Raw genomic sequence first — 427,725 nt, forward strand, 5'->3', positions numbered from 1 at the left:
GTGGGCGGCGGCGAGCCGGGCCACCCGGGCCCGTGCGTCCGCCGGTGACGGGTTCTTGTCATCGAGGGCCGGCGCCACGTTCTGGGCGTCGGTCATGACCAGGTAATAGTGGTGGGTGTCGTACCAGGCGGTGTCGATCGTGCCGTTCAGATACGTCGCCGCGTCGCCGTCGAACACGACGAACCAGGGGCGGATCGAGGCATCTCCGTACCGTGAACGGGGGTCGCCCGCCTGGGCGTTGTGCACCGCGGGGAAGACCTGGGCCCGTGCCGTGCGGCCCGCCGCGGCGAGATCGCGCAGATGGCGGGCGTACTCGACGTCGGTCCAGAGCGTGTCGGTGGGGTTGCCCTCCTCGACCGTGCCCGGGATCACTTCGAGCATCACCTTGCCCGCCAGCGCCTCACGGCTCGGCCAGTTGCCCGCGTTCGTCGCCTCATCGAGCGTGGCGTACTGACCGCCGCCCGGCTTGGCCAGCAGATCGGCCGGGCGGAAGACCGCCGGGCCCAGATGGTCGGCGATCGCCTGGTCGAGCTTGTCGGGTCCCATGCCGTACGTGGCCTGGAACCCGGCCTTCATCTCCAGCTTGACGACGAGCGGCGGATGGCCGGGGTGGGCGGAGAGCCAGACCCGTATGTCGTCCAGGCAGCTCTCCAGGTTCTTGTTCGCACCCCCGGTGTAGAGCTGGGCGGGGGTGGTGGCGTTGACACAATTGTTGCTGTTGCCCAGCGGGTTGGAGTGGCTGACCTTCCACTCCTTGGTGATGAAGTCGTCCCACACGTCGAGCTCGATCATCGAGGTGCCGGAGTCGAGGGCCCGGGCCAGATAGGGGAAGGCGGCCGGGTCGTAGGTGTTGTGCAGTCCGGAGACGGTGGCGCCGGACAGCGGCAGGGTCTCGGGCCCCGCCGCGGACGCGCTGCCGCCCGCGCCCGCCGAGGCGAGGGCGAGGCAGGCGGCGAGCGCGCCGAACAGGGCTGTGCGCGGCCGGGGGGTGAATCGTCGGGGCCGGGGATCCGACACGGGTCCTCCTAGGGGGGTGACACTCCGTCAGGACGCTGTCATCGTCCAGTGAAGCGACGAAGACATGTCACGTAACACGAGGTGGATTCCTCCTGTCACCCCCTGCGGCCGATTCGGCCGCGCGCGAGGCCGGTGGGCTCGCCCGTGGGGCGAACCCGGCGCGCCGGACGGCGAGTTGGGGCCGTCCTGGGCGGGAGCCGCCTAGAAGTTGAACACGGCCTCCGAACCGGCTGCCTTCATGCAGGAGTTGGCGTAGGTCTGTACGTAGCTCACCCGCTTGCCGTTCCACACACCGTCCGCCCGGACGGTGACCGGCTGCCAGATCTTCGTACACAGACGGGGGGCGCCGCTCGCGACGAGTGCGCTGAAGTTGCCCTGTACGCCGCGGAGTTCGGCGCACGCGGCGGCGGGTGCCGGGTGGGAGCCGGAGGGGGTGGGGGTGCAGGTGAGGGTGACCGCGCGCTGGACGGGGGCGCCCTGGTCGCCGGTCCCGGGCTCGACGCTGATCACCAGCGCCGACGGCGGGTACAGGCTCATCGGCTTCATCGCGCCGGCCGGGGCCGCGGTCGCACTGCCGAGCCCGGTGCCGACGAGACCGTTCGCCAACAGGGCGACGGTGACGGCACTGACTGCTGCGATCTTCCGCATTTCGAACACTCCTGGGGTTTGGATTCCGGAGAACGAACAGGAGTCTCTACCGCTCCGAACCTCTCCGCGCACCGAACCGGACGCATTCGGTCACATGTAGTCACGCACCGAAGCCGTGTCGGTGCAGGACGGCGTACGGATGCGCAGGTCGCCGAGGCCGCCAAGGTCGGCCAAAAGAAAGGCATGATGGTGGTTTAAAGGTCGAATTCAAGGCAATCGTTAGGCGAATTCTGGAGATCTTAGGCCGAATTGAGGACTGGTCAGTTCGCGCGAACCCGGCGGCTCCCCCGGAGCGGGGCCCGGGATTCGATCTTCGCGCGGTTAGGATCCGGGCATGGAGCTTCGACAGCTGCGGTACTTCCTCACCGTGGTGGAGGAGGCCAACTTCACCCGGGCCGCGGCCCGCCTGCATGTGGCCCAGCCCGGCGTCAGCGCGCAGATCCGTCAGTTGGAGCGGGAGCTCGGCCAGCGTCTGCTCGACCGCACCGGCGGCTCGGTCACCCCCACCGAGGCGGGCGAGGCGGTACTGCCGCACGCGCGGGCCGCGCTCGCCGCCGTCGAGGCGGTGCGCGACACCGTGGACGAGTTCAGCGGACTGCTGCGTGGACACGTCACGATCGGCGTGGTCTCCGGAGCCGTCACCCAGGACTTCGACCTCGCCCTGGCGCTCGCCGACTTCCACGACGCCCACCCCGAGGTCGAGATCACGCTCACCGAGGACACCTCGGACCGGATGCGGGCGGCACTGCTCGGCGGCCGGCTCGACATCGCCCTGCTCGGACTCGCACAGGGCGCGCTCCCGTCGGGCCTCGCGCTCGACGTCGTCGTCGACGAGCCCCTGGTGGCGGCGCTCGCCGAGGGCGACCCCCTGCTCACCCCCGGCCGCACCGAGGTCACGCTCGCCGAACTGGAGGGCCGCCCGCTCATCGGCCTGCCGCGCGGCACCGGCATCCGCGCGGTCCTCGACCGGGCCTGCGCGGACGCCGGAATCCGCCCGCGCATCGCCTTCGAGGCCGCCTCGCCCCAGCTCCTGGCCCGGCTCGCCGCACGCGGCCTCGGTGTGGCCGTGCTCCCCGTGCCCGGCGCCGATGCCCCGCCGGGCCTGCGCATCCTGCGGATCACCGAGCCGGAACCGCGCGGGCGGATCGCCCTGGCCTGGCGCACCCAGGGCCCCTCGGGGCCGGCGGCCCGAGCCCTGCTCGCCCGGCTCCGCACCTCGCTCGCCGCGGCGACCACCGCGAGGGCTCCGGTGCTCGCCGCGACGGCCACCACCGCGGGGGCTCAGGCGCCCGCCGGGACGGCCCCCACCGCGGCGGCTCCGGCGCTCGCCGCGAGGGTCATCACCGGCAAGCCCCCGGCGTCGCGGTGACCTGCCGCCGCATCAGTGCCCCGGCGCCGCGCCGGCCGGGACGCGCCGGGGCTCACTCCGTGGGGCGCTGTCGCTCCCTGCGGCCGCGGATCGTGCGGCGGCGTACCAGCAGGAAGAGTGTCCCGGCCACGGCGAGGCCCCCGGCCACCGAACTCGCCAGGGTCCAGCGGGGCTCGGCCTCGTCCGCCCGGGCCTCGGGCTCGACCGCCGCGACACGCGCCTGGATCTGCGCCTGGCGGGTGGGCGACTTGGTGGCCCGTACCGGTTCAAGGGAGCCCACCGCGTCGACGTTGTCCCAGGCCTTGAACCCCCAGTCGAGCAGAGCGCGGGCCTCCTCGTAGACCGCGTATCCGCCGCCGGCCTGCGGATTCATGACGGTCACCAGGAGGGTGCGCTCGCCCTGTTTGGCGGCCGCGATCAACGTGTTGCCCGCGTTGCTCGTGTAGCCGTTCTTGATGCCGACGATCCCCGGGTAGCGGGCGATCCCGTTGGCCCCCGACAGCAGCCGGTTGGTGTTCACGATGCCGTACGAGCCGCCCCCGCCGGGGAACTGCGCCCACGCGGTCGAGCAGTACTCGGCGAAGTCGGGGCGGGCAAGGCCCGCCCGGCCGAACACCGCGAGGTCGAACGCCGAGGAGACCTGGCCAGGGGTGTCGTAGCCGTCGGGCGAGACGACCTCGGTGTCCAGGGCGCCGAGCCGGCGGGCCTTGGCCTGCATCTGGGCCGCGGTCGCCTCCCAGCCGCCGTTCAAGGAGGCCAGTACGTGCACGGCGTCGTTGCCCGAGCTGAGGAAGACCCCGCGCCACAGGTCGGACACCTGATAGGTGTGCCCGGGCTCGACGCCCACCAGACTGCTGCCCGGGCCGATGCCCGCCAGATCCTGTTCGGAGACCGTGTGGCGGTCCTCGGCGCGCAGGTGGGGAAGCGCGGTGACCGCGAACAGCGTCTTGAGGGTGCTCGCCGGAGGGAGCTTGCGATGGGCGTTGCGGGCGGCGAGCACCTTGCCGGTGCGGGCGTCCGCGACCACGTACGACAGGGCGGAGACGTCACCCGGAAGGGACGGCGCGCCCGGCCGCAGACTGACCTGCTCGCCCGCCGGGGGGCCCGCCTGGGTCGCGGAGGCGGAGCTGTCGGGCGCCGGAGCGAGGCAGCACAGACCGATGGCGGCGGTGGCGGTCAGTGCTGCCATGGAACGGAATCCGGATCTGATGACCATTCAGCCACCGTAGGAACAGAACGGACATCACGCAGGTCGGCTTGTGCCGTCCGGCCTACAGCGCGCGTGTCGGGCGGCCGCGCGGTGCCGGTCGCCCGTTGTGGCCGGTTCTGTGCGCGGGGGCCGGATTCCTTTGTTCAAGGGAAGGCAATGGTCTAGTCCAAGTCGTTGACGTGTTCCGGCCACCGGCCAATTCTGGGAGCTCCTCCCACCCCCAGGAGACCTCGACATGAAGCCACTTCGTGCTCTCCTCTGCGGCGTCGCCAGTGCCGCGCTGGCCGCGGCCGGGCTCACCGCCCTCGTCGCAGGCCAGGCCTCCGGCGCCCCCGCGGACGCGGCGGGGCTCGGCAGCCGCTGGTACGCCGCCGCGCCCTATCTGATGCCCCTGGACAACGACCCGCCCAGCGCCACCGCCATCATGGACGCCACCGGCCTCAAGGCCTTCCAGCTCGCCTTCGTCCTCGCCCCCAACGGGGGCGGGTGCAGCCCGAGTTGGGGCGGCACGGCGCCCGTCTCCTCGGACACCGCGGTCGCCGCGACCATCTCCGCCATCCGCGCCAGGGGCGGCGACGTCTCGGTCTCCGTGGGCGGCTACGGCGGCACCAAGCTGGGCCAGAACTGCTCCGACGCGGCCTCCACCGCCGCCGCGTACCAGCAGGTCATCACCAAGTACCAGCTCAAGGCGATCGACTTCGACCTGGAGGAGCCGGAGTACGAGAACACCGCCGCCATCTCCCACGAGATCGGCGCCGCCAAGATCCTCCAGCAGAACAACCCGGGCCTGTATGTGTCGGTCACGACCGCCGGAACCGCCGACGGCACCGGCTGGTTCGGCAAGCAGATGCTGAACGAGGCCAAGACCCAGGGCTTCGTGCCGGACAACTTCTCGATCATGCCGTTCGACGGCGGCTTCAGCGGCGCCGCCGCCCAGACCGCCGCGCTGACCGCGTTCAACTCCGTACTCCAGTCCACCTTCGGCTGGTCCGCCGCGACCGCCTACGCCCACGAGGGCTTCTCCGGAATGAACGGCCGCAGCGACTCCGGAGAGTACTTCTCCCAGAGCGACTTCCAGACAGTGCTCGACTACGCCACCGGCCACGGCATGGCGCGCTTCACCTTCTGGTCCCTCAACCGCGACCGCCAGTGCACCCCGCCGGACAACAACGGCAGGACGTCCGGGACGTGCAGCAGCGTTCCCCAGGCGGCCTGGGACTTCGCCAAGTACTCGGTGAGGTTCGCCGGAGCGACCCCGCCCAACTCGCCCCCGCCCTCGTCCCCGACGCCGTCCTCGCCGACACCCTCCGCGCCCGGCGGCACCTGCGCGGCGGCGGCCTGGAGCTCGAGCGCGGTCTACACCCAGGGCAACGAGGTCTCCCACGGCGGCCACCAGTGGAAGGCCAAGTGGTGGACGCAGAACGAGGAGCCGGGGACCACGGGGCAGTGGGGGGTGTGGCAGGACGAGGGAGCCTGCTGAACCTCCCGGACGCGACGACCGCCGGAACGGAAGTTTTTCCGGACCGGCGGCAACCCCGGGTCCCGCCGGGCGTCGTCAAGGGTGAAGGCGCAGGTACCGCGTCTTCCCCTCGACCGTGGAGAAGCACAACGTGACCGTTCCCCAGCACCGACCCGCCCAGCCCGTCTCGCGCGGCCCCCGCCGTCGCGCCGGTTTCGCGACGGCGACCGGTCTGCTCCTGGCCCTCGCCATCCCCGCGCTCGCCGGCACCGCGCACGCCGACGCACCGAGCGCCGGGCCCAGGCCCGCTGCCGTCGCGGCCGAGCCGAGCAGCGCCCCCTCCTCGCCGGTCAAGCGGCCGGGCAAGAACGCGCAGCCGCCCGCGCCCTCGACCGCGCGGCCCGAGGCGAGCGCCCCGCCGGCCGAGGGCCCTGCCGTGCGGCCCGAGGGGAGCGCCCCGCCGGCCGGGCCCGCCGCCGCCCCCGCGCCCTCCGACCAGAAGGAGCTCGCCCATACTGGTTCGTCCACGACCAACACCGCGATGGGGGTCGGAGCCGGCGCGCTCATCCTGACGGGCGCCGGCGCCCTCTACGCCGTCCGGCGGCGGCAGCAGCAGAACTGAAGCACCCGGGCAACGGCCCCGCCTCTCCCAGGAGGGGCGGGGCCACGCCCGCGTATCCGAGGAACTGATGGAGCACACCGTCGCCCCGCACCCGGCCCTCTTCACCCCCCGCGCGCTCGCGCCCCGGTGGCGCGGGCTGCTGCGCCGTGGCCGGACCGAACCCCGAGCCCTGCGCGCGCGCCCGCCGGTACCCGGCGGCCCGAGCGCGTTCACCGGCGTGCACGGGCCCGACGCGGGGCCGCCCACCCTCAGCGAGCTCTACCACGCCCACCGCCTCGCGATGGTGCGTCTCGCCGTCATGCTGGTCGACGACCGGGCCACCGCCGAGGACGTCGTCCAGGACGCCTTCACCGCCCTGTACCGGCGCCACGGCGAGCGCGTCGAGGAGATCGACAACGCGCTCGCCTATCTGCGCACCGCCGTCGTCAACGCCTCGCGGTCCGTGCTGCGCCGCCGCCGCACCGCCCGCGGCTACACCCCGCCCCACGAACCGGACGCGCCCTCGGCGGAGGAACGCGTCGTCCTCGACGAGGAACACCGCGAAGTCCTCGCCGCGCTCGGGCAGTTGACGGTGCGTCGGCGCGAGGTGCTCGTCCTGCGGTACTGGAGCGACCTCACGGAGGCGGAGATCGCGACGACCCTCGGCATCAGCCGGGGCTCGGTGAAGTCCATCGCGAGCCGGGCCCTCGACTCGCTGGAGAAGATCCTGGAGGCACGGGCATGAGCGGCCACGGGAACGGGCCCGGAATCCCCGAGCGCCCGGTCGAGAGGCGGCTGCGCGCCGCGCTGGCCGCCCGTGCGGACAGCATCGCGCCCGGTGATCTGCGCCCCGCCGATCCGCCGGGCCGGCCGCTGCGCCGCGCCCCGCTGGCCCGGCTGCGCCGGCGCCGTTTCGCCCTGCCGCTGGCCGCCCTGGCCACGGCGGCGGCCATCGCGGCCGGCTGGTTCACCCTGGCCCCCGGGCCCGACGTGCGGCGCCCCCTGCCGGCCGGCTCGCCGGGCCCGGTCGAGCCCCCGCCGACGCATGGCCCGCCCACCCTCGTCCCGGCGACGCCGACGCCGACGCCGGTCCCGGCGGAGCCTCCGGCGGCCCCCAGCCGTACGCCCTCCGTCGACCGCTCCAGGACGCCGGGCGGGGAGCCGGTCCCCAACCCCTCGACGCCGTCGGCCGATCCGGGCAGGGAAGGCCCGCGGCGCGGGACGACACCGGCCGGGTCGGCCCCGCCGTCCCGGCCGCCGGGCCGCTGAGCGTCAGACCTCGCGGGCCGCCGCGCGCCCGCGCCGCCACAGGACCGCGGGCACCGCGCCCACCAGGGCGAGCGCATCGGGTGCGAGGGCGGCCGCCGTGTTGATCCCGGGCCGGTCGAAGGTGTCCGGGACGGGCAGCGTCGCCCAGTGCGACAGGGGCCAGGCGACCACGAAGGCGCGGCCGACCGCCTGGTCGACGGGGACGAATCCGTGGTTCTTGTCGGCCTGGTGGTAGCGGGAGTCCTCGGAGTCCTGCCGGTGGTCGCCCATCATCCACAGCGTGCCGGCCGGGACGGTGACCTTGAACCGGCCGCCCCGGGTGTCGTCGGAGCAGGGCGTGTTCCCGGGGAAGACATAGGGCTCGGTGAGCGGCTTGCCGTTGACGGTGAGGGGGCCGGCGCCCTTGCACTCCACGGTGTCACCGCCGACCCCGATGACCCGCTTGATCAGGTCGTGCTCGTCCGCCGAGGGCATGACGCCGACGAACGACAGCGCCTTCTGGACGATGTTCGGGTGCGAAGTGGGCTCGCCGGACAGCCAGTTGTCGGGATCGTGGAAGACGACGACCTCGCCGCGCTCGGGCTCCGAGCCGAACCACGGGGTCAGCTTGTCGACGAGGACGCGGTCGCCGGGCTGGAGCGCGTTCTGCATGGACTCCGACGGGATGGAGAACGCCTGCACCAGGAACGTCTTGATGAGCAGCGCGAGCACCAGCGCGGCCACGACGAGGATCGGCAGCTCCTTCCAGAAGGAGCGGTGTTTGGCCGGCCGGGAGCGGTGCGGCCCACCGGAGTCCTCGCCGCCGGCCCGGGGGCCTCCGTCCGCGCCGACCGCTGAATTCCCCACGCCCGCTCCTTCGTTCGTACCTCACCCACGCGCCCGCGGCGTGGATGCCCGACCTGCCCGGTGAACGGTAGTTCCCGGCGGCCCGGATCACCGGGGGCCCCGCTCGGTGTTCGGCGGCATTCCTGCATCCGAAGGACACGGCGCGGCGGAGGCGGTTCAGGAGGCGGGCTCGGGCCCCTGCATGTGAGCGCTGATCCACTGGATGAGTCCGCCGTTGGCCATGTTCGGCACGTACGTCTTGGCGTTGTGGCCGCCGCCCTGGATGACGCTGAGCTTCGTCTTGACCGGACCCTTGGTGTACTTGGCGATGAACTCCTCGATCTTCGGCTTGGCTTGCGCGTCGGAGCCCACGGTGCCGACCTGGAAGGCCAGATAGACGTCGGGGCTCTTCGCGGCGATCAGCTTCTGGGCGAGGAGGTTGGGGTTGTTCTCCGCCTTCTCCTTGTCGTGCCCCGCCCACAGCCGGGAGTCGGGGACGATGTCGGGGCCCGACGCGATGACGGCCTTGAACTGGCCGGGCTTCTGCAACACGCTCTTGAGGCCGGCGAACCCTCCGGTCGACGAGCCCATGAAGGCCCAGCCGTCACGGGACTTGACCGTACGGAAGTTGGCCTTGATGAGGTCGGGCACGTCCTCGGTGAGCCAGGTGCCCATTTTGGGCTGGCCGGGAATGTCACTGGCGTCCCAGTACAGGCCGCCCGTGTCCGGATGGGGGTTGAGGACCGGCATCGCGAGGATGAAGGGGAGGCTCTTGCCCTCCTTGGACCACTGGGAGATGCTCGCCTCCAGCTTGAGGTCCGTGCCCATCCAGTAGTTGGAGGGGTAGCCGGCGCCGCCCGGCAGCGCGACCATCACCGGGAAGCCGCTCTTGGCGTACTTCGGGTCCTTGTACTCCGGCGGGACCCAGACCCAGACCTTGCCCGTGAACCCGGACTTCTTGCCCTCCAGGGTCGTCACGGCGATCTTGGTGCCGTTCTCGGGAACCGTGCCGGCCACCGTGAACTTGGCTTCGGGACCGGTCGGCATGAGCACCTTGGAGTTGGCCGACCTGCCCCCGTCACCACCCCCGGGCTTGTCGCCCCCGCCGCCCTGCCCGAAGCTGATCGCGTCACCCTTGTCGGAGAAGACGTCGAAGTAGTTCAGGACGGGCCACGCGATCAGGCCGAGCACGGTGACGGCGACCAGGCCGAGTATCCAGCGCTTGGCGCGGATGGCCCGGCGGTGGCCCCGAGACTGGTAGGCCCCGTGGCGGGGGTGGGTCATTGCGATCGCTCCGGGTGGTTCTGTGGCCCAAGGGCATGCCTGTTCGTTCCACCAGGGCTGATGGGCGGGAAGGGGCAAAGGGTTCCGGATTTGTCTTACAAATCTTGTGAAAGTGACCGATCCGCTCCGGTGAGGACCGGGTGGCGCCCTCGCCGTCCGCCCTCCCCCCTTCCCGCGACCTGCCCGCCCCCGTGAGCGGCGCCCCTTCTGTCAGGGGCGCAGTCCGTGACGTACCCAGACGTTGGGTTCCACATAGCTCACCCGGTCATGGCGGGTGTCACAGTGCACCGGAACCAGGGCCGCCGGGACCTCGATCTCGCCGTCCCGGTCGAAGGGGAGGCCGGTCCAGCGGCGCCACTCGGCCGGGGTCCCGCTCACCGTCATGGAGGCGGCGGCCGCCTTCTCGATCGTGCCGCCCGCCTTGACGTGGACCCGCAACCACGGATCGGTGGGCAGCCCGTCGTCCCTGACCTCGCGCAGGTACTCGGCCATGGGAAGGCGGGGCCGCAGATGCTTGGCCGTCGGACGCACCGGCGCGACCAGAGCGGCGAGCCCCTGGCGTTTCACCGCCTCGCGCATCGCGGCCAGCATCCGGTAGGAGAGGCCGCGCCCCAGGTGACCGACGTCGATGGTGATCTCCAGGGCGCTCGCCGTGGTCACGGCACGGCCGCGCCGAAGGTCGTCGAAGGCCCACGCGAGGACCTGGTCCCAGCCCCGGTCCGGCATCTCCTCGCGCCCTTCGAGCGCCGCGTTGAACGGGACGCTGAACCCCCGGGCGATCACCCGGCCGCCCTGGGTGGCCACCACGCAGTACTGCGGGAACTCCTCGGGCACCCGGCTCAGCAGGGCGTAGCCGACCAGGTCCCGGGCGATGAACTCCGGCCAGGTGTCGTCGATGTCGTAGACGCGGGTGGCCAGTTCGGGCCGTTCGGCGAGGGTGCCGATCTCTATGTCGTCGCTGTGAGTCACGATCGGGAGCCTGTCAGAAGCCGCGGGGCCCCGCCAACGCTTTCCGCTCGGGGCCCTTCATCGCGCGCCCGGCCCCGCCGACGGGCCGCCGGGCGCGAAGGCCGAGCCATGTGCGCGTCGCCCGCCAACGGCCCGAGCGCGGACACGCGGTGGCAATGCCGGGCCCGGCGCGGGTGGAGGCGGATGCTTGTCTCTGCTCGTCCGAGGGGAGCCATTGACAAGAACGAGCGCCAGTACTGCACTGGCGGGTGCCCTCCGGCAGGCTCGAGCGCCGGCGGGATCGGCACCTTCCCTGCCGCCTACGCATCCCGCCCGGGCCGCGAACGGCCGGGCCAGGAAGGAATCTGTCGTGCCGTCACTTCCTACCCGGCGCCGGAGACTCGCCGTACTGCTGGCCACTCTGCTGGCCGTTCCGCTGACCGCGACCGGAGCCTTCGCCGCCGCGACCCCGTCGGCACCCGGGGCCCTCGCCCACAGCAGCCCGCTCGCCGCCACCCCGCCCATGGGCTGGAACAACTGGGCGCACTACATGTGCGACATCAGCGAACGGACCGTGCTGCACAACGCCGACGCCCTGGTCTCCACGGGCCTCGCCGCCAAGGGCTACGACACGGTCACCGTGGACGACTGCTGGATGGCCAAGAACCGTGACAGCGCGGGCGGCCTCGTCGCGGACCCGGTGCGCTTTCCGCACGGCATGGCCTGGCTCGGCTCCTATCTGCACGCGCGCGGCCTGAAGTTCGGCATCTACGAGGACGCGGGCTCGGCCACCTGCGAGGGATACCCCGGCAGCGGACGGCCCCAGGGCGGCGGCCCCGACCACTTCGCGCAGGACACCGACACCTTCGCGTCCTGGGGCGTGGACTACCTCAAACTCGACGGCTGCAACATGTACGTCGCCCCCGGCCAGACCAAGGAAGCCGCCTACCGTCAGGCGTACGACGCCGAGGCCGCCGCGCTGCGGGACTCCGGGCGGGACATCGTCTTCTCCGAATCGGCGCCCGCCTACTTCCAGCCGGACCAGGAGTGGGGCACCCGGGACTGGTTCTCGGTGCTCTCGTGGGTCGGGCAGGACGGCCAGCTCTGGCGCGAGGGCACGGACATCGTGGTGTACGACCCGCGCAAGCCCGACGCGAGCCGCTGGGCGAGCGTGCTGCACAACTACGGCTACAACCGCTGGATCGGCCGCTACGCCGGGCCCGGCAACTGGAACGACCCGGACTTCCTGCTGGCCGGCGACCCGGGTCTGACCGCCGACGAGTCGCGCAGCCAGGTGGCGCTCTGGTCGATGATGGCCGCCCCGATGATCCTCTCCTCCGACGTGGCCGCCCTCACCCCGGCCGGGCTCGCGGCCCTGTCCAACGACGGGCTGCTCGCCGTGGACCAGGACCCCCTGGGGCGCCAGGCCGGGGTGGTCGCCACCAACGGCACCACCGATGTGCTGGCCCGTCCGCTCGCGGGCGGCGACCGGGCCGTCGCCGTGCTGAACCGGTCCTCCTCGGCCCGGAGCGTGACCACGAGCCTCGCCTCCATCGGCCTGCCGGGCTGCGCGGTGAGCGCCAGGAACCTGTGGACCGGGGCCCGTTCGACCACGTCCACGGCGCTGACCGCGACCATCGCGGCCCACGGCACCGCGATCTGGCGGCTCACCCCGGGCGCCGGCTGCGCCCCCGCCGTGCCCACCGGTCAGCTGACCGGCAACGGCGCCAACTGCGCGGACGTGTCCAACAGCGGTATCGCGGACGGCACTTCGGTGCTCCTGCGGCCCTGCACCTCCCACGCCAACCAGCGCTGGAGCCTGGCCGGCGACGGCACCGTACGGGCGCTCGGCAAGTGTCTGACGGCCGCCGGTTCCCGCGCGGGCAGCGCCGCCGTCCTGTCGTCCTGCACGGGCGCGGGCGCCCAGCACTGGAGCACCGACCGGGACGGCATGCTGATCAACGCCGCATCGGGGCTGTGCCTCGATGTGTACGGAGGCGGCACGGCGAGCGGCACCAGGATCGACACCTGGAACTGCGGTGACCACCAGGCCAACCAGACCTGGGCGCTGCCCGTGTGAGGGAGGGCTCAGAGGGCGGGGGCGAGGTCCTGTCGCACGCTGATCGCGTCGAGGCGGAGCGTGACCGCCGCGGTGTCCTCGGCGCCCAGCGACAGGAACGTCGCCCGGTCGGCGGCGACGGTCACCTCGACCCGGAAGGCGACCACATACAGCTGGGCGCCGGTCTCCTCGTCCTGGAGGGCGAAGAGAAGGTGGGCGAAGTAGCGGGTGCCCTCCGCGCAGTCCTGGAAGGAGAGGTGCGGCGCCCCCTCCTGTGCGCCGATGAACACCCCGGCCAGCGCGGCATCCGCCTTCTCCCAGAAGGCGGGGTTGGCGAAGGGTTCGACCAGCGCCTGGCGCACGGCCTGCCGAAGGGTGAGGACCATGACCTGGAGAGGCGCCGTCTCCTGGAGACCGAAGCCAGGGATGATCTTGACGACGGAGCTGTTCGGCAGGGCCCGCGCGGCCGACCGCACGGCCGCGAAGTCGAAGTCGCCGACGGCCGGTGCGATCGCCTCCTGAAGGGCGGTCTCGGCGGCCCGCACCTGGTCCAGCGCCTCGGGGCCCACTTCGACGACCGTCCTGAAGGCGGCCCTTGTGCTGATGGCCCGGTCAACCATGGCTGCTCCCGCGGGGATTGGAAGTGATCAATCGCAGACGCGTCAGTATGCACAAGCGGTCCCGAACGGGCGGAGCGGTCTCACCATCCGTACGCGCAGGGCCCTGGGGGAGTGACCGGGTCCCGCGCCCGTGACCGAAGGTAACCAAGCACACCACTCTGACCTGCATAAACCACGGAAAGTGACACCCGTCACGTCGGGTGATTTTTTCGGCATGTTCCCCGCATACCGGGGAAGGGGCGTCGGTGGCCCTGACCCAGCACCGCATCGGAGGATCCGAAACATGCCCGAACTCTTCATCGACGGCCAGTGGAAAGCCGCCGTCGACGGGCGGACCCGTGAGATCCGGTGTCCCGCCGACGGCACTCCGGTCGCCACCGTCGACGAAGCGGGCCCCAAGGACACCGCCGCCGCCATCGCCGCGGCCCGAGCCGCCTTCGACCACGGGCCGTGGCCGAGGACGGCCCCGGCCGAGCGCGGTGCGCTCCTGCTGCGCGTCGCCGAACTCCTCGTCCGCGACAAGGAGTCGCTCGCGCGCTCCGAGTCGCTCGACACCGGCAAGCGCCTGGTGGAGTCCCGTTACGACATGGACGACATCGCCAACTGCTTCCGCTACTTCGCCACCCTGGTCACCGCGCAGGGCGCGGGCCGCGTGGTCGACACCGGGAACCCGGTCGTCGACAGCCGCGTCGTGCAGGAGCCGGTGGGCGTCTGCGGGCTGATCACGCCGTGGAACTATCCGCTGCTCCAGACCGCCTGGAAGGTCGCCCCGGCGATCGGCGCGGGCAACACCTTCGTCCTCAAGCCCAGCGAACTCACCCCGCACACCGCCATCCACCTCATGAAGCTCCTGGAGGAGGCGGGCCTGCCCGCGGGTGTCGCCAACCTCGTGCTGGGTGCGGGCGCCGAGGTGGGCGCGCCGCTCGCCGAGCACCCCGACGTCGACCTCGTCTCCTTCACCGGCGGTCTGGTGACCGGCCGCGGCATCATGGCGGCCGCCGCGCCCACCGTGAAGAAGGTCGCGCTCGAACTCGGCGGCAAGAACCCCAACATCGTCTTCGCCGACGTCGCCGCGACCGAGGCGGGCTTCGAAGCCGCCGTGGACAACGCGCTCACCGCCGTGTTCCTGCACTCCGGGCAGGTCTGCTCGGCCGGCACCCGGCTCCTGGTCGAGGACGCGCTGCACGACCGGTTCGTGGACGAACTGGTGCGCCGCGCCCGGCTGATCCGGCTCGGCGGCCCCTTCGACGACCGCGCCGAGACCGGCCCGCTGATCTCCGCCGCCCACCGCGACAAGGTCGAGGCGTACGTCGCCGCGGGAATCGCCGAGGGCGCCGTGCTGCGCTGCGGTGGCGAGCGCCCCGACTCCCCTGATCTGGAAGGCGGTTACTACTACCCGCCGACCATCCTGGACGAGTGCCGGGCCGACATGTCCGTCGTGCGGGACGAGTCGTTCGGGCCGGTCCTGACCGTCGAGCGCTTCACCGACGAGGACCAGGCCGTGCGCCTGGCCAACGACACCGTCTACGGCCTGGCCGGCGCGGTATGGACCACCGACGAGGCCAGGGCCCGTCGCGTCGCGGCCGCGCTCCGGCTCGGCACCGTGTGGATCAACGACTTCCACCCGTACGTCCCGCAGGCCGAGTGGGGCGGTTACAAGCAGTCCGGGACGGGGCGTGAGCTCGGGCCCGCGGGCCTGGCCGAGTACCAGGAGACCAAGCACATCTGGCGCAACACCGCCCCCGAACCCCAGCGGTGGTTCGAGAGCTGACCCGCTGATCCACGACCGGCCGTTCCTCCGGGACGGCCGGTCACCGCACCGTGCCCCCTCCTGCACCCCTGCCACCTTGGAGTCTGGTCATGAGCATGACGAAGGATGACGACGATCTCCGGGAGTTCGGTTACAGACCCGAACTCAAACGCACCCTCGGCAACTTCCACACCTTCGCCGCCGGCATCAGCTACATCTCGATCCTCACCGGCACCTTCCAGCTGTTCTACTTCGGCTTCGGCTTCGGCGGCCCCGCCTACTGGTGGTCCTGGCCGCTGGTTTTCGTCGGGCAGCTCATGGTCGCCCTGTGCTTCGCCGAACTCGCGGCCAAGTACCCGGTCGCCGGCTCGGTCTACAACTGGGCCAAGAAGCTCGGCGGTCCGCACGTCGGCTGGCTGGCCGGCTGGATGATGCTGATCGCCTCGATCGTGTCGATCGCCGCGGTGGCGCTCGCCTACCAGGCGACCCTGCCGCAGATCTCCAAGGTCTTCCAGATCGTCGGCGACGGCACCGGCACCTACGACGTCGCCACCAACGCGGTGATCCTCGCCGCCGTGCTCATCCTCTTCACCACGCTGGTCAACGCGTTCGGCGTCAAGCTGATGGCCCGGATCAACACGGCGGGCGTCTTCCTCGAACTCGTCGCCACCGTGGTGCTGATCGTCCTGTTCGCCGTCCACGTCGTGCGCGGCCCGAGCGTGGTGCTCGACACCCACGGCCACGGCGGCAGCGGCAGCTTCGGTTACATGGGTGCCTTCCTCACCGCGGCACTGGCCTCCGCCTATGTGATGTACGGCTTCGACACCGCCGCCTCCCTCGGCGAGGAGTCGGTCGACCCGTCCCGCAACGCGCCCCGCGCGATCCTGCGGGCGCTGCTCGCCTCCTTCGTGCTCGGCGGACTGATCCTGATCCTCGCCCTGATGAGCGTCAGCAGCCTCGACGGCAAGGGCATCACCAGCGACGGCCTCCAGTACGTCGTTCTCGACGTCCTCGGCGACACCGGCGGCAAGTTGATGCTCTGGTGCGTCCTGATCGCGGTCACCGTCTGCGCGCTCGCCGTGCACACCGCCGCCATCCGCCTCGCGTTCGCGATGTCCCGGGACAACAACCTGCCCGCCGCCTCCCTGATGGCCAAGGTCAGCCCGCGCTTCCAGACCCCCGTGCTGCCCGCCGTCGTCATCGGCGTACTGGCCCTCGCGATCCTGCTGGTGAACATCCGCCAGCCGCAGATCTTCTCGGTCGTCACCAGCATCGGCATCATCATGATCTACGTGGCCTATCTGCTGGTCACCGGCCCCATGCTGGTCGCCCGGCTGCGCGGCACGTGGACCCCGGCCGGCGACGGCAAGTTCTCCCTCGGACGCTGGGGTCTGCCGGTGAACATCCTCGGCGTGCTGTGGGGCGGCGCGATGACCGTCAACCTGGCCTGGCCGCGCGCCGAGGTGTACAACGCCACCGCCCCCTACCACTGGTACCTGCGCTGGGGCGCCTTCCTGTTCGTCGGAGCCGTCCTGCTCGGCGGCTTCGCCTACTACTGGTTCGTCCAGCGCCACAAGACCGGTGTCCTGTCGAGCCACGCCGCATCGGAGAACGAAAGTGAGTCGCAGACCCATGCCGACACAGTCCACACAGCCCTCTGAAACCCCCGCCCGCACCGAGGAGTTCGACTACGTCGTGGTCGGCGGCGGCACCGCGGGCAACGTGGTCGCGGCCCGGCTCAGCGAGGACCCCTCGGTGACGGTGTGCGTCCTGGAGGCCGGGCCCTCCGACGTAGGCGACGACAACATCCTCCAACTCGACCGCTGGATGGGCCTGTTGGAGTCCGGCTACGACTGGGACTACCCCGTCGAGCCGCAGTCCCACGGCAACAGCTTCATGCGCCACGCCCGCGCCAAGGTGCTCGGCGGCTGCTCCTCGCACAACTCCTGCATCGCGTTCTGGGCGCCCGCCGAGGACCTCGACGCCTGGGAGGCGGCGGGCTGTACGGGCTGGGGCGCGGCCGACATCTTCCCGCTCTACCAGCGCCTGGAGACCAACGACGCCCCCGGCGACCACCACGGCCGCAGCGGCCCGGTGAAGATCCGCAACGTCAAGTCGGCCGACCCCTGCGGCGCCGCGCTGCTGGAGGCGTGCGCCCAGCAGGGAATCCCCACCACGCAGTTCAACGCCGGCAAGACCGTCGTGAGGGGTGCCAACTGGTTCCAGATCAACTCCGACGAGAACAACATCCGCCAGTCGTCCTCGGTGGCCTACCTCCACCCCGTGATGGACAAGCGGCCCAACCTCGTCGTCCGCACCGGGGTGCGCGCCAAGAAGCTCGTCATCGACGCCAACCGCCGCTGCACCGGTGCCGAGTACCTCGACCCGGACCTCATCCACACCCGCACGGTGACGGCCCGCCGCGAGGTCATCGTGTCCTGCGGCTCGATCGACACCCCCAAGCTGCTCATGCTGTCGGGCATCGGACCCGCCGCCCATCTGCGCGAGGTGGGCGTGGACGTCCTCGTGGACGCCCCCGGCGTCGGCGAGAACCTCCAGGACCACCCCGAGGGCGTCATCATGTGGGAGGCCAAGCAGCCCATGACGACGGCCTCCACCCAGTGGTGGGAGATCGGCATCTTCGCCGACACCCAACCCGGCCTGGAACGGCCCGACTTGATGTTCCACTACGGCCAGGTGCCGTTCGACATGAACACCGCGCGGTACGGCTACCCGACCACCGAGAACGCGTTCTGTCTCACCCCCAACGTGACACAGGCCAAGTCGCGCGGCACCGTACGCCTTCGCACCCGCGACTACCGCGACAAGCCGATGGTCGACCCGCGCTACTTCACGCACGAGCACGACGAGCGGGTCATGACGTACGGCCTGAAGCTGGCCCGCGAGATCGCGGCGCGGCCCGCGCTCAGCGGCTGGGCGGGCGCCGAGCTCGCCCCTGGCCCGGACGTACGCACCGACGACGAGCTGCTCGACTACATCCGCAAGACCCACAACACCGTCTACCACCCCGCGTCCACGGTGAAGATGGGCGCCGACGACGACGCCATGGCGCCGGTCGACGCGCGGCTGCGGGTCAAGGGCATCGACGGACTGCGGGTGTGCGACGGGTCGGTCATGCCGGACCTGGTCACGGTCAATCCGTGCATCACCACCATGGCGATCGGCGAGAAGTGTGCCGACCTCCTCAAGGCCGACGCGCGCTGACACCCGCCGACCGGCTCCGGGCGCCCCGACAGGGCCCGGGGCCGGACCGGTTCGGCGGCTAGGACGGGGGCAGCAGCGGGCCGCAGTCCCACTGCTGGAAGATCAGCCGGGTCTCCACCCGGGCCACCTCCGGCCGTGAGGTGAACTCGTCGAGGACCAGCCGCTGGAGGTCCGCCGTGTCCGCGACCGTCACGTGCACCAGATAGTCGTCGGGCCCGGTCAGATGGAACAGCGACCGGGACTCCGGCAGCGCCCTGACCCGCTCCACGAACGGGCCGATCAGATCCCGCCGGTGCGGGCGCACCTGCACCGACAGCAGCGCCTGGAGTCCCCGGCCCAGCTTCGCCGGGTCGACGCGCAGCTGATATCCCAGGATGACCCCGGCGCGGCGCAAGCGGGCGACGCGGTCCAGGCAGGTCGAGGGGGCCACGCCGACCTCGGCGGCCAGATCGCGGTAGGTCGCGCGGGCATCGTTTTGCAGGAGCCGCAAAATGTGCAGATCCACCGGGTCCAGTACGACGGATTCGGCCATGGCCCGAACGTAACACGGAGTACGACGCCCGGTGCCCGTCACCTGTTCACAGTGGACGCATGGACGCCGACACCACCACCGTGGACGCCAGAGCAGTGGACACCCTCGCCGTGCACGCGGGCCGCGAAGACCTCGCCGGCCTCGGACTGCACGCCCCGCCGATCGACCTGTCCACCACCTACCCCTCCTACGACAGCAGGGGCGAAGCCGCCCGGATCGACGCCTTCGCGGCCACCGGCGAGGCCCCCGAGGGGCCGCCGGTCTACGGCCGGCTCGGCAACCCCACCGTCGCCCGCTTCGAGACGGCGCTGGCCCGCCTGGAGGGCACCGAGTCCGCCGTCGCCTTCGCCAGTGGCATGGCCGCGCTCTCCGCCGTGCTGCTCGCCCAGCACGCCACGGGCCGGCGCCACGTGGTCGCCGTACGCCCCCTGTACGGATGCAGCGACCACCTCCTGACCGCGGGGCTGCTTGGCACCGAGGTCACCTGGGCCGATCCGGAGGGAGTCGCGGACGCGCTGCGCCCCGACACCGCGCTCGTCATGGTGGAGAGCCCCGCCAACCCCACCCTCGCGGAGGTGGACCTGGCGGCGCTCGCCGCAGCGTGCGGCACGGTTCCGCTGCTGGTCGACAACACCTTCGCCACGCCCGTCCTCCAGCGCCCGGTGGAGAGCGGCGCCCGCCTCGTGCTGCACAGTGCGACCAAGTACCTGGGCGGTCACGGGGACGTCCTCGGCGGGGTCGTGGCCTGCGACGAGGCGTTCGCCCGCAGGCTGCGCCAGATCCGCTTCGCCACCGGTGGCGTCCTGCACCCGCTCGCCGGCTATCTGCTGCTGCGCGGCCTCGCCACGCTGCCCGTCCGGGTCCGGGCCGCCTCGGCGACCGCCGCGGGGCTCGCGGCGCGGCTGGCGGCGGACCCCCGGGTGCTGCGCGTCCACTATCCGAAGGTGGGCGGCGCCATGGTGGCGTTCGAGACGCTCACCGACCCGCACGAGGTGATCGCCCGGGTCCGTCTGATCACTCCCGCGGTGAGCCTCGGCAGCGTCGACACCCTCATTCAGCACCCCGCCTCGATCAGCCACCGCATCGTGCCCGAGGACGACCGGGCCTCCAGCGGGGTCAGCGACCGCCTGCTGCGCATGTCGGTCGGTCTTGAGGACGCCGGGGACTTGTGGCGCGACCTGGATCAGGCGCTGGGGGAGTCCCTCGCAACTCCCTTGCAGAACAGTGGAGTTAAGAGCCTGGACACGAGCCTGGAGGCCCAGCTCGCCGACGCCTGAGACCCTGGCGGGGGAGGCGGGGTCGTCCCGGCCTCCTCCGCCGTGGCGATGGCACTTCAGCCGGTCGTCGTGTTCCGGCTGAACTCGTCCTTGCCGAAGCCGTCCCAACTGACTTCCAGTTTGGCCCCGTTGAGCTTGGCCGTGCCCCTGGTGCGGGTGGTGTTCTTGTCGGGGCAGGTCAGCCGCAGCGTCGCCGTACCGGCGGCGCTGTTCGCCGTTCCGCTGCACAGGTGCTCACCGAGCACGGACGCGGTCTTTCCCTTGATGACGAGGGCGACGGGCTTGCCCTGGGTGACGGCGACCCACTCCCCGTCGATCCCGCCGCCCGTGGACCCCGACCCAGTGCCACCCCCCTTGCCGTGAGCGGGAGTTGAGACCCCGGGCGTGGCCGGCGTTCCGGCCGATGACCCGCTGCCCGTCGACGCCGTTCCCGACGCCGGCGTCGACGCCGTTCCCGACGGCTTGTCCGACGCCCGGTCCGAACCGTCGCTGCTGCACCCCGCGAGGACAAGAGCGGCGGTGAGCCCCACGGAGGCGAGGGCGGTGGTACGCGAGAAGCTGTGCACTGCTGATCGTCCCCTTGCGACGCGCTTTCCGGACGCGTCAAGCTACCAGCCACCCGCCGCGCGTATCCGGACTTCTTCCGTACGTGAACTCTTGACGGGTGCGCCGGGCCCTCCTAACTTCACACCTTGAAGAAAGCCGTGAACCCCATGCGTCCCCGACGGCGCTCCCGCACACCCCTCGTAACTCCTCCCGTACACCCCCCACTTGCCGCGTTCACCCCGCGGAACAGGAGAGACGTATGAGAACATCCGGACCTTCCGCTCGGCTCCGGCCCGGGCATCGCGCCGCCCGGCCCACCCCGCTGCTCGCCCTGGGTGCCCTGCTCGCCTCTCTCGTCTCCGCGACCGCCCTCGCCCCGGCCGCGCACGCCGCCGCTCCGCCCACGGGCTGGGTCACCGTGGCCGCCGGGAACAGCGGCAAGTGTGTGGACGCGGCCGCCGCCGGCACCGCCGACGGCACGGCCGTCCAGCAGTACGCCTGCAACGCGAGCACCGCACAGCAGTGGCAGTTCCAGCCGGTCGGCGACGGATACGTCCGCGTCGCCAACCGCAACGACGCGAGCAAGACGTGGGACGTCACCGACGTGTCCCGGGCCGACGCCGCTCCCGTCCAGCTCTGGACGTACGGCGGCGGCGCCAACCAGCAGTGGCTGCCCGTCCAGGAGGCGGGCGGCGCCTACCACTTCGTGAACCGCAACAGCGGCAAGTGCCTGGACGTGCCGGGCGCCTCGACGGCCGACGGCGCCCGGATTCAGCAGTACGCCTGCAACGGCACCCGCGCCCAGTCCTTCAGCCTGGACGGTGTCGGCAACCCCCAACCCCCTTCAGGGACACCGGACTTCGGGCCCAACGTGACGGTCTTCGACCCGTCGATGCCGGCCTCCGCCATCCAGGGCAGACTCAACCAGGTCTTCGCCCAGCAGGAGAAGAACCAGTTCGGCACGGAGCGCTACGCCCTGCTCTTCAAGCCCGGCACCTACAGCGCCGACGCCAACGTGGGTTTCTACACCCAGGTCGCCGGCCTCGGCCTCTCGCCGGACGACGTCACCATCAACGGCGCCGTCCACGCCGAGGCCGACTGGTTCCAGGGCAACGCCACCCAGAACTTCTGGCGCTCGGCCGAGAACCTGTCCGTCAACCCCACCGGTGGCAGCGACCGTTGGGCCGTTTCCCAGGCCGCGCCCTACCGCCGTATGCACATACGCGGCGACCTCCAGCTCGACGACGGCGGCTGGTCCAGCGGTGGGTTCATCGCCGACTCGAAGATCGACGGACAGGTCCGCTCCGGCTCCCAGCAGCAGTGGCTGTCACGCAACACGCAGTGGGGCGCCTGGAGCGGCTCCAACTGGAACATGGTGTTCGTGGGTGACGTCAACGCGCCGTCCAACTCCTTCCCCCACCCGCCCTATACGACGGTCGCGAAGTCACCCGTGACCCGCGAGAAGCCCTTCCTGTACGTGGACGAGGCGGGCGCGTACAAGGTGTTCGTGCCCGCCCTGCGGAGCAACACCCAGGGCACCACCTGGGCGTCGGGCGGCAACCAGCCCGGCAGCTCCCTGGGGATCGACACCTTCTTCATCGTGAAGCCGGGCGCCTCGGCCACCGACATCAACCAGGCACTGGCCCAGGGCAAGAACCTGCTGTTCACGCCCGGCGTCTACCACCTCGACCAGACGCTGAACGTGACCCGGGCCGACACCGTGGTCCTCGGGCTCGGCCTCGCCACCCTGGTCCCGGACAACGGCATCACCGCGCTGGACGTGGCCGACGTCGACGGGGTGAACGTGGCCGGACTCCTCATCGACGCGGGCACCACCAACTCCCCGACCCTGATGCGGGTCGGACCGAGCGGAGCGGGCGCCCGGCACACCACCGACCCGACCTCGCTGCACGATGTGTTCTTCCGGATCGGCGGCGCCGGAGTGGGCAAGGCCACCCAGAGCCTCGTCGTCAACAGCTCCGACGTCATCGGCGACCACATGTGGCTGTGGCGCGCCGACCACGGCAGCGGTGTCGGCTGGGCCGGCAACACCGCCGCCAACGGCCTGATCGTGAACGGCACGGCGGTGACGATGTACGGGTTGTTCGTCGAGCACTACCAACAGCATCAGGTCATATGGAACGGCAACGGCGGACGCACCTACTTCTTCCAGAACGAGATGCCGTACGACCCTCCGGGCCAGAGCTCCTGGATGAACGGCTCGACCCGCGGCTACGACGCCTACAAGGTGGCGAGCGGGGTGACCAGTCACGAGGCGTGGGGGCTCGGCAGTTACTGCTTCTTCAGCGCCAACCCCTCGGTGGTGGCCGAGCGGGCCTTCGAGGCGCCCGCGTCCTCCGGCGTCCGCTTCCACGACATGGTGACGGTCTCCCTCGGCGGCACCGGCACCATCAACCACGTCATCAACGACCGCGGTGGCCCCTCCAACTCCGCGACCAACGTGGCGAACCTGGTCTCGGGTCCCTAGCCCGCGGGCACATCGTCGAGGGTGATCCGGACGGCCACCGTGCCCTGCGTGCCGCGCCGCAGCCGGCTGCCGAGCAGGGTGAGCCGTCCGAGCACCCCGTACTTGCGGCGCAGCAGCGCCCGGCAGGCCTCGGCGGCGGCCGCGTCGCAGATCACCGCGATCGCCCGGTGCTGCTCGCCGGTGGGGTTGCCGCGCACGTCGCAGGGGCCGACCAGCACCTGCGGCCGGTTGCGGATGCGTTTGACCTTCCAGGAGTCCGCCACCGTCCAGATCACCAGGGCGTCCTCGTCCCGCACGACCCACACCGGGGTGGGGACGCCCGTGCCGTCCTTCTTGTAGGTCGTGACGAGCAGATACTTCCCGGCGCCGAGCCGGTCCAGCACATCATCGCTCATGGCGCCGTCCTCAGGGTCCGTGGAGAAAGGTCGAAGGGCCTTTGTAGCAGGCGGGAACCACCGGCGGACCGATCGCCGGTTCCTACAGTGCCGCCACCACGCCGCGGACGCAGAGGGCGACGACGGTGAGCACGGCGAGGATGACCAGCCAGGACGCCATGCCGGTGTGTCGGCCCGAGCGCGCGGGCTTCCTGGACCGTCTCGTCGTGGCCTTCTTCGCCCGGCCGGGTCTCGACGGTCTCGGGGCGCCGTCGGACGCGGCGTCCACGGCGGTCTCCGCGAGCAACCTGCGGCAGACGGCGGCGAGTTCGTGCCGGCCGCCGGTGAGGTCGGCCACTGTCTCCGAGCGGGCCGGGGCGGTGGTGCCCCCGTCCAGGATGCGGCCCGCGCGGATCAGGACCTGGTCCTGGCCGCCGGTGGGGGAGAGGCTGATCCAGCGTTCGACGTGCGGGCCCCGGATGACCACCGTGCCCGAGCGCTCGCGGTAGAGCGTGTACTCCCGCCACAACAACCCGGCCAACTCGCCTGCGGTCTCCCGTAGTTGCGCGCTCACGCTTCCCCCGTCGCCCCTGAACAATCGAACAAGCATCGCACTCTAGCGGGAGCGGGGACGCGCTGCGAACCGGGGTGGCTCACTCCGCCGGTTCGACCTCCAGATAGTGGTGACGGCGCGGTCCGCGGTACTCCAACGCCACCCATCCCAGCGGCCGGAGCACCCCTGCGCACCGCCGCAGCTCCTCGTTCGCCGCGTACTCGGCGCCACTGCCCGGCGGCCCGAGCCACTCCACGTGGACGGCGCGGGCCCCCTCGACGGCGCTGACGCGGTAACCGGTGGCACATCGCTCGCCCTGCCCGTCGACGGCGGACGCCGGGAGGCCCGCAGCCTCCAGAGCGAGCGCGACCGCCCGCACCGGCCTGAGCCGCTCCCACTGCGCGGGGCCCGAGACGTTCATGACCCGCCGGATGTTCAACAGTCCCTCGAAGGCGGTGCGCACGGCGGCCCTCCGGCCCGCGCCGACCGCCAGGGGCCCGTCCCCCGTGGCCGCCTCGAACGGCTCCGCCACCTCACTCATCCGACCACCCCCTCCAATCTCAGGATGCTGGCCCTCACCACACGCTGTCGAGCGCGGCGTGGGCCGCCGTGTCACCGCCCGCCGGCCACGCGAAGGATCGCACCGCTTGTGTACGAGGCGTCGGGCGACAGGAGCCAGGCGACGGCGGCGGCAACCTCGGACGCCTCGCCGGCACGGCCGAGCGGGATGGCCGGGGCCATCCTGGCCGGGCGTTCGGGATCGCCCATCGTGGCGTGCATATCCGTGTCGATGAGGCCCGGCGCGACCGCGTTGACGCGGATGCGGTCCTGGCCGAGTTCCTTGGAGAGCCCGATCGTCAGGGCGTCGGTGGCCGCCTTGGACGCGGCGTAGTGGACATACTCCCCGGGGCTGCCGAGCGTGGCCGCTCCCGAGGAGATGTTGACGATGGCGCCCCCGCCGACGGCCGCCATGTCACGGGCGGCCCGTCGGCAGCACAGCAGATAGCCGAGGAGGTTGACGTCGACCACCCGGCGCAGATCCTCCGTACGGGCATCGGCGAGACGGCCGAGCGGACCGGTGACACCGGCGTTGTTGACCAGGCCGGTGACGGGCCCCAGTTCCGCCGCCGCGGTGTCGAACAGCCGCTCCACGTCGGCCTCTTGGGAGGTGTCGGCCCGCACGGTGACGCACCGGGCCCCAGCCGCGCGCACCTGATCGGCCACCTCGTGTGCGGCCGCCTCATTGCTGACGTAGCCGAGGGCCAGGTCGTGCCCGTCGGCCGCGAGCCGGACGCAGGTCGCCGCGCCGATCCCGCGACTGCCGCCAGTGACGATGGTGACCGGACGAGCCATGTGCTGCCTCCCGAGCTCTGCGCTGTTTACGCCGTAAGTGTGCAGGGTGCGCAGGTGAGCCCAGTCGGGCGGGGCAACCCTTCCCCGTGGTGAGGGCACATAGGGGCCGCGCACATTGCTAGCGGTCCGGCGATGGGTGTGTCGCCGCCGCGGTGTCGAGGCCCTCCGTGAGCGTGGCCAGGAGGGTGCGCAAGGTGTGGAAGTCCTCCGGGGGGAGATTGACGGCCCGCGCGATGTGGTGCGGCACCGCCAGCGCGCGCTCCCGCAGGGCCGTGCCCTGTTCGGTGAGGCGGATGGTGACGGAGCGCTCGTCGGCCCGGCTGCGCCGGCGCTCGACGAAGCCCGCCGACTCCAGGCGCTTGAGCAGGGGCGACAGCGTCCCGGAGTCGAGCCGCAGCTTCTCGCCGATGCTCTTGACCGGCAGCTCGCCGTGCTCCCACAGGGTCAGCATCACCAGGTACTGCGGATAGGTGAGCCCCAGGTCCTTCAGGAGCGTGCGGTAGACGCCGTTGAAGGCGCGCGAGGCCGCGTGCAGGGAGAAGCAGAGCTGGAGGTCGAGCCGCAGATAGTCCTCGTCGTGCGGGCGGGCGGGGGGCGTGGTCACCATGCGACCAGGCTAGCACTCACGCCATTTAGTTGTGCACAACTTAATTGTGTGTTTAAGTTGATCCCGGGAAAGCCGAGGCTTCCCCGTACGGAGGCCGTACCGGCCCCGTCCGGATGGATACGAGAGGAACCGATCCCATGGACGCGCTCTACACCGCAGTGGCGACCGCCAACGGCCGCGAGGGCCGCACCGTCAGCTCCGACGGCCAGCTCGACCTGCCGCTCGCCTTCCCGCCGGCCCTCGGCGGCAACGGTCAGGGCACCAACCCCGAGCAGCTCTTCGCCGCCGGGTACGCGGCCTGCTTCGCCAGCGCGATGGGCTCGGTCGCCCGTCAGCTGAAGCTCGACGTCAAGGACGTCTCGGTGACCGCGGAGGTCGGCATAGGCAAGGACCCGTCCGACGGCGGCTTCGGCATCGGCGTCGTCATGCGCGTCGAGCTGCCCGAGCACCTGGAGGGCGACAGCGGCGCGAAGCTCGTCGAGCTCACCCACGCCGCCTGCCCGTACTCCAAGGCCACCCGCGGCAACATCCCCTTCGAGATCGTCATCGAGTAGTACCGCGAGCCGATGGCGACCATCGGGTCGCGCTCAGGCGTGGCGGGCCAGCAGGCCCCGGTACCACGCGAGGGTGTCGTCGAGGGTGTCCCCCATGGGGACGGGCGCGGCGCCGAACGCGGCCTCGAAGGCGCCCGAGTGCATGATCTGCGGCTCGGTGTGCTGGTAGAACATCTCGGCGTACGCGTCCATGAAGACCTGGTCGAACGGGCCGAAGGGGCGCGGTTCATCGAGGGTGACGATCTTCAGCGGCCGGCCGACCCGGTCCTCGATCATCCCCAGCACCTCGCGGGTGGTCAGGGCCGACGCCGTGGGGAGGTGCCAGACCCGCCCGTCGCCGCGCGGGTTCTCGCCCAGTGTGGCGAGCCCGGCGGCCACCGCGCGGATGTCGGTGTAGCTGTGCGGCAGATCGATGTCGCCCATGGTGAGCACCTCGTCGCCGGTGAGCGCTCCTGGAAAGACGGCAGCGCCGAGCGTGGAGTTGAGGACCCCGGGGCCGACGAAGTCGGCGGACCGGCCGAGGACCACCGAAGCGCGCCCCTCCCGGTGCGCCGCCAGATAGTTCTCGTCGAGCCGGGCGCGCATCCTGCCCTTGAGGGTGGTGGCGCGCCACGGGGTGTCCTCGGTCATGACCTCCCCGTGTGTGTGGCCGTACGGGTAGAGCGTGTCCAGCACGACCAGACGCGCGCCCGCCTCCTCGACGGCGCCCAGTACCGCCCGCTGGATCCGGGGCATGACGTCGAGCTGGAGCTGATAGGCGACATTGACGCAGTGGTGGACGACGCCGGCCCCATGGATGGCGGCGGCGGCTCCCTCCGGGGTCGAGACATCGCCCTTGAGGCGCTCAACTCCCGCTATCTCGGGCCCACTTGCGGACCTGTCGACGAGTCGGACCGGGTGGCCCCGGTGGGCGAGCTCGGTGGCGAGCGCGGTGCCGGCCGGGCCCGAGCCGAGGACCACATGCAGATCGCTGTCCGTGTGTGCCATGACGCATCCCCTCGCATCCGGACGGTGTGCAGTCCGGGCTTGTTATGTGCAGTGCCGTTAGTTAGAGACTATAACGCTCGTGATGGTGGGCTGCAATGGGGATGTGCCATAAGTGCTGTGGTTCGGGCGTCGCCGCCCCGTACGGCCTGTGCGGGCCCATGGGGAGCGGCGGGGCGAGGGCCGACAAGGGCAGCGAAAAGCGGGCGGTGGCTTGCGCACACCGCCCGCTGGAGAGGGCCGCCCGCCCCGCTTGAGCGGGAGCGACCGTGCCTCAGGTCGCCGTCGCCTCCGAGGTGGTCGTGCCCTCGCCCGCCGACGCGCGACGCGCGGACAGCGGGGCGGCGATGTCCTCCAGGGACTTGCCCTCCGCGTCGATCGCGAGGAACGCCGCCACCACTCCGGCCGTCGTCATCAGGGCCGCGCCGACGCTGAAGGCGAGCACCGCGTCACCCACCACACCGCTGGAGGTCAGTGCCGAGAAGACCAGCGGCCCCGAGATGCCGCCCGCGGCCGTCCCGATCGCGTAGAAGAAGGCGATCGCCATCGCCCTGGTCTCCATCGGGAAGATCTCGCTCACCGTCAGGTACGCGGAACTGGCACCCGCCGAGGCGAAGAACAGCACCACACACCAACACGCCGTCATCGTGGTCGCGTTGAGCCAGTCCTGGGCGAAGAACCACGCGGTGACGAAGAGCAGCAGCCCCGAAAGGACATACGTCCCGGCGATCATCTTGCGCCGGCCCACGGTGTCGAAGAGCTTGCCGAGCAGCAGCGGACCCAGGAAGTTGCCGAATGCGATCACGGCGAAGAAATAGCCGGTGGTCCCGCTCGACACGTCGAAGAACTTCACCAGGATCGAGCTGAACCCGAACGTGATCGCGTTGTAGAGGAACGCCTGCCCGATGAACAGGGAGAAACCGAGCACGGCCCGCTTGGGGTACGAGCGGAAGAGCGTGCGGGCGATCTCCAGGAATCCCACACTCTCGCGCTGCTCGATGGTGATGGAGCTCCCCGGCTCGGGAAGCGGCTCGCCGATCTCCTGCTCCACCGTGTGTTCCACATCGTCGAGCAGCCGCTCCGCGCCCTCCTCCTTCCCGTGGATGAACATCCAGCGCGGGCTCTCCGGTACGTGCCGGCGCACCAGCAGGATCACCAGGCCGAGCACCACCCCGAGCGCGAAGGTGAGCCGCCAGCCGATGTCCTTCGGCAGGATGTCCGTGTTGAGGGCGAGCACCGAGAGGAGCGCCCCGCCCATCGCGCCGAGCCAGTAACTGCCGTTGATGATGAGGTCCACCCGGCCCCGGTACTTGCTCGGGATCAGCTCGTCGATGGCCGAGTTGATGGCTGCGTACTCGCCGCCGATCCCGAAGCCGGTGAAGAACCGGAACAGGAAGAACCACCACGCGCTGAAGGACAGCGCCGTCATGGCGGTGGCGGCGAGATAGACCGCGAGGGTGACCAGGAACAGCTTCTTGCGCCCGAACCGGTCGGTCAGCCAGCCGAAGAACAGCGCCCCCGCGCAGGCGCCCCCCACATACAGGGCGGCGCCCAGGCCGGTGACCTGGGCGTCGGTGATCGCCAGACCGCTGCCGTGCTCCGAGAGCCGGCTCGCGATGTTCCCGACGACGGTGACCTCGAGACCGTCCAGGATCCACACGGTGCCGAGGCCGATCACGATCATCCAATGCCAGCGTGACCAGGGCAGCCGGTCCAGCCTGGCCGGTACGGATGTGGTGATGGTTCGCCGCCCTGGCTCCGGGCCCCGCACCGTATCGCTCATGAACTGCCTCCTGCCGCCGCGAGCCGAAACGCACCTGCCGGACGCGAGTACCCGGCGTTCACCGGACATACTCTCCGCAACGGCCCGACCGTCGTCGGACCCGATCAAGCGCGGCGCGCCCCGGGGCAGGACGCGTTCAGGCGGGGCTCGCGGATCCTTCCCGCTGCGACACCAACTCCATGGGTGCGAAGTCGTGTTGGGTCCAGATCCGGCGCGAGGCCTCCTGAGGACAGGGCTGTGTGTACGGCTCCGCTGCGAACACCCGGGTCAGCCGTTCGCCGGTGCGGTAGGCCGCCCAGCCGGGGTCGCCGTGGGCCGCGAACGCGGTCCACGCCCCGCCCATCGCCTCCGACACGGCCTCCGCCTCGGCCGAGGGCTCCTCGCCGAGCAGCATCGTGGCGATGCCGCCGCGCAGCGTCCCGAACACCAGCGGCACATCCAGGCCATGACAGGCACCGAGCGCCCCACCCAGCCCGGGCGCGGGCCACGCGAGTTCATAGGCGTACGCGGTGCCACCGCCCGCCGCGTGCGCCTCGGCGAGACCCAGACTCGGCATCCGGAACAGCCAGTCGGACATGACGAGGTCCTGCATCGTGGTCGGGTCGGCCCCGGGCCACGCCGCCCGATAGGCCGCCGCGCCCTCACTGCCGGGCGCGAACCGCGACAGCACGGTGTCGGCCTCGTCCTGGGTGATTCTTCCGTGGCGGCCCGACATCACCGTGAACACCCGCGCCTCGTCCCGGTTGTACCCCACGACCAGATCGACCTCACGGCCGTGCCCGGCCCGCAGCGCCTCCCAGGGCGAGCGGGGCAGCACCTCGCCGTCGACCACCGGCGCGAACGGCAGATGCGCGTGGGCGATGCGGCCCCACCGCTCGCCGTACTGCGTGATCTTGCCGAGCACCGCGTCCGCCGCGTCCCGCAGCGCGCCGGGTGCCACCGGGGCCAGCGCCTCCAGCGTGGCCGGCAGGCCGAGTTCGGCGGCCACGCTCGCCCCGACGTCCGAGGCCAGCGCCGGGCTGAAGACCGACCCCGGCACGCTCTGCGCCACGGCGCGCCGGAACAGGCCCGCGGCCCGGGGCATGGCGAGCAGCGCGGCGATCGCACCCGCGCCCGCCGACTCGCCGAACACGGTGACCCGGTCCGGGTCGCCGCCGAACGCCGCGATGTTGTCCCGCACCCACTCCAGGGCGGCCATCTGGTCGAGGAGCGCCCGGTTGGGTACCGCGCCCTCGAAGTGGCCGTACCCCTCGGCGCCCACCCGGTGGTTGAACGTCACGACGACCGTGCCCCGGCGGGCCAGCGCGGTGCCCTCGTAGGTGGGCCCTTCGGCCGTGCCGACCAGGTAGGCGCCGCCGTATATCCACACCAGGACGGGCAGTCGGGCCGTCGGGCCCGGGTCGGGGGACCACACGTTCACGGTGAGCCACTCGTTCGAGCCGCTCGTGTTCTCGGGCCCGGCGCCGAACCCCAGGGCGAGGGACTGCGGGGGAGTGGGCCCGAACGAGACCGCCTCGCGTACGCCGTCCCAGGGCAGGGCGGGCACGGGTGGCGCCAGGTGCAGGGGGCCGACCGGCGGCTGGGCGAACGGGATGCCGCGGAAGACCGCCATCCCGTCCGCCATGCGTCCTCGGACGGTCCCTGAGGTGGTACGGATCTCGGGTGCGCGGGTCTCAGGTGCACGGGTGGGTCCGGTCATGTGATGTCCCTTCTCGGCAGCGGGACTCCACGATACGGAGCCGAGGGGGACGACAGGCGGACGGCAGCGGCGGGCGGTGTGGAAGGCAGGCGTCAACTCCCTGCGGAATGAGGCCAGTTGAGACGATGACTGTTAGACCTTGAGGTGCCGCCCCCCGGCCAGACTAGGGGACCTCCCGCAGATACAGGGCGCCGCAGGTGTGGCAGAACGGGCGCGCGCTGTCCGTGCCCCAGGCGTCGTCCGGCAGTTCGGCCGCGCCCTCGGCCAAGTCGCGTCCGCACATGGACCGTTGCTCCTCGCCGCGGACCATGTGCCATTCCTTCAGGGTCTCGCCGTCGGGGAGCTTCTCGGCAACGATGTGATGACGCACAGGTGACTCCTCTTCCGTCTCGGGCCGCGCCCGGCCGCCCGGCCGCGGAAGCCGGGCGGGGCCCGGCCTTTCGACACTGTCACCGCTGCCACGCCGACGCATGCGGAAGACCCGCCGAAGGGGGCGGGGCGCCGGGCGCCGCCGTCCGCCGTGAGTGGGGCGCGGCCGAGGTGCGGCGGCCCCGCCACCGCCCGCCACCGTGGCCGAGAGTGGCTCCTCCGTTCGGCGCAGCACGCCGGCGGCAAGATCGTCCCCCGGGATGATCTGCCCGGGTCGGGACCCTTGCGAGAGTTGATGGCCGTTCGTCCCTGAACCCCGGCCCGCCCATCGAAGGGAAGACCTCCATGTTCTCGTCCCGCCCGGACCGCCGACGCGCACGCGTCGCCGGCACCACCGCCGCCCTCGCGGCGGCCCTGCTGGCGACCGTGCTCCCGGCCCAGGCCGCGCCCTCTCCCACACCAGCCGCCTTCGCCTCCGAAGGTGCGGCCACCGCACCGGGCGGCCTGGACCGCGAGGCGCTCGGTGCGTCCCTCGACGCGGTCCACGCGGCGGGCATGTACGGAGCCAACGCCGCGGTCCGCGACGGCGGGCAGCGGTGGCTGGGTGCCACCGGGGTCGCCGACACCGGCACCGGCCGTCCCATGCGGCCCAACCTCCAGCACCGCGTCGGCAGCGTCACCAAGGCGTTCACCTCGGTGGCCGTACTCCAGCAGGTGGCAAGGGGCCGCATCGACCTGGACGCCCCGATCGGCCGCTATCTGCCCGAGACGGTGCCGGGCGAGCGAGGGCAGGCCATCACGGTACGGATGCTGCTCAATCACACCAGCGGCATAGGTGACTACGTCCTGGGCGCGTTCCCCTCCCTGGGGCAGATGTCGACCAAGAGCCTGGACGACAACCGCTTCCACCACTTCCGGCCCGAGGAGCTGGCCCGCCTCGGCATGGAAGCGGCGCCCACCGGCAGGCCGGGCGAGAGATGGTCGTACTCCAACACCAACTACGTCGTCGCCGGAATGCTCATCCAGAAGGTCACGGGCGAGGACCCCGAGGACTACATCACCCACGCCGTCATCCGGAAGGCAGGGCTGCGCGACACCTACTTCCCGCGCTCGCCCCGCATCGCGGGCCCCCACTCCAAGATGTACGAGTCGTACTACGGGCTCATCGACCCCCCGCGCGACTACAGCGTGTACAACATGTCATGGGCCGGGACGGCGGGCGCGCTGGTCTCCACGACCGCCGACCTCGACGACTTCTACCGCAAGCTCCTGCGGGGCCAACTCCTGCCCGCGGCCCAGCTCCACGAGATGCAGACGACGGTCCCGGTCCGCGACGACAACGGCACGACCGTGATGAACTACGGCCTGGGCATCTACGCCCTGGACCTGCCGTGCGGACGCTTCTGGGGACATGACGGAGCGGTCTTCGGCGCCGGCACCAGCGTGCTGTCCAGCGCGGACGGCAGGCGCCAGCTGGCCCTGACCTACAACTTGATGAAGTATCAGAAGGTGGGCGCCGACGGGAAGTTGGAGCCGAGCCCGATCGACGCGGCCCTCAACACGTTCGCCCTCCAGGCGCTGTGCCCGGCGGGCGCGGGGGAGCGGCCGAGCAGGCCCGCCGCCCCGGTCGTGCCGCTGCCGCGCACCCAGGACCTCGCCCCGATCGCGGCCCCGCGCCACTGATCGTGAGGACATCCGCCCCTCGTGGTCCGGTCTCGGACCCCGAGGGGCGGTTCCCGTTGGGCGCTACCCGGTTACTTGCCGAAGGACAGTGCCGCGTGCGAGCTGAGGCCGGGCTTCGGGGTGTTCACGCGGCTGTTGAGCAGGAACACGCGGCCGCCCGACCACGCGAGCCGCGGGGTGAAGAAGTAGCTCTCGGCTCCCGAGGCCGCTTGGGGGCTCTGCAGGAATACCTGGGGGGCGCCGCCCGTCGGCGCGATGCTCGCGACCGCCGCCGCCAGGGCGTGGCCGGAGTGCAGATACACCACCACCTTGCCGTCCTCGACGGCGAGCGGGCGCACCTCGCGGGTCTGGGGAGGAGTCGAGCGCCATTTCTCCTTGCCCGTGTTGAGGTCGACGGCGATGATCTGGGTGCCGTCGGCGCTCTTGGTCATATCCGTCTCGTTGCCGTCGCCGGCGAGATACAGCGTCTGGGCGTCGGCCACCGAGCCATAGCATTCCTCAAGCTCGTCCACGCTCTGGCCGAAGCCGCTGCACACCCCGGGAATCTGGAACTTGGGCTCGAACTGGGAGCGGAGCTTTCCGTCCGCGGTGAAGGCCAGGATCTTCCAGGTCTTGCCCTCGTGCGGCAGCGCGGTCACCACCAGCGGCTCCACAGAGAGGACCTGGCCGATGCGCCAGGTCTTGTCGTACTGGTAGCTCCACTTGGGCCTGCCCGTCGCCGGGTCGAGTTCCTGGAGCAGGTCGCCCGGCTGAGCGTTGAGATCGCCCCCGTCGAAGCAATAGCCCGCGCTGATCAGTCGCACTCCTCCGGCGAACGCCTGCGACGAGCATCCGCCGCTCTTCTGGACGTCGTACAGCTTGTGGCCGTCGACCACGGAGAACCCGGTCGCGCCGCCCGTCCACGCCACGGCGACGGTGTCGCCCGTGATCGCCATCTTGAGGGTGAGCGCCGAGGTGCCGCGGCGGTCCTCGGTCCTGACCGCCTTCCAGCCGGTCTTGCCGGTGGCGAGGTCGACCTGCTGGAGGATGGTGCAGTGCGCGCCCTTGGCGTTGCTCTCCAGGAGCCCGACGACCAGCTTGTTCTGCGCGGAGGGCGCGCGTGGCACCCCGCACAGGGGGGTGTCGAAGGTGATCTTCCAGCGCTCCTTGCCGTCGGCCGCGCCATAGCCGGCGACTTCCTTGTACATCGCCCTGGCCACGACGTCTCCGACCCGCCACGGGCCGTACTGCTCGGCGCCCGACTGGGTGAGCGGGGTCTCGTTCTCGTTCAGCCAGACGCGCGCCTCGCCCGCCTTGATCCCCGCGTTGGGGTCGTAGTCCCCGCCGCCTTCGCCGGTGCCCTTGCCGTTGCCCTGGTCGACGGTCGGCGGACCCGACGGGGTGGGCGAGGCGTGGGGCGCCGCGGTGGGCGAGCCGCCCTTGTGGCCGTCGACGGCGTAGTACACCCCGCCGCCCACGACCAGGAGTCCCGCCACCAGCGCGGCGACGATCAACCGGCGTCTGCCGCCGGACTGGCCGCGGGAGGGCGGGGGCGGTATCGAGGCCGGGGGTGCGGGAGGCTGCCCGAAAGCACCGAACGGCCCCGGCTGGGGCTGCCCCGGTATGCCGTAGGTGCCTGGCTGTGCCGGGGGCCCAAACGCGCCCGGCTGTACGGGAGTTACATATGCCCCCGGGTGCGGCGGCCCCGGAGTCGCATAGGGCCCTGACGGTCGTGGAGCCTCATATGGCCCTGACGGTCCCGGAGCCCGATAAGGCCCTGACTGTTCCGGAGTCCCATAGGGCCCTGGTTGTGGGGGAGCGCCAAAGGCACCCGGCGCCGAGGGAGTTCCATAGGTGACCGGCCGGCCCGGCGCCGCATAGGGCCCCGGTGCTCCCGGAGTTCCCGAAGCCGCGGGCTGCGCGGGAGGCCCAAAGGTGCCCGGATGTCCGGGAGTTCCATAGGGCCCCGGCTGGTGCTGCTGCGGCGGCTGGGGGTAAGGGGGCACGGGCGTCGGCCCCGCGGCCGCCGGTTCGGAGCCGAACTGGGCGGGCGGCGGCAGGAGTTGGCCCGGGCCGGGCGGCGGGGCGCCGGTCGGCGGACGGGGGGCGGCGTCCGGACGGTTCGGTTCCGCTGTGCCATCGGGTTGTGGCAGTTCACCGGGGTTGCGAGCGGTCATGGGCCCAGTGTGACCCGTGGCGCTCCACGGGTGGGAGGACGTTTCATCGGGAGCCTCAACGCATTTCATCGCAGGCGCGGTTGCGGGTGGCCTGATTCGACCGGGCCGTGTTCCCAAGCGCCGCCGCCGTCCCCATGCTCGGGCGGGGGACCGGCGAAGGAGCGAGAGAGGACGGGTACGCGATGAGCGAAGTCCAGCCGAACGGGCCGGGAGCGTCGGTGGGGGTGGAAGTGGCGGAGGCCCCCGCCGCACACGCGATGGCGCGGTTCGACGCGATCTACGACCAGCCCGACCCCCGGGCCTACTTCAAGGTCCTGGGCCCGCTCGCCTACCGCACACCCGGCCACGCCCAACACGTCTTCCGCCGACTGAAACGGGCCCTCTCGACCGGGTCGGCCGCGACACCCCTGACCGTGCTCGACCTGTGCTGCTCCTACGGGATCAACGCGGCCCTGCTGAACCACGACGTGACCCTGGAGGACCTGTACGACCGGTACACCTCCCGCGAGGCCGCCTCGATGAGCACGGCCCAACTGATCGCCTGGGACCGGGAGTTCTTCGCCGCGCGGCGCCTTTCCGATCCGGCTCGCGTCATCGGGCTCGACACCGCCGCCCGGGCCGTCGCCTATGGGCGTGCCGTCGGGCTGCTCGCGGACGGGTTCGCCGAGAACCTGGAGTCGGCGCCGCCCGGGCCCGCCCTGTGCCGGGCGGCGCGGGACGTCCGTCTGATCACGGTCACGGGCGGCTCCAGCTTCCTGTCGCACCGCACGTTCAGGCCGCTGCTCTCGGCGGCGCGCCGGCCCGTGTGGGTCGCGTCCTTCGTCCTGCGCACCGCCTCGTACGTGAACGTCGCGCAGTGCCTCGCCGCGTTCGGCCTCGCCACCGAGCGGGCCGAGCCGACCTTCCCCCAGCGCCGCTTCATCGACGAGCGCGAACGGCGCTATGCCATCGACGCGGTGGTCGCGGCCGGCCTCGACCCCGGGGGCAAGGAGGGCGACGGCCACTTCCACACGGCGCTGCATCTGTCGCGCCCCACCAGCGATGTGGTGATGACGCCGCTGGACACCCTGGTGCCGTAGCACCCGGACATGCCGCTGCCGCCCCACGGTCGCGGGGCGGCAGCGGCGTACTCGATCAGCTTCCGGAAGGGGCGTTCGCGGGCGTCACGTTGACGGCGGCCCAGGCCTTGTTCACCGTCGCGTACTCGGTGCTGCTCGCGCCGTAGAGGTCGGCGGCCGCGCTCAGCGTGGCGGTTCGGGCGCCGTGGAAGTCGGTCGTGGAGACCATGTACCGGGTGAGCGCCCGGTAGAAGATCGCCGTGGCCTTGTCCCGGCCGATGCCGGCCACCGTGGAGCCGTCGTAGGTCGGCGAGTCGTAGGCCACGCCGTTGATGGTCTTCTTGCCGCTGCCCTCGGCCAGCAGGTAGTACGCGTGCGAGGAGACGCCGGAGCCGGCGTGGACCTCGGTGTCGTACGACGCCTTGGACCAGTAGTCGACCGTGCCCTCCAGCTTGTCGAGGGAGGGCTTGTCCAGGCGGCGCAGGAACGTCTGCTGGAGGCCGAGCTTCTCGCCCATCAGGTAGTTGGGCGGGTTGTTCGGGTTGTTGGTCGCGAACTCGACCGCGCTGCCGAAGATGTCGGCCAGCGACTCGTTCAGCGCGCCGGGCTCGCCGAACTGGTTGTCGTTGGCGTCGACCCGGGTCGGCTGGAGGTTGGCCGTCGCGTCGACGACGCCGTGGGTGAGCTCGTGGCCGGTGACGTCGAGGACGACCAGGGGCTGCGCGAAGGTCTGCCCGTCACCGTCGCCGTACAGCATGCAGCCGCAGTCGGAGTCCCAGAAGGCGTTGCCGACGTTGCTGCCGAAGTGCACCAGCGCGTGGGCGCCGGCTCCGTCGTTCTTGATGCCGTTGCGGCCCAGGGTCTTCTTGTAGAAGTCCAGGGTGCTGGTGATCCCGTACTGCGCCTCGACGGCGGCGGTGGCGCGGTTGGTCGCCTTGCCGGTGCCCCAGCGGTTGGTGGTGCTGGTGAACGCCTTGCCGCCGGAGAACTGCTCCAGCTGCTTGTTGCCGGCGTCGCGGGTCTCGGTCTGGCCGCGGCTGGGGTCCTTGAGGGTGAACGCGCTCGCCGCCGTCTGCGTGGTGGTCAGCGGCACGCTGCCGACGAACAGGGACGCGCCGGTGCCGTTCGCCGCCGCCGGGAAGCCGGTCGCCCTGGAGGAGGCGAACGGGGCCGGGGAGGAGGATCCCAGCGCGGGGCTGAGCTTCTGGCCGCTCCTGCGGAGCTTGTCCTGGACGCGGGGCGACAGGAAGGAGTCGTCGGCCGGGGCGTTGCTGAGGACGGTTCCGGTGGCCGCGTCGACGACGACGGTGCGGCTGCCGGACTCGGTGGTGGCGCTGTCCGTCACCTGGATCCGGTAGGCGAGCGCCGAGTGCCCGGCGCGGGCGTCCACCACGAGCTGGGCGGCGCCCGCGGTGCCCCGGGCGGTGGCGGCGGCCTTGGCCCGGGCCTGTGCGGCCGTCAGCTTGGCGTCGGTGGTGGCCACCTTCACCTGCTGCCGCAGCGCCCGGGTCACACCGGTGTAGCCGGATCTCTTGTCCAGGTGGATGACCAGGTCCCCGCCGAGGACGGGGAGGCCGCGGTGCGAGCGGACGAAGCGGACGTGCTGCTTGCCGTCCGGGTCGACCAGTACGTCGGTGGCCGAAAGCGTGTCGTCCTTGCCGACGCCGGTGTCCGACGCGTGGGCGAGGGCCGCGGTGCGGGCCGCGTCGATCACCGGCTGGAAACCGGCGGTGGCGGCGGGGGCGGTGGCCCCCGGGGTGGCGGGAGCGGCGAAGGCCGTGGCCCCGCCTCCCGCGGTGATGGTGACGGCCGTGGTGACGGCCAGGGCTATCGCGAGGCTGCGTATGTGGGGTGTACGCACGGTGGGGGGTCCTTAGTGGTGCGGGGGCGGTCGGCTCAACCGCCCGTACGCACGGTGCTGTTGTGCACCGCGGGGACCATGAGGTCCCGGCCGGAACCCTGCTATGCCTGGCATGAACATGTAAAGGGGGATGATCGAATTCCGTGCTCCCGGAACCCAGATTTAACAATCAACGGTCATCCGGGTGGCCAAAAGGTGTCCAACACCTCGCCCACCGGCCCAGATGCGAGATCGGCCGGAAAGGTTGCCTCGCACACGCGCGTTCCGCACGGCGCCGGGTGACGTATCACCGGCTTGCCGAACGAACCCGGCGGCCACGTCCGTTGGTGACCGGAACCGGACGAAGTTCATCCTTTTCCGGCGTACGCCCCGCCCGTCACGGAAAGGTAGGGGGCGTGCCAACGGACGACGAAACGGCCGACGGATTCGCAGCCGAGCTGCGGCGCCTGCGAGGCCTGCGCAAGGTGTCCCTCACCGGACTGGCCCGCTCGATCCACTACAGCAAGGGATACCTCAGCAAGATCGAGAACGGCAGCAAGCCCCCCACCCTCGACGTGGCCCGCCGCTGCGACGACGCGCTCGACGCGGGAGGCACCCTCCTGCGCCTGGTCCCCGAACCGGCGGCCGTCCCCGCGCCCCGCACCGCCCAGGGTGGCCCCGCCGAGACGGACCTGTGCCCCTACCGGGGCCTCGCCGCCTACGGTCCCCAGGACGCCGAGTGGTTCTACGGCCGCGAGAGCGCGACCGCCGAACTCACGGGCCGGCTCGCCGAACGCATGGGCCGCGGGCCGCTCGCCGTCGTCGCGCCCTCCGGCGCCGGAAAGTCCTCGCTCCTCCAGGCCGGGCTGCTGCCCGCGCTGCGCCGCGGCGCCCTGCCCGTTCCCGGCTCGGGCCTGTGGCCCGTCGTCGTGTGCACCCCGACCGCCCACCCGTTCAAGGAACTCCTGCGCTGCGCGGCCGACGTGCTCGGCTCGGCCGGCGCGGAGATCACCCCCGAGACGCTGGTGCGACGGCCCGCCACCCTGCTCGACGCGTCCGCCGAACGCGGCGGCGGAGGCGGCCTCGTCCTGCTGGTCGACCAGTTCGAGGAGGCCTTCACCCTCTGCGAGAACGACCGCGAGCGCCGCGACTTCGTCGCCGTGCTCCACGCCCTGGCCACCGCACGCGCCGCCGACGGCACCACCGCGCGCACCGCGGTCGTGGTCGGTCTGCGCGCCGACTTCTGCGGCCGCTGCCTCGACCACCCCCGCCTCGTGGAAGTCTTCACCCACGGCCTGTTCGCGCTCGGCCCGATGTCCGGCGCCCAACTGCGCCAGGCCATCACCGGCCCCGCCGAACGCGCCGGACTCAGCCTCGAACCCGGCCTGGTGGAACTGCTGTTGAGGGATCTGGGCACCGACTCGGCGGCCTCCGTCGGCTCGCTCCCGCTGCTCGCCCACGCCCTGCTCGTCACCTGGCAGCAGCGCACCAGCCGCACCCTGACCGTGGCCGGCTACGAGACGACGGGCGGCATCCACGGCGCCGTCGCCCGCACCGCCGAATCCGTCTACGGACGGCTCGACCCGGCCGAACAACTGGCTGCGCGCCGGCTGCTCGTCCGCCTCGTCCACGTCGCGGACGACACCGCCCAGACCCGTAAACCCGTCGAACGCGAGCTGCTGATCCGGCAGTTGGGCGACCCCGAGCCCGGCACCCGGGCCCTCGACGCCTTCGTGCGGGCCCGCCTGGTGACCGCGGGCAGCGAAACGGTGGAGATCACCCATGAGGCGCTGCTGCACGCCTGGCCCCGGCTGCGCGGCTGGATCGACGCCGACCGCTCGGGCCTGGTACTGCGCCAGGAGGTCTTCGACGCCGCCACCCAGTGGGTACGAGCGGGCCGCGACCCGAGCCTGCTCTACCGCGGCAGCCGGCTCGCGGCCGTCCGCGACCACGCGCGACATGCACAGCACATCGGTCAACTCGGCCCACAGGAAAGGGAGTTCATCAAGGCGTGCGAAGCCGAGGAAGGGCGTGGAGTGCGCGGCGCGCGACGCCAGGTCCGCATCCGCCGCACCCTGCTCGTCACCCTGGCCGGCCTCCTCGCGCTCGCGGTGACGGCCGGGGCACTCGCCTTCCAGCAGAGCCGGCGCGCCCTGCGGGAGAGCCGCACCGCCCAGTCGCAGGCCCTGGCCGTGCGCTCCGGCGCGCTCGCGGCCGGTCAGCCGGAGGCCTCGATGCTGCTCGCCGCCGACGCCTACCGCACCGACCGCACCCCGCAGGCGCGCGGCGCCCTGCTCAGCACCCAGGCGCAGTACTTCGACGGACGGCTGCGCGAGCACACGGGGCCCGTCAACGCGGTGGCCTTCAGCCCCGACGGCAAGACCCTCGCCTCGGCGAGCTCCGACGCCACCGTGAAGCTGTGGGACCCCGCGAGCCACCGCGTCACCGCCACCCTGACCGGCCACACCGGCGCGGTCACCTCACTCGCCTACAGCGCCGACGGCACCCGCATCGCGACGGCGGGCGCCGACGGCACCGTACGGCTGTGGAACACGGCCACCCACCGCATGACCGCGACCCTGCCCGGACACCAAGGGGCCGTCCGCTCCGTGGCGTTCAGCCCGGACGGCCGCACCCTCGTATCGGGCGGAACCGACCACACCGTACGGCTGTGGAACGTGTTCGACGCCACCGCGCGCGCGGTGCTGGCCGGACACGGCGACGCGGTCATGGCGGTGGCCTTCAGCCCCGACGGACACAGCGTGGCCTCCGCCTCGGCCGACCGCACCGTGCGGGTCTGGAACGTGACGGGCGGCGCGCCGCCGACGGTCCTCACCGGCCACAGCGACCAGGTGCTCGGCGTGGCCTTCAGTCCCGACGGCCACACCCTCGCGTCCGGCGGCGCGGATCGCACCGTACGGCTGTGGAACCTGCCCGACGCGTCGGTGCGCGCGATCCTGACCGGGCACAGCGACGACGTCAACGCCGTCGCCTTCAACCGGGCCGGAGACACCGTCATCAGCGCCGGCGGCGACGGCACCGTCAAACTGTGGGACGCCGTCAACCACCGCGTGGTCGCCACCCTGTCCGGCCACACCGACTACGTCCTCGCGGTCGCCGCCGGACCGGACGAACGCCTGGCCACCGGCGGCTTCGACCAGTCCGTGGTGCTGTGGGACCTGGGCCGCTCGGCGCTCACCGCACGGCCGTTCACCGAGGCGTGGCAGTCCGCCTTCTCGCCCGACGGGGGCCTGCTCGCCTCGGCGCAGGCCGACCGCACCGTACGGCTGTGGGACGTGCCCCGCCACCGGCTGCGCGCCACGTTGACCGGCCATGACGGCTCGGTGTTCGCCGTGGCCTTCTCGCCCGACGGGCGCCTCGTCGCCTCCGCGGGCGCCGACCGCACCGTCCGTCTCTGGGAGGTCGCGAGCGGCCGCCTCCAGGCGACCCTGACCGGGCACGACGGCTCGGTGTTCGCGGTCGCCTTCTCACCCGACGGGCGGCTGCTCGCCTCGGCCAGCGCGGATCGCACCGCCACCCTCTGGGACGTCGCCACCCGGCGCCCCCACGCCACGCTCCAGGGGCACGAGGACTTCGTCAACACGGTCGCCTTCAGCCCCGACGGCCGCACCCTGGCCACCGGAAGCGACGATCTGACGGTCCGTCTGTGGGACGTGCGCGAGACGGGCCGCGGCGCGCGCACCGTCCTGCGCGGCCACACCGGCTCGGTGCGCTCCGTCGCCTTCGCCCCCGACGGCCGCACCCTGGCCAGCGGGGGCAACGACGGGACCGTACGCCTGTGGGACCCGCTGCGCGCCACCGCCGCCGGCGTCCTCGCCGGGCACAGCGGCTCGGTGCGGGCGGTCGCCTTCAGCCCCGACGGCGAGACCCTCGCGAGCAGCGGAAGCGACCAGACCGTCCGTCTGTGGAACCCGGCCCGCGCCGAACACATCGCCACGCTCAGCGGACACACCGGCGCCGTCTGGGGCGTCACCTTCGACCCGCGCCTGCCCGGCACGCTGGCGAGCAGCAGCAACGACGGCACCGTACGGCTGTGGAACACCGACGTGCCGCGCCAACAGGGGCAGGTGTGCCGTCTGTTGGGCGACACGGGGCGCGACCGCTGGGCCCTCCTGCTGCCCGACCTGCCCTACCGACCCCTGTGCCCGGCCACCGACTGACCTGCGCGAACGCGGTGTTTCCCAGGTGTTTCCCGTTTCCCGACGGCACAGGAGACACCGGGGTCCTCGACAGCGTCCCGGCACGAGGCCAGTCTCGGAACATCGCGGCGGACCAACCGGCTTCGCACCGGAATGCGCCGCGTCCGCCGGGCAGTGCTCCGGCGCACGTACGACGAAACGGGGAACACTCACATGCACCACACCCTTGCCGGAGCACGGCGGACCTTCGCCGCGGCGGGCCTGGTGGCCGCCTGCGCCGTCCTGCCGGCCGCCCAGCTCTCCTTCGCGACCGCCCCCTCGGCGTCCGGGACGACCATCCGCACCACGGCGGCCGCCGGCGGCTGCGACGTCCTGGCTCCCGGCGCCTCGGCCGCCGCCGAGGCCGCGGTCCGCGCGGCCTGCTCCCAACTCGGCGTCTGGTACAGCTGGGGCGGCGGCCACGGACCGCAACCCGGCGCCACCTACGGCCAGATCGACCCCACCGACCCCGCCAGCAACCACGACCCCGAACGGCGCGGCTTCGACTGCTCGGGCCTGGTCCGCTACGCCTACGCCCAGGCGACGGGCGAGGACATCCTGAACGGCACCGCCAACAGCCAGTACCACTCCTCGCGCGTCACCGCCCGGTTCGGCGCCGGCCAGGGCACCGGGCCGCTGCTGCCGGGAGACCTGCTCGGGTGGGGCGGCGCCAACTCCATCCACCACATCGCCGTCTATCTGGGCGCGGGCAAGATGGTCGAGGCCCGCCAGTCCGGCACCCATGTGATGGTCAGCGACGTACGCCTCGGCGGCGACTACAACGGCGCCGTACGCATCGGCGGGACCCCGGGCCAGAACGGCACGTTCTCCACCTGGGGCACCGATGTGTGGACGCACGTCGAGCCGTCCACCACGAGCGGCCGGGCCAACAAGTTCGCGGGGCCCACCCGGGTCAAGGTCGGATGCCAGAAGCACGCCCAGCTCGTCGAGGCCGACGGCTACCGCAACGACGCGTGGTCCTACCTGCCCGACTACAAGGCGTGGATCACCAACATCTACATCCAGGGACCGGCCTGGCTGGACGGCGTCCCCACCTGCGCCTGACCGCCCGGCCCCACCACAACCACCCGTACGACACCAGGAGTTCGCAGTGAACGCACGCAAGAAGATCGCTCTGTTCCTCTCCGCCACCGCGCTGACGGCCGGCCTCACCGCGACCGGCCTGCCCCTGGCCGCCGCCGCACCCGCCAAGCCCGCCGCCGAGTGCGGGGTCCGCTCGGACGGCCGGCTGTACTGCGGCAACGCGGTCGGCGCGAGGGGCTACGCCGACCGTTCCTACCGCTCGGCGACCCGCGGCACGCTCGACACGGGGTTCAACTGGTTCGTGTGCTGGGGCCACGGCGACCCGCACCAGGGCGGCAACGACATCTGGTACTGGACGCAGCTCGACAACGGCGCCTGGGGCAACGTCCCGGCCGTGAGCGTACGCACCAACCAGGACCCGGCCCCCGGCCTGCGCGAGTGCTGACCCCGGCACCGCGCTGAAGCACCGGGCCGCCCGTCGAATCCCCCGACGGGCGGCCCGGCCCCTTGCGCCGAGACGGGCGCAACGGAACTGACGCCTCGTCAGGGAGTGAACGGCGCATCGCGCAGCGCGGCCCCCTGCGCCGTCTCGAAGAGTGCCCTGAGACCCGCGTCGAAGCGTGCCGTGTACGAGATGTCGTCCGCGAAGCCGCCGCCCCGTTCGGCCCCGCCGAGCACCCCGACCACAAGGCCCGCGCCGTCCTGCGCCGAGATCACCCAGGGGCTGCCCGACACCCCGGTGGAGAAGCCCGCGCACCGGGCCTGGCGGAAGTCGTCGTAGGCCGGCTGGGCGTCCACCGTGCAGGTGTGCTGGCCCGGCCGGTCGTGCGGATACCCGATGAGCGTGACCCGGCTGAGGTCGGCGGCGAGCCGCTCGGGGTGCGCGGGGAGGCGGAACGCGGAGCCGACGGCCTCCTGGACGCTCCTGCCGCCGACTCGCGCCACCCGCACGAAGGCCCAGTCGTACGGCCAGTTCTCGGCACCCTTGCGGGCCTCGGCGTAGCGCGGGTCGGCGAGCGCGGAGAGTACCGGCCACTCGCCCCGGGGGGTGAGCCCGTCGTGATAGCCGGGCGCGAACGTGGCCCCGTCCAGCGGGAGGCAGTGCGCGGCCGTCACCAGCAGATCGCCGTGTCGGCTGTCCACGACGGCGGCCGTGCAGGACTGCCGTCCCCCGGGCCGCAGAAACACCCCGACCACCGGGTACGAACACGCGGACCGCAGATCGTGCGGGTCGGGGCGGCGCTGCTCGGCCGCACAGGCCGCCGACCGCTCCGGGCCGGCCCGGAGCCGGCCCAGCCCGTCCGTCCCGGCATCGTCGGAGCCGCCGAGGTACCGCGCGGCCGTCGCCCCGGGCGGACCCGCGGCCGGTGTGCCGGCTCGCGCGGCCCCGGGGGTGTGCGAGGCCGAGGAGAGTGAGGCGGTGGTCGGGAAGGGGGTGGGGGCGCCCGGCCAGGAGAGGGCCACCCCGCAGGTGAGGACGCCCAGCAGCACCGCCCCCAGGGCGGCGCGGAAGCCCGCCATGGATCCATGGCGCCCGTGCGCATCTCTTCGCATAAGCACTCTGGCGAGGCTAGGGCCCGGACGTGTGCGTCGGCCGCCCCGACATGACCGCCGACCGGGCTCAACACCAGGACGGCCGTACGCGGGGGCCCGAGCGGGCGGGGGCGGCCGGAGTCCGGGGTCCGACGGCCTGCGAGCGGGGCGGGGCTGAGAGAAGCTGGGAGGGCGGCCGTCCGCCCCGCCCGAGGGGCCCTTGCGCAGGAGGTGTCCATGGATCCGGTAGCGGCCCTGAGGCGGATCGCCTTCCTGCTCGAACGCGGCCGGGGTGCCACCTACCGTGTCCAGGCCTTCCGTACCGCCGCAGCGGTGATCAAGGAGATGCCGCCGGACGAGCTCGCCGCACGCGCGGCCGTGGAAGGCCGGCTCGAATCCCTCAAGGGCATCGGCCCCAAGACCGCCAAGGTGGTGCGCGAGGCGCTGGCCGACGAGGTGCCCGGCTATCTTCAGCGCCTGGAGTCGGAGCTGGAGGCCGCGGCGCCGCTCGCCGTGGGCGGCGAGAGCCTGCGCGCCGCGCTGGTCGGCGACTGCCATCTGCACTCGGACTGGTCGGACGGGGGCAGCACGATCGACGACATGGGCAGCACGGCCGCCGAGCTCGGACACGAGTGGGCCGTCCTCACCGACCACTCGCCCCGCCTCACCGTCGCCCATGGCCTGAGCGCCGAGCGGCTGCGCGAGCAGCTGAAGGTGGTGGCCGAACTCAACGAGCGCTGGGCGCCTTTCAGGCTCCTCACCGGCATCGAGTGCGACATCCTCGACGACGGCTCACTGGACCAGGAGGACGAGCTGCTCGACCAGTTGGACGTCGTGGTCGTCTCGGTCCACTCCAAGCTCCGCATGGACGCCGCCGCGATGACCCGGCGCATGGTCGCGGCGGTGAGCAACCCGCTGGCCGACGTCCTCGGACACTGCACCGGCCGACTGGTCACCGGCCGGGGCCGTCCTGAGTCCGAGTTCGACGCGGACGCCGTCTTCGCCGCCTGTGCCGATGCCGGTACCGCCGTGGAGATCAACAGCCGCCCGGAGCGGCTCGACCCGCCGCGCCGCCTCCTTGGCCGGGCCGTCGAGGCGGGCGTCCTGTTCGCCATCGACACCGACGCCCACGCCCCGGGCCAGCTCGACTGGCAGATCTACGGCTGCGCCCGCGCCGAGGAATGCGGGGTCCCACCCGAGCGCGTCATCACGACCTGGCCGATGGAGGCCCTGCTGACCTGGACCCGTACCCGCGAGATCCCCGAGGCGGCGGAACGCGGATGAGCACCGCCCCTGCCGGCGAGCGGGGGAAGGCGCGAGGCGCGGGGGCTGAGGGGTGGCACACGCGGGGGTGCGGTCCGGGCGCCGGGACGACGCGCGAGAGCCGGGGTGCTCACCCGTGCTGAGTGAGCACCCCGGCTGCTGTGCCGTACCGGGTGCGGGGTCAGCCGCGGTCGGTGCCGGCGTCGCGCATCGCCTGCTCCATACGCTCCTGCGGGTCCTGCGCCGGGCGGCGCGTGCCGGACTCGTCGGGGCGACCGGAGCGCTGCTCCCGTCCCTCCGACGCCCTCGCCTTGGCCTGCTCGGCAGCCTGCGCCTTGTCCCGCATCTTCTCGGCCTTGCCCATGGAGATTCACTCCTGCGTGTGGGGGGATCGAACTCCTTCACGGTGACACGACCCCTCACGCGTCGCGCGTCGAACGATTACGAAGCGTGATGGCAGGGGGTGGGGTGAGGAGTGCGGTGGGGGCGGCGCCGCCACGCCCTGGAGCCACGGGCAGGGTCCGACGGTCCCCGGATGGTCGGAGCCCCGCTCCATGTGACGTAGGGTGGAGACATCGACGCGGGGTGGAGCAGCTCGGTAGCTCGCTGGGCTCATAACCCAGAGGTCGCAGGTTCAAATCCTGTCCCCGCTACGAAGATTCGGCCCCCCGGCACCCAGTGCCGGGGGGCCGAACTGCGTTCTTGACCGTCCCGGGTGGGCTCGGCACCCACCCCCAGGTCGGCTCCCGTGTGTGTCGTCACGCCGACCACACGTGTTCTGCGAAGGGGAACCGATGGGGGCAGCCGCGCATCTTTCCCGAGGGCACCAGTAGGTGTGTGGGGGTTCGAGGGGCCGTCGGGCTCGCACGGGGGGATGGGGCATGTTCGCTGCGGGTGGGGCCTTCGGGGTGGTCTTCGGGTGTGTGGGGCTGCTGTTCGCCGGTGTGGGAACAGGGGCACTGGTCTGGACGGTCCGCACCGTGTCGACGTACAAGCGCACCCTGCGCGAAGGCCTGAGGGCGGAGGCCCGCTGCCTGGAGACCTATGTGACGCGCCACCACCACTCCGACGGATACACCCACAGCCGGCGCCACCTCGTGGTCGGTTTCCGTACGGCCGACGGTTACGACGTCCGGGCCAAGGTGTCGTCCCGGCGGCCGTTCGTGGCGGGTGACAACATCCCCGTGCGCTATCTCCCGCAGCACCCCGACCGTGCGGTCACCGACGAGGCGCCGACCGGTGTGGGCGTCGTCTCCTGCCTGTTCGGCGGGGTCATGGTGGCCCTCACCTGCCTCGGTCTGTTCTTCGCCGCGATGGGCTTCGGAGCGGCCCTCTTCCTGGGTGCGTCGGCCGACGACGACGGCTCGGCCCCGCTACCGGCTCCGCGGATCAGCGTCCGGCCGTGAGCGACGCATGGAACCGGTGTCCGTTCCGCACAGATGGTCGCGCGCCCTGAGGGGCGGACGGGGATTTCTGGTGGGGGAGCGGCAATGGGATGATGGCGCGATGTCTGATCGTGTTGTTGTTGCCGCCTGTGACGGTGCGTCGAAGGGCAATCCCGGCCCCGCGGGATGGGCCTGGGTGATTGCCGATCCGCAAGGCCGGCCGGAGCGCTGGGGTGCGGGGCCGCTCGGTACCGCCACCAACAATGTCGGCGAGCTCACCGCCCTGGAACGCCTCCTCGAAGCCGTCGACCCCGGCACCCGGATGCAGGTGCGGATGGATTCCCAGTACGCCATGAAGGCGGTCACCCAGTGGCTGCCCGGCTGGAAGCGCAACGGCTGGAAGACCGCCGCCGGCAAGCCCGTCGCCAACCGTGAACTCGTCGAGCGCATCGATGAGTTGCTCACCGAACGGGATGTGGAGTTCGTCCATGTGGCCGCGCACCAGGTGGGTGGCGACCCGCTGAACGCGATCGCCGACCAGGCCGCGAGCGACGCGGCCACCAGCCAGCGGGCGGCCGGAACCGCCCTGGGCGACCAGGAGTTGCCGGTGCCGGCACCGGCCCGCGCCACCGCGACGCGCCCCAGGTCCGCCACCGTGAAGAAGGCGTCGTCCACCCCCAAGGCCACCGGCTCGGGCACCCCGCGCACCATCAAGGCGAAGTTCCCCGGCCGCTGCCCCTGCGGGCAGCCGTATGCCGCCGGCACTCCCATCATGAAGCGCGACGGGGGCTGGGGTCACCCGGACTGCAGCCCTGTGGTGTGAGGCACGGGGCTGCCATGTCACCTCTCCGGTGGGCGGCTTCGGGCGTCCTGCCGACCCTGCGCCGTATGACGGGTCGCGGGGCGGTCAGGCGGCGGTGACGGGGGTGGCCGCTTCCTCCCCCTTCTTGACGTCCTTGGCGTCGGAGCCCGCCGGCTCCTCGGACGGGGCGGTGGTGCCGGCGCCGTCGGGAGCCGTGTAGAAGACGGACCGACCCTGCCGGGTGCGCTGTGCCTGCCCCTTGGCCACGAGGTTTTCGAGGGTGTTGCGCACCACGGTGCCCGCGATCGTGCGCTCCGAGTGTGCCTCGGTGAGAGCCGCCGTGATCTCGGCCGCCGAGCGCGGCTCACCGCTCCGCGCGAGGTGGTCCGCGACAAGGTCCCGCAGGGTGGGCGCGCTGGACGCCTTGGCCTTGGCGGCCGGCTGCGCCTGCTTCTTGGTGGCGCGGGCCGGGGACTTGGCCGCCTTGCGCGCCTGGGGGACCCGAGCCGCCGAGGCCTCGGCGGTCTTCTTCCCGGTGTTCTTCGGGGCGTTGGCCGGAGGCTTGGTGTTGCCCTTGGCCCTGGTGGATGTGGTCGCGGCGGGGCTGCCGATCGCCTGGCGCATGGAGGCCAGCAGGGTGTGGTTGTTCTCCAGGACGCTCAACTGCTCCTGGAGGGCGCTGATCTGGGCCGCGATCTGTTCGCGTTCGGCGACGTTGCTGTCCAGATCACTCTGGATCTGAGCGGCGTACTGCGACTGGAGTGTGGTGCTGTCCGGCACGAGTCGTTCCTCCGGGGCGTGTGCGTACGTGATTGTTGCGGGATGTTACGCGCCTCACGTGTGCGGGGGCACCCACTTGACAGTAGATGAGACCGCGAAAGGTGATTGAGGTCGGCGCAACGGCCTTGTCGAGCACATGGAGTGAGGCCCCACCCTGAGATATGCGTCGTTCCGTGCAGGGTGTGTGCACACACCTCGAACCGTGGCGCCGATGTGCTACCGGATGTAGGTGGGGCCACCATGTGCCGCGGACATCACTCCGGTGTCATGTACCGGAGTTCGCGCTCGCCCACCGTGCGGCGCACACATGCCGCGACCACACTGCTCAGACTGCCGGTCCGGGCGAGCAGCGCGCGCTGGACGAGCGCGCCGTTGCCGTGGGCGAGCAGTTCCGCGGTCGTCTTGCGGGCCCAGACCAGGTCACCACTGTCGTCCAGGGCCTCCCGCACATGGTCGAACAGGGCATGGACGACGGTGGGTGCGGGAGCCGGACGCATGGTCAGCGGATGCAGCAGGTCGCCCTCCAGGCCCGAGCGCGCGGCCCGCCACGCGGCGAGGCGCAACAGCTGCACCCCATGGCCCAGGGGTGGCCGGCCGGCCCGCCAGTCACGGGCGGCGGTCTCGACCAGGGCGCGGCCCAGGCAGGCGACCAGCAGGGTGCTGGTGGCCTCCAGACACACATCCGCGACGCGGATCTCCACGGTGGGGTAGCGGTGGGAGAGCCGGGCGTCGAAATAGATCATGCCCCGGTCGCGCACCACACCACTGGTCACCATGGAGTCGACCTGGGCGTGGTAGCGCTCGGCCGAGCCGAAGACACCGGTCGGCCCGGACATGGGCCACCGCCCCCACACCCGGCTGCGATAGCTGCTGTACAGGGTGTCATTGCCCTGCCAGTACGGCGAGTTGCCGCTCAGCGCGGTCAGGACCGGCAGCCACGGCTGGATCCGGTCCACGACCGCGACCCCCTCGTCGTCCGATGCGACCGACACATGCACATGGCAACCGCAGGTGAGCTGTTCCTGGGTGGTCAGACCGAACTGCTCCTCCATCCACTGGTAGCGGTGGCTCACGTTGATGGCCGGCTGGGCGGGCAGCGGAGAGGTGGCGAGCGCGGCCACCTCCGCCCCGGCCTCCCTGGCGTGCCGGGCCGCCTCGCGGCGCCAGCGCACTATCTCCGCGCCGAGTTCGTCCATGTCGGTCTGCGGATGTGTGCCGAACTCGAGCTGCTGGCCCTGGAGTTCACCCGCGAAGGTCTCCCTGGACGCACCGCCTCCCGCGGCGGCGCACTTCGCCAGACGGGCCAGCACCTCCGAGGAGAGGGCACAGGGGTGCCCGGTGCCCGGGTCGACCAGGAGCAGTTCCTCTTCCACGCCTACGGTGCGCAAAATGACGCTCCCATCCTGTCCGGGCGCCGCCGGGCGGCACGGAAAACGGCCGGGGGCACCAGCATGCCCGGCTCGCGGCCCCCGCGGTTCCCGGTGAGGGGCCCTCTTTCGGTCACACCCCGAGGCCCCCGGAAACCCCCGGCCCCAGCGGTCACGCGGGCGCCCAGTGCCCCTTTACCGCACCAGCGGCACCACCGCTCCGGACACGCCACCGACCGGGGGTGAATCCCCGGCGGGCGGGCGCCGCCACGGTATTGCTTGGGGCGCGAGCGCCGGGGTGGACTCCGCGGCCTCGCGCCACCACAGGAACGTCGCGGCACCTCGCGAACGTAGGGATGAAGGAGAGATCTGCCGATGCGCGCACCTCTTGTCGCCGCCGGGGCCGTCGCCGCCGCGGGAGCCCTGCTCGGCCCGGCCCCCGGCCCCGCCGTCGCGGCACCGCGACCGTCAACTCCCGCCTCCGCCCCGGTCGTCGTGGCCCCGACCATCACCGCCGACCCGACGGGGAAGGTCTCGCCGACCGGCACCGTCACCCTGACCGGCACGTACAGCTGTCCCGCGCAGTCGAAGAGCGGCCCGGTCTTCGTGTCGAGCTCGGTCGGGACGGGCTCGGCCGCGACGGGCTCGGTGCGGTACGGCCTCAACAGCACGGTGGCCCAGTGCGACGGCTCTCCGCACCCCTGGAGCAACCAGGGAAAGCTCTCCGGCGCGTCCATCGTGCCCGGCCCCACCGACGTCCAGGCGGTCCTGGTACGGCTGGACAAGCACGGCTGGCTGCCGCTGCCGGCCATCCTCGCCACCGACCGGCACCCGGTGGATCTGCGTCTCGCGCAGGACTGACGGGCGGGGCCGCCGGAGCCGGGCCCGGCACCCCCGACGGCTGAGAGCGCTCCAGGTTCCATGCGCAAGTGTGGGAGCGGTGAGTTTCGGACATACCTGCATTCATGGGGTCGGGGGTGCGCTGTCCCCCCAAAAACCTTCGCCTCGCGACGGGCGGAGTCCTGTGTCCACAGGCCTCAACACCAGCAATTCATGCGGTCGTTGCCCGGATCTGGCCGATGATTCTCTTGATCCATTGACAGAATGGCACAAGAAACGACCGAAAGTGTCCTGTTTGTTTTGACTCCTGATCGGCGCGAGGTGAAGGTCTCGTGCATGTCCCCTTCGTCCCAGGCCGCTTCCGGTGGTCCGCTCCGTATGCGCGATTTCCGACTGCTGCTCGCCGGAGCGGCGGCCGGACAGGTGGGTGCCCAGGTCACTCTGGTCGCCCTGCCCCTGGTGGCCGTGCTCGAACTCAAGGCCCCCGCCTTCCAAGTGGGACTGCTCACCGCCGCCGAGACCGCCGCGTTCCTGCTCATCGGACTGCCCGCCGGCGCCTGGGTCGACCGGATGCGGAAGCTGTCGCTGATGATCCGTGCCGACGTCGTGCGCTCCCTGGCCATGGCCAGCGTCCCGCTCGCGGCGGTGGCGGACGCGCTGACCATGGCCCAGCTTTATGTGGTCGCCCTGGTCGTGGGCGTCGCGACCGTCTTCTTCGACGTGGCCCACCAGAGCTATCTGCCCCAACTCCTGCCCCGGGAGCACCTGGTGGCCGGTAACGGCGCCCTGGAGACCGTACGGTCCTCGGCGCAGGTGGCGGGGCCGGGCCTGGGCGGCGGTCTCGTCCAGCTCGTCGGCGCCCACCTGGCCATCGTGGCCGACGCCATCGGCTACGCCGTGTCCGCCCTGTTCCTGGTGGCCATCCGCCGCCCCGAGCCCAAGCCCGAACCGGTTCCCGAGGCGTCCCTGCGCAAGGAGGTCGGCGAAGGCCTGCGCTTCGTCCTCGGCCACCCGCTGCTGCGCGTCATCGCGGGCACCACCGGCCTCGGCAACTTCTTCACCGCCATGCTGATGGCCACGCAGACCGTCTTCCTGGTCCGGGTCCTCGACCTGGCACCGGCCGCGGTCGGCGTGATGCTCTCGGCCTCCGCCGTGGGCGGACTCGCGGGCGCCCTCTGCGCGGGCCGCCTGGCCCGGAGCTTCGGCCAGGCCCGCATCATCTGGCTCTCCGCCCTGGTGTCCGGGCCGTTCGCGCTCCTGTGGCCGCTGTCCGGCAAGGGCGCGGCCGCGGCGCTGTTCGCACTCGCCTCCGGCGTGGTCTTCTTCGGCGCCGTGGTCTACAACGTCGCCCAGGTGAGCTTCCGTCAAACCCTGTGCCCGCCGCGCCTGTTGGGGCGGATGAACGCCACCCTGCGCTTCCTCATGTGGGGCACCCTGCCGCTCGGCGCGCTCGCCGGCGGCGCCGTCGCCGAGGCGTCGGGCGCCCGCTCCGCGCTGTGGATCTGCGCCATCGGCTTCCTCGTCGTACCCCTGCCGCTGCTGCTCTCCCCGCTGCGCCGCATGCGCGACCTGCCCGAGACCGAGCACCCCGAGGACGACCAGCGCCAGGACGCGGCGCCCGGACACGACGAGAGCGTCCCCGTCGCCTGACCCACCCCAGGGCAACCCCCGGTCAACCCCCCACGACCGCCCGCACGTTCACGCCGCCCCCCACGCCGAGTGTTTCCGACCCGAGAGAGGATCACGTGCTCCCCAGCATCACGGGCCAGTATCTGGCCCGCTACCAGCGCCTCGGCGCGGGTGACCCGGCGGCGGCCGCGCTGCTGCCCGTCACCGGGGCCCAGCGGCGCTTCCTGCTCGTACGCTCCCTGGACCCGGCGGGCCGGGCGGACATCGTCCCGATGTTCTTCGCGTTCCCGCGCGGCACCGTCGACGCGGCACGGCTGCGCGCCGCCGCCAACCACCTGGCCGCCCGCCACCCCGTCCTGCGCTCCGAGGCGTGTGTCGTACGCGGCACCCCCGTCCTGCGGCCCGCGGCGGCCGACGTACCCCTGGAGCACGTGTCCTGCGCGGCCGGCGAGAGCGCGCAGGACGCGCTGCGCCGGGTGCTCGCCCAATGGGCGCCCAACGGGCCGCCGCTGCGCCTGTTCCTCGCTCACGACGGCCCGCGCGCGCAGGAGGAACTGCTCGCCGTCGTCCTGGACCACACCGCCTGCGACGGACAGTCGCTCGCCCGCATCGTCGAGGAACTCGGCGCGTCCTACCGCGACCGCCTCGGCCCGGACGACGTGCCGCCCGCCGAGGCGGCCACCGAACTCGCCGCCTACCGGGACGCCGTCCTGCGCCAGCTCGACGCCGAGGACCGCGCCGCCTCGCCCCGCACCCTCGCGTACTGGGCCGAACGGCTGCGCACCGCCCGCGAACAGGCCCCGCTGCCCGGCACGCGCACCGTGGCCGCCGAACCGCCCAGCGGCGCAACCGAGTTGAGTATCGCGTCACCCGCCGGGGGAGTGCCCTTCCCCGCGCTGCTCGACGCCTGCCGCGCCGCGGCCGCCGCCCTGTACGGGAGCGGCACGGTATCGCCCATCGGCTACCCGTGGGGAGGGCGCCCGGTGGGCGCGGAGCCGGTACTCGGCTGCTTCCTCAACACCGTGGTCTTCCCGGCCGACACCCAGGGCCCCGCCTCGCCGGACGTCACGGCCACCGACTGGTGGGACGACCTGGACCGCGCCGACACCCCCTTCGACGAAGTGGTGCGGGCGGCCCGCGCGGGCGGCTCCGCCTGGTCGGGGCGGCTCGACGGCCTGCTCACCGTGGACGACGCCCGCCACCGCGCCCCCCTCGGACTCGACGGGACCACCGGCCGCGAGGTGCACATCGGCGGCCGCCAGGTCCGCGCCCCCTTCGCGGTGTCCGCGACCCAGGGACCCGAACTCCACCTCCGCATGGTGTGGGACCGCACCGTCCTCGACGACGACGCGGCCGAATCCGCCTTCGCGGCCCTGTGCGCGGCACTGCCCGCCGAGGCCCCGGCCCGCTAGCCCCACCCCTGCCGCACGCGGCCGACGACCTCTCACCGCGTGCCCCTCGAACCCCCAGTATCCGGCCGGGCCGCGCGATCCGCGGACCGGTCGGCACGCCGCCGTGCGGGCGCACGACCGCGTTCCGCGCCACCCGCCCCGACAACCCAAGGGACCGCCCATGCTCCCCCTCTCCTCCTCGCAGGAGATCGTCTGGCTGCACGAGCAAGTGCAGCCGGGCAGCCGCGCCTACAACTTCACCGCCTCGCTCGACCTGTGGGGCACCCTCGACGTCGACGCCCTGCGCAGCGGCCTCGCCGCCACGCTCGCCCGCCACCCCGGACTGCGGCTCGAACTCGTCCCCGTCGCCGGCGCGATGCCGGGCCAGCGGGTGGCCGAGGTGTGTCCGCCGCGCCTGCGCACCGTGGACATCACCTGGGAAGCCGACCCCGAGGCCGCCTTCGAGAAGCTGCTGCGCTCGGAGGCGGAGACGCCGCTGGACACCTTCGACGCGCCCCTGCTGCGCTGGACCCTCGTCAAACTCGCCGAGGACCAGCACCGGCTCATCCACGTGGAACACCACCTGATCCACGACGGCCACTCGTTCGCGATCCTCCTGAACGACGTCTTCAGCGTCTACCGCGCCCAAGTGCTGGGCGAAAAGCTTGAGTTGGGGACCCCCAGCTCGTACGCCGACCATGTGCGCGCCCGCGCCGACGACGTACGCGCCGAGGAGCTGAGCGCGAGCCTGGAGTACTGGTCGCGGAATCTGCGCGACGCCTCGTACGACATGCCGCTGCCCGGGCTCGCACGGCCCGGCGCCCGGCGGCGCCACCACGGCGGCCAACTGCGCCAGTCGATCGGCGCGGACCTCGCCGAGCGGCTGCGCGCCCACGCCCGCGAACGCGGCCTCACCCCGTTCGCCACCCTCCTCGGTCTCTTCGCCGAACTGTTGCGGCGCCACAGCGGACGCAGCCAGATGGTGGTGGGCACCGCCGTCGGCAACCGGCCGCGCGGCTACGAGGACGCCGTCGGCATGTTCGTGAACACCATTCCGCTCCGTCTCGACCTGGATGCGACGGCCCCCGCCGAGGACACCATGGACGAGGTGACCGACACCCTCATCCGCGCGCTGCCCCACCAGGAGGTGCCGGTCCAGGAGCTCACCCGGGCGCTCGGCCTGCACACATCGGGCGCCGACAACCCGCTGTTCAGCGTCATGTTCAGCGCCCATGACGCGCCCCTGCCCGAGCTGGACGTACCCGGCCTCGACGTCACCCTCTTCGAAGGGTTCAACACCGGCACCACCCGCTTCGACCTCGATGTGGTGCTGCTCCCCGACGACCGGCGCGGAGTGAGCCTGCGCCACGGCGCCGCCGGCATGACCCTCGTCTGGGACTACGACGCCGACCTGTTCGGCGAGCCCGTGGCTAAGCTCCTCGCCGAGCGCTTCCTCGACCTGCTGCGCGCCTACCTCGACGCGCCCGCCACCCCGCTCGCCGACCTCGCGCCGCCCGCGGCGCCCCAGGAAGCGGCGCCGCCGGTCGCCGTCGCCCCGGGCCGCGACCCGCTCGATGCGGCCGCCGCCCACGACCCGTCCCTGCCCGCCCTCCTCATCGGCGCCCGCCGGCTCACCTACGGTGACCTGGACGCCCAGGTCACCTCCCTCGCCGAGCGGATGCTGGCCGCCGGGGTGCGGGCCGGGCAGCCGGTGGCCGCGGTGCTGCCGCGCGGCGTCGACTCGGTGGTGACCCTGCTCGCCTGTCTGCGCACCGGCGCGGTGTACTGCCCGCTGTCGCCGTCCGACCCCGCCGCGCGTCTGGAGCTGCTGCTCGACCGGCTGGCCCCGGCGCTCGTCCTCACCACCCGGGGCAGTGCGGTGCGCGTCCCCGAGGGCCTGCCGCACGCCGACGTCGACGCCCCCGTCCTGCCCACCGCGCGCGCCGCGGATGTCGTGCCGGGCGCGGCGTACGTCATCCACACCTCCGGCTCCACCGGCATACCCAAGGCGGTGGCCGTCGGGCGCGAGGCGCTGGTCAACCATCTGACCGGCACGGCCGAGAGGTTCGGCCTCGCGGCGGGGGACCGGGTTCTCCTGTTCGCGCAGCCGTCGTTCGACGTCGCCCTCGAAGAGGTGCTGCCCTCGCTGTACGCGGGCGCCTGCCTCGTCGTACCCGAGCAGGACGTGCCCACCGGCGGGGAGCTGGCGCAGCTGCTCGCCGCCGCCCGCGTCACCGTGGCCAACCTGCCCACCAGCTACTTCCTCGCCACCCGTGAAGAGCTGCTGCCCGTCCTGGTGGAGGGCCGCTGGGCGCCGCGCCTGATCGTGCTCGGCGGCGAACGCATCCCGGCCGACGTGATGCGCGCCTTCTTCGCCGACACGGCCGCCGACGCCGCCACCGGGCCCCGGTTCTCGGTGCTGAACGTGTACGGCGTGACCGAGGCCGCCATCAGTTCCACCGTCCACGAGATCACCCCGGAAGGCCTCGTCGAGGGCGCCGAGATCCCCCTCGGCACCGAACTGCCCGGCGAGCGCATCCACATCCTGGACGAGAGCCTGCGCCCGCTTCCCACCGGCGCGGTCGGCGAACTCGCCATCGGAGGCGCCGGGTTGGCCGAGGGGTATGTCGGCAACCCGGAGGCCACCAACGCCCGCTTCGTCACCGTCGAGGCCCTCGGCGGCGAACGTGTCTACCTCACCGGCGACCTCGGCTACCGGGGCGAGGACGGACTGCTGCGCTTCCTCGGCCGCCGCGACAACCAGATCAAACTGCGCGGCTACCGCATCGAACTCGAAGAGGTCGAGACCGCGGCCTCCGCCGCGCTGGGCGGCCGCTCCTGCGCCGTCGTCCTCGACCGGGAATCCGGCGGCGGCCCCCGTCTGGTCGCCTTCCGTGAACGCGCCGACGAGGTCGAGGACTGGGACGAGCAGGCCCTGCACGCCGAGCTGAGCCGGCGCCTGCCCGGCGCCCTGGTGCCCGGTCGCTGGATCCTCCTCGACAGCATGCCGACGCTGGCCGGAGGCAAGCCCAACCGGGCCGCCCTCGCCCGCCTCGCCGCGGAGCCGGCCCCGGCCGCCCCCGTCGAGGAGGCTGCGCCCCTGAGCGACCCCGCCCTCTCGGACGACCCGGCCGTCGTGCTGCTCGCGGAAGGCTGGCGCGAGGTGCTGGGCCACGACCGCTTCGAGGAGAGCTCGCACTTCTTCCACATCGGCGGACACTCGCTGCTCGCCGCCCAGCTGGCGGCCTGGCTGGAGCCGCGCCTTGGCGAGCGCCCCTCGCTGCGCCTGCTCTTCCAGCACCCGGTCCTCGCCGACCAGGCCCGCGCCCTCGCCCGGACCGCCGCCCCCGCCCTCGCCACGCCGAAGGAGTCGTGATGACCGAGCAGTTGATGGACCGTCAGAATTTTGCTGTCGCCGGTTCCGCCCCCAGCATCCTGCACGGCGCGCCCCTGACCGGCGCCGCCGAACCCACCGTGCTGGCCCGCTTCGAGGAGTGGGTACGCACCACGCCCGACGCCCCCGCGGTGATCGACGGCGAGCATCGCTGGAGCTATGCCCAGCTCGACGAGGCCGCCCGGGTCGTCGCCGAAGCGCTGGGCGGCCGGGTGCGGCCCGGCGAGCTCGTCGGCGTCTGCCTGGACCGCTCGGCGGCCCTGGTCGCCACCGCCGTCGCCCTGGCCCGGATCGGCGCGGTCTATCTGCCGCTCGGCCCGCGCCCGGGAGAGCGCCGCATCAACGCCGTCACCGAGGACATCGGCGTCGTCTGCCTCATCGGCGACCCGGAGGTGCTGCCGCACCGTCAAACAGCTGCCACGGAAGTCGAGTTGGCGCTTCCTGTCGAGGGGGCGAACGCCGCCGCCCGTGTCGTCGCCTCCTTCGGGGCCGTCGCACCGGGTGCCCGCACCGCGCCGTCCGGCGCCCTGTACGCCGTACTCACCTCCGGCTCCACCGGCCGCCCCAAGGCGGTCGCCGTCGCCGAGCCCGCCCTCGCCACCCTCCTGGACTGGTACCGCGCCGAGACCGGGGTCGCCCCCGGCGACCGGCACTCCCTCCTCATCGGCGTCGCCTTCGACCCGCACCTGCTGGAGCTGTGGGGCGGCCTGACCTCCGGCGCCGCGCTCATCCCCGCCCCCGACGAGGTGCGCTGGGACCCGGCGGCCCTCACCGACTGGTGGCGCGCGGCCGACGTCACCCTCGCCGTCGCGGCCACCCCCATGATCGAACCGCTCCTGGACCGGCCCTGGCCCCAGGATCTGAAAGTGCGTCACCTCATGGTCGGCGGCGACCGGATGCGCCGCCGCCCCGGCCCCGACGTCACCGCCACCGTCCACAACGCCTACGGCCCCGCCGAGGCCACCGTGATCACCACCACCCACGCCATGCGCCCGTCCGACCCGGACGTGCACACGGACGCCGCGCCGCCCATCGGCACGCCCATCGCGGGCGTGACGGTCGCCGTCACCGACGCCGACGGCGCCGTCCTGGAGCGCGGCACGGACGGTGAACTGCGCATCGGCGGAACCTGCCTCGCCCTTGGCTACCTCGACCCCGAGCTCACCGCCCGCCGCTTCACACCGCCGCCGGCCGGCCTGCCCGACCTCGACCGCATGTACCGCACCGGCGACCGGGTACGGATGCTCGACGACGGCCGCCTTGAGTTCCTCGGCCGCCTCGACGACCAGGTCAAGATCAGCGGAGTGCGCATCGAACCGGCCGAGGTCGAGGCCGCGTTCGAACACGACCCGGCCGTCCGCAGCGCCGTCGTCACCGCCCCGCGCGACGCCGAGGGCCGCGCCCGGCTCGTCGCGTACGTCCTGCCCGCGGCCGGCGCCACCCCCGACGCGGACGCACTCCTCACCGCCGTACGCGCCTGGCTCCCCGAACAGGCCGTGCCCTCGGCCGTACGCGTCGTCGACGCCTTCCCGCTCGACGCCAACGGCAAGGTCGACCGCCCCGCCCTGGTGAAGCGGGCCGAGGAGTCTTCCGCGATCCCCACCGCCGAGGCCGCCCTGCCCGAGGGCGCGAGCGCCGACGAACTGCTCGTGCTCACCGCGGTCCGCGACCTGCTCGGCCGCCCCGAAACCACCCTGGAGGAGAACTTCACCGACGCCGGAGGCACCTCCATCCTCGCCGCCCGGCTCCTCGAAGCACTGGAGAAGGCGACCCAAGTGAGGCTGCGCGCACCGGAGTTGCTCCGCCAGCCCGACCTCAGGGCGATCGCCGCCGTACTCGGCAGGCGCCGCGCCACCGCGCACACCGCGAGGCCCTGACGTGACGACTTCGCGGCCCCTGCTCGACGACCGGAAGGAAACGACCGTGACCGTGATACGGACCGGACTGCCCGCCCTGGTGGCGCGGCACGCCGAACGCACCCCGCACGCCCTCGCGGTGGCGGACGGCGACACCACCCTGACGTACGCGCAGCTCGCCTCCGCCGCCCGCCGCCTCGCCGCCCACCTCCAGGACCGCGGCGTACGACCCGGGGACTCCGTGGCGCTCCTGATGCCGCGCTCGGCCAGGACCGTCGTCGCCCAGCTCGCCCTGTGGTGGGCCGGCGCCGCCTGCGTACCGCTGGACCCCGCGCACCCCCGCCCCCGGACCGCGGCCATGCTCGAGGACTCGGGCGCCACCTTGACCGTCGGCGACAGCAAGCTCCTCGAAGCGGCCGGCCCGACCGGCGCCGTCCTCGCCCTGCCCGCCGACGAGCAGCTCGCCGACGCGGAGACCGCCGGCGACGGCCCCGGCCCCGACGACATCGCGTTCGTCATGTTCACCTCCGGCTCCACCGGCCGCCCCAAGGGCGTCGCGATCCGCCACGGCGCCATAGCCGAGCTCGTCACCGACCCCGACTACGTCACCGTCACCGCACGCGACCGGGTGCTCCTGCACTCCCCGGCGACGTTCGACGGCTCGACGTTCGAGGTGTGGTCGGCGCTCGCCAACGGCGCGGCCGTCGTGGTGTGCACCACCGAGCGGCCCTCGTTCGAGGACCTGGCCAAGGAGGTGGAACGGCACGGCGTCACCGTCGCGTTCTTCACCACCGCCCTCTTCCACCAGCTCGCCACCCGCCGCTCACGCGTCTTCTCCCTGCTGCGCACCGTCGTGGTCGGCGGCGAGGCGATGGCCTCCCAGCACGCCCGCGCCGTGCTCCGCGCCTTCCCCTGGGTCGAGCTCGTCAACGGCTACGGGCCGACCGAGACCACCACCTTCGCCACCGCCCACCGCGTCAGCGACGCCGACTGCGAGGGGCCGGTACCGATCGGCCGGCCCATCGCCGGAGCGACGGCCCACATCCTCGACGAGGCGGGCCTGCCCGTCGCCGACGGCGCTCGTGGCGAACTGTGGATCGGCGGCACCCGGCTGGCCCACGGATACACCCGGCGGCCCGAGTTGACCGCCGAACGCTTCGTCGACCATCCCGCGCTCGGCCGCCTCTACCGCACCGGCGACCTCGTCTCGGCCCGCCCCGACGGCGTCCTCGACTTCCACGGCCGCACCGACGACCAGGTCAAGGTGCGCGGCTTCCGCATCGAACCCGGCGAGATCGAGCACGCCCTGCGCGAGCAGCCGGAGCTGGACGACGCGGCCGTCACCGTACGCCGCCCCACCCCCGACGACGCCCGCCTGGCCGCCTACGTGGTGGCCGGCCCCGGCCCCGTGCCGCGCCCCGAGGCGCTCCTGGCCCGTCTCACCGCCATCCTGCCCGCCCACCTGGTCCCGGACGAGCTGACCGTCGTGGACCGGCTGCCCCTCACCACCTCCGGCAAGGTCGACCGCCGGGCCCTCGCGGATCTCGCCACGGCCGTCGAGACCAAGGGCGCCGCACAACCGCTGACCCCGCTCCAGCAGGCCGTCGCCGAGGTGTGGGGACGCTCGCTCGGCTGCGAAGTGACCCGGCCCGACGCCGACTTCCTCGACCTCGGGGGCCACTCCCTGCTCGCCCTCGTCGTCGCCGAGGAACTGCGCGAGGACCTCGGCGTGGAGCTGTCGCTCGCCGACTTCTTCGCCGCGCCCACGGTGGCCGGAAACGCCGCCCTCGTCGAGCGCGCCCTGCTCGCCACCCACACCGATCTGCACCCCGACGCGACCGAGGACACCGATGGCCGCCACTGACACCTCCGCCGCCCTCCAGCAGGAGCTGCTGCGCAGGGCCCGCGCCCGCGCCGCCGGCCGCTCCGCCCCGGAGCCCACGGCCCCCCGCGCCACCGGGCCCGCTCCGCTCACCCACGCCCAGCGCCGCATGTGGCTCATGGAACGCCTCGGCCGAGGCGGCGCCCAGTACAGCGTGCCGTTCGCCACCCGGCTGAACGGCCCGCTGGACCTCGACGCCCTGGGCTCCGCGCTCACCGAGCTGGTACGCCGCCACGAGATCCTGCGCACCCGCTACCTCCGCGACGGCGAGGAGGCCCACCAGGAGCCGCTGCCGGCCCCCGACCGGGTCGCCGTCACCGTCATCGACTCGCCGGACGACGGCGGCGACCTCCTGACCGAGGAGGCCCGCCGCCCGTTCGACCTCGCCGAGAACACGCTCCCGCGCGCCCTGGCCCTGCGGCACGCGCCGCAGGACCACACCGTGTTGCTGACGTTCCATCACATAGCCATCGACGGCGGCTCGTTGGACACGGTGGCCGACGAACTCCGCGCGCTGTACGCGGCCGCCGTGGACGGACACCCGGCCGAGCTGCCCGAGCCGCCGCAGTACGCGGACTTCGCGCGCCGCGAGCACGCCGGGGCGGACCGCCTGGAGGACGGTCTCACCCACTGGACCCGTCGTCTCACCGGAGCCACCGCGCCCCGCCTGCCCCGGCCCGCCACCCCGCCCGCCGACATCGCCGAACACCCGGCGGCGACCCGCACCACCGAGCTCGGCGCCTTCGTGCTGCCCGCCCTGCGCGAACTCGGCAAGCAGCGCCGCGCCACCGCGTTCACCGTGAACCTGGCCGCCGCGTTCGCCGCGCTGCACCGCCTCACCGGCGAACTCGACCTCGTCATCGGCTGCGCCGCCACCCACCGCGAGGGCCCGGCGATGCGCGGCATGGTGGGCCTGTGCGTCAACACCCTTCCGGTACGCGTCGACCTGTCCGGCGACCCCGAGTTCACCACCCTCGTCGAGCGCGTACGCGACGCGCTCCTCGACGCGCAGCACCACCGCGACGTGCCGTTCGACCTGATCCTGGAACGCCTCGGCAGCGCCGCGCGCGGCGACGACGGCACCCCGCTGCTGCGGGTCACCGCGGACGTCGTGGGCGAGCAGACCGCCCTGCGCCTGCCGGGACTTGAGGCGCGGCCCGTCGAAGTCGGCGTCGGCGAGGCCAAGTTCGACCTGACCTTCGCCCTGCTCGACACGGACACACCCGCGAGCCTGGTCCAGTACGGGCGGGCCGCCCTCGACGAGGAGACGGGCCGCGCCCTGGCCGCCTCCTTCGCCGACCTGCTCACCGCCGTCGCGGCCGACCCCGCGCTGCGGCTCTCCCAGCTGCCGGGCCGCCTCGCCGAACCGCGATCCGCCGCGGCCCACCCCGCCGAGGTCCGCCTCCTGGCCCACCCCGACACGGCCGACGCCCACGTGCCGGACCCGGCGGGCGGGCCCCTGCTGGCCTACGCGGTCCTGAACCGCACCGGCGGACCCTCGCCCGTCCAGCTACGCGCCCATCTGCGCACGGTGCTCCAGCGCGAACTCGTCCCGGCCGCCGTCATCCTGCTCGACACGATGCCGCGCACCGCCGACGGCGGTGTCGACCACGCCCGGCTGCCCGCCGCGCCGACTCCGGCCGCCCCCAGGAGCCGCCACATCGAAGCGGTGACGGAGGCCTTCGCCGGACTGCTCGACCGCAGGCCAGGACCGGACGACGACTTCTTCGCGCTCGGCGGGCACTCCCTGGCCGCCGTTCAGCTCGCCGAGCGTCTGCGCGCGACGCTCACCTTGCCGCTGGTCGGCCTCGACATCATGCAGACCCGTACGCCACGAGCGATCGCGGCCCTCCTCGACGCCCGCGCCGCACAGCGGGCCACGGCCGTCGCGGCATCGGCGTCGGCGTCGGCGTCGGACCGGGCCGCGCGACCGCGCCGCACCCGCGAGGGTACCGTCCTGGTGACCGGTGGCACGGGCGGCGTCGGGGCGTTCGTCCTGCGTGAACTGGCCGCCCAGGGACGGCCGGTGCTGGCCCTGGCCCGGCCGGAGTCGGCGCACCTGGTCGGCGGCGACGGCATCGAGGTGATCGAGGGTGACCTCGGCGACCTGGAGAGCCTGCGCGCCGCCGTGGAGAGCGCGGACGCCGTGATCCACGCCGCGTGCACCTTCACCCGCCCCGAGGTCGACATCGCCGCGATGAAGGCCATGGCCGACGCCTGGCGAGGCGGCCCCTTCGTCTTCGTCAGCAGCGTGGACGCCTACGGTCACCCGAGCGGCACCCACGTCGCCGAGGAATCCGCGTCGCAGGCCCCGGTGAGCCCGTACGGACAGGCCAAACTCGACTGCGAGCGCATCCTGTTGGCCGCGGCGGGCACCGAGGGCCGGGGCGGTGCGAGCGCCGTGCGCTCACCCATCGTGTGGGGGGCCCATGACCGCCTGCGCGACCAGCTCCGCTGGGGCGCGACGGGGTTGCTGTACCAGGCGGCCCTCGCCGGCCACCCCATCCAGCTGCCCGCGTCCGGCGCCAGGGGTCACGACTGGTACGGCGCGCCCTGGGTCCACGCGGCCGCGCTGGCCCGCGCCGTGACCTCCTGCCTCGACGCGCCCGTCCACGGCGTGGCCAACGCGGTCGGCGGACACGTGGCCTGGTCCGACCTGACCGCCGAACTGGTGACACTGCTCGGCAGCGACAGCGTCGTAACCTTCGGTGAAGAGGTGCACCAGGACCTCGACCACCACTGGCACTACCGCGCGGACCGCCTCGCGACGGCCCTGCGCCCGGCTCCCGGCGAAGACCTGCATACGGTACTCGCCGAGATGATCGCCCCATTGGGGCTTAAGTAGGCACCGCAGTAAGGAAGTTGAGGCGTCCACCGCGCCCACGGCGTCCATGGCGTCCGCGAACCGGAGGGTCGGGAACGTGGGCGCCATGGACGCCACCGGGCACACACGAGCGGCCGGCCCGTCTCATCAGCGCAGCACCAGCACCACCACCAGCACCATCAGGAGTCCATGTGTTCCCCGCACCGTCCCACCGCTCCGCCGTCCCCTCCGGCCGGTCCCGGCGTTCTGTCCGCGTCGGCCGGTCACCGGTGCATAGGGCCGTGATGGCTTCCGCCCCCGTGCTCGCGGTGGTTCTGATCGCTCTGGAGATCGGGGCCGGACCGTCCGCCCGGGCGCAGACGCCTGAGCCCATGGCGGCCGGCCACACTCACGGCGCCTCATCGGTGGTGCAAAGCCCTACAGCCCCCCTCGAAGCCACCATTTCCGAGGGGCAGGTCAAGGAGGTGGCCCCGGGTGGTGTGATCAGGTATCCGAGTGTGACGAGCTGTCTGACCGTGACAGTACGGCTGCGTGGCGGCGGCCTCGTGGGGGCCCACGCCAGTCTGTTCCAGGTGCCGGGGGAGTTGCGTTCCGACCGGATTCTGCCCGCCCTCAAGGCCCGTGTCGGCGGCCGGCCGGTGCTCGCGATCGACGTCAAGGGAGCGGTGGGCGCCTGGCATCCCAGCTATTTCGCGAAGGCCATCGAGAGCTACGGCGACGCGGACCCGGTGCCGGTCCCGGTCGGCCAGGACGTCGAGGGCCTCGCCCGCGCGGTGGCCGACGGCCTGGGCCGCCCCCGTTCCCTCGTCACCGTGCGGGACGTACCGGACGGCGACCAGATCGTGCGCTGACCCTGCCTGTGTGGACCGGGGCCGGTATCAGGGCAGGGTCGTCGGGGGAAGGAACTCGCGCGGAGCCTCCCGGTGCCACCACGCCCCCGTGGTGCGGCGTTCCTGCCAGGTGGTGAAGCGATAGCGCCACATGCGGGCGCGGATGAACACCGGCGGGGCGTCGGGGAACGGATTGTGCCGCAACAGGCGCAGTGTGTCCCGGTCGTTGACCAGGAGCCGCTCGACGAATGCGCTGAACCAGGAATATCCGTAGGACGGCGAGAGCGCGAGGAACCAGAGAAGCCAGTCGAGGCGCAGGTGATAAGGCGCGAACTGCCGGGGCAGACGGCGCACATCGCCCGGCTTCCCGTGGAATTCGTACTCCCGCCAGATCGTCGACTCCGTGATGTGCTCGTCCGCCGTTCCCTCGATGACGACCTCGTGCCGGATGCGGGTGATGCTCCCGAAGGCGCCGTAGGAGTTCACCAGATGCAGCGGCTCGTACGTCGTGTTCATCCGCTGGCCGCGGGAGAGGAGATTGCGGGCCGGCCGATAGCTGAGGGCCAGGACCAGGGCGGCGACCAGGAGGACCACGATCCGGTACCAGGGTGCGGGGCCGGGCAGCGACGGAGGAGTGGCGACGAGCGAGCCGTCGAGGGCGGAGGCGGCGAGGACGATGGTCAGCCAGTTGAGCCAGGCGAAGTTCCCGGACAGCACCAGCCACAACTGGGTGCAGATGATCAGCGCCGCGGCGATGCTCGCCACCGGCTGGGGAGTGAACAGCACGACGGGGACGCCGAGTTGGACGACGTGGTTGGCCGCGACCTCGACGCGGTGGACGGGCTTGGGCAGATGGTGGAAGAACCAGCTCAGCGGGCCGGGCATCGGCTGCGTCTCGTGGTGGTAGTACAGACAGGTCAGGTCGCGCCAACAGGCGTCGCCGCGCATCTTGATGAGTCCGGCACCGAACTCCACGCGGAACAGCACCCAGCGCAGGAGCCACAGCAGGATCACCGGCGGGGCCACCTCGTCGTTGCCGAGGAAGACGGCGAGGAATCCGGTTTCCAGGAGCAGCGACTCCCAGCCGAAGCCGTACCAGGTCTGGCCCACATTGACGATCGACAGATACAGCGCCCACAGCACCGCCCAGAACACCATCGCCGCCCAGAGCGGCACGGCATCGGCGGCGCCCGCCGCGACGGCTCCGGCCAGGAGTGCCCCCGACCACGCGCACGCCGCGAACAGCCGGTCGGAATACCGCAGTTGGAACAGGCTCGGCGCCACGCGGAAGGGCACGCGCCGGACGAAATCGGGTACGGGCAGCATGCCGCGCTCCCCGATGAGTGCCCTGAACTGAAGGGCCGCCGCCGCGAACGCCACCAGATAGACGGCGGCGAGCGAGCGCTGGAACACCAGTCGGCCGAGCCAGTACGCCGACGACGAGAACCACTCCATGGCGGGGCGCCTCCAGTGGGGGAGTGGGCGGTGGATGCAGGGAGGAGAGCGTGCGCTGTCTTCGTAGCCGGGATCGCGGTGACAGGCGAGGCGGCCGACGGCGGGTTCACCCGCTCGCGCGACAACCGTGATGATCCGAAAATGGCCGCCGGCCCCGGCGTCGCCTCCGCCGGGCCGCACGACAACAACGGGGCGAGCGTGTCCGGCGTCACGGGCGTCACCCGCAACGAAGGCCGCACCTCCGGCTGCTTCCGCGTCTACGGCGTGGGTGCCTGGATCGACGACAACACCGGCGGTGCACACGCCCTGATCCAGGACCGCGACTACAACACCCTCGTCGATACCGATCCCAACAACTACTGCTACAACGGCAGTTACGACTTCCCCCCGGCCTGGCACATCAAGGCGTGCTGTGCGGACGACGCGCCGCCGGCACGGTGCGGGCGTGACTGTCGCCCCGCACCGTGCCGGCCCCCCAGTACGCGACGTGGCTCAGACGTTGACGCCGTAGTCCGAGGCGATACCGGCAAGACCCGAGGCGTAACCCTGGCCCACGGCGCGGAACTTCCACTCGGCCCCGTGCCGGTAGAGCTCCCCGAACACCATCGCGGTCTCGGTCGAGGCGTCCTCGCTGAGGTCGTAGCGGGCCAGTTCGGCACCGCCCGACTGGTTGATCACCCGGATGTAGGCGTTGCGCACCTGGCCGAAGTTCTGGCCCCGGGCCTGCGCGTCGTGGATGGAGACCGGGAAGACGATCTTCGCGACGGGCCCAGGGACGGCGGTGAGGTCGATGTGGATCGTCTCGTCGTCCCCCTCGCCCTCACCGGTGAGGTTGTCGCCGGTGTGGCGCACCGAACCGTCGGGGCTGGTCAGGTTGTTGTAGAAGACGAAGTGGCTGTCGGAGAGCACCCGGCCGCTCGCGTCACACAGCAGCGCGCTGGCGTCGAGGTCGTGGTCCGTGCCGGTGGTCGTGCGCACGTCCCAGCCCAGGCCCACCGTGACGGCCGCGAGGCCGGGAGCTTCCTTGCTCAGCGAGACATTGCCGCCCTTGCCCAGGCTCACGCCCATGTCGTTCCTCCGTGGTTGTGCCGGTTCCGTCGTCCGAATACAACGCCCGGCACGCGGCTACGGTTCCATGATTGCGCAATCCTTGAAGTGAGGGTGGCGTCGATGAGCGAGTATCGGCCGATCACACGGTCGCCGGTACGGGGCGCTTCAGTACGCGCCGACCGCCACGGTCATCGGGGGGCGGGTCCGGCTGGAGGGGCGCCGGTGGTCGCGGCGTCGTACAACGCCCGCGTCGCCGTGTCGAAGTAGGCGCTGTACGACACCTGCGAGGTGCTGCCGCCCGTGTGGTAGCCGCCGATGACTCCGACGACCGCCCACCCGCCCGACCACGGCACCAGCATGGGCCCACCGCTGGTGCCGCCCACGAACCCGTCACAGGCGATGCGCTCGAAGACACCGGGGTCCGCCGGATCGTCGCTGACCCACTTGGTGGTCCGGCTCCGGCACTCCAGTGGCTTCTGCGCGCCGCCGGGGTAGCCGATCATGCGCACCGGGGAGTGGGAATACCCCGACCCGGTCAGCAGATGCACCCCGCCGACCGCGTCCTCCAGCCGCTTCCCGTCCTGGTTGGGCTCGGTGACCGCGAACCCGAAGTCATAGGCGGCGCCCGCGTGTTCGCCTCGGTCGTAGTACTCCTGCGAGACGTAGACGCCGTTGTCCCGCACGGGGAAGATGCCGAACGGTGTGAGCCCGTCGTGGTACTGCGGCACGAAGCCCAGGTGGCGCTGGGGGGCGCTGCCGGCGTACCCCTTCAGGCAGTGCCCGGCGCTCAGCACCAGATCGCGGCCGGGGCTGCGGACCACCGAACCGCTGCACGTACGTCCCGTACCGGAGTCGTCCGTCCAGAAGAAGGTGCCCGCTTGCGGGATGCCGTCGAAGCTCCTGCTCGGGGGGATGGACTCGCCCGGGCGCGGACCGTCCCCGCTGGGGGACGCGCCGGTGGCTCCCGGGGTGTCACCCGGGCCGGTGCCGGTGCCTCGGCTCGTACCTCTGTCCGTGCCGGTGCCGGTACGCGCGTCGGCGGGCAGTGCGGCCGTCAGGCGAGCGGCGGTCCAGTAGGCGCCGAGCTCGGCCGCGCTCCGGCCGGGGGCCGCCGGGACGCCCGCGGCGTATGCCGTCGGACTCAGGCCGGCGGACAGCAGGAGGGCGGCCCCGAAGCCAACGGCATGGCGGAAGATCCTGGTCCTGGGCACCATCAATTCCCCTCTGCGCGCACATGTCTGACGCCTCACCATACGGCCGCCGCGGCGGGGCGCAGAAGCACGCGTGGCCACCGGGCGCGGCGGCGGGAAGGAGAACAAGGAGGTGGGCGACAGTCCGCACCGGCCATGCCCGATGCCACACCTTCACCCCACCGTGAACCGACGGACGACACCCCGGCGCACCCGCGGGCCAAGCCCATTCCCCGCCCATATGTGGTGGGCACCCACCCGGGCCCCTACCTCCTCCCAGCAGGCGCCATAGGCAGTTCGCTATGACCACGTTCCCCGCAGGGCTCTTGGACGGGGGTGGGGCCCGGCTGTTCTGCTGGGGCCATGCGAGACAACACGACACGCCCTGCCTTTCCGCGCCGCTCCCGTACGACGTGGCCCGCGGCGCTCCTCGCCCTCACGGTGCTCACCACCGGCACCGCCTCCACCGCGCGCGCGGCCGAGACCGGCCACCGGCTCCCCACCACCGCCCCGGCGTCCCTCCATGTGGACGGCACACATGGTGTGGTGGACGAGCTGAGGCGTCTGGAGGCCGCCCACCATGTACGCATCGGTGCCTACGCCGTCGACACCGTGACCGGACGGACCATCAGCTACCGGGGCGACGAGACGTTCCCCTCCCTGTCCACCTTCAAGGCCATGGTGTGCGCGGCCGTCCTCGACAAGGCGCGCCGCGCGGAGCCCGGCCTGATGGAGAAGGTCGTCCACTGGAAAGCGGCCGACGAGGTCGCCAACTCGCCCGTCACCGGCGGACAGGGGGTGAAGGGGATGACGGTGGCGGACCTCTGCCACGCGGCCATCACCCGGAGCGACAACACCGCCGGCAATCTGCTGCTCCACCAGATCGGCGGCCCCCGGGGCATGACCCACTACTACCGTTCCCTCGGCGACCCGGTCTCCCGACTCGACCGCTGGGAGCCGGAGTTGAACGACTGGAGGCCCGGTGAGCGCCGGGACACCACGACCCCCGCCGCCATGGGCCGCGACCTCGCCAGGACCTCCCTGGGCAGCGGCCTGGAGCCGGCCGACCGGGACCGTCTGAACGGGTGGCTGCGTGCCACCGTCACCGGCGGCGAACGCATTCGGGCCGGTCTGCCCAAGGACTGGACGGTGGGTGACAAGACCGGCACCACCGACGCCTACGGGTCCGCCAACGACATCGCCGTGGCCCGGCCGGCTTCGGGCCATCCCGTGGTCCTCGCGATCTACACCAACCACACCACCGCCGACGCCCCCGTGGACAACGCGGTGATCGCCCGGACGGCCTCGACCCTGGCCCGCGGTCTCGGAATGCCGGCAACCTGACGCGTCGACCGGGAGTCGGGCGGCGGATCGGACACCGGCCGCGGATGCGGTGCCGGGCGGCGGTTCGGTCGCCGGGGCTGGGCCGCAGCGCCTCCCGCCGGTGCGGGCCCGAACCGCCGTCTTCCGGCGCGTCCTGGCGTGCCGCCGACACATGGTTCTGCCAGGGTCGGCGTGGTACACCCCCACGGTGCTGCGGCCCGGCCTCCCGCGCGCACACCACCCCCGGGGCACGTTCGCAGAGGGAAGTGAGACCACGGCATGGAGAAGTTCTCCCTGGAAGCAATCGCCCGCGCCCAGCTCGACGCCGCCCGCAACGCCGGGGCGGGGCGCAGTGCGTCCACGGTGATCGGCGGACACGAGCGCGCCCTGCGTCAGACGGTCATGGCACTGACCGCGGGGAACACGCTCGGCGAACACGACAACGGCGGCGAGGCCACGCTGCTGGTGTGGACGGGTCGGATCCGTCTCGTCGCGGGGCCGGACACGTGGGAGGGCCGGGACGGAGACCTCCTGGCGGTGCCCGCCATGGCGCACACGGTGGAAGCCCTGGAGGACTCGGCGTTCCTGCTGACCGTCGCGATGTCCTGAAAGCGGTTGCCCGAGGGGGCGGCCCTGCGGACTTCCTGGTCCGGCTGTCCGGCTGTCCGGCTGCCCGGCTGCCCGGCTGCGCCGACGTCGTCTACAGTCGCCGCATGACCGAGGCCGCCCATCTGAGTACCACTCGGGAGTCGTACGACAGCAGCGCCGCCGTCTACGCCGAACGCGTCGTCCCGCCCGCCGAACTGGACCCCGTGTCCCGCGCGATGCTGGCCGCTTTCGCGGAACTCGTCAGGGGGTTGGCGGGGGACCGGTCGCGGACGTCGGGTGCGGGCCCGGAGGGGTTGTGGGCCGGACCGCACTGGTGCAGCGTGCGGGGATGACCTTGGCCATCGCGCATCTCAGCGACCCGCACCTCACCTCCGGCGCGCTGGCGGGCGCCCCCGCCGAGGCGCTGCGCCGCGCACTCGGCAGAGTCCTCGCCCTCGACCCACCACCGGACGCCGTAGTGATCACGGGTGACCTGGCCGACCGGGGCCGCCCCGACGAGTACGCGGTACTGCGCGAGGTCATCAGCGGATTTCCCTTGCCGCTGCACCTGGTCGCGGGCAACCACGACGACCCCCAGTCCCTGCGGGACGCCTTCGCAGGCACCGTCTTCCTGGGCGGCACCTACGCCACGCACTACGCGGTGGAGCACTCCGCCTTCACCGTCGTCGTCCTGGACTCGACGGTAACGGGCTCTCCCGCCGGGCGCCTGGGCGATGCCCAACTGGGCTGGCTCGACAGGGTACTTGGGCGCAGGCCCGACGTCCCGGCATTCGTCTGCCTGCACCACCCGCCCGTCCTGGTGGGGATCGGGTTCCTGGACGGGATGCGGCTCGCGGACGGGCAGCGGCTGGCCGATGTGGTCGGGCGCCACGCCCAGGTGGCCCGGGTCCTGGCGGGCCATGTCCACCGCTCGGTCACCGCCGCCTTCGGGGGCAGCGTCCTGGCCGTGGCTCCCAGCACCCACCTCCAGAGCGGACTCGCCCTGCGCGGCGAGGTGCCCCACTACCTGTCCGAACCCACCTCCTTCCTCCTCCACCTCCGTGCGGACACCACATGGGTCACCCACACCGTTCCGGTCAGCCACGCGGGCGCCACGGTGGCCACATGGTCCTCAGGCCCATGACACCTACAACACGCCTATGACCCGGGCCCCGCCCTCCGTCGGCGGTGTCACGCCGTGAACCCCACATGTACGTGGTCGTGGTGGGTGTCGTCGGAGAAGAACTGGTTCGCCGTGGCGCCCCCGGTCAGCTGGATCGGGCCGCCCACGTTGTACGAGCCCGCCGCTGCCGCCGCCCGCATGAAGGCGGTGATCGACGTGCGCGAGGTCGCCGGGTCGACGACGGCGTGGCCGTCGATGCGCCACACATCGAAAGCCCGGCCGAGTGGGTGGTCGCTGGGGCGGTCGGTGCCGAACACGTCCAGCGGATGCCCGGAACGCACCACGCTGATGGACATCCGGTAGCTGCCCGCAAGTTGGAGCATCGCGCGCAGCACGCTGTCATGCACGGCGCCGCTGCGGATGTCGGCGACCGAGGCGGGTGGCAGCTCGATCCGGGACTGGGCGAGGACGTCCCGCGCCATCGGGCCCAGCGGCTCGGCGGGCCCCGGGGCCGCGGGGTGCAGGGCGGTGACCTCCCAGCCGTCGGAGGTGCGGCTGAGCCGTACATCGACGGTGGTGCCGCCGGGCCGGACGGCGGCACCGGCCAGGGTGGGCTGGTCGCAGACGACCAGGACGCTCGCCGTGTCGGACAGGATCCCGCCGTACTGGGCGTCGATCACCCGGACCACCGCCGCATCCGCGTGGGGTCTCAACGACCCTGCTCGCACGGCCAGTTGGGCCGCCAGCGCTTCCGGGATGCCCAGCGCCGCCGCCCGGCCGGCGGCAGCACGGTCGGTGCCCTGGCCCCGGGACCACGTGCCGAGCGCCTCGACGAGCCGCACGGCCGCGACCTTGGCCTCGGGCTGGATCTCGCCCGGCCCCGGCTGCCACGGGCGGGCCCGGGGCAGCGCGCCGCCCGGGTCCGCGGAGGCCGCCGGGCCGGAGGCGGAGGGGGTCCCGGGCGGGGACGGGGAAGCCGAGGCGGACGAGGATGCGGCGGAAGGGGTGCGTGGCCCGGAGGCGGCCGGCGTGGTGCCCGCCGCAGGCGACTTCGCTCCGCCCGAACATCCGGTGGCCCCCACACACCAGGCCGCCGTCCCGAGGAGCACCGCACGACGGGCGAGGGCTCCGGATGGACGAGGGTGGAACGGGGGAGGCAGGACCATGACCGGCTCCTCGGACGCGCGGGGTGCGGAAACGCCGCCAGTATCCGCCCGCTCGGGCCGCACGCGGCGCACCTCGCCGGACGGCCGGGCAGGCGCGTCGCCGCGGGTCGCGAGCGCCAGTCATCATGGAGTGGCGGTGCCGAGCGGAGTATTGCTCGACGTACTCATCGCCGTACGGACCGGAACACGAGGAGCGCCCCATGGCCCGCAGGGTCCACCAACCCCTGGAGAACCAGGAGTTCGACTTCATCCTCACCATGGCCGACGGCCCGGTGCTGGCCTACTTCGTCGGAACCTGGCCCAAGGCCGTGGAGGCGTGCAAGGCGATGGACCCCGTCGTGAGCGAGGCGGCCGAGCGGTACGCGGGCCGTCTGACCGCCGTCAGGGTCGACATGACCCGCTGCCCGGAACCCGTACGGCGCTACGGCGTCACGGGCGCGCCCTCGGTCGTCCTCATCAAGGCCGGGGAGGCGGCGGCCCGGGAGGCGGGTCCCCTGGACGGCCCCGCGTTGCGGGCGTTCCTGGACGGCAACCTCTGAACCGCGCCGCCCCAGGAGCGGCCGGGGCCGCGACCGGGCCGGGACACGGCGGACAGCGCGGTGGGGGAGCCCGGGTCCACGAGGGGCCGGGCCGCAGCGCAGACTGATCCCGGACAGAGGTCGCGGGGTGGTTCGAGCACACATGCGTCACGGGTGCCGACCGAGCCCCTCGACCTATGGGCCCGCGACGCCGCAAGGGTGGGACGCCGTGAGCCCGCGAAAGGAAAGGGTGCAACCACATGGACAGGGGTGTCGACATGGGCAGGGACAATATGGCCGAGGACAACAACGAGGCCGGCGGCGACGGTTCGCGTGGCCCGTGGGTGTCCGCCCCCACGACCCACTGCGACGCGGTGTCGGCGGAGACCGCGCGGTTCGTCGCGGTCGTCGAGGGAGCGGACCTGGCGACACCGGTGCCGAGCTGTCCCGGCTGGAGCCTCGTCGACCTGATCCGGCACACCGGAAGCGTGCAGCGCATGTTCTCCTGGCTTCTGCGGGAGCGCGTTCAGGAGCGGCCGCTGAGCCGCGACGCCGCACTGGAACTGCCGACGGCCGACGACGGCTACCCCGCCTGGCTGACCAGCTCCTCACAGGTGGCGCGCCAGGCGTTCGCCGACACCGAGCCCGACGCCCCGATGTGGGTGTGGGGCGCCGATCCCCACGCCCGCTTCTGGATGCGCCGGATGCTGTTCGAGACGCTGATGCACCGTGTCGACGCCGAACTCGCCGTGGGCCTCCGGCCCGAGATCGACCCCGCACTCGCCGTCGACGGGGTGGACGAGTTCCTGGTCAACCTGCCCTTCGCCGCATCCTTCGCCCCCAAGACCGCCCACCTGCGCGGGCAGGACGAAACCATCCGCTTCCGGTGCACGGACCGGGCCGGTGACTGGCTGGTCCGGCTGCGCCCCGACGGCTTCGGCCTCAACCCGTACCCCGCGGACGGTTCGGGTATGGCCGCGGCGGACGCCACCGTCGAGGGTGCCGCCGCCGACCTGCTCCTGCTCATGTACGGACGCCTCGACCGGAGCGCTGACGCCTTCGACACCTCCGGCGACGAGGACCTGCTCAAGCGCTGGGCGGACAACTCCGAGTTCTGACGGAGTCGGGCGCGAGGAGCAGAAAACCCCAACTGCCCGCACAGAGCGGGCAGTTGGGGAACGGGGTCGCCGCACATGTGTCGGCTCCCCACAACAATGCTGAATCAGTGGCCAGGAGCTGCGAAGGCCCACGGAAGTGACCTGAAGATCTCATGCGCGGGAGTACGCTCCAGCAGCTCCAGGCCTGATCGACCGGGCAGGTCCCCTAGTCGGCCAGTCGCTGCAGCCATTCGCGCAGCAGGGCCGCCTCCGTCTCCCGCAGAGGCACTCCGGGGTTCGCGGCCGAGGGGCCGGCGGCGAGCGCCGCGTGGAGCGCGGCGTCGAGGGCGAGCGCGCGCGAGGCCAGGTCCGGACCGGACGGAGCGGGGGCGTCGGTGGTGACGGAGGCGATGACGGTGTCCCGCAGCCGGGTGGAGACGGCCAGGTCCTGGTGCGAGGGCTCTTCGCCGATCAGCGCCAGCGTGGCCCCGGTGGTCGCCGCGTGGATGACGCGGGCCGCCCGGGTCACCGGGATCCGCAGGCGTCCCGCGTCGGCCGTCCGGCTCAGCAGGTCCACCAGCAGGGCGTGCGCCTCGTCCGCGGCGGGGGGCCGACGCCCAGGGTGCACGGTGCCGTACATGAGCACGTAGAACGCGGGGTGCCGCAGCCCGAAGTCGACATGCAGGTCCCAGCCGCGGTGGAGGTCGGCGACCGGGTCGTCAGGGGTCAGCGCCAACGCCTCCCGCTTCTCGGCCAGATAGGTCTCGAACCCGTAGGCGGCCAGCTCGGCCAGGAGCCCGTCCTTGTCTTCGAACATCCGGTACAGCGCCGGGGCCGTGATGCCCGCGGCCGCGGCGACGGCGCGGGTGGAGACCGCCCCGCTGCCGCCCTGCTCCAGGAGCTCGGCGGCCACCTCCAATACCTGGCGTCGCGCGTCGCGTCGTCCCTCATTCATGGAACGACGATATCGCATCTTGCGGATCAGCGACTTAACGGTGCTACGGTTTTACCCGGAACGGCGATCCAGCCGACGGTGAGCGATACCGGCCCGCACGGTCCGGCGTGCGCCGGGCCCGCCCGGGCGGTGCGCCGTCCACCGGCACTTCCATCGAACAGGCCGCCGTCGCGGCAGGAGAGGCACACCCATGTCCGACATCTCGATCGTCATCGCGTCGCACTCCGGCTACGGCCACACCGCACAACTCGCCGCGGCCGTGGCCGACGGCGCGCGCTCCCTCGCCGGGGCACAGGTCCACCAGGTGGACGTCGCCTCCCTCGGCGACGCCGACTGGGAGCTGATGGACGCCGCGGACGCCATCGTCTTCGGCACCCCCACCTACATGGGCACCGCCTCGGGGGCGTTCCACGCCTTCGCCGAGGCCACCAGCAAGCGGTGGAGCACCCGCGCCTGGAGCGACAAACTCGCGGCGGGATTCACCAACTCCGGTTCCATGAGCGGCGACAAGCTGCACACCCTGCAGTACCTCTCGCTCCTGGCCGCCCAGCACGGAATGCTCTGGGTGAGCCTGAACCTCCTGCCGGGGTGGAACACCACCACCTCCGGCCCCCAGGACGACAACCGCCTCGGCTTCTACCTCGGTGCCGGGGCGCAGAGCTTCAACGACACGCCCGCCGTCCACGACGCGGACCTGAGCACCGCCCGCCACCTCGGCCGACGCGTCGCCGAGCACACCCGCATCCACCGCGCCGGCCTGGCGGCCGCGGCGCGCTGACGCCGCGGCCCGTCCGCAACCACCCACACCACACCCGGTGCACCCCGCCGGCACCTGGGCCGCCCTTCGACGGGCGCCCGTCGGCGGGGCGGCACCGGTCCTCCCCGAGGAGTACTTCGTGCAACACCGGACACTGGGAAGCCAGGGCCTGGAGGTCTCGGCGATCGGCTACGGGGCGATGGGCCTGACGATGGCCTACGGGTCTGCCGACGAGGGGACCGGCATCGCCGCCCTGCGTCGCGCGTACGAACTGGGCGTCACCCTCTTCGACACCGCCGAGATGTACGGCCTGGGCACCGGATCCAACGAGGCCCTGGTCGGCAGGGTGGTCAAGGGCTTCCGCGACGACGTGGTCCTGGCGACCAAGTTCGGCGTCGACGTGTCGGTGCCCGCGGAGCGGATCGGCAAGGCCCTCGACAGTAGGCCCGACAGCATCCGCAGGGCCGCCGACATCAGCCTGCGCCACCTCGGCGTGGACCACGTCGACATCCTTTACCAGCACCGCGTCGATCCCGAGGTGCCCGTCGAGGAGGTCGCGGGCACCGTCAAGGAGCTGATCGAAGCGGGCAAGGTGAGGTACTTCGGCCTCAGCGAGGCCGGACCCGAGACGATCCGCAGGGCGCACGCCGTGCAGCCGGTCTCCGTCCTGCAGACCGACTACTCCCTGTTCGAGCGGGACGTCGAGCAGGTCCTGCCCGTCCTGGACGAGCTCGGCATCGGCTTCGTCGCCTACTCCCCGCTCGGCCGCGGGTTCATCACCGGCACCGCTGAGCCCGCCGGCCGGTACGGAGCCGCCGACGTGCGCAACACCGACCCGCGCTGGCATCCGGGCAACTTCGAGCGCAACGCCGAAGCCGTGGGCCGGCTCGCCGAACTCGCGGCGGCCAAGGGCGCCACCGTGGCCCAACTGGCTCTGGCCTGGCTCCTGGCGCGGGGCGGGCACATCGTGCCGATCCCCGGCAGCCGCAGTCCGCAGCGCATCGAGGAGAACGTCGGCAGCGCCGACCTCGCCCTCACCGGTGCCGACCTGGAGGCCATCGACGAGATACTGCCCCGCGGCGGCTTCGGCGCCCGCTACACCGAGGGGCACGTGCCGACGTGGATCTGAGGGCGCGGCGCCACCATGGGCGCCCTAGTTGTGGCCGAACTTCGGTGACCGCTTGTGCGAGACCTCCGGCGTCGGGTGTGCCGATGGTGACGTGGTCTGCGGCGTCGAGGTCTTCGCCTGGTCCGTGGCCTCGGGGGTGGCGCTGCGGTCGTGGCCGCCGGTGCGCGCTCCCCGGTTCTGGCGGGTCTGTTTCTTGCTCATCGTGGTCGCCCCCTGCTGGGCAGGTCGGAGGTTGAGCCACTTCCACGCTCGCACGCCCCCCGGCAGATCGCATTCCGGCCCATGTGGGCCCGCCACATGGGCCACGCGGCGTCACCTTCGCTGCACGGGGGTCCTGCGCGGGGTCGGGCCGTCGTCGGTCAGGGCGTCCATGATGAGGCGGATCCCGCGGGCCAGCCGGCCGAGTTGTTCAAGTTCCATCGCGTACATCCTGATGGTGTTCTCGATGACGGCCGGTGCCACGCCCAGGGGAGGCAGTTCGGCGCGGCTGGTCTGGAGGGCGACGCGCACGGCGCGGATCTCGTGCTGCACCTGGATCTGTGCGTGCCGGGCCAGGAGGACGTGGTGCCGGACCAGGGGTGAATAGCCGGCGTAGCGGGCCGGCAGCAGGTCGCGCAGCCAACGGGTGGCGGTGCGCTCCCAATCACGAGTCCCGGGCGGCTTGACCTGGCAGGGCCAGTCCGGGCTGAGCGTGGTGGTGGGGGCCATAGGGGACATTCTCGTCGCTTCCGATGGTTGTCGAACTTTGACCGAGAGGTGGGGGCGGCCCCGGCTCAGGGGTTAGCCGAGGCCGCCATGGGCGTACCACCGGATCCAACAGCCTGGATCGGACAGCCGGCGCGACGTGAGGAGGGGGGCGCCACGCCGGCGGTCCGTTCTCGGAGGGACTGGGGTCGCTCTCCTTGGCAGGGGGGAGATCGATGGCCGCCTCGGCTCAGTAAACATATATACCGTTGAGTAAACAAGGGTATGAAAAAATTCATACGCCGTTACCGTGTGAAGATCTCGCGCGGTCGGCCGGACGAATCCGGCCCCCACGGAAGAAACGGAAAAGCCGCCCGTCCCCTTCAAGGGCTGGTCAGAGGGGGTGGCGGGACCGAGAGTGCCCGGCCGCCCCACGAGGCTCCCGGAGGGGGAGCGCCGCGTCGGCGTCTGAAGCCGCACTCCGGAGAAAGGCCTGCCGGGAGCGTCGGCGGAAGAGCTAGAGGAAGAAGCCGTGCTTGTCGGCGGCCTGCTCGTACTCCTCCAGCCGCGCCTGGGTCCGCTCGGGATCCGCGTCGGCCATGGCCTGGAGCAGGGCGGCGGCCAGGACGCCCGGCGCCGCGTACGAGTCGAACACCAGGCGTGACCCGGTGCCCGCCGCCAGCGCCACATCGGCCTCGTCGACGAGCGGGCCGAGCGTGGTGTCCGTGATCAGCGCGATCCGGAGCCCGGCGCTGCGCGCGGTCCGCATCGCGGCCAGCGTCTCCTTGGCGTGCCGGGGCATGGCGAAGGCCAGCACCCAGGTGCCGCCCGCCGAACGGGACTGGAGCAGCGCGTCATAGGCGACGCTGCCGCCCCGCGTCACCAGACGCACATCGGGGTGGATGCGCCGGGCCGCGTACGCGAAGTACTCCGCGAGGGAGACGGAGATCCGCAGTCCGAGGACGGTCAGCGGCACCGAACCGGCCAGCTCGCGGCCGATCTCCAGGACTTGCGTGGTGTTGGCGACCAGCCGGCGCACATGTTCCAGGTTCTCGATCTCGGCGTCCACCGCCGCCTGGAGCTCGTTGTGGCGGCTCTCCTCGCGCCCCTCGGGCGTGACCGCGACCGCGCTCAGGGCGATCGGCTGGAGCACGTCACGCAGCGCGGGATAGCCGCTGTAGCCGAGAGAGGTGGCGAACCGGGTCACCGACGGCTGGCTGACGCCCACCCGTTCCGCGAGCTCGGTGATCGAGAGGAAGACGGCATCGGTGAGGTGATCGATGAGGTACTGGGCGATCCGCCGCTGCCCGGGGGAGAGGCGATGACCGTCGAACAGCGCCCGGACCCGGTCGGCCGGCGCGCGCTCGTGGTCCGAGGGCTCTCCGCTCGGCGTGATCGCGGCCGACTGGGCGCGCACCTGCTGCCCCGAAGACACCGGACGGCCTCCTTCTCGTGCCATGTGTGCTCAAAACATAGCTCACCCTTGTGGCGGACCGGCCCAAATTCCACCACTGACCTGGCTACTTCAGCAGGGTGCGGGGGCGCGGAAGCGCGGTGCGAACCGTCGTGCGGGACGAGCGGCGCGGGCTCGCCATGCCGGGGCGCGGCCGCACATAACAAACCCGGTGGGGGTATGGTCGGGCCCGAACCGGGCGTGGGCGCAGAGGTCGTCCGGGGCGTCCGAGCCGTACGGACCGTCCGGGCCGTGCGCGTGAGAGGAAGGCCGGGGCAGACCGTGGACCGCAGGCGGACGTGTGGGGCGGCGGGACTCTCCCGTCTCCTCGTGCTGTGTGCCGTCCTGTTCGGACTCTTCTCCATGCATGGCGCTCCGGCGAGCGCCGCTGCGGGCTGCCACGGTGAGATGGCGGTCGCGCAACCCATGAGCGCGCCCATGACCATGGGTCATGCCGATATGTGGAGTGAGCGGGGCGCGGTGCACGCCGGCCCGGTCGCCTCCTCCATGGGTGGCGAATTGTGTGTGTCCACCCCCGCTCGTGACCGCCTGCCGCTGGCCGCGGCGGGGCTGTGGGCCGTGCTCGGCCTGGTGGTCGTCGTCCGGGGGCTCGCGGGTCGTCGTACGGCTCTGTTCGCTGTGGCACGGCGCGGGCCCCCTCGCGCCGGTAGACGGCTGCTCTTTGAGGTGTGCGTCGCGCGGACGTGACAGGCGCCCCGGCCCGGCCCCCGGCCCGGTCGGCGAAGTGCCCACCCGCTCGCGCGCGCCCGGCATGGGCGTGCCCCATGGAAAGAACCCACACATGTCTGTTGCCCACACTGCCGCTGCCCGCCGCCGCTCCCTCGCGGCCGTCGGCACCGCCGTCGCCCTCACTCTCACATTGGCGGCCTGCGGTTCCTCCGGCGGGTCCCGGTCCGACGACCCGTCCACCCCCGACATGAACCACGGCGCGAGCAGCGTCGCGTCCTCGGGCGCTCCGTCCGCCACCGGGACGTTCAACGACGCCGATGTGGCGTTCGCTCAGCAGATGGTCCCGCACCACCAGCAGGCCATCGAAATGGCCCGGCTCGCCGACGGCCGGGCCGCCGATTCCGAGGTCAAGAACCTGGCCACCGCCATCGAGAAGGCCCAGGACCCGGAGATCGCCACGATGCGGGGCTGGCTCAAGTCCTGGGGCAAGCCGCTGCCTTCGGCCTCCTCGTCGATGGGGGACATGCCGGGGATGCACCACGGTGCGTCCGGCATGGCCGGGATGATGTCCGACCAGGACATGAGCGCCCTCAAGGCCGCCAAGGGCAAGGAGTTCGACAGGAAGTTCGCCCAGTTGATGATCGGCCACCACCAGGGCGCGGTCACCATGGCCAAGGACGAGCAGAAGAACGGCGCCAACGCCGAGGCGAAGAAGCTCGCCGGGAACGTCATCGCTGCACAGAACGCCGAGATCGAGCAGATGAACAAGATCGTCGACCGGCTGCGCTGACCGGAATCACGACGGGGCCCGGCGACCGGCTTCGGCCGCCGGGCCCTGCCTCCGGACAGGGCCTACGAAAGCGGCCCGGGTGCGTCATCACTGTTTGAGCAGGCTGAACGATCGTTCCACGACGTTCCTGCGCTTGTAGGTCTCGGTGTCCAGAGTCCGGGGCCGTCCACCGCTGCGGCCCTTCCTCTTGCGGTTGGCCTGCTGATCGGCACGCTCGGGAATCACCGTGCGGATGCCACGGTCCGCGAGGTCTTCGCGGACCTGCTTGGAGGAATACGCCTTGTCTGCGAGCAGTGCGTCCGGTGCGGTGCGCGGCCTGCCAGGGCCAAGTCGCGGGACTCGGATGTCGCCCAGCAGGAAAGGGAGGACCTGCGCGTCGTGGACCTGGCCGGGGGTGACTACGACGGCCAGTGGGCGGCCGTGGCCGTCCACGGCGCGATGAATCTTGGTCGTCAGGCCGCCGCGGGATCGGCCTATGGCGTGTCCGGCCGGCTCGCCCCCGGTCGCAGGAGCTTCGCTCTTGCTGCGGCGAGTGGCGGCGCCGGTGTCCTTCTCTGGCCGGGCCGGGCCGGGCCGGGCCGTGTTCGTGGCGTGCTGATGGGCGCGGTTGATCGTCGGGTCGACTGAGACCGTCCAGTCGATCCCGTTGGCCGAGTCCGCCTGGGCTGTCAGCTGGGCCAGAACCGTATCCCAGGTGCCGTCGGCCGCCCACCTGCGATGGCGCTTCCATACTGTCTGCCAGGGACCGAATGCTTCGCGGGGCAGATCTCTCCAGGGAATGCCGGTGCGGTATCGGTAGATGATTCCTTCGATGATGCGACGGTGGTCGGCGAACGGGCGTCCTGCCTTCCCCGTGCTGTGAGGAAGGCAGGACGCCAGGCGTGCCCATTGCTCATCGGTCAGCAGGCGCGTGCGCCCGCTCGTGGTCACCGAGGCTGGTAGGCGGTGGCCAGTACGGAGACGGTGACCTGATCGGGCAGGAGGCCGCCGTCGTTCAGATCTGCACGGCTCACGTGGCGTGCGCTTGGTGTCATTGCTACCAGGTCCAGGGCATCCAGCCTGGTCAGGGGTGCGGGGTACTCCACCCGTTCAGTAACGGCGGCCTCGAAGAAAGGGTTGAGCGCCCGGTGGAGGCGCTGTTCCTTGGCCGGGTCGATCGTGACCATCGCAGGCACCTGACCGCGCAGCTCGGCCAGGTGCCGACCGGTGGGCCGGACCACAATCAGCTGGCCGGTCGGGCGCAGCACCCGGTGGAACTCGGCCGGGTTGCGTGGGGCGAACACGTCCAGCACGACATCGGCCGCCCCGTCGGCCAGCGGGAAGGGGCGGAACACGTCCCAGGCCACTGCGGCGGCTCGGTCGTGGGCACGGGCTGCCAAGCGCAGCGCGCGCACCGATGTCTCCAGCCCCAGACCACGGGCGCCAGGCAGCTGGTCGAGTACGCCGGCCAGGTAGTAGCCCGTGCCGCACCCCACATCCACCACCGTGCCCTGCTCGGACACGGCATCGGTCGCCAGGCGGGCGGCGACTTCCCGGATGGGCGCGTAGGCGCCGGTGGACAGAAAACGGTCCCGGGCCTGGACCATGGCCGCGTCGTCGCCGCTGGTGGCACGGGTGCCCGTCAGCAAACTGGCATAGCCGTGCCGGGCGATGTCGAAGGTATGGCCCACCGGGCAACGCAGTGCACCGTCGTCGGGGTGCAGGCGGCGCGTACGGCACGTCGGGCAACGCAGCAGGTCGAGAGACAGATCAAGGGCAGGGGGAAGCGACACGGGCACGAGGCACTCCAGGCAAGGGGTGAAGGGAAGAGACCGTGCCTGCACGCGCGCTCGAAACGTCGCTGCCTCAGGAAGGAACGGGCAGCATCGGGACGTGGTTCACGCCGCAGGCACACCAAGGAGGGCGACGCCGTCCGGCATCGCCCTCAGCGCCTTCCGATCACAGGAAGCAGCAGTGCGGGGTGCTCATAAATGCCACGTCATAAGTCTACGAGCACGGTGAAGCCCTTCATGCCTCCATGCCCGAGAGTTGAGAGACGCGGCCTAGTCGGAACAAGGGTGTTGGTCGGAGCGGCCCGGCGGCGCCGGTTCCGGGTTCGGGTCACGGGCGGGGGCCGGGGCCGGGCTCAGGATGAGGGGCAGGTAGACGTCGTCGACGATGTCCACGATGACGTCGTCCGCCACGGGCGCACCGAACAGCAGGAACTGATTGCGCAGCAGGTCCGTCGCCACCGTGGCCCGGCGCGACGTGAGGACCCACGGCTCGATCTCCCCGCGCTCGACGGCCCGTTCCAGGATGACGTGGACCGTCGAGGGACGGACGGCGTGGACCCGCTCCCGGATCAGCTCGGCCAGTTCGGGATCGCGGGACATCTCCCCGAGGAGCCCGCGCATGATGTCACCGAGCGGGCTGGCCATGATGGCCGCCATGTGCCGCAGCAGGGCCAGCGCGTCGCCGCGCAGCCGACCGGTGTCGGGCAGTTCGGCGCCGGACAAGTCACCCAACTTGCAGGCGTCCAGCACCAGTTGGGCCCGGCTCGGCCAGCGGCGGTAGACGGCGGCCTTGCCGGTACGGGCCCGGCCGGCCACCCGCTCCATGGTCAGCGCGGAGTAGCCCACCTCGGTGAGCTCATCCAGGGTGGCCCGCAGAATGGCGCTTTCCAGCTCCTCGCCACGGCGCCTCGGGCCTTTGCGGTGGTCAAGGGGCGGTTCGGTGGCCGGGCCGGTGCTGCTGGGCACCCATGCCTCCCGGGTGTGTCCGATAGGGGCCGTTGCGTTCTCCAAGGACGCAGCCTAGCCTCCCGATTAGAGAACAGTCCGTTCTTTATGTCTGAGGTTTCGAGGGATTCGATGACCAACACGACCGACGCCACAACCAGCTCCACCGGCACCACGACCACCCCCACCGGCACCACGACCACCCCCACCGACGCTCTCGGCGCCACCGATACGGCTGGGGCGACCAGTACGCCCCCCGCGGCATCCGCAACATCCACGGCATCCGCGACCCCCGCGGCCGACACGGACGGCACGGCCGCAACGTTGCAGACGGGCGAGGCTCCCGCCTTTCCGGACGATCGGACCTGCCCCTACCAACTGCCGGACTCTTACGGGCAGTTGCGCGACATCCCCGACTCGCTGAGCCCCGTCACCCTCTTCGACGGGCGACGGGCTTGGGTGGTGACCAAGCACGAGGCCGCGCGCAAATTACTCGCCGACCCCAGGCTGTCCTCCGACCGCACCCATGACCACTTCCCGGCCACCGCACCCCGGTTCAAGGCCTTCCGCGGTGGACGTCCCGCGTTCATCGGCATGGACCCGCCCGAGCACGGCACCCGTCGGCGCATGACGATCGGCGAGTTCACCGTGAAGCGCGTCAAGAGCATGCGCCCGGACATCGAGCGCATCGTGCACGGCTTCATCGACGATATGCTCGCCGGTGGCCCGCCCGCCGACCTCGTCGCCCAGTTCGCCCTGCCCGTTCCCTCCATGGTGATCTGCGAACTGCTCGGCGTGCCGTACGCCGACCACGCCTTCTTCCAGGATGCGAGCAGGCGGTTGGTGCAGTCGGCGGACGCCGGCACCGCGATCGCCGCGCGCGACGACCTCAACGACTACCTCGACGGCCTGATCACGAGGATGCGGACGGAGCCGGGGTCAGGCCTCCTGAACGGTCTGGTGACACGGCAGTTGGCCGCGGGAGAGATCGACCGGGAGGAACTGGTCTCGACGGCGCTGCTGTTGCTCGTCGCCGGCCATGAGACCACGGCCTCGATGACCTCGCTCAGCGTGATCACCCTCCTGGAACACCCCGACCAGCACGCGGCCCTGCGGGCCGACCCGGCCCTGGTGCCCAACGCCGTCGAGGAACTGTTGCGCTACCTCGCGATCGCCGACATCGCGGGCGGCCGCGTGGCCACGGCGGACATCGAGATCGACGGACATCTCATCCGCGCGGGCGAGGGCGTACTGGTCGTCAACTCCCTTGCCAATCGGGACGGTTCGGTCTTCGGGAACCCGGACGCCTTCGACGTGCACCGCACGGCGCGCCACCACCTGTCCTTCGGCTTCGGGGTGCACCAGTGCCTGGGTCAGAACCTGGCCCGCCTGGAACTCGAAGTCATCCTCACCGCCCTGTTCGACCGTATTCCGACCTTGCGTCTGGCCGTCCCCGTGGAGCGGCTCACCCTGCGTCCCGGCACGACGATCCAGGGCGTCAACGAACTTCCGGTCACGTGGTGACCGGTCAGAAGGGGGGACCCATGCGGGTGTCCGCCGACCGTGACGTCTGCGTCGGGGCCGGCTTGTGCGCGCTGACCGCGCCCGGTGTCTTCGACCAGGACGACGACGGCGTCGTCGACGTGCTCACGCCCGAGCCCGAGCCGTCCCAGCGGCCGGCCGCCCGCCAGGCCGGCGGCCTCTGCCCGTCCGGCGCCGTACGGATCGCGGAGTAACCCCCGGACCGAGACAGGTCATCAACCAGCCGTGCCCCATGGCTCGTTGACCCCTATCGCGCCTCTTGCTCCGGCGTGGACCACAGGTGGTCGAGCGTGCCCACCACCAGGCGGCAGACGGTGTCCGGGTCCGCGCTGGCCAGCGGCTCGCGCGCCACGACGGTGCGCATGAGCCCGATGCCGAGCAGCCAGGCCATGGCCAGGTCAGCGCGGAGCGCGCCGTCCTTGGCCCCGGAGAGCGCGGCCAGGGCGCTCTGATACCGCTCGCCCAGCTCGCGCAGGGTCCCGGTCGCCTCGTCGCCGCGTCCTATGGAGCGCAGGTAGACCTCCAGGGTCCGGTCCGTGCCCTCCGCGCTGCTGGTCAGCATCGAGCGGAGCGCGGTCTCGAAGAGCTCCTCGGGCGGTGTGGCCCGAAAGCGCTCCAGGCCACCCTGCGCCACGACCTCCGTCAGCAGGCCCTGCTTGGACCCGAAGTACCGGAACAGCAACGCCTGGTTGACCCCCGCCCGCTCGGCGATCTCGCGGACCGTCGTCCCTTCGTAGCCGCGTTCCGCGAACAGGTCCCGCGCCGCTTCGAGCAGCCGCCGACGGGTGGCTCCGGCATCGCGGCGGCGCTCGCCGGCGGACGATTCGGAGTCTTCTGGCATGGGTCGGTCCTCTCAGACGGCCCGTCAGGATAACGGCCACAATGCGCCGTTGACCGCTCCGGGGGGCGTCCCTACCGTTGTAAGCAGCTGCTTACATCCGGGAGGCCGCAGTGACGACAGCCGATACCGACACCAGCACCACCCCCCTCAGCTATCCCTTCAACACCTCCGACGGACTCCGGCTCGCCGACGCGTACGAGCGCGTACGCGAACTGCCGGGCCTGTTACGCGTCCAACTCCCCTACGGTGAGCCGGCCTGGCTGGTCACCCGCTATGCGGACGCCCGGTTCGTCCTCGGTGACCAGCGCTTCAGCCGGGCGGCGGGCGCCCAGCACGACGAGCCGCGGCAGTCCGAGGGGCGCGCCGACAGCGGGATCCTCGGCATGGATCCGCCGGACCACACCCGGCTGCGCTCCCTGGTGGCGCGGGCGTTCACCGTCCGTCAGGTGGAGAAGCTGCGCCCGCAGGTCCGCGAGCTCACCGCGAGCCTGCTCGACGCCATGGAGGCGGCGGGCCCGCCCGCCGACCTGGTGGACGCCTATGCGCTGCCCCTGCCGGTCGCGGTGATCTGCCGACTGCTCGGGGTGCCCGCCGAGGACCGGCCGCGCTTCCGTGTGTGGAGCGACGCCGCGCTGTCCACGAGCTCGCTGACGGCCGCCGAGTTCGAGGCCAACCGCGAGGAACTGCGCGCCTACATGGGCGAGTTGATCGCCCTGCACCGTCAGGATCCGCAGGACGACCTGATGACCGCGCTCATCGAGGCCCGTGACGGCGGCGACCGCCTCACCGAGCTCGAACTCGTCGACCTGTGCGTGGCGGTCCTGGTGGCCGGGCACGAGACCACCGCATCGCAGATCCCCAACTTCACCCTCACCCTCCTCGACCACCCCGATCAGCTCGCCCGGCTCCGGGCACACCCGGAACTCGTCGCGAGCGCGGTGGAGGAACTGCTGCGCTTCGTGCCGCTGGGCAGTGGGGCGGGCCAGGCGCGGTACGCCACCGAGGACGTCGAGGTGGGCGGCACCCTGGTCACGGCCGGTACCCCGGTCCTGGTCGCGACCGGCGCCGCCAACCGCGACGCGCTGCGCTTCACCGCCCCCGGCGTGCTCGACATCGCCCGTGAAGGCAACCAGCACCTCGGTTTCGGCCATGGCGTCCACCACTGTCTGGGCGCCCCGCTGGCCCGGCTGGAACTCCAGGAGGCGCTGAACGCGCTCATCGCCCGCTTCCCCGGCCTGAGGCCGGCCGGAGACATCACCTGGAAGTCCGAGATGCTGGTCCGTGGCCCGCGCGTCATGCCGGTCGCGTGGTGAGCGCCATGACCTGGACCGTACGGGTGGACCCGAGTCTGTGTCTGGCCTCGGGCATGTGTGCCGGGGCCGCCCCCGAGGTGTTCGCGCTCGACACCGAGCACGCCCGGGTGCTCGTGGACACGCTCGGACCGGACGAGCGCCTCCTGGACATCGCGGACGCCTGCCCCGCCCAGGCGATCACCGTGCATGACGCGAACGGTGTCATCGGCCCCCGCCGCGACTGAGGCACCCGGCACCCGACTCCTGGCGTCACCCTGCGAGCGCCGGGGCAGGGGGACGGGCGCTACTCGAAGCGCGAGGTGTCGCCCGCCCCCCGGCGTACGATCTCCAGCTCGCCGCCCGAGAAGTCGATGACGGTGGTCGGTTCGGTGCCGCAATCCCCGGAGTCCAGTACGGCGTCCACCACGTGGTCGAGGCGCTCCTTGATCTCCCAGCCCTGGGTCATCGGCTCGGCCTCGTCGGGCAGCAGCAGAGTGCTGGAGAGCAGCGGTTCCCCGAGCTCGGCGAGCAGGGCCTGCACCACGGCGTGATCCGGGATGCGCACGCCGACCGTCTTCTTCTTCGGGTGCAGCAGCTGCCTGGGCACCTCACGGGTGGCGGGCAGAATGAAGGTGTAACTGCCGGGCGTGGCCGCCTTGATGGCGCGGAACACATCGTTGTCGATCTGTACGAACTGGCCCAGTTGCGCGAAGTTCTCGCACACCAGGGTGAAGTGGTGGCGGTCGTCGAGTTCGCGGATCGACCGGATCCGGTTGATGCCGTCACGGCTGCCGAGCTGGCACCCGAGCGCGTAGCAGGAGTCGGTCGGATATGCCACGAGCGCCCCGGAGCGGATGCTGTCGGCCACGCTGCTGATGGTGCGCCGCTGAGGGTTCTCGGGGTGCACGTCGAAGTACTTAGCCATCCGCCGAGTCTAAGGTCCGTGCCTGCGGTAGGTCGGTTCCGGCCGTTGCGGGGAGTCCGCGCGAGCCCGGACCACGGGCCGGCGAGCGTCCGGTGGGCGCTGCGCCGGCCCGTGGTCGGGCTTTCAGGACGGGGCCCCCGACCCGTCGGCGCGCAGCCCCAGCACGAGATCGCGGGGCAGCCCGTGGGTGTCGTGGAGGTAGCCGAGGTCGCCTTCGTCCAGCTGCCCCTGGAAGCGCGGCTGGGACAGCACGCGGCGCCCCCGTTCCAGGAGCCGGCCGAAGCGCCGTTCCTCGTCGAGGAGTACGTCACGGATCCCGGCCCCCTGCCCGCGCTGGCCGAAGTGGTCCCGGGTGTGCTCGATCAGTTCCTCGGGCAGATCGCCGAGCGTGCGGGACGGGTCGGTCCGCCACAGAGCGGTGAGCACCCGCCGCACGAGGCGCCGCAGGACGTATCCGCGCCCCGTGTTGGAAGGCAGCACCCCGTCGCCGATCACGACGACGGCGGAGCGCAGATGGTCGCAGACCAGGCGCAGGGACTGCTCGTCAAGGCGCCACAGCGACGGCACGCCGCGCATCCACGGTTCGAACAGATCGGTCTCGAAGACCGATCGCTTGCCCTGGAGGACGGCGGCGAGCCGTTCCATGCCGAGGCCGGTGTCGATGTTGGGCCGGGGCAGCGGGGTGAGGGTGCCGTCGTCGCCACGCCGGTAGCGCATCATCACGTGGTTCCACACCTCCACCCAGCGCTCGTCGCGTCGGCGTGGAGTGCGGCGGTGTGTCACCGGTCCAGACGAAGATCTCCGAATCCGGGCCGCAGGGGCCGGTGGGGCCGTTGGACCACCAGTTCTCCTCGGTGGTCGGCTCGACCGGCACCCCGAGGTGCTGCCAGGTCCGCAGGGACTCTGTGTCCGGGCCCGAGTGTTCGTCGCCGCCGAAGACCGTGGCGTACAGCACTCCGGGATCGACACCGAAGCCCTCGACCAGCAGGTCGTATCCCCAGCGCAGACTGTGCGAGCTGCCGTAGTCGCCGAGCGACCAGGTGCCGAGCATCTCGAAGACCGTCAGATGGCTGTCGTCACCGACCTCGTCCAGGTCGGTGGTGCGCAGACAGCGCTGGACGTTCACCAGGCGCCGGCCGAGTGGATGCGGGCGTCCTTCCAGATACGGGGTGAGGGGATGCATGCCCGAGGTGGTGAACAGGACGGGGTCGCCGGGCGGCGACAGCAGCGACGAGCCGGTGATGCGCCGGTGCTCGCGCTCCTCGAAGTACTCGACGAAGGTGCGGACGACGTATTCGCTCTTCATGACTGCGGATCCTTTGACTGCGGGGCAGCCGGAAAGGGACCGCGAGCACGGAACGCGAAGCGGGATCCGGTACAGGGGGCCCGAGGAGCAGCCCGGTACAGGAATCCGACGGTCCAACCGGCGGGCCGTTTCCGGTCGCCGGGGGAGAGGTGAATGAGGTCAGGCGGCGGCAACCGGCGAGCTGGTCGCTCGCGCGGTCATGACGCTGCAGCTGATGGTGACCTTCATGGCGTCCACGGTAGTGGGTCGACGGCCGGCCCCGCATTCGCTTTTTCGCGGGGTGAGCCGCGAGCCGCGTCGGCGCGAGGTGAGCCCGGCGAGCGGGGCGAGGGCATCGCCTGGTGGGGGGAGTACCAGGGAACCCGCCGTCCCACTCGCCGGGCGCCTTCCCGGTGGCGGCGTGGGCGGCCCGGAGCTCCCGCGACGGCCGCCCTGCCAGTGATGCTGCGCACCGGGAGCGGTGGGTGGTGGTGTGGTCGGCCGAGGGGACGGAGGGGCTCCCGCTTCGAGGAGCCCGGCCCGTCGCTTCTGCCCTCACCATGACAGCGGGCCGAGGGCTGTGTCCAGGTGGAAACTGGACGGCCGCGGGTGGCGATCCCGGCCGTTGCGAAGCGTCAACTGGCTTTGTGTACAAGGAGGTTGGGCTCCCTTGTACATAGGGAGGTGGGGCTTCTGCGGCGCCCGCACGCACGCCTGCCGTCCGCACGCACGCCGCCCACCCGCCCGTCGTCCGCCCGCACGCCCGCCGCGCGGCCGGACGGCGCCGGCGCCTACTTGCCCGGGTGGGCCAGGAGGAGCTCGGTGTTGTGGTCGGCGGAGGAGCCCAGCCGGGCGGCGGGGGTGGCGTAGGGGTCGTTGTAGGACAGCTCGCGGTAGAGGGCGGCCAGGCCCCGGTCGGAGGTGTCCGCGACGTCCGTCCGGTAGGGCGCCGCGGACTCGATGAGGGTGGTGAACAGGGACAGGGTGCCGTCCCCGTTGTCGGCCAGCTCGATGATGCGCGCGTGCTGCGGATAGTCGATGTGGGACGCCGTGTTGATCTCCCAGAAGGCGCGCTCGGGGACCGCGTGGCCGTGCGGGGTGATCCGGTTCTCGTGGGTGTGGCCGTTGACCCAGGCCACCACGTTCGGGTAACGCTGGAGCAGTGAGATCAGCTCGTTCCCGTCGTGCCGGCCCTCGAAGGGGTGGTACGGGTCGGGCAGCAGATTGCCCATCGTGGTGCTCGTGTGGTGGCTGAACAGAACGATCAGGGAGTCCGTCGAGCCCCCGCGCACCACATGCCCGTCGCTGTCGTACCACCGGCTGCTGTGCGACTTGAGCACGGATTCGAGCCACCTGAGCTGCGCGGTGCCGAGCGAACCGTCCGCGAATCCGGCCCTGTTGGTGGTGTCCAGGCTGATCCCGAGCACACCGCCCGCGAGCGGGAACGTGTAGTACAGGTGCCCGCTGCTCGCCGCGTCCGAGGTGAAGCCGTGACCGACCGGCCCGGCACCGGCGTACGCCGGGTTGAGATGCGCCTTGGCGAACTCGGCGGGCGTGAACGGCCGACGGCGCTCGTCCGGCGTGACCTTGCGGATGGCGCCGCCGTTGCCGAGCAACTGCGCGAGCAGGACGGCCGCTTGGGCCGGGTTGTGGCGCAGGGCGTAGGCGAGCTTCGCCGCCGTGGCGTCGTCACAGCCCTCGATCTTGCGGTCGCCGGTGTACAGGTCGCCCAGCAGGCCGAGGTCGGGCAGGCTGCCCTCGATGCTGTCGTCGTGGTTGCCGACGGTCGTGTACCAGGGCACGCTGAGCCCCGGCGCGTCGAAGGGGCGTACCGCCCCCGCCAGGAAGCCCGGTATCTGCGGCAGGCCCTTGGCCTTGTAGGTGTCCTGGAAGGACAGCTCCGGGTTCCAGTAGTCCGCGCTTCCGGAGTTCTGCACACCCTCGTAGCGCGCGGTGTCACCACTGCTGGGGGTGATGCGGCCGCCGCTCATGACGGTCAAGTACCAGTCCAGCTCGATGAGTTCATGGTTGTCGGTGTTGTCACCGGTGGCCATCACCATGCCGAACGGCAGCCCCGTGTACGGACCCTGGCGCACCGAGTTGACCCGCTCGACCAGCGACGAGGCACCGCGCACGGTGAGGGTCTCCTGTGGGCGGTGCGCGCTGTCGTTGTACTGGGCCAGATACTCGAAGCGGACCGGCGACTCGGTGTCCGCCAGGTGCAGATCGGTGAACTGGACGAAAGAGGCGAGCCCGGTCCGGCGGTCGTCCCGGCTCGTGCTCCCGGCGGCCAGCTCGCCGCGCACCACGAGCGGCCAGCCCGGGCCTGCCACCAGGCGCTTGTACGCTCCGGTGCCGACCGGGGTCGCGGCCTGTTCGAGGGTGGTCCCCCCGATCCGTACGGCCCGGGCGGCGGTGGCGGCCAGCGCACGGTCCTGCGCCGTCGCCGACCACAGGGCGGCGCCTGCCGCCGCGGCGGACATTCTGGAAACGAACTGACGGCGGCTCATCCCGCGCATGGGTATCCCCCTGGTGACACTGGCAGTTGGTGGCGCGGCGGCCCTCGGGCACGGTCGCGCGGCCACACACTACTGGCGGGTAGTCGTATGTACAGGGGGCGGGGGGAAACTTGGGGGAAACAAGTGCGGACCGGCGCGCCATGGGTCGGTACCCCAGGGTCCGACGCCCAATGTGTCGACGCGCCATGTGTCTCCGCCCTACGTGACTCCGCCCCCGGGCGCATTCGCCGGGCCTTGGAGGCGGGCCGCGACCGTGGAGTGGCCGACGAGTCCGGGCAGTTGCGCGGCCCGCCGGACGCAGCGGTCGAGCCGGTCGAGCACCAGCTCGGCGACGAACTCGTAGAGCCCTTCGAAGCGCGTGTGCAGCAGGGACCGCGACCCGGCCGATGAACAGGTCGGAGTAACGGGTCGGGGCATCAACGGCCGCCGTACGAACGGCCGTTGACGACCCTCGACGTGTCAGCTCACTTGCAGTACGCCACGGGCGCCAGGTTCTGCACATAGCGGGCGCTGACCCAGCCGGGCCTGTCCGCTCCGAGCTTGTACCAGAGCTTGTTGCCGTCCACGGGCTGGCCGACCTTCTTGCACTTCAGTGCGACCACCGTGCCCTGAGGCAGCAGATTGAGTCGCTGGGCGGCGGTGGTCGCCTCCTGGTGGACCCACAGGCCGCCCTTGGCGACGACCTTGCTCCGGGGCTCCGCCGTCGGGGCGGCGGGAGCCGCCTGCTGGGCCGGGCCCGCGACGGGCGTCGGGTCCGCCGCCGAGGCTCCGCCCGCCGTGAGCAGAATCCCCGATCCGGCGAGTGCCGCGATCGCGCACGCCGTGACCATCCTGCGCATGCCAGATACGTACATGCTGTTCCCCTTCGTTCCCTTTGGGATGTGCGCCTTGTAGGAGCGACGCCGGCGGCGATCCGTTCCGCACGAATGGAGTAACTTCCGGACAAGTCAGGGCAGTTGATGTTCCCATCGGATGAGTGGTCGGCCGCCCGGGGCCCACGGGATCGATGGGCGAGGCAGTGCGTACGGGTGCATGCGGGGCGGATGGGCGGGGCAGGATGTTGCGGCCATGTCACGTCCGTTCCTCCGGAAGGAAGCCCCTCAAGTGCTCCGTAGACAAGGCGCGTTGCTCGCCGCCGTCGTCCTGCTCCCGCTCGTCACGGCGACCCAGGCGGGCGCGGCGGCCCCGGCCCCGAGGGCAGGCGCGGCGACCACGGCGGACCCGGCCGCCGCCGCGACCACGGCGCAGTCGGCCGCCTGCGCCTACACCCCGGCCGTTCCCGCCGACAACTACAAGGGGATACCGGACTTCGACCCGGTCAAGGCTGCCCGGCCCTTCAGCGCCACGCTGCGCACCAGCCAGGGCGCCATCACCTTCAAGGCGCTGACCGACAAGGCCCCGTGCACCACCAACTCCTTCCGGTTCCTCGCCGAGAAGCGCTACTTCGACGGATCGCACTGCCACCGGCTCACCACCAGCCGGCTGTACGTCCTCCAGTGCGGCGACCCGACCGGCACGGGCAGCGGCGGCCCCGGGTACTCCTTCCCGGACGAGAACCTCACCGGCGCGACCTATCCGGCGGGCACGGTGGCGATGGCCAACGCCGGCCCGAACACCAACGGCAGCCAGTTCTTCTTCGTCTGGAAGGACACCAAGCTCTCGCCCGCCTACACACCCTTCGGCCGCGTGACCTCCGGACTCGACGTCCTGCAGAAGATCGCGGCGGGCGGCGAGGACGACCAGAACGGCCCGGGCGACGGGTACCCGACGCTCCCGGTGAACATCAAGCACGTCCAGATCAAGAAGGGGTGACGCCGGGGGCCGGGTGCCCGGTGGCCCGTTCCCGCCGAGGGCCCGGCCCCTTCGGCGTCAGGAGTAGAAGTCGCGCTCCCAGCGGTGCTCGGCCAGCACGGCGAGCCGGCCGTCGCTCAAGGCGCGGCCGTCGCTGAGGGCCGTGTTGCGCTCCACATTGCCGATGCTGCGCATCCCGGGGATGACGGTGGACACCGCCGGGGAACTCAGCACGAAACGCAGCGCGGTCTCCGCGATCTCGTCCGGGGCGATACCCAGGTCGGCGACGATCGCGGCGACCCGCCGCTCCACCTGGGCCGGGCGGTCGCCCCGGAAGTAGCGGTTGCGCCAGTCGCCCTCGGGGAACGTCGTGTCGGCGGTGATCCGGCCGGTGAGACCGCCCTCGTCGAGGGCCACCCGCACGATGACACCGACGCCGTGTTCCTCGCAGGCGGGGAACAGTTCGTCGGCCGGCGACTGGTCGAAGACGTTGTAGATGACCTGGACGCTGTCCACGACCCCGCTGCGCACGAGGGCTAGCGCGGTGTCGGGACGGTGATCGTTGACGGAGACGCCGAACAGGCCGATCGTGCCCTTCTGTTTGAGGTCGGCGACGGTCTCCAGCCAGTCGCCGCGGCCCATCCACTCGTCGTTCCAGACGTGGAACTGCAAGACGTCGAAGTGGTCGAGGCCGCTCGCACGCAGACTGGTCTCCAGGCTTTCGCGGATGTGCGCGCCGGGAAAGGCCTGGGCGGGGTCGATGCCGTCGTGCGCCGGCCAGATGCCGTTCTTCGGGGGCACCTTGGTGGCCACGCGGACCGGATCCCCGGAGGCGGCGGACCGCTCGCGCACCACCCGGCCCACGATCCGCTCGCTCTCGCCGTAGCCGCGTGCGGTGTCGATGAAGTTCACGCCCAGGTCGATGGCCCGGTGCAGGGCGCGTACGGACTCGTCCTCGGTGGCGCCGACCCAGCTGGACGCGCCGATGCCCCACGCGCCGTAGCCGATCTCGGACACCGAAAGCCCGCTGCGTCCCAGTTCGCGGTAGCGCAACTTCGTCCTCCCCATCGTCGTCCTCGGCCCGGCCGGGCGCAGGCCCGGCCGGAAATCACGTTGACGATAGGCGACTTGGGCCCGTGGGGCAGGTGAGTTTTCGTCCGGGGCGGCCCGCTCAGTTCGCGTCGAGGCGGGCGCTCAGCCATTCAAGGGAGGGCGGAATCTCCCGGAGCCAGGTGTTGAAGTTGTGGCCGCCGGACGCCAGCGTGATGGAGGAGACCCGGGCGGGCTTCTTGACCTTCGCGATGAACTTCTGGGTCTCCTTGAGGTTGCTCTCGCCCTGCCTCGACGTGGTGACCAGGAACGACGAATCTCCCTGGGGCAGATGGTCCAGGCTCCACAGCAGATCGGAGCGCTTCTCCTCGCGCTTGTTCCCGTGGAAGAGATCACCGGACTGGAGGTCGACCTCGGCCTTGTAGTCGGCGGAGAGGCCGACCCCGGCCGCGTACGCCTCCGGGTGGTGCAGGGCGATCTTCAGCGCGCAGTAGCCGCCCGTCGAGTCGCCGATGAAGCCCCAGTTGCGTGGCTTCGTGCCGACGCGGTACGTCCCCGAGATCGCCTTGCGCAGATCGTCCGCGAAGAACGTCTCCGTCTGGGGGCCGCCCGGGATGTCGATGCACTGCGTGTTGCGCGGCGGGGCGATGGTGGGCCGCATCATGACCAGGATCATCGGCTGCGTCTTGTGCTGCTTGGACAGCGTCCACGCGGTCTTCGGGTAGTGCAGCCCCTTGATGAGGTTCTCGGCGGTGCCGGGGAAGCCGGTCAGCACCACGGTCACGGGGAAGGACTTCGTCTCGTACCCCTTCTGGAAGTACTCCGGCGGCAGATAGACATAGGCCGGGGTGACTATCCGGGACCGCTCGCCCTGCACCGACACCTTCTGGACCTCGCCGCCGATGCTCGGCTTGCCGGCGCCCGGCACATCGACCTTCTGCCTGCCCGCGACCTTCACCCCGGGGCTCGCGGTCGACTCCGCGCCCAGCACCCCCACGCCGTCCTGCCGGCCGAACAGATCGGCCCACGAACCGTAGAACAGGAACGACTTGTTGGCCGCGAGGCCCACGGTCGAGAACAGCAGCACCTGGACCGCGCACAGCACGACCACCCGTCCGAGGGCCGGCCGCCACCCCCGGCCCGACAGCCGCGGCCACTGCCAGACGACGAGGAGAATCCCCAGCAGCGTGCACGACGCGGCCACAGTCACAGTGGTGGTACTCGTCAGGCCCATGGGTCCAGAACACTCTCTGCGAACGGCTCTGCCGGACGCGGCACCGATGGCCGTCGACCAGCCGCACCGCCTCCGGGGTGCGCACGGAGCTAGACCGCGATCCGGCGCGATCCGTTCCCTCGCGGGCCCGGACTTTCCGCGGACGTCCTCAGGACGCCGGGCGGCCCGCGCCGCGCGCCGCCTCCTCGGCCTTCCACCGCCGGGCCGCGCTCTCGCGCTCGTCGGCCGTCGACAGCCAGAAGTAGAGCGGGGGCAGGGCGAGTTCGATGCCCATCAGGACGATCTGGAACCCGTCCGGACGGCCGAGCGAGGCCCACGACAGAAGCCGGGACGCACCCCCGAGGAAGAAGATCCCGGCCAGTACCCGCACCATCCTGGAGGGAATCGGCGACTGCCTCGCCACCCAGATCCAGGCCAGACCGTACCCGAGGAAGATCGCGCCGAAGAACCGCATCAGGCTGTCAACGGTCGGCCCCGGTGAGCCCGCGCCGGGTACCGAACCCATGCCGACAACGAGATGCACGGCGCCGATCGCCATATCGGCGATGCCCATCGCCCAGGAAAGCCACATGAGGAGCCGGGCCATGGTGGGGTCCCCCTTCGCCTTAGTAGACATGCGTCTACTAAGGCGACCATAGGGCCGCCAGTAGACACGCGTCAAGTAACGTGTCGCCCATGACCGCACGCCGCAGGCTGAGCCCCGACGAGCGCCGCAAGGAGCTGCTCGACACCGGAGCCCGCCTGTTCGCGGGGAAGCCGTACCACGACGTGCTGATGGAGGACGTGGCCGAACAGGCCGGTGTCTCCCGGGCGTTGCTCTACCGCTACTTCCCGAGCAAGCACGCGCTGTTCGCCGCCATCTACCAGCAGGCCTCGGACCGGCTGCTCGACCGCACGCCGATCGACCCGGCGCACTCGCTGCTCGCGCAGCTCTCCGCCGGGCTCGACGTCCACTTCGACTACTTCGCCGCGAACCGGAACACCGTGCTGGCCGCCAACCGGGTGCTCGCGGGCGATCCGGTGATCCAGGCGATCATCACCGACGAACTGGCCGAGCTGAGCCGCCGGGTCCTCGACGCGACCGGCCTCCAGGGCCCGGACCGGGACACGGTCCGCGCCGCCCTGAGCGCATGGCTGGTGTTCGTCCGCGCGCTGTGTGTGGACTGGCTGACGAACGACACGTTCTCGCGGAAGGAGCTGCACGCCATGTCCCTCGGCGCGCTGCGGGGAACCCTGGGCACCATCGCCGGCGCCGACCGTCTGCTCGGCACCGACGACTGACCGCCACCCCTCACCGGGGCCCGCGAGGTCAGCCGAGCGCGGGCGCGCCGCCGGGCCGCTCGAACTGCGTGCGGTACAACTCCTCGTAACGGCCCCCCAGTTGGAGGAGTTCGTCATGGGTGCCGCGCTCCACGATCCGGCCGTCCTCCACGACCAGGATGAGATCGGCGGAGCGCACCGTGGAGAGCCGGTGCGCGATCACCACGGCGGTACGGCCCTCCAGCGCCTCGCCGAGCGCCTCCTGGACCGCCGCCTCGGAGGTGTTGTCCAGATGGGCGGTGGCCTCGTCCAGGATGACGACGCGCTGGCGGGCGAGGAGCAGCCGGGCAATGGTCAGACGCTGGCGCTCGCCGCCCGAGAGCCGGTAGCCGCGCTCGCCGACCACCGTGTCGAGCCCGTCGGGCAGCGAGGCGACCAGAGCGTCCAGACGGGCGCGCCGCAGCGCGTCCCACAGGTGCTCCTCGTCCGCGTCCGGGCGGGCGAGCAGCAGATTGGCGCGGACCGACTCGTGGAAGAGGTGCCCGTCCTGGGTGACCATGCCGATGGTGTCCCGGATCGAGTCGGCGGTCAGGTCCCGCACATCGATGCCGCCCAGACGCACCGTGCCCTCGTCGGCGTCGTACAGCCGGGGCAGGAGCTGGGCCACCGTCGACTTGCCCGCGCCCGACGACCCGACGAGGGCCACCATCTGTCCCGGCTCGGCCCGGAAGGAGACGCCGTGCAGCACCTCGGTGCCGCCGCGGGTGTCGAGGCTGGAGACCTCTTCGAGGGAGGCCAGCGACACCTTGTCGGCGGACGGATAGCCGAACCGCACGTCGTGGAACTCCACCGAGACCGGACCTTCGGGCACCTCGCGCGCATCCGGCCTCTCCGCGATGAGCGGCTTCAGGTCGAGCACCTCGAAGACCCGCTCGAAGCTGACCAGCGCGCTCATCACCTCCACGCGTGCCCCGGCCAGTGAGGTGAGCGGCGCGTAGAGCCGGGTCAGCAGCAGCGCGAGCGAGACGACCGCCCCCGCTTCGAGGGTGCCGCGCAGCGCGTAGTAGCCGCCGAGCCCGTAGACCAGGGCGAGCGCCAGGGCGGAGACCAGGGTGAGGGCGGTGATGAACGCGGACTGCGCCATCGCCGTACGGACGCCGATGTCACGCACCCGGCCGGCCCGGGCGGCGAACTCGGCGGACTCGTCGGCGGGCCGCCCGAACAGCTTGATCAGGGTCGCCCCGGGTGCCGAGAACCGCTCGGTCATCCGGGTGCCCATCGCCGCGTTGTGCTCGGCGGCCTCCCGCTGGAGGCGCGCCATCCGGGTACCCATCCGGCGCGCGGGCAGCACGAACACCGGTAGCAGAACCAGGGCGAGCAGCGTGATCTGCCAGGAGATGCCGAGCATCACCGCGAGCGTGAGCAGCAGCGTGACGAGATTGCTGACCACACCCGACAGGGTGTTGCTGAACGCCCGCTGCGCGCCGATCACGTCGTTGTTGAGGCGGCTCACGAGCGCGCCGGTGCGGGTGCGGGTGAAGAACGCGACCGGCATCCGCTGCACATGGTCGAAGACGGCGGTGCGCAGATCGAGAATCAGCCCCTCGCCCAGCGTCGAGGACAGCCACCGGCTCACGATCCCGAGCGCCGCCTCGGCGACGGCGATCACGGCGATGAGCAGGGCGAGCCGGGTGACGGTCCCGCTCTCCTCGCGCGCGACGATGGCGTCCACCACCCGCCCGGCGAGCAGCGGTGTGGCCACCGCGAGCAGGGCGGTGGCCACGCTCAGGACCAGAAACAGGGCGATGCGGCGCCGGTGAGGGCGGGCGAACGCGGCGATCCGGCCCAGCGTGGCCCGGTTGAAGGGGCGCTTGTCCTGCTGGGCGTTCATGACGTTGTGGAGCTGTGTCCACGCGGTGGCTTCCATACTCATGCGAGGAACGTACGACCTCAACCTCGCTGGAGGTCAACGATCGGGTGGATCACGGCCGCCGAAGGGGTCAATGATCTCGCGGGCAACGTCGACGGCACGGCGGCCACAGACGCTGCCCTGTTGTCCGGGGCCCTACCCGCAAAGGCTCCCGTAGGTTCGGGTGCGAGGCGGTGCCCTACCGCCCCGGACCTGGGGAGAGACGATGGGTTGGGCAGCGCTGGACCGGCTTGTGGGGGAGCCCGAGCTGCTCTTCGAGGCGTGCCGGCAGGGGCGGCCACAGGTGTTCAGGCCCGCGGTGCTGCCCCAAGAGGTGCCCACGCTGCGCGAGTTGACCGAAGGGCTCAGCGGCGGCCTGATGCGGACGCCGTACGTCGAGATGGTGCGCGAGGGCGCGGTCGTGCCGGCCGCGGAGTTCAGCGCCGCCCGGGTCGTCGCGGGCGGACACGAGGAGGGCTTCGCCGACCCCGAGCAGATCACGCGCCTGCTCGCCGAGGGGGCGACCCTGCTGCTGCCCCGACTCGACCAGTGGAACGCCTCGGTGGGCGCCCTGACCGCACTCGTCTCCCAGGATCTGCGGCGCGTGACCGAGGCGTTCTGCTTCGCCACCATGGCGGGACGTCGCGGACTCGACGTGCACCGCGACGACGCCGACGTGCTGGTCGTGCAGCTCGCGGGCCGCAAGGAATGGACGGTGTACGACGCCCCGGCCGACGGCGACCGGCATCCGCGCCCGGTGCCGGGGCCGGGGGAGCCCGCGCTGGTCGCCGTCGTCGGCGCGGGCGACGTCCTGTACGTACCGCGCGGCGCTCCGCACACCGCGACCGGCAACGAGGGCCTCTCCGTCCACCTCGCCCTCACCATCCGCGAGGCCGGCACGAAACCGCTGCGTCAGACCCTGGCGGACCTCCTCCCGGAACCGGTCGCCGGTGAGCCTCCCCGGCCCATGACAGAGGCTCAACTCCTGGACACCACCCGTGAGTTGATCGAGGCGGCGCGCGAGCGGATGGCGGCGGTCACCCCCGGGGAACTCCTGGAGCGGGCACGCGGCCCGCTGCCCGCGACGACCGGAGCCGCGCCTGCCCCCCGGCCGGGCGTCGGCTGAACCGGGCCGCCGTGCTGTGCGCGATCGAGCCGGACGGCCGGTACCGGACGCGGCCGCCCCTGCCCTGCGCCCCGCCGGGCAGGAGCGCGCCACCGCCCTGGCCGACTACGGGTGCCTGCTCGCCGGACGGCCGACCGGATCCCCAACTCCGCGCCGCAGAAGCCGCGTTGCTGCTCAGCTAGCCGAGGAAGGCGGTGATGGTGGACGCGAACGCGTCCGGGTCGTCCAGCCAGGGGAAGTGTCCGGCGCCCGGCTGCACGGTCAGCTCGGCGTGCGGGAAGAGCCGGGCGAACTCGGCCAGCGTGCGAGGGGGCGCCGCCATGTCGACCTCCCCGCCGAGCAGGAGCACCGGCGCCTCGAACGCGGCGAGCGCCGCTCGGGTGGCATCCGGGTCGAAGGCGCCCTGCGCGCCGAAGACGGCCGCCGCCTCGTGGTTCTTCTGCTGGTCCGCCGCGGCCTGGTGCGCCCGTGCCCGATCGTCCCAACGACCGTAGAAGAACGGCGAGATGGCCCGCCAGGACTCCTCCGTCGCCCGGCCCGACGTGATCTCCTGAAGGGCTTCGAACGCCGTGGGGAACCAGGGCTCGTCCTTGCGGAGCAGCGCCGTCTCGCGACGCAGCTCCCCGTCGATGGTGAGCCCCACGGCGAAGACGCTGGGAGTGGCCAGGACCAGCCGGGCCACGGTCCCCGGATGCCGGGCAGCGTAGGACACCGCGAGGTTCGCGCCCGCGGAATGACCGAGCAGCTCCACCCGGTCGAGGCCGAGATGCTCGCGCAGGGCACTCACATCGTCGACGAGACGGTCACAGCGGTAGGAGGCGGGGTCCCGGGGCGCCGCGGACCGGCCGGTGCCCCGCAGATCCAGGATCACCAGTTGCCGGTCGGCGGCGAGGCCGCCGAGGTCCCCCAGGTATGCGGAGTCCTGCATCGGGCCGCCGGGCAGGCAGATCAGAGGGCGACCCTCGCCGGTGACGCGGTAGGCGAGCCGAGTCCCGTCGAACGCGGAGAAGATGGGCATGGGCCAGACCCTGACAGGGCGTCGCCGCCGGGTCAAACGCCTTTCTGACCTGCGAGGACGGCATGGCTGCGCCCCGGAGCCGGGGACCGGTTCCGGGGCGCAGCCGTATGACGGGCGCGGCAGCCTACTGCTTGTTGGCGCAGGCGTTGTTGGAGGCCGGGTTGAGCAGCCCGATGATGTCGATGGTGTCGCCGCACACGTTGAGCCCGAGGTCGATGGGGACCTGGATGACGTCACCCGAGAGAAGGCCCGGGGAGTTCTGGGCCACGCCGGTGGCCTCCGGCGGGTTGGGGTCGGCGGCGGCGGCGCCGGCCGTGCCTATGACGGCGGTGGCGGCCAGGACGGTTGCAGCGAGTGCGGTACGGATACGCACGTTTCCTCCTGTGTGTGAGGGTTTGTCTCCCTAGTAGCGTCTCCGGGCTCGGGCCCAAGGGGAAATCCCGTGACCCGATGGGGTGAACGGAGCCGAGCAGCCGTGCGCAGACATTCCGTCGTTGGCGCGTTTATTCGGCCGCGTCGCGCGTACTCGCAGAGGTACAGCCCACAGTGCGGGGCCGTTCACCGACGGAAAGGCAGGCCATGTCCAGTGGTGTCCTCATCATCCTGATAGCGGTCGTGGTGATCGTTGTCGTGGCAGTGGCTCTCGGTGTGCTCGTCGCGCGCCGTGGGCGGGGACTGCGCAGCCGTTTCGGACCCGAGTACGAGCGGACCGTCGCCCAGCACAATGGCGACGTCAAGGCCGCCGAGAAGGACCTGGACGAGCGGGTCCGACGGTACGGCGACCTGAAGGTCGAGGCCCCGACCGCGGAGGACCGCCGGCGGTACGCCGCCGAATGGGCGCGGATCCAGGAGGAGTTCGTGGATTCGCCGACCCGCGCGGTCGCCGACGCCGAGGCGCTGCTCGGCCGGCTCGCCCAGGAGCGCGGCTTCCCGGCCGGCTCGTCCGAGGAGCAGCTGGCCGCCCTCTCCGTGCACCACCCCCACCACCTCGACAGCTACCGGCGCATACGCGGTGTCGCACAGGGCGCCGACGGGCGCAGGTCCAGCACCGAGGAACTGCGCGAGACGCTCGTACAGGCCCATGAGTTCTTCGCGGTCCTTGCCGGGGAGCGCCGCGGCGACAAGGCCGGACGCCTCGGAGTACGCGGCGGCCGGCACGCGTCCCACACCGACACGCAGCACAGTGACATCGCCCGAGGGAGCCAGTCATGACCCAGCCCGAGCGTCCCCTTCACGATCAGCCCCTGACCGAGCAGCCCGCGAGCGGCCGCGCCGAGACCGAACGGCCCGCGAACGAGCGTGCCGCGGGGAACCGGCCCATAGCCGAGACCCTGGCGTCCGAGCAGCCCGCGCAGGGACGCGGCGAGGGGTCCGCGTCCGGGGGGTACGTCCCCGAGTCACCCGTGGCCGAACCCGTAACGGGGCGGCCGGTGTCCGAGCGAGGCCTGTCCGAGCGGCCTCTGTCCGAGCGGCCCGTGTCAGAGCGGCCCGCGCCCGAACGATCCGCGTCGGGACGAGCGGCTACCGAGTCGCCGCTGTCCGAGTCACCGCTTTCCGAGGGTGCCGGGCCTGAGTCGCGGGCCTCCGAGCGGCCCGTGACCGAGCGGTCGGCGTCCGAGTCGTCCGTGTCCGGGCGGCACCTGTCCGATCACGCCGCACCGGGCGCCGGATCCGAGCCGGGTGGTCCTGCCGGGGACGACGCCGTCCTGCCGCCCCAGGAGCGCGAGAAGCTGCAGCTCAGGCTTCAGCACGCGGTCGGCGGCTTCGTGGACGAGCCCCGGTCGGCCGTCGAGGAAGCGGCCGCGACGGTCGACTCCCTCACCGAGCGGGTCCTCGAAACCCTCGAACAGCGGCGCGGCACTCTGCGCGCGTCCTGGCAGGAGGCGTCCGGGGACGCGGCCACGGAGGACCTGCGCATGGCCCTGCGCGAGTATCGCAGGCTCGCGGAACGTCTGCTCAGCCTGTGAAGCCCCACACCCCCCGTGTCCCGGAGGGCGCCTTGACGGTGCCCCCGGGGCGCATCGCGCATCCGCACCTCAGAGCCTCAACCCGCTCGCACAGACAAGGAGTTGGACATGCCCAGGCGCTATGGCGGTAATCCCGCCGCGACCGGCATCCTCGTCATCGCCGATGTCATGGCCCTGATCCTGATCCTCTGGATCGCCTTCTTCCTGGTCAACGCCAACACGGCGAACGACATCGTCTCGTGGGTCCGTCACGCGGCGGACTGGCTGTCGGGCTGGTCGCGAGACATGTTCACCATCAAGTCCGACACCTGGCGCACGATCGTCAACTACGGCATGCCGGCCGTGGTCTATCTCCTGATCGGCCATGCGGTGGCCGGCCGGGTCAATCGGTCCTGACGCCTGAGCCCGGCGAGCCGGTTGAGTCGAGAGCGAGATAGCGGGCGTAGGCGTCCCGGCTGTCGGAGACGAAGGGCCGGCTCGCCATGGCCTCCCTCAGCCGGTCGCCGGTCAGCCAGCCGTGCCAGGCGATCTCCGACGCGTCCGGCGCGATCTCCGCCTCCTCCACGACCGCCTCGTGCACGGCGAACCAGTAAGGGCTGAGCTCGCCGTCGCAGAGGAACGTGAACAGGGGGCGGACCGGCGCGTCGACGCCCAGCTCCTCGCGCAGCTCCCGGCGAGCCGCCTCCTCGTAGGACTCGCCCACTCCCACGGCCCCGGCCACCAGCCAGCTGTACTGGCCGGGGAACCGCGAACCGGTCTCCGGGCGCCGGTGCACCAGATAGCGGCCCTTCGCATCGCGGCACAGCACCATGGCCATCCGGTACAGCCATCCCTGGCGTACCGCCTCGCCCCGTTCGACCACACCGAGGACGCGATCCTGATCGTCGACTCGTTCCACCAGTTCACCCATGGGGCGATCCTCCATGAACGCGCGTCGCACATGTGGGGCGCCCCCCAGTACACGCTCCCCGACACGGCGTCAGGTCCGCCTCACTCGTTCGGCAAGGCCCGCTGGCCCTCCCGGCGAAGGTGCCGAAGAGTGGATCGAGAGTGGGGGGACGACTTGGATGCCGTCGAACTGATGAGGAGCGCGATCATGCGCCGTTGTGCCACCGTCGCCGCGATCGCCCTGTGCGGCGCCCTCGCCACGGGGACTGCCGCCCCTGCCTTCGCCGTCGGCCACCCGCCCGTCGTGTCCGCCCCCGAGCCGGGACGCGAGCCGGTGGACGGACGGGTCGGGGACGACGACGTCGCGGGCGTCAAGACCGAAGTGGCGGCGATCCTGAAAGAGGTCAACCAGCTCGTCGCGGACGAGAAGAAGGCCGCGACCGCGGACGTCGCGGCCGTCAAGGCCGAGGTCGCGGCCCTCCTCCAGCAGATCCCCGGGATGGTCAAGGCGGACTCGCCGCAGCCGAAGCCGGCGACCAAGCCGTTCGTCGACCCGTCCTCGGTCGGCGCGCCCTCGGCTCCGAACGCGCCGCTCCCAACGGCAGGCTGACGCTTCGTTCGGACGGCGTCGAGGAGATACGGCCCGTCCGTCTTTCAGGCCTCTGGACGTCAACCTGCTTGGCCACAGGGCGAGTTCTGGCGTTCTGTCCCCTCCGCGGGCCGGGGAAGGCGGCTTTGTCGCGCACGGCGCGCGGTGGCGTACGGGGCGGCGCATCCGACTCGATGGGGTGGTTTTGCGTGCCCGGGAGCGCACGTTCCGCGTTGGTCACCACATGACCGTATTTCCTGGGTTGCGGTGCACGGCGACCGTCCCCGGCCCGACGTCTTCCCGAACAGGCGTGCCGTGTACCGGCGTTGAGATCGAAGAATCCGACGCATCCGGCCGGCCGCTTCGCCATGGCAGTGCCTCTCCGGGCCGCTCGCCCTACTCGACCGGTCGCCGCGGGGCGCCGCGGCAGACCGGCCGCGGGCGTTCCCGTCCGGCCCGACCAGCCCCTGCGGCCCGCCGCTCGCCCGTGTTCCCCGACAGCTTGTGAATGGAAAACTCCCGTGCGAATCACCGACATTCACGGCTGTGAGGTCCGTCCCGGACGGCTGGTCGAGTGGACCCTGGATCCCGCGATGGTCGAGGCCGCGACCAACCAGCCCGACGACTCCCGCCCCCCTGCCTATGTGCAGGAATCGCATATCCGCACCGCCCGGTCCGTGCGCGAGGACGGACTGTTCGTGCCGACGTGGCTGGGCGCCGCCTTCGACATCCCCGGCCCCGTCGACCTCGACGTCCTCGAAGGCGCCCTGCGGACCTGGACGCTCAGGCACGAGACGCTCCGCAGCGGGTTCCGCTGGGTCGACGACGACATGCGCCGCTTCACCGCCGCTCCGGACGCCGTGGCCCTGCGGCGCGAAGTGGTGGGCGACTTCCCCGACGCGGAGGAACTGAGTCACCACCTGCAGGACCGTTTCGATGTGGCGGCGGACGCGCTGGGCTGGCCGAACTTCCTGTACACCGCGGTCGTCAGGCCGGACTCCACCAGCGTGTACATGGCCTTCGACCACAGCAACGTCGACGCGTACTCGATCCAGCGCATCCCCTCCGAGATCCACGAGCTGTACTCGGCGCGGGCGGCGGGGCGCGGCGAGGAGGCGACGCCGGTCGGCAGCTATGTCGACTTCTGCGAGATCGAGCGGGCCAGCGCCGACCAGGTCGACGACACCCATGCGATCGTGGCGCGCTGGCGGGAGTTCATCGCCCGCTGCGACGGCAGACTGCCGGCCTTCCCCGTCGACCTCGGCCTCGAACCCGGAGGCAGGCTGCCCGAGCAGAAACTCCTGTACGAAACGCTCGTGGACGACGCGGACGCGGCCGCCTTCTCGGCGTACTGCCGGCCCTTCGGCGGCGGACAGGTGGGGATTCTGGCGGCCACCAGTCTCATCGTCCACGACATCGGGGGCGAACCGGTCTACCGCACGGTGGTGCCGCTCCACACCAGGGCGAAGTCCCGGTGGGCGGACTCGGTGGGCTGGTACGTCGGCGGGGCGCCGATCGAGATCCCGGTGGCACAGGCACTGGGCTTCGACGACGCGCTGACCATGGTCCACGGCGCGCTGCGGGCCAACAAGGCGCTCGCCCATCTCCCGATCGCCCGGGTGCTCCGTCTGCTCGGCTCGGACTTCCGGCCCACCTCCCCCGACCTCTACTCGATCGTGTCGTTCGTCGACGCGCGGGACATCCCCGGGGCCCGGCAGTGGGACGAACTCCACGCCTACGCCCTGCTCAGGGTGTCCTACGGGGACCAGGTGTGCGCATGGTTCACCCGGCTGCACGGCGGGCTGCAACTCGCCATCCGCTACCCGGACACGGCGATCGCGCACAAGAACATCCACCGCTATGTGGAGCAGCTCAGGGAACTCATCACCTCCGTCGCCCGCAGCGGCCCGACCCGGCCCGCGCCTCCGAGACCGCGCTCCGGGCGCCCGGTTCCCGCGCCGAGGACGAGCAGTGAGGTCTCCCGGCTGTCGCTCTGATACCTGGCGGGTCTGTCGCTCTGATACCGGGCGGCCCTGAGGGTGCATGCTGGCCCACATGTGGTCTCACCACATGTGGGCCACACCCAGAGGGCAAAGGGGTCGGGATGCGTCGCCCATCGGTCATCACCTGTGTCATGGTCCTTCTCCTCACCCTGCTGGCCGGCGCGTTCACCGTGCGCCCGGCCGACGCGTGGGAGCGGCCCGTACGCGCCGACGACGGAGCGCGGGTCGTCGCCGAGCAGCACGTCGGACCGCGCGAGCTGGATCTCACCATCGAGTCCCCGGCCCTGGGGACGACGGCCCGGGTACGCCTGCTCACCCCGGACGGCTGGTCACCGGGGCGCCACGCCTGGCCGGTGCTGTGGCTGCTGCACGGCTGCTGCGGCGACTACACCGAGTGGACGACCTACACCGATGTGGCCCAATTCCCGGCTCTGCGCCAGGTGTTGGTGGTGATGCCGGAGGCCGGGGCGACGGGCTGGTACAGCGACTGGTGGAACTACGGCAAGGGTGGCGCGCCCCGCTGGGAGGCGTTCCATCTCGGCGAGGTCCGGCAGATCCTCGAACGCGGCTACGGCGCCGGCGACCGCCGGGTGGCGGCGGGCCTCTCGATGGGGGGCTTCGGCGCCCTGTCGTACGCGGCACGCCACCCCGGGCTCTTCCGGGCCGTCGCGTCCCACAGCGGCACCGTGCATCCGCTGCTCCAGGTGCCCGGCGGCTTCGGCCCCGAATGGTTCCTGAACCTCGACCGACGGTGGGGCGCCGACCCGTATGCCATCTGGGGAGACCCGGTGGAGCAGCGCGCGGTGTGGGCCGCGCACGACCCCACCGTCCGGGCGGGCTCGCTGCGCGGGCTTCCCGTCTTCCTGTCCTGCGGGGACGGCCGGGCCGGACCCTACGATCCGCCCGGCACGACGGATCCCGACGAGGCCTACTTCGACCAGCAGAACCGGGCCCTCGCCGCCCGGCTCCGCGCCCTGGGCAGCCCGGCCGTCACCGACTTCTACGGGCCGGGACAGCACGAATGGCGCTACTGGCAAAGGGAGTTGCGCCGATCCCTGCCCATGCTGCTCGCCGCGCTCTACGCCTGAGTGGCACCCGGCGGCCCCCAGGTGCGGTCCTGACCCCGGCGCCCGGGCCGGCGACGGCGGACTACCAGAAGAACCAGCCCGGCGTCGCCACATAGTCCTGTGGGACATAGTCACAGGCGCCTGGGGTGAACGGTGTGGCAGCCGACAATTGTGCCGCCAGCGCTTCGCCATGGGCGTCGACCCCGTCCGCCGCCACCAGCAGAACGGCCACGACGACGAGCCACACCACGGGAAGGGCCGCACCGTGGGCGTCCCGCGCCTGCATCATGACCCCTCCGGTGAGCGCCGCCACCCCGGCCGCCATCACCAGGGCGAAAGCCGTGAGGGTCAGATGGTCAAGGGCCGACGATTCGTGGCACAGCAGATACCGGTGCCCGGAGGCGAACCTCGGCACCCGTTCCACGACTGCGGCCGCACACAGCAGCGCCCCGATCGCGACCACATGGCCGGCCTGCAACGTCCGCGCGCCGACGGCCCGTTCAGTGCTGGTGTTCATGGTTCCCCCCTGCCCAGGGCCGAGCGCCCCGGCTCCCGTGCCTAATTGAAGAAGCCGCTCATGCCGTCCACGTCGGAGACATAGCTGTCGATCGCGGCGACCCTTCCCGCGCGGATGGTGAGCACGGTCGCCAGATGTTCGTCGAGGGTGCGGCCGTCGGCGTCCCGCGCGGTGTTGTGCAGCGACAGGGTGACGCCGTTCGCGCCGGTCAGGACGTGCAGCAGCTCGGTGTTCAGGCCCCGGGCGGCGATGGTCCGGAGCCGGTCGATGGCGGCGTCGACGCCGTGAATGGTGCCGGAGATGGTTCCGGTGCCGGGCATGCTCCAGGCGAGATCGGGGGCCAGGACCGTGCGCAGGGACTCCCAGTCCTGGGAGCCGAAGGCGCCGAGGAATCGTTCGGCCACGGTCACATCGGCTCGGTTGCTCGCCATGGTGTCGCACACTCCTGTCTCGGGGGCCGGCCGGCCCCTGGTGATCGCCGGCGGTCGCGGAGGTCCGCGGTCGCGGTTCGCCCCGACGATAGAGGGTCCGTCCGGCGCCTCCTCGCGCGGAGCGCCTCCGAGCGCCGCGGCGTACGCATTCTCCCGCCGAAGAGCCGCGTTGCTAGCAGGCCGCATACGGGCCCCGAAAGGTATGTCCGGGCAATCGGCCATGACCGTTCGGGCAGGCTTTCCGAAATAGCCACAATGAATGTTTCGATGAGCCACGGATGAACTCCGAAACTCACAGGGACGAACGAATGCGGAACCATTGACAACGCTTGTCGCGGCCAGCTTCACTTCCCCCCAACGGCCGGTGACACACATTCCACACACCCTCAAGGTGAGGGAATTGGTGGCCCCCGTCCGGCAGTTCATTCCGTATACCCGTGAGAGGAAGGGATTGACGATGGCGAAGATTATTGCCGCACTGCGTACCCGTGGATCGAAGAGCGAGCCGAGCCTGAAGCAGGCCGCCTGGTACTTCTGGTACTAAGCCGAAGGCCAATCCTGGGCCCGCACACAACGCAGGCCGACTGAATTCCGGTCAGCCGCGTGTGCGGGCCCTCCGCATTTCATTTCCGGAGCTCTTCCTATGCCATCCGCCATGACCCGTACCGGGCGCACCACGGTTTTCGCCCCACGCCTTCAGGCTCTGCTCGACGAACACCTCGGCAAGGATCTCGTCCGCCTCGAACCCGACACCATCGGCATCGCCGGCGCGGAACTCTCCGACCGCATCCTGAGCGCGCGCCGGGCGACGGAGACCGAACGCCCCACCTTCAAACCGCTGCACGGCCGGTCGATCTCCAAGGCGGAGGCCTCGTCGGTGATGCGCACGATCGGCAAGGACGTGCGCGCCGCACTGGAGCAGCCGGACCCGCTCCCCGAGACCACCGATCTGTCGGGACCCTGGCCGATCACAGGACACCGGTTCCTGAGCCGCCTCGTCCTGCGCGACGACCCGTACCGGCTGCGCATCCTCATGTCGCGGACGCTGGAGATCGACCCCCGGCTCACCTGGACCACCATCGTGGCCGGCGCGGCCCTGCCCCGGCGGCCCGTTCCGGGGCCCCGACTGACGCAGCTCGCCAACCTGTTCGCCCGGGCGGACACCTACCACGACCGGCGCTACGCCATGGGCATCTACCGCCGCGCGGCCGCCCCGGTCTGCTTCACCGTCTCCACCCTCGTCGCCAACGCCCTGTGGCTCGGCGCCCCGTTCGCCGACGACGCGAGCAACCGGAACATCCTCTACGAGGCGATGCGCCTGCTGCCTCCGTCGTGGAACCTCCTGCGCAACAGATCCCCCGAGTATCCGGCGATCGACGACCGCATCGGGCACGAGGACGACATCCTGATGCTGCCGCTGCTCACCCACCGCGACCCCGCCCTGTGGGACGCGCCGAATGAGTTCCGGCCCGAGCGCTGGGAAGGGCTCGACCCGGACAACACCCCCGGATACATGCCCTTCGGCCATGTATCGGAGCGCTGCTGGGGCCGCCACATGGTCATGCCCCTGGCCGAACTCCTCCTCGACCACATACGGCGCACCGGACTTGTGGTGGCTCCGGGCCAGCGGACCGCGGAGATACCCCTGGTGGGGCTCCTGGGTGTCAAGACCGTCCACCTAGGACACCGGAGCAAGGTCCGGCATGGCTGACATCGAGACCCCCGAGGCGTCGTTCTTCGACCACCCCCATGCCGCCTACCACCGCTGGCGCGAAGAGGGCGGGGCGCGCCAGGTGCGATATCCGGGGCCCGCGCCGCTCGAGGGATGGGTCGTCACCTCCCACGCGGAGGCGAAGCGCCTCCTCGCCGACCCGAGACTCTCCAAGGGCGGTGCGGTGGAGAGGTTCGGGCGGCACACCGGACTCACCGAGGGCCCCGGCAGCGCCCTGTTCGCCCATATGCTCAACTCCGACCCGCCCCACCACACCCGGCTGCGCAGACTCGTCCAGAAGGCGTTCACCGGCCGCCGTACCGCGGCCCTGCGTCCCATGATCGAAGCCCATGTGACCGCGCTCCTCGACGCATGGGAGGGGCGTGACGAGGCCGAGCTGATCAGCGAGTTCGCCCTGCCGCTGCCGATGGCCGTCGTGTTCGGCCTCTTCGGCGCCTCCGAGGCGGACCACGAGGTCCTGCGGGTGCGGGGCAACACCCTCGACGGCGGCCAGGTTGACGGCGAGGTGTCGGTGTTCACCGCCGAGTCCATGCTCACGTACCTGCGGGCGCTCCTGGACCTCAAACGCGAACGGCCCGACGACGGCCTGCTGTCCGCGCTGGTCGCGGCGCGCGAGGAGGGCGAGGAGGCGCTGAGCGAGGACGAGATCACCTCGATGGCGTTCCTCCTGGTGATCGCCGGCCATCAGACCACGGTCAACCTGATCGCCAACGGCGTCCACGCCCTGCTCACCCACCCCGACCAACGCGCCGCCCTTCAGGCCGACATGACGCTCATGCCGGGGGCCGTCGAAGAGATCCTGCGCTACGAATCCCCCTCGGCCCTGGCCTCGCTGCGGTACGCCGCCGAGCCGGTCGGGATCGGTGAAGTGACCGTAGAAGAGGGTGAGTTCGTGCAGATCTCGCTTCTCGGAGCCAACCGCGATCCCGGCGTGTTCACCGAACCCGACCGCTTCGACATCCGCCGCGCCGACGCCGCGCAGCACCTCGCGTTCGGCCACGGCATCCACCACTGCCTCGGAGCCCCACTCGCCCGGCTCCAGGCCGAGATCGCGTTCACCCATCTGTTGACCCGCCACCCCGGCCTGCGTCTGAGCGAGGACCACGAGGCGCGGTGGCAGGCCAACCCCCGCCACCGCGGACTGCTCTCGCTGCCGCTACGACTGACGTAGGGCGCGTGCGGGCCCGGCCCCGTGCGTTACTGCTTCGCGGCGCAGATCACGTCATAGGGCCGGCCGATGGCCATGGTCAGACGCATGGGCTCGGTCGTCCCCGACGGGCACTGCGAGGTCTCCTTCGTCAGGTCCAGCACCTTGTAGGCGCCCGAACCCGAGGAGGCGCAGGAGACCTCCTTGGCGGTGGAGGTGACACAGTCGCCCTTGACCAACTGGCCACCACCCGCGCCGGGGTCACCGGGGTGGGTGGCGGACAGGTTGCGCCCGCACACCGTCTTGGACGGGATGCCGCCGCCCTTGCTCTTGCTGCTGCCGTAACTGATGCTCACCTGGATGATGAGGTCCGTGCCGGCCGGGCACTGAATGGAGTCCGGCATGAAGCTCGCGGCCTGGATGTCGAGGGCCTTGAACGTCGCGCCCGATTCGCCGCAGTCGAACGCCTTGTAGCCGTTGGGCGCGTCATCGGGGTCGGGCCCTCCGCAGTCGCCCACCTTCCACTCGCCCTTCTTGTGGGAGGCGGCCGAGGACGCGGAGGACGACGAGGACTTCTTGCCGTCGTTCCCGAAGAGCTTGGACGCCCCGAAGCCGAGGCCCAGGACGACCACGAGAATCACCAGTGCGGGGAGGCATCCCCCTCTTCTGCGCGGCTGGCTGGGCACAGGCGTACTGCCCGGGTGGACCATGTGTGTTTCCCTCCTGGGAACGGCGGATGACGGGACCACAGGGGTGGACGCGGCATGCACACCTCATGGTTCCTCTTGACGCGAGCGCGCCCCCGCCCACCCCACACGCGTGCGCCCCGCTCTCGCCGCCTCAGCCTTCCGAGGCTTTGCCCCGGGGCCGGCACGTCATGGTGAGGGGGCCGGGGCCGAGGGTGCCGCGGACCCGTACGGTCATGGTGCTGCCGGGGTCGGGCACCAGGCGCCAGCGAGCGCAGACCGTGGCGAGCGCGAGCGTCATCTCGATGAGGGCGAACTGGTCGCCGATGCACTTGCGATTGCCGCCGCCGAAGGGGACATGAGCGCCCCGCGGGAGGGTCTCGGCAGGGCGGGCGGCCCAGCGGTCGGGGTCGAAGCGCTCGGGGTCGGGGAACAGCTCGGGACGGTGCTGGAGCAGGTACGCGCTGTACAACAGGGCCGTGCCCTTGGGGAGTTGGTGACCTGCCAGGGTGGTGTCGGTGGTCGTGACGCGGGTGAAGAACCAGCCCGCCGGATACAGGCGCAGGACCTCGTTGATGACACGGCGGGTGTGGGTCAGACCGTCGAGATCGGCCGTGGTGGCGGTGCGTCCGGCGAGGGTGCGGTCGACCTCGTCGTGCACCCGGGACTCGACGTCCGGATGCCGGCTGAGCAGCCACAGGGCGAACGCCAGGCTGTTGGCGGTGGTTTCGAATCCGGCGCCGATCATGACCATGAGCTGGTCGCGGATGTCCGTATCGGTCATCGGAGCGCCGGTGTCGTCATTGGTCGCGGCGAGCAGCATGGAGACCAGATCGTCGCCGCCCGGTGCCGCCCGGCGCGCGGCGATGATGCCGTCGATGGCGCGGTGCAGCCGGACGCAGGCGCGGCGATAGCGGCGGTTGGCGGGCGTGGGCAGCCGGTAGAGCGGGCCGAGCGGCAGCATCACCCGCTGGTAGATCCCGTCGATCACGGTGTGCAGGCTCTGCTGGACCTCGGCCACGGCCTCGTCCTGTGCCTCGGCGCCGAGCACACTGCGGGTGACGATGCGCAGCGTGAGGGTGGTCAGCGCGTCGGTCACGTCCACACGCAGACCGGGCTGCCAGCGCGAGGTCATCCGGTCGACCTCCTCGCCCATGACGACGGCGTACCGCTCGATCCGGTCGCTCTGGAAGGCGGGCTGCATCTGGCGGCGCTGCCACCGGTGCTCCCGCCAGCCCGCCATGGGCAGGCTGCTGCCGAAGAGCACACGGGCCTTGTCGAAGAAGGGGCCGCCCTTGTCGAAGGTGCGGGAGTCGGTGAGCATCCGGTGGGCCGCTTCCGGTTCGCACACCACATACGCGGGCCAGGGGCCCATGCCGATCCGTACGAGATCCCCGTGAGCGGGCAGGGACGACAGGAACTCCAGCGGGCGTGAGTGGAGTTGCCATGCGTGGCCCAGCAACGGCCAGGCACCGGGGGCTTTTCCCGTACGTGACGGAAGCTTCGTGCTCACAGGGGGGCACCTCCATGAGGAGTCCGGCGGCCGGGTGACCCTCGTAGTCCCCGGATCCCGGACATCCTTTCCCTCGGCCACGGTAGGGAATCCGGCGCGAAGCAGCGGAAAACGGCGTACGGTCACGTGTCCCGGCGCCCCACAGTGCACCCGTATGCCATGGGTCGGGACGCCATGTGCCGTACGCCCATGGGGAGTTGGAGAGGGGGCTCAGTGGTGTGGGGGTCCCGCACCCTGAAGGCGTTCCAGGTCCGAGGGGCGCACCTGGATGGCCAGTACGGCGATCAACGCGGCCACCACGGCGAAGATCGCGGCCACCACGAACGCGGCGGACACCCCCGAGGTCAGCACCTGATCGCTCCACGGCCGGGGCAGTTGGCCCGTGCGCCGGAACGCCAGGCGCTGCGCCGGGTCGGCGTGGCTCAGGAACTGGGAGACCTGGTGCTTCGCCTCATCGCGACCGGCGGTGCCGAACACCGTGATCAGAATGGACAGGCCGAGCGAACCGCCGACCTGCTGGGACACGTTGAGCATGCCGGACGCGGCGCCGGCCTCGTGGGCCGGGACACCGGAGACGGCCATCAGCGTCAGAGAGACGAAGTTGAGGCCCATGCCCATGCCGAAGACGAGGAGCGGCCCCAGGATGCTGCCGGGATAGGTCGAGTGGATGTCCGTCCGCGTGAGCCAGCACAATCCGCCGGCGGCGAGGAGCGAGCCCGTCACCATGAAGGGCTTGGGCCCGTATCTCGGCAGCAGCTGGGACGTCAGACCCGCGCCCACGGCGATGATCGCGCTGACCGGCAGGAAGGCGAGACCCGCCCGGAGCGCCGAGAAGCCGAGGACGTCCTGCACGAACAGGGTGAGGAAGAAGAACATGCCGAAGATCGCGGCCGAGAGGCTCAGCATCATGCCGTAGGTCCCCGCGCGGTTGCGGTCGGCGAACATGTGCAGCGGGGTGATCGGCTGTTGGGAGCGCCGTTCCACCAGGACGAAGACGAACAGGAGCACCACCGCGGCGGCGAACGACCCCAGCGTGAACGGGTCGCGCCAGCCTTCCTGGGCGGCCCGGATGAAGCCGTAGACCAGCGCCACCATGCCGAGGGTGGAGGTCGTGGCGCCCGCGATGTCGAAATGGCCCGAATGCCGCTCGGACTCCTTGATGTGCCGTGGGGTGGCCAGCAGGATCAGCACGGCGATCGGTACGTTCACGAAGAGCACCCAGCGCCAGTCGAGCCACTCGACGAGCACCCCGCCCGCCAGCAGGCCGATCGCGCTGCCACCGGCCGACACCGCGGCGAATACACCGAAGGCCCGGTTGCGCGCCGGGCCCTCGGTGAACGTGGTGGTGATCAACGCGAGGGCGGTCGGCGAGGCGATCGCGCCGCCGACGCCCTGAACGGCACGCGCCGCGAGCAACTGCCCCGCGTTCTGCGACAGTCCGCCGAAGAGGGAGGCCAGTGCGAACAGGAGCACACCGCACATGAACACCCGGCGCCGGCCGAGGATGTCGCCGGCCCGGCCGCCGAGCAGCAGCAGCCCGCCGAAGGTGAGGGTGTACGCGCTCACCACCCAGGCGAGGCTCGTGGTGGAGAAGTGCAGGGCGCTCTGGATGTGGGGGAGGGCGATGTTCACGATGGTGATGTCGAGGACCACCATCAGCTGACAGGAGGCGATGACCAGGAGCGCGATCCCGTCGCCGCGCCCCCCGCCGCCGGGGGGCTCGGTCTCGGTCTTCGGTGCCTGCCGCGAACTGGTCATGGTGGTCCTGCCCTCGTGCGAGGGACGGTGGACGGTGACGTCCACCGTTCGACCCTATGCCCGGCTTCCGGACGTCACCAGTCGATCAAGGGCCGGACCGGCCGTCAGCCGCGCGGCCGGGGCGATGGGGGTGTGTCCTCCTCGTGGACGGGGTCGGGGTGGCCCGCTCGCGCAACGGCCCCGGGCGGGGCCGGGCCCGTGAGCGTCAGCGGCGTCCCCACGCGAGGAGGGCCGCGTGGGGGAGGGCCAACTCCCCGCCCCCGATGGCGAATTCGGTGCTGAGGAGGTCGAAGTGGCGCCTGATGTCCGCACGGGTCCGCTCGGGCCGGCTCGCCACGATCTGCCCGACCGTGCCGAGGCCCGCGACCGCCCCTGCCCACCACGCATCGGCTGGGACACGGTGCTCCCAGCGGACCGGCTCGCAGGCGACGTCGCGCAGGCCTGCCGAGGTGAGGAGCTCGGCCAGGCCGGTCTCGGTGCGGGGGAAGTCGTCCTCGGCGGCAGGCCCAGCCGACCGGGACGGCACGGGCAGGCCCGCGTCCCGTACGGCCGCATCCCGTACGGCCCGGCCCAGCAAGGTCTGTCCGGCGGCCTCGGGCACGGCCCAGAGGGTCACCGCGATCCGGCCGCCCGGACGCACCACCCGGCGCAGCTCGGTGATCGCGGCGCGCGGCCTGCCGACGTGGTCCAGCACGAAGTTGGCCGTCACGGCGTCGAACAGGCCCTCAGAGAAGGGGAGTTGGGGAAGTACGGCCAGATGGGTGGCGGCCGAGGGGACCGCCCGCGCCGCCCATTCGACCATGTCGGCCTCGGCGTCCACACCCGTCACCCCGGCGCCCCGCGCACAGGCCGCCTCGGCGACCGTCCCCGTTCCGGTGCCCACGTCCAGTACCCGCACGCCGGCGCCCACCCGGGCCGCGTCGAGCAACCGGGGGACCGGGTGGGCGCAGACCCCGGCGAAGCTGGACGCGTACGCCTGCGCCCGTCCCGCCCACATCCGCCGCTGGACCGCGTCGAAGGCGGTCGATGCCTCCGGTGCCGACCGACTCCGGCCCCGCCGCCGGTTCGCGAAAGGCGCCGGTGACGCGGTCGGCTCGGCGTCGTCTCCCCTCGTCTGCATCCCGGCACCCTACGGGAGCGACGAGGAGCCCGGGGGAAGATCCCCGGGCTCCGTCACCACGTGTTCCGGTATGGCAGCTGTGGGGGGTAACACCCTTGCACGGCAGGGTACTTCAGGGCGTGAGCGCCCTGCCACGGCCCAGGCACTCCAGGCCGCGAGGGCCGCATCGCCTCAGGCCGTGAGGACCGAGTCGTCGAAGGTGCGGGCGCCGGGCAGCCGGTGGCGGGCGGCGATGACGGCGGCGTCGATGTCCCTGGTGCCCGTCGACACGCACAGGGTGTACGTCACGTCGTCCAGGCGTTGCCGGGTCGCCTCGTCACCGTCGGCGGCATTCAGTACGAGCAGCGCCTCGTACTCGTCGAGCAGATCGCGGAGCACTACCGGATGCGCCATCAGCATGGGTGGGACCCTCCAGTCGACACGTTCACGACGTTCACGATGTGCCGCTCTGGTGCCCCGCTCCCCGCGCCGCACACGTGGTGAATTCCGGAGTGGCCGGATGTCGTCCCCCTGCCCGGGCCAGGCGCTGGGCCGAGCGGAAATCGCTTGTCGCTCTGTTGACGCCGAGTACGATCCGGGTAGGTCGCGCGCCATTCGCGCGGTCGGCCGCGCGTCATGCGATCCGCCGCGGTGGGTCGCTCCCGCCGAGGCCACCGGAGGGGCGATCACCTGTGCTCACGCTCTACATATTGCTCGGACTGCTCGTCGGCGGGGCCGTGTTCCTCATCGTCACGCTCCTGCGGCGCGGCAAGAGCCGCACCGAGAACGCGGAGGGCCTGCTCATCGAACAGGCGAGCCGCCTACAGGCACACAGAGACCGCGTCTCCTTCGGTACGTTCGCGACCCACAACGCTCCGCCGACCATGTCGGACCACTACCGCAACTGACGCGGAGGCCCGCGACCGGATCGGGCGCGCTCCGGTGCGGCAGCGGCAGCTACGGCACCCTTCCCTCAGGCCGGGCGGCGGGCCTCGATGAGTGATGCGAGGACCTCCCGGGCAAGTCCCCGGGCCAGCTCCACCTTGTAGGCGTTGTGACGCAGCGGGACCGCGTCGGCCAGCTCGGCGTCCACGGCCCGCTCGATCGTCTCGGCGGTCGGTGCGGTGCCCAGCAGCGCGGCCTCGGTCCGCCGGGCCCGCCACGGCCGGTGGGCGAGGCCGCCGAAGGCGAGGGCGACCTCGCGCACCACCCCGCGCTCCAGGTGCACCATCGCGGCGACCGAGGCCAGGGCGAAGGTGTGACCGGCCCGGTCCCGGGCCTTGCGGTAGCGCGAGACGGAGCCTTCGGGTGCGGACGGCACCACCACGCCCGTGACGAGTTCGCCCGGCCGCATCACGGTGTCCACGTCGGGCCTGTCCTGCGGCAGCCGGTAGAACTCGGTCACCGGGACGGCCCGGGTCCCGCCGGGGCCCTCCAGTTCGACCAGGGCGTCGAGCGCCGCCAGCGCCACGGCCAGGTCGGACGGGTGCGTCGCCACACAGTGCGCGGAGTGGCCGAAGACGGCGTGCTCGCGGTTCACACCCTCGATCGCCCCGCACCCGCTCCCCGGCACCCGCTTGTTGCAGGGCCTCGACAGGTCCTGGAAATAGCCGCACCGCGTGCGCTGGAGCAGATTGCCCGCCGTGGTCGCCATGTTGCGGAGCTGCCCGGAGGCGCCACTCAGGAGGGCCTGCGGCAGCACGGGATAGCGGTCCCGAAGGGCGGGATGCGTGGCGAGGTCGCTGTTGCGCACGGTCGCGCCGACCCGTACCGAGCCGTCCGGCCGCTCCTCGATCCCGTCCAGGGGAAGCCGGGTGATGTCGACCAGGATGTCGGGGCGCTCGACGCCGAGCCTCATCAGGTCGACGAGGTTGGTGCCGCCGCCCAGATAGCGGGCCTCCGGCTTTCCTCCGTGGGCGGCGGCCGCCTCCGCCAGGTTCCGGGGGCGTACATAGGCGACTGGCTTCACACGATCACATCCTGTACGGCCTCGGCGCCGCTCGGGTAGGCCCCGCACCGGCACAGGTTTCCGCTCAGCCGGTCCCGTACCTCGGCGGCGGTCAGCCGCACCGGCACGTCCGGCGGCAGGTCGATGTCGGTGACGACGGAGGACGGCCCCGACGGGGCGGCGGGAGACCCCGCGGCGGGAGAGCGGTGCTGTTCGGGGGCGCAGTAGGCGCACTGGACCACGTCCCGGTCCACGGTGGCCCGGCGCAGCGGGTGGCGGTCGTCGTCCGCGTCCGCCGCCACCAGGCCCTCCACGGTGACGATCTCCCGTCCCTCCTGCGCGACGGCCAGCAGCAGACAGCTGTTGACGCGTCGGCCGTCGAGCAGCACCGTGCACTCGCCGCACCGCCCGTCGTCGCACCCCTTCTTCGAAGCGGTCAGACCCAAGTTCTCGCGCAGTACCTCCAGAAGGGTGGCGCAGTGCTCCAGCTCCACCCGGTGCGAGGCGTCGTTGACCCGCAGCGTCACATGGGAGTCCGTCACGCCATGACCGAAGACCCGGGTGACCAGCCCCGGGCGGCGTTCTTGTCGGCCGTGTCCTGCTTCCACCGTGCACGACCTCCTCGATCCGGACGGTCAGCGGCCTGACCGCGCTACCCACCCTCGTACAGCTCACCTCCTCCGGCATCTCGACGGACGGCATCCGGGATGCCCGGCCCGCGCCCCGGGACGGTCCTTCCGGGGGATCGCCGACCCGGCGGAGGGCACTTCGACGTATGCCGCACCGATGACCTGGTCTGCGACGAGCAGGCGGTGCCCGGCTCCGAGGACGGGAAGAACCGCCCGCTCCAGGCCTTCGTGAACAGTGCCATCGGCGACAACCGCCCGCACGTGATGGACCGGGACAACGGCACCACCCGGAGCCCGCAGGACCCGGCCCGGGCCGGTGCCGTCGCCGCCCGCACGGCCAAGCGGGCCGTCACCGAGGCGGTGGCCCAGCGCGATGTGGCGCATCCGCCGCCGGACACGCCGGAGCAGATGGGGGCCACCACGTCGACGTCCGTGCCGTGCCTAGCCCGCGGCGGGTGCCGGCGCGAGGCCGTCGGCGACCAGGCCGGCCAGGACCGCCTGGCCCAGGGCGTGCACGGCGGACTGGGGGCGCACCATCACGGTGAACTCCTTGATCAGGCCCGCCTCGTCGAACTGGAGCAGGTCGATGCCGTGGATCTGCTTCCCGCCCACCGTCGCGCGGAACGGCAGGACCACCGACGGCGCCTCCTCGCCGTCGGCACTCGTCTCGACCGCGCCGTCGAGACGGCCGATGTAGCGCAGGTCCTCGAAGACGCGCAGCAGGACCCCGAAGAGACCGAGCACCATGGCCCGGCCCTCGAAGGGAACGAACTTCACCGGGCTGTAGAGCCGGACGTCCTCGGTGAACAGGCCTTCCAGCGCGGTGAGATCGCGCTTCTCCACGGCGGCGCGGAAGCGTTCGGCAGTCTCCATGACCTCTCCCCATTCCCCTACTCAACAAAGTGACTACTCAGATTCTTGAGTATGATGCAGGGACGGCTGAGGAAAGGGAAGGGGGCTTCGATGGCTCTGCGGCACGCGGTGCTCGCGGCGCTGCTGGACGGCGAGTACAGCGGCTACCAGTTGGCCAAGGCCTTCGACATCGGCGTGGCCAACTTCTGGCACGCCCTGCCCCAGCAGCTCTACGCCGAGCTCGCCAGACTGGAGAAGGACGGCCTGGTCGCCGGACGCCAGGTGGTCCAGGAGACCCGGCCCAACAAGCGCCTCTTCCATGTGACCGACGCCGGCCGCGCCGAGCTGGAGACGTTCGCGGCGGCCACGGCCAAGCCCTCGTTCATCCGGGACGATCTGCTCGTCAAGGTCCAGGCCGCCGACCGCATCGGAACCGCGCCGGTGATCGGCCAGCTCGACGAACGGGCAGCGGCCGCCGACGCGAAGATCGAGCTTCTCGACGCGCTGCTACGGCAGTTGAGGGGCGACCTGGACGAGACGGAGTTCCTGCTCCACGGCGAGCGGATCGGGCCGTATCTGACGTGTCTGCGCGGCCTGGCCTTCGAGCGCGAGCACCGGGACTGGTGCCGGCGGATCGCGGCCGTCCTGCGGGAGCGGCAGAGGACCGGCGCCGAGCACTGAGGCCGGGCCCGGCCGCAGGTCGCCGCGGGAACGGTGGACGCGGGCCCGAGCGGTCGTACGGACCCGGCTTGGTTACGCTGGGCACGACAGCACATGGTCGAACGGAACAAGGAGCAGACGTGAGCGAGCCGGCGTCCATCGCCCTTCAGCAGGAGATCGCCCGGGAGCTGGAGGTCGCCGAGACCTTCGAGGCCGAGCGGGAGATCGAACGCCGGGTGGCCTTCCTCGCCGAGCGGCTGACCTCGACCGGTCTGCGCTGCCTGGTCCTCGGCATCAGCGGCGGCGTCGACTCCACCACCGCCGGACGGCTGTGCCAGCTCGCCGTCGAGCGCGCCCGGGAGGCCGGCCACGAGGCCCGCTTCTACGCGATGCGGCTGCCCTACGGTGTCCAGGCCGACGAGCACGACGCCCAGCTCGCGCTCTCCTTCATCCAGCCCGACCACGTGCTGACCGTGGACATCAAGCCCGCGAGCGACGCCGCGCTCCAGGCCTGCCTCGCCGCCGACGTGGCGTTCCGCGACGAGGCCCACCAGGACTTCGTCCAGGGCAACATCAAGGCCCGCCAGCGCATGATCGCCCAGTACGCGGTGGCCGGCGCCCACCACGGCCTGGTCGTCGGCACCGACCATGCCGCCGAGGCGGTCTCCGGCTTCTTCACCAAGTTCGGCGACGGCGCCGCCGACCTCGTCCCGCTGACCGGCCTGACCAAGCGCCGGGTGCGCGCCGTCGCCGACGCGCTTGGCGCGCCCTCCGAGCTGGTGTGGAAGGTGCCGACCGCCGATCTGGAGACCCTCGCCCCGGGCAAGGCCGACGAGGACGCGCTGGGCGTGACCTACGACGACATCGACGACTTCCTGGAGGGCAAGCCGGTGGACGGGCGGGCCGTGGAGACGATCGTCAACCGCTACCGCCTCACCGAGCACAAGCGCCGCCTGCCCATCGCGCCCTGACGGCCGGGGCCGACCGCTCCCGGAGCTCACGGTGGAGCCGCTCCGCCCACTGGAGGTGGTGCTGCTCCACCACATGAGGTGGTGCGGCTCCCCTACTTGAGGTGGTGCTGCTCCACCAGTACGCCGGCGATGAAGGCCAGCGCCGCCACGATGCCGACCGCCAACAGCAGTGTCAGCCACGGCAGTTCGCGCCATGGCACGGTGCGACGTCCGGTCGCCCCGGCCGACGGCGGCGCCGGCCGCACAGCGGTGTCCACGGCGGGGGACGCCGTGGACGCGTCCTGTTCCCGGGGCGCGGCCGGGGCCGCGTTCGGGGCGGGTACGGCGACGGTCGCCGGATCGGGGTCCTGGCCGCCGGTCTTGGTGAACGCGTCACGGTCTCGGACCATGTCTTCGGTACTCCCTTGTCCTGATGGATGGTGCGGGCCCGACGGGCTCAGTGGAGCTGACGGACGGGCCGGGTGTGCCGGACGCCACGAGCGGGCTCGCACGGCCCGCTCGTCAAGTAGCCCCGGCTCTACGGCGCGACGGTGGTGATCCGCACCTTCTGACCCTGCGTCAGACCACTGGTGATCTGGGTGTTGGTGTCGGACTCGACGCCGACCGTCACCTGCGCGGAGTGCGCGGTGCCGTCGGCCGCGACCACCGTCACGGTGCGCTTGGAGCCGGAGCCGCTCAACGCCGCCGTCGGCACGAACAGCGCGTCGGACGCCTCGCCCGCGACGATCTGCACGCTGACGCCCTGCCCGGTGTGGAGATCCGTCGTCGGGCCCATGATGTCCAGGGTCACCGGGTACTGCGCGGCGGTGCCCCCGGCGCCCGGGCCGCTCACGGCGAGCGTGCCGACCGACAGGACCTTCGCGTTCAGCGTGGTGGTGGACTGCGCGGTCAGGGTGACGGTGGCCGCCTGGCCCGGCTTGAGCCGGAGCGCGTCGGCCTCCGGGACATTGGCCTTCACCTGCATCCCGGTCGGGTTGGTGAGGACGATGAAGCCACTGGGTGCCGTCGAAGTGCCGCCAGGCGCAGGGGCGTTGGAGGCCGCGGGGGCCGGCGCGCCCGGAGGGGTACCCGCTCCCGAGGCGTACGTCGTACCGATCACCGTCTGTCCGACGGTGGCGCCCACCGAGGCGACCGTGCCGTCGACGGGAGCGGTCAGCACGGTTCCTTCGAGGGCGCGCTGGGCGGCGTCCAGAGTGCTCTGCGCCTGGGCGGCCTGCGCCTGGGCCTGGATGAGGAGATTGGGATCCACGACGGAGTGCGCGATGGGCTCCATGCGGAGGGAGGAGCCCTCGTCGAGCGACAGCTCGGCGGCGGCCCCGGTCAGCGACTTCGGCGTCGGCGTGGGAGTGGGCGTCGCCGGAGGCGTCGGGGTGGGTGACACGGGGGGAGTGGGCGTGGGCTTGGGTGTGGCGGACGCGGGGGCGCTCGACTTGCCCGTCGGGTTGGTGTTGGGGGTGGCGGGCGGGGAGGCCGGCTGACCCGCCTGGACGCTCGCGAGGTTCGCCTTGGCGGCCGCCAAGGCGGTCTTGGCCTGGGTGACGGCCTCGCGTGCGGGCTTGTCGTCGACCTTCGCCAGGAGCTGGCCCTTGGTGACCTTGTCACCGGGCTTGACCTCGACCCGGGTCAGCTGCCCACCCGTGGTGAAGCTGACACCGGCGTCGCTCGGGGAAGCCAGCAGCCCGGACCCGGCGACGGTCGCCTGCACCTTCCCCGTGGAGACGGCGGCCGTACGGGTGTCCGTGCGCTTCGGCGAGCCGCTGTCGGAGGTCGCCACCACCGCGTACGCACCACCCACGGCCGCGATGAGCACTGCACCGAGCGCCGAGTTCAACAGGACGGCTTTATGCAGCCGCGGAAGGACCTTCATGTCCGGGAGCCTGTCAGCCCCTCGCGAAGGTCACCATGGCTCCCCGGCCAAGCTTCCGGACCAGGGGCTTTGCCGGACGGACAGGCAGATCGGTCCCCGAGGGCAACCCGGGCGCTCGCTCTCCGTGACCACATGCGCCCCACGCTTCAGACTGCCCTACCGCCGCCCCGGATCGGAAGGGTTTTCTCACACATCGTCGTCAAACCCCCTTGGCGAAAGGGCAATCGAGGCGCACGCTGAAGTCGCGAGCCCGGCCGCTTCCGGCTTCCCCTCCCCGGTGCGGCGGGCTCGTCCCGTCGAGGCGGCCGCCGGGGTGGGCGGGGAGCCGCCCCCGGCCGCGGGGCGTCGGCCGCCCGCCACCACAGGGCCGGACCGCCGGACGGAATAGCTCCGCGCGCAAGATCGCTGGGTAGGGCACGGACGACTCACGATCGACGTGACGACACATAAGGAGGCCCTTTCCATGTGGAACGGCGATGCCCTCGACCTCGATGCCTATCTGGCCCACCTCGGCCACACGGGCGACCGCACCCCGACCCTGGCGACGTTGCGCGCGCTGCACCGGGCCCATGTGCTCTCCGTCCGCTGGGAGAACATCGAGGCGGTGCTGCGCAAGTACCGTCCGCTCGACCTGGAGTCGGTGCAGGCCAAGATGATCGGCAACGCGCGCGGCGGCACCTGTTTCGAGCACATCACCCTCTACGCCGCGGCCCTGGAACGCCTCGGGTTCGCGTTCTTCGTCGTCCAGGGGCGGGTCAGGATGGGTGCGCCCACCGTCAGGCCGGAGAGCCACGCGATGGTGATCGTCGAGTTGGACGGAAGGCGCTGGCTGAGCGACGTCGGCTTCGGGGCGAGCCCGCTGGAACCGATCGAGCTGACCGACGCGACGGACGTCACGGACGGGGCATGGGCTTACCGGCTGCGCCATCAGGAGGTCTCGCCCGGCGAGATGGGGTGGGCGCTGTACCAGCCCGCGGACCGACGCGAGGGAATCGAGCGGACCGCCGACGGGTGGATGGTCCGGCACACCTTCACCCTGCACCGCCAGTACCCGGTGGACCTCCGGGTCAGCAACCACTACGGCGCCTCCAGCCCGCACTCGCCCTTCAGCGACCGCCTCTGCCTCCAGCGCGTGCACCCCGACCGGCTGCACCTCCTGGACAACCGCCTGCTGACCACGGTCCGGCCCGGTGCCACGGGCTTCCCGGAGACCCGGGAGCTGGAGCCGAACGAGGTTCCGAAGGTGCTCTCCGACGTCTTCGGCGTGGAGCTCTCGCCGCAGGACGTGGACCTGCTGCTGGCCAAACTGTCCTGAACTGCCGGTCTACGAGGGCGAGTTGAGGCAGCGTTTGGGGGTGCTGGCCGTCAGGCGGGCGTCAGCCGAGGACGAGGGGGAGCCTCGTGGCCAGCGCTCCGAGTTCCGCGGTCTCCACGGGAGTGGGCGCCCGGCGCCCGGTACCGACGAGCAGGGCGTCCGTATCGGTGAACGACGCCGGGAACCCGGCCCCGGCGACCGCTTCCAGCAGCGCGCGCGACCGCGCCAGGCCCGCGGCGGGCGGGCCGGGTACGTGAGGGAGCGGGCCGCTCAGGTCGAGGTGGTGCAGGGTCCACTCCAGCACGTAGGCCGTGAGGTAGTCGCGGGCGGTGAGGACGTGGCCCTGGGTGCGCACGTGGGCCTGCGGATCGGCGAGCCCGGCCGCCCTCCCGGCCGCGGAGCCGACGTCGTCCAAGTGGAAGGCGAGCAGGCCCGGTTGCTCGTAGGCGGCGGCCAGCCGGACGGTCAGCGCGTCGAGCGGGTCCTCGCCGGTCGGTGGCTCGTTCCCGACGTGCCAGTACGTCACCGCGTCCGCGGTCGGCTCCGTCTCGGCCGGGGTGACCAGGGTGATCAGGACGTCCTGCGCGTCGATGACCAGATGGCACACGAGATCCCGCACGAGCCAGCCCGCACACCCGGACGGATGCTCGAAGTCCCGGTCCGCGAGACCGGCGACCGCGGCGCGCAGCGCGGCCCAGGAGCGTACGAAGAGATCCATGGCAGCACGGTAGGGCGGCGCCGCGAGGGCGGACAAGCGCAGCGGGTCGGCTGGGGGCGAGGTCGCTCGCGCGCGGTGCGGCGGTGTCAGTCGAGCGCGGACAGCCGGTCGAGTTGGGCCGTGATCTCCGCGCGCAGCGCGTCGTGGCGGGGCGCGAGGGCGTGGCGCGTGTCGCTCCAGTTCTCGTGCGGGTAGAGCCACACCGGCACCCGCACCAGATCGGCGGGTTCCCAGTCGTAGCGGGGCCACACATGGGCATGGAGGAACCCGTCGGTGTTGCCGAGGATCTCCAGGTTCACCCGGCGAAAGGCCGCGTCGAGCCGGCGGCAGGCGTGCTCGACGGCCTCGCCGAGTACGTCCAGGTCGGCCAGGAAGTCCCGGCGCTTCGGCTTCTCCAGCTCGGAGAGGCGCTGCACGCGGGGGTCGTCCACCAGGAGCACCGAGTAGCCCGGCAGGAACTGCACGTCACCGATCGCCGCGAATCCCGCCGTCAACCGCCGCAGGACGGTGGGGTTTTCGCCGCGGAGGGCACTTGTGATGCGGTCCTGTCGCCAGTCGTTCGTCATGCAGGGAACCTACGCGATGCCGACAGGGGCCCGGCGGGCCGGGGATCCGCGTTCGGCTCGCGCAGCATGAACACGTCGACGGGATCCTGGCCCTGCACGGTGAACCTGTGGCGCTCGTAGAGCCGACGGGCGGCGCTGCCGCGCAGGACGTTCAGCCGGACGGGCCTGCCCTCCGCATCGGCCCGCCCCAGTACCGTCCGCAGGACGGCGGAACCGACGCCGCGGCCCTGGAGGGCCGGGGCCAGATAGAAGTGCTCCAGCCAGTAGCCGTCCTCGGCCGGGCGCAGGGCCACACAGCCCGCGACGGCGCCGTCGGCCACGACGACCGAGGTGTCCGCGGGCGAGAAGGCGTCCCGGAACCGCCGGCGGACCCGGTGCTCGTCGAACCGCCCCAGCCGCTCCAGGTCCGGGCGCATCACCACGGCCCGGATTTCCACGATGGGCTCCACATCGCAGAGTTCCGCGCGCCGCAGAGCCCACTGAGCCGTGCCACCCACCTGTCTGCCGCCCTCGCTCCGCCCGACCCGCACCGCGTCCGCCCCCGTACTCGTCTCCATGGCGGAAGTATTTCAAAACGGCTCGCGGTGACCGTGCGGGTGGGGCCTGCATGCGGTAACCCCTTTTGGGGCGCGGGGAGTTGGAGAGATGATCTCCGTATGAGCGACGCCGAGAACGCCCCCGCCCACCCCACGACCGACCCGGTGTCCAGCCTTCCGGACCCCCGCGCGAAGGGGCTCGTGGACGACATCGTTCTCATGTCGGACCCCCGGGTCGCGGCCGTCCCGGTACAGGAATGCGGCGAACCGCTGGTGGATGTCCGCCGGGGTGGCTCCCTCCTGCTCGACGCGTCCCGCCAGGACTCCGAGAGCGCGTTCGCGCACTTGCGCCAGGGTGTCCATGAACGGCTGCTGCACGCGGAGGAGTTGCTCCCCGGCGGCCTGCGCCTGCTCTTCGTCGAGGGTTACCGTCCGCCGGCGCTCCAGCGGACGTACTTCGAGGAGTACGTGGACGAGCTGCGGGCGCTGCATCCGCGATGGTCCGTCGGTCAGCTCCATGTGGCCGCCAGCCGCTATGTCTCCCCGCCCGGTATCGCCCCGCACAGCGCGGGCGCGGCCGTGGACCTCACTCTCGCCGACGCCGACGGCCGGGAGCTGGATCTGGGGACCCGCATGAACGCGACCCCCGAGGAGAGCGCGGGGGCCTGCTACACCGAAGCCCGCGACATCGGCGCCGAAGCGCGCGAACTCCGCACGGTCCTTGGCTCGGCGCTGTCGGCCGCGGGTCTGGTCAACTACCCGACGGAATGGTGGCATTGGTCGTTCGGCGACCGTTACTGGGCCCTGGCCACCGGCCGGCCGGTGGCCCCGTACGGCGCCCAGGACATATGAGCGCGGCCGGACCCCAGGACACGCGAGCCCGACGCGGGCAGGAAGGGCGCCCACGTGCCCCCGGAGACGACCGTCCCCGGGGGCGCGCCGAGCGTGAGGGGACCCGGGCCGCGTGGCCCCGGGGAGGGGGGATCAGTTCCAGGGGTCGGTGAACGCGCGGCCGGGGACCGGCTTGGCGATGAGGGCTATGGCCAGGAAGAAGTTGACCTGGCCGATGGCGAACATCAGCGTGGTCAGCGCCTTCGGCTCGTAGTGTGCGGCCGCCAGCGCGTACAAGTCGTCCGGCACGCGCTCGCCCTGAGCCGCCGGCTGGAGCACGGCCTCCACGAGCGCCAGAGCGGCACGTTCGGCGTCGGTGAAGTAGGGCGAGTCCTGCCAGGACACCACCGAGGTGATCCGCTCCTCCGACTCCCCGGCCTTGCGCAGGAACCCCGTGTGCAACACGGTCAGATAGGTGCTGCCCACGATCTGGCCCGCGCGCAGCTGAACCAGGCTGATCGTGGAACGCGGCACCGAACCGTTGCCGGTGACCTTGAACAGGGCCGCCGACACCGCGGCCAGCTCGGGGACGAGCTGCCCCGGGTCCTCGGACATCCGCGGCCCCATCGGCACCCGCGCGGTGATCGAACGTGTCTCCATGACCATCATCTCCTGCTCATCCATGCTTGTTCGTCGCTGTCATCGCATTGACGGATCACGGCGGCCGAGTGTGACCGAAAGCGCCGGACGCGTTCCTCGCGGACGCCCCATGGCCGAGCAGGTACCAACTAGGTACCATCGAGATATGCCGTCCTTGAACATCACCTTCACCGACGAGGAACTCGAAGCGGTCCGGGCCGCCGCGGCCGCCGACGGGAAATCGCTCAAGCAGTACGTCCACGACCTGCCCCTGCGCGAGCAGCAGCGTCTTCAGTTCGTGCGGTACGCGCTGTCCTGGGGCGAACACCAGCGGGCCGAGTTCGACGAGGCCTTCCCGGACGAGGCGCCACCGAGCTCGCGCAGCGAGGGGGTGGACGCCGCCTGATGGTCCTCTACATCGACGTCCCGTGGCTTCTGGACGTCCAGGAGCAGGCGGTCCCCGAGGACGTGAGCGTCGCCGACTACTCCGCGCTCGTCGCGGCCGTCGCCCGGCACAAGACCCGCATCCCGCGCCCCTCGACCGCCGACCCCGAGCCCTCCTGGCGCGCGGCGGCCCTGCTGCACACCCTCGTGCGCCTGCAACCGCTGCCCCACCGCAACAGCCTGTACGCCTGCCAGGTGACGGCCGCCTACATGTACGCCTCGGGGGAGGGCATCGACCCCCCGTACGGCGCGATGGTCGACCTCGTGCGCGACATCCAGGCCGGCAAGGTGAACGTCTACCAGGCCGCCGACCGCATCCGCGCCTGGCGCATCTGACCGGGCGCGCAACGGGCATATCGCCTAGGTTCGAAGTCCCGGGTCCGGGGGCGGGCGGCCCCGACGAAGGAGAGCGGATCGTGGCGAAGGCGTATCTGGTGGGGAGTGGGATCGCGGCGCTGTCGGCGGCGGCGTTCCTGATCCGGGACGGCGGGTTCGCCGGCCCCGACATCGTCCTTCTGGAGGAGCAGGACCGCGAAGGCGGAAGCCTCGACGCGGCCGGTTCGCCCGAGACCGGCTACACCATGCGGGGCGGCCGCATGTTCGAGGTGCACTTCGACTGCACCTACGACCTGCTCGGTTCCATCCCCTCCCTGGACGACCCGTCGAAGTCGGTGACGGAGGACACCTTCGCCTTCCACGACGACTTCGCCTGGGACGACCACGCCCGCCTGGTCGACGCCACGGGCAAGGTTGTCGCCGCGCACTCCATGGGCTTCTCCGAGCGGGACCGCCTGGAGCTGGTCGCGTGTGTGGCCACCCCCGAGCGCGAGCTGGACGGCAAGCGCATCACGGACTGTTTCGGCCCCGAGTTCTTCACCACGAACTTCTGGTGGATGTGGTGCACCACGTTCGCCTTCGAACCGTGGCACAGCGCCATCGAGTTCCGCCGCTACCTGAACCGGTTCGTGCACCTCTTCAAGACGTTCGACAGCATGTCCGGGATCTACCGGACCCGCTTCAACCAGTTCGACTCCATCGTCCGCCCGCTGCTGGCCTGGCTCACCGGCCACGGGGTGACGCTCCAGCTCGGCACCCGGGTCACCGATGTGCGCCTCGCCGAGGGTGACGCGCTCACCGCCACCGGCCTCACCTGGACCAGGAACGGCCTCAGCGAGGAGGTCACGCTCGGCCCCGGCGACCTGGTCATGGTCACCAACGGCTCGATGACGGCCAACTCCACGCTGGGCTCCACCACCAGCGCCCCCGTCCTCGACGCCTCCGGCTCCAGCGGATCGTGGCACCTGTGGCGGACCCTCGCCGCGAAGCGGCCCGGTCTGGGCAACCCGTCGGTGTTCGACGGCTCCGTCGCGGACTCCACCTGGGAGTCGTTCACCGTGACCACCAAGGACCCCACCTTCTTCAAGCTGATGGAGGAGTTCAGCGGCAGCGAGGCCGGCAAGGGCGGTCTGATCACGTTCAAGGACTCCAGCTGGCTGCTCACCATCGTGCTCAACCATCAGCCGCACTTCCGCGACCAGCCCGACGACACCTTCGTCTGGTGGGGCTACGCCCTGTTCCCCGACAAGGAGGGCGACTTCGTCAAGAAGCCGATGACCCGGTGCACGGGCGCGGAGATCCTGGACGAGGTGCTGCGGCACCTCCGCTTCGAGCAGGGGCCGCAGATTCTGGAGAACTCGATCGTCATCCCCGCCCTGATGCCCTACATCACGAGCCAGTTCCTCGTGCGCGGCCGGGGCGACCGGCCCCAGGTCGTACCCGAGAACTCCACCAACCTGGCCTTCATCGGACAGTACGCGGAGGTCCCCGAGGACGTGGTGTTCACCGTCGAGTACTCGGTACGCACCGCCTGGACGGCGGTGGCCGGACTCCTGCGCCTCGACAAGCAGCCGCCACCCGTCTACAAGGGCCGGCACAACCCGAAGGTCCTCATCGAGGCGCTGGAGACGCTGCACCGCCGGTGACCCGGCCGAACGGCCGCGTAGGCTCGCGGCATGAGCAGTGAGACGGGGTTGCGGGAGCGGAAGAGGCGCCGGACGTACGAGGCGGTGTCGGAGGCCGCGATCGGGCTGTTCCTGGAACGCGGCTTCGACCGGGTCTCCGTCGCGGAGGTCGCGGCCGCCGCCGGGATCTCCAAGCCGACCCTCTTTCGCTACTTCCCCACCAAGGAAGACCTCGTCCTGCACCGGTTCGCCGACCACGAGGACGAGGCGGCCCGCGTCGTCGCCGCCGGGCGCGCCGCGGGCGTCGCTCCGCTGCCCGCCCTGCGCGCCCACTTCCGCGAGGGCCTCGAACGCCGGGACCCGGTGACCGGGCTCTGCGACAACCCGCACGTGCGCGCCTACCACGCCCTGCTGTACGGCACGCCGAGCCTGGTGGCCCGTCTCCACGGGTACCAGAGCAGATCCGAGGAGGCGCTCGCCGCCGAGCTCGGCGAGGGCATCGGCGCGCGTGTCGCGGCCGGCCAGATCATCGCCGTGCAGCGGATCCTCGCTGAGGACAACTGGAACCGGATCGCGCGGGGCGCGAGCGCGCAGTCGCTGTACGAGGAGGCGGTGGCCGCGGCGGATGAGGCGTTCGGGCAGTTGGCGCGGGGGCTCGGGTCCGGGTACGGGCAGGGGTGACGGGCGGCGGGCGAGACGGAGCCGGTGCTTGCGGCCATTTCGTTACTGAGTAAAAAATGTAACCCGGTTACGTTATCCTCGTCGGTATGACGTCACTCGACCGGGAGCTCGGCACGGGGCTCGGCCGGAAGCTCGACCGCGAACTCGCCGAGGAGCGGGCCTACCACGACACCTGCCGGGCGGCCCTCGCCGCGATGACCGAGGGCGCCGGTGAGCGCGTCGTCCACGGCGAGAACGCGTTCGCCTCCGGTGCGGACGCCGAGGTCCTGGGGTATCAACTCCGCAGCTGGGCCAAGGAGTTGAGGGACATGCCGCAGGGGCCGCTGTTCTTCGGGCGGCTCGACTTCGACGCGGGTGCCGACGCCGACCACGCCGGGCAGAGCTATCACATCGGCCGCCGGCGCATCAGCGAACACCCCTCCGCCCCGCCCCTGGTCGTCGACTGGCGCGCCCCCGTCTCGCGCCGCTTCTACCAGGCGAGCGCCCGCGACCCCCAGGGCGTCGAGGTCCGCCGGCGCTTCGGCTGGGCGCGAGGAAGCCTGGGGGCCGCCCAGGACCTGACCGGCCTGGAGGACGAGCGCCTGACGGCGGGGGAGACGCACGGGACCAGCGCGATCCTCACCGGCGAGATCGAGCGTCCCCGTGTCGGCCCGATGCGGGACATCGCGGCCACCATCCAGCCCGAACAGGACGACCTCGTACGCTGCGAACTGGCCCGGTCCATCTGCGTCCAGGGCGCCCCCGGCACCGGCAAGACCGCCGTCGGGCTGCACCGGGCGGCCTACCTCCTCTACACCCACCCCCAACGCCTCCAGCGGCGCGGCCTCCTGGTGCTCGGCCCCAACCGCACCTTCCTGTCGTATGTCTGCGAGGTCCTGCCCGCGCTCGGCGAGAGCGACATCCGCCAGTCCACCGTGGACGAGGAGGTCGTGCGCGAGACGCGGGGCCGCGAGGTGCGGGCCGTCGACACCCCGCAGGCGGCGCGCGTCAAGCACGACGCCCGCATGGCCGAGGTGCTGCGCCGCGCCCTGTACGGACGGGTCGCGGAACCCGTCAACTCCCTTGCGCTGCGCGAGGGTTCGGCCACCTGGCGGGTCTCACGCGCGAAGCTCGCCTCGATCGTCGCGGCGGTACGCGCCGAGGCGCCGCCGTACGCCATCGGCCGGGAGCGGGTGCGCAGCCGGGCGGTCCGGGAGATCCAGCTCCAGGCGGAGCGGCGGGCCGGTCCCGTGAACCACACCTGGCTCCAGAAGATCACCAGGGCGCGTCCGGTGACGGAGTACGTCGACACGGTGTGGCCCAGGGTCAAGCCGGAGGAGGTCCTGGCCGACCTGCTGGCGGACCCCGAGGCGCTGGCCCCGGCCGCCGATGGTGTGCTGGACGGCGCCGAACAGAAGGCGCTGCTGTGGGCCCGGCCCCGCGCTCCTGGAAGTCCGCGCGGTGGTCGGCGGCCGATCTGATCCTGCTCGACGAGGTGTCCGGGCTGATCGAACACCCGGAGGGATATGGGCACATCGTCGTCGACGAGGCGCAGGACCTGTCGCCGATGCAGTGCCGGGCCATCGCCCGCCGGGCCGTGTTCGGCTCGCTGACCGTGCTCGGCGACCTGGCCCAGGGCACCACCCCGTGGGCGGCCCGCGACTGGCGGCGCCAACTGGCCCATCTGGGCAAGCCGGACGCCGTCGTGGTGCCCCTGACCACGGGCTTCCGGGTGCCGGCCGCGATCGTGGAGCTTGCCAACCGTCTGCTCCCCGCCCTGGACGTGGACGTACCACCCGGCCGATCCCTGCGCGGGGACGGCCGGTTGAGCCACCGGCTCGCCGCGACACCGGAAGAGCTGGGCGCGGAGGTGGTCCAAGCGGTGCGGGCCGCGCTGCGCGGGGAGGGGTCGGTGGGCGTCATCGCGGCCGACCACCGGGTGCCCGCCCTGGGCGAGGCGCTCGCCTCGGCGGGTCTCGACGCGAGCGGGGCGGAGCGGGTCGCGCTGCTGCCCGCGACGCTGGCCAAGGGGCTCGAGTACGACCACGTGGTGGCCGTCGAACCGGCCGAGATCGCGGCGTCCGAGGAACGCGGTCTGCACCGCCTGTATGTGGTCCTGACGCGGGCCGTGTCCGGCCTCGACATCGTTCACAGCAGGCCGCTGCCCTCCGAACTCGCTTGACGCCGCGCCGACTTGACCGGTTGCTCCTCGGGCTGCGGGCGGCTCGTGCGCATCCGGGCGACGGCGTAGACACAGCCCGCGAGCGCCAGATCGGACAGGAGCATGAAGCCGATCGAGTACGAGTCCTTCGCGCTGTAGATCGCCCCCATGACCAGCGGTGGCACAAAGCCGCCGAGGCCGCCCATCGCGCCCACGATGCCGGTCACGCTGCCCACTTGGGGCTGGGGGGTGACCTGCGAGACGAGGGCGAAGACGCTGCCGCTGGCCGTACCCAGACCGGCGCCCATGCACAGCAGGGCGATGGTTCCGCCCGGGTACAGCGGGGGGTCGAAGGCCTGCACGATGGCGAGCAGGGCGACCACGAGCAGCGCCCCGGCCGTGACCAGCGCGGGGTGGACGCGGTCCGAGAGCCAGCCGCCGATCGGGCGGAAGACGACCGTGGCCAGCGCGAACCCGGCCGCCTTGGAGCCCGCGTCGGTCGGGGACAGGGCGTACCAGGTCTTGAGGTAGGTCGGCAGGTACACGCCGAACGCGACGATCCCGCCGAACCCGATCGCGTACAGCGCGGACAGCTCCCAGGTCACCCGCAGCCGCCCCGCTCGGCCGAGCCGCGAGCCCAGGGTCGCCGTCGGGACGGGCCGGTCCGGGCGGTCCGTGATCAGCAGCGCGGCGAGCACCGCGTACACGGCGAGGGCGATCGCCACCACCAGGAAGGGGACGTGATACCCGTGCTTGGCGATGCGGGGCGTCAGATACCCCGAGAGCGCCACCCCGCCCATGCCCATGCCGAACACGCCGAGCGCGAAGCCCCGCTTGTGCGGCGGGAACCAGGAGTTGACGAGCGGGATGCCGATCGCGAAGGTCGTGCCGCCGAGCCCCAGCAGGAAGCCGATGACCAGCATCAGGCCGTAGCTGTCGCGCGCCGGGATCAGCAGCAGCACCGGCACGATGGTGAGCGCCGACATCAGGGGGAACATCAGCTTCGCGCCGTAGCGGTCGGTCAGCGCACCCACCGGGATCCGCCCGAGCGACCCGACGAGCACCGGGACCGCGACCAGCAACGACTGTTGCAGCGAGCTGAGGTGCAGCCGGTCCTTGTAATCGCCTGCCAGGGGGGCGATCAGGTCCCACGCCCAGAACGTCAGCGTGAACCCGACCGTCGCCATCACCAGGTTGCGGTACGCGGCGCCAGAGGGTTTCGAAACGGTGTCCACGCCCTCAGTCAAGGGGGCCGCCCCCGCGCGGGCGCGCCGGACTGCGCCGTACGGGGGACGCCGGCCGCGACGAGGAAAGGCCGCCGCGACACGAGCGGGAACCGCCCCGGGGCAGCCCCCTCGACGCCCAGGGGCAGCCCCTCGACGCCCCGGCGGGAGTGTCGGACCCGCCCGCTAGTCTCGGCCGAGCACATGGAGGCGCTCTTCTCACGGGGGAGACAGTGGGGGAAACAATGACGATGCACCGTCCGGGCCTGCCCGGTGATCTGCCGAGCCCGGAGGCGCTCTGGGCGCGGTGGGGCCTGCTCGCGGTCCTGGAGGCGTCGGCCGAGGACGAGGACCTGCCCTTCGTGCACCGCACGGGCATCTGGATCGACGGCGGCGGTCTGCACCTCGACGACTGCGGCTGTACGTGGTGGACGCTGGCCAGGATGGGCGAGGGCCGGTTCGTGCTCTACGGCGAGGACGAGTCCAGCGACGTCAAGTGGCACAAGCCCCCGATCGACATGCTGGCGGGCGCTCCGGACTGGCTTCCGTTCGCCAGGCTCCGCGATCTGATCGAGGGCTACGAACTGGGCTGCGTCTACTGGTACGAGAACGGCGCCTGGTCGCGTGCCCCCTATCCGGAGGGCCTCGACGACGACGGCCTGGACTGCGGGATGAGCCGCTTCGTCGACCGCGGCGACGTCCTGGGGAGCATCGACCTCGGCCGGGCCGGGGACAGCGGCCCGCAGGACCTTCTGGGCCGGGCCGAACGGTATGAACTGACGCCGCGGCAACTGGAGTCGGTGGTCTCCGGTTCCGCGTACGACCGCGGGGACCTGCCCGCCATGCTGCGGGCCCTGCGGCTGACGGGTCTGGCCGGCGAGGCGGCCGGCCGTGACGCCGGCTCCGGTGAAGGAGCCCCGGAGCGCGAGCCGGACGGCGCGGTCCGCGCTCCGGGAGGTTCGGGGCGGAGCTAGTCCTGGACGGTGTGCCGTTCCTCCCGCGCCGCGCGCAGTTCCGGGAACGGCATACGGACCCGCGACGCCAGATAGGACAGGCCCGTCGAGCCGCCGGTGCCCCGCAGACCGCCCACCGTACGGTCCACCAGGGACAGATGGGTGATCTTCCAGCGCCAGAACGCGTAGCCGAGGTCGAGCAGAGCCTCGGCCACGCGGTGGTGGACGCCCGCGCCCGCCGCCCCCCGCTCGCACACCTCCTCGACGCGCGTCGCGCACGCCGCCAGCGCCTTGAGGTAGGCGCTGTACAGCGGGCTCGTGCCGCCGTCGGACGCGGTGCCCAGGCGGTCGTCCAGGGCGTGGAAGCCGCGCGACTGGGCGCCGCTGGCCGTGCCCAGATGGCGCCGGAACGCTGCGAAGTGCTGGAGGGGCAGGCGCTCCAGGAGCCGTACGGTCTCGTCCAGGACACGGACCATGCCGGTCACCCGGCCCAGGTGTTCCAGGGCCCGCTCGGGGCCGTCCCACTCCGGCGAGCCATCCGCCTCCGCGAGGGCGTCGACCGCGGCGTCGATGTCCAACGCGGCCTGCGCGAGCCACAGTTCACTCGTCTGATGGGCCACGATGAAGAAGCGCTCGGCCGATTCGACGGCCGGGTCCCGGCCCGCCGGGTAGAGCGGGTGCTGGAGGGAGAGCAGGTCGTCGAGGGCGAGATAGCGCGCGTAGTCGGATGAGCTCATGGGTGTCCGCCGCTCGCCCGCTGCTCCGCGGTGTGGGCCAGGAGCCGCTCGATCCCGGTGTCCAGCTCCTCGGGGTCGCCGCAGAACGCCAGGCGCACCAGGGTCCTGGCCTGCTCCGCCGGTTCGGCGGACAGCGTATGGCCCGATGCGGAGACCACCGGGCGCAGCGCGAACCCGGCGGCCGGTGCGAGGCCCACGTCGTACCGTTCGAGCAGGCCCCGCACGAAGTCCGCCGCGTCGTGCGAGACCCCGGCGACATCCAGGACCGCGTACCAGCCGCCCTGCGGCAGTTCGGCCAGCAGCCCCGCCTCCCGCAGGGCGGGCAGGGCCCGGTCCCGGTTGGCCCGCACCAGCGCCGCGTTGCGGACCGCGCTGTCGCGCGCCTTGAGCGCCGTCAGACCCGCGTACTGCACCGGCGTCGACGGGCTGACCAGGCTCGCCTCCTGCACCACCCGCATCGCGTCGGCGGCCCGGCGGTGCGGGGTCACCACATAGCCGAGCCGGTAGCCCGTCATGGCCAGGCTCTTGGAGAAGGAGAACGTCGAGGAGACCCGGCGCTCGTGCTCGGCGAGGCCGCGCTCCAGGGACGCGAACGAGGTGTGCTCGCCGTCGTAGACGAAGTGCTCGTACGCCTCGTCGCTGATGATCTGGAGGTCGTGCTCCTGCGCCACGGCGAGGACCGCGGCCATCTCGTCCGCGCCGAGTACGGCGCCCGTCGGGTTGGCGGGCGAGTTGATCAGGACCGCGCGGGTCCGGGGGGTCAGGGCCGCCCGGATGCCCTCGGCGGTGGGACGGAAGTGCGGGCCCAGCGGGTAGAAGACGGGGCGGAACCCGGCGAGCAGGCACTGCTGGAGATGGATCGGCCAGTGCAGTTCCGGCAGCAGCAGTTCGTCACCGGGGCCGGCCAGGGACTGCATCAGGGCGGCCAGGCCCTGGCAGGAGCCGGGCGTCACGAAGATGTGGTCGGGTGAGGTGTGGTGGCCGTTCTCCATCTCCAGCTTGACGGCCAGCGCCTCGCGCAGCGCGGGCATCCCCTCGGCGGAGGTGTAGGCGGTGCGGCCGGAGCGCACGGCGTCCGCGGTGGCCTCGGCCACCTCGCGCGGAGGCTTGAAGTAGGGCTCCCCGACGTGGAGTTTGATGACCGGCCGGCCCGTCGTCCGCTCCCGCTGCTCGGCCGAGCGGAACACCTCGTGCAGACACGAGGACGGGATGGTGCCGGCCCGGGACACGGCGCTCACGACCCACCCTGACCGGCGGCGGGACGCGCCGCCCCGGAGTCGACGACGAACTCGTAGACGAAGAAGCTCTGGAGCGCGGGCTCGCGGTCGCCGATGACGTGCTTGGCGCGCTGCCGGAAGCCGTTGACGGCGAGTTCGTGCTCCACGATCAGCGGGGAGAGCTTGTGCTCCTCCTCGAAGGCGGTGACGACGTCGTCCTTGGTGATCTGCATCTCCGCGATCGCCACCATCCAGTTGTCGCGCTCGATGGCGTAGTCGATGACGAACTTGTACCAGTTCCACAGCGTCTTGCGGCGGCGGTCCTCCAGCGCGCGCGACCACTCGGGAACCGACCCGTCCTTGCGGTAGGCGGCTATCTCCTCGTCGCTGGCGAGCAGATAGCCGCCGCCCAGCTCGATGACCTCGGCGGACTTGAGTCGCAGGGCGTCCTCGGGCGTGCAGTACTCCGGACAGAACTCGTCGCCCAGGATCAACAGCCCCTCGGCGCCCAGGAGTTCGCGGGCGTGGGTGAGGTGGTTGTGCGGCAGGTGGTGGTGGCTGCCCCAGGAGATCATGACGTCGAGCGGCTCCCGCCACTCCTGGAAGGGGGAGCCGAACACCTCGGCGTGCGGCTTGTCCGCGAGGCGGTCGCGGGCCTGCTCCAGGGGGTTGCGGGCCACGTCGTTGGCGATGACCCGGCAGTCCGGCAGCCGGTCGGCGATCATGCCGGCGAGGACGCCCGAGCCGGAGCCCACGTCCATGACGGTGAGCGGCCTGCCCAGTTCCGCACGCCGGGCGGCGACCCGGTCGACGATGAGACGGTCGCCGTCGGAGATGTCGGGGTGGCCGTCGCGCATGATGGCGCCCACGTCGATGGTGCGGAACTCCTCGCGCGTGTAGATGGTGCTTTCCTCGATGACTGTCTCGGTGGTGCCGTCAGCGGTTTCCATGTCCCTGATTCCTTCCGCGTCGCCGTTGTCCGATTCGGTGATCACGCGCTACGTCCCCCGTCGATGGCGACCAGCGCACCGGTGACCCAGCCCGAGATGTCCGGGTCCAGCAGATTGCACACCCAGCCCGCGATGTCCTCGGGCCGTCCGAAGCGGCCCAGCGGGGTCGCCTCGACCAGGCCGGCGATCAGGTCGCGGGTGCCCGGCCCGTCCAGGCCCAGGTCCCCGTACATCGGGGTGTCCACCGGGCCGGGCAGGACCGCGTTGACCCGTACCCGCGGGGCGAGTTCGCGCGCCAGCGAGCGGGTCAGGCTGTTGAGCGCCGCCTTCGTCGCCCCGTACAGGGCGCGGTTGGGCATCGCCAGCGCCCCGCCCACCGAGGAGACGTTGACGACGGCGCCCTCTCGCTCGCGCAGCCAGGGCAGCGCCGCGCGGATGAGGTGGACGGGGCCCAGGAGGTTGACGCCGAGCATGGCCGTCAGATCGGCGAGGTCCGCCTTCTCGATCGGCGCGAACCGGGCGAGACCCGCGTTGTTGACCAGGCCGTCCACCGCGCCGAACCGCGCCACGGCGGCTTCGACCGCGGCGCCCGCCCCCGCCTCGTCGCCGATGTCGGCCGGGTGCACCAGGGCCCGCTCGCCGCCCTCGGTGTCGGCCGTCTCGCCGAGCGGTCCCGCCCTGCGGCCCACCAGGGTCACCGACGCTCCGGCGGCCAGGAGCCTGCGGGCGACGGCCCGTCCGATGCCGGTGCCGGCGCCGGTGACCACCATGCTCTTTCCGTGCAGGCTCATGGACGTGTGGCCCACTTTCTCGATCCGTGGACGGGCAGCCCCTCGACGTGTGCTCCGGCGGGCAGGACCACGGGGAGAGGCGGGCCGCGGACGTGCCGTCGCGCCCTACGCTAGGGCGCCGCCGGAGAGGGGAGCGGATTTCTTTCAGTGGCCGAAAAGAACCCGGCCCGCCGGGGGCGCGCCCGCTACACCCGGCGGATGAGGGTGATGCCTTCCCGGACGGTGAGAACCACCTGTTCGACCCTCGGGTCGTCGCGCACCTTCTCGTTGAAGGCGCGCAGCGCGACGGTGTCCTCGTTCTGGTCGAGCGGGTTGGCCACCCCGCCGAACTGGAGCACGTTGTCCGCCGCGATCACCCCCCGCTCCGAAAGCAGCGGCAGCACCCGGTCGTAGTAGGCGCTGTAGCCGGTCTTGTCGGCGTCGAGGAAGACGAGGTCGAACGGGCCCGCCAGGGAAGCGAGTTGATCGAGGGCCGGGCCCTCGCGCACCTCCACGCGGTCCGCCCAGGGGGAGGCGCCGATGTGGCGGCGGGCGATCTCGGCGTGCACCGGATCGATCTCACACGTCACCAGGCTCCCCTCCGGCGGGAGCTGGGCCGCCATCGACAGGGCCGAGTAGCCGGTGAACGTGCCGATCTCCAGGACCCGGCGCGGACGCAGCATGTACACCAGCATCGCCAGGAAGCGGCCCTCCATCGGCCCCACCATCATCTGCGGCACGTCGCAGACCTTGCGGGTCTCCTCGGCCAGCGCGGTCAGCCAGGGTGGTTCGCCGGTGGAGTACGCCTCGGCGTACGCGTCGACCTTGGGCCGGACGATCATGGGCTCTCCCTGTCGGCGGTGGTCAACAGCCAGGTGGCGAGGGCCTCTTCCTGGCCGCGGAGGTAGAAGTGGTCCCCCTCGAAGAGGCGGAAGGCGAAGGAGCCCTCGCTCACCTCGGCCCAGGCCCGCGCCTCGGCCTCGGTGACCTCGGGGTCCTTGTCGCCCAGGCAGGCGGCGACGGCGCAGCTCACCGTGGTGTCGGGCCGCGGCCGGTAGCGCTCGACGAGCCGGTAGTCGGCGCGCAGCGTCGGCAGCACGACCTTGCGGACCTGTGCGTTGCCCAGGAGCGCGGGCGGGGTCGCACCGAGCCGCGACAGCTCGTACCACAGCGCCGCGTCGTCGAGGTGCTTGTCGCCGGGCTTGTGGAAGCGGGGCGCCGGCCGGCCGGAGACGCCGAGCAGGGAGGGGCCGACGCCGTGCCGGGCCTCCAGGCGCGCCGCCGTCTCATGGGCGACGGCCGCGCCCATGCTGTGCCCGAAGAACAGCACCTCGCGGTCGAAGGCCGGCAGCAGCGCCTCGGTGACGCGGGCCACCAGATGGTCCATGTCGTCGATGTGCGGATCGTCGAGCCGGTCCTCGCGGCCGGGGTACTGGACGATGAGCGGCTCCACCCACGGCGGCATGCGTTTGGCGAGCGGCCGGTAGAAGCTGGCGGAGCCGCCCCCGTGCGGAAAGAGCACAAGGCGCCGGCGTGCTCCCGGCCGGGGCCAGTAGCAGCGGAACCAGGTGCGGTAGCGGGCGTTCGCGTCCGGTGGCCTGTTCACGGGCCGCTCCCCGGGTCGCTGGGCCCCGCGTCGACCGAGGCGGCGGACAGCACCTCGGGCGGGCTGCCCCGGTGCAGCCGTACGGGCCCGAACCGGTCGGTCGCCTCGGCGGTGAGCCGGCACAGGGCCAGGTGGTACTGGCCGTCCCCGGCGGGGTCCTCGCGGGCCGCGACGGCTGCCCGCAGTGCCCCGAGCGCGCGTGCGGCGGCCTGCGGCCACAGCTCGCCCAGGATGCCCCGGTGGTCCGGCGCGGTGGCGGGGCCCAGGGGTTCGGTGCTGGGCAAGGCGAAATGGGGTGCGGCCGAGCCGGCGAGCCCGGCGGTGGTGCGGATGTCCTGCGGCATGTAGGGCCGGGGGCTCCACAGCAGCGGGCCATGGGTGTTGGCGAGCGTGAGGTGGCCGCCCTCGGTGTGCAGGGTGATCCGGTGGAAGAGATGGATGTGGTTGTCCGGGTCGCCCGGATCCATGTCGTTCTGGAGCCGCAGGGTGAGCGGCACCCCACCCACCACCCCGTCCAGGCTCCGGTACACGGGCGGCCCGTCCGTCAACTGCTGTGCCTCTGGCGGCAGTTGGGCCGGTGAGCCGAGGGCGTGCGGACGGACCCCGCCCAGGGCGCGGCCGATGATGTCGAAGGTGGTGTACAGCACCTGGAAGGAGCAGACGGCGTCGATGTGCAGCGCCCGCTGGCGGGCCAGCAGCCGCCGTGCGGTGGCGATGAACCGGCGCACCGGCTCCACATGCGGATAGTGGGTGTTCAGCCGGTACACCACCCGGTGGGCGCGGGCGGCCCGCAGACAGTCCGCCAACTCCTCCTTGTGCAGGGGGTGTTCCTGGAGCACATGGTGCCCCCGCGCCATCAGCTCCTGGGCGATGCGGGCGCCCGGGCCGCCGTTGATCCCGGAGCCGACCACCACGGCGCACGCCTCCACGTCCTTGGGGACGGCGTCCACGTCGGTGTAGAGCGGCACCCCGTAGTGCTCGGCGACCCGGCGCGAGCGCTCGCTTCCCCGGGCCAGCACCCCCGCCGGTTCGTAGGGGGAGTCGGGGCGGGCGGCCCCGGCCAGGTAGATCCGGCCGAACTTGGTTCCGCACACCACCAGGCGGGGGCGCCGTCCGGGTACGGTCACAGCTCGCCCTCCTCGGTGTCACCGGCTTCGGCGAGCGGGACCCGGTAGGTCGCGAGGAGGGACACCTCGTCCAGCTTGGCCACCCGCTCCACCACCAGGGACGGATCGAGCGCCTCGGCGGCGTAGTGCACGCCGGGCGCCACCGAGCCCTCAAGGAGGGCGCTCGCCGCGAGGGCCGCGACCAGACCGGTGAGCCGGTAGGTGTCGCCCGCCCGCAGGACGAGACTGCGGGTCGCCTCCGCCCCCTGGTGACGACCCGTCAGCTCCAGGGCGAAGAGCTGGTAGGGGGCGCGGCCGAACAGGTCGAGTGCCGCCGCGTCGATGAGTTCACGTGCCGCCGGCATCAGATCGCTCTGCCCAGCCATGGCGCCCTGCAACCTGCTGAGCGTCTTGAGCATGTGGGAGCCGCCGTCGAACACGTTGTACCAGTCCACCGTGGACAGACCGAGGTCCCGGGCGAGCCGCTCGATCTCGTAACTCAGATAGGGATACGCGCTGACGGTCCCGGGGAAGAACGGCAGCCGCACATCGGCCAGCGGGGTGAGCGCGCGCAGCACCCGTGACCCGTCCCGCCACGCCGACTGCGCCTCGCCGTAGCCGCCGCCGAGGCTGAGGAGGTAGTCGGCCGCGCCCGCCGGGGTGAGGCGGTCCATGGTGCCCGCGTACGCGGTGAGCCGGCTCGGCTCGCTCAGATCCTGGGTGGCGAGCCAGCGGGGCAGCAGTCCGGTGAGGCCCGGCATCATGCCGGCCGTGAGCAGCGCGGTGCGGCCGCCGGCCGCGAGGTGCTGCTCGGACAGGGCCCGGTGGACGGGCTCGTCACCACCGGCGTCCACATAGTCGGCGCCCGCCGCGAGCGCGACGCGGGCCACCGTGTCCAGGACGAGGTAGGAGGGGCCCGCGCAGTTGACGACGATGCGGCTGTCCCGGCAGAACGCGTCGAGCGAGGCGGGATCGGTGGTGTCCGCCCGCGCGGACTCCACCGGCCCCGGGCGTCCGGTCGCCATGAGGTCGGCCGCCTGCCGCGCGGCGCGCTCCGGGTCCCGGCCGCCGATGCGCAGCACCGCCGAGGGGTGGGCCGAGGCCAGGTCCTGGGCCACGACGCGGCCGACCGCGCCATAGCCTCCCAGAACCGCGATGATCGGAGCGTTCACGCGTGATTCTCCTTCTCCGTACGGGCGTCGGCGAGCAGGGCCGCGATACGGGCGGCTCGGTCCGGTGCCAGACAGCCGAAGTGGGTGCCGGGGGCGTCGAGCCGGCGGACCTCGCCGAGGCAGCCGTCGCTCCACCACGCCGTCATGTCCGCGCGCAGCGTCGGCCAGAGGGCGATCTCCTCGGTGTGCACGACCAGGGTGAGATCACCCGTGTACGGCTCCGGTCGGTGCCCGGCGGCCGCGTCCGCGAGGGCGCGGCCCGCCGCGATGCGCGGGCGCAGCGTGTCGGGGTCGGTGGCGAGCGCGGCGGCGAGCAGCTCGGTGCGCTCCTGTGCGGGCCGCGCCGCGTAGCGGGCGAACGCGTCGGCGAACTCCCGGTGCGCGCCGCCCAGTTGAGACGGGGCTCCCTGGGGCACGCGGCCCGGCGTGGCCGCCAGCAGATGGGCGAGGGCCGGGCCGACGAGGGTGTCGTCCGGCATCCCGAGCGTCACCGGGTCGAGCCCGGCGCCGACGGCGAAGAGGTACTCGGCGAACGCGTCGTCCTCGACGACGGCGGGCAGCGGATAGCTGCTGATCACCGTGAGGTCCACCTCGGCGCCGCCCTCCGCGAGCAGCCGGGCCGTCTCGGCGGCGAGCACCCCGCCCACATGGGCCCCCACGAGCCGGAAGCGGCTGTGCCCGGTCGCCCGCAGGGTGCGGGCCCGGTCGTGGGCGACGCGCTCGATGAGCACGGACGGCGAAACTTCGGTGTAGTCGGTGAGCGGGTGGTTGGCCGAGAGGTCGAGCAGCGGGCCCGACTCCTCCAGCGGGGCGCACAGCGCGGCATACCGCTCGGCCGTGCCGAAGCCCTCGGAGCAGGTCGCCCACACCCACTCGTCGTCCCCGCCGCCGAGGAGGGCGCCGGGTGCGGGTGCCGCGCCCTGCCGGCCGGACAGCGGTTCGCCCTCGATCCCCCCGGTGGAGAGCAGGGCGGCCAGACGGGCGACGGAGGCGCCGTTGAGGACCTCGCGCAGCAGCTCGTCGAAGAAGGTGTGCTTGGCCTCGGCCACCTCCTCGCGCAGCACCCCGACGACCTGGGCGGCGAGCAGCGAGTCGCCTCCGGCCTCGTAGAACGTCTCGTCGCGGCCGACCGTGCCGGTGCCCAGCACCGTGCACCAGGCGGCCCGGACGCGCTGTTCCAGGTCGCTCAGCGGAACCAGGTCGCCACCGGGGGCGCGCTGTTCGACGGCGCCCCGGGGCAGCAGCCAGGACGCCAGGGCGCGCCGGTCCGTCTTGCCGTTGTCGGTGAGCGGCAGCGCGTCCACGAGCTGGAGGTGGGCCGGGACCATCTCCTCGGGCAGGCGCTCGGCCACGTGGTCCAGGACGTCGGCGGCGTTCGCCGCGACGCGGTCCCGCTTGAACCGGACGGCGAAGACGTGCATGCCGATGGTGGACAGCGGGTCGTCGGTCCCGGGCAGGCACACCACCGTCTCGCCGTCCGCGCCCTCGATCAGCTCCAGCCACTGGTCGCGGGTGACGAAGGTCTGGTCGGCGCCCTTGCGCACGTCCTCGAAGTCACCCGCGGTGGCGTCGAAGAGGAACTCCATCGACGTCAGGATCTGGTAGTTGTCGCGGGTCGTCTCGATGAAGATGAGCCAGCCGCCCGGCGCGAGCATCTCCCGCATCCGGCCCAGGACCACCGAGGCGTTCCGCGAGTAGTGCATGACGTTGCCGCACAGGATCACGTCGAGCGAGTTGGGCTCGATGCCCTGCGGGCGGTACTCCTCGTTCATGTCGAAGAGCTGGTAGTTCACCCAGGGGAAGTCGGCGAAACGCTCGGCCGCCTTGTTCAGGAAGAACTGCGACACGTCGGTGAACAGATACGAGCAGTCGCTGCCCGCCAGCCGGGGCACCGCCTCGACGCTCACGCCGCCCACGCCCGCGCCCACTTCGAGCAGGCGCAGGGTGCCGTGCGGGGCGTGCTCCTGGGCGATCCGCTGGACCACGGAGGTGGCGACGCGGTTGAGGTAGGAGTTGAGGAACCCCTCCGTATACGCGGCCTCCTGGATCTCCAACCTGCCCTCGGGGAACAGGAGTTGGACCGGGTCCTGCTCGTCGCGCAGCAGCTGCGGCAGATGGGCGGTGGCGGTGCGGAAGTAGCTCAGGAGCTCCGAGCCGTCCTGGGCGGTGGGCAGCGCTCCGTCGACGCGCTGCCACGCCTCGTCGACGGCGCCGGGCTCGGCCCGGCGCAGCGCGCGGTAGTGCCCGTCCTCGGGTGAGCGCGCCACATAGCCCTCGCGCTCCAGGGCGGCGAGCCAGCGGCGCACCAGCCGGTGGTGTTTGGGCGCGACACGCGCCGAGCCGAGGATCGTGTCGAGCGAGTGCCGCTCGCGGTCCGTGGCGAACAGGCCGCTGTTCTGGAGCACGTCCATCATCGCGAGCAGCGCCGCCTCGTCCAGGCGCCGGGCGAAGCCGACGACCTGTTCGGCGTCGACCCCGGCCCTGACCTCCTCGCCGTCGGCGGTCACCGCCGCGACCAGAGCGCCGTCCCGTTCGGCGCCGCCGGCCGGGGTGCGGGCGGTCTCGGCGAACGCCATCAGGCGCCGCTCCCACGGCCGTTCGCCGTCGACGAGCACCACGCAGTCGGCGACGGCGGGGTGGCTGCGCAGAGCCGCCTCGACCTCCGCCGTCTCGATGCGATGGCCCCGGATCTTGACCTGGCGGTCGTCCCGGCCGAGGAACTCGATCTCCCCGTCGGGCAGACGGCGGCCCAGGTCGCCGGTGCGGTAGAGGCGCTCCCCGGTGCGCGGGTGGGTGAGGAAGCGTTCGGCGGTCCTCTCCTCGTCGCCCAGGTAACCGAGGGCGAGCCCGGCACCCGCGATGTACAGCTCGCCCGCCACCAGGTCCGGGCAGGGCTCCATCGCCGCGTCCAGGACGTGGAAGCGCTGGTTGGTGAGCGGCCGTCCGTACGGGATGGAGGGCAGTCCGGGTGTCACCTCGCCGATGGGGTGCAGGATCGACCAGATCGACGCCTCCGTCGCCCCGCCAAGCGACACGACGGTCAGGCCCGGCACCTTGGCGCGGATGGAGTCGGGCAGCGACACCGGTATCCAGTCGCCGGACAGCAGGGCCAGGCGCAGCGAGGGCAGCGGCAGCGGCTCGGTGGTGAGGTACTCGTTGACCATGTGCAGCTGAGCCGGTACGGAGTTCCACAGGGTGACCCCGTGCCGGGCGACGAGGTCGGCCCAGTGCGAGGGGTCGGCGCGCCGGTCGGGGTCGGGCAGGACCAGGGCGCCGCCCGCGGCCAGGACGCCGAACACGTCGTAGACCGACAGGTCGAACCCGAGGTTGGCCAGGGCCAGGACCCGGTCGTCCGGGCCGACCGAGAACCGCTCGTTGATGTCGTCGATCGTGTTCACCGCGCCGCGGTGGCTGATCATGACGCCCTTGGGGCTGCCGGTCGAGCCCGAGGTGTAGATGACGTACGCGAGATCGTCCGGGTCGCGCAGCCGCGCCACCGGGGCCACCGGTGCCTCAGGCAGCGCCCCCACCTCGATGGCGGTGACGCCCTCGGGCAGCGCGGTGCGCTCCGAACGCACCAGCGCGCAGCCGATCTTGGCGTCCCGGAGCATCCGCTCGCGGCGCGCCTCGGGCTGATGGGTGTCGATCGGGACGTAGACGGCCCCCGCGAGCAGGACGCCGAGGACGGCCACCACTTGTTCCCAGCTCTTGTCCATCACCACGGCCACCGGATCGCCCGGCCCGTACCCCGCGTCCTTGAGGGCGGCGGCCACCGCGTGGGCGCGGGCGGCGACCTCGCCATGGCTGAGCACGGTGTCCCCGCAGATCACGGCGGGGCTCTCGGGGGCGCGGGCGGCGGCCGCGAAGGCGCCCTCGTGCAGCAGCGCGTCGGGCAGCGGGCCCTCGGTGGCGTTGGCGGCGGCGCGTCGCGCCAGCTGCTCGGGGGGCAGCTCGGTCGGCACCGCGAGGTCCCACACGGCGGGGTCGCTTGCCATGCGCTCGACCAGGGCGCGGAAGGAGGCGAACATGGCGTCCACCACGCCGTCCGCGAGCACACCCTCGCGCACGTCCCAGTTGAGCGAGAGCCCGTCGCGGTCCTCCATGACCTGGCAGTCGATCCACACCTGCGGGGTCTGGCTGATGCCGTGCACCAGACGGCCCTCGGTGTCCTCGGCCGGGGCGGACGCGGCGTCCCCGAGGCCGATCGCACTGGTGAAGACGACCGGCATCAGGGCGGCCTCCTGCCCGCGCCTGCGGGCGAGCTCGCGCATCACCTCGACGCCGGTGAACAGCCGGTGGTCGAGGTCCTCGAAGAGCCGCCCCAGCAGTCGCGTGCCCCGCTCGGCGAAGGTGTCGCCCGCCGAGCGGTCGACCTCCAGGAGCTCGACGGAGGTGAAGTCGCCCACCAGAGAGCCGACTTGGGGGTGCAGCGGGAGCCGGTTGAGCAGCGTGAGGTCGAGGGTGAAACGCCGGCGGTTCGACCACCGGCCGATGACCTCGGCGTACGCGGCGAGCACCGCGCCCGACGGGGTCAGGCCACGGGCGGTCGCCGTGTCGCGCAGCGCCCGCCAGCGCGGCCGGGACAGCGCCATGCGACGGCGCGTGAAGCGGGCCGGGCCCTCGGCGGCCGGGGCCTCGCGCATCGGGAACGCCGGGGCGGGCGGCAGCTCGTCCACGCGGTCCAGCCAATAGGCGCGGTCGCGCTCGTAGCGGCTGCTCCCGCGCAGACCGCGCTCGGCCAGCAGATAGTCCCGGAAGGTGACCGGCAGCTCGGGCAGGGTGGCGGCCGGGTCCGCGTACAGGGTGCGCAGTTCGTCGAGGAGCAGATTGATCGACACATAGTCGGCGATCAGGAAGTCCAGCGAGACATGCAGCAGGGCGTGGTCGGCGAACAGGGTGGCCCGCAGGTCGAACAGCGGCCACACGCCCGCCGGCCTGATCTGGTGGTCCATCTCGGCCCGCTGCGCGGCCAGTGCCTCGGCGGCCCGCGCCGGGGTGGCGGAGGCGACATCGGTGACCTCGATGCGGTACGGGGCGACCGCCGCCAGCACCCGCTGGGAGCCCTCCTCGTCGACGACGGCCCGCAGCATGTCGTGCCGCTCGACCAGAAGCTGCCAGGCCTTCTCCATCCGGGCCGGGTCCAGCGTGGTGAAACGCAGCTCCCCGTAGGCGTGGCAGGCGACGCCCCCGTAGGCGAACAGGTCCTTGCGGCCCAGCAGATAGGCCGTCTGGACGTCGGTGAGCGGGAACGGGGTGTGGCGGTCCTCGGGGTGGTGCACGACCGTCGTGCGCGAGCGCTCCTCGCGCAGGTGGGCGAGCACCTGCTCCTTGTGGGCGCGCAGGGTCTCGCGGTGTTCGCCGGTCAGCGCGCCCTGCGGGGCGCGGAAGCGCAGCCGTCCCGACTCCTCCCACAACTCGACCCCGGCGGCCTCCAGTTCGGCCAAGAGCCCGGCGATGTTCATAGGGTTCCCTCTTCCATGGCGGTCGGGGCGGTCGTGTCGCATTGCTCCTGGACGAGCGCGGCGAGCGCGCTCACGGTGGGCGCGGCAAAGAACTGACGCAGCGTCAGCCGAAGTCCGGTGGCGCGGTGGAGCTCCTCGGTGGCCCGGGTCGCGGTGAGGCTGTCCCCGCCGAGCAGGAAGAAGCTCTCGCCGCGGCCGACCCGTTCGGTCTCCAGAACCGCGCCGAAGACGGCGGCGACCACCTGCTCCCACTCTCCCCGGGGCGGCTCGTCGAGGTCCGGCCCGGCTCCCGCGCCGGCGGCGAGTTCGCCGAGTGCGGCACGGTCCACCTTGCCGTTGGCGGTGAGCGGCAGCCGCTCCACGGCCTCGATGCGGTCCGGGACCATGTAGGCCGGCAGCCGCTCGGCGAGCTGATCGCGCAGCACGTCGGCGTCGGGGGCGATCGCGGTCCTCGACACGACGAAGGCGACGATGTGGTGGCGCGGGCGCACCCCGGCCGTCAGCGCGACCGCGCGGGCCACACCGGGGAGCGAGCCGAGCGCCGCCTCGATCTCACCCAGCTCGATGCGATGCCCACCCACCTTGACCTGGTGGTCCTCGCGGCCCAGGAATTCGAGCACCGCGCCCGGCCGGTAGCGGCCGAGGTCCCCGGTGCGGTACCAGCGCTCCCCGCCGTGCATGACGAACCGCTCGGCGGTGCGCGCCGCGTCCCCCCGGTAGCCGGCGGCCACTCCGGCGCCGCCGATCCACAGCTCGCCGGGCACCCAGTCGGGACGGTCCCGCCCGAGCGCGTCGGCCACGCGGTAGCGCTGGCCCCGCAGCGGAGTGCCGTACGGGATGGACGGCCAGCCGGGCAGCAGGTGCTCCACCACGTGGAAGTTGGACCAGATCGCGGCTTCGGTGGCGCCGCCGAGCGCGACCAGCCGGCAGCCCGGCGCCCGCTCGGCGAGCCGGCCCGGCAGATCGAGGCCGACCCAGTCGCCGGAGACCAGCGCCAGGCGCAGACTGTCGAGCGGGGGCCCGTCGGCGCCGGCCACCAGCAGCATGTCGAGCAGCGCGGGCACCGTGTTCCACAGCGTCACCCCATGGGCGCGGACGGAACCCAGCCAGGCGTGCGGCTCGCGCCGGTCCTCCTCGGCGACCAGAACGAGGGCGCCGCCCGCCGACAGCGGCCCGAAGACGTCGTAGACGGACAGGTCGAAGTCGAGGGCGGAGAGCGCCAGAACCCGGTCGTCGGGGCCCACGGCGAACCGTTCGCCGATGTCCTCGACGGTGTTGGCGGCGGCCCGGTGCGTGATCTCGACCCCCTTGGGCTCACCCGTGGAACCCGAGGTGAAGATGGTGTACGCGAGCTCCTCGTCGGACACCTCGACGGGCCGCTCCAGCGGCTCGGCACCGAACGCGTCCGCCACATCGACCCGTTGGACCTCGCGCGGCCAGTCGCCGCCCGTGCCGGATGTCAGGGCCACCGTGGCTCCGGCCCCGGCGAGGATGCGGGCCCGGCGGGCGGCCGGCTGGTCCACGCCCACCGGCACATAGGCGGCCCCGGCGGCCAGCACGCCGAGCACCGCGGCGATCTGGTCGGGGCCCTTGGGCACCACCACGGCGACCAGGTCCGACGGCCGCACTCCGGCGGCCCGCAGCGCCCCGGCGACGGCCAGCGCCCGGCTCGCCAGGGACGCGTAGTCCAGCCGCCCCGACTCGCCCCACAGCAGGGCGGCACGCTCCGGTTCGCTGCACGCCCGCTCGAAGAACGCCCCGTGCAGAAGGCCGCCCTTCGTCACGCTTCCGGTCGCGTTGGCGGCGGCACGGGCCTCGCGCTGCGCGGCCGGCAGCGGCACGGCGACCTCGGCCGCCCAGTCCGCCCCGGCGAGGGTGTGCAGCAGACCCTCGTACGCGGCGAACATGTCGGCCACGACCCCGTCGGGGAAGAGCTCCTCCACCACGTCCCAGTTGATGGCGAGACCCCGGCCGCGCTCGACGACCTGGCAGTCGAGCCAGACCTGGGGCGTCTGGGACAGGCCGTGGACCTGCTCCCCGAACGGCATGGTGAGATCGGCGAGCCGGTCGGAGACGCCGAGGGTGCTGGTGAAGACGACCGGCATCGGGGAGTCCATCACCCCGTCGCGCAGGGCGAGTTCACGCAGCACCCAGAGCGCGGAGACCGAACTGTGCTGGAGGCCCTCCCAGATCTGCTCCTGGAAGCGGCGGACGCCCGACGCCCAGCCCTCACCCGCGCGCGGCCGGTGCCCGACCAGGAGCAGCGAGGTGAAGTCGCCGACGATGTCGTTGATGTCGGGGTGCACCTCCCGCCGGTCGAAGAGCGTCAGGTTCAGGGTGACGCCGGGATGCGTGCTCCACGCGGCGAGCACGTCGGCGAAGGCCGTGGCGAGCAGCGCGGACGGGGTGAGGCCGACGTCCCGGCCGCGCGCGGTCAGCCCCGACCAGGTGGCGGCGTCCAGCAGGAACTCGCGCCGGGCGAACCGGGGCGAGGTCACGTGCGCGGGGTCGACGGCCAGCGGCAGCGCGGGCGCGGGCGGCAGCTCCTCCAACCGGGCCCGCCAGTACGCCCGGTCCGCCACGAGATCGTCCTCGGCCGGGCCGGCCTGAAGGACATAGTCCCGGAACGAGACGCCCAGCGGCGGGAGTTGGGTGTCCGGGGCGCGGTAGAGGGTGGCCAGCTCCCAGAACAGGGTCATGATGCTCAGGGCGTCGAGCACGATGTAGTCGAAGCCGAAGGCGATCCTGGCGCGGCCGGAGCCGTAGCGGGTCGCGGCGATGTCGAACAGCGGCCAGCGGCCGACGTCGAAGACCCGGTGGTCCATGGCGGCGCGCTGCCCGTCCAGGGCCTCCTGTTCGTGGCCCGGGGCCGCGTCGGTGACGGTGAGGCGGAAGCGGGGCACACGCGGCAGGATCTTCTGGTTGCCGTCGTCGTCGAAGACGGCCCGCATCATCTCGTGCCGCTCGACGAGCCGGTTCCAGACGTCCTCAAGCAGCGCGAGGTCCACGTCCTGGCCGTCGAACTCCCAGTACCAGTACGATCCGACGCCGCCCAGCGTGAAGTCCGAGCCGCGCCCCAGCCAGTACGCGCGCTGCACATCGGTGGCGGGGAACGGCTCGCCGCGCCGCTGCGGGTCCGCGACGACCGTGGGCAGCGTGGTCGGGCGGCCCGGGGTGAGCCCGGCGGCGAAGTCCCGCAGAGTCGGCGCGGTGAACAGCCTCCCGAGGTCGGCGCCGTGCAGGCCCTCGGCCCTGAGCCGGTTGAGGAGCCGGGTGGCGAGCAGGCTGTCCCCGCCCAGCGCGAAGAAGTCGTCGGTGCGCCCGACCCGCTCGGCGCCGAGCAACTCCTCCCACAGGGCCGCGACGGCCCTCTCCACGGGCCCCTGCGCAGGTGTGTGCGCGGCGCCCGCCCGGGGGGCCGCGGACAGCAGCTCCGTCAGCGCGGCCCGGTCGACCTTGCCGTTGGCGTTCAGGGGCAGGGCCGCCAGGGCGGTCAGCCGGTCGGGGATCATGGGGGCGGGCAGGAGAGCCGCCAGATGGTCGCGCAGCGCCTCGGCCCACGGCCCCTCGCTCTCCTGCCCGGCCGTGTCCGTACCGGGTTCGAGGTCCTCCGCGCCGGTGCGGAGCACCACCGCGGCGGCGAGCCGGCGCGGCTCGTCCCCGACGGGCACCACGGCGGCAGCCGTCACCCCGGGGTGCGCCACGAGGGCGGCCTCGATCTCGCCGGGTTCGATGCGGTGGCCCCGGATCTTCACCTGGAAGTCGGACCGGCCCAGGAACTCGACGGTGCCGTCCGGCCAGTAGCGGGCCAGATCGCCGGTGCGGTACCAGCGCGTGCCCTGGTACGTCACGAACCGGTCGGCGGTGCGCTCCGGGTCGCCCCGGTATCCCCGCGCCACCGACGCCCCGCCGATCCACAGCTCACCGGGCACCCAGTCGGGCCGGTCCCGGCCCTGGGGATCGACCACCCGGCACCGCTGGTTGGCGAGCGGTACCCCATAGGGCACGCAACTCCCTTGTTCCTGCTGCCCGTTGACCTCGTACACGGTGGAGTGGATCGCGGTCTCCGTGGTGCCGCCGAGCCCGGCGAAGCGCAACCCGGGGAAGACGTCCGCCGCCGCTTCGGCCAGCGCGAAGGGCACCCGGTCGCCGCCCAGCATCGCCAGGCGCAGCGAGGGCGCGCCGCCCTCCGCCCGGGCCGCCTCCAGGAGCATTGCGAACAGGGTGGGCACACAGTTGACGACGGTGACCTCGTGCTCCCGCACCAGCGCGAGCCAGGCGTGCGCGTCGCGCCGCTCGGCCTCGGTCACACAGACCACCGCGCCACCCGCCGACAGGGGTCCGAAGATGTCGTAGACGGACAGGTCGAAGTCGAGCGCGGACACGGCCAGCGTCCGGTCGCGCGGCCCGACCGCGAAGTGCTCGCCGAGCGCGGCGACGGTGTTGCGGGCCGCCCGGTGCGAGACCACGACGCCCTTGGGAAGGCCGGTGGAGCCCGAGGTGTAGATCAGATAGGCGGGCTCGTCGGTGGCGGGGACGGCGGGCGCGGCGAGCGGGTGCGCCGAGCGGGACTCGGTGAGCATGGCGGCGGTGACCTGGAAGCGGGCGCCGCTGGAGGCCCGGATGCGTGCCACGCGCTCGGCGGGCTGGTTCACCCCGACGGGCACATGGACGCCGCCCGCCGCGAGCACCCCGAGGGTGGCGACGATCTGGTCGGGCCCCTTGGGCAGGGTGACCAGGACCGTATCGCCCGGGGTGAGACCCCGCTCGCGCAGCCGCCCCGCCAGCCGCAGGGCCCGCTCGGCGACCTCGCCGTAGCCCAGCCGGCCGCCGCGCCACAGCAGCGCGGGACGCCCGGGATCGGTGGCGGCCGTCGCGAAGAACGCGCTGTGCAGCGGCGCGTCGGCGAGGGGGCGGGTGGTCGCGTTCACGCGCTCGCGTACCTGGAGCCGGCGTGCGGGGAGCAGCTCCGGCAGCGGGCCGTCCCAGTCGGCGCCGGGCGCGGTCAGCCGGGACACCAGGGTGCGAAAGGCCCCGAACATGTCCTCCACGGCGCCCTCGGGGAAGAGCGCGTCCACCGACTCCCAGTTCAGCCGGATCCCGTCGGCCTCCTCGACGACCTGAAGGTCCATCCACACCTGCGGGGTCTGCGAACTCATCCAGGCGGGCTCGCCCAGGACGCCCCGGACGTCGGGGCCGAACAGCTCGCCCATGCTGAGCGCGCTGGTGAAGACGACCGGCGCGAGCGCCGCGCCCCGCCGGGTCCGGGCCAGATCGCGCAGCACCTCGGTGCCGGGGTAGTCGCCGTGCGCGGCGGCCTCCCGGAATCCGGCCTGCACCTGACGGGCCCGCTCGGCGAAGGAGTTCCCCTGCCGGGCCTCGACGGTCAACAGCAGCAGACCGGTGAAGTCGCCCACCAGATACGGCACTTCGGGGTGGACCGGCGCGCGGTCGAAGAGCGGAAGGTTGAGCAGGAAGCGCTCCTCGGCGCTCCACAGGGACAGCACATCGGCGTAACAGGCCGCGAGCGCCATGGAGGCGCTGACGCCATGGGCGCGCGCCAGGGCCAGGAGCCGGCCCCGCTCGGCCGCGCCGAGCAGATGGCTGCGCCTCGTCGTGCGCGGTGCGCGGACCCGCTCCGGGGCGGTGGTCAGCGGCAGTTGGGGCCCCGATGGCAGCGTGGCGAGATGCTCCGTCCAGTAGGCGCGATCCCGCTCACGCCCCTCGGCGGGGTGCGCGGTGCGCTCGGCGAGGTAGCGGCGGTAGCTGTAGGCGGGCGGCGCGGGACGCTCGTCCGGGCGGTCGTAGTGGCGTGCCAGGTCGGCGACGACGATGCGGAAGCTCATCGCGTCGCACACCAGCATGTCGATGTCCACGTGGAGCCGGCCCGTGCCGCCGGGGAGCAGGGTGAGCCGTACGTCGAGCACCTGCCCGCGCGCGGCGTCCATCCGCTGATGCGACAACCGCTCGCGCAGCCGCGCCAGTTCGGCCTCCGCCTCCGCGGCGGGCCGGGAGCGCAGATCGTGTACGGCGGCGAGTCCGCTGGGTGTCTCGCCGATGCGCTGGGTGCCGTCGTCGAGGAAGCGGGCCCGCAGCATGGCGTGCCGGCCGGTCAGGGCGCGCAGCGCCGCGTCCAGGCGCCCGGGATCCAGGGCCGGACCGTCGAACTCGAAGTAGAAGTGGCTGCCGCTGCCCAGCGGCTGCCCTTCGGAGCGGCCGATCCAGTACGCGTACTGCATGGGCGCCAGCGGGAAGGGATCCGTCTCGGCGGTGTCCGCGTCTCCGGTGCCGTACGGGTCCTGCCCCAACGCCCCGCCGTCCGGAGCCACTTCGAACCCCCGGCCGCCCGGGTCCTGCGGCCCTGAGCCCTCCCCTCCGCCCTCCCGTCCGCTCGCCAGCGCCCACCAGTCGCGCAGCCGGGGCCGCTCGATGAGCTCGCCGAACGTGACGGCGACGCCGTCCCTGCGCCAGAGCCCGGCGAGCCGCATGACACCCATCGAGTCCAGGCCCCGGGCCACCAGGTCGTCGTCGTCCAGGACGGACGCGACGGGCTCCTCCAGCAGGTCCGCGACGGCCCTGCGCATGTCATCGAGCGAAATTCCCATGGGTGCCCCCGAGGGTGGTCAACAGATCCGGCTGACGGGCAGGTCCGCGTTCTTGGCGACCAATTCCGATGCCGCCATGAAACGGTGGACGAATTCCTGGGCGAAGGCGGAAGTGAAGCGTCCCTCGTTGTAGAAGAGCAGGACATGGAAACCCGCGCTGTGCGGCACGAGGACCAGTTCCAGTTCGAATCTGCTGCCCACTCCGTCCGGCACCAGAACCTCTATGTCGAGATCGCCGACGGTGATGCTGTAGACCGGTTCGGCCAGCATCTGGAAGACGATGTCGTCGGCGCGTGCCCCGTCGTTTCCGGAACCCGGTAGCGGCAACAGCTGATACGGAATTCCCTGGTTGAGGAATCCGCCCACCACGGTCTCGTGCGTCGCCTTGAGCGCCTCGGTGACCGGGGCGGACGGTGTGACGCGGGTGCGCAGCACGACCATGTTGGCCAGGAAGCCGACCGTGCGGCGGGTCTGCGGCCGCAGCCGGTTGGCGTACAGGGACGCCACCGCCAGATCGGTACGGCCGGTCGTGCGGTGCAGCGTGGCGTAGTACAGGGTGAGCATGGCGGCGAAGAGGGAGCTGCCCCGGCCGACGGCCAGCGCGCGCAGCGAGGCGACCGTCGCGGCGGACAGCTCGCCGCGCACCAGGGCGGTCCGGCGCGGACCCGGGTCGTCCCGCGTGGGCAGCGCGGGCAGATCGAGGTCACGCAACTCCCGCTGCCAGTAGGCTAGTTGGTTCTTCAGCTCACCATGGTCGAGCGCGTCGCGCTGCCATGCGGCGAACTCGCCGAACTGCCATCCCCCCTCGACCGGCTCCTTGGTGCCGCCGGACAGGCGGTCGAGCTCGGCGCACAGATCCTGGAAGACGATGCCGCACGACCAGGAGTCCGTGACCAGGTGGTGCATGTTGAAGCACAGCACGTGCTCGTCGTCGGCGACCCGCCACAGCGTGCAGCGCACCGCGCTGACGGTCGGGTCGATCCGGGTGGCGAGTTCCTCGGCGATCCGGGACCGCACCACCGACGCGGCGTCCGCCTCGCCCCGCAGATCGACCTGCCGCACCTCCAACGGGTGGGGCGGGCGCACGATTTGGCGCAGCTTTCTGCCGCCTCCGCCGAATACCGTACGCAGCGCGTCATGGCGGGCGTAAACCCGGTCGAGCGCCGTACGGAGAACGGACGGGTCCAGCGGGCCGTCAATGCGGCACATCATGGGGCAGTTGAGCGCTCCGTCCTGACCGCGATAGCGATCGAGGAACCACAACAGCCGCTGCCCCACGGAAGGTTCGGTCTCGCGCTCTTCGGAATTCCCCACGGCGCTCAAGCTACCGATCGCCACCCGGGCGGCTTCGGGCACTGAAAGATACTTGGCGGCATTGAAAGAAACAGCCGGTGCGGGACGTCGCGCTGCTAGCGTCCCCGGCATGCGGGACCTCGACCTACCGACCCCGGGCCACACCCGGCTGTCCTGGGACTACACACCGCGCACGCCCCAATTGCACCGCCTGTATCAGCGGGCCCAGGAGCAGCAGTGGAGCGCCGGGGACCTGGACTGGTCGCTGCCGGTGCCCTTCGGCGTGCCCCTGCCGGACGGGACCGACTTCGCGCGTGCCTCCTTCGAGGCCTCGCCGATGGCGGTGCGGGGCCGGCCGATGTGGGACACCTTCCGATGGGAGCTGCAGAGCTGGCTGGTCAGTCAGTTCCTGCACGGCGAACAGGCCGCCCTGGCCGCGGCCGCCCGGCTCGTCCAGGAGCTGCCCGACGTCGAGTCCAAGCTGTGCGCGGCGAGCCAGGTCACCGACGAGGCGCGCCATGTCGAAGTGTTCTCGCGCTATCTGCGCGAGAAGATCCCCCAGCCGTACGCGGTCAACGAGGCCCTGCACGCCCTGCTGAAGGACGTCCTGTCCGACGCCCGCTGGGACATCACCGCCCTCGGGATGCAGATCGTGGTGGAGGCCCTGGCGATGGCGGCGTTCCGGCTCGCGGGCACCACCTTCCACGACCCGCTCATCCGCCGCATCACCACCCTGGTCGCCCGCGACGAGGCCCGGCACGTCTCCTTCGGGGTGCTCGCCCTGCGGGAGGTCCACCGCGAGTTCAGCAGCGCCGAACGGGCCGAACGCGAGGACCTGGTCCTGGACGCCGCGGCCCTGATGCGCCGGCGCTTCCTCCTCGGTGACCTGTGGGAACGCCTGGACGTCGACCGCGCGGCGGGGGTGCGGTACGCGGCGGGCGACCGGGCCATGGTCGCCTACCGGCGCACCGTCTTCACCCGGGTGGTGAGCGCCCTCGACCACATCGACCTGCTGACCGGCCGCGTCCGCCAGGGCCTCGACCGGCTCGACCTGCTCGGCGACGGCTCGCCGGTGCGCCGGCCACCGGGCCGCCGCACCGGCTGAACTCGACGGAGGCACCCACCCATGACCCCGCCCGACCGCTTCGCACCCCGCCCCCCGAACCCGCGCCCCACCGCGACCCCGAGGCTCCCCGGCGCCCGCCCGGCCCCCGAGTCCGCCGCGCCCCCCACAACGGCGCAGGCCCTGTCGGTGCGCCTGTTCATGGCGGGCCTCGGCGCGGCCGAGCTGATGACGGCGTACCTGGGGCTGCGGCTCGGCCTCTACGACGCGCTGGCCGAGGGCGGTCCCGCGACCGCCCCGCAACTGGCCGAGCGCGCGGGCATCGCCCCCCGGTACGCCCGGGAGTGGCTCGAACAGCAGGCCGCGGCCGGCATCCTGACCACCGTGCCGGGCGACACCGAGCCGGACCGCCGGGTGTTCGTGCTGCCGCCCGGCCACGCGGAGGCGCTGACCGACCCCGGCAGCCTCTTCTCGATCGCCCCCCTCGTGCTGCTCCCCATCGGCGGTATGGCCTCGGTCCTTCCCCAGCTCATCGACGCGTTCCGTACCGGGCAGGGCATCGCCTACGAGCGGTTCGGGCCCGAACTGCGGGGCGGGCAGGCCGGGTTGAACCGGTCGGTCTTCCAGCACCAGCTCGCCGGATGGATCGCGGCCACCCTGCCCGAGGTGCACGCCGCGCTCGGCGGCGACGGAGGTGTGGTCGCGGACGTGGCCTGCGGTTCGGGCTACTCCTCGATCGCGCTGGCCCAGGCCTACCCGAGGGCCCGGGTGCACGGCCTCGACCTGGACGAGCGGTCGGTGCTCGACGCGCGCGCGAACGCGCGCGAGGCGGGGGTGGCCGACCGGGTGACCTTCGAGGTGCGCGACGCCGCCGACCGGGAACTCGCGGGCCGCTACGACCTGGTGTGCGTCTTCGACGCACTGCACGACATGGCGCGGCCGGTGGAGGTACTGCGGTCCTGCCGGGCCCTGCTGGCGCCGGGCGGATCGGTGCTCCTGATGGAACCCAACGTGGGGGAGCGGTTCACGGCGCCCGCCTCGGAGACCGAGCGCTTCCAGTACGCGGTGAGCCTGCTGCACTGTCTGCCGGTCGGCATGGCGGAGCAGCCGTCGGCGGCCACCGGGACCGTGATGCGCCCCGGCACGGTCCGGGCGTACGCCTCGGAGGCGGGCTTCGCGCGGGTGCGGGTGCTGCCCGTGCGGCACACCTTCCACCGGCTCTACCACCTGCTCTGAGAGCGACTGCGCACAGAGCGCGGCGAAGGGCCCGGAGGCCGCCGGGGCCTCCGGGCCCTTCGGTACCGCGGGGCCCACGGCGAGGCGCCGCAGGCCCTTCGCCGCTTCAGCGTCTAGCGCGTGGCGCCGCCGCCCAGGAACTCGTCGAGCAGCATGTTCACCTCGGTGGGCTTCTCCAGGAGCGCCGCGTGCCCGCTGTTCTTGATCTCCCGGTACTCGCACTCCGGGATGATCTTGGCGAGCTCCCGGGCCAGCGGGTAGGGCGACATGATGTCGTGCTCCATGCCGACCACCAGACAGGGCACGGTGATGCCCGCGATGCGCTCGGCGTCCGGGTCATAGGACGCCGAAGCCTCGGCGTGGCCGAGCGCGCCGTGCCCGCCGGACTCGGCGAGGCCGCGCAACCCCTCCAGATACGGCCCGATGAAGGCGTCCCGGTTGAGCGCACGCGGCCCGAACAGATACATCGCCCGGTAGATGCCCTCCATCACGGGCGGCATCACCACCCCGGCCCGCAGCCGTTCGAGGGCGTCCTCGCGGATCGCCCGGTGCAGCGCGCTCGGCTTCCAGGGCACCCCGACCAGTACGGCCCGGGTGAGCAACTCGGGCCGCTCCACGGCGAGTTCGAGGATGATGGTGGCGCCGAGTGAGTAGCCGACGATGGCACAGGGGCCCACGTCCAGCTGCTCGATGAGCGCGGCCACGTCCTCGGCCAGGCCCTCCATGGTGTACGGCGGAGGCGTCTCCTGCGACGGCGGTACGCCCCGGTGGTCGAAGGTGATCACCCGGTGGCCGCGCTTGGTCAGGAAGGGGACCTGCATCTGGTGGAACAGGTTCGCCTGGTGCTGGCCGGGGACCAGCAGCACGGGGCTGCCGTCGGGGTCCCCGAAGATGTCGTAGCTCAGGGTGACGCCGGTCTTGAGAGAGATCTCCACGCTGCCGTCCTTCACGGACTCGCCCGATGCTCGGGCGGGGGTTCGGTGGGTGGGGCCCGCACGGCCCGGGACCGGGGGCCGGCCGCCGAGCGGCCGGGGTTCGGAGCCGGGCCGAGGGGCGAGAGGCCTGGGTAGGGAGCGGGCCGAGGGGCCGCAGGCCCGGGTACGGGGCCGGGCCGAGGACCGCGCGGGGCGGTCCTCGGTCGGCGCGGCCCGTCCGACGACGCTAACGGCGCGGGGCGCGCTGCGGCGGTACCGCTGACAGGTCCCGTACAGAACCGCCCGTCACCAAGGACTCGAACGCGGCCCGGTCGGGACCCTCCACGGGCGGCTCGGGCAGGGGATGGTCGCGCAGGAAGGCGAGGATGCGACGGGAGACGGTACGGTCCGCCATCAGGTCCTGAGGGGTCATCAGCATGTTGTAGAGGCGCCGCGCTGCCTCGCCCACCACCTCGTCGTCCTCCCGCAGCACCGCCATCGCCCGCACGAACCGGTTGGGCAGATCCTCGGGCGGAGCCGCGCGCTCACCCCGGAGGCCGGCCCGCAACTGGGCGAACCGCGCCTCGTCCGAGGCGAGTTGAAGACCGAACCAGCGCCCCTGATGGGCGGCGGTCCACTCCTCGAACGCGATCACCGCGGCGAGCGGGTCATCGGCCGCGCCGTCCGCGACCCGGGCCAGCCGCTGGGCGTGGGCGAACGCGAGGGAGGTGCCCCGCCCGAAGGTGGGGTTGGTCTGCACGGCGGCGTCCCCGAGCAGCACGAGCCCGGCCGCCGCCGGCCGGCCCCGCTCGTCCAGGAGCCGCCGCCACCGGTTCTCGATGTTGCCCATGGGCGCCGGATCGTCGAGCGGCACCCCGCAGTCGAGCCAGACCGCCGTGCGGGGCACCGCCGCCAGGAAGCGGGTGAACGTGTCAGGTTCGCGCAGCCGGTGGCGCAGTGGATCGGACACCGCGACCGTCGCCGAGAGCTGGAAGGTGTCGTTGTCGCCGGGGAAGACCAGCGCGGTCGCGTACGGCAGCTCGGCGATCTGCGGGGCCGCGAGGGAGGGGAAGCGGTGGCCGGGACGCAGCCGGTAGTGGCGCGTCAGATAGAAGAACCCGCAGGGCTGGGCGGTCTCGCTCGGCGCCGGCAGGGCGACATCGGTGAGCCATCGCGCGATCCGGGAGCGCCGGCCGCTCGCGTCGACCACGAGATCGGCCCGGAACTCCTCGCGCCCCGCCGTCCGCACCCCCACCACCCGCGGTACGCCCCGGACATCACCACAGAGCCGAAGCCCCGCCACCCGGGTGCCGTGCGCGAACGTGACACCCGGCTCGGCCCGCGCGGCACGGCGCAGCACGCCCTCGTACACCAGGCGCCGGGAAAGGACGGTAGCGTCCGGCAGGCCCGCCGTGAGCGGGACCGGCACCGCGCCCCGCGCCGCGAGGGCCGCCAGTACGTCGGGGGCCTCCTCGCGCAGCACCCGTGTCGCCAGGGCGAGGAAGGCATGGCCCTGGCGGGCGTGCGGAACCTCCGGGCGCCGCCACAGGCGTACGTCGTCGTCGGGGCCCGCGTCGGGCGGCGGTTCCCCGCTCTCCAGAACGGTCACCCGATGGCCGCGCCGGGCGGCGAACAGCGCCGCGGCCGACCCGGCGAGCCCGGCGCCGATCACCAGGACGTCGGCCATCGCGCGCTCACCTCGCCGCCGCGTGGTCCGGAGCGTCCGCGTCCCAGGCGACGCGGTATCCGTAGACGTCGTCCGCGCTCTTCACGCTCAGCCGCAGGAAGAAGGGGAGCATCAGATCGCGCAGGGCCCGCCCCACCGGCCCGTTGGGCGTCATGTGCCCACCGGTGCGCCGGGCCCGCCGCACCAGCCCTTCCACCCGGGGTCGCCGGATGCCCTCGAAGGCGGCGAACGCCCGGGCCGGGTCGGCCTCGTCGCGCAGGCACTTGGCGAGGACGACGGCGTCCTCCATGCCCAGGGCCGCGCCCTGGCCCAGGTGCGGGGATATGGCGTGGGCCGCGTCACCGAGCAGGCATACGTTCTGGCGGTGCCAGGTGGGCAGCGAGGGCAGGTCGTAGAGCGGCCAGCGGCCTATGGGGCCCTCGGTCGCGCGCAGTATCCCCGCGACCACCCGGTGATCGGCGGCGTGCCGGCGCAACAGGTCGTCCCGCCACTGGTCGTCGGTGATCGACGCGGCCCACCCCTTGGCGGGCTCCACGGTCTCGGTGTGGTTCTCGAACCAGTAGACCTCCCCGCCGGGAAGCACCTGGTAGCCGAAGAACCCGCGCAGCCCGAACACCATCCGCAGGACGCCGTCCGCCTCCCCGGCTCCCTTGGTGCGGGCGAAGCCGCCGGAGCCGATGCCCTGGGTGAAGCTGGGCGCCGGCGCCTCGGGGAACACGGCCGCCCGGGTCGCGGAGTTGATGCCGTCGGCGCCGACGAGCAGAGCGCCGCGGGCCGTCGTGCCGTCCGCGAACCGGGCGGTGACCCGGCGCGGACCGTCCTGGTCGACGCGGACGAGCCGTTTGCCGAACTCGACCGGTACGCCCGCCTCTTCGGCCGCCTGACGCAGCCCCTTGTTGAGCAGACCGCGCTTGATGACGGTGGTCCGCTCGGGATTTCTGCCGATGGTGCGGCCCCGATGGTTGGCGAAGACCAGGTGGGTGGTGGGTTCGCCGGCGCGCAGGACCTCCTCCGCGATGCCGAGGCTCTCCAGGACGCTGCGCCCGTTGGGCCCCAGGTTGAGGAACGACCCGGCCGCGTCGTCCGGTTCGTCGCGGGCCTCGTACAGCACGGGCTCGAACCCGCAGCCGCGCAGGAACAGCGCGAGCACCGGGCCGGTGATCCCGCAGCCCACGATGAGGACCCGCTTGTCGCCGGGAGTGTCGAAGGAACGAGCGTGGGGCATGGGCGTACTTCCTCCTCCGCCCGGTCGCCGGACTGGCCGGGACCGGCGTCAACCTGCCACGAAATTACGGAACTTGACGACCGTCACGTACGCGCAGAGCACACTCACGCCGACGGTCCAGGCGACCGTGGCGAGCACCGGCACCAGCAGGGGCCCGCCGTGCGAGAGGCCGACCAGCGCCTCCACCGCCGTGGAGACGGGCTGCGCCGCCACGATCGGGCGGATCGCGCCGGGGTAGGCGTCCAGCGGCATATAGCCCGAGGACATCAACGTCAGGGCCAGAGTGGGCAGTTGAACCCAGCGCATGATGACCGGCGGGTAGGGCGCCAGGAGTGCGGCGACCACCGCGAGCGAGGTGCACATCAGGCCGAACAGGGCCACCAGGACGAAGAAGCCCAGCGCGGCCACGACACCCTGCTCGAAGCGGAACCCCGGGATCTGGGCGATGGCCGCCACCAGGGCCGCGATGGCCAGGATGCGGACCAGGTCGCCCAGCATCCGCCCGAACAGCATGGACAGGGCGTTGATCGGCATGGCCCGCAGCCGGTTGAAGACGCCGCTGCGGATGTCCACCCAGAAGGCGATCGAGCTGGAGCCGATGGCCGAGAACGCCGTGATCAGGATGATCAGCGGGGCGAGGCGCACCACATAGCTCTCGCCCAGCGTGTCGTGGACCAGGATGTTGAACGCGGCCAGCAGCATGAACAGTTGGAGCAGCGGGAAGCCGAAGGTGGCCACCAGCATCATTGGGCTGCGCAGGAACAGTTTCAGGACCCGGCCGGCGATGATCCGGCTCTCCGCCCAGAGTCCCGAAGCCGTCGAGGGAAGCGCTGGGCGTACGCCGGCTGTCGCGGTCACTGGGTCACCTTCCGGAAGGCGCGTGCGGTGGTCCACCCGCACAGCAGGATCAGCCCGGCACACCACACCAGTGCGGGCCAGACCCGGCCGGTGCCGGTGGCGCCGTCCGACAGGGCGCGCAGCGCGTCCACGACGGCGGAGACGGGGGAGACGTCGACGACCGGCTGGAGCCAGCCGGGGAACAGTGCGGCCGGAACGAACCCGCTCGACACCACGAGCAGGGGCAGATAGGGCAGATACAGGGCGGCGGCCAACGCCTCCTGGCTGCGCAGGGTCAGACCGAGGGTGGCGGTGACGGCGGCCAGCGCGGCGGCGAACAGAACCGCGACCAGGACGAAGCCGAGCGCCGCCAACGGCCCCTCGTGGAAACGGAATCCGGCGAGATGGGCCACCAGCGTGATCACCACGGTGGAGATCACCGCCTCCGCGGCGACGGTCAGCAGCCGGGCCGCGCCCAGGGCGGCACTGCTGATCGGCATCGTCCGCAGCCGGCTGAACAGTCCGCTGCCGCGGTCGGCGGCCAGCGCCATCGCCGAGGCGATCGCGATGAACATCAGGGCCTGGACCACCAGGGTGGGGGTCACCGAAGGCCCGTAGTCGATGCCCTTGTCGGCGAGCATGCCACTGAACGTGGCGTAGAAGATGCCGAAGAACACCAACGGCTGCACCACGGTGCCGAAGAGGGCGCCCTTGCTGAAGGAGCGCTTGAGGTCGCGCTCCGCCAGCACGGTTACGTCGTTGAGGAAGGCGGGCCCCGTCGGGGGCGCCGGGGCGCTCATGAACGGCCCTCTGCGGCCGCGCCCGACGCCGGGTCGCCGGTGCCCCGGTGGTCCTTGGTCAGGGCGAAGAAGACGTCGTTGAGGGTGGGCGGGTGCACGGCGATGTCATCGGCCCGCAGGGCAGCGCCGTCGAGCGCGCGCACGATGCCGGAGAGTTCGTCGGCGCCGCGCATCGGGACGACCAGGGTGTCGTCCCGCTCCTGCACCCCCGCGAAGCCCGCGAGCGCGCCGGCCGCGCGGGCCCGGTCGCCCGCGTCGGCGATCTGCACCTCGCACACGGAACCGCCCACGTCCTTCTTGAGCTCCTTGGGCGTGCCCTCCGCGATCACCCGGCCCTCGTCGATGACGACGATCCGCTCGGCGAGCGCGTCGGCCTCCTCCAGGTACTGGGTGGTGAGCAGGATCGCCATGCCGTCGCGGGCCAGCTCACGCACCGCGTCCCACAGGGCCTGGCGGCTGCGCGGGTCGAGCCCGGTCGTCGGCTCGTCGAGGACCAGGATCGGGCGCGGTACGACCAGGCTCGCGGCCAGGTCGAGCCTGCGCCGCATGCCGCCCGAATACTGCCCGACCGGCCGGTCGCCGGACTCGGACAGGCCGAAGCGGTCCAGGAGTTCGGTGGCGCGGGCCTGCGCACCCGAGCGGGTGAGCCGGAGGAGACGGCCGAAGAACACCAGGTTCTCCCGGCCGGTGAGCGTCTCGTCCACGGCGGCGAACTGGCCGGTGACGGCGACGCTGGCACGGACGCCCGCCGGGTCGGTGGTGACGTCGTGCCCGTCGAGCCGGGCGGTGCCACCGTCCGGGGTGAGCAGCGTGGTGAGGCAGTTGATGACGGTGGTCTTGCCCGCGCCGTTGGGGCCCAGAAGGCCGACGACGGTGCCCGCGGCCACGGAGAACGACACGTCGTCCACGGCCGCCTTGGGCCCGAAACTCTTGCGGAGCCGATCGATCTCGATCGCCGCTTCGGCCACAGCAGGACCCCTTTCCTCACACAGGAGGCTCCGCGGTCGCGGAACCCGCTCCAACGGAACGACGCGAACACGTCGTAATCCACCCAATGGGTATGCTCCGCGCCGCGACGGTAGCAACACGTCGGGTGACGGGAGCCGTTGCTGTCGGAGATCTTTCACTCAGCCGACCAGAAGCTTCTGTTCGCGTAGTTGCGTCAGGACATAGGCGACCACGTCCTCGGAGGTGGCGATGGAGCGCCCCGTCTCCTCGTCGATCGGCGGCAGGTCGAAGTCGTCCTCGATGGCGAAGGCCAGTTCAAGGAGGGCCAGCGAGTGGTAGCCCAGGTCGTTGACGAGATGGGCGGGACGGTCGGTGGGCATGTCCTCGCCGTCGGGGGCGAGTTGGCGCACCAGGGACAGGATGCTGTCGCGTACGGAGCTCTCGGTGTGGGCCATGTCCGTCTCTCCTACGTCCGGGTCGGGTCGGGGGATGCGGCGCCGTACGCGTGCCACAGGGCGCGGCGGCGCGGTTTGCCGCTGGAGGTCCAGGGGATCGAACCGCGGGGCACCACCCGCACCACGGTCCGGGCGCCACTGGTGCCGCGGGCCAGGAGGCGGGCCATGTGCGCGTCGGCCCGCGGGTCGCGCGGCCCGTGGTCGTCCTCGATCAGCGCCACGGCCACCGGGCCCGACGCGTCGTCGCCCAGCACGACGACGGCGCCGCGCGGCAGGACACCGGCCTCCCTGAGCGACTGCTCCAGATCCTCGGCGAACACCCGGGTGCCCCGTACCTTCACGCTGTCGCCGAGCCGGCCCCGCACATACAGTTCGCCCGCGCTGAGGAAACCGGCGTCCCCGGTGTGCAGTTCGCCGTCCGTGAAGCGGCTGCCGGCGCCTTCGTGGCCCAGGTGGCCCAGGCCCAGCGAGGGGCCGCGCACGACGATCTCGCCGACCGTCCCGTCCGGCACCGGGCGGCCCCCCTCGTCCACGATCCGTACGGTGGTGCCCGGCAGCGGGGTGCCGCAGCCGACCACCGAGCCGCGTCGGCGCCGGCCGTCGCCGCGCCGTACCCCGGTCACCGCGAGCGTGGCCTCGGCCAGACCGTAGGCGGGCAGCAGGGCCGTGCCGTCGAAGCCGTGCGGGGCGAGCAGGGCGGTGAAGCGGTCGAGGAGTCCGGGCGCCATGCGTTCGGCGCCGACGACCATCGCCGACACACCGGAGAGGTCCAGGCCGTCGAGCTGATCGGGGTGGACCCGGCGCACGAGGTGATCGAGCCCGAAGGCGGGAGTGGCGGTGATCGACGCGCCCCGCTCGGCGAAGCAGCGCAGATGGTCCAGGGGGCGCCGCACGAAGTCCTCGGGCCGCATCAGCCACAGGTCGTTCCCCGCGACCACGGGCCCGAGCAGACAGCCGACGAGGCCCATGTCGTGATGGACCGGCAGCCAACTCGCCCAAATGGAACGTGAGGTGACGCCCAGCCAGTCCCGGATGACGGCGAGGTTGGCACTCAGCCCCTCCCAGCCGATGCGTACGCCCCGGGCCGGGCCGCTCGAACCGGAGGTGAACTGCACGAGAGCGGTCGCCGGGTGCGCGACCTCGCCGGGTGCGGGACCGTCCGGCCCCGGCGCCAGGAGTTCGGCGGCGCTCAGTGTCGGCACGCCGGGGCCGTCGGCGACCGCGTCGCCCACGACCAGGCGCGGGCGTGCGGCCGTGAGGAGGGCCGCCAGCCGTTCCCGGTGTCCCGTGGCGACCGGCCGACCGGTGGGCTCCGGGGCGAGCGGCGCGGGGACGGCCCCGACGAGCAGGGTGGCGAAGAACGCCGCCACGAACGCGGGCCCGGATGCCAGGGCCAGCGCCACCACGTCGTCGCGGCGGACCCCGGCCTCCACGAGCCGGCCGGCCGCGCGCCGCGCATCGGCCGCGAGCTCCTCGTAGGAGTGGTGGTACCAACCGCCATCCCGGGTACTGAAGTGAATGCCCCGCGCCGCCTCGGGCGCCTGGAGCCATGCGAGCAACTGCCCATCGCGCACTGCCTGTTCACCTCCCCATCAGGCCTCGATGCGGGAGCCTAGGCAAGCCCCGGCGCGGCTCGGCGGATGCTGTTGAGTGTCTTTCACCGAGCCGGGCCCGGTGGGGTCGCGGGCGGACTCTGGGTGTCCCGCGCGCGGGGCATCCTCCCCGCGCCCACCCAACGGCGTACGCGCTTCGGGGCGTACCGGCAGGAGGGGCCCATGCTGGACGGATTCGTCCCCTGGCCGACCGAGTTCACCGAGCGGTACCGCCTTCGCGGCTACCGGCAGGGCCGCACCCTGCACGAGCTGCTGCTCGCGGCGGCCGCCGAGCACGGCCCCCGGACGGCGGTGGTGTCCGGCGCGACCCGGCTGACCTTCACCGAACTCGTGCAACATGCCGGGGAGTTGGCGTCGGGACTGCACCGGCTCGGCATCCGGCCGCGCGAGCGCGTGGTGGTCCAGCTGCCCAACCGGGCGGACTTCGTCGTGCTGTGCTTCGCCCTCTTCCGGCTCGGGGCGGTGCCGGTGATGGCGCTGCCCGGGCACCGGCGCAACGAGCTGGTGCACCTGTGCCGGCGCGCCGAGGCCGTCGCCCTGGTCGTACCGGACCGCTTCCAGGGCTACGACTTCCGGGCGCTGGCCCGTGAAGTGCACGGTGAAGTACCGGAGTTGCGACACATCCTGGTGGCGGGGGAGCCCGAGGAGTTCACCGCCCTCGATTCGGTGCCGTGCCCGCCGGTCGACCTGGCGCCGGTCGATCCCGGTGAGGTGGCTCTGCTGCTCCTGTCCGGCGGCACCACCGGGCTGCCCAAGCTGATCCCCCGCACCCACGACGACTACGCGTACAACGCGCTTGCCTGCGCGCAGGCGCTGGGGGTCGACCGGGACAGCGCCTATCTGGCCGCCACGCCGGTGGCCCACAACGCCGCGCTCGGCTGCCCGGGCGTGCTCGGCACCCTGTTCCGCGGCGGCAAGGCGGTGCTCGCCGCGAGCCCGAGCCCGGACGAGGCGCTGCCCCTGGTGGTCCGGGAGCGCGTGACGCTCACGACGCTGGTGCCGCCGCTGGTCATGATGTGGCTGGCGGACCCGGAGGTGCTGAAGGCGGATCTGTCGGGGCTGCTGCTCCAGGTGGGCAGCTCCAAGTTCCAGCCGGAGGTGGCGCGCAGGGTGCGCGAACAGATGGGCTGCCGACTCACCCAGTGGTACGGCATCGGCGAGGGGCTCCTCACCCATACCCGGCTCGACGACCCGCTGGAGGTCGTCCTCCACACCGAGGGCCGCCCGCTCTGCCCGGACGACGAGATCCGGATCGTCGACGACGCCGGGCGGCCGGTGCCGCCCGGCGAGGTGGGCGAGCTGCTGACCCGGGGGCCGTACACCATCCGCGGCTACTTCAGGGCGCCCGAGCACAACGCGCGGGCCTTCACCGAGGACGGCTTCTTCCGCACCGGCGACCTGGTACGTCTGCGCCCCGACGGCAATCTGGTGGTGATGGGACGGGCCAAGGACATCATCCACCGCGGCGGCGACAAGGTGTCCGCCGAGGAGGTCGAGGAGCATCTGCTGTCCCATCCGCAAGTGCGCGACGTCGCGGTGGTGGGGCTCGCCGACGACATGCTCGGCGAGCGGATCTGCGCCTATGTCGTCGCGGACCCGGAGGCCGGTGCGGGCGAGCCCGGCGCGGCCCGGCTCAAGGCGTATCTGCGGGAGCGGGGCCTTGCCTCCTACAAGGTGCCCGACCAGGTCGAGCGGGTGGATTCCTTCCCCAAGACGCCGGTGGGCAAGGTCGACAAGGCCGCGATGCGTGCGCGCGGAAACCGCTGACGCGCTGGTGCGGGCCGTGCTGCCGCCGTGGGCGGCGGGCGCGGCCCGCGCCGACGACGCCGCCGGGCCGCTCTTCGCGGGGGAGCGCGCCCTGTGCGCGGGCGTCGGGCCGCGCAGACAAGGGGAGTTCACCACCGGACGGTGGTGTGCGCACCGCGCTCTGGCCCGGCTCGGTGTGCCGCCGGTGGAGGTGGGACGGGGCGCGCGCGGCGAACCGCTGTGGCCGCCCGGAGTCCTCGGCAGCATCACCCACTGCGCGGGGTTCCGCGCCGCCGCCGTGTGCCGCGCCCGCGACGCCCTGGGCCTCGGCATCGACGTGGAGCGTGACGCCCCGCTTCCGGCGCGGGTGAGGGCCCGTCTGATCCACGAGCAGGAGGCGGTGCGCGTGCGGCTGGAACCCGCCGGTGAGCGCTTGCTGTTCAGCGCCAAAGAAGCCGTGTACAAAGCGTGTTCGGCGCTCGGCGGTGACAGCTGCGCCCCGTCCCTGGCCCAGATACGCATCGAGGTGGCGCCCGGCGGACACGGGCCGGGGGCGAGCGGGCGCTTTACGGCGCGGGTGCCGGCCGCCACCGGCGCCGGTGGTCCCGGCCGCCCTGTCTTCGAGGGGCGTTGGCACCACTCCCACGGTCTGGTGGTGACGTCGTGCGTGATCGTGCGCCCGGACACGGGTGTGCCCACGGCGCGCCTCGCACACGCCGTGGGCACACCCGGGCCCCCTCAGACCAGATCGGCCTGGGACTCCAGTACATAGCCGCGTCCCCATACGGTGCGTATGGAAAGACCGAGCGGTTGAATGCGCTCCCTGGTCCGCATCATGTGCAGGTCCAGGGCGTTGCGGGTCCTGGACCCATTGACCTGGCCGAGCCGGTAGCGAAGTGCCTCACGGGGGACGACCTCACGGAAATTCGGTACGAGCAGTTCGAGAAGTTCGGTCTGGGTGGGCGAGACCGTCACGGAACGGGAGGAGAAGTGCAATACCCCGCTCTCGTCCAGACACGGAAGCCGGTTCATCCGGTACCGGCGGCTGAGGGCGTTCACCCGGGCCTGTAAGTCGTGCGCGGCGATCGGAGCCCTGACCCAGTCCTCGCACACGTCCTCGCACACCGGCGCCTCGGCCCTCGCTTCCACGACCAGTATCCGAGGCACGCCGATCGTGCGGTATCGATCCCGCAGTTCCTGTTGCGCCGGCCATCTCAGTAACCGGACTTCTTCACGTGACAAGTACGCGCCCCTTCCACGCCCATGGAGTTCTACGCTCACTCATCCCCGCATCCGAACCCGGGAGCGGGAGTCACCCATCGATGAAATCGCGGCGGAGAAATGCCGGAGAACAGCCGGTCGCCGCCGGTCACATGGAGCACGCTCGCCGGCCTGATGTGACAGCCCCGTGCAAGCCATTCACCTGGAGTGCATGCTCGTGAAATTGTTGACCATTGGAGCAAAATCTTTCGGCGCCCGCCGGGCCTGACGACCGGCGGAGGTCCTTCGCCGCAACGATTTAGCCGGGGTGGCCGATAAGGATCGGTGGCTGTCCACCCGCGTCACACTTCCTCCACGGCGAGGGTGCAAACCTCCGCCGCGCCCCCCTCGCCTCCTCATATGAGCCGGACGGACAGGCTCAATCTAAGGGCTTGTGTGGGTCCGCGTCGCTAAATCTGTCACTCATATTTTGGCCACCGTCACCGTAAAGCGACGGGAACACTCGCGTACGAGCGGAACGTCACGCTGGGTATCCGGACCACTTCGCCGGCGGGCTCGAAACGGAGGGCCTCGCTCAGCAGCCGGCCGAGCGCGACCTGTGCCTCGATGCGCGCGAGGCCCGCGCCCAGGCAGTGGTGGGCACCGCCGCCGAAGCTGACGTGCGGGTTGGGCGAGCGGCCGACATCCAGCCGCTCCGGATCCTCGAACCGCTCCTCGTCGTGGTTGGCCGACCCCAGCAGCAGTACCACCACGCGACCGGGCCGGATGGTGCGCTCCCCGACGCGGATCTCGTCCACGGCCATGCGGGCGGTCGCCTGGATCGGGGCGTCGTACCGGAGGAACTCCTCGACGGCGGTGGGCAGGAGACCGGGGTCGGCCCGCAGCCTGGCCAGCTCGCGCGGGTGGCCGAGCAGTGCCGCACAGCTCGTCGCGATGAGGTTGGTGGTGGTCTCGAACCCGGCGAAGAACAGGAAGATCGTGTTGTCCACGATCTCCTCGCGGCTCAGCCGCGCCCCGGGCTCCTCGGCGAGCTCGGCCGTCAGCATCTGGGACAGCAGGTCGTCCCCCAGGTCGCGTCGGCGCTCTTCGAGCAGCGCGCCGATGTACTCCCGCAGCCAGGCGACGGCCGCGTGTGCCGAGGCCCGGTCCTCCTCGGCCACGTACAGGGCGAACGCCTTGGCGAGCTGGATGGCGTGCGGGCGCACGAGGTCCCGGTCGACCGGCGGAATTCCCACCAGTTCGCACACCACCATCACCGGAAGGGGAAAGGCGAGTTCCGTCACGGCATCGAAAAGCCCGCCTTCGAGGCCGGGCGCGAGCAGCGCCTCCACCTGCCGCTCTATGAAATCGTGCAGACGCTGCACAAGCCGCGGACTGAACGCCTTTGCCATCAGACGCCGCAGCCGCGTGTGGTCGGGGGCGTCACGGTCCAAAATGATGCGCTGGAAAAAGCTGTTCGCCGGACCGTCGCCGATGCTGAATTCATGGTATTCCGGCGGGTATTCATGGCTGAGCCGGCGGTCCCGCAGCAGCGGCACCACGTCGGCGTACCGGCTGACCACCCACTGGCCGGGACCGCCCCTGCTCAACGGTCCCGAGGCGCGCAGTTCCGCATACACCGGGTAGGGATCGGACAGCACTTCAGGGGCGCGTGAATTGAACCGCGGGGGAAGTGTCGAAGCCATGCCGCTCTCCCGTCGAAAGGCGTGATTTCGGCCCGGATCCTAGCAGCGGGAATCGTTCGGGCGGCACCGCGAGGAAGGAAAGATCTTCCTTTCGGAGTTGTTCTTTCCCTTTCCTTTCAGGGCTCATGACGGCTGGGTCCGCTGTTCTACGCTGCCAGGTGTGACCGATGTGAGAGACATGGAACTACCGCGGTTCAGTCTTGACGACGCGGCACTGCTGCGTGATCCCTATCCGGTCTACCGCAACCTGCGCGCGGCGGGCCCGCTGTGCCGGGGCGGCCCCGCGCAGTGGGTGGTCACCCGGTACGACGAGGTGGCGAGCCTGCTGAAGGACCGCAGGCTCGGCCGCGCCTTCCCCGTCGAGTTCCAGGAGATGTCGGTGGGGCCCGGGCCCGCCGTGGACTTCCTGCGGCGGATCGTCATCGACCGGGACCCGCCCGACCACACCAGGCTGCGCCGCCTGCTCACCAAGGCGCTTCCCCCGACGACCGTGCGCACCCTGGACGGCCCGATCGGCGATCTCGTGGACGAGCTGCTGACGGCGGCCGAGGAGCGCGGTTCCTTCGACGCGGTGACCGACCTCGCCCAGCCGCTGCCCGTCCTGGTGATGAGCACCCTGCTCGGCATCCCGCACGGCGACCGCGCCGAGGTGATGCGCCGTTCGCTGGACGTCGCCAAGGCCTTCGCCGTGTTCCTGCCGGAAGCCGAGCGGGCGGCCGCGCACGACGGCGTCCGGTGGCTGCGCGAATATCTGCGGGGCCTGCTGCGCAGCCGCATCGCCGCGCCCGGCGACGACCTGCTCAGCGCGATCGCGCTGTCCCGGGACGACGAACACCGTCCGCTCACCGAGGAGGAGGCCGTCGACAACGCCCTTTTCCTCTACTACGCGGGCTTCGAGACCACCACCAACCTCATCGCGACCGGCTGCCACGCGCTCCTCCACCACCCCGACGAGCAACGGAGGTTGCGCGCGGACCGCACCCTGATGCCGACCGCGATCGAGGAGTTCCTGCGCTGGGACGCCCCCATCCACACCACCACCCGGCTCACCCTGGAACCGGTCGAGGTGGGCGGGCGCACCATCCGGGCCAACCGGGTGGTGGTCCTGCTCCTGGCCTCCGCCAACTTCGACGAGCGCCAGTTCCCCGACCCCGAGCGGCTCGACCTCACCCGCCGGCCCAACGCGCACCTCAGCTTCGGCGGGGGCGTGCACCACTGCCTGGGCGCGATGCTCGCGCGCGTGGAGGGCTCCGCCGTCTTCGGCCGGCTGCTCGACCGGCCCGGCCACCTCGAACCGGCCGGGGAGGCGGACTGGCGGCCGAGCGCGGCGGGCTTCCGCTTCCCCTACTGCGCCTTCCGCAGCATCCCGGTGGCACGCGCCGAGTGAGGCCACGACGAAGGGGGCCACCGGTTTTCCGGTGGCCCCCTCGCCCGTACGCGACCGGTCCCGGGGTCAGCCCGCCGGAAGGATGTTGTGGTTGACCCGGAAGAGGTTGTCCGGGTCGTACGTCGCCTTGAGCGAGGCCAGGCGGGCGTAGTTGGGGCCGTACGCGTCGGCGACCCGCTCCGGTCCGTCGTCCCCGAGGTGGTTCACGTACACCGCGCCCGTCGTGTAGGGCAGCACGCGCTCGTACACCCGCTGGGTCCACTCCACGTTGACCGCGTCGTCGGCCGGGTCCTCCCACTGGCTCAGGACGCTGACCAGATAGCCGGTGCGGTGCGGGAACGCCGTTGCCTCGGGCGGGAGTTGGGCCATCACCCCGCCCATCAGGCCGCCGCCGACCAGGGAGAGGGCGGAGGGGTTGGTGGTGAAGCCCTCGGCGAGGATGTCCAGGGCCTCCGCGTGCAGCTCGTCGAAGTGGAAGGAGCGGGCGTACAGCCGCCGGCCGGCGACGGTGTTGTCGTCGAGCATCCGCTGGACCGCCAGATACGGCATCCGCCCCACGTGGTTGAGGAGCGGTTTGCGGCCGAGCCCGCTGAGCGGGGCCACCGCCTCCTCGCCCCCGGACTCTGGGTCGGCGTGCACATAGCCGAGGCCCACCGCGGGCTCGCCGTCCACGGTGAGGAACGCGAAGGACGTGGTCAGCGCGTCCGGGGCCGTCTTGTTGAACTCGCCGAGGCGGCGGGCGACTTCGCCGGTCTCCGCGACCGGGAACGCGAGCAGCCCGGCGAGGCAGTCGCCCTGCGGATGCAGCTTGTACTCGAAGGACGTCGCGACGCCGAAGTTGCCACCGCCGCCCCGGATCGCCCAGAACAGGTCCGCGTCGTCCTCGGCACTGGCCCGGCGCAGCGTCCCGTCGGCGAGCACCACGTCCGCGGCGATCAGGTTGTCCACCAGCAGCCCGCGGTAGCGGCCGAGCCAGCCGAGGCCGCCGCCGAGCGTCATGCCGCCGATCCCGATGTAGGACTCCTGGGAGCCGGTGACCGCGAGACCGTAGTGCATCGTCTCCGCGTCGAACTCGCCCTGCACCAGGCCGGGTTGGGCGTGCGCCGTGCGTGCGGACGGGTCGACCCGGAGGCCCTTCAGGGCGGAGGTGTCGATGACCAGGCCGCCCTCGACGCTGCCGGTGCCGGCGAAGCAGTGGCCGCCGCCCGTCACGGCGAGCAGGATGTCGTGCTCCCGGGCGAACCGCACCGCGGTGGCGACGTCGGCCGCCCCCGCGCAGCGGGCGAGCGCGCCGGGCCGCTTCTCGAAGTAGGCGTTCCAGATCGATTTCGCCCGGGTGTACTCCTGGTCCGCCTCGGTGATGAGGGGGCCGCGCAACCGCTCGCGCAACTCCTCGACGAGTCGCTCCGCAACAGTGTCGCCGGAGCTGGTGGTGAGCCGCATCGCGCCTCCCGTACGGCTGGACATCAATGGTGGCGCCCATCCAACCCCGGCCCGCCAGGGCGTCCCGCGGACCGGACAGAGTACGGAAAGGTCCGCACGGCCCGGCCGGTGCGAGCGGCCCGGTGTGGGTAGCGTGGGGTTCCCGCATGTTCCCGCATCCACGGAGTGGCTCATGTACGTTCGCCGGATCGTTCCCAACTTCCAGTCCGAGGGGCAGGCCCTCGCGGAGAGCTCCGAGTTCTACGGGGTGCTCGGGTTCGAGGAAGTGATGAATCACGGCTGGATCGTGACGCTGGCCTCCACGGACAACCCCGCCGTGCAGCTGAGCCTGATGACCAAGGACCAGACGGCGCCGGTCGCGCCGGACGTCAGCATCGAGGTCGAGGACGTGGACGCGGTGCACCGGGCCATGGTGGAGCGCGGCGCGGAGATCATCCATCCGCTGACGGACGAGGAGTGGGGCGTACGCCGCTTCTTCGTCCGCGACCCCAACGGCCGCGTCATCAACGTGCTCAGCCACTCCTGAGGCCCCGGCCACCGTCGGGCGGGACGGCCGGGCTCCGCCCGCGCGACGGGCGATGAAAGAATCACCGCTCCCTCACCGACGCGGAAACGCACACGCCGTTCAGGAGCGCCCGCCCCATGGATCTCAACCTGTTGCGCGTTCTGGACGCCCTGCTCCGGGAGAACAGCGTGACCCGCGCGGCCGAGCGGCTCGGCACCTCGCCCGCCGCCGTCAGCCGGGGCCTGGCCCGGCTCCGGCGCACCGTGGGCGATCCGCTGCTCGTCCGGGCGGGCCAGCGCATGGTCCCGACCCCCAGAGCTCTCGAACTCCGGGAAGACGTAAGGGAGTTGCTGCGCGGCTGCGACAACGTTCTGCGGCCGGGCGCCGGTTTCGAGGCCGTGCGTCTGCGGCGCACCTTCACGGTGCAGGCGACGGACCTGCTCCTCGCGGGGCTGGCCGGCCCGCTGACCGACCGGGTCCGGGCGGAGGCGCCCCAGGTGGACGTCGTCTTCCTGCCCGAGGCGCTGGAGGGCGGGCCGGCGCTGCGCCAGGGCACGGTGGACGTGGAACTCGGTGTTCTCGGCGGCCTCGACCCGGAGGTCCGTACCCGGCACCTCATCCACAAGGTGCTGGTGGGAGTCGCCCGCAGCGGCCACCCCCTGTTCGAGGGGCGCATCGACGCCCGGCGCTTCGCCGCCGTCGACCACATCGGCATCTCCCGGCACGGCAAGCGCGAAGGGCCCATCGACGTCGCCCTGGCCCGGCGCGGGCTCGAACGCCGGGTCGCGGTCGTCGTCCCCAGCCATACGAGCGCGATGATCCTGGCCCGCGACACCGACCTGGTCGCCCTCACCCTCGCCGACTGGCTGCCGGACGCAACGGCCACCCTGGGGCTGCGCACCTTCCCCGTCCCCCTCGATCTGGCGCCCGTGGACATCGGCATGGCCTGGCACCCCCGCAACTCGGCCGATCCCGGCCATCGTTGGTTCCGCGGCCACCTGGCGGCCGCGGTCCTCGCTCCCTCGTCGCCGACCGCGAACACCTGACGCCGGGCGCCGGGGGTGGCGGCCCGCCGCGCGCGAAATCGGCCAGATCCCAGGAGTTGACCGAAGGTCAGGATGTGTAACGTGCGATCTGCCGACACGACCGTCGGCGACCGGGGGCGAGGAGGAGGCAGTGAGCGGGGTAGTGATCCATCTTCCGCGCGGGAAGGGCGACACCGGCGGCGAGACGCACGGCGAAGCCGTGACACTGCGGCTCGGCCCGGGGGAGGTGGCACGTTTTGGGCGCGGCTCGGCGGCCGCCCCGGTCGAACTGCGCCTCGACGACGAGGCGATCTCCCGGCTCGCGGGTGAGATCCGGGTGACCGACGACCACTGGCAGCTCAGCAACCTCAGCCCGACCCAGAGCTATCTGGTGGAGAACCCGGAAGGCGCGGGGGAGTATCTGCGGGTGCCGCCGCGCCGGGCCGGGGCACCCATCCCCTTCGAGTTCGCCCGGGTCGTGCTGCCCACCCGCCGCAACACCTCGGTCTCCTTCCAGGTGTTCGCGCCCGACCATGTCTATCTGGACGCGGACGGCCTCGGTGGCCAGTGGGGCAGCCGTACGGTGACGGCGTACTCCCTGGACGAGACGGCCCTGTACTTCCTCATCCTGGTCGCGCTCTGCGAACCGCGGCTGCGGGACGAGTCGCCCGTCGCGGTGCCGACCACACCCCAGATCGTCGAACGGCTCGGCGCGCACCCGGCCTGCGCACGGCTCACGGCCCGGGCGGTCAGCTCGCACATCGACTACCTGGCCGACGAGAAGATGCGGATCAGTGCGCCGGCCGAGGCCGGGCCGCGCCGGGAGGCGCGCCGCAACGGCAAGCGCGAGGCGATCGTCGGACTCGTGCTGCGGTTCGGTCTGGTGCGGGAGGAACACCTGGCGCTGCTGCCGCCCCGGGCCGGGGCGGCCGGACAGGAACGGGGGACGGGGGCATGAGAGGTGGACGAGCCCACCGCGCGGGACGGCGGACCGGAGGGGGACACGGTGCGCGGTCCGGCCGACACCTCGGGAGGTGAACGCGCGGAACTCCTTCCGCCCGGCTACCGCGTGGACCGCTGGGAGGTCACCGAGCCGATCGGGAGCGGGGGTTGGGCCACCGTCTACGCGGGACGCCCCGCCGAAGGGGCCGGGGAAGGCGCGGAGGCGGAATCCGTCGCGCTCAAGGTCCTGCCGACCGCCGGGCTCTCCCCGCACCAGGCGCGCAAGGTCGCCGAGACCGCCCGCCGCGAGGTCGAGTTCGGCCGCCGGTCCTCCCATCCGCGACTGATCCGCCTCCTGGACACGGTCGTCCTGGGCGAACCCGACGATCCGCTCCTGGACGGGGCGATCGTGCTGGTCATGGAACGGGCCGAGCGCAGTCTGCGTGATCTGCTCGCCACCGGCGTGAGCGAGGCCGATGCCGCCCGGCTCGTCACCGGGATCTGCGAGGGCCTGGCCCATCTGCACCGCAGCGGGTGGGTGCACGGCGACCTCAAGCCCGACAACATCCTGCTCATGGCGGACGGCTCGGTGAAGCTCTCGGACTTCGGGCTCGTCACCCCGCTGACCGGCACCCACGGCACCCATGGCTACGCGCCCCCGATGGGCACGTTCGACTATCTGCCGCCCGAGCGCTGGAAGGCGCCGCTCGGCGAGCGCGGCGTCGAGGTGCGGCCCAGCGCCGACATCTGGGCCCTGGGCATCACCCTGCACGAATTGTTCGCCTCCGGCGCCTCACCCTTCCCCGGCGCCACTCCCATGGCACGCGGCGCCGCGACCCAGGAGTACGCCGACGGCCGGACGCCGCTGCGTCTGGACGGCACGATCGCGCCGTTCTGGCGTGCGCTGGCCACCGACTGCCTGGCCCCGACCCATACCGCGCGGGCCCCGCACACCGCGGAGAGCCTGCTGGCCCGGATCGAGCGGCGCCCGGCGTCGCAGACCGAGGAGTCGTCCGGCGCGAAGGGCGCAGGGACGTCCGGCGCGGGGGCCGCCGGGCCGTCCGGCCGGCCGGCGCCACGCCGAAGCGGCCGAAGACCGGGCGTGCCCACGAGAAGACAGGCCGCGTTCATGACCCTCGCCGTGTGCGCGGTGGGGGCCACGATCTGGCCGCACCTCGCACCCGGCACCGCGACCGGCACCGCGACCGGCACCCGGGCGGTCGAGCCGGCCGGCCGGATCAAGGTGTTCAACGCCGAACGGACCTGCCGGGACCGCTCCGACCGTGACCGCGAGTGCAGCCTGGGTCTGGCCATCGACCCGATGCGCCCCTACACGATCGACAACGTCGTGGAGACCCGGGTGTGGCACGGCGACGAACTCGCTGTCGACTGCCGGCTCGCCGAAGGCATGCCGATCATCGACGAGACGGACGCGCACTCCGCCGAGTGGTACCGCGTGCGGATCTCCCAGGGCTCCGGGTCGACCACCGCCTGGCTGCCCGCCATCCGCACCAAGGACCGCCCCTCCGTTCCCGACTGCCCGTCACCATCGACATCCCGGCGGTGAACGCGCCATGCACCGCGCCGAACCGGCCACCGGAACATGGCCAAAACCTTCGCCACGGCTTCGCCGGGTGCCTACGGAGGCCGTCAGCCGGCCAACTCGACGCGGAGGAGGGGATTCTCGCGGTGGGGCGCGGCCCCCGGCGACGGTGTGACGTGCCCTGGGGCCGCCCTCGGTTTACGGCGACCGCCCGCACGGCGGCCTCACCCGGCGCGCGCTGTCGTGCTGAGCGCGAACGACCGTGACCTGTAAGCCACTTGAGGGAAGGCGCTCCCGACGGAGACGGGAGCGCCCGTGCGCCGAACGATGCTGGGCATCCTGTCCTCCCGAGGTGATCGGACGCGATCGGACCGCGCCATGCGTTGGATCCGATCTGCCCACACCGGCCGAGGATCATGCCGTGAACCGCCTTCGACCTGCACAGTTCACCGAAGCCCCCGGCGCGTAAGGGAGTTGGCGGCGCACCTCCGAAAAACCGCCGGGAGACCACCGGACGCATCCCATGATGTGCGGCACTCCCGCCCCAGAGGAACCGCATGCCACAGACCGCACCCCCTCAACTCCCCCGAGACCCGGCACGAACGAGCCGCCGACGGGGCGGCTCACGCCGCGCGATCCCGGCGGACTCACCTGCGACCGGTGCCGTGCGGGCCTGGAGAGGACCCGTTCACCAGGGCCGGACATCGCCGCAGCGGGGCCGTGCCGCAGCAAAGTCCGGATCCGGCCAATCTCCGGAGATATTCGCGTGAAGTCTGGATCCAGCCATTCTTTCGATGTATTTCTAAGGGCACCCGATCGGCCCGGCGAGTATCGTCCTTAAGTCGGCGTACATGTGATTGAGGTCGCAGCTACCGTCGCTGACCAGCAGTCAAGATCGTTGCTAGGGTCGCATCCAGCGACATGGCGGCACATGACTGACACACATGACATTGCCGGCTTGCTCCGGAGAACAGCCTCGGCGGCAGGGATATGTCGGCGAGTGGGTGCGGCGTTCCAACGATCTTGGACTAATGCGTACCGGCACGAGGGAAAGGCATGGTCGTATGACATACGATGTCAGTGGTGTGATAGCCGAGCTGAAAAGCCGTAATTTGTTGCCGAGCGCCTATGAAACGGTGTTTGCCAGCGGTTCGCTGGTCCGCGGATGGGGAAATCCGACCAGCGATCTCGACGTACATGTGGTCACCAAGGATGTATGGACCAGCAGTATCGACGAGACCAACCATGTGGCCCTTGAACCCAACACGCTTCAGTACGAAGGCACCTTTGTGGACGGGCGCCGCTGGGACGTCGAGTACTGGACCGCGGGCCAGATCGACCAGGTTCTCTCCAAGATCACACCCGAGCAGTTCGCCGACGACCAGGGAACCTGGCGCACCCTCAGCTATCACGAGATCGCCCTGCTCGAACGCCTCCCCTACGCGGCCGCCGCCGACGACGGCCGGTGGCTCGAACGCGTCCGGGCCACCCTCGCCTCCTCGGCGCACCGCTCGGTCCTGATCGTCAACTCGCTGAAGCAGGCGGACAGTTACACCGAGGACGTCGCTGGTCAACTCGCCCGGGGCGATCTCCACAGCGCGGTCATCGCCGCCCGGAACGCCTTCAGCCACGCCGTCGACGCACTCCAGGCGAGCCTGGGGCAGTTCGGCAGTCTGTGGCCCAAGTGGCGGGCCCGCCGCATGCAGATCCTCGACCCGCGGCTCTTGCCGTTCGAGACGTACTGGGCCATCGAGACCATGCGGACCTTCGACCCCGACAACCCGCAGAAGTGGATCGAGGAGACCATCGCCGTGTGCCAGCGCATCTCCATGGAGGTGACGGTCTGATGGCCGCCGAACCCGCCGTCCGGGTGGGCCCCGCCACCGTGGCCGCCCTCCCGCTGAATGTGAAGATCCGCAATCACCGCGGGAAGACGATCGTCGGCGGATATCAGCACTTCTTCGAGCTCACCGAATCGGCCGCGTACATCTGGCGACAGATCGATGGAATCCGGACCGTCACCGATATTGCCCGGCTGATCGCCGAGGAATACGACATCGATCAGGAAACCGTCATCGAGGACGTGGTGGAGCTGTTCACCGAACTCGCCGAGCACGATGTCATCAAGATAAGCGAGAAGGAGTCCTCGCTCTGAGACGTGAAGAGAGGTCACGGGGGTGTCTCTTTTCTTCCGCCTGAGCGAGTCCCTGATACCGGGGGGTATGCAATGCTGGACGATCTCCAGTTCGGTGTCTTCGGTCCATTGACGGTACGGCGAAATGGGCACGTCACGGAAATTCCCCAGGCCAAGCACAGAATTGTCCTGGCGGCTCTGCTGCTCCGCGCCAACCGCGCGGTGACGCAGGAGGAACTCATACAGCACCTGTGGGGCGACGAGCCCCCGCTGACGGCTCGCAAGACGCTCCAGGGATACATCGCCAGGCTCCGCAAGGTGCTGGGACCGGACGCGGTGGTCAGCCGGTCCTCCGGCTATGCGATGGACGTGGACGGCGACCGCCTCGACCTCGGCCGGTTCGACCGGCTCCTGGCCCAGGCCGAGCAGGCCACCGACGCCGCCGAACGCGCCCGGCTGTTCCGGGCCGCCCTCGACGAGACCGGCGGCACCCCGCTGCTCGACGTCCCCTCGGAGAACCTCCAGCAGGGAGACGGCGCCGCGCTGCTCGAACGCTGGCTGAATGCGACCGAGCACTGGGCGGACGCGGAGATGGCGGTCGGCCGGCACGCCGAAGTGCTGCCCCGGCTCAAGGCCCTCGTCTGTGAACACCCCTTCAGGGAAAGCGCCTTGAGCCGCCTCATGCGGGCCCTGTACGGGGCCGGCCGGCAGGCGGACGCGCTCGCCACCTACCAGGAGGCGCGCCAACTGCTCGACCGGGAGCTCGGAGTGGACCCCGGCGAGGAACTCCGGGGCGCCCACCAGCACATCCTGGGCGGCCTGCATCCCGCACAGGAACGGCCGGACCAGGAGGCCGCCCCGGTGGGGCGCACCCTGCCCGCCCCACCCGCCGCCCTGTTCTCCCTGCCGCCCAGCCTCGCCGAATTCGCCCGGCCCCGGCCGGAGGCCGACATCGTGCGCCGCCTGCTCCAGGACCCGGCCCCCGCCGAGGGAACGCAGCTCCACCCCAAGACCCTCACGCTGCACGGCGGCGCGGGAGTCGGCAAGACCACCATGGCCGTGCGCGTCGCCCACGCCGTCAGCGACCACTTCCCCGACGGCCGGCTCTACGTGGAACTCGAAGGAGAGCGCGGACCACGCCAGGCGGCCGACGTACTGCGCGAACTGGTCTGCGCGCTCGGCGTGCTGCCCTCGGACGTGCCCAGGGAGCCCGGCGCCCTGCTCGCCCTCTACCGGGGTCTGCTCTCGCACCGGCGCATCCTGATCGTCCTGGACGGCGCGGCGAACGAAGCCCAGGTACGGCCGCTGCTCCCGTCCTCCGCCACCTGCGCGGCCCTGGTCACCAGCGTCGCGATGCTGCCCACCCTCGGCGGCACGGAACATGTACGCCTGGGGCTGCTCACGACCGCCGAGGCGCTCGACATCCTCGGCCGGATGATCGGCCCGGAGCGCGTCGCCGCCGAACCGGACGCCGCACGGGAACTGATCGAGCGGTGCGGGGCGCTCCCCCTGGCCGTGCGCATCGTGGGAGCCCGGCTCCTGGAACGGCCGCACTGGCAACTGGCGCAACTGGCAAGCCGGTTGAGGCTGGAGGCCCGACGGCTCGACGAACTCGCCGTAGGCGAACTCAGCGTGCGCGACAGCCTCGCCCTGAGCTATCGCAGCGTCGAGGCGTCCGAGCGCAGGGCGTTCCGGTTACTCAGCCTCCTGGAGATGCCCTCGTTCCCGGTGCGGGTCGCGGCCGCCGCGCTCGGGCTTCCGGCCGACCGCACGGAGGAGTTCCTCGAACGGCTCACCGCCCGCCACCTCCTGGAGGCGGACTTCGTGGCCGGCAGCGGGGTCCGGTTCTCCTTCCACCCGCTGGTCCGGCTCTTCGCCCGGGAGCGCACCTTCGACGAGGACTCCGTGCACAGCCGGCACGAAACCGTACGCAACGCCTTGCGCGCCTGGTACGACAGCCCCGCCCGGCCACCCGCCCCGCCGCGCGCCGCCCCACCGGGTCTCGGCCCCACCCTCCTGGGCGGCCCTCCGGCCCCCGTGGAGCTGAGTCCCGTCTGAACCGGCCCGCGTCGGCGAACCGCCGGTGATGCGCCGGCCGTATCCCCACCCCGCCGGCGTCCCGGCGTTCCCACCCCCGGACCCGGGCCACCGGCCGCGTCCACGGCCGGTGAGTCCCCTGGACGCGGGCCCGCACAGAATCGAGGAGAGCGGCGTTGATCGAACGCTATGCACGGCCGGAGATGGCCGAACTGTGGACCGAGGAGACGAAGTACGCCACCTGGGTCAGGGTCGAGGTGCTGGCCACCACCGCCCAGGCGGAGCTGGGAGTCGTGCCGCCCGAAGCCCTCGACGTCATCCGGCGCGCCCCCCTGCCCACGGTGGAGCGGATCAGGGAGCTGGAGCGTACGCGGGACCACGAGATCCTCGCCTTCCTCGCCGCGTACACCGAGACGATGGCGTCCGACGCCGCCCGCTGGGTCCATCACGGGATGACCAGCTACGACCTCGTCGACACCTCGCTCGGACACATCCTGGCCCGCTCGTGCGACCTGGTGACGGGCGCCGCCCACGCACTCGCCCGGCGGCTGGCCGAACGTGCCCTGGAACACTGGGACACGCCGTGCATCGCCCGCACCCACGGCATCCACGCGGAGCCGACCACCTTCGGACAGAAGCTGGCCGTCCACGCCCACGCCCTGCACCGCTGCCTGGCCCAGCTCAGGGCCGCCCGCACGGCCGTCGCCGTGGGCACCCTCTCCGGGCCCGTCGGCACCTACGCGCACATCTCCCCGCAGGTGGAGGAACGTGTCTGCGGCGAGCTGGGCCTGGGCGTCGAGCCCGTCCCCACCCAGGTGGTCGCCCGCGACCGGCACGCCCAGTTGCTGTCCGCCCTCGCCATCACGGGCGCCGTCGTCGAGCAATTCGCCCTGGAAATGCGGATGTTGCAGCGCACCGAGGTCGCCGAGGTCGACGAACCGCGCACCAGCGCCTACCAGGGCTCCAGCGCCATGCCCCACAAACGCAACCCCACCACCAGTGAACGGCTGTGCGGCCTCGCCCGCATCCTGCGGGCCAACGCCGGAGCGGCGTACGAGAACATCGCGCTCTGGCACGAGCGCGACCTCGCCCACTCCAGCGTCGAGCGGGTGATCCTGCCCGACAGCCTGACCGTGGCGCACTACCAACTCGTCTCCGCCTACGCCCTGTTGGACGGCCTGCGGGTCTTCCCCGACCGCATGGCGCGCAACATCGACCTCACCCGCGGGCTCGTCTACAGCTCCGAGATCTATCTCGACCTGGTCTCCGACGGCGCCGACCGCGAGGACGCCTACCGGCTCGTGCAGGAGGCGGCCACCGAGGCCTGGTCCTCGGGGACCGGACTCGCCGGAAGCCTGGAGTCCAGGGGAATACCGGTGCGGGACGAACAGCTCGACCCGGGACGGTTCCTCGGCAACCGCGCCCACCTCAAGACCCGACTGGAAACCCTGAACAAGGAGTTGCAGCAGCATGTGGACATGTGAGCAGGTCGTCGGCGCGAGCCTGGACGTCGCGGAGGTCCTCGACCTGTACCGGGCCTCCACGCTCGCCGAACGCCGGCCCGTCGGCGACACCGAGCGCTTCACCAAGATGCTCGCCGGCGCCAATCTGGTCGTCACCGCCCGCCTCGACGGCCGGCTCATCGGCATCGCGCGCTCGGTCACCGACGGCTCGTACGTGACCTACCTCAGCGACATCGCCGTCGATGTCGCCTTCCAGCGCCGGGGCGTGGGCCGCGATCTGATCCGCGCCACCCAGGAGGCGGCACCGCGCGCCAAGGTGGTGCTCCTTTCCGCCCCCGCCGCCGTCGACTACTACCCGCACATCGGGTTCAAGCGCCACGAGTCGGCCTGGACCCTCGACGCGCTCGGCTGAGCCCGGTCGGGCCGCCCTCGCGAGTGCCCCACTGCCGCATCGAACTGACGTAGGTGACCCCCATGCTTCTCAAGACACCCGGGTTCGACGCCCTGGTCACAGCGGCGGCGGAACGAGCCCGCACCTGTGGGCTCGCGGCCGACGCCATCCGGATCGCGACCACCCTGGATGGCAAGGTGCCCGAACACGTCGGCCGCGCGGCACTGGGACTTCGCGAGCGCCTCTATGTGGAACTGGCCGAATCCCAGGACGCCGGGTTCGACGCCGCCGCCGAGTCCGGCGGCGATGTGCTGCTCCTGACCGAGACCGGCAAGCTCCGGGTCTGCCCCGAGGGCAGCCGCCCCGCCGAGCGGGACCACGCCCTCGGCGTGGTGAAGTGGTCCCATCGGCCGGACTCCCTGGCGCGTGCCTGGAGCACCGCCGGGGACGTACAGCGGCTCCAGTTCGAGGAGATCGCCCGCTGGCTCGCCGACCAGGGCACCGAACGGGTCGGGGCGCGCATCGACGCGCTCGACCACGCCCTGGTGCACATGGCGCCGCTCCTGATGTACGTCGGTGAGGAGCGGGTCTACAGCAACCTCGGCCGGTTCGCGAACCTGCCGGGCCGCTCCCTTGCCGCGGGCGCGCCCGGCTCCCTGCTCACCGCCCTCAGGCAGACGCCGGTCTCGCACTGGCCCGCGGAACACGCGGCGTTCGTGGTCTGTCTGCACGCCCTCATATCCTCCGGATCCCCCGTCAGGGCCGAGGAGTTCAACGGCGTCCAGCTCGCCCCCGACCAGGTGATCACCTTCCTGGAGGAGCGCGTCCGGGCCTACGGACAGACGGTGCCCGACCTGCGCGGCGAGCCCACCGGCGAACGCCTGGACCGGCTCGCCGGGATCTGCGCGCGCCGCCGCCAGGAGTTACTGAGAGCGGGGACCGTCTTCTACCGCACCATCAACGGCGTCTCCTTGCACAAGCGCGAACAGATCATGGCGGAGCCCGTCACCCCCGCCGAACTGCCGCACCCGATCGCCGCGCTCCTCTGCGACACCGCCGGCCTCCCGCCGGTCCCGGACGCCGGCGCCGACGACGTCAGGCACCTGGTGGAGGCCGCCGTCGAGCACCTGTCGAACGCCCCCGCGCCGGCCGGGTTCACGACGGCCTACGAAGGCTTCCTCCACCGGTTCTTCACCACCGTCGCCGACGCCACCCACAGCGATGTGGCCATGGGGCGTGGGCCCAAATCCGTGGCCGTACTGCACAGCGCGGTGCCCGCCGCGGCCCGTGGCGCCCTGGCCACCCGTGACTTCTACTGCTGTGTGGCGCCCGGGAGTTCCTTCGCCCATCGCTTCGACGGCGACCGCGACACCCTGGCGCGGGCACTGTCCGCCTACAGCGCGCGAATGCGCTACAACACCTGGCACTATCTGCCGCACAGCATGTCGTGGACCGAGGAGATACCGGGCCGGGACGACTGGTTCTTCGCCCCGATGATGCCCGACCTGACCAACTGGTCGGACCAGCACCACACGGGCCACGTCGCCTTCGGCGTCCGGCACGCGCTGCGCATCCCGCTGGGCATCGTCCTGGAGGGCCGCTACCGCCCCGGGCTCTACGACCTGCGCCTGATGCGCACCTCGGGCGCCGAGTACCAGCTCGCCGATCTGCGCACCGCGATCGCCGTCGGCACCGTGCAGGCGATGGTCCACCAGGCCGCGGCGGAGCGGCAGTTGGAGATCCATGACTTCGACAACGTCTGGTACCGGGACTTCCATGGAGCCTGAGACCCGGCACACCAGCATCGCCGGCCTCACCGCCCGCTACCGCGACGGGAGTCTGCTCCCCTCGCGCCACATGGCGGACACCCTGGACCTCCTGGAGCGGTGGGAGCCGCGCATCGGCGCGTTCGTGACCGTCGCGGGGGAGCGGGCCCTGAGCGAGGCGCGGAGCGCCGACCGGCTGATCGCCGAGCGGGGGCCCGCGGCCTGGCAGGGACGGCCGCTGCTCGGCATGCCCGTCTCGGTCAAGGACCTCACCGCCACCGAGGGCATCCGCACCACCCGGGGCTCCCTCGCGCACCGCGACCATGTGCCCGGCCAGGACGCCCCGGCGGTGGCCCGGCTGCGGGCGGCGGGCGCCATCGTCATCGGCAAGACCAACACCACCGAAGGCGGATGGAGCGCCGCGGGAAGCAACCGGCTCCAGGGCCCCACCCGCAACCCGTGGGACCCCGCGCTCACCTCCGGCGGATCCAGCGCGGGCGCCGCCGCCTCGATCGCGGCCGGCGTCGGGGTGGCGGCGACCGGCACCGACGGCGCCGGGTCGATCCGGATTCCCGCCGCGTTCTGCGGAGTCGTCGGCTTCAAGCCCACCCGCGGACGCGTCCCGTATGTGCCGCACAGCCCCGAGGGCCTGTCCCATCTGGGCCCTCTCACCCGTACCGTCGCCGACGCGGCCCTGATGGCGGACGTGATGTCCGGGTACGACCCGCGCGATCCGCTCTCCCACCGGGTTCCCGCCGAACCCCTGGCCCAGGACCTGGCGGCCTTCGCCGACCGGTTGCCTCCGCTGCGGATCGGGTGGATCACCTCCCTGGGCGCGCCCGCCCCCGAGCCGCGCTCGGCGCGGACCGTCCGCAGGGCCCTGGCCGGCCTGGAAGACCGGGGCCACCGGGTCGAGGAGATCGAGGCGCCCTTCGAGGACCCGTACCCCTGTCTGGAAACCATCCTCGCCGCCTGGGAGGCGGCCGGCCACGACCCGGGCCCGTCGGACGCCCTGGTCGACCCGGGACGGCTCCGCGTCATCGAGTACGGACTCACGCTCGGCGCCGCCCAGTTGGCGCGCGCCTACGAACAGCGCAGCCGGCTGCGCACCCAGGCCCTCGCCCTGATGGAGCGCTACGACCTCCTCGCCATGCCGACGGTGGCCGTGGCGCCCTTCCCCGCCGAACTCCACGCGCCCGCGACCCGGCTCGACAAGGGTCGCCTCAACTGGCTGGCGTGGGCGCCCGAGGCGTATGTCTTCAACCTCACCGGCCAACCGGCCGTGAGCATCCCGGCGGGCCTCAGCGAGGCGGGCCTGCCGCTGGGCCTCCAACTGGTGGGCGCACTCGACACCGACCGGCGCGTGCTCGCGGCCGCGCACCACTGCGAGCAGACCAACCCCTGGCACCACTGGTACGCCGAGCTTGCGAAGCGATGCCAGGAGGAGGACGAACGATGACCCAGCCCAGAGCACGTTCCCAGCACGGCGAACGGCGTTACGCGCGCTTCGCCACCGGCAGCACGGGCTTCGTGGAGCGGCACGCCCTGTGGGACGAAGCCCAGCGCTCCGCGGCCGCGGAGCTGGACCGGCACCTGGACGGCCTGGAGTTCGTGCGGGTCGGGTTCGGGGACCCGCACGGCCTGATGCGGTCCAAGACGCTGACGGTCGACGCCTTCCGGGTGGCCCTGCGCAACGGCCTCGACATGAGCCCGGGGCCGTTCGTCTTCGACACCGGGCACGCCGTCGGCGTCGACTTCTTCGCGCCGAGCGGCGGCATCGGCATTCCCGAACTGACCGGCGCCGGCGACTTCTTGATCGTCCCCGATCCGCTCACCTTCCGCGTACTGCCCTACACCGAGGAGCCCACCGGGTGGGTCGTCGCGGACGAATACCTGCGGGACGGCAGCCCGCACCCGCTGTCCAGCCGGGCCGTTCTGCGCCGCGCCTGCGAGCGGGCCGCGCGGGCCGGGATGGCGTTCGTGGTCGGGCTCGAAGTGGAGTGGTACCTCACCCGGCTCACCGACACCGTCGGCGCGGCCTCGGTCGGCGGCTTCGGCATCCAGGGGGAACCGCCCTCGGTACGACCGGTCAACGGGGGTTACCAGTTCAACCTCGACAGCCACCTCGACGCCCTGATGCCCGTGGTCGGCCCGCTGGCGCGCGCCCTGCGCGAGCTGGGTCTGCCGCTGCGGACCGTCGAGCACGAATCGGGGCCGGGCCAACTGGAGTTCACCTTCAGCCCCATGGACGGCCTGGACGCGGGCGACGCCATGCTGCTGCTGCGGACCGTCATCAAGCAGATGTGCGCGCGGCTCGGGCACCACGCCAGCTTCATGGCCCTTCCGGGGCTGGGCGGGTTCGACCCGAGCGGCTGGCATCTGCACCAGTCGCTCTTCGACACGGCCGCCGACCGCAACGCCTTCGTACCGACGGAAGGAAGCGGCCCCCTGTCGGCGACCGGCCTCGGCTATGTCGCCGGCCTCCTGGAGCACGCCGCCGACACCACTCTGCTCGCCGTGCCGACCGTCAACGGTTACCGCCGGCTCGGCGAGCAGTTCTCGCTCTCGCCCGATCGCGTCGCGTGGAGCAGGGAGAACCGTGGAGCGCTGATACGGGTGCTCGGCGGTCCGGGTGAGGAGTCCACCCATGTCGAGAACCGCCTCGGCGAGCCCTGCGCCAACCCCTATCTCTACCTCGCCGCCCAGCTCACCGCGGGACTCGACGGCGTCGAGCGCGGGCTGCGGCCCGCCGACGAGGCCGACGATCCGCACGCGCGAGGCGCCGCCGCTCTGCCCGGGGACCTGCCGGCGGCGATCGCCCGGCTGGAGACCAGCGAGCTCTGCGCCGAACTCCTGGGCAAGCACCTGCGCGACTGCCTGGTGCGGCTCAAGCGCAGCGAGGCCGGCCGGTTCCAGGAGTGGCGGGCGGGTGCCGGGCCGGGAACGCCGGGTGCGGTCACCGCCTGGGAGCATCGTGAGTACTTCGGCGCCTACTGATCAACCGCGCTCGGGCGAGGCCGAGTTGAGAATGCGCGGCCCCCGCCCCGAGGGCCGCGGGGCCGCCCGCACGCTTCCGCACGGCACCGGCCCGTCGCGGACCCTGGGAGAGGACTGAATTGTGATCATTGCGATGGACGGACCCGACGGAGCCGGCAAGAGCAGCCAGGTCAAGAGGCTCGCGAGCTGGGCCGACAGCCAGGGGCTCTCGTTCCGGGTCGTCGGCAAGTGGCAGGTCTTCGAGGAGGCCGAGGTGCCGCAGGCCCGCTTCCTGCGCGGAAGCAGCCTGGACGAACTCCGGGTGTGCATCGCCGAAATGCCCAACCCGGCCAGGATGCTCTACCTCGGCTGGCTCAACACCCTTGCCGCGGAACGCGCCAGGGCCGCCGAGGAGGATCTGGTCGTCCTCGACGGCTACTGGGTCAAGCACGCCGCCACCGAGCTTCTCGCGGGCTGCCACAAGGGGCTGGTGGAGGCGATCGTGGACGCGACGGCGCCCGTCGACATGGTCGTCTTCTTCGATGTGACGCCCGAGGAGGCGCTGCGGCGCAAGAAGGGCGACATCACCCCCTACGAGTGCGGTCGCGATCCCGAGTGCCGCCCGGAACGCTTCCTTTCGCACCAGGCGGCGGTCCGCGACATCATGCTGGAGTGGGTGGCCGAGCGGGGCTGGGACGTCATCCGGGCCAACACCGCGGACGCGGCCCACCACCAGCTGCGCAAGCTCCTGATCCCGAGGCTCGAAGCCCAGGCCGCCACGCGCGCGAAGGCTCTGTGATGGCGCGTCGACCAGCGACTCTGCGCAGGAGCCTGTCCGCGGCCCTGTTCGTCCGCTATCTGGGCGCCGGCGTCTGGGCGCCGCTTCAAGTGCTGTTCTTCGTACGGTCGGTGGGTTTGTCCACGAGCCATGTCGTGCTCGGTCTCACCGCGGCCGGCCTCGCCGGTCTCGCCGCCGGGCCGGTGGTGGGACGGCTCGCCGACCGGTTCGGCCCGCGCGAGGTCGGCATCGCGGGCCTGGTCGCCCAGGCCGGGGCCGCCGCCGCCCTGATGACCGTGCGGGGGATGGGCGGCTTCCTGGTGGTCATCACGCTCATCGCCCTGGGGCGGGGCGCCTTCCCGGCGATCAGCGGCGCGCTGGTGGCGCACGTCGGCGGCGACGACCGGGTGGCCTTCCGGGCGCGGATCTACTCCCTCCAGAACCTGGCCATGGTCACCGGATCACTGCTCGGTGGCCTGGTGCTCCAGGCGGACACCCGGGCCGCCTACACCATCGCGATCGGCGCCGACGTGGTGTCCTACCTGGCCGCCGCCCTGCTCGTCGCGCGGCTGCCCCATCTGCCGCCCGTCCCGCGCGAGCACGGGGTGGGCCACCGTTACGCCATGACGGACCGCCCGTTCCTCGCGGTGAGCCTGCTCGCGGGTGTCCTGGTGATGTTCGACGTGTTCCTCACGGTCCTGATGCCGGTGTGGATCGCCGAGCACACCGACGCGCCCCGCTGGACGGTGTCCCTGATCTTCGCCCTCAGCTGCTCGCTTGTCGTGCTGTGCCAGACCCGGGTGGCCAAGGGCGTCGACACACCGGGCGACGGCGCCCGGACGATGCGGCTCAGCGGGCCGGTCATCGCGACGGCCATGCTGCTCGTCTTCGCGGCCGCCCAGGTGCCCACCTATGTGGCGATGGCCTTGCTCCTGGTGGGCGCGGCCGTCCTCACCCTCGGCGAAATGCTGTTCACCGCCGGGGAGTACGCCCTGTCGTTCGGTCTCGCGCCCGATCACGCCCAGGGGGAGTACCAGGGGGTGTTCGCCGTGGGCGTCGGCATCGGCGGGGCGGTCGCGCCGACCGTCCTGAACGCGCTGTGCCTGGTGGCGGGGCCGCCCGGCTGGTTCGCGCTCGCCGTGGTCATGGTGACGGCGGGCGCCCTCGTCCCGCCGGTCGCCCGGGTCGCCGAGCGGAGCCGAGCGGCGCGAGAGCCGGCCGCCGTCTCCGGGACGGCGACCTGAACGCCCGCCGGGAAACGGCGGGCGCACGCTCGCCGCGTCAGGCCCTGGCGGCCACGAGCCGGGCGACGGGGGACTCGATGCCCGGGTCGTACGAGGCGAAGGTCTCGCGGCGCTCCTTCTCCTCGGCCCGGACCCGGTCCAGCGCCGGGCCGGACCACGGCGCGTCGAGGACCACGGCCCACAGCGGCTTGAGATGACCGCCCCGCGCCACCTTGGCGTCCAGTGAGTCGCAGCTCATGTCGAGGCGGCGGTAGCCGTGTTCGGCCGCGTACCGGATCGCCTGGTAGTAGGTCAGGTTGAAGTAGACCGACGCGGCGCGGGCCATCGAGTCGTCCACGCCGTGGGAGCGCCCGTACATGACGTCGCCCCAGAAGAAGAACTGGGTGAACCCCACCATCCGGTCGCCCTGATAGGCCGCCAGGATGCGGCAGTTGTCGTCGAACAGGGGCACCTGCGCGGTGAACCGCTCGGACTCGCCCGCGTCGGTGACCGGATGCCCGTAGCGCCGCAGCACCTGCGCGGACAGCGGGCCGAGCTGCTCGTGGCACTCGGACAGCAGCCGCACCTCGGCCCGGCAGCCCGCCTCCTCGAAGCGGCGGATCTCCTTGCGGACCGCGCCGAACCTGCGCGAGCTGAGCCGCTCGCGGTAGCCGTCCATGCCGTTGGCGTCGACCGGAATGATCGCGGTGGCGTCCATCAGCACGAGGCGGTCGCCGGGGTCGAGCACCGGCAGCAGCTGTTCCACCGACTCGTCGGTGACGTACAGCAGGGCCGCGAGGCCGCCCTCGGTGTCCCGCGCCGCACGCAGCCGCCCCAACAGGGCGCGCAGCGCCTCCCGCGCGAGGGGCTCGGGGGTGCCGGGCGCCACCAGGGCCTCGCTGGTGTAGCCGAGCCGGGTGCCGCCGAGCAGCAGCGGGTGCGCGTCCGTGGTGGGCTCGGCGGCGCCGGGGAAGAGCACGGCGGGGTCGTAGAAGTGCGGCACGTTCGCGGTGAAGCGGTGCACGGGCAGCGCCGCGACGCGCCGGCCGCCCGACCATGCCACGAGGTGCCGGGGTATGGCGTCCCGCAGCTCCTCGCCGTAGCGCAGCCAGGTGTGGCTCGAATACAGGGATGCGTCGCCGGCCAGCGCGTCCCACTCCGGGGCCGCGACCTCGTGCACCGACGCGAGCTCGGTCGTCCGCACGTCCTCGCCCTGTGTCCGTTCCGTCATGGACCACCTCCTGGTTCGCCGCGGCTCTGTGCCCTCACGGTAGGTGGCGATCACCGCGCGGCGTGGTCGAGCATGCGAAATCCGGACACCCCGCGGTCGATGCGCAGATAGGACAGGCGGGCCCGGGTCGCGCCGCTGCGCGCGAACATGTCGGCGACCTCGGTGCTCAGCGCGTCCGGGTCGGCCTCCGGGTCCGCGTCCAGGAGATCGGAGACGGCCGTCTGCACCAGGTCCGAGCGGGGTCCCACGGCCATCTCGTCGGTGAGGGAGACGATGAGGGCGTACCCGTGCGCCCGGGCCCAGGCGCGGAGTTCCTCCGCCATGAGCAGTTCCTGGCCCGCCTGGAAGAGGAGCGCGGTCAGATGCGCGGTGCCGTGGGGTGCCAGCCGGTGCGGAAGGCCCTCCAGAACCCGGCGGCCCACCGTGAAACCGTCCTCGCCGCCCTGCTGCGGGGTCTCCGTGCCGGGCTCGGTGAGGGTGGGCAGGAACGGGATGTTGGCGACGACGTGATCGTAGGGATCGCGCCCCGACGCCAGCGGGTCGTACAGGTCGCCCGTGAGCACCTCGGTCCGCTCCGCGAGACCGTTGAGCGCGGCGTTGAGCACGGCCACCCGCGCCACGTCCGGCAGCAACTCCACCAGGGTGGCCCGCGCGTGCTGCTGGGCCGCGACCAACCCCTGGAAGCCCGGGCCCGCACACAGGTCCAGGACCCGCGACCCCGGCCGGTAGGAGATCCGGCGGGCCAGCGCGATGGAGTCCGGACCGAAGTAGTGGCGGACCTGGAAGAGGCTGGGGGGCTCCGCGAACAGCCACACCCCGTGGGCCCGGAACAGGCTCACATCGACCAACTGCGCCTCGTCGCCCTGCTGTACGGCCACGCCGTACTCCCGCAGCCGGGGCATCGCGGCCGCCACCGCGGGAGGCAGCCGGGCGAGTTTCGCGGGCCTGCCGAGCAGGAAGAACCCGGCGATCGTACGCAAGGGGCCGTCGAGACGGTCCACCTGCCGGGCCCACTGGCCGAGGTCCACCGAGTCACCGGAGAAGCCGGCCAGGAATTCGGCGAGGCCCTGCCTCTCCAGTGCGGTGACGAGCTGGGTGGAGATCGCGGTCACCGGGCCGTCTCGACGGCCGGCGCCACGGCGTCCTGGGGCAGGCCGATCCAGGTGCGGAGCATCAACCGGCCGCCGTCCACCGCTTCCTCGTCCTCGAACGGGGTGCGGCCGTGCACGATGGAGCGGTTGTCGATGAAGATCATCTCGCCGGGGCAGAGCCGTCCGTGCGTCTGAAGGTCCCGCCGGTCAAGGAGCTCGTCCAGCAGATCCAGCGCCTTGACCTGTGCCGGGGACAGGGGCGGGATGTGCGGGTGGCCGTGGCCGATCTCGATGTAGTCGCGCAGGTAGTACACGCGCTCGCGACCGCCGCTGCGCTCCAGTACGGGCCGCTCGACGGTGAGCGGGAAGCCCGGAGCGTCGTCCCGGGTGTCGAAGTGCACCGGCAGGCGCAGCGCCGCCAACTCCTCGGGGTGGGCCGCGAGAAGGCCGAGGAGATCGCTGACATGGACCGTCACCAGGGCTCCGCCGCTGCGTGCCTGCCGGTAGCAGAACAGGGCGAAGACATCGGGCAGGCGCCCGGGCCGGTGAGCCGCGTCCGTGTGCAGACTGCCGCCCTGGCGGCTGTCCGAATAGCGCCCGGTGGCACCCTCCCCGAGCCGGACCCCGCGGTCGCGCACATCGCGCAGCAGCGCCCCGTGGCCGTCCTGCGGCAGGAGGTCCCCGACGAGAGCGGAGACCGCGACGGTGAACCTCCGCGCCTGCTCCTGGGTGAGGTGGTCGAGGTCCGCCAGGACGAAGAAGCCGGGCCTGGCATCCAGATGGCGCTCGGTGTAGAGCCGCAGTGTCTGCCTGAACTCCCGGTACCAGGGCTGGAGTTGGTCCCGTTCGGTGCTGTCGGCGAGGGCGAGCGCGAGGTCGGGGTCGACCCGGTGGCGCACGCCCGAGAACGGGTCGGTGCTGTTCATCTCAGACTCCCAGTGCTTGGCCGGTCAGTGGTTCCCCGGTCAGATCCGAGTGGCGCAGCCACCCGGCTATGTCCGCCGCGCAGTGCGCGACCCCCGTGATGTCGCTGCTCTCGACGGCCTCGAGGACCGCCTCGGCCAGCGCGCCCCGGTCGGTCCCGGTCGCCAGGATCTGGGTGACGATGTTGTCCAGGACGACGGGCTGGGAGACGTCGAGGGCGCAGTTGTACGTGGCGCCCGGCGCCGGTGGCAGGGACAGGCGCTCGATGGTGCCGGGCCCCTCGATGAACAGCCGGGCCTCCAGACAGTGCACCCGGCGGTCGGCGGTCACGGCGCCGGGAGCCAGGAAGCCGCCCTGCGCCAGCTCGATCTGGAGCGCCACCAGGTCGACGCCCGTCTGTGCCTCACACATCCGATAGGCCAGCGGCAGACGGCCGTTGACCTCCAGGAAGTAGTGGCTGTGGGCGTCCACGATGAACTCCACCGTGGCGACATTGCGCAACCCCATGCCGGTGACCAGACGCGCGGCGTCCGCACACATGCCCTCCAGCCGCTCGGGCCCGACGCCCTGGACGGGGGACGCTTCCAGGAGCTTCATGCTCCCGTCGACCAACAGGCTCTCGCGCTCGCCGAGGGCGACGACGGTGCCGCCGTCGTCGAGGGCCACGGTGACCCCGACCACCCGGCCCTTCTCCACATAGCGCTCGGCGTACCACTGGGTCCCGTCGTCCCGCGCCATGACGGCGAGGGCTTCCTCGGTGTCCCTCGCCGTCTGGAGGATCCGCACGCCCAGGCCCCCGCACCCGTCGACGGGCTTGAGGATGACGGGCAGTCCGATGTCCCGGATCAGCGCCGCGATCGCGGCCGGGCCCGCCGCGTGCGGAAGGACGGGCAGGCCGAGCGATCCGGCCGTGGCGACCGCCCGCTCCTTGTCGCGGGCCTCGGCGAGCACATCGGCGCCGGGCCCGATGTAGGCGATGCCGGCGGCCGCGAGCTGCCGCGGAAGCGCGGGGTCCTCGGCCAGGGCGCCGTACCCGGGGTACACCGCGTCGACGCCCTGCTCGCGGGCCGCCGCCACGATGCGTCCCACATGGTCGTACGTCTCGGCCAGGCCCGTGCCCGGAAGATAGGCGCAGCCGTCCGCCGCGGTGGTGTGAAGGCGCTGGGGGTCGGACGTGGCGGCTACGGCGATGGGCGACCAACCCTGTTCTCGGAAGGTCTCGATGGCACGCGCGGCGATCGCGCCGCGGTTGGCGATCAGGACTTTTCTCATGGCCTTCTCTCAGTCGGCGAGGGCGCTAGCTCAGGGCCCTGTAGTGCGTGACCAGTCGGCGCCGGTCGTCCAGGAGGTGGAAGGCGAGCCCGGGCGCCAGCTCGTAGTCGACGGCGTCACGGCCCTCGAACGGGAGCGGCACGGTGGACGCGACGCCGGGCGCCACCAGCAGGGGCAGCCCCGCGAAGGTGGTGGCGGCGGCGACATGCGCGTGCCCGCACAGCAGCGCGACCACATGGGTGTGGCGGGCCAGCACCTCGGCCAGCCTGTCCTCGTGGAACTGGCGGACCCGGTCCACGTACGGGGTGTGGAGCTCCACCGGAGGGTGGTGGAAGCACACGAACACCGGCCGGTCGGTGGGTTCTTGGGCGAGGGCGTCCTCCAGCCAGGCCAGCGTGCGGTCGCTGAGCACTCCGTCGTCGCTGCCCGGGATGGTGGAGTCGAGCAGCAGGAACGTCGCGCCCCCGGCGCGTACGGCCTGGTTCAGTTCCTCGTCGTCGGGCTTGCCGTCGAGCAGCCCGGTCCGGAACGGCGCCCTGCGGTCGTGGTTGCCCGGCAGGACGAGCACCGGATGGGGCAGCGCGAAGAGCTCCTTCGCCTGCTGGTACTCCTCGGGGCGGGCGTGGTCGGCGATGTCCCCGGTGACCAGCACCGCGTCCAGCGGCCCGGGCAGGTCGCGGAGGTACGACATCACCCGCTCGGCACGCTCGGTGGCACGCGGGCCGCCGTCCAGGTGGAGATCGCTGACATGAGCGATGGTAATCACGACAAGTCCCTACGGGTTCGGGCGACTTCGGCCCTGAACCGCGCTGTGACCTCGGCGTTGGTGTGGGCCGATGTGACACGCGGCGGGGTCGGGCCGCCGGGGGCGATGAATACGGCGATCAGGTGCGGGCCGGGAAGGTCCGCGACCTTCGCCATATGATCGTCGATCTCCGCCTCGGTACGACAGCTCTCGCCGGTGCGGTAGCCCGCCGCGAGCGCGAGGTCGGCCCAGCGCATGGCCGAGCCCCTGGTGCGCTGGCCGCCCGTGGAGTCGTAGGAACCGTTGTCGAGCACGATGTGGGTGAGGTTCTCCGGGCGCCGCTCACCGACCAGGGCGAGTCCGCCGAGATGCATCACGGCGGCGCCGTCCCCGTCGACGACCACGACGCGTTCCTCGGGCCGGTTCAGGGCGGTGCCGAGACCGAGCCCGATGGCATGGCCCATGGAGCCCTGCATGTAGAAGGTCCGGCCGGTGTCGCGCACCCCGAAGAGCTCGCGGCTGATCATGCCGGTGGTGCTGTAGACCAGGGCCTCGTCCAGATGGCGCGCCAGGGCGGTCACCGCGGTGCGGCGGTCGAGGAGGGCGTCGGCGGGCCGGGCCGGCACGGAACACGGGGCGACGGTGTTCGCGGGGACGAGAACGACGAACTGCCGCCCCCGGGCGCGCTCTTGCTCCGCGCGGTCGAGCAGCGCGGCCAGGCTCGCCTCGGTGGGCTCCAGGATGCCGTGGGCCACCCCGATGGCTTCGAGCACACCGATGGTCCCCGCGCCCATCGCCGCGTGGTGCGGTTCGTCGTCCTCGGCGCGGGGCCAGCCCCGCAGGCTCACGAAGAGCAGCAGCGGTATCTCGTACGCCATGCTCAGCGAGGTGAGTGGGTCGAGCAGGTTGCCGAGGCCCGAGTTCTGCGCCAGCACGGCGGCCTTGACGCCGCTGAGCTCCGAGCCGGCCGCCATGGACAGCGCGATGCCCTCGTTGGGGGCGGGTACGTAACTGCCGCGCTGTTCCAGCAGGGCGAAGGGGCCCTTGAGGAACGAGCAGGGCACACCGCTGAAGAAGCCGTAGCCGCGCCGGTCCAGCTCCGCGCAGAAGAACTCGGCGCCGATCATGCGCTCCACTCCTCCCAGCGCGAGACCCGGGTCAGGCCGAACAGCTCCTTCATCGACGTGATGGAGCCCTCGACCGCCCCGGTCCCCCCGTGCAGCCGGATCTCTCCCAGCACGTCCCGCATGGCGGAGACGGAGGCGCGCAGGGTCTGATTGGCGTAGATGACCATCGAGACACCGGCGGCCTGAGCCTCGGCGAGGTCCCAGTGCGGATAGGTGGTCGGCACCACGACGACGGGGGTGCGGGCCCGCCAGGCCTGGAGGAACTCCACGATCTCGGTGGGCGTGGACTTCTTGGAGTGGATGAGGATGGCGTCGGCTCCGGCATCCGCGTACAGGTGCGCACGGCGCAGGGCCTCGTCCAGACCGGCGCCGGCGATCAGCGCCTCGACGCGGGCGACCACGGTGAAGTCCGGGCTGCGCCGGACCCGGACGCCCGCTTCGATGCGCCCGGCGAACTCCTCGGCCGCCTCGAGGTCCTGGCCGCCGCGCAGAAAGCTGTTCCGCTTGGGGAACATCTTGTCCTCGAAGCAGACGCCCGCGATGTCCGCCGCCTCGAACTGCTGGACCGTACGCACGACGTTGATCTTGCCGCCGAAGCCGGTGTCGCAGTCGGCGAGCAGGGGCAGCCCGGTCGCCTGGTTGGCGTGCGAGGAGGCTTCCAGGAGTTCGCTCATGGTGAGCAGACCGAGGTCCGGCAGGCCGCGGGAGGCCGAGATCTCGAAGCTGGACGCCCACAGGCCGTCGAAGCCGGCCTCTTCGATGAGGAGCGCGGTGAGCGCGTCACGGCAGCCGACGAGGCGGGCCGTCCGGGGCCGCTCCAGCAACTCGCGGAACTGGCTCGACTTGGTCACTGGGTGCCCGCCCTCTGCGCGAAGTGCGTGTGGTTGGCGCCCTCGGCCGTGGCTCCCGGCGTCTCGAAGACGCAGTGCCAGTGGAACGAGCCGGGCTTGGCGTGCTCGGCGTCCACGGCGCTGAGCAGCTGGAAGCCCTCGTGCAGGCGCAGCAGATCGGCGGCGTCCACGTACAGGTGCGGGTGCACCTTGTCGTCCGTGGCGTCGGACTGGCAGAACGTGTTGGGGCTCACCTCGTCCCCCTTGCCGTACTCCCCGTTGCGCTTGGAGAGCATCGTGCACTGGTAGACGCCGCCCGGGCGCAGGACCCGGCGGACCTCCGCCAGCGTCCTGCGCAGGCTCGTCTCGTCGCCGTGGTAGACCACGTTGAAGGCGAGTAAGTAGTCGAAACTGGCGTCCGCGTACGGCAGTTCGGTGAAGTCGCCGACGTCGAGGTTGACCTGGAGGGAGCGCGCGGCGCTCTCGGTGGCGGCCGCCTCGATGGCGGCCGGAGCGCGGTCGATGCCGGAGCTGAGGAAACCCTCCTCGGCGAAGAACAGCGCGTGCCTGCCGATCCCGCAGCCGAGGTCGAGTACGTCCTTGGCGCCCAGCGCTCGCAGCCGGGCGGCCTCTTCCATGACCCAGGGGTGGGGGCGGGACCAGTCCGCGCGGCCGCTGTCAGTGCGCCAGGCCTCGTCCCAGTAGAGATGGGCTGTCATCGGTGACCTCGTTCGTCATGACGTCCGTACACCCAGGTCCGGATGCCGATTCTGATGGGGTTGATGTGCGGTCAGCGGGCGGACGCGACCGGCCCGGCCACGACGTCCAGGAGGCCGGCTTCGAGCGACTCGTCGAGCAGCGGCCGCATCTCCTGGAGGTCGCAGCCCACCTGGGCGGCGACCTCGGCGAGCGTGCGCCGGCCGTCGAGACCACGCAGCAGCCGCAGCCAGTCCAGATGGGTCAGCTGGTCGATGACGAAGCGCAGGCTGCCGTCGACCACGACATAGGACGTGTTGGTCTCGGCGGCGTCGTCCAGGACCAGGACGCCCTCGGCGCGCCGCAGCACGCAGTCGTCCCCGATCTCGGTGCGCGAGAAGAGGTCCAGCACCTCGGGGCCCTCGAAGTCCGTCACCCGCAGCTCGTAGGGCTCGGGGCCGGAGGACGGCCGGCTGACGGGCGGGTCGAGGGCCATCTGGTCGAGCAGCCCCAAGTTGACGACCCGCATGAGCAGTTCGACATGGCCCGAACTCTGGTCGTGCTCCAGGCGGCGCAGGGCGCGGCGCATGTTCGTGCCGTCGAGGTACTGAGCGGCACGCGGTGAGGCCAGCGCCTCCTCGATGAGCTCGTCCTTGTGGTTGGCCAGCATCCTGGTGAAGACGCGGTGGGTGTGGCGCACACCCTCGCCCTCGTAGAAGGCCAGCTTGGGCCGGGCGATCACCTCGGCGGGCAGGATGTCCTTCACGGCGTCACGGATGATCTGCTTGTCCCAGAACAACCGCTTGCGGTACGCGCGGGGCACGGTCGCCAGGAGCTCGATGATGCGGTGGTCCAGGAACGGCACGCGCGCCTCGACTCCGTTGGCGGACGCGGTGCGGTCCTCCACCCAGAAGTTGTACTGCTGCATGTCGCGGAACTTCCAGGCCAGATAGGACCCGTAGGGGTCGTCCACCGCGCCCGGCACATAGGAGTTCACCGCGCTGTCGCTGAGCAGCGGCAGATCGGTCCCCTCCCACCACACCGACACGGGGGACTGGGATCCGAGCGCCTTGCGGCGGGCCAGGGTGCGCAGATTGGTGGTGAAGTCGTCCCACCCGCCGCCGCCCGCCAGGCTGACGCTGTATCCGCCGCTGAACTCATCGGCGCCCGAGCCGAGCAGGATCGCCTTCAGCTCGGGGCGCTGCGCCCGGGCGAAGCGGTACATCTCGCTCTTGTAGAACTGCTCGGGTCCGCACTGCGGGGACTCCATGAGCCACAGCAGCCGCTTCCACTCGTCGGACGACGGGATCCGGTCGGCACCGAAGGCCACTTGGTGGTTGGGCAGCCCGAGGAGCGCCGCGGTCTGCTGGGCGTACTGCGCGTCCTTGTTGACGACGGTGCTGCCCGTCAGGGCGGAGAAGGTGTGAAGGCCGGTGTGGGCGGACAGCGCGGAGATGGCCGCGGAGTCGAGGCCGCCGCTGAGGAAGACACCTATCTCGGCGTCGGCGACCAGGCACTCGCGTACCGACGACGCGAGCAGTTCGGCCATGCTCTGGACGAAGAAGCTCTCCGGGAGGTGGTCCGCCTCGGCGGGGGAGGGGAGTTCCCAGTACCGGTGCACCCGGGTGGCGCCGTCCCGCAGGGAGATGTTGACGATCGCACCCGCGGGCACGTGGTCGATCTCCTTGAACCAGGTGATCGGGTCGTCGTCGGTCATGGCGGGAGCGGCGCTGAGTCCCTGGTCGGCGAGCGCACGGGACCAGTCGAGTTCCCGGGGGCAGTCGGGGTGCTGGAAGAGCGCCTTGATCTCGGACCCGAACAGGACCTGGTTCCGGGTGCGGTGGACGAAGAGCGGCTTGATGCCCAGGCGGTCCCGGGCCAGCAGCAGACGTTGCTCACGGAGGTCGATGACGGCTATGCCGAACATTCCGCGGACGTCGTCGAGGAAGTCGAGCCCCTTCTCCAGATAGAGATGGAGCAGCACTTCGCAGTCGGACTCGCTGCGGAACTTCGCCCGGCCGTTCAGGCTCTTGGTGAGTTCCTTGTAATTGTAGATTTCACCGTTCGCGGCGAGGATGACCTGGCCGTCCTCGCTGACGAAGGGCTGACGTCCGCCCTCGGGGTCGATCAGGGCGAGCCGAGTGAACGACATGCAGGCCTGTTCCGTGTGGTGGAACTGCATGTCGTCGGGGCCGCGGGGGCGCAGGGCACGGGCCATGTCGCGCAGAATCCGGTCGGCCGATTTCGCCGGACCACTTCCATCTGTATGGGCGAATCCAGCAATTCCGCACATATGGCTTCCGACTCCCGTGTGAATTTCGGTCCCTGGAGTGAACATGCCACGCCCCTCGAGGAGAGGCGTGGCATGAGGGTCACTACTAGCGAACGGCAGCGACGATGGTGCCCTGCTCGACCTGCTTGGCCTCGGGCTTGGTGTAAACCTTCATGTCATTCACCTCCGTGCGATGTGTTGGACTCTTACTGGTGAAGAGCTTGCAAGGAGCCGGTTGCGCGGTGGTGGCGCGGTGGTGGCGCGCCGGTGTTCCGCTCGTGTTCCGCTCGTACGGGCCCCGCGCGCCGCCCGGGCGCTGTTGGATGGTGGCTCAACTCGACACGACAGGAGGCCAATTGGTGGCCGAGGAGATCGAACGACGCTTCCTGGTGGCCGGAGAGCCGCCCGAGGACGGCACGCTCGGGGAGGAGCGCATCGAGCAGGGCTATCTGCCGCTGGACCTGGACCACGGCGAGGTCCGCGTCCGGCGGCGCGGCGACCGGATCCTCATGACGGTCAAGAAAGGCACCGGCCTCGTCAGGACCGAGTGCGAGGAGCCGATCCCCGAGGCCCTCTTCGACGCCCTGTGGCCCCTGACCGAAGCCGCCCGCATCGCCAAGGTGCGCCGCACCGTGGTCCTGGACGGTGGACAGCATGCCGAGGTCGACCACTTCGAGGGACACCTTGCCGAACTGGCCCTGGTGGAAGTCGAGTTCGACAGCGCCGAGGCCGCGCGCGCCTTCCGTGCCCCGCCGTGGTTCGGGCGGGAGGTCACGGACGACGCGCGGTACCAGAACCGCTCACTCGCGCGCGGCGCGGGCGTCCCGGAGCCGTCGGGGCCTTAGCGCGGGCAATCCCGGGACGACCGGGGGGCGCCGTCAGGAGCCGGCGCCCTCGACCCGGTGCATCACCCCGCGGGCGTCGCGCGCATAGACCCGCTCCCTGTTCTTGGCGATCTTCCGCTCGACCTCCGACTCCAGGTCGACGCCGTTCATCTCGGCCAGTGCGGTCAGATACAGGAAGGCATCGGCCAACTCCTCGCCGAAGTCGGGCAGTTGCTTGCGCCAGGCCGTGAAGGCCTCGCCGACCTCGGCGGTGAGGAGCCCGAACTCCAGTGATACGTCACTGGTGTTGAAGCCCTTCTCGATCTTGTTCTCCCAGGCGAGTCGCTGGGCCGAGCGGATGTCCATGAGGCCTCCGGCGTACGGCTGTGCAGGTCCAGCGGGACCCTAGCGCGGGCGCTCCCGCCGCCGTGCGGCCCCGGCCCGCGCCCGGGTGCTGGGGGAGCCGGGCAGGCCGGGCAGGCCGGGCAGGCCGGGCAGGTGGGAAAAGCGGGAGAAACGGGAAGCGGACCTGACGTAGCGGTTCATCGCGCCGCCCCTCGGCGGCAGTACGGAGGCAGTCAGCGTGCGCATCGATCTTTCCGGCCGGACGGCTCTGGTGACCGGCTCCACCCAGGGCATCGGCGCCGCCATCGCGGCCGGCCTCGCGGCCGCCGGGGCGCGGGTGGCCGTGAACGGGCGCGGCGGCACATCGGTGGCCGAGGCACTCGACCGGCTCGGCGAGAAGGGTGGCGACTTCGTGGCCGCGCCCGGCGACATCACGACCGACGAGGGCGCGGCGGCCGTCTTCGACGCGGTGCCGCACGCCGACATCCTGGTGAACAACCTCGGCATCTTCGGCGCCCGGCCCGCCCTGGAGATCGACGACGCGGAGTGGCGGCGGTACTTCGAGGTCAATGTGCTGACCGCCGTCCGGATGACCCGTCACTACCTGCCCGGCATGATCGAGCGCTCCTGGGGCCGCGTCCAGAACATCGCCAGCGACTCCGCCGTGGTGGTGCCCGCCGAGATGATCCAGTACGGCATGTCGAAGACCGCGCTGCTCGCGGTCGCACGGGGCTTCGCCAAGGAGGCCGCGGGCACGGGCGTGACGGTGAACTCCGTGATCGCGGGGCCGACCCACACCGGCGGCGTCGAGGACTTCGTGTACTCACTGGTGGACCCCGAGCTCCCCTGGGACGAGGCCCAGCGCGCCTTCATGCGCGAGCACCGCCCGCAGTCCCTGATCCAGCGGCTCATCGAGCCCGAGGAGATCGCCCACATGGTCGTCTACCTCAGCTCACCCTTCGCCTCCGCCACCACCGGTGGGGCCCTGCGGGTCGACGGGGGCTACGTGGACTCGATCCTGCCGTAGACGTCGAGCGTCCGTGGGCGGCGGCCCGGGGGCCATGCGCCCCGGATCGGGAGCCGTGTCGCCCGGACGGCCCAGCGCCGCCGATCGTCCCGAGGCCTCCCCGAGCCGCCGCGGGGAGGCCTCGGGGAGGCCTCGGGGAGGCCTCGGGGAGGCGGGCCGGGGTCAGCCGCGGCGCCCCACGACCAGGCGGTAAAGGAAGAGCACGATCACCGAGCCCACGACCGCGGTGATCCAGGTCGACAGATGGAAGAAGCCCTTCATCGCGTCGACACCGAAGATGGCCTGGCCGAGCCAGCCACCGAGCAGGCCGCCCACGATGCCGATCAGGATGGTGACCAGACATCCACCGGGGTCCTTGCCCGGAGTCAGCGCCTTGGCGATGGCTCCTGCGATGAGCCCGATGACAATCCAGGCGATGATGCCCATAACGGAAACCTGCTTCCTTTCGTTGCGCGACCCGCCGGCGCCGCCGGCCGGGTGGTGGCGGGGAGCCGGTCCCCCCGTTCGCCTTCGAGCCGATACCCCCGGCACGGACCCACTCACGGGACCTACGGCCTCGGGGCAAGGACCGAAGGTCCCCGACCGGTCCGAGCCGGCCGGGGCAGACGGTAAGGAAAACGTCCCCGGTCCCGGAGTGTTCGCACATGCCGAAGGAAGAAGCCGACGCCAACCGCCCGGCCGCACGCCCCGATGAGTCAGCCGCGCCGCACGACGGCAACGCGTCGCAGGGCGTGCAGGGCGTGCAGGGTGGGGACGAGCCGCACCGCGGAAACGGGTCGCACACCGAAAACGCGTCGCGCAGCGGGAACGGCTCGCACGGTGGGCACGGCGCGCACGCGCGGAAGCGGGGCGTGGGCGGGGCCTGGGCCGACTTCAAGGACTCGCCCTTCCTGCCCGCCGTCGTCCTCGTCTTCATCCTGGCCGCGGCGGCCGGCCTGTTCGCCGGCTCCTACACGTACTCCATGGCCAATCCGACGCCGCACCACATCCCCACCGCACTGGTCGCGTCGCCCGGGTCCGCCGAGGCGAAGGAGTTCGTGGCCGGGATGGACAAGGCGCTCAACACCTCGCTGGAGGTACGCCCCTACGCCACCGTGCCCGCCGCACGCCAGGCCATGGAGGAGCAGAGCGTCTTCGCGATCCTCGATGTGCGACCCGACGGGGTACGCATGGATGTGGCGGGAGCCGCCGGCGCGTCCGTGGCGCAGGTGCTGGCCGAGACGGCGCCGCAGGTCGCCAAGGCGGCCGGGGTGCCGGTGACGATCACCGATGCGAAGCCGCTGCAACAGGGCGACCCGCGGGGCCTGGCGCTGTTCTACGTCTCGCTCGCCGCCGTGGTCCTGGGCTTCGTCGGCTCCATCCAGCTCAGCGTGCACGCCCGCACCCTCAACCCGCTGGAACGCATCGCCTTCACCGTGGCCTACTCCCTGCTCGGCGGGTTCACCATCGCGGCGGTGGTCGACTGGGGGCTCGGCGCGGTGCGGCTGCCCTTCGTCGAGTCCTGGCTGATCCTCGCGTTCACGATGTTCACGTCGGGCATGGTCTTCACCATGTTCAACACCCTCATCGGGCGCTGGGCGATGCTGCCGACCTGGGGGCTCATGGTGCTGCTCGGCAACCCCTCGTCGGGCGGAGCGGTGTCCTGGCCGCTGCTGCCGTCCCTGCTGGGCCATGTCGGGCGCTGGCTGCCGCCCGGCGCGTCGGTGAACGCCCAGCACACCGCCGTGTACTTCGCCGACGCACAGCACGCCTTCCCGTTCCTCGTCCTGGCCGGCTGGTCCCTGCTGTCGTGTGCGGTGTTCTGGTTCTGGCGCCACCGCCACCCCGGCGGCCGCGACCGCCCGGCACCGGCCCACGGCGCGGCGCCGGCGAGTTGAGGGAGCAGCGGCCTCACGGTCAACTGCCGTGCTGCAACGCCTACTTGGGGATCACGTACTCTCCTCCGTGCCGGACACGGTGGCGCTGACGGGTGTGCCCGCCTCGATGGTCCGGCTGACCGTGCAGAGCCGGTCGTGGGAGGTCTTCACGGCCCGGGGCAGGATCGCGCGGGCGCGATCGCCGGAGGGCCCGTCCGGGAACGCCACGGAGAAGGTGACGGCGAGGTCTGCCATCCGGTGGCCGCCCTCGTCCTCGACCTTGGTGCCGGTCACCGTGACGGTGAACGTGGACGGGTCCGTGTGACGCCCGGTGGCCACCTCCACGTCGGCCGCGGTGCAGCCGCCGATCGCCGCGAGGAACAGCTCGACCGGTGTGAAGTCGGTGCCCGAGCCGGTGCCGAAGCTCAAGGTCCCGCCGCGGGCATTGGTCGCGGTGAACCGGCCCGGCCCGGCCCGTTCGATGGTGACGGAGCGCAGTGATTCGTCGGTCATGGCGACGACGGTAGTCCCACGCTTGAGGAATCGTCCGCAGGCCGCGCTCGGCCCACGACGCTCGACGCACGACCCTGTGGGGGGGCGGGTGGGGCGCTGACCAGCAAGTAAACTCGGGGATTATGGCGGACTCCCAGTACGAAGACCTGTTGCGTTCGGTGCTCACCTCCGGGACGGCGAAGGCCGACCGGACGGGCACCGGCACCCGAAGCGTCTTCGGTCACCAGCTCCGATACGACCTCTCTGAGGGATTCCCTCTGGTCACCACCAAGAAGGTGCACCTCAGGTCCGTCGTCTACGAACTGCTGTGGTTCCTGCGCGGCGACTCGAACGTCGGCTGGCTGCGGGAGAACGGCGTCACGATCTGGGACGAATGGGCCGGCGAGGACGGCGACCTCGGGCCGGTCTACGGAGTCCAGTGGCGTTCCTGGCCGACTCCCGACGGCGGTCACATCGACCAGATCAGCGAGGTCCTCGACTGTCTGCGCCGCGACCCCGATTCCCGCCGGATGGTCGTCTCCGCGTGGAACGTGGCCGAGCTGGACAAGATGGCGCTCGCGCCGTGCCACGCCTTCTTCCAGTTCTACGTCGCCGACGGCAAGCTCTCCTGCCAGCTCTACCAGCGCAGCGCGGACCTGTTCCTCGGCGTCCCCTTCAACATCGCCAGCTACGCCCTCCTCACGCACATGGTGGCCCAGCAAGTCGGCCTGGAACCGGGCGACTTCATCTGGACCGGCGGCGACTGCCACATCTACGACAACCATGTCGAGCAGGTCACCGAGCAGCTCACCCGTACCCCCTTCGACTTCCCCGAACTGCGTCTGAAGCCGGCCGCCTCGCTCTTCGAGTACGCCTACGCGGACGTGGAGATGGTCGGCTACCAGCACCACCCGGCGATCAAGGCGCCGGTGGCGGTGTGAACGTCGGGCTGATCTGGGCGCAGACCCCCGACGGTGTGATCGGGGCGGGCAACGCCATTCCGTGGCGTCTGCCGGAGGACATGGCGCACTTCAGGGCGACCACCCTGGGCCACCCCGTGGTGATGGGGCGCAAGACCTGGGATTCGCTGCCCCCGCGCTTTCGTCCGCTGTCGGGCAGACGCAACATCGTGGTGACGCGGGACCCCCTGTGGGCGGCCGAGGGTGCCGAACGCGCCGGGTCCGTCGGCCAGGCGCTGGACATCGCGGCGCGGTCCGCGGAGCCGACCGCGTCGGTGTGGGTGATCGGCGGCGGGGAGATCTACCGGGCCGCCCTGGCCCACGCGACGACGCTCTCGGTCACCGAGGTGGACACCTCGGTGAGCGGCGACACCTACGCCCCGACGCCGGGACCTCAGTGGCAGCCCGCCGAGGACCGGGGCTGGGAGACCTCCACGTCCGGGCTGCGCTACCGCATCCGCACCTACACCCGGCCGGCCGCCTCCCGGCCCTGAGGCTCCGCTCACCCGTCCGCCGGGCGAGACCCCTCCGGCCGGGCGTCCGGACCGTAGAGCTCGGCGATGCGCTGGGCACTGGCCCACCGGCTGTAGGTGGGGGACTGCGGCCAGCCCTCGGGGGAGTCCTGCCACTCCTCCTGGCGGCCGTAGGGCAGCAGGTCGATCAGCGGGAAGGTGTGGCTGAGCTGCTCGGTACCGCGACCGTCGGTGTGCCAGGTGCGGTACACGGTATCGCCGTCACGCAGGAACACATTGACCCCGAACCCTCCGCCCGGCGGCGCGCCGACATCGGCGCCGAACGGGCTGTTCGCGGTGGAGTACCAGGTCATCTTGTTGCCGACCCGCCGCTTGTAGGCGAGGGCCTCGTCGATGGGGCCCTGGGTGACGATGACGAAGCGCGCGTCGTAGGCGTCCAGGAAGTCGAGCCGGGTGAACTGCGCCGTGAAACCCGTACAGCCCGGGCACTGCCATGTCTTCCCGGGGAACCACATGTGGTGGTAGACGACGAGCTGGGTCTTGTCGGCGAAGACATCGGCCAGCGAGACCGGCCCCTCCTCGCCTTCGAGGGTGTAGTGGGGCAGCTCGACCATCGGCATCCTGCGGCGCTGGGCGGCGATCGCGTCGAGCTGCCGGGTGGCGGCCTTCTCCTGCGCGCGCAGCTCGTCCAGCCGCCGCTGCCAGGTCTCGGCATCGACGACGGGTGGTAGTGCCTTGGCGGTCATGGGCGGACTCCTTGGGGAGGTTCACGAGAGGCGACTCGTAAGGAAGACCGCGCCCGGCCGCGGAACTCATCGCTCGCCGGCCGACCACCTCGCGACCGCCCGGGCGAGGATCGCTCAGCCCACCGTGATCCGCTCGCCCTCACAGGGCGCCGAGGGCTCCTCCGCCCCATGGCGGCGGTCGATCAAGGCCAGAAGCGGGCCGGTCATCGACGTGGTGACGACCGCCGTCACCAGCAGCGCCAGATACAGACCCGAGGTGAGAACTCCCGCGCTGTATCCGGCCTGGAGCAGCACGATCTCGGTGAGCCCCCGGGTGTTGAGCAGGACGGCGACGCGCAGTGCCTGGGCGTGCCCCTCCCCGCCCAGGTGCGAGACGGCGTAGCCCCCGCCGACCTTGGACAGTACGGCCAGGGCCGTCGCCAACAGCGCCACCAGCCAGGGGACACCGCCCGAAGCCGTCCATATCCGCAGCCCGGTCGCGATGAAGAAGACCGGCACCAGCCACAGGCCGAGCGTGGACACCCGGCGCACCGGTGCGTCCCAGTGCGGTGATTCCGGCGGGATCATCAGACCCACCACGAACGCCCCGAAGATCGCGGTGAGCCCCCTGGACTCCGCCACGTCCGCCGCCAGGAGCACCCACAGGCCCAGGGCGACCGCCATGGGCCAGGGCCACCGGGCGCACAGCCGCTCGACCGGGGACGTACGCAACAGGCGGCGGCCCAGGGTAGCGGCGAGCGTGCCGGCCACCAGGACCGTGGCCGCGTTCCCCACGCCTCCCGCACCGGGGGTGGCGATGGCGATCACCACGGCGAGCAGCAGCCAGGCGACGGCGTCGACGAGCGCGGCCGAGGTCAGCGAGAGCCGCCCGGCGCGGGTCGCGGTCAAGCCCCGGTCGGCGAGCACCCTGGCCAGCACCGGCACCGCCGAGACCGCGAGGGCGATCGCAAGGAGCAGCACGAACGCCACGGTCGGGGCGGTGCCCCGCAGGGACGGCCGGTCCAGCCATACGAGCCAGCCGCCGAAGGCCGCGCCCGCCAGCAGGGACGGGACGAACGTGCCGAGCGCCGTCCAGGCGACGGCCCGGTCCCGCAGGCGGGCGGCGTCGAGGCGCAGCTCGTGCGCGACGCCCACGAGGAACAGCACCAGACCGGCGTGCCCGAGGTCGCGCAGCGGCCCCAGCACGTCGGGCGGCAACAGAACGGACTGCGCCCTCGGCCAGGCGAGGCCGAGGAGCGCCGGCCCCAGCAGCATGCCGAACGCGATCTCGCCGACGACGCCGGGCTGCCCGAGGCGGCGGGCGAGCCGCCGCCCCAGGAATCCGACGACCAGGAAGGCCCCCAGTGCGGCGGTCACATGCACCGGCACGGGGAGTGTCACCCGCCCACCGCTCCCTCACCCGCCCCGTCGGCGCCCGGGCCGTCCGCCGTCAGGAAGCCGACGACGCGGCGCACCACGGCTTCGTCGCGCAGCACCTTGGTGTGGCCGAGGTCGCGCACCCGCATCAGTTCGGCCCGCCCCCAGGCCGCGACCAGCGCCTCGCTGTCGGTGATGGGCGACTCCGGGTCGTTCTCGTCGTGGACCACGAGCAGGCGACCGGTGAACTCCCGTGCCGCCAGGGCCGGTTCGATGGCGTCGAAGGAGATGCCGAGCCAGTCCTCGGCGCGGGCGCGGACCAGTGCGATGGCCTCGGGCGACACCTGCATCACCTCGCCGGAACGACGCCAGAGGCTGGTGTAGCTGCTGATGGGGTTCACGAACACGGTCCGCTCCAGCGCGACCCCGCGTGACATGGCGTAGGTCGTGGCCGCGGCGCCCAAGGAGTGGGCGACGACGGCGTGGAAGGGGCCGAACCGCTCGTTGGCCGCCTCGACCGCCCTGGCGAAGTGGATGACGGAGGACTCGGCCCCCTCCGACTCGCCGTGACCGGGAAGGTCGGCGACGACCACCGCGCAGCCCGCGCGGGCGAGCGCCTCCGCGAGGACGGTCAGATGCCCGGCGTTGCCGGCCCAGCCGTGGACCAGCAGAATCCGCCGCTCGCCCTCGCCCCAGAGATAGTGGACCACCTTGCCGCCGTCGACGACCTCGACCTCCTTGGCGGCCTGTTCGAGGATCGGCCGGGTGGCGTTCGGAGGCTGTGTCCGCATCGGCGTGAAGGCCAGCCGGCGCAGCTTCTCCGTGGTGTCGGTGTCCAATTCGATGCCCCTTACTGTGTCTCACAGACTCCGCAGGTACGCGGAGATGATCTTTCGTACCCCGGGCGCTTCCACGATGTCGAAGTGCCCGGCGCCCTCGACGAGTCGCACCGTCGACTGGCGCCATTCGGCGTGCAGTTGATCGGCGTGGGCCGGCGGCACATAGTCGTCGGCCGTGCCGTGGATGACAAGCCCGGGCACGTCGAGGTCCCGGACGGCACGGAGCGCCGAGTACTCCTCCCACACCGTGCCGCCGAACCTCCGCTCGATCGCGCGGGTCAACTCCCGCACCCGGTCGTCGTCGAGGGCGTTCACCTCGGCGAACTTCTCGACCAGGAACCTTTTTTCGACCGGGGCCGAGATCGACACCACGGCCCTGACGTGCACCCCGGCCTGCCACGCCGTCAGCGCCCACAGGCCGCCCATGGAGTGGCAGATCACCGCGTGCAGGTCCGGGAGCCTGCCGTACAGGGCGCGCAGCAGGGAACGTATCTCGGCGGGATCGCCCGTGCTGCCCAGCGCCTCCCCGTGCGGCGGCACGTCGAAGAGCACCACCCGGTAGCCCTGGTCGAGAAGGTCCTCGGCGATGGGCACCATGCTGCCCAGATTGGTGTTGAGGCCGTGGACGAGCAGCACGGCGGGGCCACTGCCGCTCTGGAAGTACTTGTAGAAGCGGCCGTCGGCCTTGACGGTGTGTGAGCGGCACCGATTGAGGAACGCCTTCGCGAACGGATCGTGCGGCAGCTTCACGACCGTGTAGAAGCGCTCCACGAGGTCGTCCACGGATTCGGATCGGATCACAGCGCCTTCCTCAATCGGTGTCGGGTATTCACTTCGCCCGTGTCCTTGCCGGGCCCTTCAGCGGCCCGGCTGCTCGCTCAGTGCCGCCAGGCACCGCGCGGCCCGCTCCGGAAGGACGTACTCCCCTTCCTTCGCGATGCGGTCGTACAGGGCCTCGACCCGCTCGTAGTGGGCGTCGAGGTTCTGGTCGAGGAGGTGGTACTCGGACTTGTTGTAGATGCCGAACTGGAGGTCCGTCATCAGGCCGAACGGATCGATGTCCGCCGCGCTCCGGGATCCGCCGAACACCAGGCGCAGGAACTCGTCGACGCTCTCGTAGCCGAGCGTGGCGAGCAGGAACTCGATCGACGCCCACTTGCGCCTGACCTGGTGGGCCCGCTCGGCCGGATCGACGATGAAGTCCAGGCCACTGGTCATGCCCTTGGGGTAGTGCACCTTGTTGAAGCAACGCAGGTCGATGGTGAGACGGTCCTTCGTGGTCCGGGGCAGGGTGCTGTCGGCGTGGGCCCGGTAGTTGTCGAAGACCAGGGCGTCGCCCACCCGGCTGTCGCAGTAGTACCCCGGAGACGGCTTGTCGGCGTACGTCTTGGCCCAGTACATCGCCATGAGGTAGTCCCGCACCGAGGGCAGGTCGAGCTCCGACAGCTTGCCCTCCAGGAAGAGGTACAGGGCCTTGTCGACGGCCTTCTTCTCCTCACCCTCCAGTCCGCACTCCAGCATCCTCTCGTAGACGTACGGGAGGTTCGGGGCCTCCAGCTCGGCCTCCTCGAAGATCACGAAGGGCTGCCGGCTGAGCGGGGTCGGGGTCAGCGCGGTGTGGAAGCTGCGGTACTCGGTGGGGAAACCGAGCCGCTTCTTCACCAGGGACGGGATCTGAAGGGCGATCGAGCTGGCCGCGTGGGTGCCGTACGGACGCTTCTCGGCCGGCACGATGAAGGCGTTCACCACCGCCGTCTCGACCTCGGGGAAGTGCTCCTGGACGATGTCCTGGTTCAGGTCGTAGAAGCGCTTCGCCGAGGGCACGAACAGCACGCAGTTCTCGAACATGGTGGACACCGGGAAGTAGCTGCCGATCGAGGCGGCGGCGAAGCTCTCCTGGATCACCGCCTGGCAGCGCAGCTGGCGCGCCAGGTTGTCCGCCAGACCGTCGTCCAGACGCATCGGGACGACATGGGTGGGGTGCGACTCGGGGCGGAAGCAGCTCGTGTTCAGCGTCCGGTGCGGGGGCAGCCGGAGCTCCAACTCCCCTTGGTCGACGCGGTACTTGTCGAGGACGGGGGACAGCTGCTCGGCGTGCACCGCCGCGGAGGAGTGCAGGAAGGTGCCGGTCTTCTGGTAGGTCCCGGTGACGGTGGCGTCGTCGTCCACCGTCGCGCCGGGCGCCTGGGTCGCGTCGCTCATGACGTGGTGTTCTCCGCTCGGTCCGAAGTGTTGATGCGGTGCACATAGGTGCGGACGAAGTCCTCGTCGATCGGCGGCGAGGGGTAGTCCAGCGCCCCGAAGACGGCGCCGCCCACCGGGAGGGCCGCGAACATGTCCACCAGGCCCTGCGCGGTGAGGCCGTCCACCAGAGCGGCGATTCGCGCCAGTGGGCCGGTCGGGTGGCTCGCCGCGAACTCCAGCGCTCGCAGGCGCCATTGGTCGAACGGGACGACCTCGGCCCCGCCGCCGGCGGCACCGACCATCTCGAAGAACCGGTCGAAGTCCGGGGCGCCGGAGTTGACGAAGTCGTAGTCCTGGCCGATGCGCCCCAGGTCGTCCGTCATCGCCCCGGCGATCGTCCGGCAGAGATAGTCCACCGGAAGCACCGCCGTGAGGTCGGTGGCCACCGACGGGAAGCTCCCCATCTCCAGACCACCGGTGATCAGGTTGTGCAGGAAGTCGCCGCGGTCGAGCCGGAAGTGGCCGGTGCGAGTCGAGGCGCCCACGAACGGCAGCCGGTAGGTGGAGGCCTTCGCGCCGCGCCAGCGGGCCGCGGCCACCATCTGCTCCGCCTGCCACTTGGAGGTGAGATAGCCGTACTCCCGGTCGTCCTCGGTGACCTCGTACCCCAGGTACTTGGGCAGCGTGGCGAAGGTCGACACGAAGTGGAAGGCCTTGCCGCGACCGCGCGAGGCCAGACGCAGCGCCTCGTGCGTGCCGACCACGTTGGGTCCGACGTAGTCGTCCAGCGGACGCATCCAGTCCACCAGGGCGCCGGAGTGACAGATGGCGTCCACCTGGTCGGCCAGTTCGTCGAAGTCCTCCTCGGCCAGGCCGAACAGCGGCTGGGCGAGGTCACCGACGACCGGGTTGAGCAGCGGCGCGAACTCCTGCCTCCACAGCCCGTAGCCGTCGAGGGCGGTGACCAGGCGCTCCATCGCCTGGCGGGCGTCGTCCGCCCGCACCAGGCAGTAGGCGACCACCTCGGAGGCGAGCAACTCGTGCAGCAGATAGGCGCCGACGAAGCCGGTGGCGCCGGTGACGAAGACCGCCTCCGGACGTACCGGCGCCGCCGCCGCGTTGTCGAAGCGCAGATCGGGGTGGAGGCAGCCCTTGCGGGCGGTGGACAGATCCGGGCCCGGGCCCTCGGCGGTCGCGGCGGCCGCCGGGACCGTGGCGGGTTCGGGCGCCGCTTCGAGCCCCGCCTCCAGCAGCTTCTCCAGCAGGAAGGCGCCGAGGGAGGTCAGGTTGGGGTGGTCGAAGGCGATCTTCGCGGGCAGGGCGAGCCCGGTCAGGTCCGCGAGCTGGTTGCGCATCAGCACCGCGGTCAGCGAGTCGATCCCGATGTCCTGGAGCGACACGCTGACGTCCACGGCCTCCGGCGAGGCGAAGCCCAGGGTCTTGGCCACCTCGGCGCGGACCACGCCCAGCACGACGGCCCCGTACTCCTCCGGCGTCGCCTCGGCCAGCAGCTTGCGCAGGTCCGTTCCGCCGCCGGCCCGGGACCGCTTGCCGGAGTTGGCGCTGAGCAGCGTGCGCAGCAGCGGCGGTATGCCGCCGCGGCTCTCGTAGTAGTGCTGGACGCGGTTCAGGTCCAGGGCCGCCGCCATCGTCAGGGCGCGGCCGCTCCGGACGGCGAGCTCGAACAGTTCAAGGCCCTCGTCCGGTGCCAGCCGGTCCAGGCCGAGCTGGGCGAAACGCGCCCGGTCGAACTCGCTGAGCCCGGCCGCCATGCCCCCGCCCTCCCAGGGCCCGAACGCCACCGAGGTGGCCGGCAGACCCTTGGCCCGGCGCAGATGGGCCAGCGCGTCGAGGAAGGCGTTGGCCGCGGCGTAGTTGCCCTGGCCGGGCGCCCCCATGACGCTCGCGATGGAGGAGAACATCATGAAGAGGTCCAGCTCCCGGTCCTGGGTCAGCTCGTGGAGATGCCACAGGCCGTCCACCTTCGGCAGGAAGACCGCGTCGAACCGCTCCGGCGTCAGATCCGTCAGGGCGCCGTCGTCCAGCACACCCGCCGCGTGGACCACGCCGCGCAGCGGACGCTCCTCGCCGAACAGGGCCATCACCGCGCCGACGTCGGAGCGATCGGCCGCGTCGCACGCCACCACGGTGGCCGTGGCCCCCCGCTCGGCCAGCTCATCCACCAGGGACCGCGCGCCCGGCGTCTCCATCCCGCGGCGGGAGGTCAGCACCAGGTCGCGTACGCCGTGCGTGTCGACCAGCCACCGGGCCACCTGCCGGCCCAGATCGCCGGCACCGCCCGTCACCAGCACCGCGCCGTCCGGCCGCACGAACTCCCGCCGCTGGGCCGGGACCAGGACCACCTTGCCCACGTGCCGGGCCTGGGCGATGAAGCGCAGGGCGTCGGAGGTGTGGGTCATGGGGAAGGCCCGCAGCGGCAGTGGTGCCAACGCGCCCTGCGTGAACAGCTCGGCGATGGAGACCAGCATCCGCTGGATGAGGTCGGGGCCCGCCTCCGGCAGGTTGTAGACGGTGTAACTCACTCCCGGGTGGCTCTGGTCGATGGCCGACTGCTCGCGCACATCGATCTTGCCCATCTCCAGGAACCGTCCGCCGCGGCCCAGCATGCCGAGGCTCGCGTCGATGAACTCGGTGGCCAGGGAGTTGAGCACCACATCGAAGCTCGCGCCCTTGTCGTCGGCGGCGGCGCCGAAGTGCTCGACGAAGCCCAGATCGCGTGAGGACGCCATGTGAGCGTCGTCCAGGCCGAGTTCACGCAGCGCGGGCCACTTGGGCTCGCTCGCGGTGCCGTAGACCTCGGCGCCGTGCAACCGTGCGAGCTGCACCGCCGCCATGCCCACACCACCGGCCGCCGCATGGATCAGCACGCGCTCGCCCGGTCGCAGGGCGCCCAGTTCGTGCAACCCGTACCAGGCGGTGAGGAAGGTCATCGGGATGGTGGCGGCCTCCTCGAAGGTGAGGTGCTCCGGCATGCGCACCACCTGGCGCGCGTCCGTGACGACCTCGGAGGCGAAGGAGCCGCGTGCCAGGCCGAGGACGGCGTCACCCACCTTCAGCTGGTCGACGCTGCCGCCGACCTCGGTGACCACACCGGCGAACTCCAATCCGAACGCGGGGATCTCCACCATGCCCAGGGCGTTGAGCACATCGAGGAAGTTCACCCCGGTCGCCCTCACCTCGGCCCGGATCTCTCCCGGCGCGAGCGGCCGTTCGGGCAGGGACTTGACCGTCAGCGGCTCGTCCAGGCGGCCCTTGGCGGCGATCTCCAACTGCCAGCGGCCCTCGGCCGGAAGCTGGAGGTCCTGGGCCGAACCCACCCGGGCCAGTTGCGGCACCAGCACCTCGCCGTGGCGCAGGGCGCACTCCGGCTCGGCCTCCAGCATCAACGCGGCGGGCAGGGCCTTGCGGTCCGCCTCCGCATCGCCGAGGTCGATCATGCGCAGCCCCAGTTCGGGGTGCTCGTTGCGGGCGGTCCGCATCAGACCCCACAGCGGGCCCGCGCCGAGCCCCGAGACCATGTCGTCGGCGCCGGTGCCCACCGCGTGGCGGGTGACCCAGACCAGCGGGGCGCGGAACTCCCTGCCCACCGCCTCCTGGAGCTGCTCAAGCCCCTTCGCGGCGAACGCGTGCGCCTGGGCCGGCACTTGGGCGTCGGAGTCCCACAGACAGAGCAGACCGTCCAGGTCCTCGGCGTCCTCCAGGTCCCGTACGTTGATCACCTGGATGCCGGAGCGCGACAGGAGGGTCTTGGCCTCCCGCGCCCACGAGACGTCTCCGGCCGGGGTCATCAGGCCCCAGGAGCCGCCCAGTTCGACACTGGCCGTGTCCACCGGGCGCCAGTCGACGTCGAACTGGAAGCGGTCCACCCCGGCCGCGGCCAGCCGGCGCAGCACCGCCCGGTCCACCCGACGCGCGTGCAGCCGGTGCAGCCGGCCGACAGGGGCGCCGTCGGCGTCATGGATGTCGAGGGAGGCCCAGAACTCGCCATCCCCCAGCTCGAATTCGGCGACCCGGACCCAGATCTCGCTGAGGCCCTTCACCCGCAGCGACAGGCGCTCGGCCTCGAACGGCACGAACAGGTCGTCACCGGTCCGGTTCTGGAGCCGCTGGGTCAGCAGCAGCGAGTGCATCGCCGAGTCCAGCAGCGCCGGGTGCAGGACGTAGCCCGCGGCGCTCTGCTCCGCGCTCTCCGGCAGCGCGGCCCTGGCCCACACCTCCCCGCCGACGTGCCACGCCTCCTTGATTCCCTGGAAGACCGGCCCGTAGCCGTAACCCAGGGCGTCCAGATCGCTGTAGAGAGCGGACGCGTCCAGGGGCTCGGCGCCCGGCGGCGGTACCGTCACCGCCGCCCCGCCGGCTCCTTCCGCGGGCGTGATCCGGCCCTCGGCGTGCAACTGCCAGGCGCCGTCCTCGCCCTCGGGCGCGCTGTACACCTGGACGGGACGGCTCTCACCGAGTGCCTGCCCCACGGTGACCTGCAACCGCGCCGGCACCCCCGGGGCGAGCACCAGAGGCGAGGCGATGACCACGTCCGACAGGTCCCACTCGCCCTCGTGGGCCGCGTCCCCCGCCGCCCGCATGGCCTCGAAGAACGCCGTGCCCGGCATCAGGACGGCGTCCATCACCCGGTGCTCCTGCACCCACACCGGCTGGTCCGCCGCCACCACGGTGGTGAACAGCGACAGTTCGGTGCCCGCGATCTCCACACCGCCACCGAGGAGCGCGTGGCCGGTCGGGTCGAGGCCGGCACCGACCTCGCGGGTGAGCGGCGGCTCGAACCAGAACCGCTCGCGCTGGAAGGCGTACGTCGGCAGCGCCACCCGCTCGCCGCCGAAGGGTGCGAAGAAGCCGTCCCAGTCGACGGGCACACCCCGCACATGCAACTCGGCCAGGCTCCGCTGCGCCACCGAGGAACCGTCCCGGCCCGGGACACAGGACGGCACCCAGGACACCGGCCCCTCGTCGGCCAGGCAGGACGCCCCCAGACCGGAGAGCACGGGCTGCGGCCCGAGCTCCAGGAAGGTGTTGACGCCCTCGCGGCGCAGGCCGCGCATGCCGTCGCTGAAGCGGACCGCGTGGCGCACCTGGCGCACCCAGTACTCGGGCCGCTCCAGCTCGCCCGGCGCCGCGAGCTCACCGGTGAGGCTGCTGACGAGGGGGATCACCGCGGGCCGGAAGCGTACCGAATCCGCCACGGCCCGGAACTCGGCGAGCATGCCGTCCATGTGGTGCGAGTGGAAGGCGTGGGACACCGTCAACCGCTTGACCCGGCGGCCCCGCTCCGTGAAGTGGGCCGCGATCGCCTCGACGGCGTCGGTGTCACCCGACAGCACGGTCTGCGTCGGGGTGTTGAGTCCGGCGACGTCCAGGGTGCCGCGCAGGCCGAGGGCGTCGATCGCGGCCTGTGCCTCCTTGCCGTCGGCTTCCAGCGACACCATGGCGCCTCGGGCGGGCAGCGCCTGCATCAGACGGCCGCGGGCCGCGACCAGTCGGCAGGCGTCGTCCAGGTCGAGGATCCCCGCCACATGGGCGGCGGCGAGTTCGCCGATGCTGTGGCCGAGCAGCAGCTCCGGCCGCACCCCCCAGCTCTCCCACAGCCGCCACAGCGCCACTTCGAGGGCGAACAGGGCGGGCTGGGTGAAGTCGGTGCGGTTCAGGAGGGCCGCGTCCGCGCTGTCCGGCGCGGACCACATCACCTCCAGGAGCGGTCGCTCCAGCGCGGTGAAGCGCCCGGCGACCTCGTCCAGGGCGGCCCGGAAGACGGGGTGGACGTCGTAGAGGTCCTTGCCCATGCCCGGCACCTGGCTGCCCTGGCCGGTGAACAGGAGGGCCAGCCTGGGCTCCTCCGCGTGGTCGCCGGTGCGCACCGAGTCCGCGGGAAGTTCCCCGGTGCGGGCGAACGAGGCCAGCCTGTCGAGGAGTTCGGCCTTGTCCTTGGCGAGCACCACCAGCCGGCGGCGGAAGTGGGTGCGGGTGGTGGCGAGGGACCGGGCCACATCGCCCAGCCGGTCCTGGATGTTCATGCCCAGGTGCAGATGCAGGTTCTCCACCTGCTGACGCAGGGCGGCGTCGCCGTGGCCGGACACCACGAACGGCAGCGTGGCCGGCAGCGGCGCGGGCGCGCCCTCCTCGACGGCCCGGGGGGCCGGCCGCGGCGGCTCCTCCACGATCACATGGGCGTTGGTGCCGCCGATGCCGAACGAGCTGACGCCCGCACGGCGCGGCACGTCCTTCGCCGGCCACGGGCGCTGCTCCCGGACCAGCGCCATGGCGGCGCCCTTCCAGTCGACGGCGGGGGTGGGCTCGGCGACGTGCAGCGTCCGGGGAAGGGTGTCGTGGCGCATGGCAAGCACGACCTTCATCACACCGGCGAGACCGGCCGCTGCCTGAGTGTGGCCGAGGTTGGACTTGGCCGAACCGACCCAGAGCGGCTCCTCACCGGAGTGGCTGCCACCGAAGACCTCCGCGAGCGCGGTGCCCTCGATGGGGTCGCCCAGCTTGGTGCCGGTGCCGTGCGCCTCCAGGTAGTCGATGTCGTCCGGCTGGAGCCCTGAGGCGGCCAGGGCGGCGCGGATGACCCGCTGTTGGGCGGGCCCGCTCGGCGTGGTCAGGCTCGCCGCGTGGCCGTCGTGGTTGACGGCGGTGCCGCGCAGCACGGCCAGGATGGGGTCGCCGTCGCGCTGGGCGTCGGACAGCCGCTTGAGCACGACCGCGGCCGAGCCCTCGCTCCAGCCGGTGCCGTCGGTGTCGGACGAGAACGACCGGCAGCGGCCGTCCGCCGACATGCCCCTCAACCGGCTGAACTCGACGTGCAGTTCGGGGGTGAGCATCAGACTGACACCCGCCGACACCGCGAGATCGCACTCGCCGTCGCGCAGCGCGTTGCAGGCCAGATGGGTGGTGACCAGGGACGAGGAGCACGCCGTGTCCAGGGTGAGGGTCGGGCCCTCCAGGCCGAACACGTACGACACCCGGCCGGACATCGTGCCACCCGCGGAACCCGGGCCCACATAGCCGTCCAGGTCGGTGAGCCCGCCGGCCATGGTGAGGCCGTACTCGTGGTACGCCGAGCTCTTGCCCACCCCGACGAACGCGCCGGTCCGGCTGCCGCGCAGCTGGTCCAGGGTGTAACCGGCGCGCTCGAACGCCTCCCAGGTGGTCTCCAGGACCATGCGCTGCATGGGTTCGAGGGAGCGGGCCTCGCGCGGGGAGATGCCGAAGAACGGGGCGTCGAAGAGGTCGATGGGGGTGGCGACGAAGCCGCCCCGGCTGCAGTACGAGGTGCCGGGCACCTCCGGGTCGGGGTTGTACAGGGCCTCCGCGTCCCAGCGGGTCTTCGGCACCTCGACGATGCCGTCACCGCCGCGCTCCAGCAACTCCCAGTACTCCTCGGGGGTGTTGGCGCCCCCGGGGAGGCGGCAGGCCATGCCGATGACCGCGATGGGTTCGTCCCGGTCGGCGCGCCGCCGGTCGGGCACGACCTCGCGGCTGCTCCTGGTGTCGCCGGCCAGATAGGCGGCGAGGGACTTGACGGTGAAGTGCTCGAAGAGCTTGGCCCCGAAGACGGGCCGCCCCAGGAGTTCCTCCAGACGCGTCTGGACCCGGACGACCCGCAGCGAGTTGCCGCCGATCTCGAAGAAGTTCTGGTTGACGCCGATCCGGTCGTGGCCCAGCACGTCGGCCCAGATGGCGATGATGTCCCGCTCCAGCTCGGTGGCGGGCTTGGCGGTGGCGTCCACCTCCACGACCGGGCTGGGCAGCGCGTTCTCGTCGACCTTGCCGTTCGGGGTCAGCGGCAGCTCGTCCAGCTCCACGATGAACGCCGGAACCATGTACTCCGGCAGCCGCTCGGCCAGCCAGGGGCGCAGCACCCGGTGCAGCGGGGTCCTGGGCCGCTCCCCGGCCAAGGGCGTGTTGGCGTACGCGTCGAGGGCGTCGCGCTCGCGCGCCTCGGCGGGCCGGGGGCTGAGGTCCGGGGTCTGGCCTGGCCGCCAGAACAGGGCGTCGCAGCGCCAGGCGTCGCCGGTCCGGCCGGGCAGCAGGGCCAGCTCCAGGCCCGCTTCGTGGGCGAGGCCCGCGAGGTCGGCGGGGTCGATCCAGGTGCCGGGCGCCGCCGAGGTGTGGGCGCCCCTGATCGCCAGGGCCGGCGCGATCCGTGCGTACACCTCGCCGAGGCGGCCGTTGGGGACTCCGGTCAGGCGCAGCGGGCGGTCGGCGAGCGACCCCAGCTCGGCGCGGAGCGCCGCCAGGTCGAGGCCGTCGGCCTCCCAGTCCTTCTCCGCCGCTGGGGTGACGGGCCGGGTGTCCTCGCCGATGTGCAGGGTGACGTCGTAGCGGTAGCGCGTCATCTCGTTGACGTAGCGTCCGTCGCGCAGGGCGATGTCGACGCGGCTGATCCGGGGGAACAGGTGCGGAAGGTTCGCGAAGTAGTCGCGGCTGAGCACCAGTTCGCGCTCCGCGCGCATCCCGCGCTCGGTGCGGCGGGCCAGCTCCTCGGCGGAGATCTTGCCGTCCGCGCGGAACTGCGCCACGTCGGCGTGGAAGACGTCCAGGGTCGACAGGTCGCGTACGTCACCGAGGAACACCCGTCCCCGGGTCACCGCCTTGGTCGCCCACTCCAGCACCGAGGTCAGATAGTCCACGCCGGGGAAGTACTGGGCCACCGAGTTGATGATCACGGTGTCGAAGGCGCCCTCGGCCACCTCGGGCAGTGCATGGGCGGCGTGCTGCTCACACGTCACGTGCGGCAGGGAGGAGAGGTGGCGCCGGGTCATCTCGACGGCCGCGGCGGAGGCGTCCACGGCGTGGTAGGTGCGGCAGTGCGGTGCCAGGCCGAACAGCATCAGGCCGCTGCCCGAGCCGATCTCGAAGACGTTCTCCGGCCCGTGCGACAGGATGCGCCGGACGGACCCCTGCTGCCAGTCGCGCATCTCCCCGTTCGAGAAGGGGAGGTTGTCGTAACTGTTGCGCCAGCCCGCCAGGTTGAACGTGGCGTCCGCCACGACGGTGTCCGGCTCGGAGGGGGCGGGGTCGGCTTCGTAGGCGCGGTCCCAGGCGGCGGCCCACTCGGCGAGGGCGGCACCGCGGTCGCCCGTGGCCGCGGGCTCCCCGGGAGCCGTGTCGCGGACGCAGTAGGCGACCAGGTGCTCGTCGCGGCCGACGACCACCGCGCGGCGGACCGACTCGTGACGGCCGACGGCCGCCTCGACATCGGCCAACTCGATGCGGTGGCCGCGCAGTTTGACCTGCCGGTCGTTGCGTCCGAGCAGGACGAGACGGCCGGGTTCGGCGAAGCGGGCCAGGTCGCCGGTGCGGTAGAGGGTGCCGGGGTGGAAGGGGTTGTCCGCGAACCGGAGCCGCGTCTGGTCGGGGTCGTTGCGGTAGCCGCGGGCGACTCCGGCGCCGCCTATGCACAGCTCCCCGGGGAAGCCGGGGGGCACCGGCGCGAGGTTCTCGTCGAGGACATAGACCTGGGTGCGGTCGATCGGACGACCGATGAGGACACCGTCCCGCTCGGCCCGGGCCGTCACCTCCCACACCGTGGACCACACGGTGGTCTCGGTGGGCCCGTACATGTTCCACACCGAGACCGGGGCTCCAGCGGCGAGCAGCCGGTCCGCCAGGTCGCGGGAGAGCGCCTCACCGCCGCAGAGGATCTTGCGCAGCGTGGGCGTGCCCCGCCAGCCTCCGTCGAGCAGCAACTGCCAGGTGGCGGGGGTGCCTTGCATCATGGTGATCGCATGACGCTCCATCAGGCCGCTCAGGGCCTTGGTGTCCAGGGTCTCCTGGGCCTGCGCGATGACCGTGGTCGCGCCGCTGAGCAGCGGCAGGAACAGTTCGAGCACGGAGATGTCGAAGGACACGGTCGTCACCGCGAGCAGCCGGTCGCCGGCGGCGCAGCCCGGGCGTGCGCGCATGGCGCCCAGGAAGTTGCTCAGCGCCCCATGGGTGATCTCGACGCCCTTGGGGCGTCCGGTCGAGCCCGAGGTGTAGATGACGTACGCCAGGTCGTCGGCGCCCACCTCGACCGCGAGGTCCTCCTCGGCGCTCCGCTCGGCACCCAGGTGGACGCTGACACAGCGGGTGTCCCAGGCGGCGAGGCCGGCGGGGACGGACGCGGGGGTGACGATGAGCTTGGGGTCGGCGTCCTCGATCATCTGGCGGATGCGTTCCGCCGGGAACCTGGGGTCGACGGGCACATAGGCGGCGCCCGTCTTCAGGACCGCGAGGAGGGCCACCACGAGGTCGATCGAGCGGTCCAGGGCCACGCCGACCAGGTCGCCACGGCCGACCCCCCGCTCGGCCAGCGCCTGGGCGAGCCGGTCGGCGCGGACATCGAGCTCGGCGTAGGTCAGGGCGGTGTCCGCGCAGATCAGCGCGGTGTCCTCGGCGTGGTCGCGCGCGGCCCGCTCGAAGAGCCGGTGCAGGCCCTGCTCGGGAAGGGCCTCGGCGACGGCCGTGTCGTTGAACTCCTCGATGAGCAGGGCGCGTTCGTCCGCGGTGAGCGGATCGACGGCGGACGCGAGCTCCTCCGGCGCGGCGGCCAGGCGCCCGCACCACGCGCTGAACTGACCGGCCAGGCGCACGACGTCCGGGGCCGAGAGGCGATGGGCGTCGTAGTGGAAGGAGACGAGCGCGCCCTCCTCGGCACCGTCCCGCCGGACGTGCAGCTCCAGTGGGGGACGCGGGCTCTCGCTGCCGTGCTCCGCCGCGTCGCGGGCGCCCCAGGAGATCAGCACGTCCGGTGTCAGGGCGCCGCTGTTCCAGCGCTCCCTGAGCGCGTCGTCCCGGCCGATCGCGTCGCGGCGGATCCAGCCACGCTGCTGCCCGTGGGCGAACTCCTGCCGCACCGCCCGCAGGTTCTCCGCGATCGTCGCGCCGGCATCGAACCGGCACGGCAGGGGCAGCCAGGCGGCGAAGAGGTCCCGGTGCGCGGTGTCGACGTCCTCACGAGGGGCCGCCATCGCGAGGTGGACGTCCCCTCGCCCGCTCGCCCGGCCGAGGAAGACGCCCAGTGCGCCCGCCAGTTGGGCCGCGGCCGCCATGTCGCTGGGGTCGTCGTCCTGGAGGGGGACCCGGCACCGCACGAGGACGGGATCCGCCTGGTGTCCGGTGTCCTGCGGGTGGGTCTCCGTGCGGGGTTCGGGGTGGGGGAGACGGTAGGGGTCGTCACCGCCGGCGATCAGCCGCTCGCGCCACCGCGCGGAGGCCTTGGAGGCGCGGACGCCCGCCTCGGTCAGGCGGGTGCGCGCGGCCTCGTCGGGGAGGTCCAGGAGCGTGCCGCCGCGGATCGCGTGGGCCGCGGCGACGGCGCCGGGGGACCGGTCCTCGCCCTCCAGGGTGCACAGCCGGGTCAGGGTGACGCTGCCCTCACCCGTGGCCACCCGCAGCCCCGACGCGTCGTCGTGCGAGAGGACCGTACCGGGCGTGGCGGCGACATCGTCCGAGGCGGCGCGTGCTTCCCGTACGGCATAGAAGTGCCCGCCGACGCCGATCTTGGGCCACACCAGTGGGCTCGCGAACGGCCCGTAGTCGGTGGCCCGGACCAGGGCGGCGACGCGCTCGGCCGGAAGACTCCAGTCGATCAGCCCCTCGGCGGCGAACTGGGTGTGCCGCGAGAAGTAGCGCCGCGCCGCGGCGTCCTGCGGGACCCCGCTCTCGCGGCCCTCCGCGATCTCGTCGATGAGTCCGGCCAGGCCGGCGACGGCCGCCTCGTCGCACCGCAGGCCCAGCGACAGCGCGGTGTCGTCGGGCTCGATCGCGACCGGTGTCCGCCTCAGCACCTCACCGCCGTCGACCACCGCGGCCATGCGGTGCCAGGTGATGCCGTACTCGCGAGCCCCCTCCGCGATGGCCCAGGACGGGGTGTGCAGCCCGGAGTAGTGGGGGAGCGGGCCGTAGTGGTAGTTGACGGCGCCCCGCGTCGCGCAGGCAAGCAGCGCCTCGGGCACCACCGCGTAGTTGCCGACGCTCAGCAGCAGGTCGCAGGAGAGGGCGGGTGCGAGCGCGACGGCCTCGGCGAGTTCGTGGTGGGCGATGCCCGCCTTGATCGCCCAGGACCGGGCGGTGGCGTCATCGGTCACCACGGCCGCGATCCGGTGGCCCTTCGCCACGAGTACCTCGCCGCAGCGAGCCAGGACGCTTCCGCTTCCGATCAGGACGGAACTCAAAGAAGTCAAAGCCATGTCTCCCCCGTGATGGCCTGCGGCGCGTCCAGGAGCGCCACCCGTCCCGGGGCGGGGGCAACGGCCGCCGAGGCAGCCCGGTGCGGGCTCCACAGGTGCCGGACGAGAGCGGGCGCGCGGGGCCGAACCCCGTGCACCCGTGCCGATTCCCCCCGAGATCGAGCGACGTCCGCCTCACGCCGTCCTGCGGGCGTGAGTCGATCGCGCTGTCAGGAATGCCAGTACGCCAAAGTGCTGAACTGCCGAAGTGCGCAAGTGAGTTGTGCGAAATCACTGTCGTGCAGAAACGCTGTGGTGCAGCCGTACGGAAACGGTGTCGTGCGGACGCGCAGACGTATCAATGTGCTGAACGGCCGCACAGTAGAGGTGAGTTGACGATGATGGGGCGTCAGCGGCCCCCGCCGCGGCGCCAGTTGCGCCTTGGACGACCCGAACCCATCATTGGCCGGTCGTGAGAGCCATGGCAAGGCGTGACGGTAAAGATCTTCGAGTGAAACCCGAGTGACGGTCCTCACATGTAGTGCTCACACATAATGCGCCCCGCCGTCTTCGGGCGACGGGCACACTGGCCTGACCGCCCCGCCTCAACCAGCCTGCCCACGCGGGGAGTTGGATCGCGGGCGAGTTCGACGACGCACACGAACCGAGGGGACCGCATGCCCGACGAGCCGGCTGAGCGCACACACACGACGCACCAGGTCAACCCGGCCCGCGTGCTGGCGCTGTGCAGCGGCGCGAGCTTCATGGCCTTCCTCGACCTCTCGATCATCAGCATCGCCTTCCCGGACATCCTGGACGACTTCCCGGGCGCGTCGCTCAACACGGTGACGTGGGTCCTCAGCGGCTACACGATCCTGCTCGCCGCCGTGCTGACGCCCGCCGGGAGGATGGCCGACAGCCTCGGCCGGCGCACCGTCTTCCTCTGGTCCCTGGCCGCCTTCACGGCCGCCTCGCTCGTCTGCGCCGTGGCTCCGTCGATCTGGTGGCTGATCGCGGCGCGCGTCGTCCAGGGCGCCGCGGCCGGCGGCATGATCCCCGCCGCCCTCGGCCTGATCCTTGCCACGACACCGCGGGAGCGCATCGCCAGAGCGGTCGGCACCTGGTCGGCGGTGGCCGGCTTCTCCGCCGTCATCGGGCCGGCCGCGGGCGGGTTGCTGCTGCGCGCCTTCGGCTGGCGCTCGGTGTTCTACATCAACCTGCCGCTGTGCGGCGCGATGCTGATCGCCGCCGTCGTGGTGCTGCCGAGGCAGCAGCGGCTGCGCGGCGCCGGGGAGCGCCTGCCGGACGCGGTGGGCAGCATCGCGCTCGCCCTGGGCATCGGCGGAGTGGTGAGCGCGCTCACCGAGGGCGACACCTGGGGCTGGGGGGACGTGCGCACCATAGGTCTGGGCCTTGCCGGTCTGGCGCTGGTCGCCGTGACCGTACTGCGGTCGCGTACCCACGCGGCGCCAGCCCTGGAGATGACGGTCTGGCGCAGCCCCGTCTTCCGTACCGCAAACCTCGGCCTCGGCCTGCTCAACATGACGATGTTCGCCTGGATGCTGGCCGCCCCGCTGTTCGCCGCCGAGATCTGGCACTGGTCGGTCCTGCGGACGGCCGGGGCGCTGTGCGTCGGAGCCGTCTCCTCGATGGCCGGCTCCCTGGCCGCCGGGCGCCTGTCGCGCCCGGCGACCCAGGTGAAGGTGGCGGTCCTGGGCGCGCTGTCCTTCAGCGGGAGCAACGCCATCTGGGCCTCCCACCTCTTCGGCCCCACGCCCAACTTCCTGGGCGCCTGGATGCCCGCCGCGATCCTCGGCGGCGGCGGTCTGGGGCTCGCCATCACCTGTCTGTCGTCGCTGGCGGCCGGGACCGTGCCACCCCTCAAGTTCGCGGGCGGCCTCGGTATGACGCTGACGGTGCGTCAGGTCGGTGGTGCGGTGGGCGTCGCCGGGTTCGCCTCGATCATGGCGTCGGGCTCGGCCCCCGGCGGTATCGGGTCCTTCCACCACGTCTATGACGCCGCGATGGTGGTCAACATCGTGTGCGCGGTCGTGGTGTGCGCGATGCTCCTCATGCTGCGCCCGAAGCCCGAGCCGAAGGTCGCCGCCCAGGGCGCGCAGGACCGGGTCACACCCGCCCAGTGACGCGCGCTCCTCGACTGCCAACCCGGTTCAGCGGACGGGGAGTTGAGGACATGAGGACATGGGGACGCCCCCCGGGTGCGGCAACGGCTGCCGCGCCCGGGGGGCCGCGTCGTTCCTCTCGCTCCTCCGGGGCCCGGCCGCACGACCGCGACCGGGAGCCGGCCGGCCGAGCGTCAGGCGGACGGGACGCGGAGCAGCAGGGCGTCGCCCTGGCCGCCGCCGCCACACAGCGCCGCCGCGCCGAGACCGCCGCCGCGGCGGCGCAGCTCGTAGGCGAGGTGGACGATGAGCCGTGCGCCGGACGCGCCGATCGGGTGGCCGAGCGCGATGGCGCCGCCGTCCACGTTCACGATCTCCGGGTCGACGCCCAACTGCTCGGTGGAGACGAGGCCGACGGCGGAGAACGCCTCGTTGATCTCCACCAGGTCCAGGTCGGACGCCTCCAGTTTGGCCTTGGCCAGCGCGGCCAGGATCGCGTTCGAGGGCTGCTCGTGGAGGCTCGCGTCCGGGCCGGCCACCACGCCGTGGGCGCCGATCTCGGCGATCCAGGGCAGGCCCAGCTCCTCGGCCTTGGCCCTGCTCGCCACCACCACGGCCGCGGCGCCGTCGGAGATCTGGGACGCCGTCCCCGCCGTGATGGTGCCGTCGGCGCTGTAGACGGGACGCAGCTTCGCCAGGACCTCGGTGGTGGTGTCGGGGCGTACGCCCTCGTCGGTGTCGCACACCACCGGGTCGCCCTTGCGCTGCGGGACCGACACGGGGGCCATCTCCTCGGCGAACCGGCCTGCGGCGGCAGCGGCGGCGGCGCGCTGGTGTGAGGCCGCGGCGAAGGCGTCCTGCTTCTCGCGGGTCACCCCCGGGTAGCGGCTGTTGTACTTCTCGGTGGAGACACCCATGCCCACCTGGTCGAAGGCGCAGAAGAGTCCGTCGTGGATCATGTGGTCGATCAGCGACACATCGCCGGCCTTGAAGCCCGCGCGCGACTTGGGCAGTACGTGGGGCGCCTGCGACATGGACTCCTGGCCGCCCGCCACGACGAGGTCGAACTCGCCGGCCCGGATGAGCTGGTCGGCCAGTGCGATCGAGTCGAGCCCGGAGAGGCACACCTTGTTGACGGTCAGCGCCGGGACGCTCATCGGGATGCCGGCGGCCACCGCGGCCTGGCGGGCCGGGATCTGGCCGGCGCCCGCGGTGAGCACCTGCCCCATGATCGTGTACTCCACCTGTTCGGGCGCCACCCCCGCCTTCTCCAGGGCCGCCCTGATCGCGATGGCCCCGAGCTGGGCACCGGAGAAGTCCTTCAGCGCCCCGAGCAGGCGGCCGGTGGGGGTACGGGCCCCAGCCAGGATGACGGAACCGGACACGATGTCCTCCGTGAGTAGAAGTTGTGGACCACAACACCGCTACATTACCCACGAGTTGGGCCGCTGAAGTGCGCCCTCCGGTGGTGTGAGCGAGGGCACAGCCGGTCGGGGACAGCCCCGCACGGCACCCTCGAAGTCACCCCGCACGGCCGCGGTGAAGGGCACGCCACCCGGCCGTGACGACGTGGTTTCCCCTCCCACGATACGGCCGTGCGCGGTACGCGCGTCCTGAGGGGACGGCGCTAGGCCCGGGCGAGTTCGCGCACGGTCGCCATGTCACTGAAGGGGAGCAGTTCGTCACCGACGATCTGGTGCTGCTCGCTCCCCTTGCCGGCGATCAGGACGATGTCGTGGGGGCCCGCCTCGTACAGCGCGAAGGCGATCGCGCGACGGCGGTCGGTGAACCGCTCGAACGGGGTGCCGGTCGCGGCGAGGCCCGGGGTGATCTGGTCCAGGATCGCCTCGGGGTCTTCGGTGCGGGGGTTGTCGGAGGTGATGACGCACAGGTCGGAGTGGGTTCCGGCGATCTCGCCCATCTCGGCCCGCTTGGTGGTGTCCCGGTCCCCGCCACAGCCGAAGACGGTGACGACGCGTGCGGGGGCGAAGCTCCGGATGGTGGTCAGCACCTGGTCCAGGGAGTCGGGCGAGTGCGCGTAGTCCACGATCACCGATGTGCCGCTCGGGGCCCGGAAGCGTTCGAACCGGCCCGGGACCGGGGGCATCCGGTCGAGCGCGGCGACCAGCCCGCCCAGATCGTGCCCCAGGGCGTGGCAGGCCGCCACCGTGGCCAGCGCGTTGGCGACGGAGTACCGGCCCGGTACCGGGATCGCCGCCGGATACTTGCGTCCCTCGTGGTGCAGGGTGAACCGCGTGCCACCGGCGTCCACCGTGACGTCGGTGGCCCGGTAGTCCGCCGCCGCGGCGTCGATTCCGTAGGTGGTCACGCATCCGGGCATCAGCGCCTGGATCTCCGCGCCCACCGGGTCGTCGGCGTTGACCACGGCCCGTCGGCACAGGCCCTTGAACAGGCGGAGCTTGGCGTCCCGGTAGTTCTCCATCGTGCCGTGATCGTCCAGGTGATCCTGCGTCAGATTGGTGAAGACCCCGACGTCGATGAACGCACGGTCCACCCGGTGTGTGAGCAGGGCCATCGAGGTGGCCTCCAGGACCACGCCGGTGGCCCCGCCGTCACGCATGCGGCCCAGCAGGTACTGGAGGTCCGGCGACTCGGGTGTCGTAAGCACCGACCTCGGCATCGGGATCGGCTCGTCGCCGATCCGGCTGCCGGCCGTCCCGATGACCCCCACCGACGCGCCCCCGGCGAGCCGCAGCACCGATTCGATCATGTACGACACCGAGGTCTTGCCGTTGGTCCCGGTGATCGCGACCATGTCCATCCCACGCCCTGGCTCGCCGTAGTAGCGCGAGGCGACGACCGCGGCCGCCGTCCTGATCTCCGGTACCCGCACGGCACACATCTCCGACGGCAGCGCGGGATCGGGTGCGCCGGCGTCGACGAGCACCGCCACGGCGCCGCGTGCGAGGGCCGCTCCGATCGAGCCCGGACCACCGTCGCGGTGGCCGGGGATCGCGATGAACAGCGAACCCGGGGTCACCCGGTCGGCGTCGAAGGTCATTCCCGTGGTGATCCGGGTCGCCTCCGGGTCGCCCTGGAGGGTGTGGTGGTCCTGCCCGGCGAGCAGCTCGCTCAGCTTCACGATGGTCCCTTCGAAGGTGGCACGGCCCGGTCGCGCGGCCGTCGCCAGGAGGCGGCGCCGACGGAGCGCCGGAAGCCGCTGTGGTGACGTGGAGCAGTGGGTCAGGACATGACCGGGGGAGCCCGACGCGACGACCCGCCCGGCATGCGATGTGTCTACGGTGTCCTTGAAAAGTGCGGCGAAGCGGGCCGAGGCGTGGAGATCGCTAGCCGTGGCCGTGCAGAGCGCCGCGGCCGGTCTGGGGCACCCTGGCATCGGCAGCGGTCAGGGGAGCGACGGTCGCCGGACCGAATGCGGCCGGACACGACGCACCGGTGGCCCGGAGCAGGCACTCCCTCACGGCACGTGTACGACCCATGGGCCGAGTGTACGGTCACCGGAGCGGCTCGATTCCCGCCTCCGGAACCGCGCCCCGGGGGCGCCGGGGCGCGGTGGCGCCCAGGGCTCCGCGCGATCGGTCGACCAGACCGCCGCTCGGCCGTGCCCGCATCCGGCGGGGAGAGCTCCGTACCCGCCGATCCCGCCCTGGCCGGCGCCTCTCCGGGATCACGCGATGTCCGGCTGCGTCAGGTGGCAGCCCAGCGCGGTGGCCACGTGCTCGACGCTCAGTCCCGTTCGCTGGATCAGGATCCGGGCGCGGGCACGCTGCGACGGTCGGGCACGGCGCGCTGCGACGGCAGGCACGGGCACGCGCGACCCGGGTCGGACAGTGAGCCTGAGGTCTGACGCCGCTCCGCCATTCCGCGCCGCATGGGGGAGGCGGCCCCGACCCGTCGGCGGATGTGGCCAGGTGGGGAGGCCTGACAGCCTCTGAGGTGTCAAGGCAGGCCCCCGCTCAAGGAGTTGACCTCGTGTCCACCATCGCGCCGATCCCCACGGCCCCCGCCCCCTCGCCCCTCGTGCTCGCACCGGCCGTCTCCCCGCGGGCCCGGCGCCTGGCATCGGCGACCCTGTGGGTGTCCCTGCCCTCCGCGCTTTGGCGCTTCGCCGTAGTGCTCGGTGTTCCGCTGGGACTCGCCGAGTCCGAGTACGACGCGATGCTCATCCCCGGATGGGGATACCTCGTCCTGCCGTTGCTGTGCGCGGCCCAGGAGGGGCTGGCCTGGCTGACGTTGGGACTGGTGCGGCCCTGGGGCGAGGTGTGGCCGCGGTGGATCCCGCGCCTGGGCGGCCGCCGCATCCCCGTGGCCGCGGCGGTGGTTCCCGCGGCGCTGGGCGCGGTGGCCTGCACGGTCTACGGCGTGCTGTTCGTCTGGACGACGCTCCACGGCGCAATGGAGATCACGCAGTGGGGCAATTGGCTGATGAACATCTGCTACGTGCCGATGGTGGCGTGGGGCCCGCTGCTGGGTGTGGTCACGGTGCACTACTACCGGCGCCGTACTCGGGGATGAGACGTCTGCGCCGTCGGCCCAACTGCCTTGCAGAGCAAGGTGCTTGTGGGGGCCGGTGTCCTTGAGGAGGCGATCGACGGCCGTGGCCGTGGGGCACACTGCGGCGGCCACGCTGTGCAATCCCCGTTGCCGTTTCGCACGATCGGATAGCGTGCGCGGCCATGGGAGAGCTCATATTGATCAGGCACGGCCAGACCGAGTGGAGCCTGTCGGGTCGGCACGCGGGCCGCACCGATGTCCCGCTCACCGACGCGGGCGAGGCCGCGGCCAAGGCGCTCGCTCCGCGACTGGCTCGGCGCCGGTGGGCCGCTGTGTTCAGCAGTCCGCTGAGCCGTGCCATGCGGACCGCCGAGCTGGCGGGCCTGACCGGTGTCAGACCCGATCCCGACCTCGTGGAGTGGGACTACGGCGGTTATGAGGGCCTGACCGCGGCACAGATCCGGGAGACGCGGCCGGGCTGGGAGCTGTGGCGGGACGGCGTCCTGCCCGGCAGCACCGAGCATCCCGGTGAATTGCTTCAGCAGGTGGCCACCCGGACGGACGCGGTGCTGGGCCGGCTCCGGCCGCTGTTGAACGAGGGGGACGTAGCCGTAGTCGCTCACGGCCATCTGGCTCGTGTGCTCACGGTGCGCTGGCTCGGCCTGGATGCCTCAGCCGCCCGGCTGCTCGGCCACCCCCGTCCGGGGACGCTCAGCTTCCTGGCCACCGAGGACGGACAACCGCTCATCTCCGCCTGGAACGTGCCCTAGCGGGCCGGGTCGGCTCCAGCCAATGATGGTGCCGTCCCGGACGAGGAGCGCCGCGTCGGGGGCATGGTCGCCCTTTCCGCCCCAGCTCGGCCGGAACTCGCCCATCCCGATCAGCCCGGTCGTACGGTCGAGCCATGACTGTGGACGACGCGCCCCTGGTGTGCCGGCGGGCCCGCCCCGAGGACACCGAGGCCATGAAGGCCCTTGACGGCTCCTTCACGACGCACTCCGTGTTCCAAGTGACGGTCACCGAGGACGGGTTCGGTATTCGCGAGGTTCCGGTGGACCCACCCATCCACAAGGTCTTCCCCGAGGAGGAGTTCTCGGATGGTGAGGACGACGCGGACCACGCCACCGCCCGGACCTGGGTCGCGCTGGACGGCGGCGAGTTGGCCGGCTTCGCCGCCGTCTCCTATGCCCCATGGAACCGGCGGCTGACCATCGAGGACATCGAGGTCTCGCCCGCCCACCGCGGCCAGGGTGTCGGCCGCACCCTGATGGGGTACGCCGTCGACTTCGCGCAGGAACGCGGCGCCGGGCACATCTGGCTGGAGGTCACCAACATCAACGCCCCCGCCATTCGCGCCTACAGGCGGATGGGCTTCGCCTTCTGTGGTCTGGACACGGCCCTGTACGAAGGCACGCCCTCGGCCGGTGAGCGGGCCCTCTACATGAGCAAGCCCTGTTCCTGAGCCGCCGGCAGCCGGCTTACGGCGGGGGCCCACCCGTCGGCGGGAACGGCCGTCACGGTCAGGAACTCCTGGGGCTCGGGCAACAACAGTGAGCAAGAACCCTGCCGAACCATGCGCGGCGCTCCTCTGGCCCCCCGCGGTCAAGGTCATTCGAAGAGAGCCATGACTCCCTTCACCCAGATCGCGAGGAACGCGAGGACGCCGACCAGGCAGCCGACGCCCGCCAGCACATTGCCGACCGTTCCCGGCGCGGAGGGCACCTCGTCGGGGCCCTCCCGGTAGGAGGCGGGGTCGTCCCAGTCGACGGGGTGCCCAAGGTCCTTGGTGCAGGCTTCCCGCACGGCGGCCAACTGCCGCTCCGCGAAAGGGGAGGCAGCCATCGCTTCGGGGCCGCGCCAGGCGAGGGCCTTCATCCGCCACCCGGGAGACCCGTACCGCGCCTCGAAGGCGGCGGTCTCGTCCGCGGAGCGGTCCTCTTCGAGATACATCCAGCGTCCGGCCTCGGCGGCATCGCCGTAGAGCCGGTACACCTCGGCCAGGCGCCGACGGAGCGTCAGGTCGTAGGGGAAGGACGAGACGAGACCGCGCAAACGCTGGCCCGCGACGGGTATCCGGCCGGCGGCCAGGTCCGCGTCGACTTGGGCGAGGGTCTCTCTGAGAGGCATGAACTGATGATCCCCCATGACAGGCTGAGGTGGGCGCCGGCCCGCACCGAGTAGCTGGGGGCGCGGGGAACTGCGCGACCGGCCACCCACGGCCCGCAGGCCGAAAGCGGGTTTCAGGGGAGCGGGGAACTGCGCAAAAGGGCACCGGCCGCACGCCGCAAGGGACGGGTACCGCGCTGGTCCACGTCGAACTGGTCCGTCGCTCAGCGCTCGCTCACCACCGCATCGGCTGACCCTGACGGCTGTCCCGCACGTGAAGGCGTTCCGTCTCGGCGGGTCGCGACGCACTTCGCCGACCAAGACGACACGCCGTGCGCACCGGCCTTGCCGACCGCCTGCACGGCGCCTTCGCCACCATCCCGGCAGCACTGAACCTCGCCGGACGCGAGTGACCCGCAGCCGCCCTGGCACATGGACGCTCTGTGGCGTTACCTCCGCGGCGGCATCCCGCCCCGCCGTGGAAATCCGCGGCGGCTGCACCTAAGCGGTGAGACGCGGCAGGTCAGCGGGGCGTGCTGGTGAACGCCCGCCGGTAGGAGCGGGGTGGTACGCCCCGGCGCCGTACGAACTGCTCCCGCAGGACGGCCGCGCTGCCGTAACCGACCTGGCGAGCGATCTCCTCGACGGGGAGGTCCGTGGTCTCCAGCAGCTCCTCCGCCCTGCTCAGCCGCAGATGGCGCAGCCAGGCGTGCGGGGTGGTGCCGGTCGCGGCGGTGAAACGGCGGGCGAAGGTGCGTTTGCTCATCGTGGCGCGGAGCGCCAACTCCGTTACGGACTGCGGCTGATGGAGGTTCTCCCGGGCCCATGCGAGGACCTCTGCCAGCCGTACGTCCCCGCCGTCCTCGGGGACGGGCGTGGCGAGGTACTGGGCCTGTCCGCCGTCCCGGTGGGCGGGCAGCACCATGTCCCGGGCGATGGCGTTGGCCTGCGCGGCGCCGTACTCCCGTCTCAGCAGGTGCAGGCACAGATCGAAGCCCGCGGCGGCTCCGGCGCCGGTGACGATGGTGCCCTCGTCGATGTAGAGGGCGTCGGGCTCGACGGTGACCCCGGGAAACCGGTCGGCGAGGAGTTCGGCGAACCGCCAGTGGGTGGTGGCCCGCCGCTGGTCGAGCAGTCCGGCGGCGGCGAGTGCGAACGTACCGACGCAGTGGGCCGCGACCACGGCTCCGCGCGCGTGCGCCGTCCGCAACGCGTCGAGTACGGGCGGGGCGGGCGGTGTACGGAAGTTGGCGCCGGGCAGGGCGATGACGAGGTCCGCTTCGGCGAGCCGGTCCAGGCCGTGGCTGACGGAGAGCGGTACTCCGCAGTCCGCGGCCACCTCTCCGGGCCGGTCGGCGCAGAGTGCGAAGTCGAAGCCGGGCAGGGCCGCTCCGTGCGGGCCGAACACCTCGGAGACGATGCCCACGGCGAGCATGCCGACGCCGGGAGGGACGTACGCGGCGACAGACGTGAAAGGCGGCATGAGCGCAGTGTGACAGACCGCTGGCAAGAATCCTGCGATCATGGGCAGGAGTGCCACTCGTCAACTCCCGCCGATCCCCGCAGGATTGTGCTCATGACAGACGCACCGCTCGGCCGCAGCGCCGCATTCAAGGTCCTGACCACCGGTTACGTCGGCTCCACGGGCCCCGGGGTCGCCGCCACCGTTTCCTATGTCTCCGATGCGGGACGGCACGTGATCTTCGACCCGGGGATGGTGGCGAGCCGTGATGACATCCTCAAGCCGCTCGCGGAACTGGGCCTCGCCCCCGAGGACATCACCGACGTCGTCCTCAGCCACCACCACCCCGACAACACCATGAACGTGGGTCTCTTCGGGCGTGCCCGGGTGCACGACCACAAGGTGGAGTACCTGGACGACAAGTGGACGAATCGGGATGCCGAGGGCTACGAACTCACCCCGTCCCTGCGCCTGATCCGTACCCCGGGCCACAGTCTTGAGGACATCACGCTGCTGGCGGGCACGGGCGAGGGCGTGGTGGCGTTCGCGGGTGACCTGTGGTGGCACGAGAACGGCCCGGCGGACGACCCGGTGGCCCCGGACCGTGACGTCCTGCGCACCTCCCGCCTGCGGGTGCTCGCCGCGGCGGACCTGATCGTGCCCGGCCATGGCAGCCCGTTCAGGCCTTCCGACACCATCCCGGTCTAGAGCGCTTCCGGGGACGGCCGCGACAGCGCCGGCCGTCCTGTTGGGACAGGGCAGCCCCTTCCTGTCGTCGCTCAGGGTCCCCGCGCGTGGGTGTCGCGCAGGACCCCGAGAAGGGGCATTGATAACCGCTGAGTTATCGATCGACTCACGAAGTCCGCGTTGATCCCGGGGTGGCCTCGGGGGAGGCTGGTTCGTGTCAGGGACGACTCGTGCCGTCGGTTCCTGACACTCAATCGGCCGTTGACGCCCGGGAGTTGGACCGACGTGAGCGAGAGGCTCGACATGACCGTGACCTACGCGGTGCACAACGCGCTGCGCAGGGAATTGGGGCACGTCGCCCGGGCCGTCGCCGTCCATCGTGCCGGTCTCCGGCGTGTGCTGCGCGTTTCCCCGGGCTGGGGAATGTTCCAGAGCGCCATGCACGCCCATCAAGCCGCCGAGGACGAGGCACTGTGGCCCCCGCTGCGGCAGGCGCTGGTCGGTCGGCCCTTCGACCTGACGCGGTTGGAGGCGATCGAGGCCGAGCACGCCGCTCTCGTCTTTCTCGTCGGAGCACTCGACGACGGATTGACCGACGTCCACATCGGACCGGACCTTTTCGGGGAGCTCGCCGACGGCCTGGTCACCGGTCTCGACAAGCACCTCGACCACGAGGAGGAAACCGTCCTCCCTTTGGTTCAGGCCGTCTTGAGCCAGGAGCAGTGGGATCTCTTCGGACGCGCCCACGCGCGCCGGATCGAACCGTGTGCGGCGCGGTTCCTGCCCTGGCTCCTGGACGGCGCCGACGAGCGGACCGTCGCCTCGGTCCTGGACCAGCTCCTGCCCAAGCACGCGCACCACGTGTACGTGCGCCGGTGGCGGCCCCAATACGAGGCGCTCGACCTGTGGGGGACCCGCGACACCGTCGCCGTCACCCGACCGTGAGGTCCGCGCCCCCACGCTTCGGGCCCGCGCATCCCCTCACTCACCACACGCTCACGTCTCACCACACCCTCAAGGAGTTCCTCTTGTCCACGGCCGAATCCGCCCGAAGATCCGCCGGCTCCGCACCGACGTCGGAGCCCAACCCCTCGCCTTCCTCCGTGCCCCTGCGCCGATGGCTCGCCCTGGTGGCCGTGGCTGTCGGCACCTTCGCCATGGTGACGGCCGAGCAGTTGCCCATGGGACTGCTCACTCCCATCGGCGGCTCGTTGGACGTCTCCGAGGGGACCGCCGGACTGCTGGTCACCGTGCCAGGTCTTGTCGCCTCCGCCACCGCGCCGCTGCTGCCCGTCCTCATCCGGCGGGCCGATCGGCGCACCGTCCTGATCGCCCTGCTGGGTCTGATGGCCGCCGCCAACGTGTTGTCCGTCCTGACCTCCGATTTCGGCGAGCTGCTCGTCTCGCGATTCCTCATCGGCATCAGCATCGGTGGGTTCTGGGCGCTCGCGGCCGGTATCGCCGTGAGCATGGTGCCCACCGCTCATGTCGGTCGGGCCACCGCGCTCGTCTTCGGCGGTGCCACGGCCGCCAATGTTCTGGGTGTCCCGGCCGGGACGCTCATCGGGGAGTTCAGCAGTTGGCGTACCGCGTTCGCCGCCGTCGGCGGCCTCGGCCTGCTCGTGGTCGTCGCGCTGTTTCTCCTCCTGCCGTCGCTGCCCGCCCGCGCTCCCGTCCGGCTGAGCACGCTCGCGGCGCAGTTCCGCAACCCCGCCGTCCGCACCGGAGTACTCACCACGTTCCTGTTGGTGGGAGGACATTTCGCGGCGTTCACCTTCGTCAGCCCCGCCCTGCGGGAGATCTCCGGCATCAGCCAGAGCATGGTGGGTCCGCTCCTCCTCGTGTTCGGCGTCGCCGGCATCCTGGGCAACTTCCTCGCCGGTGCGGTCGTGGGCCGCGATGTGCGGCGTGTGGTCATGATGATCGGCTGCTCGCTCGCTCTGATCCTGGCGCTCTTCCCACTCGTCGGGACCAGCCCCGCGGGCGGGATCGTGCTGTTGATCGGCTGGGGTCTGGCCTTCGGTGGAGTCCCGGTGAGCGTCCAGACCTGGATCCTTCAGTCGGCACCCCGCGAGGCCGAGGCCGCCACCGCTCTGAACACCTCGGTGTTCAATCTGGCGGTCGCCCTCGGTGCCCTGTTCGGCGGCCTCGCCGTCGACGCCGCCGGCCTCGATGTCGCGCTCTGGGGTGCGGCGGTGGTCGGCCTGCTCACCACGATCACGGTCTGGCGCACCCGGGGCACGGCGGCCTGACACCGTCACGTCCGGGTTCCCGTCCATCGGCCGCGCGCAGGACGGGGCGGTCGAGGCCGACGGAACGCCCGCCGATCTCTCCATGGCCGAGACCGCGGCATCGCTCTTCCGGGGAGCGGCCGCCGACTACCACTGAGGAAGCCCCTATGAAGCCACAAGTCGCCGGTGTCAGCGCTGCCCAGGAGGACGTGGACGCCATCGTGGCGCTGGTCGCCGAGTTCGAGTACGCCCAACAGAACGCGCTGCCGGACGCGTTCGTGGGGCTCTTCCGGCACGACGCCTTCTGGTCGATCCCGTACGGCACCGCACTGACCGGCATCGACGAGATCGGCGTCTTTGCGCGCCGGGTATTGCCCGGGACGGTCGGACAGCAGCTGACCTCGTCCTTCGAGACGGAGTACATCCAGTTCATCCGCCCGGACGTCGCCGTGGTCCGGGTCCGGCACCGACCGGTGACCCGCGACGGCGAGTTGCTGGACAACCTGCTTTCCCGGCACCGCGAGGGGAAGGGCCGGCGCGGCTGCCGGGAGTCGAGCGAGGCCGGCCGCCGATGGGCGTCGCTGGTGGCGGCCTGTCCCGGCGTGGCGCCGGGCACCGCGCTCCACCTCATGACGAAGACCGACGGCCGGTGGCTCGTCGCCTTCGCGCAGAGCACCGTGCCCGTGGAAGCCGCAGAACCCGTGGAAGTCGACCTGCCCGCCGTGTGCTGACCCGGCCATGTACATCCGAAACCGGCGGACTCAGCGCCACAACTACCAGAAGGGAAAGGCCCGTTCCCATGTCACGAGAGTTCATGGTCGCGGCAGTGGACATCCGCCTGCGCGGTGTCGACTCCCTCGGCGACGGACCCCCGCTGCTCTTCCTCAACGGAGGCTTCTCCACACGGCGTCAGTGGAACCGGGTCATTGACCGCTTGGGCGGCGGATACCGCACCATCACGTTCGAGGACCGAGCGAGCGGGGGAGCGGGAACCTCCGCGGACTTCGCGGTGCGTGACGCGATCGACGACGTGGACCGGGTGATCGAGGCGACCATGCTCCGGCGGCCGATCCTGGTCGGGTGGTCCCACGGCGCGACGATCGCCGTGTGTTACGCGGCGGAGTACCCGGAGCTCGTGGGCGGCCTGGTCCTCGTCGACGGCGCCTATCCGGTGTCGCTGCTCGACGAGGCCGGCAAGGACCGTGTGCGCGAAGCGTTCCGCGGCTCCGGCCGGTTCACGCGCGTCGTGGCCGGGCTGGGCGGTGCCCCCGGGCTGTCCCCCCGGCAGAGGGCGGAGGCCATCATCGCGACGGACGAGGTGAACGGGACACTCGCGGCCGATTTCGCGGCCCTGCGCTGTCCGACCACCTTCGTCCTCGGGAGCGCCGGGCACCCCGGAGCGTCCCACGAACGGACGCGCATGATCGGGGCCGCCGCACGGGCCGCGGCGGACAACCCCCAGGTGACCGTGTTCGCCACCACGACCGGCCGTCCCACGCGCGTCCTCGCCCGGGACGCCGATGTCGTGGCCGCCGCGATCGACGAGGTCGCCCAGCGGTCGATGCGCCTGGCCGTCAGGTGACGGGACACCTTGCCCGGCAGCCGACGTACTGTCGCGGGCTCCGGGTCGCAGGCGCACCCGAGCGCTCCGGGCCACCGTCCAGGCGCCGCCACGGAGTACTCGGGCGGGGCGCGTCAGAACTGGAAAGCGCCGAGTTCGCGGACCGTGTCGGCGAGGGCGCGGATCGCCTCGTTCTCGGACTCGGTCCGCCAGATGAGGACGTAGGACAGGGCCGCCATGTCGGGGACGGGTATCCAGCTGATGTTCGGCATGCCCCAGTGCCGGGTGACGTGGCTGGGGAAGCCGTGGATGGTCTCGCCCATGCCCACCTGGTTGATCATGTCCTCGGCGTTGTTCGTGGGCCGTCCGCGCTCGATCAGTCGGCCCCGCGGTGTGTTGAAGGGCAGGTAGCCGTCCTCCCAGTAGTCAGGGATGTCGGTCGGCATGGCGTGCTGGAAGTCGGCGAACATTTCCAGCCGTACCGAGGTGCGCTGCGCGAGTGGGTGCTCGGCCGTAACGGCGAGGATCCGGGGGTCCTTCATGAGGACGGGTCCGATGGTGAAGTCCGGCTCCTCGACGGGCAGCCAGACGACCAGGACGTCGAACTCTCCGTTGCGAAGCCGGGCGAACGGGTCGAGATACACCAACTGCCGGATCTCCAGCTCCCACTGGGGATGCCGCGACCGGAAGGCCTTCCAGTAGACGTGGAGGTCGGCGACGTTGAACGGCATCATGCCGACGCGGATCCGGTCGGTGACGCCGCGGGCGGCGAGCCGGGCACGTTCCAGGGACGTGTGCAGGCCCGCGTAGACCGGCTGTAGGTCGTCGCGCAGCTGGCGTCCCACGGCGGTCAGGCGCACGGTGCGGCTGGTGCGCTCGAAGAGCGCGGCGCCTATGCGTCGTTCCTGCTTCCTGATGGCCTGGCTGACCCGGGCCTGGGAAACCCGGAGCCGCTCGGCGGTCCGGCCGAAGTGCAATTCCTCGGACAGCACCAGAAAGATCTCGATGTCACGCAGCTCCATGACGCCCCCGGGTCCCACTCGACATCCCCCATGGTCGTCGAGCCCGGGAAGTATATGGCGATCATTCCGATGGCTGAAACAAGTTGATCGTGTACGTCGTGCGCCGCGCTCGTCCGGCGCCGAGGGAGGGGACGGTAGCCCGTCGTCGGCTTTAAACGGGGCATGCCCGCCACGACACCCACGACATCGTCGACCACGCCCACCCTCGCGGTGAGGCGTCCGAAAGAGGAGAAGAGCGCCGATGACCGACGCGGTCTTGGCGGATGGCGCCGACCCGAGACCTCTCGATCTCAGCGGTCGGGACGGTGAACGCGCTGTCCTCGAAGGGGTGTTGAGGGGAGCACGGACCGGCCGGGGCGAGGCCGCGGTGGTCCTGGGGGAGTCTGGGTCGGGCAAGACGGCGCTGCTCGACCAGTGTGCTTGGGCCGCTGCGGACGGAGCCCGGCTGCTGCGGTGCACGGGCGTCCAGTCGGAGACGGCACTGCCGTATGCCGGTCTACAGGTGCTCCTCCGGGGCACCCTGGACCGCGCGAGCTGCCTGACGGGGCATCAGGCGCGGGCGCTGCGTGGGGTGGTCGCTCTGGACGCCCCGCCCGCGGGTGACCGCTTCCTCGTCGGAGCCGCGACGCTGAGCCTGCTCGACGAGCTGGCCGAGGAACGTCCGGTCGTGGTTCTGGTCGACGACGCGCACTGGCTGGACCTGGAGACGATGGACGCGCTGCTGTTCGCGGCGCGCCGGCTCGGCAGGGGGCAGGTAGCCATGGTGTTCGCCGCCCACGAGGAGTCCACGGCCTTCGAGGGCGCGCCCGGCGTACCGATGCTGCGCCTGGGGCCCATGACCGACCAGGAGGGGGCGGCTCTCCTTGCCCACCGTGCGCCCGATCTGCATACGGCCGTACGCGACCGCATCGTCGGCCTCGCGCAGGGTAATCCGCTCGCCCTGGTCGAGCTGCTGGGGGCTCTGACGACGGCCCAGCGGAAGGGGAGCGAGCCGCTGGACGCCCGGGAAATGGCCGTGTTGCCGGCTTCGTGGCGGGTGCGGCGGATCTTCGACGAGCGGATCAGGGCGCTGCCCGGACCGACCCGGTCGCTGCTGACGGTCGCCGCCGCCGACGACACGGGTGATGTGGCGCTGGTGGTCGCGGCGGCGGCACAACTGGGCGCGGGCGCAGGGGACTTCGGGCCCGCGGAGGCGGCGGACCTGGTGCGGGTGTCCGGGCAGCGGCTGGCGTTCCGGCATCCCCTGGTGCGCGCCGCCGCGTACCAAGGGGCGGTGCTGACCGAGCGGACATCCGCGCACCGGGCGCTCGCCGAGGCGACATCGGCCACCGGGGACATGGGCCGCAGGGCCTGGCACCTGGCGGCGGCGACCGTCGGCTACGACGAGGTGGTCGCAGCCGAACTGGAGCGCAGCGCCAGGCTGTTCCGCTCGCGGGGCGGCCAGGCGGCGGTCGCCGCCGCCTATCGACGGGCGGCGCGGTTGACCGAGGACCGGGAGACCCGCTCACTGCGCCTGGCCGCCGCTTCGGCCGCCGCGGCCGAAGCCGGACAGGCGGAACTCGCCGAGGCCCTCGCCGACGAGGCGGGCCCGGTGAGCAACCCGTCGGCAGTCGCCAGGATCGCCGGCGTCCGGGCGGCCCTCGAACGGGAGCGGGGCCGTGCCGAGTCGGCGCGGCTGCTGCTCGTCGAGGCGGCTGCCCAGGTGACGGCATGCTGTCCCGCCACGGGGGCGCGCTTGCTGTTCGAGTCGGCCGCGATGGCCTGGGACGCGCCGGACCCGGTCGCCGCCGCCCGGGACACCCGGGCGCGGGCGGCCGCTCTGGACTTCGGCGGCCATCCCGTGGAGCGTGGAGCCGCGGGAGTGCTCGACATGCTGACGGGTCATCAGGCGAGTGGGGCCGCGGCGATACGGGAGTTCGCCGCGTACGTCGTGCGGACCCGTCAGGAGCGCAGCCTGAACGATCAAGTGCGGCTGCACGGCTGGGACATGCTGCTCGGCGAGTACCGGACGGTGCATGAGGAGGCCGTGGCCCTGGAGTGGGAGTGCCGTGAGCGGGGTGCCGTCGGGATACTGGCGCGGGTGCTGCTGCGGCTTGCGCGGCTGCGGCTGTTCCTGGGACGGCACCGGGACGCGTACACGACGGCCGTCGAGGGTTTGGAGATCGCCTGCGACACGGGTCAGCGCCATCTCGCCACGATGCTCAGCGGTGCCCTGGCGGTGCTGGAGGCGCTCGACGGACGGCCGCCGGGCGGCATGGACGAAGCGAGGGGGAGTGAAGGCCGAGAGGGCGGGAACCGGCAGGGTCCCGTCGAGTGGGCGGGGCAGCACCTGTGCCCCGGCGTCGAGCCGATCCCCGTCTGGCTGACCAGGGCGCAGGGCCTGCTCGACCTCGGGCGCGGCCGCTACGACCTGGCGACGCAGCGCTTTACCGCACTGACCGGCGGACCGCACGGGCACCTCATGGTCTCCGTGCACAGCCTGCCCGACCAGGTGGAGGCCGCCGTCCGGATCGACCGGGCAGCCGACGCCGGGCCGGCCGCGGACCGGTTCGCGCGCTGGGCCCGGGCCACCGGGACCGCGTGGTCAGGGGCGGTCGAGCTGCGCTGCCGCGCCCTGCTCGCCGGCGATGACGCGAGGGCGGAGGAGTTCTACGAGCGGGCACTCGCCGCCCACGCGGGGGACGGCCGCCCCTTCGAGCAGGCACGCACCCGGCTGCTGTACGGGGAATGGCTGCGCCGTGCCAGGCGCAGGGCCGCGGCCAAGGAGGAGCTGACCACGGCCCTCGATTCGTTCGACAGCATGAGAGCGGGCGCGTGGGCGGGCCGGGCCCGGACGGAGCTGCGGGCAGTCGGTGTCGCCCCGGCCGCTCCGGCGCCGGGCGCGCACCACGTCGACCGACTGACCGCGCAGGAAAGGAGGGTCGTCCTGCTCGCGGCGACCGGTCTGAGCAACCGCGACATCGGAGCGCGCCTGTTCCTCAGCCCGCGCACGGTCGGCTACCACCTGTCCAACGCCTACCCGAAGCTCGGGGTGACCTCGCGGGCCGCCCTGGGGGCGCTCGACCTGGGCTGACGTCCGCTCACCCGGCCACCCCGTGAACCAGTCGATCCCGAAGCTCCGGTGGGCCTCGTCACCCGCACATGCCGGTACGCGACCAGGTCGTTCGACGGATCCGCGACCGGGGCGCGCATCCTACGGTTCTCCTGTTCGTGAACAGTGGCTTGGGAGGGGTTCATGAAGGTTCTGGTACTCGGCGCCACCGGTTACATCGGCTCCGCGGTCGCGTCGAAGCTGACCCTGGCGGGCCACGACGTCGTGCCGCTGGTGAAGAACGCGGCCGCACCGCATCCGGACACGCCGGTGCGGGTCGGCAATCTGGCCGACCCGGCCTCCCTGCGCGCGGCGGTGACGGACGACGTGGACGCGGTCGTGAACCTGGCCACGCCCACCGGCGACGAGGCGGTGGACACCGCCGCCCTGGAGGCGCTGCTCGCTCCGCTGCGCGGCACCGGCCGTGCGTTCGTCTACACCAGCGGCGTCTGGGTCCTGGGCGCCACCTCGGGCGCCACTCTGACCGAGGACGCCGACACCAACCCCATCGCGATCGTCGGCTACCGGCCGCTGATCGAGCAGCGTGTGCTCGCCGCCGCCGAGGACGACGTACGGGCCGTGGTGATACGTCCCGGCATCGTCTACGGGCGCGGCGGTGGTATCCCCGGCCTGATGACCGGCTGGGCCCGGGAGCACGGGAGTGGCCGCTATGTGGGTCCGGTAACGACCCGCTGGCCGATGGTGCACATCGACGACCTCGCCGAGCTGTACGTCCTCGCGCTGACCAAGGGTCAGTCGGGCGACCTCCTGCACGGTGTGGCCTGGGAGTCCGTCCCGGCGGCCGCGATCGCGGCCGCCGCCGACATCGCCGCGGGCGGCATCGGCCGCGCCGAGCCGTGGCCGCGGACAGAGGCCTCCGAGACGCTCGGGGAGCCCTTCGCCGAGGCCCTCGCGCTCGACCAGGTGGTGTCGGGGCGGCGGGCCGTCGAGGAACTGGGCTGGCGGCCGAGCCGCCCGGACGTCCTCGCCGAGCTCGCGGGAGCCGACCGTGGCTGACGCCGACGTCCTCACGACGCCCCCGATCTGCCGCACCTGCGGCACCCAGTACGCCGCGCCGCGTCCCGACTGCCCGGTCTGCCTGGACGAGCGGCAGTACGTGAGCCCGGAAGGCCAGCGCTGGACGACACTGGCCGAACTGCGCGAAGAGGGCCACACCGGCCGCTTCGAGGAGCAGGGCCCCGGCGTTCTCGGTATCGGCGTCACCCCCGAGTTCGCCATCGGCCAGCGGGCCCTTCTCCTGCGTACCGCCGCGGGCAATGTCCTCTGGGACTGCACCCCCTACCTCGACGACACCATGGTCCGGGCCATCGAGGAACTCGGCGGCATCGACCACATCGCCATCAGCCACCCTCACTTCTACTCCTCCATGGTGGAGTGGGCCCACGCCTTCGACGCCCCCGTCCACCTCCACGAGGCGGACCGCCAATGGGTGGGCCGCCCGGACCCGGCCGTGCGCTTCTGGGGAGGCCGCACACTCCGGCTCACCGACGAACTCACCTTGATCAACCCGGGAGTTCACTTCCCCGGCAGCGCGATCCTGCACTGGAGCGCCGGCGACGGCGCCCTCTTCACCGGCGACGTGGTCAACGTCTGCCCGGACAGCCGCTGGGTCACCCTCATGTACAGCTACGCCAACCACATCCCGGAGCGCCCCCACGCGATTCGCGCCGCCGCGGATCTGCTCGCCGACTACCGCTTCGAGCGCATCTACGGCGCCTGGTGGCACCGCGCCGTCAACTCTCACGGCAACGAGGTTCTGGCCCGGTCCGTCGACCGCTATCTCCACTTCGCCCAGGGCACGGGCACGGGCACGGTCGCGGGCAACCGGCAAGGCGGGTGACGAGCGCGCCGCGGGGTAGTCCTCGCACGACCGGGTGCCGCTCGCCCACCGAGCTGAGCGCGTTGGCGGCAACGAGCCGACGCAGCACGGTAGTTGCGGGCCGGGTGGGCGGGGAGCGGTGCGGTCAGGGTGGTGGACTGGTGCCAGCGGGAGCGCACGGAGGTCAGGTCGGCCGGCGCCCGCCGGTTGCCGGCGAGGCGGTTCTCGTGAGCGAAGAACAGCAGGGACGGCGCGGTGACGTCCGCCAGGGCGACTCCCTGGACGTCCGGCAGGTTGCGCAGTTCGAACACCGCTTCCCGCTGGTGGACGTGCCGCGGCGGCATCGCGGTGACGTGCTCGGCGTACGGCTTGCCGGCCGTCGTGGGCGTGAAGCGGGCCACCCGGCTGATCCGGGACGGGCAGCGGATCCGCGTGCACGGAACGGGCGGGTACGTCGAGGTCCTGCCATGACCGGTCGCACTCGGGCGCCCGCACCCCGCACACTCCGGGGAGCGGGCCGGGTGCGGGCACCCCGCCCGCTCCTCAGGGGCGAAGTCCCGCCAGCAGGGCGCCAGTTCGGGCGAAGTCGGCCGCCCCGGTGTTCCAGTCCGCGTTCATGGGGCTGATGGCGACCCGGCCGGCACTGACGGCCTCCACGTCGCTGCCCTTGGCCGGAGGTCGCGGCGCGAACCTCACGCCGACCTTCCAGGTGCCGTCGCCGCTGTCGGTGAAGTCCGGTACCAGCGGTGCCTGGGGGTCCTGGAAGGTCAGGGAGGTGCCCTTGGCGGTACCCTTTCCGTCCGCGCCGATGACCGGGTAGTTGACGTTGAGGCCCACGCCGTGCGGCAGCAGGGGCCCTGATTCCGCCCGCGTCCGAAGCTGGTTGATGAGCCCGGCCAGGAAGTCGACGGTGGGCTGCATGGCGTTGACCGTGGCCACCGGGTCGGGCGCGGCGAGGCCCCCCGTGCTGACCGCGATCGCGGGCACTCCGGACTCCAGGGCGGCGACGGCGCCGCCAACCGTCCCCGAGTGAGTGGCCAGACTTGCCACGTTCGGGCCGAAGTTGGTGCCGGAGACCACCAGATCGGGTGCCGCGCCCTTGAACACCTCGGCGAGCCCGAAGGCCACGGAGTCGCCGGGTGTGCCGTCCACCGCCCACACCTTCGCCTCCGGGTGGCGGACCGCGATGCTGGTCGCGCTCAGCATCTTCGTCCCGGCGCCGCTCTGGTTGGTCAGCGGCGCGACGATCGTGACGTCGTACCCGGCGGACGAAAGGCGCTGGAACGCCGCGCGGATGCCGGGGGCGTCGTAGCCGTCGTCATCGGTGAGCAGGATGCGAAGCGGGGCTTGGGCCGCGGGCCGCGCGGAGGCGGCCGCAGGAACTGCCGCGGCCAGAGCGGGCGTACACAACAGCAGTGCTGCCAGCGGCAGAACGTGCTTGCGTCTCACGATGTGCTCCTTGGAATGAGGGAGTTGACCGGACCGGCGGTCGCCCGACCCTCGGCAGGCGACCGCCGGAGTGATGAGGGGTGCGCCCCGAGGCGCCGCCCCGGAGCGGAGTCGGACTCAGCGGACGCTGCGGATGGGGAGGATCGCCAGCGCCCCGACCAGGGAGAGCGCGCCGCCCACCAGGAACAGCGCGCTGTATCCGCCGAAGGCGGTGACGATCGCGGAGGCCACGAACGGGGCGATGATCTGCGGCCCGGCGTTGGCGATGTTGAGGACGCCCAGGTCGCGGGCGGCGTCCTCGGCGTTGGGCAGCACCAGGGTGACCACCGCTGTGTCCACTGCCATGAAGCAGCCGAAGGCCAGCCCGTTGAGGGCGCTGAAGACGAGCATTCCGGTCCAGGTGGGGCTGAGGACGGGAATCACCGTGACGAGCCCGGCGAGCGCGGCCGACGTACCCACGAACACCTTGCGCCGGTCCCAGCGGTCGGAGAGCACACCGCCGATCACCGTGGAGATCGCCATGGCGGCCATCGACACGGGCGTCAGAATCGCCATCGCGGAGGCGGGCGCCAGCCCCGAGGGCAGCGCGATGTGGTCTTCCAGGATGTAGAGCTGGTAGCCGATGACGGAGAAGTAGCCAAGGACCATCAGCGCGCGGCCGATGAACGCCCATCGGAAGTCGTGGTGGGACAGGGCCGACAGGAGCGCGGCCAGGCGTCGGCGCCGTGCCACCGCCGGCTCGGGCACGTCGCGGGGCACATCTCTGGGCACATCTCGGAAGGAGCCCGCCAGCAGCACGGCGGCAGCGGCGACCAGCGCACCGAAGACGAGGTAGCCCGTCCTGACGCTGTCCGACAGCTGCGAGGCGATGAGCACCCCGACGCTGCCGCCGATCGGCAGCGCGAGCCCGACGAGGGCCGATGCCGTTCCGCGTCGGGCCGCCGGAATGCGGTCCGGGACCACTGCGGTGACCGCTGCCTGGTAGACGTTCATGGTCGCCTGGACCAGACACCAGCCGATGCCGATCATCAGGGCGGTCCGTACGGTGCCCAGGAAGGCGAGGCCGGCCAGCGAGGCGAGGGCACCGCCGAGGATCCAGGGGTTGCGCCGTCCGCTCCGGTCGGAGAGCGCCCCGGCGATCGGGTTGAACGCGGTCGCGAAGACCGCGCTGACGCCGCCCACCAGACCGAGCACGGCGACCTTGTGCGCGGGGTCGACGGCGGCGATCTGCAGGGGAAGCAGCACGGATCCCACACCCATGTAGACGGCGAGCATGGAAGCGTTCGCGATCAGGAGGAGCAGCATGAGCGCGCGCTGGCGGGACGCGGCGGGTGCGGTGTGAGGGCGGGGTTCGATCAGTTCGTTCGTGGTCATGACGGCCGCCGATGCGTGGGCGCCGTGTTACGGCTGTCGAAGACGGACATGTCGACTCCTCGGGACGGAGCAGAGGGGGAGGGGCCACGGCAGCGAGAGACGCGCGGGCGGAGAGTTTGAGCCATGCGGTTACACGTGTTAGCGCTGTACGGGCATTGTGTAGCACCCCGGGTGGGTTCCGCGCTAGAGCGAGGAGAGGGTGCCGAAGGGGAGGGGTGGGTAAGTCGGTCGGCTCGTAGGGGGCGTGGGCTGCGCGTTTCGCCGTGGCGCGAGGAATCTGCGTGGCCGAAAAATATATTGCCCTTGTGTCGGTCGCCGCGTAGGCGCAATACTCGCCGCCGCCGTCCCGTCACGGTTGGTGCGGCTGTGGAGCCGTCCCCCGGCGGGGCGCGCTCGAGCCGACGGCTCGCCGCCCGGCTCCTCCCGTGCCTCGCACGTCAATTCATCCGCCCGAACGGCGATCCCGTTCGCCGATGGCGCGCGCCCGGCAGACCTGCAGGTATCCCGCTCTCCGTCCCTGTCACCGCATCCCCGAAAGGGTTGTCATGCTCCCTGCTCCTCCGCTGCCCGGCGCAATCGCGCCGACCAGCACACGCGATCGTCTGCCCGCCCCGCCGCCCCGGGGCGCCACGGCCATCGCAAGCGCACTCGTGATGGCGGCCCTGGCCGTCGGGCTCGCGCTACGGGGCAGGCCGTCGCCTTTCGCGCGTCTGGATGCGCCCTGGGTCCGTTGGGCGGAGCATTCGGGGAACGGCGCGACCACGGACTTCGCCGATGCCCTGGACCGTCTGGGCGGTCCGATCGGAGCGGTCGTGCCGCTCACGCTGGTCGGCGTCCTGTGTGTCTACGGGCGGTGGCGCTCGGGGCTGTTCGCGTTCACGGCTGCCGTCCTCACGAATTTCGTCGTCGTGATGCCCCTCAAGCAGGTCGTCGACCGCCCGCGTCCGCCGCACCCGCTGGTCCTGGTCAACGACGGGTCGTTCCCCTCGGGGCAGGTGTTCAGCGCGGTGACGCTCGTGATGGTGGCCGCGGTGGTGGCGTTCCCGCCGCGGGTGCGCCGCTGGTGGTGGCTGTTCGGCGGTGTGTATGTAGCCGCGATGATGTGGAGCCGCACCTGGCTGCACGCCCAGTGGTTCAGCGACACGGCCGCCGGCGCTCTGGCCGGTGCGGGTACCTGCCTCCTGCTGTGGCGGGCGTTCGCCCCCCTGCTGGAACGCGAAGCGGTGCGGGCCGCGGCCGTCCGCCTGTTCTGAATGTCCGACGGGGACGGGCCGGACGGAGGAAGTCGGTGGATATCTCGACTTCTTGACGCTCGTCGAAAATGCGCCATAGTGTCGAGGGTGTGTACGGCGTTCGCGCCGCGCAGCCCGGATGAGGAAGGAACGCACATGGACCATTCCCCGGACGGTCCTTCGGTGGTCGACCTGGAGTCAGGTCGACTGCGAGGGGCCGTTGAAGAGGGCATCACCGTCTTCCGGGCGGTGCCGTACGCGGCGCCACCGGTCGGCGCGCTCCGATGGCGGCCGGCGCAGCCGCACCCCGGCTGGAGCGGAGTGCGCGACGCCACCACCGACGGGCCGAGTACGCCGCAGATGTACACGGAGGGCGGCGACCCGGTGCTCGGCGGCCACGGCTTCCCGCCCTTCGACGACGACTGCCTGACCCTGAACATCTGGACGCCCGCCGCGGACGAGGGCCGTCGGCCGGTTCTGCTGTGGATCCACGGCGGCGGCTTCGTGTCGGGCTCGGGCTCCCTGCCCATCTACTCCGGTGACACCTTCGCCCGGGACGGCGATCTCGTCGTGGTGAGCATCAACTACCGTGTGGGCCCGCTCGGTTACCTCTACCCGGGCGCCGAGTGCGACGGGAGCCAGGATGGGGAGGGCCAGGCGCGGGCCGGGAACTTCTGGCTCACCGACCAGCTCGCCGCCCTGCGCTGGGTGCACGAGAACATCGCACGCTTCGGCGGCGATCCGGACACCATCACGGTCGCCGGACAGTCCGGCGGAGCGATCTCCACCGCGGCCCTGGCGGGCCACCCCGAGGCGCGTCGCATGGTCCAGCGCGTCATCTTGCAGAGCCCGCCCTTGGGCCTGCACATCCCGGACCCGGCCGAATACCTCGAACGGACCGCCGCCTACCTGCGGTTCGCCGGCGCCAAGGACACCGACGAGCTCCGCGAGCTGCCCTGGCCGCGACTGATCGAGGCGGCCGGAGCCCTGTTCGGACACACCACGCGATGGGGCTACTGGCCCACGCCCTTCCTCCCCGTGCGGGACGGCGTGACCCTGCACGAGCACCCCGCCCGCACCCTGCTCGACGAAGCGGCCGCCGACATCGACGTCATGATCGGCTGGACGCGCGAGGAGGCCAACTTCGGTTTCGCGCTGGACGAGAGGTACGCCGCGGCGACCCGGGAGCAGGTGGTCGCTCGGATCGCGGACGTCTTCGAAGGCGACGCCGGCCAGGTCTACGACGCCTACGCCCGCACCCGCCCAGGTGCCCGCTCGGTCGACGTGCTCATGGACCTGATCACGGACGAGCTGTTCCGTGTACCTGGCGTCGAACTCGCCGAGGGACGGGCCGCCGCGGGGCACCCCGTGTGGGCCTACCAGTTCGACCTGCCCACCCCGGTGTACGACGGCCGGCTCGCGGCGGCCCACTGCCTGGAACTGCCCTTCGTGTTCCACAACTTCGACAAGTGGTCCCACGCGCCCCTCGTGCGAGGCATCGACCCCGCCGTGCGCGACGGCCTGGCGGACGCCATGCACCGGGCGTGGATCGCCTTCGTGCGCACCGGCGATCCCAACCACGGCGGTCTGCCGACCTGGCGGCGTTACGGGGCCGAGTCGCGCACCACCATGCGGTTCGACTCCGTGGTGACATCGGTGGACGACCTCGCGGGACACTCGCGCACCCTGCACGAGGCGCGTACGCGTCCCTAGACGGTCACACATTGTCCGGGAATGTCGCCCGGTGCAAGTTGTTACACGTGTAGTCGCGCGGCCTCCTCCGCCGGAGGGGGCCGCGCTGCTACCGGGTGGCAGATGGTCAGGGCAGCGTCCTCGGCGTTGCGGCCCGGCGCGATGGTCTCGGCGGTCGACGGCGACAGGACGGCCCCCGGCCGCAGGAGTACGCGGCGAAAACGACCGCGGCGCGACCCGGCCGGACAGCCGGGGGCCGTCCAAGCCGTCAGCGGCGCACCGCGTGTGCGGCCCGCGCCCGCCGCGTACCGTCCGGCGCCCGCCAGAAAGGTGGACGGGTGCCTGCTGCCAACCGGACAGGGAATTCCCCCAGCCCCAGCGGCGCGCATCCTGGGCGTCCTCGGCGTTGCCCGCCGTGGCACCGGCCAGTGCGCCCAGCGGGCAGGCCTGGGATTCCGCGAGGCGCCGAGCAGCTCTCCAACACCGACCCCACCAGGGGCTGCCCGTACTGCGTGACCAGATCGGCACCGTCGTGCGTCGCCCAGCCGTTCACCAGGGCCTCGGCCCGCCGCCGCACCCTCGTGCGCAGCCGCCGTACGTCGATGCGGCCGAGCGCCTGCGTCACCACTTGGCGTTGCCTGCGGTGCGGCTGACCGTCCAGGCGGTGCAGTGCCGGACGCACACCGGGGACCGGCAGTACAGACGAGGCCTCGGGGATCACGCCGTCGGCGAGGGCCTTCCAATGCCGTGGACCGCTGGAGAAGTCCCGCCCGTTCCATAGGAGTTCCGGCACCTCCCGAAACTCCGGCACAAGCCATGCGGCCCGGCCCGGGGGCCCCTACGACGGGCGCGAGCGCCCCCCAGCGCTCCAGGAGCGGGGTCGTACACATCTCTTCGCCCCCCGTCGGCAGGGCGCCGTCTGCCGCCGCCGGGTCGTAGGGAAACGGGCACGAGGACGGGACGGAGCTGCTGTGATCCATCGGGCTCGTCGAGTAACGCGTGTAACGTATGGGGTGAAAGCGGCTCGTCGGCTGCAAGGAGTGAAGAAGGACGTCATGGCCGAAGAAAAGCCCGCCCCAGCCGCCATCACCAGCGCGGACGTGGCCCGGCTGGCCGGGGTCTCCCGCGCCACCGTGTCCTTCGTGCTCAACAACACGCAGGGGCACCGGGTCAGCGACGCCACCAAGGCCCGGGTGCTGGCCGCGGCCAAGGACCTCGGTTACGTCCCGCACGCCGCCGCACGGTCGCTGCGCGCCGGGCGCAGCAACATGGTCCTGATGCCCGCGTCGATCTCCGCCATCGGCCGCCTCGTCAGCGACTGGGTGGACGACCTGCACAGCGAACTCGACCGGCACGGATACACCACGGTGCTCCACGCCGGCCGTTTCGCCGACCCGGTGGCCGCCGCCCGCTCGTGGGCCGAGCTGCGGCCCTCGGCGGTCCTGGCCATCGACGGCGACCGCCTCACCGCTCAGGCCGCGCAGGTGCTGCGCCGCGCGGGCATCCGCGGGCTGCTGGCCTTCGCCTCCCATCCGGTGGACGGGGTCCACACCGTGCCGTTCGACCACGCCTCCATCGGCGCCGCCGCCGCGGAGCACCTCATCGCGCGCGGACGCCGCCGGATCGCCGTGGTGATGCCGCAGGAACGCGGCCTCCAGGCCTTCGCCGAACCCCGGCTCGCGGGCGCGCAAGCGGTCGCCGCCCGGCACATGGCCACCGTGACGCCCGTCGGCCTGTCGTACACCAGCGAGTCCGCCACGGCCCTTGCCAGGGGTTGGGCCGAGCGCAACCTGGACGCGGTCTTCGCCTTCAACGACGAGTACGCCGCGCTGCTGATGCACGCGCTGCGAGCCGAAGGCATCGCGGTTCCCGACGAGGTGGCGGTGGTCGGTTCCGACGACCTCGTGCTGTCGCGGTTGCAAGACCCGCCGCTCACCACGATCCGTCTCGACCTGCCCTCGGCGGCCTGCATCGCGGACACCCTCCACGAACTGATCGAAACGGGGACGGCACCGCCGGTGCCCGGCATGGAAGCCGTCGTGGTCCATCGCCAGACCTCCTGAGGCCCTCTCAGGTCACCCGGCGCCGCACGTGTCCGCCGTGTCTCCCTCCGACGGGGCGGACCTTCACCCCTCCCGTGCCAGCCTGTGCCGGAACAGCCACCACGACAGCAGCGCCGTACCGGCACCGGCCGCGGCCCCGGCGACCGTGTCGCTGAGCCAGTGCGCGTGGAGCCAGGTGCGGCTCCACATCATCGTGGCCGTGAACAGCGCCCCACCGAACCAGTACGCACGCCGCCGCGCGGTCGGCACCCACAGGGCGCCGACCATCACCACGAGCATCGCCGCCCCCGCGGCGTGGCCCGACGGGAAGGAGCCGTGGTCCACCCGGACCAGCGGGTGTTCCGGACGCGGCCGGTCGACCAGGAACTTGAGACCCTGGACGACCAGGAAGTTCCCCACCCCGTACGTGACCACCAGGTAGCCCGCGGACGCCCATCGCCTGCGCGCCACCAGGAACAGCAGCAGAACCAGCGGCACCACCACACCGAGCGGTCCGCCGAACCAGTTCAGCACCGCGGCCACGACACCGTGGAAACCACCGTGCGGACCTCCCATCCATGACAGCCACCGGTCGTCAAGACCCTGGAACGACGGTTGGCGAGGATCCGCGTCAACTCCCGCCCCCAGCAGCACCGTTATGAGCAGGAGGAGGACTCCCAGGCGCGCCACGCCGACGCGCGGCGCGGCCGGCGCGGAGCCGCGGCGACGGCCGGTCGCGGGTGTGACTGAAGAGTCGAGTGTGCGGGACATGGAGCGCCTCTCGAAGCCGTACGTTCCGGCGACCGGATGAGTGTCGGGAGAAGGGGAACGAGTTGTGGGTGGGGATGGTGGGACGCGGTGTCCCGCGCCCCACCACGGGGTTCGGGCTCAGGCGCCCAGGTGATGGGCGAGGAACGCGACGCCGCCGTTGACGATGGGGGTCACGTCGGGGGCGCCGAGGAAGATGTGGTCGGCTCCCTCCACGGGTTGCAGGGTGACCTCGCCACCCGCGTCCGTGATCGCCTGGGCGAGTACCTCGCTCTGGCTGTACGGGACGAGGCCGTCGCTCGTTCCGTGCACCAGCAGGAACGGGGGGATGTCCGCACCGTGCGCGTAGGTGACGGGGCTCGCGACCCGCGCCAACTCCGGCCGCTGCTCGGTGGTTCCGCCGAGCAGAGCGGCGTACGGGTCGGGGAAGGCGGCATCGGGCGGCATGGGCATCGGGTGCGCGAGGAGCGTCACGATCTCGGAGACGCCGTACCAGTCCACCACCGCGCGCACCGAGGTGTCGCCCGCGCCCACGCCCTCCGTGCCTTCCAGAGCGGGGCCGCCGGGGCTGTCGGGACGCACGAGTCCCGACAGAGCGGAAAGGTGGCCCCCCGCCGACTCGCCCCAGACCCCGAGCCGCTCCGGATCGATGCCGAACGACTCGGCGAAGCGGCGCACGTAGCGGATCGCGGCCTTCACATCGTGCAGCTGAGCGGGGAAGGGCGCCTCCAGGCTGTGCCGGTAGTCGATGCTGACCAGCGCGAGCCCGGCGCCGAGGATCGCACCGTGCAGCAGAGCCGCCGGGACGGTCGGCGGGGGATAGCGCCGGTCGCCGTCCAGCCAGCCGCCGCCGTGGATCCACACCACGGCGGGCACCGGGCCATCGGCCGGTGGTACGTGCACATCGAGCAGCCGGGGCCGGTACCCGGGGGTAGTGGCGTAGGTGACCCCGTCGAAACGGCGCACCCCGTCCTCGGCGAGGGTGGGTGGAACGGGCTGTCCGTAGGGCGGCGGGGGCCAGGTCAGGTCGAGCTCGGCCGGAGGTGACTGCGTCATGGATGCCCTTTCGCATCGAGGAGGGCGACGGGGGGCTCGCGAAGGGGTTCGGATGCTCCGACCAAGGTCTGGTGCCCGCGTTCGTGACGTTTGTCCGAAATCCTTGCGTCCTGCGTCGGAAGATGGTTAGCATGTTACACGTGTAACAACAAGTGCGAGCGATCTCCTGCCAGGAGTTTTACGGCACCAGCCCGCCATTGCACAAGACCCGTTACACGAGCTATCAGGCTTCTCTCCCCCCGCCTCGGGAGCCCCCCATGCTCACCCAGCCTCCCCAACTCCGCGCACCCTCCGGCCACTCCTGTGCGCATTGGTCGCTCACCCCCACGGTCGACCAGATTCCCGTCGTCCGGGCGCGCGTGCGCGCCGCCCTCGGCAGGTGGCGGATATCGGCCGAGGTCGCCGACGCGGTGCTCCTGGTCACCAGTGAGCTCACCACCAATGTGGTGCGGCACGCCGCGGAGGCCACCGACAGGCTGCGCGTCACGGTGACCCTCACCGCCGGCTGGCTCCGGCTCGACGTCACCGACGGTGATCCGGTCCTGCCGCGCGCCCGGTGTGCGGATCCCGGTGCCGAGAGCGGCCGGGGGATGGGCATCGTCGAATTCCTGGTCGCCGACCGTCGTGGCGAGATGTCCGCCCATGCCGGGGTGCACGGCAAGACCGTCCGGGTGCGCCTGCCGGTCGGGTGAGGTTCGGCATCGGGGTGGTGTGCCGTCCCGGTGCCGGGGCGGGGCCGTTACCAAAATTGGATGTAGCGAAATATTGACGCTCGCCAATTCGACGACATACTTGCTTCATTCTCCCGCTGCCCCCAGATTGAGGTGCCGCCCCATGGAGCTCTCCCCGTCCGCACACGCGGACTCCTTCTGCCGCGATCGGCTCCCGCCCTTCTCGCTCTGGCCCCAACTCCACTTCGATCTACCGGAGTTGAGGTACCCGGACCGGCTCAACGCGGCCCAGCGCCTGCTCGACGACGCGGTCGACCGGTGGGGCCCGGACCGTCCCTGTCTGCTGACCCCCACCGAGAGCTGGACCTACGGCGAACTCCAGCGGCGCGCCAACCAGGTGGCGCAGGTGCTGACCGAGGACTTCGCGCTCCGGCCCGGAAACCGGGTCCTGCTGCGCGGGCCCAACAACCCCTGGCTCGTGGCGACGTGGTTCGGTGTGCTGAAGGCGGGTGGCGTCGCCGTCACCACCATGCCGCTGCTGCGCGCGACGGAGCTGGCGGAACTGAGCGACATCAGCCGGCCGGCCGTTGCCGTGTGCGACCACCGTTTCCTGGACGAACTCACCGCCGCCGGCACCCCCGGCCCCACCGTGATCACCTACGGAGGGGCCGGCGAGGGCGACTTGACGCGGCGTTGCGCCGGCAAGAGCGGCACGTTCACCGCTGTCGACACCGCCGCCGACGACGTGGCCCTCATCGCGTTCACGTCGGGAACCACGGGCCGCCCCAAAGCCACCCTCCACTTCCACCGCGACATCCTGGCGAACGCGGACACGTTCTCCCGCCATGTGCTCAAGCCATGCCGCGACGACGTGTTCGCCGGGACACCGCCGCTGGCGTTCACCTTCGGACTCGGCGGCCTGGTGGTCTTCCCCCTGCACGTGGGCGCTTCGACGCTGCTGGTCGAGCAGGCCACCCCGGAACAACTCGCCGAACTCGTCGCAGACCGCCAGGTCACCGTGCTGCTCACTGCTCCCACCGCGTACCGAGCGATCATGGCGGCGGGTGTCACCCACAAGCTGTCCGGGCTGCGCCGGTGCGTCTCGGCGGGGGAGGCGCTGCCGGCGAAGGTGTGGGAGGAGTTCCACGCCGCCACCGGGCACCGCATCATCGACGGCATCGGTGCCACGGAGATGCTGCACGTGTTCATCTCCGCCGCCGACCAGGACATACGCCCCGGTTCCACTGGCAGGCCGGTTCCCGGCTACCGGGCGAGGATCGTGGACGAGCAGGGCGACCCGGTGCCGGACGGACAGCCCGGGTTGCTCGCCGTCACCGGTCCCACCGGCTGCCGCTACATGGACGACCCGCGCCAGAGCACCTATGTCAGGCACGGCTGGAATGTCACCGGAGACACCTACGTACGCGACCAGGACGGCTACTTCTGGTACGTCGCCCGCAGCGACGACATGATCGTCTCGTCCGGCTACAACATCGCGGGCCCCGAGGTGGAGAAGGCCCTGGCGACGCATTCCTGTGTGGAGGAGTGCGCCGTCGTCGGCGTCCCGGACGCCAAGCGCGGCATGCTCGTCAAGGCATATGTCGTACTGCGCCCGGGAGTTCGGGCGGACGAGGCGACCGTCAGGGAACTCCAGAACCACGTCAAGCAGACCATCGCGCCCTACAAGTATCCGCGCGCGATCGAGTTCCTCGGCGAGCTGCCCCGCACCAGCAACGGCAAGCTCCAGCGCGGCGAGCTGCGCAGACGCGCCGGCTCCGGCGTCTCGTAGCGCCCACCTTCACCGCTCCTCGGCATGCCTCCGCCGTGAGCCATGCCGCCTCCCGCCAGACGAAAGGCACACCCATGACCGCCACCGTCCCCCACGAAGAACCCGCGGCCACCGACAGTTGCGCCGCCGGATGTCCGCAGGCGCGCACCGGACATCTGCCGAGCGTGGTGATCGAGCGGCGCGTGGAGTGGCAGGACACCGACGCGGCGGGCCACTACCACCATTCCACTGTGGTGCGCTGGGCCGAGGCCGCCGAGGCGGCCCTGCTGCGGCGCCTCGGCCTCGCCCATCTCTTCGGCAGCATTCCCCGCGTCCGCTTCGAGGCCGACTACCGGGCCCGGCTGTGGTTCGGCGAGATCGTGCGCACCGAACTGCGCGTCACCAAGGTCGGGACGAGCTCCCTCCATTACGCCTTCACCGTGCTGGGGGAAGCGGGCGAGGTGGCGGCCACCGGACGCATGGTCATCGCCCACTCCGCCTCCCGCGCCACCGGCTCCACCCCCTGGGCCGACGACGTGCGGGACGTCCTCACCGTGTCGGGCCCGCAGGCGCCGGAGCTGTACGCGTGACCAGGCATCCATGCCGTCTATGTTGAGTCCTTGACGGTCGCCAAAATTACGGCATATCTTGTTGTGGAAATACTTAGGAGGAACGCCGTGCGCGTAGCAGTTATCGGAGGAGGGCCCGGCGGGCTGTACTTCGCGGCCTTGACCAAGCAGCTCTCCCCGAGTTGGGACATCACCGTCTGGGAGCGCAACGCGCCCGACGACACGTTCGGCTTCGGCGTGGTCTTCTCCGACGAGACGCTCGACGGCATCGCGCAGGCGGATCCGCACATCTTCGACGCCATGTCCGCGGACTTCGCCCGCTGGAGCGACATCGACGTCCGCTACCAGGGCCAGGTGCTCACCTCGGGCGGTCACGGCTTCGCCGCGCTCGGGCGCAAGCGCCTCCTGCAGATCCTCCAACAGCGCTGCGCGGCCCTCGGTGTCGACGTCCGCTACCGCACGCAGGCACCGCCGGCCGAGGAACTGTCCGCCCGGTACGACCTGGTGGTGGCCGGCGACGGAGTGCGCTCGGCGACCCGCGCGGCCCACGCCGACACCTTCGGCCCCGACCTCGACGAGCGCACCTGCCGCTACATGTGGCTCGGCACCGACAAGGTCTTCGAAGCCTTCACCTTCATCGTCGCCGAGGGCGACTTCGGGACCCTCCAGGTGCACGCCTACCCGTTCGACGGCCGGCGCTCCACCTTCATCGTCGAGGCCGACGAGGAGTCCTGGCGGCGCGCGGGCTTCGACCGGTTCGCGGACCGTGACCACCCGCCCGGAACGAGCGACGAGGACAGCATCCGGCTCTGCGAGCGCATACTCGCCGACCACCTCGACGGCCACCGCCTGCTGCCCAACAACTCCAAGTGGATCCGTTTCACCACCGTCCGCAACAGGACGTGGCGCCACGGCAACATCGTCCTGCTCGGGGACGCCGCCCACACCGCGCACTTCTCCATCGGCTCCGGCACCAAGCTCGCCATGGAGGACGCACTCGCGCTGGCCGCCTGCCTCCACGAGCACCAGGACGTCGCCGTGGCGCTCGCGGCGTACGAGGCCGAACGCAGGCCCGTCGTCGAATCCACCCAGCGTGCCGCCCAGGCCAGCCTCGAATGGTTCGAGAACGTCGGGCGCTACACGCACCAGGACCCGCACCAGTTCGCCTTCAACCTCCTCACCCGCAGTCGCCGCGTCACCTACGACAACCTCCGGGTACGCGACGAGGGCTTCACCGGCGCCGTGGACGCCCGGCACGCCGCACGGAGCGCCGCCGTATCCGCCCTGCCCGGTGCGGCGAGCGCCCCGCCGATGTTCCGCCCCTTCCAACTCGGCGGTCTGCACCTGCGCAACCGCGTCGTCGCCCCGCCCATCGCCCTCTACACCGCCCACAAGGGCATACCCGGCGACTTCGAGCTGGTGCACCTGAGCACCCAGGCCGTCGGCGGCTCGGGCCTGGTGTTCGCCGGTATGACGGCCGTCAGCGCCGAAGGGCGAGCCACGACCGGCTGCCCCGGCCTGTACACCGACGAACAGGAGGCCGCGTGGAAGCGCATCGCGGACTTCGTCCACCAGCAGTCCGACACCTGCCTGGGCATCCAGCTCACCCACGCCGGCCGCCGCGCCGCCTCCCGGCCACCCCACTCAGCCGGTGCCAACACCCCACGGAATAAAGGCAGTTGGCCCCTGTTCGCCGCCTCGCCGCTGCCCTGGGACGCCCACAGTGCGGTGCCGCACGAAGCGACCCGCTCGGACTTGGACGCCATCGCCCGCGACTTCGTCAGCGCCGCCGAACGCGCCGACCGGTGCGGCTTCGACGTCCTGGAACTCCAGTACGGCCACGGCCACCTGCTGTCCGGGTTCCTCTCGCCGCTCACCAACACGCGCGCCGATGAATACGGCGGCACCCTGGCCGGCCGGCTGCGCTTCCCGCTGGAGGTGCTGCGCGCGGTCCGGGCGGTGTGGCCCGCGGGCAAGGCGCTCGTCGTACGCATCTCCGCCACCGACTGGGCCGAGGGCGGCACCGGCGAAGCCGACGCCGTCGAGATCGCCCGCCGCCTCACCGAGGCGGGAGCGGACGCCATCGACGTCTCCACCGGCGAGGTCGTCGCCCACGAACGCCCGCGCTACGGCCGCAGCTACCAGACCCCGTACGCCGATCTGATCCGCAACGCGACCGGCACCCCCGTCATCGCGGTCGGCGCGATCTCCACGTACGACGATGTGAACTCCATCATCCTCGCCGGCCGTGCGGACCTGTGCGCCGTCGGACGCGCTCAGCTGCACGACCCGCTGTGGACCCTGCACGCCGCGGCGGCCCAGGGCTACAGCGGCCCCGCCGCCCCCTGGCCGGCGTCGTGGAAGGCGGGCAGCGGGCGCCCGCCGGGGACGCGCACCGACCGTGTCCCGCCGCGTCTGCACCTGCTCCGGGCACCGGCCGCACCCGTACACCAGCGCTGGCTGCCCCCGGCCCGCGCCACCACCCTTCAGGCCGCGGCCCACTGAACCGGAGGGACCCCATGCAGAACCTGCCCCGCTTCACCGCGGCCGCCGTCCAGGCAGCCCCCGTCTACCTCGACCCCGACGCCACCGTCGACAAGGCCGTCGCCCTCATCGCCGAGGCGGCCGCGGGCGGCGCCACGCTCGTCGTCTTTCCCGAGGTGTTCGTCCCCGGGTACCCCTACTGGAACTGGACGATGAACCCCGTCCAGGGCTCGCCGTGGTTCGAGCGCCTTCACTGCTCCTCCGTCGACATCCCCGGACCCCACGTCGACGCCCTGCGCGCCGCGGCACGCCAGTACGGCGTCGTCCTCGTCATCGGCGTCAACGAACGAGCACCCCACAGCCTCGGCGTCCTCTACAACACGCTGCTCACCATCGGCCCCGACGGCGAACTGCTGGGCGTACACCGCAAGTTGGTGCCGACCTGGGCCGAGAAGCTCACCTGGACCGGCGGTGACGGAAGCTCCCTGAAGGTGCACTCCACACCCGTGGGACCACTGGGCGCGCTCGCCTGCGGGGAGAACACCAACACCCTGGCCCGCTTCGCCCTCCTCGCGCAGGGCGAACTCGTCCACGCGTCCTGCTACATCTCCCTGCCGGTCGCCCCCGCGGACTACGACATGGCGGACGCCATCGCCGTGCGCACCGCCGCCCACAGCTTCGAGGGGAAGGTCTTCTCCGTCGTGGCGTGCTCCACGATCTCCCCGGAGATCGTCGACACCATCGCCGGCGACGACGAGGAACTGCGCCGTATGCTCGCACGGCCCCGCAGCGCGCTGTCCGGGATCTTCGGACCCGACGGGCGCCCGGTCACCGAACCACTCGTGGACGACGAGGGCATCGTCTACGCGGAGATCGACCTGGCCAAGTGCGTCCAGCCCAAGCAGATGCACGACATCGTCGGCCACTACAACCGCTTCGATGTCTTCCAGCTCCACGTCGACAACCGCCCCCGCACCCCGGTGACCTTCGCGACCGACCCCGCGCACACACAGGCATTCACGACAGCGCCCCTTGCCACCGAGCACACCTGTACCACGAAGGAGGAAGCATGACCACCGAGCAGGACGACAGCATGCTGGGCCGGGCCCGGGTCAGCGACACCCCCGAACTCACCGCCTACTACGGGGAACTCGCCGAACTCGACGCCGGTGCGCTGTGGACCGTCGCCAACGACATCGAGCCGTGGTACCCGCAGCCGAAGTCGGTGCCCGTTCTGTGGCGCTACGACGAACTGCGGCCCCTGGTGCGCAAAGCGCTCGACCTGGTCAAGGCCGACGACGCGGGACGCCGTGTGGTCATGCTCGTCAACCCCGGCCGCAAGGACGTCAGCGCGGCGGCCGGACTCCTCTACACGGGCCTGCAGATCATGGGCCCCGGCGAAGCCATGACCGCGCACCGCCACCAGGCGGCCGCACTGCGCTTAGTGCACGAGGGCACCGGAGCGTGGACCATCGTCGACGGGCAGAAGCTGAAGGTGGAGCCCGGCGACTTCGCCATCACCCCCAACGGCACCTGGCACGAACACGGCAACGAGTCCGACGATGCTCCGGTCATCTGGCAGGACGGCCTTGACATTCCGTTGGTCAACGCCCTGGACGCCGGCTTCTACGAGGTCCACCCCGACCTGTACCAGGCGCCCGGAAAGGTGATCAACTCCTCGGTGCTCAGCTATGGCGGGAACCTGCTGCCCTACGGCATGGACACATGGACCCGCCCCTACTCGCCCCTGTTGGCCTTTCCCTGGGAGGCGACCTACGAGGCGCTGCGCAACCTCGCGCGGGCGAGCGAGGGTTCGCCGTACGACGGAGTGATCGCCGAGTACACCAACCCGCTCACCGGCGGACCGGTCATGCCCACGATGGGTGCACACATGCAGCTTCTGCGGGCGGGCCAGTCCACCCGGGCACACCGCCACACCGGTTCGGTCGTCTACACCGCCGCCAAGGGCCACGGCTACTCGGTGATCGCCGGAACGCGCTTCACCTGGAAGAAGGGCGACATCTTCTGCGTGCCGTCCTGGGCCTGGCACGAGCACCACAACCTCGACCAGGACGAGGACGCCTGCCTCTTCTCCTTCAACGACTTCCCGGTCATGCGCTCCCTCGGCTTCCACCGCGAAGAGGCCTACACCGACAACGGCGGGCAGCAGCCCACCGCCTGAGCCGCGGCGCCGTACCGAAGCCGCCGGCCCTGACACCGGCAGCGGTACGGCGCCGCACCACACCAGGGGCGGTTCCCGCCCCGCGCCGCCCCTGGACCGGGGTGGCCGCCGGGCGCCGACGCCCCCGGCCACCCCCCACTGCCCACGCAGTCCCGCACCCCCGCAAGGAGCACCGATGCGACTGGTGACCTACACCCTGACCGACGACGGCCCCCACCTGCTGGGCGCCCAGACCGACGACGAGCACATCGTCGATCTCGCCGCTCTGGCCGAGCGCGCCGACGTCCAACTCCCGCTCGATCTCCTGTCGTTCATCCGGGCCGGCGCCCCGGCCCGGCAAGCGGCGCAGCGCCTGCTGGCGGACGACCCCGCCGGATGGCCCGCCCGAGCGGTGCGCCGGATCACCGAGGTGTCGCTGCGCGCCCCGCTGCGCCCCGGCAAGATCATCGGCGTCGGACTCAACTACGTGGAACACGTCGCCGAGTCCAATCGCAGCCTGGACACCGACAAGGAACTGCCGCCGAGGCCGGTGCTGTTCAGCAAGCCGGCCACCGCCGTGACCGGACCCGGGCAGCCCATTCTGCACAACGCCGACCTCACCGACCAGCTCGACTGGGAGTGCGAACTCGCCGTCGTCATGGGCCGCACCGCCTTCCGCGTCAGCGAGGAGGAGGCGTACGACCACATCTTCGGCTACAGCATCGTCAACGACATCAGCGCCCGCGACCAGCGCCGCTCCGGCCAGTGGTTCTTCTCCAAGGGCCAGGACTCCTACGCCCCCTTCGGGCCGGCCGTGGTCACCGCCGACGCGATCGCCGACCCCATGGCGCTTGACCTGTCGCTGCGCGTCAACGGCGTCACCAAGCAGAAGTCGAACACCCGGCACATGCTCTTCCCCGTCGCCCGGCTCATCGCCGACATCTCCTCGGGCATGACCCTGGAGCCCGGCGACGTCATCGCCACCGGCTCTCCCTCCGGCGTCGGCGCCGGCATGGTGCCGCCCGAGTTCCTCCGGCCCGGCGACACCGTCGAAGCCACCGTCGAAGGCATCGGCGCCCTGACCAACCCCGTGATCGACGCCCGCTGACCACTCCCAGACGAAGGACCACCGTGTCGCACCGTACCTACCGCATCGGCCAGATCGTGCCGAGCTCCAACGTCACCATGGAAACCGAAGTCCCGGCCGTCCTCCGCGCCCGCGAGGCCATCGCGCCGGAGCGCTTCACCTTCCACTCCAGCCGTATGCGCATGACCCACGTCACCCCCGAGCAGCTCAAGGCCATGGACGCCGACTCCGACCGGTGCGCCGTGGAACTCTCCGACGCCCGCGTGGACGTGCTCGGCTACGCGTGCCTGGTGGCGATCATGAGCATGGGCCTGGGCTACCACCGGACGTCCGAAGCCCGGCTGCACACGCGGACGGTGGAGAACGGTGCGCCCGCCCCCGTCGTCACCAGCGCGGGAGCGCTGGTCCACGGCCTGCGAACGCTCGGCGCCAAGAAGATCGCGCTGATCGCCCCCTACATGCGCCCGCTCACGCGGACCGTCGTGGACTACCTCACCCACGAAGGCATCGAAGTGCTCGACTACACCGCCCTTGAGATACCCGACAACCTCGACGTCGCCGCCCACGACCCCGCCCGCCTGCCGGATCTGGCCCGCGCCCTCGACCACAGCGACGCGGATGCGGTCGTGCTCTCCGCGTGCGTGCAGATGCCCTCGCTCGGCGCCATCGCCGAAGCCGAACAGCTCCTCGGCAAGCCCGTCGTCTCCGCCGCGGTCTGCACCGCCCACCAACTGCTCCGGGCCCTGGACCTGCCCGCCGTCGCCCCCGGAGCCGGTCACCTCCTGTCGGGCGCGTATGCCGAGGCGCCGCTCGCGCAGTGAGTCCCCCCGCACCCCGGCGGTGCCCCGGCCGCGGTCCACCCGGACCGCGCGCCACCGCCCCCTGCCGATAGGATCGCGACCGCACTCCACGGAAGGCGATCATGTCGGCCAGCCCCCTTCGGCCCAGCTCGTTGATCAACACGATCTACGGGGCGTTCCTGCGTGGCCTCGGCGGCTGGATCTCGATCGCCGACCTGATCACCTTGATGTCCGAACTGGACGTCGAGGGCCCAGCCGTGCGGTCGGCGATGTCCCGCCTGAAGAAGCGGGGCGTCCTGGAGCCGGAGCGGCGGGGCGCCACCGGTTATGTGCTCAGCCCGGCGGTCCACGCCGTCTTCGACGAGGGCGACCGGCGCATCTTCAACAGCCTGGAACCGGCGGCGCTGAACGACGGCTGGGCGATGGCCGTCTTCTCCGTGCCGGAGTCCGAGCGCTCCTACCGGTATCAACTGCGCACCCGGCTGACCTGGCTCGGCTTCGGGAACATCGCCCCCGGCGTGTGGCTGGCGCCCGGCCGGCTGCTGGACGACGCCCGCGCCATGCTCGTACGCCTGGAACTCAGCGACTACGTGCACCTGTTCGCGGCCGACTACGCCGCCTTCAGTGACCTGAAGACGAACGTCAGCTCCTGGTGGGACTTCCCGGCGATCCAGACCCAGTACGCGGCCTTCGCCGACACCTACGCCCCCGTGGCCGAGCGGCTCACCCGGCCCGGGGACGTCGACACGGGGGAAGCGTTCCGCAGCTACGTGCCGATGCTGACCCAGTGGCGACGGCTGCCCTACCTCGACCCGGGCCTGCCCACCGAACTGCTTCCCGCCGACTGGAACGCGGTCACGGCCCGCCTGGTCTTCCAGAAGCTCCACGAGGTGCTCGCCGAACCGAGCAGGCGCCACGTCCAGCAGCTCACGGGTCTCCAGCAGTAACGGGCACGAGAGCAGCCACGGGCACGAGCGGAACACAGTTTCACACGAACCCCTAGACGCCACCCGATAACACGTGTAATCAGGTGTCCGGGCAGCGCGCACCGTGTCCGGAACCAGTCCCTGAGGGCACAGCGCCACGCCTCGACTCCCGCGCTCCCACCGCCTGTCGGGCGGAGGTCCGCAACGCCTGGACGACCGACCAGTTGCACTACTCCCTATGAGGTGAGCATGGCAATTCTCCGGTTGGTGGCACGACGACTGCTGTCGGCTGCTCCCCTGCTGTTCCTCGTTTCCGCCCTCACCTTCGTGCTGGTCTCCCTGGTCCCCGGCGACCCGGCCCGCACGATCGTCGGCCAGCACGCCACGGCCGACCAATACACCGCCGTACGAGCCCAGTTGGGCCTGGACGAGTCGCTGCCGGTGCAGTACTGGCACTGGATGGTCCGCGCCCTGCACGGTGATCTCGGATCCTCGCTGTTCAGCGGCGAGGCGGTGACCTCGGTGCTCAACGCACGGCTTCCCGTGTCGCTCTCCCTCATCGTCGCGGGCACCGTGGTCTCCGGGATCCTCGGGGTGTCGCTGGGCGTGCTCACCGCCCGGCGCGGTGGCTTCCTCGTCCGGGTCGTGGACGGCTTCTCCCTCGTCGGCCTCGCCGTGCCGGCCTTCTGGTTCGCACTCGTCCTCATCGCGGTCCTGGCCGTGAGACTGCGCTGGTTCCCGGTCACCGGGTACGTGCCGCTCACCGAGGACCCGGCGCAGTGGGCCCGTTCTCTGGTGCTGCCGGTGGTGTCGCTGTCCCTGGGCGCCGTGGCCATGATCGCAAAGCAGACCAGGGACTCCGTCCTCGACACCCTCGGCCGGGACTTCATCAAGGTCATGCGGGCCAACGGCTTCTCGCGCCGCTCCATCCTCTACCGCCACGTGCTGCGCAACGCCGCCCTCCCGGTGGTGACCGTGCTGGGCGTGGTCCTGATCAGTCTGCTGGCCACCGCGGTGTTCGTGGAGACGGTGTTCGCGATGCCGGGCCTCGGACTCCTGACCCAGCAGGCGACCCTCCAGCACGACATCCCGGTCATCCAGGGGGCCGTGCTCTACATCACGGTGCTGGTCGTGCTCGTCAACCTGCTGGTCGACCTGACCTACCGCCAACTCGACCCCAGGGTGCGTACGTCATGACCGAACCCATGGCGGCCGCCGCCTCCTCCACCGGCCCCGGCCTCGTACGACGTGTGCTGCGGCGGCCGGCCGGCGCGGTCTGTGTCCTCTGGCTCGCACTGCTCACGCTCACCACCACCGGTGCGCCGCTGCTCGCCCCGCACGGACCGCTCGACCAGGACCTGAGCCAGGTGCTCGTGGGCCCCTCGGCCGGTCACTGGATGGGCACCGACAATCTGGGTCGTGACCTGCTGAGCAGACTCCTGTTCGGCGGCCGCTCCACGCTGCTGGCCGTGGCCGAAGCGCTCGCCGTGTACCTGCTCATCGGGGTGAGCCTGGGGCTCGCGTCGGGATTCCTCGGCGGCTGGGTGGACCGGCTCACCACCCGGGCCGCGGACCTGCTGTTCGCGCTGCCCGGCATCATCATCGTCCTCGTGGTGCTGTCGGTCTTCCCCGGCAATCTGCACGCCGCGATGGTCACCTTCGCCATCCTCGGCAGCCCTGGTCTGATCCGGGTCCTGAGGTCCCAAACCCTCAGCATCCGCGAGGAGTTGTACGTCGCCGCCGCCAGGGTCGCTGGCCTGACACAGACTCAGATCCTGCGGCGGCACGTCCTTCCCCGCCTGACCAGCATGGTGATCGTCCAGTCGGCGCTGTTCGCGGCGATCGTCGTCATCATCCAGTCGGGACTCGGCTTCCTCGGCCTCGGCGCGCAGCCGCCCAACCCCTCGTGGGGCGGCCTGGTGGCGGACGCATCACAGGCCATCGACCGCGATCCCTGGATGCTGGTCCCCGCCGGTGTTCCCCTGGTCGTCACCGTGCTCGCGCTCGGCATGCTCGGCGACACGATCCGGGACGCCGCCATCGAGCGCTGGGCGGTCTCCCAGATGGGCCGGCCGACGCCGCCGGCAGAGGCCGCGCGCGAGCCCGTCGCCGCCGAGGGCGCGGGGGAGCCCGATCCCACGGCGCTGCTGTCCGTGCGCGGCCTGTCGGTCGAGATCGCCGGAACCCCCGTCGTTCAGAATGTGAGCTTCGACGTCCACGCGGGTCAAACCCTGGGCGTGGTGGGGGAGTCGGGCTGCGGCAAGTCGGTCACCTCACTCGCCGTCCTCGGCCTCGTACCGGGCGGCGGAAGGATCACCGGCGGGCACGTCGTGTTCGACGGGACCGATCTGGTGGGCGCGCCCGCCGCCCTCGACGCGGTCCGCGGGTCCCGGATCGCGTACGTCTCCCAGGAACCCATGGTCGCGCTCGACCCCACCTACACCGTCGGCCGACAGCTCGCCGAAGCCGTCAGGCGGCACCAACGCCTGCGTGGCCGCGCGGTGTACGAGCGGGTCGGAGAACTCCTGGCGATGGTCAACATCCCGGCCCCCGAGGCCGTCGCCCGGCGCTATCCGCACCAGCTGTCCGGAGGGATGGCCCAGCGCGTCGCCATCGCCCTGGCACTCGCGGGCGGCCCGAAGCTGCTGATCGCCGACGAGCCGACCACGGCTCTCGACGTGACCGTGCAGGCGGAGATCCTCACGCTGCTGCGCGACCTCCAGGCCCGTACCTCCATGGCGGTGCTCGTCGTCACGCACGACTGGGGCGTGGTCGCCGACCTGTGCCACCGGGCGGTGGTGATGTACGCCGGCCAGATCGTGGAACAGGCGCAGGTCGAGGCCATGTTCGACCGGCCGTTCCACCCCTACACCGCCGGACTCCTGGCCGCCAACCCCCACCTGGCGTCCGACGGAGAGACCCTGCCCACCATTCCCGGCACCGTGCCTGCACCACGCGACTGGCCGCCGGGCTGCCGCTTCGCGGCCCGTTGCACCCTGGCCACCGAACGCTGCACCGGCGAGCCGGTCACGCTCACCGTGCCGGCGCCGGACCGCCTCACCCGGTGCGTCCACTCCTCCCAGCTCCTCGCGGAAGGCGCCCCCTCATGAACCGTCCGCCCGTTCTGGACATCCGGGACCTGACGGTCCAATTCCCGCAGGGCCGCGGACTGCCGCCGCTGCGGGCCGTCGATGGTGTCTCCCTGAGCATCGCCCCGGGGGAGACCGTGGGCCTCGTCGGCGAATCCGGATCGGGCAAGTCCACCATCGGCCGCGCCGTCCTTGGACTCACCCCTCTCCACGCGGGCCGGATCCACTTCGAGGGCACCGACATCACCCACGCCCGGCCGCGCGTCAGGAGGGACATCAGCGCACGCCTCCAGGTCGTCTTCCAGGACCCGTACTCCTCCCTCAACCCGGCCCGGACGATCGGCCAGACCCTGGCCGAACCGCTCCTGGCCCACCAAGCGCCCGACCGTCGCGAAACCTCGCTCCACATCACCGACATGCTGGAACGCGTCGGTCTGCCGGCCGACACCGCCAACCGTTATCCCGGGCAGTTCTCCGGCGGCCAGCGCCAGCGCATCGCCATCGCCCGCGCCCTGATGCTCCGGCCCAGCCTGGTCATCTGCGACGAACCCGTCAGTGCCCTCGACCTGTCCATCCAGGCCCAAGTCATGAACCTGCTGGCCGAGTTGCAACACGAACTCGCCCTCAGCTACCTCTTCATCGCCCACGACCTCCCGGTCGTGCGCCACCTCTCGCACCGCATCGTCGTCCTGCACCGCGGACAGGTCATGGAATCCGGGCCCGCGCCCGCGCTGTACGCCGATCCCATACACCCCTACACCCACGCCCTCCTCGACGCCGTGCCCGAACCCGACCCCCGCGCCCAGCGCGCCCGCCGGGCGGCGCGGGCCGCGGCCCCCTCCACCGGCACGCCCGCACCGGGCGGCTGCACCTTCGCCCACCGCTGCCCGCTCGTCCTGGACGTGTGCCGCCGGGAGCGGCCCCTTCTGGCGCCCGTGACCGGCCCGGACACGGACCCGGAGCCCGCGCGGCGCCTCGTGGCCTGCCACCGGTCCGCGGAACTTCAGCCGCGTACCGGCGTACGAACCGATCCGCTCGGCGACCGGCCCACGGTGATGGGCCCCACAGGTAAGGAAGCGCCATGTTCAGCAAGCGAATGACCAGCGTCCTGGCGGCACTCGCGGTGCTCTCCGCCGGCGCCACGGCGTGTTCGGGATCCGGCTCGAACTCGTCAGCCGACGGCCGGGGCGACACGCTGACGGTGGTGTCCCCGGGGCCGCCCGCGAGCCTGGACCCCGCCAAGGCGAACGTGGGTTCCGACAACTGGTTCGTCAACCTCACCTACGACACCGTGCTGCGCCAGCAGGAGGACGGCAAGCCGGGCCCAGGGCTGGCCACCCGGTTCGGCTATGTGGGCACCGGCAACACGGAGTTCGAGTTCACCCTGCGCAGCGGAGTGAAGTTCGCCGACGGCACCCCGCTGGAGGCCCGCGCGGTGGCGGCCTCCCTGAACTACAGCCGGAAGAACGGCCTCAACGTCTCCTGGACATCGGCGATCGCATCGGTCACGGCGACCGGCCCCCTCACCGTACGGATCCACTGCTCCGGCCCGAACCCGATGCTGCCCCAGCTGCTGACCCAACTCCTCATGATCGGCTCGGTGATCAGTCCCAGGGGCCTGGCCCAGCCCCAGCTCATGGGCACGCAGTCCTTCGGTGCCGGGCCCTACGTCCTGGACACCGCGAACACCGCGTCCGGCGACCACTACACGTACAAACCCAACCCGAACTACTGGGACAAGACGAAGATCCACTGGAAGAAGGTGGTCATCAAGGTCGTCTCCAATCCGAACTCCGCTCTCCAGGCCGTCCGGACCGGCCAGGCCCAGGCGATGGCCGTCACCGCCAACCAGGTCGACACGGCACGCTCCAGCGGGCTCGACGTGATCGGTTCGCCCAACGCGTTCCTCGGCGTGAACCTCGCCGACCGCGACGGCACCCTGGCCAGACCGCTCGCGGACGTACGGGTACGCCAGGCGCTCAACTACGCCGTCGACCGTGACGCGATCACCAAGGCCGTCGTCCAGCGGCACGGCCACTCCACCGACCAGATCTCCCTTCCCGGCCTCGACGGATTCGCCGCCGACTACGACAGCCACTACACCTACGATCCGGCCAAGGCCGAGCAACTGCTCACCGAAGCCGGATACCCGCACGGCTTCTCGATGAAGGTCGAGACACAGGGGTTCTTCGGCGTCGACCTCGTGACGCAGGCCGTGGTCGAACAGTGGAAGAAGATCGGTGTCACCGCGGCCGTGACCACCGACACCAGCGTGGGCCAGTGGCTGACCAACGCCACCTCCCGGAAGTTCCCGGCCCTCGGCTTCGGTTACGGCGGCGCGACCAGTTACGCGCTGTCCCTGGACTGGATGCTGCCGCACCCCACTGCCTTCAATCCCTTCGCCACCTCGGACCCCAAACTCACCGGCCTGCTGGCCGCGGCCGCCGCCGCGGCCCCCGACAAGCAGGCGGCCCTCTACCAGGACGCCATGCGGTACGCCGTCGACCAGGCGTGGTTCGTGTCCGTGATGCGCATGGACGGTCTGTACGCCTTCGACGGCAAGAAGCTGACCGGTTTCGCGGTCAAACCCGGCTACCTTCCCGATCTCGCGTGGTCGGTAGCGCCCAGGTGACCCTCGCGTGCGTGCTGTTCACCACGGCGTAGCGGAACTCAACTCCGGTGCACGTGCCAAACCCTCCCGGCCTCACGCGGCGGCCGGGAGGCCCCCTTCTCGTGCCCCTAGAAGAAGCCGAGCTTCTTCGGCGAGTACGAGACGAGGATGTTCTTCGTCTGCTGATAGTGCTCCAGCATCATCCGGTGGTTCTCCCGCCCGATGCCCGACTGCTTGTAGCCGCCGAACGCGGCGTGCGCCGGGTAGGCGTGGTAGCAGTTGGTCCAGACGCGGCCCGCCTGGATGGCGCGGCCGGCGCGGTAGGCGGTGTTCATGTCGCGGGTCCATACGCCCGCGCCCAGGCCGTACAGCGTGTCGTTCGCCGTGTCGATCGCGTCGTCGAAGTCGGTGAACGAGGTCACGGCCACCACCGGGCCGAAGATCTCCTCCTGGAAGATCCGCATGCGGTTGTCGCCCTCGAAGATGGTGGGCTGGACGTAGTAGCCGCCCTCCAACTCGCCGCCGTGGTGGACGCGTTGGCCTCCGGTGAGGATCTTCGCGCCCTCCTGCTGGCCGATGTCCAGGTAGGACAGGATCTTCTGAAGCTGGTCGTTCGAGGCCTGGGCGCCGATCATGGTGTCGGTGTCCAGGGGGTGGCCCGGCACGATCTGTTCCGTACGGGCGATCGCCGCCTCCAGGAACTCGCTGTAGTGACCGCGCTGGATCAGGGCGCGGGACGGGCAGGTGCAGACCTCACCCTGGTTGAGGGCGAACATCGTGAACCCTTCGAGGGCCTTGTCGCGGAAGTCGTCGTCCCGCGCCCACACGTCGTCGAAGAAGATGTTCGGCGACTTGCCGCCCAGCTCCAGGGTGACGGGCTTGATGTTCTCCGAGGCGTACTGCATGATCAGCCGCCCCGTCGTGGTCTCGCCGGTGAACGCGATCTTGGCGACGCGCGGGCTCGACGCCAGGGGCTTGCCCGCCTCCACGCCGAAGCCGTTGACGATGTTCACGACGCCCGGCGGGATGAGGTCCCCCACCAGGCTCAGCCAGAAGTGGATGGAGGCCGGGGTCTGTTCGGCCGGTTTGAGGACCACCGCGTTGCCCGCCGCCAGGGCGGGTGCCAGTTTCCAGACCGCCATCAGGATCGGGAAGTTCCACGGGATGATCTGGCCGACCACACCCAGCGGCTCGTGGAAGTGGTAGGCGACGGTGTCGTCGTCGAGCTGGCTGAGCCCACCCTCCTGGGCGCGCAGCGCTCCCGCGAAGTAGCGGAAGTGGTCGATGGCGAGCGGGATGTCGGCGGCCAGCGTCTCGCGGACCGGTTTGCCGTTCTCCCAGCTCTCGGCGATCGCCAGCTCCTCCAGATGCGCCTCCATCCGGTCCGCGATCTTGAGCAGGATGTTGGCGCGGGCCTCCGGCGAGGTGCGTCCCCAGGCGGGCGCCGCCGCGTGGGCCGCGTCCAGGGCGAGCTCGACGTCCTCGGCGGTGCCCCGCGCGATCTCGGTGAAGGGGCGGCCGTTGACGGGGCTCGGGTTCTCGAAGTACTGGCCGCGCCGGGGCGGCACATAGGCGCCGCCGATCCAGTGGTCGTAGCGGGACTGGAACGTGACGAGCGCACCCTCGGCGCCGGGCGCTGCGTAACGGGTCATCTGCTGGGCCTCCCTCTGCCGCGCCGTCCGGCCGTGGACGGCACACGGAGCGCAGGCTAGGCGTGGCGGCGTTGCATGCTCGTTGCGAGCGCCTGCTGCGACGTCAGTTCCGCCAACCGGGCGCGCGCCGCCGCCTGTTGGGGCGGAGCGAGCGCGTCCGTCAGAGCCTGCCACACCGGCAGGTCCTCCTCGCCCCAGGGGCTGTACGCCCAGTCGGCGAGGAGGCCGGGATCGGCGCGAGCGATGAGCGCGGCCCGCAGTTGGTCGGCGAGGCGACGGCGCAGACGCGCCACCGCAGGAGCCTGCGAGCCCGGCAGGAGCGGCCCGCCGTATACCGTCATCGCCGCGGCCACCGCACCCGAGCCGAGCCGCCGGGCCACCGTGTCGAAGTCCGCGTCCACGCGCGCGGTCAGCCGGTAGGGGCGGGAGGCGAGCAGCGCGGGGCCCAACACCGCGCGCAGGCGCGACAGTTCGGCGCGCAGCGTCACGGGTCTTACGTCCTCGTCCTCGTACAGGGCCACCAGGAGTTCGTCACCGTCGAGGCCTTCCGGGTGGTGGGCCAGCAGGACCAGAATCTCGCTGTGGCGCGGGCTCAGGCGCAGCTTGCGGCCGTCCGCCACCAGCAGGGCCTCGTCCCTGCCGAGGGCGGTGAGACGGACGCCTTCGTGATCGGACGGCGGTGCGAGCAGGGCGAGTTCGGCCTCGGCGGCCCGTGCCACGGCCTGGACGAAGCCGAGACTGTGCGGGTGGGCGAGGCCGTCGCCTCCGGTCACGTCGACGGCCCCGAGCAGCCGTCCGGTCCTGGGGTCGTGTACGGGAGCCGCCGCGCAGGTCCACCGCTGCACCGGGCGCCGGAAGTGTTCGGCCGTGAAGACCTGGACCGGGCGGTCCTCGGCGAGGGCCGTGCCGGGCGCGTTGGTGCCGACGGCCGATTCGGCCCACCGGGCGCCGGGCACGAAGTTCATCCGTCCGGCCGCGTTCCGGGTCCGCCGGTCCCCCTCCACCCACAGGAGCCGGCCCAGCGCGTCGCACACGGCGACCAGATGTTCGCCGTCGCCCGCGTACGCCCCGGTCAGTTCACGGATCAGCGGCATGACGCGGGCGAGCGGATGGGCGTCGCGGCAGGCGGCGAGCTCCTCCTCGCCGAGCTCCACGCACGCCGCGCCGTCCGGACTGACCCGGGCCCGTGCCGAGCGCTGCCAGGACGCGGCCACCAGCGGGCGCACGGGGTGGACCACCCGGCCCGCCACCATGAACTGTTCGTGTGCGCGCAGGAGTTGACCGCACCGCTCGGCCGGGTCGGCCCCCGCGTCCAGAGCCACCCAGGACTCGTCCCGCCTGTCCGTCACCGCGGCCTCCCCGCACACCGTATGGGCCGCCACCATCGTCGTCGGTGCGAGGCGGTGCGGCAAGGAGGGCGTGACCCCGGTAGCCGCTCGGCCTGGTGAACCGGCGGCCGACGGGTGAATCGGCCCCCGCTCAGGCGAAGTTGACCAGCCGGATGTACCGCACCCAGTCCCAGTTGGGCCCCGGGTCGGTGTGGTCGGTGCCGGGGACCTGGTAGTGGCCGAGGATGTGCTCACGGTCCTTCGGGATGCCGTACCGGTCGCAGATGGAGGCGGTGAGCGCCGCCGACCGCTCGTACAGCGCGTTGGTGAAGTAGGCCGGCTGATCCACCCAGCCCTCGTGCTCGATGCCGATGCTGCGGGTGTTGTAGTCCCAGTTCCCCGCGTGCCAGGCGATGTCGTGCTCCCGGACCATCTGGGCGATGTAGCCGTCGGCGGACCGCGTCACATAGTGCGCGGACACCTGCTTGGCCGGGTTCTGGAAGATGCCGATGGTGTTCGACCACGTCTCCTGGGTGACATGGATGACGACCCGGTCGATCCGGTACGCCGACGGCCTGGTGGACGCCGTGAAGTTGGACGGGGAGGCCGCCAGCCAGTGGGCGCCCGGATAGTCGGTGGAGCCGTCCGCGGCCGCCTCGGTCGCGGGGAACAGCGCGCCGGCGACCACCGAGGCGGCCGCTCCCTGGAGAAGTCTTCTTCGGTTCATGACGCACCCCTGAACTAGGCGTGGAACGACGGGAGTTGTGCGGACCGCCCGCGCAGATGGCGGTGCAGGCCGCGGTGCGGCTCGCCCTGCCGGGGGAGCCACTCCTTGCGGATCTTGGCGACACAGGTGTAGTTGGTGTCGCACACATTGGCAAGCGGGGCCTCACCCGCCTGGCTCACCAGTTGGTAGGCGTCGAGCGCGGACAGGCCGTAGTCCCGCTCCAGCCAGCGCACCAGGTCCAACTGCGAGATGCGGAAGGCGTCTTCGAGAGGGCGCGCCGAGCCGGTGGACATGAGGTGGGTGTCGGACTCGATGCGCGGCCACGGCGTTTCGACACCCTTGAGGAGCTCCACCACGACCACCGAGTTCATGGCGCACTCGACGGCGACCCCGCACGTCTCGCCCTCCCCCTGACGGGCGTGCCCGTCGCCGAGGCTGAACAGCGCGCCCTCCACGTTCACCCCCAGATAGCAGGTGACCCCGGCCCGCATCTCGGGAGTGTCCATGTTCCCGCCGTGCGCGTCGGGAACCAGCGCGGAGCGCACCTCGAGGTTGGCGGGAGCCACCCCGACCGTGCCGTGCATGGGGTCCATCGGCAGCTCGATCTCGATGTCGCTGTCACGGGCCCGGAACAGACAGGTGCCGCGCGCCCGGTCGAGCTCCCACATCCACACCACCTCGGGCAGCGGCGGCTGGAGCGTCGCCGTCGTGTGCGTGGAGGTCAACGCCCCGAACAGGGGCACGGTCGTGGACGCGGCCCAGTCCCGCGCCGGGCGGATCGACACGAAGTGCACGGCGAGCGTGTCGCCCGGCTCGGCACCCTCGACGTAGAAGGGCCCGGTCTGCGGGTTGAGGAACGGGAACGTGCAGACCTGGGACACCAGATCGCGCTCCGAACGCACCCGGCCGGCGAAGCAGTCCTCGGTGTACAGGTCGAGGACGGTCCCGGGCGTGATCCGCGCCAGGGGAGCCGCGCCCCCGAACGTCCACGCGTACTCGTTCTCCTTGGGCCGCACGGTCACGATCCGCGGTTCGGGGCTCATCGGGGTACCGCTCCTGTCTCCAGTGGGTCCTCATCGGGATCGACGAGGTGGACGCGGCCGGTCTGCGCCAGCCGTTCGGGATGGCGGCGCGTCAGGACCGCTAGGACGACGATCCCGGCCGCCATCCACACGCCCACGACGGGTCCGGCGTAGGAGACCGGAGGCGTGAGCTCGGCGACGAAGTCGAACGCGGGGATCCCCGCCGCGGTCAGGAGCGCGGGGACGAAGGCGGCGATGCCGAGCGCGGGGAACACGGCATGGCGCAGCGGGCTGAACAAATCGCGGCGGCGGCGCAGGAAGTATCCGGCGCACGCCACGTCGACCACGATGTACACCCCGATGATCACGGTGACGATGACCGTGGCGAGCAGGGCGAACGCCGTGACCGGGTCGTACCACAGGCCGAGCCCCAGCATCGCGGCGACGGCCACGACGAACTGCGCCGCGACGCCCGGCACGGGGGAGCGGTGGCGTGGATGGAGGCGGGCGAAGGAACGCGGGAAGACTCCGATCCGGCCGAGTGCGAAGGCCGTGCGCGTCGACACGTTGGAGCAGGCGTTGGCGTTCGCCACCGTCGAGTTGACCACGGCCAGGAAGAGGATCACCCAGAACAGCCCGAAGGAGGCCCGCGCCACGCCCTCCCAGGAGGCGTCGCCGGACGCCCCGAAGCCCGCGAACCGGTCGGGTCCGAAGTAGACGGCCATCGCGTACGTGGTCAGGACGTACACGATCCCGATGGCGAGGGCCGCCCCGAACACCGCCCGGCGCATGGTGCGCCTGGGATCCCTGGCCTCCTCGGCGAGCGGGGCCGCCGCCTCGAAACCCGCGAAGGCAAGGACCGTATAGACGGATCCGGCGAACACCCCGCCGAAGCCGCCGAAGCCGTGCGCGGTGTGCGAAGTGCCGAAGACGGAGAGGGTGTTGTCGGAGCCCGCCGCCACGATCAGCAGTACGGCGAAGGTCACGAACACCAGCACTTCGAAGACGCCGAGCACCGTGCCGAACCGCGCCGAGGCCCGCACCCCGAAGAAGCCCGCGACAGCGATGACCACCGCCCCCGCCAGCGACCAGGGCCACCACAGGTCCGCCGGACAGGACGACCATTGCTGGTGCAGGGTGCCGGCCGTGGTGAAGCCCAGTTGCAGCAGGAGCAGGGGCGGCACCAGGGCCTCCACGAACACATAGCCCCAGCCGACCAGGAACCCCACGGCCGGGTGCAGGCCCCGCGCGCTGTAGGTGGCGACCGAGCCCGCGGCGGGCAGGTGCTGGGCGAGCTCGGCCACGCAGGACGCGGTGAACAGGCACGCCACCAGCGCGACCAGGACCGACAGCGGCAGGCTGCCGCCCGCGAACGCGGCGCCCGCCGGGATGGACGCGGCGACGGCCGCCGCGGGAGCCATCGCGGTGACGCTCTGGAAGAGCACCTCGCGCAGACCGATGGCGTCGCGCGCCAGCCCGACATCCCCGTTCGTCCGTGATTTCCCCGGCACCGGCGCTCCCTCGGTCGGTCAACAGGCGTACGTCGTACGGCAGTTACCGTACGGTCCGGGGTGTGCGAGGTGGAAGGGGACGACCGGTGCGGGCGGGGTGGCGTGAGCCTTCCCCCATGGACGGAACTTCTGCGGAGGGGTCGCGAGGTGCCCCCTTTTTGCCGACTCTGGAGGGTATGGTCACGCCTCCGCAACCACCCACACCGCCCGGCCCGCCGCACGGGCGGGCATCGGGACCGCCGTCGGAAGGCGGCTTCGGGCCCGCCCACTGGCAGCCGGCCCCGCCGCCTCGGCCGCCCGGCGGGGGACGGCGCCGGGGCCCCCTGCTCGCCGCCTCGATCGCGGCGGCCGTCGCGGCGCTCGCCGCCATCGCCTTCGCGGTCACCAGGGCAGACGGCGGCGACCAGCCCGGCAGCCCGGCCCCCGGAGGCACCGCGAGCCCGTCACCCACCCCGTCCTTGAGCCTGCCGAGCGGTTTCCCTTCCTCGCTGCCCACCGCCCTGCCGTCCGAACTCCCCTCCCTTCCGGCCGAGTTGCCCTCGGAGCTGCCCAGCGGGTTCCCGACCGGCCTGCCGAGCGGATTCCCCACCGACTGGTCCAGTGGATTCCCCACCGCGCTGCTGCCCGGGGGGCTGGAATCGGCCGCCGCGCTTCACCAACTGCCATGATTAACGAGGAAGTTGCAGATAGATGAGCTTCGTCCGCGCTCCGCTGTCGACGATCCGTCCCGAGGGATCGAAGGCGCCCGGGCCGTCCGTCATGCCGAAGTCGTTGTCGTTGATCAACGCGAGGGTGCGGGGGCCCGCGAGCGCCACGCCCTCGATCTTGCCCGGCACGCCCGGCACCTTCCCGAGGTCGACGACGAGCCTCTTGCGCAGCACCGGGACCCCGCTCGCGGCGGGATCGGTGAGCTGCTCGTAGGACGGGCTTGTGGTGGGAGCGTCCCACCGGCTGCCGAGAAGTCCGGCGCCACGGGGCAGCCGCACCTCCTGGAGCCGGGCGGCCCGGTCGGTGCGCTCCTCCACCAGCAGCCGGTCGTCCCCGAGCGCCACGACGGAGGAGATCTTCAGCTCGGAGGGGTCGTCCTCGCCGGGGTCGACGACACCCACCGGGTCGAAGCGGTAGGCGTACTCGGCGGTGACCGCCCGGTGGCGAGGCGAGAAGCGGAGCAGCCGCACATTGCGCGACCCCTCACCAGCCGCGGTGTCCGGCACCGACAGTGGACTCTGCACCGCCAACACCAGGTCGCCACCCGGAAGTTGCGCGAGTCCCTCGAAGCCCCGGTTGATCTTGCGCTGGGCGAGGATCGCCGGGAGCGCCTCGATCACCGGATAGTCGGCACCGGAAAGCCCGAGCCCCTTGGGCACGTACCGCGCGAGCACCTCGCCGCGCGCGGAGACGTGCACGAGGGAGGGCCCGTACTCGTCCGCCAGCCAGAAACCGCCGTCCGCCGCCCGCACGATGCCCTCGGTGTCCAGACCGTTCGGGTTGTACGCGAGGGGCTTCGCCGCGTCGAAGGTGTACGGGGCCTCGTCGTGGCCCGCCAGATTGGGCAGGCCGGTAACAGGAGCGCCCGAACGGGTCGTGATCGGAATGGACTTGAGGACGGTGAGGGTGTCTCCGGTGACACGCACCTTCACGATCGCCGGGTCGAAGCCGGGCACCGGGAAGGTGCGGCGCTTGGTCTTGCCGACCTTGATCTGGCCGTTGGGGCCCCGGTCCGTGACGGTCCAGAACTCGCCCTGGCGCTCGGCCGGGAACAGGTCGCTGCCGATGCCGCCCAGGTGGATGCCGCGGTCGTCGTCGACGGTGCCGGGGAGGAGGCCGTTGCTGAAACCGCCCAGCGGGATGTTCCCGAGGACCGCGGTGTTGGTGACCCGCGCATCGCGGTGACGGTGTTCGAACCGCGGCGCGCCGACGGCGGAGCCGGTGAGCGCGACGACGGTCAGTACGGCCAGGGGCAGCGCGACGGCGGTGCGTCGGGCGGCGCGTGGGGACACGAATCCTCCAGGGCGGGCGGGGCGGGCGTGGGCCCAGCCTGGGAGGCGGGCGCGAACGCCCGCCGTCCCCACCGTGAACACCGGGCGACGCCACGGCGTCCGCTTCGCCCACGGGCGCTCGTCACGGGCGGCGGCGGCGAAGCCCGGCCCGGCCTCCGCCCCGGGTGCCGGGTGCCGGGTTCAGCTTCCTTCGTCGCCCTCGGGCAGCGCCAGCACCGCCTCCAGGGCCGCCGCCGGGTCCCGGTCCGCCGGGCCCGCCGGTATCCAACGGGCCCTCTCCTTGCGGTAGGGCCACCACCGGCCGTCGTGACCCAGCCGCAGTTGAGCACCCCGCCCGGGCGCGGTCCACCGGTTGCCGCCGGGGGAGTGGAGCGCCGGGCGCTCGCCGTCGGCCCAGGCCCGGTCGAGCGCGGCGACGGCGCGGGCCAGGTCCTCGGATCCGGGCGTCCACTCCTCCTCCAGGACACGGAGCGACGCCACCCCGCCGAGCCGCCAGGCGCGTACGGCGACGGAGAGATCGGCGGGGCGGCGGCCCGAGGCGGCGGCGAGCCGCGCCGTGATCCCGTCGTCCCGACACCCGGCGGCGAGCCGTACCGTGTCCTGATCGACCGTCAACTGCTCGTGGACAGGCTGGAGTTCATGGCCGAATGCCAGCGCATCGGTCAGCATGCGGTGGGCGCGCGCCGCCGTGTCCGCCGCGAGGAACTCCAGCGCAGCCGGGTCGATCCCGGGCTCCGGCGCGGTCTCGGTGTCGAGGCGCGCGGGGGCGCCGGGCTCCGGGGGGACGGGTGGCGGCGCGGGGAGCGGAGGCAGGATGTCCCTGGCCGCGAACGCCTCCGCCGCCAAGACGCCTCGCACCGCGACGACGTCCTCGGCCGGCGGGACGCTGCGCTCCTGCAAGGCGTCGAGCAGGGGCCGTTCCGCGCGGCCCCGCATCAGGAGCAGCAGGAAGGGATCCTGGTCCAGGAGCCGCGCCACCTGGTAGCAGAGCGCCGCGGTGTGCGGACAGTGGTCCCAGGCCTCGCAGGTGCACTCGGGCTCCAAGTCGCCGATGACCGGCAGGAGTTCGATGCCGTGGTCGGCCGCGTCCTCCACCAGGTGCGGCGGCATCTCGCGGTCGAGCAGCGCCGCGATGTGCCCGGCGCGCTCCGCCGCCATCGTGAGGAAGCGGTCCCACGCGTCGTCGTCCAGCTCCTGGAGCAGCACGTCGCCGCGGTGCTGCGACCCGTCCCGGTCCCGTACGACCGCGGTGATCCGTCCCGGTCGCACCGTGACCGCGCCGACCGCGCCCTGGCGGGCCAGCCGGCGCCCCTGCTTGAGCTGCTGCCCGTCCAGGGCGGTGTCCTCCAGCGCCTTCAGCCACGCCAGGCCCCACCAGCTCGTCGCGAAACCGCGGCCCTGCGCGGGCGGCAGGGCTTCGAAGGTGCGCTCGTCGTCGTAGGTGTCGCTCATCGTCCGCTCCCTCGCAGCGCCACCAGATCGGTCAGCTCGGCATCCGACAGCTCGGTCAGGGCCGACTCGCCCGAGCCGAGAATCGAGTCGGCCAACTCCCTTTTGCGGACCAGCATGTCGGCGATCCTGTCCTCGATGGTGCCCTCCGCGATCAGGCGGTGCACCTGGACCGGCTGGGTCTGCCCGATGCGGTAGGCGCGGTCGGTGGCCTGCGCCTCGACGGCCGGGTTCCACCAGCGGTCGTAGTGGATGACATGGCCGGCCCGGGTGAGGTTCAGGCCGGTGCCCGCGGCCTTCAACGACAGCAGGAACACCGGGACTTGGCCGTCCTGGAAGTGCCGCACCATCTCTTCGCGGCGCTCCACCGGCGTCCCGCCGTGCAGGAACCGTGTCACCACACCGCGCTCCGCCAGATGCTGTTCGATGAGCCGGGCCATCCGTACGTACTGCGTGAAGACGAGCACCGAACCGTCCTCGGCGAGGATGGTGTCCAGGAGTTCGTCGAGCAACTCCAGCTTGCCCGAGCGGCCGGCGATCGTGGGGCTGTCCTCCTTGAGGTACTGCGCGGGGTGGTTGCAGATCTGCTTGAGCGCGGTCAGCAGCTTGACGACGAGTCCGCGCCGCTCGAAGCCGTCCGCGCCCGAGATCTCGGCGAGCGTCTCGCGCACGACCGCTTCGTACAGGCCGGTCTGCTCCGTGGTGAGGGAGACCGTCCGGTCGGTCTCGGTCTTCGGCGGCAGCTCGGGGGCGATGCCCGGATCGGACTTGCGGCGGCGCAGCAGGAACGGCCGCACCAGCCGCGAGAGCCGCTCGGCGGCGGCCGGGTCCTGGCCGCTCTCGGCGGCGGACGCGTACCGGGTGCGGAACGTGCCGAGCCGGCCCAGCAGTCCGGGCGTGGTCCAGTCGAGGATCGCCCACAGCTCGGAGAGGTTGTTCTCCACGGGCGTGCCGCTGAGCGCCACCCGGGCCCGGGCCCCGATGGTGCGCAACTGCCTGGCCGTCGCGGAGTAGGGGTTCTTGACGTGCTGCGCCTCGTCGGTGACCACCATGCCCCAGGGGACGCCGGCCAGCTTGGCGGCGTCCAGACGCATCGTGCCGTACGTGGTGAGGACGAACTCGCCGTCGGCCAGGGCGTCGAGCGAGCGGGCGGCGGCGTGGAAGCGGCGCACGGGGGTGCCGGGCGCGAACTTCTCGATCTCGCGCTGCCAGTTGCCCATGAGGGAGGTCGGGCAGATGACGAGGGTGGGGCCGGCGGTCGCGGGGTCGCTCCGGCGGTGCAGATGCAGCGCGATCAGCGTGATCGTCTTGCCGAGGCCCATGTCGTCGGCGAGGCAACCGCCCAGGCCCAGCGAGGTCATGTCCGCCAGCCAGTTGAGGCCGCGCAGCTGATAGTCCCTCAACTGAGCGTTGAGAGAAGCGGGTTGAGCGATGGGCTGCTCGCGGTCGCCCTCGGGGTCGGCGAGCCGGTCGCGCAGCCGGGCCAGCCAGCCGGTGGCCTCCACGTCCACCCGCCGGCCGTCGATCTCCGTCGAGCCGGTGAGGACGGCGGCCAGCGCGTCGACGGGCGTCACCTTGCGGTCCTGGGAGGCGCGGGCCCGGCGCACCTCCTCCGGGTCCACCAGCACCCACTGGTCGCGCAGCCGCACCACCGGACGGTTCGCCTCGGCCAGTGCGTCGAGTTCCCGCCGGTCCAGTTCGGTGTCGCCCAGCGCGAACCGCCAGTCGAAGGAGAGCAGCGCGTCCGCGGACAGGGTCGAGGGCGCGCCGGACTCGATCCGCTCGGCCCCACGCTCCTGCGGGCCGATCACGGCACGTGTCGTCAGCTTGCCGGTGAGCTCTTTGGGCCAGTGCACCCGGACACCGATCGCGGCGAGTGTGCGCGAGGCGGAGCCGAGCAGCTCGGCGGCCTCCTCGTCGGCGAGCTCGACCGCGTCCGGCACGGCGGAGGACAACAGCGGGGCCAGCGGCGTCCAGGCGCGGGCCGCCCGGCGCAGGGCGAGCAGCGCGTCCATCCGGGCCCGCGGTCCGAACGCGGTCGCCGACGCGGACCCGGCCCACACCTCGGCCGCGTCCGCGACCCGGGTGGGATCGCTGACGCTGTGAAGCTGGAGCACGGCCCGGAACACCGGCCCCGAGCCCTCCGGATCGGCCGAGGCGAGCCCCGGCAGCTCGACCCGCAAGGAGATCCGGACTCCCGCGTCGTGCCCGGCGGCCACCTCGGCGGCCCAGGTGCGCTGCTCGGGCAGCCGTTGGGGTGCTTCGGCGGCGAAGGCGGGGGAGCCGGTGGCGCGCGCGGCGGCCGGGGTACGGGGGAGGCCGTCGGCGACCGCGTCGAGGAAGGACCGCAGCAGCCGCTCCGGTTCGGCGAGGAGCACCGGCTCCGCCCCTGCGTCGAGCGGGACGCAGTGCGCCTCGGGCGGCATCGCGGCGGCCAGTTCGCGTACCTTGTCGAGCTCGTCGGCGCCGAGCGGCCCGACTCGCCACGCGTCGTGGTCGCTCGCGGTGAGACCGGGCAACAGGAGCCCGCGTGCGGCGAGTTGGAGGGCGAGCAGCGCGGCCGCTCCCCAGAACGCGGCCGGGCGCGAGGCTCCGGCGAGGGCGCGGGTCCGGGTGAGGACGGGCAGCGCGTCCCCTACCGGCAGGCACAGGGCGCGTACGGCCCGGGGTGTGGCGTCCGGCCCGACCACCGTCAGGTCCTCGACGACGCCGAGCGCGGTGGGCAGGTCTTCGCCGTCGGGATGCCAGAAGGCGATTCGGCCCCTGCGGGAGGGGTCGGCGGGCAGGAAGGTCACGGAACAGTGGGCGAGTTCGGCGAGCTGGGGCGGCGTGGGAGCGGGGAGCCTCTGCACAGCGAGAACGCATTCCTCAAATTTGACTACGCGGTCCGGAGCGGCCGAGGGTACAGCACGAGACGGCGGCGCGGAGGCTCGGCGCCATGACCCGCGTCACACGCCGCGGGGTGGGTGTTGCCAGCACCACCTTCGGGCGCGGGGCAACCCCCCGGCCGGGGCCGGGGGGTGACTCCATGGTCGTCAAGGGCGCCGATCCGTACGTTCGGTGAGGTCAGCGCAGGGAACTGCGGGGGACGACCCAACACCGGAGACGTCATGCCACAGGCGACCATGCCGCAGCCCGCCCCGCCGCTCGGCGCCCCCGCCGAACCGAGGGCGGGCAGTGAGTTCGCCCCCCTGCTCAGAACGGTGAAGGGGCAGGGTCTGCTCGACCGGCGGGTCGGCTGGTACGCGGCGCGCATCGTCATCAACCTCCTCGCGCTAGCGGCGACGGTCGCCGCGATGGTGTTCACCGGCGACAGCTGGTGGACCCTGGCCCTCGCCCTGCCGCTCTCCGTGTTCTGGGCCCGCAGCGCGTTCGTCGGTCACGACGCCGGGCACGGCCAGATCACCCGGGGCAAGCGCGCGGGCCGGCTCATCGGCCTGCTCCACAGCGACCTCCTCCTCGGTATGAGCTACGCCTGGTGGAACGACAAGCACAACCGCCACCACGCCAACCCCAACCACATCGACAAGGACCCCGATGTCGGCGTCGGCGCCCTCGTATGGACCCAGCGCCAGGCCGAGCAGCGCGAAGGCTTCGCCCGCCGGCTCACCCGCAACCAGGCGCGGCTCTTCTTCCCGATGCTGCTCCTGGAGGGCATCGCCCTGAAGGTGTACGGATTCCAGGACCTCAAGCGGCAGTCGCGCCGGGAGCGGGCCGCGGAGGCACCCCTCCTGATCGCCCACACCGCCGGCTACGCGACGCTGCTCCTGACCGTCATGTCGCCCGGCAAGGCGCTGGCCTTCGCCCTGGTGCACCACGCCCTGTTCGGCCTGCACCTCGGCATGACGTTCGCCCCCAACCACAAGGGCATGGAGATGCCCGACCCGGACGACCCGGAGGCCTCGGCGTGGGGGCATCTGCGGCGCCAGGTCCTGACCTCGCGCAACGTGCGCGGCGGCCCGCTCACCGACTGGTTCCTGGGTGGCCTCAACTACCAGATAGAGCACCACCTCTTCCCGAACATGCCGCGCCCGCACCTCAGGCTCGCCCAGTCGGCGGTCCGCGCCCACTGCGCCTCGCTCGGCATCCCCTACGCGGAGACCTCGCTGACCGACTCCTACCGCCAGGCACTGGAGCACATGCACGAGGTCGGCGCACCGCTGCGGAAGTGACGCATAGTGGTAGGAGCTGGAACCAGCGGGCACCGTCGGGCGTTCACTGGACAGGAAGAGCGGCCGCGGGCCGCGCAGAGGAAGGCGACGGACATGTCGAAGCGCGCGATGATCGCCGCCGGAGGAGTCGTGGCGGGGCTCATTCTGATCCCCCTGATCGGCTTCTGGCTCGCCCTGCTGGTCCTGATAGGCGTTCCCCTGGTGGCCTATCTGGCGCTCGACCCGAGCCAGCGGCGCAGGCTGCGGCACGTGTCCCGCAAGGAACTCGGCCGCTAGGCGCCCCCGGGGGCGCCCCGGCCTCCCGCGATAGGCTCGGACCGATCATTGGTTCGACCAAGGGGGAGTTGAGTTCCGTGGTGAGCGGCATCGAGGGAACCGTCAGAGCGGTCAGCAGCAACGGGGAGTACTCGTTCACCAAGCCCAACCGGGACAGCATCACGCTGGTGTCCGGTCTGGGCGTGGCGGGTGACGTGCACGCGGGTGTGACGGTCAAGCACCGCTCCCGGGTCGCCCAGGACCCGACGCAGCCGAACCTGCGGCAGGTCCATCTGATCCACCAGGAACTGTTCGACGAGGTCGCCGGGCAGGGCTTCGAGGTCACCGCCGGTGAACTCGGCGAGAACGTGACGACGGAGGGCATCGACCTCCTCGGCCTGCCCACCGGGACGCTGCTGCGCATCGGTGCGGAGGCGGTCGTCGAGGTCACCGGTCTGCGCAACCCCTGCCTCCAGATCGACGCCTTCCAGGAGGGCCTCCTGAAGCAGGTCGTCGGCCGCGACGCCGACGGCGCCATCGTGCGCAAGGCCGGAATCATGAGCGTGGTCCGCGCGGGCGGAGTGATCCGCCCCGGCGACACCATCACCGCGGAACTCCCCGAGGGCCCGCACCGGCCGCTGGAGCGGGTTTGAGGAAGGGCCCAACTGGGCTGCGGGGCGCTTGAGTTGCGGGCGGCGCGCGCCAGGCGCTGCGCTGCCGGCTGCCAGCCGCCGGGGAGGCGCTCACGGGCGTGACCTTCGCGACGGCGGGAGCGCCATGCCCGGGGGCGCGCCCGCAGGTGTGGCTGGGCGTCGCGGCCCGCCGGAGGCTGCTTCAAGGACGCCAGGCTGTGCCACGGCCAGGGCTCTACTTGACGGCAGCCGGGGGTTAGGCGCGGCGCCCAGCCACACCGGCCCGCGTCACTCGTAGTACTCCCTCATCACTCGTAGTACTCCCGCATCAGCTCCACCGACCATTCCGGCTGGGCCGTCTCGCCGCGCGGGCCGAATTCGGCCAGGTACGGCTTGATGTCGAGCACCGGCGTGCCGTCCACCGCGTCGAGACCGGCCACACGCACGTCGAGCCCCTCGACCGAGAGGACCCGGCAGCGCGAGACTCCCAAGCGGTTGGGGCGGTTCTTGCCCCGCTGGGCGAAGATCCCCACCAGCGGCCAGTCCGGGTTGCCGCGCGGGCGTCGGGCTCCGGACTCGATTTTCTCGGGAGCCACACGGTCGAAGTGGAAGACCACTTCGAGGTGGGAGAAGTCCGCGAGCCCGAACAGCGCCTCGGGCCCGAACTGCTCGGCGTCCAGGCGGATCACGGCCGTCTCCCGGTCCCAGTGGTCGTCGACGACCTCGGTCCGCCCGCCGATCACCCGCCCCACGGGCCGGCACACCAGGTCCGACACCCGTAGGGCCGTGCTCCCTTCACTCGTCCCCATGCCGCCAACACCCATGTCCGCCATGCCAGTTCCTTCCCCCGCCGTGCCTCACAGGGCGCTTGGCCGAAGCCCCGGGGATCGATCGTAGAGCGGTGTCCCCAAGCGGCCGGGGCCGGGGGCGGACGTATGGCGAGTGCCGGGGGCGACGGAGCCGGAGGGCCTTACGACGGCCGCACCGCCATCGCCTCGAGGGAACGAAGGAGGGCGGGCAGTTCCTCGTCCCGCGCCACCGGGTGGACATCGCCCGGGCACTCGTCGAGGAGGACGAACGCCACGTCGTCGGTCCTGGCCACCACGGACCAGCCGGGCCCGTCGGCGCGCAGGGTGCGGGCCCCGCCGGGGGCGAAGGCGGAGCGTACGCGCCCGAGCGGGGGAGCGGAATCGAGATAGCCGCGCAACTCGGCGAGGGCCCGCTGGACGCCCGTCTTCTCACCGGGGGCGTGCGGGTGCGGGTGCGGGTGCGGGTGCTGGCGCTCGTGCTCGGCGTCGTCGGCGTCCGGCGCGCCGTGCTCCAGGGCATCGCTTTCCACGGCGTCGTGCCGATCGGGGGAAGCAGCGCCACCGGCACTGCTGCCGGACTCACCGGACTCACCGGTCTCCTCACCCTTTTCCGGGCCGGGCTCCTCGGTGTCGTGGCCTGTCTCTTCCGGCACTTCTCCCGAGCCCGCTCCGGACGAGTTCGACGGGGCCACGGTCACCTCGCGCGGCTCCGCGTGCTCGGAGGCCGCGCCGCTCTCGTCCCGCGCCGCACCGGCCGCGGGCGGCCCGAAGGTGTCGGGGTCCAACTGCTCACGCCACATCGTCCACTGCAACGCGACCGCGTCCGCGCCGAGTCGGCGCTGGGCCGGTCCCCATTCGCTGGTGTCCGGGGGTGTGAGCGTGCGGGGCCCGTCGGGGTGCGGCTCGGGGTCGTGCGGGGCCGGGACGTTGGGGGCCGCGACGACCAGTTCCAGTGGCCAGCCGGGCAGGGCCGCCACCACCGTGCGGTCGTCCGGCGACAGGTCGTACTCCATCCCGCAGTCCCAGGACGCGATCGCGACGGCTACCAGCGAGACGTCGTCGACGACCACCGTCCAACGGGCCCCCGCGCCGTCCTGCCCGAGGACGAGGCCGTAACCCTGGGCGTACGGCCCGAGGCCGAGCGCCGCGCACGCCTCGGGGTAGTCGTCGCCGAGCACGCTCGGGAACTGCGCGGGCGTCAGCAGCGCCGCCGTCAGCACATAGAGCGCCTCGTCTGCGGCGGTTGCGGCCGCTTCGACCTCGTCCGTCCCGGTCACGGAACCCTCCCCTTCGGTTCGCTCGTCGGCGCACCTTAACTCCGAGGTGCGCGCGGCGAAAGCCCGGGGCAAGCAGGTGCAGCGGGAGAGGTCCGGAGCAGGTACCGACCGACCCCGGTCCCCGCCGCTCGCTCCGTCGGGTTGGTGGTGGCATGGCGGTGCCCGGAGGCGCGCAAGGTCGCGGTGAACGAGATGGGCTGGGTGCCGGCCGCCTCCGAGCTGTTCCGCTCGTGGGCATCAAGGCCCATTCGGGGTTGATCGGCGGCCCGTATCTCTCGGGTGACTCGGCGGCCGGCGGCGTCCTCGCGGTGAACATCAGGGGCGCGAACATCAGTTATGGGACGGTGCGCGCGCCTTCGCGGAAGCATCTATCAGCAACCCGGGCACGGTTGACGCCGGGGCGCCGTCCCGCGACGTCCTCGTCAGGCCGTCGGTAGTCCCATCAGCTCCTGGGCGACCGCGGTCGGCGACTCGTCGCGGTCGCGGGCCAGGGCGATCACCGCTCGGCAGGCCAGTTCGCGGACCCCGAACGACAGGGCCTCCGGCGACACCCATCCCGCCGCCTCGTCGAGCGCGTCCTGGTCGTCCTCCGCGCACGCCGCCACATACGCGGCCGCCGCCTCGAAGATGTTGTGGTGGCGCTCGTCGGCCGGTCGCGGCCGGGCCGGCTTGTGGAATCTCCCGAACATCAGGACCACCTTTCCGCGACGGCCCGGCCCTACCGCGCCGATGCCGCTCTCTCAAACGGTCCTGACCAACGTAGAGTTGGAGCTCGTTCGGTAGATAGAGGGCAGCCGCGACCCGCCGCGGCTCGGCCTACTCCAGTGAACGCAGCGTCGAACGAAGCCACTTGAGTTCCGCCGCACTGGTGGCACGGGCGATCGTGAGGATGCCGCGCCGGAACGGGTCGTCCAACTCCTCGGCGCTGATGGGCCGTTCACCGTCGTAGAAGAAGCTCGCGGGTTCTTCGAGGAAGGTCAGCCTGCGCCGCAGTACTGCGGCCTGTTCGTCCCGGTCCGGCAGATGGCGCAGAAACGCGAGCAGGGTGAACCAGCGGTTCTCGTCGGTGATGTCCAGGCGGTCCGGTCCGGCGAGCCGTCGCAGGAGGTCCCGGCGGCCCCCCGGGGTCAAGGTCAGCATGTGCCGGGGGGCGGCCGCCGCGCCCGGCTGGGTCTCGCGTGCCAGCAGCCCCGCCTTCTCCAGCCGCTTGATCGCCGGATAGAGCGTGCTCTCGCCGACCGGGCGGACATGGCCGGTGAGCGCGGTGATCCGCTTGCGCAGCTCGTAGCCGTGCAGTGGTGCTTCGTAGAGGAATCCCAGGATGGCGAGTTCGAGCATGCCCGCATTCTGCCGTACCCGTGCGAAACGCGAGGTACATCGGTGGCGTAGTACCACGTCAACGATGTATGTTCGGCGACGCGAAGGTCGCGAAGGACGCGAAGGACGCGGTGAGTGGGCGGCGGCGCCGAGGGCGAGGGCCGGTCACCAGTGACGACAGCGATCAGTGACGGGGGAGATTCCATGCGGCAGGCGGAGTTTGATGGGCGCGGCAGCCGGATCCGGTGGACGCAGAGCGAGGGGGCGGGTCCCGCGCTCGTGTATGTGCACGGCCTGGGGTCCATGTCGGCCGTCTATCACGCGCACGTCGCGGGACATCCCGCCCTCGCGGGCCGCCGCCAGCTCTTCGTCGATCTGCCCGGCCACGGCATCAGCGACCGGCCCGCCGACTTCGGTTACACCCTGGAGGATCACGCGGGCGCCCTCGCGGCGGCCCTCGACGCGGCGGGCGTCACCGGGGCGAAGCTGGTGGCGCACAGCATGGGCGGCGCGGTAGCCATCGTGCTCGCCGCCCGCCGCCCCGACCTGGTCGCCCGGCTCCTGCTGACCGAGGCCAACCTCGATCCGCAGCCGGTGCCCACGGCGGGCAGCAGCGGGATCGCCACGTACACGGAGGAGGAGTTCGTGCGGGGAGGCGGCTTCCCCGCGGTGCTCGCGCGCGTCGGTCCGCTGTGGGCGGCGACCATGCGCCTCGCCGACCCCCTCGGTCTGCACCGCACGGCCGTCGGTCTCGTACGCGGTACGCGGCCGACGATGCGGGAACTCCTCATGAGAGCCCGGGAGATCGACCGGACCTACCTGGTGGGCGGCCTGGAGGACGACCTGTCGGGACGCGCCGGCCTCATCGACTCCGGCGTCCGGATCGTGACGATTCCGGACGCCGGGCACAACGTCATGTTCGACAACCCGGACGCGTTCGTACGGGAAGTGGCCGCACTCGGCTCGGGCCCCGCCGCTCAGGGCTCGCGGACGGCCACCGCGAGATAGCGCGCGTCCTCGTCGGCGTACGACAGCAGGCGCCAGCCCGCCGATGCGAGCAGGGGCCGCAGCCGGGGTTCCGCACGCAGATCGTCGTCGGTGATCGTGCGGCCCTGGCGGGCCGCGAGCGCGGCACGGCCGATGGGGTGGAACAGGGCGAGGCGGCCGCCCGGGCGCGTGACGCGCGCCAACTCCCTCAGATTGTCTACCGGTTCGGGCAGGTGCGAGATCAGTCCGGCGCCGAACACCACATCGAGGGAGCCGGGGCGCAACGGCAGCCGGGCCACGTCCGCGCGCAGCAGGACGGCATGCCGGTCGCGTCCGGCCCGGACGGCCTCGGCGAGCATCTCTGAGGTGAGGTCCACGCCGACGACCACGCCCCGCGCGCCGACGGCGGCCCGCAGGGGGGCCAGGGCGCGGCCTGTCCCGCAGCCCGCGTCGAGGACGGCGTCGCCCGCCGAAAGGCCGAGCTCCGCGACGGCTGCGGCATACGCCGGGCCGTCGTCGGGGAACCGGCGGTCCCAGTCGGCGGCGCGCGCCCCGAAGAATTCCTGAACGTGTGTGTGGTCTGCGGCCATCCCGCCATGATCCCTCACCCGCCGGCTCCGCCGTGCTCACCGCACGACAGCCATGAACGCCCCTGCGGGAAGGGGGCACGGACACGGCTCATCGAGCACGTGGGGCGCGCGCCCGCCGCCCGCCTGCACGACCCGGCAGGCCCATGCCCCGGGCCGCCCCGCCGCGCGACTCCCCGGCGTTCGGCACCGCTTGCCCGTGACGCGCCGGTGGTGAAGGGTGGCAGAAGAACGGGGAAACGGGGAACTGCATGAGCGGGGAGGCCTGATATGGCACTGAAGAAGGAACTCGACTGGCTGCTCGACGACCTGACCCGTCGGGTCGAGCACGTGCGGCACGCGATCGTGCTGTCCAACGACGGTCTGGTGACCGCGGCCAGCGCCGATCTCGCGCGCGAGGACGCGGAACACCTGGCAGCGGTCTCCTCGGGGCTGCACAGTCTGGCGAAGGGTTCGGGTCTGCATTTCAAGGCCGGCAAAGTCCGTCAGACCATGGTCGAATTCGACGAGGGCGTCCTGTTCGTCACGGCGGCGGGCGAGGGAAGCTGTCTGGGCGTACTCAGTTCCGCGGAGGCCGACATCGGCCAGATCGCCTATGAGATGACCCTGTTGGTCAACCGGGTGGGGGAGCACCTTTCGGTGGCGGCGCGCCAGCCGGGGAACTTCGGCGCGGGAGGTTTTTGACCGTCCTGACCCCGGCGGTCGGCGTGCGCGACACCCGCGATCCGAGTTGTCCACAGGATGGGCAGGCTGGGTTATCCACAGGCCGCACACGATGTCGGCACAGCGGGTTACGGTCGTCACCGAGAGTATTCGTCTCTCGCGTACTCGTTCCTCACGGGGGAGGATCCGATGACCGTCACCACCACCGTCACCACCCAGAGCGCTGTTGTGCCGGCCGTCGCCGCGAGCGCGGCGGCGCCGGCCGGGCCGAGGCTCGCGCCCGGCGCCGCCGCACGCGAACTGGAGCTCAGGCGCGGCGAGTTCGACCTCGCCGTTCAGCTCGGCCACATCCGCACCGTGCCGGATCCCGGCGGCGGCCACCGTCGGGTCACCGCGCGCGAGGTGGCCCGATTGCGGGCCGCCGAGGACTTTCCCGAAGGCCTGCGCGAGCGGGTGCGGACCGTCGGCACCGCCGAGGGCGCCGATCTGCTCGGCATCGCACCGGGCCGCTTCACCAAGCTCGCCCGCACCGGCAGGCTCACGCCGGTGCGCTGCTACCTCAATCGCTACCGGGCCGTCGTCTGGCTCTACCTGGCCGATGAACTGGTCGAACTCGCCCTGCGCGAGCCCGAGTTGCTCAGCGGACGCCACCCGGACCCCGACGGCGGCCAGGACTGGCGGGCGCGGAACTGGCGCGGCCGCAGGATCGCCATACTGGCCCGCCAGACCGACGACCAATGGGAACAGGCCGCCGCCGTCGCCTCCGCGCTCGACGGCGCGCACCTCGCCGACCTCGTCCCCGATCCCTATGAACGGGCCTGCCTCAGGCGGCTGCGGCCGGAGACGTTCCGGGTCCACCCGGATTCCGCGACCGCCCAGGGTGTGGTCGACCGGCTGGTCCTGGCGGACGAACCGGACGAGATCGACTGGTATCGGCTAAGGCTCGTGGAGGCCCTCGCGGACGCCCGGGACCAGTGCCCGGCCCCGCGCCCGATCGCGGATCCGGCCGGGGAGCCCTGCGTCGGCGCCCGTGTGGCATCCTCCGTGCCGCGCCCTTTCGGCAGGTCCGGGCCGTCCGCCGCGCCGCCGCGACAGGCGGCCCCCCGCGCGCCCGTCCCTCAGGAGGGCGCCGATCCGAGGGCGGGTGCTCGGCGGCGAGCGGCGCCGATGCGGCCACGTCTGCTGAGGCGGCTACGACGGGGAAAGTAGGTGCGCCGGGGTGGGCGGCCACCTTGGCGTGGTTCATGACATCCTGTGACGTCACAGCTCGCCGGACGGGATCGGCGGACGTCCGGGCATTACGGGGAAGGTCGATGAGGCTCTGCTTCCTGGTGGAAGAGCACTACCGCCATGACGGCATGCCCGTCGAGGTGATCCGCCAACTCGATGCCTGGGGACACCAGGTCGACGTGGTGCGTCCCGGCGGCTCCTTGCTGCGGATATCCGACGCGGTCCGCGCGGGCAGCCACGACGCGTGGGTGCTCAAGACGGTCTCCGGTGGCCCGGGGCTCCCGCTCCTGGAGGCCGCCGCCGCCGTCGGGCTGACCACGGTCAACGACGTCCGGTCCATCCGCGGGGTGCGGGACAAGGCACTGGCCGCGGCCATCGGGCGCAGCCGTGGCCTCCCGGTGCCGGTGACGTATGCGGCGGCCCGGCCCGAACTGCTCGTGGAGATACCCGAGTCGGAGTTCCCGCTGGTGGTGAAGCCCGCCGACGGAAGCTCGGGGCGGGCCGTGCACCTGGTGCCGACGCCGGAACGGCTGGCCGCGATGCTGCCCGTTCTGGCGGGGGAGGGCATGCTCATCGCCCAGCCGTACGTGCCGAACTCGGGGATCGACCTGAAGGTGTACTGCGTCGGGGGCGAGCTGTACGCCACCGAGCGCCGCTCACCCCTCCATCCCGACCGGGGCGTCCGGGAGCGGCATGTTCCGCTGCCCGCCGAAGTGGCCGCCATCGTCGACCAGGTCGGCGCGGTCTACGGACTCGACCTGTACGGGGTGGACGTGCTGCTCGGCCCGGACGGCCCGGTGGTCGTGGACGTCAATGACTTCCCGAGCTTCCGCCAGGTCCCGGACGCCGCGGCGAAGGTGGCCCGCGCGGTGCTCGAACTGGCCCGCACGGGCAGTGCGGTGGCCGCGGCGGCCTTCGTCTCGGGTGCGGGGCGGATCCCGCAGCAGGCCTTCGGGGGTGGCGCGCCGACCGCCGGCGTCCAGCCCGTGCGGACCTCGGCAGTGGCGGGCGAGGGCCGGTGAGCGACGAGCTGACGACGATAGGGCTGATCACCCCGGAACCGGACCACCCGCTGCTCGCCGCCACCACGGAACTGCTCGGGCGGGAACACCGGGTGGAGACGATCCACCCGGAGACGACCCGGCTCGACGCTCTGGGCTCACCGGCGGACGTGTACCTGCTGAAGTCGCGCACGCCCGCAGCCCTCGCGCTGGCCCGGGAGCTGGAGTCCCGGGGGGCGCCGGTGGTCAACTCGGCGGAGGCGACCACCCTGTGCCAGGACCGTACGGCGATGGCGGAGCGGGCCCTGGCGGCGGGCCTGCCGTTCTCGGTGACCCGCACCCATGCCTCGCTGGCCGGGCTCGCGGCCGAAGCGGGGCCGGTGGGGCCGCTGGTGGTGAAGAGTCGCCACAGCAGACGCCATGACCTGGTGGCCCGGGTCGACAGCCGGCGCCAGTTGGCCGAGCTGACCGACGAGTGGGCGGAAGAGCCCGTCGTGACACAGGAGTTCGCGGAGAACAACGGGGTCGACCACAAACTCTGGGTGATCGACGGCACGGTCTTCGCGGCCCTGCGCCGCTCCGAGCTCTCCCCGGCGGGACGCGGTCCCACCCGCTCCCTGTCGCTGGGCCAACTGCCGCCCGGCTGGGCCGAGTTGGCGGTCAAGGTGGGCGCGGTCTTCCGTCTCGACGTCTACGGTGTCGATGTCCTGGAGACGGCGCGGGGCGGTCCGCTGATCGTGGACATCAACGCCTTCCCCGGCATTCGGGGCCAGGAGGGAGCCCCCGAGGCCCTCGCCGCCCTGGCGCTGCGCAGGGCCCGCGAGGCGGTCGCGGCGGCCTGACCGTCCGGGCCGGTCCCGGGGACGGGGCCGCACGCCGTGCGCGGGCGTGGGCACGCCTACCCGCGTGTGCCTGCCTCAGCACGCCTGCCTGCACCTGACCCGCCTCCCGATGCCTCGCTCCGTACCCTGCCTCCGCCCGCCTGGCTCCGCTCGGGGAATGCCGCACATCGGCTTCCGGTCGTTCGGCACCGCCATCCGGCACCCGCGTCAGACCGGAGGCGGGGGCCCTGGGGCCGGGGTGCTCAGCTTCCCGTGTGCTGTCCCACCGTGTTCCACGCGGTGATCACCGGGCGGTCGTGCTCGCGGCCGAGGCGGGAGAGGGCGCCCGTGTCGAGGACGAACAGGGCGCCGCCCGCAGCGGGAAGTCCGAGATAGCGGGCCGTCAGGACGCGCAGGAAGTGGGAGTGGGCGATGAGGACGACATCCTCCTCGCTCGCGGTCAGCGCGGCCCCGGCCTCGGCCAGGACCCGGTCGGCCCGGGCCCCCACCTCGGCCGGGCTCTCGCCGGGGTGCTCCGCCGGGCCCGGCGCGACGCCGTCGGTCCACAGGTTCCAGTCGGGCCGGGTGCGATGGATCTCGGGAGTGGTCACGCCCTCGTAACCGCCGTAGTCCCATTCGTGGAGGTCCGGGACGATACGGGCGTTCTTGAGTCCGGCCAACTCCGCGGTGCGCGTGGCGCGTTGGAGCGGACTGACCAGGACGAGTCCCACGGACCGGTCGGCCAGCAGGGGCGCGACCGCGCGGGCCTGGGCCTCGCCGTGTGCCGTGAGCGGCAGGTCGGTGTAGCTCGTGTGCTGTCCCGACAGCGACCATTCGGTCTCCCCGTGACGTACGAGGATCAACTCACCCATGGCTGTGTGTTCCGTTCTCCGTGTGCATCCTCCGGGTCGTTGCCGTCCCGGCCGTACGCGGGGGCAACCGTGCCGGTGGCGCGGGCATTCCATGCGGAACGGCGTGTCGAGGGAGGGATACCTCACGTGGCGCCCGGGGACCTCGCCACGGCCCGGGTTCCGCAGGGCCCCGGGAACGTGGCGAGGTCCCCGGCGGGGCCGGACCGTGTGCGGGGTTCGTCAGGCGGAGTGCAGGGCGAGTGTGGGGGACAGGCGCGAGGCGCGTACGGCCGGGTAGAGCCCGGCGACCGTGCCGATCACCAGGGTCGCACCGAAGCCGCCGACGATCGCCCACGGCGGAACCACCCAGGGGATGCCGTCGGCCACCGAGTACACCGCCGTCGCCGTCCCGCCGAGGAGGATCCCGGCCGCGCCACCGAGCCCGGAGAGCAGCAGGGACTCGGTGACGAACTGGCCTCTGATCTGGCCCCGGGTCGCACCGATGGAGCGACGCAGGCCGATCTCGTAACGACGTTCCAGAACCGAGATGATCATGGTGTTGGCCACGCCGACCCCGCCGACCAGGAGCGCCACCCCGCCGAGGCCCAGCAGCAGGCTGCTGAACGCCCCCTCGGTGGCGGTCTTCGCCTGGAGGGCGGAGGACGGATCGCTGACTCCGACGTCGCGCGGCCGCTCGGGGGAGACGGTGCGAGGGATGAGGTGGTGGACCCGTTCGACCGAGGCGTCGGCGGAGCGTTCGTAGACGGCCGTGGGGCGGCCGTCGAAGCCGAGCCGGCTCGTCGCGACGTCCCAGCCGACCAGCGCCGAGCGGGCGATGTCGGGTGCGAGCGGCAGGGGGGCGAGGATGCCCAGCACGGTGAAGTACTGGTCGTCGATGAACACCTGTTGGCCGGGGGCGGTGATGCCGAGCCGCCCGGCCGCCACATCGCCCAGGACCACCGACGGGTACTTCCCGGTGGCCGAGTTGAGGAAGGTTCCGCTGCGCATCGTGCCGCGCAGGGTGGTGAGCAGGTCGTCGGTGGCCGCCTGGACCTGGATGCCGCCGGTGATGGTGTCGGGGATCTTCTCCGACCGGCGGATCGTCTGCGGCACCGCGCCCGTCGCGCCGACGTGCTCCACCCCGACGATCCGCGCCACCCGTCCCGCCGCGTCCTTCGCGAGCGGCACCGGCTTCCCGGTCAGCAGGTCGGTGCCGGGCGTCACGACCAGCATGTTGGTGCCGAGTCCGTCGAGCTCGCGGAGCAACTGCTCCTTGCTGGACGCCGAGATCCCCACCACCGCGATCATCGTGGCGATGCCGATCGCGATACCGAGCGCCGAGAGCACCACGCGCAAGGGACGGCTGCGCATCCCGGCGGCGCCGGTGTGCAGGATGTCCCGAGGACCCAGCCGGGCCGGCCTGAGCACCGGCCGCCCGCTCATCGGGGTTCCCCGGGCGCGGGGATACCGGCGACGGGGCCGTGAACCGCGGGGTGAACCCGCCTGTGGGGGCCGCTGTCCTCGACCACCCGGCCGTCCCTGAGCCGCACTTGACGCGGCAGGCGTTCCGCGATCTCCGTGTCGTGAGTGATCACCGCGATGGTCGCGCCCTCCTTGTTGAGTTCGTGGATGAGGTCCATCACCGCTTGGCCGGACGCCGTGTCCAGCGCCCCCGTGGGTTCGTCCGCGAGGAGCAGATCGGGCTCGCCGACCACCGCACGGGCGATGGCCACCCGCTGTTTCTGCCCGCCGGACAGCTCGTGCGGTCGATGGTCCATGCGGTCGCCGAGCCCGACCCGCTCCAGCGCCTGCGCCGCCCGTCTGCGGCGTTCGGCACGCGGCAGGCCGGAGTAGAGCAGCCCTTCCGCCACGTTGTCCCGGGCACTGACGCCGGGGACCAGATGGAAGGCCTGGAAGACGAAGCCGATGTGCTGGGCCCGCAACGCCGAGAGCCTCCGGTCGGTGAGGGAGGCCGCGTCGTACCCGGCGATGGTGACGGACCCGGCGGTCGGCAGATCCAGGGTGCCGATGATGTGCAGCAGCGTGGACTTGCCGGAGCCGGACGGGCCGACGATCGCCAGCAGTTCACCCCGCTCGACACGGAGGTCCACCCCGCCGAGCGCGGTGACCCCGCCCGGATACTCCTTGGTGACCCCGGCCAGTTCGACGACGGGCGGCTCACTGACGGGCGGTTCGGCGAAGGGCGGCTCAGTGACGGGCGGTTCGGCGAGGCACGGTTCGACGACGGGCGGCTCGATGAAGGGCGGATTGTCGAAGGGCGGTTCGTCGAAGGGGGCGGCGCTCATGTCGAGGGCACCCCTACCCGCAGGCCCGAGCGCAGCCCGGCGCCGGATATCTCGACCCGGCCCCGCGCGAACATGCCGAGCGTCACCTTGACCTCGCGGGCCTTTCCGTCCGCCACCACCTGCACCCCGAACGAGCCGTCGTCGAGCGCGAGCAGTGCCCCGACCGGCACGCTCAGGACGTCCTTGCGGGTCTCCCCGCTGAGCTTCACCGTTGCCGGGGACTTGTCGAGGCCCGTGATCCTGCCGGGGCCGTCGAAGGTGACGGTCACGTCGATCCGGGGCGTCCTGTCGCTCGGGTCGTCTCCCGCCTTCGCGGTCGCGCCCACCGCCGAGACGGTCCCCGCCGCGGTGGTGCCGTTGGGCAGTTCCACCCGGACCTTGGCGCCGTCCTTGGCGAGCGCCGCGTCCGACACCTTCAGCCGGAGCTGGACGACCCGGTCGGCACTGGTCGTCGTCATGACCTTCTGACCGGGTCCGGTGCGGTCGCCGACCGCCACGTCCGCGCTGCCCACGCGCACCGGCCCGGTGGCGAACGCGATCTGTTCCGGCCCCACGTGACCGCTGCGAGCCAGGCCGTGCGCCCGCTGCCAGCGCTCGACCGCGGCGGCCGTGCCCGGCGTGAACGTCTCGTCGTCGGCGAGCCCGCCGCCAAAACCGAGCGCCCGCAGATTCGCCTTCAACTGCCGTACGTCGACGCCCTTGTCGCCGCTCCTCAGCACCCGGTACATCGGTTCGCTCCCGTACATCAGCCGTACGTCCTTGCCGTCGACCGCGTACAGCCTGCCGTCCCGGCCGACCGTGGAGCCGCCGGCCGCGAGCCATGTCAGAGTGCCGGCCGCGCCCGCGTTCAGCTTGCTCTCGCGGGAGTAGCCGAGCGTGCCGTCGACGCTGGTGCTGTTCACCAGGTCGCCCCGCTCGATGGGGGCGGTCGACGGCGGGAGGCCCCTCGCCCGCTGCCCGGAGTCCTTGGGGTCGGTCTTGGCGAGGTCCGTGACGGCGAAGCCGCCGCCCGCGACGGCCGCCACCGTCACCACCGCCGCGATGACGGTCCGGGGCCTCATGCGGCGCACTCGTTGAGGGCCTTCATGAACTTGTCCCGGTCGGCGCCCTCAGGAATCTTGAAGCCGCTGCTGTGGCCGCCCTCCACCTTCGGGTCGGGCATGTCGAAGCCCTTGCCGCGCAGACACTGGGCGATCTTGATCTGCTGGTCCTGTTGCCCGGGGTCCCCGGCACCCGCGCCGCCACCCCCCTCGACCCCGGACCCGCAGGCATTGAGCGCCTGGTTCCACTTGTCCGTCGAGGTGCCCTGCGGGGGAGAGAGGACCTGGGCGTTCGGGTTCTCACCGGGCTTGAGATCGGGCACGTCCAGTCCCTGCTTACGCAGACAGCCACGTAGCGCCTGGGCCTTGTCGCCCCCCGCGCTGTCGCCCGAGCCGGAGCCGGAGTCGGAGCCGCTGCCGCCGGAGCCGCTGTCGGCCGAGCCCGAGGCCGTCCCCGAACCCCCGTCCGACGCGCCGGAGCAGCCCGAGGCGAACAGCGCGAGCCCCGCCATGCCGGATGCCAGGGCCAGGGTGAGCCGGTGGTTCCTCATCGTTTCTCTCCTCGCGGACATACGTGGACGCGCGCCGCCGGGCGTGTCCGGCCGCTGAGCCGCGGCCGAGGAGAGCCTGCGGGAACCCGCTGTTTCGTTTCCCTTACGGCCGCGGGCGCGAGCCCCGTAACAACGGCGAAAGGTGGCTTTCCGGTAGACAGGGGGCATGCGCGTACTGGTGGTGGAAGACGAGGCGTTCCTGGCCACGATGATCGCCGAGGGGCTGCGCCGCGACGCGATCGCGGTGGACGTCGCCCTCGACGGCCTCACCGGGCTGCGCAAACTGCGGCTCGGCGACTACGACGTCCTCGTACTCGACCGCGACCTGCCCGGTCTGCACGGCGACGACGTCTGCCGCCAGGTGGTGGCCGAGGGGCTGCTCACCCGGGTGCTCATGCTCACCGCCTCAACAGCCGTCCGTGACCGCGTCGAAGGCCTCGGTCTCGGCGCCGACGACTACCTCACCAAGCCGTTCGCCTACGACGAGCTGCTGGCCCGGGTTCTCGCGCTCGGCCGCCGCGCCCGGCCCGCGCTGCCTCCCGTCATCGAGCGCGCCTCGATCGTCCTGGACACCGCGCGGCGCCGGGCCCATCGCCACGGTGCCGAACTCGCCCTGACCCGCAAGGAGTTCGCCGTCCTGGAGACCCTGATGCGGGCGGACGGCGGGGTGGTCAGCGGCGAGGATCTGATCGAGCGGGTGTGGGAGGAGAACGCCGGGTACGACACCAATCCGGTACGGGTCGCGCTCAGCCGGCTGCGCGCCAAGCTGGGTGACCCCCCGGCCATCGAGACCGTCCCCGGAGCTGGTTACCGCATCGCGCGCGACCCGGACGGCACCCGCGGCGTACGGCGGGCCGAGCGGTGAACCGACGACTGGTTCCCACCACGGAGCGGGCGCGGCTGACCGCACTGTACGGGGGGCTGTTGTTGCTCGCCGGCTGCGTACTGGTGGGCGTGATCTACGTCTTCGTCCAGTACGGTCTGGACAACCGCATCGGCAGCGCGTTCACGGGGGCGGTGCCCGGCGGTCCGGCCTCGCCGCGCCCGGTCGTCTCGCCGCCGGGCCCGCTCGTGCCGTCCGAGCAGGCGGGCAAGTACGCCGAGACCCAGGTCGTGCAGGTCGTCGCGGCCACCACCCTCAACCGTCTGCTGACGGTCTCCGGCATCGCCCTCGCCGCCTTCGCCGTGCTCTCGCTCGTGTTGGCCTGGTGGATGGCGGGCCGGGTGCTGCGGCCGGTCGCCGTCATCACCGCCACCGCGCGCAAGCTCTCCGGGGAGAACCTTCATCAGCGCATCGGCCTCGCCGGACCGCCGGGCGAACTCAAACAACTCGCCGACACCTTCGACGAGATGCTGGGCAGGATCGAGCAACTCGTGGACGCGCAACGGAGGTTCGCGGCCAACGCGGCCCACGAACTGCGGACGCCGCTGGCCGTGCAGCGGGCCGCGGCCGAGATCGGGCTCGTCGACCCGGACCCCGAGCGGATCCGCTGGATCCGTGACGAACTGATCCAAGTGGCCGACAGCAGTGAGCACTTGATCGAGTCGCTCCTTCTGCTCGCCGCATCGGACCAGGGCCTCGAACACCGCGAACCGGTGGCGCTCGACGAGCCGATGGCCGCCGTCGCCGAGGAGCACCGGGAAGCGGCGCGCGAACAGGGGATCGCCGTCACGACCGCACTGGAGCCGCTGACGGTCGAGGGCGACCCCGTGCTGCTCACCCACTTGATCCGCAACCTGATCGGCAACGCGCTCCGCTACAACCACCGCGACGGCACGCTCCATCTCGCGCTGGTCGCGGCCGACCGTACGCTCGGGGTCACCAACACCGGACCTGTCGTGCCGCCGGACGCGGTGGCCGACCTCTTCGAACCGTTCCGCCGCCTCGACGAACGCAGGCACGCGCCCGGCGAGGGCGCCGGGCTGGGTCTCGCCCTCGTCGCCTCCATCGCGCGCGCCCACGGCGGCCGTGCCACGGCGCAGGCCAACCCGGGCGGCGGTCTCACCGTGAGCGTGCGCTTCCCCTGACGTGGGGGTCGGGGGCGCCGGCGCGCGCCCGCACCATGCGTCCCAACTCCCTGAAGGTCCTCGGAACGCGCTCAGACGAACAGGAACGCCGCCGCCGTGGCCGCGCCCAGTGCGGCTCCCGCGACGGTCTGCATGACCGTGTGGTAGGTCAGGGCCACCCGCGACCAGCACACCGCGACGGTGACCGTGTAGGCGAGCAGCCACCACGGCGAGTGCACCACCGCGAGCAGCGCGACGACCGCCGAGGCGACGGCGGAGTCCACCGAGATCTTCCAGACGGTGTTCACGGCGAGCAGGAAGATGGTCATCACCCACAGCGCGAGCATCGCGGTCAGGATGCCGGCCGGGGCGTGGCCCAGGACCATGACGAGCGAACCGGCACCGATCGAGCCGAGGATGACGAAGAAGATCGGCGCCCGCTTGGTGCGGTCGACGACATGCCGGTCACCCCAGGTGCCGCGCTTGCGCTCCCACTCGATGTAGCCGGCCGGGACGAGCCCCGCGCACAGCGCGCCGAGCAGCCCCCACAGCAGCCCGGTCCACTCGCCTGCTGCGGCCAGACCGATCCCGAGCATCCCGGCGAGCAGGACATTGCGGGGCTGGAGGACATCGGTGATGGTGCGGGCCGTGGCCGTCCTGCGGCTCTCGGTCGCGGTCAGGGTGTCGCTCACGCGCTCGTCTCCAGTGAGTTCAGGACGCCGCGGGCCCGTTCGCCGCTGACGGTCCGGTAGGCGGCTGCCACCCGTACCAGCCAGGCGACTTCGCCGTCCTGGTCGGTGGCGTGCTTGGTCTCGACGGCCGCGGCATCACCCGCGGCGGCGCCGTCGGCCTTGGCGGCGAGCGCCGCCTTGATCCAGTACGCCTCGGCCAGCGGCCCGGCGTCCTCGGACCGCGGGTTGTCGTGCGACGCGGCCCGCTTGGCGGCGGGCAGCAGACCGTCGGGCACGTAATGGCGCAGCTTCTCGACGGCGTCCGCGATGTCGGCGGCCCACCGGTCGATCCTCAGGTCCGCCGGGGTACCGAACCGCGTCAGCTCGCGGGTGAGCGAGGCCGGAGGCTCGAACGGCTGGTCCGGGAAGGCCGTCATCAACTCCCGCCACAGAGGGTGCAGTCGGGCCTGTGCCCGCCACAGCCGCACCCTGCGCCAGCCCTTGCTGAACGCGGGGATGGAGGCGCCGAGCGCGAAGAACGCGAACAGGACGATCTGCGCGGCCTCGGTGGCCTTGTCGAACTTCAGGGCGAAGTCCGGGCTCGGCTGGTCGGCGACGCTGATCCACAGGAACAGCGTGCGGCTCACGGTGTAGCCGACGCCGATGAACATCGCGAAGGTCATCATGCCGAGCCCGATGCGCAGATGACGGGCCCCGGCCCCGGCGGTGGCGAGCGCCCACTGGTAGGCGCAGACGGCGGACGCGGCCCCCAAGTACAGGTAGAACACGCTCATATAGAGCGTGGCGCCCCACTGCCCGGCGTGGTCGGAGACGAAGCGGTCCGAGACGTAGGAACGGTCGACCACGGTGAAGAACAGCACGGTCAGCAGGATCAGGGTGGCGACGGACGCCTTGGCGGCCACCTGCTGGATCAGCCGCGCGAACCGGACGTGCCGGGGGATGACCCCGCCCTCCGGGAAGTGCCCGTAAATGGCCACGATGTAGCTGAGGATCGCCAGGATCGCGATTGTCGCCGTGTAGTGCTTGATCAGTACGGCCAGGTCGACCACGGGGCTGTTGTTCAGGCCGATGCGTACGACCTTCGTCTTGGTCCACAGCGCCAGGGCGAAGCCCGCGTAACAGCCCCACAGGGCGCGCCTGCGTTTGTCCTCCTCGTCGCCCCAGAGCGCCGCGGGCATGCGCCACAGGGCGACGGCAGTCATCAGGACGGCTATGAGATAGCCGGCGAGGTCAAGCGCGGTCACGGGTATTCCTCGGGGTCACGAGCGGGGACGGGAGGGGGTACGAAGAGGGGGCCTGCGGCGGGGTCACGAGCGGCGGAAGAACCCGCGCCGCCGGTGGGCGACGGGCCGCGAGAGGGAGTTGGCGAGCCGTCCGACCATGTCGTCGCTCGTCACGTCGCGGGCCATGCGGGGAATGAGGGAGGCACCGAACTCGGCGATCCGCTCGTCGTGCGTGTCGTACTGGGCCCGCGCCTGGATGGGGCCGCCGGCGCGGAACGCCTCGGTGACGGCGGGCGGCAGGCCGTCCGGATCGTCCTGCGCGGGCACGGGCGCGAGGGCCGGCTCGGCGCGCTCGGCCGGTTCGTCCGAGGCGAGGACGCGTTTGATCAGCGAGGCGTTGAAGACCGGAAGGAGCTGGCGCAGCTGGTCGGCGTTCAAGGTCGTGCCGTGGTCGAACCACTCGTGGCACAGCTCGTGCAGGATGACGTGCTGGGTCTGGTACGCGGTGGGGCGCCGCCGGTAGAGCACGAAGCTGGTGCCGCCCGACTTGAGGCGGAGTCCGCACGCGGCGTTCACGCGGGCCAAACGGTCGGGCAGTTCGTGCAGCACGATGGTGCGGCCGCGGGCCTCTTCCATGTTCGCCACGAGACCCGGAATGCTGAACGGGGCCGGGATGGGCAGATCCGCCAGTCCGGCTTCGCACTCTTTCCGTAGCTCGCGCATGGACATTGAGACCTCTTGATCGTAGTCACGCGTGTGTGACAAGCGCCCTGCGATCCTAACCAATGGTCATGAACACGCGGCCCCCCGCTACCGGGGCTGTCCGCCGGGGGCGGCTTCGTGCCCGTTGTCCCGCCCGTCCTTACCGTCCCTGCCGTCCTTGTTGTCCTCCAGCAGGGAGAGCACGAACTGGAGCAGTTCCGGGTCGAGGCCGTCCTCGTCGATGCCCCGGCCCGCCAGACCGCTGATCTCGCCGGTGCGCCGCTTCGCGAGGAACTGGAGTCCCGCCACGACGTCGTCGACGACTTCGGACTCGTCCTTGAAGAAGCGCCAGTCCACGCCGAAGCCGAGGCCGAGCGCCTTGAGGATCTCCTCGGACGGGTTGGTGACCTTGCCGGCGAGGATGTTGGAGAAATAACTGTGCGAGAGGGAGCCGCCCCGCTCCTTGACGAGATCGGCGAAGACCCGGCCGGAGATCTTCTCTCCCGGGAAGGTCTTCTCGACCATGTACTCGACCTTCTGCCGCAGCGTGGTCAGCTCGGGAGTGCGCTCTTCGCCGTTGTCCATCAGGGTCCCCACGTCCACGTCCGCCGCTCGTGCGCTGTCCGTCGATGCGCGATGTTCGATTCGGTCAACGGATTTGTACTTTAACCGACCTTGAAACAGGGGCCCGGTGGACGGGGGCCCCGTCGGCCACGATCGGCGGTGACAAACCGGAACAACTTGATCCGCAATCGGAACCGGACTTGCGGAAACACTCTACGTCACTGTTAACTCGAAAAAACACGAACAAGGAGCCACGAGGGGAGTTCCTTGCTCGAGTGGCCGCTGTGCCCTGCGCGCTTCGCGTGTTCAGGGTGCGCGGCCACGGCAAGCAGGTGTAGCCCTTCGCGACGGGGGACGCGCGAAGGGCTACACATGCATTATGCACCTTGTCTGTCGGGTTCGGGGACCATCCTTGGCGAGGAATCGACCGACTCCATTGCTTTTCCAGCCGTACTCGACCGAGCCGCCGGGCCGACCCGGGATCGCGGGGCATTCGACTTGGCCGGGAAACGCTCCCGTCTGCGAAGGAGGCCGCCTATTCCTCCGCCGTTGCCGTGCCGGGCAGATGGACCACCAGCAGGACGATGCCCGCCACCATGAAGTTGCGTGCTGCCGCGTCGAGACCGTTCCACGACTTGGACTGCCACATCGCGAACCACTCGCCGCCGATGGCCATGAACCCGGCGCCGAACAGCAGCAGCACCATCAGCAGCCCGCCCGTACTCAACCGCCGGGCCTTCCCGAGGCCGTCGCCGCCCCGCGACCCGCGCAGCCAGGCGACCGCCGCCACTGCGAGCACCAGGGCCGCCACGGTCTCCCAGATGATGATCAGGACGTACGCGATGTCCTGGAGCGTGCCCGACGTGATGGCGCGCCACATGAGGTCGGGGTCCTTGAACGTGGTGTCCATCGCCAGGACGTGCCGGACGAACTGCCGGTTGGTGTCGAAGTCCGTGATGTTGCCGAAGGCGACGAGCGCCATGTACAGCGCGACCGTGGCGGTGAGCAGGCCTGCGGCGAGCGGCCGTGTCCCGAACCGCGCGCCGCCGCTCGCGGGCCGTACGCCACTCGCCGTTCGTGCCCCGGATCTGAACCTGGAGGTCATCGCGGACTCCTTGTCGGACGTGTCGAGTCGAATCCATCGCCGAGCGGACGCACTCGGCGCGCGCCGTTCCACCTGCCCACCATCGTGCCGCGCCCCACTGACAATCGGGGCCCCGACCGATCAGCGCGGCCCGACTGGCCAACGGGGCCCGAGTCGAGGAGATCCGCCGCGACTTGATCCCTCGCGGTGGTCCCCTCGGCTCCGGCCTCGTTCGGGCTCAGCCGAGCCGGGTGAGCTTCGAGGTGAACGACGGCTCGGCAAGATCGTCCTTGAGCGCGACCGGGACCTTCACCTCTCCGATGCCGCCGCCGACGGTCAGCGTGCCGACCTCCGTGCCCGCCTTCGCCGTGTGCGGCAGCTTCTTGCCGCCGTCCGTCAGGGTGATCCCCACCGACGCGCCGGTCCACACCGGCACGCTCAGGTCCTTCGTCGCGACGACCGGGACCGTGCCGCCCAGGCCGTCCTCGACCCGGCCGACCACGTCTCCCTTCTTCACCACCATCTCGTCCCGGAGCGCCTTGCCCGCCGCGAGAATCAAGTTCTTGCTGGCCGCGGTCGCGGTCTCGATGATGTTCCGCTTGTGCTGTCCGAACACCGCGCCCACGATGAGCTGCTTGCTGCTGCCGACGGTCTTCTCGGCCGCGAAGAGCAGATTGCCGCCCGCCTTGGTCGTGGAACCCGTCTTGATGCCCACGACGCCGTACAGCGGCACGAGCTTGTTGAAGTTGCTCTGGGTCCTGGCCGTTTCGACCGTGCCTCCGCCGGACGTCGTCGTCGACGTGTAGGCCGGCAGCTTGGCGATCTGGCGGAAGACCGGGTCGGCCATGGCGCGCTTGGCCAGCTTCACCTGATCCTCGGCGGTGCTGACCGTGGACTCCACAAGCCCGCTCGCGTCGGTGTACGTCGTGTTGGTCATGCCGAACTGCCTGGCGGTGTCGTTCATCTTCTTGATGAACGCCTCCTCCGTCGTCGCGTCCCAACGGGCCAGCAGGCGGGCCACGTTGTTCGCCGAAGGCAGCATGACGGCCTGGAGAGCCTCCAGTTCGGGAAGCCGCTGTCCGGCCTTCACCTCGACGACGGACTCCCTCTCCTTGACGCCATTGGTGTAGTCGTCCTGCGCCTTCTGGTCGACCGCGACCATGGGCCCCTTCTCGCCGACCTTGAGCGGGTGGTCACGCAGGATGAGGTAGGCGGTCATCACCTTGGCCACGCTGCCGATGGGAAGCGGACGCATCTCCCCGTACGAGCCCATCCGGCCGAGGCCGTCGATGTCCACCACGGCCTGACCCTCGGTCGGCCAGGGCAGCGACGGGGCTCCGCCCGCGACCGTGTGGGTCGGCTCTCCGGTGAGCACGAGCTTCGGCGCCGGCAGGGGCCGCAGCGCCTGGACCGTCACCAGGACGATGGCGAGCAGCGCGACGAGGGTGCCCCAGATCTTGATCCTGCGCCCGACGGTGCGGGCCACCGTCTCCGGCTTGGGCGGGGTGTTCGTCAGCTGCGCGAGCAGGTCGAGCGGGGGCGGCGGCCCCCCGGCATCGCCGGTCCCGGACGCGGTCTCGGGTGTGGGGGTGGGCGTGGAGGTCGGCTTGGACGCCACGGCGCCGGGACCGGCGGGCCGGGTCAGTGCCATGGTGCGGTCGTCGCCCGGGGGCGCGGCGAACTCCCGGGTGGTTTCCGGCTCCCCGAGGACCCGGCCGGGCGCCTTGGCGGACGACGGGAGGGGAGGGGCCGGTACCGAGCGCCGAGTCGGGGCGGGGTGCGGCAGGTCCGGCTTGAGCGCGACGAACTCACTGGTCTGCTCGGAGTCCGACTCCTTGCGGCCTGAACGGGCCGCCCACGAAGGGGTGTTGGGCTCCTTCGCGGACTCCTCCGCTGTGCCGGGTGTGACGGCGGGCGCGGCTTCGGAGCAGGGCGCGGGTGTGGTGGGGGGCGAGGGCTTCGCCGGTGACTCGGAGGCCCGCGTCTTGGGGGTCTGCGGCTTGGGGGCTTCTGCTTTGGAGTCCCCTGCCTTGGAGTCCCCTGCCTCGGGGTGCTCTCCGCCGGCTTCTTCGTCTTCGTCCGGCTCGCGACGCGTCGGCACGCCGGACGCCTCGGGGTCGGCGTCAGCGCCAGCGCCAGTGTCGGGAGCGGCTTCGCGTCCGGCGCCGGTAGCGGTGCTGGGGCGGGGCTCGGGGGTGGCGCCCGTAACAGGGTTGGCGACGGCGCCCGGTTCGGGGTCGACTTCGTCGTCCTCACGGACGTCGTCGCGCAGGGCGGCGGCTTCCTGGTCGGGGCGTGCTGAGTCCTGCGGGGGCGTGGCGGAAGCGCCGACCAGCGTCTTGTCGGCCCGGTCGGCCCGGTCGGCGTCGTCGGCCGGCTCGGCGCGGCTCCAAGTGGGCTTGGAGCGGCTGGAGTTGGGAGTGGCGGGCTCGTCCGGTGCGGAGTCCGGTCGCGTCGCGGTGTCCGTCCCTCCGCCCGATGGGGCCTCAGGTCGGCCGGAGTTGGGGGTCTCCTGGGCCTCATAAGCCCCCTGAGCCTTCTGGGGCTCAGGAGCCTCCTGGGCCCCGGCCTCGTCCGATCGCGCGCCGGATCGGGTCGAGGGGTGCGCAGTTTCGCCCCGCGTCGACTCCGCCGCTTCACCTTGCGTCGACTCCGCCGCCTCCGTCCCCCTCACCGCGTCGCCGTCCTCGCTCGGTGCGGCCGACGCGCCGGAAACGTCCGCCGCCTTCGTGCTGTTCTTCTCGTTCATACGTGGTGCAGCCCGCCTTGCTGATCTCGCCCTGTGCTCTGCGCTGTCGGCCGCCTAGATGCCAGGAACACCCGGAGGCGTTCCAGTCGGACAGGCTCTTTTCGGAGGCGGTCCGGATTCGTGGCGTCGGCGAGCCGATCAAACAGCACCACGATCGCATGCCCATGTGACCAAATGATGACAAAGACGCCCTGAGAACTGTCATGAACCCGGGCTGTCCGCTGACGCCGGGGCATTGTCAGACCCCCTTCCTATCCTGGCAGGGCAAGATCGAACGGGGACTCGTCGGGAGGCAGACGTGCGGATCGAGCGCCATCGAATCGATGAGGCGGCGTTGGCCACGGCGGAGGCCGACTTCGCGGAGCGGATCACCGGGGACGTGCACCGGATGCAGGAGGACCCCCGGCCCGCCGCGGGCTGGCGCGTGGTGGCCGACACCTTCCTGGACTATCTGGGAGCGCGGTCCGTGCGGCTTCCCGAGCTCCACGGGAAGGACGCCGAAGCAGCGCTCGGCTCGGCGGCGGCCGCAGCGGTGGGCGCCCTGGAGCTGACCCTGGTTCCGCGGCGGCAGTTCGGCGTGTTCATCGACTACACCGGGGCCGGCGTGTCGTACGGCGGCGAGTTCGATTCGCCGGAGGAGCGCGAGGGGAAGCCCGAGGCACGGCACGGTCGGATCGCCTCCGGCCGGCCCAGCTCCGGCCAGGGGAGCGGGCGGCCCCTCGGTCAGCAGGGGCGGCAGAACGACGACGCCTCCGGCTGGCTGGACGCGCTCCATCTGGCCTTCCTCGCTCGCGCCTCGGACCGTGCTGCCGAGGTGTTCATCGAGGCCGCCCCGCCCTGGCGAGGAAACGAGGGGCGGGCGGACGTTGCGCTCGTCCACGCATTGATGGCCTATGTCTTCGGCCACGAGGAGGGGCCGGACGACTTCTTCTTCCCGGTGCGGCCGGACCACATGTTCGCGGGAAGACCGGACGACGTCTTCGCGGGGAGGTCGGACGACATCCTCGCGGTCGGGCCGGTACAAGACGTCGAGAAGTGCGCGCTGATCGACATGGTGGTCGCGACGCTCGGCGAGGGCGACGACTGGCCCGGTCACCGTGCCGCCCTCAGCACGCTTCGCGCCCTGGCCGCAGGGGACGAGGAGGGCTTTCACCGGCGGCTGGCAACGCAGTTGGAGCAGTACCGAAGCCGTGTCGGGGCGGGCGACGCCCCGCCGCGCAGCCTGCTGCCGCTCGACGCGCTGGCACTCATGGCGATGGCCCACCGCCGGCAGGGGTGGGCCACGCGGATCGAGTCCGGATATCTGCCGCGTGCTCTGGTGACCGGGTTCGCGCCGGAGGCGCCGAGGGTGCGGGCCTATGGAAGCGACAAGCGTGCCGATGCCATGGCCGCGCTCGCCACCGGTCCGCTGGTGGTCGGGCGGCCGGCGCACCCTTTCGCCGTTCAGCGCCTGGATCCGTCGCCGTACGACGACTGCGCCGCCCACGAGATGGCGCGCTTCCACGACCTTCGCGAGGACCCGAAGGCGCTCGCGAGAGATCTGATGTCGCTGATGTCGGACCAGCGGCAGCGGTTCCTCGCCCGGGCCGCGCTCGACCCCCAGGGGGTGGATCCGGGCCGGGACGAGGCCTTGGTGCTGGGCGCCGAGGCGGGAGCGGGCGCCCTGCGGGTGGCGCGGGCGGAGCCGGGCACGGAGGTGGAGGTGACCGTCGGCGGCACGACACGACGGCTGCCCGCCTGGCGCGGCACCTTCCGGCCCAACCCGCACCAGTGGCAGCAGGCCGTGGCGCTGGCCCTGGTGATCGGTGCGCGGGGCCCGCTCGCCGACTGCGTACTGATCGAGCCCGGGTTCTTCGCGGAGGGCGATCATCCCTCGCCCGGCGGCGCCTACTGCGCGGCCCTTCACGACTATCTGCGCGGCGTCGACCCCGAACCGGCGATGGACCACGCGCTGCTGATCGCGGACCGGGCGGACACCGGAGGCTTCCTCGCTCCGCCCGCCGCCCTGCTGTCTCAGCTCGTCCAGGGCGACCGGCAGGGCTTCGCCCTCGCGCTGGCCGATGCACTCGAAGAGCACCGCGAGCACTACACGGTGGGCGCTCGCGGCAAGGACATGGAGGCGGCGATCAACCTGGATGTACTGGGCCTGGTGTGCCACGCCCACCGTCTGGGCTGGCCCGTCCCCGTCAGCTCGCCCTATCTCCCGCAGGGGCTGCTCATCTAGCGCCGGCGAAGACCCGGGTCGCAGCGCCGTGCGCCCACGCTCGCGGGCGTGCGCGACGGCTATCCGCGAGAGCGCCCGGACCCCGAGCCGCGCACGATCAGCCGGGTCAGGAGCACGATCGAGCGGGGCGGCGACCGGTCGCCGTCGATGCGCGAGAACAGGAGGTTGGCGGCCGTGGCGCCGAGCGCGACCGGGTCCTGGCTGACGACGCTGAGCGGCGGGCTGAGCCGGTCGGCCAGCGGGAAGTCGTCGAACCCGACGAGGGCGATGGGGTCGGGGTGCCCGAGCCCGTCCATCACGCCGATGGTGATGAGGTCATTGGTGGTGAACAGGGCCGTAGGGGGATCGGGGAGTGCCCGCAGCTCGGCGAGGGCGGCCGCCGCGTCGGACTGGGAGCGCAGTTCATGACGTACGAGGGCCGGATCCTCGGGTATGCCGTGGGCGGCCAGGGCGTCGCGGTAGCCAGCGTGGCGTTCGCGCTGGGTCCAGATGTCGAACCGGTCGCCGAGGTAGGCGATCCGTGTGTGCCCGTGGCCGAGCAGGTGGCCGACGGCCCGCTCGGCGCCGGCCCGGTTGTCGACGGTCACGGTGTCGACGGCAAGTCCCTTGGCGGGCCGGTCGACGCAGACCACACACGTCCCGCCCTCCATCGGCTGCTTGAGGAAACCGTGACCGCCGTTGGTCGGGACGAGAATGAGGCCGTCCACCTGACGGGCGGTGAACGCGGCTATGACCTCGCGTTCGCGGCGGGCCTCGTCGTTGGTGGAGCCGACCAGGACCAGGTAGCCGCGCCGATGGGCCTCGTCCTCCACGGAGCGGGCCATCAGTGCGTAGAACGGGTTGGCCAGATCGTCGACGACGAGCCCGATGGTGGACGTGCGCAGGTCCTTCTGCCGCAGACTGCGGGCGTTGTCATTGCGCTGGTAGCCCAACTGCCGTATCGCCTGCTCGACGCGGGCGGCGGTGTCCGGGGAGACGCCGGGTTCGCCCGACACCGCTCGCGAGACGGTCATCGGGCTCACTCCCGCCGCGCGGGCCACGTCCTTCATCGTCGGGCGCTTCACGAGCCTCCTCATCGACCGGTCCGTGCCCGGGTCCGGCACGGCGACGGGTCGATGATGGCAGACGGATCCCCATGTCAGGCGGGCCGCGGGGCGCTTGGGACAGCGGGGGCGCGGTAGTCGAGGACGTCGCTGTGAATTGGTAACGTTCCCATGGTGAAGAGTGCGAGCGCGCAAGGAGCTGATGTACCGTCAGTAAGGCGACGGCGACCGGGAATTGGGCCCTCCGGCGGCACGCCGCTCGGGCTTCGGATGGGCTGGGGGCCGGAATTCGTTCCCCGCTCTTGACGGGTGGTCAGGGACACCTCAACAATCCTGAGTTGATTGGTAACGTTCACATGCACACCGAGCATCCCCGTCCCGAGGTCGCCCGCCGGACGGCGAGCGGTCCCTTGCGAGAAGGTGGTCCCCCCTCGTGCTCCGCTCCGTGCGTTCCTCCCCATTCCGGATCCGGCCCAGACGCGCCTCCCGATGCCTCGGCGCCTTCAGCGCCCTGACCCTCTCCGCCCTGGGCGTCGTCGGACTCGTCGACGCGGCGCCCGCCCACGCGGCCGCGCTCGCGCTGACCCAGTACGTCGACCCGTTCATCGGCACCGACGACAGCAACGCCCCCAACCCGGTGCCGGGCGGCGCCGGGGGCAGCACCTACCCCGGGGCCGTGGTGCCCTTCGGCGGTGTCCAGTTCGGCCCGGACACCCCCACCGCCTCGCCGTCCGGCTACCGCTACAAGGACACCACCGTCGAGGACTTCAGCCTCACCCACTTCGACGGCGCCGGCTGCGCCAACAACGAGGACCTGCCCCTGCTTCCGGTCACCGGAGCACTCGGCGGCTCACCCGGCACCAACTGGACGGGCTACGCCTCCGGCCACACCAAGGCGAACGAGGTCGCCAGGCCCGGCTACTACAAGACCCGTCTCGATCGCTACGCCACCGACGTGGAGCTCTCCGCCACCACCCGCACCGGCATGGGCAAGCTCACCTACCCCGCCTCGACCACGTCCCGGCTGCTGATCAACACCGGTCGCAGCGCCACCGGGAACCGCGCCGGATCGGTGCGGGTCAACGGCAACGAGCTGACCGGAAGCGTGACCGCCGGCGGGTTCTGCGGGTCGTCCAAGACGTATCAGATCTACTTCGACGTGCGCTTCGACCGGGCGCCGACCGGCTTCGGCACGTGGTCCGGCGGCACCGTCAGCGACGGTTCGACCAGCGCGTCCGGCGCCAACACCGGCGCTTACGTCACCTTCGACACCACCAGCAACGCGACCGTCCAGTTCAAGGTCGGTCTGTCCTATGTGAGTGTCGCGGGCGCCCAGGCCAACGTGACCGCGGAGAACAACGGCTGGGACTTCGGCGCGACGCGCACCGCGGCCGACGACGCGTGGAACCGGATGCTCAACCGCCTCCAGGTGGGCGGCGGCAGCGCCGAGGAGCGGCAGAAGTTCTACACCGCCCTCTACCACGTGCTCCAGAGCCCCAACATCTCCAGCGACGTCAACGGCGATTACCGGGGCTTCGACAACGCCGTGCACCATTCGGACAGGCCCGTCTACCAGAACTACTCCGGGTGGGACATCTACCGCTCCTGGGCGGCGCTCGTCGCCCTCATGGCGCCCACCGAGGCGAGCGACATCGCCAAGTCGATGGTCCTGGACGGACAGCAGGGCGGGCTCCTGCCCAAGTGGTCCCAGCAGACCAACGAGGACTTCGTCATGACGGGCGACCCCGGCCCGATCATCGTCAGCAGCCTGTACGCCTTCGGGGCACGCGATTTCGACACCGCGGCCGCCCTGGCCCTCATGGAGAAGTCGTCCAACGGCGGCACGGCGCAGGGCAGCGCGATCCGTGGACGTCAGTCCACCTACACCAGCCTGCACTACCTCGACGACCCCTCCGACTCCCTCGAATACTCGGCCTCCGACTTCGCCGTGGCCCAGTTCGCCAGAACGCTCGGTGACACATCGAGCTACCAGAGCCACATGGGACGCGCCCAGTGGTGGCGCAACACCTTCAACACCGAGTCGTCCTATGTGCAGCAGCGCAAGAGCGACGGCTCCTGGAGCTGGCCGCTCGACCCGGCGAGCCAGTCCACCTTCACCGAGGGCAACGCCTCCCAGTACACCTGGATGGTGCCCTACGACTTCTCCGGCCTGATCAACTCCATGGGTGGCGCGCCCACCGCCGTCCAGCGTCTGGACCACCACTTCACGGAGGTCAACGCCGGTCAGAGCAGGCCCTATTACTACATAGGGAACGAGCCCGAGCACGGGGTTCCATGGGCCTACGACTACGCACGCCACCCGGCCGGAGCCTCCGACGCGGTACGCAAGGTGATGGCGGAGTCCTTCACCACCGGCGCCGGGGGACTGCCCGGCAACGACGACCTCGGCGCGACCTCGGCCTGGTACGTATGGGCCGCGCTCGGGATGTACCCGGCGACGCCCGGCGCCGACACCCTGGCGCTGCACGGACCGCAGTTCCCCTCCATCCTGATCCAGCGCGCGGCCGGGAACATCACCATCAACAGCTCCGGCAGCGGCCCCTATGTGCAGTCGCTCGGCGTCAACGGCGCGGCCACCGGCCACAGTTATCTCCGCTACCCCGATGTCGCGGCCGGTGCGACCCTCACCTACACCATGGGCGCCACGCCCAGCACGACCTGGGGCACCGGCGCCTCGGACGTGCCGCCGTCGTTCCAGGACGGCGCGAGCCCGGTGCCCGCCGCCCCGGACCTCGGCACCGACCTCGCGCTCGGCAAGCCGGTCACCGGGTCGACGCCCTGCGCCGCGGCGGAGTCCGCCGACAAGGCCGTGGACGGCTCGCTGACCCACAACAGCAAGTGGTGCTCGGCCGACGCGAACCCCTCACTCCAGGTCGATCTGGGGTCCGCCCGGAACGTGTCCTCCTTCGTCGTCAAGCACGCGGGGCTCGGCGGCGAGAACACCGCCTGGAACACCGGCGCCTTCCAGATCCAGACCAGCACCGACGGCGCCACCTGGACCACGGCGGCGACCGTCACCGGCTCCCGATCCAGCCGGACCTACCATCCCGTGGCGGCCCGCCCGGCCCGCCAGGTACGCCTCGTCGTGACCAGCCCCTCCAACACCGGCGGCGGCGACGCGGCCCGCGTCTACGAGCTGGAGGTGTACGGGCCGGGCGCGGGCAGCCGGGACCTCGCGATCGGACAGCCGACCACGGGCTCCGCCCCCTGCACCGCCACGGAGAGCCCCGACAAGGCGGTCAACGGAAGCGTCACCGGCGGCACGAGTGACAAATGGTGCTCCAAGGCGTCCGGCACCAAGACCCTCCAGGTCGATCTGGGCGCCTCACATCCGCTCACCTCGATCACGGTGCGCCACGCGGGCGCCGGCGGTGAGAGCGCGGACTGGAACACCAAGGACTACGACCTGAGCCTCTCCACCGACGGAACCACCTGGACCGCGGCGGCCCAGGTCCGGGGCAACACCGCCGACTCCACGACGAGTCCCGTGACCGCTTCGGCCCGCTATGTACGCCTGGCGATCGCCACCCCGACGCAGAACGGTGATCCGGCCGCCCGCATATACGAGCTGGAGGTCAACGGCACCTGAGCACGCCCCCGGCGGCCCGTCCAGCACCCGCTGGGCGGGCCGCCGTCGGCATCCCGGAAGAGTCCCCCGAGACAGGCGCCCGCCGAAACGATTCTCGCGCATGAACCGCCCGAGCCTTGGGAATTCAACCACCAGAACAGGGAACAACTGTGCGATGCAGGTGTGAAGGTGGGGATGCACGATGAAGGCCATACGGTTCGAGGGCGCGGGACGGCCGCTCAACATGGAGACCGTTCCGGACCCGGAGCCCGGGCCGGGGTGGGTGGTGGTCGACATCGAGGCGGCGGGCCTGTGCCACTCGGACCTGCACATCATGAGCGGGATGGACCTCGGTGACCTCACGGTCCAGACGCCGCTGACCCTGGGCCACGAGGGTGCCGGGATCATCTCCTCGGTCGGCGAGGGCGTGCGGGACTTCGCGGTGGGCGACCGGGTCGGCATCGCCCTCGTGACGCACCCGGTCGAGGACGCGCTCTTCGCTCCCGGGGTGGGGCACGACGGCGCCTTCGCCGAGCGGGAGTTGGCCCATGTCTCCACGCTGGTGCGCATCCCCGACAACGTGACGTTCGCCGAGGCGGCGGTCGCCACCGACTCGGTCGCCACCGCCTTCCACGCGGTGCGCACGGCCGGCTCGGTCCGGCGGGGGCGGACGGTCGGCGTGATAGGCCTCGGAGGGCTCGGCCTCAACGGTGTGCGCATCGCAGCCCTGCTCGGCGCGACCGTGTACGGGGTCGACATCAACCCGGCCACCTTCGGCCCCGCGCAGGACGCCGGAGCCGCCGCCTGCTTCCAGGACGTCCGCCGGCTCGCGGCCCAACGCCCGGATGTGATCGTGGACTTCGCGGGCGTGGCATCCACCGTCGCCGCCGCCGTGGAGAGCGTACGGCCCGGTGGCTGTGTGGTGCTCGTCGGTCTCGGCGGCGCCGTCGCCGAGATATCGATCGCCGCGATGGTGATGCGCAATGTCCGGCTCGTGGGGTCGCTCGGTGCGAGCAAGGACGAACTGCGGGAGGTCTACGAGCTCATCGCGAGCGGCGCGCTGAAGCCGGCCGTGCAGGAGGTCCCGTTCGCCGAACTCCCGGCCGCGATGGACCGGTTGGCGCGCGGCGAGGTCCGCGGCCGCCTCTACACGAGGCCCCGTGCCCACCTCCGGGTGCCGGCCGAGGTGGCCTGAGGAAGGACGGCGCGGAGGTGAGCCCTGGAGGCGGGCCGGTGAGGGCGCCGCCTCCAGGGGCCTACTCCTCGATGGCCCCGCCGGTACGCCGCAGATGCTTGCGGAACGTGTACTCGGGGTCGGCGGCGCGGCGCGCCATGTACTCCTCGAAGGAGGTCTGCCGGCGCAGGGTCTCGCCCGCCCGGACGCGGTCGGCCTGTTCGCGTTCGGTGCCCCGGATGCGCGAGGCCGTCGCGAGCACCTCCTCGACGTGCTCGGCCCCGACGAACAGCACGCCGTCCTCGTCGGCGAACACCATGTCCTCGCGGCTCACCAGATGGGTGGCGAAGCGGGCGCTGGTCAGCGCTTCGGGCTCCTGGGCGTCGAGGCGTACCGGCCCCGGCGGGTGGCTGCCATAGCTGAACACGGGCAGCGCGATGTCGGCGAGCTCGGGGGTGTCACGGTGCAGGCCCCACACCACCAGGCCGGCCACGCCCGCCGCTCGGGCCTCCAGCGCGGTGAGGTCGCCCACGCAGGCCTCGTCGGTACGGCCGCCGTTGTCGACGACCAGCACATCGCCCGGCTCCGCCGCCCCGAACGCCTCCAGGAACACGTCCACGCTTCCGTAGTGCCGGGCCGGCAGGACCCGCCCGGCGAGGCGATGGCCCGGGACGACCGCGCGGATGCCGGGTGGCGCGGTGCGCAGGGGAACACCGTGGCGGACACAGGCGTCCGCCACGAGCGGGGTGGACAGGTCGGCAAAGGCCTTGAGCATGGCTCCCCCTGAGGTGGCGCCGCCGCGCCGCGCGGCGGTCCGGCGATCCTATCCGGCCGCGTCGTCCGCCCGCCGGATCCGGCCGTCCGGGCACCTCGTGAGGCATCAACTTCCTTGACGTGGCGCCGATATGGGGGAGAAGGGGGCTGCCTCGGGTTGCAGGGGGCGGGTATGCCAAAGTGCTCCATATGGTTCTTCTTGATCAGGCCCCGGAATACACCTCCCACCAAGGTCCCTCCCGGCGGAACCTTCTGATGGCCCTGGCCTTCGGCATCCTCGTCTGCCTCGGGATCGGGGCCGCGGCCATAACCGCCTTCAACGACAAGCCGGTCTTCCACGACGACGTCGCCTACGAGGGCGGCTATGTGGTCGCCCTGGCCGGGATGAAGGCCGACCGCAGCGGAGGCACCCAGGCCTTCCTCAAGAGCGGGGGGTGCGAGCGGTGGCGTACCGAGCAGGGCGGAGCCAAAGCAAAGGGGGCGCCCGAGCGGTGGCTCCAGGGCTGCCGGGACGCGGCCGACGACGGCGACTGCCGGGCCGGCCGCACGGTCGCCAAGCCCAAGGGTTCGGCCAGGCTCAGGGGGCTTGTCTGCGACAGCGACAAGGGCGCCCGGAAGCCCAGCGCCCAGTAGCGACCGCTCCTCCAGGCGCGGCGCCCCGGCGCTTTCGCGCCGTGCCGGACACCCCGCGTGCCCATGTCGGCTAGTCAGCTCCGTACGACACCCAGTACAACGGTGGGGTCGGGGTGGTGGACGAGGTGGAGGCACACGTGCGCAGGATCGCGATCGTCGGGGCAGGGCAGGCCGGGCTCCAACTGGCCCTGGGACTACAGGACGCCGACTACGACGTGACGCTGTTGTCGGATCGGAGCGCGCGACAGATCCGCGAGGGCGCGGTCACCTCCACTCAGCTCATGTTCGGTCCGGCTCTTGCGCTGGAGCGGGCGGCCGGGCTGAACCTGTGGGACGAACAGGCGCCGGTCATGGCCGGCGTGGAGATGAACAGGTGGGACCCCGCCGCACACACGCCTCGCAGGGCGCGGTTCACCGCCTCGTACGACGACGAGGTCCGCTCGGTCGACCAGCGGCTGAAACTCTCCGCCTGGCTGGAACTGTTCGAGGCGAGGGGCGGCCGCGTCCAGTACGGGGCGGTCGCACCGGACGAGATGCCCGGGATCGTCGCACGCCATGATCTCACGGTCGTGGCCACCGGCCGCGGGGCTCTTTCGGCGCTGTTCGGGCGGGACGGCACCCGGTCGGTGTACGACGGCCCCCAGCGCGCCATCGCCGTGTTCTACGCCAGGGGCGTCACGGGCCGGGGCGAGGACAGCGACGCCTATCTGCGTGCCACGGGCGTGCCGTCGGTCGGCGACGCCATCGCCCTCCAGGCCCTGACCGTCAGCGGACCCTGCGACATCCTCCTGATCGAGGGCAGGTTCGGCGGCCCGTACGACTGCTGGGCCGACCGTCCCAGCCCGCGGGAGGGACTGCGCCGCGCGGTGGAACTGCTGCGGGTCTACGCGCCCTGGGAGTACGAGCGCTTCACGTCCACCCAACCCACCGACGAGCAGGCCGCGTTGTACGGAGGTGTCACCCCCGCCGTCCGCCACGGTGTGGCCGCGCTCGGGGAGGGCCAGTACGTCCTCGGCATGGCGGACGCGGTCGTCGTCCATGATCCGCTCACCGGCCAGGGCGCCAACAACGCGGCCAGGGCGGCCGCCGGATACCTCGACGCGATCCTGAAGCGCGGTGACCTCCCCTACGACGAGCAGTGGATGCGCCAGACCTTCGAGGACTACTGGCAGCACGCACGGCACGTACACGCCTTCACCGACCTGATGCTGCGTCAGCCACAGGCCGAGCACGTCGGGCGCCTGCTGGGGGCCACCTTCGAGCATCCCGAGGTCGCCCATCGATTCGTCAACGGCTATGCGGATCCCGCCAGTTACCGGGACTGGCTGATGGACCCGGAGCGCGCCGACGCCTATCTCGCCCGGCTCACCGGGTCCCGCTGAGGTCGGACGCGCACGGCGGACATCAGACTTCAGATGTATGCCACACGGGCTCTGAGGCTGACTCCCATCCCCACGGTCGTCTCATAGCTTCGAGATCACGGGCGCGGCACTGCGCCTCGCACCACGATCCGAAGCGAGACAACCATGTACGGCAAAGCGTTCGCCCCCGAGTACCGGGGATCGCTGGGTGAGCTTTCGGTCAACACCTCACTGGAAGAGGTGTTGACCAAGGCGCTGGAAGAGCGTCGACGGGCCCAACAGGGCGGCGGCGACGTCGAGTTGGCGCATGCGGGACTCGCCGTCGCCGAGGCGTGCAGACGACTCGGCCGGGTCGACGAGGCCGATCGGGCCTGGAAGGAGAGCTACCGCGCGGCCCGGCGGGCCGGCGACCGGGGCGCCATGGCCTGGGCGGTGTGGAGCGGCGGCACCCTGGCCCGCCAGCGCGGCCACCTCGCGCTTGCCCGTCGCTGGCTGGCCACCGCCGCCGAACTCGCCGAACAGGGCGGCGACATCGTCGCCCGCGGCTACTCGCTGGCCGGGCTCGCCGAGACCGGACGCATCCAGGGCGACTACGAGGCCGTCGGCCGGCTCCACGAGCAGTTGCTCGCCGAGGCGCGCCGCCGGGGCGAGGCCCGGCACACGGTGTGGGCGCTCGAAGGCATCGCGCAGATGCACCGCAACACCGGCTCCCTCGACAGCGCGCTCGCCATGTTCGAGGAGGCGGCCCGAATAGCCGGCGACGCCGGGGACGACCGCGGCCGGGCCTGGGCGCTGCGCGGCATGGCCGATGTGTACTCCGCCCAGGGCGACACGGAGCGAGCGCTGGCCCTGCTGTCCGGGGCGGAGTCGCTCTGTCGCGCGATCCAGCTGGTCAGCGCGCTTGCGTACAACCACAAGATGCGCGGCAACGTGCTGTACCGCGCGGGACGCTACGCCGAGGCCGAGAAGGTCTACAGCGGTGCGCTGGAGGAGTTCCGTGCGATGGCCGAGCCACGCGGGGAGGCGCTGGCCCGGCTCGGCCTGGTGAAGTCGCGGGCCCGGCTGGGGCGTTCGGCGGCGTCGACCGCTGCCGACCTCGACGCCCTGGAACGTGCGCTCGGCGACATCGGGCTGCTGCGGGCCAAAGACATGATCGCTAGGGCACGCGCCGAGCTGGGCGTCGAGGCCGCCGTCGCGGCCGCCCACTGAGGCCGCGCGATGTCCTTCGCTCCCCCCACGACAGGAACAGAGCTCATGCCCACCCCCATGGATCTGCACGACCCCGCATCCCCGGCGACAGGTCCGTCGCCCTGCCCCGCCGACACCCTCACCCGCTGCCGGGAACTGGTCGAGCCGGCACTGCGCGAGGCGGTGAGCGGCCTCCATCCCGGCCCGGGGCGCATCGCCTGCCACGCGTTCGGATGGTGCGACGTGGACGGCGAGCCCGGCGGCGGGAGCGGCGGCAAGGGGGTGCGGCCGGCGCTCGCCGTGCTCGGCGCGGAGGCGGTGGGCGCGAAGGCGGAGGTGGCGGTGCCCGCGGCCATGGCGCTGGAGTTGATCCACACCTTCTCGCTGATGCACGACGACATCATGGACGGCGACGAGCGCAGAAGGCATCGAGACAGCGCCTGGAAGGCCTTCGGTACGGGCCCCGCGGTGCTGGCGGGCGATGCCCTGTTCGCTCTCGCCGTGCGTGTCCTGTCGGAGGCCGACGGCGCGCAGGGCGGCCGGGCGGTGCGTCAACTGTCGCTGATGCTGGGCGAGTTGGTGCATGGGCAGGCAGACGATGTGCTGTTCGAGTCCCGGCCGTGGACCGGTCGCGAATCTGTGGCGCTCGCCGAGTACCGGGCCATGGCGGGCCGCAAGACCGGCGCCCTGCTCGGCTGTGCCGTCTCCCTCGGGGCGACCCTCGCGGGCGCCCACCCCCGCCTCACGGACGCGCTGGCGCAGGCCGGGCGGCAGTGGGGTCTGGCGTTCCAGGCCGTGGACGACGTGCTGGGAATCTGGGGCGACCCCGCCGTCACCGGGAAGCCGGCCCACAGTGATCTGCGGCGCGGCAAGAAGACGCTGCCGGTCCTCGGCGCGCTGGCCCTGGTCCCCGCTCTCGGGCCCCGCCTGGAGCGCCTGCTGGGCGGGGACGGGCCGCTCGACGACGACCGCGTCCGCCGTGCCGCCGACCTCATCGACGAGGCGGGCGGCCGGGCGTACGCGCTGCGCGATGCCCGCACCAGGGTGGCAGCCGCGCGCGATCGGCTCCGCGCGGCCCCCCTCGTCGCGGCCCGGGTGGACGAGCTGATCGCGCTCTCGGAGGTGCTCGTGGACCGCCGGGCCTGACCGCCTAGGAGACGAGCGCGGATCCGGCGAGCGGGCGGTCGTCGAGCAGCAGGTCCGCGTGGTGGCGGGCCGCCACCAGGGGGTGGGCCCGCAGCTTTCCCTTGAGCTCGTTGCGGCCGTACTCGGCGAACAGCGGGTTCGCCGGGTCCGCGGTGGCGCCGGGAGCGAGCGCCGCGTAAGGGAAGGGGAGCGGTTCGATGTGGGCGTCGAGACGCGGGTTGTAGAAGAACGGGACCGAGAAGCGCTCGGTGGCCCCGGGCGGGCTGACCACCCGGTGGTTGGTGGCGAGCAGGTAGCCGTTCGTCGCGACTTCGAGGAGTTCGCCCAGGTTGACGACGAAGGCGCCGGGCAGCGGGGGCACGTCGTGGAAGCGGCCGTTCTCGCGCTGCACCTGGAGGCCGCCCACGCTGTCCTGGTGGAGCAGGGTGAGGAAGCCGTAGTCCTTGTGGGCGCCGACGCCCTGGGCGGTGCCGTCCTCGGCGCTGCCGGGATAGCGCACCAGCTTCAGGTGCAGATGGGCGCGGTCGCCGAACACGTCGTCGTAGAAGTTCTCGGGAGCGCCGATCGCGGCGAGCAGCTCGTGCAGCAGCTTCTCGGCGACCGCGCTGAGCCGGTCGATCCAGGTGAGCGCCGCGGTGCGCAGCTCGGGCAGCGCGGCGGGCCACTGATTGGGGCCTTCGAGCCACCAGTAGGCGGGCTCGCCCGGCCCGGGTATGCGCGCGGGGCGCTCGGCGCCGATGTCGAGCTGGTCGCGCCAGTCGCGGGAGCCGCCGGTGCGCTCGTCGCCGATGCGCGTATAGCCGCGGAAGTGGGGCGAGTTGACGTTGTCGATGGCGAGTCGGTCCGCCTGCGGCAGCCGGAAGAAGGCCCGCATGGCGTGGTTGAGCGCGGCGGTCTCGGCGTCGGTGACGCCATGCCCGACGAGCTGGAAGAAGCCGACGCCATGCGCGGCGGCGTGGAGCTGGGCGTGCAGCAGCCGGCGGGCCTCGGGGCCGCGGTCGGCGGCGGAAAGGTCGATGATCGGGAGCTGCGACGAGGTCACGTACGACATGGAAGCCATCCGCTGGGATAGGTCCCGGCCGGCGCGGGTGGGCGCGATGTCGGCTCCGCCGGGGTGGGGCGGGCGCCGCTGGGGCACGGGAAGGGTGAAGGGGGGCCTGGGTCAGCGGTAGGTGCGACAGGCCATGCTCGTGACGCGGACGAAGTCCACGTGGCGGCGTCGTACGAGCGGAGGCATGCGGCCAGATTACTCCCGTCGGGCGCGTTCGGGGTGTGATGGCCCTCACAGTGCCCCTCGCCGGGGAGGCGGCGTGATCCAGGGGGCCGACCCGGGTGGTTCGGGTGCGCCGCGTCGGGCGCGGCCGCGGTGGCAACCTCCGCGGGCTCCCGCTCGCCGTCGTGCGGCGGGGCGGTGGGCTGAGGTCGACGGCGGACCGGCGTGCGCGCCGACGGCGCCCGCACCAACTCCGGTTCATGCTCGGGGAGTTGAGGGTGCGGGCGCCGTGCGGGCCTCAAAGGAGGGGGGTGGGGTCACCGGTCCCCGGGGCGGTCAACCCCCCGCGTTGCTCAGGGGCTTTCCGCCGGGCCGGGCCCGGTGTGGGGGGTCAGCGGCGCGTGTCGGGCGTCCTTCGACCCCTGCTCATCAGGATGCCTCCGGCGACGAGGGCGAACAGGCACACACACGCGCCTGTGATGACGTTGCTGAGGATCGCTCCGGTGCCGGCGCTGCGCGCTACGACCCATGGAGAGACGATCAGCCAGGCTCCGAGGAGCAGGACCACGAAGTTCAGGTCCTGGGACCTCTCCGGGACCATGGACATGCACAGGCCCAGCACGGCGAGGGCTATGCCCACGACCAGGTTGCTGAGGGCCAGGGTGGGCTTGGCGGCCGAGAAGTGGACCGTCCAGCCGGAGATCGCTGCGTAGATGCCGGCGAGGATCACGAGTTCCTCGACCGCTGCCACTCCTCGGGTTTCCATCACCCTCGCGTAGCGGTCCCGCATCTCCGATACATCGGGGTGCCCGGAGATATCACCGGGGCGGTGTGAGACGTCGGCCATCCGACTCGCCTCCTTCTGAAGTCTGCACGTCTGGCCGCGCGCTGCGACAAGATGTCGCGTACCTATTGTGCGCTTACATCCCCTTTATGTGTAGTCGGGAGAAAGGGAGCGATGACCGGGGGCGCTCTCCTGCGGATGCGTAATCACGTGAACGCGGAACGTGTTCACGCGGGGGATGGTGTGCGGGCCCACATCGGACCCCGCGCCGGCGCCGTGTGGGGGAGCTTCGACCGGGGGGCGCCGGGCGCACGCCCTGCGGTCACCTCCGGGCCATCTGGCGGGAGTAGGACCGGTTCATGCCCCCAACGACGAGTGCTCCCGTGACGGCTCCGAGCCGCTTCTCCGATGTCAAAGGCTGGTTCTGGCCGGTCGATCAGCTGCTGTTCGACTGGTTTCTGACGCGCCAGGACCGTGCCCCACGACAGAGCGGTGATCTCCTCGAACTCGGCGCCTACCTGGGCAAGAGCGCCATCTTCATCGGCACTTACCTGCGCCCGGGCGAGGAGTTCACGGTCTGCGACCTCTTCGACTCGCCGGCCCCGGACGACCCCAACAGTGCCGAGATGGACAGGTCGTACGCCACGCTCACCCGCCGCGCCTTCGAGGCGAACTACCTCGCCTTCCACGAGCGGCTCCCCACCGTCGTGCAGGCTCCGACCTCCGTGATCGCCACCCGCCTGACCCCCGGAAGCTGCCGCTTCATTCACGTGGACGCCTCGCATCTGTACGAGCACGTGCACGGAGACATCGAGGCCGCCAAGGAGCTGTCCGCCCCGGACGCCATCGTGGCCTTCGACGACTTCCGCGCCGAGCACTGCCCCGGCGTCGCGGCGGCGGTCTGGGGGGCGGTCGCGACGACGGAGCTGAAGCTCATCTGCATCACCGGCACCAAGGCGTACGGCACTTGGGGCGATCCGGAGCCGGCCCGGGCCGAGTTGCTGGAGTGGCTCACCTCGCGCACGGACCTGTGGCACGGGGTCGAGGAGGTGGCGGGCGCCCCGCTGATCCGGATCAGCGGCAAGAAGGCGCAGGCGCCCACCCCGCCCCCGCCCCTGCGCCCGGAACCCAGGGACCCCGGGCCCACCGGACCGACCGGTCAGGCACCCGCACCCGCACCCCGGGGCCTGCTCTCCCGCGCCTTCGGCCGGGGCCGCTAGCAGGCCGACCGCGCACCGGGTCCGGCTAGTGATCGACGACCACGCCGACGCCCTGCTCCTGCCCGAAGAGGTCCGTCCACGAGCCGAAGAACAGGAAGGAGTTGTTCGTCGCGAGCCCCACGGCGGCGAACACCAGGAGCTGGGTCGCGATCAGCAGCCCCAGCCGGCCCAGAATCGTCTTCCAGCTCTGACGGGAAAGGCGCGGCCACAACCAGATGGTGACGACGAACATCACCACCGCGCACAGCACGGTCAGCGCCAGCACCTTGTTACTCGTGAGACCCATGGGTCGATAGAACTCTCTGCCAGACGTTCCCCCGGGCATGCCCGAGCGGCACCGCTCGGGGGTGCTCAGCACAGAAGACAGCGATCGGCCCGGATCCGTTCCAGGTTCCCGGCCCTGGCCGCGTCGACGTTCACGGCCCGCGGCCGCGGCCACGTCAACGGTGCGCACCCCGTGACGTCAGGGCCCGGGGGACGCCTGCGGGGCGGGGGACGTGCTGCGGGTGCGGCTCACCGTGTCGAGGTACTCCGACACCGCGTCGCGGTTGCGGATCAGGCACGCGATGCGCTGGGTCATGCGGTCGCGTTCGAGGGTGAGCGTGGCGAGCATTTCGGGGGTGGCGTCGGGGAAGTGAATGGCCCGCGGTTTGTTGAGGCAGGGCAGGATCTGCTTGATGATCCGGGTGGGAAGGCCCGCGTCGAGCAGCCCCCGGATCTGCATGATCCGGTCCACGAGGTTCTCCTCGTAGGCGCGGTAGCCGTTGGGGGAGCGGGTGGAGACGATCAGCCCCTGCTCCTCGTAGTAACGCAGCAACCGGCGTGATGTGCCGGTGCGTTCCGAGAGTTCTCCGATACGCATGTGCTCCCCCTCGCGGACTCAGGGACCCGGGACTTCACCCTCACACCCGTGTGACGGTGGGGGCCGAGTGTACGGGCCATGTCACGCGAGGCGCCGGGGGCGGAGGCCGAGGTGGGCGGTCACAGGTCGCGTACGAAGGCGAGCCCGGGGCGGCCGGTCAGTCGGATCTCCGAGGTGACCACGAATCCGGTGCGGGTCAGCACCGCGCGGGAGCCGGCGTTGTCCAGGGTGGTCCTCGCCGTCAGGGAGGTCAGACCGTAGGTGCGTGACGCCAGGACGCAGACCTCGCGGACGGACGCCGTGGCGAGCCCCCGGCCGGCGGCCCGCTCGGCGATCCGATAGCCGAGCTCCGCCGAACCGGCGGCCGCGTCGATCAGGTTGACCCGCCCCACCACGTCGCCCTCGTCGTCGACCACCACATGGAAGAAGCAGATGCCCGCTTCCTGCTCGGCCAGCAGTGCTTCGAGCCGTGCGTCGAACCGGGCGAAGAAGTCGTCGCCGCGGTCGGGGACCGACGCGGCGAAGTAGGCGCGGTTGTCCCGTTCGAAGGTCAGGAGACCACAGGCATGGTCGAGGCGCAGCAACTCGAGATGAGGCATGCGCGCATGCTACGGGGCGTCGTGGAGGCGGCAGTTGTGGTGCGTGCCCGGAGTTTCAGGCTCGCGCACAGCCGCACCCAGGGGCCGCACCGGCTCCCGGGGCCTGCCCGACGAGATCGCCGGACGGGCCCCGGGGCCGGGGACGGTCAGCGCTTGAGCGTGAAGGTGAAGTCGCCGGTGAGCCGGCCGCCGAGGCGGACCGCCGAAACGAGCTTCCCCTCCTCGATCAGCCGCTCGACCTCGGCCCGTGAGAGACCGCACCCCTCGGCGATCAGCCGCACCGGCCGGACCGGTATCCGCGCCGCGAAGCGGACCGTGACGTCGATCGCCTCCCGGCCCAGGTGGTCCGATCCGCCGGTGTCGAGACGCCAGGCGCCGTGCCAGTCGAGGGCGATGCGATTACGGCGCCGCACGAGCGGGTCCTGAAGCAGTTCCGCCGTCAGGCCGAGGTCGTTGTCGTGCAGCCGGTCCAGCAGCTCGGGTCGTACGGAGCGGACATGCGTCCGCTCCAGAACGCTGAGCTTCGCTGTTTCCCCGCACCCGGTACAGAGCACGAGGAGCCAGGCGTCGATGAGTTTGTGGTGGGCGTTGACACGAAACTTGCCGGCCGCCCGGAAGCGGTCGCACCCGCACGTGTGGCAACGCCGGACGACGAGAGGGAGGCAAGTGGGCATGACAGCCCAGGTGTTGAGCACAGAAATACACCGGTTCCAGTGAGAAGTCCGCAGCAAAAAGCAGCGCGGCGCACAGGGTGCGGCGCGCGACCGATCAGCGCTCGGGAAAACTCACACGGTGTACAACGGGATGTCCTCGCCTGGACGACTTGGTTCGGGAGCACGGTAGGGGCGGACGGCGGTGCCGTTCCACCGAATTTCGAGCCGGAGCCGGAGCCGGAGCCGGAGCCGGAGCCGGAGCTGGGTAGGGAGGGGGAGGCGGAGTCGGCGCCGCCCGGTTGCCGAGGGCCGCCCCGCCGGGCTCAGGGCGCGTTCAGTGAGGCGCGGGCGTTCAGGGCCGCCACATCGCCACCCGTGGCGATGCGGTAGGTGTCGGTCATCCGCGCGAAGCCCTCCGCGGACATGCCATCCGTCCGGCTCATCTCCCGGTTCGCCAGCACCACGGCCGCCGTCGCGTCCCGGCGCAGGGCCTCGTACCGGGCGAGGCCGGTCGCCGGATCGTCGGCCAGAGACAGTTCGTGGGCCAGCACACGGGCATCGACGACCGACTGCGACGCGCCGTTGGCACCCACCGGATACATCGGGTGGGCGGCGTCGCCCAGCAGGGTCACCCGGCCGCGCCCCCATGCGGGCAGTGGCGCACGGTCGACCATCGGGTACTCCAGGATCTCCGGACAGCCCGCGAGCAGCCCCGGCACATCGAGCCGTCCGAGCGACCAGCCCTCGAAATACGGCAGGACGTCCGCGAGCCGCCCCGCGCTGTTCCAGTCGGCGTCCTCGGCGAGGGGGCCCGGCTCGTCCATCCTGACCTGCGCCACCCAGTTGATGCGGTCGCCGCCGATCGGATAGGCGACCAACTCCGCGTGCCCGTCGCGCACGATGGCCATCGAGTGGTCGGTGAGGAACGGTTCGGCCCGGGTGACGCCCCGCCACATCCGAATGCCCGACCACAGCAGCGGGCCGCCGTAGGGACGCAACCGCTCCCTGACGGCGGAGTGCAGGCCGTCCGCGCCGACGAGCGCCGAGACGCTGACCTCCTGCGTGCCGCCGGACTCGCGGTCGAGAAGCCGGACACGAACCCCGCCGGCATCCTCGGGTCCCTGCGCGAAGTCCACCACCCGCATGCCCGTGCGCACCGAGTCGGCACCGAGCCGATCGCGTACCGCCGAGAGCAGGAGGTGTTGCAGCTCGCCGCGGTGGACCGAGTACTGCGGCCATCGGTAGCCCCGCGCCAACCCCCTTGGTTCGGAGTAGAGTTGGCGGCCGTTCGGGTCGGCGTAGACGTTCTCGGTGATGGACACGCCGAGGCCGGCGAGCCGGTCTCCCAGGCCCAGCTCGGTCAGTTCGCGCACCGCGTGCGGCAACAGGTTGATGCCGACGCCCAGGGGGCGGATCTCCCGCGCGCTCTCCTTCACCACCGCGTCGATGCCCGCCGCGTGCAGACTCAGCGCCGCGGTGAGCCCGCCGATGCCCGCCCCCGCAATCAATACCGTCATGATCGGCTTCCTTTCTCCGCTCCCACTCTGTGACGCCCGCGGAGGGAAGTCCAAGAGACGCTGGATCTCACGGTGAGAAGCCCTCGTTATGGGCGCTGGTCAACTGGCGTCCGCTGATGGGTGGTTGACGTGTGTCATTGCTAGGGTGGGTGATCATGGACGTGAGCGGGGCAGTGGAAGACCGGATGATCACCGTCCCGGCGGGGCGGGTGACCCTGTCGGACCGGCGGACCCGGCGCAGCTGGGGAGTCGACCTCGCCGCCTATCAACTGGCCGCGTGTCCCGTGACCCAGGAGCGCTATGCGCGGGTCACCGGCGCACGGCCGAGCACCGCGCGAGGCGACCGGTTGCCGGTGGAGGGGGTCTCCTGGCTGGATGCCGTCCGGTACTGCAACGCCCTCTCGGCGCAGGAGGGATGGGTGCCCGTCTATCGCGAGAGCGACGGCGGGGGTGTCACGTGGGACGCGGCCGGTGACGGCTACCGGCTTCCGTCGGAGGCCGAATGGGAGCACGCCTGCCGCGCCGGTACGTCCGAGGCGCGGTACGGGCCCCTCGACGAGATCGCCTGGCACCGGGGCAACTCCGGCGAGCGTGTGCACGAGGTGGGTGGCAGGCGGCCCAACGCCTGGGGGCTGCACGACATGCTGGGCAATGTCTGGGAGTGGTGCTGGGACGTCTATGACGCCGAGGTCTACGGCAGCTACCGGGTGCTACGGGGGGGTGGATGGTTCGACGAGCCCTGGAGCTGCCGGGCCTCGGTGCGCCGCCGCAGCCACCCGACCTTCCGGATCGACGACGTGGGGTTCCGCGTGGCACGGTCCGTGTCGGCTTGACGAGGGTGTGACGGGCAACCGCGCCCGTGCCCGAACCTTTACCGGCCTCACCCAACTCCCTTGTCGGTAGCCCGATTTGGGGGCATGCGAGTGGGGGACAATGACAGTGAGCGCAGCTCCGTGCGTGGTCGGCCCGGGTGTCGACGCGGCCGGAGACGGCCCCTCGGCGGGCCCTGGCCCCCGCGCTCCCGACGACGTACCCGGCCCGCCGTGACAGGGACGGCTCAGCCGTGCCGGACGCACGGAAACTCGACGTGAGAGCCGCCTCCATGGCGCACGCGACGAGCACCGGGAAGGACGGCCTTCATGCGGAGAGGCCGGAGCCGATTATCGGGCGGCGCCGCCAAACCCCTTTCGATCGAGGGGATTTGTGCCGGCGCCGCATTGCCCGACATTTCGACGCCTATTCATGAGCGCCGGCCGGTGGCTGGGTTGGCACACCCCGGATTCGGTTCAGCGACTCGTCATGCGCCGCCACCCCTGAGTTCCGCGTGTCTTTGTCTCGTCGCCCTGTTCATGCGCTTGAGTGGTTCGGGTCGGCGTCTCACACCCGGCGCCCTCGGACCGGCGGCGTGTCGCCGGTTCCGGCCATCCTGCCGTGTTGTATTCCTGGTGCCCGGTCGTATTCCTGGCGCCCGCGAACATCGGATTCGTGTCACGCGGTTATTCGGGCCGCCGGACGGCCGGAACACCGCTTTCGGAGTGTCCGCGTAACTCTCGAATGAAGGAGTCGAAATGTGGGGCGTGGGTCGACGGAGCTTCATGACCGTGGCGGGGTCACTGGTGACGATGGCGGCGACGGGCACGCCGGCCCTGGCCAGTGGCCACGCCCGGGACGCCGCGACAGCCACCGAATATGTGGACGTACAACTGCTCAGCATCACCGACCTGCACGGATACCTTCAGGGCCCGCCCGCGAGCGACGCGGTCATCACGGGCGCGGGCGGCAAACAGTTCACCGTGGGCGGCGTGCCCTACATGGCCACGCACCTCAAGAACCTGCGGGCGGGGCACACCAACACGCTGTTCTTCGGCCAGGGAGACCTGTTCTCGGGCTGGTCGTTTCCGGCCGCCTCACTGGCCGACGAACCCACCATCGAGGCGCTGAACCGGATGGGGCTCGACTTCTCGACGGCCGGAAACCACGAGTTCGACCGCACCCCCGGATTCCTGATCGACCACATGGAAAAGGGCAGACCGTACGCGGGTGAGGGCTGGACGAACAGTTTCCCCGACTCCACCGGACACACCTTCCCCGGCGCGAAGTTCCGTTACTACTCGGCCAACATGCTGTGGGGGACTTCCGGAAAGACCGTTCTGCCCCCGGTCAATGTGGAATGGGTACGCGGCCCCGGCGGTCGGCGCCTTCCGATCGGCTTCATTCACCTCACGGTCACCGGAACCGACACCGGCTCCACGAGTTTCCAGACCGCGCTGCGCATGTCCGAAGAGGTCGCGACCGCCAACCACTACGCGGCCCTGCTGAAAGCTCGGGGCGTCAACGCGATCGTGCTCAGCATGCACGACGGGGCGGTCGCGGGAAGCGACTTCAACAGCGGCAGCACCCCCTCGGGCCCCGCCTACGACCTCGCACTCACCGTGTCCTCCGACATCGACGCGATCGTCACCGGCCACTGGCACTACGCGTTCAACATGATGGTGCCCGACCCCTCCGGCCGGCCGCGCCCCTTCGTCGAGGCGGGCTGTCACGCACAGATCATCAACGAGATCAACCTGCGCCTCGACCCCGTGACGGGCAAGGTCGTACGGGAACTCACCACGTCGACCAACCACCCCAACACCCATGACGTGACGCCCGACCCGGACCTCAAGGAGACCGCCGACTACTGGACCGGCTACGCCGACAACCGGGGCGCGACCCGCATCGGGAGGCAGACGGCCTCGTTCACACGCAGCCTGAACAGCTTCGGCGAGAGCACCATGGGCAACCTAACCGCCGACTGGGCGCTGTGGGCCGGCGGCCAGAAGCTGGACCCCTTCGACACCGGGAACATCCATCCCAACGTCCCCGCCCAACTCGCGCTGATCGCGGTCGCGCCCCGCCAGGGATCCTGCGTCATCAACGACGACCTCATCCTCGACACCACCGTGCAGGGGGCCGTCTCCTACCGCAAGGCCTTCAACGCGGTCGGCTACGGGGACCCCATCGTCACGGCCACCGTCACCGGCCAGTGCATCCACGACACCCTGGAACAGCAGTGGAAGATGAAGGGGACGGTGCTCACCTACGCGCCCCTCGCCGTCTCCCACAACGTGCGGTACAGCTTCGACGCCGCCGGGGCGGTCGGCGACCGCGTGAACCCCGCGGACGTCCTCATCGACGGCACCCCGCTCGATCTGAAGGCCACCTACCGGATCGCCGTCACGGCGTACACCCTCATCGGCGCCGACGACTACCCCGCCTTGCAGAAGTACTCCAAACCGGTGCGCCACACACGGGACTTCGAGAGCTTCATCGCCTACGTCCAGAGCCAGGCCGTCCTCACCCCGGCCCCCCTCGGCCGGGTCACCGCGCGCTCCGCGAGCGCCGTACGCGCCGACACCGGACGGCTGCTGCCGGTACCCCCGACGCGCAGCGCGGACGTCACCCCCCGGGTGGCGTCGGCGGGCACGGACGGTGGCCGCGGGCGCTGCTGACGGCCACCCGGTCGGTGGGGGAGCCGGCACCGGCGCCCCGCCCTGTCGGAGAACGGGAAGCGGCGACCCTCACGTAGGGTCGCCGCTGTGGTGCGGCACGTGGCCGCCCACCGTCATCGCCCGTCGCCCGGAGGCCGACCCTGAATACCGTCACCGCCGAGATCGTGTCGGCCGTCCTCCTGGTCGGCGTGCTCGCCTTCGCCGTCGTACGCCCCCGCGGCCTGCCGGAAGCGGTGGCGGCGCTCCCCGCGGCGGGAGTAGTCGTCGCGCTCGGCGCGGTGTCGCCCGCCGAGGCATGGCAGCAGACCCGTGAGCTGCTGCCGGTGGTCGGCTTCCTCGCCGCGGTGCTCGTCCTGGCCCAACTCTGCGACGACGAGGGCCTGTTCGCGGCCGCCGGTGACGCCGTCGCCCGGGTCTGCGGGTCGAGCGCCCAGCGTCTGCTCGGCGGAGTCTTCGCCGTCGCGGCGGTCATCACCGCGGTCCTCAGCCTGGACGCGACCGTCGTGCTGCTCACCCCCGTGGTGTTCGCGACGGCCGCCCGCGCCGGGGTGAGGGCCCGCCCGCATGTGTACGCCACCGCGCACCTGGCGAACTCGGCCTCCCTGCTGCTGCCCGTCTCCAACCTCACCAACCTGCTGGCCCTGGCCGCCAGCGGCCTCTCCTTCACGCGGTTCGCCGCGCTGATGGCGCTGCCCTGGCTGGCCGCCATCGCCGTGGAGTACGCGATCTTCCGCGTCTTCTTCCGCGGTGATCTGTCCGCCCACCCCGGCGGGGTGCGGGACGCGGATCCCACGCCGATGCCCGTGTTCACGCTCGTCGTCCTGGCGCTGACCCTTGGCGGGTTCGTGGTGACCTCGTTCGCGGGCCTCAGCCCGGCCTGGGCCGCACTCGCGGGCGCGCTCGTCCTCGCCGTACGCGGTCTGGCCCGGCGGCGCACCACACCCCGCGCGCTGGTCGCCTCGGCAGGCATTCCGTTCTGTGTGTTCGTGCTCGGCCTCGGCATCGTCGTCAAGGCCGTCGTGGACAACGGGCTCGGCTCCGCCATCGGCCGACTGCTGCCCGACGGGGACTCGCTGCCCGCCCTGCTCGCGGTCGTCACGGTCGCGGCCGTCCTGTCGAACCTCATCAACAACCTGCCCGCCGTCCTCGCCCTGCTCCCGGTGGCCGCGCCGGGCGGCGCGGGCCCGGTCCTCGCCGTCCTCATCGGCGTCAACCTCGGCCCCAACCTCACCTACGTCGGCTCGCTCGCCACCCTGCTGTGGCGGCGCATCCTGCACGAACACGACGACGCGCCCCGACTGGGTCAGTTCACCCGCCTCGGACTGCTGACGGTTCCCGCCACACTGGTCGCGTCGACCGCCGCGCTGTGGGCGGCTCTGCACACGATCGGAGGCTGACCGCATTCCATGAGCGTCATCATCTGGATCACCGAAGGCACCTGGCCCGCCTGCGTGGACGCCGCCCGCGCACACACCGCCGCGGACGCCGACCTCGTACTCCTGCACGTCACCGACGACGATGTGGCCGAGGCCGCGCACGGCGCGTTCGCCGGACTCCTCGGCCGCGGCCACCGCGAACGCGACCCCGGCACCCGCCTCGAAGACCTCGCGCGGGCCGCCGACCAAGAGCTCTTCGCCCGGGCCGAGCGTGCCCTGGGCGGCCCGGCCCGGCGCCTCGCGCTGCACGGCCGCGCCGAACAACAGGTCGTCCGCGCGGCGGAGGGCGCCACCCTCCTCGTCTGCGCCCGGGACGGCGACCACAGCCACCTCGGGCCCCGCAGCCTCGGCCCGGCCACCCGGTTCGTCGTCGACCACGCGCCCTGCCCGGTGCTGCTGGTCTGGCCCGACACGGCCCCCGGCATCGGATCGCTCCCACCGCCACCGCCCCATCCCTCCGGTCCGTGACCAAGCACCGCCGCCGGGCCGGTTGGCGAGCGGGAGAAACACGGCGCTAGCCTGGTGGGAACGGTGATCTCCGGTCTTCCGGACCGGGCCCCGCCCCGCGCGAACGAGGCCGAGAGCGCGGCACGGGTGCCTTTCAGGTAGGAGAGGTATGTCCGAGAGAGCCCCGTGGTCCCGGGCGGCCGCCGAGCCGGTGGACCCCGATGTCGCACCGGCCGAACTCGCCCGGCGCCCCCACCCCGCGCGCGGCCTGGGACCGGTCGTCGCGGTGGTGGCGCTCGGCGGCGCGCTGGGTGCCTGCGCCCGCTACGGCGCCTCGCTCCTGTGGACCACCGCGCCGGAGGCGTTTCCCTGGACGACTCTGCTGGTCAACGCCGCGGGCTGCGCCGTGCTCGGCGTGTTCATGGTGCTGCTCACCGAGGTGTGGACCGCGCACCGGCTGGTGCGCCCCTTCTTCGGGACCGGCGTGCTCGGCGGCTTCACCACGTTCTCGACGTACACCGTCGACATCCAGAAACTCCTGAGCGCGGGCCGGCCCCGCACCGCCCTCGGCTATCTGGCGCTGACGCTGCTCGCGGCGCTCGCGGCGGTGTGGGGCGCGGTGTGGCTGACCCGGCGCGCACTGGTACGGAGGCAGCGATGACCGGACTGACCGGACGGGCCCTGCGGGTCACGATCCTCATCGGCGAGAGCGACCTGTGGCACCACAGGCCCGTCTACACGGAGATCGTGCACCGGGCCCACGCGGCCGGACTCGCCGGCGCCAGCGTGTTCCGAGGCATCGAGGGATTCGGCGCCTCCTCCCTCATCCACACCCAGCGCCTGTTGTCGCTGAGCGAGGACCTGCCCGTGGCGATCGTCATCGTGGACGACGAGGAGCGGGTCCGCGCCTTTCTGCCCCAGTTGGACGAGCTCGTCAGCGAAGGCCTGGTGATGCTCGATGACTGCGAGGTCATCAGATACGTGGGACGGGAGCGCGCCAAGTGAACTGGCTGTGCGTGGCGTTGGGGGCGGCCATCGGTGCCCCGCTGCGCTTCCTCACCGACCTCACCGTGCAGAAGCGGCACGACAGTCTCTTTCCCTGGGGCACCTTCACCGTCAATGTCGTCGGCTGTCTGGTCCTGGGCGTGCTGACCGGCGCGGTCAGCACGGGCGCCGCGTCCTCGCAGGTGCAGTTGTTCGTGGGCACGGGGCTCTGCGGGGCGTTGACGACGTATTCCACATTCTCGTACGAGACCCTCCGGCTCGCCGAGGACGGGGCGAGGGTTTACGCCGCCGCGAACGTCGTCCTGAGCGTGGTGGCCGGGCTCGGCGCGGCTTTCGCGGGCGTGGCGCTGGCCGAAGCGCTGTGGAGCTGACAGCTCCCCCCCCGAACGCGGCCGAAACGGGCGTCGCGCGCGACCATCCGGTGTGCACCGCGCGCAACCGACCGGGGCGTTTTGACGTCTACGTGTCTGTAGACGTTAGTCTTCCGTCCACCCGCACGACCAACAGAAGGCCCCTCCACGCCGTGCCCCGTTGTCCCTGGCGCGCCCGCACCGCCCTCGACCCACCGGAGAGCCCCACCCCATGACCAGCCCCACCCCCACACCCCAGGCCCTGGACGGCGCGTCCATCGACGGCGGCCTGTACGGCGACATCACCGACTTCGCCCGGCACACCCACTGGCTGAACGGACCGGTGTCCGCCTACACCAGTTACGGCGTCGGCCTCTTCGCGGTGTTCATGCTGGTTGGCTGGTGGATCGCCCGGCGCAAGGACGCCTCGGTGATGGCGGCGGCGCTGGCCGCGCCGGTCGCGATGGTGCTCGCGTATGGGGTGAACGACGCGGTCAAGTCGGTGTTCACGGAGGTGCGGCCCTGTCGCGTGCTCCCGCACGACTTCCTGATCGAGAAGTGCCCGCCCCTGGACGACTACGCCTTCCCCAGCAACCACACCACGGTCGCGGCGGCCGCAGCCGTCGCCCTGTTCCTGGTCGACCGCCGGCTCGGCGCGATCGCGGCGATCGCCGCACTCCTGATGGGCGCCTCCCGTGTGTACGTCGGAGCGCACTACCCGCACGACGTGCTGGTCGCCTTCGTGACCGGCGGGGTGGTGGCGTTCGCCGTGACGTGGTCCGCGCGGCGGTACGGGGGCCCGCTCGTGGAGCGTCTGCGCGGTGGCGCGCTGAAGCCGCTGCTCGCCTGAGAGGCGCCGCGGCCCGGCCGCGGCCGGCGTCGGGGGTGCCGATTTTCGTCCCTCGGGGGCGCGGTCCTGTGTCCGGGCCGGGCTCGAACGCCTAGGCTCGGCCGGGTGCTGCGAATCGTCGATGAACTCGCCGGCCCCGGCCCTCTGCGCGTCTACGCGCACGCCCCCGCCGACGGTGATCCCGGAACAGGACTGCGGGTGCTGCTGACCGCCGACGTGCTGGCGCGCGTCGTCGAAATGCGCGGCAGGGCGGTGCTCATCGGATGGACCGGACCGAAGACCGAAGCGGCCGCCGCGATCCGCCCGCCCGACGCCGAGGGCGACCCGGAGCGAATCGCCCAGGAGTTGGGCGGCCCGCCCGGCGTTCAGCTCACCAGCGGTACATACGAAGGCGCGGGCGTCGCCTGTCTTCAGATCGGCCGGGCGGCACTGCCCCCGCTCGAAGGCCTCGACCCGCTCGCGGTACGCCTGATGTTGCTCAGCCACCCGTACGAGGAGCCGGTCTCCATCACGGCCGAGGAGATCACCGAAGCCGGCGCCGCGCTCGCCCGCTGGCGGCGATCCGTGGCGGCCTGGGCCGAGCACCCCTCGAAGCCGATCCCCACCGGCCTCAAGGCGACGGCCCGTACCGCCCTGGACCACCGGCTCGACACGTCGGCCGTCCTGCGCCTCCTGCACGATCTGGCGACGGCCGACGATGTGCCCGAGGGAGCCAAGTTCGAGACCGTCGCCCACCTCGATCGCGTCCTGAGCCTCGAACTCGTCCGCGAGGTCGGCCTGGTGTGATCCCGGTGCGGGTGGGCCGAACCGGGCCCACCCGCACAGCGGCCCCCTGACGGACTCGGGCACACGGCACCTCGGCCGGAAGGGGGACCGACCTGGCTGCCTCAACGGCCTGCAGGCGCAAGGCAGTTGGAGACGCCGAGGGCGGCCCAGGACCGCCCCCCACCTTCTCGAACCGCCCCCGCTCGGCTCAGTCCTCGAAGCCGCCCTCCCTCAACGCCTTGTCGATGCGGGCGCGATGGGCCGCTTCCCATGCGTCGAGGGATTCGTCCGCCTCTTTGGCCGCCTTGTGCCGGGCCTCCAGGAGCACCTGCTCCCGCCGGGCGTGGGGAGCGACCACGATGCCCTCTTCGTCGGCGACCACGATGTCGCCCGGGTGCACAAGGACTCCGCCGCAGCGCACCGGTTCGTTGAGCGGTGTGACGGCCTTCTTGGTCCCGGGGATGGGAAGGACGCCACGGCCGAAGACGGGGAAGCCCGCGTCGCGGACCTCCGCCAGGTCACGAATCACCCCGTCGACCACGAACGCGGCGACGCCCCGGCGTTGGGCGACGGCACACACGTTGCCGCCCGCGAGCGCGTAATCGAGATCGCCCGATTCCACGACGACGACCGAACCGGGCGCGGCACGGTGAATGGCCGCGTGCAGCATGAGGTTGTCCCCGGCGGGACAGCGCACGGTGAACGCGGGCCCGGCGACACGGGGAATCGGGGACCACAGAGGACGGATACCGATATCCATCACCTGAGCGCGCCCGAGAACATCGGCGAGCGTCGTCGGTGAAATGGTCCTGAATTCGTTGAGCTCGTTCATGCTTTCCCCATGGATGACGGTGAATTGCTACTCGGTCAGGTGAGGCGGGCGATCTGACATGCCGCCACAAGGCTTTCCCGCGAGATGGGGTCGGTGGCTGCCGGAGCCGTGCAGGCGTGGGCGCCCGCGATCGCGCCGAGCCGGCCGCACTCCTGGGCGTCCCGTCCGGTGAGCCTGCCGTACAGGAAACCGCTGACATACGCGTCCCCCGCCCCGTTGGTGTCCACGACGGGCGCGTGCGGTGGCACCGCCGGGATGTGCTGGGGCGTGGAGCCGCCCTCCCGGGTCAGGACGGAGGAGCCGCTCGCCCCGGCCGTGGCCACCACCGTGGATGCCCGGCCCTCGCGAAGGATCTCGCGCATCAGCGCGGGGGTGTTGTCGCCCGCGCCCGCCGCGCTGAGGAACACGAGGTCGGCACGGAGGGCGAACTCCCGGTGGTGGTCGGCCAGTCCGTCCCAGTCGTGCAGATCGACGGAGACGGGGACACCGAGCTCGTCGATGTCGTCGAACAGGAAGCGTGCGAAGTTCATGATGGACAGGTGGACATGGCGGGACCTTCGCAGCCGCGGCAGGTAGAAGTCCCGGGGCATCCGCAGGTCGTCCGGGTCGCGGGCGTCGTAGAAGGACATCCGACGGCCACCGGCGTCCACCAGGTTCACCGCACGGCGGGTGCCCGCGGGGGAGATCAGCGGGGCGAAGTCGACATCGCCCGCCTCCAGCAGTTCGCGGACCCGCGCTCCGGTCCAGTCGTCCCCTATGCAGTCGATCAGGCCCACCGCCAGGCCGAGCGCCCGGGTCCCCAGGGCCACGTTCGCTCCCGTATGGCCCGGCCACTCCTCGATCGGGCCGACCTGAACGGAGTCGGCGAGCGGCACCGGCAGGGCATCGACGCGTACGACCGTGTCCACCCCCGTTCCCCCGACCACCAGGACGTCGTACTGCGCGCGCTCTCGATTCACCGTTCCGCCTCACTGTCGTCGGTCCCGCCGCACGGGGCGGCCCATGAGCATGATCCCGGGCGGCGGCGTAAGGGGCGCGTGTGTGGTCGCCGACGCGGGGGAGCGGAGGAGGTGTGTGATGGGGGCGATTTGGGTTGCTTGAGGTGTACAGGAAGGTCCCGAGTGTCCTAATTGCGGCGCTATGAGCGACAGGATTATTGCCGGGAAAATGTCCACATTGGGGCTATTGGGTGAACCTCATCTCTTTTGTGGACCGCCGCGCCGGTTGCACGACGAGCGAGTGAATTGGGTCACGTGGGGGGTGGTCCGGGCTCGGAGTCGCACCGGGTCATTTCCGTTCCCGCCAAAGCGAGTTGGGGGCCCGGGCGGGATCGGATCATGGGGCCGAATTCGAGTTGATCTATATCCGGGATCGCCGGCAATGAATTCTGGCCTTGTTTCCACTCGGCCTATTCGTTTACGTTCACCGTCAATCCGGAAGGAACGCCGAATCCTGCCGCCGTCCGGAGCCTCCCACACACGTACGGCAGGAGCGGGGGACCCAGGAAAGCCGCCGATCCGGATTCCGGATCGGCTGGGGTGAAGTCGCGTGCACCGCGGCCGGACATCTCCCGTCCGAACCCGACAGCTCACCTCGTAGGCGACGGAGAGGAAAGCACCATGCCTGCAAAGGGCAAGCACCGCCGCCCCAAGTCCAGCTCCTTCTCCCGCGGCATCGCCGCCGCGGGTACCGGAGGCGCCGTACTGGCCCTCCCGGTGATCGGCGCCACCACGGCCGCCGCCGCCCCCGCGGCGGTCCACTCCGCCCCGGCGGTCAAGCCGGTTGTGGCGGTGAAGGCGGGCCCCACGAGCTACGCGGTCGCCGCCGGCGACTCGCTGGCCAAGATCGCCGACGCCCTCGACGTGAGCGGCGGCTGGAAGAAGCTGTACGAGATCAACCGGAGCGTCATCGGCGCCGACCCCGCGCTGATCCACCCCGGCCTCAAGCTCAACCTCGGTGGCGCCGCGGCGAGCACCGCCCGGGACGCCGCGGCCGGCCGCGCCGACCGCTCCGCCCGGACGACGACCCTCGCCCCCGCGGCCACGACCTCGTACGCGAACAACCTGGACGGCTGGATCAAGCAGTCCCTCGACATCATGGCCCAGCACGGCATCCCGGGAACGTACAACGGGATCTACCGCAACATCATGCGGGAGTCCTCGGGCAACCCGATGGCGATCAACAACTGGGACTCCAACGCCGTGGCCGGAACGCCCTCCAAGGGACTCCTCCAGGTCATCCAGCCCACCTTCCTCGCGTTCCACGTGCCGGGTACGCCCATGGACCTCTACGACCCGGTCGCCAACATCACCGCCGCCTGCAACTACGCGGCCAAGACGTACGGGTCGATCGACAACGTCTTCGGCGCCTACTGACGGTCCGCGGACCGGGCGCTCTCGGAGGTGGGGAGAGAGCGCCCGGCCGCCCGGCCGGTGTCCCACCGGTCCCAACCGGACGTGCCGCGGGCTCGATGGGGCCCCGGAGTCCCCATGCGCTGCCCTCAAACTCGGGGCAGCGCAAATTTCGTTCACCCCTCGGGGTGAACAATGCCAAGGCTGCACGTTTCTGCATACGCGGCTGTTCCTAGGGTGGTAGTGCGTCACCCCGGGACCACGGTGACTGCCCGACTACCGAGAACCCCCGCGCCCGCGGGGGTCAGTTCTGGACCGGGAGCTGCCATGGGAACCACCGCTCGGCCATCCGTCTCGGCGCCCCTGCCCCTCCCGCCGGGGCTGCTGCCGGACCGGTGCTGCAACGCCCGCACGTATCTGATGCACGGGTTCACCGTCGTCGAGGTCCACGGCGCCGTCGATCTGGCCACCGCCCCGGGCGTGCAGTTGCATCTTGACGCGGCCACCCAGCCGGCCGGTGCCCGGGTGATCGTCGATCTGCGGACCGTGGAGTTCTTCGACTGTGCCGTCCTCACCCTGCTGTGCCGGGCCCATCGCAGGGTCCGGGAGCGAGAGGGCCACCTCGGCGTGGTCTGCGTAAGGCCCTGGCACCGGCGCATCCTCATGGCGGGCCGCCTCGACGCGTTCCTCCAGCCGGCCCGCACGGTCGAAGAGGCGGCCCTGTCGGCGCTCGCCCTCCCCGTCTCCGGGGACAACCAGCCCTAGGGCTGGGCTTGTTGACGTCCGGCCCGCCGTGTTCGCACGACCGGACGAAGGCGGGAAGCCGGAGCGGGCGCCGATCTCCGCGCCGAAGGCCGCCCCGACGGCGGGTGCTGACGGGGATCCCGCGACGGCGGGCGTATCGTCGCGCGGATGGACGACCGACTGGCCACGATGTGGCTCGCGACCGCCGTCGAGGAGGCCCGGACGGGCCGCGCCGAGGGCGGCATCCCGATCGGCGCGGCACTCTACGGCGCGGACGGCACGGTCCTCGGGCGCGGCCACAACCTGCGCGTGCAGGAGGACGATCCGTCCCTGCACGCGGAGACGGCGGCCTTCCGCGCCGCTGGGAGGCAGCGGTCCTACCGCGGCACGACCATGGTGACCACGCTGTCCCCGTGCTGGTACTGCAGCGGCCTGGTGCGGCAGTTCGGGATCTCGCGCGTCGTCGTGGGCGAGGACGAGACGTTCCGGGGCGGCCAGGAGTGGCTGGCCGCCCACGGGGTGGAGATCGTGGTGCTCGGCGATCGGGAATGCGTGGCCATGATGCGGGAGTTCATCGCGGCCGAACCGGACCTGTGGAACGAGGACATCGGACAGTGAGGCACGGCGTCAACCCGCCGCACAACCAAGCGAGTTGAGGTGGGCGGCGAGACGGCTCAGGTGCGGGACGGTCGCAATGCCGGGGGGAAGTACGGCAGGGCGGGGCCCAGAGGTGACGAGGACCGCGGACATGCCGCACTGGTGCGGGGCGAGCGCATCGGTCTCCACGTTGTCCCCGACGAACAGCACCTCCTCCGGCCGGCAATCCGCCGCCCGGGTCACCGCGACGTAGAAGCGCGGGTCGGGCTTTCGGAAGCCCAGGGTGCTGGAGAGCACCACGGCATCGAAGCAGTCCCCGATGCCCGCGTCCTGCAGGGTCCGCAGGCGTACCCCCTCCGGGCGGTCCGTATTGGCGGCCAGGACGCAGACCAGGCCCCGCGCGTGCAACTGGCGCAGCGCCTCGGCCGCCGCCGGGTCCACCCGAGCGTCGGGCAGCGCGGTGAAGACCGCCTCGGTCGCGAGCCGCAGACTGGGCACAAGGGCACCGCAGTCCCGGGCGGCGCGGCGCAGACGGGTGGCGAACGTGCTGCGAACACCACGGTCGTACCGGCGCACCTGCTGGGTGACGGTGTCGAACCGGGCCGCGAACTCCTCGGGGATGACCGTCCCCGGCAGTCCCCGCAGGACGTCCGCCACCAACAGGCCGCCGGGGGCCGGACCGTGGCCCGCCAGGGTGCCCACGAAATCGAGTGCGAGTACGCGCGGATGCGCCACGAGGCCGCCCCCTTCCCGGGTTCGATGATCACCCTAGTGAGAGAGCTCGTGGACAGCCGGTCGACGTTCCGTGTCCGAGTGGCGAAAGGGTCCAGGAAGTCGGTCGGGTGGAGGGTCGCAACCGGTGGGTCGGGTCGTCCGATGATGTGATGCGGGAGTGGACGAGAAGAGGAAACACCCCATGCGGAAGTGGTACGGAACGCGGTGGCCGGTACTCGTCGGCGCCACGGCGCTGGGAGTGGCGGTCGGGATGCTGCCCGCGGCTGCCGCCCCAACGGCCGCATCATACGGAGCCGACCCCCAACTGGCAGCGGTGGAAGCCTACTTGGGGCGTGTGGCCGACTCGCCGGACGCCCTCAGGCGCTTTCTGGAGGAGATGCCCAAGGGGGGTGATCTGCACCACCACCTGGGAGGCGCGGTGCGCGCGGAGTCGCTCATCGGGTACGCGGCGCGGGACGGCAAGTGCGTGGACACCACGACGTATGTCGTCACCCCAGGCCCGTTGCCCTGCGCCACAGGGCAACGCCCGGCGCGCGACGCACTGACGCCGGGCCCGTTCCGGCGTGGCGTCATCGCGGCCTGGTCGATGCGCGGCTTCGTGCTGCCGCCCGACGGAGATCCCCAGCCCGGACACGACCATTTCTTCGACACGTTCGGAAAGTTCGGGGAAGCGGCCACCGGACACGACGCGGACATGCTCGCCGAGGTGGCCCGGGACGCCGCGAAGGAGCACACCGGCTATCTGGAGACGCTGATCACCCCCGAGGTCGGCCCCCTCGATCAGCTCGTCGACCGCATCCTGCCGAACAACCCGAGCCCCGACGACCTCGCCGCGTTCCACGCCACCCTGCTCGCCGACCGGCAGTTCCAGGCACTGGTGCGGCAGGCGGCCGACGACACCGACCGCAGTGTCCGCGACTCGCGCAAGCTGCTCGGCTGCGACACCGAAGCGGCCCCGAAGGCCTGCCGGGTCGCGATCCGCTTCGACTACCAGGTGCTGCGGGCCCTGGACCCCCGCCATGTCTTCGCCCAGCAGATCCTCGGCTTCGAGCTGGTACGCCACCACCTCGGCCGCTTCGTCGGCGTGAACATGGTGCAGCCGGAGGACGCGCCCGTCGCGCTGCGGGACTACACCCTGCACATGAGGATGATCGACTTCCTCAAGTCCCGCTCTCCGGACGTGCGGGTCAGTCTGCACGCGGGGGAACTCGTGGAGGGGCTCAAGGGTGTCCGTGCGCGCGATCTGACCTTCCACATCAACGAGGCGGTCGACGTGGCCGGCGCCGACCGCATCGGACACGGCGTCGACCTCGCCCACGAACGGGACCCGCGAGCGTTGACCGCGCGGATGCGCCAACGGCACGTCCTCCTCGAGGCCCCGCTGATCAGCAACGCCGAGATCCTCCGCGTCAGCGGCGACCGGCACCCGTTGCGCACCTATCTGGACGCGGGCGTCCCGGTCGCGCTCGCCACCGACGACCCCGGCGTCAGCCGCAGCGATCTGACCGCCGTCTTCCAACAGGCAGTTACAGACCAGCAGTTGACCGTCGCCCATCTGCGCACCTTCGTACGCGCCTCGCTCGACCACGCCTTCATCGAGGGCGCCGGCCTGTGGAAGGAACAGGACCGGTACGACGCGTTCGCCAAGCCGTGCGCCCACGACGCGCCCGAGGCGCACCGGCCGCCCAGCGCCTCCTGCCGCGCCCTGCTGAAGGCGAGTCCCAAGGCGGCGGTGCAGTGGCAACTGGAGCGGGAATGGAGCGAGTTCGAGGGGCGGTACGCTCGCCGCTGAGCGGGGGTGGGGGTTCTTTGGGCCAGGTCCGGGCCCTCCTGGGGCTCCGCCCCAGACCCCGGGGTGTTTTCCCGCCCGCCCGCCCGTGCGGCGGGTTGGTTGGTTCCGGGACCTCTGGGGCTCCGCCCCAGACCCCGTTCGCGCCTTAAGGGCGCTCGTCCTCAATCGCCGGACGGGCTGAAATGCCCGATGCGGGCCAGCACCAGTACCGCTAGGGGCGCGGGGAACTGCGCGAGAAGCGACCCCGATCCGCAGACGAAGACGGGTTTTTAGGGGCGCGGGGAACTGCGCAAGAAGCGACCACGGCCCGCGGACGAAGGCGGGTTTTTGGGGGCGCGAGGAACTGCGCGATCAGCCACGCACGGTCCGCAGGGTCAGGGGGTTTTTGGGGGCGCGGGGAACTGCGCGATCAGCCATGCACGGTCCGCAGGGTCGAGGGGGCTGAGGGGCGCGGGGAACTGCGCGAGTGGTGGTCACGGTCCGCGGACGAAAACGGACCTTGGGGGCGCGGGGAACTGCGCGAGGCGCGGGGTGTGGTGCGCAGGCGCGAGGGGTGGGGGGTGAGGGGGCCGGGAGGGGAAAAAGGGGGGCGGGGCATGGGGCGCGTGTGGGAAGGTTCGGGCCGGGGTGGGGCGTGGGCACGATGGAATGAGGGGCACATGGGAACGGCACGGGTCGCGATAGTGACGAGCGACATGGGGTTCACCCACGACGTCGACCTGCCCCTCGTCGTGGCGGGACTACGCGCCCAGGGCCTGGAGGCAGAGGCGGTCGCGTGGGACGCGGACTCCGTCGCATGGGGCGACTTCCACCTCGCGGTGATCCGCTCGACGTGGGACTACGCGGGCCGCCTCGACGAGTTCCTCACCTGGGCCGACGCCACGTCGCGTCTCACCCGCCTCGCCAACCCCGCCCCCCTGGTGCGCTGGAACAGCGACAAGCGCTACCTCCTGGAACTCGCCGAGCGAGGCGTCCCCGTCGTGCCCACGCGCGTCCTCGAACCCGGCGACCCGTGCCACGCGAGCGACTTCGCCCACCCGCACGGCGTGGTCGTCAAGCCCACCGTGTCCGTCGCCGCACGCGACACCGCACGCTACGAGCCCGGCCGGACCGCGGACGCCACGGCCCACGCGCGGGCGCTGCTCGCGCAGGGCCGCGCCGTGATGGTCCAGCCATACCTGCGCCGGATCGCGGAGGGCGAGCGCGCCCTGGTCTTCGTGGGCGGCACCTTCAGCCACGCCCTGCGCAAGGGTGAGGTGCTGACCGAGCCGGGTGTGATCGACAACTCCCGGGAGCCGCACCCCGATCTCGTGGAGCACTGCCCGAGCGAGGCGGAACTCGCCATCGCCCAGGCCGCGTTGGCGGCGCTCCCGTCGACGGACGCCCCGCTCTTCGCCCGGGTCGACCTCGCCCTGGACGACACCGGGTCGCCCGTGCTCATGGAACTCGAACTCATCGAGCCCCACCTCTTCCTGGACACCACCGCTCCGGGCCTCAAGAGCCTCGTCGAGGCGGTGGCCGCCCAGGCCCGGCTCACGGCGCGTTGAGGCCGCCGGCCGGCTCCGGAGGCCAGCGTCCGGGGGCCAGCACGCCCAGCGCGTAGGCCTTCGCCACCAGAGCCGTACGACCCTGGACCCGCCAGCGCTGGGAGAGCCGGGTCAGGTGGTAGTTGACGCCGTCGACGGTCAGGCCCAGTGCCTTTCCGATGGCCGCCGTGGTCGCACCCGACGCGGCGAGCGCCAGGATGCGGGCCTGCACCTCGCTCACCGAACCCCCCGGCAGGGGCGGCGGTTTCGGCCGCTCGTCGCGTACGTACAACATGGCGAGCAGCACCGGAGCGGGCTCGGGGACCGCCATGATCGGGTCGATGGTGAACTCGCCCTCGCGTTCCGCGCCGTCCCGGCCGGACCGCCAGGTCACCTCGATGGGATAGCGCGAGGTGCGCCCCGTGCGCAGCGCCCTGACCAGCCGGTCGAGTTGGTCCTCGGAGCGCGGGGTGAACCGCTCGCGCAGGGGGCGGCCGCGCAGCCGGCCCGGGGTGGTGCCCCACTCGGCAGCCATCGCCGGGTTGGCGACGTGCACGTCCCCGTAGATGGAGCAGACCGCGATCGGCAGGGCAATGCGGTCGAGCAGGGTCAGGAAGTGGTTGCGCCACGCCCCCAGGTCGGCCGCCGCTTCCTGTTCGGCGGCCGGGTCACGTGCTGTCGCCCGAGCTGTACGACCCGCGCCGGTGCGCGGCGCCTCATCGTGTCCGGTGGCCATGTCACTCGCTGCCAGCTGTTCGGCCGCCGTGCCACGGGCCATCGGCTGCTCCTCGGCCGTGCCGCCGGGCTCCGCCTGTTCGTCGGCCACCGCCGCGTGCCACCGCCCCCATTCCTGGCCCGTCCGCAAGTGCCGGACGTGAGAAACCACTGCACAATCATGCAGTCGCGCGCCCCGGCCAGGCACACCGGGAGGGTGAGGCTTGGTCCATGACGGACACGATCCTGATCCCCACGAAGCCCCAGTCGGCCACCGACGACACTGTCCCCCTCGTGGACATCTCGTCGGGAGGTCTCACCGAGACGCCCATCCAGCAGGCCATGGAACTGGCCCGGCTGCACGGGCCGATCTATCGGCGCCGCCTCAACGCGCACCAGAACCTCTTCGTCAGTTCCCTCGACCTCGTCACCGAACTCGCCGACGAGACCCGCTTCGCCAAGGGCATCTCCAAGGTCCTGGACCATGTGCGGGAGTTCGCGGGCGACGGCCTGTTCACCGCCTACAACGACGAGCCGAACTGGGCCAAGGCGCACGACATCCTCATGCCCGCCTTCGCGCTCGGCTCGATGCGCACCTATCACCCCGCCATGCTGCGGGTCGCCCGCCGTGTCATCGAGAGCTGGGACCGCCGCGCGGAGCGCGCCGACGCCGTGGACGTCGCCGACGACATGACGCGGATGACCCTGGACACCATCGGCCTGGCCGGCTTCGGCTTCGACTTCGACTCCTTCGGACGCGCCACCCCTCACCCCTTCGTCGAGGCGATGGTGCGCTGTCTCGAATGGAGCATGAAGCGGCTGGGCCGCGCCCCGGGCGCCGATCACAGCGAGGAGGACCGGGAGTTCGAGCGGGACTCGGCCTATCTGGCCTCGGTGGTCGACGAGGTCGTGGCGGCCCGCACGGCGAGCGGCGATACCTCCGTCGATGACCTGCTCGGTCTGATGCTGGGCGCGGCGCACCCGGGGGACGGCACCACCCTGGACGCGGCCAACATCCGCAACCAGGTCATCACGTTCCTCATCGCCGGCCACGAGACCACCTCGGGCACCCTGTCCTTCGCGCTCTACCACCTGCTCAAGGACCCGACCGCGCTGCGGCTGGTCCAGCGTGAGGCCGACGCGCTGTGGGGCGACGAAACCGACCCCGAGCCCACCTTCGAGGACATCGGCAAGCTGCGCTTCACCCGTCAGGTGCTGAGCGAGACGCTGCGCCTGTGGCCCACGGCGGCCGCCTTCACGCGGCAGGCCCGCCAGGACACCCTGCTCGGGGGCCGTGTCCCGCTGCGCGCCGGGGACCTCGTCACCGTGCTCACGCCGATGCTGCACCGCGACCCGGCCTGGGGCGACAACCCGGAACTGTTCGACCCCGCACGGTTCGCGCCCGAGGCCGAGGCGGCCCGCTCGCCACACGCGTACAAGCCGTTCGGGACCGGTGAACGCGCCTGCATCGGGCGTCAGTTCGCGCTCCACGAGGCGACGATGCTGCTCGCGCTGCTCGCCCACCGCTACCGGTTCGTCGACTCCGGCGACTACCGTCTGCGGATCAAGGAGACCCTCACCCTCAAGCCCGAGGGCTTCACCCTCTCACTGATCCCGCGCACCCCCGCCGACCGCGCCCTGAACCGGATCGCGCTGCCCGGCGCGGCAACGGCCCAGGCGTCCGAGGCCGCCCGGTCCATGCCCGAACTTCCCTCCCGGGTACGGCAGGGCACGGGTCTGCTCCTGCTGCACGGCACGAACTACGGCACCTGCCGGGAATTCGCCGAAGGGCTGGCCGCCGAAGCCGCCGCCCTCGGTGTGGCCACCCACATCGCCCCGCTGGACGCCCACGCGGGCGCCCTGCCCACGGACCGGCCCGTCGTCATCGTCGCGGCCTCCTACAACGGGCAGCCCACCGACGACGCCGCGCGTTTCGTCCGCTGGATCGAGGACGCACAGCCGGGCGCGGCCGACGGTGTGCCGTTCGCCGTGCTCGGCGTCGGCGACCGCAACTGGGCCGCCACCTACCAGCGGGTGCCCACCCTCATCGACGAGCGTCTCGACGCCCTCGGCGGCGATCGGCTGCTGCCCCGCGCCGAAGCCGACGCGTCCGGTGAACTCATGGGCAGCGTAAGGGAGTTCACGGACTCGCTGCGGGTCGCCCTCCTCGAACGGTACGGGGACCCCGAAAGCGTCGGCGCCACCGCGCCGCCCGTCACGGCCGCGTACACCGTCACCGAGATCACCGGCGGGCCCCGCGAGGCCCTCGCCGCCCGTCACGGCCTCACCGAGATGACCGTCACCGAGGCCCGCGACCTGACGGCACCCGGCCATCCGCGACCCAAGCGCTTCATCCGTCTGGCCCTGCCCGACGGCGTCCACTACCGCACCGCAGACCACCTCACCGTCCTGCCCGTGAACGCCCCGGCGCTGGTCTCCCGGGCCGCCACGGCCCTTGGCGTGGACCTCGACACCGTCCTGAGCATTCACGCCCAGGGCGCCAACCCCGCCGCGCTGCCCGTCGACCGCCCGCTGGCCGTACGTGAACTCCTCACGCACTACGTCGAGTTGGCGGGCAAGCCGACCTCCGGGCAGGTCGAGCTGCTCGCCGCGCACAACCCCTGCCCGCCCGAGCGTGCCGCCCTCGCACAGCTCCCGGCCGACGACCCGCGCCCCCTGATCGCCCTCATCGAGGACCACCCGGCGCTGCGGGGCGCACTCGACTGGCCCACCCTGATGGAACTGCTGCCGCCGCTGCGCCCGCGCCAGTACTCCGTGTCCTCCTCGCCGGCCCGCGACCCGCGCCACGCCGATCTGATGGTCTCGCTCAACCCCGGCGGCACGGGCTCCGGCCATCTGCACGCCCTGCGGCCCGGCGACACCGTCCTCGCCCGGATCCAGCCCTGCCGCGAAGCCTTCCGTATCGCGCCCGACGCACCGGAACCCATCATCATGATCGCCGCGGGAACGGGTCTCGCCCCCTTCCGCGGCGCCGTGGCCGACCGCCTGACCGTGCCGGGGCCCGCGCCCGCCGTCCTCTTCTTCGGCTGCGACGCACCGGACGCCGACTTCCTGCACGCCGACGAACTGCACGCCGCGGAACGAGCGGGAGTCCTCTCGTTGCGCCCCGCCTTCAGCGCGCCGGCCGACGGGGACGGCCGCTTCGTGCAGCACCGCATCGCCGCCGACGCGGACGACATCTGGCCGCTCATCGAGGCGGGCGCCCGGATCTATGTGTGCGGCGACGGAAGCCGCATGGCACCGGGCGTCCGGGACGCCCTGCGCGCACTGTACGCGGGGCGCACCGGCGCCGGCGCCGAGGAGGCCGAGAACTGGCTGGGCCGCCTCACCGCCGAGGGCCGCTACGTGGAGGACGTCTACGCCGGCTGAGACCCGTCGGGCCCGCCTTCCGGCCGGGCGCCACGGCCCGCCCGGGAAGCGGCCCCGCGCGGTGCGCACCAGAATCGGAGAAATCGGGGTAGGCGGTCACCGTCGGACCGAACCCCGCCCACCTCTACATCGGGAGAGAGCACGCAATGCCCACCAGCTCCGCGGAATCCGAGAAAAGCACCATGAAGGCCATGACGTACTCCTCCTACGGGGACAACTCCGTCCTCGAAGCGACCGAGCAGCCGATGCCCAAGGTGGGGCCGGGCGAGGTGCTCGTGCGGGTGCGCTGCGCGGCCGTCAACCCGGTCGACTGGAAGATCATGTCCGGGGGCCTCGACGGCATGATGGACACCGTCTTCCCGGTGGTCCCCGGCTGGGACGTCGCCGGTGTCGTGGAGCGCGTCGGCATCGACACCCCCGAGTGGAAGGCGGGCGACGAGGTCTTCGCGTACGCCCGCAAGGACTATGTGCACGGCGGCACCTTCGCGGAGTACGTCACCGTTCCCGTACGGGCCCTGGCCCGCAAGCCCAAGTCCCTGAACTGGGAGGAGACCGCGGGTGTCCCGCTGGCCGGGCTCACCGCGCGGCAGACCCTGACGCGGCTCGGGACGTCCGAGGGCGACACGGTGCTCGTGCACGGCGCCGCCGGAGGCGTCGGCACGTTCGGCGTACAGATCGCGCGGGCCATGGGCGCCCGCGTGATCGGAACGGCCTCCGAGCGCAATCACGACCGGCTGCGGGAGCTCGGGGCCGAGCCGGTGACGTATGGCGACGGCGTCGTCGACCGCATCCGGGCGATCGCCCCCGAGGGCGTGGACGTCGTCGTGGATTACGTCGGCGGGGTGCTCGACACCACCCGGGCGGTCCTGCGCGAGGGTGGCCGCCACGCCTCGATCGCCGACCCTTCCGTCATGGAGGCCGGCGGCCAGTGGATGTGGGTGCGCCCCGACGGCCCCGGCCTGGAGGAGCTCGCCGCGCTCGCCGACTCGGGCGGCCTCAAGGTGCCGGTCGCCGAGACGTTCCCCCTGGAGCGGCTCGCGGAGGCCTTCGAGCTCAGCCAGACGGGTCACGCCCACGGCAAGATCGTGATCCGGGTCGGTGGCGACTCGGCGTAGGCTCCGCCGGCCCGGCCCCTCGGGCCGGTCGGAGACGTGTCGGCGAACGCGGGAGAAATCCGGACGCGCGCCCGCCGCGGGCGCGTTCCGGCCCGGCGGGGTGCCTAGCATGAGCGGCGTCGTCCTTCCGCTGCCGACACGAACGGAGTGCCGTGATGAGCGACCCCGAGCCGGGCCCGGAACCGGGCGCGCCCGAGGAGGGGTCCAGGGCGCGGACGCCCAGGGCGTGGCCGATCGGTGGCCGTCGCCTCGGCGCCGCGCTGGCCGTGGCCGCCGTCGCGACGGGCGGAACCCTGTGGGCCCTCAGTTCCTCCGGTTCCTCCGGTGACGGTGCCAAGGGCCGCTCGGCCGGGGGCCCCACGGTGGTCGAGGTGTCCCCGGGCGCCTGCGGCAAGGGGTGGAGCGGCGGCGGCGCGGGCCTTCAGGTCTTCGCGCTGCACAACACGTCCTCGGCCCCGGCCGAGGTCGATCTCACCGACCGGGCGACCGGCGCCGTCCACGGCGAGATCGAGGGCCTCGCCCCCGGCACGACCCGCGAGCTGAGGGTGGTCCTCGGCGGCGGCTCCTACGCCTTCACCTGCCTGCCGGACGACGCCGCCGCGGTCACCGGTCCCACCGTGCGAGTCGAGGGCCCCACGACCGGAGGCGGGCCCGCCGTGGTGCCGGTGACCCAGCACGACCTCATCCCGGTGGCCCTCGCCCACCAGCGCTGGGTGGCCGACAGAATGGTCGAACTCGCCGAGCTGACCGATGAGTTGAAGCGTGCCGTGGACGACGGCGACCTCGACGCGGCGCGCGCCGCCTGGCTGCCCGCGCACCTGGTCTACGAGCGCATGGGCGGCGCCTACGACGCGTTCGGCGCAGCCGGCCAGGCCATCAACGGGTCCGGCCCCGCCCCCTCCGATGCCCGTTCGGCCAAGGATTTCGAGGGCTTCCACCGCGTCGAGTACGGCCTGTGGCACGGGGAGTCGGCGGCCTCGCTGCGCGGGCCCGCCGACCGGCTGGCGCAGGCCGTGCACGCCCTGCGCGAGAGCTGGCCGCAGCAGCGCCTCGACCCGGCCCAACTGGGCCTGCGCGCCCACGAGATCCTGGAGGACACCGCCCGCGCGGAGCTCACAGGACGCACCGACTACGGCAGCGGGACCAACCTGGCCACCGCCCGGGCCAACCTCGACGGCACCCGCCAACTCCTCGGCCTGCTGCGTCCGTTGCTCGCCGGCCGCTATCCGGCCCTGCCGCGCCTCGACGCCTGGCTCGACCGCACCCAGCGCACCCTGGACCGTTTCGGCGAGGGCAGCCGCTGGACACCGCCGGCACAACTCGGCCGCCAGGACCGGCAACGCCTCAACAGCGACATCGGGCAGGCGGTGGAACTCCTCGCCCCCGTGGCGACGATCTGCGACGCACGGAGGACGGCATGAGTGAGGTACGACGGCGGGGCTTTCTGCGCGGTGCCGCGGCCGGGGTGGGAACGGCGGTCACCGGTGCCGCGCTGTCCGGCGCGATCCCCCGCCCGGCCCGGGCCGGGAACACGGCGAGCATCACGACCTCGCCCGACTTCCACGGCACCCACCAGGCCGGCATCCTCCAACTTCCGCGCCGCGCAACGGCGTTGGTTTCCTTCGACGTGACCGCCGCCGACCGCCGGGAGCTCACCGAGCTGATGCGCGCCCTCACCGACCGGGCCCGTTTCCTGGCCGTCGGCGGCTCGCCCGTCCCGGTGGGGATCACGGCGCCGCCCAGCGACTCCGGAGTGCTCGGGCCGCAGGGGCCCACGGGCGGGGTGACGATCACGGCCGGGGTCGGCGCCGCCCTCTTCGACGACCGGTTCGGCCTCAAGGACCGCAAGCCGGCCCGGCTCACCACGATGCCGGCCTTCCCCGACGACGACCTCGACCCGGCGTGGTGCCACGGAGACCTGAGCCTGCAACTGTGCGCGGACAGCCCGGACATCGTGCTGCACGCCCTGCGCGACATCACGCGCCACACCCGGGGCGGCATGCAGGTCCGCTGGCGCATGGACGGATTCACCAGTCCGCCGCGGCCCAGCGGAACTCCCCGTAACCACCTGGGGTTCAAGGACGGCACCGCCAATCCCGACACCGCCGACCGGGCCGCGATGGACCGGCTCGTGTGGGTGGGCCAAGGGGGCGCGGAGCCCGCGTGGGCGGCGGGCGGAAGCTATCTGGTGGTGCGGCTGATCCGCATGCTGGTGGAGTTCTGGGACCGGGTCTCGCTCGCCGAACAGGAGCGGATGATCGGCCGTGCCCGGGACACCGGAGCGCCGCTGGACGGCGCCGGCGAGTTCGACGTGCCGAAGTTCGCGCAGGACCCCAAGGGCGATGTGATCCCGCTGGACAGCCACATCCGCCTGGCCAACCCCCGGTCGGGGCCGAGCGAGAGCCGGCGGATCCTGCGGCGCGGCTACAACTACGACCGCGGCATGGACACCAACGGCGACCTCGACATGGGCCTCCTGTTCTGCTGCTACCAGCAGGACCTGGCCCGGCAGTTCGAGGCCGTACAGAAGCGGCTGGCGGGCGAGCCGCTCGCCGACTACATCAAGCCGTTCGGCGGAGGATATTTCCTTGCCCTGCCCGGCGTAAGGGACCGCTCCGACTGGCTCGGCCGTACTCTGCTGCTCTGACGCCGTCCCACCGGACCCGGCCCCTCAACGGAGGGTCAAGTTTTGGCCTGATATCCCTGGCGGGCTGTTCACCGGGGGGACACCGTGGCGCGGGCGCGGTGTAGTGGTCCGCGCGAAGGATCGCGTTTCGTCAACGACATCACGAGGGTGGCCGGACCCCGGACGCCAGTGGAGGCACGCGGAGCATGGGCAGCAAACGCAGCGCGGTGGGTGCGGAGCGCCGGGCCGGACGGTGGGCGGTGTTCGCCGGGGCCGCGGCGCTCGGCCTGCTCAGTGGCATGGTCCCGGCCGCGGCGGATCCGGCGGACCACCCCGACGGCCGGACGGCCACCCCGATCAAGCATCTGGTGGTGCTCTTCCAGGAGAACGTGTCCTTCGACCACTACTTCGGCACCTACCCCGTGGCGGCCAACACGGACGGCACCAGGTTCACCGCGGACAAGCACACCCCGAAGGACATCAACACGCTGCGCAACGCCGGGCTTTTGACGAAGAACCCCAACCAGTACCTGCCCAAGCGGCTCACCCCCGAGCAGGCCATGACCTGCGACCAGAACCACGGCTACGGCCCCGAGCAGTACGCCGCCAACGGCGGCAAGGCCGACCTGTACGTGCAGAACACCGACTCGGGGAAGTGCTCCGGCAACCTGTTCGGCGAGCCAGGCCTCGTCATGGACTACTACGACGGCAACACCGTCACCGCGATGTGGAACTACGCCCAGCACTACACCCTCGGCGACAACTCCTTCAGCACCACCTACGGCCCCTCCACGCCCGGCGCGATCAACCTGATCTCCGCGCAGACCCACGGCGTGATCTCCACCGACCCCGCCTCCGGCACCGAGCACCCCGAGCAGACCGCGACGCCCGATCCGTACACCGTGGTCTCTCCCGACGCCAAGGGCGTCGGCACCCTCGTCAACGACCCCGACCCGGCGTACGACGACTGCTCGGGCAACGACCACAGCGGCACCAGCCCGCTCGCCGCGCTCCAGGGCCGCAACATCGGTGACCTGCTCAACGAGCGGCATGTGTCCTGGGGCTGGTTCCAGGGCGGCTTCCGGCCCAGCACCGCCTGGGACGGCAAGCAGGGCCACTACGCGAAGTGCGCGGGAAGCACCCACACCAACGTGGGAGGCGCCGCGGTGGTGGACTACAGCCCGCACCACTCGCCCTTCCAGTACTACGCGTCGACCGCCAACCCTCACCACCTGCCCCCGAAGAACACCGCCGAGATCGGCCACGAGGGGCAGGCCAACCACAACTACGACCTCGGCGACTTCGACGCGGCCCTCGCGGCGGGCAACCTGCCGGCGGTGAGCTTCCTGAAGGCCTCGGAGTACCAGGACGGCCACGCCGCCTACTCCGACCCCCTCGACGAACAGCACTACCTGATCGAGCGGATCAACAAGATCCAGCAGTCGCCGCAGTGGAAGGACACCGCGGTCCTCATCGCCTACGACGACTCCGACGGCTGGTACGACCACGCGTACGCGAAGCCGCAGAACGGCTCCAAGGACACCAAGCCCGGCTCCCAGGGCAAGCCCGCCGACAGCCCCGCCTGTCAGGCAGGGCCCGCCGCCGCGGGAGACTACGCCGACCGATGCGGCCCCGGCACCCGCCAGCCCCTCCTGGTCATCTCGCCGTACAGCAAGGTCAACGCGGTCGACCACACCCTGACCGAGCAGGCGTCCATCACCCGGTTCATCGAGGACAACTGGCACACCGGCCGGATCGGCGACGCCTCCTTCGACGCCCGGGCCAACCCGCTGACCTCGGCCTTCGACTTCAAGCACCCCAACGGCAAGCAGGTGCTGCTCAACGCGGACGGATCGGTCAAGTCCGTCAAGGACATCCCCGAGCACCCCGCCCCACCGGCCGCCGGATCCACTCCCGCGACCACCACGGGCGGCTCAGGAAACCACCCCCAGCCCCGGACGGGCGGTGAGGCCCTCGCCGAGAGCGGCTCCTCCTCGGCGCTCGTGCCGACCGGGATCGCCGCCGGTGCGCTCGCGGTGGGCGGCGCCGGCATCGCCGTCGCCCTGCACCGCCGCAGGAAGCACGCTCGCCCCACTCCGTAACATCCGCAACTCCCGCTGACACAGGGCCGCCGACGGTTGTCGGCGGCCCTCGCGTGTGCCGCGCGAAAGGTACGGCACGACACGCCGACGGGGGAGTCGGGCCGCTCCATCGCGGGCAAGCAACGGGGAGGAAGAGGTGGTTCCGGCCCGCTCGCGGAGGGATTCTCATGGGGATCTACGGGCAGGACTGGGCGTCGTACCAGTCGTCGACACCGGACACGAGCGGTCTGTCCTTCGCCTTCGTGAAGGTCACCGAAGGACTCTCGTACATCAACCCGCGCTGGGTGTCACAGCGCGACCACGCCAAGGCCAACGGCCTGGTGTGGGGCGGCTATCACTACCCCAATATGGCCAACAGCCCCCAGGCGGAGGCCGACCACTTCATCCGGCAGGTCGACTGGCGGCCCGGCGACGTGGTGATCCTGGACTGGGAGGGCTACGACGCGGCGAACTCGCGCGTCGCCAAGTCCACCCAACGCGCTTACAAGAACGCCTGGTTGAGGTATGTCAAGGGGCGCCTGCCGCATCACCCCGTCGGCATGTACGCCAACCTCGACTACTGGTGGAACGTCGACCAGGACGGCTACTGCGCCGACTTCCTGTGGATCGCCACGGCCGGGCGCGCGGCCGGCGACCCCGGGATCCGGGCGCCCTGGATGTTCCACCAGTACGGCGAGTCCAACGGCCTCGACCACGACTACTGCCACCTCGCCGGCCTCAGTGAACTGCGCAGGTGGGCCCTCTCGTTCCAGCCCTCACCGCCTCAGGAGACCGACATGCCCCAATGGATCATCGGCCACGTCGACCCGGGCGCGCAGCCCACCGTCGTCCTGCTGCCGCACGGCACCGCGTGGGACACCTACAACCGCCGGCTGCACCTCGGCATGGACCAGATCACCGACACCCCGGCGGTCGGCTCGGTCCGTGTCGCCCTGCACAACGGCACCGGCTGGCGGGACATCAGGGACGTACAGGTGCAGGCCGCGAGCGGCGCCGTCGATGTGAACATCACCAGCGGCGATGTGAAACTGAGCCTCCAGACCGACACCGCGGGCGTCACCTTCGCCATCGAGACCTGGTAGCGACCGCACGCGAAGAGCCGGAACTCGGCCGTCCTCCTCGGCGACGCACGGCGCCGGGCGTGACACCCTGGGCACTCCTGTCCCAAGTCATGCGAGGAGGCGGGCGCGCGTGCGGCCGACCCAGCCGGGGGAGACCCCCGCAATCCTGACGGTGCTCGGCGAGGAGCGGCGGCTCCGCAAGGAACTCGGCTTCTGGAGCCTGACCGCGATCGGCTTCTCCAACATCCTCGGCTCGGGCTGGCTGTTCGCCGCGATGTTCGCCGCCCAGACCGCGGGACCCGCCGCCCTGCTGTCCTGGGTCGGCGCGGGAGTGCTGTGTGCGCTGGTGGCGCTTGTGATGGTCGAACTCGGGGCCACCCGGCCGGAGGGCGGCGGCACCGTGCGGTGGCCGCTGTACGCCAGCGGACGCCTGGTCGGCACCGTCGTCGGCTGGTCGGTGCTCCTGTCGGTGGGCGGCACCGCGGCGGAGATCAGCGCGATCATGCAGTACGCCGCGCACTATCTGCCCGGCCTCTACGACAACGGCCGCCTCACCGGCTCCGGCCTCGCCGTGGCGAGCGGCCTGAGCGTGCTCCTGACGGCGCTCAACTGGTTCGCGGTGCGCGCCTTCGCCCGGCTCAACAACCTGGTGTCCCTGTTCAAGGTCCTCGTCCCGGTCCTCACCGTGGTCGCCCTCTTCCTCTCCGGCACCCACTCCGGCCGCCTCACCGACCACAGCGGCTTCGCACCGTACGGCTACGCGGCCTGTCTGACCGCGCTCGCCGGCGGCGGCATCGTGTACTCCGTCAACGGCTTCCAGGCCCCCCTCGACTTCTCCGGCGAGGCACGCAACCCGCGCCGCACCGTGCCGCTGGCCGTGCTCACCGGGATCGGGCTCGCGGTGCTCGTCTACCTCGGCCTGCAACTGGCCTTCCTGTTCACCGTGCCCGACTCGCTCCTCGGCCACGGCTGGCAGGGCGTCAACTTCGACTCGCCCTTCGGCCAGCTCGCCCTCGTCCTCAACCTGCACTGGCTCGCCACGCTGCTCTACGCGGACGCGGTGGTCTCCCCGGGCGGCTCGGCCTACGTCGGCGTCGCCATCGACGCCCGGCACACCTACGCCCTCGCCAAGAACGGGCTGCTGCCCCGCTTCTTCATGCGGATCGACCCCCGCTCCGGCACCGCACGCCGCGCCCTGGTGCTCAACCTCCTGGTCATCATCGTCTTCATGCTGCCGTTCGGCGGCTGGCAGGACATCGTGAGCGTGATGGGCGACATGTATCTGATCGTGTACGCCGCCTCGGCGGTCGCCGCCGCCGCGTTCCGCGCCCACGACAGGGACCGCGGGCTCCCGCCCTCGGACGGGCAGGTCGCCGGGGTGCACTGGATCGCGCCGATCAGCTTCGTCGTGGCCAGCGAGTTCGTGTTCTGGTCGGGGTGGCACCATCTGCGGCTCGCCCTGCCCCTGGTCCTGGCCGGCGTCCCGCTGTTCCTGATGCTGCGCCCCGACGCCGAGGGCCGCTCCTCGCGCGACGAACTGCGCCACGGCGCCTGGCTGGTGTTCCATCTGGCGGCGCTCACCCTGCTTTCGTGGCTCGGCACCTTCGGAGGCTCGGGCCACCTGCCCGCACCGTACGACTCCCTCGTGGTGGGAGTCCTGGCGCTCGGTGTGTTCTTCTGGGCGGTCCGCTCCGGCACGGCACATCTGCGCACGGCCCCGGTCACCGCACTACCCGCGGACTGACACGACAACTGTCCCCACCGGCACGGCAGACGGCGCCGACGGGAGCTCGGACCGGCTGCCGAATCCACCCAACTGCCCCAAGGCCGCCCATCCGGCGAGCGGATGTGCGGAACACCCGTCGCGGCGTGTCCATCCGGTGTTACCTTCCGTGTCAATCGATGCGGAAGGTACGCCTTTGGCGTGTCGGTTCCGGGGGCTGGGGGGTCGCGGTGGGGGATCTTGACGCGGCAGAGGGCGCGGACGCGTTCCTGCGGCACATGTTGTGGCGGTATCCAGGTCAACGGCAGCCGATCGTGGCCCTGTTGGGGCCCCGGCAGTCGGGCAAGACCGACGTGTTGCAGGCGGTGTCGCGCGCCTGCGGCGGCACCGTGATCCATGCGGCGCTCGACTTCGAGGAGAACCCGGTCGACCCGGTCTCCGCTGCCGCGCTGGCCGCGTTCCAGATGATGCGCGGCTGGGACAACCTGCGCCACGGCCCGGTGTTCCACCGGTTCGGGCTCGGCCTGCTGGCCCTCAACGAGAACCTGGACGCGGACCGCGGCCGGGCCGCCGAGCAGATACGCGAGCTCATCAAGCAGTACGTACGCAGCACCCCGCCCGGCAGAATCGCCGACCGTCTGGGCAACGTCGCGGCCGGCACCATGGACATCGTCGCCCAGGGCGTGCTGAGCCCGCTGGTGTCGGGGCCCGCGCGCGAGGTGGTCACCGCCGTCCGCGAGCAGGCGAAGCCCGTCATCGGCTCGCTGTTCCAGAGCGCGGCGCGCTGGGGCGTACGGGACGCGCTGCGCTGGCACATCAGCGTGCCCGAGGCCGAGTCCGCCCGCTCCATCGACGCGTTGATCCGGCTCAGTTCCACCTCCCGGTCCGCCGCCGTCGGCCACCTGATGGCGGCCTTCCTCGCCGACGTCAAGGCCCAGGCCGAACGCCATCCTCCGCTGCGCTCCGCGTGCTCCTGCGTCCTGCCCACCCGCGGTGGCCGCCGCGACCGGCACGACCACGCCTGGGTGCTGCTGGCCGACGGCGCGCAGACCCCGGCAGGACGCCGCTTCCTCACCGAACTCGCCGCCGCCCGCGCCCGCAACCAGCGGTCCGACCCGGACGGCACGGGCGCGGCCGACCCCCTCCTGGTGCTGTCCGCCTGTGAGCAGTGGCAGTCCGAGTGGACGTCCTGGTGGTGCGAGCCCTGGCGCCCGACCCCGCGGCCCGGCACGCCCCAGCGCCGGGTCCCGCTGCTCACCCGTGCCACCAGGACGCTGTGGGCCGCCGAGAACGACGCCGCCGTCGGCGCCGAACGCGGTGAGGCCGCCGCCTGGTGGTACCCGGTGTGGCTCGACCCGATGACCGAGGAGCAGGTCGGCTACCGGATGGACCGCTCCGATCCGTCCCCCGCCCGCCCGCTGCCCGCCTCCGTCGTCCACCGCCTCACCGGCGGCCACCGGGGCGCCGTCTCCGCCGTCCTGGACGGACCCTTCGCGGCGCACCCCGGCCCGCACGGCCCCGCCGTGTCGATGGTCGCCCCCGCCGACGAGGACGGCACGCCCCTGTGGTCGTACGCCCTGGAGAAGGGCCTGCCCGACGGACTGCCCGTGCCCGGCACTCACTGGAGCACCACCCCCGCGGTCGTGCTGGCCGCCGCCTATCTGGCCGATGTGCGCACGGCCCACGACCCGCGGCTGCCCGCGCTCTCCCCGGAGCTGCCCCGGGGCCTGGAACTCCTGCGCCGCCACCTGTGGGTGAGCACCTTCACCCACCGCCCCTCCCGCATCCGCCGGATCGGCTGGGGCGACGCCGACGTCCCCGCGACGCTGCACCCCTGGCTGGCCCGCTCCGCACTCACCGCCCTCAACATCGCGCCGCCCGCGGGGCCCACCGAACCGGCGCCCTGGCACGAGGTGTTCACCGACCAGTTCCTCGCGCTCGACGAGCCGGCGCCGGGCGGCGACGGCGCGGCCGTGGAGCGAGCGCTCTTCCACGACCTGGCCCTCGGACGCTTCGCACCGGTCGCCGCCGCCCTCGCCGACCGGTTCGACGAGGACCACCGGGCGTGGATCCGCCTGCTCGACTACCTGTCGTCCGCGCCCTGCCGGTTGCTGTACGACCATGCGCCGCAGGACGCGTACGCCACTCTGCTCGACGGGGTGGAGGACGGCGGGCAGACGGTCTTGGCGGTGGCCACCGCGAAGCTGCTCGCTCTGCTGTGGCTGTACAACGACCCGCTGACCGAGCACACCCGGCGCTGGGACGGCGAGATACAGGAATGCTTCACCCGCCTCGCGCACAACTCCCGCCTGCTGGACGTCAGTCCGCTCCAGCAGGCGGCGGCCGCCTTCGCCTAGCCCCACGGCGGCCGCGGCACCCCCGCGCCCGCCGATCGCACCGCAAGGAGTGTCCATGCCACCCGCTGTAGGCAACCCGCGCTTCGGCCGGCTGCGCCGCCACCCCGTGCTGACGGCCCTCGCGGCGCTCGTGATCCTGACCGGCCTCGTCTTCGGCGGGCGCTGGAGCTACGACCGCCTCTTCCCGCCCTCGCTGACCTGCGGCACCGGCATGACCGCGACGGGAACACCCCTCGCCTGCGCCGGAGTGAACATCGACAGCGGGCCCTTCACCGACCAAGAACCCACCCGCATGCGGGAGTTGGAGAAGATGGTCAAGTCGGCCAACGACGAGGTGAAGGGTCCCTACACGAGCATCGTCCTGATGCTGGACCTGTCACCCGTCTCCGACGTGGACACCCTGACCTACGCATCGCTCTACCCCAACATCGAAGGCGCCCTCGCCGCCGTGTGGCGGGCCAACCACACCGCCGCGTACGGCAGTACCCCCGCGGTCAAGCTGTACCTCGCCAACATGGGCAGCCAGTACGGCTCGTGGGAGAAGACGGTGGCCCAGCTGAAGGCGCAGGCGAACGGCGAGCACATCTCGGCGGTCGTGGGCCTGGGCCAGTCCACCGACCAGACCCGCCGCGCCGCCGCGGCGATCTCCTCCCAGCTGCACATCCCCATCATCGGCTCCACGGTGACCGGCGACTCGATGAACCTCGACCCCGCCGACCCCACGGGCAAGAAGCAGATCGTCGACATGTTCCGGGTCTCCCCGACCAACTCGGACTCGGTGATCGCGGCCACCCAGTACGTGTCCACCCTGCGGCCCGCGGTGACCTCCCTCGCCGTCGTCGCGGACAGCGTCACCGGCGACGACTACACCCAGACCCTCGCCGAGGCCGCCAAGACCAAGTTCAAGGCCCCGGGCCGCACCGTCACCGTGCTCCCGTACACCTCGCCCAGCGATCTGCCCGCCGGATCGGGCCGTCAGGCCTATCTGGTGCAGCAGTTCAATCTCATGCACGCCAATCTGTGCCAGGCCGCCCCTTCCGTGGTCTACTTCGCGGGCCGGGGCCGCGACCTGGGCGCGTTCGTGGAGAACTGGGTGCAGGGCCCGCCCTGCGGGATCGCGCAGCTGCACATCCTGGCCGGCGACGACGCCTCGGAGTCCATCCGCGACAAGGCAGTCCTGAGCGGCATCGCCTCCGGCCGGGTCACCGTTGCCTACACCTCGCTGGCCAGCCCCGACGAGTGGGGCAAGGAGTGCCCCGGTTCGGACGCCAAGCACAACTACGACCAGTTCTGGAGCGCCTTCACCGGTCGCCCCGACCCCTGTACCGGACAGCCGTTGTCCACCGACCAGGACGTGGCGTCCCTCGCTTTCGACCCCGTCGACCTCGCGAGCGGCCAGGCGATGCTGACCCATGACGCGACCGTGGCGGCGATCAGCGCGGGCCGGCGCGATGCGGTCGGCCTGAAGAACCCGGGCCTGGAGACCGGCATCCTGCACCAGTTCTACTGCGCCCAGATGCTGCCCGGAGCCAGCGGCTGGCTGTCGTTCGGCGCCGACGGCTCGCCCGCGGGCAAACCCACTCCCGTGGTGCAGCTCGGCGCCGACGGCTCGGCCAAGACGGTGGCCCTGACCTGGCCGGACGGCGCCCCCAACCTGAGCCTGCCGCAACGCGGCGGGAAGGGCGCGCCCGGTTGCTGAGCCGCCCGGCCCGCGGCGGCCCGGCGGCCGTCGCGGGTGGGTGGCCCTCTGCCCGCATGAACCGCCCGTGGCACGGTACCCGGAGAGTGAGGTGGTGGCCGTCCGGGCCGCCGGACACTCCCCAGGAGGTGGCTTCGCATGACGGAGCCGACGAGTCAGAGGCCGATGAGCCAGCCGCCCACGAGCCGGCCCCCGCATCAGCCGCCCGAGGGCCGGACGCAGATGAGTGCAACCCTGCACAAGCCCGAGTCGGACGAGTTCCGGGCGGACGCGGACAGCACGACCCTGGAGCCGGCCAGGAGCGGCGCGGGCGAGGCGCCCGCGACCCGCGGCCGGACCAGCATCGCCGGCGGTGTCGTGGAGAAGATCGCGGGGATGGCGGCCCGCGAGGTGCCCGGAGTCGAGTCCCTGGGCAGTGGTCTCGCCCGGACGCTCGGCGCGATACGGCCGGGCCGCGCCTCGGTCACGCGCGGGGTCAAGGTCGAGGTCGGCGAGCGCCAGACCGCCATCGACCTGGAGGTCGTGGTGGAGTACGGGGTGAGCATCCCCGAGGTGGCCGCGGAGATCAGGATGAACGTCATCGGGGCCGTGGAGCGCATGACGGAGCTGGAGGTCGTCGAGGTGAACATCGCCGTCAGCGACGTTCACCTGCCGGAGGAGAGCGAGCCCGAGGCTTCCGGAACCCGGCTTCAGTAGCATCGCCGCGACAGCGCGACGGAAGGCGGCTCGATGAGCACCGAAGTAAAGGTCGGCCTGGTCCTCGGGGCCATCGCCCTCCTGGCGACGGCCGTGGTGGCGGTCGTCCTGACCATCCGCCTGGTACGGGCCCGCAAGCTCCTCCAGGACGCCGGCATCCCCCTGACCCACAAGGCCGCGTGGTGGGGCGCGCTGCTCTATGTCATCAGCCCGATCGACCTCCTGCCGGACCCGATCTACCTGGACGACATCGGCGTGCTCCTGCTCGCCCTGCGCACCCTGCACATGGCGGCGGCCCGCGCCGGAACCAGCGAGGAGAAGCTCGCCGTGGAGACGGCTCCGCAGCGCGGCAGCCGGACGTGGTGAGCGCCACGCGCATCCAGCCGCCGAACAGGGCGGGCGCGGGTGCGCTCCCGGCTCCCCGGACCGGCCCGGCGCAAACCCGCCGTCCCGGAACCGGCAACGAAAGTTGCCACCACCGTCCGGCGGGCGCACGCTCCTGCCTATGACCCCACACAACGATTCCGCCCCCGCCCACCAGCACGGCCACGGTCACCAGCACGGCGACCTCGACTGGGAGGCCATGGCGGCCCACCTGGAGAACAGCGGTGAACTCCATCTCCCCGTCCTGGGCCCGACGGCGGCCCGGCTGAGCGAACTGCTCGGCCCCGACCGGAGGGCCCGGCGCGTCCTCGACATCGGCAGCGGGCCGGGGGTCATGACCTCGGTACTCGCCGAGACGTTCGCGGACGCCGAAGTGGTGGCGGTGGACGGGGCGCCCGCGCTCCTGGAGCACACCCGGGGCCGTGCCGAGCGGCTCGGCGTCGGCGCCCGGGTCGGCGTCCGGCACGCGGAACTGCCCGAGGGCCTGGACGACGGGCTCGGCACGGCGGACCTGATCTGGAGCAGCAAGGCCGTGCACCACGTCGGCGACCAGCAGGGAGTGCTGGACGCGCTGGCCCGGCTGCTGAACCCGGGGGGCCTGCTCGCCGTCGCGGAGGGCGGTCTGCCCCCGCGCTTCCTGCCGCGCGACATCGGCACCGGAAGGCCGGGGCTACAGGCCCGGCTCGACGCCGCCCAGGAGCACTGGTTCGAGATCATGCGGGCCGAGCTGCCCGGCAGCACCACCGTGGTCGAGGACTGGCCCGCGATGCTGCGCCGCGCCGGCCTCACCCGGGTCCACAGCTTCACGTTCCTGCTCGACCTGCCCGCACCGCTCGGCGGGCCGGCCCGCACCTTCCTGCACGCCCAGCTCACCCGCCTGCGCGAGATGATGGGCGAGTCCCTGGACGCCGACGACGTCAAGACCCTCGACCTGCTGCTCGACTCCGACGCGCCGGACGGCATCCTGCACCGGCCCGACGCCTTCCTGCTCTCGGCCACCACGGTCCACACGGGCGTACGCCCCGCTTGACGGCCGCGCCCGGGTCCCAACTCCTGCTCACATCAAGGTAGTTGGGTCCGTCGCGCCGGGTGGGCGTCACTCAGTAATGTGCGGACGCCCACCGCCCGACCCCCGCCCTGGACGCACGGCTAGCGCTGGACGTGGCCCTTGGCGAGGTCCCACTCGCGGTGCAGGGAGCCCAGGGGAATGCGGTGCTCGATCACCGGTGTGCCGAACACCGAGAGGTGGAAGTCGAGTCGGCCATTGAGGTCGAAGCCGCCGTACACCGCCCAGGACGCGCTCGCCGATGCCGTGCCGGTGCTGGACGCGGCCGCCTCGGCCGAGGCCTCCCCGCGCAGATAGGGGGCGAAGTCCGCGGTGACGCCGACGGCCCCGTACAGGCCGACCGAGGCCTCGGCGCCGAGCGCGCCCTTGACCTTTCCGGCCGCCGATACCTTCGCGTCCACCGGCGTGCTGTGCACGGCCGACGCGCTGACCGGGGCCCAGCCCTTGCCCGCCGTGTAGCTGCCGCCGACCCGGAAGTCGCCCTTCACGTCCTGCTGGACGTCGAGGGTGACCTGACCGTCGGCCTCCACCTGCACGTAACAGGTCAGGTCGAGATTGACGACTACGGGCACCGGCCCCACCTGGATGACCGGGGCGCTGTGCAGCTTGGCGAACGGGATCCGGCGCGGTGCCCCCGTGCTCGCGGCGGCGCGGCCCTTGAGCGCCCACCGCGAGGACCAGTCACCGCTCATGCCGAGGAAGGCGGAACCGGGGCCGTGCCCGCCGTCCTTGCCGCCGTCGTAGGAGAACTGCACCTGGGGGGCGAGCTGGACGAAGCCGGAGACCGAGGCCGCCGCCGAGGCGGGGGCGTCCTTGGCGGTGTCCACCGCGGCGTTCACATCGAGGCGCAGATCCCCCAGCGGCAGCTTCGCGCCCTGCGGCCCGAACCGCACGCCCTGGCTCTTGGCCCACGAGATGGTGACGCCCTTCATCAGGGGCACGACGCTCACCGAGGCGGGGTCGACCGCCACCTTGCCGTCGGCCTTGTCGTCCTTGAGGACGGAGGCCAGCGTCGTGGGGGCGGTCTTGACCTCGGTGCCGCGGTCGGTCCTGCCGACGACCTCGGTGACCTTGGCGAGCAGCCCGTCGGGGGCGCCCGGCGCGGGCGCGCTGGCGATGACGTCGCCGACGGCGACGGGCTTGCCGGGCGCGGGAGAGTGGCTCGGCGTGGCGGTGTGACCCTGGGGGGCCGCGGCTATGACGGCGCGCCCGCTCGCCCTGTCGTAGGAGGCGACCTTCAGCGAGGACTTCTCCGGCTGCCCCGCGCCGCTGCGCGTACGGGCCAGCGGTGTCGGGGCCGGCGAGCCCTGCGGCGCGGCGTTCACTTCGAGCTGCTGGGTCCCGTCCGCCGCCGACGAGGGGGTGGCCGCGCTTCCCGGCCCGGCCGCCGCGGTGGGCGGCGGCGCGGAACAGCCCGTGCCGGCCAGCGCGAGTGCGGTCAGGCCGGGGAGCAGGAGGCGTCTGGTGAGCGTGCGCACGTAGGTGTGACCTTCGAGTTGGGGGAGTGGCCGCTACCGACAGGTAACGTAAAGATGATCATGCCATGGGCCCGAGCCCCCGGTCATCTTCGTACCCTGCCAACTCGCCTGCTCCACAAGGCTGTTGAAGCTTCACTCACGCGGGGTGCCCGTGGCCTCCAGGGGTGCCGTGCGCCGCCACGGATGCAGGGCCTCCAACTGGGCTGCCAGATCGAGCAGTTGATGCTCCGAACCGGGCCGCCCGACGAGCTGCACGGAACCGGGCAGGCCCGAGGGCAGCGTCCCGAACGGCATCGCGAGGGCGGGCCGGCCGGAGAGGTTCCAGGGCGGGGTCATCGGCGAGCAGGCGGTGTTGGCCAGCACGTTGGCCGACCAGCCGCGCTCGTGCCACGCGCCGGCCGCCGGCCCCGGACGGGCGAGCGCCGGGGTGAGCAGCACGTCGTACTCCTCGAAGAACGGGTCGAGCCGCTCGTTCAGCGCCGCGCGGTGGTCCGTGCGGAACATGCCGAGCCGTCCGGCCAGTCGCCCGATCCGCGCGTGGCGCCGGGTGCGGGGCGCCAGCAGGCGCGGATCGAGACCGCGGGCGTCCTGCGCGACGCCCCCGGTCCAGCGGGCCAGGATCACCGCGCCGAAGGACAGCGGGTAGGGCGGATGGGCGGTCGCCACGCGATGGCCCGCCCCGGAGAGCGTGCGAGCGGCCCGCCGGGCGAGCGCGGCGTAGGCGGCACCGACGCGGACCCCCGCGATCGGGCTGCGCGTCGAGAACGCGATGGTGAGCCGGCCGCTCCGGCGTCCCGGCGAGGGGGCGCCCTCGTCCTCCTGTCCGCCGGACCCGTCCCCGGCCAGGTCCCCGGCCAGGTCCCCGGCCGGTTCGCCCGCGAGCACCGAGAACATCAGGCGCGCGTCGGCGGCGGTCGTCGCCAGCGGCCCGTGCTCCGACATCCCGAACCAGCCTCCGCCGAGTTCGACGGGTATCCGGCCCGTGCCCGGCTTGAGCCCGATGAGCCCGCAGTGCGCGGCGGGAATGCGCAGGGAGCCCATGCCGTCGTTGCCGAGCGCGATCGGCACCAGGCCCGCCGCGACGGCCGCCGCGCTGCCCCCGGACGAGCCGCCCGCCGTACGGGTCGGATCCCAGGGGTTGCGGGCGATGCCGTGCACCCCGTCCGTGGTGCCGAAGACACACAGCTCCGGTACGTGGGTGAGCCCCACCACCACCGCGCCCGCCGCCCTGAGCCTGGCCACCGTGACATGGTCCTCGGCGGCCGGGACGGTGGAGGTGGCCGCGGAACCGTTGCGGGTGCTCTCGCCGCGTACCGGCAGATTGTCCTTGATGGCCACCGGCACGCCCGCGAGCGGCAGTTGGGCCAGATCGGGTCGTGCCCCGACCTCGTCCGCCTCGGCCAGCGCGGCGGCGCGCACCACGCGGAACGCGCCGACGCGGCCGTTCACTTCGGCGATCCGGGCCAGATGGTCGGCCACCACTTCCCGTGGCGTGGCCTCCTTGCGGCGCACCGCCTCGGCCAACTCGACGGCGGTCCGGCCTGCCCACTTGCTCACGATGGCTCCTCGGTTGGCTGGGTCACGAAGACTGAGGAGGCCACTGTGTACGGTCGTGCGCGCCCTGTCGACAGTGCGATCTGCCCCGACCGGGGCCGCCGGCTTCCTCATGCCGGAGGCCGGCCGGAAGCGGAGTCCGGGGAGATCGCCGGGGCGGGGGAGTACTGCGCGGTGCCATGGCCCAATGACCAGTCGATCGAGCTGTTCTCGGTGAGCGCGATGAACACGTTGCGCGGCTCGGTACCCGCGTAGGCGTGGGCCAGTTCGGCGATCCGCCGGTAGAGCGCCCGCTTCCGTTCCGGGGTCCGCCCGGCGCGCAAGGTGATCGCCACGTACACGATGCCGTCGTCGCGCGGGATCCCGAGGTAGTCGCCGTACCGCAGCGTGCCACCGGTCCCGTCGTGGCCGACGAGAACCTGGAACCGGTCGTCGGGCGGGATGTCGAGGGTCTCGACGAGGGAGTCGTGCACGGCATGGCCAAGGGCGTCGAGACGCTCGCCGTCGGCGCCGAGGGCGTCGATGCGGACAAACGGCATTAAGGGGTTCCTCTCTCCGGTCGTCGGCCGAGCGGGCTGGGGTGCGCGGTGCACTCCGCCTTCTCGGGTGGTGACATCACTGTACATACTAGTAGGTACAGTGGGGTCATGGGGATCTCTGGCCCTGGGCGGGATGCCCTTGCTCGACGCCCAACTCCTGTGTCCAGCCAGCGCTTTGACGTAGCGTCAGAAAACCGACAGGCCCGTCAACGTCGTGAAGCGGTCCAGTGCCGCCACCCCCGCCACCGAGTTGCCGCGCTCGTCCAGGCCCGGGCTCCAGACGCACAGGGTGCAGCGGCCGGGCACGACGGCGATGATGCCGCCGCCGACGCCGCTCTTGCCGGGCAGCCCCACACGGTGGGCGAAGTCGCCGGCCGCGTCATAGGTGCCGCAGGTGAGCATGACCGCGTTGATCTGCTTGGCCCTGCTGCGGGTGAGGAGGGACGAACCGTCGGCGAGTATGCCGTGCCGGGCCAGGAAACCGGCGGCGCGCGCCAGGTCGGCGCAGGACGCTTCGAGGGAGCACTGGCGGATGTACTGGTCCAGGAGGTCCGGCACCGGGTTGCCGATGTTGCCGTAGGACGCCATGAAATGGGCGAGTGCGGCGTTGCGATCGCTGTGGGCGGCCTCGGAGGTGGCGACCTGCTCGTTGAAGTCGAGGCGGTCGTTGCCGGACTCGGTGCGAAGGAACGTGCGCAGGGTCCCGGCCGCGTCGCCGGTCAGGGTCTGGAGGCGATCGGTGACCACGAGCGCGCCCGCGTTGATGAACGGGTTGCGCGGGATCCCCGCCTCGTACTCCAGCTGCACCAGCGAGTTGAAGGGGTTTCCGGAGGGCTCGCGCCCGACGTGCTCCCAGAGCTCCTCGCCCTCCCGGGAGAGGCACAGGGCGAGGGTGAAGACCTTGGTGATGGACTGGGTGGAGAACGGGTGCTGCCAGTCGCCCACCCCGTAGACGGTGCCGTCGAGTTCGGCGACGGCCATTCCGAACCGCCGGGGGTCGGCCGAGGCCAGGACGGGGATGTAATCGGCCGGGCGGCCGCGGCCGGGGGTGGCGGCGATCTCGGTGGCGATGCGGTCCAGGACCGACTGGAAGGACGTGGACACGCTCAACTCGCTCCGGCTTTCTGCGGCACTGCACGACCCCACCACCCTACGGCCCCGACGGCAGACGTTCCTACGCGGCCGCCCAGGTGGGGGGCGGTCTTTCGGTCGGCAGTGGGGGCGTGGAGCGGGGGATCGGGCCGTGGCGAGGGCGCGAGCGGCGGTTACGCGAAGCCGAGGCGCGGATCGGTGCCGGTCAGTTCACAGCTGGCGGCCCACAGCCCGGCGGCGACACGGGGATCGGCCATGTGGGCCGGGACGGGTTCGAGCCGTGGGGTCCCCCGTAGGCCGAAGACCCTCGGTCCCCACAACTGGCCTCCCCGCACTTCCGGGTCGAGGACGGCCCGCACGATGGGCCAGGCACCGGCGTCCTTGCCCTGCACCATGAGCCCGGCGGGCAGGGCGCGCAGCCGCTCGCCGGGAGTGGTCAGGTGGATGGGCGGCCGGGACGGGGTGAGGGAGTCCAGGGCGCCGCCGGGGTGGGCCACCACGCTGAGCACCGGGCTGCCCAGGGCGCGCAGATGCCGGTCGAGTGCGAAACCGAAGGACATCTGCGCCAGCTTCGACCGCCCGTAGGTGCGCTTGGGCCGGTAGTCCTCGTGCGCGTGCAGATCGTTCAGGTCCAACCGCTCGGAACGCGCCGCGAAGCTGCCCACCGTCACGACGCGGGCCGCCGGTGCCGCCGAGAGCAGCGGGGCCAGGTGCTGGGTGAGGGCGAAGTGGCCGAGGTGATTGGTGGCGAACATCAGCTCGTGGCCGTCCTTGGTCTCGCGGCGCGGCGGGTCGTCGAGCGCGATCCCGGCGTTGTGGACCACGGCGTCGAGGTGATCGAGGTCGAGCCGGTCCGCGGCGGTCTTCAGGGACGAGGGATCGGCGAGGTCCAGGTGGAGGTGGCGCAGGTCGGCCCCGGCGGCGCGGGAGCGGATCGAGGCCATGGCCGCGTCGGCCTTCGCGGCGTCCCGGCTGCCCAGCACCACGACGGCGCCGGTGGCGGCGAGCTGCTCCGCGACGAAGTAGCCGATTCCGGCGTTGCCCCCGGTGACCAGGAAGGCCCTGCCCTCGGCCGACGGGAGCCGGTGGACGTCCCACGAGCGGTTCTGGGGTGCGGAAGACACGATGACAGGCTCCTTGCGCTGGGGCAGTGTGCTCACGGGGAGCACCGGCCCGTCCAAAGTCGCAACCTCCGCCGACATTCCGCCGACACGTCGCGATCACCACCGACAGAGTCCCGACACGCCATATTCGGGTGCCGCCCGGTCCCGGTGATGGGTACGGTTGCGGCCAGGGGGCGCCCGGTGCGCGGGACATGGGTACTTCGGTGCCAGAGGACCGGGTTCGGCCCGGCGGCCGGGAGCGATCCCGGCAGTGGTGTAAGCAGCACACTGGCTTAATTCACTACCCATGGCCGACCTTGATCTCGGGCGCCCCCTGTTCGCGAACCACGCCTCCGAGCCGCACCTCGGGTCGGCACGCAGCGGACGCGGCGCATGACACGAACGAGGGGGCTTCCCCGGCGGGAAGCCCCCTCGCGCGATCCGCTCCGCACCTTGCGGAGCCGGGGCGTCTCAGGCGCGCTGCGCGGCGACGAGTTCCGCCGCCTCCTCGTCGGTGGCGACCGACGGCGGCGAACCCTCCAGCGGCTTGCGGGCGGTCTCCTTCATGGCGAGCGCGGCCACCAGGCCGACAAGACCGGCCAGCATCGTGTAGAAGGCGGGCATCAGGTCGTTGCCGGTCGCGCCGATCAGGCCCTGGACCACGAGCGGCGTCGTACCGCCGAACAGCGACACCGAGATGTTGAACCCGATGGAGAGCGAGCCGTAGCGGATCGCCGTCGGGAACAGGGCGGGCAGCGCCGAGGACATGGTGCCCATGTAGCAGACCAGGGCGAGACCCAGCAGGAGCAGCCCGGTGAAGACCGCGGCCGTGCCGCCCTGCTTGATGAGCAGGAAGCAGGGCACCGCGAGCACGATGAAGCCGAGCGAGCCACCGATCAGGACCGGCTTGCGGCCGACCCGGTCCGAGAGCCGGCCCACCGAGTTGATGATTGCCATCAGCACGATCATCACGGCCACGATGGACATCAGGCCGGCGGTCTCGTCGAAGCCAAGCGTGGAGAGGTAGGTCGGCATGTACGAGAGCAGCATGTAGTCGCAGATGTTGAACGCGGCCACCAACGCCAGGCACAACAGCATCGCCCGTCCGTTGCCGAAGAGGATGCGCTTGAGCGGCAGCTTCTCGTGCTCGACGGCGGAAGGCCCCGCTTCCTCCAGCTTCTTGAAGGCGGGGGACTCGTCGAGCTTCAGCCGCAGATACAGGCCGACGACGCCGAGCGGCCCGGCCACCAGGAACGGAATCCGCCAGCCCCACTGCTGCATCGCGTCATCGCTGAGCAGCACGGTGAGCGCGGTCACCAGGGACGCGGCCACGGTGTAGCCGATCAGCGTGCCGAACTCCAGGAAGGAACCCCAGAACCCCCGGCGCTTGTCCGGTGCGTACTCCGCGATGAACGTGGCGGCGCCCCCGTACTCGCCGCCGGTCGAGAAGCCCTGGACCATGCGGCACAGGATCAGCAGGACGGGCGCCCAGACGCCGATGGTCGCGTAACTGGGGATCAGGCCGATCGCCAGCGTCGCCGCGGCCATCATGATCATGGTGAGGGCGAGGATCTTCTTCCGTCCGACCCGGTCACCGAGCGGCCCGAAGAACATGCCGCCCAGGGGCCGGACCAGGAAGGCGGCGGCGAACGTCGCCAGCGACGCGATGACCTGCATGGTGTCACCGGCGCCGGAGAAGAAGACCTTGCCGATGATGACGGCGAGATAGGAGTAGACGCCGAAGTCGAACCACTCCATGGCATTGCCCAGCGCCGTGGCCTTGACCGCGCGCTTGACGGCGGCCTCGTCGGTGACGGTGATGTCCGAGCGGCGCAGCGCGGGGTTGCGCCTGCGATGAATCGCCCGGAACAGGGAACGGTGCCGGGTGACTGCCTCTGGTTGATGATCTTCGGTGCTCAGCACGCAACGTCTCTCTCGTTCGGCAACTGCAGGGGTGGCGGGTCGGACTGTCGCCGGACGGCTCACCCGCCGACGGCGTCCTCCGCCGAGCCCGCTTCCCGGACGGCCATGGCGCCGCGCCCCATGAAAATCGCCTCCACCTGCGTTGATCGCGTTTTCCGACAGAGGTACGTCTGGCCGCTTCCGCTGATCCCAAACGGGGTGGCCGAGAGCGCGATGCCGAACCGGGAGGTGCTCCCGGCCCGGCGGAGGAGTCGCTTGAGGCGGCCCGGGCGGGGTGCGTCGCAAAACGGTTTGACCTTGGTGGGGCCGGGCGCTGGGATGGCGGCCATGAGCGCGACACGGATGCACCCCGATGAACACCCCATGAGCGACGACCTCGTGAGGCGGCTGATCGCCGGGCAGTTCCCGCGGTGGGCGGGCCGTGCGGTGGAGCGGTTCGCCTCCGGTGGCACGGTCAACGCCATGTACCGCCTCGGCGACGATCTGGTCGTACGGCTGCCTCTGGTGGCGGGCGGAGCCGGTGATGTGCTGATGGAGCAGGAGTGGCTGCCGCGCCTCGCGCCTCTGCTGCCCACGCCCATCCCCGAGGTGCTCGGCTTCGGGCGGCCCGCCCAGGGGTACCCGTGGCCGTGGTCGGTGTACCGGTGGCGGAACGGCGAGAACCCGGAAGCGGGAGCGTTGCGGGAGCCCCTCGCGCTGGCCGAGGACCTGGCCGGGTTTGTGAAGGCGATGGGGAGCGTCACCCTGCCCGGGGCGCCAACTGCCCACCGGGGTGGGCCACTTGGCACCCTCGACGAGGAGACCCGCCACGCCATCCGGCTGCTGCGCGACATCCCCGAGGAGGGGGTCGACTGCGACGCGGCGGAAGCCGTATGGCAGGACGCGCTGCGCGAGCCCGACTGGGACGGCCCGCCGGTATGGCTGCACGCCGACCTCATGCCGGGCAACCTCCTGGTGGAGCGGGGCCGGCTCGCGGCGGTGATCGACTTCGGGTGCGCGGGCGTCGGCGATCCCGCGTGCGACCTGTTTCCCGCGTGGAACCTGCTCCCGGCCGACGGGCGGCAGGTCTTCCGCGAGGCGCTCGGCGTGGACGACGCGATGTGGCGCCGAGGCCGCGCCCGCACACTCTCCCAGGCCCTGATCGCGCTGCCCTACTACCGGACCACCAACCCCTCGATGGCGCGCAACGCCCGCCATGTGATCGGAGAGGTGTTGCGAGAGGTGCGGGTTCAGGTCGCCAAGTAGCTTACGCAGCAGCCGAATTGGCGGTGCGGATGCGCCGATGCCCGGCCAGGTGGCGACCTGGCCGGGGCGCGTCGAGGGGGGCCCGGCGAGCGGCTACCCCCGGCCTCGGGGAGGTGGGAGCTTCCCCTCGGCCTGGGGCGAGGTCGGTCCAGCGGCTTCCCCCCCCGGCCTCGGGGAAAGGCCGGCCCAGCGGGTTCCCCCGCGCCGCAGGGCGGTCTCAGCCGAGCGGCTTCTCAAGGACCGCCTTGCGGTGGCTGAACGTCTCGATGGAGTAGCGGCCGTGGTAGTTGCCCATCCCGCTCTCGCCGACCCCGCCGAACGGCAGGTCGGAGACGGTCAGATGGGCGAGCGGCAGACCGAAGCCCAGGCCCCCGGACGACGTCTCCGCGGCCAGGCGCGCGCGGGTGCCGTCCGACTCGGTGAAGGCGTACAGGGCGAGCGGCTTGTCGCGGTCGTTGATGAACCCGATGGCCTCGTCCAGGTCCGCCACCGTGACGATGGGCAGGATCGGCCCGAAGATCTCCTCGCGCATGACGGGTGACGCGGGGTCGACGTCGGCCAGGACGGTCGGCGCGATGTACTTGGCGGCCCGGTCGGTGCCGCCACCGGTCACGGTCCGGCCGGAGTCGAGCAGCGAGCTGAGCCGGTCGAAGTGGCGCTCGTTGACGATCCGCCCGTACTCGCGCGCCTCGCGCGGCTCGGCACCGAAGAGCTGCTCCACGGCGCGGACGAACTCGGGCTCCAGGGCGCGGGCGGTCTCCGGGTCGGTGAGGACGTAGTCCGGCGCGACACAGGTCTGCCCGGCGTTGAGGAACTTGCCGCGCGCGAGCCGGTCGGCGACCACGGACAGGTCGGCCCCGCGGTCCACGAACGCCGGGGACTTTCCGCCCAGTTCGAGGGTGACCGGAGTGAGGTGCTCGGCGGCGGCCCGCATCACGATCCGGCCGACCGTGCCGTTGCCCGTGTAGAAGATGTGGTCGAAGCGTTCCGCCAGGAGCGCGGTGGTCTCGGGCACGGCGCCTTCCACCACGGCGACGGCGGCGGTGTCGAGGTGGCGCGGCAGCAACCGGGCCAGCGCGGCGGAGGTCGCCGGTGCCAGCTCACTGGGCTTGACCACCACGGTGTTGCCCGCGGCCAGCGCGCCCAGCATCGGCGTCAGGAGAAGCTGGACCGGATAGTTCCAGGGGGCGATGACCAGGACGACGCCCAGCGGGTCGTACTGGGTGTGCGCCGTCGCGTCCGCGCCGAGGTGCGCCGGAACCGGGGCGGGCTCGGGGCGCAGCCACTCGGCGAGGTGCTCCAGGGTGTGGTCGATCTCGCGCACGGTGAAGTCGATCTCGGTGCGGAAGGCCTCGGTGGAACTCTTGCCGAGGTCGGAGTGGAGGGCCTCCGCGAGCTCGGCACCGTGCGTCGTGAGCATCTCGCGGAGTCGGCGCAGCTGCGTGGTACGCCACTCGATGGGCTGGGTGCGCCCGGAGCGGAAGGTGGCGCGCAGCCGCGCGACGATCTCGGCGGGCTGCTCGGGGGTGTGGTCGTTCACAGTGCCTCGCTGATCAGTGCCGACCCGGCGGTGGGGGCCGCGGGTCTCTCCGAAAGGTTGATGCATATACCAACCATTGAGATCGGCCAATCATTCCAATATCGCCACCACTACTTCTCGTGACGAGTCCGGAACGGGGTGCGAGGTGGGGAGTGGCTGGCCTGCCACGGCGCTCGGCACCGAACGGCATCGGGGCGCAGCGGCTGCCCGGACGGACCGCCCCCACGCTCGCCGCGACCACCATCGCGATGGCCACGCACTGCGCCGCCGAGAGACCTTGGTGCAGGACGAGGTACCCCGCCGGCGCGGCGACGGCCATCGCGATCGCCGGCTCGTCCAGGCGCGGAAAACGGGCGCCCGCACGGGAGTTGAGCAGGAGGTGCGGCGCGCACGTCATCGCGCCCCGTGGTCCTGGCCCGGCGCGAGGGCCCGGGGCGCCCGGCCATCCCCGACCTGCCGGCCCTCGCGCGCCAGGTGCTCGCACCCCGCGATGTCTGAGCAGCGGGAGGCCGCCGCAGGCGCGCCCTCCGGTGACACCTACATGCGGGGCTGGCCGTAGTACCGGGCGAACCGCTCCAGATACGAGGGTTCCGCGGCATGCTCGGCCGGGTCGTACTCGGGAGCGTTGCGGATCTCCTCCTTGGTCCGGCCGACCTGGACCGTCCGCTCGGCGGTGTCGATGCGTGTGATGGTTCCGACGGGCAGCAGCACCCGCTTGCCGAAGATCCAGACTCCGGTGTCGACCACGAGATAGGCGGCGCCGACGGTCTCGGAGTGGTCGTCGATCTTGCCGATATGACCGTCGGTGGCTTCCACCCGGTAGCCGACGAGCTCAACTCCCGCCCGATACCCGGCAGTTGGGTGGTAGTCCCAGATGTCGTCGTTCACAGCTGCCTCTCCGGTCTCGCTGTTCCTGCGGCTCTCCGGTCTCTCTGCTCCTGCGGCCGTGCCGCTCCTCGATTGCGGTGAACGTACGCCGACGACCCGGCCGCCGCACCTCGGCCCGGCCGCCGTGTGACGCAGAGTGATGCTTCGGGGTGCGAATGGTGGGGGTGTGGGTCACGACGGGGCGCGGTCAGGGCCGGGCCGCCGGCCGAGGGTGACGCGGGGCCGCTCGGAGCGGCGTCGCGCGCCACCGCCTCCCTGCCCTTCGTCCGATGCCGGAGCACACGATGCTGTCGCCCCACTGGTACGTCGTCCACGCCCTCCTCTCCCTGCTGCGCAGCAGGGAGAGGAGGGCCGTCCGGTCGCCGCTGGACTCGGGGGCCCTTCAGGCCCGGGACGATGCCGCGTACACGCTGTGCGTCCTGATGGGGGAGCGTTCGATGGCCGCGGCGGTGGAAGCGGCCGAGCGCTATCTGGCCCGCGCCCGGGAAGCGGCGGAAACCGGGGGCCAACCGGCCCTGTAGGGTCAGGCGGTTCGGGGGGACACGAACACGATGACGGAGGCCACCTGCTCGCGCTTGGGGTGGGTGTCGGCGCCGCCGAGCCCGTAGTGGGTCTCCACGCGCTGGACGACCAGGGGGTGGCCCGTGATCCACAGGGTGACGGTCTGCCCGACGACGGGGATGGGCAACGGGCCCTCGAACATGGCGAGTTCGACCGCCTCCGCCCCGTCCGTGGCGTGGACGAACGTCATGATCTGGCGGGTGCGCGCGAAGTCCTGCTCGAAGTCGACCTTGTCGCGGGCGGCGAGGGTGGCGGTGATGGCATCGGGAAGGCTCATGGGCCCATCATCCCGCGCCACCGGACCGTCACCCTCCGCCGGGGCCACCCGTCCGGTCGGACGGACGCCTGCTCGTCGAGCGGATTGTTGGTGTATGTCCTAGCTTGGGATCGTCAGTGATCCCGATCGGTAGGAGTTCGCCGTGGGCGACAGCGCCATGGACAAGATCAAGGGCAAGGCCAAGGAAGCCGCGGGCAAGGCCACCGGCAACGACCGGATGGCCGCCGAGGGCAAGACCGACCAGGCAAAGGGCAAGGCCAAGGACGCCATGGAGAACATGAAGAAGCGTGCTGAAGGAACCAGGGACTCGCTGACAGACAAGCGCGACGACATCTGAGCGGTGTTCACAAGCCCCCGGCCGTCTCCGGCCGGGGGCTTCGTCGTGCGCCCGGGCCCCCAGACGGGGGCTTTGCCGTGCCCCCGGGCCCCCGGCCGGGGGCTTCGTCGTGCGCCCGGGCCCCGCGTCGCCCGGCCGGCGTGCGCCTGGCTCGCACCCCGGGGCGGCCCCGTCACCGCCAACCGATCAGGAACGGAGAAGCGCGGTCGGCAGCGCGGAACTAGCGTGATCAACACCTCGGTCCACCGGCCCGGCACCCCGCGTCACGTCAGCACTCGACGCCGAGGTGACGCACGACCGGACCGACCGTGACGATGCGACCCACGACTTCAGGAGCGACCATGACCACCGGCTCTTCCACCCAGGGAATCAAGACCGTGCTGCACCCGGTGTCCGACCTGGCGGCGGCCAAGGCGGTGTACAGCGCGCTGCTCGGCGTCGCGCCCACCACCGACGAGCCGTACTACGTCGGCTACGAGACCGGGGGCCAGCAGATCGGCCTCGTGCCGAACGGCGCCGAGCAGGGCATGACCTCGCCCGTCGCCCACTGGCACGTGCCCGACATCGAGGCGAAGCTCGCCGAGGTGATCGCCGCGGGCGCCAAGGTCAAGGAGCCGACGCGTGATGTCGGCGGTGGCCGACTGGTGGCCACGTTCACCGACCCCGACGGGAACGTCCTCGGGCTGATCCAGGGCTGACCAGCGCGCCCGGAGCCAACGGGCCTCGCGTCGGACGGCGGGGCATCCCGTCCCGCCGGCCGCCCCGATGAGCGCACGGCGGACCGTTGCCGTGGCCCGCCCGACGAAGTAGAACCGTACGTACCGCGCACAGCCGACACGTGCACCACAGCCAAGCCGGGCCATACCGGCGGGGGCCGCTCATGTGGCCGCCGCCCTACAGATGGAGAACGCGATCAGCATGGCCAAGAGGACGGACACGCAGCCGCCCGCGCCCCACGCCGCAGACAGCCACGACATGATCCGCGTGCACGGGGCACGCGTGAACAACCTCAAGGACGTCAGCATCGAGATCCCGAAGCGCCGCCTGACGGTGTTCACCGGCGTCTCCGGTTCGGGCAAGAGCTCGCTGGTGTTCAACACGGTCGCCGCGGAGTCGCAACGGCTCATCAACGAGACGTACAGCGCCTTCGTGCAGGGCTTCATGCCGACGCTCGCGCGCCCCGAGGTCGACGTGCTCGACGGCCTGACCACCGTGATCACCGTTGACCAGCAGCGGATGGGCGGCGACCCGCGCTCCACGGTCGGCACCGTCACCGACGCCAACGCCATGCTGCGCATCCTCTTCAGCAGGCTCGGCAAGCCGCACATCGGCTCGCCCAAGGCGTTCTCCTTCAACGTCGCTTCCATCAGCGGCGCCGGCGCGGTCACCGTGCGGCGCGCCGGGCAGGAGGTGAAGGAGAGACGCAGCTTCAGCATCACCGGCGGCATGTGTCCTCGCTGCGAGGGCCGGGGCTCGGTCACCGACATCGATCTGACGCAGCTCTACGATGCCGGGAAGTCGCTCAACGAGGGCGCGTTCATGATCCCCGGCTACACCGGCGGCGGCTGGAACTCGCGGCTCTACATCGAGTCGGGCTTCTTCGACCCGGACAAGCCGATCGCCAAGTTCACCAAGAAGGAACTCCAGGACCTGCTGTACCGCGAGCCCACCCGGATGAAGATCGCGGGCATCAACATGACGTACGAGGGGCTGATCCCGCGCGTCCAGAAGTCGATGTTGTCCAAGGACACCGACTCGATGCAGCCGCACATCCGGGCCTTCGTGGAACGCGCGGTCACCTTCACCACCTGCCCCGACTGCGACGGCACCCGGCTCAACGAGGGCGCACGCTCCTCGAAGATCAAGCGGATGAACATCGCGGACCTGTGCGCCATGGAGATCAGGGACCTGGCCGAATGGGTCCGCGCCCTGAAGGAGCCCTCGGTGGCGCCGCTCCTGGCGACGCTGGTGGAAACCCTCGACTCGTTCGTGGAGATCGGCCTCGGCTACCTCTCCCTGGACCGGCCGTCGGGCACGCTGTCGGGCGGCGAGGCCCAGCGGGTCAAGATGATCCGCCACCTCGGCTCGTCACTCACCGATGTGACGTACGTCTTCGACGAGCCCACCATCGGGCTGCACCCCCATGACATCCAGCGCATGAACGACCTGCTGCTGCGGCTGCGCGACAAGGGCAACACGGTGCTCGTCGTGGAACACAAGCCGGAGACGATCGTGATCGCCGACCACGTCGTCGACCTGGGCCCCGGCGCGGGCACGGGAGGCGGCACGGTCTGCTTCGAAGGGACCGTCGAGGGGCTGCGCACCAGCGGCACCATCACCGGCCGCCACTTCGACGACCGCGCCGCCGTCAAGGACGAGGTGCGCCGCCCCAGCGGCACGCTGGAGATCCGTGGCGCCGCCGCCCACAACCTGCGGAACGTGGACGTCGACGTTCCGCTGGGCGTGCTCACCGTCGTCACCGGTGTCGCCGGGTCCGGGAAGAGCTCGCTGGTGCACGGATCCATCCCGGCGGGCGAGGGTGTCGTATCGGTCGACCAGAGCGCGATCCGCGGCTCACGGCGGAGCAACCCCGCCACCTACACCGGGCTGCTCGACCCGATCCGCAAGGCGTTCGCCAAGGCCAACGCGGTGAAGCCGGCGCTGTTCAGCCCCAACTCCGAGGGCGCCTGCCCCACGTGCAACGGCGCGGGAGTCATCTACACCGACCTGGCGATGATGGCCGGGGTCGCCACCACCTGTGAGGAGTGCGACGGCAAGCGGTTCGAGGCCTCGGTGCTCGACTACCACTTCGCGGGCCGCGACATCAGTGAAGTGCTCGCCATGTCGGTGACGGAGGCCGCGGAATTCTTCGGCGCGGGCGAGGGGGCGACACCCGCCGCACACCGCATCCTGACCCGGCTCACCGACGTGGGCCTCGGCTACCTCAGCCTCGGCCAGCCGCTCACCACTCTCTCCGGCGGCGAGCGCCAGCGACTCAAGCTGGCCACGCACATGGGGGAGAAGGGCGGGGTGTACGTCCTCGACGAGCCGACGGCCGGACTGCACCTCGCCGACGTCGAGCAACTCCTGGGCCTGCTCGACCGGTTGGTGGACTCCGGCAAGTCCGTCATCGTCGTGGAGCACCATCAGGCCGTCATGGCCCACGCGGACTGGATCATCGACCTCGGCCCGGGCGCCGGTCACGACGGCGGCACGGTCGTCTTCGAGGGCACCCCCGCACAACTGGTCGCCGCCCGCTCCACCCTGACGGGCGAGCACCTCGCGAAGTACGTCGGCGCCTGACGAGCCCGACGAACGAGTTCACGTTCCGTCTTGCGTCGCCCAGTCGCCGGGGTTCGCGATGTGCGAGATGTTCGCGATACGCATGGCATCAACAGGTGCGCTGGACAGGCGAGTTGAAGGGCGTATGGCGCGCCGCTTCCCCGGGACAATGACCGGGGGAGCGGCCCGGTAACCCGGTGGGGCCACCCCGCCTGCCCAGTCACGCCGCTTGGCTGTACGCCGCTTCCTCGTGACGCCGCTCGATCACCAAAAACGCGTCGCTTTCGAGGTCCATCACCACCGTGGCCGGCCGGCCACGCCTCCTGAGCTGAGCCGCGAGCTCCTCGGCCGGCCAAGAACCGCGCGGGCCGCCTGCGGGAAAACGCCCAATCACCGACATGGCAGCAGCCTCCCCTTTCCGAACCGTCGTCTGTACGGTGCTTCTGCCCTCGAATCGCGGCGCCATGCCCGGGGGCGCGTACGGCGACGGGTTCGCAACCGCCACCGAAACGCCGAGGGCCGCGCCTTGTCGGGGGAGAAGCCCGGCGCGGCTGTACGCTCTCGGCCGCGCGCCCCCGGCCGGGTCGCGACCGCCGTGCCCCAGCGGGACATCGAGCAAGCACAGAAGGACGTCGCCCGTGATGAGAACGGAGCTCGCGCGTTCGGCGGTCACGCTCGCGACGGCCCTGGCACTGGTGGCAGGCACCGCGGCCGACGCGATGGCGGGCAGCACGGGACGTGCGGGAGACAGGGCGAGCGCGGTGAACGCCTTCGGCCCGACCGTCCAGCAGGGCCGGAGCGGTCCTGTCCCCAGCCTCCCCGAGGTGCGCGCCGCGCTCACCCGTGTCATGGGCTCGGGGGCGCCCGGCGCGTTCGCGGTGGTCCGGGATCACGACCACCCCGAGCTCGGAGGGTCGCTCGCCGTGGGCAGGGCGGACCTGGACGGCACACCCATGTGGGCCGGCGCCCGGTTCAGGGTCGGCAGCAACACCAAAATGTTCACCTCGGTCCTGGTGCTGCGCCTCGCCGAACAGGGCCGCCTCGACCTCGACAAGCCGCTTCGCGACTATCTGCCGCCCGGGACGATTCCGGCGAGCTGGCCGATCACCGCCCGACAGGTACTTGGGCACCGCGCCGGGGTGTACGACCACGTCAACGATCTGCTGGAGCAGAACGGCGAGGAGACCACGGCCGCCTTCGAGGCCCGGATCCGCGATACCGTCTACGATCCCCGCGCCCTGGTGTCCCTCTCGGTGAGACACGGACTGCAATTCCCGCCGGGAAGCGCCTACGCCTACACCAACACGGGCTTCGTCCTGATGGGTCTGGCCGCCGAGCACCTCACCGGCCGGCCCTATGCCGAGCTGCTGCGCGAGCAGATCTTCGCGCCGCTGGGGCTGCGCCGGACGTCCTTCACCGTGCCCGCGAAGCGGATCGTGGGGCGGCACGTCAGCGGGTATCTGACCCACGACGACCCGCGCGAGCCACTGCTCGACTCGACCGAGCAGACCGGTTCCTGGATCTGGAGCGCGGGAGGCATCGTGTCCTCGGCCCGCGACCTCGACCGCTTCCTGACCGCGCTGCTCGCGGGGAGCGCCGGAGGGCTGATCTCCGACGACTCGCTGCGGCAGATGACCCTGGCCCTGCCCACGGGCGTGCCCCACGTCGCCTACGGGCTCGGGCTGCGGCGGATCCTTTTGTCCTGCGGCACGGTGCTGGGGCACGGCGGGATCGTCCAGGGCTTCCAGTCGCAGGCGTTCGCCACGCCGGACGGGCGCCGTACGGTGGTCGTCTTCGCCAACGCCTCCAACAACGGCGCCGTCACCCAAGGTTTGATGGACGCCCTTGAGCCCGCGTTCTGCGGGCCGGCCTCCACGCGACGAGACCCGTCCGCCGGCACGCGTACCCCGTCCATCGAGGGCAGGGGACACATCCCCTTCGTTCCGGCCGTCGAGGACGCGCGCATGTGACCGGCCCTCGCGGCCGAGCCCCTACTCGTCGTCCCAGGCCATCGAGCTCATCCGCCAGCCCGCGGGGGTGCGGATGAACTGGGTGGTCTTGCGGCCGACGCCCTCGAACCGCCGGCCGTCGCGGATGCCCGACTTGGCGTACTCGCTGAAGCGATGGGCGACCGCACCATAGACCTCGGTCCGCTCGTGGACTTCCCACTCGGAGAACTCCGTGAGCGTGCCATCGGTGAGGATCTTCTTCCGGGGCGTGATGAAGGCGTCGAGGTCGTAGACGACCGGTTCGTCGCCGGAGTTGTTGATGATCATCCCTTGGGGTACGAACACCTCGCGGACGACGTCCAGGTTCGGCCGACCGCCGCCGGTATTGGTGAACGCCCCGAGGAAGGCGCGCATCAGCTTGTCGATCTCGGCTTTGGCCTCGGTCACGGGTACGCCTTCCACGGGTGGTCGCCTCTCACGTCGTCCTGGAACTCGCTGTGGCTGTGCGGAGATTGTCCAGGGTGCGGCGTGGTCACCGCCCGGCGGGGTCCGCCCCCGCCGGAACCTCGTAGATCTTTCCGTCGACACCGGACCGGTAGAGCCTGCCCGCCGAGAATCCGCGGTCGCCGTGTCCGTAGGTGATCTGTGTGGAGAGGTACATGCCCGACTGCACGGAACACAGGCCTCCGCGCTCGGCCCGCCAGATCTGGCCGGCGGCGTGGGTGGCGATCAAGGGGCGCCCCTGGCTGTCCAGGGTGAGTCCGTCGGGAAGGCCCAGGGCGTCGGAGAGGCCGGTGGAGATCCAGCGTTGGGGGTGCGCCGGGTCGTCGGCCGGGATCCGGTAGAGGGTGGGCGCCGGGGTGGTCTGGATGACATAGACCTGGCCGCCGTCGGGGGAGACGGCGATGCCATTGGGCATGGGGAGCTGGGCCCACGCGGGATCGACCCGGCCGTCCGGCGTCACGCGGCCTATGTGCCGGCCGCCCACGGTGGTGGTGTAGACGGTGCCGTCGGGGGCGAGAGCCACACCGTCGATGCCGCCGAGCCCCGACGCGTAGGTGCTGACGTGGCCGGAGTCGGGGTCCACCAGGAGGAGCTTGGAGACCGGGAGGAGGTCACCGGTGAGTGAGTGGCCGAGGTCGTTCCCGGTACCGACCAGGAGCTGCCCGTCCGGGCGGACGACGATACCGCCGTTGGCTCCGACGTTCGTGGTGAGCGCCACGGGAGCGCTGCCGGGGGCGTCGATGCGGTAGACGCGGCCGGAGAAGTAGGCGGTGGCGAACATGCGGCCCCGCTGGTCGACGACGATCGACTCGGCCCAGTCCGGCACACGTGCCACTTGGACGGGTTCGCCCACCGCGTTGGTCTCGCACGTGGGAGCCGCGTGGGCGGGGGCCGGAGTGAGCAGGGCCGCGGCCGTGGCGAGCGCGGCTGCGAACAGGAGGCTGCGGCGAGAGCCTCGTATCGCGGTGCGGGGCGTGTTCGGCGGCCTCATCAAGTCCCTTCCCTGCCTGGGGTGTTGGGCGACACTGCGGGCTCCGGGATCTTCCGGCTCCGTAGATTGTGCGTCAACAGGGGGCAGGGCGCGGGGAGTTCGGCCGACTTGCCGGGGTGCTCGCGTGTGGGTGATGTCACTGGGGCGGAGCCGGGGCGGCGGCCGCGCCACACTTCACGGCTGCGGCCCGGGCAGTCGGCACACACGCTGAGCCTTGACGCGTGGATGCCGACTGCCCGGGCCGCGGGCGGGGCCGTCGTCGTAGGGCCCCTGCGCTGTACGTGCCCTCAGTGACGGCTGCGGTTGCCGATGATCAGGCGGTAGATGATGAGCACGATGACCGAGCCGACGATGGCGGCGATCCAGGTCGACAGGTGGAAGAACCCGTTGATGGAGTGGACGTGGAAGATGACCTTTCCGAGCCATCCGCCGAGAAGTCCGCCCACGATGCCGATGATCATGGTGACGAAGCAGCCGCCCGGGTCCCTGCCCGGCATGAGTGCCTTGGCGATGGCGCCCGCGAGCAGGCCGATCAGGATCCAGGCGATGATGCCCATGGTGAGTCCATCCCAACGTCGATGTGTCCGCACCCGTACGGGTGCGGTGCTGATGGTGATCTGTTGCGGTGGCCGTAGGCCCTGAAGGGAAGGGTGCCCAGGCCAGGAACCCCTATGCCAGTCGCATCGTCCATTGGGGTGGCCCGGGTGCGCCCGGGCACACCCCGGCCGCGCCCGCCCCGACCGGGTTTGACGTGCGTTTGTCGAGGAACGCGAGCTACCGAGATCGATGCCCATCGATCGACGCGGAATCGATGAAGGGAAACACGATGTCCGGTGTGAAGGGGTCGCTGTCCGAAGCGGACCTGAAGGTGGTCGGCCCGGCGCTGAAGAGCGCGCTCGTCGACCTGGTGGACCTCTCGCTGGTGGCCAAGCAGGTCCACTGGAACGTGGTGGGCCCGCGGTTCCGCTCCGTCCACCTCCAGCTCGACGAGGTCGTCACCACGGCCCGGCAGCACTCCGACATCGTGGCCGAACGCGCCTCGGCCCTCGGTGTGAACCCCGACGGGCGGGCCGCCACGCTGGCCGGCGCCAGCGCGATCGGCACCGTGCCGGACGGCTGGATCAAGGACTCTGACGCCGTGCAGGTGCTGGTCACCGCGCTGGGCAGGGTCATCGAGCGGATGCGTGAGCGGATCAGGGCGACGGCCGACCCGGACCCGGTGAGCCAGGACATGCTCATCGCGGTGACCGGCGAGCTGGAGAAGCACGCGTGGATGTTCCAGGCGGAGAACATCTGACGGCCCGCCCGTAGACCCGGGCCACGGGGCGCGGCCGACGGCGTTCGGGCCGGCCACGCATCCGTACCCGGGTTCACATGGCTGGACGGTCTGGGGTCGGACCGTCTGGGGGTGGCCGGCCGTCCGGGGGCGCTCGTGTGCTCAGCCGTGCGCGACGGTGAGCTTGTAGAAGGCGACGCGTGCCCCCTTGGTCGTGCTGTTGGAGGACGACTGGTTGTAGGAGCCCGCCTTGAAGTACTGGCGGTAGCTGTTGAAGGAGGACGGGATCGGGTAGTGCGTGGTGCTTCCGTCGACCGTCAGGTCGATGGTGTGGCCTGACGAGACACCGATCGTGTAACTCCATGTCCTGCCCACCGGAACATGGCCCACGGCGTGCGAAGTCTGGCCGCCGGAAGGGGAGTTCTCCGTGCCGAGGACGATGTCCCCGTTGGCGTGGTAGTAGAGCTCGAGCAGCGGTTTGGTGGAGGAGCCGCCCGTGCCCAGGTGGATCTGCCCGACACAGACGCTGGACGTCACCGACACCACGCGCAGGGTCGCGCTCAGCTTGTGGGTGCCGCCGAGCGACCAGTTCGCGGGGCTCCCGTCGCGGTTCATCTCGCGCAGCTCGGAGCGGGCATAGTGGGAGTTCGGCGTGGTGACACCCTTTTCCGGCGCCCAGAACGTCATCGCCCCGTCGCGGGTGTCCGTGTAGAAGTACGAGTCCTGGAAGCCGTTGGCACCCTGGAGCCGGGACGAGGAGATCGTGGTCGGCGAACCGGGGGAGCCCACCGGCTCCTGTAGCTCCCACACCGACAGATCGAAGGAGCCGCCGGGCGCGGACGAAGCCTTCGCGGCCGTGCCCGCGCCGCCGCCTCGCTCGGCCACAACGCCCGTGCTGTGGAGGCCGGTTGAGGATGACGCGGGGGCGGGAGCGGCGAAGGCGAGGCCGCCGATGACGGCGGCGGTGGCGGCGAACGGGATGAGCAGCGGGCGTATGCGCATGGGGGAGACCTCTTTGTGGGGGAGACCGGAGGGTGGTCGGCGCGCGGGGGCCCGTCCGCGCAGTGTTCCGTATGCTGAACGACATGTCTGCTTGTGAACGGGGAAACCGTAGGGCTCCGGTGTGGGCGCGTCAATAGATCTGCGGACGCCGTTGCGGGTGCGCCTTGGGGCGACGTCGGCCGTGCTCCTCGCGCGTGCGCGGATGCCTAGGGGGTAACCGGGGTGACATGGCATCAGAACCACGGCTTCAACGCCGTACTTGGCCGGCTGTCGCGGCGCGAGCCGCCGTACTGATCGTCGGATTCGTCTGCATGGTGGCCTTCGCGGTGGTGCTGGCCAGGGCCACCCTGGTCCCCTCGCCCATGTCCGTCCGGCTGACCCACACCAATCTGCACCCGGGCGACTCGATCCGCGCCTACCTCGCCCAGCCCAACTGGCGGGACGCCGTGAAGCAGGTGGGCGGCAACGTGGTGCTCGGCATGCCGTTCGGAGTGCTGCTTCCCGTGGTGTTCCCCCGGACGCGGGGCCTGGTGCGGGTCGTGCTCATGACCGCCTTCGTGATGCTCACCGTCGAGGGGGCCCAGGGCCTTCTGGTCACCGGGCGCGCCTTCGACATCGACGACGTCATCCTCAACTCGCTGGGCGCCTTCGCCGGTTACCTGCTGCTGGGCCGCCGGCTCGGCCGCGCCCTGCACCCCCGGCGCGAGCACTGGTGGCATCGTCGCCCCGTCGAGAAGGACAAGCCCATGGAAGCGACGGCGACGACGGAGGACGCCACCGAACCTCCCGCCACCTCGAAATGGCGCCTGCCCGCGATCCTGCGAGCGGTGCGCAAGCCGGTCCGCTGAGGGGCTACGGACCGTCAAGGAACAGCGGTCCGTCAAAGGACTCCGCTGCGTCGAAGAAGACCGGTCCGTTGAGGGGCAACGGCAGGAGCCGACGCCCGGACCTCCCCAACTTCCCCATTCCGAAAAGGAGTTGGGGAAGGCGGGAGGGTCCGGGCGTCGGCTCGTGATCCGTTGTCGCGCTACTCCGTGATTCCGGTGATGACCGCGTCTCCCAGCGGCGCCTCGTCCTGCGAGTAGCCGGCCGTCCGCAGCGCGGCCCCCACCTTTTCGCGGGCCTGCTGCTCGGCGCTCTCGGTGTCGTCGGCCTCCACCTCCAGGCGGATGCTGAAGGCCGAGGACCCGCTGTAGAAGGTGAGCATCTCCAGGTGCTCCTCCTCGCCGAACCGCGTACCGCGCGGGTCGGCCGGGCGCAGGGCGCGTTGGAGGGTCTCGGTGCTTGCCTCGGTGCGCTCCGCGAGGAGGGTTCCGGGGATCGTTACGACATAGGTGGTCATAGAGCTACCGGGTGCCCCGTGCGCCGCCCTCGTACACCCCGGCATGCGGCGAACGGGGGTGTTCCGGCCGGAACGGGCGGATCGGCCGCAGGGCGTGCGCGGGCCGGTCCGGTGCCGTCAGGAAGGGCGGCGGGACGGGGTGACCTGGGCGATCAGCAGGGCGATGTCGTCGTGGCCCTGCGGGGGCGGCAGCGCGGCCAGGAGGCGGTCGCAGGTCGCCTCCAGGGGAAGCCGGTGGTGGGTGAGGGCGTCCAGCAGGGCGCGCAGCCGGTCGTCGATCGGCTGGTCCCGGGTTTCGACCAGGCCGTCGGTGTACAGCACGAGCCGGTCGCCGGGAGCACAGTCGACCGTGGTGGCCCGGAACGGAACGCCGCCCACGCCGAGCGGAGCCCCGGTGGGCAGGTGCAGGAACTGGGGGGCGCGGCCCGGACGGTCCCAGATGGGCGGCAGATGGCCCGCGAGCGCGATGCGGCAGGTCGTGTGGTGCGGGTCGTAGACGGCGTAGACGCAGGTGGCCGTGGTCTCGTCGAGCTCGGCGGTGATGCGGTCGAGGTGGCGCAGGACGTCGGCGGGGTCCAGGTCGAGGCCCGCGAGCGTCCGCGTCGCGGTGCGCAACTGTCCCATCGTGGCGGCCGCGTTGATGCCGTGGCCCATCACATCGCCCACGACGAGCGCCGTCTTGTCACCTGCCACCGGAATGGCGTCGAACCAGTCGCCGCCGGCCTCGCCGATGGCGGCGGCGGGCTGGTAGCGGTAGGCGACGTCGAGGCCGGTGGGCTGGGGTGGCTGGCGCGGCAGCAGGTGCTGTTGCAGGGCGAGGGCCGCGTGCCGCTGTTGCTGGAACCAGCGGGCGTTGTCGATGCAGACGGCGGCCCGGGTGGCGAGTTCGAGCGCCAGAACGGCGTCGTCGTGGGTGAAGGGCTGCGGGTTGCGGGCACGCTTGAGGTCGAGGGCGCCCAGGACTTCGCCGCGCGCGATGAGCGGAACCGCCAGATAGGAGTGCAGCCCGGCGCGGGCCAGCAGTTCGGCGGCCTCCTCGTCGCGGGCGATGTTCACCAGATCACCGGGGTCGACATGGCTGATCAGGACGGGCCGGGCGGTGGTGACACAGCGGGTGACCAGGCGCTCCGCGTTGTACTTGGCGATGTTGCCCGGGGGGTCGGCCGCCCGCAGCGCGTCGGTGGGGTACGCGGCGGCGACGGCCAGGGCGCGGATGGACACCGGACCGGACGCGGGGTCGTCGACGGGGACCCGGCCGTCCAGGACGGAGTCGAGGAGGTCGACGGCCGCGATGTCGGCGAGGTCGGTCACGACGAGGTCCGCCAACTCGTGGGCGGTGCGGTTGAGATCGAGTGTGGTGCCGATGCGCACCGATGCCCGGGCGATGAGATCGAGGCGTCTGCGCGCCTCGGCGGCTTCGTTGGCGGCGTGGTACTGCTCGCTCACGTCCACGATCGAGGTCGCGACGCCGAGGATCCGCCCGGCCGGGTCCTCCAGGCGGTAGTAGGACACGTTCCAGGCGTGCTCGGTGGCATCGCCCGGAGTCCGGCCGATGGCCGTCTGGTCGAGCAGCGGCACACCGGTTTCCAGGACCCGCCGCATCGTCGCCTCGATGTGCCCGGCGTCCAGGAACGGCAGGGCCTCGCGGACCGTACGCCCGATGTGCTCGGCGGGAGTGACGCCGTTGATCCGGGCCAGGGTGGGGTTGACCAGAACGTAGCGCAGCTCGGTGTCGAGCACCGCCAGGCCGATCGGGGACTGCGACACCAGGCGCACCGAGAGGGCCAGATCGCGTTCCACGGCGCGCACGGTCGGCTCGTCCGTGGCGATCCCCAGCGCGTACATCGCGCCGTGCTCGTCCTGGAGCCGCATGTTGCGGAACTCCACCATCCGGGTGCTGCCGTCCTTGTGGCGGATGGGGAAGACACCCGCCCAGGTCCCGCCGCCGCCCATCACCCGGGCGAAGAGGTCCAGGACCAGGGGGCGGTGCTCCTCGGCGACCAGGAGTTTCGCCGCGGAGCGGCCGAGCGCGTCCTGCGCGTCCCAGCCGAACAGTTCGTGGGCCTGCGGGCTCCACAGGGCGATCCGCCCGGCCTCGTCGAGCACTATGGCGGCCACGCCGAGCACATCGAGCAGGCCGCCCGGTTCGGACGCGGCGACGCGCATGCGGCCGAGCCGCTCCCCGAACACTTCGGATGCGTTCATCGTCGGCCCTTCGTCAGCCGGTCGGTGCCCTCACTCCTGGCTCAGCGCCTTCACCATCTTCTCCCCGCCGGGCCTGATCGGCAGACCAGACGTCGCAGAAGATCGGAATCGGCACGGAGAGTGACCCGGCCGCGCCCGGCCCGCCCCAGCTCGCGCCCGGACGGGGCGGGCGCTCAGAGCGGCTGCTTCCCGCGCTGCTCGTCGTGGTGCGCCAGGGCCGCGAGAAGGGTGGACACGGTCAGGCCGGCCTCGGCCGGGTGGCGCAAGGGGGTGGCCGGTTCGATGCGGTACGTGTTGGAGCGACCCTGGCGGGTGTGGGAGAGGTATCCGGCCTCCTCCAGATCGGCGATGATCCGCTGGACGGCACGCTCGGTGAGTCTGCAGTGTGCTGCGATGTCGCGGATACGGGTCGAGGGATCTTCGGCGATCGCGGCCAGCACCCGGGCGTGATTGGTGAGGAACGTCCAGCCCGCGTGTGGTTCAGGTACGGAACCCATTCCTTCAGCGTATGACGTGGCATTCGCGCAAACAATCAGGTGAATGATATTTCACGTAACCCCCGTCCCATGTTCGCGGACCCCACATGGGTTCGCCGCGGACCGTGTGTGGCGTGACCACACTCGTCCGCGGCGAACCGTTGCTGTGCCGGGGCGTCAGCCCTCGATGCGGTGCTGGGTCCAGAACGACGTCAGGTCCGTGGTGGTGGCCGCCTGGGCCGCCGCCTTGAACTCGGCCGTGGTCGAGACGCCGTACCAGTGCGAAGTGGCGTAGTCCTTCAGCAACTTGGCCATCACGGTGTCACCGAGCACCCGCCGCAGGTCGTGCAGTGCGCACTTGCCGTAGCCGTAGATGACGGTCGAGTACCGGGAGGAGTGGGCGTCCCAGTAGGCCATCGAGTTGGTGATCTTCTCGCTGGTGGAGGCCCACGAGACGCTGTTCCAGCAGCCGGAGCCGGTCTTGTTCTGGGCGAGGTCGGTGGAGTAGTCGGTGAACGCCTCGTCCAGCCAGGGGCTGTTGTACTCGTCGTCGCCGACGATCCCGTACCACCACTGGTGGCCGATCTCGTGGGTGAGCGCCGTGGTGGAGACCAGGTCGAGCACGAAGCCCGGGTACTCCATGCCGCCGAACCAGTAGTTGTTGTCGATCACGGCGTCCAGCTCGCCGTACGGGTAGGCCCCGAAGCGGGCGGCGTGGGTGTCCACGGCGGATTTGGCGGTGGCCAGCATCGACTGGGCGTCGGAGGAGCTGATGCCCGAGACCGAGTAGATGTTGATGGCCGTGCCGGCCGGTGAGGTGCCGGAGATCTTGCTGAAGGGGCCCGCGGCCCAGGCGAAGTCGCGCACCTTGGAGGCGGTCGCCGTGGTGATCGTGCGCCCGCTGGTCCCGGGGGTGTCGACCGAGGTGCCGGTGGCCGGGACCAGGAGGCCGGTCGGGTGGTCCAGGGTCACCTTGAAGTCGGCGGCCAGCGAGTAGAAGGACTCACCGTTGTTGGTGTACGGGTCCAGATGCCAGCCCGCGGCGTCCCGGACGGCCAGGACGGGCAGGGCGTTGCCGATGTTGTTGAACGCGCCGTCGTAGCCGAAGCGGTCGGCGCCGCTGGGCACGGTGATGCCCAGGTCGAAGCCGATGGTCGCGCTCTGGCCCTGGGTCAGCGGCGTCGCCAGCGCGATCTTCAGGGCGGTGCAGCCGACCGTGAGATCGCCCGCCGTGCCGCCGGTGACGTTGCTGACCTTGATCGGCATGGCCGAGCAGGTGCCGTGGTAGTTGTCCCACAACCTCAGATACACCTCGTTGAGCGCGGTGGCGGAGGCGTTGGTGAAGGTCGCGCTCTCGTGCCCGGTCCAGCCGGTGCCGCTCGCGTTGCTGCTCAGGCTGACGGTGTACGCGGGCGCGGCCGGGGTGCGGGTGGAGTCGCCGGGCGGGGTGGTGCCGCCGGAGGTGTTGAGGGCGATGTCGTCGAGGACGAAGCTCGTCTGGAGGCTGGAGTCCTCGGTGCCGGTGAACGCCAGGCTCACCGTCTGACCCGCGAAGCCGGACACGTCGACCGACTTCTGTATGTAGCCCGAGTTCTTGTCGAGGTTGGAGTACGTCGCCAGGGTCGTACCCCCGATCTTCGCCGTCAGCTTGTCGTACGCGGTCGACGAGGTCGTCTCGGCCGTGTCGATGTGCAGCCAGTAGGTGAGGGTCGCGGTGCTGCATCCCGAGGGGATGGTGACGCTCTGGGAGAGCGTGTCGGTATGGGTGCTGCCCACACCGTTGAGCCAGGCGAAGGTGGTGCCGCCATGGGCGGACTCGCCGGCGCGACTGGTGATCACGCTCGTCGACGACTGGGTCCAGGGCGAAGTGCCGCTCTCGAAGCCGCCGTTGGCGACCACCTGGCCCGGGGTGCAGGCGGCGGCGGTGGCCGGCCGGGCCGAGGCCGGCGTGGCGGGAAGGGAGACGGCGGCCAGCGCGGCGACGGCGCAGGCGGCCGCCGCGAGGGACTTGTGGGGGGTGGATCTCACGCGGAACTCCTTTGAGGCGGCCGGGATTTCGGCCTGCTCGGTGGTCGCCCGTCGGCTTGGGTGCGCCGAGGGCGGCCGCGGACTGTGTGCGGCACGTGCACATCGCTGAGGTGAGACGCGCGCCTGTCGGCCTGGGTCGGGGCGACAAGCTGGACGGCAGCTTCGCAGGTCTGACCAGGCCATGCCAAGAGACCGGGCGGGTCCGGGGGAATTGACAGGTTCGCGCTTGCGAGACCATGATTCCACTAGTTGACTAATGGAATCGGTCGGAGGGGGAGCATGAGCGGCACGGCCACTTCTGGTGGAGATGACGACCGCTGGGCCCTGGAGGCGCACGGCCTCGGGAAGAAGTACCGCCGGGGGTGGGCACTGCGGGAGGAGTCCTTCCGGATTCCGGTCGGCCGGGTCTGCGGCCTGGTGGGTCCCAACGGGGCAGGGAAAAGCACCCTGTTGGGGATGGCGGCCCGGCTCGTCGAGCCGACGCGCGGCGAGCTGAGGATCTTCGGGCGCCCGGTCGGCGATCCGGCCGTGATGCCCCGGTACGCCTACCTCGGCCAGGACAAACCGCTGTTCAAGCGGTTCACCGTGGCGGAGTGCCTGCGCATGGGCCGGGAACTCAACCCGGGCTGGGACCAGGAGGCGGCCGAGCGGATCGTGCGCGAGGGGAATCTGCCGCCGGGCGCCAGGATCGGCAGCCTCTCGGGCGGTCAGCGCACCCGGGTCGCGTTCGCGCTCGCCTTCGGCAAGCGCCCCGACCTGCTGCTCCTGGACGAGCCGATGTCCGACCTCGATCCGCTCGCCCGGGACGAGATCGGTTCCCTGCTCATGTCGGAGGTGGCCGAGCGCGGCACCACCGTCCTGATGTCGTCCCACATGCTCTCCGAGCTGGAGCACATGTGTGACTTCCTGCTGGTGATGGCCGAGGGGCGCGTCCGCATGGCCGGCGACACCGACGAACTGGTGCCGCTGCACACCGTGGTGACCGGTGTGACCACCCAGGGCCGACTGCCCGACGCGCTCGCCGCACACACGGTGGTCGATGTGCGCACCGCCGGGCGGCAGTTCACCGCCCTCGTCCGCCACGAGGGCCCCCTCGACCCCGCATGGCAGCTCGCCGAACCGAGCCTGGAGGAGGTGCTGCTCGGCTACCTGCGCCACCCGGAGGCACCCGCGCTGCTCTCTCCCACCGCGGTCCCCGGCCACCGAGAGGAGCACGCGGCATGAGCACCCTCACTCGCACCGCCACACGACAGGATGCCCGGTTCGCCGGTCGCAGGCGGCTGCGCGGACTCGCCTGGCTGATGGTGCGTCAGCATCGGGCCGCCCTCATCGCCTGCGCCGTCGTGACGGTCATCGGCGCGGCCTGGATCATTCACGAGCGCGGTACCACGCTGGACACACTGCACGGCGCCGGCTGGCCCGCGAAGCCCGCCGAGGACCTCGACGGCGCCATGCTCCAACGCCTCGACAACTCCTTCAACCAGGTCGCCAACTACCTCGGATATCTGCCCCTGTTGTTCGGTGTGTTCATCGGGGCCCCGCTGATCTCCTCCGATCAGGAACACGGCACCGTCCGTCTCGTCGCCACCCAGTCGGTGCCCCGGCTGCACTGGATCTGGTGGAAGCTCGGCCTCGCGCTGGGCCTCGTCACGGCGACCACCGGGGTCCTGGGCGCGCTGTTCGGCTGGTGGTGGCGGCCCGTCCGTCCCGTGGTGTCCAGCAACTGGCTGGACGGCACGGTCTTCGTCGGCACCCTGCCGGTGCTGACCGCGCTCACCTTGTTCACCACCTCCCTCGGCATCGCCATCGGTGTGCTCGCGCGACGCGCGGTGACCGCCATGGTGCTCACCTTCTTCACCTCGGCGGCCGCGCTCATCGTGGCCGACTACCTCAAGCCCCGGCTCGCCACGCCCCGCCGGATCGCCTTCCCCCTGCACTCCAAGCCGCCGTCGCAACTCACCGGCGCGGTCCAGGTCGACCAATGGGTGGGCACCGCCTCCGGCAAGGTCTACGGCTGGGGAACATGTATGAACGACAGTGACGCCGACGCCTGCCGCGCCCGACTGGGCATCGTCAACTCGGTGTGGGACTACTTCGGTTACGACCAGATGGCCACGCTCCAATGGACGGCGGCCGGTCTCCTGCTGGGCGCGAGCGTGCTCCTGGTGGCCCTGGCGGTGTGGCGCACCCGGCGCCAGGCCCTGTAGCGCCGGCCCCGCGTGCGGGCCGGGACGAGATCGTGAAGACGAGAGGAAGGAGGCGGGTGCGATGGTCGTGTTCCGCATAGAACGACGCAGCGGAGTGCCCGCGTACCTCCAGATCGTCCACCAGGTGGAACAGGCCCTGCGCATGGGGGCGCTGAGCGAGGGGGACCGGCTGCCCACCGCGGCCCAGGTCGCCGCCGATACGAAGGTCAACCCCAACACCACGCTCAAGGCGTACCGGGAGCTGGAGCGGTCCGGTCTTGTCGAGGTGCGCCAAGGCGCGGGCACGTTCATCACCCGCTCCCTCGCCGCCCCGCAGGACGAACCGGATTCGCCGCTCCGGACCCGGCTCGCCGACTGGATGCGGGAGGCCGCCGCCGTCGGGCTGACGGAACGGGAGGTCACGGCCCTGTTCGAGCGGGTCCGCGCCCAGTTGTTCGCCTCGCCGTCCGGTTCTGCTCAGGAGTGAGCCGGGCTCGCTGTCTCGCGGCTCGTTCTCGTGGGTCACGCTGGCCGGTTGTGAGCTGGCCGTGAGGGTCGCGCGCCGAGAGGATGCTCCCCTGCTGGGTGGGGTTACCAAGAGGGGTGGAAGCCGATGCGGTTACGACGAAGGGGAATGCCGGACAGAAGGGGCGGGGCGATCGGGCGGGGCCTGGTCGCCGTGGCCATCGCCTGCGCCGGGGTGACGGGAGCGCCCGCGGCCGCGCAGGCCGCGGCCGCCGAAACCGCCACCACGACCGCCGCATGCTCCACGGACTCCGGCGCCCAGGGCCTGGCGAGCAGGCCGGTCTCCGACAGCCTGGTCTCCGTGGACCGCACCGACGGCCGGATCGCCCAGTTCCAGCTGTTCTACGACGCCTCGGCGACCGGGGGCCTGCCCTTCGTCTGGCACCGCGAACAGGACGCGCCGGGCGGTGCGTACGGGGCCTGGCGGCGGGTGAGCGCGGCGACGGTCGGCCCCAAGAGCTACTACATCACCGCGATGGAGAACTCGGCCGGCCACCTGGAACTGCTCTTCTCCACCTACGGGACGTTCTGCCACGCCGTCGAGAACGGGGGCGCGGGGGTCTGGAGCCGGCCCGAGGCGTTCGGGCTCGCGCCGACGCCGTACCACGGCGGAGTCGTGCTGTTCAAAGAGCGGGACGGCAGCATCGACGCCTTCGCCTCCGGGTCGAGGACCGGCAACACCTTGGAGGTGCGCCACCAGCGGAACGCGGAATCCGGCTGGGGCCCGGTCCTGACCCTGGGTCCGGTCCCCGGTCAGGACGTGGGTCTGAGTCAGCCGAGCACGGTGGACCAACTCCCGGACGGGCGGCTGCACCTGACGGCCCGTGAGTGGAACCGGGACCGCATGTGGGAGGTCTACCAGGCGTTCCCCGGTGGCGGATGGGACCCCTGGCACCTCGTGGCCCCGGCCCAGCCCACGACGGCGGCGCCCAGGGCGGTCGCCTCGACCGACACCGCCGCCCCCGAGCTGAACGTGAACCGTACGACGGGCCTTCGGGACGGCGACATCGTCAGGTTCACCATCGCGGGCGGCCCGCCCCGGGACTACGTCTGGGTCAAGGAGTGCGCGCCATCGGCGTCCGTGACCACCTGCGACGACGACACGGGCCGCCAGTTCCGGGTCTACCCGGACGGCACCTACCAGCTCTCACCGAAGAAGCTGTACGCCCAACTCGCCACCACGGCAGGGACGTTCGACTGCCGCACGGCGGCCTCCGGCAACCCGTGCACCCTCGCCCTCACGGACAACACCGGCGCGCTGCTCACCACCGTCCCGCTGCGCTTCGCCCCGCACGCGCCCCTGGAGGCTCCGCCCACGCTGAACGTGACCCCCGACGTGGGCCTCGTGGACGGCCAGGCGGTACGGGCGACGGGCAAGGGGTACGAGCCGCAGTTCCACGCCCTCGTCATGGAGTGCGCCGGCGGTTCCGCCGACACCTTCGGCTGCCGCCCCCGCTCCAGGCCGCCGGCCACCAGTGACAGCGGACGCCTTGACGAGGCCGTCACCCTGTCGGCGACGTTCACCGCGATCGACGGCCGCACCATCGACTGCCGTGCGGCGCACGCCTGCGAACTGGTGGTCTTCGGCACGCGGGTGCGCGGCCCCGAGACGGTGCGGCACCCCCTCGCCTTCGTACCGACGGCACCCGCGGCTCCGGGAGGCTGAACCGACCCTCACCGGTAGGGCCGGAAGAACGCGCGCAGCTCCTCCGCATACGACTCGGGCTCCTCGAACGGGGCGAAGTGGCCGCCGCGTTCCGGCTCCGTCACATAGGTGGCGTTCGCCGTACGTTCCAGCCAGGCGCGCGGCGGCCGGACGACATCGCCGCCGAAGATGGAGAACCCGGACGGCACGTCGACCCGGCGGGCGAGCTGCGCGGGCGGGATCGCGGCGTTCGCGCGGTACATACGCATCGACGAGCCGATGGTCTTCGTCAGCCAGTAGATGGTGATGTTGGTGAGGATCTCGTCCTTGGTGAAGCTCCGCTCGATGTCGCCCTCGCAGTCGCTCCACGAGCGGAGCTTCTCGACGATCCAGGCGGCGAGTCCGGCCGGCGAGTCGGTGAGCCCGAAGGCGGCGGTCTGCGGCTTCGTGCGGTGCATCGCGGCGTACGCACCCTCGGTCGCGCCCCAGCCGGCGACGGCCGCGAGCCAGTCGCGCTCCTCGGGGGCCAGGTCCGCCGGGTCGCCGGTGAAGAGGGGAATGCCCGCGTCGGTGCGGTGGACCGCCACCACCCGGTCGGGGTGGTCGAGCGCGAGGTAGCGGCTCACATGGCTGCCGATGTCACCGCCCGCCGCACCGAACCGCTCGTAGCCGAGCACACCCATGAGCTCCGCCCACAGGCCCGCCACGGCGATGGAGTCGAGCGGCGCCCCATCGGGACGCTGTGAATACCCGAACCCCGGAACGTCGGGTACGACCACGTCGAACGCGTCGGCGGGGTCGCCGCCGTGTGCCCCCGGGTCGGTGAGCAGCGGAACGACCTTGGAGTAGCGCCAGAACGAGTCCGGCCAGCCGTGGGTGAGGATCAGCGGCAGCACGGGTCCGGCCGGTGCGACCGCACGGGCGTGTACGAAGTGGATCCCGAGGCCGCCGACCGGGACACGGAAGCGGGGGAGGCGGGCGAGCGCCGCCTCCTGCGCCGGCCAGTCGAAGCCGTCCGCCCAGTAGGCGACGAGTTCGCGAAGGTAGTCGAGATCGGTTCCGAGCGCCCAGCCGGCGTCCTGCGGCGCATCGGGCCAGCGGGTCGCACGCAGCCGCGTGCGGAGGTCGTCGAGTGCCGAGGGCGCGGTCTGCGGGAGGAACGGCTCGGGGCCGGGCAGTACGTCGGACATGCCACGCACCCTACCGATGGCCCGCCCCCGGCCGGCATGTCCCGCCTCCTCAACGCCCTTGATGGCGGCGCCTGTTCAGGGATGCCGGGCAGGTATGTCGTTGCGGGGCCGGGAGCGGCGCCGTAGGGTCACGCTCATGTCCCTGGATGTGCGGTTGCGTCAAGCCCTGCCCGAAGCGATGCGCGCCCGCGACAAGGCGGCGGTGCGAGCGCTGCGCACCGCGCTCGCGGCGCTGGACAACGCCGGAGCGGTGTCGGTCGGAGCGGCCGCACCGCGCGGCCGGTCCATCGAGGAGTCGCCGGTCGGTGCCGGCGCCACGGAGGTGGCGCGGCGTGAGCTGAGCGAGGCCGAGATGGCGGATGTCGTACGCGTGGAGATCGCCGAACGGCTCGCCGCGGCAAGGGAGTTGACGGATCCCGTGCACGCCGAGCGGGCCTCCGGGCTCCATGACGAAGTCGCCGTGCTGCGCCGGTTTCTCGACGGGCCGGAAGGCGACGGAGGTATTGGCTCACGGTAGGGCGTCGGGCACCTCAGGCCGAAGGCCGGCACCCCGTAAGGGATGCCGGCCTTCTCACCGCAGGCGCCGTGGCGGCGGCGCCACCCGGTGGCTGAGGGTGGTCAGCGGTGGCGCCACGACTTGGTGGCGATCACGTGCTTGTGGTTGTCGCGCAGGGTGGCCGTGTCCTTGCTGTTGTCCCAGGCGTAGTCGCGGCGGTTCTGGTAGACGTCGCGGTTGGTGTCACGGCCCTTGCCGGTGTGCACCTTCACGGAGTGGTGGCCGGCCAGGCGCAGGTTGTGGAACGTGTAGCTCTGGTGGGCCCGGTCGGTGAGGGTCCAGCCCCGGAGGTTCACCGTGCCGCGGCCCGTGTTGGTGATGGTGACCCACTCGGCGTTGAGGCTTTTCTGGGAGTGGTCGTCGTGCCCGGGGCTGTCGTACTGGATCGCTCCGAAGACGATGGGGGAGCGGGGGGTCGGCCGGGCGGTGGCCGAGGCGGGGACGGCAGCGGCCGCGGCGAGGCCGGAGGCGGCCAGTACGAGTGCGGCGACGCGGGTGGCGGTGCGAGGAGACATGTGAACTCCCGGTTCTCGACGCCCAGGGCTGGCGCCCGAGGGGGTCGAACGGTGTGAAGACCGGCGCTGGTTCGGCCGGACACCCACACTGTGGCCCGGGTCCGAGCGGGCCGTGCGGAGAAATGCCACACGTGACCAAACAGGGAATATGACACACCGTCAGAGATCACGGCGCGTACGCCCCCGCGCGCGTGGATCACCGCGCTCCCCATGGTGGCGGGAAGCCCACCGGTGGGGCGGGGGGTCAGCCCGTGGGCGGGTCGGGGGGCTGGCCCCATGGTCCGAGTGCCGCTCGTGGGCGACGCTCGAAGCATGTTCCGTACGCCTCTGACCAACGGGTTCCTGCGTACCGCGAGCGCCGCGGCGCACCTCCGGCTGTTCGTCCTCGTCGGTGTCGTCACCGTCCTGGTGACCCGCGCATTCCTGGCGCTCACCGGCTACCCGAAGCTCGGGGGAGGGGCGGGCAACGGCGGCCTGCACATCTCCCACATGCTGTGGGGCGGGCTGCTGATGCTGGCCGGGTTGCTCGTGATGCTGGTGTTCACCGGTGCGGCCTCGCGTCGGCGGGGTGCGGTCGCCGGTGGGGTCGGCTTCGGCCTGTTCATCGACGAGGTGGGGAAACTGGTGGCCACCGACGGCTACTTCTACCGGCCCGCCCCCGGGATCATCTATCTGACGTTCGTCGCGCTGACAGGCCTCGCCTGGTGGGTGACGCGGATGGGACGTGCGGACCGGGCGGCATCGAGCACCATCCGCGCCGCCTCCGCCGCCGACACGGCACTCCAGGGCATCCTGTGCGGCCTGTCCGCCCAGGACCGGAGCGAGGCGCTCGACCGCCTGCGCGCCGGCGGGGCCCCCACCGCCGAACTGGACAAGGCCCTTGTCGCCCTGCTCGAAGCGGTGCCCGAGCGCCCGGCCCCCCGGCCCCACCCGTACGACGCGGCGGTGCGGCGCGCGTATGCGTGGCTGGTCACGCAGGTGTCCGGCACGCGAGGGCTGATCCACCTCGTCGCCTGGGGAACGACCCTTCAGGCGGCGGTCCTGCTGGTCGGGGTGGCGTCCGAAGGACTCACGGGTGGCCTCGCCGGAGAGACCCAGTGGGCGGCCATCGCGGGAGCGCTCGCCTGCTCCCTGGCCTCTCTGGTGCTCTCCGTGCGCGGCACGGCCCTGTTGCGCCGGGACACCAACGCGGCGCTGCGCACCCTGCGCGCCGCACTCCTCGTGGACCTGCTCCTGGGCCAGGTCTTCAAGTTCACGATCAACCAGTTCTCGGGAGTGGCCGGCTGGCTCATCAGCCTGGCGCTGCTCTCCGTACTGTCCCTGCAAGTGACGCACCGTCAGGCTGTGCGGACGAAGGCCTCCGGGCCTCTCTCGGCGACGAGGCAGACGGTGTGACCCGCGTCGGCAGGGGCCTCGGGCCGGGTGTGCCGACGCGGGGCGGATGCCCGCGCCGGCACCGTCTCACGGCATGCTGAGCCAGAGCGCGACGGCCGGGAACAGGAGGACCCCCGTGAGTGTGAGGGAGACCAGCAGGCACCCGGGCTACGCCTCCGCGCCGCCGGTCGCGTCCCGGTGCATCACGGCCTCCCGGACCGAGCGGGCGAGCGCCGCCGTCGTCTCATGGTCCTGGCCCTCGTCCGCGAAACAGACCGTCCCCATGCTGCCCTTGTCGAGCCAGACGCAGTTGAGCATGGGCGCGCCCTGCACCTCGTACGCCATGCACCGCATCGTGCCGCCGAGGCGGCCGGAGTCGGCGTTCCAGTTCGAGCGCGGGGTGAACCCGGGCTCGTCAATGCTCTCCTGGAGGTCGCGGAGCGCGTTGGCCGGCGCATCGTGGAAGTCGCCGGTCGCGCCCCACAGCGCGATCGCGGGGTGTTCGGGGTCCGTCCCGTAGGTGTAGACGTAGGGGTGCCAGTTCCCGCCCGGCACGTCCGGGCCCATCGCGCTCTCCATCCGTGCCTTGACGGGGCCGGCGTCCTGGCGGGCGAATCCCCGCACATGCTCGGGAGCCGCCACGGTGTAGTGCGGGTACGCCGTGTACTGGCGGTAGCTCCACAGGCCCGAGACCGTGCTCGCCGCGACGAGGCCGACGAGGATCGCGGCGCCGGTCGCCAACTCGCGCGAGGTGTACGCCGGGACGGGCGGCATGCTGGGGAGAGCGGGAGCGGAGGGCGTGGCCTCGGGGGGTGCCGGAGGTCGGGCGGCCGCTCGGACGCGGGCGCGTCGCAGCAGGGAGTGGCGCAGCAGAAGCGCGGGAAGCGGGGCGAGGACGGCGAGTCTCGTCCAGCCGGGCAGGTGCAGTGCGGGGACCGACAGGAGTACCCCGGCACACCAGGCCGCGCGAAGGAGCGCCGTGGCCAGGGGCGCCCGCACCATCCAGCGGAGCGGGGCCCGGCCGGGCCCGTTGAGCGCGTCGAGGGTCTCGGCGAGTACGGCCAGGCGGTCGTCGGCGGGGTGGGCCCGGGCCCGGGCGCCGGCCTGTATGGCGGCCGAGCGCGGGTCGGCGGCGGCCAGGGCGACGCGGGCATCGTGGAGCTGGGTCCGCTGTGGCGACGGCGGCCTGGGTCCCCTGAAGCCCAGGGACCCGCCGTGCCGCGCGCGCTGCTCCAGTCGCAGTGCCTGCTGTGAACCGGGCGCCAACTCCGTTACTCGCAGGGCGAGTTCGGGGCCGCGTCGATGGCGGCCGGGCCGTTCGAGATAGTCGCTGGCGAGGCAGAGCTCGGCGTAGGCGGTGAGGAGGTCGAGGTCGTCCGGGAAGGAGTCGAGCCCCTCCCGGTAGGCGGTCTCCGCACGGTCGTCGTGGTCGTCGTCGTCCTCGGCCGCGTGCGCGCGGCCGAGGATCAGCGACAGCCGGGCGTCGGGCCCGTCCGTTGCCAGTGCGCCCCGCGCGGCGTTCCGCGCCTCGGCGAACCGCCCCGCTCGAAAGTTCCGTTCCGCCTCCGCGTACGCGGACATGGCCTCTTCGTGCTCGGCCTGCATTGTTTCCCCACCCCTGATGAACCGGCCGGACCACGTCGAATTGGTTCGGCGCGCAACTATCACTCGGGAGACGGCCCTGGTCAAGGCGCATTTCGCCAGGTGGGCGGGGTGGGCGAGCGACCGGACGTCGGCACCGGGCTCGTGCTTTCGGTCGATGTGGGGGTTGGGCGCGGCGGGGCCAAGGGCCCGCGGATCGAGGACGTGTGGCGAAGGGGGGCGGGGCGGGAGTGGACCAGGCTGGACGGTGCCGCTCCACGGGGGCGGCGACACCCATGACTCCGACCTTCGAGAGGTTGTCCCTTGATGTTCTCCCGGCCGACTCGCACCCTGCGTCACCGCGTGGCCGCCGCCGCGATCGTCACCACCGCCGTCGCGGGGGTGTCCCTCGCCGTGGCCGGCCCGGCGTCCGCCGCGTACGGACCCGACTACGGCGACGCGTGGGTCAACGGCAACGGTTACACCGGCCACTACAGCGACAACTGGACGAAGAAGTACAACAAGGACTACGGCGACGCCTGGACGCCGAAGGTGCCCGCGCACAACCGGGCCGATGTCGCCGTCACCGCGTCCGGTCCCGCGCACATCGACCACAACGAGGAGCAGCTGTGGTCGGTGGTGATCACCAACTCCGGCAAGTCCACGGCCCACAACGTGCGTGCGGTCACCACGCTGCCCAACGGCATCCAGCACCGCGCCCACCGCATCAGCCAGGGCGCCGCCCACGCCACGCTGGGCAGTGACGGCCGGATCGTGGTGACCGCCGACGCGCTCAAGCCGGGCCAGACCGTGCGCCTCCAGATAGCGGGCGTCGGGCCGTCGTACGGGGGTGGCACGGTCCAGCTCGTCACCAAGGCGACCACCTCGTCCCCCGAGCAGACCACCTCCAACAACACCGCGACGGTGCGGACCCGGATCGCCTGACCTGCGCTCCACGGCGCGGAGCGGCCGCTGGTGGCGAGGGTGGTGGAGCCGAGTGAAGAACTTGCTGCAAGTTTCTGAATGTTTTTGCGTCAACTCTTGACGGGGTATCGGCCGCGGAGGGATGGTCTTCCTCACGCAACCCAGCCCGGCCGCTTCGGCGGTCACCCGCGCCCAACGCCGGCGCGGGTGGCCGGTGTTCGGCACGGGACACCCGAGCGCCGGGTTCGTCACGCCTCGTGACGGACCCGGCGCGCGGGGTGCCGGCGGCAGGCGGGTTGTGCGGAGCCGTGGTGTCGGCCGACACCACGGGTCACCTCCCCGCAGCCGGACCACGCCGGGCAGCCACCTCCCCATGGCCGCCGCCACGGTGCGGACCGACGCTGCCCCCACCAGTTCAGGGAGCCGCCATGTCCGCACCAACGAGCCCCGCGCCCTGTGCGCCACCGCTCACCCGCCGCCGCGCCTCGGCGACGCTGCTCGCCGCCGGAGCACTGCTCGCCGGGGCGATCCTGCCCGTCGCCTTCCAGGGCACGGCACAGGCCGCCACCGCCAACGGCGGCGACGTGATCGCCAACCTCTTCGAGTGGAACTGGAAGTCGGTCGGTCAGGAATGTACGACTGTGCTCGGCCCCAAGGGGTACGGAGCCGTCCAGGTCGCTCCGCCCGGGGACTCGATCCGGCTCGGCAACGGCACCCACCCCTGGTGGGACGTCTACCAGCCGGTGGGTTACGACCTGAACAGCCGCATGGGCACGGAGGCGCAGTTCGCCGCCATGGTGACGGCCTGCCACAACGCGGGCGTCAAGGTGTACGCGGACGCGGTCATCAACCACACCGCCGGTGCCAACCAGACCAGCACCGACTCCTACGGCGGCGCCGGCTTCAACCCGTCGGCCTACTCCTACGGCAGCATCGGCTACGACCGCTCCAGCTTCCACGACTACCCGGCCAACTGTCCCAACGCCGGGAACACCATCAACGACTGGAACAGCGCGCAGCAGGTCCAGGAGTGTCAACTGGTGTCGCTGTCCGACCTGTACACCGAGAAGGACGACGTCCGCTCGAAGATCGCCGGGTATCTCAACAAGCTGGTGGGATACGGCGTCGACGGCTTCCGGGTGGACGCCGCCAAGCACATCGCGCAGGCCGACATGGCTGCCATCCTCGGCAAGGTCGGCGACACCCGCTGGGGCGGCCGCCCCTACGTCTACCAAGAGGTCATCCCGGGTGGCACCGGACAGCTCGCGCCCAGCGCCTTCGAGGGCAACGGCAGCGTCCTGGAGTTCACCTACGCCCACAAACTGAAGGACCAGTTCAACGGCAGCATCGCCAACTTGCGTACCTTCGGACAGAGTTGGGGCCTTGAGCCGAGCGACAAGTCCGCGGTCATGGTGACCAACCACGACCTGGAACGCGACAACAGCACGCTGAACTACAAGGACGGCTCCAAGTACGTCCTGGCCCACATCTTCGAACTCGCCTGGGGCTACGGCACCCCGCAGGTCCACTCCGGGTTCCGCTTCACCAACGGCGACGACTCCCCGCCCGCCGACGCGGGCGGCCATGTCACCGACACCGACTGCTCCTCGGGCGCGTGGACCTGTACCGACCGCGACCAGGGCATCGCCAACATGGTGGGCTGGCACAACGCCGCCAAGGGCCAGGGCGTGGCCAACTGGTGGGACAACGGCGGCAACGCCATCGCGTTCAGCCGGGGCAAGGCGGCCTGGGTCGCCATCAACAACGGTGGCAGCGCACTCACCCAGACCTTCAGCACCGGCCTCGCGGCGGGAACGTACTGCGACGTCATTCACGGAGCCCCGGCCACCTCGGGCGGCTGCTCGGGACCCGCGGTGACGGTCACCTCCTCGGGGCAGGCCACGGTCACGGTCGGCGCGGGTGACGCGGTGGCGCTGTACGGGACGGGCACCTCGTGCACGAGCGGCTGCCCGACACCGCCGCCGACCCCCTCGCCCACGACGTCCGGCACGGTCGCCGAAACCTTCCACGAGACCAAGTCCACCGTCTGGGGCCAGAACGTGTACGTGGTCGGCTCGATCCCGGCCCTCGGCAACTGGGACCCGAACACGGCCGTCGCCCTCTCCTCCGCGTCCTACCCCGTGTGGTCCGCCACCGTCGGCATCCCGGCAAGCACGCGCTTCGAGTACAAGTACATCGTCAAGGACGGCTCGGGGAACGTCACGTGGGAGTCCGGCGCCAACCGCGTCCACACCGCCGCGGCCTCCGGTTCCGAGACCCTCGACGACACCTGGAAGTAGCCGCCCGGGGAGGGGCGCCGTGACCCGATGGCCGCGGCGCCCGGAACCGGACGTTCACGCGGCCCGGCTGTGCAGCGCGCGGTGGGCCCGGATCAGATCCGCGTAGCGGTGGCCGCTGGACTTGATGGTGCGGGCCTGCGTGCGGTAGTCGACATGGACCAGGCCGAAGCGCTTGTCGTAGCCGTACGCCCACTCGAAGTTGTCCAGGAGCGACCAGGCGAAGTAGCCGGCGAGCGGGGCGCCCCGGCGGACCGCGGAGGCGCAGGCCGCCAGGTGGCGCTCCAGGTAGTCCGTGCGCTCCGGGTCGTCGATGGACCCGTCGGACCGGACCACGTCGGGGAAGGACGAGCCGTTCTCCGTGACGTAGATCTTGCGCGCGCCGTACTCGTCGGTGAGGCGCATGAGCAGGGACTCGATGCCCTCCGCCTCGATCTCCCAGTCCATGCCGGTACGCGGCACGTCCTCCCGGCGGATCGAACGGCCGTGGGGGACCGGCCCGTTCGGGTCGTCGACGACGTAGGCCGGGAAGTAGTAGTTGAGGCCCAGCCAGTCGAGCGGGGCGGCGATGGCGTCCAGGTCGCCCGGCCGCTCGGGCAGGTCCACGCCGTACACCTCGCGCATGTCGGCGGGGAAGCCGCGGCCGTGGACGGGGTCCAGCCACCAGCGGTTGACGTGGCCGTCCACCCGCCGTGCGGCGGCCCGGTCCTCGGGGCGGTCGGTGGCCGCGTGCACGGGCGAGAGGTTGTTGACGACGCCGATCTCCGCGCCCGGCGCCGCCGCCCGGACGGCCTGCGTGGCGAGGCCGTGGCCCAGCAGGAGGTGGTAGGAGGCACGGACCGCCGCGGTCAGGTCGGTGAGGCCGGGAGCCATCCTGCCTTCCAGGTGCCCGATCCAGGCCGAGCACAGCGGCTCGTTGAGGGTGGCCCAGTGGGACACCCGGTCGCCCAGGCGCTCGGCGACGATCGAGGCGTACGCGGCGAAGTGCTCGGCGGTCTCCCGCTCGGGCCACCCGCCCCGGTCCTGGAGGAGCTGCGGGAGGTCCCAGTGGTAGAGGGTGGCGGACGGGGTGATCCCGGCCGCGAGGAGGCCGTCGATCAGCCGGTCGTAGAAGTCGAGGCCCTTGGCGTTGACCGCGCCGTCGCCGCCCGGCACCACGCGGGGCCACGCGATGGACAACCGGTAGGCGTCCACGCCCAGTTGGCGCATCAGCGACACGTCCTGCGGCCAGCGGTGGTAGTGGTCGCACGCGGTGTCCCCGTGGTCGTCGTTGTCGATCCTTCCGGGGGTGTGGGAGAAGGTGTCCCAGATGGACGGCGCTCGGCCGTCCTCGTCGACGGCCCCCTCGATCTGGTAGGCCGAGGTGGCCGTGCCCCACAGGAAGTCGTGCGGAAGTGCGGCGAGGTCGATCGGTGCGGACACGGAAGTCCCTTTCCGGGTAAGGGTGTTGGTCACTTGACGGCGCCCGCCGTCAGACCGGTGACGAGGTAGCGCTGAAGCAGCAGGAATCCCGCGACCACGGGGACGCTCACCACGAGCGAGGCGGCCATGATCTGGTTCCAGTACACGTCGTTGAGCGTGGAGTAGCCCTGGAGTCCCACGGCGAGGGTGCGGGTTTCGTCATTGGTCATGACGGACGCGAACAGGACTTCGCCCCAGGCGGTCATGAAGGCGTAGACGGCGACCGCGACGATGCCGGGGATGGCGGCCGGCACCACGACGCGGAACAGCGCGCCGAGCGGCCCGCAGCCGTCCACCAGGGCCGCCTCGTCCAGATCGCGCGGCACCGAGTCGAAGTAGCCGATCAGCATCCAGATGGAGAACGGCAGCGAGAAGGTGAGGTACGTCAGGATCAGGCCGCCGCGCGAGCCGAACAGGGCCACTCCGGTGGCGTTGCCGATGTTGACGTAGATCAGGAAGAGGGGGAGCAGGAACAGGATGCCCGGGAACATCTGCGTGGACAGCACGGTGACCGTGAAGACCCGCTTGCCGCGGAAGGAGTACCGGCTGACCGCGTACGCCGCGAACACCGCGATGATCACCGAGCAGACGGTGGCGGAGCCCGCCACGAGCAGCGAGTTCACGAAGTACCGCGCGAGCGGGACGGTCGACCAGATGTCGATGTACGGGCGGATCGTCAGGCCGCTGGGCACCCAGCGGAACGTGCCGGAGACGTCCTGAAGGGGCTTGAGCGAGCTGGACACCATGACGTAGACGGGCAGCAGCACGAAGCCCGCGAGCAGGGTGAGGAAGACGCGCCGGGACCACAGGAAGGAGCGCGGCGGCGCCATGGGCGAGGGGGCCGGGCGAACGGGCGGCCGGGGCGCCTCGGCGGTGCTAGACATCGGCCGTCCTCCTTCCTCGGGAGGTGAGCAGCAGATAGGCGCCCGTCACGACCAGCAGGAACAGCAGCAGCAGGACGGACATCGCCGAGCCGGTGCCGAAGTTCCAGGTGACGAACGACGACTGGTAGATGTGGATGGAGATCAGGTCGGCGGCCGCGGGCGCCGACTTGCCGAACAGGACGTACGGCGTGTTGAAGTCGTTGAACGTCCACAGGAACAGCACCAGCACGAGCACCTGGTTGACCGGGCGCAGCGAGGGGAGGGTGATGCGGCGGATCTGCTGCCACATCCCCGCTCCGTCCAGCGCGGCGGCCTCGTACAGCTCCCTCGGGATGTTCTGGAGGCCGGCCATCACGATGAGGAACGCGAACGGCCAGCCCTTCCACACCGACACGGTCAGCAGCGCGTAGAAGCTGTTGTCGCCGATGAGCCAGAAGGAGGGCTTGTCCGTCAGGTGCAACTGGTCGTGCAGCACGTGGTTCACCAGGCCGTTGTCGTGCTGGAACATGAACGCCCAGGTGATGACGGCCGCGTACACCGGCAGCGCGTACGGCACCAGGAACACGGTCCGCAGCAGACCTCGGCCGCGGAAGGCGTCCTGCATGTAGACGGCCGCCGCGGTGCCGATCAGCCAGCACAGGCTCACGGACAGCAGGGTGAAGACCACCGTGACGAGGAAGGAGTGCAGCAGGGCCTCGCCGACCGCGCCGTGGAAGTCCACCGCCAGGCGGTAGTTGTCGGTGCCGGACCAGGGGGCGGCGCCCCATTCGCGGATGTAGAACTGGGTGAGCTCCTTGAAGCTCATGGTGACGCCGATGACCATCGGCACCAGATGGACGAGGAGTTCGAGGAGGAGCGCGGGCAGCAGGAGCAGATAGGGCAGTCCGATGCGCCTGATCCGCCCGGGGCGGCGCGGGCCGCGCGCCGCCCCGGGGGAGTGCTCGGGCGCCGGCCGCGTGTCCGCGGGAGGGGCCGTGGTCGTCATGAGGCTGCCGGCCCTCACTTCGCGGGCATCTGCTGCTGGGCCTTTTGCAGCTTGGCCCGTACCGATTCGGTGGTCACCGCCCTGCCGGCCGCCGCGTCGGCGAACAGGTCCTTCACCGCCGTGCCCACGGCCGTCTCGAACTGGGACTCGTCGGCGACCTGCGGCAGCGCCTGCGCACTGGCCGCCAGGGTCTGGCGGAGCACCGCGGTGCCCTGGGAGTTGAACGCCGCGTCCAACTGGGCGGCCTTGACCGGGGGAATGGAGCCGTAGGTGGCGTTGAGCAGCTTCTGCTCCTCGTCGCTGGTCATGAACTTCACGAACCGCGCGGCGCCGTCGAGGTTGTGGGTGTTCTTGAAGACGGCCATGTTGATGCCGGCCACCATCGAGTTGGTCTGGGCCCCGCTGCCGGGCGCCCCGGACTGGACGGGCGCGGCCGTCACGCCCCACTCGGAGTCCTTCATGCCCATCGACTTGAAGGTGGCCGAGGCGGTCTGCCACAGCACCATCCCCGTCTTTCCCTTGGCGAAGTCGCTCAGGGACTGGTTCTGGGCGTACTCGGCGTTGCTCTGATTGACGATCCTGTCCTTCGCCATCAAATCGACGTACTGCTTGACGGCCGCGACCGTCCCCTCGCCGGTGAAGCTGGGCTTGCCGTCCGTGGTGAAGAAGTCGGCGCCGTGCTGCTTGGCCAGGACGAAGACCTGGTGGATGTTGTTCGACAGGTTGGAGCCCTCGGCCCCCAGACCGTTCCTGCCGGTGGCCTCGATCTTCTTGCCGTCGGCGACCAACTCGTCCCAGGTGACGGGCGGCTTGCTGATGCCCGCCTCGGTGAAGGCCTGCTTGTTGTAGTAGAGCGCGTACGCCATCGAGTAGAGCGGGACGGCGGCCGGGTCCTTGCCGGCGGCGCCGGTCGAGCCGAGGGCGGAGTCGACGAACCGGTCCTTGCCGCCGATCTTGGCGAAGTTCGCCGCGTCCCACGGCAGCAGCGCACCGGTCGCCTGGAGGGAGGCGCTCCAGCTGTTGCCGATGTTCATCACGTCCGGGCCCTGGCCCGAGGTGGTCGCGGTCAGGATCCGGTTCAGCAGATCCGACCAGGGCACGACCTCCAGCTTCACCTTGATGCCCGTCTGCTTCTCGAACTTGTCGAGCTCGGGCCGGAGGATCTTCTCGTCCGCCGAGATGCTGGCGCCCTGGTTCGAGGCCCAGTAAGTGAGCGTCTTGGGCGAGTCGTTGGACCCGCCGCCGGTGGCCGAACCGCCTCCGCAGGCCGTGGCCGTGAGGGCGAGAGAGAGGGTGGCGGCGCCTATGGCCGCGGCTCGCATGGTGCGCATGGCCCTGGTGTCCCTTTCCGGGAGTGGAAAGCCGTGGGGGTGCCTCAGGGGAAGCCTGTACGGCGTTCGACTCCTGAAGGTCCACATGGCTTAATTTAAGACGTGAGTTAAGCGGCGTCGGAAGTGAGGCGTCAAGAGGTAGAGCAGGGTGCCTCACCCAACGAACTCGTTCGGCCGGGCCGCCGGGCCCGGACACCGCTGTCCTGATCGCCCGTGACCTGCGACGCGATGGGCACGCCGGAGTTTTGCAACGGTTGGATTTCGGCGGACGGCCGGGCCGCCACTGATGGGCCGTCAACTGACGCCTGAACAGCGTCAGTCGGGGCAGCCAGAGATGCCGCGTCGTTACGCGGTCTCGCGCACGACCAGTTCGGGGTCGAAGACCACGGACGTCGGGTCGGTGCGTTCGCCCCGGATGTGCTGGTCGAGGAGGCGGGCCATCTCCGCCGCCATCCGCTCGACCGGCTGACGGATCGTGGTCAGCGGAGGACGGCAGGACAGGGCGATTCCGGAGTCGTCGAACCCGATCACCGCGACGTCGTCCGGCACCCGCAGCCCCCGCTCCCGCAGCAACTGGCAGACACCCTGGGCCATGAGGTCGTTGGCCGCGAACACCCCGTCCACGTCCGGGTGTTCCGCGAGCAGCGCCGTCATGGCGGTGATGCCGCTGTCCAGCGTGAAGCCCCCTTCGGCGAGGGGGACGTACGGGTGGCCACCACGCGCCATCGTGTCGCGGAACCCCGCGAGACGTTCCCGGCTCGCGGACACGGCCAGCGGGCCGGTCACCGTCGCCGGCCGGCGGCAGCCACGTTCCAGAAGGGCAAGCGCCGCGAGCCGGCCGCCGTCGCGGTGGTCCAGATCCACATAGCTCAGCGGAACCGCCGGCGTCGGCCGCGCGAACAGGACGGTGGGCAGCTTCGCCGCGGCCAGCAGCGTGGGCAGCGGGTCGTCGGCGTGGGTGGAGACGACCAGCGCGCCGTCCGCGCGGCCCTGGCGCAGATAGGTGAGTACCTCGTGCCGGTCGTCCTCGGACTCGGCGAACATCAGGACCGGGTGCATCGACCGCGGGCGCAGAAACCCCACGACCCCCGCGACCACCCTGCCGAAGAACGGATCGGCGAACACCCGGGCGGCGAAAGCCTCTTGGCTCTCCTCCGGGCCGCTCCCCGCTCCGGACACCACCAGGGCGATGGTCTCGGCGCGCCGGGTCACCAGCGAACGGGCCGCCCGGTTGGGGGCGTAACCCGTCCGCTCGATCGCCCGCTGCACCTGTTCCTGGATCGCCGGATCCACGTTGCGGACACCGTTGACGACCCGGGACACGGTCGCCCGGGAGACGCCCGCCTCGCGGGCGACGTCCTCCAGGGTGGGGGCCTGCCTGCTCATGCCCCGCACCTTAACGGCACGTCGGGGGCACGGTATAGAGCGCTCTCCCTCCCACTCCGCCGGGCGGCCCACCCGGGATCCACCGCTCTCGCGCGCCGCTCAGTCGGCGGGTGTCAGCTCCACTTCCCGGTCCAGCGGCAGGTCCCCCGCCGACGGACCCGCCAGCACCCGGCACACACCCGGCTCGGTACGCCACCGGCCCGTCCGCTCGTCCCAGTGCCGGAGCGCCCGCGCCGGGACGTGCACCGACGCGGTCACCGACTCGCCGGGGCGGGCTCGCACGGCCGTATACCCCGCGAACCACCGCTCGGGGTACGCCACCGCGGCGCCCGGGCGCGCCAGATACACCTGGACGACTTCACGGCCGGCCCGCGCCCCGGTGTTGCGCACCCGGACCCGCACGGTGAACGACTCACCCGCCCGCACCGACGAAGGGCCGCTCACCTCCTCGTAGGCCCACGTCGTGTAACCCAGCCCATGACCGAACCAGTAGGCCGGTGTGCGACCCGCCCGCAGCCAGCCCCGGTGCCCGATGTGCGGGCCCTCGGTATAGGCGAGGCGTCCGTCGCGCGGCCGGGTGTCGATGACGGGCGCGTCCTTTAGGACGGCGGGCCACGTAGTGGGGAGCCGGCCGCCGGGTTCCGTACGGCCGAACAGGACGTCGGCCAGCGCCGAGCCGCCCTCCTGCCCGGGAAACCAGGCGAGCAGCAGCGCGCCCACCTCCTGCCGCCAGGGCATCTCGATGGGACCTCCGCTGTTGACGATCACCACCGTGCGGGGGTTGGCGGCGGCCACCGCGCGGACCAGGGCGTCCTGGTCGGCCCCCAGCCGCAGGTGCGTACGGTCGCGGCCCTCGCACTCGTCGTCCTCCGTGGTGCCGACGACGACGATCGCCGCGTCCGCCGCGTGTGCCGCCCGCGCGGCGGCATCGAGCGCCGCCGCCGTGTCGGGGGCGGGCGGCGCGGCGCTCACGACCAGCGCGCGACCGGTGTCCGGAGCGAGTTCGCGGCGCGCGACGAGGAGCGGAGAAGTCCCCGCGACCAGCTCGGCGTCCGCCCGGTGGACCGCCGGAGTGACATGGATCAGGGCCGGGTCGTCGGTGTCCTTGGGGAAGTCCCCTGCCAGGAGTTCGGCTCCGTCCAGGTGCAGGGTCATCCGTCCGAATCCGGCGATGCCCAGCGTCCAGGTGCCCGAGGTGTGCGGTCGCAGCCGCGCCCTGATCTCCACCGTGTGGGCGCCGGGTGGCACGGGGGGCTCCAACTGCCGTGCACAGGCCCGGTGTTCGGCGTACAGCTCGGTTCCGTCGGCGGCCAGGACCCGCAGCAGAACGCCCGGGGCCCCGGAGTCCGGATCGGTGCACCAGCTCCCGTCCAGGGCGGGCGGCGGTCCGGCGGGCGCGGGCCCCGGCACATGCACCACCGTGGCCCGGCCGCGCAGCCGGGCCCGGATGCCCTCCAGAACACTGACCTCGCCCTGGGGGAACACGCCGGCGCTGCCACCGCCCTGGGTGCGGGTGCGCGCGGCGTGGGCGCCGACGACGGCCACCGTCGCGAGCCCCTCGGCGTCCAGCGGCAGGACGTTCCGATTGGCCAGCAGGACCGTCCCGGCGGCCGCCGCCCTGCGCACGAGGGACCGCACCGCACCCGGGCGAGGGTACGGGCGGCCCTCGGCAAGGGGAGCCGGGCCGAGCGCGCCCAGCCAGTCCGCCTGCCGCAACAGATGACGCACCTTGGCGTCCACGAGACGCTGGTCCACCTCCCCCCGCTCCAGCGCCCGCACCAGCGCCCCGCCCCACACCCCCTCGGGCCCCGGCATCACCAGGTCGAGCCCGGCCCGCGCGGTCTCCCCGGTGGTGCGCGCCGCTCCCCAGTCGGAGACGACGACACCGGCGAACCCCCACTCGGTGCGCAAGGGTGCGTTCAGGAGTGAACTCGCGGTCGTTGTCGTGCCGTTGACCGCGTTGTAGCCCGCCATGACGAGCCGGACTCCGGCCGCCACGGCCGCCTCGAACGGCGCGAGGTACACCTCGCGCAGCGTCCGCTCGTCGACCCGGACGTCCACGGTCAGCCGGTCCGTCTCGGAGTCGTTGGCCACATAGTGCTTGGCCGTGGCGGCCACCTGGTGGGCCTGGATGCCCCGCACCAGGGCGGCCCCCATGCGCCCGGTCAGCTCGGGATCCTCCGAGAAGCACTCGAAGTGCCGTCCGCCGAGCGGGCTGCGGTGCAGATTGAGGTTGGGCGCGAGGACCACGTGCACGCCCTTGCGCCGCGCCTCCAGGGCGAGGAGCGAGCCGAGCCGCTCGACGAGCGGCTCGTCCCACGTCGCGGCGAGCGCGGTGGCCGAGGGCAGCAGCACCGCCGTGCGCCGTTCGTCCCACGAGGGGCCGCGCACCCCGGCCGGACCGTCCGACATCACCCAAGGCCGCAGCTCGACGGCCGGCTCCGCCGCCGTGCGCCAGGTGTCGGCGCCGGTGAGCAGCGCGACCTTCGCCTCCGGTGTGAGTTTGTCGATCAGCCGGTCGAGCTCGTCCTCGTCCCTCATCCCGCCCCCTCCTCGTCGATCCCCACACCCCGAAGGTGATGGAGCGTCAGTTGTAGACGCCGAACTCGTACAGCGAATAGCCGTAACCCGTCCCGCGCGCCGTCCCGTTGATCCGGACGTAGCGGCCGGTGCCATGGACGTCGAAGTCGTCCACCCCTCCATTGCCGTCGGTCACGGTGCGCACGGTCTGCCAGTTCTGGCCGTCGTCCGAGGTCTGGATGGTGTAGGCCTTGGCGTAGGACGCCTCCCACAGCAGCTGCACATGGGAGAAGGACGTGCGTGTGCCGAGGTCGACGCGCAGCCACTGCGGATCGCTCCAGTCGCTGGCCCAGCGGGTGGTGGTGTTGCCGTCCACCGCGTTCGCCGCCGTGCACGGGCAGTCGCCGTAGCTCGCCTGGAAGGACGACGCGGTGGCGGGCTTGCCCCGGGCCACGTTGGTGCCGCTCACCACGGGCGGCACCACCTTGATGGAGCGCGTCTCCACCCCGACGTTGCCGTGTCCGTCGGTCGTCTTGACGTAGACCTTCCAGACACCGGGCCGGTCGGGTGCCGTGAACTTCAGCCGGCCGCCACCGAGGTTGGTGAACGGCAGGGACACCAACTGCTTGCTTCCGTCGAGGTAGTTGCTGTTGTCCAGGACCTCGTAGGTGATCGGATCGCCGTTGGGGTCGGTGGCCCGGACGTCCAGGATGGCGTCGCGCCCCGCCTGGACAGTGGCGGCACCGCCCTCGACGTCCAGGGCGGAGATGACGGGCGGGGTGTTGTCGCGGGAGGTGTCCGCGCCGTAGGCCCGCTTCACCGCGTAGTACGAAAGACGCTTCTGTCCGGCGGGCAGCAGGTTGAACCAGATGCCGCCGAAGTCGTACTCCGTCCCGTAGTGGAACAGGGTCGCACCCAGAGCGACACCCCTGTGCCCGGTGACGCAGCCCCACGCCCGGGTGTAACCGTCGGCCTTCGCCTGGTCGGTGGGTTCCTGGGGCACCCCGTTGGCGTCGTGGGGCACCTCCCACTCGCCGGCCGGCCCGGTCTCGGTGATGATGTACGGCTTGGTGTAACCCCCTTGCTCCCAGGCCGGCTTGACATCACACACGGCGTTGTAGGAGTTGACCGCGTACAGGTCGAGGTCGGGGGCGTTCTTCTTGAAGTACGGCCACGCGCCGACCCAGGCGTCCGTCGAGGTGACCGGGTGGTTCGGGTCGATGCCGTGGATCTTCTTGGTGATGTCGTTGACGAGGGTGGTGTAGGCGGTGCGCTGCCGCTCCAGCTCGTCGCCGCTGTAGCAGTTCTGGAGCCCGAGCACGGACTCGTTGCCGACGTCCCACATCAGCACCCCGGGATTGTCCTTGTAGGTCTGCACCCACTTGGGGAACTCGTCGAGTACCTGGTTCTTGTACGTGGTGTCGGTGAGGTAGTTGACGCAGCCGCCCGAACCGGGCCCGCCACCGGGCTGGAGCCAGAAACCGGCGATGACCTTGATGCCGTGGGCCGCCGCCGAGTCGAAGAGCGGTTTGCTGGAGGCGTCGGTGCCCCAGGTGCGAATGGTGTTGACGCCCATCGACTGGAGGTCGGGCATATACCTGTCGGCGTCCGCGACCGACGGGCCCCAGGTCAGGCCCTTGATCTGGTACGGCCGCCCGTCCACGGCGAGCTGCCAGTTGCCTTGCGTGCCCGTCACCTTGACGACGCTTCCGGCGGCGTGGGCGGTGGTCGCCGGGAGGGCGGCAAGGGCGCCGGCGGCAAGGACCCCCGCGGTCAGGGGGGCCAGCAGACGGCGTGGGCGGGTGTGCGGTGGTCGGCTCATGGTGGGTCCTTTTCACAGGGGTGGGGGAGGGGGTGCCGGCCCGGCCGCGGCGGGACGACGGGGCGGCCGGGCCGGCGTTCGGGGAGGGGGGTGGCCTCAGGGCAGCCGGTAGTTGGCGTCCAGGGCCGCGCCCGCCTCGGGGTGCGTCTGGTCGTAGCCGCGCGCGTCGCACTGGAGGCCACCGACGACGCAGTGGTTCACCAGCGCCTTGAGCGTCGCGTCGTCCCAGGCGTTGAAGAAGTCGTAGTGGAAGGAGTAGCCCGGACCGCTCGCCAGCTTCACCTGGGACAGATCGCCGTTGACCGGGAACGCCATCTTGAACTCGATCATCGGCAGCGCGACCGGATGGTCGGCCGGACACATGTTGTCGTTGGTGCCGGGCTTGACCACGGGATAGGCCATGTGGCTCTTGTGGTCGGGCGTGTCCAGGTACTTCCCGTCCCAGCAACTGGGCGCCTGGAAGCGGATGTTGAGCTGTACGTCGGCCCGGTTCGGGCAGCTCGCCGGGAAGTTGACGTTGAAGTAGCTGTCACCGCACTCCCAGCCCTCGACGAAGCCGCGGTGGTTGCGGAACTCGTCGGCCGTCTGCATCGGGCTGCCGACCACGAACCGCAGGCCCTTGGGGAAGGGGCGGACGCTGGTGTAGTCGGTGACACCGGCCTTGTAGTAGATCGTCTGGGGGCCGACCGGCAGGATCTTCTGGGTGCCGTTGAACATGCTGGGCATCCAGTAACCCGACTTGTCCCCGGGGGCCTTGCAGGTCGTGGAGCCCGCGTTCAGCGATGCCGTGGTGGTGTTCGCGTTGGTCGTGGTGTTGCCCATGAACGTGTGGTCGTGGGACTTGCCGGGCTGCTGCGGATAGACGATCGGGTCGTCCGGGGCCGTGTGGGTCACCGAGCAGTTGGCCTGGAACTCGTGGAAGTAGCGGTGCGGGGGATCCTGTGTGGATGGGGATACGCCGGTGACCTGCGGGTTCGCCAGGATGTAGCCATCGCCGTCGGGGTCCTCGGGCGAACTCACGGTGGACGCGGGCATGGCCGCCATGGCCGCCATGGCGTGGTCCGCGTGGGCGGGCGTGACCGGAGCGCCGGCCGTGGTGCCGGCCGCGGGGGTGTCGAATCCGGCGGCGACGCCGCCCAGACCGAGCGTGGTCAGCAGGACCGCACTCGCGATCAACGTGCCGGAGAGGAGCTTCGATCTCCGTGGCATGGAGACCTCCTGAGAGGTGGGGGATGGGGAGGCAGAGCGGGCCACCGGCTGCGCGAGTTCACCGGCCGGTAGCCGGGAGAGCGCTCTCCCGCACTGGAGTCTCGGGGCGTCGAAGCGAAGGTGTCAAGGGATGTGGCAGCAGAAAGGGAGGGCCGCTCTCCGGGCTTCCAGGTGAACCCAATGGCCGGACGCACCAAGGCAGTTGACGCACATCACCCGAACTGCGATTCACCCGGCCGAAGATGACGACCTGTGAACACTGCCTCCGGAGATTTCTGCCGCACCCCTTGACGATGCCTTCGACTGGATGAAGCATTCCCCGGCGAGAGAGCGCTCCCCCGCCCCCCTACGTTCACCTCTTGAACCAGGAGAGTCGCCCGATGCCCCCAGTTCCGCCCGAATCCCCCGCCCCCCGCCCGTCCACGGTCGCGCGCCGCACCGTGCTCGGCGCCGTCGCCGCGGCCGCCGCTTCGGCACCCCTGATGACGGGCCTGGCCACCCCTGCCTCGGCGTCCCCCGCGTCCGTCGCGCCGCGCGCCCTGCCCGGCGGAGGAGACCTCGGCCCCAACGTCCTGGTCTTCGACCCGTCCACACCCGGCATCCAGGCCAAACTCGACGACATCTTCCACCGCCAGGAGGCGGCCCAGTTCGGCACCGGCCGCTACGCCCTGCTGTTCAAGCCCGGCACCTACAGCGGACTCAACGCCCAGATCGGCTTCTACACCTCCATCGCCGGGCTCGGCCTCTCACCGGACGACACCACCATCAACGGCGACGTCACGGTCGACGCGGGCTGGGCCAACGGCAACGCCACCCAGAACTTCTGGCGCTCCGCCGAGAATCTGGCCCTCGTTCCGGTCAACGGCACCAACCGCTGGGCCGTCGCCCAGGCCGCTCCGTTCCGCCGGATGCATGTGCGCGGCGGCCTCAACCTGGCGCCGTCCGGCTACGGTTGGGCCAGCGGCGGCTACATCGCCGACTGCCGCGTCGACGGCCAGGTCGGACCGTACTCGCAGCAGCAGTGGTACACCCGCGACAGCGTGGTCGGCGGCTGGGTCAACGCCGTGTGGAACATGGTGTTCTCCGGTGTGCAGGGCGCCCCCGCGCAGAGCTTCCCCAACCCTCCGTACACCACACTGGACACGACGCCCGTCTCCCGCGAGAAGCCGTTCCTGTACCTCAATGGCAGCGAGTTCCGTGTCTTCCTGCCGGAGAAGCGCACCAACGCCCGCGGTGTCACCTGGGGAAACGGAACCCCCAGGGGTACATCGCTGTCCCTGTCGCAGTTCTACGTGGCCAAGCCCGGCGTGAGCGCGGCCACCCTCAACCAGGCGCTGGCGCAGGGCCTCCATCTGCTGCTGACCCCGGGCATCTACCACGTCGACCAGCCCATCCAGGTCAACCGGGACAACACCGTCGTCCTGGGACTCGGGTACGCGACGATCGTGCCGGACAACGGAGTCACCGCGCTGCGCGTCGCCGACGTGGACGGCGTGCGGCTGGCCGGGTTCCTCATCGACGCCGGGCCGGTCAACTCCCGCACTCTGCTGGAGGTCGGCCCCAGCGGCGCCTCGCGCGACCATTCGGCCAACCCCACCACCGTGCAGGACGTGTTCGTACGCGTCGGCGGCGCGGGCGCCGGCAAGGCCACCACCAGCATGGTCATCAACAACCGCAACACCGTCGTCGACCACACCTGGGTCTGGCGCGCCGACCACGGCACGGGCGTCGGCTGGGACACCAACCGCGCCGACTACGGGGTGGTCGTGAACGGCGACGACGTGCTGTGCACCGGCCTGTTCGTGGAGCATTTCAACAAGTACGACGTGCAGTGGTTCGGCCAGCGGGGCCGCACCATCTTCTTCCAGAACGAGAAGGCCTACGACGCCCCCAACCAGGCCGCCGTCCAGGACGGCAACGTCAGGGGTTACGCCGCCTACAAGGTGGCCGGCAACGTGACCTCGCACGAGGCGTGGGGGCTCGGCAGCTACTGCAATTACACCGCTGACCCCGGCATCGTGCAGCACCACGGATTCGCCGCCCCGAACACGGCGGGGGTGAAGTTCCACGACGTCCTGGTGGTCTCGCTCGGCGGCAACGGACAGTACGAGCACGTCATCAACGAAGTGGGGGCGCCGACATCGGGCACCTCGACGACACCGTCCACGGTGGTCGCGTACCCGTGAACCCGGACCGGCCCTCTCCCTCCCGGGGGAAAGGGCCGGTGAGGCCGTCACGCGGGGCGGAGCCGTACTGGCGGGCCGGGGGGAGGGCTCGGGGTGCTTGACCGTCACCGACGTGGAGGCGTAGGCGTATTGAGACGAAGGGGGCGCGATCGGCGGCGTCGTTACACGCCTGCTCCGCGCCGACGGGGTCGAGCGGGATCGGGCGGGGTGGGCGTCATCCCTCGGTTACCCACTCCGGCCGGTAATGCGTCCTCTGGGTTGTGTCCTGCGGGTCGGGGGGAGGTCACGTCCCGGTGACCGCGCCGGGTGGCGGCAGGGTCGTGAGCGGATCCTCGTCGAAGTGGACGGTGTGTGCGAGGGCGTTCTCGTAAGCGGGTCGAGGGAAGACGAAGGGCCCCATGGCGAGGTCGCCCCACGCCGGGCGGTGGGGTTGGCGGAAGTCGGACCATGTGACGGTCTCGGCCGTCGCGGTGATTCGGGTGAGCAGGGGCCAGCACTCCCATATGCCGCAGGAGCAGCCCAGCACCGCGATCGCGCCCGTCGGTGTGTGCCGCGTGTTTGGCGTGGCGTCGCCGAGAAAGTGGAGCGCAGGGGTGCGGATCGTGGACTCCATCATCCCGGCGTACTGGTGGAACAGGAATTTCTCCGTGTCCTCCGGAGTGCTCTCATAAGGGCTCTCCTCGCGCAGCCACAGGGGCCGGGTGACGTCTGCCGCGTGGACACGGAGGTCGGTCCCGTCGACGCGAATGCCCCACAGGCGTGCGGACGTGTAGGTGATGAACTCGATACGTTGCATGGGGATCATCCTGCTATGGGCGTCAGCCCGGTCATTGATCGGCTCCCCTCTGGCCGCCGCCGGACCACGTCTACGGGGGAAGCGCCGACGCTGTCCCCGTCGTGTAACGCGTGCACCCTCCATGGGTGCTGGTGTCGGCTTCCGATAGGTACCGGTAAAGGGTAAGGACGTCATGGCCGTGAAGCTGACCGCACGCGTGGCCGAGCCTGCGGGGCACGCATTACACGTGTAGCCGCCGCCTGGCGACGCATTGTGCAGCAAGCCCCGGGGAAAGCCCAAGACCCGGAAGCTCGGTCAAGGCAGGTCGAAATCCCGTGGAGCCCACCTGTGTGGCGTGGAATGATCTTCGGTGACTGCTGACTCAAGAGAAGGCTGGCATCGTGTACGTACCGTCATCCGCACGACCTCTCGATGATGACGAGCGTGAGCTCGTGGAGCTGGCACGCCGCACCATAGACGCGCATACCGACGCCGGGCCCGACGAAGACGGGATCCACACGATGGGCGCCGCGGTCATGGCCGCCGACTACCGGATGTTCGCCGGCGTGAACCTTTACCACTTCACCGGCGGCCCCTGCGCCGAACTCGTGGCTCTGGGAGCCGCACGGGCCCAGGGCGCCCGCCAGATGCGCTGCATCGTTGCCGTGGGAAACCACGGGCGCGGGGTCGTCGGCCCGTGCGGGCGCGATCGGCAGGTCTTCGTGGACTACTACCCCACCATGCGCGTGATCGTGCCCACGCCCGCGGGGCCCAGGTCCGTTCTCGCCGCCGACTTGATGCCGCTGACTCAGCGATGGACCCCGGAAGGCATGGACGGTCTCGACCCGTCGCTGTACCAAGACCCAGAGACGGACGGCCCCCCGATCATCCGGTTCAACCCCCGCTATCTCGAAGCCGTCCGCTCCGGCGCCAAGACCAAGACCACCCGCTTCCGGGACCCGGCCCGGCTCGGCCCGGCACGGCTGGTGTTCGAGAGCGACCCGGAAGTCGTCCTGCCGGCAGAGGTGACCGACATCAGGCACTGCCGGGTCGGCGACCTCACCGACCAGGACGCCCAAGCCGAGGGTCTGACCACCGCAACCGAACTCCGGGAAATCCTCAAGGGCCACTACCCGGACCTGGCGGGAACCGACGAAGTCGACGTCATCACCTTCCAGATCAACGACAAGACAGGCGCCGCGTAAACCACCGCGGCACCAGCGACGACGGGGTCGCAAGGTGACGACGAGCACGGACCCCGCAGCTACAGGCAGCGCCGCCGCCCGAAGTGAGTACCGTCCGCCAGCCCCCACGTCGGCGCCGTCCGGCCCCCTCACCGGCGCCGACCGGCCCCCTCACCGGCGCCGACCGGCCCCCCAGCCGCCAACTCAGACGGCGCAGCACGACAAGTCCAGTGTTCCTTGGGCAGATGGAGTGCTTGAGGCACGCCTCGGGTGAGCCGTGTCTCACCTGGCCGCTGCCGCTTGTCTATGCAACGAGTTGCATAGAAGGATTCGGGTATGGCGCTTGAGCACGCGATTCTCGTCTCCCTGCTGGAGAAGCCGGGCTCCGGTTACGAGCTGGCCCGACGCTTCGACCGGTCCATCGGCTACTTCTGGGCGGCCACACACCAGCAGATCTACCGCATCCTCAAGCGGATGGAGAACGACGGCTGGGTCGAGCCGCGAGAGGTGGCGCAGCAGAGCCGGCCGGACAAGAAGGAGTATTCGGTCGCCGCGCCCGGTCGGGCCGCGCTCTCGCAGTGGCTGCACGAGCCGATCGAACCCGAGAGCGTGCGCCACGAACTCGCCGTCAAGATCCGCGGTGCGGCCTTCGACGACCCGGCCGCGCTGCTGCGCGAGGTGGAGCGGCATCGCCAGGCCCACACCGACCGCCTCGCCCACTACCGGGCGGGAGAGGTGCGCGACTTCACGGGGCCCGACGCTCCCGCCCCCGATGTCGGCCGCGAGCTCCAGCACGTCGTGCTGCGCGGCGGCATCGCGTACGAACAGATGACACTCGCCTGGCTCGACGACGTGATCGCCACGCTGCACCGGCTCGGCGCCCAAGGCCGCTAGGCGGAGGCGCCGTGCCTGCGACCGCTTCCGGCACCGGAACCCGAACCGGCATCGTGACCGCGACCGTCACCGCGACCGTGACCGCGGCCGCCATCGGGGCCGCCCGGCCGAACCGCCGGCGACGTACGCCCGCACCCCGCACCCGATACCCCGCGCCCACGCCCACGGCGTCCCGCCCGCTCCCTGACTTCTGCCCGCCCCTCATCAACTCCCCAGTCCCGAAAGGCACATGGCCATGGCCGACCCGCTGCTGTTCAACCCCAGCACCTACGACCCGACGCACTTCGACCCCGAGACGCGCAGGCTGCTGCGCGCGACCGTCGACTGGTTCGAGCAGCGTGGCAAGCGCAAGCTGATCGAGGACTACCGCTCCCGCGCCTGGCTTGCCGACTTCCTCGCGTTCTCCGCCAAGGAAGGCCTCTTCGCGACCTTCCTCACCCCGGCCGCCGCCGCTGGGCCGGGGAATGAGGACAAGCGCTGGGACACCGCCCGGATCGCCGCCCTGAACGAGATCTTCGGGTTCTACGGCCTCGACTACTGGTACGCCTGGCAGGTGACCATCCTGGGTCTCGGCCCGGTCTGGCAGAGCGACAACGCCACGGCACGCGCCCGCGCCGCCGAACTCCTCGCGCAGGGTGAGGTGTTCGCGTTCGGCCTGTCGGAGAAGACCCACGGCGCGGACATCTACTCCACCGACATGCTCCTGGAGCCGGACGGCGACGGCGGGTTCCGGGCCACCGGCAGCAAGTACTACATCGGCAACGGCAACGCCGCCGGGCTCGTCTCCGTGTTCGGCCGCCGCACCGACATCGAGGGCCCCGACGGCTATGTGTTCTTCGCCGCCGACAGCCGTCACGAGGCGTACCACCTGGTGAAGAACGTCGTCGACTCCTCGAAGTACGTCAGTGAGTTCCGGCTGGCGAACTACCCCGTCGCGGCCGAGGACGTCCTGCACTCCGGTCGTGCCGCTTTCGACGCCGCCCTCAACACGGTCAACGTCGGCAAGTTCAACCTGTGCACCGCCTCGATCGGCATCTGCGAGCACGCGATGTACGAGGCCGTGACCCACGCCCAGAACCGCATCCTGTACGGCCGCCCGGTCACCGCCTTCCCGCACGTGCGGCGTGAGTTGACCGACGCCTACGTACGCCTCGTCGGCATGAAGCTGTTCAGCGACCGCGCCGTGGACTACTTCCGCTCGGCCGGTCCCGACGACCGCCGGTACCTGCTCTTCAACCCCATGACGAAGATGAAGGTGACCACGGAGGGCGAGAAGGTCATCGACCTGATGTGGGACGTGATCGCGGCCAAGGGCTTCGAGAAGGACACCTACTTCGCCCAGGCCGCCGTAGAGATCCGCGGCCTGCCGAAGCTGGAGGGCACGGTCCACGTCAACCTCGCGCTGATCCTGAAGTTCATGCGCAACCACCTGCTGAACCCGGCCGAGTACGCCCCCGTGCCGACCCGCCTCGACGCGGCCGACGACACCTTCCTCTTCCAGCAGGGTCCGGCGCGGGGTCTGGGCTCCGTACGGTTCCACGACTGGCGCACGGCGTACGACGCGTACGCCGAGGTGCCCAACGTCGCCCGCTTCCGCGAACAGGCCGACGCGCTCTGCGAGTTCGTCACCACGGCCGCCCCCGACGAGGAGCAGAGCCGCGACCTCGACCTGCTGCTCGCCGTCGGCCAGCTCTTCGCGCTGGTCGTGCACGGCCAGCTCATCCTGGAGCAGGCGCGTCTGACGGGGCTCGACCAGGACGTGCTCGACGAACTCTTCGCCGTCCTCGTACGCGACTTCTCCGCGCACGCGGTCGAACTGCACGGCAAGGACTCGGCCACCCCGGAACAGCAGGGCTGGGCGATCGGAGCGGTCCGGCGCCCTGTCGTCGACGGCGCCCGCTCGGCGCGCGTCTGGGCACGCGTCGAGGCGCTCGCGGGCGCCTACGAGATGGCGCCCTGACCGTAGAGACGCCTCTCCCCGGGCCCGACCAGCGCCCCCGCCCCACGACGCGGCACTGGTCGGCCCCCGGCCCGTCCCCGCTACGCAACCGCCTGCCGCCCCCCCGGCCGCGGGCGCCCTACCCGACCGCGGAGTACCGGTCCACCGAGGTCACCGACGTGGGCGCCCCTCACTGGTCGGCAGGGCGCGCGCGAACTCCTCATCCAGCTAAGGCAGTTGGCCGCCCGCGAAGGATGAACTGCACACCAGGGCACGACGGGCCGACGGCTTGGGGAGGGGCTCCGGGTAGCCCGGATCGCGTGCGTCCGGGGTGGGGGCGCATGGCAGGGTGGTCGGTATGAGTTCCGAGCCGGCACACTCCGCACCGCTCCGTCACCACGACTACGGCATGTGGCTCGTGCGGTTCACCGATCATGTGCTCGTGGTCTGCCCCAAGTGCGGTGGTCGTGCGCTCGTCGTTCCCCGGCCCGGCCTCGACGCCTCGCGGTACTCCAGCCACCTGCTGTTCCAGCCTCGCCGTCTGTGCTGCGCCACGTGCGGCGCGACCGCGGACTGGACGGCCGAGGAGCGGGACGGAGGCTTGGTCGGTGTGGTGCCGGGGGGTACCGAGGACCCCTTCTTCCGGCGGCCGCTGTGGCTCCAGACCCGCTGCGCGGGACGGATCCTGTGGGCCTACAACGAGGAACACGTCGACGCTCTCGCCGCCTTCGTGGGCGCCCGGCTGCGGGTGCGTCACGCCTCGCCGACGCGGGGGATGTTCGCCCGGCTCCCGGCGTGGATGAAAGCGGCGGCCCACCGGGAGGAGGTGCTGGCGGGCCTGAGCACCCTGCGTGCCCTCGCCCCGCGCTCGGCACCCGCCGACCGTTCGGAGGCGGCGTACGAACGCGGCGACCGCCCGCGCCACCACGGCAGCCTGCTCTTCCCGGGCGCGCCGTATTAGAGGGAGTCGCCCTTGCCGAGGCCATTCCGCGCACCACGTGGCCCGTACGGACAAGCGAGGTGATCACTCAATCGTGAGTTCCACCGGCCCCCGGCCGGACGTGCCGCGATGCTGGTCCGGACGGCGTGCGACGGGCGCCGCCCGGATGCGGTGTGGGTGGAGAAGCGGATGGCGCGGGAAACGGGACGACGTGGGGGCCTGGACGAGCAGGCGGTGTTACTGGCCGCCGGGCTCGCCGATCTGGCGGTGAGCACTCTGGGTTCGGCCCTCGGGACGGTGCGGGGGCTCCTGCGTCGCTCGGACGCGGCCGACCTCGCCGCGGAGGCCGAGAACGAGCTACTGGCGCGCGGACGCCTGGTGTTGGACCGTTACGCCTCGGCCCCGCCGCCCCACCTGGAGCTCCTCGCCCGGCACGCCCTGGCCCGGCGGGCGTCCGGCGATGCCTGACCGGTGGGAACCGGCCGCGTTCAAGGCCCGCGTCGACGAGGCGGTGCACCACTTCGTGGCGCAGGAGGCCGAGCAGTTGGCGGCGATCGATCCGCTCCTCGGCCCGGTCGCCGACCAGGTCGAGGCGGCCGTCGCCGACGGAAAACGGCTGCGCGCGGCGTTCTGCTACTGGGGCTGGCGCGCGGGAGGGCAGCCGGACAGTGACGCGCTGCTGCGTGCGGCGGCCTCGATGGAGCTGGTGCACGCGGCCGCCGTCGTCCATGACGACCTCATCGACGACAGCCCCCTGAGGCACGGTCGCCCCACGGCGCACATCGCGTTGCGCGGTGTCGTACGCCGTCGTCCGCATGCCACCGCCGACGCCAGATCACTCGCGATGCTCGTCGGCGATCTGCTCATGTCGCTGGCGGGGCAGCTCTTCGCCACCAGCGGTCTGCCCGCCGCCTATCTGGCGCGGGCCCGCCCGCTCTGGTCGGTGCTCGCCAGGGAGCTGATCGCGGGGGAGTGCCTGGAGATCCTGCGTACCGGAGACAGGCCGGACACCACGGAGTCGCTCAAGGTGATCCGGTACAAGACCGCCAAGTACACCGTCGAGCAACCCCTGCTGATCGGGGGCGCCCTGGCCGGGGCCGGCGAGCGGCTGCGCGCGGGATACTCCGCGTACGGGCTGCCGCTCGGCGAGGCGTTCCAGCTCAGGGACGACCTGCTCGGCCTGTTCGGCGACCCGGAACGCACCGGCAAGGCCAACGCCGACGACGTACGCGGCCACCGGCCCACGGCGCTCCTCGCGGAGACCTGGCGCCTGGCCGGGGACGAGGAGCGCGAGCGTCTTGCCGCGCTCCTGGGCAGTCACGATCTGGACGCGGACGGCCTGGACGAGGTCCGCGCGATGATGTGCCGCCTGAAGGCCCCCGACCGCGTCGAAACCATGATCACCGAGCGGGTCGAGGAGGCCCTGGGCGTTCTGCGCGAGCTGAACGCCCCCGCGCCCGCCGCCGCCGCGCTGACCGAGCTGGCCCGTTCGGCCGCGGTCCGTCTGTCCTGACCCGTACCGCGAGGACGGGCGCGGCGGCGGCCGACGCCCCGGTCCTCGCGGCCGACCGTGCATGACAAGGAGCCCCGTCGTGACCTACACCGAGGCGTCAATGGACGCCCTGCGGACGGCCGGTGACGAACTCGCCGACGCCACCGTCGCCACGCTCTTCGAACGCGGGGAGGTCGGCAAGTTCAACACCCTGATGCGATACGTCTCCACGGTGGGCGCCCCCCTGCCCGAGGGGCTGCCCGATGTGGCCCGCGAGTACCTCCAGGCCACCAGCGTGCCGCCCGCGTGGGTGGACTGGGGGGAGATGGAGAAGGCCCGGCTGTTCTTCATCGACAACAACGTGCACATCTCCACCGCCCTGTCCTTCGCCTCCATGCCCGCGTGCTACGTCGTCCCGCACGTGGCGAAACTGCTGTCGGCCACCCATGGGCTGAAGTACCCGTCCAAGCGGATGGCGGAGACCGGTCAGTTCACCGTCTACCTCATGCAGCCCGACGCCTTCGAGGCCGGCAGTCGTTTCATCCCGGCCGCCCAGAAGGTCCGGCTGCTGCACGCCTCCATCCGCCATCACCTCGAACGGGAGGGACTCTGGGACACCGAGGCGCTCGGGACGCCGATCTGCCAGGAGGACATGATCGGCGGCCAGATGTTCTTCTCGCTGCTCGTCCTGGACAGCCTGCACCGGCTCGGCATCCACATGTCGACGGAGGGCGCGGAAGCGTACTACTACGCCTGGCGCGTGGTGGGAGCCATGCTCGGGATCGATCAGGATGCCGTCCCCAAGTCCCTCGACGACGCACGCCAGTTCCTCGATCTGTACATGGTCCGCTTCATGGGACCGTCCGACGAAGGCACCCAGCTGACCCGCCAGCTCATCGACCTCTACGAGGAGATCGTGCCGGGGACCTTCTTCGACCCCATCGTCTCGGCGCTCATCCGCCACCTCGTCGGCGACACCTGCGCCGACTGGCTCCAGGTGCCGCGCACCCGCTGGGACACCGTCGTCAAGGCCGTGCCCCACCTCCTCGGCGTACTGGAGACCATCGAGGACCGGTCCCCCCTCGGCGCCTGGGCGCTCGACCGCCTCGGCCACCTCACCTCCGTCCTGGAGCTGTCCTCCCTCACCCGTGGCCGCGTCATGCACTACGCCATCCCCGAGCAGCTCAAGAAGGAGTACGGCATCACCGACGCGATGCCCCGCACCCAGCGATGGACCCCGCCGGCCGCCACGGTGTGAAGGCGGGGGCCAGGCGACACCTCGACGGCCCCGCGGTGCGGCCCCGCGCCCCGCTCTGACGGTGTGCCCGAGGTACGGAGGTCGCCTCCTGGGACCGCGGCGACAAAATTTTGGAGAACCGGTGAATGGATCGCAGAGTTAGGGGCAGGCGCAGGAGGACTGTTATCTGTACGGGGGCCGAGGAGGGGAGTGGCTGTGACTGCCGTAGCGACCGGGACGAGGATCACCGAGCCGGAGACCGGACACGGGAC

363 protein-coding genes, 1 tRNA gene, 6 pseudogenes, 1 CRISPR repeat array and 1 riboswitch (1 of these 372 only partly in view) are annotated in these 427,725 nt (G+C 71.7%); of the genes and pseudogenes, 187 read left to right on the top strand and 183 right to left on the bottom strand.

The window, feature by feature from the left end; genetic code table 11:
- Together N4G70_RS07595 and N4G70_RS07600 are read right to left on the bottom strand one after the other, a co-directional pair.
- Window positions 1-1,017 carry the 5' portion of a phosphatidylinositol-specific phospholipase C domain-containing protein gene (locus N4G70_RS07595; protein ID WP_261711696.1) on the bottom strand. Its footprint begins 75 nt before the window's first position, so the window shows 1,017 of its 1,092 coding nt (coding positions 1-1,017); the start codon lies at window positions 1,015-1,017; its stop codon lies off the left edge, out of view.
- Between the two features lie 201 nt (window positions 1,018-1,218).
- Window positions 1,219-1,665: a subtilase-type protease inhibitor gene (locus N4G70_RS07600; RefSeq protein WP_261711697.1), complete on the bottom strand. Its 447-nt coding sequence runs from the start codon at window positions 1,663-1,665 to the stop codon at window positions 1,219-1,221.
- Between the two features lie 334 nt (window positions 1,666-1,999).
- Between N4G70_RS07600 and N4G70_RS07605 the strand changes: the two genes are divergently transcribed.
- On the top strand, window positions 2,000-3,034 hold the full coding sequence (locus N4G70_RS07605) for a LysR family transcriptional regulator (protein WP_261711698.1): 1,035 nt from the start codon (window positions 2,000-2,002) through the stop codon (window positions 3,032-3,034).
- Window positions 3,035-3,086: 52 nt separating this feature from the next.
- On the opposite strand, the gene N4G70_RS07610 is transcribed toward N4G70_RS07605, so the two are convergent.
- Window positions 3,087-4,223, bottom strand: a complete 1,137-nt coding sequence (locus N4G70_RS07610; protein ID WP_261711699.1) for a D-alanyl-D-alanine carboxypeptidase family protein — start codon at window positions 4,221-4,223, stop codon at window positions 3,087-3,089.
- Between the two features lie 256 nt (window positions 4,224-4,479).
- Between N4G70_RS07610 and N4G70_RS07615 the strand changes: the two genes are divergently transcribed.
- From N4G70_RS07615 to N4G70_RS07630, 4 genes are all read left to right on the top strand, one after another.
- Window positions 4,480-5,724 carry a carbohydrate-binding protein gene (locus N4G70_RS07615; RefSeq protein WP_261711700.1) on the top strand — a complete coding sequence of 415 codons (1,245 nt, stop codon included), beginning with the start codon at window positions 4,480-4,482 and terminating at the stop codon, window positions 5,722-5,724.
- A gap of 130 nt (window positions 5,725-5,854) precedes the next feature.
- The gene (locus N4G70_RS07620; protein ID WP_261711701.1) at window positions 5,855-6,325 is read left to right on the top strand and encodes an LPXTG cell wall anchor domain-containing protein; all 471 of its coding nucleotides are present in this window, start codon (window positions 5,855-5,857) and stop codon (window positions 6,323-6,325) included.
- A gap of 67 nt (window positions 6,326-6,392) precedes the next feature.
- Window positions 6,393-7,049 carry an RNA polymerase sigma factor gene (locus tag N4G70_RS07625; protein ID WP_261711702.1) on the top strand — a complete coding sequence of 219 codons (657 nt, stop codon included), beginning with the start codon at window positions 6,393-6,395 and terminating at the stop codon, window positions 7,047-7,049.
- On the top strand, window positions 7,046-7,573 hold the full coding sequence (locus tag N4G70_RS07630; protein ID WP_261711703.1) for a hypothetical protein: 528 nt from the start codon (window positions 7,046-7,048) through the stop codon (window positions 7,571-7,573). The genes N4G70_RS07625 and N4G70_RS07630 overlap by 4 nt, the downstream gene beginning before the upstream one ends.
- Before the next feature lie 3 nt (window positions 7,574-7,576).
- Here N4G70_RS07630 and lepB read toward each other — a convergent pair whose 3' ends face one another.
- The 3 genes from lepB to N4G70_RS07645 form a co-directional block, all read right to left on the bottom strand.
- Window positions 7,577-8,419, bottom strand: coding sequence for a signal peptidase I (lepB, locus tag N4G70_RS07635; protein WP_261711704.1), 843 nt, complete (start codon window positions 8,417-8,419; stop codon window positions 7,577-7,579).
- A 156-nt stretch (window positions 8,420-8,575) separates the two neighbouring features.
- Window positions 8,576-9,682 carry an esterase family protein gene (locus N4G70_RS07640; RefSeq protein ID WP_261711705.1) on the bottom strand — a complete coding sequence of 369 codons (1,107 nt, stop codon included), beginning with the start codon at window positions 9,680-9,682 and terminating at the stop codon, window positions 8,576-8,578.
- A gap of 210 nt (window positions 9,683-9,892) precedes the next feature.
- Window positions 9,893-10,651: an N-acetyltransferase gene (locus N4G70_RS07645; protein WP_261711706.1), complete on the bottom strand. Its 759-nt coding sequence runs from the start codon at window positions 10,649-10,651 to the stop codon at window positions 9,893-9,895.
- A 349-nt stretch (window positions 10,652-11,000) separates the two neighbouring features.
- Between N4G70_RS07645 and N4G70_RS07650 the strand changes: the two genes are divergently transcribed.
- Entirely contained in the window at window positions 11,001-12,710 is a 1,710-nt protein-coding gene (locus N4G70_RS07650; RefSeq protein WP_261711707.1) for a ricin-type beta-trefoil lectin domain protein, read from the top strand.
- 8 nt (window positions 12,711-12,718) lie between these two features.
- Here N4G70_RS07650 and N4G70_RS07655 read toward each other — a convergent pair whose 3' ends face one another.
- A complete protein-coding gene (locus tag N4G70_RS07655) occupies window positions 12,719-13,309 on the bottom strand; it encodes a Type-2Aa cytolytic delta-endotoxin (RefSeq protein ID WP_261711708.1) in 591 nt (196 codons plus the stop codon).
- Between the two features lie 283 nt (window positions 13,310-13,592).
- Between N4G70_RS07655 and N4G70_RS07660 the strand changes: the two genes are divergently transcribed.
- The 3 genes from N4G70_RS07660 (at window position 13,593) to N4G70_RS07670 (ending at window position 18,284) form a co-directional block, all read left to right on the top strand.
- Window positions 13,593-15,080 (top strand): aldehyde dehydrogenase family protein, encoded by a 1,488-nt coding sequence (locus N4G70_RS07660; protein ID WP_261711709.1) that lies wholly within the window; start codon window positions 13,593-13,595, stop codon window positions 15,078-15,080.
- 89 nt (window positions 15,081-15,169) lie between these two features.
- Window positions 15,170-16,720: an APC family permease gene (locus tag N4G70_RS07665; RefSeq protein ID WP_261711710.1), complete on the top strand. Its 1,551-nt coding sequence runs from the start codon at window positions 15,170-15,172 to the stop codon at window positions 16,718-16,720.
- Window positions 16,692-18,284, top strand: coding sequence for a GMC family oxidoreductase (locus N4G70_RS07670; protein ID WP_261711711.1), 1,593 nt, complete (start codon window positions 16,692-16,694; stop codon window positions 18,282-18,284). Before N4G70_RS07665 ends, N4G70_RS07670 begins: the two co-directional genes overlap by 29 nt.
- 58 nt (window positions 18,285-18,342) lie before the next feature.
- On the opposite strand, the gene N4G70_RS07675 is transcribed toward N4G70_RS07670, so the two are convergent.
- Window positions 18,343-18,816, bottom strand: coding sequence for an Lrp/AsnC family transcriptional regulator (locus N4G70_RS07675; RefSeq protein WP_261711712.1), 474 nt, complete (start codon window positions 18,814-18,816; stop codon window positions 18,343-18,345).
- 59 nt (window positions 18,817-18,875) lie between these two features.
- Between N4G70_RS07675 and N4G70_RS07680 the strand changes: the two genes are divergently transcribed.
- Window positions 18,876-20,093: a PLP-dependent aspartate aminotransferase family protein gene (locus tag N4G70_RS07680; protein ID WP_261711713.1), complete on the top strand. Its 1,218-nt coding sequence runs from the start codon at window positions 18,876-18,878 to the stop codon at window positions 20,091-20,093.
- A gap of 56 nt (window positions 20,094-20,149) precedes the next feature.
- Here the strand turns inward: N4G70_RS07680 and N4G70_RS07685 are convergent, their stop codons facing one another.
- Entirely contained in the window at window positions 20,150-20,659 is a 510-nt protein-coding gene (locus tag N4G70_RS07685; RefSeq protein ID WP_261711714.1) for a hypothetical protein, read from the bottom strand.
- Window positions 20,660-20,898: 239 nt separating this feature from the next.
- On the opposite strand from N4G70_RS07685, the gene N4G70_RS07690 reads away from it, so the two are divergent.
- On the top strand, window positions 20,899-23,127 hold the full coding sequence (locus tag N4G70_RS07690; RefSeq protein ID WP_261711715.1) for an RICIN domain-containing protein: 2,229 nt from the start codon (window positions 20,899-20,901) through the stop codon (window positions 23,125-23,127).
- Here N4G70_RS07690 and N4G70_RS07695 read toward each other — a convergent pair.
- The 5 genes from N4G70_RS07695 to N4G70_RS07715 all read right to left on the bottom strand — a co-directional run bounded on the left by N4G70_RS07695 (window position 23,124) and on the right by N4G70_RS07715 (window position 26,014).
- Window positions 23,124-23,522 carry a PPOX class F420-dependent oxidoreductase gene (locus N4G70_RS07695; RefSeq protein WP_261711716.1) on the bottom strand — a complete coding sequence of 133 codons (399 nt, stop codon included), beginning with the start codon at window positions 23,520-23,522 and terminating at the stop codon, window positions 23,124-23,126. The two genes, N4G70_RS07690 and N4G70_RS07695, sit on opposite strands and share 4 nt — an antisense overlap.
- Window positions 23,523-23,604: 82 nt before the next feature.
- Window positions 23,605-24,075 (bottom strand): hypothetical protein, encoded by a 471-nt coding sequence (locus N4G70_RS07700; protein WP_261711717.1) that lies wholly within the window; start codon window positions 24,073-24,075, stop codon window positions 23,605-23,607.
- A gap of 79 nt (window positions 24,076-24,154) precedes the next feature.
- Window positions 24,155-24,595: a hypothetical protein gene (locus N4G70_RS07705; RefSeq protein ID WP_261711718.1), complete on the bottom strand. Its 441-nt coding sequence runs from the start codon at window positions 24,593-24,595 to the stop codon at window positions 24,155-24,157.
- A 71-nt stretch (window positions 24,596-24,666) separates the two neighbouring features.
- Window positions 24,667-25,407, bottom strand: coding sequence for an SDR family oxidoreductase (locus N4G70_RS07710; protein ID WP_261711719.1), 741 nt, complete (start codon window positions 25,405-25,407; stop codon window positions 24,667-24,669).
- 118 nt (window positions 25,408-25,525) lie between these two features.
- Window positions 25,526-26,014, bottom strand: coding sequence for a MarR family winged helix-turn-helix transcriptional regulator (locus N4G70_RS07715; RefSeq protein WP_261711720.1), 489 nt, complete (start codon window positions 26,012-26,014; stop codon window positions 25,526-25,528).
- Between the two features lie 137 nt (window positions 26,015-26,151).
- Between N4G70_RS07715 and N4G70_RS07720 the strand changes: the two genes are divergently transcribed.
- Complete coding sequence (locus N4G70_RS07720; RefSeq protein WP_120725947.1) at window positions 26,152-26,568, top strand: organic hydroperoxide resistance protein; 417 nt, start codon at window positions 26,152-26,154, stop codon at window positions 26,566-26,568.
- 33 nt (window positions 26,569-26,601) lie between these two features.
- Here the strand turns inward: N4G70_RS07720 and N4G70_RS07725 are convergent, their stop codons facing one another.
- The 4 genes from N4G70_RS07725 to N4G70_RS07740 form a co-directional block, all read right to left on the bottom strand.
- Window positions 26,602-27,555, bottom strand: a complete 954-nt coding sequence (locus tag N4G70_RS07725; protein ID WP_261711721.1) for an NAD-dependent epimerase/dehydratase family protein — start codon at window positions 27,553-27,555, stop codon at window positions 26,602-26,604.
- Window positions 27,556-27,826: 271 nt separating this feature from the next.
- Window positions 27,827-29,335, bottom strand: coding sequence for an MFS transporter (locus N4G70_RS07730; RefSeq protein ID WP_261711722.1), 1,509 nt, complete (start codon window positions 29,333-29,335; stop codon window positions 27,827-27,829).
- Between the two features lie 136 nt (window positions 29,336-29,471).
- Window positions 29,472-31,034, bottom strand: a complete 1,563-nt coding sequence (locus N4G70_RS07735; protein ID WP_261711723.1) for a carboxylesterase/lipase family protein — start codon at window positions 31,032-31,034, stop codon at window positions 29,472-29,474.
- 163 nt (window positions 31,035-31,197) lie between these two features.
- Window positions 31,198-31,404 carry a hypothetical protein gene (locus N4G70_RS07740; protein ID WP_261711724.1) on the bottom strand — a complete coding sequence of 69 codons (207 nt, stop codon included), beginning with the start codon at window positions 31,402-31,404 and terminating at the stop codon, window positions 31,198-31,200.
- A 344-nt stretch (window positions 31,405-31,748) separates the two neighbouring features.
- Here N4G70_RS07740 and N4G70_RS07745 point away from each other — a divergent pair, with 344 nt between their 5' ends.
- Window positions 31,749-33,086: a serine hydrolase gene (locus N4G70_RS07745; protein WP_261711725.1), complete on the top strand. Its 1,338-nt coding sequence runs from the start codon at window positions 31,749-31,751 to the stop codon at window positions 33,084-33,086.
- A gap of 71 nt (window positions 33,087-33,157) precedes the next feature.
- Here the strand turns inward: N4G70_RS07745 and N4G70_RS07750 are convergent, their stop codons facing one another.
- The gene (locus N4G70_RS07750; RefSeq protein WP_261711726.1) at window positions 33,158-34,579 is read right to left on the bottom strand and encodes a PQQ-like beta-propeller repeat protein; all 1,422 of its coding nucleotides are present in this window, start codon (window positions 34,577-34,579) and stop codon (window positions 33,158-33,160) included.
- An 845-nt stretch (window positions 34,580-35,424) separates the two neighbouring features.
- Here N4G70_RS07750 and N4G70_RS07755 point away from each other — a divergent pair.
- The gene (locus tag N4G70_RS07755; RefSeq protein WP_315904228.1) at window positions 35,425-36,321 is read left to right on the top strand and encodes a hypothetical protein; all 897 of its coding nucleotides are present in this window, start codon (window positions 35,425-35,427) and stop codon (window positions 36,319-36,321) included.
- A gap of 55 nt (window positions 36,322-36,376) precedes the next feature.
- Here N4G70_RS07755 and N4G70_RS07760 read toward each other — a convergent pair whose 3' ends face one another.
- Window positions 36,377-38,161 (bottom strand): M4 family metallopeptidase, encoded by a 1,785-nt coding sequence (locus N4G70_RS07760; RefSeq protein ID WP_261711727.1) that lies wholly within the window; start codon window positions 38,159-38,161, stop codon window positions 36,377-36,379.
- A gap of 395 nt (window positions 38,162-38,556) precedes the next feature.
- Between N4G70_RS07760 and N4G70_RS07765 the strand changes: the two genes are divergently transcribed.
- The 3 genes from N4G70_RS07765 to N4G70_RS07775 all read left to right on the top strand — a co-directional run bounded on the left by N4G70_RS07765 (window position 38,557) and on the right by N4G70_RS07775 (window position 43,828).
- Window positions 38,557-42,321 (top strand): helix-turn-helix domain-containing protein, encoded by a 3,765-nt coding sequence (locus tag N4G70_RS07765; protein ID WP_261711728.1) that lies wholly within the window; start codon window positions 38,557-38,559, stop codon window positions 42,319-42,321.
- Window positions 42,322-42,513: 192 nt separating this feature from the next.
- The gene (locus N4G70_RS07770; protein WP_261711729.1) at window positions 42,514-43,404 is read left to right on the top strand and encodes a C40 family peptidase; all 891 of its coding nucleotides are present in this window, start codon (window positions 42,514-42,516) and stop codon (window positions 43,402-43,404) included.
- A 46-nt stretch (window positions 43,405-43,450) separates the two neighbouring features.
- On the top strand, window positions 43,451-43,828 hold the full coding sequence (locus N4G70_RS07775) for a hypothetical protein (RefSeq protein WP_261711730.1): 378 nt from the start codon (window positions 43,451-43,453) through the stop codon (window positions 43,826-43,828).
- A gap of 98 nt (window positions 43,829-43,926) precedes the next feature.
- Here the strand turns inward: N4G70_RS07775 and N4G70_RS07780 are convergent, their stop codons facing one another.
- Window positions 43,927-44,904, bottom strand: a complete 978-nt coding sequence (locus tag N4G70_RS07780; protein WP_261711731.1) for a serine protease — start codon at window positions 44,902-44,904, stop codon at window positions 43,927-43,929.
- A gap of 249 nt (window positions 44,905-45,153) precedes the next feature.
- Between N4G70_RS07780 and N4G70_RS07785 the strand changes: the two genes are divergently transcribed.
- Window positions 45,154-46,200, top strand: coding sequence for a PHP domain-containing protein (locus N4G70_RS07785; RefSeq protein WP_261711732.1), 1,047 nt, complete (start codon window positions 45,154-45,156; stop codon window positions 46,198-46,200).
- A gap of 160 nt (window positions 46,201-46,360) precedes the next feature.
- On the opposite strand, the gene N4G70_RS07790 is transcribed toward N4G70_RS07785, so the two are convergent.
- Window positions 46,361-46,543 carry a hypothetical protein gene (locus N4G70_RS07790; protein WP_261711733.1) on the bottom strand — a complete coding sequence of 61 codons (183 nt, stop codon included), beginning with the start codon at window positions 46,541-46,543 and terminating at the stop codon, window positions 46,361-46,363.
- Between the two features lie 215 nt (window positions 46,544-46,758).
- Here N4G70_RS07790 and N4G70_RS07795 point away from each other — a divergent pair.
- The 3 genes from N4G70_RS07795 to N4G70_RS07805 all read left to right on the top strand — a co-directional run bounded on the left by N4G70_RS07795 (window position 46,759) and on the right by N4G70_RS07805 (window position 48,387).
- Window positions 46,759-46,832 (top strand) — tRNA-Met (locus N4G70_RS07795).
- Window positions 46,833-47,060: 228 nt separating this feature from the next.
- Window positions 47,061-47,585, top strand: coding sequence for a DUF3592 domain-containing protein (locus N4G70_RS07800; protein ID WP_261711734.1), 525 nt, complete (start codon window positions 47,061-47,063; stop codon window positions 47,583-47,585).
- Between the two features lie 100 nt (window positions 47,586-47,685).
- The gene (locus N4G70_RS07805; RefSeq protein ID WP_261711735.1) at window positions 47,686-48,387 is read left to right on the top strand and encodes a ribonuclease H; all 702 of its coding nucleotides are present in this window, start codon (window positions 47,686-47,688) and stop codon (window positions 48,385-48,387) included.
- A gap of 84 nt (window positions 48,388-48,471) precedes the next feature.
- Here N4G70_RS07805 and N4G70_RS07810 read toward each other — a convergent pair whose 3' ends face one another.
- Window positions 48,472-49,146: a hypothetical protein gene (locus N4G70_RS07810; RefSeq protein ID WP_261711736.1), complete on the bottom strand. Its 675-nt coding sequence runs from the start codon at window positions 49,144-49,146 to the stop codon at window positions 48,472-48,474.
- Between the two features lie 254 nt (window positions 49,147-49,400).
- Complete coding sequence (locus N4G70_RS07815) at window positions 49,401-50,534, bottom strand: glutamate--cysteine ligase (protein ID WP_261711737.1); 1,134 nt, start codon at window positions 50,532-50,534, stop codon at window positions 49,401-49,403.
- Between the two features lie 354 nt (window positions 50,535-50,888).
- Between N4G70_RS07815 and N4G70_RS07820 the strand changes: the two genes are divergently transcribed.
- The 8 genes from N4G70_RS07820 (at window position 50,889) to N4G70_RS07855 (ending at window position 65,180) form a co-directional block, all read left to right on the top strand.
- Window positions 50,889-51,374 (top strand): DUF6299 family protein, encoded by a 486-nt coding sequence (locus N4G70_RS07820; RefSeq protein ID WP_261711738.1) that lies wholly within the window; start codon window positions 50,889-50,891, stop codon window positions 51,372-51,374.
- A gap of 357 nt (window positions 51,375-51,731) precedes the next feature.
- Complete coding sequence (locus tag N4G70_RS07825; RefSeq protein ID WP_261711739.1) at window positions 51,732-53,003, top strand: MFS transporter; 1,272 nt, start codon at window positions 51,732-51,734, stop codon at window positions 53,001-53,003.
- A 95-nt stretch (window positions 53,004-53,098) separates the two neighbouring features.
- Complete coding sequence (locus N4G70_RS07830) at window positions 53,099-54,394, top strand: condensation domain-containing protein (RefSeq protein ID WP_261711740.1); 1,296 nt, start codon at window positions 53,099-53,101, stop codon at window positions 54,392-54,394.
- Window positions 54,395-54,554: 160 nt separating this feature from the next.
- A complete protein-coding gene (locus N4G70_RS07835) occupies window positions 54,555-57,749 on the top strand; it encodes an amino acid adenylation domain-containing protein (RefSeq protein WP_261711741.1) in 3,195 nt (1,064 codons plus the stop codon).
- The gene (locus tag N4G70_RS07840; RefSeq protein ID WP_261711742.1) at window positions 57,749-59,644 is read left to right on the top strand and encodes a non-ribosomal peptide synthetase; all 1,896 of its coding nucleotides are present in this window, start codon (window positions 57,749-57,751) and stop codon (window positions 59,642-59,644) included. Before N4G70_RS07835 ends, N4G70_RS07840 begins: the two co-directional genes overlap by 1 nt.
- A gap of 46 nt (window positions 59,645-59,690) precedes the next feature.
- Window positions 59,691-61,487: a non-ribosomal peptide synthetase gene (locus N4G70_RS07845; RefSeq protein ID WP_261711743.1), complete on the top strand. Its 1,797-nt coding sequence runs from the start codon at window positions 59,691-59,693 to the stop codon at window positions 61,485-61,487.
- A complete protein-coding gene (locus N4G70_RS07850; RefSeq protein WP_261711744.1) occupies window positions 61,474-64,350 on the top strand; it encodes a condensation domain-containing protein in 2,877 nt (958 codons plus the stop codon). The genes N4G70_RS07845 and N4G70_RS07850 overlap by 14 nt, the downstream gene beginning before the upstream one ends.
- A gap of 263 nt (window positions 64,351-64,613) precedes the next feature.
- Window positions 64,614-65,180, top strand: coding sequence for a hypothetical protein (locus N4G70_RS07855; RefSeq protein ID WP_261711745.1), 567 nt, complete (start codon window positions 64,614-64,616; stop codon window positions 65,178-65,180).
- A gap of 27 nt (window positions 65,181-65,207) precedes the next feature.
- Here N4G70_RS07855 and N4G70_RS07860 read toward each other — a convergent pair whose 3' ends face one another.
- The 3 genes from N4G70_RS07860 to N4G70_RS07870 form a co-directional block, all read right to left on the bottom strand.
- Window positions 65,208-66,614 (bottom strand): lipase maturation factor family protein, encoded by a 1,407-nt coding sequence (locus N4G70_RS07860; RefSeq protein WP_261711746.1) that lies wholly within the window; start codon window positions 66,612-66,614, stop codon window positions 65,208-65,210.
- A gap of 492 nt (window positions 66,615-67,106) precedes the next feature.
- Entirely contained in the window at window positions 67,107-67,682 is a 576-nt protein-coding gene (locus N4G70_RS07865; protein WP_261711747.1) for a TerD family protein, read from the bottom strand.
- Window positions 67,683-67,852: 170 nt separating this feature from the next.
- Window positions 67,853-68,878 carry a serine protease gene (locus tag N4G70_RS07870; RefSeq protein ID WP_261711748.1) on the bottom strand — a complete coding sequence of 342 codons (1,026 nt, stop codon included), beginning with the start codon at window positions 68,876-68,878 and terminating at the stop codon, window positions 67,853-67,855.
- Window positions 68,879-69,217: 339 nt separating this feature from the next.
- Between N4G70_RS07870 and bla the strand changes: the two genes are divergently transcribed.
- The 4 genes from bla to N4G70_RS07890 all read left to right on the top strand — a co-directional run bounded on the left by bla (window position 69,218) and on the right by N4G70_RS07890 (window position 71,909).
- A complete protein-coding gene (bla, locus tag N4G70_RS07875; protein WP_261711749.1) occupies window positions 69,218-70,198 on the top strand; it encodes a class A beta-lactamase in 981 nt (326 codons plus the stop codon).
- A gap of 258 nt (window positions 70,199-70,456) precedes the next feature.
- Window positions 70,457-70,786 carry a LuxR family transcriptional regulator gene (locus N4G70_RS07880; protein ID WP_261711750.1) on the top strand — a complete coding sequence of 110 codons (330 nt, stop codon included), beginning with the start codon at window positions 70,457-70,459 and terminating at the stop codon, window positions 70,784-70,786.
- Window positions 70,787-70,890: 104 nt separating this feature from the next.
- Window positions 70,891-71,118: a hypothetical protein gene (locus N4G70_RS07885; RefSeq protein WP_315904229.1), complete on the top strand. Its 228-nt coding sequence runs from the start codon at window positions 70,891-70,893 to the stop codon at window positions 71,116-71,118.
- Window positions 71,115-71,909, top strand: a complete 795-nt coding sequence (locus N4G70_RS07890; protein ID WP_261712071.1) for a phosphodiesterase — start codon at window positions 71,115-71,117, stop codon at window positions 71,907-71,909. Before N4G70_RS07885 ends, N4G70_RS07890 begins: the two co-directional genes overlap by 4 nt.
- A gap of 47 nt (window positions 71,910-71,956) precedes the next feature.
- Here the strand turns inward: N4G70_RS07890 and N4G70_RS07895 are convergent, their stop codons facing one another.
- Window positions 71,957-73,054 (bottom strand): hypothetical protein, encoded by a 1,098-nt coding sequence (locus tag N4G70_RS07895; protein WP_261711751.1) that lies wholly within the window; start codon window positions 73,052-73,054, stop codon window positions 71,957-71,959.
- A gap of 200 nt (window positions 73,055-73,254) precedes the next feature.
- Between N4G70_RS07895 and N4G70_RS07900 the strand changes: the two genes are divergently transcribed.
- Window positions 73,255-73,593 (top strand): co-chaperone YbbN, encoded by a 339-nt coding sequence (locus N4G70_RS07900; RefSeq protein WP_261711752.1) that lies wholly within the window; start codon window positions 73,255-73,257, stop codon window positions 73,591-73,593.
- A gap of 257 nt (window positions 73,594-73,850) precedes the next feature.
- Window positions 73,851-74,690 carry a maleylpyruvate isomerase family mycothiol-dependent enzyme gene (locus N4G70_RS07905; protein ID WP_261711753.1) on the top strand — a complete coding sequence of 280 codons (840 nt, stop codon included), beginning with the start codon at window positions 73,851-73,853 and terminating at the stop codon, window positions 74,688-74,690.
- A 205-nt stretch (window positions 74,691-74,895) separates the two neighbouring features.
- Here the strand turns inward: N4G70_RS07905 and N4G70_RS07910 are convergent, their stop codons facing one another.
- Entirely contained in the window at window positions 74,896-75,624 is a 729-nt protein-coding gene (locus tag N4G70_RS07910; protein WP_261711754.1) for a TetR/AcrR family transcriptional regulator, read from the bottom strand.
- Between the two features lie 190 nt (window positions 75,625-75,814).
- On the opposite strand from N4G70_RS07910, the gene N4G70_RS07915 reads away from it, so the two are divergent.
- Entirely contained in the window at window positions 75,815-76,402 is a 588-nt protein-coding gene (locus tag N4G70_RS07915) for a flavodoxin family protein (protein WP_261711755.1), read from the top strand.
- 118 nt (window positions 76,403-76,520) lie between these two features.
- Window positions 76,521-77,510, top strand: coding sequence for an aldo/keto reductase (locus N4G70_RS07920; protein WP_261711756.1), 990 nt, complete (start codon window positions 76,521-76,523; stop codon window positions 77,508-77,510).
- Window positions 77,511-77,534: 24 nt separating this feature from the next.
- Here N4G70_RS07920 and N4G70_RS07925 read toward each other — a convergent pair whose 3' ends face one another.
- The 3 genes from N4G70_RS07925 to N4G70_RS07935 form a co-directional block, all read right to left on the bottom strand.
- Complete coding sequence (locus N4G70_RS07925; RefSeq protein ID WP_261711758.1) at window positions 77,535-77,711, bottom strand: hypothetical protein; 177 nt, start codon at window positions 77,709-77,711, stop codon at window positions 77,535-77,537.
- A 111-nt stretch (window positions 77,712-77,822) separates the two neighbouring features.
- Window positions 77,823-78,218, bottom strand: a complete 396-nt coding sequence (locus N4G70_RS07930) for a hypothetical protein (protein WP_261711759.1) — start codon at window positions 78,216-78,218, stop codon at window positions 77,823-77,825.
- A 493-nt stretch (window positions 78,219-78,711) separates the two neighbouring features.
- Window positions 78,712-79,629, bottom strand: coding sequence for a MurR/RpiR family transcriptional regulator (locus N4G70_RS07935; RefSeq protein ID WP_261711760.1), 918 nt, complete (start codon window positions 79,627-79,629; stop codon window positions 78,712-78,714).
- Window positions 79,630-80,085: 456 nt separating this feature from the next.
- Here N4G70_RS07935 and N4G70_RS07940 point away from each other — a divergent pair, with 456 nt between their 5' ends.
- Window positions 80,086-80,355, top strand: a complete 270-nt coding sequence (locus N4G70_RS07940; RefSeq protein ID WP_261711761.1) for a hypothetical protein — start codon at window positions 80,086-80,088, stop codon at window positions 80,353-80,355.
- 94 nt (window positions 80,356-80,449) lie between these two features.
- Window positions 80,450-81,127 (top strand): DUF305 domain-containing protein, encoded by a 678-nt coding sequence (locus tag N4G70_RS07945; protein ID WP_261711762.1) that lies wholly within the window; start codon window positions 80,450-80,452, stop codon window positions 81,125-81,127.
- A 90-nt stretch (window positions 81,128-81,217) separates the two neighbouring features.
- Here the strand turns inward: N4G70_RS07945 and N4G70_RS07950 are convergent.
- The 3 genes and pseudogenes from N4G70_RS07950 to N4G70_RS07960 form a co-directional block, all read right to left on the bottom strand.
- A pseudogene (locus N4G70_RS07950) lies at window positions 81,218-82,057 on the bottom strand (IS5 family transposase); the annotation flags it as partial.
- Window positions 82,054-82,905, bottom strand: coding sequence for a putative RNA methyltransferase (locus tag N4G70_RS07955; protein WP_261711763.1), 852 nt, complete (start codon window positions 82,903-82,905; stop codon window positions 82,054-82,056). The pseudogene N4G70_RS07950 and the gene N4G70_RS07955, both read right to left, overlap by 4 nt.
- Before the next feature lie 264 nt (window positions 82,906-83,169).
- Complete coding sequence (locus N4G70_RS07960) at window positions 83,170-83,865, bottom strand: TetR/AcrR family transcriptional regulator (RefSeq protein WP_261711764.1); 696 nt, start codon at window positions 83,863-83,865, stop codon at window positions 83,170-83,172.
- Between the two features lie 111 nt (window positions 83,866-83,976).
- Here N4G70_RS07960 and N4G70_RS07965 point away from each other — a divergent pair, with 111 nt between their 5' ends.
- Window positions 83,977-85,368, top strand: a complete 1,392-nt coding sequence (locus N4G70_RS07965; RefSeq protein ID WP_261711765.1) for a cytochrome P450 — start codon at window positions 83,977-83,979, stop codon at window positions 85,366-85,368.
- 20 nt (window positions 85,369-85,388) lie between these two features.
- A complete protein-coding gene (locus N4G70_RS07970) occupies window positions 85,389-85,580 on the top strand; it encodes a ferredoxin (RefSeq protein WP_261711766.1) in 192 nt (63 codons plus the stop codon).
- A 53-nt stretch (window positions 85,581-85,633) separates the two neighbouring features.
- Here N4G70_RS07970 and N4G70_RS07975 read toward each other — a convergent pair whose 3' ends face one another.
- On the bottom strand, window positions 85,634-86,227 hold the full coding sequence (locus N4G70_RS07975; RefSeq protein WP_261711768.1) for a TetR/AcrR family transcriptional regulator: 594 nt from the start codon (window positions 86,225-86,227) through the stop codon (window positions 85,634-85,636).
- A gap of 110 nt (window positions 86,228-86,337) precedes the next feature.
- Between N4G70_RS07975 and N4G70_RS07980 the strand changes: the two genes are divergently transcribed.
- Both N4G70_RS07980 and N4G70_RS07985 read left to right on the top strand, forming a co-directional pair.
- Window positions 86,338-87,540: a cytochrome P450 gene (locus tag N4G70_RS07980; protein ID WP_261711769.1), complete on the top strand. Its 1,203-nt coding sequence runs from the start codon at window positions 86,338-86,340 to the stop codon at window positions 87,538-87,540.
- A 5-nt stretch (window positions 87,541-87,545) separates the two neighbouring features.
- On the top strand, window positions 87,546-87,764 hold the full coding sequence (locus tag N4G70_RS07985) for a ferredoxin (protein ID WP_261711770.1): 219 nt from the start codon (window positions 87,546-87,548) through the stop codon (window positions 87,762-87,764).
- 59 nt (window positions 87,765-87,823) lie between these two features.
- Here N4G70_RS07985 and N4G70_RS07990 read toward each other — a convergent pair whose 3' ends face one another.
- The 5 genes and pseudogenes from N4G70_RS07990 to N4G70_RS08010 all read right to left on the bottom strand — a co-directional run bounded on the left by N4G70_RS07990 (window position 87,824) and on the right by N4G70_RS08010 (window position 93,102).
- On the bottom strand, window positions 87,824-88,444 hold the full coding sequence (locus N4G70_RS07990) for an L-threonylcarbamoyladenylate synthase (RefSeq protein ID WP_261711771.1): 621 nt from the start codon (window positions 88,442-88,444) through the stop codon (window positions 87,824-87,826).
- 123 nt (window positions 88,445-88,567) lie between these two features.
- Window positions 88,568-89,750: pseudogene (locus tag N4G70_RS07995) on the bottom strand (alanine--tRNA ligase-related protein).
- Between the two features lie 770 nt (window positions 89,751-90,520).
- The gene (locus N4G70_RS08000) at window positions 90,521-92,248 is read right to left on the bottom strand and encodes a TIGR03767 family metallophosphoesterase (protein WP_261711772.1); all 1,728 of its coding nucleotides are present in this window, start codon (window positions 92,246-92,248) and stop codon (window positions 90,521-90,523) included.
- A 198-nt stretch (window positions 92,249-92,446) separates the two neighbouring features.
- The gene (locus N4G70_RS08005; RefSeq protein ID WP_261711773.1) at window positions 92,447-92,665 is read right to left on the bottom strand and encodes a hypothetical protein; all 219 of its coding nucleotides are present in this window, start codon (window positions 92,663-92,665) and stop codon (window positions 92,447-92,449) included.
- A gap of 47 nt (window positions 92,666-92,712) precedes the next feature.
- Complete coding sequence (locus N4G70_RS08010) at window positions 92,713-93,102, bottom strand: SH3 domain-containing protein (RefSeq protein ID WP_261711775.1); 390 nt, start codon at window positions 93,100-93,102, stop codon at window positions 92,713-92,715.
- 250 nt (window positions 93,103-93,352) lie between these two features.
- Here N4G70_RS08010 and N4G70_RS08015 point away from each other — a divergent pair, with 250 nt between their 5' ends.
- Window positions 93,353-94,060, top strand: coding sequence for a peptidylprolyl isomerase (locus N4G70_RS08015; protein ID WP_315904230.1), 708 nt, complete (start codon window positions 93,353-93,355; stop codon window positions 94,058-94,060).
- Window positions 94,061-94,117: 57 nt separating this feature from the next.
- On the opposite strand, the gene N4G70_RS08020 is transcribed toward N4G70_RS08015, so the two are convergent.
- The 3 genes from N4G70_RS08020 to N4G70_RS08030 form a co-directional block, all read right to left on the bottom strand.
- Window positions 94,118-95,092: an aldo/keto reductase gene (locus N4G70_RS08020; RefSeq protein WP_261712072.1), complete on the bottom strand. Its 975-nt coding sequence runs from the start codon at window positions 95,090-95,092 to the stop codon at window positions 94,118-94,120.
- Window positions 95,093-95,210: 118 nt separating this feature from the next.
- Window positions 95,211-96,323, bottom strand: coding sequence for an esterase family protein (locus N4G70_RS08025; protein ID WP_261711777.1), 1,113 nt, complete (start codon window positions 96,321-96,323; stop codon window positions 95,211-95,213).
- A 148-nt stretch (window positions 96,324-96,471) separates the two neighbouring features.
- On the bottom strand, window positions 96,472-96,939 hold the full coding sequence (locus tag N4G70_RS08030; RefSeq protein WP_315904231.1) for a DUF4345 domain-containing protein: 468 nt from the start codon (window positions 96,937-96,939) through the stop codon (window positions 96,472-96,474).
- A gap of 59 nt (window positions 96,940-96,998) precedes the next feature.
- Here N4G70_RS08030 and N4G70_RS08035 point away from each other — a divergent pair, with 59 nt between their 5' ends.
- A complete protein-coding gene (locus tag N4G70_RS08035; RefSeq protein WP_261711778.1) occupies window positions 96,999-97,604 on the top strand; it encodes a TetR/AcrR family transcriptional regulator in 606 nt (201 codons plus the stop codon).
- Between the two features lie 28 nt (window positions 97,605-97,632).
- Here N4G70_RS08035 and N4G70_RS08040 read toward each other — a convergent pair whose 3' ends face one another.
- Window positions 97,633-99,516: an ABC transporter ATP-binding protein gene (locus N4G70_RS08040; protein WP_261711779.1), complete on the bottom strand. Its 1,884-nt coding sequence runs from the start codon at window positions 99,514-99,516 to the stop codon at window positions 97,633-97,635.
- Between the two features lie 202 nt (window positions 99,517-99,718).
- Here N4G70_RS08040 and N4G70_RS08045 point away from each other — a divergent pair, with 202 nt between their 5' ends.
- Entirely contained in the window at window positions 99,719-100,618 is a 900-nt protein-coding gene (locus tag N4G70_RS08045) for a cupin domain-containing protein (protein ID WP_261711780.1), read from the top strand.
- Window positions 100,619-100,796: 178 nt separating this feature from the next.
- Here the strand turns inward: N4G70_RS08045 and N4G70_RS08050 are convergent, their stop codons facing one another.
- Both N4G70_RS08050 and N4G70_RS08055 read right to left on the bottom strand, forming a co-directional pair.
- Window positions 100,797-101,636, bottom strand: a complete 840-nt coding sequence (locus N4G70_RS08050) for an alpha/beta fold hydrolase (RefSeq protein ID WP_261711781.1) — start codon at window positions 101,634-101,636, stop codon at window positions 100,797-100,799.
- 124 nt (window positions 101,637-101,760) lie between these two features.
- On the bottom strand, window positions 101,761-102,009 hold the full coding sequence (locus tag N4G70_RS08055) for a chaplin (RefSeq protein ID WP_315904232.1): 249 nt from the start codon (window positions 102,007-102,009) through the stop codon (window positions 101,761-101,763).
- Window positions 102,010-102,215: 206 nt separating this feature from the next.
- Between N4G70_RS08055 and N4G70_RS08060 the strand changes: the two genes are divergently transcribed.
- The 3 genes from N4G70_RS08060 to N4G70_RS08070 all read left to right on the top strand — a co-directional run bounded on the left by N4G70_RS08060 (window position 102,216) and on the right by N4G70_RS08070 (window position 103,999).
- On the top strand, window positions 102,216-102,848 hold the full coding sequence (locus N4G70_RS08060; protein WP_261711782.1) for a hypothetical protein: 633 nt from the start codon (window positions 102,216-102,218) through the stop codon (window positions 102,846-102,848).
- Entirely contained in the window at window positions 102,845-103,603 is a 759-nt protein-coding gene (locus N4G70_RS08065; RefSeq protein WP_261711784.1) for a hypothetical protein, read from the top strand. The genes N4G70_RS08060 and N4G70_RS08065 overlap by 4 nt, the downstream gene beginning before the upstream one ends.
- Before the next feature lie 108 nt (window positions 103,604-103,711).
- Window positions 103,712-103,999: a hypothetical protein gene (locus N4G70_RS08070; RefSeq protein WP_120726048.1), complete on the top strand. Its 288-nt coding sequence runs from the start codon at window positions 103,712-103,714 to the stop codon at window positions 103,997-103,999.
- Here N4G70_RS08070 and N4G70_RS08075 read toward each other — a convergent pair.
- The gene (locus N4G70_RS08075; protein WP_261711785.1) at window positions 103,986-104,513 is read right to left on the bottom strand and encodes an NUDIX hydrolase; all 528 of its coding nucleotides are present in this window, start codon (window positions 104,511-104,513) and stop codon (window positions 103,986-103,988) included. The genes N4G70_RS08070 and N4G70_RS08075 overlap by 14 nt on opposite strands.
- A gap of 186 nt (window positions 104,514-104,699) precedes the next feature.
- On the opposite strand from N4G70_RS08075, the gene N4G70_RS08080 reads away from it, so the two are divergent.
- The 3 genes from N4G70_RS08080 (at window position 104,700) to N4G70_RS08090 (ending at window position 108,171) form a co-directional block, all read left to right on the top strand.
- Window positions 104,700-105,101, top strand: coding sequence for a hypothetical protein (locus N4G70_RS08080; protein ID WP_261711786.1), 402 nt, complete (start codon window positions 104,700-104,702; stop codon window positions 105,099-105,101).
- 500 nt (window positions 105,102-105,601) lie between these two features.
- Window positions 105,602-107,077: a condensation domain-containing protein gene (locus tag N4G70_RS08085; RefSeq protein ID WP_261711787.1), complete on the top strand. Its 1,476-nt coding sequence runs from the start codon at window positions 105,602-105,604 to the stop codon at window positions 107,075-107,077.
- 107 nt (window positions 107,078-107,184) lie between these two features.
- Entirely contained in the window at window positions 107,185-108,171 is a 987-nt protein-coding gene (locus tag N4G70_RS08090; RefSeq protein WP_261711788.1) for an alpha/beta hydrolase family protein, read from the top strand.
- A 61-nt stretch (window positions 108,172-108,232) separates the two neighbouring features.
- Here N4G70_RS08090 and N4G70_RS08095 read toward each other — a convergent pair whose 3' ends face one another.
- Together N4G70_RS08095 and N4G70_RS08100 are read right to left on the bottom strand one after the other, a co-directional pair.
- Window positions 108,233-108,667: a hypothetical protein gene (locus N4G70_RS08095; protein ID WP_261711789.1), complete on the bottom strand. Its 435-nt coding sequence runs from the start codon at window positions 108,665-108,667 to the stop codon at window positions 108,233-108,235.
- 41 nt (window positions 108,668-108,708) lie between these two features.
- Complete coding sequence (locus N4G70_RS08100) at window positions 108,709-109,098, bottom strand: nuclear transport factor 2 family protein (RefSeq protein WP_261711790.1); 390 nt, start codon at window positions 109,096-109,098, stop codon at window positions 108,709-108,711.
- Window positions 109,099-109,753: 655 nt separating this feature from the next.
- Between N4G70_RS08100 and N4G70_RS08105 the strand changes: the two genes are divergently transcribed.
- Complete coding sequence (locus N4G70_RS08105) at window positions 109,754-110,809, top strand: cytochrome P450 (RefSeq protein ID WP_399034562.1); 1,056 nt, start codon at window positions 109,754-109,756, stop codon at window positions 110,807-110,809.
- Window positions 110,802-112,001, top strand: coding sequence for a cytochrome P450 (locus N4G70_RS08110; protein WP_261711792.1), 1,200 nt, complete (start codon window positions 110,802-110,804; stop codon window positions 111,999-112,001). The genes N4G70_RS08105 and N4G70_RS08110 overlap by 8 nt, the downstream gene beginning before the upstream one ends.
- A 26-nt stretch (window positions 112,002-112,027) precedes the next feature.
- Here the strand turns inward: N4G70_RS08110 and N4G70_RS08115 are convergent, their stop codons facing one another.
- From N4G70_RS08115 to N4G70_RS08135, 5 genes are all read right to left on the bottom strand, one after another.
- On the bottom strand, window positions 112,028-112,687 hold the full coding sequence (locus tag N4G70_RS08115) for a hypothetical protein (protein WP_261711793.1): 660 nt from the start codon (window positions 112,685-112,687) through the stop codon (window positions 112,028-112,030).
- 130 nt (window positions 112,688-112,817) lie between these two features.
- Window positions 112,818-114,176 carry a cytochrome P450 gene (locus N4G70_RS08120; RefSeq protein ID WP_261711794.1) on the bottom strand — a complete coding sequence of 453 codons (1,359 nt, stop codon included), beginning with the start codon at window positions 114,174-114,176 and terminating at the stop codon, window positions 112,818-112,820.
- 210 nt (window positions 114,177-114,386) lie between these two features.
- Complete coding sequence (locus N4G70_RS08125; RefSeq protein WP_261712075.1) at window positions 114,387-115,865, bottom strand: MFS transporter; 1,479 nt, start codon at window positions 115,863-115,865, stop codon at window positions 114,387-114,389.
- A 274-nt stretch (window positions 115,866-116,139) separates the two neighbouring features.
- Complete coding sequence (locus tag N4G70_RS08130) at window positions 116,140-116,931, bottom strand: class I SAM-dependent methyltransferase (RefSeq protein ID WP_261712076.1); 792 nt, start codon at window positions 116,929-116,931, stop codon at window positions 116,140-116,142.
- A gap of 294 nt (window positions 116,932-117,225) precedes the next feature.
- A complete protein-coding gene (locus N4G70_RS08135) occupies window positions 117,226-117,453 on the bottom strand; it encodes a DUF5133 domain-containing protein (protein ID WP_261711796.1) in 228 nt (75 codons plus the stop codon).
- Window positions 117,454-117,725: 272 nt separating this feature from the next.
- Between N4G70_RS08135 and N4G70_RS08140 the strand changes: the two genes are divergently transcribed.
- Window positions 117,726-117,941, top strand: a complete 216-nt coding sequence (locus N4G70_RS08140; protein WP_261711797.1) for a hypothetical protein — start codon at window positions 117,726-117,728, stop codon at window positions 117,939-117,941.
- 65 nt (window positions 117,942-118,006) lie between these two features.
- On the opposite strand, the gene N4G70_RS08145 is transcribed toward N4G70_RS08140, so the two are convergent.
- The 3 genes from N4G70_RS08145 to N4G70_RS08155 all read right to left on the bottom strand — a co-directional run bounded on the left by N4G70_RS08145 (window position 118,007) and on the right by N4G70_RS08155 (window position 120,483).
- Window positions 118,007-119,002 (bottom strand): xanthine dehydrogenase family protein subunit M, encoded by a 996-nt coding sequence (locus N4G70_RS08145; RefSeq protein ID WP_261711798.1) that lies wholly within the window; start codon window positions 119,000-119,002, stop codon window positions 118,007-118,009.
- Window positions 118,999-119,589, bottom strand: a complete 591-nt coding sequence (locus tag N4G70_RS08150; RefSeq protein WP_261711799.1) for a 2Fe-2S iron-sulfur cluster-binding protein — start codon at window positions 119,587-119,589, stop codon at window positions 118,999-119,001. The genes N4G70_RS08145 and N4G70_RS08150 overlap by 4 nt, the downstream gene beginning before the upstream one ends.
- Before the next feature lie 462 nt (window positions 119,590-120,051).
- Complete coding sequence (locus tag N4G70_RS08155) at window positions 120,052-120,483, bottom strand: nuclear transport factor 2 family protein (RefSeq protein ID WP_261711800.1); 432 nt, start codon at window positions 120,481-120,483, stop codon at window positions 120,052-120,054.
- Between the two features lie 90 nt (window positions 120,484-120,573).
- On the opposite strand from N4G70_RS08155, the gene N4G70_RS08160 reads away from it, so the two are divergent.
- Entirely contained in the window at window positions 120,574-121,143 is a 570-nt protein-coding gene (locus N4G70_RS08160) for a PadR family transcriptional regulator (protein ID WP_261711802.1), read from the top strand.
- 119 nt (window positions 121,144-121,262) lie between these two features.
- Window positions 121,263-122,093, top strand: coding sequence for an ammonia-dependent NAD(+) synthetase (gene nadE, locus N4G70_RS08165; RefSeq protein WP_315904233.1), 831 nt, complete (start codon window positions 121,263-121,265; stop codon window positions 122,091-122,093).
- 92 nt (window positions 122,094-122,185) lie between these two features.
- Here the strand turns inward: nadE and N4G70_RS08170 are convergent, their stop codons facing one another.
- Both N4G70_RS08170 and N4G70_RS08175 read right to left on the bottom strand, forming a co-directional pair.
- Window positions 122,186-122,482: a hypothetical protein gene (locus N4G70_RS08170; protein WP_261711803.1), complete on the bottom strand. Its 297-nt coding sequence runs from the start codon at window positions 122,480-122,482 to the stop codon at window positions 122,186-122,188.
- Between the two features lie 128 nt (window positions 122,483-122,610).
- Complete coding sequence (locus N4G70_RS08175) at window positions 122,611-123,960, bottom strand: efflux RND transporter periplasmic adaptor subunit (protein WP_261711804.1); 1,350 nt, start codon at window positions 123,958-123,960, stop codon at window positions 122,611-122,613.
- A gap of 463 nt (window positions 123,961-124,423) precedes the next feature.
- On the opposite strand from N4G70_RS08175, the gene N4G70_RS08180 reads away from it, so the two are divergent.
- Entirely contained in the window at window positions 124,424-125,275 is an 852-nt protein-coding gene (locus N4G70_RS08180; RefSeq protein ID WP_261711805.1) for an arylamine N-acetyltransferase, read from the top strand.
- A gap of 61 nt (window positions 125,276-125,336) precedes the next feature.
- On the opposite strand, the gene N4G70_RS08185 is transcribed toward N4G70_RS08180, so the two are convergent.
- From N4G70_RS08185 to N4G70_RS08195, 3 genes are all read right to left on the bottom strand, one after another.
- Entirely contained in the window at window positions 125,337-125,993 is a 657-nt protein-coding gene (locus N4G70_RS08185; protein ID WP_261711806.1) for a maleylpyruvate isomerase N-terminal domain-containing protein, read from the bottom strand.
- Window positions 125,994-126,079: 86 nt separating this feature from the next.
- On the bottom strand, window positions 126,080-126,559 hold the full coding sequence (locus N4G70_RS08190) for a diadenosine tetraphosphate hydrolase (RefSeq protein ID WP_261711807.1): 480 nt from the start codon (window positions 126,557-126,559) through the stop codon (window positions 126,080-126,082).
- Window positions 126,556-127,032: a GNAT family N-acetyltransferase gene (locus N4G70_RS08195; protein WP_399034746.1), complete on the bottom strand. Its 477-nt coding sequence runs from the start codon at window positions 127,030-127,032 to the stop codon at window positions 126,556-126,558. Before N4G70_RS08195 ends, N4G70_RS08190 begins: the two co-directional genes overlap by 4 nt.
- A 264-nt stretch (window positions 127,033-127,296) precedes the next feature.
- Between N4G70_RS08195 and N4G70_RS08200 the strand changes: the two genes are divergently transcribed.
- Window positions 127,297-127,947, top strand: a complete 651-nt coding sequence (locus N4G70_RS08200) for a M15 family metallopeptidase (RefSeq protein ID WP_261712079.1) — start codon at window positions 127,297-127,299, stop codon at window positions 127,945-127,947.
- Between the two features lie 132 nt (window positions 127,948-128,079).
- Here the strand turns inward: N4G70_RS08200 and N4G70_RS08205 are convergent, their stop codons facing one another.
- The gene (locus N4G70_RS08205) at window positions 128,080-128,586 is read right to left on the bottom strand and encodes a carboxymuconolactone decarboxylase family protein (RefSeq protein ID WP_261712080.1); all 507 of its coding nucleotides are present in this window, start codon (window positions 128,584-128,586) and stop codon (window positions 128,080-128,082) included.
- 145 nt (window positions 128,587-128,731) lie between these two features.
- Here N4G70_RS08205 and N4G70_RS08210 point away from each other — a divergent pair, with 145 nt between their 5' ends.
- The 5 genes and pseudogenes from N4G70_RS08210 (at window position 128,732) to N4G70_RS08230 (ending at window position 133,812) form a co-directional block, all read left to right on the top strand.
- Window positions 128,732-128,971 (top strand): hypothetical protein, encoded by a 240-nt coding sequence (locus tag N4G70_RS08210; protein WP_261711808.1) that lies wholly within the window; start codon window positions 128,732-128,734, stop codon window positions 128,969-128,971.
- Window positions 128,971-129,345, top strand: a complete 375-nt coding sequence (locus N4G70_RS08215; RefSeq protein WP_261711809.1) for a toxin Doc — start codon at window positions 128,971-128,973, stop codon at window positions 129,343-129,345. The genes N4G70_RS08210 and N4G70_RS08215 overlap by 1 nt, the downstream gene beginning before the upstream one ends.
- Window positions 129,346-129,425: 80 nt before the next feature.
- Window positions 129,426-130,991 (top strand): oleate hydratase, encoded by a 1,566-nt coding sequence (locus tag N4G70_RS08220; RefSeq protein WP_261711811.1) that lies wholly within the window; start codon window positions 129,426-129,428, stop codon window positions 130,989-130,991.
- Window positions 130,992-131,021: 30 nt separating this feature from the next.
- Window positions 131,022-131,651, top strand: a complete 630-nt coding sequence (locus N4G70_RS08225; RefSeq protein WP_261711812.1) for a TetR/AcrR family transcriptional regulator — start codon at window positions 131,022-131,024, stop codon at window positions 131,649-131,651.
- 86 nt (window positions 131,652-131,737) lie between these two features.
- A pseudogene (locus tag N4G70_RS08230) lies at window positions 131,738-133,812 on the top strand (HelD family protein).
- Here the strand turns inward: N4G70_RS08230 and N4G70_RS08235 are convergent.
- Entirely contained in the window at window positions 133,779-134,978 is a 1,200-nt protein-coding gene (locus N4G70_RS08235; protein WP_261712081.1) for a NarK/NasA family nitrate transporter, read from the bottom strand. The pseudogene N4G70_RS08230 and the gene N4G70_RS08235 overlap by 34 nt on opposite strands.
- Before the next feature lie 281 nt (window positions 134,979-135,259).
- Between N4G70_RS08235 and N4G70_RS08240 the strand changes: the two genes are divergently transcribed.
- Window positions 135,260-135,988 carry a hypothetical protein gene (locus tag N4G70_RS08240; protein WP_261711814.1) on the top strand — a complete coding sequence of 243 codons (729 nt, stop codon included), beginning with the start codon at window positions 135,260-135,262 and terminating at the stop codon, window positions 135,986-135,988.
- On the opposite strand, the gene N4G70_RS08245 is transcribed toward N4G70_RS08240, so the two are convergent.
- The 11 genes from N4G70_RS08245 to N4G70_RS08295 all read right to left on the bottom strand — a co-directional run bounded on the left by N4G70_RS08245 (window position 135,985) and on the right by N4G70_RS08295 (window position 156,906).
- The gene (locus tag N4G70_RS08245) at window positions 135,985-136,704 is read right to left on the bottom strand and encodes a tryptophan 2,3-dioxygenase family protein (RefSeq protein ID WP_261711815.1); all 720 of its coding nucleotides are present in this window, start codon (window positions 136,702-136,704) and stop codon (window positions 135,985-135,987) included. The genes N4G70_RS08240 and N4G70_RS08245 overlap by 4 nt on opposite strands.
- Window positions 136,701-137,942, bottom strand: coding sequence for a pyridoxal phosphate-dependent aminotransferase (locus N4G70_RS08250; protein WP_261711816.1), 1,242 nt, complete (start codon window positions 137,940-137,942; stop codon window positions 136,701-136,703). The genes N4G70_RS08245 and N4G70_RS08250 overlap by 4 nt, the downstream gene beginning before the upstream one ends.
- Window positions 137,939-138,871 carry a trans-aconitate 2-methyltransferase gene (locus tag N4G70_RS08255; protein ID WP_261711817.1) on the bottom strand — a complete coding sequence of 311 codons (933 nt, stop codon included), beginning with the start codon at window positions 138,869-138,871 and terminating at the stop codon, window positions 137,939-137,941. The genes N4G70_RS08250 and N4G70_RS08255 overlap by 4 nt, the downstream gene beginning before the upstream one ends.
- A 41-nt stretch (window positions 138,872-138,912) precedes the next feature.
- A complete protein-coding gene (locus N4G70_RS08260; RefSeq protein ID WP_261711818.1) occupies window positions 138,913-139,662 on the bottom strand; it encodes an SDR family NAD(P)-dependent oxidoreductase in 750 nt (249 codons plus the stop codon).
- A gap of 185 nt (window positions 139,663-139,847) precedes the next feature.
- Window positions 139,848-140,483, bottom strand: a complete 636-nt coding sequence (locus N4G70_RS08265) for an O-methyltransferase (RefSeq protein WP_261711819.1) — start codon at window positions 140,481-140,483, stop codon at window positions 139,848-139,850.
- Entirely contained in the window at window positions 140,480-141,247 is a 768-nt protein-coding gene (locus N4G70_RS08270) for a thioesterase II family protein (protein WP_261711820.1), read from the bottom strand. The genes N4G70_RS08265 and N4G70_RS08270 overlap by 4 nt, the downstream gene beginning before the upstream one ends.
- Window positions 141,244-142,374 carry a Gfo/Idh/MocA family oxidoreductase gene (locus N4G70_RS08275; protein WP_261711821.1) on the bottom strand — a complete coding sequence of 377 codons (1,131 nt, stop codon included), beginning with the start codon at window positions 142,372-142,374 and terminating at the stop codon, window positions 141,244-141,246. The genes N4G70_RS08270 and N4G70_RS08275 overlap by 4 nt, the downstream gene beginning before the upstream one ends.
- Complete coding sequence (locus tag N4G70_RS08280; RefSeq protein WP_261711822.1) at window positions 142,371-143,525, bottom strand: saccharopine dehydrogenase NADP-binding domain-containing protein; 1,155 nt, start codon at window positions 143,523-143,525, stop codon at window positions 142,371-142,373. Before N4G70_RS08280 ends, N4G70_RS08275 begins: the two co-directional genes overlap by 4 nt.
- On the bottom strand, window positions 143,522-148,987 hold the full coding sequence (locus tag N4G70_RS08285; RefSeq protein ID WP_261711824.1) for a non-ribosomal peptide synthetase: 5,466 nt from the start codon (window positions 148,985-148,987) through the stop codon (window positions 143,522-143,524). Before N4G70_RS08285 ends, N4G70_RS08280 begins: the two co-directional genes overlap by 4 nt.
- Window positions 148,984-155,571: a non-ribosomal peptide synthetase gene (locus N4G70_RS08290; RefSeq protein WP_261711825.1), complete on the bottom strand. Its 6,588-nt coding sequence runs from the start codon at window positions 155,569-155,571 to the stop codon at window positions 148,984-148,986. Before N4G70_RS08290 ends, N4G70_RS08285 begins: the two co-directional genes overlap by 4 nt.
- A gap of 39 nt (window positions 155,572-155,610) precedes the next feature.
- On the bottom strand, window positions 155,611-156,906 hold the full coding sequence (locus tag N4G70_RS08295) for a condensation domain-containing protein (protein WP_261711826.1): 1,296 nt from the start codon (window positions 156,904-156,906) through the stop codon (window positions 155,611-155,613).
- Between the two features lie 109 nt (window positions 156,907-157,015).
- Between N4G70_RS08295 and N4G70_RS08300 the strand changes: the two genes are divergently transcribed.
- Together N4G70_RS08300 and N4G70_RS08305 are read left to right on the top strand one after the other, a co-directional pair.
- Window positions 157,016-157,990, top strand: coding sequence for a ferritin-like domain-containing protein (locus tag N4G70_RS08300; protein WP_261711827.1), 975 nt, complete (start codon window positions 157,016-157,018; stop codon window positions 157,988-157,990).
- A 21-nt stretch (window positions 157,991-158,011) separates the two neighbouring features.
- Entirely contained in the window at window positions 158,012-159,184 is a 1,173-nt protein-coding gene (locus tag N4G70_RS08305) for a bifunctional 2-polyprenyl-6-hydroxyphenol methylase/3-demethylubiquinol 3-O-methyltransferase UbiG (protein ID WP_261711828.1), read from the top strand.
- 113 nt (window positions 159,185-159,297) lie between these two features.
- Here N4G70_RS08305 and N4G70_RS08310 read toward each other — a convergent pair whose 3' ends face one another.
- From N4G70_RS08310 to N4G70_RS08345, 8 genes are all read right to left on the bottom strand, one after another.
- Complete coding sequence (locus N4G70_RS08310; protein ID WP_261711829.1) at window positions 159,298-160,119, bottom strand: alpha/beta fold hydrolase; 822 nt, start codon at window positions 160,117-160,119, stop codon at window positions 159,298-159,300.
- A 226-nt stretch (window positions 160,120-160,345) separates the two neighbouring features.
- Window positions 160,346-161,785 (bottom strand): NAD(P)/FAD-dependent oxidoreductase, encoded by a 1,440-nt coding sequence (locus N4G70_RS08315; protein ID WP_261711830.1) that lies wholly within the window; start codon window positions 161,783-161,785, stop codon window positions 160,346-160,348.
- A 7-nt stretch (window positions 161,786-161,792) separates the two neighbouring features.
- On the bottom strand, window positions 161,793-163,010 hold the full coding sequence (locus N4G70_RS08320) for an NAD(P)/FAD-dependent oxidoreductase (protein ID WP_261711831.1): 1,218 nt from the start codon (window positions 163,008-163,010) through the stop codon (window positions 161,793-161,795).
- Between the two features lie 48 nt (window positions 163,011-163,058).
- Entirely contained in the window at window positions 163,059-163,868 is an 810-nt protein-coding gene (locus N4G70_RS08325) for an ABC transporter permease (RefSeq protein WP_261711832.1), read from the bottom strand.
- The gene (locus tag N4G70_RS08330) at window positions 163,865-164,647 is read right to left on the bottom strand and encodes an ABC transporter permease (RefSeq protein ID WP_261711833.1); all 783 of its coding nucleotides are present in this window, start codon (window positions 164,645-164,647) and stop codon (window positions 163,865-163,867) included. Before N4G70_RS08330 ends, N4G70_RS08325 begins: the two co-directional genes overlap by 4 nt.
- On the bottom strand, window positions 164,644-165,615 hold the full coding sequence (locus N4G70_RS08335) for an ATP-binding cassette domain-containing protein (RefSeq protein ID WP_261711835.1): 972 nt from the start codon (window positions 165,613-165,615) through the stop codon (window positions 164,644-164,646). Before N4G70_RS08335 ends, N4G70_RS08330 begins: the two co-directional genes overlap by 4 nt.
- Window positions 165,616-165,774: 159 nt before the next feature.
- A complete protein-coding gene (locus N4G70_RS08340) occupies window positions 165,775-166,050 on the bottom strand; it encodes a hypothetical protein (protein WP_261711836.1) in 276 nt (91 codons plus the stop codon).
- Window positions 166,051-166,061: 11 nt separating this feature from the next.
- Complete coding sequence (locus N4G70_RS08345; protein WP_261711837.1) at window positions 166,062-167,624, bottom strand: AMP-binding protein; 1,563 nt, start codon at window positions 167,622-167,624, stop codon at window positions 166,062-166,064.
- Window positions 167,625-167,825: 201 nt separating this feature from the next.
- On the opposite strand from N4G70_RS08345, the gene N4G70_RS08350 reads away from it, so the two are divergent.
- Both N4G70_RS08350 and N4G70_RS08355 read left to right on the top strand, forming a co-directional pair.
- Entirely contained in the window at window positions 167,826-169,430 is a 1,605-nt protein-coding gene (locus tag N4G70_RS08350) for a (2,3-dihydroxybenzoyl)adenylate synthase (protein ID WP_261711838.1), read from the top strand.
- On the top strand, window positions 169,411-170,181 hold the full coding sequence (locus N4G70_RS08355; RefSeq protein WP_261711839.1) for a 4'-phosphopantetheinyl transferase: 771 nt from the start codon (window positions 169,411-169,413) through the stop codon (window positions 170,179-170,181). Before N4G70_RS08350 ends, N4G70_RS08355 begins: the two co-directional genes overlap by 20 nt.
- Here the strand turns inward: N4G70_RS08355 and N4G70_RS08360 are convergent.
- Both N4G70_RS08360 and N4G70_RS08365 read right to left on the bottom strand, forming a co-directional pair.
- On the bottom strand, window positions 170,148-170,576 hold the full coding sequence (locus tag N4G70_RS08360) for a winged helix-turn-helix domain-containing protein (protein WP_202518752.1): 429 nt from the start codon (window positions 170,574-170,576) through the stop codon (window positions 170,148-170,150). The genes N4G70_RS08355 and N4G70_RS08360 overlap by 34 nt on opposite strands.
- 533 nt (window positions 170,577-171,109) lie before the next feature.
- Window positions 171,110-172,315, bottom strand: a complete 1,206-nt coding sequence (locus N4G70_RS08365; RefSeq protein ID WP_261711840.1) for a cytochrome P450 — start codon at window positions 172,313-172,315, stop codon at window positions 171,110-171,112.
- 160 nt (window positions 172,316-172,475) lie between these two features.
- Between N4G70_RS08365 and N4G70_RS08370 the strand changes: the two genes are divergently transcribed.
- On the top strand, window positions 172,476-173,702 hold the full coding sequence (locus tag N4G70_RS08370) for a cytochrome P450 (protein WP_261711841.1): 1,227 nt from the start codon (window positions 172,476-172,478) through the stop codon (window positions 173,700-173,702).
- 66 nt (window positions 173,703-173,768) lie between these two features.
- Here N4G70_RS08370 and N4G70_RS08375 read toward each other — a convergent pair whose 3' ends face one another.
- Window positions 173,769-175,169 (bottom strand): FAD-binding oxidoreductase, encoded by a 1,401-nt coding sequence (locus tag N4G70_RS08375; RefSeq protein WP_261711842.1) that lies wholly within the window; start codon window positions 175,167-175,169, stop codon window positions 173,769-173,771.
- A gap of 148 nt (window positions 175,170-175,317) precedes the next feature.
- On the opposite strand from N4G70_RS08375, the gene N4G70_RS08380 reads away from it, so the two are divergent.
- From N4G70_RS08380 to N4G70_RS08445, 14 genes are all read left to right on the top strand, one after another.
- Window positions 175,318-175,671, top strand: a complete 354-nt coding sequence (locus N4G70_RS08380; protein WP_261711843.1) for a VOC family protein — start codon at window positions 175,318-175,320, stop codon at window positions 175,669-175,671.
- A 116-nt stretch (window positions 175,672-175,787) separates the two neighbouring features.
- Window positions 175,788-176,696 carry a LysR family transcriptional regulator gene (locus tag N4G70_RS08385; protein ID WP_261711844.1) on the top strand — a complete coding sequence of 303 codons (909 nt, stop codon included), beginning with the start codon at window positions 175,788-175,790 and terminating at the stop codon, window positions 176,694-176,696.
- A gap of 130 nt (window positions 176,697-176,826) precedes the next feature.
- Complete coding sequence (locus N4G70_RS08390) at window positions 176,827-177,633, top strand: serine/threonine protein kinase (RefSeq protein ID WP_261711845.1); 807 nt, start codon at window positions 176,827-176,829, stop codon at window positions 177,631-177,633.
- A gap of 3 nt (window positions 177,634-177,636) precedes the next feature.
- Window positions 177,637-179,184 carry a serine/threonine-protein kinase gene (locus tag N4G70_RS08395; protein WP_399034590.1) on the top strand — a complete coding sequence of 516 codons (1,548 nt, stop codon included), beginning with the start codon at window positions 177,637-177,639 and terminating at the stop codon, window positions 179,182-179,184.
- Between the two features lie 1,040 nt (window positions 179,185-180,224).
- A complete protein-coding gene (locus N4G70_RS08400; RefSeq protein ID WP_261711846.1) occupies window positions 180,225-181,007 on the top strand; it encodes a hypothetical protein in 783 nt (260 codons plus the stop codon).
- Window positions 181,007-181,315 (top strand): PqqD family protein, encoded by a 309-nt coding sequence (locus tag N4G70_RS08405; RefSeq protein ID WP_261711847.1) that lies wholly within the window; start codon window positions 181,007-181,009, stop codon window positions 181,313-181,315. Before N4G70_RS08400 ends, N4G70_RS08405 begins: the two co-directional genes overlap by 1 nt.
- A 72-nt stretch (window positions 181,316-181,387) precedes the next feature.
- Entirely contained in the window at window positions 181,388-183,352 is a 1,965-nt protein-coding gene (locus N4G70_RS08410; protein WP_261711848.1) for a BTAD domain-containing putative transcriptional regulator, read from the top strand.
- A 155-nt stretch (window positions 183,353-183,507) separates the two neighbouring features.
- Window positions 183,508-184,815, top strand: a complete 1,308-nt coding sequence (gene purB / locus N4G70_RS08415) for an adenylosuccinate lyase (RefSeq protein ID WP_261711849.1) — start codon at window positions 183,508-183,510, stop codon at window positions 184,813-184,815.
- The gene (locus tag N4G70_RS08420; RefSeq protein WP_261711850.1) at window positions 184,802-185,206 is read left to right on the top strand and encodes a GNAT family N-acetyltransferase; all 405 of its coding nucleotides are present in this window, start codon (window positions 184,802-184,804) and stop codon (window positions 185,204-185,206) included. Before purB ends, N4G70_RS08420 begins: the two co-directional genes overlap by 14 nt.
- Before the next feature lie 62 nt (window positions 185,207-185,268).
- On the top strand, window positions 185,269-186,972 hold the full coding sequence (locus N4G70_RS08425; RefSeq protein WP_261711851.1) for a hypothetical protein: 1,704 nt from the start codon (window positions 185,269-185,271) through the stop codon (window positions 186,970-186,972).
- On the top strand, window positions 186,962-188,410 hold the full coding sequence (locus N4G70_RS08430) for an amidase (protein ID WP_261711852.1): 1,449 nt from the start codon (window positions 186,962-186,964) through the stop codon (window positions 188,408-188,410). Before N4G70_RS08425 ends, N4G70_RS08430 begins: the two co-directional genes overlap by 11 nt.
- On the top strand, window positions 188,407-189,948 hold the full coding sequence (locus N4G70_RS08435) for a glutamine synthetase family protein (RefSeq protein ID WP_261711853.1): 1,542 nt from the start codon (window positions 188,407-188,409) through the stop codon (window positions 189,946-189,948). The genes N4G70_RS08430 and N4G70_RS08435 overlap by 4 nt, the downstream gene beginning before the upstream one ends.
- A 133-nt stretch (window positions 189,949-190,081) precedes the next feature.
- A complete protein-coding gene (locus tag N4G70_RS08440) occupies window positions 190,082-190,726 on the top strand; it encodes a hypothetical protein (protein ID WP_261711854.1) in 645 nt (214 codons plus the stop codon).
- Window positions 190,726-191,949, top strand: coding sequence for an MFS transporter (locus N4G70_RS08445; protein WP_261711855.1), 1,224 nt, complete (start codon window positions 190,726-190,728; stop codon window positions 191,947-191,949). Before N4G70_RS08440 ends, N4G70_RS08445 begins: the two co-directional genes overlap by 1 nt.
- A 37-nt stretch (window positions 191,950-191,986) precedes the next feature.
- Here N4G70_RS08445 and N4G70_RS08450 read toward each other — a convergent pair whose 3' ends face one another.
- The 9 genes from N4G70_RS08450 to asnB form a co-directional block, all read right to left on the bottom strand.
- Window positions 191,987-193,159, bottom strand: a complete 1,173-nt coding sequence (locus N4G70_RS08450) for a GNAT family N-acetyltransferase (protein ID WP_261711856.1) — start codon at window positions 193,157-193,159, stop codon at window positions 191,987-191,989.
- Between the two features lie 50 nt (window positions 193,160-193,209).
- Window positions 193,210-194,271, bottom strand: coding sequence for a methyltransferase (locus N4G70_RS08455; protein WP_261711857.1), 1,062 nt, complete (start codon window positions 194,269-194,271; stop codon window positions 193,210-193,212).
- Complete coding sequence (locus tag N4G70_RS08460; protein WP_261711858.1) at window positions 194,268-195,176, bottom strand: TauD/TfdA family dioxygenase; 909 nt, start codon at window positions 195,174-195,176, stop codon at window positions 194,268-194,270. The genes N4G70_RS08455 and N4G70_RS08460 overlap by 4 nt, the downstream gene beginning before the upstream one ends.
- A 1-nt stretch (window position 195,177) precedes the next feature.
- Window positions 195,178-196,446, bottom strand: a complete 1,269-nt coding sequence (locus N4G70_RS08465; RefSeq protein ID WP_261711859.1) for a biotin carboxylase N-terminal domain-containing protein — start codon at window positions 196,444-196,446, stop codon at window positions 195,178-195,180.
- A gap of 25 nt (window positions 196,447-196,471) precedes the next feature.
- Window positions 196,472-197,212: a metallophosphoesterase gene (locus N4G70_RS08470; protein ID WP_261711860.1), complete on the bottom strand. Its 741-nt coding sequence runs from the start codon at window positions 197,210-197,212 to the stop codon at window positions 196,472-196,474.
- Window positions 197,209-198,318, bottom strand: coding sequence for a phosphonopyruvate decarboxylase (gene aepY, locus N4G70_RS08475; RefSeq protein WP_261711861.1), 1,110 nt, complete (start codon window positions 198,316-198,318; stop codon window positions 197,209-197,211). The genes N4G70_RS08470 and aepY overlap by 4 nt, the downstream gene beginning before the upstream one ends.
- Complete coding sequence (locus tag N4G70_RS08480) at window positions 198,315-199,169, bottom strand: isocitrate lyase/phosphoenolpyruvate mutase family protein (protein WP_261711862.1); 855 nt, start codon at window positions 199,167-199,169, stop codon at window positions 198,315-198,317. The genes aepY and N4G70_RS08480 overlap by 4 nt, the downstream gene beginning before the upstream one ends.
- Window positions 199,166-199,867: a class I SAM-dependent methyltransferase gene (locus N4G70_RS08485; RefSeq protein ID WP_261711863.1), complete on the bottom strand. Its 702-nt coding sequence runs from the start codon at window positions 199,865-199,867 to the stop codon at window positions 199,166-199,168. The genes N4G70_RS08480 and N4G70_RS08485 overlap by 4 nt, the downstream gene beginning before the upstream one ends.
- Before the next feature lie 71 nt (window positions 199,868-199,938).
- Complete coding sequence (gene asnB, locus N4G70_RS08490; protein WP_315904234.1) at window positions 199,939-202,182, bottom strand: asparagine synthase (glutamine-hydrolyzing); 2,244 nt, start codon at window positions 202,180-202,182, stop codon at window positions 199,939-199,941.
- A gap of 146 nt (window positions 202,183-202,328) precedes the next feature.
- Here asnB and N4G70_RS08495 point away from each other — a divergent pair, with 146 nt between their 5' ends.
- Window positions 202,329-202,961: a CYTH domain-containing protein gene (locus N4G70_RS08495; RefSeq protein ID WP_261711865.1), complete on the top strand. Its 633-nt coding sequence runs from the start codon at window positions 202,329-202,331 to the stop codon at window positions 202,959-202,961.
- Window positions 202,962-202,994: 33 nt separating this feature from the next.
- Here N4G70_RS08495 and N4G70_RS08500 read toward each other — a convergent pair whose 3' ends face one another.
- Window positions 202,995-203,306, bottom strand: coding sequence for a MazG-like family protein (locus N4G70_RS08500; RefSeq protein ID WP_261711866.1), 312 nt, complete (start codon window positions 203,304-203,306; stop codon window positions 202,995-202,997).
- A 39-nt stretch (window positions 203,307-203,345) separates the two neighbouring features.
- Window positions 203,346-203,531 carry a hypothetical protein gene (locus N4G70_RS08505; RefSeq protein ID WP_261711867.1) on the bottom strand — a complete coding sequence of 62 codons (186 nt, stop codon included), beginning with the start codon at window positions 203,529-203,531 and terminating at the stop codon, window positions 203,346-203,348.
- Between N4G70_RS08505 and N4G70_RS08510 the strand changes: the two genes are divergently transcribed.
- On the top strand, window positions 203,524-204,312 hold the full coding sequence (locus N4G70_RS08510; protein WP_261711868.1) for an SDR family NAD(P)-dependent oxidoreductase: 789 nt from the start codon (window positions 203,524-203,526) through the stop codon (window positions 204,310-204,312). The genes N4G70_RS08505 and N4G70_RS08510 overlap by 8 nt on opposite strands.
- Before the next feature lie 162 nt (window positions 204,313-204,474).
- Here the strand turns inward: N4G70_RS08510 and N4G70_RS08515 are convergent, their stop codons facing one another.
- Window positions 204,475-204,738: a GlsB/YeaQ/YmgE family stress response membrane protein gene (locus N4G70_RS08515; protein ID WP_261711869.1), complete on the bottom strand. Its 264-nt coding sequence runs from the start codon at window positions 204,736-204,738 to the stop codon at window positions 204,475-204,477.
- 218 nt (window positions 204,739-204,956) lie between these two features.
- Between N4G70_RS08515 and N4G70_RS08520 the strand changes: the two genes are divergently transcribed.
- Window positions 204,957-206,189 carry an ABC transporter permease gene (locus tag N4G70_RS08520; protein WP_261711870.1) on the top strand — a complete coding sequence of 411 codons (1,233 nt, stop codon included), beginning with the start codon at window positions 204,957-204,959 and terminating at the stop codon, window positions 206,187-206,189.
- A 51-nt stretch (window positions 206,190-206,240) separates the two neighbouring features.
- Here N4G70_RS08520 and N4G70_RS08525 read toward each other — a convergent pair whose 3' ends face one another.
- Window positions 206,241-206,681 (bottom strand): OsmC family protein, encoded by a 441-nt coding sequence (locus N4G70_RS08525; RefSeq protein ID WP_261711871.1) that lies wholly within the window; start codon window positions 206,679-206,681, stop codon window positions 206,241-206,243.
- A 122-nt stretch (window positions 206,682-206,803) separates the two neighbouring features.
- On the opposite strand from N4G70_RS08525, the gene N4G70_RS08530 reads away from it, so the two are divergent.
- Together N4G70_RS08530 and N4G70_RS08535 are read left to right on the top strand one after the other, a co-directional pair.
- Entirely contained in the window at window positions 206,804-207,601 is a 798-nt protein-coding gene (locus N4G70_RS08530) for a thymidylate synthase (RefSeq protein ID WP_261711873.1), read from the top strand.
- Window positions 207,598-208,113, top strand: a complete 516-nt coding sequence (locus N4G70_RS08535; RefSeq protein WP_261711874.1) for a dihydrofolate reductase — start codon at window positions 207,598-207,600, stop codon at window positions 208,111-208,113. Before N4G70_RS08530 ends, N4G70_RS08535 begins: the two co-directional genes overlap by 4 nt.
- Before the next feature lie 8 nt (window positions 208,114-208,121).
- Here N4G70_RS08535 and N4G70_RS08540 read toward each other — a convergent pair whose 3' ends face one another.
- From N4G70_RS08540 to N4G70_RS08565, 6 genes are all read right to left on the bottom strand, one after another.
- The gene (locus tag N4G70_RS08540; RefSeq protein ID WP_261711875.1) at window positions 208,122-208,838 is read right to left on the bottom strand and encodes a DUF899 domain-containing protein; all 717 of its coding nucleotides are present in this window, start codon (window positions 208,836-208,838) and stop codon (window positions 208,122-208,124) included.
- 114 nt (window positions 208,839-208,952) lie between these two features.
- Window positions 208,953-210,218: a cation:proton antiporter gene (locus N4G70_RS08545; protein ID WP_261711876.1), complete on the bottom strand. Its 1,266-nt coding sequence runs from the start codon at window positions 210,216-210,218 to the stop codon at window positions 208,953-208,955.
- Entirely contained in the window at window positions 210,215-211,033 is an 819-nt protein-coding gene (locus N4G70_RS08550) for an alpha/beta hydrolase (RefSeq protein WP_261711877.1), read from the bottom strand. The genes N4G70_RS08545 and N4G70_RS08550 overlap by 4 nt, the downstream gene beginning before the upstream one ends.
- Before the next feature lie 21 nt (window positions 211,034-211,054).
- A complete protein-coding gene (locus N4G70_RS08555) occupies window positions 211,055-211,834 on the bottom strand; it encodes an alpha/beta fold hydrolase (protein ID WP_261711878.1) in 780 nt (259 codons plus the stop codon).
- 57 nt (window positions 211,835-211,891) lie between these two features.
- Window positions 211,892-213,235 (bottom strand): hypothetical protein, encoded by a 1,344-nt coding sequence (locus N4G70_RS08560; protein ID WP_261711879.1) that lies wholly within the window; start codon window positions 213,233-213,235, stop codon window positions 211,892-211,894.
- A complete protein-coding gene (locus tag N4G70_RS08565; RefSeq protein ID WP_261711880.1) occupies window positions 213,232-225,423 on the bottom strand; it encodes a polyketide synthase in 12,192 nt (4,063 codons plus the stop codon). Before N4G70_RS08565 ends, N4G70_RS08560 begins: the two co-directional genes overlap by 4 nt.
- Before the next feature lie 656 nt (window positions 225,424-226,079).
- Between N4G70_RS08565 and N4G70_RS08570 the strand changes: the two genes are divergently transcribed.
- Window positions 226,080-227,546 (top strand): MFS transporter, encoded by a 1,467-nt coding sequence (locus N4G70_RS08570; protein WP_261711881.1) that lies wholly within the window; start codon window positions 226,080-226,082, stop codon window positions 227,544-227,546.
- A 173-nt stretch (window positions 227,547-227,719) separates the two neighbouring features.
- On the opposite strand, the gene N4G70_RS08575 is transcribed toward N4G70_RS08570, so the two are convergent.
- A complete protein-coding gene (locus N4G70_RS08575; RefSeq protein WP_261711882.1) occupies window positions 227,720-228,910 on the bottom strand; it encodes an acetyl-CoA C-acyltransferase in 1,191 nt (396 codons plus the stop codon).
- 242 nt (window positions 228,911-229,152) lie between these two features.
- A complete protein-coding gene (locus tag N4G70_RS08580) occupies window positions 229,153-230,628 on the bottom strand; it encodes a UDP-N-acetylmuramoyl-L-alanyl-D-glutamate--2,6-diaminopimelate ligase (RefSeq protein ID WP_261711883.1) in 1,476 nt (491 codons plus the stop codon).
- An 851-nt stretch (window positions 230,629-231,479) separates the two neighbouring features.
- Between N4G70_RS08580 and N4G70_RS08585 the strand changes: the two genes are divergently transcribed.
- From N4G70_RS08585 to N4G70_RS08595, 3 genes are all read left to right on the top strand, one after another.
- Window positions 231,480-232,022 (top strand): hypothetical protein, encoded by a 543-nt coding sequence (locus N4G70_RS08585; RefSeq protein ID WP_261711884.1) that lies wholly within the window; start codon window positions 231,480-231,482, stop codon window positions 232,020-232,022.
- A gap of 161 nt (window positions 232,023-232,183) precedes the next feature.
- Window positions 232,184-232,771 (top strand): histidine phosphatase family protein, encoded by a 588-nt coding sequence (locus tag N4G70_RS08590; RefSeq protein WP_261711885.1) that lies wholly within the window; start codon window positions 232,184-232,186, stop codon window positions 232,769-232,771.
- 134 nt (window positions 232,772-232,905) lie between these two features.
- Window positions 232,906-233,463, top strand: coding sequence for a GNAT family N-acetyltransferase (locus tag N4G70_RS08595; RefSeq protein ID WP_261711886.1), 558 nt, complete (start codon window positions 232,906-232,908; stop codon window positions 233,461-233,463).
- 146 nt (window positions 233,464-233,609) lie between these two features.
- On the opposite strand, the gene N4G70_RS08600 is transcribed toward N4G70_RS08595, so the two are convergent.
- Window positions 233,610-234,128, bottom strand: a complete 519-nt coding sequence (locus N4G70_RS08600; protein ID WP_261711887.1) for a DUF6584 family protein — start codon at window positions 234,126-234,128, stop codon at window positions 233,610-233,612.
- A gap of 502 nt (window positions 234,129-234,630) precedes the next feature.
- Window positions 234,631-235,590, bottom strand: a complete 960-nt coding sequence (locus N4G70_RS08605; RefSeq protein ID WP_261711888.1) for a GlxA family transcriptional regulator — start codon at window positions 235,588-235,590, stop codon at window positions 234,631-234,633.
- A gap of 93 nt (window positions 235,591-235,683) precedes the next feature.
- Between N4G70_RS08605 and N4G70_RS08610 the strand changes: the two genes are divergently transcribed.
- From N4G70_RS08610 to N4G70_RS08630, 5 genes are all read left to right on the top strand, one after another.
- Window positions 235,684-236,277: an MBL fold metallo-hydrolase gene (locus N4G70_RS08610; RefSeq protein WP_261711889.1), complete on the top strand. Its 594-nt coding sequence runs from the start codon at window positions 235,684-235,686 to the stop codon at window positions 236,275-236,277.
- Window positions 236,278-236,541: 264 nt separating this feature from the next.
- On the top strand, window positions 236,542-237,201 hold the full coding sequence (locus tag N4G70_RS08615) for a hemerythrin domain-containing protein (protein ID WP_261711890.1): 660 nt from the start codon (window positions 236,542-236,544) through the stop codon (window positions 237,199-237,201).
- An 83-nt stretch (window positions 237,202-237,284) separates the two neighbouring features.
- The gene (locus N4G70_RS08620; protein WP_261711891.1) at window positions 237,285-238,508 is read left to right on the top strand and encodes an MFS transporter; all 1,224 of its coding nucleotides are present in this window, start codon (window positions 237,285-237,287) and stop codon (window positions 238,506-238,508) included.
- 146 nt (window positions 238,509-238,654) lie between these two features.
- On the top strand, window positions 238,655-239,218 hold the full coding sequence (locus N4G70_RS08625; protein ID WP_261711892.1) for a nuclear transport factor 2 family protein: 564 nt from the start codon (window positions 238,655-238,657) through the stop codon (window positions 239,216-239,218).
- A 68-nt stretch (window positions 239,219-239,286) separates the two neighbouring features.
- Window positions 239,287-240,069 (top strand): alpha/beta fold hydrolase, encoded by a 783-nt coding sequence (locus N4G70_RS08630; RefSeq protein WP_261711893.1) that lies wholly within the window; start codon window positions 239,287-239,289, stop codon window positions 240,067-240,069.
- A gap of 113 nt (window positions 240,070-240,182) precedes the next feature.
- Here N4G70_RS08630 and N4G70_RS08635 read toward each other — a convergent pair whose 3' ends face one another.
- A complete protein-coding gene (locus N4G70_RS08635; protein ID WP_261711894.1) occupies window positions 240,183-241,070 on the bottom strand; it encodes a LysR family transcriptional regulator in 888 nt (295 codons plus the stop codon).
- Between the two features lie 241 nt (window positions 241,071-241,311).
- Between N4G70_RS08635 and N4G70_RS08640 the strand changes: the two genes are divergently transcribed.
- The 4 genes and pseudogenes from N4G70_RS08640 to N4G70_RS37130 form a co-directional block, all read left to right on the top strand.
- Window positions 241,312-244,143: a helix-turn-helix transcriptional regulator gene (locus tag N4G70_RS08640; RefSeq protein WP_261711895.1), complete on the top strand. Its 2,832-nt coding sequence runs from the start codon at window positions 241,312-241,314 to the stop codon at window positions 244,141-244,143.
- Window positions 244,144-244,305: 162 nt separating this feature from the next.
- Window positions 244,306-245,178 carry an NAD-dependent epimerase/dehydratase family protein gene (locus tag N4G70_RS08645; protein ID WP_261711897.1) on the top strand — a complete coding sequence of 291 codons (873 nt, stop codon included), beginning with the start codon at window positions 244,306-244,308 and terminating at the stop codon, window positions 245,176-245,178.
- Window positions 245,171-246,022: an MBL fold metallo-hydrolase gene (locus N4G70_RS08650; protein ID WP_261711898.1), complete on the top strand. Its 852-nt coding sequence runs from the start codon at window positions 245,171-245,173 to the stop codon at window positions 246,020-246,022. The genes N4G70_RS08645 and N4G70_RS08650 overlap by 8 nt, the downstream gene beginning before the upstream one ends.
- A 324-nt stretch (window positions 246,023-246,346) precedes the next feature.
- Window positions 246,347-246,472 (top strand): annotated as a pseudogene (locus N4G70_RS37130) (PEP-utilizing enzyme); the annotation flags it as partial.
- 72 nt (window positions 246,473-246,544) lie between these two features.
- Here N4G70_RS37130 and surE read toward each other — a convergent pair.
- On the bottom strand, window positions 246,545-247,450 hold the full coding sequence (gene surE, locus N4G70_RS08660; protein WP_261711900.1) for a 5'/3'-nucleotidase SurE: 906 nt from the start codon (window positions 247,448-247,450) through the stop codon (window positions 246,545-246,547).
- 117 nt (window positions 247,451-247,567) lie between these two features.
- Window positions 247,568-248,824 carry an MFS transporter gene (locus N4G70_RS08665; RefSeq protein WP_261711902.1) on the bottom strand — a complete coding sequence of 419 codons (1,257 nt, stop codon included), beginning with the start codon at window positions 248,822-248,824 and terminating at the stop codon, window positions 247,568-247,570.
- 545 nt (window positions 248,825-249,369) lie between these two features.
- Here N4G70_RS08665 and N4G70_RS08670 point away from each other — a divergent pair.
- The 3 genes from N4G70_RS08670 to N4G70_RS08680 all read left to right on the top strand — a co-directional run bounded on the left by N4G70_RS08670 (window position 249,370) and on the right by N4G70_RS08680 (window position 253,811).
- A complete protein-coding gene (locus tag N4G70_RS08670) occupies window positions 249,370-250,077 on the top strand; it encodes a phosphatase PAP2 family protein (RefSeq protein ID WP_261711903.1) in 708 nt (235 codons plus the stop codon).
- 135 nt (window positions 250,078-250,212) lie between these two features.
- Window positions 250,213-251,769: a carboxylesterase/lipase family protein gene (locus N4G70_RS08675; protein WP_261711904.1), complete on the top strand. Its 1,557-nt coding sequence runs from the start codon at window positions 250,213-250,215 to the stop codon at window positions 251,767-251,769.
- A gap of 1,034 nt (window positions 251,770-252,803) precedes the next feature.
- Entirely contained in the window at window positions 252,804-253,811 is a 1,008-nt protein-coding gene (locus N4G70_RS08680) for a LacI family DNA-binding transcriptional regulator (protein ID WP_261711905.1), read from the top strand.
- A 63-nt stretch (window positions 253,812-253,874) separates the two neighbouring features.
- On the opposite strand, the gene N4G70_RS08685 is transcribed toward N4G70_RS08680, so the two are convergent.
- Both N4G70_RS08685 and N4G70_RS08690 read right to left on the bottom strand, forming a co-directional pair.
- A complete protein-coding gene (locus tag N4G70_RS08685; protein WP_261711906.1) occupies window positions 253,875-254,561 on the bottom strand; it encodes a phosphatase PAP2 family protein in 687 nt (228 codons plus the stop codon).
- Between the two features lie 117 nt (window positions 254,562-254,678).
- A complete protein-coding gene (locus tag N4G70_RS08690; RefSeq protein WP_261711907.1) occupies window positions 254,679-255,614 on the bottom strand; it encodes an alpha/beta hydrolase in 936 nt (311 codons plus the stop codon).
- Between the two features lie 257 nt (window positions 255,615-255,871).
- Here N4G70_RS08690 and N4G70_RS08695 point away from each other — a divergent pair, with 257 nt between their 5' ends.
- The 13 genes from N4G70_RS08695 (at window position 255,872) to N4G70_RS08755 (ending at window position 271,801) form a co-directional block, all read left to right on the top strand.
- Window positions 255,872-256,306, top strand: a complete 435-nt coding sequence (locus tag N4G70_RS08695) for an ATP-binding protein (RefSeq protein ID WP_261711908.1) — start codon at window positions 255,872-255,874, stop codon at window positions 256,304-256,306.
- A 142-nt stretch (window positions 256,307-256,448) separates the two neighbouring features.
- Window positions 256,449-258,074 carry a benzoate-CoA ligase family protein gene (locus N4G70_RS08700; protein WP_261711909.1) on the top strand — a complete coding sequence of 542 codons (1,626 nt, stop codon included), beginning with the start codon at window positions 256,449-256,451 and terminating at the stop codon, window positions 258,072-258,074.
- A gap of 74 nt (window positions 258,075-258,148) precedes the next feature.
- Complete coding sequence (locus tag N4G70_RS08705; RefSeq protein WP_261711911.1) at window positions 258,149-258,643, top strand: thioesterase family protein; 495 nt, start codon at window positions 258,149-258,151, stop codon at window positions 258,641-258,643.
- A gap of 87 nt (window positions 258,644-258,730) precedes the next feature.
- Window positions 258,731-261,127: a bifunctional salicylyl-CoA 5-hydroxylase/oxidoreductase gene (locus tag N4G70_RS08710; RefSeq protein WP_261711912.1), complete on the top strand. Its 2,397-nt coding sequence runs from the start codon at window positions 258,731-258,733 to the stop codon at window positions 261,125-261,127.
- A 14-nt stretch (window positions 261,128-261,141) separates the two neighbouring features.
- Window positions 261,142-262,179, top strand: a complete 1,038-nt coding sequence (locus N4G70_RS08715; RefSeq protein ID WP_261711914.1) for a carbon-nitrogen hydrolase family protein — start codon at window positions 261,142-261,144, stop codon at window positions 262,177-262,179.
- Window positions 262,176-263,288 carry a cupin domain-containing protein gene (locus N4G70_RS08720; protein WP_261711915.1) on the top strand — a complete coding sequence of 371 codons (1,113 nt, stop codon included), beginning with the start codon at window positions 262,176-262,178 and terminating at the stop codon, window positions 263,286-263,288. The genes N4G70_RS08715 and N4G70_RS08720 overlap by 4 nt, the downstream gene beginning before the upstream one ends.
- A gap of 175 nt (window positions 263,289-263,463) precedes the next feature.
- A complete protein-coding gene (locus N4G70_RS08725) occupies window positions 263,464-264,375 on the top strand; it encodes a fumarylacetoacetate hydrolase family protein (RefSeq protein WP_261711916.1) in 912 nt (303 codons plus the stop codon).
- Window positions 264,376-264,452: 77 nt separating this feature from the next.
- A complete protein-coding gene (locus N4G70_RS08730; protein WP_261712083.1) occupies window positions 264,453-265,175 on the top strand; it encodes an Asp/Glu racemase in 723 nt (240 codons plus the stop codon).
- Window positions 265,176-265,276: 101 nt separating this feature from the next.
- The gene (locus tag N4G70_RS08735; RefSeq protein WP_261711917.1) at window positions 265,277-266,101 is read left to right on the top strand and encodes a PaaX family transcriptional regulator C-terminal domain-containing protein; all 825 of its coding nucleotides are present in this window, start codon (window positions 265,277-265,279) and stop codon (window positions 266,099-266,101) included.
- Between the two features lie 228 nt (window positions 266,102-266,329).
- A complete protein-coding gene (locus N4G70_RS08740) occupies window positions 266,330-267,277 on the top strand; it encodes an ABC transporter permease (RefSeq protein ID WP_261711918.1) in 948 nt (315 codons plus the stop codon).
- A complete protein-coding gene (locus N4G70_RS08745; protein ID WP_261711919.1) occupies window positions 267,274-269,190 on the top strand; it encodes a dipeptide/oligopeptide/nickel ABC transporter permease/ATP-binding protein in 1,917 nt (638 codons plus the stop codon). The genes N4G70_RS08740 and N4G70_RS08745 overlap by 4 nt, the downstream gene beginning before the upstream one ends.
- On the top strand, window positions 269,187-270,269 hold the full coding sequence (locus tag N4G70_RS08750) for an ABC transporter ATP-binding protein (protein ID WP_261711920.1): 1,083 nt from the start codon (window positions 269,187-269,189) through the stop codon (window positions 270,267-270,269). Before N4G70_RS08745 ends, N4G70_RS08750 begins: the two co-directional genes overlap by 4 nt.
- Complete coding sequence (locus N4G70_RS08755; RefSeq protein ID WP_261711921.1) at window positions 270,251-271,801, top strand: ABC transporter substrate-binding protein; 1,551 nt, start codon at window positions 270,251-270,253, stop codon at window positions 271,799-271,801. Before N4G70_RS08750 ends, N4G70_RS08755 begins: the two co-directional genes overlap by 19 nt.
- A 107-nt stretch (window positions 271,802-271,908) precedes the next feature.
- On the opposite strand, the gene adh is transcribed toward N4G70_RS08755, so the two are convergent.
- The 5 genes from adh to N4G70_RS08780 all read right to left on the bottom strand — a co-directional run bounded on the left by adh (window position 271,909) and on the right by N4G70_RS08780 (window position 278,020).
- Entirely contained in the window at window positions 271,909-273,432 is a 1,524-nt protein-coding gene (gene adh, locus N4G70_RS08760; protein ID WP_261711922.1) for an aldehyde dehydrogenase, read from the bottom strand.
- A gap of 56 nt (window positions 273,433-273,488) precedes the next feature.
- Window positions 273,489-274,754, bottom strand: coding sequence for a GAF domain-containing protein (locus N4G70_RS08765; protein WP_399034751.1), 1,266 nt, complete (start codon window positions 274,752-274,754; stop codon window positions 273,489-273,491).
- A 157-nt stretch (window positions 274,755-274,911) separates the two neighbouring features.
- Window positions 274,912-275,487 carry an N-acetylmuramoyl-L-alanine amidase gene (locus N4G70_RS08770; RefSeq protein ID WP_261711923.1) on the bottom strand — a complete coding sequence of 192 codons (576 nt, stop codon included), beginning with the start codon at window positions 275,485-275,487 and terminating at the stop codon, window positions 274,912-274,914.
- 14 nt (window positions 275,488-275,501) lie between these two features.
- The gene (locus tag N4G70_RS08775; RefSeq protein WP_261711924.1) at window positions 275,502-276,530 is read right to left on the bottom strand and encodes an acetamidase/formamidase family protein; all 1,029 of its coding nucleotides are present in this window, start codon (window positions 276,528-276,530) and stop codon (window positions 275,502-275,504) included.
- A complete protein-coding gene (locus tag N4G70_RS08780; protein ID WP_261711925.1) occupies window positions 276,527-278,020 on the bottom strand; it encodes an APC family permease in 1,494 nt (497 codons plus the stop codon). The genes N4G70_RS08775 and N4G70_RS08780 overlap by 4 nt, the downstream gene beginning before the upstream one ends.
- A 176-nt stretch (window positions 278,021-278,196) precedes the next feature.
- Here N4G70_RS08780 and N4G70_RS08785 point away from each other — a divergent pair, with 176 nt between their 5' ends.
- The gene (locus tag N4G70_RS08785; protein WP_261711927.1) at window positions 278,197-278,688 is read left to right on the top strand and encodes a hypothetical protein; all 492 of its coding nucleotides are present in this window, start codon (window positions 278,197-278,199) and stop codon (window positions 278,686-278,688) included.
- Here N4G70_RS08785 and N4G70_RS08790 read toward each other — a convergent pair whose 3' ends face one another.
- The 3 genes from N4G70_RS08790 to N4G70_RS08800 form a co-directional block, all read right to left on the bottom strand.
- Window positions 278,689-280,020, bottom strand: a complete 1,332-nt coding sequence (locus N4G70_RS08790; RefSeq protein WP_261711928.1) for an esterase-like activity of phytase family protein — start codon at window positions 280,018-280,020, stop codon at window positions 278,689-278,691.
- A 180-nt stretch (window positions 280,021-280,200) separates the two neighbouring features.
- Window positions 280,201-281,472 carry an SWF or SNF family helicase gene (locus N4G70_RS08795; RefSeq protein WP_261711929.1) on the bottom strand — a complete coding sequence of 424 codons (1,272 nt, stop codon included), beginning with the start codon at window positions 281,470-281,472 and terminating at the stop codon, window positions 280,201-280,203.
- Window positions 281,469-284,321 (bottom strand): DEAD/DEAH box helicase, encoded by a 2,853-nt coding sequence (locus N4G70_RS08800; protein WP_261711930.1) that lies wholly within the window; start codon window positions 284,319-284,321, stop codon window positions 281,469-281,471. Before N4G70_RS08800 ends, N4G70_RS08795 begins: the two co-directional genes overlap by 4 nt.
- Before the next feature lie 258 nt (window positions 284,322-284,579).
- On the opposite strand from N4G70_RS08800, the gene N4G70_RS08805 reads away from it, so the two are divergent.
- From N4G70_RS08805 to N4G70_RS08815, 3 genes are all read left to right on the top strand, one after another.
- On the top strand, window positions 284,580-285,641 hold the full coding sequence (locus N4G70_RS08805) for a fatty acid desaturase family protein (protein ID WP_399034642.1): 1,062 nt from the start codon (window positions 284,580-284,582) through the stop codon (window positions 285,639-285,641).
- Between the two features lie 93 nt (window positions 285,642-285,734).
- Window positions 285,735-285,917: a hypothetical protein gene (locus N4G70_RS08810; RefSeq protein WP_261711931.1), complete on the top strand. Its 183-nt coding sequence runs from the start codon at window positions 285,735-285,737 to the stop codon at window positions 285,915-285,917.
- A gap of 89 nt (window positions 285,918-286,006) precedes the next feature.
- The gene (locus N4G70_RS08815; RefSeq protein WP_261712086.1) at window positions 286,007-286,549 is read left to right on the top strand and encodes an MOSC domain-containing protein; all 543 of its coding nucleotides are present in this window, start codon (window positions 286,007-286,009) and stop codon (window positions 286,547-286,549) included.
- Window positions 286,550-286,836: 287 nt separating this feature from the next.
- Here N4G70_RS08815 and N4G70_RS08820 read toward each other — a convergent pair whose 3' ends face one another.
- From N4G70_RS08820 to N4G70_RS08835, 4 genes are all read right to left on the bottom strand, one after another.
- Entirely contained in the window at window positions 286,837-287,352 is a 516-nt protein-coding gene (locus N4G70_RS08820; protein WP_399034754.1) for an SAM-dependent methyltransferase, read from the bottom strand.
- 146 nt (window positions 287,353-287,498) lie between these two features.
- Window positions 287,499-288,614 (bottom strand): hypothetical protein, encoded by a 1,116-nt coding sequence (locus tag N4G70_RS08825; protein WP_261711932.1) that lies wholly within the window; start codon window positions 288,612-288,614, stop codon window positions 287,499-287,501.
- A 422-nt stretch (window positions 288,615-289,036) separates the two neighbouring features.
- Window positions 289,037-289,303: a hypothetical protein gene (locus N4G70_RS08830; protein WP_261711933.1), complete on the bottom strand. Its 267-nt coding sequence runs from the start codon at window positions 289,301-289,303 to the stop codon at window positions 289,037-289,039.
- Window positions 289,304-289,430: 127 nt separating this feature from the next.
- Window positions 289,431-289,952, bottom strand: a complete 522-nt coding sequence (locus N4G70_RS08835) for a PadR family transcriptional regulator (RefSeq protein WP_261711934.1) — start codon at window positions 289,950-289,952, stop codon at window positions 289,431-289,433.
- Window positions 289,953-290,135: 183 nt separating this feature from the next.
- On the opposite strand from N4G70_RS08835, the gene N4G70_RS08840 reads away from it, so the two are divergent.
- Window positions 290,136-290,939: an alpha/beta fold hydrolase gene (locus N4G70_RS08840; protein WP_261711935.1), complete on the top strand. Its 804-nt coding sequence runs from the start codon at window positions 290,136-290,138 to the stop codon at window positions 290,937-290,939.
- Here the strand turns inward: N4G70_RS08840 and N4G70_RS08845 are convergent.
- The gene (locus N4G70_RS08845) at window positions 290,909-291,508 is read right to left on the bottom strand and encodes a class I SAM-dependent methyltransferase (protein WP_261711936.1); all 600 of its coding nucleotides are present in this window, start codon (window positions 291,506-291,508) and stop codon (window positions 290,909-290,911) included. The two genes, N4G70_RS08840 and N4G70_RS08845, sit on opposite strands and share 31 nt — an antisense overlap.
- Before the next feature lie 267 nt (window positions 291,509-291,775).
- Here N4G70_RS08845 and N4G70_RS08850 point away from each other — a divergent pair, with 267 nt between their 5' ends.
- The 4 genes from N4G70_RS08850 to N4G70_RS08865 all read left to right on the top strand — a co-directional run bounded on the left by N4G70_RS08850 (window position 291,776) and on the right by N4G70_RS08865 (window position 295,241).
- Window positions 291,776-292,189 (top strand): roadblock/LC7 domain-containing protein, encoded by a 414-nt coding sequence (locus N4G70_RS08850; RefSeq protein WP_261711937.1) that lies wholly within the window; start codon window positions 291,776-291,778, stop codon window positions 292,187-292,189.
- A gap of 168 nt (window positions 292,190-292,357) precedes the next feature.
- Entirely contained in the window at window positions 292,358-293,377 is a 1,020-nt protein-coding gene (locus tag N4G70_RS08855) for a DUF6397 family protein (RefSeq protein WP_261711938.1), read from the top strand.
- Between the two features lie 104 nt (window positions 293,378-293,481).
- Window positions 293,482-294,420, top strand: coding sequence for a RimK family alpha-L-glutamate ligase (locus tag N4G70_RS08860; RefSeq protein ID WP_261711939.1), 939 nt, complete (start codon window positions 293,482-293,484; stop codon window positions 294,418-294,420).
- The gene (locus N4G70_RS08865; protein ID WP_261711940.1) at window positions 294,417-295,241 is read left to right on the top strand and encodes a RimK family alpha-L-glutamate ligase; all 825 of its coding nucleotides are present in this window, start codon (window positions 294,417-294,419) and stop codon (window positions 295,239-295,241) included. Before N4G70_RS08860 ends, N4G70_RS08865 begins: the two co-directional genes overlap by 4 nt.
- Window positions 295,242-295,483: 242 nt before the next feature.
- Here the strand turns inward: N4G70_RS08865 and N4G70_RS08870 are convergent, their stop codons facing one another.
- The 5 genes from N4G70_RS08870 to N4G70_RS08890 form a co-directional block, all read right to left on the bottom strand.
- Window positions 295,484-296,092, bottom strand: coding sequence for a histidine phosphatase family protein (locus N4G70_RS08870; RefSeq protein ID WP_261711941.1), 609 nt, complete (start codon window positions 296,090-296,092; stop codon window positions 295,484-295,486).
- Window positions 296,093-296,311: 219 nt separating this feature from the next.
- On the bottom strand, window positions 296,312-297,514 hold the full coding sequence (locus N4G70_RS08875; RefSeq protein WP_261711942.1) for an ABC transporter permease: 1,203 nt from the start codon (window positions 297,512-297,514) through the stop codon (window positions 296,312-296,314).
- Complete coding sequence (locus tag N4G70_RS08880; RefSeq protein ID WP_261711943.1) at window positions 297,511-298,377, bottom strand: ABC transporter ATP-binding protein; 867 nt, start codon at window positions 298,375-298,377, stop codon at window positions 297,511-297,513. The genes N4G70_RS08875 and N4G70_RS08880 overlap by 4 nt, the downstream gene beginning before the upstream one ends.
- Window positions 298,374-299,438 carry an efflux RND transporter periplasmic adaptor subunit gene (locus N4G70_RS08885; protein WP_261711944.1) on the bottom strand — a complete coding sequence of 355 codons (1,065 nt, stop codon included), beginning with the start codon at window positions 299,436-299,438 and terminating at the stop codon, window positions 298,374-298,376. Before N4G70_RS08885 ends, N4G70_RS08880 begins: the two co-directional genes overlap by 4 nt.
- Window positions 299,435-299,968 carry a hypothetical protein gene (locus N4G70_RS08890; protein WP_261711945.1) on the bottom strand — a complete coding sequence of 178 codons (534 nt, stop codon included), beginning with the start codon at window positions 299,966-299,968 and terminating at the stop codon, window positions 299,435-299,437. The genes N4G70_RS08885 and N4G70_RS08890 overlap by 4 nt, the downstream gene beginning before the upstream one ends.
- Window positions 299,969-300,134: 166 nt before the next feature.
- Between N4G70_RS08890 and N4G70_RS08895 the strand changes: the two genes are divergently transcribed.
- Window positions 300,135-300,833, top strand: coding sequence for a response regulator transcription factor (locus N4G70_RS08895; protein WP_261711946.1), 699 nt, complete (start codon window positions 300,135-300,137; stop codon window positions 300,831-300,833).
- Window positions 300,830-301,996 carry a HAMP domain-containing sensor histidine kinase gene (locus tag N4G70_RS08900; protein WP_261711947.1) on the top strand — a complete coding sequence of 389 codons (1,167 nt, stop codon included), beginning with the start codon at window positions 300,830-300,832 and terminating at the stop codon, window positions 301,994-301,996. Before N4G70_RS08895 ends, N4G70_RS08900 begins: the two co-directional genes overlap by 4 nt.
- 71 nt (window positions 301,997-302,067) lie before the next feature.
- On the opposite strand, the gene N4G70_RS08905 is transcribed toward N4G70_RS08900, so the two are convergent.
- The 6 genes from N4G70_RS08905 to N4G70_RS08930 form a co-directional block, all read right to left on the bottom strand.
- Window positions 302,068-302,667 carry a hypothetical protein gene (locus N4G70_RS08905; protein WP_261711948.1) on the bottom strand — a complete coding sequence of 200 codons (600 nt, stop codon included), beginning with the start codon at window positions 302,665-302,667 and terminating at the stop codon, window positions 302,068-302,070.
- Entirely contained in the window at window positions 302,664-303,911 is a 1,248-nt protein-coding gene (locus N4G70_RS08910) for an MAB_1171c family putative transporter (protein WP_261711949.1), read from the bottom strand. Before N4G70_RS08910 ends, N4G70_RS08905 begins: the two co-directional genes overlap by 4 nt.
- Before the next feature lie 63 nt (window positions 303,912-303,974).
- Window positions 303,975-304,619: a toxin gene (locus N4G70_RS08915; protein ID WP_261711950.1), complete on the bottom strand. Its 645-nt coding sequence runs from the start codon at window positions 304,617-304,619 to the stop codon at window positions 303,975-303,977.
- 81 nt (window positions 304,620-304,700) lie between these two features.
- Window positions 304,701-305,177 carry a hypothetical protein gene (locus tag N4G70_RS08920; RefSeq protein WP_261712088.1) on the bottom strand — a complete coding sequence of 159 codons (477 nt, stop codon included), beginning with the start codon at window positions 305,175-305,177 and terminating at the stop codon, window positions 304,701-304,703.
- Between the two features lie 514 nt (window positions 305,178-305,691).
- A complete protein-coding gene (locus N4G70_RS08925) occupies window positions 305,692-306,261 on the bottom strand; it encodes a DUF2165 domain-containing protein (protein WP_261711951.1) in 570 nt (189 codons plus the stop codon).
- A 217-nt stretch (window positions 306,262-306,478) separates the two neighbouring features.
- A complete protein-coding gene (locus tag N4G70_RS08930; protein ID WP_261711952.1) occupies window positions 306,479-308,989 on the bottom strand; it encodes a D-alanyl-D-alanine carboxypeptidase in 2,511 nt (836 codons plus the stop codon).
- 298 nt (window positions 308,990-309,287) lie between these two features.
- Between N4G70_RS08930 and N4G70_RS08935 the strand changes: the two genes are divergently transcribed.
- Window positions 309,288-311,213, top strand: coding sequence for an immunity 49 family protein (locus N4G70_RS08935; RefSeq protein WP_261711953.1), 1,926 nt, complete (start codon window positions 309,288-309,290; stop codon window positions 311,211-311,213).
- Window positions 311,214-311,272: 59 nt separating this feature from the next.
- On the opposite strand, the gene N4G70_RS08940 is transcribed toward N4G70_RS08935, so the two are convergent.
- Window positions 311,273-312,277 carry a LacI family DNA-binding transcriptional regulator gene (locus tag N4G70_RS08940; RefSeq protein ID WP_261711954.1) on the bottom strand — a complete coding sequence of 335 codons (1,005 nt, stop codon included), beginning with the start codon at window positions 312,275-312,277 and terminating at the stop codon, window positions 311,273-311,275.
- A gap of 424 nt (window positions 312,278-312,701) precedes the next feature.
- On the opposite strand from N4G70_RS08940, the gene N4G70_RS08945 reads away from it, so the two are divergent.
- Window positions 312,702-315,866, top strand: coding sequence for a GH92 family glycosyl hydrolase (locus tag N4G70_RS08945; protein ID WP_261711955.1), 3,165 nt, complete (start codon window positions 312,702-312,704; stop codon window positions 315,864-315,866).
- Window positions 315,867-316,047: 181 nt separating this feature from the next.
- Window positions 316,048-317,040, top strand: coding sequence for a zinc-binding dehydrogenase (locus N4G70_RS08950; RefSeq protein ID WP_261711956.1), 993 nt, complete (start codon window positions 316,048-316,050; stop codon window positions 317,038-317,040).
- Between the two features lie 61 nt (window positions 317,041-317,101).
- Here the strand turns inward: N4G70_RS08950 and N4G70_RS08955 are convergent, their stop codons facing one another.
- Window positions 317,102-317,794 (bottom strand): RraA family protein, encoded by a 693-nt coding sequence (locus N4G70_RS08955; protein WP_261711957.1) that lies wholly within the window; start codon window positions 317,792-317,794, stop codon window positions 317,102-317,104.
- A gap of 188 nt (window positions 317,795-317,982) precedes the next feature.
- Between N4G70_RS08955 and N4G70_RS08960 the strand changes: the two genes are divergently transcribed.
- From N4G70_RS08960 to N4G70_RS08975, 4 genes are all read left to right on the top strand, one after another.
- On the top strand, window positions 317,983-318,426 hold the full coding sequence (locus tag N4G70_RS08960) for a hypothetical protein (RefSeq protein ID WP_261711958.1): 444 nt from the start codon (window positions 317,983-317,985) through the stop codon (window positions 318,424-318,426).
- A 137-nt stretch (window positions 318,427-318,563) separates the two neighbouring features.
- Window positions 318,564-319,808, top strand: a complete 1,245-nt coding sequence (locus N4G70_RS08965; RefSeq protein ID WP_261711959.1) for a styrene monooxygenase/indole monooxygenase family protein — start codon at window positions 318,564-318,566, stop codon at window positions 319,806-319,808.
- Window positions 319,809-319,952: 144 nt separating this feature from the next.
- Window positions 319,953-320,996: a tetratricopeptide repeat protein gene (locus N4G70_RS08970; RefSeq protein WP_261711960.1), complete on the top strand. Its 1,044-nt coding sequence runs from the start codon at window positions 319,953-319,955 to the stop codon at window positions 320,994-320,996.
- Between the two features lie 57 nt (window positions 320,997-321,053).
- Window positions 321,054-322,121 (top strand): polyprenyl synthetase family protein, encoded by a 1,068-nt coding sequence (locus N4G70_RS08975; protein WP_261712089.1) that lies wholly within the window; start codon window positions 321,054-321,056, stop codon window positions 322,119-322,121.
- A 4-nt stretch (window positions 322,122-322,125) separates the two neighbouring features.
- Here the strand turns inward: N4G70_RS08975 and N4G70_RS08980 are convergent, their stop codons facing one another.
- Both N4G70_RS08980 and N4G70_RS08985 read right to left on the bottom strand, forming a co-directional pair.
- A complete protein-coding gene (locus N4G70_RS08980) occupies window positions 322,126-323,172 on the bottom strand; it encodes an isopenicillin N synthase family dioxygenase (protein WP_399034664.1) in 1,047 nt (348 codons plus the stop codon).
- 553 nt (window positions 323,173-323,725) lie between these two features.
- Window positions 323,726-324,181 carry an SPW repeat protein gene (locus N4G70_RS08985; RefSeq protein WP_261711962.1) on the bottom strand — a complete coding sequence of 152 codons (456 nt, stop codon included), beginning with the start codon at window positions 324,179-324,181 and terminating at the stop codon, window positions 323,726-323,728.
- A 320-nt stretch (window positions 324,182-324,501) separates the two neighbouring features.
- On the opposite strand from N4G70_RS08985, the gene N4G70_RS08990 reads away from it, so the two are divergent.
- Window positions 324,502-325,338: a class I SAM-dependent methyltransferase gene (locus N4G70_RS08990; RefSeq protein WP_399034667.1), complete on the top strand. Its 837-nt coding sequence runs from the start codon at window positions 324,502-324,504 to the stop codon at window positions 325,336-325,338.
- 28 nt (window positions 325,339-325,366) lie between these two features.
- Here the strand turns inward: N4G70_RS08990 and N4G70_RS08995 are convergent.
- From N4G70_RS08995 to N4G70_RS09015, 5 genes and pseudogenes are all read right to left on the bottom strand, one after another.
- Window positions 325,367-325,624, bottom strand: a pseudogene (locus N4G70_RS08995) (esterase); the annotation flags it as partial.
- 177 nt (window positions 325,625-325,801) lie between these two features.
- The gene (locus N4G70_RS09000) at window positions 325,802-326,200 is read right to left on the bottom strand and encodes a MerR family transcriptional regulator (RefSeq protein ID WP_261711964.1); all 399 of its coding nucleotides are present in this window, start codon (window positions 326,198-326,200) and stop codon (window positions 325,802-325,804) included.
- 119 nt (window positions 326,201-326,319) lie between these two features.
- Window positions 326,320-326,799, bottom strand: coding sequence for a GNAT family N-acetyltransferase (locus tag N4G70_RS09005; protein ID WP_261711965.1), 480 nt, complete (start codon window positions 326,797-326,799; stop codon window positions 326,320-326,322).
- A 146-nt stretch (window positions 326,800-326,945) separates the two neighbouring features.
- Window positions 326,946-327,494, bottom strand: a complete 549-nt coding sequence (locus tag N4G70_RS09010) for a DUF1062 domain-containing protein (RefSeq protein ID WP_261711967.1) — start codon at window positions 327,492-327,494, stop codon at window positions 326,946-326,948.
- A 281-nt stretch (window positions 327,495-327,775) separates the two neighbouring features.
- The gene (locus tag N4G70_RS09015) at window positions 327,776-328,969 is read right to left on the bottom strand and encodes a flavin-dependent oxidoreductase (RefSeq protein WP_261711968.1); all 1,194 of its coding nucleotides are present in this window, start codon (window positions 328,967-328,969) and stop codon (window positions 327,776-327,778) included.
- A gap of 155 nt (window positions 328,970-329,124) precedes the next feature.
- Between N4G70_RS09015 and N4G70_RS09020 the strand changes: the two genes are divergently transcribed.
- From N4G70_RS09020 to N4G70_RS09060, 9 genes are all read left to right on the top strand, one after another.
- On the top strand, window positions 329,125-329,802 hold the full coding sequence (locus tag N4G70_RS09020; protein WP_261711969.1) for a formylglycine-generating enzyme family protein: 678 nt from the start codon (window positions 329,125-329,127) through the stop codon (window positions 329,800-329,802).
- Between the two features lie 762 nt (window positions 329,803-330,564).
- On the top strand, window positions 330,565-332,460 hold the full coding sequence (locus N4G70_RS09025) for a bifunctional metallophosphatase/5'-nucleotidase (RefSeq protein ID WP_399034675.1): 1,896 nt from the start codon (window positions 330,565-330,567) through the stop codon (window positions 332,458-332,460).
- A gap of 161 nt (window positions 332,461-332,621) precedes the next feature.
- Window positions 332,622-333,857 carry an arsenic transporter gene (locus N4G70_RS09030; protein WP_261712090.1) on the top strand — a complete coding sequence of 412 codons (1,236 nt, stop codon included), beginning with the start codon at window positions 332,622-332,624 and terminating at the stop codon, window positions 333,855-333,857.
- Between the two features lie 9 nt (window positions 333,858-333,866).
- Window positions 333,867-334,364 carry a universal stress protein gene (locus N4G70_RS09035; protein WP_261711971.1) on the top strand — a complete coding sequence of 166 codons (498 nt, stop codon included), beginning with the start codon at window positions 333,867-333,869 and terminating at the stop codon, window positions 334,362-334,364.
- Window positions 334,365-334,512: 148 nt separating this feature from the next.
- Entirely contained in the window at window positions 334,513-335,004 is a 492-nt protein-coding gene (gene crcB, locus N4G70_RS09040) for a fluoride efflux transporter CrcB (RefSeq protein WP_261711972.1), read from the top strand.
- Complete coding sequence (locus N4G70_RS09045; protein ID WP_261711973.1) at window positions 335,001-335,348, top strand: DUF190 domain-containing protein; 348 nt, start codon at window positions 335,001-335,003, stop codon at window positions 335,346-335,348. Before crcB (N4G70_RS09040) ends, N4G70_RS09045 begins: the two co-directional genes overlap by 4 nt.
- Window positions 335,345-335,719, top strand: a complete 375-nt coding sequence (gene crcB, locus N4G70_RS09050) for a fluoride efflux transporter CrcB (protein ID WP_261711974.1) — start codon at window positions 335,345-335,347, stop codon at window positions 335,717-335,719. The genes N4G70_RS09045 and crcB (N4G70_RS09050) overlap by 4 nt, the downstream gene beginning before the upstream one ends.
- A 211-nt stretch (window positions 335,720-335,930) precedes the next feature.
- Window positions 335,931-336,548: a phosphatase PAP2 family protein gene (locus N4G70_RS09055; RefSeq protein WP_261711975.1), complete on the top strand. Its 618-nt coding sequence runs from the start codon at window positions 335,931-335,933 to the stop codon at window positions 336,546-336,548.
- A gap of 105 nt (window positions 336,549-336,653) precedes the next feature.
- Window positions 336,654-337,334: a hypothetical protein gene (locus N4G70_RS09060; RefSeq protein ID WP_261711976.1), complete on the top strand. Its 681-nt coding sequence runs from the start codon at window positions 336,654-336,656 to the stop codon at window positions 337,332-337,334.
- A 187-nt stretch (window positions 337,335-337,521) separates the two neighbouring features.
- Here N4G70_RS09060 and N4G70_RS09065 read toward each other — a convergent pair whose 3' ends face one another.
- Both N4G70_RS09065 and N4G70_RS09070 read right to left on the bottom strand, forming a co-directional pair.
- A complete protein-coding gene (locus N4G70_RS09065; protein WP_261711977.1) occupies window positions 337,522-338,145 on the bottom strand; it encodes an RraA family protein in 624 nt (207 codons plus the stop codon).
- A 35-nt stretch (window positions 338,146-338,180) separates the two neighbouring features.
- Window positions 338,181-339,104 (bottom strand): carbohydrate kinase family protein, encoded by a 924-nt coding sequence (locus N4G70_RS09070; RefSeq protein WP_261711978.1) that lies wholly within the window; start codon window positions 339,102-339,104, stop codon window positions 338,181-338,183.
- 474 nt (window positions 339,105-339,578) lie between these two features.
- Window positions 339,579-339,762: riboswitch (cyclic di-AMP (ydaO/yuaA leader) on the top strand.
- Between the two features lie 2 nt (window positions 339,763-339,764).
- Here N4G70_RS09070 and N4G70_RS09075 point away from each other — a divergent pair.
- From N4G70_RS09075 to N4G70_RS09085, 3 genes are all read left to right on the top strand, one after another.
- The gene (locus tag N4G70_RS09075) at window positions 339,765-340,520 is read left to right on the top strand and encodes a LysM peptidoglycan-binding domain-containing protein (protein ID WP_261711979.1); all 756 of its coding nucleotides are present in this window, start codon (window positions 339,765-339,767) and stop codon (window positions 340,518-340,520) included.
- A gap of 303 nt (window positions 340,521-340,823) precedes the next feature.
- Complete coding sequence (locus tag N4G70_RS09080; protein WP_261711980.1) at window positions 340,824-341,261, top strand: STAS domain-containing protein; 438 nt, start codon at window positions 340,824-340,826, stop codon at window positions 341,259-341,261.
- Window positions 341,262-341,408: 147 nt separating this feature from the next.
- Window positions 341,409-341,858 carry a nucleoside deaminase gene (locus N4G70_RS09085; protein ID WP_261711981.1) on the top strand — a complete coding sequence of 150 codons (450 nt, stop codon included), beginning with the start codon at window positions 341,409-341,411 and terminating at the stop codon, window positions 341,856-341,858.
- A 9-nt stretch (window positions 341,859-341,867) separates the two neighbouring features.
- On the opposite strand, the gene N4G70_RS09090 is transcribed toward N4G70_RS09085, so the two are convergent.
- The gene (locus tag N4G70_RS09090) at window positions 341,868-342,572 is read right to left on the bottom strand and encodes an HAD family hydrolase (RefSeq protein WP_261711982.1); all 705 of its coding nucleotides are present in this window, start codon (window positions 342,570-342,572) and stop codon (window positions 341,868-341,870) included.
- A gap of 181 nt (window positions 342,573-342,753) precedes the next feature.
- On the opposite strand from N4G70_RS09090, the gene N4G70_RS09095 reads away from it, so the two are divergent.
- Both N4G70_RS09095 and N4G70_RS09100 read left to right on the top strand, forming a co-directional pair.
- Window positions 342,754-344,364 carry an adenosine deaminase gene (locus N4G70_RS09095; RefSeq protein WP_261711983.1) on the top strand — a complete coding sequence of 537 codons (1,611 nt, stop codon included), beginning with the start codon at window positions 342,754-342,756 and terminating at the stop codon, window positions 344,362-344,364.
- A 214-nt stretch (window positions 344,365-344,578) separates the two neighbouring features.
- Window positions 344,579-344,969: a CRISPR direct-repeat array (repeat unit 21 nt; unit sequence GGGGCGCGGGGAACTGCGCGA).
- Between the two features lie 54 nt (window positions 344,970-345,023).
- On the top strand, window positions 345,024-345,911 hold the full coding sequence (locus N4G70_RS09100) for a RimK family alpha-L-glutamate ligase (RefSeq protein WP_261711984.1): 888 nt from the start codon (window positions 345,024-345,026) through the stop codon (window positions 345,909-345,911).
- On the opposite strand, the gene N4G70_RS09105 is transcribed toward N4G70_RS09100, so the two are convergent.
- Window positions 345,898-346,776, bottom strand: a complete 879-nt coding sequence (locus N4G70_RS09105; RefSeq protein ID WP_315904235.1) for a PAS domain-containing protein — start codon at window positions 346,774-346,776, stop codon at window positions 345,898-345,900. The genes N4G70_RS09100 and N4G70_RS09105 overlap by 14 nt on opposite strands.
- A 59-nt stretch (window positions 346,777-346,835) precedes the next feature.
- Between N4G70_RS09105 and N4G70_RS09110 the strand changes: the two genes are divergently transcribed.
- The 12 genes from N4G70_RS09110 to N4G70_RS09165 all read left to right on the top strand — a co-directional run bounded on the left by N4G70_RS09110 (window position 346,836) and on the right by N4G70_RS09165 (window position 364,787).
- On the top strand, window positions 346,836-349,994 hold the full coding sequence (locus tag N4G70_RS09110) for a bifunctional cytochrome P450/NADPH--P450 reductase (RefSeq protein WP_261711985.1): 3,159 nt from the start codon (window positions 346,836-346,838) through the stop codon (window positions 349,992-349,994).
- Window positions 349,995-350,140: 146 nt separating this feature from the next.
- A complete protein-coding gene (locus N4G70_RS09115; RefSeq protein ID WP_399034686.1) occupies window positions 350,141-351,109 on the top strand; it encodes an NADP-dependent oxidoreductase in 969 nt (322 codons plus the stop codon).
- Between the two features lie 155 nt (window positions 351,110-351,264).
- Window positions 351,265-352,530, top strand: a complete 1,266-nt coding sequence (locus N4G70_RS09120; protein WP_261711986.1) for an EfeM/EfeO family lipoprotein — start codon at window positions 351,265-351,267, stop codon at window positions 352,528-352,530.
- Window positions 352,527-353,756 carry an iron uptake transporter deferrochelatase/peroxidase subunit gene (gene efeB / locus N4G70_RS09125; RefSeq protein ID WP_261711987.1) on the top strand — a complete coding sequence of 410 codons (1,230 nt, stop codon included), beginning with the start codon at window positions 352,527-352,529 and terminating at the stop codon, window positions 353,754-353,756. Before N4G70_RS09120 ends, efeB begins: the two co-directional genes overlap by 4 nt.
- 185 nt (window positions 353,757-353,941) lie before the next feature.
- The gene (locus tag N4G70_RS09130) at window positions 353,942-355,837 is read left to right on the top strand and encodes a phospholipase C (RefSeq protein WP_399034691.1); all 1,896 of its coding nucleotides are present in this window, start codon (window positions 353,942-353,944) and stop codon (window positions 355,835-355,837) included.
- 167 nt (window positions 355,838-356,004) lie between these two features.
- Complete coding sequence (locus N4G70_RS09135) at window positions 356,005-356,919, top strand: glycoside hydrolase family 25 protein (protein WP_261711988.1); 915 nt, start codon at window positions 356,005-356,007, stop codon at window positions 356,917-356,919.
- Between the two features lie 109 nt (window positions 356,920-357,028).
- Complete coding sequence (locus N4G70_RS09140) at window positions 357,029-358,642, top strand: APC family permease (protein WP_261711989.1); 1,614 nt, start codon at window positions 357,029-357,031, stop codon at window positions 358,640-358,642.
- Between the two features lie 209 nt (window positions 358,643-358,851).
- A complete protein-coding gene (locus N4G70_RS09145; protein WP_261711990.1) occupies window positions 358,852-360,978 on the top strand; it encodes an ATP-binding protein in 2,127 nt (708 codons plus the stop codon).
- Window positions 360,979-361,033: 55 nt separating this feature from the next.
- Window positions 361,034-362,677, top strand: coding sequence for an ABC transporter substrate-binding protein (locus tag N4G70_RS09150; protein ID WP_261711991.1), 1,644 nt, complete (start codon window positions 361,034-361,036; stop codon window positions 362,675-362,677).
- 222 nt (window positions 362,678-362,899) lie between these two features.
- The gene (locus N4G70_RS09155; protein ID WP_261711992.1) at window positions 362,900-363,373 is read left to right on the top strand and encodes an Asp23/Gls24 family envelope stress response protein; all 474 of its coding nucleotides are present in this window, start codon (window positions 362,900-362,902) and stop codon (window positions 363,371-363,373) included.
- Between the two features lie 33 nt (window positions 363,374-363,406).
- Entirely contained in the window at window positions 363,407-363,739 is a 333-nt protein-coding gene (locus N4G70_RS09160; protein WP_261711993.1) for a YkvA family protein, read from the top strand.
- Window positions 363,740-363,878: 139 nt separating this feature from the next.
- Window positions 363,879-364,787, top strand: a complete 909-nt coding sequence (locus N4G70_RS09165; RefSeq protein ID WP_261711994.1) for a trans-aconitate 2-methyltransferase — start codon at window positions 363,879-363,881, stop codon at window positions 364,785-364,787.
- 119 nt (window positions 364,788-364,906) lie between these two features.
- Here N4G70_RS09165 and N4G70_RS09170 read toward each other — a convergent pair whose 3' ends face one another.
- From N4G70_RS09170 to proP, 6 genes are all read right to left on the bottom strand, one after another.
- Complete coding sequence (locus tag N4G70_RS09170; RefSeq protein WP_261711995.1) at window positions 364,907-366,301, bottom strand: hypothetical protein; 1,395 nt, start codon at window positions 366,299-366,301, stop codon at window positions 364,907-364,909.
- Between the two features lie 132 nt (window positions 366,302-366,433).
- Complete coding sequence (locus tag N4G70_RS09175) at window positions 366,434-367,858, bottom strand: amidase (protein ID WP_261711996.1); 1,425 nt, start codon at window positions 367,856-367,858, stop codon at window positions 366,434-366,436.
- A 107-nt stretch (window positions 367,859-367,965) separates the two neighbouring features.
- Window positions 367,966-368,394 (bottom strand): tautomerase family protein, encoded by a 429-nt coding sequence (locus N4G70_RS09180; protein ID WP_261711997.1) that lies wholly within the window; start codon window positions 368,392-368,394, stop codon window positions 367,966-367,968.
- A 186-nt stretch (window positions 368,395-368,580) separates the two neighbouring features.
- Complete coding sequence (locus tag N4G70_RS09185) at window positions 368,581-369,498, bottom strand: glutaminase (RefSeq protein ID WP_399034698.1); 918 nt, start codon at window positions 369,496-369,498, stop codon at window positions 368,581-368,583.
- 161 nt (window positions 369,499-369,659) lie between these two features.
- Window positions 369,660-370,610, bottom strand: coding sequence for an SDR family NAD(P)-dependent oxidoreductase (locus tag N4G70_RS09190; RefSeq protein ID WP_261711999.1), 951 nt, complete (start codon window positions 370,608-370,610; stop codon window positions 369,660-369,662).
- 450 nt (window positions 370,611-371,060) lie between these two features.
- Window positions 371,061-372,512, bottom strand: coding sequence for a glycine betaine/L-proline transporter ProP (gene proP / locus N4G70_RS09195; protein WP_261712000.1), 1,452 nt, complete (start codon window positions 372,510-372,512; stop codon window positions 371,061-371,063).
- A 327-nt stretch (window positions 372,513-372,839) separates the two neighbouring features.
- On the opposite strand from proP, the gene N4G70_RS09200 reads away from it, so the two are divergent.
- The gene (locus tag N4G70_RS09200) at window positions 372,840-373,757 is read left to right on the top strand and encodes an aminoglycoside phosphotransferase family protein (RefSeq protein WP_261712002.1); all 918 of its coding nucleotides are present in this window, start codon (window positions 372,840-372,842) and stop codon (window positions 373,755-373,757) included.
- Between the two features lie 217 nt (window positions 373,758-373,974).
- On the opposite strand, the gene N4G70_RS09205 is transcribed toward N4G70_RS09200, so the two are convergent.
- The 3 genes and pseudogenes from N4G70_RS09205 to N4G70_RS09215 form a co-directional block, all read right to left on the bottom strand.
- Entirely contained in the window at window positions 373,975-375,297 is a 1,323-nt protein-coding gene (locus tag N4G70_RS09205; protein ID WP_261712003.1) for an aldehyde dehydrogenase family protein, read from the bottom strand.
- 211 nt (window positions 375,298-375,508) lie between these two features.
- Window positions 375,509-375,625, bottom strand: a pseudogene (locus tag N4G70_RS37135) (EamA family transporter); the annotation flags it as partial.
- A 209-nt stretch (window positions 375,626-375,834) separates the two neighbouring features.
- Window positions 375,835-376,185 carry a PRC-barrel domain-containing protein gene (locus tag N4G70_RS09215; protein ID WP_261712004.1) on the bottom strand — a complete coding sequence of 117 codons (351 nt, stop codon included), beginning with the start codon at window positions 376,183-376,185 and terminating at the stop codon, window positions 375,835-375,837.
- 269 nt (window positions 376,186-376,454) lie between these two features.
- Between N4G70_RS09215 and N4G70_RS09220 the strand changes: the two genes are divergently transcribed.
- The gene (locus N4G70_RS09220) at window positions 376,455-376,706 is read left to right on the top strand and encodes a DUF5133 domain-containing protein (RefSeq protein ID WP_261712005.1); all 252 of its coding nucleotides are present in this window, start codon (window positions 376,455-376,457) and stop codon (window positions 376,704-376,706) included.
- A gap of 2 nt (window positions 376,707-376,708) precedes the next feature.
- On the opposite strand, the gene N4G70_RS09225 is transcribed toward N4G70_RS09220, so the two are convergent.
- Window positions 376,709-377,023: a hypothetical protein gene (locus N4G70_RS09225; protein ID WP_261712006.1), complete on the bottom strand. Its 315-nt coding sequence runs from the start codon at window positions 377,021-377,023 to the stop codon at window positions 376,709-376,711.
- 142 nt (window positions 377,024-377,165) lie between these two features.
- On the opposite strand from N4G70_RS09225, the gene N4G70_RS09230 reads away from it, so the two are divergent.
- The 3 genes from N4G70_RS09230 (at window position 377,166) to N4G70_RS09240 (ending at window position 380,663) form a co-directional block, all read left to right on the top strand.
- Complete coding sequence (locus N4G70_RS09230) at window positions 377,166-377,360, top strand: CsbD family protein (RefSeq protein WP_261712007.1); 195 nt, start codon at window positions 377,166-377,168, stop codon at window positions 377,358-377,360.
- 341 nt (window positions 377,361-377,701) lie between these two features.
- Window positions 377,702-378,058: a VOC family protein gene (locus N4G70_RS09235; RefSeq protein WP_261712008.1), complete on the top strand. Its 357-nt coding sequence runs from the start codon at window positions 377,702-377,704 to the stop codon at window positions 378,056-378,058.
- A gap of 220 nt (window positions 378,059-378,278) precedes the next feature.
- Window positions 378,279-380,663, top strand: a complete 2,385-nt coding sequence (locus N4G70_RS09240; RefSeq protein ID WP_261712009.1) for an excinuclease ABC subunit UvrA — start codon at window positions 378,279-378,281, stop codon at window positions 380,661-380,663.
- Window positions 380,664-380,862: 199 nt separating this feature from the next.
- Here N4G70_RS09240 and N4G70_RS09245 read toward each other — a convergent pair whose 3' ends face one another.
- Window positions 380,863-381,042, bottom strand: coding sequence for a hypothetical protein (locus N4G70_RS09245; RefSeq protein ID WP_261712010.1), 180 nt, complete (start codon window positions 381,040-381,042; stop codon window positions 380,863-380,865).
- Window positions 381,043-381,283: 241 nt separating this feature from the next.
- Here N4G70_RS09245 and N4G70_RS09250 point away from each other — a divergent pair, with 241 nt between their 5' ends.
- Window positions 381,284-382,612, top strand: coding sequence for a serine hydrolase (locus tag N4G70_RS09250; protein WP_261712011.1), 1,329 nt, complete (start codon window positions 381,284-381,286; stop codon window positions 382,610-382,612).
- 21 nt (window positions 382,613-382,633) lie between these two features.
- Here the strand turns inward: N4G70_RS09250 and N4G70_RS09255 are convergent, their stop codons facing one another.
- From N4G70_RS09255 to N4G70_RS09265, 3 genes are all read right to left on the bottom strand, one after another.
- On the bottom strand, window positions 382,634-383,038 hold the full coding sequence (locus N4G70_RS09255) for a DUF4440 domain-containing protein (protein ID WP_261712012.1): 405 nt from the start codon (window positions 383,036-383,038) through the stop codon (window positions 382,634-382,636).
- An 85-nt stretch (window positions 383,039-383,123) separates the two neighbouring features.
- Entirely contained in the window at window positions 383,124-384,086 is a 963-nt protein-coding gene (locus N4G70_RS09260; protein ID WP_261712013.1) for an SMP-30/gluconolactonase/LRE family protein, read from the bottom strand.
- A 287-nt stretch (window positions 384,087-384,373) separates the two neighbouring features.
- A complete protein-coding gene (locus N4G70_RS09265; protein ID WP_261712014.1) occupies window positions 384,374-384,643 on the bottom strand; it encodes a GlsB/YeaQ/YmgE family stress response membrane protein in 270 nt (89 codons plus the stop codon).
- Between the two features lie 269 nt (window positions 384,644-384,912).
- On the opposite strand from N4G70_RS09265, the gene N4G70_RS09270 reads away from it, so the two are divergent.
- A complete protein-coding gene (locus tag N4G70_RS09270) occupies window positions 384,913-385,383 on the top strand; it encodes a Dps family protein (protein ID WP_261712015.1) in 471 nt (156 codons plus the stop codon).
- Window positions 385,384-385,524: 141 nt separating this feature from the next.
- Here N4G70_RS09270 and N4G70_RS09275 read toward each other — a convergent pair whose 3' ends face one another.
- The gene (locus N4G70_RS09275) at window positions 385,525-386,364 is read right to left on the bottom strand and encodes a polysaccharide lyase family 7 protein (RefSeq protein ID WP_261712016.1); all 840 of its coding nucleotides are present in this window, start codon (window positions 386,362-386,364) and stop codon (window positions 385,525-385,527) included.
- Between the two features lie 227 nt (window positions 386,365-386,591).
- Here N4G70_RS09275 and N4G70_RS09280 point away from each other — a divergent pair, with 227 nt between their 5' ends.
- Window positions 386,592-387,212 (top strand): VanZ family protein, encoded by a 621-nt coding sequence (locus tag N4G70_RS09280; RefSeq protein ID WP_261712017.1) that lies wholly within the window; start codon window positions 386,592-386,594, stop codon window positions 387,210-387,212.
- Window positions 387,213-387,391: 179 nt separating this feature from the next.
- Here the strand turns inward: N4G70_RS09280 and N4G70_RS09285 are convergent, their stop codons facing one another.
- The 4 genes from N4G70_RS09285 to N4G70_RS09300 form a co-directional block, all read right to left on the bottom strand.
- Complete coding sequence (locus N4G70_RS09285; RefSeq protein WP_261712019.1) at window positions 387,392-387,706, bottom strand: hypothetical protein; 315 nt, start codon at window positions 387,704-387,706, stop codon at window positions 387,392-387,394.
- A 117-nt stretch (window positions 387,707-387,823) separates the two neighbouring features.
- Entirely contained in the window at window positions 387,824-389,911 is a 2,088-nt protein-coding gene (locus N4G70_RS09290; RefSeq protein ID WP_261712020.1) for a SpoIIE family protein phosphatase, read from the bottom strand.
- A 173-nt stretch (window positions 389,912-390,084) separates the two neighbouring features.
- Complete coding sequence (locus N4G70_RS09295; protein WP_261712021.1) at window positions 390,085-390,408, bottom strand: helix-turn-helix domain-containing protein; 324 nt, start codon at window positions 390,406-390,408, stop codon at window positions 390,085-390,087.
- Between the two features lie 156 nt (window positions 390,409-390,564).
- Window positions 390,565-392,415 carry a M1 family aminopeptidase gene (locus tag N4G70_RS09300; protein ID WP_261712022.1) on the bottom strand — a complete coding sequence of 617 codons (1,851 nt, stop codon included), beginning with the start codon at window positions 392,413-392,415 and terminating at the stop codon, window positions 390,565-390,567.
- Between the two features lie 279 nt (window positions 392,416-392,694).
- Between N4G70_RS09300 and N4G70_RS09305 the strand changes: the two genes are divergently transcribed.
- The 4 genes from N4G70_RS09305 (at window position 392,695) to N4G70_RS09320 (ending at window position 396,792) form a co-directional block, all read left to right on the top strand.
- A complete protein-coding gene (locus N4G70_RS09305) occupies window positions 392,695-393,639 on the top strand; it encodes an ABC transporter ATP-binding protein (RefSeq protein ID WP_261712023.1) in 945 nt (314 codons plus the stop codon).
- Complete coding sequence (locus tag N4G70_RS09310) at window positions 393,636-394,622, top strand: ABC transporter permease (protein ID WP_261712024.1); 987 nt, start codon at window positions 393,636-393,638, stop codon at window positions 394,620-394,622. Before N4G70_RS09305 ends, N4G70_RS09310 begins: the two co-directional genes overlap by 4 nt.
- 61 nt (window positions 394,623-394,683) lie before the next feature.
- The gene (locus N4G70_RS09315) at window positions 394,684-395,088 is read left to right on the top strand and encodes a GntR family transcriptional regulator (protein WP_261712025.1); all 405 of its coding nucleotides are present in this window, start codon (window positions 394,684-394,686) and stop codon (window positions 395,086-395,088) included.
- 147 nt (window positions 395,089-395,235) lie between these two features.
- Window positions 395,236-396,792, top strand: a complete 1,557-nt coding sequence (locus tag N4G70_RS09320; protein WP_261712026.1) for a neocarzinostatin apoprotein domain-containing protein — start codon at window positions 395,236-395,238, stop codon at window positions 396,790-396,792.
- Between the two features lie 8 nt (window positions 396,793-396,800).
- Here N4G70_RS09320 and N4G70_RS09325 read toward each other — a convergent pair whose 3' ends face one another.
- Window positions 396,801-397,961 (bottom strand): epoxide hydrolase family protein, encoded by a 1,161-nt coding sequence (locus N4G70_RS09325; protein ID WP_261712027.1) that lies wholly within the window; start codon window positions 397,959-397,961, stop codon window positions 396,801-396,803.
- Between the two features lie 136 nt (window positions 397,962-398,097).
- On the opposite strand from N4G70_RS09325, the gene N4G70_RS09330 reads away from it, so the two are divergent.
- On the top strand, window positions 398,098-398,478 hold the full coding sequence (locus N4G70_RS09330) for a hypothetical protein (RefSeq protein ID WP_261712028.1): 381 nt from the start codon (window positions 398,098-398,100) through the stop codon (window positions 398,476-398,478).
- 101 nt (window positions 398,479-398,579) lie between these two features.
- Here N4G70_RS09330 and N4G70_RS09335 read toward each other — a convergent pair whose 3' ends face one another.
- Window positions 398,580-399,032, bottom strand: a complete 453-nt coding sequence (locus tag N4G70_RS09335) for a lamin tail domain-containing protein (protein ID WP_261712029.1) — start codon at window positions 399,030-399,032, stop codon at window positions 398,580-398,582.
- Window positions 399,033-399,344: 312 nt separating this feature from the next.
- Here N4G70_RS09335 and N4G70_RS09340 point away from each other — a divergent pair, with 312 nt between their 5' ends.
- Window positions 399,345-400,427 (top strand): hypothetical protein, encoded by a 1,083-nt coding sequence (locus N4G70_RS09340; RefSeq protein ID WP_261712030.1) that lies wholly within the window; start codon window positions 399,345-399,347, stop codon window positions 400,425-400,427.
- 147 nt (window positions 400,428-400,574) lie between these two features.
- On the opposite strand, the gene N4G70_RS09345 is transcribed toward N4G70_RS09340, so the two are convergent.
- Window positions 400,575-402,011 carry a hypothetical protein gene (locus N4G70_RS09345; RefSeq protein WP_261712031.1) on the bottom strand — a complete coding sequence of 479 codons (1,437 nt, stop codon included), beginning with the start codon at window positions 402,009-402,011 and terminating at the stop codon, window positions 400,575-400,577.
- Window positions 402,012-402,350: 339 nt separating this feature from the next.
- Here N4G70_RS09345 and N4G70_RS09350 point away from each other — a divergent pair, with 339 nt between their 5' ends.
- Together N4G70_RS09350 and N4G70_RS09355 are read left to right on the top strand one after the other, a co-directional pair.
- A complete protein-coding gene (locus tag N4G70_RS09350) occupies window positions 402,351-402,932 on the top strand; it encodes a DUF11 domain-containing protein (RefSeq protein WP_261712032.1) in 582 nt (193 codons plus the stop codon).
- Between the two features lie 407 nt (window positions 402,933-403,339).
- A complete protein-coding gene (locus N4G70_RS09355) occupies window positions 403,340-405,211 on the top strand; it encodes a carbohydrate-binding module family 20 domain-containing protein (protein WP_261712033.1) in 1,872 nt (623 codons plus the stop codon).
- Between the two features lie 54 nt (window positions 405,212-405,265).
- Here N4G70_RS09355 and N4G70_RS09360 read toward each other — a convergent pair whose 3' ends face one another.
- From N4G70_RS09360 to N4G70_RS09395, 8 genes are all read right to left on the bottom strand, one after another.
- Entirely contained in the window at window positions 405,266-406,630 is a 1,365-nt protein-coding gene (locus N4G70_RS09360) for a GH1 family beta-glucosidase (protein ID WP_261712034.1), read from the bottom strand.
- A 29-nt stretch (window positions 406,631-406,659) separates the two neighbouring features.
- Window positions 406,660-407,553, bottom strand: coding sequence for a carbohydrate ABC transporter permease (locus tag N4G70_RS09365; RefSeq protein ID WP_261712035.1), 894 nt, complete (start codon window positions 407,551-407,553; stop codon window positions 406,660-406,662).
- The gene (locus tag N4G70_RS09370; protein WP_261712036.1) at window positions 407,546-408,538 is read right to left on the bottom strand and encodes a carbohydrate ABC transporter permease; all 993 of its coding nucleotides are present in this window, start codon (window positions 408,536-408,538) and stop codon (window positions 407,546-407,548) included. The genes N4G70_RS09365 and N4G70_RS09370 overlap by 8 nt, the downstream gene beginning before the upstream one ends.
- A gap of 14 nt (window positions 408,539-408,552) precedes the next feature.
- Window positions 408,553-409,869 carry an ABC transporter substrate-binding protein gene (locus N4G70_RS09375; RefSeq protein ID WP_261712037.1) on the bottom strand — a complete coding sequence of 439 codons (1,317 nt, stop codon included), beginning with the start codon at window positions 409,867-409,869 and terminating at the stop codon, window positions 408,553-408,555.
- Between the two features lie 345 nt (window positions 409,870-410,214).
- Window positions 410,215-411,255 (bottom strand): LacI family DNA-binding transcriptional regulator, encoded by a 1,041-nt coding sequence (locus tag N4G70_RS09380; RefSeq protein ID WP_261712038.1) that lies wholly within the window; start codon window positions 411,253-411,255, stop codon window positions 410,215-410,217.
- A 99-nt stretch (window positions 411,256-411,354) separates the two neighbouring features.
- Entirely contained in the window at window positions 411,355-413,796 is a 2,442-nt protein-coding gene (locus N4G70_RS09385) for a glycoside hydrolase family 3 C-terminal domain-containing protein (protein WP_261712039.1), read from the bottom strand.
- A 46-nt stretch (window positions 413,797-413,842) separates the two neighbouring features.
- Entirely contained in the window at window positions 413,843-415,597 is a 1,755-nt protein-coding gene (locus N4G70_RS09390) for a discoidin domain-containing protein (protein ID WP_261712040.1), read from the bottom strand.
- Between the two features lie 96 nt (window positions 415,598-415,693).
- A complete protein-coding gene (locus N4G70_RS09395) occupies window positions 415,694-416,806 on the bottom strand; it encodes a DUF1996 domain-containing protein (protein WP_261712042.1) in 1,113 nt (370 codons plus the stop codon).
- A gap of 380 nt (window positions 416,807-417,186) precedes the next feature.
- Here N4G70_RS09395 and N4G70_RS09400 point away from each other — a divergent pair, with 380 nt between their 5' ends.
- A complete protein-coding gene (locus N4G70_RS09400) occupies window positions 417,187-418,992 on the top strand; it encodes a coagulation factor 5/8 type domain-containing protein (RefSeq protein ID WP_261712043.1) in 1,806 nt (601 codons plus the stop codon).
- Between the two features lie 283 nt (window positions 418,993-419,275).
- Here N4G70_RS09400 and N4G70_RS09405 read toward each other — a convergent pair whose 3' ends face one another.
- Window positions 419,276-419,788: a hypothetical protein gene (locus N4G70_RS09405; protein WP_261712044.1), complete on the bottom strand. Its 513-nt coding sequence runs from the start codon at window positions 419,786-419,788 to the stop codon at window positions 419,276-419,278.
- Window positions 419,789-420,219: 431 nt separating this feature from the next.
- Between N4G70_RS09405 and N4G70_RS37005 the strand changes: the two genes are divergently transcribed.
- The 7 genes from N4G70_RS37005 (at window position 420,220) to N4G70_RS09445 (ending at window position 427,474) form a co-directional block, all read left to right on the top strand.
- Window positions 420,220-420,972 carry an ASCH domain-containing protein gene (locus N4G70_RS37005; RefSeq protein ID WP_315904236.1) on the top strand — a complete coding sequence of 251 codons (753 nt, stop codon included), beginning with the start codon at window positions 420,220-420,222 and terminating at the stop codon, window positions 420,970-420,972.
- Between the two features lie 315 nt (window positions 420,973-421,287).
- Entirely contained in the window at window positions 421,288-421,845 is a 558-nt protein-coding gene (locus tag N4G70_RS09420) for a PadR family transcriptional regulator (RefSeq protein WP_261712045.1), read from the top strand.
- Window positions 421,846-422,080: 235 nt separating this feature from the next.
- Entirely contained in the window at window positions 422,081-423,805 is a 1,725-nt protein-coding gene (locus N4G70_RS09425) for an acyl-CoA dehydrogenase family protein (protein ID WP_261712046.1), read from the top strand.
- Between the two features lie 337 nt (window positions 423,806-424,142).
- Window positions 424,143-424,745: a hypothetical protein gene (locus N4G70_RS09430; protein ID WP_261712047.1), complete on the top strand. Its 603-nt coding sequence runs from the start codon at window positions 424,143-424,145 to the stop codon at window positions 424,743-424,745.
- Between the two features lie 168 nt (window positions 424,746-424,913).
- The gene (locus N4G70_RS09435) at window positions 424,914-425,192 is read left to right on the top strand and encodes a polyprenyl synthetase (protein ID WP_261712048.1); all 279 of its coding nucleotides are present in this window, start codon (window positions 424,914-424,916) and stop codon (window positions 425,190-425,192) included.
- Complete coding sequence (locus N4G70_RS09440; protein WP_261712049.1) at window positions 425,185-426,237, top strand: polyprenyl synthetase family protein; 1,053 nt, start codon at window positions 425,185-425,187, stop codon at window positions 426,235-426,237. Before N4G70_RS09435 ends, N4G70_RS09440 begins: the two co-directional genes overlap by 8 nt.
- 79 nt (window positions 426,238-426,316) lie before the next feature.
- Window positions 426,317-427,474, top strand: coding sequence for an oxygenase MpaB family protein (locus tag N4G70_RS09445; protein WP_261712050.1), 1,158 nt, complete (start codon window positions 426,317-426,319; stop codon window positions 427,472-427,474).
- Window positions 427,475-427,725 lie beyond the last annotated feature (251 nt).

Source organism: Streptomyces sp. ASQP_92 (genome assembly GCF_025399895.1).
In the GTDB taxonomy this organism is placed as follows: Bacteria; Actinomycetota; Actinomycetes; order Streptomycetales; family Streptomycetaceae; genus Streptomyces.

Coding starts and splice junctions, on each gene's coding strand:
- N4G70_RS08225 (WP_261711812.1), top strand. CDS start 131,022: ATGAGCAGTGAGACGGGGTTGCGGGAGCGGAAGAGGCGCCGGACGTAC.
- N4G70_RS08290 (WP_261711825.1), bottom strand. CDS start 155,571: ATGCGCAGGGCCGTCGCGGACCTGCTGGAGGAGCCCGTCGCGTCCGTC.
- N4G70_RS09000 (WP_261711964.1), bottom strand. CDS start 326,200: ATGCGTATCGGAGAACTCTCGGAACGCACCGGCACATCACGCCGGTTG.
- N4G70_RS07745 (WP_261711725.1), top strand. CDS start 31,749: ATGTTCTCGTCCCGCCCGGACCGCCGACGCGCACGCGTCGCCGGCACC.
- N4G70_RS07660 (WP_261711709.1), top strand. CDS start 13,593: ATGCCCGAACTCTTCATCGACGGCCAGTGGAAAGCCGCCGTCGACGGG.
- N4G70_RS08245 (WP_261711815.1), bottom strand. CDS start 136,704: ATGAGCTCATCCGACTACGCGCGCTATCTCGCCCTCGACGACCTGCTC.
- adh (WP_261711922.1), bottom strand. CDS start 273,432: ATGACCCGTTACGCAGCGCCCGGCGCCGAGGGTGCGCTCGTCACGTTC.
- aepY (WP_261711861.1), bottom strand. CDS start 198,318: ATGATCGGCGCCGAGTTCTTCTGCGCGGAGCTGGACCGGCGCGGCTAC.
- N4G70_RS09365 (WP_261712035.1), bottom strand. CDS start 407,553: ATGTCTAGCACCGCCGAGGCGCCCCGGCCGCCCGTTCGCCCGGCCCCC.
- N4G70_RS08440 (WP_261711854.1), top strand. CDS start 190,082: ATGGACGGACCCGACGGAGCCGGCAAGAGCAGCCAGGTCAAGAGGCTC.
- N4G70_RS07770 (WP_261711729.1), top strand. CDS start 42,514: ATGCACCACACCCTTGCCGGAGCACGGCGGACCTTCGCCGCGGCGGGC.
- N4G70_RS09160 (WP_261711993.1), top strand. CDS start 363,407: ATGAGCACCGAAGTAAAGGTCGGCCTGGTCCTCGGGGCCATCGCCCTC.
- N4G70_RS08045 (WP_261711780.1), top strand. CDS start 99,719: ATGGGTTGGGCAGCGCTGGACCGGCTTGTGGGGGAGCCCGAGCTGCTC.
- N4G70_RS08605 (WP_261711888.1), bottom strand. CDS start 235,590: ATGCCGCCTTTCACGTCTGTCGCCGCGTACGTCCCTCCCGGCGTCGGC.
- N4G70_RS08285 (WP_261711824.1), bottom strand. CDS start 148,987: ATGAACATCGCCGGGCTCTTGGCCGAACTGGAGGCCGCCGGGGTCGAG.
- N4G70_RS07805 (WP_261711735.1), top strand. CDS start 47,686: ATGTCTGATCGTGTTGTTGTTGCCGCCTGTGACGGTGCGTCGAAGGGC.
- N4G70_RS08600 (WP_261711887.1), bottom strand. CDS start 234,128: ATGCCTCTCAGAGAGACCCTCGCCCAAGTCGACGCGGACCTGGCCGCC.
- N4G70_RS09135 (WP_261711988.1), top strand. CDS start 356,005: ATGGGGATCTACGGGCAGGACTGGGCGTCGTACCAGTCGTCGACACCG.
- N4G70_RS08260 (WP_261711818.1), bottom strand. CDS start 139,662: ATGAGCCTGCACGGAAAGAGCATGGTGGTCACCGGCGCCGGCACCGGC.
- N4G70_RS08070 (WP_120726048.1), top strand. CDS start 103,712: ATGCCCAGGCGCTATGGCGGTAATCCCGCCGCGACCGGCATCCTCGTC.
- N4G70_RS09375 (WP_261712037.1), bottom strand. CDS start 409,869: ATGCGCACCATGCGAGCCGCGGCCATAGGCGCCGCCACCCTCTCTCTC.
- N4G70_RS08450 (WP_261711856.1), bottom strand. CDS start 193,159: ATGACGGAACGGACACAGGGCGAGGACGTGCGGACGACCGAGCTCGCG.
- N4G70_RS09245 (WP_261712010.1), bottom strand. CDS start 381,042: ATGTCGGTGATTGGGCGTTTTCCCGCAGGCGGCCCGCGCGGTTCTTGG.
- N4G70_RS08005 (WP_261711773.1), bottom strand. CDS start 92,665: ATGCCCCGACCCGTTACTCCGACCTGTTCATCGGCCGGGTCGCGGTCC.
- N4G70_RS08595 (WP_261711886.1), top strand. CDS start 232,906: ATGACTGTGGACGACGCGCCCCTGGTGTGCCGGCGGGCCCGCCCCGAG.
- N4G70_RS07880 (WP_261711750.1), top strand. CDS start 70,457: ATGGAGAAGTTCTCCCTGGAAGCAATCGCCCGCGCCCAGCTCGACGCC.
- N4G70_RS07665 (WP_261711710.1), top strand. CDS start 15,170: ATGAGCATGACGAAGGATGACGACGATCTCCGGGAGTTCGGTTACAGA.
- N4G70_RS09340 (WP_261712030.1), top strand. CDS start 399,345: ATGTTCCGTACGCCTCTGACCAACGGGTTCCTGCGTACCGCGAGCGCC.
- N4G70_RS08235 (WP_261712081.1), bottom strand. CDS start 134,978: ATGGCGACGGTCGGGTTCACGCTGACGTTCTGGGCGTGGGACCTGATC.
- N4G70_RS07900 (WP_261711752.1), top strand. CDS start 73,255: ATGGCCCGCAGGGTCCACCAACCCCTGGAGAACCAGGAGTTCGACTTC.
- N4G70_RS08695 (WP_261711908.1), top strand. CDS start 255,872: ATGCTCACCCAGCCTCCCCAACTCCGCGCACCCTCCGGCCACTCCTGT.
- N4G70_RS08170 (WP_261711803.1), bottom strand. CDS start 122,482: ATGGTCCGAGACCGTGACGCGTTCACCAAGACCGGCGGCCAGGACCCC.
- N4G70_RS07925 (WP_261711758.1), bottom strand. CDS start 77,711: ATGAGCAAGAAACAGACCCGCCAGAACCGGGGAGCGCGCACCGGCGGC.
- N4G70_RS08075 (WP_261711785.1), bottom strand. CDS start 104,513: ATGGGTGAACTGGTGGAACGAGTCGACGATCAGGATCGCGTCCTCGGT.
- N4G70_RS07730 (WP_261711722.1), bottom strand. CDS start 29,335: ATGAGCGATACGGTGCGGGGCCCGGAGCCAGGGCGGCGAACCATCACC.
- N4G70_RS08190 (WP_261711807.1), bottom strand. CDS start 126,559: ATGACGAACGACTGGCGACAGGACCGCATCACAAGTGCCCTCCGCGGC.
- N4G70_RS08680 (WP_261711905.1), top strand. CDS start 252,804: ATGGCCGAAGAAAAGCCCGCCCCAGCCGCCATCACCAGCGCGGACGTG.
- N4G70_RS08425 (WP_261711851.1), top strand. CDS start 185,269: ATGCTTCTCAAGACACCCGGGTTCGACGCCCTGGTCACAGCGGCGGCG.
- N4G70_RS08845 (WP_261711936.1), bottom strand. CDS start 291,508: ATGGCCGCAGACCACACACACGTTCAGGAATTCTTCGGGGCGCGCGCC.
- N4G70_RS09065 (WP_261711977.1), bottom strand. CDS start 338,145: ATGAACGAGCTCAACGAATTCAGGACCATTTCACCGACGACGCTCGCC.
- N4G70_RS09435 (WP_261712048.1), top strand. CDS start 424,914: ATGGCGCGGGAAACGGGACGACGTGGGGGCCTGGACGAGCAGGCGGTG.
- N4G70_RS08105 (WP_399034562.1), top strand. CDS start 109,754: ATGACCCGTACCGGGCGCACCACGGTTTTCGCCCCACGCCTTCAGGCT.
- N4G70_RS08340 (WP_261711836.1), bottom strand. CDS start 166,050: ATGGCCCACACCGAGAGCTCCGTACGCGACAGCATCCTGTCCCTGGTG.
- N4G70_RS07695 (WP_261711716.1), bottom strand. CDS start 23,522: ATGAGCGATGATGTGCTGGACCGGCTCGGCGCCGGGAAGTATCTGCTC.
- N4G70_RS08980 (WP_399034664.1), bottom strand. CDS start 323,172: ATGTCGTACGTGACCTCGTCGCAGCTCCCGATCATCGACCTTTCCGCC.
- N4G70_RS08180 (WP_261711805.1), top strand. CDS start 124,424: ATGTGGAACGGCGATGCCCTCGACCTCGATGCCTATCTGGCCCACCTC.
- efeB (WP_261711987.1), top strand. CDS start 352,527: ATGAGTGAGGTACGACGGCGGGGCTTTCTGCGCGGTGCCGCGGCCGGG.
- N4G70_RS08160 (WP_261711802.1), top strand. CDS start 120,574: ATGGCTCTGCGGCACGCGGTGCTCGCGGCGCTGCTGGACGGCGAGTAC.
- N4G70_RS09325 (WP_261712027.1), bottom strand. CDS start 397,961: ATGTCCGACGTACTGCCCGGCCCCGAGCCGTTCCTCCCGCAGACCGCG.
- N4G70_RS08155 (WP_261711800.1), bottom strand. CDS start 120,483: ATGGAGACTGCCGAACGCTTCCGCGCCGCCGTGGAGAAGCGCGATCTC.
- N4G70_RS09265 (WP_261712014.1), bottom strand. CDS start 384,643: ATGGGCATCATCGCCTGGATCCTGATCGGCCTGCTCGCGGGCGCCATC.
- N4G70_RS08950 (WP_261711956.1), top strand. CDS start 316,048: ATGAAGGCCATACGGTTCGAGGGCGCGGGACGGCCGCTCAACATGGAG.
- N4G70_RS07895 (WP_261711751.1), bottom strand. CDS start 73,054: ATGGTCCTGCCTCCCCCGTTCCACCCTCGTCCATCCGGAGCCCTCGCC.
- N4G70_RS07690 (WP_261711715.1), top strand. CDS start 20,899: ATGAGAACATCCGGACCTTCCGCTCGGCTCCGGCCCGGGCATCGCGCC.
- N4G70_RS07735 (WP_261711723.1), bottom strand. CDS start 31,034: ATGACCGGACCCACCCGTGCACCTGAGACCCGCGCACCCGAGATCCGT.
- N4G70_RS08915 (WP_261711950.1), bottom strand. CDS start 304,619: ATGTCCATGCGCGAGCTACGGAAAGAGTGCGAAGCCGGACTGGCGGAT.
- N4G70_RS08855 (WP_261711938.1), top strand. CDS start 292,358: ATGACCGTCACCACCACCGTCACCACCCAGAGCGCTGTTGTGCCGGCC.
- N4G70_RS08060 (WP_261711782.1), top strand. CDS start 102,216: ATGTCCAGTGGTGTCCTCATCATCCTGATAGCGGTCGTGGTGATCGTT.
- N4G70_RS08895 (WP_261711946.1), top strand. CDS start 300,135: ATGCGCGTACTGGTGGTGGAAGACGAGGCGTTCCTGGCCACGATGATC.
- N4G70_RS07890 (WP_261712071.1), top strand. CDS start 71,115: ATGACCTTGGCCATCGCGCATCTCAGCGACCCGCACCTCACCTCCGGC.
- N4G70_RS07865 (WP_261711747.1), bottom strand. CDS start 67,682: ATGGGCGTGAGCCTGGGCAAGGGCGGCAATGTCTCGCTGAGCAAGGAA.
- N4G70_RS09100 (WP_261711984.1), top strand. CDS start 345,024: ATGGGAACGGCACGGGTCGCGATAGTGACGAGCGACATGGGGTTCACC.
- N4G70_RS09315 (WP_261712025.1), top strand. CDS start 394,684: ATGGTCGTGTTCCGCATAGAACGACGCAGCGGAGTGCCCGCGTACCTC.
- N4G70_RS08725 (WP_261711916.1), top strand. CDS start 263,464: ATGCGACTGGTGACCTACACCCTGACCGACGACGGCCCCCACCTGCTG.
- N4G70_RS08715 (WP_261711914.1), top strand. CDS start 261,142: ATGCAGAACCTGCCCCGCTTCACCGCGGCCGCCGTCCAGGCAGCCCCC.
- N4G70_RS09200 (WP_261712002.1), top strand. CDS start 372,840: ATGAGCGCGACACGGATGCACCCCGATGAACACCCCATGAGCGACGAC.
- N4G70_RS09275 (WP_261712016.1), bottom strand. CDS start 386,364: ATGCGCATACGCCCGCTGCTCATCCCGTTCGCCGCCACCGCCGCCGTC.
- N4G70_RS08430 (WP_261711852.1), top strand. CDS start 186,962: ATGGAGCCTGAGACCCGGCACACCAGCATCGCCGGCCTCACCGCCCGC.
- N4G70_RS08590 (WP_261711885.1), top strand. CDS start 232,184: ATGGGAGAGCTCATATTGATCAGGCACGGCCAGACCGAGTGGAGCCTG.
- N4G70_RS08540 (WP_261711875.1), bottom strand. CDS start 208,838: ATGACCGCCAAGGCACTACCACCCGTCGTCGATGCCGAGACCTGGCAG.
- N4G70_RS09280 (WP_261712017.1), top strand. CDS start 386,592: ATGGCATCAGAACCACGGCTTCAACGCCGTACTTGGCCGGCTGTCGCG.
- N4G70_RS09270 (WP_261712015.1), top strand. CDS start 384,913: ATGTCCGGTGTGAAGGGGTCGCTGTCCGAAGCGGACCTGAAGGTGGTC.
- N4G70_RS08065 (WP_261711784.1), top strand. CDS start 102,845: ATGACCCAGCCCGAGCGTCCCCTTCACGATCAGCCCCTGACCGAGCAG.
- N4G70_RS08925 (WP_261711951.1), bottom strand. CDS start 306,261: ATGACCTCCAGGTTCAGATCCGGGGCACGAACGGCGAGTGGCGTACGG.
- N4G70_RS09025 (WP_399034675.1), top strand. CDS start 330,565: ATGACCGTGGCGGGGTCACTGGTGACGATGGCGGCGACGGGCACGCCG.
- N4G70_RS08705 (WP_261711911.1), top strand. CDS start 258,149: ATGACCGCCACCGTCCCCCACGAAGAACCCGCGGCCACCGACAGTTGC.
- N4G70_RS07725 (WP_261711721.1), bottom strand. CDS start 27,555: ATGGCACACACGGACAGCGATCTGCATGTGGTCCTCGGCTCGGGCCCG.
- N4G70_RS08040 (WP_261711779.1), bottom strand. CDS start 99,516: ATGAGTATGGAAGCCACCGCGTGGACACAGCTCCACAACGTCATGAAC.
- N4G70_RS07850 (WP_261711744.1), top strand. CDS start 61,474: ATGGCCGCCACTGACACCTCCGCCGCCCTCCAGCAGGAGCTGCTGCGC.
- N4G70_RS07605 (WP_261711698.1), top strand. CDS start 2,000: ATGGAGCTTCGACAGCTGCGGTACTTCCTCACCGTGGTGGAGGAGGCC.
- N4G70_RS07840 (WP_261711742.1), top strand. CDS start 57,749: ATGACCGAGCAGTTGATGGACCGTCAGAATTTTGCTGTCGCCGGTTCC.
- N4G70_RS08315 (WP_261711830.1), bottom strand. CDS start 161,785: ATGGCCGACGTCCTGGTGATCGGCGCCGGGCTCGCCGGGTCGGCCGCG.
- N4G70_RS08635 (WP_261711894.1), bottom strand. CDS start 241,070: ATGGAGCTGCGTGACATCGAGATCTTTCTGGTGCTGTCCGAGGAATTG.
- N4G70_RS09095 (WP_261711983.1), top strand. CDS start 342,754: ATGCGGAAGTGGTACGGAACGCGGTGGCCGGTACTCGTCGGCGCCACG.
- N4G70_RS08375 (WP_261711842.1), bottom strand. CDS start 175,169: ATGTCCAGCCGTACGGGAGGCGCGATGCGGCTCACCACCAGCTCCGGC.
- N4G70_RS09305 (WP_261712023.1), top strand. CDS start 392,695: ATGAGCGGCACGGCCACTTCTGGTGGAGATGACGACCGCTGGGCCCTG.
- N4G70_RS09430 (WP_261712047.1), top strand. CDS start 424,143: ATGAGTTCCGAGCCGGCACACTCCGCACCGCTCCGTCACCACGACTAC.
- N4G70_RS07600 (WP_261711697.1), bottom strand. CDS start 1,665: ATGCGGAAGATCGCAGCAGTCAGTGCCGTCACCGTCGCCCTGTTGGCG.
- N4G70_RS07930 (WP_261711759.1), bottom strand. CDS start 78,218: ATGGCCCCCACCACCACGCTCAGCCCGGACTGGCCCTGCCAGGTCAAG.
- N4G70_RS08135 (WP_261711796.1), bottom strand. CDS start 117,453: ATGCTGATGGCGCATCCGGTAGTGCTCCGCGATCTGCTCGACGAGTAC.
- N4G70_RS08960 (WP_261711958.1), top strand. CDS start 317,983: ATGGTTCTTCTTGATCAGGCCCCGGAATACACCTCCCACCAAGGTCCC.
- N4G70_RS07715 (WP_261711720.1), bottom strand. CDS start 26,014: ATGGTGACCACGCCCCCCGCCCGCCCGCACGACGAGGACTATCTGCGG.
- N4G70_RS07820 (WP_261711738.1), top strand. CDS start 50,889: ATGCGCGCACCTCTTGTCGCCGCCGGGGCCGTCGCCGCCGCGGGAGCC.
- N4G70_RS09015 (WP_261711968.1), bottom strand. CDS start 328,969: ATGACGGTATTGATTGCGGGGGCGGGCATCGGCGGGCTCACCGCGGCG.
- N4G70_RS08350 (WP_261711838.1), top strand. CDS start 167,826: ATGCTGGACGGATTCGTCCCCTGGCCGACCGAGTTCACCGAGCGGTAC.
- N4G70_RS08210 (WP_261711808.1), top strand. CDS start 128,732: ATGCCGTCCTTGAACATCACCTTCACCGACGAGGAACTCGAAGCGGTC.
- N4G70_RS08835 (WP_261711934.1), bottom strand. CDS start 289,952: ATGCTCGAACTCGCCATCCTGGGATTCCTCTACGAAGCACCACTGCAC.
- N4G70_RS07705 (WP_261711718.1), bottom strand. CDS start 24,595: ATGAGTGAGGTGGCGGAGCCGTTCGAGGCGGCCACGGGGGACGGGCCC.
- N4G70_RS09380 (WP_261712038.1), bottom strand. CDS start 411,255: ATGAGCAGGCAGGCCCCCACCCTGGAGGACGTCGCCCGCGAGGCGGGC.
- N4G70_RS08770 (WP_261711923.1), bottom strand. CDS start 275,487: ATGAACCGAAGAAGACTTCTCCAGGGAGCGGCCGCCTCGGTGGTCGCC.
- N4G70_RS08305 (WP_261711828.1), top strand. CDS start 158,012: ATGACCCCGCCCGACCGCTTCGCACCCCGCCCCCCGAACCCGCGCCCC.
- N4G70_RS08750 (WP_261711920.1), top strand. CDS start 269,187: ATGAACCGTCCGCCCGTTCTGGACATCCGGGACCTGACGGTCCAATTC.
- N4G70_RS09085 (WP_261711981.1), top strand. CDS start 341,409: ATGGACGACCGACTGGCCACGATGTGGCTCGCGACCGCCGTCGAGGAG.
- N4G70_RS08820 (WP_399034754.1), bottom strand. CDS start 287,352: ATGGGTGTTGGCGGCATGGGGACGAGTGAAGGGAGCACGGCCCTACGG.
- N4G70_RS07780 (WP_261711731.1), bottom strand. CDS start 44,904: ATGGCGGGCTTCCGCGCCGCCCTGGGGGCGGTGCTGCTGGGCGTCCTC.
- N4G70_RS09225 (WP_261712006.1), bottom strand. CDS start 377,023: ATGAGCCTTCCCGATGCCATCACCGCCACCCTCGCCGCCCGCGACAAG.
- N4G70_RS07945 (WP_261711762.1), top strand. CDS start 80,450: ATGTCTGTTGCCCACACTGCCGCTGCCCGCCGCCGCTCCCTCGCGGCC.
- N4G70_RS08025 (WP_261711777.1), bottom strand. CDS start 96,323: ATGGGCCTGACGAGTACCACCACTGTGACTGTGGCCGCGTCGTGCACG.
- N4G70_RS09055 (WP_261711975.1), top strand. CDS start 335,931: ATGACCAGCCCCACCCCCACACCCCAGGCCCTGGACGGCGCGTCCATC.
- N4G70_RS07990 (WP_261711771.1), bottom strand. CDS start 88,444: ATGGCTAAGTACTTCGACGTGCACCCCGAGAACCCTCAGCGGCGCACC.
- N4G70_RS09395 (WP_261712042.1), bottom strand. CDS start 416,806: ATGCCACGGAGATCGAAGCTCCTCTCCGGCACGTTGATCGCGAGTGCG.
- N4G70_RS08030 (WP_315904231.1), bottom strand. CDS start 96,939: ATGTCTACTAAGGCGAAGGGGGACCCCACCATGGCCCGGCTCCTCATG.
- N4G70_RS08625 (WP_261711892.1), top strand. CDS start 238,655: ATGAAGCCACAAGTCGCCGGTGTCAGCGCTGCCCAGGAGGACGTGGAC.
- N4G70_RS08700 (WP_261711909.1), top strand. CDS start 256,449: ATGGAGCTCTCCCCGTCCGCACACGCGGACTCCTTCTGCCGCGATCGG.
- N4G70_RS08735 (WP_261711917.1), top strand. CDS start 265,277: ATGTCGGCCAGCCCCCTTCGGCCCAGCTCGTTGATCAACACGATCTAC.
- N4G70_RS08890 (WP_261711945.1), bottom strand. CDS start 299,968: ATGAGGAACCACCGGCTCACCCTGGCCCTGGCATCCGGCATGGCGGGG.
- N4G70_RS07870 (WP_261711748.1), bottom strand. CDS start 68,878: ATGGTGCCCAGGACCAGGATCTTCCGCCATGCCGTTGGCTTCGGGGCC.
- N4G70_RS08875 (WP_261711942.1), bottom strand. CDS start 297,514: ATGAGCGGGCGGCCGGTGCTCAGGCCGGCCCGGCTGGGTCCTCGGGAC.
- N4G70_RS09020 (WP_261711969.1), top strand. CDS start 329,125: ATGGACGTGAGCGGGGCAGTGGAAGACCGGATGATCACCGTCCCGGCG.
- N4G70_RS09295 (WP_261712021.1), bottom strand. CDS start 390,408: ATGGGTTCCGTACCTGAACCACACGCGGGCTGGACGTTCCTCACCAAT.
- N4G70_RS08385 (WP_261711844.1), top strand. CDS start 175,788: ATGGATCTCAACCTGTTGCGCGTTCTGGACGCCCTGCTCCGGGAGAAC.
- N4G70_RS07825 (WP_261711739.1), top strand. CDS start 51,732: ATGCGCGATTTCCGACTGCTGCTCGCCGGAGCGGCGGCCGGACAGGTG.
- N4G70_RS08850 (WP_261711937.1), top strand. CDS start 291,776: ATGGCACTGAAGAAGGAACTCGACTGGCTGCTCGACGACCTGACCCGT.
- N4G70_RS09285 (WP_261712019.1), bottom strand. CDS start 387,706: ATGACCACCTATGTCGTAACGATCCCCGGAACCCTCCTCGCGGAGCGC.
- N4G70_RS07655 (WP_261711708.1), bottom strand. CDS start 13,309: ATGGTTGACCGGGCCATCAGCACAAGGGCCGCCTTCAGGACGGTCGTC.
- N4G70_RS08870 (WP_261711941.1), bottom strand. CDS start 296,092: ATGGGTGAGTTGATCCTCGTACGTCACGGGGAGACCGAATGGTCGCTG.
- N4G70_RS09115 (WP_399034686.1), top strand. CDS start 350,141: ATGCCCACCAGCTCCGCGGAATCCGAGAAAAGCACCATGAAGGCCATG.
- N4G70_RS09250 (WP_261712011.1), top strand. CDS start 381,284: ATGAGAACGGAGCTCGCGCGTTCGGCGGTCACGCTCGCGACGGCCCTG.
- N4G70_RS08380 (WP_261711843.1), top strand. CDS start 175,318: ATGTACGTTCGCCGGATCGTTCCCAACTTCCAGTCCGAGGGGCAGGCC.
- N4G70_RS08320 (WP_261711831.1), bottom strand. CDS start 163,010: ATGCCCCACGCTCGTTCCTTCGACACTCCCGGCGACAAGCGGGTCCTC.
- N4G70_RS08100 (WP_261711790.1), bottom strand. CDS start 109,098: ATGGCGAGCAACCGAGCCGATGTGACCGTGGCCGAACGATTCCTCGGC.
- N4G70_RS09005 (WP_261711965.1), bottom strand. CDS start 326,799: ATGCCTCATCTCGAGTTGCTGCGCCTCGACCATGCCTGTGGTCTCCTG.
- N4G70_RS07985 (WP_261711770.1), top strand. CDS start 87,546: ATGACCTGGACCGTACGGGTGGACCCGAGTCTGTGTCTGGCCTCGGGC.
- N4G70_RS09180 (WP_261711997.1), bottom strand. CDS start 368,394: ATGCCGTTTGTCCGCATCGACGCCCTCGGCGCCGACGGCGAGCGTCTC.
- N4G70_RS08215 (WP_261711809.1), top strand. CDS start 128,971: ATGGTCCTCTACATCGACGTCCCGTGGCTTCTGGACGTCCAGGAGCAG.
- N4G70_RS07630 (WP_261711703.1), top strand. CDS start 7,046: ATGAGCGGCCACGGGAACGGGCCCGGAATCCCCGAGCGCCCGGTCGAG.
- N4G70_RS08130 (WP_261712076.1), bottom strand. CDS start 116,931: ATGTGGGCGGGACGGGCGCAGGCGTACGCGTCCAGCTTCGCCGGGGTC.
- N4G70_RS07785 (WP_261711732.1), top strand. CDS start 45,154: ATGGATCCGGTAGCGGCCCTGAGGCGGATCGCCTTCCTGCTCGAACGC.
- N4G70_RS08670 (WP_261711903.1), top strand. CDS start 249,370: ATGCTCCCTGCTCCTCCGCTGCCCGGCGCAATCGCGCCGACCAGCACA.
- N4G70_RS08690 (WP_261711907.1), bottom strand. CDS start 255,614: ATGACGCAGTCACCTCCGGCCGAGCTCGACCTGACCTGGCCCCCGCCG.
- N4G70_RS09240 (WP_261712009.1), top strand. CDS start 378,279: ATGGCCAAGAGGACGGACACGCAGCCGCCCGCGCCCCACGCCGCAGAC.
- N4G70_RS08525 (WP_261711871.1), bottom strand. CDS start 206,681: ATGACCGACGAATCACTGCGCTCCGTCACCATCGAACGGGCCGGGCCG.
- N4G70_RS08885 (WP_261711944.1), bottom strand. CDS start 299,438: ATGAGGCCCCGGACCGTCATCGCGGCGGTGGTGACGGTGGCGGCCGTC.
- N4G70_RS07940 (WP_261711761.1), top strand. CDS start 80,086: ATGACCATGGGTCATGCCGATATGTGGAGTGAGCGGGGCGCGGTGCAC.
- N4G70_RS08610 (WP_261711889.1), top strand. CDS start 235,684: ATGACAGACGCACCGCTCGGCCGCAGCGCCGCATTCAAGGTCCTGACC.
- N4G70_RS08505 (WP_261711867.1), bottom strand. CDS start 203,531: ATGCGCACGCTGACTGCCTCCGTACTGCCGCCGAGGGGCGGCGCGATG.
- N4G70_RS08720 (WP_261711915.1), top strand. CDS start 262,176: ATGACCACCGAGCAGGACGACAGCATGCTGGGCCGGGCCCGGGTCAGC.
- N4G70_RS07675 (WP_261711712.1), bottom strand. CDS start 18,816: ATGGCCGAATCCGTCGTACTGGACCCGGTGGATCTGCACATTTTGCGG.
- N4G70_RS07670 (WP_261711711.1), top strand. CDS start 16,692: ATGCCGACACAGTCCACACAGCCCTCTGAAACCCCCGCCCGCACCGAG.
- N4G70_RS08570 (WP_261711881.1), top strand. CDS start 226,080: ATGCCCGACGAGCCGGCTGAGCGCACACACACGACGCACCAGGTCAAC.
- N4G70_RS08110 (WP_261711792.1), top strand. CDS start 110,802: ATGGCTGACATCGAGACCCCCGAGGCGTCGTTCTTCGACCACCCCCAT.
- N4G70_RS09440 (WP_261712049.1), top strand. CDS start 425,185: ATGCCTGACCGGTGGGAACCGGCCGCGTTCAAGGCCCGCGTCGACGAG.
- N4G70_RS07975 (WP_261711768.1), bottom strand. CDS start 86,227: ATGCCAGAAGACTCCGAATCGTCCGCCGGCGAGCGCCGCCGCGATGCC.
- N4G70_RS08515 (WP_261711869.1), bottom strand. CDS start 204,738: ATGGGCATCATCGCCTGGATTGTCATCGGGCTCATCGCAGGAGCCATC.
- N4G70_RS09390 (WP_261712040.1), bottom strand. CDS start 415,597: ATGAGCCGACCACCGCACACCCGCCCACGCCGTCTGCTGGCCCCCCTG.
- N4G70_RS08975 (WP_261712089.1), top strand. CDS start 321,054: ATGGATCTGCACGACCCCGCATCCCCGGCGACAGGTCCGTCGCCCTGC.
- N4G70_RS09130 (WP_399034691.1), top strand. CDS start 353,942: ATGGGCAGCAAACGCAGCGCGGTGGGTGCGGAGCGCCGGGCCGGACGG.
- N4G70_RS09385 (WP_261712039.1), bottom strand. CDS start 413,796: ATGAGGGACGAGGACGAGCTCGACCGGCTGATCGACAAACTCACACCG.
- N4G70_RS08090 (WP_261711788.1), top strand. CDS start 107,185: ATGCGTCGCCCATCGGTCATCACCTGTGTCATGGTCCTTCTCCTCACC.
- N4G70_RS09320 (WP_261712026.1), top strand. CDS start 395,236: ATGCCGGACAGAAGGGGCGGGGCGATCGGGCGGGGCCTGGTCGCCGTG.
- N4G70_RS08785 (WP_261711927.1), top strand. CDS start 278,197: ATGGTCACGCCTCCGCAACCACCCACACCGCCCGGCCCGCCGCACGGG.
- N4G70_RS07970 (WP_261711766.1), top strand. CDS start 85,389: ATGCGGGTGTCCGCCGACCGTGACGTCTGCGTCGGGGCCGGCTTGTGC.
- N4G70_RS09110 (WP_261711985.1), top strand. CDS start 346,836: ATGACGGACACGATCCTGATCCCCACGAAGCCCCAGTCGGCCACCGAC.
- N4G70_RS08095 (WP_261711789.1), bottom strand. CDS start 108,667: ATGAACACCAGCACTGAACGGGCCGTCGGCGCGCGGACGTTGCAGGCC.
- N4G70_RS09405 (WP_261712044.1), bottom strand. CDS start 419,788: ATGCAACGTATCGAGTTCATCACCTACACGTCCGCACGCCTGTGGGGC.
- N4G70_RS08675 (WP_261711904.1), top strand. CDS start 250,213: ATGGACCATTCCCCGGACGGTCCTTCGGTGGTCGACCTGGAGTCAGGT.
- N4G70_RS07720 (WP_120725947.1), top strand. CDS start 26,152: ATGGACGCGCTCTACACCGCAGTGGCGACCGCCAACGGCCGCGAGGGC.
- N4G70_RS07610 (WP_261711699.1), bottom strand. CDS start 4,223: ATGGCAGCACTGACCGCCACCGCCGCCATCGGTCTGTGCTGCCTCGCT.
- N4G70_RS09260 (WP_261712013.1), bottom strand. CDS start 384,086: ATGAGGCCGCCGAACACGCCCCGCACCGCGATACGAGGCTCTCGCCGC.
- N4G70_RS08775 (WP_261711924.1), bottom strand. CDS start 276,530: ATGAGCCCCGAACCGCGGATCGTGACCGTGCGGCCCAAGGAGAACGAG.
- N4G70_RS09335 (WP_261712029.1), bottom strand. CDS start 399,032: ATGTCTCCTCGCACCGCCACCCGCGTCGCCGCACTCGTACTGGCCGCC.
- N4G70_RS09150 (WP_261711991.1), top strand. CDS start 361,034: ATGCCACCCGCTGTAGGCAACCCGCGCTTCGGCCGGCTGCGCCGCCAC.
- N4G70_RS08080 (WP_261711786.1), top strand. CDS start 104,700: ATGCGCCGTTGTGCCACCGTCGCCGCGATCGCCCTGTGCGGCGCCCTC.
- N4G70_RS09345 (WP_261712031.1), bottom strand. CDS start 402,011: ATGCAGGCCGAGCACGAAGAGGCCATGTCCGCGTACGCGGAGGCGGAA.
- N4G70_RS08010 (WP_261711775.1), bottom strand. CDS start 93,102: ATGTACGTATCTGGCATGCGCAGGATGGTCACGGCGTGCGCGATCGCG.
- N4G70_RS07860 (WP_261711746.1), bottom strand. CDS start 66,614: ATGGAGTGGTTCTCGTCGTCGGCGTACTGGCTCGGCCGACTGGTGTTC.
- N4G70_RS08985 (WP_261711962.1), bottom strand. CDS start 324,181: ATGGCCGACGTCTCACACCGCCCCGGTGATATCTCCGGGCACCCCGAT.
- N4G70_RS08445 (WP_261711855.1), top strand. CDS start 190,726: ATGGCGCGTCGACCAGCGACTCTGCGCAGGAGCCTGTCCGCGGCCCTG.
- asnB (WP_315904234.1), bottom strand. CDS start 202,182: ATGTTCACTCCAGGGACCGAAATTCACACGGGAGTCGGAAGCCATATG.
- N4G70_RS08050 (WP_261711781.1), bottom strand. CDS start 101,636: ATGCCCATCTTCTCCGCGTTCGACGGGACTCGGCTCGCCTACCGCGTC.
- N4G70_RS08400 (WP_261711846.1), top strand. CDS start 180,225: ATGACATACGATGTCAGTGGTGTGATAGCCGAGCTGAAAAGCCGTAAT.
- N4G70_RS08795 (WP_261711929.1), bottom strand. CDS start 281,472: ATGAGCGACACCTACGACGACGAGCGCACCTTCGAAGCCCTGCCGCCC.
- N4G70_RS09120 (WP_261711986.1), top strand. CDS start 351,265: ATGAGCGACCCCGAGCCGGGCCCGGAACCGGGCGCGCCCGAGGAGGGG.
- N4G70_RS09310 (WP_261712024.1), top strand. CDS start 393,636: ATGAGCACCCTCACTCGCACCGCCACACGACAGGATGCCCGGTTCGCC.
- N4G70_RS08410 (WP_261711848.1), top strand. CDS start 181,388: ATGCTGGACGATCTCCAGTTCGGTGTCTTCGGTCCATTGACGGTACGG.
- N4G70_RS07835 (WP_261711741.1), top strand. CDS start 54,555: ATGCTCCCCCTCTCCTCCTCGCAGGAGATCGTCTGGCTGCACGAGCAA.
- N4G70_RS08860 (WP_261711939.1), top strand. CDS start 293,482: ATGAGGCTCTGCTTCCTGGTGGAAGAGCACTACCGCCATGACGGCATG.
- N4G70_RS08810 (WP_261711931.1), top strand. CDS start 285,735: ATGTCGAAGCGCGCGATGATCGCCGCCGGAGGAGTCGTGGCGGGGCTC.
- N4G70_RS08645 (WP_261711897.1), top strand. CDS start 244,306: ATGAAGGTTCTGGTACTCGGCGCCACCGGTTACATCGGCTCCGCGGTC.
- N4G70_RS08205 (WP_261712080.1), bottom strand. CDS start 128,586: ATGGAGACACGTTCGATCACCGCGCGGGTGCCGATGGGGCCGCGGATG.
- crcB (WP_261711972.1), top strand. CDS start 334,513: ATGTCCGAGAGAGCCCCGTGGTCCCGGGCGGCCGCCGAGCCGGTGGAC.
- N4G70_RS07710 (WP_261711719.1), bottom strand. CDS start 25,407: ATGGCTCGTCCGGTCACCATCGTCACTGGCGGCAGTCGCGGGATCGGC.
- N4G70_RS09425 (WP_261712046.1), top strand. CDS start 422,081: ATGGCCGACCCGCTGCTGTTCAACCCCAGCACCTACGACCCGACGCAC.
- N4G70_RS08920 (WP_261712088.1), bottom strand. CDS start 305,177: ATGGACAACGGCGAAGAGCGCACTCCCGAGCTGACCACGCTGCGGCAG.
- N4G70_RS08035 (WP_261711778.1), top strand. CDS start 96,999: ATGACCGCACGCCGCAGGCTGAGCCCCGACGAGCGCCGCAAGGAGCTG.
- N4G70_RS08435 (WP_261711853.1), top strand. CDS start 188,407: ATGACCCAGCCCAGAGCACGTTCCCAGCACGGCGAACGGCGTTACGCG.
- N4G70_RS09420 (WP_261712045.1), top strand. CDS start 421,288: ATGGCGCTTGAGCACGCGATTCTCGTCTCCCTGCTGGAGAAGCCGGGC.
- N4G70_RS07915 (WP_261711755.1), top strand. CDS start 75,815: ATGTCCGACATCTCGATCGTCATCGCGTCGCACTCCGGCTACGGCCAC.
- N4G70_RS07755 (WP_315904228.1), top strand. CDS start 35,425: ATGAGCGAAGTCCAGCCGAACGGGCCGGGAGCGTCGGTGGGGGTGGAA.
- N4G70_RS08300 (WP_261711827.1), top strand. CDS start 157,016: ATGCGGGACCTCGACCTACCGACCCCGGGCCACACCCGGCTGTCCTGG.
- N4G70_RS08405 (WP_261711847.1), top strand. CDS start 181,007: ATGGCCGCCGAACCCGCCGTCCGGGTGGGCCCCGCCACCGTGGCCGCC.
- N4G70_RS09370 (WP_261712036.1), bottom strand. CDS start 408,538: ATGACGACCACGGCCCCTCCCGCGGACACGCGGCCGGCGCCCGAGCAC.
- N4G70_RS09035 (WP_261711971.1), top strand. CDS start 333,867: ATGAGCGTCATCATCTGGATCACCGAAGGCACCTGGCCCGCCTGCGTG.
- N4G70_RS09400 (WP_261712043.1), top strand. CDS start 417,187: ATGCCCCCAGTTCCGCCCGAATCCCCCGCCCCCCGCCCGTCCACGGTC.
- bla (WP_261711749.1), top strand. CDS start 69,218: ATGCGAGACAACACGACACGCCCTGCCTTTCCGCGCCGCTCCCGTACG.
- N4G70_RS08530 (WP_261711873.1), top strand. CDS start 206,804: ATGGCGGACTCCCAGTACGAAGACCTGTTGCGTTCGGTGCTCACCTCC.
- N4G70_RS07625 (WP_261711702.1), top strand. CDS start 6,393: ATGGAGCACACCGTCGCCCCGCACCCGGCCCTCTTCACCCCCCGCGCG.
- N4G70_RS08420 (WP_261711850.1), top strand. CDS start 184,802: ATGTGGACATGTGAGCAGGTCGTCGGCGCGAGCCTGGACGTCGCGGAG.
- N4G70_RS07910 (WP_261711754.1), bottom strand. CDS start 75,624: ATGAATGAGGGACGACGCGACGCGCGACGCCAGGTATTGGAGGTGGCC.
- N4G70_RS09080 (WP_261711980.1), top strand. CDS start 340,824: ATGGGAACCACCGCTCGGCCATCCGTCTCGGCGCCCCTGCCCCTCCCG.
- N4G70_RS08500 (WP_261711866.1), bottom strand. CDS start 203,306: ATGGACATCCGCTCGGCCCAGCGACTCGCCTGGGAGAACAAGATCGAG.
- N4G70_RS09165 (WP_261711994.1), top strand. CDS start 363,879: ATGACCCCACACAACGATTCCGCCCCCGCCCACCAGCACGGCCACGGT.
- N4G70_RS09220 (WP_261712005.1), top strand. CDS start 376,455: ATGCCGGAGCACACGATGCTGTCGCCCCACTGGTACGTCGTCCACGCC.
- N4G70_RS08265 (WP_261711819.1), bottom strand. CDS start 140,483: ATGATCGTCCGGCCCAAGGTCGACGCGTACGCCGAGGCGTACTCCACC.
- N4G70_RS08240 (WP_261711814.1), top strand. CDS start 135,260: ATGACGATGCACCGTCCGGGCCTGCCCGGTGATCTGCCGAGCCCGGAG.
- N4G70_RS08640 (WP_261711895.1), top strand. CDS start 241,312: ATGACCGACGCGGTCTTGGCGGATGGCGCCGACCCGAGACCTCTCGAT.
- N4G70_RS07905 (WP_261711753.1), top strand. CDS start 73,851: ATGGGCAGGGACAATATGGCCGAGGACAACAACGAGGCCGGCGGCGAC.
- N4G70_RS08185 (WP_261711806.1), bottom strand. CDS start 125,993: ATGGATCTCTTCGTACGCTCCTGGGCCGCGCTGCGCGCCGCGGTCGCC.
- N4G70_RS07965 (WP_261711765.1), top strand. CDS start 83,977: ATGACCAACACGACCGACGCCACAACCAGCTCCACCGGCACCACGACC.
- N4G70_RS08460 (WP_261711858.1), bottom strand. CDS start 195,176: ATGAACAGCACCGACCCGTTCTCGGGCGTGCGCCACCGGGTCGACCCC.
- N4G70_RS08465 (WP_261711859.1), bottom strand. CDS start 196,446: ATGAGAAAAGTCCTGATCGCCAACCGCGGCGCGATCGCCGCGCGTGCC.
- N4G70_RS09045 (WP_261711973.1), top strand. CDS start 335,001: ATGACCGGACTGACCGGACGGGCCCTGCGGGTCACGATCCTCATCGGC.
- N4G70_RS08000 (WP_261711772.1), bottom strand. CDS start 92,248: ATGCGCGGGATGAGCCGCCGTCAGTTCGTTTCCAGAATGTCCGCCGCG.
- N4G70_RS08805 (WP_399034642.1), top strand. CDS start 284,580: ATGCCACAGGCGACCATGCCGCAGCCCGCCCCGCCGCTCGGCGCCCCC.
- N4G70_RS08330 (WP_261711833.1), bottom strand. CDS start 164,647: ATGAGCGCCCCGGCGCCCCCGACGGGGCCCGCCTTCCTCAACGACGTA.
- N4G70_RS08665 (WP_261711902.1), bottom strand. CDS start 248,824: ATGACCACGAACGAACTGATCGAACCCCGCCCTCACACCGCACCCGCC.
- N4G70_RS09355 (WP_261712033.1), top strand. CDS start 403,340: ATGTCCGCACCAACGAGCCCCGCGCCCTGTGCGCCACCGCTCACCCGC.
- N4G70_RS08115 (WP_261711793.1), bottom strand. CDS start 112,687: ATGGTCCACCCGGGCAGTACGCCTGTGCCCAGCCAGCCGCGCAGAAGA.
- N4G70_RS09330 (WP_261712028.1), top strand. CDS start 398,098: ATGTCCCTGGATGTGCGGTTGCGTCAAGCCCTGCCCGAAGCGATGCGC.
- N4G70_RS08740 (WP_261711918.1), top strand. CDS start 266,330: ATGGCAATTCTCCGGTTGGTGGCACGACGACTGCTGTCGGCTGCTCCC.
- N4G70_RS07615 (WP_261711700.1), top strand. CDS start 4,480: ATGAAGCCACTTCGTGCTCTCCTCTGCGGCGTCGCCAGTGCCGCGCTG.
- N4G70_RS07885 (WP_315904229.1), top strand. CDS start 70,891: ATGACCGAGGCCGCCCATCTGAGTACCACTCGGGAGTCGTACGACAGC.
- N4G70_RS07790 (WP_261711733.1), bottom strand. CDS start 46,543: ATGGGCAAGGCCGAGAAGATGCGGGACAAGGCGCAGGCTGCCGAGCAG.
- N4G70_RS08365 (WP_261711840.1), bottom strand. CDS start 172,315: ATGGCTTCGACACTTCCCCCGCGGTTCAATTCACGCGCCCCTGAAGTG.
- N4G70_RS09235 (WP_261712008.1), top strand. CDS start 377,702: ATGACCACCGGCTCTTCCACCCAGGGAATCAAGACCGTGCTGCACCCG.
- N4G70_RS08560 (WP_261711879.1), bottom strand. CDS start 213,235: ATGAGCGACGCGACCCAGGCGCCCGGCGCGACGGTGGACGACGACGCC.
- N4G70_RS08485 (WP_261711863.1), bottom strand. CDS start 199,867: ATGACAGCCCATCTCTACTGGGACGAGGCCTGGCGCACTGACAGCGGC.
- N4G70_RS08630 (WP_261711893.1), top strand. CDS start 239,287: ATGTCACGAGAGTTCATGGTCGCGGCAGTGGACATCCGCCTGCGCGGT.
- N4G70_RS07640 (WP_261711705.1), bottom strand. CDS start 9,682: ATGACCCACCCCCGCCACGGGGCCTACCAGTCTCGGGGCCACCGCCGG.
- N4G70_RS08830 (WP_261711933.1), bottom strand. CDS start 289,303: ATGTTCGGGAGATTCCACAAGCCGGCCCGGCCGCGACCGGCCGACGAG.
- N4G70_RS08730 (WP_261712083.1), top strand. CDS start 264,453: ATGGAAACCGAAGTCCCGGCCGTCCTCCGCGCCCGCGAGGCCATCGCG.
- N4G70_RS08955 (WP_261711957.1), bottom strand. CDS start 317,794: ATGCTCAAGGCCTTTGCCGACCTGTCCACCCCGCTCGTGGCGGACGCC.
- N4G70_RS07855 (WP_261711745.1), top strand. CDS start 64,614: ATGGCTTCCGCCCCCGTGCTCGCGGTGGTTCTGATCGCTCTGGAGATC.
- N4G70_RS09075 (WP_261711979.1), top strand. CDS start 339,765: ATGCCTGCAAAGGGCAAGCACCGCCGCCCCAAGTCCAGCTCCTTCTCC.
- N4G70_RS08175 (WP_261711804.1), bottom strand. CDS start 123,960: ATGAAGGTCCTTCCGCGGCTGCATAAAGCCGTCCTGTTGAACTCGGCG.
- N4G70_RS08520 (WP_261711870.1), top strand. CDS start 204,957: ATGCCGAAGGAAGAAGCCGACGCCAACCGCCCGGCCGCACGCCCCGAT.
- N4G70_RS08930 (WP_261711952.1), bottom strand. CDS start 308,989: ATGAACGAGAAGAACAGCACGAAGGCGGCGGACGTTTCCGGCGCGTCG.
- N4G70_RS08685 (WP_261711906.1), bottom strand. CDS start 254,561: ATGTCCCGCACACTCGACTCTTCAGTCACACCCGCGACCGGCCGTCGC.
- N4G70_RS09290 (WP_261712020.1), bottom strand. CDS start 389,911: ATGAACGCATCCGAAGTGTTCGGGGAGCGGCTCGGCCGCATGCGCGTC.
- N4G70_RS07680 (WP_261711713.1), top strand. CDS start 18,876: ATGGACGCCGACACCACCACCGTGGACGCCAGAGCAGTGGACACCCTC.
- N4G70_RS08745 (WP_261711919.1), top strand. CDS start 267,274: ATGACCGAACCCATGGCGGCCGCCGCCTCCTCCACCGGCCCCGGCCTC.
- N4G70_RS09155 (WP_261711992.1), top strand. CDS start 362,900: ATGAGTGCAACCCTGCACAAGCCCGAGTCGGACGAGTTCCGGGCGGAC.
- N4G70_RS08840 (WP_261711935.1), top strand. CDS start 290,136: ATGCGGCAGGCGGAGTTTGATGGGCGCGGCAGCCGGATCCGGTGGACG.
- N4G70_RS08755 (WP_261711921.1), top strand. CDS start 270,251: ATGTTCAGCAAGCGAATGACCAGCGTCCTGGCGGCACTCGCGGTGCTC.
- N4G70_RS08255 (WP_261711817.1), bottom strand. CDS start 138,871: ATGGAAACCGCTGACGGCACCACCGAGACAGTCATCGAGGAAAGCACC.
- N4G70_RS08880 (WP_261711943.1), bottom strand. CDS start 298,377: ATGAGCGCCGCCCCCTTCGACGAACCGCCCTTCGACAATCCGCCCTTC.
- N4G70_RS08970 (WP_261711960.1), top strand. CDS start 319,953: ATGTACGGCAAAGCGTTCGCCCCCGAGTACCGGGGATCGCTGGGTGAG.
- N4G70_RS08565 (WP_261711880.1), bottom strand. CDS start 225,423: ATGGCTTTGACTTCTTTGAGTTCCGTCCTGATCGGAAGCGGAAGCGTC.
- N4G70_RS07800 (WP_261711734.1), top strand. CDS start 47,061: ATGTTCGCTGCGGGTGGGGCCTTCGGGGTGGTCTTCGGGTGTGTGGGG.